Source organism: Sphingobacterium sp. R2 (assembly GCF_040760075.1).
In the GTDB taxonomy this organism is placed as follows: Bacteria; Bacteroidota; Bacteroidia; order Sphingobacteriales; family Sphingobacteriaceae; genus Sphingobacterium.
The window spans coordinates 57,672-519,044 of sequence record NZ_CP142884.1 but is presented as its reverse complement, the minus strand read 5'-3'; the positions used below and the strand labels follow the sequence as shown (position 1 = coordinate 519,044).

Annotated in this window: 401 protein-coding genes, 13 tRNA genes, 3 rRNA genes, 1 other RNA gene and 3 pseudogenes (2 of these 421 running past the window's edge); 208 read left to right on the top strand and 213 right to left on the bottom strand. The window is 38.8% G+C overall.

The window, feature by feature from the left end:
- Positions 1-131 carry the final stretch of a nuclear transport factor 2 family protein gene (locus tag VXM68_RS02350; protein WP_367210325.1) on the top strand. It extends 301 nt beyond the left edge of the window, so 131 of the gene's 432 nt are visible here — the last part of the coding sequence; its start codon lies beyond the left edge, outside the window; it ends in the stop codon at positions 129-131.
- A 414-nt stretch (positions 132-545) separates the two neighbouring features.
- Positions 546-1,538, top strand: coding sequence for an energy transducer TonB (locus tag VXM68_RS02345; RefSeq protein ID WP_367210324.1), 993 nt, complete (start codon positions 546-548; stop codon positions 1,536-1,538).
- Positions 1,539-1,703: 165 nt separating this feature from the next.
- Here VXM68_RS02345 and acs read toward each other — a convergent pair whose 3' ends face one another.
- Positions 1,704-3,620, bottom strand: coding sequence for an acetate--CoA ligase (gene acs / locus VXM68_RS02340; RefSeq protein WP_367210323.1), 1,917 nt, complete (start codon positions 3,618-3,620; stop codon positions 1,704-1,706).
- Positions 3,621-3,805: 185 nt separating this feature from the next.
- On the opposite strand from acs, the gene VXM68_RS02335 reads away from it, so the two are divergent.
- Positions 3,806-4,684, top strand: coding sequence for a hypothetical protein (locus VXM68_RS02335; protein ID WP_367210322.1), 879 nt, complete (start codon positions 3,806-3,808; stop codon positions 4,682-4,684).
- 95 nt (positions 4,685-4,779) lie between these two features.
- On the opposite strand, the gene VXM68_RS02330 is transcribed toward VXM68_RS02335, so the two are convergent.
- The 3 genes from VXM68_RS02330 to rsmA are packed head-to-tail and all read right to left on the bottom strand — an operon-like array spanning position 4,780 to position 7,726.
- Positions 4,780-5,712: an NAD(P)-dependent oxidoreductase gene (locus tag VXM68_RS02330; RefSeq protein ID WP_367210320.1), complete on the bottom strand. Its 933-nt coding sequence runs from the start codon at positions 5,710-5,712 to the stop codon at positions 4,780-4,782.
- Positions 5,713-5,760: 48 nt separating this feature from the next.
- Positions 5,761-6,945 carry an FAD-dependent monooxygenase gene (locus tag VXM68_RS02325; protein ID WP_367210319.1) on the bottom strand — a complete coding sequence of 395 codons (1,185 nt, stop codon included), beginning with the start codon at positions 6,943-6,945 and terminating at the stop codon, positions 5,761-5,763.
- A gap of 1 nt (position 6,946) precedes the next feature.
- Positions 6,947-7,726, bottom strand: a complete 780-nt coding sequence (gene rsmA, locus VXM68_RS02320; protein ID WP_367210318.1) for a 16S rRNA (adenine(1518)-N(6)/adenine(1519)-N(6))-dimethyltransferase RsmA — start codon at positions 7,724-7,726, stop codon at positions 6,947-6,949.
- Between the two features lie 160 nt (positions 7,727-7,886).
- Here rsmA and pdxA point away from each other — a divergent pair, with 160 nt between their 5' ends.
- The 4 genes from pdxA to miaA are packed head-to-tail and all read left to right on the top strand — an operon-like array spanning position 7,887 to position 12,032.
- Positions 7,887-8,942 carry a 4-hydroxythreonine-4-phosphate dehydrogenase PdxA gene (gene pdxA / locus VXM68_RS02315; RefSeq protein WP_293956849.1) on the top strand — a complete coding sequence of 352 codons (1,056 nt, stop codon included), beginning with the start codon at positions 7,887-7,889 and terminating at the stop codon, positions 8,940-8,942.
- A 54-nt stretch (positions 8,943-8,996) separates the two neighbouring features.
- A complete protein-coding gene (locus VXM68_RS02310; RefSeq protein ID WP_367210317.1) occupies positions 8,997-10,430 on the top strand; it encodes a CCA tRNA nucleotidyltransferase in 1,434 nt (477 codons plus the stop codon).
- 46 nt (positions 10,431-10,476) lie between these two features.
- The gene (locus VXM68_RS02305) at positions 10,477-11,070 is read left to right on the top strand and encodes a hypothetical protein (protein WP_294185487.1); all 594 of its coding nucleotides are present in this window, start codon (positions 10,477-10,479) and stop codon (positions 11,068-11,070) included.
- A 41-nt stretch (positions 11,071-11,111) separates the two neighbouring features.
- Positions 11,112-12,032 carry a tRNA (adenosine(37)-N6)-dimethylallyltransferase MiaA gene (miaA, locus tag VXM68_RS02300; protein WP_367210316.1) on the top strand — a complete coding sequence of 307 codons (921 nt, stop codon included), beginning with the start codon at positions 11,112-11,114 and terminating at the stop codon, positions 12,030-12,032.
- A 144-nt stretch (positions 12,033-12,176) separates the two neighbouring features.
- Here the strand turns inward: miaA and VXM68_RS02295 are convergent, their stop codons facing one another.
- Positions 12,177-13,247, bottom strand: a complete 1,071-nt coding sequence (locus tag VXM68_RS02295) for a branched-chain amino acid aminotransferase (RefSeq protein ID WP_367210315.1) — start codon at positions 13,245-13,247, stop codon at positions 12,177-12,179.
- A 324-nt stretch (positions 13,248-13,571) separates the two neighbouring features.
- Here VXM68_RS02295 and VXM68_RS02290 point away from each other — a divergent pair, with 324 nt between their 5' ends.
- The gene (locus VXM68_RS02290) at positions 13,572-13,730 is read left to right on the top strand and encodes a hypothetical protein (protein ID WP_293956844.1); all 159 of its coding nucleotides are present in this window, start codon (positions 13,572-13,574) and stop codon (positions 13,728-13,730) included.
- A gap of 209 nt (positions 13,731-13,939) precedes the next feature.
- Here the strand turns inward: VXM68_RS02290 and VXM68_RS02285 are convergent, their stop codons facing one another.
- The 3 genes from VXM68_RS02285 to recJ are packed head-to-tail and all read right to left on the bottom strand — an operon-like array spanning position 13,940 to position 17,970.
- Positions 13,940-15,454, bottom strand: a complete 1,515-nt coding sequence (locus VXM68_RS02285; RefSeq protein ID WP_367210314.1) for a GH3 auxin-responsive promoter family protein — start codon at positions 15,452-15,454, stop codon at positions 13,940-13,942.
- 22 nt (positions 15,455-15,476) lie between these two features.
- Entirely contained in the window at positions 15,477-16,211 is a 735-nt protein-coding gene (gene lptB / locus VXM68_RS02280) for an LPS export ABC transporter ATP-binding protein (protein ID WP_209580433.1), read from the bottom strand.
- A gap of 58 nt (positions 16,212-16,269) precedes the next feature.
- The gene (gene recJ / locus VXM68_RS02275; RefSeq protein ID WP_367210313.1) at positions 16,270-17,970 is read right to left on the bottom strand and encodes a single-stranded-DNA-specific exonuclease RecJ; all 1,701 of its coding nucleotides are present in this window, start codon (positions 17,968-17,970) and stop codon (positions 16,270-16,272) included.
- Between the two features lie 114 nt (positions 17,971-18,084).
- Here recJ and VXM68_RS02270 point away from each other — a divergent pair, with 114 nt between their 5' ends.
- From VXM68_RS02270 to VXM68_RS02260, 3 genes are all read left to right on the top strand, one after another.
- Positions 18,085-18,873: an MBL fold metallo-hydrolase gene (locus VXM68_RS02270; RefSeq protein ID WP_293956841.1), complete on the top strand. Its 789-nt coding sequence runs from the start codon at positions 18,085-18,087 to the stop codon at positions 18,871-18,873.
- 304 nt (positions 18,874-19,177) lie between these two features.
- Positions 19,178-19,657, top strand: a complete 480-nt coding sequence (locus tag VXM68_RS02265; RefSeq protein ID WP_046672804.1) for a cation:proton antiporter regulatory subunit — start codon at positions 19,178-19,180, stop codon at positions 19,655-19,657.
- A gap of 3 nt (positions 19,658-19,660) precedes the next feature.
- Positions 19,661-20,902 carry a cation:proton antiporter gene (locus VXM68_RS02260; RefSeq protein WP_294185493.1) on the top strand — a complete coding sequence of 414 codons (1,242 nt, stop codon included), beginning with the start codon at positions 19,661-19,663 and terminating at the stop codon, positions 20,900-20,902.
- A 3-nt stretch (positions 20,903-20,905) separates the two neighbouring features.
- Here the strand turns inward: VXM68_RS02260 and VXM68_RS02255 are convergent, their stop codons facing one another.
- Together VXM68_RS02255 and VXM68_RS02250 are read right to left on the bottom strand one after the other, a co-directional pair.
- On the bottom strand, positions 20,906-21,235 hold the full coding sequence (locus VXM68_RS02255; RefSeq protein ID WP_293956839.1) for an iron-sulfur cluster assembly protein: 330 nt from the start codon (positions 21,233-21,235) through the stop codon (positions 20,906-20,908).
- Positions 21,232-22,401 carry a glycosyltransferase family 4 protein gene (locus tag VXM68_RS02250; protein ID WP_367210312.1) on the bottom strand — a complete coding sequence of 390 codons (1,170 nt, stop codon included), beginning with the start codon at positions 22,399-22,401 and terminating at the stop codon, positions 21,232-21,234. The genes VXM68_RS02255 and VXM68_RS02250 overlap by 4 nt, the downstream gene beginning before the upstream one ends.
- A 111-nt stretch (positions 22,402-22,512) precedes the next feature.
- Here VXM68_RS02250 and VXM68_RS02245 point away from each other — a divergent pair, with 111 nt between their 5' ends.
- From VXM68_RS02245 to VXM68_RS02235, 3 genes are all read left to right on the top strand, one after another.
- Positions 22,513-23,481, top strand: a complete 969-nt coding sequence (locus tag VXM68_RS02245; RefSeq protein ID WP_367210311.1) for a polyprenyl synthetase family protein — start codon at positions 22,513-22,515, stop codon at positions 23,479-23,481.
- Positions 23,482-23,565: 84 nt separating this feature from the next.
- Entirely contained in the window at positions 23,566-24,342 is a 777-nt protein-coding gene (locus VXM68_RS02240) for an amidohydrolase (protein ID WP_367210310.1), read from the top strand.
- Between the two features lie 263 nt (positions 24,343-24,605).
- Complete coding sequence (locus VXM68_RS02235) at positions 24,606-25,049, top strand: MarR family winged helix-turn-helix transcriptional regulator (protein WP_367210309.1); 444 nt, start codon at positions 24,606-24,608, stop codon at positions 25,047-25,049.
- A gap of 100 nt (positions 25,050-25,149) precedes the next feature.
- On the opposite strand, the gene VXM68_RS02230 is transcribed toward VXM68_RS02235, so the two are convergent.
- The 4 genes from VXM68_RS02230 to VXM68_RS02215 all read right to left on the bottom strand — a co-directional run bounded on the left by VXM68_RS02230 (position 25,150) and on the right by VXM68_RS02215 (position 30,540).
- A complete protein-coding gene (locus tag VXM68_RS02230; protein ID WP_294185498.1) occupies positions 25,150-26,706 on the bottom strand; it encodes an FMN-binding glutamate synthase family protein in 1,557 nt (518 codons plus the stop codon).
- A 186-nt stretch (positions 26,707-26,892) separates the two neighbouring features.
- Positions 26,893-27,654, bottom strand: coding sequence for a Rossmann-like and DUF2520 domain-containing protein (locus tag VXM68_RS02225; protein ID WP_367210308.1), 762 nt, complete (start codon positions 27,652-27,654; stop codon positions 26,893-26,895).
- Positions 27,654-30,113 carry a heme lyase CcmF/NrfE family subunit gene (locus VXM68_RS02220; RefSeq protein WP_367210307.1) on the bottom strand — a complete coding sequence of 820 codons (2,460 nt, stop codon included), beginning with the start codon at positions 30,111-30,113 and terminating at the stop codon, positions 27,654-27,656. Before VXM68_RS02220 ends, VXM68_RS02225 begins: the two co-directional genes overlap by 1 nt.
- 19 nt (positions 30,114-30,132) lie before the next feature.
- Positions 30,133-30,540, bottom strand: a complete 408-nt coding sequence (locus VXM68_RS02215) for a cytochrome c maturation protein CcmE (protein WP_293956832.1) — start codon at positions 30,538-30,540, stop codon at positions 30,133-30,135.
- A gap of 338 nt (positions 30,541-30,878) precedes the next feature.
- Here VXM68_RS02215 and VXM68_RS02210 point away from each other — a divergent pair, with 338 nt between their 5' ends.
- Positions 30,879-31,838, top strand: a complete 960-nt coding sequence (locus VXM68_RS02210) for a lipid A-modifier LpxR family protein (RefSeq protein WP_367210306.1) — start codon at positions 30,879-30,881, stop codon at positions 31,836-31,838.
- A 78-nt stretch (positions 31,839-31,916) separates the two neighbouring features.
- Here VXM68_RS02210 and VXM68_RS02205 read toward each other — a convergent pair whose 3' ends face one another.
- Complete coding sequence (locus VXM68_RS02205; protein ID WP_367210305.1) at positions 31,917-33,167, bottom strand: dicarboxylate/amino acid:cation symporter; 1,251 nt, start codon at positions 33,165-33,167, stop codon at positions 31,917-31,919.
- A gap of 263 nt (positions 33,168-33,430) precedes the next feature.
- Between VXM68_RS02205 and mnmD the strand changes: the two genes are divergently transcribed.
- Together mnmD and VXM68_RS02195 are read left to right on the top strand one after the other, a co-directional pair.
- Positions 33,431-34,111, top strand: coding sequence for a tRNA (5-methylaminomethyl-2-thiouridine)(34)-methyltransferase MnmD (gene mnmD, locus VXM68_RS02200; RefSeq protein ID WP_367113671.1), 681 nt, complete (start codon positions 33,431-33,433; stop codon positions 34,109-34,111).
- Positions 34,112-34,247: 136 nt separating this feature from the next.
- Positions 34,248-35,912 carry a hypothetical protein gene (locus tag VXM68_RS02195; RefSeq protein WP_367210304.1) on the top strand — a complete coding sequence of 555 codons (1,665 nt, stop codon included), beginning with the start codon at positions 34,248-34,250 and terminating at the stop codon, positions 35,910-35,912.
- Positions 35,913-36,122: 210 nt separating this feature from the next.
- Here the strand turns inward: VXM68_RS02195 and VXM68_RS02190 are convergent, their stop codons facing one another.
- Entirely contained in the window at positions 36,123-36,530 is a 408-nt protein-coding gene (locus VXM68_RS02190) for a helix-turn-helix domain-containing protein (RefSeq protein WP_367210303.1), read from the bottom strand.
- A gap of 554 nt (positions 36,531-37,084) precedes the next feature.
- Here VXM68_RS02190 and VXM68_RS02185 point away from each other — a divergent pair.
- Positions 37,085-37,615, top strand: a complete 531-nt coding sequence (locus VXM68_RS02185; protein ID WP_367210302.1) for a PD-(D/E)XK nuclease family transposase — start codon at positions 37,085-37,087, stop codon at positions 37,613-37,615.
- 8 nt (positions 37,616-37,623) lie between these two features.
- Complete coding sequence (locus VXM68_RS02180) at positions 37,624-38,004, top strand: hypothetical protein (protein ID WP_367210301.1); 381 nt, start codon at positions 37,624-37,626, stop codon at positions 38,002-38,004.
- A 93-nt stretch (positions 38,005-38,097) separates the two neighbouring features.
- Here the strand turns inward: VXM68_RS02180 and VXM68_RS02175 are convergent, their stop codons facing one another.
- From VXM68_RS02175 to VXM68_RS02155, 5 genes are all read right to left on the bottom strand, one after another.
- Positions 38,098-38,838 carry a hypothetical protein gene (locus VXM68_RS02175; RefSeq protein ID WP_294345890.1) on the bottom strand — a complete coding sequence of 247 codons (741 nt, stop codon included), beginning with the start codon at positions 38,836-38,838 and terminating at the stop codon, positions 38,098-38,100.
- 484 nt (positions 38,839-39,322) lie between these two features.
- A complete protein-coding gene (locus tag VXM68_RS02170) occupies positions 39,323-40,012 on the bottom strand; it encodes an SMUG2 DNA glycosylase family protein (RefSeq protein ID WP_367210300.1) in 690 nt (229 codons plus the stop codon).
- 98 nt (positions 40,013-40,110) lie between these two features.
- On the bottom strand, positions 40,111-40,608 hold the full coding sequence (locus VXM68_RS02165; RefSeq protein WP_209580491.1) for a peptidylprolyl isomerase: 498 nt from the start codon (positions 40,606-40,608) through the stop codon (positions 40,111-40,113).
- Between the two features lie 36 nt (positions 40,609-40,644).
- Positions 40,645-42,645, bottom strand: a complete 2,001-nt coding sequence (locus VXM68_RS02160) for a thioredoxin domain-containing protein (protein WP_367210299.1) — start codon at positions 42,643-42,645, stop codon at positions 40,645-40,647.
- A gap of 188 nt (positions 42,646-42,833) precedes the next feature.
- Complete coding sequence (locus VXM68_RS02155; RefSeq protein ID WP_367210298.1) at positions 42,834-43,325, bottom strand: histidine phosphatase family protein; 492 nt, start codon at positions 43,323-43,325, stop codon at positions 42,834-42,836.
- Between the two features lie 426 nt (positions 43,326-43,751).
- Between VXM68_RS02155 and VXM68_RS02150 the strand changes: the two genes are divergently transcribed.
- From VXM68_RS02150 to VXM68_RS02110, 9 genes are all read left to right on the top strand, one after another.
- The gene (locus VXM68_RS02150; RefSeq protein ID WP_367210297.1) at positions 43,752-44,981 is read left to right on the top strand and encodes a hypothetical protein; all 1,230 of its coding nucleotides are present in this window, start codon (positions 43,752-43,754) and stop codon (positions 44,979-44,981) included.
- A 49-nt stretch (positions 44,982-45,030) separates the two neighbouring features.
- Complete coding sequence (locus tag VXM68_RS02145) at positions 45,031-46,089, top strand: glycosyltransferase family 2 protein (protein ID WP_367210296.1); 1,059 nt, start codon at positions 45,031-45,033, stop codon at positions 46,087-46,089.
- Positions 46,086-46,478, top strand: a complete 393-nt coding sequence (locus tag VXM68_RS02140; protein ID WP_367210295.1) for a hypothetical protein — start codon at positions 46,086-46,088, stop codon at positions 46,476-46,478. The genes VXM68_RS02145 and VXM68_RS02140 overlap by 4 nt, the downstream gene beginning before the upstream one ends.
- A gap of 20 nt (positions 46,479-46,498) precedes the next feature.
- Positions 46,499-47,347, top strand: coding sequence for a glycosyltransferase (locus VXM68_RS02135; protein WP_367210294.1), 849 nt, complete (start codon positions 46,499-46,501; stop codon positions 47,345-47,347).
- 119 nt (positions 47,348-47,466) lie between these two features.
- Positions 47,467-48,633, top strand: coding sequence for a glycosyltransferase (locus tag VXM68_RS02130; protein ID WP_312365668.1), 1,167 nt, complete (start codon positions 47,467-47,469; stop codon positions 48,631-48,633).
- Positions 48,634-48,637: 4 nt separating this feature from the next.
- Positions 48,638-49,447: a glycosyltransferase family 2 protein gene (locus VXM68_RS02125; RefSeq protein ID WP_367210293.1), complete on the top strand. Its 810-nt coding sequence runs from the start codon at positions 48,638-48,640 to the stop codon at positions 49,445-49,447.
- A gap of 24 nt (positions 49,448-49,471) precedes the next feature.
- Entirely contained in the window at positions 49,472-50,281 is an 810-nt protein-coding gene (locus tag VXM68_RS02120; RefSeq protein WP_312365319.1) for a glycosyltransferase family 2 protein, read from the top strand.
- 12 nt (positions 50,282-50,293) lie between these two features.
- On the top strand, positions 50,294-50,962 hold the full coding sequence (locus VXM68_RS02115) for a glycosyltransferase (protein ID WP_312365318.1): 669 nt from the start codon (positions 50,294-50,296) through the stop codon (positions 50,960-50,962).
- A 61-nt stretch (positions 50,963-51,023) separates the two neighbouring features.
- Positions 51,024-51,980, top strand: a complete 957-nt coding sequence (locus tag VXM68_RS02110) for a glycosyl transferase family 90 (protein WP_312365316.1) — start codon at positions 51,024-51,026, stop codon at positions 51,978-51,980.
- Here the strand turns inward: VXM68_RS02110 and VXM68_RS02105 are convergent.
- From VXM68_RS02105 to VXM68_RS02035, 15 genes are all read right to left on the bottom strand, one after another.
- On the bottom strand, positions 51,972-53,090 hold the full coding sequence (locus VXM68_RS02105) for a glycosyltransferase family 4 protein (RefSeq protein WP_367210292.1): 1,119 nt from the start codon (positions 53,088-53,090) through the stop codon (positions 51,972-51,974). The genes VXM68_RS02110 and VXM68_RS02105 overlap by 9 nt on opposite strands.
- A gap of 13 nt (positions 53,091-53,103) precedes the next feature.
- Positions 53,104-54,318, bottom strand: coding sequence for a glycosyltransferase family 4 protein (locus tag VXM68_RS02100; protein WP_367210291.1), 1,215 nt, complete (start codon positions 54,316-54,318; stop codon positions 53,104-53,106).
- Positions 54,315-55,340, bottom strand: a complete 1,026-nt coding sequence (locus tag VXM68_RS02095; RefSeq protein ID WP_367210290.1) for a glycosyltransferase family 9 protein — start codon at positions 55,338-55,340, stop codon at positions 54,315-54,317. Before VXM68_RS02095 ends, VXM68_RS02100 begins: the two co-directional genes overlap by 4 nt.
- A 2-nt stretch (positions 55,341-55,342) precedes the next feature.
- Positions 55,343-55,948 (bottom strand): DUF4254 domain-containing protein, encoded by a 606-nt coding sequence (locus tag VXM68_RS02090; protein ID WP_294345863.1) that lies wholly within the window; start codon positions 55,946-55,948, stop codon positions 55,343-55,345.
- 211 nt (positions 55,949-56,159) lie between these two features.
- The gene (locus VXM68_RS02085; RefSeq protein ID WP_367210289.1) at positions 56,160-57,644 is read right to left on the bottom strand and encodes an NADH-quinone oxidoreductase subunit N; all 1,485 of its coding nucleotides are present in this window, start codon (positions 57,642-57,644) and stop codon (positions 56,160-56,162) included.
- Between the two features lie 6 nt (positions 57,645-57,650).
- Positions 57,651-59,252, bottom strand: a complete 1,602-nt coding sequence (locus tag VXM68_RS02080) for a NuoM family protein (RefSeq protein ID WP_293956798.1) — start codon at positions 59,250-59,252, stop codon at positions 57,651-57,653.
- Between the two features lie 3 nt (positions 59,253-59,255).
- The gene (locus VXM68_RS02075; RefSeq protein ID WP_367210288.1) at positions 59,256-61,310 is read right to left on the bottom strand and encodes an NADH-quinone oxidoreductase subunit L; all 2,055 of its coding nucleotides are present in this window, start codon (positions 61,308-61,310) and stop codon (positions 59,256-59,258) included.
- 3 nt (positions 61,311-61,313) lie between these two features.
- Positions 61,314-61,622 (bottom strand): NADH-quinone oxidoreductase subunit NuoK, encoded by a 309-nt coding sequence (gene nuoK / locus VXM68_RS02070; RefSeq protein ID WP_209580538.1) that lies wholly within the window; start codon positions 61,620-61,622, stop codon positions 61,314-61,316.
- Positions 61,619-62,161, bottom strand: a complete 543-nt coding sequence (locus VXM68_RS02065) for an NADH-quinone oxidoreductase subunit J (protein ID WP_294185527.1) — start codon at positions 62,159-62,161, stop codon at positions 61,619-61,621. Before VXM68_RS02065 ends, nuoK begins: the two co-directional genes overlap by 4 nt.
- 3 nt (positions 62,162-62,164) lie before the next feature.
- Positions 62,165-62,728, bottom strand: coding sequence for a 4Fe-4S binding protein (locus VXM68_RS02060; protein ID WP_293956791.1), 564 nt, complete (start codon positions 62,726-62,728; stop codon positions 62,165-62,167).
- 6 nt (positions 62,729-62,734) lie between these two features.
- Positions 62,735-63,808 carry an NADH-quinone oxidoreductase subunit NuoH gene (gene nuoH / locus VXM68_RS02055; protein WP_367210286.1) on the bottom strand — a complete coding sequence of 358 codons (1,074 nt, stop codon included), beginning with the start codon at positions 63,806-63,808 and terminating at the stop codon, positions 62,735-62,737.
- Between the two features lie 249 nt (positions 63,809-64,057).
- Positions 64,058-65,344, bottom strand: a complete 1,287-nt coding sequence (locus VXM68_RS02050; RefSeq protein ID WP_209580544.1) for a citrate synthase — start codon at positions 65,342-65,344, stop codon at positions 64,058-64,060.
- Between the two features lie 189 nt (positions 65,345-65,533).
- Positions 65,534-65,779, bottom strand: coding sequence for a hypothetical protein (locus VXM68_RS02045; protein WP_367210285.1), 246 nt, complete (start codon positions 65,777-65,779; stop codon positions 65,534-65,536).
- 6 nt (positions 65,780-65,785) lie between these two features.
- Positions 65,786-66,793, bottom strand: coding sequence for an SPFH domain-containing protein (locus VXM68_RS02040; protein ID WP_367210284.1), 1,008 nt, complete (start codon positions 66,791-66,793; stop codon positions 65,786-65,788).
- Between the two features lie 5 nt (positions 66,794-66,798).
- A complete protein-coding gene (locus tag VXM68_RS02035; protein ID WP_293956783.1) occupies positions 66,799-68,169 on the bottom strand; it encodes a hypothetical protein in 1,371 nt (456 codons plus the stop codon).
- 332 nt (positions 68,170-68,501) lie between these two features.
- On the opposite strand from VXM68_RS02035, the gene VXM68_RS02030 reads away from it, so the two are divergent.
- Together VXM68_RS02030 and VXM68_RS02025 are read left to right on the top strand one after the other, a co-directional pair.
- Entirely contained in the window at positions 68,502-68,864 is a 363-nt protein-coding gene (locus VXM68_RS02030) for a BlaI/MecI/CopY family transcriptional regulator (RefSeq protein WP_209580554.1), read from the top strand.
- Between the two features lie 4 nt (positions 68,865-68,868).
- On the top strand, positions 68,869-70,665 hold the full coding sequence (locus VXM68_RS02025; protein WP_367210283.1) for a M56 family metallopeptidase: 1,797 nt from the start codon (positions 68,869-68,871) through the stop codon (positions 70,663-70,665).
- Between the two features lie 114 nt (positions 70,666-70,779).
- On the opposite strand, the gene pth is transcribed toward VXM68_RS02025, so the two are convergent.
- The 3 genes from pth to VXM68_RS02010 form a co-directional block, all read right to left on the bottom strand.
- Positions 70,780-71,343, bottom strand: coding sequence for an aminoacyl-tRNA hydrolase (gene pth, locus VXM68_RS02020; protein ID WP_367210282.1), 564 nt, complete (start codon positions 71,341-71,343; stop codon positions 70,780-70,782).
- 81 nt (positions 71,344-71,424) lie between these two features.
- A complete protein-coding gene (locus tag VXM68_RS02015; protein ID WP_294185531.1) occupies positions 71,425-72,021 on the bottom strand; it encodes a 50S ribosomal protein L25 in 597 nt (198 codons plus the stop codon).
- 494 nt (positions 72,022-72,515) lie between these two features.
- Entirely contained in the window at positions 72,516-73,472 is a 957-nt protein-coding gene (locus VXM68_RS02010) for a ribose-phosphate pyrophosphokinase (RefSeq protein ID WP_293956778.1), read from the bottom strand.
- Positions 73,473-74,285: 813 nt separating this feature from the next.
- Here VXM68_RS02010 and VXM68_RS02005 point away from each other — a divergent pair.
- From VXM68_RS02005 to VXM68_RS01955, 11 genes are all read left to right on the top strand, one after another.
- Complete coding sequence (locus tag VXM68_RS02005) at positions 74,286-77,297, top strand: DUF2723 domain-containing protein (protein ID WP_367210281.1); 3,012 nt, start codon at positions 74,286-74,288, stop codon at positions 77,295-77,297.
- Between the two features lie 309 nt (positions 77,298-77,606).
- The gene (locus tag VXM68_RS02000; protein ID WP_367210280.1) at positions 77,607-79,004 is read left to right on the top strand and encodes an APC family permease; all 1,398 of its coding nucleotides are present in this window, start codon (positions 77,607-77,609) and stop codon (positions 79,002-79,004) included.
- 246 nt (positions 79,005-79,250) lie between these two features.
- Positions 79,251-79,814, top strand: a complete 564-nt coding sequence (gene pyrR, locus VXM68_RS01995) for a bifunctional pyr operon transcriptional regulator/uracil phosphoribosyltransferase PyrR (protein ID WP_209580570.1) — start codon at positions 79,251-79,253, stop codon at positions 79,812-79,814.
- A 91-nt stretch (positions 79,815-79,905) separates the two neighbouring features.
- On the top strand, positions 79,906-80,844 hold the full coding sequence (locus VXM68_RS01990) for an aspartate carbamoyltransferase catalytic subunit (RefSeq protein WP_294185534.1): 939 nt from the start codon (positions 79,906-79,908) through the stop codon (positions 80,842-80,844).
- A gap of 331 nt (positions 80,845-81,175) precedes the next feature.
- Complete coding sequence (locus VXM68_RS01985) at positions 81,176-84,214, top strand: tetratricopeptide repeat protein (RefSeq protein ID WP_367210279.1); 3,039 nt, start codon at positions 81,176-81,178, stop codon at positions 84,212-84,214.
- A 6-nt stretch (positions 84,215-84,220) separates the two neighbouring features.
- Positions 84,221-85,963, top strand: a complete 1,743-nt coding sequence (locus VXM68_RS01980; protein ID WP_294348046.1) for a TonB-dependent receptor — start codon at positions 84,221-84,223, stop codon at positions 85,961-85,963.
- 40 nt (positions 85,964-86,003) lie between these two features.
- Positions 86,004-87,434, top strand: a complete 1,431-nt coding sequence (locus VXM68_RS01975) for a hypothetical protein (RefSeq protein ID WP_367210278.1) — start codon at positions 86,004-86,006, stop codon at positions 87,432-87,434.
- A gap of 31 nt (positions 87,435-87,465) precedes the next feature.
- Entirely contained in the window at positions 87,466-88,173 is a 708-nt protein-coding gene (locus tag VXM68_RS01970; RefSeq protein WP_209580578.1) for a MotA/TolQ/ExbB proton channel family protein, read from the top strand.
- Complete coding sequence (locus VXM68_RS01965) at positions 88,173-88,583, top strand: biopolymer transporter ExbD (protein WP_293956769.1); 411 nt, start codon at positions 88,173-88,175, stop codon at positions 88,581-88,583. Before VXM68_RS01970 ends, VXM68_RS01965 begins: the two co-directional genes overlap by 1 nt.
- A gap of 56 nt (positions 88,584-88,639) precedes the next feature.
- Complete coding sequence (locus VXM68_RS01960; protein ID WP_293956767.1) at positions 88,640-89,467, top strand: energy transducer TonB; 828 nt, start codon at positions 88,640-88,642, stop codon at positions 89,465-89,467.
- Between the two features lie 11 nt (positions 89,468-89,478).
- On the top strand, positions 89,479-90,786 hold the full coding sequence (locus VXM68_RS01955; protein WP_293956766.1) for a folylpolyglutamate synthase/dihydrofolate synthase family protein: 1,308 nt from the start codon (positions 89,479-89,481) through the stop codon (positions 90,784-90,786).
- Positions 90,787-90,882: 96 nt separating this feature from the next.
- On the opposite strand, the gene VXM68_RS01950 is transcribed toward VXM68_RS01955, so the two are convergent.
- Together VXM68_RS01950 and VXM68_RS01945 are read right to left on the bottom strand one after the other, a co-directional pair.
- Positions 90,883-91,902, bottom strand: coding sequence for an asparaginase (locus VXM68_RS01950; protein WP_294348040.1), 1,020 nt, complete (start codon positions 91,900-91,902; stop codon positions 90,883-90,885).
- Positions 91,903-91,914: 12 nt separating this feature from the next.
- Positions 91,915-92,682, bottom strand: coding sequence for a TatD family hydrolase (locus VXM68_RS01945; protein WP_367210277.1), 768 nt, complete (start codon positions 92,680-92,682; stop codon positions 91,915-91,917).
- Positions 92,683-93,038: 356 nt separating this feature from the next.
- Here VXM68_RS01945 and VXM68_RS01940 point away from each other — a divergent pair, with 356 nt between their 5' ends.
- The 3 genes from VXM68_RS01940 to VXM68_RS01930 are packed head-to-tail and all read left to right on the top strand — an operon-like array spanning position 93,039 to position 96,566.
- Positions 93,039-94,433, top strand: a complete 1,395-nt coding sequence (locus VXM68_RS01940) for a TolC family protein (protein ID WP_367210276.1) — start codon at positions 93,039-93,041, stop codon at positions 94,431-94,433.
- 1 nt (position 94,434) lies between these two features.
- Complete coding sequence (locus tag VXM68_RS01935) at positions 94,435-95,391, top strand: HlyD family secretion protein (RefSeq protein ID WP_367210275.1); 957 nt, start codon at positions 94,435-94,437, stop codon at positions 95,389-95,391.
- A gap of 11 nt (positions 95,392-95,402) precedes the next feature.
- A complete protein-coding gene (locus VXM68_RS01930) occupies positions 95,403-96,566 on the top strand; it encodes an ABC transporter permease (protein WP_294185544.1) in 1,164 nt (387 codons plus the stop codon).
- A gap of 75 nt (positions 96,567-96,641) precedes the next feature.
- On the opposite strand, the gene VXM68_RS01925 is transcribed toward VXM68_RS01930, so the two are convergent.
- The 3 genes from VXM68_RS01925 to VXM68_RS01915 all read right to left on the bottom strand — a co-directional run bounded on the left by VXM68_RS01925 (position 96,642) and on the right by VXM68_RS01915 (position 101,441).
- Complete coding sequence (locus tag VXM68_RS01925; RefSeq protein WP_293956759.1) at positions 96,642-97,649, bottom strand: FKBP-type peptidyl-prolyl cis-trans isomerase; 1,008 nt, start codon at positions 97,647-97,649, stop codon at positions 96,642-96,644.
- Between the two features lie 23 nt (positions 97,650-97,672).
- Positions 97,673-98,683: a DHH family phosphoesterase gene (locus VXM68_RS01920; RefSeq protein WP_293956758.1), complete on the bottom strand. Its 1,011-nt coding sequence runs from the start codon at positions 98,681-98,683 to the stop codon at positions 97,673-97,675.
- A 118-nt stretch (positions 98,684-98,801) separates the two neighbouring features.
- The gene (locus VXM68_RS01915; RefSeq protein WP_367210274.1) at positions 98,802-101,441 is read right to left on the bottom strand and encodes a hypothetical protein; all 2,640 of its coding nucleotides are present in this window, start codon (positions 101,439-101,441) and stop codon (positions 98,802-98,804) included.
- Between the two features lie 404 nt (positions 101,442-101,845).
- Between VXM68_RS01915 and VXM68_RS01910 the strand changes: the two genes are divergently transcribed.
- The 5 genes from VXM68_RS01910 to VXM68_RS01890 all read left to right on the top strand — a co-directional run bounded on the left by VXM68_RS01910 (position 101,846) and on the right by VXM68_RS01890 (position 108,257).
- On the top strand, positions 101,846-102,235 hold the full coding sequence (locus VXM68_RS01910) for a DUF423 domain-containing protein (protein WP_293956755.1): 390 nt from the start codon (positions 101,846-101,848) through the stop codon (positions 102,233-102,235).
- Positions 102,236-102,476: 241 nt separating this feature from the next.
- Positions 102,477-104,960: a primosomal protein N' gene (priA, locus tag VXM68_RS01905; protein WP_367210273.1), complete on the top strand. Its 2,484-nt coding sequence runs from the start codon at positions 102,477-102,479 to the stop codon at positions 104,958-104,960.
- A gap of 233 nt (positions 104,961-105,193) precedes the next feature.
- Positions 105,194-105,850 carry a protein-L-isoaspartate(D-aspartate) O-methyltransferase gene (locus tag VXM68_RS01900; protein ID WP_293956753.1) on the top strand — a complete coding sequence of 219 codons (657 nt, stop codon included), beginning with the start codon at positions 105,194-105,196 and terminating at the stop codon, positions 105,848-105,850.
- A 113-nt stretch (positions 105,851-105,963) separates the two neighbouring features.
- Complete coding sequence (locus tag VXM68_RS01895; RefSeq protein ID WP_367210272.1) at positions 105,964-107,787, top strand: DNA mismatch repair protein MutS; 1,824 nt, start codon at positions 105,964-105,966, stop codon at positions 107,785-107,787.
- A 68-nt stretch (positions 107,788-107,855) separates the two neighbouring features.
- Positions 107,856-108,257, top strand: coding sequence for an acyl-CoA thioesterase (locus VXM68_RS01890; RefSeq protein WP_293956750.1), 402 nt, complete (start codon positions 107,856-107,858; stop codon positions 108,255-108,257).
- 157 nt (positions 108,258-108,414) lie between these two features.
- Here VXM68_RS01890 and VXM68_RS01885 read toward each other — a convergent pair whose 3' ends face one another.
- Both VXM68_RS01885 and VXM68_RS01880 read right to left on the bottom strand, forming a co-directional pair.
- Positions 108,415-108,789 carry a DUF779 domain-containing protein gene (locus tag VXM68_RS01885; protein WP_293956749.1) on the bottom strand — a complete coding sequence of 125 codons (375 nt, stop codon included), beginning with the start codon at positions 108,787-108,789 and terminating at the stop codon, positions 108,415-108,417.
- Positions 108,790-108,929: 140 nt separating this feature from the next.
- Positions 108,930-110,432 (bottom strand): aldehyde dehydrogenase family protein, encoded by a 1,503-nt coding sequence (locus tag VXM68_RS01880; RefSeq protein WP_367210271.1) that lies wholly within the window; start codon positions 110,430-110,432, stop codon positions 108,930-108,932.
- A gap of 172 nt (positions 110,433-110,604) precedes the next feature.
- Here VXM68_RS01880 and VXM68_RS01875 point away from each other — a divergent pair, with 172 nt between their 5' ends.
- The gene (locus tag VXM68_RS01875) at positions 110,605-111,507 is read left to right on the top strand and encodes an AraC family transcriptional regulator N-terminal domain-containing protein (protein ID WP_367210270.1); all 903 of its coding nucleotides are present in this window, start codon (positions 110,605-110,607) and stop codon (positions 111,505-111,507) included.
- Between the two features lies 1 nt (position 111,508).
- On the opposite strand, the gene smpB is transcribed toward VXM68_RS01875, so the two are convergent.
- Positions 111,509-111,964: an SsrA-binding protein SmpB gene (gene smpB / locus VXM68_RS01870; RefSeq protein ID WP_209580610.1), complete on the bottom strand. Its 456-nt coding sequence runs from the start codon at positions 111,962-111,964 to the stop codon at positions 111,509-111,511.
- A 411-nt stretch (positions 111,965-112,375) separates the two neighbouring features.
- Between smpB and VXM68_RS01865 the strand changes: the two genes are divergently transcribed.
- The 11 genes from VXM68_RS01865 to VXM68_RS01815 all read left to right on the top strand — a co-directional run bounded on the left by VXM68_RS01865 (position 112,376) and on the right by VXM68_RS01815 (position 124,195).
- On the top strand, positions 112,376-113,575 hold the full coding sequence (locus VXM68_RS01865) for an aminotransferase class I/II-fold pyridoxal phosphate-dependent enzyme (protein WP_367210268.1): 1,200 nt from the start codon (positions 112,376-112,378) through the stop codon (positions 113,573-113,575).
- A gap of 11 nt (positions 113,576-113,586) precedes the next feature.
- Positions 113,587-114,708, top strand: coding sequence for a hypothetical protein (locus tag VXM68_RS01860; RefSeq protein WP_293956745.1), 1,122 nt, complete (start codon positions 113,587-113,589; stop codon positions 114,706-114,708).
- A complete protein-coding gene (locus VXM68_RS01855) occupies positions 114,705-115,697 on the top strand; it encodes an NAD-dependent epimerase/dehydratase family protein (RefSeq protein ID WP_367210267.1) in 993 nt (330 codons plus the stop codon). The genes VXM68_RS01860 and VXM68_RS01855 overlap by 4 nt, the downstream gene beginning before the upstream one ends.
- Positions 115,698-115,706: 9 nt before the next feature.
- Entirely contained in the window at positions 115,707-116,399 is a 693-nt protein-coding gene (locus tag VXM68_RS01850) for a CDP-alcohol phosphatidyltransferase family protein (RefSeq protein WP_293956743.1), read from the top strand.
- Between the two features lie 2 nt (positions 116,400-116,401).
- Entirely contained in the window at positions 116,402-116,800 is a 399-nt protein-coding gene (locus VXM68_RS01845; RefSeq protein WP_293956742.1) for a GtrA family protein, read from the top strand.
- A gap of 1,023 nt (positions 116,801-117,823) precedes the next feature.
- Positions 117,824-119,351, top strand: a 16S ribosomal RNA gene (locus tag VXM68_RS01840).
- A 121-nt stretch (positions 119,352-119,472) separates the two neighbouring features.
- Positions 119,473-119,546 (top strand) — tRNA-Ile (locus tag VXM68_RS01835).
- A gap of 11 nt (positions 119,547-119,557) precedes the next feature.
- Positions 119,558-119,631: transfer RNA gene (locus tag VXM68_RS01830), tRNA-Ala, on the top strand.
- A gap of 228 nt (positions 119,632-119,859) precedes the next feature.
- Positions 119,860-122,741, top strand: a 23S ribosomal RNA gene (locus VXM68_RS01825).
- Positions 122,742-122,868: 127 nt separating this feature from the next.
- Positions 122,869-122,980, top strand: a 5S ribosomal RNA gene (gene rrf / locus VXM68_RS01820).
- The 16S, 23S and 5S rRNA genes sit together here with 2 tRNA genes alongside, the layout of an rRNA operon.
- A 273-nt stretch (positions 122,981-123,253) precedes the next feature.
- Positions 123,254-124,195 (top strand): TIGR01212 family radical SAM protein, encoded by a 942-nt coding sequence (locus tag VXM68_RS01815; protein ID WP_293954088.1) that lies wholly within the window; start codon positions 123,254-123,256, stop codon positions 124,193-124,195.
- Between the two features lie 150 nt (positions 124,196-124,345).
- Here the strand turns inward: VXM68_RS01815 and VXM68_RS01810 are convergent, their stop codons facing one another.
- Both VXM68_RS01810 and VXM68_RS01805 read right to left on the bottom strand, forming a co-directional pair.
- Positions 124,346-124,813, bottom strand: a complete 468-nt coding sequence (locus VXM68_RS01810; protein WP_046671593.1) for a nucleoside triphosphate pyrophosphohydrolase family protein — start codon at positions 124,811-124,813, stop codon at positions 124,346-124,348.
- A 94-nt stretch (positions 124,814-124,907) separates the two neighbouring features.
- On the bottom strand, positions 124,908-126,449 hold the full coding sequence (locus VXM68_RS01805) for a pseudouridine synthase (protein WP_367210266.1): 1,542 nt from the start codon (positions 126,447-126,449) through the stop codon (positions 124,908-124,910).
- 243 nt (positions 126,450-126,692) lie between these two features.
- Between VXM68_RS01805 and VXM68_RS01800 the strand changes: the two genes are divergently transcribed.
- Complete coding sequence (locus tag VXM68_RS01800) at positions 126,693-127,505, top strand: lytic transglycosylase domain-containing protein (RefSeq protein ID WP_367210265.1); 813 nt, start codon at positions 126,693-126,695, stop codon at positions 127,503-127,505.
- A gap of 109 nt (positions 127,506-127,614) precedes the next feature.
- Here VXM68_RS01800 and VXM68_RS01795 read toward each other — a convergent pair whose 3' ends face one another.
- Positions 127,615-128,268, bottom strand: a complete 654-nt coding sequence (locus tag VXM68_RS01795; RefSeq protein ID WP_367210264.1) for an outer membrane lipoprotein carrier protein LolA — start codon at positions 128,266-128,268, stop codon at positions 127,615-127,617.
- 1 nt (position 128,269) lies between these two features.
- Positions 128,270-131,005 (bottom strand): DNA translocase FtsK 4TM domain-containing protein, encoded by a 2,736-nt coding sequence (locus VXM68_RS01790; protein WP_367210263.1) that lies wholly within the window; start codon positions 131,003-131,005, stop codon positions 128,270-128,272.
- 273 nt (positions 131,006-131,278) lie between these two features.
- Between VXM68_RS01790 and VXM68_RS01785 the strand changes: the two genes are divergently transcribed.
- Positions 131,279-131,788, top strand: a complete 510-nt coding sequence (locus VXM68_RS01785; RefSeq protein ID WP_367210262.1) for an N-acetyltransferase family protein — start codon at positions 131,279-131,281, stop codon at positions 131,786-131,788.
- A 126-nt stretch (positions 131,789-131,914) separates the two neighbouring features.
- On the opposite strand, the gene tyrS is transcribed toward VXM68_RS01785, so the two are convergent.
- On the bottom strand, positions 131,915-133,198 hold the full coding sequence (tyrS, locus tag VXM68_RS01780; protein ID WP_293956731.1) for a tyrosine--tRNA ligase: 1,284 nt from the start codon (positions 133,196-133,198) through the stop codon (positions 131,915-131,917).
- A gap of 103 nt (positions 133,199-133,301) precedes the next feature.
- Here tyrS and VXM68_RS01775 point away from each other — a divergent pair, with 103 nt between their 5' ends.
- A complete protein-coding gene (locus VXM68_RS01775) occupies positions 133,302-133,985 on the top strand; it encodes a hypothetical protein (RefSeq protein ID WP_293956730.1) in 684 nt (227 codons plus the stop codon).
- 79 nt (positions 133,986-134,064) lie between these two features.
- A complete protein-coding gene (locus VXM68_RS01770) occupies positions 134,065-135,759 on the top strand; it encodes an amino acid permease (RefSeq protein ID WP_367210261.1) in 1,695 nt (564 codons plus the stop codon).
- Positions 135,760-135,848: 89 nt separating this feature from the next.
- On the opposite strand, the gene rlmF is transcribed toward VXM68_RS01770, so the two are convergent.
- Positions 135,849-136,760, bottom strand: coding sequence for a 23S rRNA (adenine(1618)-N(6))-methyltransferase RlmF (gene rlmF / locus VXM68_RS01765; RefSeq protein ID WP_367210260.1), 912 nt, complete (start codon positions 136,758-136,760; stop codon positions 135,849-135,851).
- Between the two features lie 77 nt (positions 136,761-136,837).
- The gene (locus VXM68_RS01760; RefSeq protein WP_293956726.1) at positions 136,838-138,784 is read right to left on the bottom strand and encodes a KUP/HAK/KT family potassium transporter; all 1,947 of its coding nucleotides are present in this window, start codon (positions 138,782-138,784) and stop codon (positions 136,838-136,840) included.
- A 259-nt stretch (positions 138,785-139,043) separates the two neighbouring features.
- Between VXM68_RS01760 and VXM68_RS01755 the strand changes: the two genes are divergently transcribed.
- Entirely contained in the window at positions 139,044-139,478 is a 435-nt protein-coding gene (locus VXM68_RS01755; RefSeq protein WP_293956725.1) for a T9SS type A sorting domain-containing protein, read from the top strand.
- Between the two features lie 96 nt (positions 139,479-139,574).
- Here VXM68_RS01755 and ispG read toward each other — a convergent pair whose 3' ends face one another.
- Complete coding sequence (gene ispG, locus VXM68_RS01750; protein ID WP_367210259.1) at positions 139,575-141,581, bottom strand: (E)-4-hydroxy-3-methylbut-2-enyl-diphosphate synthase; 2,007 nt, start codon at positions 141,579-141,581, stop codon at positions 139,575-139,577.
- 45 nt (positions 141,582-141,626) lie between these two features.
- Complete coding sequence (locus VXM68_RS01745; RefSeq protein ID WP_293956722.1) at positions 141,627-142,577, bottom strand: DUF5668 domain-containing protein; 951 nt, start codon at positions 142,575-142,577, stop codon at positions 141,627-141,629.
- A gap of 246 nt (positions 142,578-142,823) precedes the next feature.
- Between VXM68_RS01745 and VXM68_RS01740 the strand changes: the two genes are divergently transcribed.
- The 3 genes from VXM68_RS01740 (at position 142,824) to VXM68_RS01730 (ending at position 145,338) form a co-directional block, all read left to right on the top strand.
- Complete coding sequence (locus tag VXM68_RS01740; protein WP_293956721.1) at positions 142,824-143,558, top strand: ABC transporter permease; 735 nt, start codon at positions 142,824-142,826, stop codon at positions 143,556-143,558.
- A gap of 9 nt (positions 143,559-143,567) precedes the next feature.
- Positions 143,568-144,326, top strand: a complete 759-nt coding sequence (locus VXM68_RS01735) for an ABC transporter ATP-binding protein (protein ID WP_293956720.1) — start codon at positions 143,568-143,570, stop codon at positions 144,324-144,326.
- A 106-nt stretch (positions 144,327-144,432) separates the two neighbouring features.
- The gene (locus VXM68_RS01730; protein ID WP_293956719.1) at positions 144,433-145,338 is read left to right on the top strand and encodes a class I SAM-dependent methyltransferase; all 906 of its coding nucleotides are present in this window, start codon (positions 144,433-144,435) and stop codon (positions 145,336-145,338) included.
- 96 nt (positions 145,339-145,434) lie between these two features.
- Here VXM68_RS01730 and VXM68_RS01725 read toward each other — a convergent pair whose 3' ends face one another.
- The 3 genes from VXM68_RS01725 to VXM68_RS01715 all read right to left on the bottom strand — a co-directional run bounded on the left by VXM68_RS01725 (position 145,435) and on the right by VXM68_RS01715 (position 150,032).
- Positions 145,435-147,213 (bottom strand): hypothetical protein, encoded by a 1,779-nt coding sequence (locus VXM68_RS01725; RefSeq protein ID WP_367210258.1) that lies wholly within the window; start codon positions 147,211-147,213, stop codon positions 145,435-145,437.
- An 83-nt stretch (positions 147,214-147,296) separates the two neighbouring features.
- On the bottom strand, positions 147,297-148,139 hold the full coding sequence (gene purU, locus VXM68_RS01720; RefSeq protein ID WP_293956717.1) for a formyltetrahydrofolate deformylase: 843 nt from the start codon (positions 148,137-148,139) through the stop codon (positions 147,297-147,299).
- Positions 148,140-148,178: 39 nt separating this feature from the next.
- Positions 148,179-150,032, bottom strand: coding sequence for a DNA topoisomerase IV subunit B (locus VXM68_RS01715; RefSeq protein WP_293956715.1), 1,854 nt, complete (start codon positions 150,030-150,032; stop codon positions 148,179-148,181).
- A gap of 167 nt (positions 150,033-150,199) precedes the next feature.
- Here VXM68_RS01715 and VXM68_RS01710 point away from each other — a divergent pair, with 167 nt between their 5' ends.
- Together VXM68_RS01710 and VXM68_RS01705 are read left to right on the top strand one after the other, a co-directional pair.
- The gene (locus tag VXM68_RS01710) at positions 150,200-151,348 is read left to right on the top strand and encodes an SPFH domain-containing protein (RefSeq protein ID WP_293956714.1); all 1,149 of its coding nucleotides are present in this window, start codon (positions 150,200-150,202) and stop codon (positions 151,346-151,348) included.
- A gap of 24 nt (positions 151,349-151,372) precedes the next feature.
- A complete protein-coding gene (locus tag VXM68_RS01705) occupies positions 151,373-152,482 on the top strand; it encodes a hypothetical protein (protein WP_294187498.1) in 1,110 nt (369 codons plus the stop codon).
- Between the two features lie 71 nt (positions 152,483-152,553).
- Here the strand turns inward: VXM68_RS01705 and VXM68_RS01700 are convergent, their stop codons facing one another.
- The 4 genes from VXM68_RS01700 to VXM68_RS01685 form a co-directional block, all read right to left on the bottom strand.
- Positions 152,554-153,546, bottom strand: a complete 993-nt coding sequence (locus VXM68_RS01700) for a hypothetical protein (protein WP_367210257.1) — start codon at positions 153,544-153,546, stop codon at positions 152,554-152,556.
- A gap of 26 nt (positions 153,547-153,572) precedes the next feature.
- The gene (locus VXM68_RS01695) at positions 153,573-154,682 is read right to left on the bottom strand and encodes a hypothetical protein (protein ID WP_293956711.1); all 1,110 of its coding nucleotides are present in this window, start codon (positions 154,680-154,682) and stop codon (positions 153,573-153,575) included.
- Positions 154,683-154,692: 10 nt separating this feature from the next.
- A complete protein-coding gene (locus VXM68_RS01690; RefSeq protein ID WP_294187496.1) occupies positions 154,693-155,433 on the bottom strand; it encodes a hypothetical protein in 741 nt (246 codons plus the stop codon).
- A 234-nt stretch (positions 155,434-155,667) separates the two neighbouring features.
- On the bottom strand, positions 155,668-156,165 hold the full coding sequence (locus VXM68_RS01685) for a phosphoheptose isomerase (protein WP_293956709.1): 498 nt from the start codon (positions 156,163-156,165) through the stop codon (positions 155,668-155,670).
- Positions 156,166-156,360: 195 nt separating this feature from the next.
- Between VXM68_RS01685 and VXM68_RS01680 the strand changes: the two genes are divergently transcribed.
- The 9 genes from VXM68_RS01680 (at position 156,361) to atpG (ending at position 164,567) form a co-directional block, all read left to right on the top strand.
- Entirely contained in the window at positions 156,361-158,586 is a 2,226-nt protein-coding gene (locus VXM68_RS01680) for a helix-turn-helix domain-containing protein (RefSeq protein ID WP_367210256.1), read from the top strand.
- 83 nt (positions 158,587-158,669) lie between these two features.
- Positions 158,670-158,885 carry an AtpZ/AtpI family protein gene (locus tag VXM68_RS01675; protein WP_209581368.1) on the top strand — a complete coding sequence of 72 codons (216 nt, stop codon included), beginning with the start codon at positions 158,670-158,672 and terminating at the stop codon, positions 158,883-158,885.
- Positions 158,882-159,268 carry a hypothetical protein gene (locus tag VXM68_RS01670; protein ID WP_293956705.1) on the top strand — a complete coding sequence of 129 codons (387 nt, stop codon included), beginning with the start codon at positions 158,882-158,884 and terminating at the stop codon, positions 159,266-159,268. The genes VXM68_RS01675 and VXM68_RS01670 overlap by 4 nt, the downstream gene beginning before the upstream one ends.
- Before the next feature lie 104 nt (positions 159,269-159,372).
- Complete coding sequence (atpB, locus tag VXM68_RS01665; protein WP_294187494.1) at positions 159,373-160,569, top strand: F0F1 ATP synthase subunit A; 1,197 nt, start codon at positions 159,373-159,375, stop codon at positions 160,567-160,569.
- A 34-nt stretch (positions 160,570-160,603) separates the two neighbouring features.
- Positions 160,604-160,792 (top strand): ATP synthase F0 subunit C, encoded by a 189-nt coding sequence (atpE, locus tag VXM68_RS01660; RefSeq protein ID WP_021188666.1) that lies wholly within the window; start codon positions 160,604-160,606, stop codon positions 160,790-160,792.
- 96 nt (positions 160,793-160,888) lie between these two features.
- A complete protein-coding gene (locus VXM68_RS01655; RefSeq protein ID WP_367210255.1) occupies positions 160,889-161,389 on the top strand; it encodes a F0F1 ATP synthase subunit B in 501 nt (166 codons plus the stop codon).
- Between the two features lie 29 nt (positions 161,390-161,418).
- Positions 161,419-161,961, top strand: coding sequence for an ATP synthase F1 subunit delta (gene atpH / locus VXM68_RS01650; protein WP_367210254.1), 543 nt, complete (start codon positions 161,419-161,421; stop codon positions 161,959-161,961).
- Positions 161,962-162,015: 54 nt separating this feature from the next.
- Positions 162,016-163,590, top strand: a complete 1,575-nt coding sequence (gene atpA, locus VXM68_RS01645; RefSeq protein WP_075994168.1) for a F0F1 ATP synthase subunit alpha — start codon at positions 162,016-162,018, stop codon at positions 163,588-163,590.
- A 77-nt stretch (positions 163,591-163,667) separates the two neighbouring features.
- The gene (gene atpG, locus VXM68_RS01640) at positions 163,668-164,567 is read left to right on the top strand and encodes an ATP synthase F1 subunit gamma (RefSeq protein ID WP_367210253.1); all 900 of its coding nucleotides are present in this window, start codon (positions 163,668-163,670) and stop codon (positions 164,565-164,567) included.
- Positions 164,568-164,640: 73 nt separating this feature from the next.
- Here the strand turns inward: atpG and VXM68_RS01635 are convergent, their stop codons facing one another.
- Positions 164,641-165,687, bottom strand: a complete 1,047-nt coding sequence (locus VXM68_RS01635; RefSeq protein WP_367210252.1) for a 3-oxoacyl-ACP synthase III family protein — start codon at positions 165,685-165,687, stop codon at positions 164,641-164,643.
- A gap of 78 nt (positions 165,688-165,765) precedes the next feature.
- On the opposite strand from VXM68_RS01635, the gene VXM68_RS01630 reads away from it, so the two are divergent.
- The 3 genes from VXM68_RS01630 (at position 165,766) to VXM68_RS01620 (ending at position 169,478) form a co-directional block, all read left to right on the top strand.
- A complete protein-coding gene (locus VXM68_RS01630; protein ID WP_209581393.1) occupies positions 165,766-166,047 on the top strand; it encodes an ATP-dependent Clp protease adaptor ClpS in 282 nt (93 codons plus the stop codon).
- A 104-nt stretch (positions 166,048-166,151) separates the two neighbouring features.
- The gene (locus VXM68_RS01625) at positions 166,152-168,602 is read left to right on the top strand and encodes a TonB-dependent receptor (RefSeq protein ID WP_367210251.1); all 2,451 of its coding nucleotides are present in this window, start codon (positions 166,152-166,154) and stop codon (positions 168,600-168,602) included.
- A gap of 66 nt (positions 168,603-168,668) precedes the next feature.
- Positions 168,669-169,478, top strand: a complete 810-nt coding sequence (locus VXM68_RS01620; RefSeq protein ID WP_293956697.1) for a DUF1080 domain-containing protein — start codon at positions 168,669-168,671, stop codon at positions 169,476-169,478.
- Between the two features lie 32 nt (positions 169,479-169,510).
- Here VXM68_RS01620 and VXM68_RS01615 read toward each other — a convergent pair whose 3' ends face one another.
- Entirely contained in the window at positions 169,511-170,215 is a 705-nt protein-coding gene (locus VXM68_RS01615; RefSeq protein WP_294187485.1) for a YjjG family noncanonical pyrimidine nucleotidase, read from the bottom strand.
- A gap of 202 nt (positions 170,216-170,417) precedes the next feature.
- Between VXM68_RS01615 and VXM68_RS01610 the strand changes: the two genes are divergently transcribed.
- The 6 genes from VXM68_RS01610 (at position 170,418) to VXM68_RS01585 (ending at position 175,234) form a co-directional block, all read left to right on the top strand.
- Entirely contained in the window at positions 170,418-171,293 is an 876-nt protein-coding gene (locus tag VXM68_RS01610) for a cell wall metabolism sensor histidine kinase WalK (RefSeq protein ID WP_209581404.1), read from the top strand.
- Entirely contained in the window at positions 171,283-171,990 is a 708-nt protein-coding gene (locus VXM68_RS01605; protein WP_070563139.1) for a response regulator transcription factor, read from the top strand. The genes VXM68_RS01610 and VXM68_RS01605 overlap by 11 nt, the downstream gene beginning before the upstream one ends.
- 10 nt (positions 171,991-172,000) lie before the next feature.
- Positions 172,001-172,519 (top strand): hypothetical protein, encoded by a 519-nt coding sequence (locus VXM68_RS01600; protein WP_367210250.1) that lies wholly within the window; start codon positions 172,001-172,003, stop codon positions 172,517-172,519.
- Positions 172,519-173,556: a uroporphyrinogen decarboxylase gene (hemE, locus tag VXM68_RS01595; RefSeq protein ID WP_367210249.1), complete on the top strand. Its 1,038-nt coding sequence runs from the start codon at positions 172,519-172,521 to the stop codon at positions 173,554-173,556. Before VXM68_RS01600 ends, hemE begins: the two co-directional genes overlap by 1 nt.
- Before the next feature lie 168 nt (positions 173,557-173,724).
- On the top strand, positions 173,725-174,276 hold the full coding sequence (gene hemJ, locus VXM68_RS01590) for a protoporphyrinogen oxidase HemJ (protein ID WP_209581411.1): 552 nt from the start codon (positions 173,725-173,727) through the stop codon (positions 174,274-174,276).
- 64 nt (positions 174,277-174,340) lie between these two features.
- Positions 174,341-175,234 (top strand): DUF4476 domain-containing protein, encoded by an 894-nt coding sequence (locus tag VXM68_RS01585; RefSeq protein ID WP_367210248.1) that lies wholly within the window; start codon positions 174,341-174,343, stop codon positions 175,232-175,234.
- A 22-nt stretch (positions 175,235-175,256) separates the two neighbouring features.
- On the opposite strand, the gene VXM68_RS01580 is transcribed toward VXM68_RS01585, so the two are convergent.
- The 5 genes from VXM68_RS01580 to VXM68_RS01560 form a co-directional block, all read right to left on the bottom strand.
- Positions 175,257-176,690, bottom strand: coding sequence for an NAD-dependent succinate-semialdehyde dehydrogenase (locus VXM68_RS01580; protein ID WP_209581415.1), 1,434 nt, complete (start codon positions 176,688-176,690; stop codon positions 175,257-175,259).
- A 75-nt stretch (positions 176,691-176,765) separates the two neighbouring features.
- Positions 176,766-177,161: a DCC1-like thiol-disulfide oxidoreductase family protein gene (locus VXM68_RS01575; RefSeq protein WP_312362851.1), complete on the bottom strand. Its 396-nt coding sequence runs from the start codon at positions 177,159-177,161 to the stop codon at positions 176,766-176,768.
- A gap of 133 nt (positions 177,162-177,294) precedes the next feature.
- Positions 177,295-178,509 (bottom strand): bifunctional 3,4-dihydroxy-2-butanone-4-phosphate synthase/GTP cyclohydrolase II, encoded by a 1,215-nt coding sequence (locus VXM68_RS01570; RefSeq protein WP_209581423.1) that lies wholly within the window; start codon positions 178,507-178,509, stop codon positions 177,295-177,297.
- 71 nt (positions 178,510-178,580) lie between these two features.
- Entirely contained in the window at positions 178,581-180,065 is a 1,485-nt protein-coding gene (locus VXM68_RS01565; RefSeq protein ID WP_293956692.1) for an LptF/LptG family permease, read from the bottom strand.
- Positions 180,066-180,167: 102 nt separating this feature from the next.
- A complete protein-coding gene (locus VXM68_RS01560) occupies positions 180,168-180,545 on the bottom strand; it encodes an START-like domain-containing protein (protein WP_028070596.1) in 378 nt (125 codons plus the stop codon).
- Between the two features lie 65 nt (positions 180,546-180,610).
- Here VXM68_RS01560 and VXM68_RS01555 point away from each other — a divergent pair.
- Together VXM68_RS01555 and VXM68_RS01550 are read left to right on the top strand one after the other, a co-directional pair.
- A tRNA-Met gene (locus VXM68_RS01555) sits at positions 180,611-180,684 on the top strand.
- Between the two features lie 293 nt (positions 180,685-180,977).
- Positions 180,978-181,051: transfer RNA gene (locus tag VXM68_RS01550), tRNA-Met, on the top strand.
- A 247-nt stretch (positions 181,052-181,298) separates the two neighbouring features.
- Here the strand turns inward: VXM68_RS01550 and VXM68_RS01545 are convergent.
- The 10 genes from VXM68_RS01545 to rplM form a co-directional block, all read right to left on the bottom strand.
- Positions 181,299-182,978, bottom strand: a complete 1,680-nt coding sequence (locus VXM68_RS01545) for a hypothetical protein (RefSeq protein ID WP_367210247.1) — start codon at positions 182,976-182,978, stop codon at positions 181,299-181,301.
- 1 nt (position 182,979) lies between these two features.
- Entirely contained in the window at positions 182,980-183,312 is a 333-nt protein-coding gene (locus VXM68_RS01540; protein ID WP_367210246.1) for a hypothetical protein, read from the bottom strand.
- A gap of 9 nt (positions 183,313-183,321) precedes the next feature.
- Positions 183,322-183,756, bottom strand: coding sequence for an ATP-binding cassette domain-containing protein (locus VXM68_RS01535; RefSeq protein WP_367210245.1), 435 nt, complete (start codon positions 183,754-183,756; stop codon positions 183,322-183,324).
- A gap of 155 nt (positions 183,757-183,911) precedes the next feature.
- The gene (locus VXM68_RS01530; protein WP_209581447.1) at positions 183,912-184,295 is read right to left on the bottom strand and encodes a hypothetical protein; all 384 of its coding nucleotides are present in this window, start codon (positions 184,293-184,295) and stop codon (positions 183,912-183,914) included.
- A 217-nt stretch (positions 184,296-184,512) separates the two neighbouring features.
- Positions 184,513-185,334, bottom strand: coding sequence for a helix-turn-helix domain-containing protein (locus VXM68_RS01525; RefSeq protein ID WP_367210244.1), 822 nt, complete (start codon positions 185,332-185,334; stop codon positions 184,513-184,515).
- Positions 185,335-185,477: 143 nt separating this feature from the next.
- A complete protein-coding gene (locus VXM68_RS01520; RefSeq protein ID WP_294187512.1) occupies positions 185,478-186,341 on the bottom strand; it encodes an SDR family oxidoreductase in 864 nt (287 codons plus the stop codon).
- Between the two features lie 190 nt (positions 186,342-186,531).
- Positions 186,532-187,368, bottom strand: a complete 837-nt coding sequence (gene tsf, locus VXM68_RS01515) for a translation elongation factor Ts (protein WP_293956687.1) — start codon at positions 187,366-187,368, stop codon at positions 186,532-186,534.
- A gap of 193 nt (positions 187,369-187,561) precedes the next feature.
- On the bottom strand, positions 187,562-188,359 hold the full coding sequence (rpsB, locus tag VXM68_RS01510) for a 30S ribosomal protein S2 (protein WP_075994149.1): 798 nt from the start codon (positions 188,357-188,359) through the stop codon (positions 187,562-187,564).
- A gap of 18 nt (positions 188,360-188,377) precedes the next feature.
- Positions 188,378-188,764, bottom strand: coding sequence for a 30S ribosomal protein S9 (gene rpsI / locus VXM68_RS01505; protein ID WP_070563091.1), 387 nt, complete (start codon positions 188,762-188,764; stop codon positions 188,378-188,380).
- Positions 188,765-188,775: 11 nt separating this feature from the next.
- Positions 188,776-189,219 (bottom strand): 50S ribosomal protein L13, encoded by a 444-nt coding sequence (gene rplM, locus VXM68_RS01500; RefSeq protein WP_046671993.1) that lies wholly within the window; start codon positions 189,217-189,219, stop codon positions 188,776-188,778.
- A gap of 234 nt (positions 189,220-189,453) precedes the next feature.
- On the opposite strand from rplM, the gene VXM68_RS01495 reads away from it, so the two are divergent.
- The 5 genes from VXM68_RS01495 (at position 189,454) to VXM68_RS01475 (ending at position 195,327) form a co-directional block, all read left to right on the top strand.
- Positions 189,454-191,172: a tetratricopeptide repeat protein gene (locus VXM68_RS01495; RefSeq protein WP_367210243.1), complete on the top strand. Its 1,719-nt coding sequence runs from the start codon at positions 189,454-189,456 to the stop codon at positions 191,170-191,172.
- Positions 191,162-191,965, top strand: coding sequence for a DUF4292 domain-containing protein (locus tag VXM68_RS01490; protein ID WP_293956684.1), 804 nt, complete (start codon positions 191,162-191,164; stop codon positions 191,963-191,965). Before VXM68_RS01495 ends, VXM68_RS01490 begins: the two co-directional genes overlap by 11 nt.
- A gap of 107 nt (positions 191,966-192,072) precedes the next feature.
- On the top strand, positions 192,073-193,386 hold the full coding sequence (locus tag VXM68_RS01485) for a peptidoglycan DD-metalloendopeptidase family protein (RefSeq protein ID WP_293956683.1): 1,314 nt from the start codon (positions 192,073-192,075) through the stop codon (positions 193,384-193,386).
- Between the two features lie 92 nt (positions 193,387-193,478).
- Complete coding sequence (gene tatA / locus VXM68_RS01480) at positions 193,479-193,676, top strand: twin-arginine translocase TatA/TatE family subunit (RefSeq protein ID WP_209581473.1); 198 nt, start codon at positions 193,479-193,481, stop codon at positions 193,674-193,676.
- A 184-nt stretch (positions 193,677-193,860) separates the two neighbouring features.
- Complete coding sequence (locus VXM68_RS01475; RefSeq protein ID WP_367210242.1) at positions 193,861-195,327, top strand: LysM peptidoglycan-binding domain-containing protein; 1,467 nt, start codon at positions 193,861-193,863, stop codon at positions 195,325-195,327.
- Positions 195,328-195,336: 9 nt separating this feature from the next.
- Here the strand turns inward: VXM68_RS01475 and VXM68_RS01470 are convergent, their stop codons facing one another.
- Both VXM68_RS01470 and VXM68_RS01465 read right to left on the bottom strand, forming a co-directional pair.
- Entirely contained in the window at positions 195,337-195,849 is a 513-nt protein-coding gene (locus tag VXM68_RS01470; RefSeq protein WP_293956680.1) for a phosphoribosyltransferase family protein, read from the bottom strand.
- A gap of 106 nt (positions 195,850-195,955) precedes the next feature.
- Entirely contained in the window at positions 195,956-196,537 is a 582-nt protein-coding gene (locus VXM68_RS01465; protein ID WP_293956679.1) for an NlpC/P60 family protein, read from the bottom strand.
- A gap of 535 nt (positions 196,538-197,072) precedes the next feature.
- Here VXM68_RS01465 and thrA point away from each other — a divergent pair.
- The 5 genes from thrA to VXM68_RS01440 all read left to right on the top strand — a co-directional run bounded on the left by thrA (position 197,073) and on the right by VXM68_RS01440 (position 204,617).
- On the top strand, positions 197,073-199,520 hold the full coding sequence (gene thrA / locus VXM68_RS01460; RefSeq protein WP_367210241.1) for a bifunctional aspartate kinase/homoserine dehydrogenase I: 2,448 nt from the start codon (positions 197,073-197,075) through the stop codon (positions 199,518-199,520).
- 87 nt (positions 199,521-199,607) lie between these two features.
- A complete protein-coding gene (locus VXM68_RS01455) occupies positions 199,608-200,564 on the top strand; it encodes a homoserine kinase (RefSeq protein WP_294187511.1) in 957 nt (318 codons plus the stop codon).
- A gap of 133 nt (positions 200,565-200,697) precedes the next feature.
- The gene (gene thrC, locus VXM68_RS01450; protein WP_367210240.1) at positions 200,698-202,005 is read left to right on the top strand and encodes a threonine synthase; all 1,308 of its coding nucleotides are present in this window, start codon (positions 200,698-200,700) and stop codon (positions 202,003-202,005) included.
- Positions 202,006-202,166: 161 nt separating this feature from the next.
- Positions 202,167-203,354, top strand: coding sequence for a class I SAM-dependent rRNA methyltransferase (locus VXM68_RS01445; RefSeq protein WP_294347816.1), 1,188 nt, complete (start codon positions 202,167-202,169; stop codon positions 203,352-203,354).
- Between the two features lie 66 nt (positions 203,355-203,420).
- Positions 203,421-204,617 carry an MFS transporter gene (locus VXM68_RS01440; RefSeq protein ID WP_367210239.1) on the top strand — a complete coding sequence of 399 codons (1,197 nt, stop codon included), beginning with the start codon at positions 203,421-203,423 and terminating at the stop codon, positions 204,615-204,617.
- A gap of 81 nt (positions 204,618-204,698) precedes the next feature.
- Here the strand turns inward: VXM68_RS01440 and VXM68_RS01435 are convergent, their stop codons facing one another.
- The 11 genes from VXM68_RS01435 to VXM68_RS01385 form a co-directional block, all read right to left on the bottom strand.
- Positions 204,699-205,460: an SGNH/GDSL hydrolase family protein gene (locus VXM68_RS01435; protein ID WP_367210238.1), complete on the bottom strand. Its 762-nt coding sequence runs from the start codon at positions 205,458-205,460 to the stop codon at positions 204,699-204,701.
- Between the two features lie 52 nt (positions 205,461-205,512).
- Positions 205,513-206,700 (bottom strand): aspartate aminotransferase family protein, encoded by a 1,188-nt coding sequence (locus tag VXM68_RS01430; protein ID WP_367210237.1) that lies wholly within the window; start codon positions 206,698-206,700, stop codon positions 205,513-205,515.
- Between the two features lie 61 nt (positions 206,701-206,761).
- Complete coding sequence (locus tag VXM68_RS01425; RefSeq protein WP_294187458.1) at positions 206,762-207,181, bottom strand: hypothetical protein; 420 nt, start codon at positions 207,179-207,181, stop codon at positions 206,762-206,764.
- Positions 207,181-208,134 carry a hypothetical protein gene (locus tag VXM68_RS01420; protein WP_293956670.1) on the bottom strand — a complete coding sequence of 318 codons (954 nt, stop codon included), beginning with the start codon at positions 208,132-208,134 and terminating at the stop codon, positions 207,181-207,183. Before VXM68_RS01420 ends, VXM68_RS01425 begins: the two co-directional genes overlap by 1 nt.
- A gap of 33 nt (positions 208,135-208,167) precedes the next feature.
- Complete coding sequence (locus tag VXM68_RS01415) at positions 208,168-208,713, bottom strand: RNA polymerase sigma factor (protein ID WP_046671841.1); 546 nt, start codon at positions 208,711-208,713, stop codon at positions 208,168-208,170.
- 21 nt (positions 208,714-208,734) lie between these two features.
- Positions 208,735-209,688: a transketolase C-terminal domain-containing protein gene (locus VXM68_RS01410; RefSeq protein ID WP_293956669.1), complete on the bottom strand. Its 954-nt coding sequence runs from the start codon at positions 209,686-209,688 to the stop codon at positions 208,735-208,737.
- Position 209,689: 1 nt separating this feature from the next.
- Entirely contained in the window at positions 209,690-210,538 is an 849-nt protein-coding gene (locus VXM68_RS01405; RefSeq protein ID WP_293956668.1) for a transketolase, read from the bottom strand.
- Positions 210,539-210,823: 285 nt separating this feature from the next.
- Positions 210,824-211,378 (bottom strand): NifU family protein, encoded by a 555-nt coding sequence (locus VXM68_RS01400; protein ID WP_367210236.1) that lies wholly within the window; start codon positions 211,376-211,378, stop codon positions 210,824-210,826.
- Between the two features lie 73 nt (positions 211,379-211,451).
- Positions 211,452-212,801, bottom strand: coding sequence for an adenylosuccinate lyase (purB, locus tag VXM68_RS01395; protein WP_367210235.1), 1,350 nt, complete (start codon positions 212,799-212,801; stop codon positions 211,452-211,454).
- A 128-nt stretch (positions 212,802-212,929) separates the two neighbouring features.
- On the bottom strand, positions 212,930-213,154 hold the full coding sequence (locus VXM68_RS01390; RefSeq protein WP_209581634.1) for a hypothetical protein: 225 nt from the start codon (positions 213,152-213,154) through the stop codon (positions 212,930-212,932).
- Between the two features lie 145 nt (positions 213,155-213,299).
- Complete coding sequence (locus tag VXM68_RS01385; protein ID WP_209581520.1) at positions 213,300-213,524, bottom strand: hypothetical protein; 225 nt, start codon at positions 213,522-213,524, stop codon at positions 213,300-213,302.
- Between the two features lie 398 nt (positions 213,525-213,922).
- On the opposite strand from VXM68_RS01385, the gene VXM68_RS01380 reads away from it, so the two are divergent.
- Positions 213,923-215,272: an acyl-CoA dehydrogenase family protein gene (locus tag VXM68_RS01380; protein ID WP_293956665.1), complete on the top strand. Its 1,350-nt coding sequence runs from the start codon at positions 213,923-213,925 to the stop codon at positions 215,270-215,272.
- A gap of 106 nt (positions 215,273-215,378) precedes the next feature.
- On the opposite strand, the gene VXM68_RS01375 is transcribed toward VXM68_RS01380, so the two are convergent.
- The 5 genes from VXM68_RS01375 to rplS all read right to left on the bottom strand — a co-directional run bounded on the left by VXM68_RS01375 (position 215,379) and on the right by rplS (position 221,557).
- Positions 215,379-216,164 carry an META domain-containing protein gene (locus tag VXM68_RS01375; RefSeq protein ID WP_367210234.1) on the bottom strand — a complete coding sequence of 262 codons (786 nt, stop codon included), beginning with the start codon at positions 216,162-216,164 and terminating at the stop codon, positions 215,379-215,381.
- Between the two features lie 121 nt (positions 216,165-216,285).
- A complete protein-coding gene (yidC, locus tag VXM68_RS01370; protein ID WP_209581540.1) occupies positions 216,286-218,109 on the bottom strand; it encodes a membrane protein insertase YidC in 1,824 nt (607 codons plus the stop codon).
- A gap of 39 nt (positions 218,110-218,148) precedes the next feature.
- On the bottom strand, positions 218,149-219,759 hold the full coding sequence (locus VXM68_RS01365; RefSeq protein ID WP_209581555.1) for a CTP synthase: 1,611 nt from the start codon (positions 219,757-219,759) through the stop codon (positions 218,149-218,151).
- A 123-nt stretch (positions 219,760-219,882) separates the two neighbouring features.
- Entirely contained in the window at positions 219,883-220,968 is a 1,086-nt protein-coding gene (locus tag VXM68_RS01360) for a carbohydrate-binding family 9-like protein (protein ID WP_367210233.1), read from the bottom strand.
- Positions 220,969-221,209: 241 nt separating this feature from the next.
- The gene (gene rplS / locus VXM68_RS01355) at positions 221,210-221,557 is read right to left on the bottom strand and encodes a 50S ribosomal protein L19 (protein WP_209581561.1); all 348 of its coding nucleotides are present in this window, start codon (positions 221,555-221,557) and stop codon (positions 221,210-221,212) included.
- Between the two features lie 343 nt (positions 221,558-221,900).
- Between rplS and VXM68_RS01350 the strand changes: the two genes are divergently transcribed.
- Positions 221,901-221,974: transfer RNA gene (locus VXM68_RS01350), tRNA-Pro, on the top strand.
- Positions 221,975-222,016: 42 nt separating this feature from the next.
- On the opposite strand, the gene VXM68_RS01345 is transcribed toward VXM68_RS01350, so the two are convergent.
- Positions 222,017-222,772, bottom strand: coding sequence for an ABC transporter permease (locus tag VXM68_RS01345; protein WP_367210232.1), 756 nt, complete (start codon positions 222,770-222,772; stop codon positions 222,017-222,019).
- Between the two features lie 434 nt (positions 222,773-223,206).
- Between VXM68_RS01345 and VXM68_RS01340 the strand changes: the two genes are divergently transcribed.
- Positions 223,207-223,280, top strand: a tRNA-Pro gene (locus VXM68_RS01340).
- Positions 223,281-223,525: 245 nt separating this feature from the next.
- On the opposite strand, the gene VXM68_RS01335 is transcribed toward VXM68_RS01340, so the two are convergent.
- Positions 223,526-224,290 carry a tyrosine-type recombinase/integrase gene (locus tag VXM68_RS01335; RefSeq protein WP_367210231.1) on the bottom strand — a complete coding sequence of 255 codons (765 nt, stop codon included), beginning with the start codon at positions 224,288-224,290 and terminating at the stop codon, positions 223,526-223,528.
- Positions 224,291-224,490: 200 nt separating this feature from the next.
- Here VXM68_RS01335 and VXM68_RS01330 point away from each other — a divergent pair, with 200 nt between their 5' ends.
- The 9 genes from VXM68_RS01330 to VXM68_RS01290 all read left to right on the top strand — a co-directional run bounded on the left by VXM68_RS01330 (position 224,491) and on the right by VXM68_RS01290 (position 232,334).
- Positions 224,491-224,820 (top strand): hypothetical protein, encoded by a 330-nt coding sequence (locus VXM68_RS01330; protein WP_367210230.1) that lies wholly within the window; start codon positions 224,491-224,493, stop codon positions 224,818-224,820.
- Complete coding sequence (locus VXM68_RS01325; protein ID WP_367210229.1) at positions 224,813-225,574, top strand: hypothetical protein; 762 nt, start codon at positions 224,813-224,815, stop codon at positions 225,572-225,574. Before VXM68_RS01330 ends, VXM68_RS01325 begins: the two co-directional genes overlap by 8 nt.
- Before the next feature lie 153 nt (positions 225,575-225,727).
- The gene (locus tag VXM68_RS01320; RefSeq protein WP_159638817.1) at positions 225,728-226,399 is read left to right on the top strand and encodes a hypothetical protein; all 672 of its coding nucleotides are present in this window, start codon (positions 225,728-225,730) and stop codon (positions 226,397-226,399) included.
- On the top strand, positions 226,396-226,554 hold the full coding sequence (locus VXM68_RS01315) for a hypothetical protein (RefSeq protein WP_367210228.1): 159 nt from the start codon (positions 226,396-226,398) through the stop codon (positions 226,552-226,554). The genes VXM68_RS01320 and VXM68_RS01315 overlap by 4 nt, the downstream gene beginning before the upstream one ends.
- A 21-nt stretch (positions 226,555-226,575) precedes the next feature.
- Complete coding sequence (locus tag VXM68_RS01310; RefSeq protein ID WP_367210227.1) at positions 226,576-229,296, top strand: DEAD/DEAH box helicase family protein; 2,721 nt, start codon at positions 226,576-226,578, stop codon at positions 229,294-229,296.
- Entirely contained in the window at positions 229,293-229,451 is a 159-nt protein-coding gene (locus VXM68_RS01305; RefSeq protein WP_367210226.1) for a hypothetical protein, read from the top strand. Before VXM68_RS01310 ends, VXM68_RS01305 begins: the two co-directional genes overlap by 4 nt.
- A gap of 38 nt (positions 229,452-229,489) precedes the next feature.
- Complete coding sequence (locus VXM68_RS01300) at positions 229,490-230,224, top strand: DUF4184 family protein (protein WP_367210225.1); 735 nt, start codon at positions 229,490-229,492, stop codon at positions 230,222-230,224.
- Between the two features lie 230 nt (positions 230,225-230,454).
- Positions 230,455-231,456, top strand: a complete 1,002-nt coding sequence (locus VXM68_RS01295; RefSeq protein ID WP_367210224.1) for a hypothetical protein — start codon at positions 230,455-230,457, stop codon at positions 231,454-231,456.
- A gap of 5 nt (positions 231,457-231,461) precedes the next feature.
- Positions 231,462-232,334, top strand: a complete 873-nt coding sequence (locus VXM68_RS01290; protein ID WP_367210223.1) for an S-4TM family putative pore-forming effector — start codon at positions 231,462-231,464, stop codon at positions 232,332-232,334.
- A gap of 281 nt (positions 232,335-232,615) precedes the next feature.
- Here the strand turns inward: VXM68_RS01290 and VXM68_RS01285 are convergent, their stop codons facing one another.
- The 9 genes from VXM68_RS01285 to VXM68_RS01245 all read right to left on the bottom strand — a co-directional run bounded on the left by VXM68_RS01285 (position 232,616) and on the right by VXM68_RS01245 (position 239,311).
- Positions 232,616-233,206, bottom strand: a complete 591-nt coding sequence (locus VXM68_RS01285; RefSeq protein ID WP_367210222.1) for a hypothetical protein — start codon at positions 233,204-233,206, stop codon at positions 232,616-232,618.
- Positions 233,207-233,210: 4 nt separating this feature from the next.
- A complete protein-coding gene (locus VXM68_RS01280) occupies positions 233,211-233,981 on the bottom strand; it encodes a relaxase/mobilization nuclease domain-containing protein (RefSeq protein ID WP_367210221.1) in 771 nt (256 codons plus the stop codon).
- Between the two features lie 18 nt (positions 233,982-233,999).
- A complete protein-coding gene (locus VXM68_RS01275; protein ID WP_367210220.1) occupies positions 234,000-234,122 on the bottom strand; it encodes a hypothetical protein in 123 nt (40 codons plus the stop codon).
- Positions 234,103-234,465 carry a plasmid mobilization relaxosome protein MobC gene (gene mobC / locus VXM68_RS01270; RefSeq protein WP_019974742.1) on the bottom strand — a complete coding sequence of 121 codons (363 nt, stop codon included), beginning with the start codon at positions 234,463-234,465 and terminating at the stop codon, positions 234,103-234,105. The genes VXM68_RS01275 and mobC overlap by 20 nt, the downstream gene beginning before the upstream one ends.
- A 70-nt stretch (positions 234,466-234,535) precedes the next feature.
- Positions 234,536-235,489, bottom strand: coding sequence for a toprim domain-containing protein (locus tag VXM68_RS01265; protein WP_367210219.1), 954 nt, complete (start codon positions 235,487-235,489; stop codon positions 234,536-234,538).
- 69 nt (positions 235,490-235,558) lie between these two features.
- Positions 235,559-236,605 (bottom strand): AAA family ATPase, encoded by a 1,047-nt coding sequence (locus VXM68_RS01260; protein ID WP_367210218.1) that lies wholly within the window; start codon positions 236,603-236,605, stop codon positions 235,559-235,561.
- Entirely contained in the window at positions 236,605-236,904 is a 300-nt protein-coding gene (locus tag VXM68_RS01255; protein WP_367210217.1) for a helix-turn-helix domain-containing protein, read from the bottom strand. The genes VXM68_RS01260 and VXM68_RS01255 overlap by 1 nt, the downstream gene beginning before the upstream one ends.
- 165 nt (positions 236,905-237,069) lie before the next feature.
- Complete coding sequence (locus tag VXM68_RS01250) at positions 237,070-237,975, bottom strand: hypothetical protein (RefSeq protein ID WP_367210216.1); 906 nt, start codon at positions 237,973-237,975, stop codon at positions 237,070-237,072.
- A 4-nt stretch (positions 237,976-237,979) separates the two neighbouring features.
- Complete coding sequence (locus tag VXM68_RS01245; RefSeq protein WP_367210215.1) at positions 237,980-239,311, bottom strand: tyrosine-type recombinase/integrase; 1,332 nt, start codon at positions 239,309-239,311, stop codon at positions 237,980-237,982.
- Between the two features lie 497 nt (positions 239,312-239,808).
- Here VXM68_RS01245 and VXM68_RS01240 point away from each other — a divergent pair.
- Positions 239,809-239,882 (top strand) — tRNA-Pro (locus tag VXM68_RS01240).
- A 129-nt stretch (positions 239,883-240,011) separates the two neighbouring features.
- Complete coding sequence (locus VXM68_RS01235; protein WP_367210214.1) at positions 240,012-240,992, top strand: DUF1080 domain-containing protein; 981 nt, start codon at positions 240,012-240,014, stop codon at positions 240,990-240,992.
- A 69-nt stretch (positions 240,993-241,061) separates the two neighbouring features.
- On the opposite strand, the gene VXM68_RS01230 is transcribed toward VXM68_RS01235, so the two are convergent.
- The gene (locus VXM68_RS01230) at positions 241,062-241,355 is read right to left on the bottom strand and encodes a Smr/MutS family protein (protein WP_293956596.1); all 294 of its coding nucleotides are present in this window, start codon (positions 241,353-241,355) and stop codon (positions 241,062-241,064) included.
- Positions 241,356-241,400: 45 nt separating this feature from the next.
- Positions 241,401-241,820, bottom strand: coding sequence for a hypothetical protein (locus tag VXM68_RS01225; RefSeq protein WP_367210213.1), 420 nt, complete (start codon positions 241,818-241,820; stop codon positions 241,401-241,403).
- Positions 241,821-242,052: 232 nt separating this feature from the next.
- Between VXM68_RS01225 and VXM68_RS01220 the strand changes: the two genes are divergently transcribed.
- Complete coding sequence (locus tag VXM68_RS01220; protein ID WP_294187435.1) at positions 242,053-242,799, top strand: copper homeostasis protein CutC; 747 nt, start codon at positions 242,053-242,055, stop codon at positions 242,797-242,799.
- Between the two features lie 34 nt (positions 242,800-242,833).
- On the opposite strand, the gene VXM68_RS01215 is transcribed toward VXM68_RS01220, so the two are convergent.
- Both VXM68_RS01215 and VXM68_RS01210 read right to left on the bottom strand, forming a co-directional pair.
- Positions 242,834-243,013 carry a hypothetical protein gene (locus tag VXM68_RS01215; protein ID WP_046671880.1) on the bottom strand — a complete coding sequence of 60 codons (180 nt, stop codon included), beginning with the start codon at positions 243,011-243,013 and terminating at the stop codon, positions 242,834-242,836.
- 33 nt (positions 243,014-243,046) lie between these two features.
- Positions 243,047-243,117: transfer RNA gene (locus tag VXM68_RS01210), tRNA-Cys, on the bottom strand.
- A gap of 447 nt (positions 243,118-243,564) precedes the next feature.
- Here VXM68_RS01210 and VXM68_RS01205 point away from each other — a divergent pair.
- The 4 genes from VXM68_RS01205 (at position 243,565) to VXM68_RS01190 (ending at position 247,107) form a co-directional block, all read left to right on the top strand.
- Positions 243,565-244,176 (top strand): porin family protein, encoded by a 612-nt coding sequence (locus tag VXM68_RS01205; RefSeq protein WP_367210212.1) that lies wholly within the window; start codon positions 243,565-243,567, stop codon positions 244,174-244,176.
- 116 nt (positions 244,177-244,292) lie between these two features.
- Positions 244,293-245,429 (top strand): AI-2E family transporter, encoded by a 1,137-nt coding sequence (locus VXM68_RS01200; protein ID WP_367210211.1) that lies wholly within the window; start codon positions 244,293-244,295, stop codon positions 245,427-245,429.
- A gap of 57 nt (positions 245,430-245,486) precedes the next feature.
- Positions 245,487-246,110 carry a porin family protein gene (locus VXM68_RS01195; RefSeq protein WP_367210210.1) on the top strand — a complete coding sequence of 208 codons (624 nt, stop codon included), beginning with the start codon at positions 245,487-245,489 and terminating at the stop codon, positions 246,108-246,110.
- A 373-nt stretch (positions 246,111-246,483) separates the two neighbouring features.
- Positions 246,484-247,107: a porin family protein gene (locus VXM68_RS01190; protein WP_367210209.1), complete on the top strand. Its 624-nt coding sequence runs from the start codon at positions 246,484-246,486 to the stop codon at positions 247,105-247,107.
- A 73-nt stretch (positions 247,108-247,180) separates the two neighbouring features.
- Here the strand turns inward: VXM68_RS01190 and rpsJ are convergent, their stop codons facing one another.
- The 4 genes from rpsJ to rpsL all read right to left on the bottom strand — a co-directional run bounded on the left by rpsJ (position 247,181) and on the right by rpsL (position 250,778).
- Positions 247,181-247,486, bottom strand: coding sequence for a 30S ribosomal protein S10 (gene rpsJ, locus VXM68_RS01185; RefSeq protein WP_028070501.1), 306 nt, complete (start codon positions 247,484-247,486; stop codon positions 247,181-247,183).
- Between the two features lie 132 nt (positions 247,487-247,618).
- On the bottom strand, positions 247,619-249,742 hold the full coding sequence (gene fusA, locus VXM68_RS01180) for an elongation factor G (protein ID WP_294347753.1): 2,124 nt from the start codon (positions 249,740-249,742) through the stop codon (positions 247,619-247,621).
- A gap of 135 nt (positions 249,743-249,877) precedes the next feature.
- Positions 249,878-250,345 (bottom strand): 30S ribosomal protein S7, encoded by a 468-nt coding sequence (gene rpsG, locus VXM68_RS01175; protein ID WP_046671863.1) that lies wholly within the window; start codon positions 250,343-250,345, stop codon positions 249,878-249,880.
- Positions 250,346-250,364: 19 nt separating this feature from the next.
- Complete coding sequence (gene rpsL, locus VXM68_RS01170; protein ID WP_002993550.1) at positions 250,365-250,778, bottom strand: 30S ribosomal protein S12; 414 nt, start codon at positions 250,776-250,778, stop codon at positions 250,365-250,367.
- Positions 250,779-251,199: 421 nt separating this feature from the next.
- Here rpsL and VXM68_RS01165 point away from each other — a divergent pair, with 421 nt between their 5' ends.
- A complete protein-coding gene (locus tag VXM68_RS01165; RefSeq protein WP_367210208.1) occupies positions 251,200-251,613 on the top strand; it encodes a hypothetical protein in 414 nt (137 codons plus the stop codon).
- Between the two features lie 120 nt (positions 251,614-251,733).
- Here the strand turns inward: VXM68_RS01165 and rnr are convergent, their stop codons facing one another.
- From rnr to fsa, 3 genes are all read right to left on the bottom strand, one after another.
- The gene (gene rnr, locus VXM68_RS01160; protein ID WP_367210207.1) at positions 251,734-253,866 is read right to left on the bottom strand and encodes a ribonuclease R; all 2,133 of its coding nucleotides are present in this window, start codon (positions 253,864-253,866) and stop codon (positions 251,734-251,736) included.
- 265 nt (positions 253,867-254,131) lie between these two features.
- A complete protein-coding gene (locus VXM68_RS01155) occupies positions 254,132-254,560 on the bottom strand; it encodes a Fur family transcriptional regulator (protein WP_209581612.1) in 429 nt (142 codons plus the stop codon).
- 271 nt (positions 254,561-254,831) lie between these two features.
- On the bottom strand, positions 254,832-255,491 hold the full coding sequence (fsa, locus tag VXM68_RS01150) for a fructose-6-phosphate aldolase (protein WP_209581614.1): 660 nt from the start codon (positions 255,489-255,491) through the stop codon (positions 254,832-254,834).
- A 182-nt stretch (positions 255,492-255,673) separates the two neighbouring features.
- Here fsa and VXM68_RS01145 point away from each other — a divergent pair, with 182 nt between their 5' ends.
- Positions 255,674-256,894, top strand: coding sequence for an MFS transporter (locus VXM68_RS01145; protein WP_294187419.1), 1,221 nt, complete (start codon positions 255,674-255,676; stop codon positions 256,892-256,894).
- On the opposite strand, the gene VXM68_RS01140 is transcribed toward VXM68_RS01145, so the two are convergent.
- From VXM68_RS01140 to VXM68_RS01110, 7 genes are all read right to left on the bottom strand, one after another.
- On the bottom strand, positions 256,880-257,323 hold the full coding sequence (locus VXM68_RS01140) for an aspartyl protease family protein (RefSeq protein WP_294187417.1): 444 nt from the start codon (positions 257,321-257,323) through the stop codon (positions 256,880-256,882). The genes VXM68_RS01145 and VXM68_RS01140 overlap by 15 nt on opposite strands.
- 181 nt (positions 257,324-257,504) lie before the next feature.
- Positions 257,505-258,443: a malate dehydrogenase gene (locus VXM68_RS01135; protein ID WP_209581619.1), complete on the bottom strand. Its 939-nt coding sequence runs from the start codon at positions 258,441-258,443 to the stop codon at positions 257,505-257,507.
- Positions 258,444-258,819: 376 nt separating this feature from the next.
- Positions 258,820-261,144, bottom strand: coding sequence for a BamA/TamA family outer membrane protein (locus VXM68_RS01130; RefSeq protein WP_367210206.1), 2,325 nt, complete (start codon positions 261,142-261,144; stop codon positions 258,820-258,822).
- Positions 261,116-266,401 carry a translocation/assembly module TamB domain-containing protein gene (locus tag VXM68_RS01125; RefSeq protein ID WP_367210205.1) on the bottom strand — a complete coding sequence of 1,762 codons (5,286 nt, stop codon included), beginning with the start codon at positions 266,399-266,401 and terminating at the stop codon, positions 261,116-261,118. Before VXM68_RS01125 ends, VXM68_RS01130 begins: the two co-directional genes overlap by 29 nt.
- Positions 266,402-266,616: 215 nt before the next feature.
- Positions 266,617-266,991, bottom strand: coding sequence for a DoxX family membrane protein (locus tag VXM68_RS01120; RefSeq protein WP_293956581.1), 375 nt, complete (start codon positions 266,989-266,991; stop codon positions 266,617-266,619).
- Between the two features lie 19 nt (positions 266,992-267,010).
- Positions 267,011-267,313 (bottom strand): DUF4342 domain-containing protein, encoded by a 303-nt coding sequence (locus tag VXM68_RS01115; protein WP_293956580.1) that lies wholly within the window; start codon positions 267,311-267,313, stop codon positions 267,011-267,013.
- Between the two features lie 428 nt (positions 267,314-267,741).
- On the bottom strand, positions 267,742-270,378 hold the full coding sequence (locus tag VXM68_RS01110) for a valine--tRNA ligase (protein ID WP_293956579.1): 2,637 nt from the start codon (positions 270,376-270,378) through the stop codon (positions 267,742-267,744).
- Between the two features lie 544 nt (positions 270,379-270,922).
- On the opposite strand from VXM68_RS01110, the gene VXM68_RS01105 reads away from it, so the two are divergent.
- Complete coding sequence (locus VXM68_RS01105; protein ID WP_367210204.1) at positions 270,923-272,545, top strand: LTA synthase family protein; 1,623 nt, start codon at positions 270,923-270,925, stop codon at positions 272,543-272,545.
- 4 nt (positions 272,546-272,549) lie between these two features.
- Positions 272,550-274,475, top strand: a complete 1,926-nt coding sequence (locus VXM68_RS01100; protein ID WP_367210203.1) for an LTA synthase family protein — start codon at positions 272,550-272,552, stop codon at positions 274,473-274,475.
- A 268-nt stretch (positions 274,476-274,743) separates the two neighbouring features.
- Here the strand turns inward: VXM68_RS01100 and odhB are convergent, their stop codons facing one another.
- From odhB to VXM68_RS01085, 3 genes are all read right to left on the bottom strand, one after another.
- Positions 274,744-275,979, bottom strand: a complete 1,236-nt coding sequence (gene odhB / locus VXM68_RS01095; RefSeq protein WP_293956575.1) for a 2-oxoglutarate dehydrogenase complex dihydrolipoyllysine-residue succinyltransferase — start codon at positions 275,977-275,979, stop codon at positions 274,744-274,746.
- Positions 275,980-276,042: 63 nt separating this feature from the next.
- Complete coding sequence (locus tag VXM68_RS01090; RefSeq protein ID WP_367210202.1) at positions 276,043-278,784, bottom strand: 2-oxoglutarate dehydrogenase E1 component; 2,742 nt, start codon at positions 278,782-278,784, stop codon at positions 276,043-276,045.
- A gap of 180 nt (positions 278,785-278,964) precedes the next feature.
- Positions 278,965-280,239: a deoxyribodipyrimidine photo-lyase gene (locus tag VXM68_RS01085; RefSeq protein ID WP_367210201.1), complete on the bottom strand. Its 1,275-nt coding sequence runs from the start codon at positions 280,237-280,239 to the stop codon at positions 278,965-278,967.
- Between the two features lie 311 nt (positions 280,240-280,550).
- Here VXM68_RS01085 and VXM68_RS01080 point away from each other — a divergent pair, with 311 nt between their 5' ends.
- From VXM68_RS01080 to VXM68_RS01070, 3 genes are all read left to right on the top strand, one after another.
- Positions 280,551-281,420: a hypothetical protein gene (locus VXM68_RS01080; protein ID WP_367210200.1), complete on the top strand. Its 870-nt coding sequence runs from the start codon at positions 280,551-280,553 to the stop codon at positions 281,418-281,420.
- A 142-nt stretch (positions 281,421-281,562) separates the two neighbouring features.
- Positions 281,563-283,401: a UbiD family decarboxylase gene (locus tag VXM68_RS01075; protein ID WP_367210199.1), complete on the top strand. Its 1,839-nt coding sequence runs from the start codon at positions 281,563-281,565 to the stop codon at positions 283,399-283,401.
- A 78-nt stretch (positions 283,402-283,479) separates the two neighbouring features.
- A complete protein-coding gene (locus VXM68_RS01070) occupies positions 283,480-283,815 on the top strand; it encodes a HopJ type III effector protein (RefSeq protein WP_293956570.1) in 336 nt (111 codons plus the stop codon).
- Positions 283,816-284,015: 200 nt separating this feature from the next.
- Here the strand turns inward: VXM68_RS01070 and VXM68_RS01065 are convergent, their stop codons facing one another.
- Together VXM68_RS01065 and VXM68_RS01060 are read right to left on the bottom strand one after the other, a co-directional pair.
- A complete protein-coding gene (locus tag VXM68_RS01065; RefSeq protein WP_294187397.1) occupies positions 284,016-284,477 on the bottom strand; it encodes a VOC family protein in 462 nt (153 codons plus the stop codon).
- Positions 284,478-284,652: 175 nt separating this feature from the next.
- Positions 284,653-285,228: a Crp/Fnr family transcriptional regulator gene (locus tag VXM68_RS01060; RefSeq protein WP_367210198.1), complete on the bottom strand. Its 576-nt coding sequence runs from the start codon at positions 285,226-285,228 to the stop codon at positions 284,653-284,655.
- Positions 285,229-285,463: 235 nt separating this feature from the next.
- On the opposite strand from VXM68_RS01060, the gene asnB reads away from it, so the two are divergent.
- From asnB to VXM68_RS01045, 3 genes are all read left to right on the top strand, one after another.
- A complete protein-coding gene (gene asnB, locus VXM68_RS01055; RefSeq protein ID WP_312331171.1) occupies positions 285,464-287,152 on the top strand; it encodes an asparagine synthase B in 1,689 nt (562 codons plus the stop codon).
- Between the two features lie 323 nt (positions 287,153-287,475).
- Entirely contained in the window at positions 287,476-289,044 is a 1,569-nt protein-coding gene (locus VXM68_RS01050; RefSeq protein WP_367210197.1) for a M20/M25/M40 family metallo-hydrolase, read from the top strand.
- Positions 289,045-289,046: 2 nt separating this feature from the next.
- Positions 289,047-290,015 (top strand): polysaccharide deacetylase, encoded by a 969-nt coding sequence (locus VXM68_RS01045; RefSeq protein ID WP_367210196.1) that lies wholly within the window; start codon positions 289,047-289,049, stop codon positions 290,013-290,015.
- Here VXM68_RS01045 and VXM68_RS01040 read toward each other — a convergent pair.
- The 3 genes from VXM68_RS01040 to VXM68_RS01030 form a co-directional block, all read right to left on the bottom strand.
- A complete protein-coding gene (locus VXM68_RS01040) occupies positions 290,012-290,617 on the bottom strand; it encodes a CDP-alcohol phosphatidyltransferase family protein (RefSeq protein ID WP_367210195.1) in 606 nt (201 codons plus the stop codon). The genes VXM68_RS01045 and VXM68_RS01040 overlap by 4 nt on opposite strands.
- Before the next feature lie 118 nt (positions 290,618-290,735).
- Positions 290,736-292,919, bottom strand: coding sequence for a DPP IV N-terminal domain-containing protein (locus VXM68_RS01035; RefSeq protein ID WP_367210194.1), 2,184 nt, complete (start codon positions 292,917-292,919; stop codon positions 290,736-290,738).
- 264 nt (positions 292,920-293,183) lie between these two features.
- A complete protein-coding gene (locus tag VXM68_RS01030) occupies positions 293,184-293,912 on the bottom strand; it encodes a DUF1080 domain-containing protein (RefSeq protein ID WP_294187386.1) in 729 nt (242 codons plus the stop codon).
- A 73-nt stretch (positions 293,913-293,985) separates the two neighbouring features.
- Between VXM68_RS01030 and VXM68_RS01025 the strand changes: the two genes are divergently transcribed.
- The 3 genes from VXM68_RS01025 (at position 293,986) to VXM68_RS01015 (ending at position 295,812) form a co-directional block, all read left to right on the top strand.
- On the top strand, positions 293,986-294,354 hold the full coding sequence (locus VXM68_RS01025) for a dihydroneopterin aldolase (RefSeq protein ID WP_294187384.1): 369 nt from the start codon (positions 293,986-293,988) through the stop codon (positions 294,352-294,354).
- Between the two features lie 79 nt (positions 294,355-294,433).
- Positions 294,434-295,144, top strand: a complete 711-nt coding sequence (locus tag VXM68_RS01020; protein WP_294187382.1) for an AAA family ATPase — start codon at positions 294,434-294,436, stop codon at positions 295,142-295,144.
- Between the two features lie 224 nt (positions 295,145-295,368).
- Complete coding sequence (locus VXM68_RS01015) at positions 295,369-295,812, top strand: Hsp20/alpha crystallin family protein (RefSeq protein WP_209578952.1); 444 nt, start codon at positions 295,369-295,371, stop codon at positions 295,810-295,812.
- Positions 295,813-295,984: 172 nt separating this feature from the next.
- On the opposite strand, the gene VXM68_RS01010 is transcribed toward VXM68_RS01015, so the two are convergent.
- Positions 295,985-296,422: a thioesterase family protein gene (locus VXM68_RS01010; protein ID WP_209578951.1), complete on the bottom strand. Its 438-nt coding sequence runs from the start codon at positions 296,420-296,422 to the stop codon at positions 295,985-295,987.
- 118 nt (positions 296,423-296,540) lie between these two features.
- Here VXM68_RS01010 and VXM68_RS01005 point away from each other — a divergent pair, with 118 nt between their 5' ends.
- The 4 genes from VXM68_RS01005 (at position 296,541) to VXM68_RS00990 (ending at position 300,261) form a co-directional block, all read left to right on the top strand.
- Positions 296,541-297,044: a sigma-70 family RNA polymerase sigma factor gene (locus VXM68_RS01005; RefSeq protein WP_293956555.1), complete on the top strand. Its 504-nt coding sequence runs from the start codon at positions 296,541-296,543 to the stop codon at positions 297,042-297,044.
- Positions 297,034-297,675 (top strand): hypothetical protein, encoded by a 642-nt coding sequence (locus VXM68_RS01000; RefSeq protein ID WP_367210193.1) that lies wholly within the window; start codon positions 297,034-297,036, stop codon positions 297,673-297,675. The genes VXM68_RS01005 and VXM68_RS01000 overlap by 11 nt, the downstream gene beginning before the upstream one ends.
- Positions 297,676-297,745: 70 nt before the next feature.
- Positions 297,746-299,398 carry an AarF/UbiB family protein gene (locus VXM68_RS00995; RefSeq protein WP_293956554.1) on the top strand — a complete coding sequence of 551 codons (1,653 nt, stop codon included), beginning with the start codon at positions 297,746-297,748 and terminating at the stop codon, positions 299,396-299,398.
- Positions 299,399-299,475: 77 nt separating this feature from the next.
- Positions 299,476-300,261, top strand: a complete 786-nt coding sequence (locus tag VXM68_RS00990; RefSeq protein ID WP_367210192.1) for an SDR family oxidoreductase — start codon at positions 299,476-299,478, stop codon at positions 300,259-300,261.
- A 65-nt stretch (positions 300,262-300,326) separates the two neighbouring features.
- On the opposite strand, the gene VXM68_RS00985 is transcribed toward VXM68_RS00990, so the two are convergent.
- The gene (locus tag VXM68_RS00985) at positions 300,327-300,920 is read right to left on the bottom strand and encodes a YceI family protein (RefSeq protein ID WP_294187375.1); all 594 of its coding nucleotides are present in this window, start codon (positions 300,918-300,920) and stop codon (positions 300,327-300,329) included.
- Positions 300,921-301,022: 102 nt separating this feature from the next.
- Positions 301,023-301,610, bottom strand: coding sequence for a Crp/Fnr family transcriptional regulator (locus VXM68_RS00980; RefSeq protein WP_293956550.1), 588 nt, complete (start codon positions 301,608-301,610; stop codon positions 301,023-301,025).
- Between the two features lie 244 nt (positions 301,611-301,854).
- Between VXM68_RS00980 and VXM68_RS00975 the strand changes: the two genes are divergently transcribed.
- A complete protein-coding gene (locus VXM68_RS00975; protein ID WP_294347709.1) occupies positions 301,855-302,394 on the top strand; it encodes a GNAT family N-acetyltransferase in 540 nt (179 codons plus the stop codon).
- 8 nt (positions 302,395-302,402) lie between these two features.
- Here VXM68_RS00975 and VXM68_RS00970 read toward each other — a convergent pair whose 3' ends face one another.
- From VXM68_RS00970 to VXM68_RS00940, 7 genes are all read right to left on the bottom strand, one after another.
- Positions 302,403-302,804: a DUF1634 domain-containing protein gene (locus VXM68_RS00970; RefSeq protein WP_293956547.1), complete on the bottom strand. Its 402-nt coding sequence runs from the start codon at positions 302,802-302,804 to the stop codon at positions 302,403-302,405.
- A 78-nt stretch (positions 302,805-302,882) separates the two neighbouring features.
- Entirely contained in the window at positions 302,883-303,716 is an 834-nt protein-coding gene (locus tag VXM68_RS00965) for a sulfite exporter TauE/SafE family protein (RefSeq protein ID WP_293956546.1), read from the bottom strand.
- Between the two features lie 220 nt (positions 303,717-303,936).
- Entirely contained in the window at positions 303,937-307,044 is a 3,108-nt protein-coding gene (locus VXM68_RS00960; RefSeq protein WP_294347707.1) for a CusA/CzcA family heavy metal efflux RND transporter, read from the bottom strand.
- Between the two features lie 21 nt (positions 307,045-307,065).
- Positions 307,066-308,157, bottom strand: coding sequence for an efflux RND transporter periplasmic adaptor subunit (locus VXM68_RS00955; protein ID WP_367210191.1), 1,092 nt, complete (start codon positions 308,155-308,157; stop codon positions 307,066-307,068).
- On the bottom strand, positions 308,147-309,481 hold the full coding sequence (locus VXM68_RS00950; protein WP_294187367.1) for a TolC family protein: 1,335 nt from the start codon (positions 309,479-309,481) through the stop codon (positions 308,147-308,149). Before VXM68_RS00950 ends, VXM68_RS00955 begins: the two co-directional genes overlap by 11 nt.
- A 180-nt stretch (positions 309,482-309,661) precedes the next feature.
- Complete coding sequence (locus tag VXM68_RS00945) at positions 309,662-311,041, bottom strand: ATP-binding protein (protein ID WP_367210190.1); 1,380 nt, start codon at positions 311,039-311,041, stop codon at positions 309,662-309,664.
- Entirely contained in the window at positions 311,038-311,724 is a 687-nt protein-coding gene (locus tag VXM68_RS00940) for a response regulator transcription factor (RefSeq protein ID WP_294187363.1), read from the bottom strand. Before VXM68_RS00940 ends, VXM68_RS00945 begins: the two co-directional genes overlap by 4 nt.
- Before the next feature lie 160 nt (positions 311,725-311,884).
- Here VXM68_RS00940 and VXM68_RS00935 point away from each other — a divergent pair, with 160 nt between their 5' ends.
- Positions 311,885-314,398, top strand: a complete 2,514-nt coding sequence (locus VXM68_RS00935; protein WP_367210189.1) for a phosphocholine-specific phospholipase C — start codon at positions 311,885-311,887, stop codon at positions 314,396-314,398.
- 1 nt (position 314,399) lies between these two features.
- Here VXM68_RS00935 and bioB read toward each other — a convergent pair whose 3' ends face one another.
- Positions 314,400-315,491: a biotin synthase BioB gene (gene bioB, locus VXM68_RS00930; RefSeq protein WP_367210188.1), complete on the bottom strand. Its 1,092-nt coding sequence runs from the start codon at positions 315,489-315,491 to the stop codon at positions 314,400-314,402.
- Between the two features lie 128 nt (positions 315,492-315,619).
- Here bioB and VXM68_RS00925 point away from each other — a divergent pair, with 128 nt between their 5' ends.
- Complete coding sequence (locus tag VXM68_RS00925) at positions 315,620-317,104, top strand: PLP-dependent aminotransferase family protein (protein ID WP_367210187.1); 1,485 nt, start codon at positions 315,620-315,622, stop codon at positions 317,102-317,104.
- A gap of 339 nt (positions 317,105-317,443) precedes the next feature.
- On the opposite strand, the gene VXM68_RS00920 is transcribed toward VXM68_RS00925, so the two are convergent.
- From VXM68_RS00920 to VXM68_RS00910, 3 genes are all read right to left on the bottom strand, one after another.
- Positions 317,444-319,414: a transglutaminase domain-containing protein gene (locus VXM68_RS00920; RefSeq protein ID WP_367210186.1), complete on the bottom strand. Its 1,971-nt coding sequence runs from the start codon at positions 319,412-319,414 to the stop codon at positions 317,444-317,446.
- Between the two features lie 145 nt (positions 319,415-319,559).
- Positions 319,560-320,828 carry a TonB family protein gene (locus VXM68_RS00915; RefSeq protein WP_312331203.1) on the bottom strand — a complete coding sequence of 423 codons (1,269 nt, stop codon included), beginning with the start codon at positions 320,826-320,828 and terminating at the stop codon, positions 319,560-319,562.
- Positions 320,815-321,393, bottom strand: coding sequence for a sigma-70 family RNA polymerase sigma factor (locus tag VXM68_RS00910; RefSeq protein ID WP_209578931.1), 579 nt, complete (start codon positions 321,391-321,393; stop codon positions 320,815-320,817). The genes VXM68_RS00915 and VXM68_RS00910 overlap by 14 nt, the downstream gene beginning before the upstream one ends.
- A gap of 81 nt (positions 321,394-321,474) precedes the next feature.
- Between VXM68_RS00910 and VXM68_RS00905 the strand changes: the two genes are divergently transcribed.
- A complete protein-coding gene (locus VXM68_RS00905) occupies positions 321,475-323,337 on the top strand; it encodes a von Willebrand factor type A domain-containing protein (protein ID WP_367210185.1) in 1,863 nt (620 codons plus the stop codon).
- A 282-nt stretch (positions 323,338-323,619) separates the two neighbouring features.
- Positions 323,620-324,030: a hypothetical protein gene (locus VXM68_RS00900; protein ID WP_209578929.1), complete on the top strand. Its 411-nt coding sequence runs from the start codon at positions 323,620-323,622 to the stop codon at positions 324,028-324,030.
- Between the two features lie 181 nt (positions 324,031-324,211).
- Here the strand turns inward: VXM68_RS00900 and VXM68_RS00895 are convergent, their stop codons facing one another.
- Positions 324,212-324,706, bottom strand: a complete 495-nt coding sequence (locus VXM68_RS00895) for a hypothetical protein (RefSeq protein WP_209578928.1) — start codon at positions 324,704-324,706, stop codon at positions 324,212-324,214.
- Positions 324,707-324,855: 149 nt separating this feature from the next.
- On the opposite strand from VXM68_RS00895, the gene VXM68_RS00890 reads away from it, so the two are divergent.
- Positions 324,856-325,932, top strand: a complete 1,077-nt coding sequence (locus tag VXM68_RS00890; RefSeq protein ID WP_367210184.1) for a fatty acid desaturase — start codon at positions 324,856-324,858, stop codon at positions 325,930-325,932.
- On the opposite strand, the gene VXM68_RS00885 is transcribed toward VXM68_RS00890, so the two are convergent.
- On the bottom strand, positions 325,929-326,414 hold the full coding sequence (locus VXM68_RS00885) for a helix-turn-helix transcriptional regulator (protein ID WP_312331210.1): 486 nt from the start codon (positions 326,412-326,414) through the stop codon (positions 325,929-325,931). The two genes, VXM68_RS00890 and VXM68_RS00885, sit on opposite strands and share 4 nt — an antisense overlap.
- Positions 326,415-326,838: 424 nt before the next feature.
- Positions 326,839-327,021 carry a hypothetical protein gene (locus VXM68_RS00880; protein ID WP_209578925.1) on the bottom strand — a complete coding sequence of 61 codons (183 nt, stop codon included), beginning with the start codon at positions 327,019-327,021 and terminating at the stop codon, positions 326,839-326,841.
- A 265-nt stretch (positions 327,022-327,286) separates the two neighbouring features.
- Between VXM68_RS00880 and VXM68_RS00875 the strand changes: the two genes are divergently transcribed.
- Both VXM68_RS00875 and VXM68_RS00870 read left to right on the top strand, forming a co-directional pair.
- Positions 327,287-328,174: a sugar phosphate isomerase/epimerase gene (locus VXM68_RS00875; protein ID WP_209578924.1), complete on the top strand. Its 888-nt coding sequence runs from the start codon at positions 327,287-327,289 to the stop codon at positions 328,172-328,174.
- Positions 328,175-328,290: 116 nt separating this feature from the next.
- Positions 328,291-329,109: a universal stress protein gene (locus VXM68_RS00870; protein ID WP_293888939.1), complete on the top strand. Its 819-nt coding sequence runs from the start codon at positions 328,291-328,293 to the stop codon at positions 329,107-329,109.
- Between the two features lie 61 nt (positions 329,110-329,170).
- Here the strand turns inward: VXM68_RS00870 and VXM68_RS00865 are convergent, their stop codons facing one another.
- The 3 genes from VXM68_RS00865 to VXM68_RS00855 form a co-directional block, all read right to left on the bottom strand.
- The gene (locus VXM68_RS00865) at positions 329,171-329,611 is read right to left on the bottom strand and encodes a hypothetical protein (RefSeq protein WP_312363038.1); all 441 of its coding nucleotides are present in this window, start codon (positions 329,609-329,611) and stop codon (positions 329,171-329,173) included.
- An 84-nt stretch (positions 329,612-329,695) separates the two neighbouring features.
- Complete coding sequence (locus VXM68_RS00860; RefSeq protein WP_367210183.1) at positions 329,696-330,199, bottom strand: N-acetyltransferase family protein; 504 nt, start codon at positions 330,197-330,199, stop codon at positions 329,696-329,698.
- Positions 330,200-330,211: 12 nt separating this feature from the next.
- A complete protein-coding gene (locus VXM68_RS00855) occupies positions 330,212-331,255 on the bottom strand; it encodes a prolyl oligopeptidase family serine peptidase (RefSeq protein ID WP_294347693.1) in 1,044 nt (347 codons plus the stop codon).
- Positions 331,256-331,669: 414 nt separating this feature from the next.
- Here VXM68_RS00855 and VXM68_RS00850 point away from each other — a divergent pair, with 414 nt between their 5' ends.
- The 7 genes from VXM68_RS00850 to VXM68_RS00820 all read left to right on the top strand — a co-directional run bounded on the left by VXM68_RS00850 (position 331,670) and on the right by VXM68_RS00820 (position 339,998).
- Positions 331,670-332,944 (top strand): C10 family peptidase, encoded by a 1,275-nt coding sequence (locus VXM68_RS00850; RefSeq protein WP_367210182.1) that lies wholly within the window; start codon positions 331,670-331,672, stop codon positions 332,942-332,944.
- A gap of 7 nt (positions 332,945-332,951) precedes the next feature.
- A complete protein-coding gene (locus VXM68_RS00845; protein ID WP_367210181.1) occupies positions 332,952-333,443 on the top strand; it encodes a hypothetical protein in 492 nt (163 codons plus the stop codon).
- A 240-nt stretch (positions 333,444-333,683) separates the two neighbouring features.
- Positions 333,684-336,728, top strand: coding sequence for a hypothetical protein (locus VXM68_RS00840; RefSeq protein WP_367210180.1), 3,045 nt, complete (start codon positions 333,684-333,686; stop codon positions 336,726-336,728).
- 23 nt (positions 336,729-336,751) lie between these two features.
- Positions 336,752-337,348, top strand: coding sequence for a hypothetical protein (locus VXM68_RS00835; protein ID WP_367210179.1), 597 nt, complete (start codon positions 336,752-336,754; stop codon positions 337,346-337,348).
- Between the two features lie 8 nt (positions 337,349-337,356).
- Positions 337,357-337,683 (top strand): hypothetical protein, encoded by a 327-nt coding sequence (locus VXM68_RS00830; protein ID WP_367210178.1) that lies wholly within the window; start codon positions 337,357-337,359, stop codon positions 337,681-337,683.
- Positions 337,684-337,718: 35 nt separating this feature from the next.
- Positions 337,719-338,741 (top strand): M12 family metallopeptidase, encoded by a 1,023-nt coding sequence (locus tag VXM68_RS00825; RefSeq protein WP_367210177.1) that lies wholly within the window; start codon positions 337,719-337,721, stop codon positions 338,739-338,741.
- Between the two features lie 141 nt (positions 338,742-338,882).
- The gene (locus VXM68_RS00820) at positions 338,883-339,998 is read left to right on the top strand and encodes a clostripain-related cysteine peptidase (RefSeq protein WP_367210176.1); all 1,116 of its coding nucleotides are present in this window, start codon (positions 338,883-338,885) and stop codon (positions 339,996-339,998) included.
- A 55-nt stretch (positions 339,999-340,053) separates the two neighbouring features.
- On the opposite strand, the gene VXM68_RS00815 is transcribed toward VXM68_RS00820, so the two are convergent.
- Positions 340,054-340,635 carry a hypothetical protein gene (locus VXM68_RS00815; protein WP_312363572.1) on the bottom strand — a complete coding sequence of 194 codons (582 nt, stop codon included), beginning with the start codon at positions 340,633-340,635 and terminating at the stop codon, positions 340,054-340,056.
- 303 nt (positions 340,636-340,938) lie between these two features.
- Between VXM68_RS00815 and VXM68_RS00810 the strand changes: the two genes are divergently transcribed.
- Positions 340,939-342,195: a M12 family metallopeptidase gene (locus tag VXM68_RS00810; RefSeq protein WP_367210175.1), complete on the top strand. Its 1,257-nt coding sequence runs from the start codon at positions 340,939-340,941 to the stop codon at positions 342,193-342,195.
- A gap of 34 nt (positions 342,196-342,229) precedes the next feature.
- Here VXM68_RS00810 and VXM68_RS00805 read toward each other — a convergent pair whose 3' ends face one another.
- Positions 342,230-342,685 (bottom strand): hypothetical protein, encoded by a 456-nt coding sequence (locus tag VXM68_RS00805; protein WP_209578909.1) that lies wholly within the window; start codon positions 342,683-342,685, stop codon positions 342,230-342,232.
- Positions 342,686-342,984: 299 nt separating this feature from the next.
- Between VXM68_RS00805 and VXM68_RS00800 the strand changes: the two are divergent.
- The 3 genes and pseudogenes from VXM68_RS00800 to VXM68_RS00790 all read left to right on the top strand — a co-directional run bounded on the left by VXM68_RS00800 (position 342,985) and on the right by VXM68_RS00790 (position 346,379).
- Positions 342,985-344,144 (top strand): annotated as a pseudogene (locus VXM68_RS00800) (IS3 family transposase).
- Between the two features lie 356 nt (positions 344,145-344,500).
- Complete coding sequence (locus tag VXM68_RS00795) at positions 344,501-345,661, top strand: sensor histidine kinase (protein ID WP_367210174.1); 1,161 nt, start codon at positions 344,501-344,503, stop codon at positions 345,659-345,661.
- 13 nt (positions 345,662-345,674) lie between these two features.
- Complete coding sequence (locus tag VXM68_RS00790; RefSeq protein ID WP_293939640.1) at positions 345,675-346,379, top strand: LytTR family DNA-binding domain-containing protein; 705 nt, start codon at positions 345,675-345,677, stop codon at positions 346,377-346,379.
- A 6-nt stretch (positions 346,380-346,385) separates the two neighbouring features.
- Here the strand turns inward: VXM68_RS00790 and VXM68_RS00785 are convergent, their stop codons facing one another.
- Genes VXM68_RS00785 through VXM68_RS00775 form a run of 3 tightly spaced genes read right to left on the bottom strand, consistent with a single transcriptional unit; the run spans position 346,386 to position 350,018 of the window.
- Complete coding sequence (locus tag VXM68_RS00785) at positions 346,386-349,466, bottom strand: lantibiotic dehydratase (RefSeq protein ID WP_367210173.1); 3,081 nt, start codon at positions 349,464-349,466, stop codon at positions 346,386-346,388.
- Positions 349,459-349,845: a hypothetical protein gene (locus VXM68_RS00780; protein WP_367210172.1), complete on the bottom strand. Its 387-nt coding sequence runs from the start codon at positions 349,843-349,845 to the stop codon at positions 349,459-349,461. Before VXM68_RS00780 ends, VXM68_RS00785 begins: the two co-directional genes overlap by 8 nt.
- A gap of 23 nt (positions 349,846-349,868) precedes the next feature.
- A complete protein-coding gene (locus VXM68_RS00775) occupies positions 349,869-350,018 on the bottom strand; it encodes a hypothetical protein (protein ID WP_293939635.1) in 150 nt (49 codons plus the stop codon).
- Positions 350,019-350,492: 474 nt separating this feature from the next.
- Here VXM68_RS00775 and VXM68_RS00770 point away from each other — a divergent pair, with 474 nt between their 5' ends.
- Positions 350,493-350,738: a transposase gene (locus VXM68_RS00770; RefSeq protein WP_367210171.1), complete on the top strand. Its 246-nt coding sequence runs from the start codon at positions 350,493-350,495 to the stop codon at positions 350,736-350,738.
- A 329-nt stretch (positions 350,739-351,067) separates the two neighbouring features.
- Here VXM68_RS00770 and VXM68_RS00765 read toward each other — a convergent pair whose 3' ends face one another.
- Together VXM68_RS00765 and VXM68_RS00760 are read right to left on the bottom strand one after the other, a co-directional pair.
- Positions 351,068-352,183 (bottom strand): acyltransferase, encoded by a 1,116-nt coding sequence (locus tag VXM68_RS00765; RefSeq protein ID WP_312363557.1) that lies wholly within the window; start codon positions 352,181-352,183, stop codon positions 351,068-351,070.
- 6 nt (positions 352,184-352,189) lie between these two features.
- A pseudogene (locus tag VXM68_RS00760) lies at positions 352,190-353,254 on the bottom strand (acyltransferase family protein); the annotation flags it as partial.
- 271 nt (positions 353,255-353,525) lie between these two features.
- Here VXM68_RS00760 and VXM68_RS00755 point away from each other — a divergent pair.
- Positions 353,526-353,813 (top strand): NAD-dependent epimerase/dehydratase family protein, encoded by a 288-nt coding sequence (locus tag VXM68_RS00755; RefSeq protein ID WP_367210170.1) that lies wholly within the window; start codon positions 353,526-353,528, stop codon positions 353,811-353,813.
- 228 nt (positions 353,814-354,041) lie between these two features.
- Here VXM68_RS00755 and VXM68_RS00750 read toward each other — a convergent pair whose 3' ends face one another.
- The 8 genes from VXM68_RS00750 to VXM68_RS00715 all read right to left on the bottom strand — a co-directional run bounded on the left by VXM68_RS00750 (position 354,042) and on the right by VXM68_RS00715 (position 363,336).
- Positions 354,042-354,311, bottom strand: coding sequence for a hypothetical protein (locus VXM68_RS00750; RefSeq protein ID WP_312363555.1), 270 nt, complete (start codon positions 354,309-354,311; stop codon positions 354,042-354,044).
- A gap of 152 nt (positions 354,312-354,463) precedes the next feature.
- Complete coding sequence (locus tag VXM68_RS00745; RefSeq protein WP_367210169.1) at positions 354,464-355,438, bottom strand: DUF6625 family protein; 975 nt, start codon at positions 355,436-355,438, stop codon at positions 354,464-354,466.
- Positions 355,439-355,474: 36 nt separating this feature from the next.
- Positions 355,475-358,027 carry a TonB-dependent receptor gene (locus VXM68_RS00740; protein ID WP_367210168.1) on the bottom strand — a complete coding sequence of 851 codons (2,553 nt, stop codon included), beginning with the start codon at positions 358,025-358,027 and terminating at the stop codon, positions 355,475-355,477.
- A gap of 3 nt (positions 358,028-358,030) precedes the next feature.
- Positions 358,031-358,483 (bottom strand): hypothetical protein, encoded by a 453-nt coding sequence (locus VXM68_RS00735; protein ID WP_367210167.1) that lies wholly within the window; start codon positions 358,481-358,483, stop codon positions 358,031-358,033.
- A gap of 11 nt (positions 358,484-358,494) precedes the next feature.
- Positions 358,495-360,711 carry a peptidase domain-containing ABC transporter gene (locus tag VXM68_RS00730; protein ID WP_367210166.1) on the bottom strand — a complete coding sequence of 739 codons (2,217 nt, stop codon included), beginning with the start codon at positions 360,709-360,711 and terminating at the stop codon, positions 358,495-358,497.
- Between the two features lie 35 nt (positions 360,712-360,746).
- A complete protein-coding gene (locus VXM68_RS00725; RefSeq protein ID WP_367210165.1) occupies positions 360,747-361,730 on the bottom strand; it encodes a DUF6625 family protein in 984 nt (327 codons plus the stop codon).
- 13 nt (positions 361,731-361,743) lie between these two features.
- Positions 361,744-363,090: a radical SAM protein gene (locus VXM68_RS00720; RefSeq protein ID WP_367210164.1), complete on the bottom strand. Its 1,347-nt coding sequence runs from the start codon at positions 363,088-363,090 to the stop codon at positions 361,744-361,746.
- A gap of 72 nt (positions 363,091-363,162) precedes the next feature.
- Positions 363,163-363,336, bottom strand: a complete 174-nt coding sequence (locus VXM68_RS00715) for a hypothetical protein (protein ID WP_367210163.1) — start codon at positions 363,334-363,336, stop codon at positions 363,163-363,165.
- Positions 363,337-365,074: 1,738 nt separating this feature from the next.
- Here VXM68_RS00715 and VXM68_RS00710 point away from each other — a divergent pair.
- The 3 genes and pseudogenes from VXM68_RS00710 to VXM68_RS00700 form a co-directional block, all read left to right on the top strand.
- Positions 365,075-365,251 (top strand): hypothetical protein, encoded by a 177-nt coding sequence (locus VXM68_RS00710; RefSeq protein ID WP_367210162.1) that lies wholly within the window; start codon positions 365,075-365,077, stop codon positions 365,249-365,251.
- A gap of 87 nt (positions 365,252-365,338) precedes the next feature.
- Positions 365,339-365,698, top strand: a complete 360-nt coding sequence (locus tag VXM68_RS00705; RefSeq protein WP_367210161.1) for a hypothetical protein — start codon at positions 365,339-365,341, stop codon at positions 365,696-365,698.
- A 172-nt stretch (positions 365,699-365,870) separates the two neighbouring features.
- Positions 365,871-366,113 (top strand): annotated as a pseudogene (locus tag VXM68_RS00700) (recombinase family protein); the annotation flags it as partial.
- Positions 366,114-366,838: 725 nt separating this feature from the next.
- On the opposite strand, the gene ssrA reads toward VXM68_RS00700, so the two are convergent.
- Together ssrA and VXM68_RS00690 are read right to left on the bottom strand one after the other, a co-directional pair.
- Positions 366,839-367,206, bottom strand: a transfer-messenger RNA (tmRNA) gene (ssrA, locus tag VXM68_RS00695).
- Positions 367,207-367,463: 257 nt separating this feature from the next.
- Positions 367,464-369,494: a M3 family metallopeptidase gene (locus VXM68_RS00690; RefSeq protein WP_367210160.1), complete on the bottom strand. Its 2,031-nt coding sequence runs from the start codon at positions 369,492-369,494 to the stop codon at positions 367,464-367,466.
- A gap of 96 nt (positions 369,495-369,590) precedes the next feature.
- Here VXM68_RS00690 and VXM68_RS00685 point away from each other — a divergent pair, with 96 nt between their 5' ends.
- Positions 369,591-370,118, top strand: a complete 528-nt coding sequence (locus VXM68_RS00685) for a hypothetical protein (protein WP_294187339.1) — start codon at positions 369,591-369,593, stop codon at positions 370,116-370,118.
- A 119-nt stretch (positions 370,119-370,237) separates the two neighbouring features.
- Here VXM68_RS00685 and VXM68_RS00680 read toward each other — a convergent pair whose 3' ends face one another.
- Entirely contained in the window at positions 370,238-371,443 is a 1,206-nt protein-coding gene (locus VXM68_RS00680; protein ID WP_367210159.1) for a pyridoxal phosphate-dependent aminotransferase, read from the bottom strand.
- Positions 371,444-371,712: 269 nt separating this feature from the next.
- Between VXM68_RS00680 and VXM68_RS00675 the strand changes: the two genes are divergently transcribed.
- The 4 genes from VXM68_RS00675 (at position 371,713) to VXM68_RS00660 (ending at position 376,220) form a co-directional block, all read left to right on the top strand.
- On the top strand, positions 371,713-372,702 hold the full coding sequence (locus tag VXM68_RS00675) for a cation diffusion facilitator family transporter (RefSeq protein ID WP_367210158.1): 990 nt from the start codon (positions 371,713-371,715) through the stop codon (positions 372,700-372,702).
- A 146-nt stretch (positions 372,703-372,848) separates the two neighbouring features.
- Entirely contained in the window at positions 372,849-374,639 is a 1,791-nt protein-coding gene (gene lepA / locus VXM68_RS00670) for a translation elongation factor 4 (RefSeq protein ID WP_293953281.1), read from the top strand.
- A gap of 64 nt (positions 374,640-374,703) precedes the next feature.
- Positions 374,704-375,591 (top strand): bifunctional 5,10-methylenetetrahydrofolate dehydrogenase/5,10-methenyltetrahydrofolate cyclohydrolase, encoded by an 888-nt coding sequence (locus tag VXM68_RS00665; RefSeq protein WP_293953283.1) that lies wholly within the window; start codon positions 374,704-374,706, stop codon positions 375,589-375,591.
- Positions 375,592-375,677: 86 nt separating this feature from the next.
- On the top strand, positions 375,678-376,220 hold the full coding sequence (locus tag VXM68_RS00660; protein ID WP_293953285.1) for a hypothetical protein: 543 nt from the start codon (positions 375,678-375,680) through the stop codon (positions 376,218-376,220).
- Positions 376,221-376,313: 93 nt separating this feature from the next.
- Here VXM68_RS00660 and VXM68_RS00655 read toward each other — a convergent pair whose 3' ends face one another.
- Positions 376,314-377,183, bottom strand: a complete 870-nt coding sequence (locus VXM68_RS00655; RefSeq protein WP_367210157.1) for a serine hydrolase — start codon at positions 377,181-377,183, stop codon at positions 376,314-376,316.
- 154 nt (positions 377,184-377,337) lie between these two features.
- Here VXM68_RS00655 and VXM68_RS00650 point away from each other — a divergent pair, with 154 nt between their 5' ends.
- Entirely contained in the window at positions 377,338-377,880 is a 543-nt protein-coding gene (locus VXM68_RS00650) for a DUF1543 domain-containing protein (protein WP_293953288.1), read from the top strand.
- A gap of 61 nt (positions 377,881-377,941) precedes the next feature.
- On the opposite strand, the gene VXM68_RS00645 is transcribed toward VXM68_RS00650, so the two are convergent.
- The 6 genes from VXM68_RS00645 to VXM68_RS00620 all read right to left on the bottom strand — a co-directional run bounded on the left by VXM68_RS00645 (position 377,942) and on the right by VXM68_RS00620 (position 384,045).
- Complete coding sequence (locus VXM68_RS00645; RefSeq protein WP_293953291.1) at positions 377,942-379,426, bottom strand: amino acid permease; 1,485 nt, start codon at positions 379,424-379,426, stop codon at positions 377,942-377,944.
- 131 nt (positions 379,427-379,557) lie between these two features.
- Positions 379,558-380,205, bottom strand: a complete 648-nt coding sequence (locus VXM68_RS00640) for an NAD(P)-dependent oxidoreductase (protein ID WP_293953293.1) — start codon at positions 380,203-380,205, stop codon at positions 379,558-379,560.
- A gap of 7 nt (positions 380,206-380,212) precedes the next feature.
- Entirely contained in the window at positions 380,213-380,626 is a 414-nt protein-coding gene (locus tag VXM68_RS00635; protein WP_201638667.1) for an Rrf2 family transcriptional regulator, read from the bottom strand.
- A 115-nt stretch (positions 380,627-380,741) separates the two neighbouring features.
- On the bottom strand, positions 380,742-381,428 hold the full coding sequence (locus VXM68_RS00630) for a hypothetical protein (protein ID WP_293953299.1): 687 nt from the start codon (positions 381,426-381,428) through the stop codon (positions 380,742-380,744).
- Positions 381,429-381,580: 152 nt separating this feature from the next.
- Entirely contained in the window at positions 381,581-383,527 is a 1,947-nt protein-coding gene (locus tag VXM68_RS00625; protein WP_294187322.1) for a M1 family metallopeptidase, read from the bottom strand.
- A 170-nt stretch (positions 383,528-383,697) separates the two neighbouring features.
- Positions 383,698-384,045 carry an ArsC family reductase gene (locus VXM68_RS00620; RefSeq protein WP_293953303.1) on the bottom strand — a complete coding sequence of 116 codons (348 nt, stop codon included), beginning with the start codon at positions 384,043-384,045 and terminating at the stop codon, positions 383,698-383,700.
- 324 nt (positions 384,046-384,369) lie between these two features.
- On the opposite strand from VXM68_RS00620, the gene fbaA reads away from it, so the two are divergent.
- From fbaA to VXM68_RS00605, 3 genes are all read left to right on the top strand, one after another.
- Complete coding sequence (fbaA, locus tag VXM68_RS00615) at positions 384,370-385,449, top strand: class II fructose-bisphosphate aldolase (protein WP_293953305.1); 1,080 nt, start codon at positions 384,370-384,372, stop codon at positions 385,447-385,449.
- 133 nt (positions 385,450-385,582) lie between these two features.
- Positions 385,583-386,257 carry a head GIN domain-containing protein gene (locus tag VXM68_RS00610; RefSeq protein WP_367210156.1) on the top strand — a complete coding sequence of 225 codons (675 nt, stop codon included), beginning with the start codon at positions 385,583-385,585 and terminating at the stop codon, positions 386,255-386,257.
- A 235-nt stretch (positions 386,258-386,492) separates the two neighbouring features.
- Positions 386,493-387,161 carry a sterol desaturase family protein gene (locus VXM68_RS00605; RefSeq protein ID WP_293953309.1) on the top strand — a complete coding sequence of 223 codons (669 nt, stop codon included), beginning with the start codon at positions 386,493-386,495 and terminating at the stop codon, positions 387,159-387,161.
- A 109-nt stretch (positions 387,162-387,270) separates the two neighbouring features.
- On the opposite strand, the gene VXM68_RS00600 is transcribed toward VXM68_RS00605, so the two are convergent.
- A complete protein-coding gene (locus VXM68_RS00600; RefSeq protein WP_294347686.1) occupies positions 387,271-387,684 on the bottom strand; it encodes a group III truncated hemoglobin in 414 nt (137 codons plus the stop codon).
- A 199-nt stretch (positions 387,685-387,883) separates the two neighbouring features.
- Between VXM68_RS00600 and VXM68_RS00595 the strand changes: the two genes are divergently transcribed.
- Positions 387,884-388,417, top strand: a complete 534-nt coding sequence (locus VXM68_RS00595; RefSeq protein WP_367210155.1) for a hypothetical protein — start codon at positions 387,884-387,886, stop codon at positions 388,415-388,417.
- Between the two features lie 185 nt (positions 388,418-388,602).
- Here the strand turns inward: VXM68_RS00595 and VXM68_RS00590 are convergent, their stop codons facing one another.
- The 6 genes from VXM68_RS00590 to VXM68_RS00565 form a co-directional block, all read right to left on the bottom strand.
- Positions 388,603-389,139 (bottom strand): biopolymer transporter ExbD, encoded by a 537-nt coding sequence (locus VXM68_RS00590; RefSeq protein WP_293957730.1) that lies wholly within the window; start codon positions 389,137-389,139, stop codon positions 388,603-388,605.
- 653 nt (positions 389,140-389,792) lie between these two features.
- A tRNA-Ser gene (locus VXM68_RS00585) sits at positions 389,793-389,877 on the bottom strand.
- Positions 389,878-390,156: 279 nt separating this feature from the next.
- Positions 390,157-390,396 carry a hypothetical protein gene (locus tag VXM68_RS00580; protein WP_367210154.1) on the bottom strand — a complete coding sequence of 80 codons (240 nt, stop codon included), beginning with the start codon at positions 390,394-390,396 and terminating at the stop codon, positions 390,157-390,159.
- A gap of 27 nt (positions 390,397-390,423) precedes the next feature.
- Positions 390,424-390,777, bottom strand: coding sequence for an alpha/beta fold hydrolase (locus VXM68_RS00575; RefSeq protein WP_367210153.1), 354 nt, complete (start codon positions 390,775-390,777; stop codon positions 390,424-390,426).
- A gap of 258 nt (positions 390,778-391,035) precedes the next feature.
- Positions 391,036-391,120: transfer RNA gene (locus tag VXM68_RS00570), tRNA-Ser, on the bottom strand.
- Between the two features lie 95 nt (positions 391,121-391,215).
- Positions 391,216-392,100 (bottom strand): bestrophin family protein, encoded by an 885-nt coding sequence (locus VXM68_RS00565; protein WP_293957734.1) that lies wholly within the window; start codon positions 392,098-392,100, stop codon positions 391,216-391,218.
- 220 nt (positions 392,101-392,320) lie between these two features.
- Here VXM68_RS00565 and VXM68_RS00560 point away from each other — a divergent pair, with 220 nt between their 5' ends.
- Genes VXM68_RS00560 through trxA (VXM68_RS00545) form a run of 4 tightly spaced genes read left to right on the top strand, consistent with a single transcriptional unit; the run spans position 392,321 to position 394,051 of the window.
- Positions 392,321-393,016: a glycoside hydrolase family 25 protein gene (locus VXM68_RS00560; RefSeq protein ID WP_312362524.1), complete on the top strand. Its 696-nt coding sequence runs from the start codon at positions 392,321-392,323 to the stop codon at positions 393,014-393,016.
- A gap of 53 nt (positions 393,017-393,069) precedes the next feature.
- Entirely contained in the window at positions 393,070-393,510 is a 441-nt protein-coding gene (locus VXM68_RS00555; protein ID WP_367210152.1) for a rhodanese-like domain-containing protein, read from the top strand.
- A 47-nt stretch (positions 393,511-393,557) separates the two neighbouring features.
- Positions 393,558-393,755: a rhodanese-like domain-containing protein gene (locus VXM68_RS00550; protein ID WP_367210151.1), complete on the top strand. Its 198-nt coding sequence runs from the start codon at positions 393,558-393,560 to the stop codon at positions 393,753-393,755.
- Positions 393,755-394,051 carry a thioredoxin gene (gene trxA, locus VXM68_RS00545; RefSeq protein WP_209578861.1) on the top strand — a complete coding sequence of 99 codons (297 nt, stop codon included), beginning with the start codon at positions 393,755-393,757 and terminating at the stop codon, positions 394,049-394,051. Before VXM68_RS00550 ends, trxA (VXM68_RS00545) begins: the two co-directional genes overlap by 1 nt.
- A gap of 93 nt (positions 394,052-394,144) precedes the next feature.
- On the opposite strand, the gene VXM68_RS00540 is transcribed toward trxA (VXM68_RS00545), so the two are convergent.
- From VXM68_RS00540 to mqnC, 3 genes are all read right to left on the bottom strand, one after another.
- A complete protein-coding gene (locus VXM68_RS00540) occupies positions 394,145-394,306 on the bottom strand; it encodes a hypothetical protein (protein ID WP_293957737.1) in 162 nt (53 codons plus the stop codon).
- A gap of 153 nt (positions 394,307-394,459) precedes the next feature.
- The gene (gene scpB / locus VXM68_RS00535; protein WP_293957738.1) at positions 394,460-395,020 is read right to left on the bottom strand and encodes an SMC-Scp complex subunit ScpB; all 561 of its coding nucleotides are present in this window, start codon (positions 395,018-395,020) and stop codon (positions 394,460-394,462) included.
- 9 nt (positions 395,021-395,029) lie between these two features.
- Positions 395,030-396,154 (bottom strand): cyclic dehypoxanthinyl futalosine synthase, encoded by a 1,125-nt coding sequence (gene mqnC, locus VXM68_RS00530; RefSeq protein ID WP_293957739.1) that lies wholly within the window; start codon positions 396,152-396,154, stop codon positions 395,030-395,032.
- A 424-nt stretch (positions 396,155-396,578) separates the two neighbouring features.
- On the opposite strand from mqnC, the gene VXM68_RS00525 reads away from it, so the two are divergent.
- From VXM68_RS00525 to VXM68_RS00490, 8 genes are all read left to right on the top strand, one after another.
- Positions 396,579-399,845, top strand: a complete 3,267-nt coding sequence (locus VXM68_RS00525) for a SusC/RagA family TonB-linked outer membrane protein (RefSeq protein ID WP_367210149.1) — start codon at positions 396,579-396,581, stop codon at positions 399,843-399,845.
- Positions 399,846-399,866: 21 nt separating this feature from the next.
- Entirely contained in the window at positions 399,867-401,603 is a 1,737-nt protein-coding gene (locus tag VXM68_RS00520; protein ID WP_293957741.1) for a RagB/SusD family nutrient uptake outer membrane protein, read from the top strand.
- Positions 401,604-401,726: 123 nt separating this feature from the next.
- Positions 401,727-403,046 (top strand): D-alanyl-D-alanine carboxypeptidase, encoded by a 1,320-nt coding sequence (locus VXM68_RS00515; protein WP_367210148.1) that lies wholly within the window; start codon positions 401,727-401,729, stop codon positions 403,044-403,046.
- 10 nt (positions 403,047-403,056) lie between these two features.
- Entirely contained in the window at positions 403,057-404,355 is a 1,299-nt protein-coding gene (locus VXM68_RS00510; protein ID WP_367210147.1) for an MFS transporter, read from the top strand.
- Between the two features lie 20 nt (positions 404,356-404,375).
- Positions 404,376-405,104: a (Fe-S)-binding protein gene (locus VXM68_RS00505; protein WP_367210146.1), complete on the top strand. Its 729-nt coding sequence runs from the start codon at positions 404,376-404,378 to the stop codon at positions 405,102-405,104.
- Positions 405,105-405,125: 21 nt separating this feature from the next.
- Positions 405,126-406,016, top strand: a complete 891-nt coding sequence (locus tag VXM68_RS00500) for a TIM barrel protein (protein ID WP_367210145.1) — start codon at positions 405,126-405,128, stop codon at positions 406,014-406,016.
- Positions 406,017-406,253: 237 nt separating this feature from the next.
- Positions 406,254-407,828, top strand: a complete 1,575-nt coding sequence (locus VXM68_RS00495) for a peptide MFS transporter (protein WP_293957746.1) — start codon at positions 406,254-406,256, stop codon at positions 407,826-407,828.
- An 83-nt stretch (positions 407,829-407,911) separates the two neighbouring features.
- Positions 407,912-409,501 carry a peptide MFS transporter gene (locus VXM68_RS00490; protein ID WP_367210144.1) on the top strand — a complete coding sequence of 530 codons (1,590 nt, stop codon included), beginning with the start codon at positions 407,912-407,914 and terminating at the stop codon, positions 409,499-409,501.
- Between the two features lie 92 nt (positions 409,502-409,593).
- Here VXM68_RS00490 and VXM68_RS00485 read toward each other — a convergent pair whose 3' ends face one another.
- Together VXM68_RS00485 and VXM68_RS00480 are read right to left on the bottom strand one after the other, a co-directional pair.
- Complete coding sequence (locus tag VXM68_RS00485) at positions 409,594-410,892, bottom strand: hemolysin family protein (RefSeq protein WP_312362516.1); 1,299 nt, start codon at positions 410,890-410,892, stop codon at positions 409,594-409,596.
- Positions 410,893-411,033: 141 nt separating this feature from the next.
- Positions 411,034-412,380 carry a Gfo/Idh/MocA family oxidoreductase gene (locus VXM68_RS00480; protein ID WP_293957749.1) on the bottom strand — a complete coding sequence of 449 codons (1,347 nt, stop codon included), beginning with the start codon at positions 412,378-412,380 and terminating at the stop codon, positions 411,034-411,036.
- 226 nt (positions 412,381-412,606) lie between these two features.
- On the opposite strand from VXM68_RS00480, the gene VXM68_RS00475 reads away from it, so the two are divergent.
- The 10 genes from VXM68_RS00475 (at position 412,607) to VXM68_RS00430 (ending at position 423,244) form a co-directional block, all read left to right on the top strand.
- On the top strand, positions 412,607-413,713 hold the full coding sequence (locus VXM68_RS00475; protein WP_367210143.1) for a phosphotransferase enzyme family protein: 1,107 nt from the start codon (positions 412,607-412,609) through the stop codon (positions 413,711-413,713).
- A 78-nt stretch (positions 413,714-413,791) separates the two neighbouring features.
- Positions 413,792-414,436 (top strand): carbohydrate-binding family 9-like protein, encoded by a 645-nt coding sequence (locus tag VXM68_RS00470; protein WP_367210142.1) that lies wholly within the window; start codon positions 413,792-413,794, stop codon positions 414,434-414,436.
- Positions 414,437-414,899: 463 nt separating this feature from the next.
- On the top strand, positions 414,900-415,148 hold the full coding sequence (locus VXM68_RS00465; protein ID WP_209578846.1) for a type B 50S ribosomal protein L31: 249 nt from the start codon (positions 414,900-414,902) through the stop codon (positions 415,146-415,148).
- A gap of 77 nt (positions 415,149-415,225) precedes the next feature.
- Positions 415,226-416,392 (top strand): putative sugar nucleotidyl transferase, encoded by a 1,167-nt coding sequence (locus VXM68_RS00460; RefSeq protein ID WP_293957752.1) that lies wholly within the window; start codon positions 415,226-415,228, stop codon positions 416,390-416,392.
- Positions 416,393-416,403: 11 nt separating this feature from the next.
- Complete coding sequence (tpiA, locus tag VXM68_RS00455) at positions 416,404-417,171, top strand: triose-phosphate isomerase (RefSeq protein WP_367210141.1); 768 nt, start codon at positions 416,404-416,406, stop codon at positions 417,169-417,171.
- 9 nt (positions 417,172-417,180) lie between these two features.
- Positions 417,181-418,020 (top strand): 50S ribosomal protein L11 methyltransferase, encoded by an 840-nt coding sequence (prmA, locus tag VXM68_RS00450; RefSeq protein WP_367210140.1) that lies wholly within the window; start codon positions 417,181-417,183, stop codon positions 418,018-418,020.
- A gap of 6 nt (positions 418,021-418,026) precedes the next feature.
- Positions 418,027-419,397 carry a Mur ligase family protein gene (locus VXM68_RS00445; RefSeq protein ID WP_293957755.1) on the top strand — a complete coding sequence of 457 codons (1,371 nt, stop codon included), beginning with the start codon at positions 418,027-418,029 and terminating at the stop codon, positions 419,395-419,397.
- Positions 419,398-419,463: 66 nt separating this feature from the next.
- Positions 419,464-419,793, top strand: a complete 330-nt coding sequence (locus VXM68_RS00440; RefSeq protein ID WP_070566095.1) for a helix-turn-helix domain-containing protein — start codon at positions 419,464-419,466, stop codon at positions 419,791-419,793.
- A 136-nt stretch (positions 419,794-419,929) separates the two neighbouring features.
- Positions 419,930-421,702, top strand: a complete 1,773-nt coding sequence (locus VXM68_RS00435; RefSeq protein WP_294184222.1) for a peptide MFS transporter — start codon at positions 419,930-419,932, stop codon at positions 421,700-421,702.
- 54 nt (positions 421,703-421,756) lie between these two features.
- The gene (locus VXM68_RS00430) at positions 421,757-423,244 is read left to right on the top strand and encodes a peptide MFS transporter (protein WP_294184219.1); all 1,488 of its coding nucleotides are present in this window, start codon (positions 421,757-421,759) and stop codon (positions 423,242-423,244) included.
- A gap of 58 nt (positions 423,245-423,302) precedes the next feature.
- Here the strand turns inward: VXM68_RS00430 and VXM68_RS00425 are convergent, their stop codons facing one another.
- Positions 423,303-424,298, bottom strand: a complete 996-nt coding sequence (locus VXM68_RS00425) for an acyl-ACP desaturase (protein ID WP_293957758.1) — start codon at positions 424,296-424,298, stop codon at positions 423,303-423,305.
- Positions 424,299-424,483: 185 nt separating this feature from the next.
- Here VXM68_RS00425 and VXM68_RS00420 point away from each other — a divergent pair, with 185 nt between their 5' ends.
- Together VXM68_RS00420 and VXM68_RS00415 are read left to right on the top strand one after the other, a co-directional pair.
- Complete coding sequence (locus VXM68_RS00420) at positions 424,484-425,707, top strand: SufS family cysteine desulfurase (RefSeq protein WP_367210139.1); 1,224 nt, start codon at positions 424,484-424,486, stop codon at positions 425,705-425,707.
- Positions 425,708-425,720: 13 nt separating this feature from the next.
- Positions 425,721-426,140, top strand: a complete 420-nt coding sequence (locus VXM68_RS00415) for a SufE family protein (RefSeq protein ID WP_286777194.1) — start codon at positions 425,721-425,723, stop codon at positions 426,138-426,140.
- A gap of 771 nt (positions 426,141-426,911) precedes the next feature.
- Here VXM68_RS00415 and VXM68_RS00410 read toward each other — a convergent pair.
- Both VXM68_RS00410 and VXM68_RS00405 read right to left on the bottom strand, forming a co-directional pair.
- Positions 426,912-426,984: transfer RNA gene (locus tag VXM68_RS00410), tRNA-Lys, on the bottom strand.
- 265 nt (positions 426,985-427,249) lie between these two features.
- Positions 427,250-428,203, bottom strand: a complete 954-nt coding sequence (locus VXM68_RS00405; protein ID WP_293957760.1) for an acetyl-CoA carboxylase carboxyltransferase subunit alpha — start codon at positions 428,201-428,203, stop codon at positions 427,250-427,252.
- A 160-nt stretch (positions 428,204-428,363) separates the two neighbouring features.
- Here VXM68_RS00405 and VXM68_RS00400 point away from each other — a divergent pair, with 160 nt between their 5' ends.
- Both VXM68_RS00400 and VXM68_RS00395 read left to right on the top strand, forming a co-directional pair.
- The gene (locus VXM68_RS00400; RefSeq protein WP_294347664.1) at positions 428,364-430,550 is read left to right on the top strand and encodes a glucoamylase family protein; all 2,187 of its coding nucleotides are present in this window, start codon (positions 428,364-428,366) and stop codon (positions 430,548-430,550) included.
- 69 nt (positions 430,551-430,619) lie between these two features.
- A complete protein-coding gene (locus VXM68_RS00395) occupies positions 430,620-431,168 on the top strand; it encodes an OmpA family protein (protein ID WP_294184212.1) in 549 nt (182 codons plus the stop codon).
- 222 nt (positions 431,169-431,390) lie between these two features.
- Here the strand turns inward: VXM68_RS00395 and VXM68_RS00390 are convergent.
- From VXM68_RS00390 to VXM68_RS00380, 3 genes are all read right to left on the bottom strand, one after another.
- A tRNA-Leu gene (locus tag VXM68_RS00390) sits at positions 431,391-431,475 on the bottom strand.
- A gap of 5 nt (positions 431,476-431,480) precedes the next feature.
- Positions 431,481-431,553, bottom strand: a tRNA-Gly gene (locus VXM68_RS00385).
- Between the two features lie 112 nt (positions 431,554-431,665).
- Positions 431,666-432,154 (bottom strand): regulatory protein RecX, encoded by a 489-nt coding sequence (locus VXM68_RS00380; protein WP_294186254.1) that lies wholly within the window; start codon positions 432,152-432,154, stop codon positions 431,666-431,668.
- Between the two features lie 78 nt (positions 432,155-432,232).
- Between VXM68_RS00380 and VXM68_RS00375 the strand changes: the two genes are divergently transcribed.
- Both VXM68_RS00375 and VXM68_RS00370 read left to right on the top strand, forming a co-directional pair.
- Entirely contained in the window at positions 432,233-434,674 is a 2,442-nt protein-coding gene (locus VXM68_RS00375) for a bifunctional UDP-N-acetylmuramoyl-tripeptide:D-alanyl-D-alanine ligase/alanine racemase (RefSeq protein WP_367210138.1), read from the top strand.
- Positions 434,675-434,718: 44 nt separating this feature from the next.
- Entirely contained in the window at positions 434,719-435,318 is a 600-nt protein-coding gene (locus VXM68_RS00370) for a DUF502 domain-containing protein (RefSeq protein WP_293957765.1), read from the top strand.
- Between the two features lie 145 nt (positions 435,319-435,463).
- Here VXM68_RS00370 and VXM68_RS00365 read toward each other — a convergent pair whose 3' ends face one another.
- Entirely contained in the window at positions 435,464-436,366 is a 903-nt protein-coding gene (locus VXM68_RS00365; protein ID WP_367210137.1) for a pirin family protein, read from the bottom strand.
- Between the two features lie 45 nt (positions 436,367-436,411).
- Here VXM68_RS00365 and VXM68_RS00360 point away from each other — a divergent pair, with 45 nt between their 5' ends.
- Positions 436,412-437,014 (top strand): hypothetical protein, encoded by a 603-nt coding sequence (locus VXM68_RS00360; RefSeq protein WP_367210136.1) that lies wholly within the window; start codon positions 436,412-436,414, stop codon positions 437,012-437,014.
- On the opposite strand, the gene VXM68_RS00355 is transcribed toward VXM68_RS00360, so the two are convergent.
- On the bottom strand, positions 437,011-437,829 hold the full coding sequence (locus VXM68_RS00355) for a Cof-type HAD-IIB family hydrolase (protein ID WP_367210135.1): 819 nt from the start codon (positions 437,827-437,829) through the stop codon (positions 437,011-437,013). The two genes, VXM68_RS00360 and VXM68_RS00355, sit on opposite strands and share 4 nt — an antisense overlap.
- A 327-nt stretch (positions 437,830-438,156) precedes the next feature.
- On the opposite strand from VXM68_RS00355, the gene dnaE reads away from it, so the two are divergent.
- Together dnaE and trxA (VXM68_RS00345) are read left to right on the top strand one after the other, a co-directional pair.
- Positions 438,157-442,575: a DNA polymerase III subunit alpha gene (dnaE, locus tag VXM68_RS00350; protein WP_367210134.1), complete on the top strand. Its 4,419-nt coding sequence runs from the start codon at positions 438,157-438,159 to the stop codon at positions 442,573-442,575.
- Positions 442,576-442,697: 122 nt separating this feature from the next.
- Complete coding sequence (gene trxA / locus VXM68_RS00345) at positions 442,698-443,018, top strand: thioredoxin (protein ID WP_104385830.1); 321 nt, start codon at positions 442,698-442,700, stop codon at positions 443,016-443,018.
- 579 nt (positions 443,019-443,597) lie between these two features.
- Here trxA (VXM68_RS00345) and rplI read toward each other — a convergent pair.
- From rplI to VXM68_RS00310, 7 genes are all read right to left on the bottom strand, one after another.
- Positions 443,598-444,041, bottom strand: coding sequence for a 50S ribosomal protein L9 (gene rplI, locus VXM68_RS00340; RefSeq protein WP_293957770.1), 444 nt, complete (start codon positions 444,039-444,041; stop codon positions 443,598-443,600).
- A gap of 15 nt (positions 444,042-444,056) precedes the next feature.
- Positions 444,057-444,320 carry a 30S ribosomal protein S18 gene (gene rpsR / locus VXM68_RS00335; protein ID WP_028071347.1) on the bottom strand — a complete coding sequence of 88 codons (264 nt, stop codon included), beginning with the start codon at positions 444,318-444,320 and terminating at the stop codon, positions 444,057-444,059.
- Positions 444,320-444,688, bottom strand: a complete 369-nt coding sequence (rpsF, locus tag VXM68_RS00330) for a 30S ribosomal protein S6 (RefSeq protein ID WP_046671750.1) — start codon at positions 444,686-444,688, stop codon at positions 444,320-444,322. Before rpsF ends, rpsR begins: the two co-directional genes overlap by 1 nt.
- A gap of 144 nt (positions 444,689-444,832) precedes the next feature.
- Positions 444,833-445,711 carry a 4-hydroxy-tetrahydrodipicolinate synthase gene (gene dapA, locus VXM68_RS00325; protein WP_294186243.1) on the bottom strand — a complete coding sequence of 293 codons (879 nt, stop codon included), beginning with the start codon at positions 445,709-445,711 and terminating at the stop codon, positions 444,833-444,835.
- A 36-nt stretch (positions 445,712-445,747) separates the two neighbouring features.
- Complete coding sequence (gene ligA / locus VXM68_RS00320; protein WP_367210133.1) at positions 445,748-447,772, bottom strand: NAD-dependent DNA ligase LigA; 2,025 nt, start codon at positions 447,770-447,772, stop codon at positions 445,748-445,750.
- 119 nt (positions 447,773-447,891) lie between these two features.
- Positions 447,892-448,923, bottom strand: a complete 1,032-nt coding sequence (locus VXM68_RS00315) for a glycosyltransferase family 2 protein (protein ID WP_294186240.1) — start codon at positions 448,921-448,923, stop codon at positions 447,892-447,894.
- Entirely contained in the window at positions 448,920-449,786 is an 867-nt protein-coding gene (locus tag VXM68_RS00310; RefSeq protein ID WP_294186238.1) for a lysophospholipid acyltransferase family protein, read from the bottom strand. Before VXM68_RS00310 ends, VXM68_RS00315 begins: the two co-directional genes overlap by 4 nt.
- Positions 449,787-449,874: 88 nt before the next feature.
- Between VXM68_RS00310 and VXM68_RS00305 the strand changes: the two genes are divergently transcribed.
- Complete coding sequence (locus VXM68_RS00305; RefSeq protein WP_293957775.1) at positions 449,875-450,486, top strand: WbqC family protein; 612 nt, start codon at positions 449,875-449,877, stop codon at positions 450,484-450,486.
- Between the two features lie 64 nt (positions 450,487-450,550).
- Positions 450,551-451,237, top strand: coding sequence for an outer membrane beta-barrel protein (locus VXM68_RS00300; protein ID WP_367210132.1), 687 nt, complete (start codon positions 450,551-450,553; stop codon positions 451,235-451,237).
- A 1-nt stretch (position 451,238) separates the two neighbouring features.
- Here the strand turns inward: VXM68_RS00300 and VXM68_RS00295 are convergent, their stop codons facing one another.
- Complete coding sequence (locus VXM68_RS00295) at positions 451,239-452,243, bottom strand: YihY/virulence factor BrkB family protein (protein WP_367210131.1); 1,005 nt, start codon at positions 452,241-452,243, stop codon at positions 451,239-451,241.
- 35 nt (positions 452,244-452,278) lie between these two features.
- On the bottom strand, positions 452,279-454,045 hold the full coding sequence (locus tag VXM68_RS00290; protein WP_294186232.1) for a long-chain fatty acid--CoA ligase: 1,767 nt from the start codon (positions 454,043-454,045) through the stop codon (positions 452,279-452,281).
- 268 nt (positions 454,046-454,313) lie between these two features.
- Here VXM68_RS00290 and VXM68_RS00285 point away from each other — a divergent pair, with 268 nt between their 5' ends.
- A complete protein-coding gene (locus tag VXM68_RS00285) occupies positions 454,314-454,814 on the top strand; it encodes a hypothetical protein (RefSeq protein ID WP_367210130.1) in 501 nt (166 codons plus the stop codon).
- Positions 454,815-454,871: 57 nt separating this feature from the next.
- Here the strand turns inward: VXM68_RS00285 and VXM68_RS00280 are convergent, their stop codons facing one another.
- Positions 454,872-456,617, bottom strand: coding sequence for a M61 family metallopeptidase (locus VXM68_RS00280; RefSeq protein ID WP_367210129.1), 1,746 nt, complete (start codon positions 456,615-456,617; stop codon positions 454,872-454,874).
- A 311-nt stretch (positions 456,618-456,928) separates the two neighbouring features.
- On the opposite strand from VXM68_RS00280, the gene VXM68_RS00275 reads away from it, so the two are divergent.
- Together VXM68_RS00275 and VXM68_RS00270 are read left to right on the top strand one after the other, a co-directional pair.
- Positions 456,929-457,795, top strand: coding sequence for an N-acetylglucosamine kinase (locus VXM68_RS00275; protein WP_293957780.1), 867 nt, complete (start codon positions 456,929-456,931; stop codon positions 457,793-457,795).
- A gap of 11 nt (positions 457,796-457,806) precedes the next feature.
- Entirely contained in the window at positions 457,807-458,325 is a 519-nt protein-coding gene (locus VXM68_RS00270) for a glutathione peroxidase (protein WP_294186226.1), read from the top strand.
- 268 nt (positions 458,326-458,593) lie between these two features.
- On the opposite strand, the gene VXM68_RS00265 is transcribed toward VXM68_RS00270, so the two are convergent.
- Together VXM68_RS00265 and VXM68_RS00260 are read right to left on the bottom strand one after the other, a co-directional pair.
- The gene (locus tag VXM68_RS00265) at positions 458,594-458,812 is read right to left on the bottom strand and encodes a hypothetical protein (RefSeq protein ID WP_367210128.1); all 219 of its coding nucleotides are present in this window, start codon (positions 458,810-458,812) and stop codon (positions 458,594-458,596) included.
- A gap of 150 nt (positions 458,813-458,962) precedes the next feature.
- Positions 458,963-459,874 carry a LysR family transcriptional regulator gene (locus VXM68_RS00260; RefSeq protein WP_312331360.1) on the bottom strand — a complete coding sequence of 304 codons (912 nt, stop codon included), beginning with the start codon at positions 459,872-459,874 and terminating at the stop codon, positions 458,963-458,965.
- 137 nt (positions 459,875-460,011) lie between these two features.
- On the opposite strand from VXM68_RS00260, the gene VXM68_RS00255 reads away from it, so the two are divergent.
- Positions 460,012-460,725: a class I SAM-dependent methyltransferase gene (locus VXM68_RS00255; RefSeq protein WP_367210127.1), complete on the top strand. Its 714-nt coding sequence runs from the start codon at positions 460,012-460,014 to the stop codon at positions 460,723-460,725.
- Positions 460,726-461,024: 299 nt separating this feature from the next.
- Here the strand turns inward: VXM68_RS00255 and VXM68_RS00250 are convergent, their stop codons facing one another.
- On the bottom strand, positions 461,025-461,373 hold the 3' portion of the coding sequence (locus tag VXM68_RS00250) for an NUDIX domain-containing protein (RefSeq protein ID WP_367210126.1). 107 nt of this gene lie beyond the right edge of the window; the window shows 349 of its 456 coding nt (coding positions 108-456); the start codon falls outside the window, past its right edge; its stop codon occupies positions 461,025-461,027.

Here is a 461,373-nt window from a genome sequence, read left to right as displayed (position 1 = left end):
AGGAATCTGAAAACTATATGGTAGCACGTATCACCATGAAGTTTGACAATTTCGTCAAAACAGACGTAGTGACATTGGTCAATGAATCAGGAATCTGGAAGGTTGCAAGCTCTGTGAATTCGTATAAATAGAAACTGTTTAATTAAATTCATATGTTTATTTTGGCCACGTCGGGATGATGTGGCTTTTTTTGTTGTATTAAGCGCTTGAAAAGTGCCAAAATTATTCATAAGCCTTTTATCAGAAGTAGTATATCTATTCTGTTGAGCTCCTATCGTTGATTTTATAATGTGTAAAAGAAAATAGGATTTCTTTATGGGAGCACAATTGCTCTAGTGCTTCTATGAGGGTGGCGTTTAGTTATAAGATTATGTTGTTCGTTCTACGGGTAAAATGGGTTTTCAATAATGTTATTAACATTGTGTGGATAACTGAAATTACTAATCTATCGTATAACACACAATGAATATAAAAATTATTTAACCGATTATTGTTTTAATTGTCTTTGATATTTCCTATTATTGCTGCTATACAAACCAGTATTTATGAAGGGTTATTTAAGTTTTTGGGCGTCGTTAGTATGCTTTTTATCATTTAATTTGTGCTTATCAAACCTTTATGCTCAGGTTTCTTTTACCAGCTATCACAAGAGAAATGATACCGAAACAAAGCATTTGGATTCGGCCTATTACACGCGGATAGTTCATGTCGACGCCTCCGGGAAGGATAAAGTTTACCGTGTCGAAGAATTTTATACGCGTAACGACTCCATTAAACTCAGTGGGATCAGTACGAGTGCTCTTTACCCGTTTAAATTTCGCGGGCGAAAGTATGAATTTTATGAACAGGGAACGATACGAAGTATCGAGGACTATAGCGACGATAGCGCGCTTGTAGATTCTGCTTTTTACTTTTATCCAGGTAATAAATTGGAAAAAATTGTTTTTTATCCGAGCAATTCAGTTAAAAAGGGAAAACTGAAAATAGGAGATCCCATTTACGTTGTGTATTATGATTCGCTAAATAATAAAACACTGGAAAATGGAACGGGTTTTATCCGTTTAGATTATAGCGGGGGTTATGAAGAGGGAGAAATGAAAAATAATTTGCGCGAGGGTGAGTGGAAAGGAAAGTCGGGAAAGGATAGCTTTGTTGAAACGTACACAAATAACCGATTAATTTCAGGCATTAAAACAAAGGCTTCGGGCGAAGTTTTTAAATATGATTCGTCGAACTTTATGAATCCTCCCGATTACCCTGGTGGAATTTCGAGACTGATGGGCTTCATAGCGAGCAATTATGTCTTCCCAAAAGCTGCTGTTAATAATGGGGTGTCGGGCATAGTAAGGATAGCGTTTGTGGTAGGCAAAGATGGTAACGTAAGGGATTTGGTTGTAGATAATGACCTAGGTTTCGGAACGGGAGAAGAAGGAATTCGCGTGATAAAAAGGGCAGGAAAATGGAAGCCCGGTATACAGCGTGGAGAGGCCGTTAATGTGAAGTATACGCTCCCTATACAATTGCACCTATCAAATTAGGCCTATTTAGCTAGTGAAATTAGCAGGTGGGCAACAGTGATCTTAAAGAGGGGAAATGGCATTCTATAGATATATAAATAACTTTAATTACATTAATAAATCAAACTGAAAATGGCTGTCCGATTTTTTTGGACAGCCATTTTTACATATATCATATACGATATATTATTTTTTCAGACCTTCAGCACCTTGTATAATGCCTTCTACTACATTCGGATCCTGTAGGGTAGAAGTATCTCCTAAATTGCTTGTATCTCCTTCAGCTATCTTACGTAAAATTCGACGCATGATTTTGCCTGAACGAGTTTTTGGTAGATCATCGACAAATTGAATAATGTCTGGTTTTGCAATCGGGCCGATAATACGAGAAACGGTTTCCATGATATCGCGTCTGGTCGCTTCGGCATCTGTGTGGTGATTGGCAATCACATAGGCATAGATACCTTGCCCTTTTACAGCGTGCGGATAGCCTACGATTGCGGATTCGACAACGTCAGCGTGCATGTTAATGGCATTTTCAACTTCAGCTGTGCCAATACGGTGACCCGAAACGTTGAGTACATCATCTACACGACCCGTGATTTTGTAATAGCCCTCCGGACTACGGAAACATCCGTCGCCGGTAAAATACATATCCTTATAGGTCGAGAAGTAGGTTTGCCGACAGCGGTCGTGATCTCCCCACGTCGTACGTAGCATACCCGGCCAAGGGAATTTGATACACAGGTTTCCTGTAACATCATTGCCCTCGATTTCTTTTCCATTCTCGTCCATCAAAGCAGGCTGAATACCTGGCATTGGGAACATCGCATAGCTTGCTTTCTCTGGTGTCACGCCCGCCAATGAGGTGATCAAGTGGCCCCCGTTCTCTGTTTGCCAATACGTATCAACAATAGGACAATTATTTTTACCTACTTTCTCATTAAACCAGTTCCAGGCTTCTTCGTTGATTGGCTCTCCTACAGATCCTAAAACACGCAGCGAAGAAAGGTTGTTTTTGTCTACAAATTCGTCACCAAAAGCCATTAATGAACGTAGAGCAGTCGGTGAGGTATAGATAATATTGACGTTAAATTTATCCACAATATCCCAATAGCGGCTCGCATCCGGGAAGGTTGGTATACCTTCAAACATCAATGAGGTAGCGCCTTGTAATAAGGGGCCGTAAACGATATAACTGTGACCTGTAATCCAGCCAATATCTGCAGTACAGAAAAAGACGTCGTTGGGTTGGTATTGGAAAGTGTTCATGAAGGTATAACCGGTGTATACCATATAACCACCACACGTGTGCACCACCCCCTTCGGCTTTCCTGTAGATCCTGATGTATAGAGAATAAACAGGGTGTCTTCAGCATCCATTTCTTCTGCTGGACACGCCGGATTTCCTTGTGTTTCTACTTTCTTGATCTCATCTTCCCACCATACATCACGGCCTTTAATCATCGATACCGGGGTGCGCGTACGCGTTAACACAATAACTTTCTCCACCGTATCACACTGCATCAACGCGTCATCTACAATATTTTTAAGGCCAATAGTTTTACTTCCGCGGTAACTGCCATCTGATGTGACAATCAGTTTGCATTCGGCATCTTCGATACGATCTGCGATAGAACGCGCTGAAAAACCACCAAATACTACAGAATGGATAGCACCAATACGGGCGCAAGCCAATACAGCAATGACCAATTCGGGAACCATCGGTAAGTAAATACAGACACGGTCTCCTTTTTTGATGTTATTATTTTTAAGTACGTTGGCAAATTGCTCCACCTTTTGCAATAATTGCTTATAGGAAAGAATGCGGTGTGCTTCATTCGGATCATTGGGTTCCCAGATGATGGCCGGTTTATCTCCATTCGCATATATATGGCGATCAAGACAGTTTTCTGTAATATTTAGTTTGGCACCCTCAAACCATTTGACATTGGGTTCTTCAAAGTTCCAATTTAGCACGTTATTCCATTTTCTCTTCCAGAAAAAATGATCTGCAATGCTCGCCCAAAACTCCTCAGGTTGTTCTACACTTCGCTTATATTCACTTTGATATTCTTCAAATGATTTTATTTGTAGGCTCATCGTTATTAGGATTATTATGAATTATTTTAATTTATATTGTTATCGTTGCGAAATTGTTTTTGGTATTTCGATTTCGGTGTACAATTTAGCGGTTTTTGCCCATTTTATCAAAAAAATGATGTTTAATATCATGTTAAACTACTTTTATCTTTCGAGATTGTTATCTTGCATCAAGATTTATTAAGATGCCTTTTCTGAGAAAGCTATTCTATATTATTATCTATACAAATCTTCTGATCGCCATGGCGGCCATGGCGCAATGTGCACTGACCTACATTATATTTGAAAGGTCTATCAATTGGTACATCGTTTTAGTGGAGGGGACCGCCACATTATTGCTGTATAATTTTAGCCTATGGTGGTCCAAGCCAAAGAATCCAAAACAATCAAAATTCCCCCGGACACGCTGGATCTTTAACCATGAATGGGTCATGTGGTTAAATAATGGTATAGCATTGCTGGTGCTGTGGTATTGCTTGTGGCATATACACATGTACTCTTTCCTGTTTTTGGGATTTATTGGAGTTCTAAGCCTGTTATACGGGATGCCACTATTTAAGTTCCAAGATCGTAAAGTGGGACTTCGACAGATTCCTGGTGCCAAAATTTTTCATATTGCCCTAGTGTGGGTCTGCAGCAGCGTGGTGCTTCCTTATGTGGAACTGGCCAACGTCGGTGTCAAAATAGATCAGTGGGTTTTTATTGCGCTCTGCGGATTGAAGTTCATATTTTTGGTTATCTGTACATTGCCGTTTGATATTCGGGATATCCAACAGGATTCCTATTATCACCTACGGACTTTGCCGAATATGCTGGGCGAACAAAAAGCTAAAAATCTTACCTATTTGTTACTGGGCCTGCATTGTATTCTGGTCCTGCTGGCACCCTATACCATGCTTATAAAAATTGGACTACTTCTAACAAACATGCTGATATTTGCCCTGCTAAAGTTTGCGGTATTCAAAACAAAAGACCATTATCACTATGCTTACTTACTTGACGGTAGTCTAGTATTGCAGTTTTTCATTGTCGTTCTAGCGGTCATCTTTAGTCCAGCAGTATGAGTTTTTACTAGGACAGCAAAAATAGATTACTCAAACTTCATGTATTGTAGCTGCCTGCTGCACCAGAGATTTTGGCCATTGGGGCCGTGTAAAACTCAAGAAGCCACAAATGCAATAATCTTATCGGCAGCCACTTCCGATAATTTATAATAACTTTCGAATGTCCATCCGGCAACATGTGGAGATAAGATCACATTGTCTCTGCGGATAAGATCCGCATACCATGCCTGTTCAGCCAGTTTTGGAAACTTTTCTACAGGCAATACATCAAATGCTGCTCCCAGAATGGAGCCTGAATCAAGACCATTTAATACTGCGGGTACTTGTACAATACCACCTCGTGCCCCCAGTAAAAAGAAAATAGGTTTTTCAAATTTAGCCAGATAATCCACATCGATCATCCCCTTTGTTTCATCCGTTAAGGGAATATGGAAACTGATCACATCGGCTTCTTTGCAGATTTTTTCCATGTCGGCTGCGGCGGCATATTGATCCGCGTAGTCGATTCGGTATTTATCATAGGCAAGCACCTGTACATCAAAACCGGATAGTTTTTTTGCCATGGCCATGCCATTGTGGCCATAGCCAATTAACCCTACAGTACGTCCCTTAAGTTCGTAGCCACGATTGGCTTCACGTAACCACTGGCCAGATCGTATTTGTTGGTCACCCCGATTCAGATTGTTCATCAAACTAAGCAACATCCCGATCATATGTTCACCAACAGCATCCCGATTGCCTTCATTTGCAGGAATTAACAGCACGTCTCTCTGCGCAGCAATTGTATCGTCGATATTGTCCATACCTGCACCGGCACGAGCGATAAAGCGGAGGTTTGGCGCCAGGTCAAAAAAAGCTTTATCGACCTGAAATTTAGAACGGATGACCATGCCCGAATAGTTAGAAATAATTTTCTCGGCTTCTTCTCGGCTGATATTGGGCTGATAATCGTAATGGATACCTGCCTGATCGAATTTTTTTAGCATGATCTCATGAATGTCGTCGACGATTAGAATAGTAGTTTTCATCCAATTATTTTTTTAGTGGAAACGATAAATAAGTCGTGTTTCTATGGTTTAGTTCCGGGGGACATGATTACGGTTGATCTGCATAAAATCCACAGAAAGTAATTTGTTTAGCTGCTGTTGTTTCATACGGTTCGGCATAGTCTTCATGATAAAATTTCGTATTCCGATTAGGAGTGGATTTTCCCATTGTGCAATTTTGCCTATCCTCCATGAGGTATTACAAATGTAATTTACTCGCTCCAATCTTCTCTTTTCAAATCGTTGGAAAGCTACGTCGATGGGCACATCGGTTTGAAGCTCGTCCATCAGTACAGCCACATCTTCAATAGCCTGACAGGCTCCCTGGCCAAGGTTAGGAGTTGTTGCATGTCCAGCATCTCCGAGCAAGAGTATGTTGTCAAATGCAAGACGGTCAAGCGGTGCAATATCGATAATATCGTTTGCAATCAGTTCGCTATCCTTAGTTTCAGATAGGATTGTTGGAATAGGTGCATGATAACTCTTAAAATTTTCAAGAAGTTCTTTTGTGCACCACTTTTTTAAGATTGGGTTCCGTGCAGTGGTATTGATACAAGCGTACCAATAAATGCGGTTATTGACAAGTGGTGTCATACCAAAACGTCCTTTAGTACCCCAGGTTTCCGTCCCTTTGGTGAGTTGTATGCTGCTATTATCAATGGTGGCCCGCCAGCAGGTGTAACCAGAATATCGTGGTGCCGAACCGGGTATAAGTTGCTGCCGTAAGGGAGAGTGTACCCCATCGGCAATTAAGAGTGCTTGACCCCTTACATGGCTTCCATCTGCAAAATAAACTTGAAGATCTTCCCCCTCTCGTTCGAACGAAACGGCGCGTTTGCCAAGGTGGATCTGTGTGTTTGAGATTTTGGATAATAGAAATTGATGCAGGTCTGCCCGATGAATAGCGAAGTTGTCCTGTTGATATTTTCGGCTGATTGACTTCGTATCTGGTTCAACCAAGATATTTCCCTTTTGATCCAAGACATTGTAGGACGCAAGATAATGTCCTATTGGAACGATTTCGTCTTTGAGCCCTAAATGCTCCAAGGCTTGCATGGCATTGGCTGCAAGACCAAATCCTGCTCCGATACCTTTTAACTCGTCTGCACTTTCATAAACCTGGGCGTCAATGCCGAGCTTTGTCAGACCAATTGCAGCACACAATCCCGCGATACCTCCACCAACGATAATAAATGTGCTGTCTGTTGAATGCATATTAAAGACTGTTTTCTATTTCATTTGTTAAGCCGACAAAATCATCTACTGTCAGTCGTTCTGCTCGTAGTTCGTAGAGTGGATTATCGGACATTTTATCTTTGGGGACAACGCCAGAGAGTGAATTCCGAAGAGTTTTACGACGTTGATTGAAGCCCGCTTTGACAACACGCCAAAATAGTTTTTCATCACAATTCAATTGTTCTCGGTCATTGCGTGTCATACGGATAACGCCCGACAATACTTTTGGCGGTGGATTAAAAGCTCCTGCTTTTACAGTAAAAAGATATTCTACTTTATAATAGGCCTGTAAAAAGACACTTAAGATACCATATTCCTTGCTGCCCGCTTTAGCTGTACAACGTTCGGCTACTTCTTTCTGGAACATACCCGTCATCTGAACGACACGTTGGCGTTCATCCAAAATTTTAAAGAGAATCTGGGAGGAGATGTTGTACGGGAAATTGCCAATGACAGCCATTTTCTCCCCAAAGTATTTTGAAAAATCAAGGTTTAGGAAATCCCCATGGATTAACCTTTTGCCCAATTGGGGATATTTGTCGTCCAAATAAGCAATAGATTCCTCATCCACATCGATCAAATAGGTTTCATATTCCTCTTTCTGCAGGAGAAAATCTGAAAGTACACCCATCCCAGGCCCCACTTCAAGCACTTGGCTAAAACCCAGTTTAGGATCCAATGCTTCCACAATCTTCTGTGCAGCATTTTTGTCGTTCAAGAAATGCTGTCCTAAATGTTTTTTTGCTCTTACTGTACTCATGTTGCAAAAGTAGTGAAAATTAAAAATTAAAAGTCAGAAATTAGAAGTCAGCTGTGAAAAGCTAAGTGTTAAAAAGAGCAACAAGCAAAAAACAAGGATAAAGGACAATACCCAATACTAAAAAAAAATCCTTATTTTTGAATCAAAGCATTTAAACAGAATGAGCGATAAATTAAAAATCGGAATTACCGTAGGCGATATTAACGGCATTGGACTTGAAGTAATCATTAAATCTTTGGTAGATCAGCGGATGTGCGATTTCTTTACGCCGGTGGTTTATGGAAATACGAAGGTTGCTTCTTTTCACCGTAAAGCAATCGGCGTAAATGATTTTAGTTTTAACGTCATTAATGATGCTGAGCAGGCGCATTCCAAAAGAGCAAATATGATCAATTGCTGGCAGGAAGATGTCAAAATTTCGTTGGGTGAAGAAAACGAAATTGGCGGTAAATATGCTTTTCTGTCTCTAGAGAAAGCCGTTGAAGATTTAAAAGCCGGTAAAATCGATGCTTTGGTAACTGCTCCTATCAACAAACATAATATTCAGCAGGAGGGATTCCAATTTCCAGGACATACCGAATACCTACAAGCGAAAGTTGGAGCTGATGATGTATTGATGTTTATGGTATGTGATGAACTGCGTATTGGAGTGGTGACGGGCCATATTCCATTGCATGAGGTTGCTGCTCAAATTACCGAAGAAGCCATTCTCAAAAAACTTGCGCTGATGAATGATTCGCTGAAGAAAGATTTCTGGGTGGAAAAGCCTAAAATAGCAGTTTTAGGACTTAACCCACATGCTGGTGATCATGGTATTATTGGTACCGAAGATGATCAGATCATCAGGCCTACTGTAGAAAAAGCCAACGAACTAGGGATTTTCTGTTTCGGACCTTATCCTGCCGATGGATTTTTCGCGAAAGGAGCATATGAGAAATTTGATGCGGTATTGGCGATGTACCATGACCAAGGGTTGATTCCTTTTAAACATATCGCCAAAGGTGCCGGTGTAAACTATACAGCGGGTTTACCTATTGTACGCACCTCCCCAGATCATGGGACAGGATATGATATTGCCGGAAAAAATTTCGCGTCTGAAAGCTCTTTTGTAGAGGCAATTTTTTCTGCATTGCATATTGTAAAACGTCGCCGTGAACAAGCTGAATTACTTAAAAATCCACTTGCTTTCCGTAAATTATCCAAAGATAGGGATTAGGGAAAAAATTGTTACTTTTGCAAACTGTTTGGTTTTTTACCTGCTGTTTTGACTATGTACGATAATTTACAACATCCAATCTTTACTATCATTAAGGAACTTGCCGAGACAACACATACCGAATGTTATGTCATCGGTGGGTATGTCCGCGACCATATTATGAAGCGTCCTTTTAAGAATGATGTGGACATTGTTGTTGTCGGAAGTGGAATTGAATTTGCAACGTTGCTGGGTGAAAAGCTACATGCCAAAGTTGCCGTATATAAGAATTTCGGAACAGCAATGCTTGTATATGAGGGGCTCAATGTAGAATTTGTCGGTGCGCGAAGGGAATCCTACCGCGCTAATTCGCGCAAGCCTATCGTAGAAGATGGCTCGCTATCCGATGATCAAAATAGGCGTGATTTTACAATCAATGCAATGGCCTTTTCACTGAATAAAGCTGATTATGGTACTTTAGTCGATCCATTCGGAGGTGTACACGATCTTGAACAGCGGATCATTAGAACTCCCTTGGGCCCGATTGAAACGTTTTCGGACGACCCATTGCGTATGATGCGCGCCATTCGATTCGCCACGCAGTTGAATTTTAAAATTGCTATCGAAGCAATTACAGCAATTACCGATACCAAAGAGCGAATAAAAATTATTTCCAAAGAGCGGATTATTGATGAAATCAATAAGATTATTCTTTCGCCAAAACCTTCGGTGGGATTCAAATACTTGTTTGATACTGGGCTATTGGAATTGATATTTCCGGCGATGTATAATTTACATGGTGTGGATATTATTGATGGAAAGGGACATAAAGATAATTTCTACCATACGTTGGAAGTTCTTGATAATGTCTGCGAATTATCGGATGATCTTTGGTTACGTTGGGCGGCGATTATGCATGATATTGCTAAACCAGCAACAAAACGTTTCGATAGAAAGCTCGGCTGGACTTTTCATGGTCATGAAGATCGCGGTGCCCGCATGGTTCCCAAGTTATTTGCTGAATTGAAGCTTCCGCTCAACGAGAAAATGAAATTTGTTCAGAAGCTGGTACAATTGCATCTTCGGCCGATTGTATTGGCACAAGATATTGTAACAGATTCGGCCGTGCGCCGTCTGTTATTTGAGGCTGGTGACGACATTGAAGCCCTGATGATGCTATGCCATGCGGATGTGACAACAAAGAATGAGTTTAAAAAGAAAAAATATCGACAGAATTTTGAACTTGTCAAACAAAAACTGAAGGATGTCGAAGAGCGGGATAAGGTGCGAAATTGGCAGCCGCCAATTAGTGGGGAGGATATTATGCTCTTATTTGGTCTGGCACCAGGACGTACCGTGGGGCAGCTTAAAAATTTGATTCGTGAAGCTATTCTGGAGGGCGAGATTCCAAACTCCCGAATAGAAGCCTATCAATTTCTGGTTCAAAAAGCAGGGGAAATGAACTTGACGATCAAACAAGAAATCCCATTGGAAATTTCCAATTCTTAAAATATAGTATTATTTTTAAAAAGGTTAAAAGAAGAAAATAGTAGAGATGGCAATTTATAGATTTAGAGTTACTTTTGAAGATTATGAAGATGTGTACCGTGAGATTGACATGCCTTCTAAAAGTACATTTATAGACCTACATGAGGAAATCCATAAATCAACAGGATATAATGCAGATGCATCTTCCTCTTTTTATGTGAGTAATGATCAATGGAAAAAGGGAACTGAAATTGCATTCAAGCCTATTCAACGTAAAAAAGATACTGAGGTATTGTTGATGGAGAATATCCGTTTAAGCAAGTTTATTGATGACCCACATCAGAAATTTTACTACGTTTACAATTTTGATCGTCCTTATGATTTTCAGGTTGAATTGATCAAGATTTTGAAAGAAGAGGACGGAAAGGTTTATCCTTCATTATTTAAATCTATTGGACAGGTTCCAAAGACGATGACTGCGGCAAATTTCCCGGTAGCAGATGCTGTTGAAGAGGATGAATTTGTAGAGGAAGACGATACGCAATATGGCGTGGATGATGAAGATGAATTGGATGGCTTCGATAGTGATGGTGACGATGAGGAAGAAGGGGAAGAAGGTGAAGAGCGTGAAGAATCCAACGGCTACGAGGACGAATATTAATTAAGAAAAATTTGCAGGTTTTTTTAGGCCTGTGAACTAGTATGGCAAATAAAAAAACATTGATAGCCATTGTGGGGCCAACAGCTGTTGGTAAGACTGCAATGGCTATTTCGTTGGCACAATATTTTAAAACAGCAATAATTTCTGCCGATTCTCGTCAGTTCTATCGGGAAATGTCTATTGGTACGGCTAAGCCAGATCTAGACGAACTTGCTGCTGCTCCTCATTATTTCATTGATTCACACTCCATCACGCAGGATTATTCAGCAGGCGATTTTGAACGTGAAGCTTTACTGAAACTAGAAGAACTATTTCAATTGCATGACGTTGTCATTATGGTAGGTGGATCAGGTTTGTTTGTAAGGGCCCTCTGCGAAGGATTGGATGATCTGCCCAAAGCGGGAGATGAAGTGCGCGAACGACTTAATCATGAACTTGCGGTATTGGGCTTGGAAGCCTTAAAAGATCGATTGAAAAGTATTGACCCCGCATATTTTGAAACGGCAGACATCGATAATCCGCAACGTGTGGTGCGTGCTCTTGAAGTTTTTGAGGCGACAGGTAAACCGATGTCATTTTACCATAAGAAAGATGTTGAAAAACGACCTTTTGCTATTCTTACCATTGGCTTGAATATGGATCGCGAAAGGTTGTATGAAAGAATCAATTCGCGTGTAGATCTAATGATGGCCAAAGGCTTATTGGATGAAGTGAAAGCTTTACTTCCTTTCAGGACGAAACCTGCACTCCTCACGGTGGGTTATGCAGAGTTGTTTGATTATCTTGATGGTAAGCTGTCTTTAGCTGAAGCGACCGAAAAAATCAAACAAAATTCGAGACGTTATGCGAAGCGACAGATTACTTGGTTTAAAAAATACGGTAGTACACACTGGTTTCAATCCTTGGAGACTGCAGCTATTATAGAATTTGTGCAAAAGGAGCTGACAGGAGAGCATTCCTAATGACCGAAAAGCAGAGAATTAGACGTTATCCACCGAAGGCAAGTAAGGTTTATAGACCGCGTTTCAAGGTATGCATAACGTATATAGCTAATAAAAAAGGCCTTTGTTATTAATAACAAAGGCTTTTCTATTTCATTTTGGAAATTATTTTACTAAGTAGTTCCAACCATACGGATCTTCTACTTTGCCGTAGCGTAAATCATTGAGGTAATTCAAAACACGATGTGAAAACTCGCGGCCTTCGACTGGCGGCAAATTATAATCCTGTCCTTCATAACCTATACAGCTGATATCTGTAATGGTGGCTGCAGTGCCCGCTGCGAAAGCTTCTGTCACGATACCTGCTTTTATACCGTCGATTAGTTCTTGGACGGATACCTTTCTCTGCTCCGTTTTATAACCCCATTTTTCTGCCAATTCCATGATTGTCCGACGCGTAACACCATGTAGGATTGTGTCGCCATGTGGAGTGATGATTGTGTCTCCAATGCGGAAAATAAGATTTGCTGTACCGGCTTCTTCAATGTATTTGTGCTCGGAAGCATCTGTCCACATAATTTGGTCATAACCCTCATCATTTGCCAATTGTGTTGGATAAAGTGATAAGGCATAGTTACCAGCATTCTTAGAAAAACCGACACCACCTTCGGCTGCACGCGTATAGTAGGTCTCGACTTTTAAGCTGATTGCTTTGCTGTAATAAGCGCCAACTGGGCCGGTGATAACAATAAATTTGTATGATTTTGAAGGGTGCACACCTAATGCTGCTTCTGTTGCGAACATAAATGGACGGATGTACAATGATGAACCTTCTTTTGCCGGGATCCAATTGCGGTCGATGTCCAATAGCTTGCTTAAGCCATCCATAAAAATCTCTTCAGGGACCTCGGGCATTTGTAAACGAGCTGCAGATTTGTTGAATCTTTCCCAGTTCCTGTCCGGACGGAAAATGCTTACTGTTCCATCGGCAAATTTATAAGCTTTGATTCCTTCAAAGATCGCTTGACCATAATGTAAAGCGGACATTGAAGGACTAATACTGATATCTCCATAAGGAACGATGCTGACATCTTTCCATTCACCGTCATCATAGTTAGCGACCAGCATGTGGTCGGATAAAATCTTTCCGAATTTTAGATTGTCGAAATCTACTTGCGAGAGTCTTGAATTTTGAGTTGGCTCTACGCGAATTGAATAGTTCTCTGTCGCGTTCATCTTATTTTTTAATTACATAGGCTAAGTTAGGAAAAAAATGAAATATAAGTCGCACGTATAGCTGGATAATTTGTAGGTAAGAATATGCCTTTTATTTCGGACAGTTGTTCCCCATTTTACTACACTTTTTTTTGAAATGGAAGAAATTCGATTTATTTTTTAGTACGTACAAGTAATCATAATTAATAGTGTTAATTTTTTATTAATTAATGTGGGGTTTCAATAATATGGCATAAAGTTTGGCTGTAAAGGATGCAACCATTTTGATGGGCTTTGTGGTTTGCATTAACGCTATAGAATCACTTATCATAAAATAAACTTAGTATGGAATTGACTCACAGTCTTGACAAAGGTAATGAAGTAACATCGGGCGATGCACGCACATTGTTACCGCGTGAAGTTGAAGTTCAGAAGAAAGGCATTTCGATGAATTTTATCCTCGGTTTTTTTGTGTTTTTATATAAAACAGCAATTAAACCCTAACAACCTCCACTATTGTGTAAGCTTTTTGGGGCTTATTACATCAAATCAACTCGAAGTAGTTTTTCAACAGCGATTGAGTACCATGAGATTAGCCAAAATAAAAAGTCCAGAAAATTTTGGCTAATCTCCGGCTGGAGGGTAGGCTATTGTTTCGGCAGTATGCTGCATCATCAGACAGTATCATGAAGTAATCATACTTAATGTATCATTCAGCTAGCGAGTAGTTTTAAGAGCGGCTCGATATATTCGCGATTATTGCTCAACCTAGGAACCTTATTTTGTCCCCCCAGCTTACCGCGTGATTTCATCCACTTATAGAATGTATCTACGGGTGCATTATGAACGATGGGCTGTCGGAGAGCCATATCTTTGAAACGCTTGGCGTCATAATCCGAATTAATTTCACGTAGTTTTGCGTCTAATATCTCACAGAAACGCTTAAAATCATTGGGCTGCTGTTCAAATTCGATCACCCATTCATGTGCGCCAGCTTGGGCATCTTTAAAATATACTGGTCCTGCTGTATAATCTTTTATTCGTGCTTGCGTGAGTTTGCTCGCTTCGGCCAGCGCCTGTTCAGCATTATCGACGATAACTTCTTCCCCAAAAGTATTAATGTATTGTTTGGTGCGTCCGGAGATCTGAAAACGATAAGGGGATAGTGATGTAAATTTTATGGTATCCCCGATTTTATAACGCCATAGACCTGCATTGGTCGAGATGATCAACGCATAATTTTTACCTAGCTCAACCTGATCTAAGCGTAGCGTTGGCGGGTTTTCTTCCTGCATTCGCTCTGTAGGTAAAAACTCGTAATAAATACCATAATCCAACATGAGTAGGAGATCTTCTGAATCAGATTGGTCTTGTAAACCAAAATAGCCTTCTGAAGCATTATAATTCTCCAGATAATACATGTTTTCTGAAGGAATCAATTTTTGGAATTGTTCACGGTAAGGTTTGAAGCTCACGCCCCCATGCCCATAAAATTCAAGATTTGGCCATATCTCCAGTAGGTTGTCTTTACCTGTAATTTCAAGAATACGCTTGGCCATAACAATATTCCAAGTGGGTACACCTGCTAGGCTCGTTACGTTCTCTTTAAGCGTGATTTGAGCAATTTGCTCAATTTTTTCTTCAAAGTTTGGGTTTAAAGTCACTTCCATATTTGGAGTCCGTTTAAATTCGGCCCAAAAAGGCAGATTCCGAATGAGAATCGACGAAAGATCACCATAATAGGAATCTGGACTAAAATTGTTTATTTGCGAAGAACCACCGATAACCACCGACTTTCCTGTAAATACACGGTTTTCGGGCCTATTATGGCAATAGATTGTCAACATATCCTTTCCCCCCTGGAAGTGGCATTCTTCGAGTGCTTCTTCACTAACGGGAATAAATTTGCTTCGATCTGAGGTAGTGCCAGAAGACTTAGCAAACCATTTGATGTCGGATGGCCACAGAATATTTTGCTCACCCTTGATCATACGATCAACATATTCCTTAATATCGTCGTAGTCCTGTATAGGGACACGTTCTTTGAAAATTTCTGGCGTTAATATACTTGTGTAATCGTATTTTTTTCCCCATTCTGTTGCTTCCGCAGTGGCAATTAAACTTTGAAACCATTCTTCTTGCACATCGTGCGGATATTTCATGAAAAGTTCAATCTGGTGAATTCTTTTTTTCATGAACCAAGTAAAAATGGAATTTAATAAGGCCATAGGGGAGGTTTGTCTTTAATTTTTAAAATTTTTTCCTTCTTAACTCAAAATGTCGACCAAGATAAAATTTACGGGCAAGCTCATTATCAGCAATCTCCTCAGGTGTACCCGTTAGCATAATCTTTCCTTCGGTAAGGAGATAGGCCCTATCGGTGATTGATAATGTTTCCTGCACGTTGTGATCGGTAATTAAGATGCCGATATTACGTGTTTTGAGTTTGGCCACGATCGTCTGAATTTCTTCCACGGCGATTGGGTCGACCCCCGCAAAAGGTTCATCCAAAAGAATAAAGGATGGATTTGCCGCTAATGCTCGCGCAATTTCGGTACGTCGACGCTCACCACCAGATAACAAATCACCCCTGTTTTTACGGACACGGTGTAGGCTGAATTCTGTGAGTAGTTCTTCCAGTTTTGCCAAACGTTCTTCTTTATTCGGATAGTGTATTTCTAATACTGCCAAGATGTTGTTTTCAACAGAAAGTTTCCGGAACACCGAAGCTTCCTGAGCGAGATAACCTATCCCACGTTGAGCGCGTTGGTACATCGCATCTTGCGTAATCTCTTGATCGTCGAGAAATACTTTCCCTTCATTGGGCTTAATAAGACCAACGATCATATAGAAAGAGGTCGTTTTGCCAGCTCCATTCGGGCCCAATAACCCGACGATCTCTCCTTGCTCTACAAAGAAAGACACATCGTTGACCACGGTGCGCTGTTTATACTTTTTGATAAGATGTTCTGCCTTTAAAATCATCTTCGTGGAATATCTATTGTTGTGTAAATATATTTAATATCTTCTTACTATTGCAATACTAATACTTAATCCCTTTGATGTTTAGCTGTAAGTTCTTTTTGTTGCGCCATACATTCTCTTCGATGCTGTAGCAGATGTCGAAACTTTGTCCAGAATTGATATGCGTGATATGTTCTGCCAATCCAAAACCAATGCAGTCAAATGCTGGAGAGTCTTCCTGAATAATGGTCATCTTGAGATGATTGGTGCCTACTATAAAGGCTTGCCCTACTGCATTTACCTTTTTACTGAGGAAAATAGGGGATTCGTTTTGGGGACCGAATGGTTCAAATTGCTGAAGAATACGGAAAAACTTAGCGTCGATATCTTTCAGTGCTAACTTGGCATCGATCAAAATTTCTTGCGTCAGCATTTCTGGACTGATACGTCGTGATACGACTTCTTCAAAACGATCTTGGAAGAGTGCGACATTCTCTACGGACATGGTTAGTCCGGCAGCATATTTATGTCCGCCGAATTGTTCCAATAGATCGGCGCATTCGCTTAACGCTTCATATAAATCAAAACCCAATACCGAGCGGCAGGAACCGGCGATATGACCATTTGTTTCGGTCAATATTATTGTCGGTCGGTAATATTTTTCGGTCAGACGGGAAGCGACAATCCCAATGACGCCTTTGTGCCAGTCGGCTTTATACAGTACGGTGGATTTTCGGCTTTTAAGTAGAGCGTTATCTTCAATGAGAGCCAACGCTTCTTCTGTGATTCTAAGATCAAAGTCTTTCCGCACATTGTTTTGATCATCAATGCTCGAACTGAAATCTTTTGCTTCTTGTAGCGACTTTGAAATTAATAGTTTGACAGCGTCCTTGGCATGATCTATTCTGCCCGCAGCATTTATTCGTGGGCCAATCTGGAACACGATGTCATTAACGGTAAAGATCTTCGTTCGGTTATTGGATAAGTCAATCAGTGCTTTTAATCCGACGCAGGGATTCGTATTAAGTTTGATAAGGCCAAAGTGGCTGAGTATTCTGTTTTCACCGGTAATAGGAACTATGTCCGAAGCGATACTTACAGCGACGAGATCCAAAAACTGATAGCAGGCATTGATATCCATTCCATTGGTCAATATAAAAGCCTGAATAATCTTAAAGCCGATTCCACATCCTGAAAGTTCTTTATAAGGATATTCACAGTCAATACGCTTAGGATCCAATACAGCATAAGCTTTAGGAAGCTCTTCCCCTGGAAGGTGGTGATCGCCAATGATAAAATCAATCCCCTTGCTGTTTGCGTAATCAATTTTATCGATTGCCTTGATACCGCAGTCTAATGCAATAATTAAGCTGAAACCGTTAGCGGCGGCGTAGTCTATTCCTTGTGTCGAGATGCCATAGCCTTCGGCATAGCGGTCTGGGATGTAAAACTCGAGCTGGCTATGGAATTCCCTGAAGAAACTATAAACAACGGCTACCGCAGTTGTACCGTCCACATCATAGTCTCCATAAATAAGTATTTTTTCTTTGTTGCCAATGGCTTGAATGATCCGGTTGATGGCTTTCTCCATGTCCCGCATCAAAAATGGATCGTGCAAGTTCGATAATTGAGGTCTAAAAAACTGTTTTGATTCGTCGAAAGTCTCCACTCCTCTGCTCACGAGCAACTCTGCCAATACAGTGTTGATGTTTAATTCCTCGCGCAGTTTGTTGGTTATTTTGACATCAGTTTTAGATTTTAGTACCCACCTTTTTTGCATATCTTTGCACAATATTTTAAGTGTAAATATACGTTTTAAGGCTGGACTTACCTAATTCCTAAACCGGGTATTGATTCGCTGTTGCTTAACGTGCATATTCCCAATGTTTTAAATATGGTACAGGCTTATTCTTTATACGAAGGTTCTTTTTCGGTAGATAAAAGCAGAAAATTTGTTCCTTTCGACCCTTCGATAGATGCCCCTCAGGACCGTCCGGGCGCTATGTTTATCGATGTTCATCCTTTCTTGATCCAAACCGATGGCGGGCTCGTACTTTGTGATACTGGTCTTGGTTATACGGATGAAAATGGGCATTTACAGCTGTATGATAACATCTATAAATTAGGATATCGGCCTGATGATGTAAAATATGTATTGATGTCCCATCTGCATAAAGATCATGCCGGTGGTATGGTGACATTTGAAAGTGGAACGGGTCGGATAGCATTTCCTGAGGCCGAATATATTGTACAGCGTGGTGAATGGGAAGATGCCTACTCGGGAATTTCCAGTTCATACCGGACAGAGATTTTTGATGTGATTCAACGCAGCGGTAATTTGATATTGGTGGAAGGTGAAGGAAAAATAAATGATGAAATCAGCTATGCGCTCAATGGCGGACATACCGAACATCATCAGGCATTTCATATTCGAACAGGTGGTCAGCATTACTTCTTTGGTGGAGATGTATTGCCCGAGCCTGAAGAGATTTTCCATAACTATGTGGCAAAATATGATTTTGACGGCCGGCGCTCCAAAGCCTTGCGTCAGGAGTATTGGGCAGAAGGCGCGCCAGCAGGCTGGATTTTTTTATTTTATCATTCAAAAAATATAACCATTGGCCGTAGTCAGCTTCGGGAAGATGGCACTTATCGGTTGATTGATGCTTCCTTGCAGGAATAAAAAAAACGGGTTTATTGGGCTCGCGCATACCATGGGATAGGAGAGAGGATTTGTTTCCTCTGTTCTTTTTTGTTATTTTAGGGTAATTTGCACCTCGCGAAGCCACCCTATTAGCTATTGACGGATTCGTTTAAGACTGAATTTTTGGCTAAATTTGTATTTAGTAGCTAAGTACTGATGCTGTCTTTTATGTAAGTCTTTGTTTTTATTGGCTGAAAACATCTTCAGTCTGCTTTCATAAAGTTCGTTTATACAAAATTATGAAGGTTTTTTTATTATTGGTATATATTTTAAAAAGAAGATTATGTCTATTGTAAGAGAGTCCGATCTGATTGGAATTGGGAAAAAATTTCAGATTGAAACCGATGCGGGAGATAACATGGTTGTTGTTATCCATGACGATGGCAGACGGGAACTTTATCGCTATGATGACGAGGAGCATGAATCACGTTGTGTGATGACACTTAATGACGATGAGTCCCGTCAGATTGCGGGAATTATCGGTGGATTGTCCTATAAGCCGAAGGCTTTGGAGACGATTGAAGTTGCTCTGGACGATTTGCGCATTGAATGGTACAAAGTAGAGGGCAAAAATGAAGGTGCAGGAAAGACAATTGGGGAGTTGGAAGTCCGTCAACGCACCGGCGCATCGATTATTGCTGGTATACGGGATGATGATACGGTTATTAATCCAGGACCATCTTATTTGATTAGCCCAGGTACGACACTGGTTATCGCGGGGAAAAAGAATAATATTAAACTTTTAAAGGAAATTTTACTGTAATTTATGCTATCACATACCTTAATTCTGGAAATTGGAATCGCTGTAGGACTCGTTGCCATTGTTGGCCTAATTGCCAATAAGCTTAAGTTTTCTGTTATTCCTTTTTTCATCATTATAGGAATGGTGTTGGGACAGCACGCCCCACAGATTGGCATGGTGGATTTAACTTTTACAGAAAGCAAGCCCTTTATCGATTTTATGGGTCGTTTGGGGGTACTGTTCCTGCTGTTCTATCTTGGTCTTGAGTTTTCAGTCAATCGGCTTATTAAGTCTGGTAAAGCCATTGTGACAGGGGGAACCATTTATGTTTTATTGAACTTTACATCAGGGCTATTGATCGGTTGGTTGATGGACATGCCATTTAAGGAAATGATGGTGCTTTGCGGTATTATGACAAGTTCCTCGACAGCTATTGTTGCAAAAGTTCTGACTGATCTCAAACGTACTGCCAACCCCGAGACTGAGGTCATTATGGGTATGATTATGTTCGATGATCTGTTTATAGCGATGCATATCTCCTTTCTTTCAGGCTTGATTCTTACGGGGAGCAGCTCTTTTTGGACAGTGGCCGGAACTTCTTTATTGGCTTTAGGGTTTATATTGGCGTTTTTGATTTTAGGCAGAAAGTTGGTGCCTGCAATTGATCGTTTATTGAAGGAGAAAACCTCCGAATTATTTATATTGATCATCTTTGCACTGCTTTTTATTGTGGCGGGATTTTCCGAAACGATACACGTTGCAGAGGCTATTGGTGCATTGATGGCTGGATTGGTGCTTGCAGATTCTCAATACATTAAAAAAATTGAATCCATGGTACTGCCCTATAAAGATTTTTTTGGGGCGATGTTTTTCTTTAGTTTCGGATTGTCCATTGATATTATGTCGCTAGGGGGTGCCGTTTTTTGGGCTTCGATCGCAGCATTGGTCACCATGCTGGGTAATCTTGCATCAGGATATTTTGCGGCTAAATTTTCGGGCATGAAGCCTAAAACTTCTTTTGATATCGGCTTCACCTTGTCTGCGCGTGGAGAGTTTTCTATCATCATGGCAAATATTGGTAAAGCGGGGGCCTTATTGCCGGTTATTCAATCCTTTGTGGTTGTTTATGTACTTATTCTTTCAATCGTATCGCCTCTATTGACCAAAGAGTCTCGAAAGCTGTGGAAAACACTTTTTGGAGCAGATCCCAATAGTGCCAAGCCCTTAAAGAAGCTAAGTGATCTAGAAAATAATCAGAGGATTTAGGCGTTACAAAAATCCCAATTCTAGCTTTGCTTCTTCCGACATCATGTCTTTGGTCCAAGGCGGATCAAATGTCAATTCTACCAATGCTTCTTTGATGCCTGCTATGGCAGCAACTTTTTCTTGAACTTCATTCATAATTTCGCCTGCCACCGGACAGCCTGGAGCAGTAAGTGTCATCACAATCTTTGCAATGCCTTCTTCTTTCGTAATGATTTCATATACAAGCCCCAAATCTACAATATTTGCAGGTTTGAGTTCAGGATCATAAATCGATTCCAGTACAGTCTGTATCTGCGGTGCTAAACCAAGTTTATCTAATACGATGATACTCATTTATTCTGATTTTTATCGTGAATAGCGTCATGATAGATCGCCAATAATTTTTCTTTATTTAGTTCAGGCGTAAAATTACTAAAATAGTAAGAACTACAGGTCTTTGTTATCTCATCTTTTTCATCTTTCATTTTTGTACTCCATGCGGTCAACGCTCGGATGATGTCATTTTTATTGTGGGGATCGAATGTCAGCCCTGTTTTGCCAGTAGCAATCAATTCAGGGAGTGGGCCAATATTGGAGCAGAGTACGGCTGTGCCTACAGAGTAAGCTTCAAGAATTGTAATCGGCATGCCCTCGAAACAAATGGAAGGAACCAGCAATGCTTGTGCATCAGCTACCAAGGGCAAGATTTCATCTCTTTTTTTAAAGCCGAGGTAGGAAATATTAGGCTGACCCTTGACGCGTCTGTTTACTACCTCTTCGAGCGGTCCCCCGCCAATGATCTGTAGTTTAAAATCTGAAGCGATAAAAGCATCTATCAGATTTAATATACCTTTTTCTTCTGAAAGGCGACCGACGTAAATGAAGTAGGGAGTGGTAACTTTGCGAGCTACTGTAGTAGGAAAGACAAAGTTTGGTTTAACAGCGAATAGGTGAGGTAAAAGGTTTAGCGTAGATTTAACAAATATCTCTCTTGCAAAAGAGGTTAAAGTGATGTATCGATTTACTTTTTTCCAGGTCCCAATTCTACGGTGAACCCAATAATTCAGAGCTAGGATAAATGTTTTTAGCGTAGAGTTATTGAATGCTTTTTGTCGCACGGCAGTCCAAGGGAAGTTCTCATGGATTGAGTCCAAAAAGAGGTGGTTGTGATGATAGAGGGTGGCTGATGGGCATAACAGCCGGAAGTTATGGAGCGTCATGACCTGTGGGATTCCGAGTTTGGCGATGGTCCGCACGATAACTGGGCCAGCTGCATAATGTGTATTATGTATGTGAACGATATCTGGCTTAAACGTATTTATTTTTTCCTTGACACGTTGCGCAGCGAAAATATTCCAAAAGGATCCCACGGTCTGTAGGGCTCCCCTCCATCCCTTTTTATTTTGGAAAGTGATCGTGAGGACTTCATGATCCTGAGCAAGTAGGGAAGCTTCCTGCTGAAACACAGTGTCTTCACCGCCAGGATCTTGGTAAAATGTATGGATAATCAGTATACGCATAATAAAATACTTGTACAAATGTACAATTTTGGGGCGACATCCTTTAACGGGACAAAATTGCCATTTCTATCCGATTATTGCTATATTCGCAAGATTCGATCGTAAAGATATATGCAACATTTACAACAACTCGTGATGGAGGCGATAGAGACAAGTAAATTTCCTGAAACACCATCCAATTTATATGATCCAATACGGTATATTTTGACTTTGGGCGGAAAGCGGGTTCGGCCTGTACTGACCTTGATGGCGGCCGAATTATTCGGTATGCACGACATGACCGATATTATACCCGCTGCCAAAGCAGTTGAGTTTTTTCACAACTTTTCGCTAATCCACGATGACCTGATGGATAAGGCACCCTTAAGAAGAGGTAAAACGACAGTGCACGAGAAATGGGACGCTAATATTGCCATATTATCTGGTGACGGATTGTTGGTTAAAGCCTATGAGGAAATCTCAAAATGTAATCCGGTTTATCTACCAGCAACGTTGAAAATTTTAAGTAAAGTTGCTATGGAGGTATGTGAGGGCCAACAATTGGATATGGATTACGAAAGTCGGAGTTCGCTGTCGATGGCTGAATATCTGGAAATGATTCGCTTGAAGACTTCGGTATTATTGGGCGGAGCATTGCAATTGGGCGCTATTTTGTCGGGAGCAGATGAACAGCAACAGCAACTGATTTACGATTTTGGTGAGAATGTGGGTTTAGCATTCCAGTTACAAGATGATATTTTGGATGCTTACGGCGATCCGGAAACCTTTGGAAAGATCGTTGGTGGTGATATTCTGATCAATAAAAAGACATTTTTATTGGTGAAGCTGATGGCCGTGATTTCGAACGAAGATAAGCCCATTTTAAAGAATTTGTTGGAAGCTCCTGCTGAGGATACTCCATCAAAGATAGACGATATGCTTGCATTGTATGGAAAATATGAAATTAAAGCTGCTGCGGACAGACTTAAGGATAGCTATACACAGCGGGCTTTTGAAAAAATGAAAGCTTTAAATGTACCAAATCATCGCAAGGAACCGTTATTAGTGTTAGCAAATAACCTTTTGGTACGGCAGCAATAAGTATTATTTCTTTTAAAATTTGTATCTTGCCGTTAAATGGTTGTTTTATTATAAAATAATTAAGTAAATTTTTAGATTACGTTCATGGAGCCTTTAAAGATCACCGTATTTCAAGCATACCTATTTTGGGAAAATATAGAGAAGAATCTCAATAATCTCGCGTTGAGACTTTCCGCATTGCGCGAAAAAACGGATGTTATTATTCTTCCCGAGATGTTTAATACAGGCTTCACAAATAATGTTAAGAAATGCGCGGAGCCTACAAATGGACCTACAACAAGATGGCTATTTGAGATGGCTAGTTCGCTTAATTGTGTTGTTGCCGGTTCATTAATCATTGAAGATGGTGGAAAATATTATAATCGTTTTGTGTGGATGTTTCCGGATGGCAAATATGTAAAATACGACAAACGCCATCTCTTTGGATTATCGAAAGAAAACGAATACTTCGAGGCTGGAAATGAACGCATTTTAGTAGATATCAAAGGCTGGAAAATTTGTCCAATGATCTGTTATGATCTTAGATTCCCTGTTTGGTCTAAAAATCAAAATGGTGCATATGATATTTTAGTATATACGGCCAGCTGGCCTGACAAGCGATCTGCGCATTGGAGAGCCCTTATTCCAGCGCGCGCAATAGAAAATCAAGCCTATGTAGTTGGTGTCAACCGGGTTGGGCATGATGGTAATGATGTTTATTACTCTGGCGGCTCGATGTGTATATCTCCTCTAGGAGATGTGGTGTATTACAAACCGGAAGATGAAGACTTATATACATTTACCTTAAATCCCAATGATTTACTGGAAGCCCGTGAAAAATTCCCTTTCTTGAAAGACTCTGATTCCTTTACGATCAGCTAAATCCTTTTTAAATAGGTATAGTTGCAAGCAATAATTTTGGTCGTATACTTTTTATTTGCTAAATTCAGTCTGTCATAAATCAAAAATTTGATCACTTATCAACATCTATTGTAACATGTTGATAAATTTTGTTTGTAGAAGCGATGCTAAAGTGTAATTTAGGCTAACTATTAGCCACAATACGTTTAGCTTTTTTTATATCATATGAAAGACAGCATTTTATTGCTATAATAAGTTGCGTAAACAACCATAACCATTATTATATGTTGCACCAAGATTTAGTATCACAAGAGTATTTTTATAATTTCCTAACAGGCAAATATTCCATTGCAGTTATGCGAAGATTACAACGTAATCTTCGTGAAGCGGGATTAAGCATTACTTCTGAACAATGGAGTATCATGTATAACCTTTGGATAGAAGAGGGGCTTACCCAGCAGGAGTTAGCTATTCGTACATTTCGTGACAAGCCGAGTGTGACTCGGCTAATAAATAATTTGGAACGGGTCAATCTGGTTATTCGCGTGAATGATAAAAACGATAGGCGGTCTAATCTGATCTATTTGACAAAAACGGGAAGAAAGATGAAGGATGAGGGCATGAAGCAGGCTAGAAATACAATTGAACAGGCCTTAGAGGGGCTGAACGATGATCAGATTGCTGTCTCAAATACGATTTTACATCGTGTATTTTTTAATCTAGAATAATTATTTATGTTCGGCTTCTTCCTGAAGTAAGCAAGCTATAAAAAAGTCCCCTATGCTGATTTTACATAGGGGACTTTCTGTTTTATTTAAATAATATCGCTTAATCTTCGAATAGCTTGCTTTCGAAATCTGTACGGCTGTTGACCAATTTACCTTCATTTCCGAAATAAATTTCCTGAAAGCTTAGTGTCCGTATCGCATCCACTTTACGATAAAATTTATCTGCCGATACATCAGACAGTGTTTTGAATCCGCAAGCTTCCATAATTTCGACCGTAGCACGTAAGGTGTTACGATGGAACTGAGCGACGCGCACATATTTATCATTCACATCTAGTCCTTTGTAGAGATGTGGTTGTTGTGTCGCAACGCCAACTGGGCACACGTCTTCATTACATTTAAGTGCCTGGATGCAACCCAAAGCGAACATCATACCACGCGCGCTATAACATGCATCTGCTCCTAGGGCGATAACTTTCAAAATGTCAAACCCGGTGACGATACGACTGGATACGATGACTTTGATGTGTTTTTTTAGGCCGAAGGAAATCAAGGTTTTTGTGACAAATGCCAGTGCATCATAGAGCGGCATACCTAAATTGTCCGTAAATTCAAGTGGCGCGGCTCCCGTACCGCCTTCCGATCCATCTACAGAAATAAAATCTGGAAAAATCTGTGTGTTTTGCATCGCATGACAGATATCCATAAACTCATGTTTGTCTCCGATACAGATCTTAAAACCGATGGGTTTTCCATCCGACAATTCACGCATATGTTGTATGAAATGCATCATTTCTGTTGGCGAAGAGAATGCACTATGTGCTGGAGGTGACATGACATCTGTTCCCGGAATAACGTGACGAATGGCAGCAACTTCCGGTGTATTTTTTGCTGCTGGAAGGATACCCCCGTGACCTGGTTTAGCACCTTGTGAGAGTTTTAACTCAATCATCTTCACGTTTTCACGGTGTGACTTTTCTCTGAAAAGTTCGGCATCAAATTTTCCCTCTTTATTGCGGCACCCAAAATAACCTGTACCAACCTGCCAAATTAAATCACCGCCATTGTTATGATAGTCACTAATACCTCCTTCACCCGTGTTGTGAGCAAAATTTTGAAGTGCAGCACCTTTGTTTAAGGCAGTTATTGCGGTTTTGCTTAAGGCACCGTAACTCATTGCAGAAATGTTGAATACACTTAAACTATAAGGCTTTTTACAAGCGGAGTTTCCAACCGTAGTACGCAGGTCGTGATTTTCGATATGACAAGGGAAAACAGAGTGCGCTGCCCATTCGTTCCCGACAGCTTGCGGATCAGTCTGCATACCAAATGCAACAGTTTCTCGTTGGTTTTTTGCACGCTGGTATACGATCGAACGCTGTCTTCGGTTAAAAGGACGCCCATCCATATCTGATTCCCAAAAATACTGTCTCAATTCAGGACGAATAGATTCAAAAACATAACGGAAATATCCAACCAAAGGATAATTGCGCAGAATGGCATGTTTGGTTTGGAAACTGTGATATAATGCTATTAATAGCAGTGGAAATGGGATGATGAGCAGCCAAAACCAACTTGATGTAAATATAAATCCAAATGATAAGATGATTAAATTAATCACTATCATTATTGAAAGAATGAGTTTTCTAACTTCCATAGAAAATACGATTATTTATTTTTGATTCGCTATTTTTAATTTTAGCCCAACTGATTATTATAGTACTCAATTAGCATTCCAAAACATGTTTTTGGACGAAGCAAATGTACTAAAGTTCCCTAAGTAAATAGCTATGTTCACTCGTTTACAGTAAGTTTTGACAAGTTTATAACTGTTTCTAGCAAACTATTTTCTTTTAGTAATCTCCTGCGATAAAAGTTGATAGATTTGCTGTAAATCTGGTTTATTGCTAATAAATTGCAAATGTTTTTTCATTGTTTTGCTGTCTTGTCGGATGGCCGGTCCTGTCTGAACTGTTATCGGAATATGATTTTGAGCTTTTTCTGCCGTCTCACGGATGATTGGTTTGATCAGCTCAAAGGATAAGTTGTTTTCGGCGAGGAGCTCATACGCCATCTGATAGAGTATATTCGAAAAATTATTGACCAAAACCGAAGCAAGATGAATAGCTAAACGCTGGTCTGAGGTACAGTAGATGCTGTGCGGGCTTAAGTTGCGTGCCAGCTGGAGCAGCATTGCGCTATTTTCATCCGTATTACCTTCAATACAAAGCGGAACGGTGGAAAAATCGACTGCTTTATCTTTAGATAAAGACTGTGGTGGATAGATGACGCCGGCGTTCTTAAATCTATTGAGTACGGCCAGATCTGTTGCGCCTGAACAGTGGATAACAATTCCTTTTAAATTTGGGGGCAGTGCTTCTACTATCGGTATGATAGCTTTATCCGCAACCGCAATAAGGTAAAGATCGGCATTTAAGTCAAGTTCAGACAGCTGGTCAATTGCCGCGCAATGAAGATCAAAGGCCAATGCGTTTGCATTGGGCTTTGTTTTACTATAGATCTGAACGAGTTGCTGTCCTATTTTTTGAAACTGTCGTGCGAAATGTGTGGCTGCATTTCCGCTCCCTAAGATCACTATGTTCATTATTTCAATGCTTTTCGTTTTTCCTCTTTGTTCCTTCTCACAATGGACATGATAAAACCGATTGTCATGACAATTGTGCCACACCAGAAAAAGTTAATGTAGGGGAATTTAATGGCTTTAAATACGACCCATTTTTTTTCTGGAAGGGGTTTTTGATAAACCATAATTTCCAGTTTATCTTTGTCGGGCTTAATACCCGTAAATCTAAATTTAAGTCCTTGTTCATTGACATCTTTATTGAAGTCATAAACCCCACCATCCTTAATGAGGTAGATAGGTTGTACCTCATATTGTTTGTTGTCAGCGGAAAATACCTTTATTTTCAATCCAACCATAACATCACCGGGACCCTTTGGAATTTTCTCTAGGTGAGCTTCTTTGTTTAGGCCTTCAATGACATAATAGCCATTACGATAGCGTAGCGTATCGCCGATGTTTACTTGATATGTGGCTGGCTCCTCGTAGTCTTCAAAACCAGTTTTCTCTTCTGCCGAAACTTTCGCATGTGTAGCCTGACTTTCAGCTGCAGCAGCTGTAATCAATGTATAGACATCATGTGTAATATAATGTTTGGTCGCTGGTGTGCCAATCAAACCACCCATTTTTGCATTGTTTTGAGCAAAAGGTTGCAGAACAAATTGCTCCTTTACTTTTCCTGTTTCTTCGTCAATTCGTTCATATTTTATCTTATAAAACGTATTTGGAGCAACGATGCTGTCACCGATATAGGTGATTTTGTATTCCCCCATCTGTACAGGTTCACCCTCGGTCAAGAATAAATTTTCGCCGGGTTTCTCCACTTTGTCAAAGCCTGATACAGCGATGTATCCTGTATTGTTAACAGAGATGACCTCATTGGTTGCTGCAGCGACCATGGCACCGATCAGTAAGAGTCCGAAACCAATATGGGCTACGGAAGAGCCCGCAAGTTTCCATTTACCTTTAACAGCATCTCCCAATATGCGGATATTCGCCAAAATACAGAAAATACTTGCGAAGGTGATTAAAATATAGATCAGGTTGGTATAGGTCTTCGTCAAATAAACAACTGCGGCAGTTAAAAGAAGAGACACCACCAATGATGCTACTGTAGACGCCAAAAACTTGCGACTGTCGGTACGCTTATATTTTAAAAATTGCGTAAATCCGGTTAAGATCATAACGATAACAGCAAAGCCTGATTGCCATTTATTATAATGTTGTATCGGATCTAAAGGCGGGGCTACTTTGGTACCAAAGATTTTGTTAAATACCGGAATTGATGTTGAAGCGATAATCTGTGCACAGGCGACAGTCAATACCAAAGCGCCGATAAACATCCAGAATTCTCTGGAGTAGATATCTTCATCCTTTTCTGTGATGGGCATTTCTTTCTTTTTAATTGTCAGAAATACCACCATAATAACTAAAAATACGACGTTGAACAAGATCAGTTGTCCGCTCATTCCCAAATCAGTAAAAGAGTGCACCGAAGTTTCCCCGAGAACACCACTTCGCGTCAGGTAAGATGCATAAATCACCAGCACAAAGCTGATCATCGCTAAAAAAGTAGCGGTAAAGTAGGAATGGCCAGAATTTTTGTAAGCGACCATGACGTGTACCGCTGCGATCAACGTAAACCATGGAATAATGGAAGCATTTTCTACGGGATCCCATGCCCAAAAGCCGCCAAAATTAAGTGCTTCGTACGCCCAGAATGAACCCATGATAATACCAGCTCCTAAAATCATAACAGCAAATAGTGCCCAAGGAAGTGCAGCGTTGATCCATTCCTTGTAGCGTTTGGTCCAAAGAGCGCCCGTTGCATAAGCAAAAGGAACAATCATAGACGCAAAGCCAAGAAACAGTGTCGGCGGATGAATCACCATCCAGTAGTTCTGCAATAAAGGGTTTAGACCATTGCCATCCGTAATTAGCGATAGATAATTCGCTTCTTTAAAGATAGGAATATCCATTGCTTCACGCAAAAGAATAAAAGGAGAACTGCCTATACGGAGCCCGAAGATCTCCACACCTATAATCATGGAAGCTAAAAATGCTTGGCACAACATCACGAAAGTCATGACAGACGATTCCCAGCTTTTGGCTTTAAACAGCAAAACCGACCCTAATACGGTTTGCCAGAACATCCACAGCCAAAAGCTTCCTTCCTGCCCTTCCCAAAAACTGGAAATAATATAGTAAGTAGGGAGTGTTTTGGAAGAGTGCGCCCAGGCATAGTTATATTCAAAAAGATGATTGTAAATAATATAAAATAAAGTTGTACCAATCGCCACAACAGAAATTGCATTAATCCAAAAGGAGATACGAGCAATTTTTTTCCATGAAGTCTCTTCAGGAGTGTTAGTCGCGAAAAAATAAGCGATACAAGATAAGAGTGCGGCACCAAAAGAAAGAACAATAAAGAACTGCCCGATCTGCCCGGGTAACAGGTGCTCACCAACGTAATTAACGTCCATTGAAAATTGATTTTACAAATTAATTATTGAAAGCAGTCGCATTGATCTCGGTAACGACCGATTTATCGTTATATTTTGACGGACATTTCATTAAGATCTTACTCGCCCTAAACACATTTCCATCCATTTTACCGGTCAATACAATTTGCTCTGAACGTTCAATATCCTGAGGTTTGGCGCCCTTAAAAATCACTTCACACTCTGTGCCATCATTGTCGAACATGAAAAACGAGAATTTGTTGGCGTCGGTCTTAGGATCATAGTGAAGCGCTTTTTCCTTATTTAATTGACCTACGACATACAGTTCGGTTTTCTTTTCTTTAGCTTCGGTAAATGTCGAATACGTACTTGAATCGGTGTAGATAACAAGTATCATGGCAATGGCGACAGCGATGATAGCGATTAGAATAATTGAACTTTTTTTCATTGTATTTACTTATTTATAAGTGCTTGATTATATCGAAAACATAAATCGTTTCACTCAGTTTCTTTGTTTTGGTGATGATGTTTACTAGGTAAAATATTTAGATCACTTCTTATAAAAATCCCGAATTTCTTACATTTGACACCTAATCGAATGCAAAATTACAAATAGATTCGCTAAGAAAGGAATAATGCAACTTTTCCATATTATTTATATCTATTCTAAATAGATTAAATTGGTTTGAAAAATATGACGTATACCAATGCTTTTCAATAATTTGAGATAAGATTTGATTTTTTATTTCCGATGATTTCACATGAATTTTACAATTGCCTGTTAATATGAGTGTTGGTTTGCGATCCTTAGGGCTCCTATTATCCCTATTATCTTCGTGTTTTCTTGTGCTTGGGCAGGTGAAATTCCGTAAACACGAACTTTCTATCCAAAATGATAATGATGTTTACCTCTTGGTGGGCCAGGATAGATATTATACGAATGGTATCAATGTCAATTATCGTGTGGCAATACAACCCAGAAGCGAGGTGGAGACGTCCAATACTGTTTTGGACTTTGAAATTGGACAACGAATCTATAACGGCATTAGCATAGTGGACTATCGCCGGCAAAATAGGACATACGACCGACCTTTTGCAGGTTACCTTTATTTGAGCGCAGGTGCAGCCCGGTTTTTAAAGGCGGATCAGGTTGTGGAACTAAAGGTGGAATTTGGGCAAATTGGCTCCAGATCATATGGTGAAGAAGCACAGAAGTTTATTCACCACCTTTTTGGACTGTATAAGGCAACAGGTTGGGAAACGGAGCTGCACAATGCATTTGGTGTGGATATGCAGGCGAAATATCTCAAAGGAATTTACCGGAATGGTTCGCAGTCCTTTGATCTTGGCGTAATGGGAAGAGGCGTGCTGGGCATGAACAATACCAACATCGAGGCAGGAATTCCGATACGTGCAGGTAAACTCAAATCGTACCATGCATCGACCTTTACCCGTGGACATCTAACGCAGGCCAGAAGTAACAACGAGAAGGAATGGTACTTTGTCTATCAGCCTAGTTTGACACGGGTTTTTTATAATTCCACTATACAGGGGGGATTGGGGAAAGATGATCCGATCGGTGAATTATATCAGATTGAACCGTGGATGCTTACTCATCGCGTAGGATTCAACTGGTCTGACCATAAGGTTAATTACGGCATTAATTACATTTTCAATTCCACGGAGCTTAAGTCTGTCTTCCATCGACATCAATACGGACAGTTATTCTTTGCTTACCGCTTTTAATATGTTAGACAAAAACCAATTTCCACTATTATAGCTCTGATTGATTAAACTTAAGCTGAATAACTTGCATGTTAGGCTTTAAACCTGATTTGCTGGGACTGGGTCTGCCAGTTTTTGTCCTATGAAGCGGGTAGTGAGCATTGCAGCGACCGTATCGCCGGTCGCGTTGAGCATCGTCGCTAACGGATCTACTAATGTCGCAATGATCATAATTGAAGGAATCACCTCAGTCGGCATTTGATAAACCGATATGATGAGCATCTCACCGATATATCCCCCGTTTGGAATACCGCCGGCAACGATGCTGACCAACAAGGTGATTCCGACCGCCATGATCATATTGCTTGGTTCAAAGAATTCTTGTCCACTCAACAGCAGCGCAATGTAAATTTTAAAGATACAGGCAATAGCTGAACCATGTTTATGTAAGGTCGTGCCCAAAGGAATGACGACGCTGGCTACCGTATCGGGGATGCCAATTTGTTTTGCTGCCAGTAAGTTGGCCGGCATGGTCGCAAGACTGCTGCAGCTGCTGAGGGCAGTCAGCGAAGGTAAAATATTGTTTTTCCAATAGCGTTTGACACCTTTGAGACCAGATGCAAGAAAGGCAAAGACACTAAATACCACGAAGAAGTAGAGTACCCCAAAGAGATAATAGAGGCCAATGGGTTTGGCATAGAAGCCAAAGAGCTGTGGGCCAAGGGTACCAACTTGATAGGCAAAATAAGCGCCGAGACCTATCGGAGCCAATTTCATGACCATGACCAGTAAATTGCCCATGACGGCATTTCCGGAATTGATGAATTTTCGGAATATATCAGCGGAGCTGCCAGACCTGCGTGTGGCGATACCTACCAAAAATGAGAATATGACAAAGGCAAGCATATTCTGCCGGGATAAGAGACTGGAAAATTCACTAACAGTCAGGAATCGAACCATCTTTTCACCCCAGGAGTCATGAACGGCTGTATCCATGATAGTGTTTCCCTGTTCGATGGCGAGTGGGGCCTGTACTGGAAATAAGTAGAGAAAGAATATGGTCGATACTCCTGCAACGACAATGCCCAGAACAAATACGAATGACATTGTGCCAATAATTCTGCCCAGCACACTGTCACCTTCAATATTGGCCACAGACGAAGCTATTGCGAAAAAGACGAGGGGTATAACACTGACGAATAGCAGATTGAGAAAGATATCCCCAATTGGTTTAAGGTTATCCACAAAATGTGGAAAAAAGATACCAAGTAAACTTCCGATACTGATGCCAAGAAGCAGGAGTAAGATGCTGCCGTAGTGCTGTATAAAAGTTTTTGCCGAGTATGCCATTAGGTTCAGTGATTGTTTCGTGTTTACGGCGCTAAAATAATCTTTTTATCTATTATTTTCATTTTACGTTTTGATAAAGATTAATCGGAGTTTATTCGAACCGGCTTTTTATCTTTGAACGAATCTTCTGATAGCATACCGTCGCGGTTGCAGGTAGAAAGTTGGAGTATAGAGGCGTGTTGTGTCGAATGGAACCGAAGATTCATGAAGACCTTGTTTATGTCTTGTTGGGGGAGGGAGATAAGGCTATTAGATTTTTAATAATGAGTATAAGAAAAATGAATTTTGTAACGACCGGAGATGGCTCGAAGACATTGTACAATGCCGAGATCGGCGAATGTTATCATTCAACACATGGGGCCGTACAGGAAAGTAAGCATGTGTTTATCAAAACAGGTTTGGATCACTATGTGCAAAAGACAGGAGCTTCGGATGTTGCTATCTTGGAAGTTGGATTTGGTACCGGACTTAATTTTCTTCAGACAGCCGATTTCATTCGGGACAGGTCATTTCAGGTAGACTATGTTGGAATTGAGGGTTTTCCTTTGCCACTGATGACCATTGCCGAGACAGGGTATAACGACACTGTGGATTCAACAGTGTGGTCATCTTACCTGAATTGCTATGAAGCTGCATTGCAGCAGGAGATGCAAATTCATGAACGTTTACGACTCACTATTGCTCATACTTTATTGATGGATTTTCAAACAGAAAAACAATTTGACGTCGTATATTTTGATGCTTTTGCTGCCATACATCAGCCCGAAATGTGGAACGATGCGGCATTAGCACATGTTGCGCAGTTTGTTAAACCGGGGGGCGTCTTTGTGACTTATGCGATTACGGGTAATCTTAAACGTAGTATGAAATCTTTAGGCTTTTCTATTGAGAAGGCTCCCGGTGCACCTGGAAAAAGGGAAATGTTACGGGCGACGAAACTTTAAGAAGCTTACTGTCCTATATGTCTATGTGAGAAAGAGAATATAAATTAGTATGCGCGTACTAAGACGGTTAGAATGAGCAATAGTATGTCGGTGACAGGTGATAGCAATAACTGGTTGGGCAGAAATAGAAATCAAAATGAGAATAGCACAGATCTTAGCTAAACAGAGTGAAACTAAGCTTACACAAGCTAAAAAACTCGTCGTTCGTGAATTGGAAGAAGTTGAAGTAAAAGGAAATTTTGTGGCTTATGTAGATGAGGGGGAGGAATCTTATGATATTAATGTCCAGTTGGATAAAGATGTTGTTGTCGGTCATTCTTGCGACTGTGGGCGTAAAGATGCCTATTGTTTACATCAAATAGCGATCTTAATGCAATTCTTACCTGGGGAGAGGCAGAGCCCAATAAAGAAAAATAATACAAAGGAAGGCAGAATAAAAAAAGTTAAAGAAAGTGAACAGTTATTATTGACCTTGGAACAGGAAGTGTTAGCCTCCTGGCTGTTGGAACTTTTCAAATCCAATAAAGATATTGAATTACAGTTTCTGTTGAAATTTGGGAAAAATAAGCATGAATATCAAGAAACAGACGTCGCGAAGATTTTAAAAGATGCGGTTGCCTCGGTGGTGGGGAAACGCAAGAAAGTCGAAGCTTCGGAAGTAAAGAAGATTGCGCAGCTATGGGAAAAGGCTCTTGAGCCTTTTTGGGAGTATTTAGCCTTGAATATTGGAAATGAGAAGATCATCGATTTGTTTTCGGCAGTCTATAATACTGTTTTCGATCTTGAATATAGCGTTTTCTATACCGGTACGCGTTTTAGAAAGTTTATTGAAACCGGAAATTTGAAAATCGCTGGAATCATTGCTCATGTTGATTCTGACATACAGTGGGTAACATTGACAAATGCGTATTGGGATAAAATGTGGGCGGATGAAAGCTCACAGGGGGGGATGTTGGAATTATTTATACTGATCTATAAAAGCTCTTCGACGGATCGAAAACGATTCCTGGCTGCCAAAATAGAGGATATGATTGCATCCCTTTTAGTAGGGGGCTATCGCATGGACATAGTTGTCGATAGCTTTTTTTTAGATGTATTGCTTGAGAATAATATGTTTGACGACAGTGCTGATTATTTTGTACCCCGCCAATGGGAAGCTAAGTATAATTTGAAATTAATAGAAGCAATAAGAGATCATGATCCCAACAAAGCGATTGATTATTGCAACAGGGTTATCGCTGGCAATGTAAATTCAAATTATAATGATCCTTTTTTGGAGATTTTAGAGGATTTATATGCTGATATTGGCGATTTTAGCAAGCTTGCCCATATTAAAATGGAAAAATTTTTAAGTGATCCAAATATCGCTGATTTCATTTTTATCATGGATCATTCCAACGATGAGGAGCTCAATAAGAAATTTAGGACGAGGACATTGAGTATGCTTCGCAATAATATGGAATATGCAGGGTATGATGAGCTGTATTTCAGGATATTGGAATATGAAAAGAATTATAAAAAAATGCTTGAGGTGATAGATTATCGTGTTCGTCCTTCTGTACTACTGAAATTTTGGAAATATCTTTATGCCCACGATAAGCTAAGATTCTTGCGTGCTATCGCAGCTAATGTACAGATTGATTATCGTACGGATCCATCCGCACTTGAACAACTGATTCTCAAGATAACCGATAATTATGAAAGCGATGTCATTAAGATATTGTTCAAGCCAGACGCTTGGTCGAGCCGCCAACGAACTTTTAAGGCAATGATCTATAGTAGATTGGATAGTTTGAAATAATATTCATTTCTGAACTTTTTAATCAGGCTGAAATTGTTTATCAATTAATTTTCATCGATCTCTAAAGTATATGTGGTAAATATATGGGTTATTTACCGCAAAAAACGCGGAGAATAAACTGCTTATTCTCCGCGTTTTCATAAACTTCATTGATTTATATCATTAATTCCGTCTAATAACATTCGATATCAGATCGCTTTAGATAATGGATTATCTATTCTTTAGCAGCCTTTCTAAATACTCCACCTTAGCTTTTTCGGCTTCCAAAAGGCGTTCGTAGAGCCTTTTATTTTCTTCATATGCTTGGATGAGTTTATCAAGCGGATTAAAGTTCGGATGTATATTTATTGCATTTAGTGTAGATGTGTCGTGGCTTGTAAAAGTGTTATTTATAATATTAAACACTGCTTCTTCATCAAAGTTCTCAATGGCTTCAGGCGTAACACCTAATGCTTCCGCTACCTGAGCCAATAGACTTACTTCTATCTCAGGACTACGCTCCATATTGGATACAGCTTGTTGGCTTACACCCAATTCGAATGCCTGTTTCATACCACGCAGTTCGCGGATACGACAGATTTTTCTTCCTATATGGTTTGTTGCGCTGGTTGTACTCATAAATCCAAAGTTAGCAAATATTAAGTGTTTAAGATACGAAATATCTTTAGATGGTACAAAACAAGAAATCCTAGTGTGATACAAATTATGTTAGGTATTTTACAAGTGGTTTTGGTTCGGTACGTAGATAGAGATGTGTTTATTTGTGCAAATCAAAATAGACTTGATATGAAGAAGAAAGGTTAAAACAAGGTTGTAACGGTAGACATGTATCATAAGTATGCCGAAATCGACGAAATGTATGGTTCAAAGGTTAGAGACCTCAAATTGGATATTCCAAGTAATCTCAGAATGTTATGTGCGATACTCCATGTTAAAGTAGAAAAACTGTTAAAAGACTTTATGTGGATGTTAAGCTATTCCCATCATAACTCAGCTACACCTAAACAAAGAAAAACAGCTAAGAAATTCATTCTTGCCTGCAAATACGGCATGTTAAAAATTAAAGTACTTCTTTACAATCGAGCGATTTAATCAGAATAAAAAAAACTAATATTTTTAGCTTTCAGTGTATTTTATTTGTATTTTCATTCAAATAATCAATTATGTAGTTTATGAAAAAGCAGAATAATCTCTTGGGCAAATATGTAGATATGTGCACCGATTTTGGTATGAAACTGTACTTTGGCCCCAGAAGTGGTAAAGAAAATCTGATCCATTTCCTTAACGGCCTATTTGCTGGGGAAAAAGTTATTCGCGATCTGGAATATCGCCCCACAGAGCGTATTGGTGAACACGAACACAATCGTAAAGTCATTTTTGACCTCTATTGTACCAGTGATGACAATAGTCATTTCATTATCGAAATGCAACAACTTCCCCAAGACTTTTTTCGTGATCGTATGGTTTATTACAGCTCGCGTCTTATACATACATTAGTTCCACGCGGACATAGCGGAAATACCTATGAGCTACCAGAAGTTTATTTCATTGGTATTCTTAATTTTGCATCGGATAACATTGATAATGATCGATACTATTATGATGTAGTACTTTGTGATCGTGAGAAAGGTGAACAGTTTTACGATAAGTTAGGCTTTAAACTTCTTTGTTGCCTAATTTTCGCAAAGAGGAGGTTGAGATAAAAAGTTTTATGGACATGTGGCTTTATCTTTTCAAACATATGTCTAAACTCAATGAAATACCGAAATTTTTGGATAAGCGTGTCTTTGGTCTTATCTTTGACATAGGAGAGGTGTCAAATCTAAATTCAGAAGATATGAAAGCATATGAATTGAGCCTTAAGGATAAAAGAGATGCGGAAAGCATTCGCCTTACAGCGGAACGTATAGGCATGGAAAAAGGCATTAAAAAAGGCATGGAAAAGGGAATAGAAAAAGGTCGGCAAGAGGAACGAGCGAAGGCTGAAGCTGAGAAGCGAATCTCAGCCTTAAAGATGTTGAAGAGTGGTTTTGATTCCAAGGTCATAGCTGATATTATAGGATTGTCAATTGAGGAGATTGAGAAACTGTAATAGCGTGTTTAATCGAATCGCCTCTTCGGTGATATCAATAATGAACAATTAAGGTATTTCTTTCTCTATAGTGCCTATGTCTATATTTTGCTTTTAAGATTCAATAATAAATGCACCAACAATTGCCGCAGGATGCAGATCTTTACTATTTAGCAGGGCATAATCTTCGCGAAATCTTTCATAGTATTCGATATTCATTCCAATAAGTACGGTCTCAGCATCTCGATCGTTCACATCAAATCGTAATTCTTCCAATTCAACAGTTCTAGGATCTGCCTGTAAGCTCAACGGAATTTGGTGTTTGTGGCTACGGACATAGATCTGTTTGTCGAAATTAAATACGACAATCATCAGATTTAGCTTCATGAGATTACAGTATTTTGGACGATGAATATCGTTTTGCATGTCAAATTTTGGGAACTTTATGGCAATTTGTTTTTTATCCAACAATTTTATTTCTGGATCAAAATGCATGTAGTCATGCATATGGCATTTGTCGTTGAATTGAAAGTTTACTATCCGATCGATCTTTCCGCCTCGAATCGTCTTTTCACCCAGAGGCGCTCTATTTGGGCGGGTGACTCTTTTCAACTGATTGATGAGGCGATTGTGCATATTGCTATCGTGCAATTTGAGGTGAACTTCTGCCATTATATGTCGTATGCGGGATCCTGCAGTACTCGCATGACCAAAATCTGTAGCAGCTGCTTTTGTGCCCTTGGTTTGTTTTGTTTTACGCCCTGGGGCAGTCTGCACAATAGTTTTTTCATTTGATTTTCGAAAGACAAGGTTTCCAACCAAGCCTTTTAGATTCCCATTTTCTAATATAGCCATGGGTTGAATTTGCAAATTAAAATACTGAAAGCCAAATAATTGTTTATTTTTGGGAGATTTAAAATTGCCTTTGACTAACAATTATTAAATTCATAATAGCCAGTAAAGGCCTATTATAAAAATTGCATTGGATATTTTATCAATTACGTATACAAGGATCGTTTTTAAATTTTGTATGGACGTAAAACTGCTGCTCTGAGGGAGACTCGTATATGCTTTGATACAGCTTCGCCACATACTCGAGATAAGTCTGTAGTGAGCGCGACATGAGTCCGTGGTGAGTATGAGTCAGGCTCGGAGATAAGGCGGTAGCAAGGCTGTCGGAAAACACTCTTATGTGCTCGCAAGTACGAATAAGGCCCGAAGATGCCTCGAATCATTGTCGAAGGAGAGTGAAATAACGTACAAAACACGGACTTCTTGATGAAATAATATAGGAAAGGCTATACTGTGTCAACTTTGCGGATTTACCATTCTCCACATTTTATAAGCCACTTAATAATTGGATATAGTTGTCAATATAGTGTTGCTTGTCCTTTGATTTATATTGTTGGATATAGCGTGGGTGGTCCAGAATAATCATCTCTCCAAATAGTTTCTCTTCTTTATTAATTTTTGCAAGGAAGGTAGCATTTTTCTTTCCAAGGACAAAGACTTTATCCGTTTCGAGCCCCATAGCGATATGTTGTTTTAGGGATTCAACCATAAAGGGCTTCACCATTTCAAAAAGCTGCTTATCGTCATAATAGTTTGCATTGATCCAGTTGTTCGGATTTGTCTCGCGAACAATTGCTAGGGGAAAAGGCGAATTGATATAAAACTGTTTGTAGAAAATGTTTGGTCCTCCATAGGCTTCGATCATATCGTACATAAAAACAGAGGATATTTCATGCGTGTGTGCTGAACGCATTGGTATACCACATGCGCTAGCTAATCTTTTCGTGTCGGTAAAAGGAACACCCGTTACTCCTGCGCCATGCCTGCTCGGATTAATGCCGATAATGAATTTTCTTTGTAAGTTATCCTGGTAAAATTTTTTGTAAAACTGTTCCATCACGACCAATGTCTCGGGATTATCGAGATAAGGATTAATGACGTTGAACCCTATAGGTAAATTCCCTTGATAATGAAGTTGTTTGTTAAATAAAACTACTTTTTCCGAAAATGTCAACATATCGATTGCGTTTGAGGACAGTATAATTTTTTAAAAAGTTATAAATAAAATAGGGCGCCATTTTGGCGCCCTATTTTATTCAGTTATTTCGGCCGCAATTAGTGACCTTGTGTACCGTCTACACCATGTGAGTGTCCATGAGACAATTCTTCTTCAGTAGCAGGACGTACAGTTAAGATTTCGATATCAAAATTTAATGTTTTACCAGCCATTGGGTGGTTTAAGTCAGCAACAACAATTTCTGGAGTAACTTCAGCTACCACCGCACGGAATTGGTTTCCTTGGTTGTCTTGCAAAGGTAATACTTCTCCCACTGGAGGTAATCCTGTTTCTTTGAACATATCAACTGGCAATTGTGCGAATGCTCTTTCGTCTTTTTGACCGTAAGCATCATCAGGTGCCAATTCAAATGAAATTTTATCACCAATATTTAAATCTGCGATGTTTTCTTCAAATTTAGGTAACATCATACCTACACCATATAAGAAATCTAAAGGTTGTTCTGCAGTTGTTTCTTCAACGAAAACTTTTTCACCGTTTTCTACTGTGTGAAGTCTGTACGTCAATGCTACGACGTCGTTTGCTTTTATAGCCATCTGATTTTGATTTTTGGAAGCCGAGGCTACCGTTTATTAAATATAATTTATTAACGCTTTTATTGAATCCTGAGGCAGACTGCAGGTCCTATTTTTACAAATATAAGCTTTTGTCTCCTTTCCAACCCTATGTTTTAGAAGTGGAAGATTTTCTTCTGTACCGCCAAGAACAATTTTATTTGGAATATAATATTGATCGAGCTCATGTTTAAAAGCCATTGCTTTCTTGCCCGTCAATGCAATTTCATTGATTCCATACCTTTCTTCTAGCAATAATATTGCCCAATTTGAATAGGCCGAACCATAAGTCTTGATTTGAGGGAATACATTCGCTAATAATTGGTCTGATATGGCGATATAATTTTCATTATCAAAAAGTAGACCTAGACGTTTCAGTTGACGGGTCATGGTCGATGAAGAAGATGGGATTACATTATCCATGATTTCGCTTTTTCGTGCGATGAGTTGCTCCGCTTCCGATGATGTATAATAAAAAGTTTTTTGCGATCCATCGTAAAATAAGGCAATAGCTTTGTCGGCAAGCTGTCTTGCTTTGGTTAGCCAATTGAAATCAAATGTAGCCTCATACAATACTATGAACGCTTCAACCGTGAATGCATAATCATCGAGGAAGCCTGCAATCGCTCTATTTTTATCTTCTGGCTGATGCAGTAATTGCCCATTATTTTGGATAAGTTCATTACATATAAATTGTGCGTTATTCAAGGCCAGCTCCAGAAAATGTCTGTTGTCCAGACTGGAATAGGCATCAACGAGTCCTTTTAAGAATAGGGCATTCCAAGAAGTCAATTGTTTATGGTCGAGTCCCGGCCGCACTCTTTTTTCGCGGAAGTCATATAATTTTTTCTTTGAATCTTTTAGAAACTCTGACCATTCGTCAGCTGACATATTGACCTTTGCAGCTAACTGGTCTGCATTTATGGCGCAAATAGGAATATTCGTTTGCTCTTCCTCCCAGTTGCCCAATTCTGTAATATTAAAGTATTGACTAAATAGTCCAGCGTCTTTGCCCAGCACTTCATCCAATTCGGTTTTTGAAAAGGAGTAGAATTTTCCTTCAATACCTTCACTGTCGGCATCAAGAGCGCTGTAGAAACCATGATTGGGGGCAAGCATTTCCCGTTCGGCCCAAGCAATCGTTTCTTCGATTATTCTTTTATAAAATGGATCTTTATGCTGTTGATAAGCTTCGGCGTATAAAGATAGCAATTGGCCGTTATCATAGAGCATTTTTTCGAAATGGGGGATATGCCAGTAGGGATCGACTGAATACCGCGCAAAGCCACCACCAATCTGGTCGTATATACCGCCAGAAGCGATTTTTTTCAATGTAAAATGCACGTGGTTCAAGATCTCTTTATCATCGGCAAGTACTCCATATTTTAGAAAAAACAACCAATTGTTTGGTAGTGGAAATTTTGGCGCTCTTTGATAACCGCCTTCTTTTTTATCAAAAGTTTCGATCCATGGTGTTACAATTTCACGTAGGTCTTCACTAGTATACTGTTCGGGAATGGAGTGGATAGGTAGTTTTTCAGCCCGTTGAATACCGTTGTTTAACTTTTCGGCATATTCCAATGCGACTTCGGGCTTCTCTTCCCACATTTGAGCAATTTGTAACAAGATGTTCTGCCAGTCGTGCGGTTTAAAATAGGTGCCGCCATAAATCGGGCGACCATCTGGTAAACAGATACAGTTCAAAGGCCATCCGCCCGCATTCGTCATCAATTGGACAGCTAACATATAAACTTGGTCAATGTCGGGGCGTTCTTCGCGATCGATTTTGATCGAGACAAAGAATTTATTCATGGTCTGGGCGATGGCAGAGTTTTCAAAACTTTCGCGCTCCATCACATGACACCAATGGCAAGCGGAGTAGCCAATGCTTACGATAATCAGTTTATTTTCGTCTTTTGCTTTATTTAAAGCTTCCGGCCCCCAAGGCATCCAATCTACCGGATTGTGTGCATGCTGTTTGAGGTACGGTGAATTTTCAAATTGCAATTGATTCGCCATAAGACGAAGATAGTGAAAAAGCCTCCATGATGGAGGCTTAAATATGTTTTTTAATGTTTGGGCGCTGCATCGACCAGATCAATCTCCATAGCGCTCATCCAGATGTCAGCAATCAAATGCATCTACATTAATTTCTTGTGGCAAATTTGTACCTGAAACTCACTTTTTGACCAGATCATAGATCTATATTAATCAATTATTTGTACAAGATCGGCACAGTTGCCACTGAGCATCTGAAAGGTGAAACCGGTATCGAGTTTTATTTCTGCGCAGGATGATGTCCTTAAATAGGCGGATTTTCGGGTTAAGTATTCTACCAAATCAGTCAAAGTGGGATTGTGTCCAAAGAGCAATACATGGTCGATATGATCGGGAATTGTGTTAATGATAGATAACATGTGTTTGAATGTACATTCATAGATCGTCTCTTCAATTTTAATGTCAAAAGAAGATGAGCCCATTACCTCTAAAAAAACACGCGTTGTTTGTAGCGCACGATTTGCTGGGGAACTGATTACCATAGCGTTTTCCCCCAGAGTCAATTTAGCTGCAAGCTTAGCAGCTACTTGTTTAGCCTGCTGTATTCCGTCAGAGGTAAGTGCACGGTCAAAATCATTTATTCCCGGAATGGTTTCGGCTTTGGCATGTCGGATGATATAAAGTTTTTTACTGTTGTCCATGATTGAATTTTTTGATTCTATATTCGTATAAATATTAACGCTCGTTGCCGTGGTTCATTGTGTCGTTGCAACTGCAGGCGTGAATAAGAGTACAAATAATAATACAGGAAGTTTTTAAAAGTATGCAGTTAGTGAACAGTTTGTTTTCCTGCATGGATGTGTTGAGCGTCTTGTCGAGAATAAAGACCTTCGATGTAAATTAGATTGCTAATAGAAAATTGAATGTCTTGGAATATACGTTTTTAAAATAATTTCGGATTGTTTTTATTTCATCAGTTTCAAAAGGTGAGTAGTTGTTTTTTTTGATGGAAATATGTTAATTTTGCAACGAAAAAAATACATTTGTATGTTGTCTGCTTATTTTATTTATTGAAAAACATTTTATCCTAGTAGCATTCTCTTGTTTCTATCGTTTGATTTTTATTTATGAATCGTAAATTTTGGATACTCCTATGTGGAAGTATTTTCCTTTTGAGCTGCAACCGTACGGCGGATTTTTTTGCGCAAGATGTTGAAACTCCGATTTGGACTGTTGATCCCATTGATTCGGTCGTTTTTGACAATGATGAAGGGCTCGTCAATATCCATACTGTGGCTGATGCTAATTTTAAAGGGCTAAAAAATGCTGTCGATTTCATCGACATCTCTGGCTCAAACGCTAGTTATTGTCATCCAGATGTTCTTTATTTCCCAAATAAATTAAATGGCTACAAATATTGGATGGTTTTCACGCCTTATTTTGGAGCAGTTGGAACTAATCAGAATTCAAAGAAATTTGAAAACCCAAGTGTTGTTGTATCAAATGATGGTCTTGACTGGGTGAATCCATCCGGTCTAACTAATCCAATCATGAATGCCCCTTTTCCGACAGAAAGTTTTGGTGAAAACAAGGTTGATCCGATCCAGGGATTTTGGTCGGATGTCGATTGGGTATATTTGAATAATCAGTTCTATCTCTATTATAGAGGCAGTTTTATCACTGCGCAGTCTTTGAAAGGTAAATGCGTTTTAAGTAATAGTAATTTTGACCGATTAAAACAAAATGCACATCGAACTATCGTACAGCAAACGTCAACTGATGGTATAAAGTGGTCGAATTTGAATATTGCTTTTACCAGTAACCCTCCCTTCACTCCCAAAGATGATCACCTGTTATCTCCTTCTTTTATCCATGACGGAAGTGAATTTTTAAGTTATGAAATTGAGCTGAATCTCGGTCCCAAGAGTTTTAAGGGTAAGGATCCGTCTTATGTTATTCGTAGAACTTCCGGAGACGGAATTAATTTTACAGGTTTTCGGGAAAGCAAAATTGTCAATTTTCTTAATAAACCGTGGTTGAGGTTCGGAAATGGAAATTCTCCGTGGCATATCCAAGCAACATATGCTGACGGATACTACTTTCTATGTATTGCTGTTGGTGAAGTAAAAAAATATACAGCAGAGTTGCTATATGTCGCTTATTCGAAAGACGGTTTGAACTTCAAGGTATTACCGAAACCTCTGTTAAAAAATAATGCCTATAGAAGTTCCATTTTTCCAATGGGAAGCAACGAGTCGTTGATTAAGATGGGGGCTGTAATTGGAAATAAATCTGGGGAATTCCGTTATCGGGAATTTACGTTAAACAAAGATAAAATCGAGCAATCATTAAAATAACAGCATTTAATATATCATTACTGTTTCTATTTTTGTATATTAAATGTCAATGATGGGAAAAACTATTATTACGGAGCGGACTTCTCGCGTTGCTGTGTCGGTAGTGATACCGGTATATAATGTCGAAAAATATTTGGATGAGACCATTCAAAGTGTACTTCATCAGGAATTACAGGATTTCGAAATTATTCTTGTTAATGATGGCAGTACGGACTCGTCTGCTACAATATGTAAAAAGTATGCATCTTTAGATCCGAGAATTTACTTTTTCGATCAGGAAAATGCTGGCGTTTCCGTAGCGAGAAATAATGGTTTAAGCCACGCAGTGGGAGAATATGTCTATTTTTTGGATTCTGATGACACCATTGACTCGGCATTTTTGTCCGTCTCCTTAGCGGTTGCTAGCCAGCAAGATTTTGATTTGGTGATTTTGGGAGAGCCTTATTGTTCCCGCGCTCCACGTTTGGCTGCCGTACCGACCTGCGGATTGCTGATCAAAAAGACCTTACTGGACACATATCCCGATATTCGTTTTCCAGAAGGAATCCAACCCTGTGAGGATGGGTTGTTTTCGCATCGTCTTTTTTTGATGACAGATAAGATCGGATTCAATCCGGCGGCAGTGTATTTTTATAGACAGCACGAGAATCAAAATCATACGCAAATTAATCGACAGACCAATCGCTTATTGAAACAGATCCCAATATGGTTAGAACTATTGAAGGTGTTTTATAACGAACATGATCTCTTTGCTTCAAAAGCCTTAAAACTAGCGCTATTTATTGAACATGAGCCTTTTGAGTTACGCTATTTAAAAATGGCATTTAATGATCTTGAGAAGGAAGAGTTGTTAAATTTATTGCAAAATTTCATGCAACAATATGTAAGCCGACATCTTAGCAAAGCAGATAAAGAAATATTGACGGTGCCTTTTAGCTATTTTGTAGAGGCTCGAGATCGTAGTGATTTTGATACGTTTTACGTAAATTTTTGTAAAAGGAGGGCTGCAAAATTGAAGCGAGGCTTATTTTGGGTGAAGTTTATTCCAATTGCTGGCCTAAGAAGAAAAGTCCGTCAAAGGATCAGAAATAAGTATCTCGACGTATGAAAATTTTACTAATACAACATTTGTATTTTTTAAATGGAATAGGAGGAACGGAAAAGATATGTTCTACGCTAGCGAACATACTGAGTACAAATGGGTATGAAGTGGAGATTGCAACCAATGAAAACATAAAAGGCTCTCCAGTTTTTCCGCTGCATAAGTCGGTGAAAGTGACGAATATCTTTGACGCTAATTTGGAGCAGAAGCTCGAGCTTCCTATTTATAACTATAAGGGGACGAATCCACTTTTATGGTTGAAATACAAGGCCCGCAAAAAATACAGCAAGTGGTATAACCGCCGATTGAAGCAACGGATGGGGGGGAAGCTAAATTATTTCAATTTAATCTACGAAAGCGGGCGATTTTATGGAAAGATTATATCGACGGACTAAAGCCGGATTTGATTATTACCATGTCCATTGGCTCACTTCTGGAGATTACTTATGGAAATACACTGTCAATCCCCATTATAGATTCGGTGAATGGAAGACCTGATTACGATTATACCAATGTTCTGGGCGGGAGAAAAGCCTATATGGTTGATTTGTTAACTGCTAGTTTCAATCATTTAGATGGTGTTCAGATCTTATTTGATAGCTATCGGGATTTTCTACCGTCTAATTTTTCGGGACAATGCGACGTTATTGCCAATCCAATCCAGCAGGTAGATCCTCACGATTTAGTTATCCATGACCGTATCAAAGAAAGATATAAGGTTATTCATGTTGGGCGTTTGGATACAGAATGTAAGCAGCAGCATGTTGCCATTGCAATTTTTGCTGACCTGGCAAACAAATATCCCAATTGGGATTTGGAGTTTTGGGGGATAGGTCCAGACTTTGATCGATTGAATACACAAATTTGTGATCTTGGATTGGCTGAACGGGTCTTTCTTCGTGGATTCACCGACGATCCCTTGATAAAGATGCGGGATGCGGATATTTTTATTTTCCCCAGCAAATATGAGGGGTTTGGACTGGCCTTGGCAGAAGCCATGTCAATAGGCCTGCCGAGTATCGGCTTTTCCACTTGTTCCGGGGTAAATGAATTGATCAAACACAGTCAAAATGGTTTTTTAGCATTGGATGAACAGCAGATGGCGCTGTACCTCGAACAATTGATCATGGACCCTTCGCTACGTTCGAGACTTGGCGTTCAAAGCAATTTGGCAGTGAAGGCGTACAGTTTTGAAAATATGGCTAAAGGGTGGTTAAATTTAGTGGAAACTGTTACAAGAAGTTTGGGGGTGAAGGCGAGATGATTCATAGATCTTAATACTCCTGCAAAAGAAAAATCAAGGAGAATGTGGCATTTTCCGGGGATAATTCGTATTATTTAATATAAAAGCAATTACTGCTTTTTCCTATTCAATAAGAATAAATGCAAACAATAAAGAAAAAGAGAATATTATACTTTATGCCTGAAAATCCTAACAGTTCGAAAGCAGGCAATTTGACTAGGTGTAAGCAGTTGTTAACTTATTTTAATACGATAAGTGCAAATTTTGAGATCGATTTTGTATCCTCAATTAATTGGAGAACAGGTGATGAAGCTGTTTTTCATTCCGAATTTCCCAATATTAACCTGATTATTTTACCTTTTAAATCTTCCAAAAAAAATAGAATTAGTTATTTCTTTCGTGACAAATTGCAAAAGGAGATAAAAAATATATTTCACTCAAATTTGGTTGATCGTGTTTCGCCGTCCTTTCAAAGAAGATTTGAAAAGGTTTTAAGCGCTCATAGATACGATTATGTTATTATTAGCTATGTTGAATTTGGAAGTTTGGTAAAGAATTTGATAGGGCCTTATACAATTTTAGATTCGCATGATTTTCTGACACTGCAAAATAAGACAAAGGAAAAGGAACATTTTTCAATGCGTCAGTTAGGTAAAATGTTTGGAGCTGAGTTGTCTACCATGGCTTCTTTTAACGAGATATGGACATTTTCAATTGAGGAAAAATATATTTTTGAACAGTTTGCTGATAAATTTGTACGATTAATCCCAGTTTCAATGCCATTGCCTGTTATTCGGGAGTGCGAAAAAACGATTGACTTAATTTATGTAGCAAGTGACAATCCGCACAATGTGTCAAGTATGAAGTGGTTTTTAGAAAAGGTATTTCCACTACTTACGAATGTTGAACTGCATGTTATTGGCAAGATTTGTGTGCATATTCCCACATTGAAAAATGTAATAAAACATGGATTAGTGGATGAGCTTGCAGGCTATTATGAACAAGCTAAAGTTGCTATCTGTCCAATGCTTTCAGGAACAGGAATCAAAATAAAGGTTTTGGAAGCATTATCTTTTGGCATTCCCGTTGTAACAAATCAACGTGGTGTCGATGGATTGTTTAATAAATCAGATAATGGATGTCTTATATCACTGGATGAACAGGCCTTTGCTTCTAATATAACAGAATTGCTTCAGGACGATCAATTTCATAAGAGAAAATCGAATCAAGCCATTGAATATATGGGAAATAATCATACGGTGAAGAAGGAGTATGAGGTCCTGGATGCTGTGTTTAACAATGTATGAATAAATGAAAATCTCTTTAATAATATCTACTTATAATTGGCCGGAGGCGTTGGCATTATGCTTGGAAAGTATACTGCATCAAAAGGTTCTTCCTGATGAAATACTTATTGCTGATGATGGGTCCGGAAAGGAGACAGAACGAGTTGTAGCAGAATATAAAAATAAGTTTAATATTCCTTTTATTCATATATGGCATGAAGACGAGGGCTTCCAATTGGCGAAAATCAGAAATAAGGCCATCGCTAAAGCCTCATCCGACTATATTGTTCAAATTGATGGTGATTTAATTTTGCATCCCTATTTTATTAGGGATCATCGAAAATTTGCTCGAAAAGGATCTGTGGTACGTGCCAGCCGTATCTACCTTGATCGGGAGTTTTCTGAAAAAAAATTGACTAAGCGTGATACAAAGGTAAATAGATTCGATAAAGGAGTCTCGAACTTATTCAGTGCTTTTCGTTTTCAGTTATTATGGAAATATTTTGAATTTAATTATAAAAATAAAGGCAACGAACGTTGGGAGATTCATGGGGCCAATATGGCGTATTGGAAAGAAGATGCCATTCGTGTGAATGGTTACAATGAAGACTTTAAAGGCTGGGGACCGGAAGATAAAGAATTTGTCGCTAGACTCTTAAATGTCAACGTAAAAAAACGCTTCTTAAAATTCGGCGGCATTGTGTTTCATATCTGGCATGCGATAAATGCAAAAGAGAATTTAGGTAACAACAATTGTTTGTTTGCAAAAACAAAAAAGCTAAATTTGACCTATTGTGATAACGGTATTGATAAATATCTGAAATCATCTGATTAGCACTTACGATTTTACAGCTATTTTTTGGAAACTTCGATAATTATTACAACGTATAATAGGCCCGATGCATTGGAATTGGTGCTATTGTCTGCATTAAATCAAACAGTTTTGCCGAGTCAAATTATTGTTGCAGATGACGGTTCTGACGATAGGACAAGGTTGTTGGTTCATCGTTATAAGCAAGTTTCTGAAATTCCTATCTACCATGTTTGGCAGGAAGATTGTGGTTTTCGCGTCGCACGTATTCGAAATCAAGCGATAGCCCAAGTGAAATCACCCTATGTTATACTCGTTGACGGTGACATTCTTATGGCACCAAATTTTATTGAAGACCATCTAAAACTCGCCAAAGTAGGACATTTTATTCAAGGTGGAAGGGTCTTACTAAATCAAGCATTAACATCTAAATTGTTAGCCGAGTCGAACCAACTGAAGTATCCGAATATGTTTCAGGCTGGATTCGAATCTGGTCGGTTTGAAAAGAGAATTAGTAGTTTTCGTAGTCTTCTTTTGGCAAGATGGACTGCGAAAGACCTAGCAAATAACAGAAGCAAAGTACGCTCTTGTAATATGTCTTTCTACATGCGCGATGTTTGTGCAGTGAATGGTTTTGATAATCTTTTTGAAGGCTGGGGTCGGGAAGACAGTGAATTTGTGGAACGTTTATTCAATTATGGACTCAAAGGGCAACTTCTTAAGTTTGCTGCAATTGGGTATCACCTATATCATAAAGAGGAGTCTAGACAAGCACTTCCTCAAAACGATTATTTATTTGAAAAGACAAAATTAGAAAAGCTGAAATCCTGTGCTGACGGACTTTCTAGTTTCCTGTAGTTATTAATTATCATGGGAATTCCAAAAAATATATTTCAAACATTTAAGGATAATAAGATTCCTTGGCTTACGAAACTCCATATTCGCTCGTTTTTGAAAAAGAACAAGGATTATTCATATGAATTCTATGACGATCAAAGGGTGAGTGACTTCTTTGCCGAACATTTTGATGAACGTATTAATAAAGCCTATCATCGTCTTCAGATAGGAGCCGCTAAAGCAGATTTCTTTCGCTATGCTGTTTTGTATATATATGGAGGCATTTATATAGATTTAGATAGTGATTTGTTAGTTTCTATCGATAAATATTTAAATAAGGATGACGTTGCGGTAATAACGCATGAGAATAATAGGAGCCTATATGCACAATGGGCACTGATCTTTGATAAGGGACATCCTTTTTTGAAAAGAACGATTGAACTGATTGTGGATAATATTGAACAGAATCGATTTCCACATGATGTGCATGCGATGACAGGACCAACAGTTTATACATTAGCGATTAATGAGGTTCTGAAAGAAAATCCGAGTGTGGCGTATCGCTGCATTGAAGATGATTATAAGGGATTACTGAAATTTAAGTATAAATTAGGCAAACTTATGATTTATAAAGACAAGTCTAACCATTGGAAGAAACTGCAACTGCGTATTCCTGTTGTAAAGCCTGATACAGACTTTTAGATTTGTTTATTTTAAGGGAGAGTTATTTTTACTTATTTTTGAAGAAAAGTATTGGTCATCGATGAATTTCAAAAGAATCTTTTTGCGAAATAAGAATAATAAGATTTACTATTATATTAAAGCAATTCTTAGGGAGCTAGTTCCTAGCAGTCTTTCGCAAGTCCAATTGAAAAAGCATTTAAATAGCGCTTATTATCGCAAAAATGCTGCATATATTGATGATAGGGTAAATTATTACAATAAGTTAGAAGGGCTTGAACCGTTAGATCAGGATGCAATTGAAATAGGGAAATATCGAGTGCCAGAACGCATACGCGTTTATTATTTCGACAGTAAGGAGTATTTACGTTTTTTTAAGCCCCAATTGCGATTCAGTATTTTGCCCGGTGATATCATTCATGTTCCCTTACATCCGACTTTACTAAAGAGCCGACCTATTCATGGTAATAACGGCAATGCAATAGTCTTAAATTTGGATAAAGCAAGACATTTTAATTTTCTTCAAGATGATGTATCTTTTGATAAAAAAATAGATATGTTGGTCGGAAGGAGCGGTTTTGGGCAGGTGCATCGTAGTAGATTCTACCAATTGTATTATGATCATCCATTGTGTAATATCAAAAAGGCAAATAGATCTTCCGATAAGGATTATTTATCCATCGCAGAGCACCTTGATTATAAATTTATTTTGGCGCTTGAGGGAAATGATGTTGCGACAAACTTGAAGTGGATTATGTCCTCTAATTCTATTGCGGTGATGCCTATGCCTAAATATGAGACTTGGTTTATGGAGGGACGCCTAATTCCAGATTTTCATTTTATTTGTATTAAAGATGATTATTCTGATTTGGAAGAAAAATTACGCTATTTTATGGCAGATGCTAATGCGGCTAAGATGATTGTAAAAAATGCGCATGAATATATTGCGCAGTTTAAAAATAAAAAAATAGAGGATTTAATCGCATTAAAAGTCTTGGATAAATATTTTACGTATACCGTTCAGCCTAAATTACAATAAGGATTTATAACAATTTATAAGTTCTGATGCAATTTTTTCATCATTAAATTTTTGCACATAATGACGTCCTTGCGCAATCATCCTTGCACTGGTTTGGGAGTCGCCGAGAATATGTTTGATTGCTAGATTTATTTCATCGACATCTGAAGGGTTGATATAACAAGATGATGGTCCACCAGCTTCTGGAAATACACCCGAATTAGTTGTAATGACAGGAGTACCAGCATATAAGGCTTCAATGATAGGAATACCAAAGCCTTCAAAGATAGAAGGGTATATAAAAATTGATGCCATCGAATAAATGGTCGATAGTTCTTCAATAGTAAAGCCTTGTTTTATAATGACTTTGCTTTCCAATTTGTTGGCTACGATATATCTGTTAATCTCCTCAAGATAGGACGTTTTCTTACCAATTATTAATAATGGAATATCGATATCCTGAATAGCTTTTACAATTTGTAAAACATTTTTTCGTTTTTCAATTGAGCCCACACTTAACAGGAAGTCTTTGGGTAAATTATATTTTAACCTTAATTTTTCCTTCTCGTCGCCGCTTTTTGGGACCTTAAAAGTCGGATGACAACCCTGATAAATGACCTCAATTTTATCTTCGGGAATTGCGTAGTAATCGATGATATCCGATTTAGTCTGTTCACTAATTGCAATAATTTTATCAGCGTGATTAACAGCTAATTGAAATTTCTTGTTGTATATCGAACGATCTATGGGTTTATAGAGTTCGGGATAGCGTAAGAAGATTAAATCATGTATAGTGACAACGGATTTAATTCCACGGGCTTTTAAGCCTCTTGGTATTTCTCCTGTAAGGCCATGAAAGAGTTCTACACCATCATTAAGCAGGTCGGATGCTAGTCCAAAGCTTCGCCAAAGTGCAGGAAAAGCACGGTTAAATGTAGTTTTGGGTAGACGAATTTTTTCTTCAATAAGTGCCTTCTTCGAAAGATCATTATTGTCCAATCTTGGCGTATATTTCAGATAAGTATGCTGAGGATAGTATTGCTCCAGAATACGGATGAGATCTCTACTATAATTACCTAAGCCCGTTCGATTGAGAAAATATCGTTTAGCATCAAATCCAATTGTTATCATGCCTGACTTGGTTTTAGTTTTCTTTAAAAATGTTTTCAAATTTACTTAATACCAAATCCCAATTATAATATTTAGAAACATATTCTTTTGCTTTTGCCTCAATGATGTTCTTATCTGTATTTGGATCTTGCAAATATGTGATAATTGAACTTAGGGAGTCGAAGGAATCATAACAAAAAACAGCTCCACTTTTGCGTTCATGTTCGACCATAACATCACACTTTTTGTTACCAATGACCGGTTTCCCCAAGTGGAGCGCTTCTAATGTCAATAGTGATAAGCTTTCGGCAAGTGACGGATTAATAATGGCAAAGCTTTGTTGTATTAGCGCTTTTTTTTCTTCCTCGCTTACAAAACCAGTATAGATGATATCAGGTTCTTGCTCAACATTCATGGTATTTTCTCCTGTAAGTACAAGTTGCAAGTCGATCTGTTTTTCTGATTTTAATTTCAGAAAATAAGCCATAAAATTGTTGATTTTGACTGGCGTAATGCGGCCACAATAAAGTAAGTATGGTGATTTGATCTGATATTTGGCGCTGATCGTTGTTGCAGCCGGTAAATCATCTATTTGATTGACTCCTATGCCAACAACTGTATTTTTTGCAAGCGAATTTCTGAAAATTTCTAAACACATTTCTTTTTCACTTTCCGTGTTAAAGGCAATATGATTAACTTTTGAAAATAAAAGTGTGTTGATGCTTCTAAATAACATACTCTCCATATGTGCAGTGGGAATCAGAATAGACTTCTCTGGTACACTAAGTGATCCCATTATCGTTAGTGGGTTTTCGTAAGTAAAGAAAATGAATTTGTCGAAATCGTGTTGAAATTCCCTAATATAGTTGAGTAATGATGACGAATAAAATGGATGTCCTTCTAAATATTTTGATTCATCATCAATTTTGAACTTCCAAATGGGAAATAAGGAAAAAACAGGCCTTGATAATCCCCAGCGATAGATCAATCGGCGTATTTTCCGGGCGATTTTACTTTTCTTTTCGGAAGATGGATTTTTATCGGTCACAAATCTCATCACAGGTATTCCCTGTATAATTTCTAGGCCCGGGGTAAAATCCTCCTCTGGTTTATTTAAAAACTTGATATTGGTGGTTAATACAGTCACGTCATGTTTTGCTGATAATCGTTCAGCTAGCATTCTACAATGGAATTCGGCTCCACCGGTGATATTCAATCCGTATCGAATGGTTATTAACCCTATCTTCATCCTATTGCTCTTATTCGTTCAATCACCATCTCCGGCGTAATTAAATCAATTGCTTCTACCCCGTCACAGATGCACGACTTATTCCCATACACCGAACTTGGTCTATTGGGATGTTCAACTTGGATGCAATCTGCTAACCGTTGACCGTAACCCGTAAATCCAGCGTAAGGGTGTGTTGCTCCCCACAAGGAAAGGCATCGTACCCCCATTAGGGAGGCCATATGAAGACCCGAAGAATCCATGCTGATCATAAGATCCAAATTCGAAATTAAATCCAGTTCTTCTCTCAACGTAAATTTTCCAATCGTATTGTGAGTGTTGGGAAAACTTTCGGTCCAGTTTTGGGCAATTTGAAACTCTTCCTGACCACCTCCAAAGAGCAATACGTCATATCCGTGATGTGTCAGGTAATCTATGATCTGCCCCATTTTTACCAAGGAAAGAATTTTATATCGATGTTGCGCAAAAGGCGCTATACCAATTTTCTTTCGATCGAAATTTGCAAACAGACCAAATGCAGCTTTAGGTACATCCTGCAAATTGGGAACCAATTTATGGCTGAGCTCAAATTTAAAACCTAATGCCCGAAATACATCTGCATAGCGTTCTACCGTTAGTTTCAATGGGACTTTAATTTTGTCTTTTTCACGGGATAACGCTTTTTTCTCTTCACGCCCTTTGTCAAGCTGCTTTACTTTTACACCCGATAAGGAAAACAATAAATCAAGCACACGTGAACGCAAATTAAAATGTAAGTCAGCTACGGCATCTGGGCTATACTGGGTCAGCTCTTTTTTTAGCTTGAACAAGCCCCAAAAACCTTTATGAATGGTTTTGGGTTCTATCGCGTGGAACCTTAGGTTTTTTATTCCATCAAAGAATGGCGAAAAGAATGGTCTGCTGACCATGATGATTTCTACATCAGGATAGCGAATACAAAATTCTTTCAATACAGAGGCAACCATGGCAACATCGCCCATAGCTGAAAATCGCGTGACTATGATCCGTTGCGGTAACGACATGTTTACTTTCCTGATGAATATAAGACAGGGTTCAATGAAGGATCGTTATACATTTTCATCTGTTTATAGACTTTCATGTATTTATCGCCCGATGATATGGCATCCATCAATTCATCAATACTTTGAGATAAATCTTTTCTTTGTTCCAATAGGATGTTAAGCTTTTCTTGGCAGGTATTAATGTGTGCCTCAGAAGCATCTGTGCGTAATGTCTCCTGTTCCATATGGTAGATTTTTAAAGCCAGAATGGAAAGCCTATCAATAGCCCACGCCGGACTCTCTGTATTGATCGTTGCGGAAGGACGAGCCTGTATCTCCTTAAATTTTTGTAGAAAATAGCTGTCAATATACTCTACGGTATCTGTGCGATATTGATTGGACTCATCAATTCGTCTTTTCCAATGTAAGCCTTCTTTCGGATCAATAGCGGGATTACGAACGACATCTTCCATATGCCATTGTACGGTGTCAATCCAGCACTTTAAATAGAGAAGATGCTCCAGGGATTGCTTTTCGTACGGATTTTGGATTGGATGATCAATCTGGTCGTATACGTGGTAATCCTGGATAGCACGTTGAAATATTGGATTTGCTATTGCACTAATCATGGTACAAACTTAGATAAATTGCTTTTTATATGCAATTTAATTGCGCTTTGCTTAAAAAACAATTTATCGGTCTCTCCTCAACCATAGATAATACTTTTATTGAGGAAATATAAAATATATTATGGAGTTTATCTTTACTATTCAACCGGCACATGTAGTGATTGAATAGGATGGTATCTTTGTTAAGAATAATAGGAGTTTTTCTGTTTTTCTAAAAGGCCGAAAGCAAAAGATCCGGAAAAATTCCTAAACACAACACTGCTAAGGTACATAGGATACCAATACATAAAAGTACAGCATTGACTTTTATTGTTGAAGATACGGTATTGTCCCTAAGAAATGCGTTCAGTGGAATTTTAAAATAGTAAAATAAAGAGATAACTGAGGTCAGTGCGCCGACAATAAGCAATGCCAATAAACCGAACGATTGAAAGTTTTGATACTGTTCGAACACTTTGGAAAAGACTAACAGCTTCCCGACAAATCCCGCGGTGGGAGGGAGCCCCACTAAAGCGATTAGAACAATTGAAAATGAAGTAAACAAAAGAGGAAACTGCTTTCCTAAGCCACGATAGGAATCGATGGATGTACTCCCCAGACTGCCTTCCAAAGCGTCAATAAAAATAAATACAGCAATATTCATCAATGCATAGATGGAAAGATAGAATAGCAATACATTTGACTCATTATTTTGGTAAACCAATACAGCCATCAGGAGTATTCCCGTGTGTCCAATGGACGAATAGGCCATCATCCGTTTGGCATCCTGTTGACGTAAAGCCGCTAAATTACCAATCAACATGGTTGCAATGGCAACCCCAATAATTACATACGTTAGGAAATCGCTAAAGTAAAAGGAGACATTTAGCCATGCGGAGAGGAGCTTGGATAACAGAACGACGACTGCAATTTTTGGTACCGTAGCCAGATACGTGGTAATCACTGTGGGAGCACCTTGATAAACATCTGGACTCCAGACATGAAAAGGGAAAAAACTCAATTTAAAGCCAATGCCCGTCAATAAAAATAATAGCGCAATGCTGATCATGACCTTTGGTGCTTCCATAAGGCCTGCAATGTGACTCTGGGAATCAAAATTCAAGTTCCCCGTGAAACCGTAGAGTAAAGATAAACCGTAAAGCATCACTGCCGCGCAAATCGATCCAAAGAGTACATATTTTAAAGCTGCCTCCGACTGAACTTTAGTAGCTGAAAAGTACCCCACCATGATATAGGAACTAATGGAAACGGTTTCAACGGCTATAAAAATCATCAGCCAGTTGCTCGACATGGTCAATAGGTTCAGTCCCAACGTCGCCGTCAGTAAAACAGCATATAGATCTCCTAGTGGTCGGCCATGTCTCCCATGTCCTTGTTGAATAAAGATACAAACAAGGAGTGTCGACAACAGGATAATCGATCGTGAAGAGGTAGCAAAGGCATCAACGTGGATCATATCAAAAAAGCCAGCCATCTCTACTTTACTGAGTCCTTGCCCAATGAGATAACAGCCACTCAACAATAATCCGATAATTGTAAGCATAAAAGACGTATGCTTCCAGTGCTTGTCAGCAAAAAGACTAGCGAGAATAGTACCAATAAAAGTGAGGATCAGTGTCAGTTCGGGTTTAAAATACGGTATACTGACGATAATCTGATCGAGGAATGAACTGATATATGGACTGAAAGCAAGCATGTGGGGTTAGATGAATTGTTGAATAAAGCTCACAAGATTCAGAACACTTGCGTTTAAATTGTTAAAGATTAAAGCAGGCATAATACCAAGTAATAAGGCCAATGCTAACGTTGGAAATAAGATCGCCTGCTCGCGCGAATTGACATCTGTCAGTGCATTGCTCCAAGATTCACCGCCCTTTAAACGGATCTGCCCAAAAAACATGCGCTGCAATGTCCAAAGTAGGTAGGCTGCGCTCAATAAGATTCCTACAGAACCAGCCAGCGCCATCCAACGTGGCAAACCCGTACCAGCACTTTCAGAGTTGAATGAACCGATAATGACAAATGCTTCACCAATAAAAGCTGAAAAGCCAGGTAAACCTAAGGAAGCAAAAAATGCAACAGCAACATACCCCGTATATTTGGGCATAATTTGCGCTAAACCTCGAAAACTATAGATATTTCTGTCATGCACACGGTCATAAACTACACCGACTAGAAAGAAGAGTGCAGCGGATAAAAACCCATGGGAGATCATCTGAAACATCGCTCCAGAAATTCCTTCTGCAGTCAATGAGGCAATACCTAATAAAACAAAGCCCATGTGGGAAACGGATGAATACGCAATCATTCGTTTGAGGTCTTTTTGTGATAAGGCGTTTAATGCTCCATAGATAATGGAAACAACGCCTATTAGTCCAAGCCACCAATTGGATAAGGCGGCCATGTCGGGAAAGATGCTATAACAGATACGGATGATACCGTAACCTCCAATTTTCAGAAGAATACCTGCTAAAATAATAGATACTGGAGTCGGCGCTTCGACGTGGGCATCGGGTAACCAGGTATGCAATGGCACGATAGGCACTTTAATGGCAAAGGCAAAAAAGAGGACAATGAAGCCAACCAGCCTGGACGAAACACCCAAGATTTCCTGATAACCACCCCACTCAAAAATAGATCCTTCAAGGTAATTCTGAGGGTTCATCATATGGATCATATTGAACGTATGCGCTCCAGTCATCGGGTTAATGACTGAAAAGTATAGTCCTACGATGATCAACAGCATAAATACAGAACCAAATAGGGTGTATAAAAAGAACTTGATGGCTGCGTATTCGCGTCTTGCACCACCCCAGATACCGATCAGGAAATATAGTGGAAGTAACATCACTTCATAGAAAAGGTAGAACAGGAAGAAATCAAGTGCACAGAAAATCCCCATAACAGCCATATTAAGCACCATGAGTAACGCAAAGTATCCTTTTGGACTCTTCTGTATATTCCAGGAGGCTCCAATAGCCATCAACATTACAAAAGCGCTCAGCAATAATAAGGGCATCGATATCCCATCAATACCAATAAGATAATCAATTTCTAGTTTACCTATTGATCCTAAATCTAAGCGAATCCATGGAAGCTGTTCAACAAATTGATAGCCTCCCAGATCTTGAATACCCGTTTTGCTTGCATCAAAATGTGCGTAACACAATCCAGCCAGTACAAATTGTATTGCGGTAATTGCTAACGCAATATATTTGTAACTCGATTTATATCGTGTTGGCAAGGCAAGAATAAGCGCCGTAGCCAATAGCGGTAAAAATATCAATAAGGATAAAATAGGCATTTCCTAAAAGAATAAAAGATAAATTAAACCAAATAAAACTATTAAAAAGACGGAGTACAAAGCGGTCTGCATTTTCCCGTTCTGCACTAGGCGGACTTGATGGCCGGCCCAATAGGTTACTGAAGCAACCGTATTAACTAAGCCGTCTATAATATATTTGTCTATCCAAACACTTAATTGTGAGATCGATAGCACGATTGACTGAATCAAAGAAACAAAAGCATCAACAACATGTCGGTCAAACCAATAACAGAATTGAGCCAATTTTAATGTACCCTTAACAAATACAACATCGTAAAACTGATTGATATATCCCTGATTTAAAGAAACCTTCAGTGCCGGATTGACCGGGCTGAATGGGTATCTATTCTGTACATACCATTTCCATCCGATAATCCAGGCAATGATAGAACCAATGAGCAGGATCGCGGGAATAATCAGGTGGGCAATGTGGCTTGGAGCAAAGACATATTCATCCAATAAGAGTCCGTCCATCAACCAAGAATCGTGGTACGAAAATGGATTGAACGAAAATAGTGGAAATAAGCAGAATACACCCAAAACAAACATGGGCATCAACATGGTTTTTGGCGCTTCATGTAACGGATGATCATGTAATTTGTCATGTAGCTGTTTAGTAAGCCTAAACTCCCCAAAAAAAGCTTTAAATATCAAACGGCCGATGTAGAATGCAGTTAAGATACTTACTATAATCAAACTAATAGGGATGAGAAGATATACGCTACCTTTTGAAAGTGCCCATTCAAATGAAGATATAACAATACTGTCTTTGGATAGAAAACCTGACGTCAGTGGGAAGCCGGCCAGTGCTAGTGAAGCAATACTCATCAGCACAAAGGTCTTGGGCATGTAGTGACGTAATCCACCCATGTTCCGTAAATCCTGCGGATCAAAGTCTAGGTGGCTATGTGTTTTCAGGTGGGCCATTTCATGAATAATTGCGCCGGCCGAAAGAAATAGAAGGCACTTAAAGAAAGCATGCGTCGTGAGATGAAACAAAGCAGCATCCCATGTTCCAATACCTATCCCAACCATCATAAAGCCCAATTGCGATATAGTCGAAAAGGCAAGAATACGCTTGATGTCGTATTGGCCCAAGGCGAAGTATGCTGCCGAAGCTGCCGTAATGGTGCCGATAATGGCGATAAATAGTAATGCCGATTCGCTGAATAATGGAAATACGGTAGCCAATAGGAATACGCCCGCTGCGACCATTGTTGCCGCATGGATCAAGGACGATACGGATGTAGGACCTTCCATGGCATCCGGAAGCCATACATGTAATGGAAATTGCGCTGATTTGGCCATAGCAGCCAAGAAAAAGGCTACTCCTCCTAAGGTAAACCAGATCTGAGGTAAACTATTGACTGGAGATACCCATAGTCCATCGACGATTGTGGATTGATAGATCAGTCCATTATCACCAAATAAATCAACCAAATTAAGTGTCTTGAACTGCGTAAATACGATCGCAAGGCCAATTAGAAAGCCGAGGTCACCGATGCGATTCACCAAAAATGCCTTTTTATTGGCTTGTACAGCAGTTTCGCGCGTAAACCAAAATCCGATAAGGAGATAGGACGCAAACCCAACCAATTCCCAAAAGACATACATTAGCAAAAGATTGTCCATAATGACCAACCCCAACATGGCAAAACAGAACAGGCTTAGATACATCCAATAGCGATGAATGCCGGGATCGCCTTTCATATATGCACGGGAATAAATATGCACGGGCAACGCTACAGTAGGTACCAAAAAAAGCATTAAGGCGCTTAAATTATTTAACAGGATACCAACTTTAAATGAGGTTTCGCCAATAGTGAACCAATCAGCCTGAATGGTTACGGGGGCATTATTCCAGATGGTAAACAAGGTGAGCGCACCACCGGTAAAACTGAGAATAATGGCTAGCAGGGAGACCATACCGGACTGGTCACGTTTGCCTAATAAAGATTGATATAAAAACGCTGCTAATGGGGATAATACGGTGATTAACGCGGTCAAAACGGGCGATATGTGAACAACTTGATCCAATGTTTATTTGTCTTTTAATTGGTTTACCTCATCCGGATTAATGGTGTTGTAATGTCTATAAACATTTAATACAATAGCCAATCCAACGGCTACAGCTGCTGCTGCAAGTACGATAGCAAACAACGCAAAAATTTGTCCGCCATAACTCACTTTATCATATTTCCCAAAGGCAACAAAATTCAGGATAGCTGCATTGATCATTAATTCAATACCAACCAAAATCATAATCGCATTTTTTTTGGAAAGAACGGTGTAGAGTCCAATGCTAAAGATACACGCACTCACCACCAAGAAATGGGTCAGCGTAATCATATTGTACGCTCCTTTCTGGATAAATGAGAAGCTCCAATTAAAGCCATCATCAGAAATATCGATATAATTTCAAAAGGCAATACGTAAAAAGTCATAAAACGTAATCCGATTTGATGAATATTGTTATCAGTCGAAGTAATATTATTTCCATTTTCTATGGACTGAATGACCCACGTTGATGGAGCCTGTTGCCACTCAAAGATGCCATAAAGCATCAGTAACAGAAAACCAAGCACCACTGGAATAGCTTGCCATTTAGGCATGCTTAAGAACGAACCACTGTTGTCTTGAAGATCTTTTAAGAGCTCTTTATTGGATAGCATAAAGGCAAACAACATAAGAATAAGCACCCCGCCGACATAGACCATAATTTGTGTAATCGCCACAAAATCAGCTAAAGCAAATAAATATAATCCTGCCATTGCAAAGAGAACAATAAAAAACAGGAATAAGGCGCGAGCGATATTTTTAAGATTCACCAGTAAAAGAGCCGAACCGATTGCTAGGATAGCGAAAGCGTAGAACAAAATACTTTCCATTTTCTATTTTTGCTTTGCTGCCTCCTTTTCAGCTTGAAACTGTGTCCATTCAGCTTTGCGTTGAGCTACCTGCTCGTCAGTCATATCCGAGAATCCGTAAATCAGATCGGTCAACTTCTGCGAGCTGCGGTCATATGCATTGGTCATAGTAATACATTCCGTCGGACACACCACCGTGCATAAGCCACAGTACATACACTTCGCCATGTCAATATTGAATTTGGCGGGATATAACCGTTTGACGCTGCCGTCTGAAGTCTTTCCGATTGCTTCCGGTGATTTGATCGCTTCAATTTCGATACAGTCCACAGGACATGCTTTAGCGCAAAGATCACATACAATACAGTCGTCGATATCAACCTGCAATTGGTAACGGGCGACATCGGGGATGGGCATTTTTTCACGCGGATACTGCACTGTTACAATCCCTTCTTGCCGATCAAAATAGTTGTCTTTTTTGATATTCAATTCCGTCCTTGATCGTCGTGCACCAAATAGATGCTTGACAGTCAAAGATAAACCTTTGATTGCCGTACGAAATGCATGCGAAGCCGTTTTAAATATCATAATATCCTATGCTATAACTAAAATTCGCCAAATGGCAGAGATGGCCATACACAGAAAAGCCAGCGGTGTCAATACTTTCCAACATAAACTCATCAACTGGTCTGCACGTAACCGCGGTAATGTCCATCGGATCCACATTTGGATGCCTACAATAAGGAATGATTTGGCTAAAGTCCAAAATATTCCCCAAGCTAAACCAGTCGTCCAATCTGCGAGGCGTACAGTCCCAATGTTTGGTAATGCTGTGTTCCATCCGCCTAAAAAGAGGACAACACCCAACATCGATACCAAAAACATCATGGCATACTCGGCTAGAAAAATAAAGGCAAATTGTATTCCACCATATTCCGTATGGAAACCACCCACCAGTTCAGATTCGGCTTCCGGAATATCAAAAGGAGCACGGTTGCACTCGGCAAGGGTAGCGATAAAGAATATGATGTAGGTGATAATCAAATGCGGAGCCTGAAAAATATTCCAGGCGAAGAGACCGCCAATCTCATTAACTTCCCAAATACCCAAGAATTTAATGCTCCCATTGGTGAGAATTCCCTGCCCAATAGCAATTTCATTCAAGTTTAGGGTTTGTGTAAGCATGACAACTGTAATCAGCGAAAGACCTACCGGAATTTCATAGGATACCATCTGCGCAATAGCACGCATGGATCCTAACAAAGAATATTTATTGTTGGAGCCCCAGCCAGCCATTAAAATGCCCAAAGCGTCAATGGAAATTATCGCCATAATGAAGAATAAACCAGTATGCGTATCGGCTGGAATAAAATCCTTTGCCCAAGGAATAACGGCAAATCCTGTAAAGACGGCAACAAAAATAATGATAGGAGCAATTCTAAAGAGAATCTTATCCGCCGATGAAGGGGTGATCAGTTCTTTTTGGAGTAATTTAAGAATATCAGCAATCGTTTGAAGACTACCATACTTTCCGGTTTCCATCGGACCTAGCCGGTCTTGGACAAATCCCGCAATCTTTCGCTCGGCATATACTGCAAATAAGGTAAATGCTGCTATAAAGGTAAAAATAGCAATAGGAACCAAGATATGTAGTACATTTTCTAGCAAGTCTTATTTATAATGATTTTTAATAAGAGACCAATTAATACGCAAACTTAACGAAAAACAGGGAATTTAGATAGGGAAAAATTAAAATATACTTAACAAGTAGTTTATCGTGACAATAGCGTAACGATGAGCCACTGTTTAGTGTTTAATTGAATGGCTCATTCGTACATCCAAAGATTCAAAGGTGCTGCAATAAAAAGGAAAAAGCATCCTATAAGGATGCTTTTTCGGATATAAATCGAAACCGAATTAACGATTTGAGAATTCAACGTAGTCACGTTCCGTGTGGCCAACATATACCTGTCTAGGTCGACCGATAGGCTCTTTGTTTTCACGCATTTCTTTCCATTGCGCAATCCATCCTGGAAGACGGCCTAAGGCAAATAATACAGTAAACATATCTGCTTTGAAACCTAATGCACGGTAGATGATACCTGAATAGAAGTCAACATTTGGATAAAGTTTTCTATCGATGAAGTATTGGTCATTCAATGCTGCTTCTTCTAATTTCTTAGCGATATCCAATACAGGGTCTTGCACACCTAATTTTTCCAAAATATCGTCACATGCTTTTTTGATGATTTTAGCACGTGGATCAAAGTTTTTATACACGCGGTGACCGAATCCCATTAAACGGAAAGGATCGTTTTTGTCTTTCGCTTTAGCAAGATATTTTTCGGCATCACCACCGTCATTTTTAATAGCTTCTAACATTTCAATTACCGCCTGGTTTGCACCGCCATGCAATGGGCCCCATAATGCATTAATACCTGAAGCAACTGATGCATAGAGGTTTGCATTTGATGAACCTACGATGCGAACGGTAGATGTCGAACAGTTTTGTTCGTGATCAGCATGCAAAATCAGCAACTTGTGCATAGCATCAATGACAACTGGATCGAACGTTTTTTCGTCGTTAACTTCTCCGAACAACATATTCAGGAAGTTGTCGATGTAGCCAAGGTTATTTTTAGGGTATACAACAGGGTGTCCTAATGATTTCTTCTGAATCCAAGAAACGATCGTTGGCATTTTTGCCAAAAGATTGATGATCGTTTGATCCTCTTCTTCATCTGTTAAGTTTGGATTTAAAGATTCTGGGTAAAATGCCGATAATGCACCAACTAAACAAGAAAGTTGTCCCATTGGATGTGATTTGGAAGGAAATCCAGCGAAGAAATTTTTCATGTCCTCGTGGATCATCATTTGCTTTTTGATGTCAGCTCTGAATTTTTCCAATACCTCTTTTTTGGGAAGCTCTCCATAAATCAACAAATAAGCAACTTCCAAGAAAGTCGATTTCTCTGCCAATTGTTCAATGGGATATCCTCTATATCGCAATATGCCTTTTTCACCGTCAAGAAAAGTAATCGCACTCTTCGTAGCACCCGTATTCTTATATCCTGGGTCTAATGTAATAAATCCGCTTAGATCTCTTAATTTGGAAATATCAACTGCTTTTTCATTCTCAGTACCGACAACGACCGGAAGGTCATACGAAGTTCCGTCTAAATTTATAGATGCTTTATCTGACATGTTTATATATTATCTTATATCTGATTTGTTATGCTAATCTCACAAATTTAACTATTTGATATTTAAAATTGAAAGTTCTTTTGGAATTAAAATGACACGACTGCGTCATTTTGGATAATATTCACGAACTATTTACCTAAATAAGCAAATTATGTATACAGATTTAACATTATCTTATTGTGCACGACATTAATCTATTTTCCGCTGGGCTACCTTTCCCTTATCTTCAAAATTCCCATTTTTGCCTGATCCGAAGAAAGGAATGATAACAAAGCAGACGATCACGATCGAAGTCACCGTCAGTATCCCGGTTGTCCATAGAACTTTATTGAAATTTTCGGCATCTAATAGCCGGATGCCCCACATTCCTAAAAGGAAATAGGTAGCAATGAAAAGAATCACCAAAGTGAATAGTATACCAAATATATATTTCATGATGAGTTATATTTTGTTGAGGATCTGTTTCTTAAGTGTGTCGAATTCTTCTTGCGTAATGATATTTTCACGAAGTAGCAGTTGCATTTTTTGGAGTTTTTCGACAAAGTCGCCTCCTTGTTGTATATGCTCTTTGATCTCCTCCTTTTGAAGGTCAAACTGCTTACCCAGTTCCATGCCGACGCCAAGTTGTGCTCCCACTCCCGCAATCCCACCTTCATTCTTCGCGGCGTCTCGAAGCGCACGTAATTTTTCTAATTCAACATAGCTTAGGCCTGCTTGTTGAGCGGCTTGATTTTGTGTCGTCAGGTCGGCAATTTCTCCAATTCTACGTTGCGTATTCGCATCAAATTGGGTTCCTAAAATTTTAAAATCTGTAATGTCGAGCCCGAGATCTTTAAAATCTTGTTCCACCGCAGTCTTGATATCGTTGGATAGTAATGCTAATTGGCTGTCAATTTCGTTATAACCTAGCTTCTTCTGTGCAATCTGCGTCGTAATGTGTTGGGGAATGCGATTATTGAGGATGTCCTGGATCACCGCTGTGCTGACCGTATTTTGATTGGCTACAATGTTTTTATAGAAATGCACCGGTTCATTAATGAGGTAAGAAAATGTACCATTCAAGCCGATTTCTACGGGTAAGTTGTAATGAGGGTCGATATATTTTATTGGAGATCCAGTTCCCCAGGATTGATTCACAATAGCTGCCGTACGAAAAAAGTAGATATACAGTTTGTGTTCGGATTCGAAATTTTGCCGTAGTCGTGCTAAGGTAGTAAAAAATGGATGGTTGTCTGTTTTGAGGTTATACGTTCCAGGCTCTGTGAGCAGGTTCTCACCTTTTCCTTCATACACAAGAATGCATCCCTGCCCTGGAGCGAGGATTAGTTTGCTGGAATTTTTGATCTCATTCCTTTCGGATGGAAATTTATACCATAATAATCGAGGGTCTTGGTTTTTCCACTCGATAACTTCAGAAAGTTGTTTGTTAAAAAGATTAAATAGTCCCATAGTTATTAATTTAGCGTGTCAAATTTGGGATTATACCCTTCAAATTTGTTGATTTGTTTTCCATTATTATCAAAATAATAATAATCACTCGAGCCTCTTACGATAAAGCCGTCTTTTAACAGTGTCCCATTTCCGTAGATGGACTTGAGGTCAGTAGTGAACGTTTTTTGTATAGCCCCAGTTGTGATGTCCAATAGTTGGATCTGGAAAGGATCGTCTTCAGCTGGTGTTGGCTTATAGGCGATAAGGAGCGTTTTGTCATTTTGGGCGACCACTATAGGCTGAAAGTAAAGTCTGCCTGGCGTAAAGTCTTTGAAGCTAATCAAACGCGCTCCTTTAAATTGCCACGGATTGATTAATACCTTTTTATAGGGATCTCGGTCCGTAAAAATGCCCGATCCACCATAATCCTTATCCCAAGAAAACCGCGGGGTATCTTTTGGATATCCATATTGATAATGGTAAGTATACTGGATCAACTGAATTTTTTCCTCTGGATAATAGCTGGACTTACTTGAAAAAGTGAACTCCGTTTTTGTCGTTGGATTAGGTAGTTTCTTTCTTCTTTCCTCATAGAGCATTTTATCCGGGATAGCCTTATTTATTAAAGGGTAATAGGCCAGATTTTGACCTTCATTGTTGATAATTTGATAAGCGGAACCATAGTCTTCATACTTAAATTCAACTTTGGCTATGCCGGTACTTAAGGATGGGGCATCTTTTACATAATTTTCCAAAACACTCTTATACGTGAGCGTGTTTTTGTCGAGTTGATAGATGTATTTGGACTTGACAATGATGTAAAGGTTTTGATCTTCAAATACCTGAAGTTTAACGTCGCTGCTCGATAATTCAACAGGAGTATCCATCAATGCTTTTACCCATTCTTTTTTACCTGTTTTAGGATCAAAAAGCCCAATGTATACCTTGTTGTCTTTGGCTGAATCCATTCTTTTCCTAAATGTTCCTACATTACCAACGACCACCACATGCGGCGTATTATTTTTGTCCATGAATAACGTATTACTCGCATAGTTCCATTCAAGCGGCTCTGCCTCTTCTTTCTCGTTCGCTGAGTTGGAACCACTATAAGTCGAATAACTTGGCTCAGGCTTCTTGGAAAAAATAGCACTGATCGCCCCGATGATAAACATGACCGCGATAAATCCAACCACGGCGAACAGGACAATCCGTAGGGCTTTATATTGGTCTGTATTGTTGCGCGGATAGTTGTAGTTGTGATTGATATTGATATCGTCGCTATCGAGAAAAAATTCTGTTCCGCAGCTGTCACATTTATAATAATCAGGACGTAGTGTGGTGATTTTTATACTCCCACAATGCGGGCATTTGATCGCTTTAATATTTTTAGCCATTTATCTTAATTGTATTTAACTTAAATCATCTTCTTACTTTTTATGCTTCCAATCGATCGGATTGCATTGAATTTATCCAGTTGATTTTTTTCTTTCCAATGGAGGACACGATTTATAGTGAATTTAGAATTAAAATAATCCTATAACAAATTTTCTGCCAGCTAACTTATATTCGTGGGATTTGAGTTTAAATACGCAGGAAATGAGCCGTTTGTTTTTTTAATCAAGGAAGACTGTGGTATTACTGCTTATTTGTAAAACAAATAAAAATACTTTTGGTATTTACGAATTATTCGTAGATTAGTGAAAGATTAGATAAAGTAGATATAGGCATGGAAAAATTAACAGCACAGGAAGAACAGGCAATGCAGTCGATTTGGAGTCTCAATGGTGGATTTATAAAGGAGATCTTAGATAATATCAAAGGTGAAAAGATGCCTTACACCACTTTAGCTTCAACAGTAAAGAATCTGGAACGTAAAGATTTTGTGAAAGCAGTTCGTTATGCCAACGCCAAGCGCTATGAACCAATGGTGAGTGAGGAAGATTATAAAGCGAAATTTATGAATTCCTTTGTCGGTGATTATTTTAAAAATTCCTATAAGGAGATGGTATCTTTCTTTGTGCAGGAAGAGAAATTAACAGCTGATGAATTAAAGGAAATTATGGACATGATTAAGCATAATAAATCTTGATAGCATGGAAAGCTTACTCACCTATATTATACAAGTCAACCTGTTGTTGGGTATTATCTATTTAGGATATATTGGATTATTGAAAGGACTGACATTCTATGTGCTAAATCGCGTTTACTTTTTGGCCGGAGGGCTGTTTGCTTTTGTATATCCGTTTCTTGATTTAAAGTCTTTGTTCGTACAGCGCGGGTTGAATATGGGGTTGGTAGGCGAGCAGATTTCGCTTTATATTACTAAGCCTGAAGTGCAGCAACAACTGACCTTGGGAAGGTTGGTGGAAATTACATTTATGGTTGGTGCAATGGTGCTGTTAGCGAAGTTTGTATTTCAATTATTGAGTTTATTGCGGATTCATCTGAATTCTAAGTCCGATCAATGGCGGACGTATTTATTCCGGAATGTGCTTATTCCGATTGTTCCATTTTCGTTTTTGAATAAAATATATGTCAATAAGGGACAGCATCAGGATGCTGAACTGAAAGATATTTTTAAGCATGAGGATATTCATGTGAAAGGTCTTCACAGTGTGGATATTTTATTGTTTGAAATGATATTGGTATGCTGTTGGTACAATCCCTTCGTTTGGTTGATGCGTAGGGCTATTCGTCAAAATTTGGAGTTCTTGACTGATCAACAAGTCTTAGATAAAGGTGTGGACAAGCAAGCCTACCAGTACAGCTTATTGAACGTGTCTAAAAAGGGGGGCTCGGTGGGATTAAGCAATCAGTTTAATTTTAAACTTTTAAAACGGCGTATTGTGATGATGAACAAGAAACGATCATCGAAAATAGCGCTGAGTAAATATGCCTTTCTTTTACCGGTATTTTTATTGACGGGAGCAGCATTTACAGTAAGTAAAGCCGAGGGAAGTATAGAAGGGGTCGTTGAGCAGGTAAATAAAACAAGGGTTATCCAGCTGGGCAAGGACTTACAAGTTGATGTTGCTTTGCCTGCAACGATAAGTAGCAAGGTAAGTAAGCCTTTAGCGGAAGATTTGCTTACCAGGCAAATGACAAAAGGTACCTTGAAGCCAAAAGGTGTAATGGATACGATTCATTTTCGGACAAATATGAATTCTGTAAAGGAGCCTCTCTATATTGTGGAAGGAAAAGAGGTTAATTCAAACATGATGTCGGCAATTCCATCATCGGAAATCGAATCGATTAATGTAATTAAGAATAATGGTAAGGCAATATATGGTGAAAAAGGGAAGAATGGTGTTATTCTTGTCACGTTGAGAAAAAACGGTTCACCTATGGTAATGAATCAGCCCTTTACTTTTACTTATGATAAAAAGGACGATGCGGTTAATGTTCCCAAGATTAAGATGAATGGAAACCCTACGAAAGTTGTTGTGGCGAGCTATAAATCTATAAATACGACTGAACCGGATCTCAAAGGCCGAACGGAGGGAATCTCTGGAAATATCATTGGGTTATCAGATGATGGGGCGAGGAAAGCTGCTGTCCGCAGTATTGAGTTTCGTGGAGTTAATGCATCTAAGGAAAACCCTCTACTTGTGATCGACGGGAAAATTGTCGAAAACGCCCAGTTAAGTGGGTTAGACCCGAATACAATAGATAACATATCGGTTTTGAAAAATAATCCTGCTACTGCACGATATGGCGATCAGGCGGAGAATGGCGTTGTCATTGTGACCACTAAGGCTTATGTGAAGGAGCATCCTGAAGCATTATCTTCTGATGTTGAGGATCGTTTGTCAGGAAAAGTAAAGAAAGTAATTAGGATCCAGTTGGATAAAGAAAAAGGTGAAGCGCTTAAAAAAGAAAAGGAGGAATAATCCATTCAAATCGGGTTGTGTACAATAATAACACAACGCCGACGCCTAATATAAGGTCTATACACAAGAAGCGCGTAAGAGTTACACAAAAAAAGCCGATCTAGTCGGCTTTTTTTATTTCGTATTCAGATTTGTCATGGTTAGCTCGATGCCGATATTAACAAAACTCTGGATCATTTTGACGGAATGGTCTATTAAAGCCGGTAATTCTGCTTGTTCATCTTTATCAAAAGGGCCAAGTACATAATCGACCTGTCTGCCTTTTGGGTAGTTGTCTCCAATGCCAAAACGTAAACGGGGATATGCTTGTCCACCGCAAAGCTTTTCAATGGATTTGAGTCCGTTATGACCAGCGCTACTTCCCTTAGGCTTCATGCGTAGTGAGCCGAAAGGGATCGCCAAATCATCTACAATTACCAATACATGCTGAATTGGGACTTTACATTGTTGCATATAATAATTAACAGCCTTTCCACTTAAGTTCATGTAAGTCGTAGGTTTAATGACGGTGATATTATGCCCTCTTTGCTTAAATTCACTATAATAGGCTAATTTTAGCAAGGAGAAGCTAGCACTGGCCTGTTTAACAAGCTCATCGGCAACCATAAAACCGATATTATGCCTTGTGTCGGCATATTCACTGCCAATATTGCCTAATCCAACGATAAGATAATTCATGATGCAAAAATAAAAATTTTAGTAAACAAAAAAAGCACCGAATTCCGGTGCTTTCTGCAGTATCTTAAAATCTTGTTCAGATTATTTTTTACCACCTTTAGTTGCTTTAGCAGCTTCTTGTTCAGCTTGACGCAATGCACGAGACATGATTACTGATACGATTGTATCATCAGCATTGTTCAATACTTTTGCGTTTTCCAATTGAATTTGACCCACACGAACTGATTTACCAACCTCTAAAGATTCCATTGGTACTTCAATTTCTTGCGGTAAGTTTGCAGGTAAAGCTTTTACGCGTAAATTACGTAATTTTTGAACTAATTTACCCCCCATTTTAACACCTGGAGATGTTCCTGTCAATTTGATAGGGATATTCAATGATACTTCTTTATCATCAAATAACTCTAAAAAGTCAACGTGAGTAACTAAGTCAGTTAATGGGTGGAATTGTGCGTCTTGAACAATAGCTCTTTTAGTTTGACCGCCAATGTTTAATTCAACAATGATTACGTCAGCAGTGTAAAGAACTGGTTTCAAATCAGCTGCGGATACAGAAAGAGCTGTTTGCTCTGTACCACCGTAAAGTACTGCTGGTACTAAGCCTTGGTAACGCAATTCTTTTGCATCTCTTTTCCCTACGTTCTGTCTTACAGAACCGCTAATAGCAATTGATTTCATCTTTAATTTTTTTATAAATTTGAGGTGCAAAGATAAGTTAATTTCTGATATTATCAAAAAAATGATGCTGCTATTCTTTCGAAAACAGGCACTTATTCAAGATTATGAACTTTTCCATTCTCATGATTATACCTATTCTAATTTACTGATTAGCTCAATGTAAGACCAAATTGATACCATTTCCTATATTAAAACCGAAATATGACTCTTTTAGTACGGAAATAACAGGGGGTTAATAGGGGTTTTACCCCTTGCTACCCCCCTGTTGTCTCCTTGGTAATGTGGGAATTGATATAAATTAAGTATTGTTCACTTATTCACAAACTAAAAAGCTATTCGCCTAGGGCTAAAAAAAGAAGAACCATGCGAAATAGTATTTTTAAATAGTTGTTGCTTTTAGAAAAGGGTGGGGAGCCATACAAAAAAAAGACCCTGGTCGTTTCGCTAAATGCTTCACGTACCAGAGTCCAATATTTAATAGCTAATCGCAACGCTTATTCTACTTCAAATAAGTCAGAAATAGAAGAGTGTTGATTGACGCTTTTTATGGCTTTCGCAAATAAGTCAGCTGTGGATAACACTTTGATTTTGGTCGATTGTTTTGCTTTTTCTGGATCCAATTGAATCGTATCCGTCACGATCATTTCTGACAATACAGAATTTTCAATGGTTTCATAAGCTTTTCCTGATAGCACAGCATGCGTACAAACTGCTCTGACAGATTTTGCGCCGTTTTCCATAATCAATGCCGCTGCTTTTGAAAGCGTACCGGCCGTATCACAGATATCATCGATCAAAACAACGTCTTGACCTGTAACCTCACCAATGATCGACATCGATTCGATTTCATTCGCACGCTTACGGCGTTTATCACAGATAATAACTTCTGCATTGAAAAATTTAGCAAAAGTACGCGCTCTGTATGAGCCGCCCATATCTGGAGAAGCAATTGTTAAATTCGGAAGTTTTAATGATTTGATATAAGGAACGAAGATAATAGAGCCATCCAAATGGTCAACAGGAATATCGAAAAAACCTTGGATTTGAGCTGCGTGAAGGTCCATCGTCATGATGCGGTGAATGCCAGCAGCGGTCAACAGATTAGCAATCATTTTTGCGCCGATAGCAACTCTTGGTTTGTCTTTTCGATCTTGTCTTGCGAAACCAAAGTAAGGGACTACCGCTGTGATGTAATGCGCTGAAGCTCTCTTCGCTGCATCTGTCATCAATAATAATTCAAAAAGATTGTCGGTAGGTTGGTTGGTTGATTGGATAATGAAAACATCGCTTCCGCGAACTGATTCATTGTAGAATGGTTGAATCTCACCGTCGCTAAAACGTGATAATGTTTTGTCTCCTAGTGGTTTCCCGTAAGATTGTGCGATTTTTTCGGCCAGTTCTGTAGTGCCAGAACCTGCAAATAGTTTAACCGTGTTGAATTGCAAAGGCATGGTTTTGTATATTTATGTTGGGTTGTTGTATTGTCGTTTATTCAATATTTTTATTCCCTGACTATTTTTTAAAGTTAAACGTTAAAAAAAATGGATTGTTTTCACAATCCATATATGCTTAACTTTAAAAGTTGTCCGACCTGGATTCGAACCAAGACAAACAGAACCAAAAACTGTCGTACTACCCTTATACTATCGGACAATGTCTCTAAAAAGCCAACGTTTCCGTCTTTTTCTTTTTGACGACGCAAAGATAGAGATTTGTTTTAAAAATCAAAATGCAATTTAAAAAAAATCTGAACCCTTTTATAAATATAAGCCTTGCATATAACGCAGAAAAGGCTTGCATTTGCAAGCCTTTTCTATTGTTTGTTGTCCGACCTGGATTCGAACCAAGACAAACAGAACCAAAAACTGTCGTACTACCCTTATACTATCGGACAAACAATTCAAAGGTGTATGCTATCGTGATGATGTCGTTCACATTTGATGAAGCAAATATACGGACTATTCTTATTTCTGCAAATAAAAATATCGTGTAAAGCGCATTTCGGCTGATTTTCAAATAAATAATTTTTGTTTGACGCTGAAAAATCTTTACATCAATCCTTTTTCAGTGCTGTTGTCGGTCAATAGAAGTATATGCGTGCAGTTTTATATACTTTCTTTACACTTTCTTTACAGCCAATATTGGTTCACATAATGAAATTGTTTCAGTCAATATGTGTTAAAAAATCAGAATAAAGTTCATTTCTTATTAACTTATCCTTATTTTCGAGCCGTATTAATAATACTTTTTACAGTTATCATTTTATGAACTATACTAAAATCAACAATCTTTTAGGATGGATATGTGCGCTAATTGCAACTGTAGCATATGTCATGACTGCCGAACGATCGACGAGTTGGTGGGATTGTGGTGAGTTTATCGCTTCAGCCTTCAAGCTTCAAATTGTGCACCAGCCGGGAGCACCTTTATTCTTAATGATTCAGAATATATTCTCCAACCTTGCTGGTGGAGATGTGACACGAATTGCGTTCTGGATGAATGTCGGATCGGCGGTATGTAGTGGTCTGACCATTTTGTTTTTGTTTTGGACAATTACAGCCTTAGCAAAGAAAATCGTTGTAAAGGGTGTTGATGGATCGTTTACGTCGACCGATTTAATTAAGATATTTGGTTCGGGTGCTGTAGGAGCATTGGCCTATGCTTTTACAGATACCTTTTGGTTTTCTGCCGTAGAGTCTGAGGTTTATGCCATGTCTTCTTTATGTACAGCCGTAGTATTTTGGGGGATTTTAAAATGGGAAAATCATGCCGATGAGGCTGGTGCGGACCGCTGGTTGATCTTTATCGCCTATGTGATGGGCCTTTCTATCGGGGTACACTTACTCAACTTATTGGTAATTCCCGCAATTGCTTTAGTGATTTATTTTAAGCGTTCAAAAACAGTAACTTCTTCGGGAGCAATAAAAGCTTTCTTAATAGGTGTCGTTGTTTTGGCCCTCATTTTATGGGGTATTATCCAATATACGGTGAAAGTGGCAGCTTATTTTGATCTGTTCTTTGTGAATAGTTTGGGCATGGGTTTTGGGACAGGATTTAATCTGTTCATGATTTTAGCTGTCGCTTTATTTGTCTATGGTATTTGGTATTCAATTAAAAAGGTTAAACCCATGTTGAACCTAATTTTGATCAGCACTGCGTTTATTGTTTTTGGTTATAGCTCTTTTGCCATGATCATGGTACGCGCCAAGGCAAATCCAACCTTAAATAACAGTGATCCGGATAATGCATTTTCTTTTGTGAGTTATCTTGGACGTGAGCAATATGCTAGTGAACCGCTTTTAAACGGACCTACTTTCGATGCACAGGTAGTTGATGCTGAGCCTACGTATACGTACAGAAAAGATAAAGACAAGTATACCAAGGTGGAGAACGGTATGGACTATAAATACGATAAAACGATGTTTTTCCCTCGTGTTTATAGCAATCGAGATGGGCATGATGGATATTATCGTGATTACTTAAAAATTCCGGAAGGTCAGTCGCCGACTTTTGCCGATAACCTCAAGTTCTTTTTCAGTTATCAGATCGGACATATGTACGGCCGTTATTTCTTGTGGAATTTTGCCGGTCGTCAGAATGACCAACAAGGTCAGGGCTCATTTACCGAAGGTAATTGGCAGGCGGGCATCAAGCCGATTGACCAAATGCATAACGGTGGACAGAATGCCATTCCAGATTCATTGAAAACTGATCCTTCGAACAATAAATATTATTTCTTGCCTTTGATCATTGGTTTAATCGGTGCATTCTGGCATTTTGGAAAGAGACAACGTGATGCGGGAATTGTGGGTCTGTTGTTTTTCTTTACAGGATTAGCAATTGTATTATATCTAAATCAAAGCCCACTCCAACCACGTGAGCGTGATTATGCGTATGCCGGTTCATTCTATGCCTTTGCCATTTGGATAGGGCTTGGGGTTTTCGCTATCGCGGATTATTTAAGCAAAAAAGTGGATGGTAAAATTGCCGCTGGTGCCGCTACAGTAGTCTGCCTATTGGGCGCTCCGGTATTGTTGGGCTTCCAGAACTGGGATGATCATGACCGCTCGGAGAAAACAACTGCCCGTGATCTTGCTAAAAACTATTTGGCGTCATGTGCACCTAATGCGATTTTATTTACTTACGGTGATAACGATACTTATCCTTTATGGTATGTTCAGGAAGTTGAAAATTATCGTCCGGATGTACGTGTCGTAAACTTAAGTTTATTGAGTTCGGACTGGTATATGCGCCAGATGAAACAAAAAGTGAATCAGGCCGAGGGTTTACCGATCAATATCGACGATGAAAAATTCAAGAAAGGTGTTCGCGAAGTGCTTTATTATCAGGATATGAAAGTTCCAGGACATGTAGATCTGGATTTGATCATGCAGATTTTATTGTCTGACGACCAGAAGAACAAATTGGAATTGAGAGGTGGTAAGTTTGAAAACTTTTTGCCAACCAAAAACTTTAGTCTTCCGGTGAATAAAGAATCTGTTCTGAAAAATAATGTCGTGCCTAAAGCATGGCAAGAATCTATTGTCGATACCATGAGCTGGACTTACAATAGAAATTATGTTTCTAGAGCGGAGTTGTCGATATTAAACGTATTGTTAAATAACGATTGGAAACGTCCAATTTATTTTGCAGCAACAGTTCCAAATGACAATTACCTTGGCTTAGATAAATATTTGGTGCAAGAGGGTTTTGCATTGCGCTTAATGCCTATTGCAACTCCTGCAGGTGCAGAAGGTACATTGGTCGATACACAGTCTGCTTACAAAGACATTACCACAAAATATCAATGGGGTAATATGGCACATGCTTCTTACTTGGATCCAGAGTCTTACCGGATGATTACCATGATTACAAATACAGTAATGGGTGGTACGGCGACACAATTAATGATGGAAGGTCGTAAGGATGAAGCGCGTAAAGTTGCCGTCGAGACTTATGAAAAGATGCCGAAGCGTGTTTATCTAATGCGCGATATTTTGGGGTATATTCCAATTATCAATGTATTGTATGAAACAGGAGAAACGAAACGTGCAAATGAGATCGTAAACCGTAACCTGAAATTTATGACGCAAAATATGCGGTGGTATCAGGATATTGCACAAACGAAGCCGGAGCTGGAATATTCTAATATTGGTACAGCTTTACGCGCATTGGGTGCCTATAAGAGCATTTTGGCTACCACATCGGAAAAACAGTTGCTACAGCAGGTAACCGATTTGGAGAAATTATATAAACAACAGTATGGTGTTGAGTAATTGTTAGCGATACCATTTTAAGATAAGGGCTGCCCTTTGCTACAGATATTCAAAACAGAAATTTGTAGCAAAGGGCAGCTTTTTTTTGATTATTTTTTCTTAGCTTAAGGGCTTATAAACCGACCCGAATGAGGAGGAGATTCTTCTATGGAAAAGCTTATTATACAGATGTGCCTAGTAATGGCGCTTTTATATTGTCTTTATAGTTATCTAAGAAGGTGTCGAGTGCGCAATAATGAAGCAAGTGATTTAGAATGCCGGATGTAAGGTGTTCTTTTGCCAATGAAAATCATACTAAACAAATAGCATATGAAACGTCAATTAAAATTGTGGGATGCAGTGATGCTGGTCATGGGGTCGATGATCGGGAGTGGTATTTTCATTGTATCGAGCGATATGATGCGGCAGCTGGGGTCCGGATATTGGTTGGCAGTGGTGTGGTTGTTAACGGCTTTGGCAACGGTCGCTGCTGCAATCTGCTATGGCGAATTATCATCGATGTATCCAAAGGCTGGTGGGCAATACACCTATCTGACAGCAATATTTGGGAAACCTATCGGCTTTTTATATGGTTGGAGTTTATTTACGGTCATTCAAACAGGGACGATAGCAGCGGTAGCAGTGGCTTTTGGTAAGTTTACGGCCTATCTTATCCCGCAGTTGAATGATGCTCCACCACTGTTCCAGCGGGGGGAATTTAAGATTACCTGGATCCAGATTCTCGCAATGGGCGTGATAATGCTGCTTACCTTTATTAATACCCGGGGAATTAAAAGTGGAAAAACTGTCCAATCTTTTTTTACTTCTGCAAAAATCATTGCTTTGATTTTGTTGATTTTAGGTGGTTTGTTCTTGATTAAACAAAATCATTTTTCGGAAAACATGGCTTACGGCTGGGATTCTTTCCAGAATTTAAAAGGTGTAGGCTGGTCGCAGATCTCTGGAGGCGCTTTGATGGGAGCATTAGCTGCTGCAATGGTCGGTTCGGTGTTCAGCAGTGTGGCCTGGGAAAATGTAACGTTTGTTTCCGGCGAAATTGTCAACCCGCAGCGTAATGTTGTACGCGCCTTGGTAATCGGTACAAGCTTGGTCATGCTGCTCTATATCAGTTGTAATTACATTTACCTGGCGGCTTTAAGTAGAGAGGAGATCGCTTTTGCTGCCAATGATCGGGTCGCGATTGCGGCCGCTGAGAAAATATTAGGTCATAGTGGTACAATAGCGATGGCGATTTTAGTTATGATCTCGACATTTGGTTGTGTCAACGGACTTGCATTGTCAGGAGCGCGTGTTTTTCAGACCATGGCCAAGGATGGTTTGTTTTTGAAACAGGCAATTCCCAACAACAAGTACGATGTGCCGGCAAGATCATTGTGGCTACAGGGAATTTGGGCTTCATTACTCTGTTTAAGCGGCCAGTACGGGAATTTGCTGGATATGATATCCTTTGTAATTGTGATATTCTATATGATCACGGTACTCGGTGTCATTATTCAGCGTGTTAGAAGGCCCGATTTAGAGCGCTCCTATAGGACGTTCCTATTTCCGGTTACACCAATTTTATATCTTGTAATAGGTACGGTTTTTTGCGTGTTACTGATTATTTATAAACCGCAATATACCTGGCCTGGATTTATACTTGTCTTGATCGGTGTGCCTGTGTATTTTTTTGCACGGAATAATAAACCTGTCGAGCGTGATGAGTAATGTTCATGTATGACAGGTCGATGCTATGGTATTTTCTGTAATTAATTGCTAGTAAGTGTTATATATGCTCGAAAAAATCTGTTGATATGCTGAAGTAATAGGTTTGCAAATTTTACGGAAAGCGAGATATACTGTGTTTAAATTACTTTTTAATAATGTGCCAATGGGATGCAAATAGTGAAATTAATTGCCGCTCATGGCGTTATTTCTATAAAAAAAGTGTAGCTTTGCTCAAACATTCCCATAATGAAACAGTCGATTTTATTAGACGGACCAAAATTTCAAATCACAATTCAAAGACTATGTCGTCAATTGATTGAGAATCACGGTGATTTTTCAAATGCTGTCGTCATAGGTATTCAACCCCGAGGAACTTTCTTAGCGAGACGTATTGTCAAAGAGCTCGAACAAATGATCGGTAAAGAGATTTTAGTTGGCGATTTGGACATTACCTTTTACCGCGATGACTTCCGCACAAAAGGAAATGCTGGTCCACTCTTAGCAAATAGCACAAATATCAATTTTATTGTAGAAGGTAAGGAGGTCATTTTTATAGATGACGTCTTATGGACAGGACGTACTATTCGTGCCGCAATGGATGCTGTACAGGCCTTTGGCCGTGCAAAACGAATAGAATTGCTTGTTTTGGTCGATCGTAGATTCTCCAGACAGATTCCTATTCAACCTGATTATATCGGCATACAGGTCGATTCAATTGATTCGCAAAAAGTAATTGTTAACTGGAAAGAGTCAGATGATCAGGATAGCATTATCCTGATTACAGAAAAGAAGACGTCAGCTGGCGATTAATAGAAGTGCTTCAACGTTCTAAAGTCTATTTTGGCCTTGGGAACGAGTACTTTCAATACAAAATGATTAGTAAATATTTGAATACGCTAAAATGTCATCTGTAGCAGAACAACTAAGTACCCGCCATTTATTGGGGATCAAAGATCTAAATGAAAACGACATCCAATTGATCCTGGATACAGCAAGTAATTTTAAAGAAGTATTAAACAGACCGATTAAAAAGGTTCCTTCCTTACGGGATATTACAATCGCCAACGTTTTTTTTGAAAACTCTACGCGCACACGTCTATCTTTTGAACTTGCTGAAAAGAGACTCTCTGCAGATATTGTTAATTTTGCAGCATCATCGTCCTCCGTAAGTAAAGGAGAGACGCTGATAGACACCGTCAACAATATCCTCGCGATGAAGGTTGATATGATTGTGATGCGACATCCTTATGCTGGTGCAGGGGTATTTTTAAGTAAGCATGTGGATGCGCAGATTGTCAATGCAGGTGACGGAGCACATGAACATCCGACACAAGCTTTACTGGACTCTTTTTCAATCCGCGAGCGTTATGGCGATGTGGCTGGTCGAAAAGTTGCTATAGTAGGCGATATCACCCACTCACGGGTTGCGCTGTCTAATATCTTATGTCTTCAAAAGCAGGGTGCGGAAGTGATGGTCTGTGGACCGACTACATTAATTCCGAAACATATCACTTCATTGGGTGTAAAAGTGGAGCACGATTTGAGAAAGGCGCTGAATTGGTGTGACGTAGCAAATATGTTAAGAATTCAATTGGAACGCCAAGATATTGCTTATTTCCCATCATTAAGAGAGTACTCCATGCTTTATGGGCTGAATAAAGAGATTTTGGACTCTTTGGATAAACCCATCACGATTATGCACCCTGGACCAATCAACCGTGGCGTCGAAATCACATCGGACGTTGCCGACAGTGAACACTCCATTATTTTGGATCAGGTTGAAAACGGTGTTGCTGTACGTATGGCTGTCTTATACTTATTGGCAGGACAACGCGGATAGACGGTATTGGCTTAAGAAATATTATGCCTGACTTTATTTTTGTCGGGCATATTTTTTGTGCAAAATTTCCGTTATAATACAGTATTATTCACAGATGTTAATAACTTTTGTGTAAAATAGCTCAATTAAAGTATAATTTAGTAGAATGAATAAAACTATCTCTTTAGCAGTGGAGATTTGAATTGAATTTCGATAAATTTGAAGCGATCCTAAGCACCTATAAAAGGTAAGGAGCATTCAATATACTCGCATTTCAGAGCAATTTTATCAGGGTTTGGGAGAAGATTCATTTACATTTGCAGATAAATAACATATTAAGGTTTCACATATTATGTATAAGAAGATTTACCAGGTGGGAGTTGCATTAACCGTTATGGCGACGCCAGCATTAGCGCAACAGACAGAATGGCAACAAATCAACAAGGCGTATAAAACGGGAATGGAGTTGTATGAACGCGGAAAATTTAGTGCCGCTTCGGTGCAATTTGATCGTGTTGAAGCTTTGCGGACAAAATCCAATTTGCAATTGGATGAGACAGAGGAGCTTTCTTTATTGAAAGAAAATGTCCGGTATTATCAAGCTGTTTGCGCCTTGGAATTAGGGGAGTCGGATGCCGAAGATCGTTTTTTGAAATACATTAAAGATTTCCCTGTTAGTGCAAATGCGAAAGCAGCTTACTTTCAGATCGGTAAATCATACTATGCTAAAAAAGACTACGTTAAAGCGCTAGAGTGGTTTAACAAGATTGATAGCAAAAATCTTGCGGGTAAAGAGAATGTAGAGTACCGCTTTAAGTATGGTTATGCTTCCTTTATGACAAAAGATTATAAGGCCGCAAAACCTTTATTCGAAAGCTTAAAAGATCAGAAAACAGAATTTCAGGAGGCATCTATTTATTATTACGCTTATCTTTCGTACCTAGACGCCGAATATAAAACGGCGTTGAATGAATTTGAACGTCTCAACGGATCTAAGCAGTTCGAAAATAGCTACCCTTATTATATCACGGCTTTATATTTCTTGGATAAACGCTACGACGATGTGTTGGATTATGCATTGCCGATTTTGTCGCGTACAAAGCAAGAAAATGAAACAGAGATGTTCCGTATTGTCGCGGCGACTTACTTTATCAAAGGCGACTTAAAAACATCCAAAGCGTATTACGATAAATTCCAGGCACAAGATCAAGGTAAAACCCAGAATAATCAGGATAGCTACCAAATCGGTTATATCGCTTATAAATTGAAAGATTATGATAAGGCGATCACTGAATTGGAAAAGATGACCGATCCAGATGCTTATTATCAGTCTGCGATGATTACCTTGGGGGATGCCTTTTTGAAGAAAGGCAATAAGCAATCTGCACGTAACGCATTTTTCCGTGCTTCGAAGCTGGATTTTGATCCGGCAATGCAAGAAGAGGGCTTGTTTAACTATGCGAAGCTTTCATATGAATTAGAATTTCACCAGGTCGCATTAGCTTCGACACAGGAATATCTGAAAACATATCCAAAATCGAAACGTTTGGAGGAAGCTAAAACGCTGCTTGCTGAAGTGTTGCTGAGTACAAAGAATTACCGCGAGGCAGTAGATATTTTGGAGTCTATTCCTAAACGCGGGAAAGAGGCAAACGCCGCCTATCAAAAAGTAACCTATTATAGAGGTTTGGAGTATTATAACGAACGTGCTTTTGAAAATGCAATCTCCTTATTCATGCGTTCTGAACAGTTTCGTTATGATGAGGAAATTTATGCTTTAGCAACGTATTGGAAAGCAGAAGCGATGTATGAAGTTCGTAAATACGGTGAAGCTGTAACCAATTTCAATAAGTTTCTACGTTTGCCTGGAGCTAGTAAAACCGATGTGTATGGTTATGCCAATTATGCTTTGGCCTACGCTGCTTTTCGTAATGGTAATTATAATACTGCCGCTAATTATTTCGAGCGTTTCCTCGCCTCGGGTGGCTCAAAAGGAATAGAGATGAATACACGTAACGATGCCATCGCACGTTTGGGTGACTCATATTTCTCTTCTAAAAATTACGGCCGCGCTTTAACAGAATACAATAAATTAATCTCTTCTAAAGCACCTAGCCAGGATTATGCATTGTTCCAAAGAGGTATTATCCAAGGGTTACAAGGTGATAATAACGGTAAAATTGCTACGTTAAATGCTGTTATTGCGCAATTTCCGAACTCTAATTATGCCGACGATATTGCCTTTGAGATTCCTTACACGCGTTTCTTAATGGGAGAAAGTGATCAGGCCATTGCTGGACTCCAAACCATGGTGGAAAAATATCCGCGCAGCAGTTATGTACCACGTGCTTTGGTAACGATTGGTCTGGTTCAGTATAATCAAGATAACAATGATGCTGCGCTGGCAACATTCCAACGTGTGGTCGATCAGTATGCTTCAACGGACGAAGCCAGACAGGCTATGCGCTCCATTGAAAATATCTATTTGGACAAGGGCGACGCGACTGGTTATATCAAATATGCAACAGGTACCAACCTTGGTGATGTTTCGAAATCAGAGCAAGATTCCCGTTCATTCTCCACCGCGACAACTTTATTTTCTAGAGGAAATTATAAAGGTGCTGTAGAAGCTGTAAATGCGTACTTCGATAAATTCCCAAAACCAAATCAAGAGAAATATGCACGGTTTATCCGTGCCGAAAGTAATGCTGCCCTCGGAAATACAGAGGATGCGTTACATGATTACAATATTATTTTGAATGACTGGACTTCCCCCTATACAGAGCGCACGCTGATTTCTGTCTCTAACTTGTATTTGAAACAAAAGAAATACAATGAGGCTACGCAGCTATTGAAAAAGCTCGAGCTTACTTCTGAATACAAATCCAACTATGGTTTTGCGATCAACAACCTGATGGTTTCTTATTATCAAATTGGAGATTATAAAGAGGCATTAAATTATACCAACGCGGTTAAAAATTACGAGAAATCTTCGGAAGAGGAGATTGCAAACGCCTACTTATATGCCGGTAAATGTTACGTAAAGCAAAATAAGAAAGCTGAGGCAATGAAAGAATTTAGTTTAGCTGCATTGAAGAGCCGTACGGTTTATGGGGCAGAAGCAAAATACAATGTTGCTTTGCTGCAATTGGAAAATAAACAATATGATGCTTGTATTAAAACGGCAATGGATCTGTCTGATAATTTCTCTTCGTACGAATATTGGGTTGCGAAAAGCTTTATTACGATGGCTGATGCTTATGCAGGTAAAGGTGATATCTTCCAGGCCAAAGCTACGCTTGAATCAATTGTGGATAACTATGACGCGAAAGACGATATTTTGCCTGCAGCAAAAGAACGTCTAAATAAATTGAACAACAAAAAGAAATAGGATATAATGAAGAAGTTGCAAAATAGAAACGTGAAGAAATATACTTTAGCAGCGCTTTTGATGGGCGTGGGATTGAATTCTTTTGCACAAGAAACAGGCAAGAAGAATGATCCTGAGAAACCAGTCACTATCGATTCTTTTGATGTTGTTCGTGATTATAAACCCATTCTTGCAGATGCTGTGAAAATTCGGCGCAGTCCGGATATGACCAATAAAAGGGAATACCAGCCCAAGTTGACCTACAACAATATTTTGGATAAGAAATTGGATATCAATACTGGATTGAAACAGTTAAATGTGCAGGAGATTCCTTTCGCACAACCGTTTGAGCATAGTAGCAACTATGTCAAGTTTGGTATCGGTAACTATAACAGTATCTTGGGCGAGGCTTATTTAGCTTCTGAACAGTATGAAAATACGCGATTCGGCTTATTTGCAAAGCATCTGAGCCAAAAGGGTAATATTGACGGACAGAAATTCAGTACACAAGATATTGGTGTTTTTGGCCGCCGGGTGTTGGATGCGGTAACAGTAAAGGGTACGCTTGGTTACAATCGTTATGGTACAAATTTCTATGGTCAGACTTTCGATCAATCGGGAACAACATTGTTAAATACAAGTCCAGATAAACAGACATTTACTGATATCTATTTAAATGGTGAACTATCAAGTAATGTAGATCCCAAAAATGAACAGGCAATAAGCTATTCGGCGAAAGTTGATGGCTATTTGTTTAAAGATGCCTACAAAGCCAAAGAAAACTCAATTGCATTGTCCGGTTATCTGAACAAGCGTTTAAGTGCATTTAATGTCGGTGCAAATGTGAGCGTGACGATGAACAACGTGAAAGATAGTGCTGAAGTAAAGAATCATTTAGCCGTAGTCAATCCGTATATTCGTTTTAAAGGCGATAATTATAACGTTACCTTGGGGGCAAATTTAACTTCCGAATTTGGTGATAGCTCACGGTTCAATATTTTTCCTTCAGTAGAAGCTGATTTTGCTTTGGCACCTGAATATATCTCTTTGTTTGCCGGAATTAATGGGGGCGTAAAGCAAGCTTCTTTCCGCAGCTTTGCGAAAGAAAATCCTTATTTGGCCCCGAACGCTAAAATGATAAATTCGATTGAGAAAATGAACATTTATGCGGGATTAAAAGGAAATGCAGGAGCAACTTTTGGTTATAAAGTAAAGGTATTCTACAAACAGATCGAGGGCTTGCCTTTATTTAAAAATAGTGCATTTGGCGATACCCAAAATGGTTATGTTCCCTGGGCATTCGATGTCGTTTATGATGGCGTGATCAATAAGGCGAAGCATATGGGATTTGAAGGTGAAATTAATGTACGCCTTTCACAACTGGTTAATCTAGGAGGTAGGGTGTATATCGACGATTATAATTTGAGCGATGAAGAGGAAGCGTGGGGATTGCCAAAATTCCGCATGCAGGCCAATGCGCGTTTCAATATTTCTGATAAGCTTTTCGTAGATGCTGAACTTTCTACTCAAGGTAACACGTATGCATATATCTATGATTATAATACAGATGGTAGCCGTATTACCGACAGTGGTCATAAGGCAACAATCGCTTCGTTCGCTGATCTTAATGCAGGTGCAGAATATCGGGTCAAAAAGCAATTTGGTATTTTCGTCAAAGCAAATAATATCTTTGGAAAAGAATACGAACGTTATATGTATTACCCACGATTGGGCTTCAATGTAATTGGTGGTCTTAATTATTCGTTTTAACGAATTAAGATTATAAATTTGCATCTTAAAATAGTGCGCAATGAATCTAGGCAAAAACATCAATAGTTTATTAAAACGTTATGCGGAAGTATACGTGCCGGGAATAGGTGTGTTCAAACGAATTCATTCTCCGGCTCAGTTCGATAAACAGCATAATGTATTTTTGCCGCCAATTTCCTATGTCGAACTTGACTATTCTGCGCAGCATGGATTTAATATTGTTCATTATATTCAGCAACAGGAGAATTTGGGCCTAAGTCAGGCGCAGCAGATTTTATCGGATGCTGTTGATAGTCTGAGAGCTGATTTGGGCCAGTTTGGACAGGCTAAACTGGATGATCTTGGCCTATTGATTAGTTACGGTTCAAGCTTAGTATTCAAACCTTTGGACCTATCGGGTTTCGACTTCCAACCTGTAACGAACCTTGTTTCACCAGAGATTGAAACAGTTGTTTCTCCTTTGGAAGGCGAAAATGAGCATGCGGGACCAGTTTTGGAAGAAGAACCTATCGTAGACGTCGCTCCTCAAGAGGACCCTGTTGAAGACTCTATTCCAGATAGGCCTGATGAAGATGAAACGGTGGTGGTTGAAGAAGTTATCGAAGACGAAGCTGAAGCGGCAGATGAACTGGAAGCGGTAAAGAGTACGGTTGTTGATGAGCCTGCACAGGTGACTGGATTAACAAGCAATCGCACCGATGATGTCGAAACCGAAGGATCTTCGGTAACGGAGGACAAAGTTCAGCAGTCTGAACTTGTGAATGCACCTATGGTGGCTGATAACAATCAATCTATTACTCCAAAAGCAGAAACAGATTCAAGCAAGGAAATAGGTGCTATAGCGACGGCTAATGCCAGCTCGACATCTGCACCAAATATCTATGAAGAGGAGCCACGAAATTCAAATGCGGTCTGGTATTGGATGACTGGAATTATTGTGCTGGCCATGGTTGCTGTAGCGGTCGTTTATACTAATCCAGCGTTGAAAGATTCGTTATTTGGCTCGAAAAAGCCTGTTATATCAGCCGCAGATACACTTGCTCAAAAGCGGCCGATTCTAGCTGCTGATACCATGACCAATAGCGCACAAGTAGATAGTTTAAACAATGTCGATTCATTGGCTAAGCTTCAAGTGAAAGATTCTATTGAAAATACAGCAACTGTACCATCGAGTAATGGAACGGCCAAACCGACGGCTTTGGACGCAAACCCGGTGATCAAAGAGTCTATCCCCGTGGCACAGCCAAGATATCAGGTTGTTATTGGATCTGCAAAAACTATGGTAAGTGCCGAACAAGAGGCACAGCGTTTGCGGGCAATGGGCTATAAGACAGCACGCGCCGTTGAAGGCAAGAATAAAAAGGATAGAAAGAAAATTATCTTAAATACTTATATGACTAACCAGGAGGCTCAGCTAGCAAAAAAATCGGTGGTTAATAAGATTAAGGATGCTTGGGTAGATCCCTTGTAGAAGTTGAAACTATATAAAACTATTAATAATTATGTCATTAGTACAGGATACAGCAACAGCTGCTGTGGATTCATTTAATCAAGCTGCGCAACAACCGTTACCTGCCGCCGCAAGTACAGAAAACATGAGTTTGATCGATATGATGATCAAAGGGGGATGGATTATGATTCCAATCCTATTGTTGTTTTTTATTGGATTAGTTATCTTTTTTGAACGTTATCTGACCATCCGTCGTGCCGCAAAATATGATAATAGCTTAATGTCGCAGGTGAAAGCGAATGTACTGTCTGGAAATCTGGATTCAGCCTTAGCGGTGTGTCGCTCAAGTAACTCTGCATTGGGGCGTATGTTGCAAAAAGGTTTATTGCGTGTAGGTAGACCGATCAAAGATATTGAAGGTGCCATCGAAAATGTAGGTAAGCTGGAAGTTGCCAAATTGGAGAAAAACATTAATATCTTGGGTATCATTGCCGGTATTGCTCCAATGTTGGGCTTCGTGGGTACGATTTTTGGGGTAATTAAGATTTTCCATGAGGTTGAATTAGCAGGTGGTATTGATATTGCTTCTGTTTCAGGAGGTTTATATGTGAAAATGGTGTCATCTGCATCCGGTCTTGCCGTTGGTATCTTAGCTTACTTGGGTTACCATATTTTAAATATGATGGTCGAGCGTTTAATTTTGCGTATGGAAACGGATGCAGTAGAATTTATTGATTTATTGGATGAACCAGGAAGATAATGAATTTACGAAGTAGAAAAAATAAACCATCTGCAGAGGTTCATACTTCAGCGCTGAATGATATCATGTTTTTCTTGATGTTGTTCTTCCTGTTGGCCTCGGCAGTGTCTAATCCTCAAGTTGTCAAGCTCTTGTTGCCAAAGTCCAGCGCAGGAGAGCAGTCTGTTGCTAAAAAGACCGTTACGGTTTCGATTACCAAAGATTTAGGTTATTTTATTGACAAAACTCCAGTTCCTATAGAAGGGTTGGAAGCTGCAATCCAATCACAAATGGCTGCCGGAGAAGAGTTGACAATTATGCTTTACGTCGATAATACGGTTCCTATCCAAAATGTTATTTCTGTAATGGATGTCGCGAATCGATTGAAGATTAAAGTGGTATTGGCAACAGAACCAAAAAAAGATAAATAGGAACAATTAAACTTTTTTTGTTTAATGGTCAGCTATTAATATAGGAGATTAATGCGATGAGATATCATCTTCAACATGAAGAAAATAATTTCCCCAAGGCATTGGGGATATCGACTTTGGTCATGGCATCGTTGCTTTTGATTGGTTTTTTTGTGGTGTTTAAGGCGGAAGAACCTCCTATGATAGGTATGGGAGGGCTTATTGTCAACTATGGTACCTCTCCAGAGGGCATGGGTGATGACTATATGAGTGTCGAAGAGCCTTCCGTGGATCCGAACGCCAATAATGAGCGTCCTGACCGTATCGATCCTGTGGAAACTCCAACACCGACCCCAACCCAACAGGTTGCTGAGAAGGCAGTCGTCACGCAAGATCTGGAAGATGCTCCTGCGGTTACAAAGACGGAGAAAAAGGTGGTGTCGAAAGCACCAGAAACAACCAAAGAAGTCAAAGAGGTGGCTCCACAGGCGAATGCTAAAGCACTTTTTAAAGGCAATAAAAATAACGGTACTGGAGCAGGTGATGGCACAGGAACAACACCGGGTAATCAAGGTTCCAAATTAGGGGATCCCTTGGCAAGTAATTATGGCGAAGGCGGATCTGGAAACGGCAATATGATGTTATCCATTGAAAACCGCAGCTTCACCCAGAGACCAAGTATCGACGACAATGGACAGCAGGCGGGAAAGGTTGCTGTAGAGTTCAGAGTCAACAAGCAGGGAGTTATAACGTATGCGCGTGCTGGTGTGAAGGGAACCACAATTACTGATCCTTCCCTATTGGAAAAATGTGAGCGTGCTGTTAGAGGTGCTCGGTTGAATCAATTGCCGAATGCGCCAGACTCGCAGACAGGACGGATTGTATTCAATTTTAGATTAAGATAAAAATCATTCCCATGAATGCTTATAATGAGGCAATCGAGTATCTGTATACTCGATTGCCTATGTTTACAAGGGATGGCGCCTCAGCCTTCAAAAAAGACCTTGACAATACCATCAAACTTTGCGCTGCTTTGGACAACCCACAGCGAAAATTCAAAACATTACATATTGCCGGTACAAACGGAAAAGGATCCACCTCCCATATGTTGGCCGCTATTTTGGCCGAAGCAGGATATAAGACAGGTCTCTATACTTCACCACATTTACTGGATTTCAGAGAACGTATTCGTGTCAATGGTCAGTTATGTGAGAAAGAATTTGTTGTTGATTTTGTCAGTACCCATCGCGAGCTTATAGAAGAAGTCAGTCCATCGTTTTTCGAAATTACTGTAGCCATGGCTTTTGATTATTTCGAGAAGAATAAGGTTGATATCGCTGTCATTGAAGTCGGCCTTGGTGGGCGTTTGGACAGCACCAATATTATTCAGCCTTTGCTGTCGGTAATTACCAATATCGGTTTTGATCACATGAATCTTCTTGGTAATACACTGGCGGAAATTGCTGCTGAGAAGGCGGGAATTATCAAAAGAAATACACCTGTCGTTATTTCGGAATATGCTGAAGAGACAGCTGCTGTATTTTTGGATAAGGCAGCGCTTGAACGTGCACCGATCCAATTTGCTTCTGACAAGTATGCGACACAAATGATGGGCGTGGACCAAGATTATTTGACGGTACAAGCGACAGATACTGCGGGTCATTCAGTAGACTACCAACTGGATCTAAAAGGTTCCTATCAGGTCAAGAATCTCGCTGGCGTCCTCTTAGCTGTGGATGAATTGCGTAAACAGGGCTTTGCGATCAGTGATCATCACGTTCATGAAGCCTTGAAGAAAGTACAAACGACCACAGGGATCCAAGGACGTTGGCAACAATTGTCTAAAGAACCTTTTGTTATCTGTGATACGGGACACAACGAAGACGGAATTCATGAAGTGTTGAAAAACCTGGCGTCTACAAACTATGATAAGCTTCACTTTGTCATTGGGGCGATGCGCGATAAGGACTTAACACATATGCTCCCTCATTTGCCCAAAGACGCAACCTATTATTTCTCTGCTCCGGATATGCCGCGTGCACTGCCAGCTAGTGAATTACGTAAAGAGGCTCTTGGATTTGGATTAAATGGGCTGGACTTTCCGAGTGTCACGGCCGCATTTGATGCAGCAAAAAATGCTTATCAGCAGGGCAATCTTATTTTTGTGGGTGGAAGTAATTTTGTGGTTGCGGAAGTGCTTGCTGGTCTGCCCACTGAACAATAAGAATTGACATTGTAGCGAAATCTATGCTTTGGAAATACATAGATCAAAAAAGACTTATCACTCGATAAGTCTTTTTTGATCTATTGTCATTTATCCTTAGTCATTTACAGTCAATTCACCGCGGATATCCTTCTCAATCCAATAAGCAACTTCTTTTTGATCCGCTAGTTCGCCCTGAAGATACATCAATTTGGTTACTGCAGCCTCAAATGTGAGGTCATATCCATTGAGCACGCCGATGGATTTAAGTCCCTGTGAGGTTTCATAGCGCCCCAATTCGACCGATCCAACTTTACATTGAGAAATATTCAGGATATTTTTACCCTGCTCAATCGCTTCCTTTAGTAAATCCAAAAACCACGTGTCAGTGGTGGTATTTCCTGAACCGAATGTTTCCATCACAATGGAGCGGACATCGGAGTTTAATACCGCTTTGATTGTTTCCGCAGAGATTCCGGGGAATAGTTTCAATACCGCGACCCTATTATCGAGTTTTGTATGCAAGATAAATTCTTTATTTATATTGTTCAATAAAGCATCTGTATTGTATTTGAGGTGAATACCGGCTTCCACTAATACGGGATAGTTTGGCGATCTAAAGGCTTCAAATTTGGCCGAATTATATTTAAATGACCGATTGCCACGGAATAGTTTATTGTCGAAAAGAATACATACCTCCTGTATGATAGATACGCCATCTTGTTTTGCCGAAGCAATTTCAAGGGCGGTCATCATATTTTCTCGGGCATCTGTTCGGATTTCGCCAATAGGCAGCTGGGAGCCCGATAATATAACCGGTTTTTGAAGTCCTTCGAGCATAAAGCTCAATACAGATGCCGTAAACGCCATGGTATCGGAACCATGTAAGATCACAAAACCATCGTAATCTGCATAGTTATCCTTAATAATTTGTGCCATTTCAATCCATATTTCGGGCTTCATGTTGGATGAATCGATAATGGGTTCGAAAGAGTGCACGGTGAGTTTATAGTCTAAGCGACTTAAATCGGGGAGATTACGTTTGATCAATTCAAAGTCGAAAGGAACGAATGTTCCTGTCTCATCTTTAACCATACCAATGGTCCCACCTGTGTAGATAATAAAGATATTATGCATTGAGTGTTGAAATTATATACCAAATATACGTTTTGAATTTTCTGTTGTGATTTCGGCTACCTTTTCGATGGAAATCTGGTGAAGGTCAGCTACTTTCTGTGCGATGTAGGTCAAATAGCTGCTTTCATTTTCTTTACCTCGGAACGGTACAGGAGCCAAATAGGGGGCATCTGTCTCTAAGACAATGTGTTTTAAATCGATTTCTTTGACCACCTGATCTAAGCCTGCTTTTTTAAAGGTGACGACTCCGCCAATACCCAAAGCGAAACCTAACTCGATGGCCCGATTGGCCTGTTCAAGGGATCCTGTAAAGCAGTGCAGGATGCCAAACAATTTGTCGTCGTGAAGTTCTTCCAGTAATTCGAACAATTCTGTAAAGGCTTCACGGCAGTGGATATCGATCGGCAAACTTAATTCCTTGGCCCATTGAACCTGCGTCCTAAAAGCTTTTTTTTGAATTTCAAGCGTGCTTTTATCCCAGTAAAGATCCAGTCCAATCTCACCTATGGCATAGACTTTGTAAGTTTCCAACCTTTTGCGGATGATTTCTAACTCTTCCACGTAGTTTTCCTTCACATCGCAGGGATGTAATCCAAGCATGGGAAAACAGTGATCTGGATAAGCTGCTGCAGTGTCAAATACGGGTTTTATAGAAGCGCTATTTACATTCGGCAAAAAAAGACGTTGGATATCATTATCAAAGCAACGTTGGAGATTTTCTTGCAGTTTTGTCGTTCCTGCATGGTAATAAATGTGTGTATGTGTATCTGTAAGCAACATAGTTTTCTGCGTGGCGGCAGCGGTTAGGGTAAAACTTGTTTTTATTATTATCGAATAAAGTAGTACGCTTAATTACCAAAATTTCAATTCGATCTCCAAAGATAACTTATTAATTAGCAAAAATGAAAAATAATAGTGGATAACTGCTCAAACATTGGATTCCATTTTTTGCTTCTTCGAAAAAGCGATTTTTTGAGGGGTGCTATGGGTGCATGAATGCCTCATTGATGCATGTTATTCGCGTTGACAAGAATATTGAATAAAAAGAGTTAGCCGTCAAACATACCGTTAGATTTATTGTTAAACAGATAAGCGAGGCGGTTATTGTCCTAATTTTATAAGAGTTAATGGATCATATGATGAATAAGAAGTTAAGCCTGGGTTTATTGACTTTGGCATCGGTTCTGTTTTTAAACAAACTACATGCGCAATCCTGGATTGACCCGTCGGTAAAAGATATTATTCAAAAAGCTTTTCAGACGAATAAAGAGTTGAAATTGAAGGCATACGAAGTTGATAAAGCACGTTTGGAAGCCGAGGGTGTAAAAGCAAATCGGCTGCCCCATATCTCCGCACTCGGATTATACGGTTATGTGCATAGCAATGGGAGCGTTGATATTCCGACGGTTAATATTCCATTACTAAACTTAGGGTTGTTTGAAGGAGCAACGGGATTTAGCCTACATGGCCAAGCTGCTTATGCAGGCGTGTCTGTGAAGCAGATTATTTTCTCGGGGCTGCAGATTCCGAATGGAATAAAAGCATTGCAGGAGAAAGCTGTTGCCCAACAGTACCTGGAATCAGCGAGCCGGGAAACACTTTCAAAAGATATTATTGCTTCTTTCGATCAACTGATGTTGTTGGATGAAGTTGATAAATTGATCGTGGATTCCGAAAAGCGATTAAAGAAAGAGCAAGAAAAGGTGAATAAAGCCATTCAAAATGGACTTGCAATACCTTATGATCGCGATAAACTGAAATTGGCATTGTTGGAGCTGGAGGAAAAAAAAGTGGAGCTTTCGGGCAACCGCGACCTGTTGTGTCAAAAGCTTGCACAGGAAACCGGAATCTCTTCTCAGAAAGTTGGTGGGATCCATTATATACTCAAACCTATATTTTTGTCGGAGCTCCCCGCCGATGTTGAGCAGCGATCTGAGCTCAAAGCACTGGATGCTTCATCCAAAGCTTACGAGTACGTGTACAAAAAAGAAAAAGGAGGGGCGCTTCCTGCGGTCTTTGCCTTTGGATCCGCAAACTATCTGAATGTATTCAACTCCAAACTCACGGTGAAAGATCAACCGCTATTTGGTACAGTCAACTTACCGCTTAATTCCATCAAGGGGAGCCCCAATTTAATGGTCGGGGTAGGCGTCAAATGGGATCTCTACACGGGCGGCGAGCATCTGAATAAGATTAGGCAAGTTAAACTCGATCAACATATCAATACGACCAAACGGGAAGATACACAGGAAAAGTTAACGCTATTATTGAGTAAGAATACCGTCACTTACACAACCGGCAATGAAAAGCTGAAGGTTGGCGAACAGCAATTAAAAGTCGCTGAAAATAATCTTTCTATGGCGGTGAAGCAGTATCAAGCTGGATTGATAGATGTTACAGCATTATTGGCTGCCGAAAACGATTGGTACAAGGTCAATTTAGGCTATTTTAATAATGTGTTGCAGCAACGTACTGCAGCAGTGGAGTTATTGCATACATCAGGAAAATTATTACAAACCATACATGAGTAAGATGAAGAATTTATATGGGATATTATTGCTGTTTTTCCTAGTTTCTTGTGCAAATCAAGACAGAGAGAAGCCTATTGAAGGGAAAGTGGAGCGTGAGCAGGTGACGGTTGTGACAAAGGTTCCGGGGAAAATTGCGAAGCTTCTGGTTGAAGAGGGTGACTTTGTGCATGCGGGTGATACCTTGGCTATTTTAAGTATCCCGGAGGTAGATGCGAAAGAGGAGCAGGCAAAAGGTGCGTTGCAATCTGCCGATGCACAATATAACATGGCCATCAAAGGTGCTACAAAAGGGCAATTGACACAACTTCAGGCAAAAGTAGATGGTCTTAAGGAACAATATGAATTTGCGAAAAAATCAATAGGTAGGCTGGAGGCCCTTTTGCAGGACAGCCTGATTCCGCAGCAAAAGTACGACGAGACCTACGCCAAATATCAGGGGGCCAAAAATCAATATCTCGCTGCTCAGGCTGAACTTGCTGAAGCTCAAGGGGGAGCTAGAAAAGAACAGCAGCTTATGGCTTTGGGACAGAAGGAACGTGCGCTCGGAGCGGTGTCTGAAGTGAAGGTTGCTGCGGGGGAAAAATATATCATTGCCCCACAAGATATGAGCGTGGAGACCATTAATCTGAAAGTTGGTGAACTGGCGATGGCAGGTTATCCGATTATTAATGGCTTTCTTGATCATTCAACCTATTTTAGGTTCACATTGCCTGAAAACCAAATTGGAAGATTTCAAAAAGGTGCTGCTGTAGAAGTGGAAATCCCTTATTTGAACCACAAAATAGTTAAAGCGAAAGTGATCAGTATTAAGGCGTTAAATTCGTATGCGAGCATAGCCTCTGCCTATCCCGATTTTGATCCGCAACAGGCTGTATTTGAGCTAAAGGTTGTTCCTGAGGATAGTGCTGGCGCTAAAGATTTATTAACCAAAACGCTTGTGGTTCTACATGCGAATTAGAGGGTTTAAATGTGAAAAAAATTATAGAATTAATCCAACGGGAGTTTAAACTCTTCTTCAATAACAAGGTGCTGCTGATGCTTTTTCTCGGTGCGCCAGTTTTGTACGGCATCTTGGTGGGGCATGTCTATCAACAGGGCAAAGTGACGGAGATGCCGATCATTGTTGTCGATGAAGATAATAGTCCCTTAAGCAGTTCCTTCATTGATATGCTTTCCGATAATGAGAGTATCGACGTTGCCCGTGTATTGCCTTCTCTTTTTGATTCTAAAGATATTGCCATGCAGTACGAAGCAACAACCATTGTACATATTCCCAAAGGCTTTGCTTCTGGAGTACAGCAAGGCAGGTTGCCCGAAATGACTGTTTTTGTTGATGGAGCTAATACATTGACCTCCAACACGGCGATGATGGCGGTGAATGTTTGCGCTTCAACACTTAAAGCGGGAATCCAAATTCAGGCGCAGATGAAACGAGGTGTTCCTGCCAAAATCGCTGCTCAACAATATGAACCTTTTAAAACAACCTTTGTGAAGCAAAATATTCGAAGCGGCAATTACCTCTATTTTATGCTGCCGGGGGTTTTAATTACGGTCTTGCAACAGGTATTGCTCCTTGGCTTGGCTTTGTCTTTTTCGTCAGAGTTTGAAGGTAACACGTTTCCGGATCTTGTGCGTAAAATCGGTAATCCTATCGGACTTATTCTTGTAAAGATTTTTCCATATATATTGATGTCTGTAGGTATTTTAATTTTATATTGGGGTTTTGGTCAGTATTACCGTATGCCTTTGCAAGCTGATTTTGGCCGATTTGTGTTGTGTACATTTGTGTTTTTACTCGCTGTGTGTTTTATTGGTGTGCTGGTTAGTATATTACTGCCATCGCAGCTGAAATCGACAGAGGTTCTTATGGTGATTGCAACACCCGCTTTTATTCTGAGTGGATTTACCTGGCCATCCAGCCTGATGCCGGAATGGGTGCAGGCGATTGCCAATGTTATTCCGTCTACACATTATCTCCGGATCTTTAGATTGCTATTTATACAGCATGCGGAAAATTACCACACCAATAAAGCACTTGTTTCATTGACCATCATTATGATCATTAGCTTTACGTTGGCTGTAGTTATCCTATGGATGAAAATAAGGAAGATTAAAAGGACGATTAAGTCATAAAAATCTTGTACAATAAAAAAGCGGTTTCAACTTAATGAAACCGCTTTTTTTATTGTATTAAAATATACCGTTAAATTACTTTTTCGTTGCTGGAGCTGTTGTAGCTGGAGCAGTCGTTCCCGTAGGTGCTACCATACCAGGAGTTGTTGCTGTTGGCGCTGGAACTTTTCCAGGTTTGATATCCAATACTTCTACTTCAAATACTAAAGGAGCGTATGGAGGAATTATACCAGAAGGGCGATCGCCGTAAGCCAAAGATGAAGGGATTACTAAAGTTGCTTTCGTTCCTTTGTTAAACAATTGAAAAGCTTCAGTCCAACCTGGGATTACTCCGTCAACACCTAATTGGAATTTTAATGCTTCGTAAGGACGTTGTGCATTGAAGATTTTCTCTTTTTTAGCTACATCAGGAAGGTTTGTATCAAATACTTTTCCAGTGGTCAATGAACCTACGTAGTTTACATGGACAGAATCACCTACTTTAGCATTTGCGCCTGTTCCGGGTTTCGTAATTACATATTGAAGACCTGAAGCTGTTTTGGTTGTTTTCAAGTTTTTATCCTTGATGTATTTTTCCAATTTTGCAGGCTCTGCAGTTTTATGCTTGTTCAATTCTTCTTCAAAGTATTTCTGAACTTGTTCACCCAATTGTTGATCGGTCAACTTTCCTTTTTTGAAATGTTTTTTGACCTTTATCGAGTAAATGATGAATTTATCCGCGAATTCTGGTTTTGGTTGGTGTGTTTTAGCAGCCATAGAATCCAAGTTGATTTTGAAAACCAAGCTATCGCCTTCACCTACGTATTTGAATAAACCTGTAGGGTCACCTGGGTTTTTTGCAATAATACTATCTGGATATAATTGAACGATCTGAGGGACTCCCATGTCATAGGTACTCTGCATTGTAGAATCTCTGTCCGTTTTCACAACCATGTCAAGTGCTAATAAATCGCCCGATACCGCTTTTTCTTTTGCATTATCATCTACGATTTTATACTCAAGACCGCCTTCAGCCTTTTTGAATTTTTGGCATGACGTCATCAAAAGACCGGCAGCCGCGAAAAATAGAATTGCTTTCTTCATTTTCTAATGTATGTTACTATATCTTATTTTGTTAATATTTCTTTATAATTTGGTAAAATCGATCTGAATTTGGTAACCACCGCTTCTAAGCTTTCTTTTGAATTACCACCTGAAGCATTAAGATGCCCACCCCCATTAAAATACAATTTACAGATCTCATTGCAAGGAACTTCTCCAATCGAACGCAAAGATAGTTTAATTTGTTCATTTCTGTCAATAATTAAAGCTGCCAATCGAATTCCTTTAATAGAGAGTGCATAGTTGACCAATCCTTCCGTATCACCTGTGATTACTTCGAACTGAGTGAGGTCCGTTTTTGTCACATGGATAATAGCCGTATTATATTCATGGATGACTTCCAATCGATTAAGCAAGCAGAATCCTAAGAATTTAAGACGGCTTTCAGAGGAACTATTGTAAATCTCTTCGTGTATCGCCCAGTTTTGCGCACCACAATCGATGAGGGTTGCTATAATACGGTGGATTTCGGCTGTGGTAGAACGAAAGCGGAATGAACCGGTGTCGGTCATAATACCCGTGTAAAGACAGGTGGCCATGTCTGCACTGATATGTTCCGAATCTTCCATCTCATGGGTTAGGAAGCGATAGATCAATTGTGCTGTAGCTGCTGCAGATGGATCCCAAAAGGCATAGTCTTCAAATCCTTCTGGATCTAAATGATGATCAATCATGCATTTGATTCCTTTCGCTTGGCGAATGGGATCGGCCATGTCGTGAATACGCGCAAGGCCATTAAAATCTAAGCAGAAAATGAATTCAGCCGCATCAATCTGTTGATTGTGCAGATTCATATCCTGCGTATAAATTTGTACATTTTCTAAGCCTGGCAACCAATCCAAAAAGGCAGGAAAGTCTGAAGGCACAATCAGATTTACGTGGTGTCCTTTTGCGACCAACCAAAAATATAACCCTAACGATGAGCCTAATGCGTCTCCATCTGGTTTGTAGTGCGTTGTAATTACAATACGTTTTGGTTTAGCCAATAATTCTTTTAATTCTTCTGATTTTAGCATAGTTATATTAAGTCTGCAAACCTACTATAAAAAAATTAGATTAGACAAATTTTTTGTAAAGATCTTTTCACACCTTATTGCATTTGAGGGTTGTTTTAAAAAATTGATTTCCAGTGTTTTAAAACTTATATACATAGACTTTAAAATCGCGCTTCATACAGATTAGATAATTGGCATTGTCGCCATAGTTAATTGGTCCATAATAGAACTTCGAGAAGCCTTCTACCGGGAATCCCTCCTGAACCAAACCATCAGACCCAAAAACATAAATCATGCGGTTGTCAGTACCAACCCCTATGATGTCAGATTTTCCTATTCGTTTAAAAAACAACGGTCTATTACTGGCATCTTCGATAAATTTATATTCAAAGTAGGAAGAAGAGTCTCGTGCGCTATATGCATTCAGCTTGTTTTTGGACAGTATGACAAAGTCTCTATCAGCACCACCGCTAATATCTTCGAAATTAAAGAAAGCATCTCTGCTCCATTCGCCTAATTTAATTTTTTTTGCATCACCCTCAAATGGTACTTTGAAAATACTGCCTTTATTGTCTGCTAAATAAATGAAAGAATTTTTTTCATCGGATGCAGCCATTAAGCCAATTGGATTTTTGACACTTTCCCCATCCGTATCCAATGTCTTTTTACGGATAATTTTACCGTTTTGATCAAAGAAATAGACCGAAGCCGTGCTTGTACCTGCAATGATGTAATTTGTCTGGCCCAAGGTGGTGGTTTTTAAATCAAATATAATTCGGCCATCCACAGAATTGTTTTCAAAGCCTTCTACTTTTTTACCAGCTAAGGTATACGCCAAGATTCGATCTGTCGCTGGAATGTAAATGCGTTGTTCTTTATTGAAGTTAGCGAGTGTGGCTCCGTAGGTTGCCTTCGCCGGTAGTTCAACCGAAAAACCGGTCATACTTTTCCCATCGGGCATAAAGCGGTACAATCGGTTTTTTGTTACAGCGATAATACTGAGATCCTGTAACTGTATAGGTTCGCCCAAAATTTCACCTTGAAAAAGGTTTTGCCACAGTTCTTTTCCATCCGGAGAGAAGGCGTGTACGGTATGATCTTGTTCTTGAATCAGGATAAATTTGTTCTTTCCATCTTGATCGAAAATCCAAGGCTTATTAATAATCCGGCTTTCGAGCTGCACCGTCCACTCAGGTTTGCCCCCCAATCGCGTATCGCTTTTAAAGAGGGCGTATAAACTGGAGGAAAATGAGCCTTGATTGCCGCTGAGCTGATAGGACCACGAATAAAAATTCTGAAAGCCATATTCCTCCTCATCTCTAAAATTCTTTGCAAACTCGGTTTTTAAGTTACCCAAAATAGTGCTCTTACCCGCTTTAGGTTCTAAATAAAATGTCACATTACTACGACTGTTCTGTAATGCTGCATGATTTTTGAAAATCGCCGTTCCCGACAGAAATTGCTTCTCCTGGAAAGATTCGCGATAGTCTCTCAAGATCCCTGTTCGGCTGGCTATCACCATAATATTGTCAACAACGGTGAAATAGGGGCGGTTAAAACTCTTGAACGGTTCACCAAAGAGTGCATATAAAAGATTCGAATATTTAAATTGATAGATCGAATCGCCAACAGCAGTACTGAATTTTTTGAGGTTATCTGCAAATTGTGTCGAATCTGAAATACTGATCAAACCGATAGCATCCTGGTTGTCCAATTCTGCAAGCGCAAATTCATCATTGAATATGGGAGCGATGATACTGTCAAATGATACTTGACTGTCGTCTTCAAAGTTTTTTATGCTCTTTGCTAATCGACTGTCTTCTTTTTGTTGTACAAATAAAGCTTTCAATCCACTGCGAAAACTATGCGGATCTGAAATGCTAAAGTCGATATAAGATGCTGCATTTTTAGGAAGATAATTACCCAATGCCTGCACCTGAGCGGTCTGTGTAGCAAATAACTGTAGGTAGCTATTTTTGCTGTCCGTAAGTGCAGTTTCACCTTTAAAGATAAATGCATCCTTTTTAAAATTCATGTTCCAGGAGGTTTGTCCTTTCAGCGAATCGATTAAGTTGAGATAAGTGCCAAATTTGGATTTCATCAATATTCGAGCAATTTGCGACAATTGTTCATTGAAAAAATAGAGACTTAGGGGAGTGTTTTTATTGTTGTGATTGACAAAAAACTCAATCTGTTTTGTATTTATTTTCTTTACATTTTTGTCGAAGATCTGAGCGAGTACTTTTTTGGAATAGCTAGCAAAAATAATTTCGTGAAAATACGAGCAATAAAGTGTACTGTCTTTAGTGCCTTGGTTAAGCCCATAAAATCTGTGCCCTAAGGTATCAAAGGGTTGTATTTTATAATTTTTCCCGACGTTGCCAAGTAACGTTGCTAAGGTTTTATTATCTAAACTTTGCCCCACCTGGACGCTATACAAAGGTGTAATTAGCTCTTTTTCCTGATGAAAAGAGAGCAGTATCTGCTGTCCTTCTACTAATGGTGCAAGCTGATCATTCTGCAATAAATCTTCTTTCAGGCGTTTGAGGTGACTGAAATTTTGCTGGCCAATAATTGCTTTAAAAAGCTCATAGTCGTTAAAGATCGTATCCACCGTTTGATCATTTGTAAAGGAAGCAATAGCTAATGTATTTTCGGGAAGGTATTGTAAGGCTTTAGAATCTTGTTTGTTATTTTTATTAAAATCTCCGAAAAGGTAGATCGTGGCCGCGATGACCGCGATGAATAATATCACAGTGATGATGATTGTTTTTTTCATCCTTTTTATTTTTTTCTATGGCTGATAAATTGATTTATATCGTTGCTAACTTAACGTCGATATGATTAATGTAAATTTCATCAGAACAAATATGTATGAGTACGCTATTTCCGCAGGCAATAGCGTACGTTAAACTCGAATTTTTAATGGCGATGAAGCATTCATGAAGCCAATGTTTCTCATGGAGATAAAATCATTGTACGTCTTTCAATAACCCATTGAGCAGCATAATGCTCATGAAGACCCATACGTAGAAACAAACCTAATAAAAATATATGGGAAGAGATAGAAAATCGTGCCTATAACGCGCCTTTGTAATATAAATTTAACAAAAAATTCCTTATTTTGATCGGTTTTTAATACATTTATCGCTAGAAACTCATTTTCAGCATTCAAATAACATAATGAATAAGAAAATCATTTTAGCCGCTTCTTTGTTGGGAGCGTTAGCTGTAATATTAGGTGCCTTTGGTGCTCATGGTCTAGAAGGAAAGGTAAGTACATATCATATTGAAACTTGGAAAACGGCCAATCAGTATCATTTCTATCATACCTTTGCTTTGTTATTTTTATCCACTTTTTCACGGGCCAAGACGTATTCGATTAAAGTATCGTTTATTGCTTTTCTCATTGGTATTCTATTTTTTTCAGGATCCCTGTATATTTTGAGTATACGAGCAATAACTGGTTTTGGTAATCCATCGATTTTGGGCCCTATTACACCTTTAGGAGGTCTTTCGTTTATCATCGGTTGGGTAGCGTTATTTATTGCGGCACTGAAGAACAAGTCATAATTTCATGTGCTAATTGCATCACTCGATACAGATCGATTCGTGTATCTAAAATATAAGGAGCCTTCCCGGATAGATTTGGGGAAGGCTCTTTTAGGTTATAGTTACATTATGAATGTATTATTTTTTTGTTTTGATTTCGCTTATACGACAGTGTTAAGAGATGTTGGTTTCGATCATCGCTAGAGTTGTTCGATCTCTTTCGTGAAGGTTTTTTTGTACTTTTATACCATAATTTGAATTTATGTCCAATCCACAATCTACGATTTTTAGTGAAAGAGATACGCTGTTTGTTGATGTGGTCTTACCACTAGCGTTAGCAAGAACATATACCTATCGTATTCCGGCCGACTGGAACGATCGTGTGCAGCTAGGAGTACGGGTCATTGTGCAATTTGGAAGAAATAAGATCTATTCAGCCCTTGTTAAGTCAATAAGCCGGGAAGCACCAAAGCACTATGAAGCAAAATATATTTTGGACATTATCGATGAAAATCCGATCGTCAATTTGACGCAGTTTAAACTTTGGGATTGGCTTGCCGATTATTATATGTGTAGCTTGGGTGAAGTGATGCAGGCGGCGCTCCCAGCAGCATTGAAGTTGGCCAGTGAGACCAAAGTGGTTCCTTCGATTGCTGATGAGTTTGATCGTTCTACGCTCTCAGATAAGGAATATCTTATTATTGAAGCACTGGAGGTGGCTGGCGAACTTAAGGTGAATGATATTGTGAAATTGCTGGGGCAGAAAACTGTTTTTCCTATTTTAAAGCAATTATTTGACAAGGGAATAGTATTGATTTCTGAAGAAATTACCGAGCGATATAAGCCTAAGACCAAAGCATTTTTACGTTTGGCTCCTGATTTTAAAAATGAAGATGCTAAAAGAGCGCTACTGGATAGTCTAAACCGCGCGCCAAAACAGCAAGATGCCGTATTGGCGTTTATGCAACTTGTTAAAAAAACGGAGGAGATTACGCGGCCGATGTTAACCGAGGCCTCCGGCTGCGGCAACGGCGCTATTACAGCTTTGATTGACAAAGGCGTTTTTGAAATCAAAGAGAAGGTTGTCTCTCGGTTTCAGGGGGAAGATATCGAATTGGATGCCAATTTTCAATTTAATGAAAATCAGCAACGCGCTTATGATGAAATCAAGAAGTCATTTGAGGATAAGGAAGTGACGCTGTTGCATGGTGTTACCGCTTCAGGAAAAACACAGCTTTATATAAGGCTGATAGAACAGGCGATAGCTGCGGGAAAATCAGCCCTCTATCTACTGCCCGAGATTGCGCTGACAGCGCAGATTACGGCGCGCTTAAAGTTGCATTTTGGCGATAAACTGGGGGTGTATCACTCCAAATTTAATGATAATGAACGTGCCGAGGTATGGCATAAAGTGATGAAAAATGAGTTCCAGGTGGTCATTGGAGCACGTTCGTCAGTTTTTCTCCCCTTTCAGGATTTAGGGATTATCATCGTTGATGAAGAGCACGAAAGCTCCTATAAACAGTTTGATCCAGCCCCACGTTACCATGCTCGGGATACCGCCATTTATCTAGGCTTTCTGCATCAGACCAAGGTACTTTTAGGATCAGCCACACCTTCTCTGGAAAGTTATTATAATGCCAAAGCGAAGAAGTACGGTTTTGTGCAACTGCTGGAACGATACGGTAATGCGCAGTTACCAACTATTGAGCTGGTAAATATCCCCGAAGAAGGGAGAAAAGAAAATATGTTTTCCTATTTTTCAGGTACCTTGCTCAAGGCCATTGAAGAAGCTGTAAAGAATAAGGAGCAGATTATTTTATTTCAAAATAGACGTGGACATACGACCATGATCCAATGTAATACCTGTGGATTTGTCGCAAAATGTGTCAACTGTGATGTCAGCTTAACCTATCATAAGAGTTCCAATATGATGCACTGTCATTATTGCGGTCATGTTGAACCACCATTGCGGGTATGTCCAGCCTGCGGGATGCCACATATCGAAAGCAAAGGATTCGGTACAGAACGGGTGGAGGAGGAGCTTGAGCTTCTGATGCCGGAAATTCGAATCGGCCGTTTGGATCTGGATTCCACAAAAGGCAAATATGGATTTGATAAAATTATCACAGCCTTTGATGAGCATGAATTCGACGTCCTTATTGGAACGCAAATGGTAGCTAAAGGACTCGATTTTGGAAGGGTAAGTCTGATTGGTGTTATCAACGCGGATACCATTATCAACTTTCCTGATTTTCGTTCCTATGAACGTGCTTTTTCACTGTTTTCACAAGTTGCAGGCCGGGCTGGTCGTCGTGAAGCTGGAGGCCGGGTGATTATCCAAAGTTATACAACCAAACATAGAGTGCTTGAGCAGGTTGTCAATAACGATTATGACGATATGTTTATGACTGAAATTACAGAACGAAAAAATTATCTTTATCCACCTTTTTACCGCCTCATCCGAATTGATATTAAACATGCTGATTTTCAGAAATGCTATGATTCGGCCAATCGTTTTGCTTCAGCATTGCGCCAGCAGCTGGGAGCGAGGGTATTAGGGCCGGAACCACCATTGGTTTCGCGGGTGCGCAATAATTTTATCCAGACCATCACCTTAAAGATAGAACGTACAAATATTAGTATTGCAAAGGTCAAGGAATTGATCCGTTCGGTTCTGCTGGATTTTGAAATAGATAAAAGCAATACGGGCGTACGTGTTCAGGTCGATGTGGATCCCTATTAGAGCCAGCTATTGCCCGTATAGGTTTTAAAGATTGGCGTTCTAGGTTAAGTTAAGCCACAAGCACTTGTCGTTTTGTTCGCTACCAAATTCGGGCGGTCAACGTACATTGGTTATAAGAGCAAGTGATTTGGAAAATAAAGCAACTTGACTAGTAAATGTGTACCGTATTGGTATTGAATTAATTGTGATTAATTCTGCTGAATGTGCCTTTTAAAAGGTAAATTTGAATTATCATGGCCTACAAGTTTATTGATAATTATCGGGAGAAAGGTGCCCGTAAGAAATTGGTGGAACATCTAAAAAGCCGAGGTATTGCAGACCAAAAAGTTTTGGATGCCATTGGAAAAGTACCACGTCATTTTTTCTTTGATGAAACTTTCTGGAATCAGGCTTATCGGGATATTGCATTTCCAATTGGTGATGGGCAGACGATTTCACAGCCTTATACGGTTGCCTATCAGTCCGAATTACTCCACGTGAAAAAAGGGGATAAAGTATTGGAAATCGGGACGGGGTCTGGATACCAAACCTGTATTCTCATGGAGCTTGGTGCTGAAGTATATACCATCGAGCGCCAAGAAAATCTGTACCATCGAACCATTCAGGTACTGCCCTACATGGGCTATAAACCTAATTTCTTTTTGGGTGATGGCTCTAAGGGAATAGAAGAACACGCTCCTTATGACAAGATAATCGTGACCGCGGGCGCACCATTTGTGCCCGAGGTGATGTTAAAGCAATTGAAAATGGGCGGAATTTTTGTGATCCCTGTCGGAGATGAAAAGTCGCAGAAAATGGTCACCATTATCCGGGTAGGTGAGAATGATTTTGACCGTATCGAACTGGATACTTTTCGTTTTGTTCCTTTGGTGGGAGACCAAGCCTGGTAAAGCTTTTCAAACTGCTCAATATGCGTCCAAGGTCTCTGCAGCTATGGCCCCTCTTTTTATAAAAAATAGATAAGATACTCGATTAAATTAAAATGAATGACTAAATCGACGTTATGACTCCAACATCAATATTATATGATCAGAAGCATCAAGAAATAGCTTCAACCGTGCTCAAGTTAAATAAGCAAGTCAATACATTGAGTTTGTCGCGCCTATTTGTAATCCTGGGAGGGGGAGCGTTATTATTTTATACCTTTCAGCTCGAAAGCCTGCCGTTGGTCTTTTTCTGTTTTTTTGCATTGTTATTTTTGTTCGCTTATCTCGTGCGGAAGCAGAGCAAGCTGGAACTTCAGAAAAATTATTTTGAAGCTTATCTTAAAGTTTTGGCAAATGAGCAGGCTATGGCAGAAGGAGAGTTAAATATGTATGATCATGGCCAGCATTTTGAGGATGGCGCTCATCCATATAGCGCTGATATGGATGTCTTTGGAACCTATGCTTTATTTGCTCAGATAAATCGTGCAACCACAAAACAGGGGATCGATCTTTTGGCATCATGGCTGGATAAACCGCTTCAAAAATATCAGATTCTCCTTAATCAGGAAGCGACTCAGGAACTGGAAAGCGAATCGGAGTGGATTTGGGATTTTCAAGCTAAACTTTTGGCAAACCTGAACCATAAACTGGACATCAAGGCTTTCTTAACAAATTACTTTCAGGATCGTAATTTTCAATTCGGCAACGGTTTTATGCGTTTCTACATCAAAGCAGGTCCCATTCTATTTTTACTTGCTTTAGCGGGAAGTTTTTTCGTTCCAAAGTTAGCTGGGATTGCAACATTATTGGGCTTATTCCATATCCTATGGGCGTTAGCCAAATCGGGAAGTGTGGGGCTGTTTTCCTCTCGAATAGACAAGATCGGTGGTGTGCTAGGCTCCTATGCCGAAGCGATTCAATCGATTGAAAGCAAAGAGTGGAAGTCCTCTTCCATGCTTGGAATCGCCGGGGAACTTAAACAGCGTCAGGGTGCTGATTCGATATCCCTTGCATTTAAAAAGCTCGCAGGTCTAATTAACAATCTGGATGCCCGCAATAATGTATTTGTTGGTATTTTTTTAAATTTATTTCTGCTTTGGGATTTTAGGCAGGTATTGGCAATTGTTGATTGGAAGAATAAATATGAGCACGAAATTTTAAATTCATTCGATACTTTGGCAAAAGTAGAGGCGGTAACCAGTCTTGCCATTTGGAAGCGAAATCATCCGACCTATATTGATCCAATAATTTTGGATAACCCGTTGCAAGATAAGATCGATGCCCAAGGATTATATCATCCCTTGATTCCGATCAATCAGGTAGTCGCCAATGATTATAACAGTATGGATCATCGAATTGCTTTGGTAACGGGATCCAACATGGCTGGTAAAAGTACCTTTCTGCGTACCGTGGGCATAAATGCCATTTTAGCCTATGCTGGGGCGACTGTTGCAGCAACATCTTTTCAGTTGCCGATTTACAAACTGATATCCTATATGCGGATCAAAGATAATCTGAATGAAAGTACGTCTACCTTTAAGGCGGAACTGAATCGGATGAAATTCATATTAGATACGGTGTCCCTAAACAGCGATAGCTTTTTTCTGATTGATGAAATGTTACGGGGTACAAATTCGGTGGATAAATACCTCGGTTCGCGGGCAATCATAAAGAAATTGGTGCGGTTAAATGGTAAAGGTATGGTGGCAACACACGACTTACAGCTGTCTAGTTTACAAGAGGAATTTCCTGGGGATATCAAAAATTATCATTTTGATATTCGTGTTGATGAAGGTCAGATGCTATTTGATTATAAGCTGAAGATTGGCGAGTGCAAGATATTCAATGCGTCGCTCTTATTGAAGGGTATCGGTGTAGATATCAACGAAAATATGGAATAAAAATGACTCAACTGAAAGGAGATTGATTTACATTTGTCTCCTCTTAAATCCACTAAATAAAACAATAAATGACTTTACAAGAACGTATTGATTTGTCTGAAACACATGTTTGTACCACTGTGTTTCCGTTTTTGACGAATCATCACGATACTTTATTCGGCGGCAAGGCCATGTCCATTATGGATGAAGTGTCGTTTATGGCTGCAACACGATTTTGTCGCAAAACGTTGGTCACTGTATCAACAGATCGTATAGACTTTAATAAAGCTATTCCTTCAGGAAGTATTATAGAAGCTATCGCAAGAGTTCAACATGTTGGCCGTACCAGCTTGAAGGTGAAGGTCGAGATATTTTTGGAGCATATGTACAGGGAGGGGAGAGAGTTGGCAATAGAAGGTGTCTTTACATTCGTTGCCCTGGATGAAAATAAGCAGCCGATTCCAGTACTTGAAGGTTTGGATATTGAATAGAATTCGAAGGCTATTTTAGGGTAGAAGACGAAAATTCTGAAAATTTATAACATAAAAAAGGACCGTAATAAAGGTCCTTTTTTTGTGCAGAGATCAATCTAAGAATTTCGATTGTTGTCTCCGATAGGGTTGTGATTCTATGGATTTACGTGTTTTTCTATTCGTTTCTCTTGACGGGGCTTAATTCATTGAGCTCTTCTGATGTAAACAGTCTGTAGTGAACTTTGAAGGTTTTGCCCAGTGGAGTTTCCAGCGAGAAGCCTCCAGGGCCAAAGCCATCCAGTACGTCTAATGTGAAATGTGCATGTTTCCAATACTCAAAGAGATCGCGATCAACCCAGAATTCATAGCCTTCCGCTAGTCCGATCATGGCGTCATTTGTACGGGGAAAATACCCTCCTTGTTCAAAACACTGCGGTTGAGTACCTTCACAGCAACCTCCCGCTTGGTAGAACATTAATTTACCATGTTTTGCTTCAAGTTCATGAATAAGATCTTTTGCTTTATCCGTAACGTCTAGTCTATTTATCATAATAAAATTGGATCATGTTTATTAAAATTAGCCCACATCAAATTTAGCGTGAAAGATCGATTGCGTTTTTAAAGCGTACCAGGTAGCATAGCGTTTGACGATGCCACCTAGTACGGTGTCAGCTTACGATTAAAGTTCTATTAGAAGAAGCCAAGTTTTTCTTTGCTGTAGGAAATCAGCATGTTTTTAGCCTGTCTATAGTGTGCAAGCATCATTTTATGATTTTCCCGTCCGATACCTGACTGTTTGTATCCACCAAACGGAGCTCCAGCAGGGTAGGAATGATATTGATTTACCCAAACACGGCCCGCCTGAATAGCACGTGGAACCTGATAAAGCTGATGCGCATCTCTGGTCCATACACCAGCTCCCAGTCCATACATTGTATCGTTGGCGATGGCAATTGCTTCCTCCTCATCTTTGAAGGTAGTGACTGCCAGTACTGGTCCAAATATTTCTTCCTGGAAAATCCGCATTTTATTATTGCCTTTGAATAGGGTTGGCTTAATGTAGTAGCCATCTTCAAAGCCCTCGCCAACATTGTTTTCATCGCCACCGGTTAACACTTCTGCTCCTTCTTCTTTACCTAGTTTAATATAGGACATGATCTTGTCTTTTTGGATTTTTGATGCCTGAGCGCCCATCATGGTTGATGGATCTAATGGGTCTCCAACTTTGATCTTATTGACCCGATCAACGACTTTAGCTATAAATCTATCGTAGATATCTTCCTGTACCAATAAACGTGAAGGACATGTACAAATCTCTCCTTGATTGAGTGCAAATAGCACCGCGCCTTCGATCGCCTTATCCAAAAATGCGTCATCGGCATCCATCACCGAACTGAAGAAAATATTTGGCGATTTTCCGCCGAGTTCGAGTGTTACTGGAATGATGTTTTCAGTGGCATACTGCATCACCAAACGGCCTGTTGCTGTGGAACCCGTGAATGCTGCTTTGGAAACCTTTGGGTTGGTGACTAAGGCGCGACCAAGTTCCGCACCGAAACCGTTGACGATATTAACCACTCCCGCGGGAATCAAATCACCAATTATTTCCATCAAAATAAGAATTGATGCCGGTGTGCTTTCAGCAGGTTTTAGTACAACAGTATTCCCTGCAGCAAGCGCTGGAGCTAGTTTCCATACCGCCATTAGAATCGGGAAATTCCATGGAATAATCTGTGCAATCACCCCGATTGGTTCGTGTACAATCAAGGATACGGTGTTACTGTCCAATTCACTTATGGAACCTTCCTCAGCTCGGATTACACCCGCAAAATATCGAAAATGATCAATTGCTAAGGGGATGTCAGCATTTAGCGTTTCGCGTACCGCCTTTCCGTTGTCTATGGTCTCAACGGCCGCGATATATTCTAAATTGGCTTCAATACGGTCGGCGATTTTATTTAGGATGATGCTCCGTTCAGTGGCTGATGTCTTTCCCCAAGTTTCAAAGGCTTTAGCTGCAGTATCAACAGCTAGATCCAGATCTTCTTTTGTGGAATGGGCAACTTGCGTAAATACCTTTCCGTCTACTGGTGAGATGTTATCAAAATATTTTCCTTGTACTGGTGCGACGAATTTACCACCAATGTAGTTGTCATATCGTTCTTTGAACGATGGCCTTTTAATTGCGCTCATATGGGTTATTTTTAATTATTTTTATTCCCTTCTTATCAAAGTTAGCCAGCAATTATTCAATCCCGTAGCAGTATCGATCCAAAACATAGCACGATTGTTTCAAAGGGGTGAAAACTGACGTTCCATTTTTTTGTTATATTTGATCTAAAGCCATTTATTTAATTGGTATATCATGGGAGACAGGAAGTTAATTCATACATTGCCACTTTCTCAGGCTCGGGAGTTGAGTACATTAGTGGAAAACCGACGCGCATTCACGTTAGATAGCCTAGAGCTTAACATCTACGAAACGTATCGTGTTTCTGAACAGGTGCCCTTGTGTTTCGATGATCTTGTTATGATTAATATGATCCAAGGGAAGAAGATCATGCATTTGGATAATGTAAAGGCTTTTGATTATCTGCCGGGGCAGATGATGGTATTGCCCGCGCTTGTTGGCATGCACATCGATTTTCCTGAAGCCACTTTAGAAAAGCCTACGCAGTGTACTGCTTTGACGATTCATAAAGAGAAGATAGCGGCAGTTTTAGACTATTTGAATGAATTTTATCCCAAAGAGCAGGTCAATCAGTGGCGTATTGATCCAGACCTTTTTCACCTCTATAATTCTACGGAGCTCGCAGATTTGGTGAATAAGTTATTTCAGATTATTATCAGCGAAAATCCGTTAAAAGATGTGCTCGCCGATCTCGCCTTTAAAGAGCTTACAATTCGGTTATTGCAGTCTCAGTCATCGATAGCATTGAAAATTGGTAAATCGCCCAACAAAATTCTGCTACATTTGCAGGAATTTATTCAGAAGCATATTACGGAGAAAATTACAATGGCACTCCTCGAACGGACTGCTCACATGAGTAAGGCGAGCCTTACGCGGATGTTTAACCGCGAGCTGGGGCTTAGTCCTATGGAGTATGTGATCCAACAGCGTATTGAGGTAGCAAAAAAGATGCTTTTGCTAACCCGCAATGTAAAGGAGTCTTGCTATGGTGCTGGGTTTAACGATGTCAACTATTTTGTTCGGCTTTTTAAAAGTAGAGTGGGCATTACGCCAGGCGCATATGTCCTGGCGCGTTAACCTAGAATTTCATTACACGGTCGAGTTCACGCTTGACATCTCTTTCTTTAATGTTTTCCCGTTTGTCGAAATCCTTTTTGCCCTGAGCCAAGGCAATTTCAACTTTAGCGAAACCACGTGGACTGATAAAAATGCGTAAAGGGACGATGGTAAAACCACGTTCTTCCCCTTTTTCTTTCAATTTTTTTAATTCTCTTTTTGTCAATAGCAGCTGACGGTCCCGTTTTGCTTCGTGATTATAGAAAGAACCCATGGAGTATTCGGCAATGTGCATGTTACGAATGTAGAGTCCGTCTTCAAAAAAACTGCAGAAACTATCGTTGATATTTGCCTTGCCTTCGCGAATGGATTTTATTTCTGTTCCCAATAGGCGAATTCCTGCTATGTACTTGTCTAGTAAGTGATATTCAAAAGAAGCTTTTTTATTTTTTATATTGATATCTGAAGATAAAGCCATATATTGTTGTATATTAGTAAGTCTACACCATTGCTATTGCAATGAACCTAAATGTAACTAATTATAGGATAATTTAAAGTTCGCAAATATAATTATTAAAATTGTCTTATTTTAAAGTAGAATTATGTGGAGGGATGTTAGCGTAGTATTAAAATAAAATTAACTGTTTTGGACGATGTCTTAAAAATATGACTAAATTTAAGTGAAAGTCAGCTTATGTTTTCGTATGTTTGCAACGTTTTTTTGGAATTATTGTGAATATATACAACGTAGAATTTTAGCTTACATTGTGGATATAGCAGATTTTTCATCGGAGGCCGAGTTTTTTATATAAAAGTCCAGTTCGATAATTTTGTTTGTTACAATAACATCTAAAAGTTAGAAATAGTTTTAGAAATACCTTTTTATCGCATGAGTAAAGGAAAGTTAGGCGAAAAAATATCGCAATTTAAGATTGTTGAGGAGTTGAAAGCTAAAGGCTTATATGCCTATTTTAGACCTATTCAATCAAAACAAGATACCGAGGTAAAAATCGATGGTAGACGTGTATTGATGTTTGGTTCTAACTCTTATTTAGGGTTAACGACTGATGCACGTATTATAAAAGCAGCGCAAGACGCTTTGGAAAAGTATGGTACTGGATGTGCTGGATCTCGTTTTCTAAACGGTACGTTGGATATTCACGTAGAACTGGAAGAAAAATTATCTGCTTATGTGGGTAAAGAAGCTGCTATTCTTTTTAGTACAGGATTTCAATCAAATCTTGGCCCTTTGTCCTGTCTCATGGGGCGTAATGATTATATTTTATTAGATGAACGCGACCATGCCTCTATTATTGATGGTAGTCGATTATCTTTTTCTAAGGTAATTAAGTACGGTCACAACAATATGGAGGACTTGCGTGCAAAGTTATCTCGCCTACCTGAGGATAGTGCGAAGTTAATTTGTACGGATGGTATCTTTAGTATGGAAGGTGATATTGTTAATTTGCCTGAACTTACTACTATTGCCAATGAGTTTGATGCGGCAGTAATGGTTGATGATGCACATAGTTTAGGTGTTATTGGTCACAAAGGAGCTGGTACGGCTTCGCATTTTGGGCTTAATGACGATGTGGATTTGATCATGGGTACCTTTAGTAAATCTTTAGCATCTTTAGGTGGCTTTGTAGCTGGTGATGCCGATGTAATTGATTTCTTAAAACATAATGCGCGCTCGGTGATGTTCAGCGCTTCAATGACTCCAGCTTCTGTAGCTTCAACATTGAAAGCATTGGAAATTATTCAAAATGAGCCAGAGCACATTGAAAAATTATGGAAAAATACAGATTATGCCAAAGCACAGTTATTGGATCATGGGTTTGATCTAGGTGCGACGGAAAGTCCAATTTTGCCGATCTTTATTCGTAGCAATGAAAAAACGTTTTGGGTAACAAAAATGCTTCAAGATGATGGCGTCTTTGTCAACCCGGTTGTTTCTCCGGCAGTTCCTGCTGAAGAGTCTTTAATTCGTTTTTCATTGATGGCTACACATACTTATGACCAAATCGACGAGGCTATTGAAAAGATGGTTAAAGTATTCAAACAAGCTGAAGTTGAAACATTAATATAAAATCTAATCGTATGATTCAGATTATACCCGTTGAAACGAAGAAACAAAGACGGCTGTTTATAGATTTCCCTCATAGTCTTTATGAGGGAAATCCTAATTATGTACCGGCCTTATTTCTCGAACAAAACGATTTGCTTTCCCCTGACAAGCATCCTTTTTATAAACATTCTCAAGCACAACCTTTTCTAGCTTATCGTAACGATAAAATTGTTGGCCGCATTTGTGCAATCTGGAATAATAACCATAACGCCTTTAATCACGTGAATGAGGGGCAATGGGGATTTTTCGACTGTATAGATGATCAGGAGGTCGCAAATGCATTGTTTGAAACAGCAGAAAAATGGGTGAAAGCAAAAGGTGGTGATACGATTGTGGGGCCGATTAACTTATCTACCAATGACACTGTAGGTTTATTGGTTGAAGGCTTTGATATGCCACCTGTAGCTATGATGCCGTATAATTCACCCTATTACATCGATCTAATTACCAATTCAGGCTATGGTCATAAAGTGGACTTACGCGCTTATTTGGTGATGGAGAAATCTGCTGATAAGCGTTCTGTATTGCTTTTGGATAGGCTGGAGGAGCGTCTGAAAAGATCTGGGATCACCTTGCGTCAGTTCAATGTGAAAGATTTTAAAAATGAGGCGGCAAGGGTTCGTGATATTTACAATAGAGCATGGGATAAAAATTCGGGATTTGTTCCCATGACCGAAGACGAGTTTAATTATACAGCCAAGGATCTAAAAATGATCCTGGATCCTCGGTTTGCTATCGTAGCTGAGAAAGACGGTGAACTTGTTGGTTTTGGCCTGGGCATACCGGATATTAACCAGATCCTGATTAAGGTGAAGCGGGGTCGTTTACTTCCTACGGGCATTTTTAAATTGTTATTTGGAAGGAAAAAAATAAATTTGCTTCGCGTACTCATGTTAGGGGTGCTGGAAGACTACCGTAAACTAGGTATTGAGGCGTGTTTATATGGTCGAATTATAAAAGAATCAAAAGATTCCAATATTAAAGGGGCCGAATGTTCATGGATGTTGGAGCACAATTATATGATGAACCACGCGATTGAGCAAATGAATGGAGAATTGTACAAACGTTATCGTTTGTATCAAAAATCATTATGATAGAAAAAATATTAATCACCGGAGCGAGTGGTTTTGTAGGTTATCATTTGACAAGAGCAGCGAAGGCGGCAGGGATGGAAGTTCATGCTGCGGTGAGAAAGTCAAGTGATGTTTCAGAAATTCGCTCCGTTGTAGATAGGTTTGTTTACCCAGATTTCTCTGATGAAGGATCTATCAGAACATTGTTGGAAGCTGAAAATTATTCCTATGTAGTTCATGCTGCGGCAATGACACGTGCCAAACGTGAAGAAGATCTTGAAAAGGTCAATGTTGTGTATACAAAAAGTTTGGCAGCAGCTTGTTTTTCATTAAAAAATCCCATCAAAAGATTTGTTTTTGTTAGTAGTTTGGCCGCTATTGGTCCCGTTCGCTATGATGCAATGCTGATTGATGAAGGTAATCCCTATCATCCGGTTACAGCATATGGACGTAGTAAGCAGAAAGCGGAACTTATATTGAATGACTTTAAAGATTATCCACTAACAATTTTGCGGCCTACTGCAGTATATGGTCCCCGTGAAAAGGATATCTTTATTCTTTTTAAAACCATGAACGGAGGTATGGATGCATATGTTGGCCGCTCGCCACAGAAGCTTAGCTTCATTTATGTTGCCGACTTGGTACAGGCCATTCTTCATGCCTGCCGTTTTGATCAGGGAGGAAAACAGGTGTATAACCTCAGTGACGGACAGGTATATAGCCGTTATGATATGGCGAAAATTTTTAAAGAGTTTAGCCAAAAGAGAATGTTTCGTATGCACATTCCTTTAGGGATTGTGAAAGCGATCGCCGTTATTTTTGAGCTTCTGTATAGAAAATCTAAAGCAATACCTGTATTATATCCGGAAAGGCTAAATGAACTTACAGCAGAAAACTGGGGCTGTGATATCTCTGCTGCCCAACGTCACATACAATACCAACCTAAATATGATTTGAAGAAAGGCTTAATGGAGGCATTGGCTTGGTATAAAGAAAATAAATGGCTATAATAGCAGATAATGAGTGAGTTAAAAATAAATAAAAAGCTTTTTCAGGATAGAAAGCGAACAAATATCTTAAGTGAACCCGAACAAAAGCTTATTTCGTATCTCGTTCCCCGAATCCCAAATTGGATTACTTCTGATGGACTTACAGCCATCGGATTTCTAGGTTCGTTAATGATATTGGGAAGTTTTATACTGGCCGAATACGTTGATATCCGTTATTTACTTCTAGGAATTCCTGGTTTTTTTGTGCAGTGGTTTGGTGATTCATTGGATGGACGGATCGCATTTTATCGGAATAAATCCCGTCGGTGGTACGGTTTTGCGTTGGATATTGTAATGGATTGGATCAGTACGGTTTTCATTGGACTGGGATATGTGCTTTACACTGTAGGAGATTACAAGTACCTGGGTTTTTCATTAGTGGCATTATATGGTTGGGCAATGATTATTTCTCAGCTTAGGTATAGAATTACGGATAAGTATACAATAGATGCTGGGATTTTGGGCCCCACTGAAATCCGCGTGGTTATTTCATTAGTCATGCTCTTCGAAGTCTTAATGCCTGGATCCATTAATTGGTGCGTACTTGTAATTTGTATTGCGCTATTTATAATTAATGCAAATGATACGCGCCTACTTCTCAAATTGGGCGATGAAAAAGATAAAGAGGATAAATTGATGAAACAGCAGGAGGAGAATATTTAACGATGTCTTCCAAGTTTGTTACTTTTTTAAAAGCGCAACTTTCCGCCTTTTTAGGCGGTTTGTTTGATTTTGGGGTATACTCAGCGTGCTATAAATTACTTCATATCAGTGCTCCTTTTTCTAATGCTATTAGCGGCAGCCTTGGAGCAATTGTTAATTTTCTGATCAATCGCTACTGGTCGTTTGGAAGCACACAAAAGTCTGTAGGAAGCCAACTATGGAAATTTGTGATTGTTGTTTGTGGTAGCATTGCACTGAAGTCTACAGGTATTCATTTTTTAGTTGATGTATATCATGTGAATTTCCTTTTCTCAAAACTTGTTGTAGAGTTGCTCGTTTCTTTGGGCTTCAACTATACACTTCAACGTTTTTGGGTTTTTAAAACTGATGAAAAGGACTAATTTATTTCTTTATTTCCTAATGCAGCAGTTCTAGCTGATTGTAAATTTTTTCTATTTCTATTATTTTGTCGATCGCTGATTAACCGAGGTGTGTACTTGCGATTTATATTTGATGGCTTTCTGAATGAACCTATTGTGGAAGCATTCTCGCCATGCGAGCTGGCGGTGGCTTTTTTGAGCGTATCCCGTTTCAGTGTGGATTGAATATGGAAAACAATGTAATAACTCTTTTATTCATTAGTCTAGAATTTGTTTACCTATAGCTTAGTCTTAAGTTAGGTTTAGTATGGGTTCAACCTATACTAAACCTAAACAAACCCTAACTAAACCCTAAGTAAACCCTAAACTAAGCTATAACATGGTAGCGTCTTTGATGCCTTCGATCGGCCGTCCTATATTACGCATTCGGCAGGCCATTTAGCTCGGCGCTGCCTGCTGCATGCAACCTGGGCAAGATACCGGCCATCTGCCCCTTAAATTCCGCTATGGGAGACGGCTTCCCAAAAATAATCTCCCATCCTTCCAGTGAGTTATGTCCAAAATGAAATAAATAAGAACAAAAGGCTTGGAAGTTTGTTTGTAAACTTCCTATCTTTGCACCACTCCGCAAGGGAGGGACGGTTGCTTCGAGAGAAGGAACCCTGAAAAAAAGAAGGGTTTAAGAGAAGTCTGGCAGGATTTAAAATCCCGTCCGGTGTATTTTAAACGCGGAAATCGAAAAAAGCGAAAAAAAAAACTTCAGAAAGTTTTTTGAAGTTCAAAAAAGATTTCTACCTTTGCAGTCCCAACGGAAACGGAGGGAAAAACAAAAAAGATAAAGACGGCCTGGTGCCATCGGAATATAGCGGATACGGAAGTTGAAGCGACAAAGTTCTTTAAGAAAACACAATCATGTAAGCGTGACGAGTAGACAAACGAAAGTCATGAACAAATTCAAGTAATTCGTTCAATTCGATCCAAGATCAGAGATATAAAAAAGAATTCTGATTATTTATAAATAGTTGGAATCAAAAACTTCATTTTACAATGGAGAGTTTGATCCTGGCTCAGGATGAACGCTAGCGGCAGGCCTAATACATGCAAGTCGGACGGGATCCGGTGGTAGCTTGCTACCACTGGTGAGAGTGGCGCACGGGTGCGTAACGCGTGAGCAACCTACCTCTATCAGGGGGATAGCCTCTCGAAAGAGAGATTAACACCGCATAACATCAACAGTTCGCATGTTCGGTTGATTAAATATTTATAGGATAGAGATGGGCTCGCGTGACATTAGCTAGTTGGTAGGGTAACGGCTTACCAAGGCGACGATGTCTAGGGGCTCTGAGAGGAGAATCCCCCACACTGGTACTGAGACACGGACCAGACTCCTACGGGAGGCAGCAGTAAGGAATATTGGTCAATGGGCGGAAGCCTGAACCAGCCATGCCGCGTGCAGGATGACTGCCCTATGGGTTGTAAACTGCTTTTGTCCAGGAATAAACCTAGATACGTGTATCTAGCTGAATGTACTGGAAGAATAAGGATCGGCTAACTCCGTGCCAGCAGCCGCGGTAATACGGAGGATCCGAGCGTTATCCGGATTTATTGGGTTTAAAGGGTGCGTAGGCGGCCTGTTAAGTCAGGGGTGAAATACGGTGGCTCAACCATCGCAGTGCCTTTGATACTGACGGGCTTGAATCCATTTGAAGTGGGCGGAATAAGACAAGTAGCGGTGAAATGCATAGATATGTCTTAGAACTCCGATTGCGAAGGCAGCTCACTAAGCTGGTATTGACGCTGATGCACGAAAGCGTGGGGATCGAACAGGATTAGATACCCTGGTAGTCCACGCCCTAAACGATGATAACTCGATGTTGGCGATAGACAGCCAGCGTCCCAGCGAAAGCGTTAAGTTATCCACCTGGGGAGTACGCCCGCAAGGGTGAAACTCAAAGGAATTGACGGGGGCCCGCACAAGCGGAGGAGCATGTGGTTTAATTCGATGATACGCGAGGAACCTTACCCGGGCTTGAAAGTTAGTGAAGGATGCAGAGACGCATCCGTCCTTCGGGACACGAAACTAGGTGCTGCATGGCTGTCGTCAGCTCGTGCCGTGAGGTGTTGGGTTAAGTCCCGCAACGAGCGCAACCCCTATGTTTAGTTGCCAGCATGTAGTGGTGGGGACTCTAAACAGACTGCCTGCGCAAGCAGAGAGGAAGGTGGGGACGACGTCAAGTCATCATGGCCCTTACGTCCGGGGCTACACACGTGCTACAATGGATGGTACAGCGGGCAGCTACATAGCAATATGATGCTAATCTCTAAAAGCCATTCACAGTTCGGATTGGGGTCTGCAACTCGACCCCATGAAGTTGGATTCGCTAGTAATCGCGTATCAGCAATGACGCGGTGAATACGTTCCCGGGCCTTGTACACACCGCCCGTCAAGCCATGAAAGTTGGGGGTACCTAAAGCATGTTACCGCAAGGAGCGTGTTAGGGTAAAACCGATAATTGGGGCTAAGTCGTAACAAGGTAGCCGTACCGGAAGGTGCGGCTGGAATACCTCCTTTCTAGAGTATCGCGGATCGGTACTCGTCACGTTACATATGATTGCAAGAAGAAAAACATCAGAAGAAAGTGGCCGCCCCTAAGGGAGCAGGACCGAGAGAGATAGATGAACAGGAAATAGCTAGTCCCGTAGCTCAGTTGGTTAGAGCACTACACTGATAATGTAGGGGTCAGCAGTTCAAATCTGCTCGGGACTACGAAAACGTTTGGGGAATTAGCTCAGCTGGCTAGAGCACCTGCCTTGCACGCAGGGGGTCAACGGTTCGAATCCGTTATTCTCCACATCTCCGGGGAAGTATATAGCGATATACTTCATATATACCGGAAAAAGAGTTCTTTGACATATTGAAAGAGAAAAAAAATTACAAGAGAAGACAACAGTATAGAGACAATACGTGTATGTGTTTGATGTAGAGAGGAGACCCTCGGTCAAGGCCGAACGAATCTTTACGTAGCATACGTGTATATATATCAAAAGCAGCCGCATAGTAGCAAAAGGCTATGCCGGTGAAGAAAGTAAATAAGGGCACACGGGGGATGCCTAGGCTCTCAGAGGCGAAGAAGGACGTGATAAGCTGCGATAAGCTGCGGGGATTGGCAAATGCGACGTGATCCGTAGATTTCCGAATGGGGCAACCTGGCTATTTGAAGAATAGCCGTATAAAACGCGAACGCGCTGAACTGAAACATCTAAGTAGGCGTAGGAGAAGAAAATAACAATGATTTCCCAAGTAGTGGCGAGCGAACGGGAAAGAGCCCAAACCGTTTATGTTACGGCATAGACGGGGTTGTAGGACCACGAGATTGTACAGCGCTATGAACTGGAAGCAGGTGGGAAACTGCGCGACAAGGGTGAGAGCCCCGTACAGGTAAAGAATGTTGACATAGTGGTATCCTGAGTACCGCGGGACCGGAGAAATCCTGTGGGAATCCACCAGCACCATCTGGTAAGGCTAAATACTCCTGAGAGACCGATAGTGAACCAGTACCGTGAGGGAAAGGTGAAAAGAACCCCGAACAGGGGAGTGAAAAGAACCTGAAACCGTGTGCTTACAAGCGGTTGGAGCAGACGAGTTCTGTGACAGCGTGCCTTTTGCATAATGAGCCTACGAGTTACTCTTGTCTGGCAAGGTTAAGTCCTTCAGGGACGCAGCCGAAGCGAAAGCGAGTCTTAATAGGGCGCATAGTCAGATGAGGTAGACGCGAAACCTTGTGATCTACCCTTGGGCAGGTTGAAGTTGCAGTAACATGTAATGGAGGACCGAACCGATAAACGTTGAAAAGTTTCCGGATGACCTGAGGGTAGGGGTGAAAGGCCAATCAAACTGGGAAATAGCTCGTACTCCCCGAAATGTTTTTAGGAACAGCGTCGGCGTAGAGTTTGATAGAGGTAGAGCTACCGATTGGGTGCGGGGGAGTCAAATCCTACCAAATCCAGACGAACTCCGAATGCTATCAAATATAGCCGGCAGTGAGGCTTTGGGTGCTAAGGTCCAAGGCCGAGAGGGAAAGAACCCAGACCATCAGCTAAGGTCCCCAAATCCGTTCTAAGTTGAACTAACGAGGTCCGGTTGCCCAGACAGCTAGGATGTTGGCTTGGAAGCAGCCATTCATTTAAAGAGTGCGTAACAGCTCACTAGTCGAGCGGCCGGGCGTGGATAATAAACGGGCATCAAGAACGGTACCGAAGCTATGGATTTGCACTGAAAGATGTGCATCTGGTAGGGGAGCATTCCATCGCCGGAGAAGCACAGTGGTAATGCTGTGTGGAGGTTATGGAAAAGCAAATGTAGGCATAAGTAACGATAAGGCGGGTGAGAAACCCGCCCACCGAAAGACCAAGGTTTCCTGATCAACGTTAATCGGATCAGGGTCAGTCGGGACCTAAGGCGCACCCGAAAGGGGCAAGCCGATGGACAACTGGTTAATATTCCAGTACTCTTCATAACTGCGATGTGGTGACGGAGTAGTGACACTGCCGCGAACTGACGGAATAGTTCGTTGAAAGGCGTAGGTATTGGGGTTGTAGGCAAATCCGCAACTCTAGCTGAAACCCAATAGTACAGCAAAGCTCCGGTGGCGCTGATAGAGCAGGTAAACAGACTTCCAAGAAAACCCGCTAAGCTTCAGGTTATGAAGACCCGTACCGCAAACCGACACAGGTGGTCGAGGAGAGAATCCTAAGGTGCTCGAGTGAGTCATGGCTAAGGAACTCGGCAAAATGGCCCTGTAACTTCGGGAGAAGGGGCGCTGTCTCGAAAGAGCAGCCGCAGTGAAAAGGCCCAGGCGACTGTTTAACAAAAACATATGGCTTTGCAAAATCGCAAGATGAAGTATAAGGCCTGACACCTGCCCGGTGCTGGAAGGTTAAGAGGGGATGTCATCGCAAGAGAAGCATTGAATCGAAGCCCCAGTAAACGGCGGCCGTAACTATAACGGTCCTAAGGTAGCGAAATTCCTTGTCGGGTAAGTTCCGACCTGCACGAATGGTGTAACGATCTGGGCGCTGTCTCAGCCATGAGCTCGGTGAAATTGTGGTATCGGTGAAGACGCCGATTACCCGCAACGGGACGGAAAGACCCCATGCACCTTCACTATAGCTTAACATTGAGATTGGGTACAGGATGTGTAGGATAGGCGGGAGATGTTGAAGTGGCTTCGCCAGGAGTCATGGAATCAACCTTGAAATACCGCCCTTTCTGTATCCGGTTTCTAACTCGGCAATGCCGAGGACATTGTTTGGTGGGTAGTTTGACTGGGGTGGTCGCCTCCAAAAAGGTAACGGAGGCTTTCAAAGGTAAGCTCAGTACGCTTGGTAACCGTACGCGGAGTGCAATGGCATAAGCTTGCTTGACTGTGAGACCGACAAGTCGAACAGGGTCGAAAGACGGACATAGTGATCCGGTGGTTCTGTATGGAAGGGCCATCGCTCAAAGGATAAAAGGTACGCTGGGGATAACAGGCTGATCTCCCCCAAGAGCTCATATCGACGGGGAGGTTTGGCACCTCGATGTCGGCTCGTCACATCCTGGGGCTGGAGAAGGTCCCAAGGGTTGGGCTGTTCGCCCATTAAAGTGGCACGCGAGCTGGGTTCAGAACGTCGCGAGACAGTTCGGTCCCTATCTGTTGTGGGCGTTGGAAGTTTGAGTGGATCTGACCTTAGTACGAGAGGACCGGGTTGGACAGACCTCTGGTGAACCTGTTATGCCGCCAGGTGTACGGCAGGGTAGCTACGTCTGGAATAGATAAGCGCTGAAAGCATCTAAGTGCGAAACTAGCCACGAGATGAGACTTCCTTATAGGGTCGTAGAAGATGACTACGTTGATAGGCCATAGGTGTAAAGGTTGAGAGACCAAAGCCAAGTGGTACTAATAGCCCGAAGCTTTCTCAAGCAGACAGACACTGTTGTCTTCCTCTTTAATTTTTGAAACGTACAGAAACGTAACTCTTTCAGTATATATGTCAATTGGCATGGATATGCTCATAACTGATCATACCATAGCAGCCAATAAAGATTTTTAGGTGCCTATATCGGCGGTGTCTACCTCTTCCCATTCCGAACAGAGCAGTCAAGCCCGCCAGAGCCGATGGTATTGCCGTAACAGGTGGGAGAGTAGGTCGGTGCCTTTTTTTACACGGAAGCCCTTGCTGGAAACAGTCAAGGGCTTCTTTCGTTTGGATAGGGCCTGGCCTGTTGTAGTATCCGTTTTATTCTGGACGTGTCCGATTTAAACGCAGCAGATGGTTGAATGGGCTGTATTACGGGACGTTAGAATGGATAGGTTAAGAATAGTTCATATAAGTTATCTTGTGAAGGTTTTCGGGATGGGCGGAAAAGTTTAACATTCGATCCTAAGAAAGTAATGGTAACTTATGATTTTAATTGAGTAACTTTGCATGGCAATGGGTACATTATTGGATAACGGAGTTAAACCGTATAATCATTACGGGGCTTATTTAAAGCAAAAATATAACGGACAACGAGTGTTTAAAGTGATTGTGGATGGTAATTTTACCTGTCCCAATCGCGATGGCAGTAAGGGCTACGGCGGTTGTACGTACTGTAATGTTGATTCTTTTACGCCGGATACAGCGCGCAAAATTCCATCGATACGGGAACAGGTGGAATCGGGGATCGAAAGAGCGCGCAATAGCTATGGTGCGGAAAAGTTTATTATCTATTTCCAGCCAAACACGAATACGTATGCGCCGACTCATTTACTAAAAATGATGTATGATGAGGCCCTAAGCATTGATCCTGAAAATACCTTAGGTCTTTCTGTGGGAACACGTCCTGATTGTTTGGATTTTGAAAAGATTGCGTTATTGGAGTCTTATACGGATCGTTATGATGTAGATTTGGAAATGGGAATGGAATCTATCTACAACGATACACTGGAGAAAATTAATAGAGGCTGTTCGCACGATGAGTTTATTCAGGCAATGGATATGTTAAAGGATACACCGCTAGAGATTTGTGTACATACAATCTTTGGTTTTCCATGGGAATCGGAAGAGATGATGTTAAAGTATGCAGACGAGATTAACCGGTTTCCACAGATTAAATTTGTAAAATTGCACCACTTACATATTGTAGAAGGCTCTATTATGGGGGTAAAGTATAAAAGGGAACCTTTTGAACTTTTCTCGATAGAAGGGTATACTGATTTCTTAGCCAAATTGATTCCAAGATTACGGCCTGATCTGATTATTCAACGTATTTTCGGGATTGCAGACAAAGAGTTGTTGATAGCACCAAATTGGGGCTTTCCGAAGTCACATATACAAACTGCGATAGATAAAGGCTTGGAGGCACGTCAGGTTGTGCAGGGAAGTCTCTTTTAGCGTTTATATTCTTTCTTTTATAGTTTTTAAAACGTGCATTGAACCGATGGTTTGAACGTAAAATAAGATAAATAAGTAAGGCTTCTCTAGGGAAGCCTTACTTATTTATCTTATAAACCAAAAAGTGAAAAGCTATTTTCCTTTTTTCATTTAGCCCTCAACAATCGTTTTTAGATCTGCTGGAGAGTAATTGATGGATTTTAAAGTTTTGTTGTCAGCAGTTCTGAATACTAAAAATTTGCCATCAACTTCTTTGTAATATGATTCTACTCCTTTCAATTTATAGTGTTCTTGGGTAGCAATTGCTTCCGCTTCGTCTTTACATGCTTTACTCATGTTAGAACGTTGAACCTCATCAAAAAGAGCAGAGAATTTATCTTTTAAGCCAAATTCCAATACTGCGCCGGCAAGTACATATTGGATATCACATAGTGCGTCTGCAATCTCTACCAAATCTTTATCCTGGATGGCTTCTTCTAATTCTTTTAATTCTTCAGCAATCAACGATACCCTTAAAGCGCAGCGTTGTTCAGATGGAATGGTAGGCGTGTCAAGGATGGGATGTTGGAATGTTTTATGGAATTCCGCAACGGAAGAGAGTGTTTTCGGATCAGTCATATTATTAGTCTTTTTGTTTTAAAGAGCAAATATAAAAAAATAAGGACGGTTAACTGAATGACCGTCCTTTATTTTTATTTATATTCTTGAGCGATTAAAGTAGGTGCTTTAATTGCACGATTTCTCGTTCTTCTAGGTATCTCCAACGGCCACGAGGTAAGTCTTTTTTAGTCAGATTGGCATATACCACACGATCTAATTTAACTACTTCATATCCTAAAGATTCAAAAATACGGCGTACGATACGATTTTTTCCTGAGTGAATCTGGATGCCGACTTCGCGTTTTGATCCACCTTGAACATAGCTCAAATCGTCTGGTTTGATCACACCGTCTTCTAATTCGATACCAAAGTTAATTTTGTTAAAATCGCCCTGTGTAAGGCTTTTGTTTAGTTCGACATTATAGATTTTGCTGATGCTGTTACGCGGGTGCGAAAGCTTTTCGGCAAGGCTTCCATCATTTGTCATTAAAAGCAGTCCTGTCGTATTTCTATCAAGGCGACCAACAGGATAGATTCTTTCTTTGGTTGCTTTAGAAACAAGTTCCATCACCGTATGACGCTCTTGGGGATCGTCTGTAGTTGTGATATAATCTTTTGGTTTGTTTAACAAAACATAAACATTTTTCTCACGTTTCAAGCGTTCGTTGTTGTAGCGGATTTCATCTGTTGCCGGGTCTACTTTAGTACCCAATTCGGTAACAGGTTCTCCATTTACCCAAATGACACCAGCCGAGATAAGTTCATCTGCTTTACGTCTTGAACAAATACCAGCATTGGCGATGTAACGATTCAAACGAACTAAGCCGTCATCCTCTGACTCCGCAGTCTTCTTCTTTGGACGTTTAATATATTGTTTTTCACCAAAGTTATTGTTTTCATCGAAATTTCGACTTCTCTCTCCGTCAAATTTTCTGTTTGAAGACCTTGGACCGTCATTTCTGTCGTTACGTTTGAAGTTATCTCTTTTGTCAAAAGAACGTTCTGATCTGTCGAATGATCTTGGACCGTCATTTCTGTCGTTACGTTTGAAGTTATCTCTTTTGTCAAAAGAACGTTCTGATCTGTCGAATGATCTTGGACCGTCATTTCTGTCGTTACGTTTGAAGTTATCTTTTTTGTCGAAAGAACGTTCTGATCTGTCGAATGATCTTGGACCGTCATTTCTGTCGTTACGTTTGAAGTTATCTTTTTTGTCGAAAGAACGTTCTGATCTGTCGAATGACCTTGGACCGTCATTTCTGTCGTTACGTTTGAAGTTATCTTTTTTGTCGAAAGAACGTTCTGATCTGTTGAATTTATTGAAGGAATCTTTTTTATCAAAAGATGTTGAAGAATTATTTTTATCAAATGGACGCGATCCTCTACCAAATGATTTTTCTGAATTATCTTTTGAACGGGAGGAATTATTATCTTTTTGGAATGATGGTCTGTCTGAGAATTTTTTAGATCCGAATGATCTATTTTCACGATTATCATCTTTTCTGAAAGATCCTCTTTCAGAAGAGTCGTTTGACCCGTATGATTTTTTTCCGAAACTATTGTTCTTGTCGCCTCTAGATTTGAAGCTGTCTGAGTTGCCTCGTGACTTTCTGGAGTTGTCATCACGACTGTTCCTTTTATTGCTGAATGGCATTGTGTTTTACTAAAAATGTGAACTGCAAAGTTAGGTATAATTTTGGGTTTTGCGAAAAAATCCTTATCTTTTTGTCTTTTCCTGAATTTACTTCATTTTTAGGCTAAAAAAGCCGCCTTAAAGGGAGTAGGAGGTAACTATTTGTTTTTTAAATAAATAGTGTTTACCTTTGTACCCTTGAATTTGAACCAAGCTATTTTTTGATCGATTAGACTCGTGGATAGGATAGCATTAAGGGAGTAAATGATAAGAAAGAAAGTTTTATGTAGTAGCGTAATTTTGTTTGCTTTATTGCTGTCGAAATTATACTCAACCCCACACAACAACGCTTCGAACGAAGGTAAGATAGCCCATTCGAAGCTCATCTTAATTCCAGCTCATTCTGGAAAAGATGACGAGAAGAAAGAAAAAGTCAATTCGTTGGAATCTTATATGAATTCCTTGACATTTGCCGAAGATTCCTTACCTATGGATCGTCCGCTTGTGGAAAGTAAATTGCGCAAATTTTTCAATCGATTCTCGTTTAAAAAGACAGGATCTTACGATATGCATAGAAAGGCAGAGACCTATTTGCCAATGATCGCTAAGATCCTTAAATCACATGGTATTCCGGAGGACTTTAAGTACATTCCATTGGTGGAAAGCGGACTTAGTAAGGCTGTAGTCTCCTCTAAGGGGGCAGGTGGTTATTGGCAATTTATGCCCGCAACAGCCCGTTTGTATGGATTGCGAGTCAATGGTAAAGTCGATGACCGGAAAGATCTTATTAAATCAACGCATGCTGCTGCCAAGTACCTTAAATATCTGTATGCCCAATTTGGAAACTGGACTTTGGTGGCTGCTGCATACAATGTCGGTGATGGTAGTCTAAAGGGCTCCATCAGGAGGCAAAAAAAGGATGACTATTTCGCGTTGAAGTTGAATAATGAAACGGGTTCGTATGTATACAAGCTTGTTTCAATGAAGGAAATTATTGAACATCCGCAGAAGCATGGCTATTCGCGTTATGCGAATAAAGAATTGGAAACCTTAGATCAGGAACCGAATATGCTGTAAAATCAGCTGAATTACAATAATGGCTACAGTGCAATAGAAAAGGCTTTCAAAATCTGAAAGCCTTTTCTATTGCACCGTGTTTTTTAAGTCGTATATGATCGAAGCATTTTTATCTTAAATCGACTATATCGAATCCTTTGTAGTCATTCTTGTTAAATACGAATAGATTATCTGAAAGTGCCTTATTGCCCTGTTGTGATGCTAATGTATAGGTATAGCGGTTTCCACTTTTATCAAATATAGTGGTATCGTAGATCAAATTTGTTGCTTTATTGATGCGCAGCTTTATCTTTGAATAGTTTTTTTTGCTATCCACTGGAGTTAAATTCACGACATTCAATGTAAGTCCATTGACCTTTTCGGCATTGGTCAATGTATACTTAAAACCAGTCGTATAGAAGCTAAAGATGTTTGTTGCGTTGATCTCATTGGTCGAATTGCTGGCGTCTGAAATTTCAACTTCTTTTTCAGCTTTCATGATATTCCACTGTGTTTTGGCGTCTGATATCAATACTTGATTTTTGGTGTTCACCTGATATTTGTTGTTAGCCTTGTCCAGGTATAGGGTTCCAGCATCTGTATGTGATCCTCCGTTCGCTTGTTTAATAAGCAATGAGAAGTTGGCCTGTATTGTTTTGTATGTATTGTACTTTTGGCTCACTTTTGTCAATAGCGCCTTAGCAGCCGCATCATTTTGTGCATAACTGTTTTGACTGTATATTATTAATAGCAGCCCTACAATAAACCATAATTGCTTTTTCATTTTAGTTGTCCTTTTTTAACGTCTCCAAAAATTGTTCTAATGAATACTCATCTGGATAGAGCACTTCGCGTGCTTTACTACCTTCAAATGGACCTACAATTCCTGCAGCTTCCAATTGATCGATGATTCGTCCTGCTCTGTTATAACCCAATTTTAATTTACGTTGGATTAATGAAGTTGAGCCTTGCTGATGCATGACAATCAATCGGGCAGCCTCTTCGAACAATTGATCGCGGTCTTTGGGGTCGAAATCTGTACTACCAGAACCATCACCGTTTTCATCTACGTATTCTGGAAGCATAAATGCCGAAGGATAGCCTCGTTGTGCACCGATGTAGTCGGAAATCTGTTCAACTTCAGGTGTATCGACAAATGCACATTGAATACGTATCAGATCACTTCCCGTAGCCAGCAGCATATCACCTCGACCGATCAACTGATCAGCCCCGCCTGTATCTAGAATAGTCCGTGAATCGACTTTTGATAAAACACGGAATGCAAGACGAGCAGGGAAGTTGGCCTTAATTGTACCGGTAATGATATTAACAGATGGCCGCTGGGTTGCTATGACTAGGTGAATGCCCACTGCACGGGCTAATTGGGCCAAGCGCGCAATTGGTGTTTCTACCTCTTTTCCTGCTGTCATCATCAAGTCGGCAAACTCATCAACAATAAGAACGATATAAGGTAAGAATCGATGACCCTCTTCAGGGTTTAATCGGCGATTGATAAATTTTGAATTATATTCCTTTAAATTACGTACCTGAGCATTTTTTAACAAATCATAACGCTGATCCATCTCTATACACAAGCTATTTAGTGTGTTAATTACTTTTTTAGTATCGGTAATGATGGCGTCTCCGTCATCAGGTAATTTCGCAAGGAAGTGCCGTTCAACTTTTTTGAATAAAGAGAGTTCCACTTTTTTAGGGTCAACGAGTACGAATTTGAGCTCAGCCGGATGTTTTTTGTACAGCAAAGAGGTCAGAATGGCATTAATACCGACTGATTTACCTTGGCCGGTAGCACCTGCAACCAAGAGGTGGGGCATTTTCGCTAAATCTGCAATATACACTTCATTGGAGATTGTTTTACCTAACGCAATAGGCAGATCCATTTCTGTTTTTTGAAACTTCTCTGTAGCGAGTACCGATCGCATGGATACCATCTCCGGATTGGAGTTTGGTACTTCAATACCGATAGTTCCTTTTCCGGGCATAGGCGCAATAATACGGATGCCTAAAGCAGCAAGACTTAAAGCAATGTCATCTTCTAGATTCTTGATTTTTGAAATCCTTACCCCTGGTTTTGGTATAATTTCATACAAAGTTACCGTTGGCCCGATGGTTGCTTTAATGCTTTCGATCTCAATGCTATAGTTTCTCAGGGTATCAACAATCTTGTTTTTGTTTGCTTCGAGTTCGTGTTGATTGATTGTTATTTTACCCCCACCATAGTCTCTCAATAAATCCAAAGTTGGGTGTTGATAACCCGAAAGATCCAATTTTGGATCATATTGTCCGAATTGCGCCACAAGGTCGCTGGCGGTAATTTCTTTTTCTTCTTTGATATCTTCGACAACCAGACCTGGCACTGCTTCGATTTCGAGTGATGTTTCAGATTCTTTTTGGGACGGAGTCGCTACAGCTGGCGGTTGGTATTCACGTATTAGCGGTACCTCCGCGTCTTCTAATTCTTCATTCGGCTGGTCAATTGTAAAACTGATAGATGGTGTATGCTCTGTTCGATCCATAGGACTATCATCAAATGATAGTACCACTTTATCTTTTGGATCAATCTGTACATCAGGTATTGGTTGATGGGTAAATGCAGGGCGTTGACGCTCTTCTTGTACTTCCTTTTCGCGGGCAGATTGAAAACGCTCGTTGATGGATGTCGGCCGTTGGATGGATTCCCGTACAGATTGGATGGAATCATCTTCGATATGAATTTTGTTCCTTAGGTTTTGTGTAGCGTATTCATCTTCGTCCTCCTGATCTATATCTCCCGAAAACGAACTGGATTTTCTGTTGCTGAAAAGAACAAATTTGAAATCTAGGTTGTATAATAAGATTAATGTGGTGAGGTATGCAAAAGCTAATATACAGCCAACGCCGACAATGCCAACTTGTGCTTCCAATAATTTATTGGTCCAAAAGCCAAATTTACCCTCGAGCATATGCGGAGTGTCGGCCATAAATCCATGTAAGAAGCCCAGTGTTACGGAAATAAAAACGATGGCAATAAAGGAATAGACCACAGTACGGTACAATGGTAGCAAAGATTTTTTAAACAACAAGCGATAACCTAAAATAAAGATTACTGGGATAAAAAGAAACGATGCGACGCCAAACCATTCGTACATGAACTGGTTGGCAAGCAATGCCCCAAATTTCCCTAATTTATTATCGACAACAGGTAGATCCACCGCTTCGTCATTAATCTCTTCTACAGACCGGAATAATGTAGACCAGCCGCCATTGGTTTTAGCGATATAACTTTGATCGTCTTCCCAGGTAAATAGATACGAAACGAAAGCTGTGGCAAAAGCCAATGAAAGCAAGATCAATAAAATTCCTAATATCTTGACCGCTTTTTGCTGTGCATCAGAATAATCTGTTGGCACAGTGTTTTTTAGACTTTTTTCTTTTTTTAATGTTGTCGATTCCTTTTGAGAGGCACGTTTGCCGGAAACTGAATTTCCTGTCTGCCTAAATGTATTTCCTTTGTTTGACATTGAAAAGCTCACAATTATACTGCTTACAAACTTAGTTATTTTGATAGTATTTAAGGATTCCTATGATCTATTATTTTAAGTTTGTCGTTTTTTATGCATGAATAAATTTAGATGTCGCTAAAAAGCGTGATAGGTATAAGGACTAGCAAATACTATGCCCTGCAAATGGGTCGGATAAAAGAATGGTGAATAGCTGTAGTGGATTGTCGTACTTTCGATATTCTTGGAGTTGCAGTAAAATATGTAGTTTTACGAAAAAATACAAGAGATAGCATGAACACGTTTGAGATACGTAAAGCGACATTAGCTGATAAAGGACGAATTTGGGAGATCATACAGCAGGCGATTGCCTTAAGGAAGGAACAAGGCAGCAGGCAATGGCAAGATGGATATCCGAATGAGGATGTCGTACAATCAGATATTGATAAAGGATATGGCCATGTCGTTGAAGTAGCGCATAGGATTGTAGGTTATGTTGCAATAATTTTTGATGTGGAGCCTGCTTATGATGATATCGAAGGGGAATGGTTGAGCAATGGTCCCTATGTCGGTATACACAGACTTGCCTCGGCGCAGGATCCCCATATAAAGGGGCTGGGAACGGCTATTATGCTGGGGGTTGAGGAGATTGCAATTGATCATTCGGTTTATAGTATCAAGGTAGATACTAATTTTGATAATGGCGGTATGTTGCACGTGTTTCAAAAATTGGGATACCAATATTGTGGTGAGGTGCATTTTAGAGGTGCGTCACGTAAAGCTTTTGAAAAACTATTAAAATAAAATAACCAGACCTATTTTTTTAACGGAATAAAAATGGCTTTGGATTGCGTAAAAAAGTCCCTTTTGATTTTTTCAAAAGGGACTTTTTTATGTTTATGGATTATTAAACCAGGATATTGCTGATCACTAATCTGCGATAATCAGGTAATAATTCTTTTTACCGCGTTGTGCAACAATATATTTATTGTTTAGCAGGTGATTGATGGTAATGGAGGCTTCAATATCCGTAGCTTTTTCTCTATTGATAGAAACTCCCCCGCCTTGCAGCATTTTTCGGGCTTCGCCTTTTGAAGGGAATACTTGAGTCTGAACAGCCAGTAAATCAAGAATATTGATGCCTGTAGCGAGATCTGTACGAGCGATCTGGAATTGCGGAATACCTTCAAATACTTCCAGAACAGCCTCATGATCTAAATTGTCCAAGAATTCCAACGAACCATTTCCAAAAAGAAATTCAGAAGTTTTGATCGCTGTTTCATAAGCTTCTTCCGAGTGTGTGCGAATGGTGATATCTTTTGCCAATGCTTTTTGAACTAAACGTAAATGAGGGGCAGCATCATGGTCTGCAATAATAGCCTCTATTTCGTTTTGAGGTTTTAGCGTAAAGATTTTGATCCAGTTTTTAGCATCATCATCGGATGTATTCAACCAAAATTGGTAATATTTATACGGAGAAGTTTTCTTTGGATCTAGCCATACTGCCCCAGATTCTGTCTTTCCAAATTTTTGGCCATCCGCTTTTTTGATCAATTGTGTGGTGATGGCATAGGCTGTTCCTTGATCCTGACGACGAATCATTTCACTTCCTGTTACGATATTACCCCATTGATCGGACCCACCCATCTGAATTTTGCAGTTGTGGTGCTTCCATAGGTAATAGAAGTCATATCCCTGAATCAATTGATAGGTAAATTCTGTAAATGAAAGACCATTGTCGCCTTCTAAACGTTTTTTTACAGAATCTTTTGCCATCATATAGTTAACGGTAATCATTTTACCAATATCACGTATAAAGTCCAAAAATTTAAAATCTTTAAACCAATCGTAATTATTAACCATTTGGGCATCATTTTCACCTTCTCCAAATTCGAGAAATTTGCCTAACTGTTTTTTCAGACAAGCTACATTATGCTGTAGGGTAGCTTCGTCCAACAAGTTACGCTCTGCAGATTTGAAAGAAGGGTCTCCAATCATCCCCGTTGCGCCTCCAACCAAAGCCACCGGCTTATGGCCCGCATTTTGGAAGTGGATCAATGTCATGATTTGAGTTAAGTGTCCTACGTGTAGAGAGTCTCCTGTGGGGTCAAAACCGATATAACCAGCGACTTTCTCCTTATTTAGTAAGTCTTCAGTTCCCGGCATAATGTCTTGTAACATGCCTCTCCAACGTAATTCTTCTACAAAGCTCATTGTTAAATGGATTTAATTTTTTAATTTACAAGATGCAAAGATAGGAGATTAAGCGTATATTGAGCGAATAAATCCGTATAAAACCACACGCTAATAAGCTGGTATGAATTTTTTATCACATTTTTATTTTGAGCGGTTTGCCACTAACCCCGAACGTATTGTAGGTGGATTGTTACCCGATCTATTAAAGAATGCTGATAAATCTTTTATGCTAAAGCCTCGTCAGTATGAAGATGAGCTTTTGAATAACCCTTTATTGGAGCAAATGTATATCGGTTGGAACCGTCATATTGAAGTGGATCGACTTTTTCATAATTCAAACTATTTTTTTCATCATACCCATCAGCTCAAATTACAAATTCAGCCTAGTTTGGTGGGAATGCCTATCCGGCCTTCCTTTATGGCACATATTGGCCTAGAGCTTTTGTTGGATCATATACTCACACAAAAGAGCGCTGTTTCCATCGATAAATTCTACGCCGCGCTAATACATGTCAACCAAGATGCCCTGCGAAAGTTTTTGGCAATAAATCAACTTCATGACATTCCGAAGTTTGAAAAATTCTATCATCAGTTTATAGACTGGAAGTATATTTACGACTATGCGAAAATGGAAAAAATTGCAGGTGCGCTTTTCAACATTTGTAAGCGATTGTGGCATTTTGATGTTTCAGCCGAGCAAAGACATCTTTTGACAGAACAGCTAATTTCCTATTTGCATACACGGTTGGCCGATTATCAGGAAATTTACCAGTATATTCAATATGAGCTGATGGACTTTAGTTAGCCTATCAAAAAATACCAATAGTATAAGACCTTGAAAATATTTATTTTCGCATAATTTTAAGTACCAAAACTAAATTTACATGTCACATAGACTTTTTCGGAAGAAAAGTGTTGATCAGATTCTCCATGACACTCAAAAAGAGGAGGGAACAGGCCTTGCAAAGGTGTTGGGTGTAACAGATCTGGTTTCTTTGGGTATCGCCGCCATTGTTGGAGCTGGAATTTTTAGCACAATCGGACTGGCCAGTTATGAAGGTGGGCCTGCAGTATCACTTCTCTTTGTTTTTACAGCTTTTGCCTGTGTTTTTACGGCATTGGCTTATGCGCAATTTGCCAGTACAGTTCCTGTTTCGGGCTCGGCGTATACCTATGCTTATGTGGCATTTGGTGAATTGTTTGCCTGGATCATCGGTTGGGCATTGGTTTTAGAGTATGCGGTTTCGAATACGGTTATTGCGATTTCGTGGTCGCAGTATTTTGTTTCCATGCTGGAGGGCTTTGGTGTTCACATACCTCCTTGGTTATCCATGGCTCCAGGCTACGCGTACGATGCTGTGGACAAAATGAACCAGCATGGTGCGTCTGCCTTAACTGCAATCGATCAGCATGGGTTAGATGCTTTTAATAGCGCTCCACGAATCGGAGGGCTACCTATTATTTTCGATTTACCAGCGGGGGTCATTACATTTTTGGTCACATGGTTGGTTTATATCGGTATAAAGGAATCTCAAAAAGCGAGTATGATCATGGTGATGATCAAAGTTGCTATTATTCTAGCGGTAATATTTGGTGGAATATTCTTCATAAAGCCCGAAAACTGGACTCCTTTCGCACCTAATGGCCTTAAAGGTGTACTCGGAAGTGTTGCCGCTGTGTTCTTTGCCTTCATCGGATTTGATTCGATATCGACAACTGCCGAAGAGTGTAAAAACCCACAGCGCGACCTGCCTAAAGCCATGATTTATTGTTTATTGATTTGTACAGTACTGTATGTAGCCATAACCTTGGTATTGACAGGAATGGTCAATTATACAGAATTGAATGTAAAAGATCCGTTGGCTTTTGTTTTTAAATACGTCGGCTTTGATCATATGGCGGGAATTATATCCGTGACTTCCGTAATTGCCATCACTAGTGCCTTACTGGTATATCAACTGGCTCAACCAAGAATCTGGATGACCATGAGCAGGGATGGTCTGTTGTGGAAGAAATTTGCAACGATCCATCCCAAATATAAAACGCCTTCTTTCGCTACGATCGTCACGGGGTTGGTGGTAGCCATCCCATCGTTATTTTTTAAAATGGACTTCTTTGTGGATCTGACGAGCGTGGGTACCTTTTTTGCCTTTATCCTTGTTTGTGCAGGCGTATTGTATATGGACTATTCCGGCTTATCTGCAAAATCGAAATTTAAGGTTCCTTATATCAACGGTAAATATGTAGTGGGTGGTGGACTGTTGATTGCTATTGTGCTCATTTTTATATACGGCCAGGGAACGGTACAGGAATGGAAATCGCTGTCAGTGCTTGAAATTATAGAACATAAAATGCTCGTCATTATATTTTGGTTAACCTGGCTTGGCCTGAGTATTTATAGCTTTAAAATGAACTTTTCGCTATTGCCTGTCGTTGGTATCCTGATCAATTTGTATTTGATGACGGAATTGGGAGCAAGTAACTGGATAATATTTGTGATCTGGCTCGTAATTGGATTGGCTGTATATTTTATGTATGGCTATAAACATTCAAAGTTAAATAAACAGGCGCAAGTATAGTATATGAGAAGCGTCGCATAAGAATGGATCAAAGAAAAGGAGCTATCTGCATAAAAGATAGCTCCTTTTCTTTGAATATCGTGGACGTATTAGAATCTCCACAAAAGGATTCGGCTTACCTTATTGCCTTGTTCCATGCGGATTACCTCAGTCTCTTTTACATTTATTTTCTTTAGTTTGTGCTGTAAAAAGCGAATATCTTCACGATGTGCCACTAAGGTCGTGAACCATTTTACTTGATCTTTGTGGAACTGGCTTTCAAAGATCATGCGTGACAGAAAGGCTTTTTCACCACCATCGCACCATAATTCGCTTCCCTGCCCAGAAAAAGTTTGTGTCACCGGTTTTTCGTCTATTTTAGCATCTTTTATACCAGTAGTTTTGCGGATGGATTGTTGTAAAGCTTCGGTTTGAGAGCTAAAAAACGGCGGGTTACAGATCACTACATCGTATTTTTCACCTGGAAGGATGATATCTTTGAATATGGCCTTTGGATTATTTTGCAGGCGTATTTGTATGCTCTTTTTTAGGCTCATGTTTGTCCGTGTTATCTCGATAGCATTTTTATATGCACTCTTGATAATTTCGGAACCTACAAAGCTCCAGCCATATTCCTGATGACCGATTATCGGGTAAATACAATTGGCTCCAACACCGATATCGAGGATATGAATATTTCCGCCTTTTGGAATTTCATTGTTGTTGTCGCGCGCAAGCACATCGGCGATATAATGAATATAATCAGCGCGGCCGGGAATAGGAGGGCAAAGATTCTCTTTGGGAATGTCCCAGTGTTGAATGTGATAGTATTTCTTTAGAAGCGCCTTGTTTAATGTCTTCACGGCATCAGGATTGTTAAAATCGATGGATTTTACATTGTAAGGGTTTGCTATTACAAATTCCTTGAGCGAGGGCTCTACTTTGCTCAGTTCTTCAAAATTGTAGTTATCGAGATGTCTATTTCTAGGATGTAATTTCTTTTTTGGATTAGCGTCTGCCATGATGTATTATTTGCAACAAAAGTAATGCAATTCTATTGAATAAAAAAGGTGATGCTAAAGCATCACCTTGAGAAGTATTAATCTTTTCGTATGAGATGGACTTCTGAAGTCTGGGGAAAATTGAGCGGTACGCGCTCTATGGTAACAAAACTAGAATCCAAACCAAAACCTTTTTCTTCGGACAAGCTCATTTTTTTGAGGTAACCATAGATGTCCATAATAACCTTTTCTATCCAAGTCATCTGATTGGTTTTGGAAAGTACTTTTTCTAAAACAACAAATTTAAAATCGCCTGGTATATTATGTTTACGTAAGGTGTCGTACTGACTAGTGATGTCAATTTCACCTTTTTTCACCATTTCTTCCACAACTTTTCTAAACAATAAACTGATGCGTTGCTCTTCTCTAAAACCAAGTTTGAAATCAATTCGTATTAACTTCCCAGGGATAAGTTGGTCGATCGAATATTCTTTGGTGTGTGGATGATCCATCACGTCAACATGTACCAGCCAATATACGTCGGCCCGCTTTGGTTTTTTATTTATAATGGAATAAATAATTTTAGCTTCTATCTCTGATTTAAAATTTGCGCTTGTTAGGTACACCAAATGTGATGCATATGGTGGCACAGATTTGTCTTCACTTAATTCTGAGATGATGGGGTAATATTTGTTGATATTGATAAAGTTGACATAGCGATTTTTAATTTTTCGCGCTGTATACCAACAGTACATTGTTACGAATAATGCCGTGGCAAGCATCAGGGTTAACCAGCCACCATGAGCAATTTTTACCCCATTTCCTACTAAGAAAGTTAACTCGATGACAAAGTAGGCGATCAAGAATATAGCAATCACTGCACGATTGACTTTTTTCATCGACAGAAAATAACCCATTAAGACCGTCGTCATCAAAACGGTTAGATTGATAGCGAGACCATAGGCTGCGTCCATTCGGCTGGATTCTTCGAAAACCCAGATGACAATCATACAGCCTATCCATAAAATTAAATTGATGGAAGGAACATACAGCTGTCCTTTATGTTCGCTTGGATAGCGGATAGCAACTTTAGGCCATATATTCAATCGTACTGCTTCCGAAATTAAGGTGTAAGATCCGGATATCATGGCTTGACTCGCTATGACAGCAGCAATTGTCGCTATAGCGATACCGTAGCCGATAAACCAATCGGGCATGATCGAATAGAAGGGGTTTGATCCACCTAGAACACGTCCCTCTTGCGTCAATAACCAGGCACCTTGTCCGAAATAATTTAATATCAGCGTGATCTTTACATAAATCCAGCTAATCCGGATGTTGTTTTTACCACAGTGCCCCATATCCGAATATAAAGCCTCGGCTCCGGTAGTACATAAAAACACCGCGCCAATCAATAATAGCGAATGCGGGTAAGTAATCAGAATATGAAAGGCATAATAGGGATTGATTGCTTTCATGACTTCGGGTGCAAGGTGAAGATGGGATAAACCAAGCACGCCAATAATTGAAAACCAGATGGTCATCAACGGCCCAAAAACCTTTCCAACAACGGATGTTCCAAATCGCTGAATTATAAATAATAAGGATATGATTGTAACAACGATAGGAACTGTAGGTAATCCAGGGAATTTGATGTCTAGACCTTCAATAGCTGAAGATATTGTGATGGCAGGTGTGATCATTCCATCAGCCAATAAGGTGGCAGCACCGATCATCGCCGGGAAGATTAACCAAGGTGCGCGCTTACGTACCAAAGAATAAAGGGATAAAATGCCCCCTTCACCTTTATTGTCTGCCCGTAATGTAATCCAAACGTATTTAACGGTTGTTTGGAGTGTCAGCGTCCAAAAAACGCAGGATAGTCCTCCCAAGACCAGGTCTTTTTGGATGGCTCCTTGTCCCATGATTGCTTTGAAAACGTATAATGGGGAGGTTCCTATATCTCCAAAAACAATTCCTAAACTGATCAATAATCCGGCGAAACTCACCTTATTGATACTGCTGTGATGACTATTGTCTGCCATTTATCAAGTATTTTATTTCAAAATATACTGCAAAAATATACTTTTTGCCTGTACTTTAAGTAGGTACATTTGCTGCGCCAAATTTTAGCATTTCCTTTGACATGCGCAAGAGCTGTTAAAATTTGTTAAAAGAAACTTGGAAAGGCCCTTCTTGACAAAAAACTTTTAAACAAAATACTAACTTTGTTGTTGATAATTCAAATAGTTAGCGTTATATTTGATTAAACCGTAACCAGTATTTGAAGTCTAATTTAACACTATGGGGAGAAATCTACTTAAAGCAGCTTTTTTGACACTATTATCCGCACTGACATTGTGCAGTGGGGGGGCAAGGGTGTATGCAAAGTCTCCTTATGACCATACTTTTTCGCAACATATTTGGGACGGCAATGAGGCATTCGGAGGTGATAAAACGATCAAGGAAACAGAGAAACTGATCAATAATGTTAAGGTATTCTATAATCCAATTGCTGAGCAAATAAACCTTTCTTTTAAATTGGCAAAATCTTCGGGTGTTTCTATCAAAGTTATGGACGCATTGGGCAATGAGATTCTTCAATTAATGAATGGTAATCTGGATTCAGGAATTCAAAATCTTTCTTTTGAGCATGGCGGAAAATTAACCACAGGATTCTACTTCGTAAGGGTAGTGGCTGGTTCTGAAACTGTTGTTAAAAGATTTTCTATCCGATAAGGAGACAATTGACAAGATAATTCGTTAGTATACAAAAACAGCAGCGGGAATCATTTGATTCCCGCTGCTGTTTTTGTATAGCGTTTATTTGTGGCTTTAGTCTTGTAATTCTTCGATCCAAAGGCCATCATCTTTAATGATTTTGATCAATTCGTCCAAGGCATGTGCAGAACTCACATTTTTCTTGACAACCTGCTGGCCTCTATACAACGTAACTTTATCAGGTCCCGCTCCCACATAGCCATAGTCTGCATCAGCCATTTCACCAGGACCATTCACAATGCAGCCCATGATACCAATTTTTAACCCTTTTAAATGGTTCGTGCGGCTTCGAATCATCTGGGTAGTTTCTTGTAGATCAAACAAGGTTCTGCCACAACTTGGGCAGGATATATATTCTGTCTTGGATATTCTTGATCGCGTTGCCTGCAAAATTCCGAAAGATAATGAGGCTATGTTTTCCAATGCTGTTGCCGGTGAATCAATCCAGATTCCCGATCCTAATCCATCGATCAATAGCGCGCCTAGATCTGTCGATGCATAAAGCTGTATTTTGGAAATAGGTTCTTCGGGATTCATATATTCACCAATAGGGCCTGAGAAATCTTCTTTTGGATAGGAGCGTTTAATAATGACTGGATTGTTGAGGCCTATTTCCTGCAAATTACGGAAAAATTGTCTTTGATCTGCCATCCCGTGCAAGTAATCGGTTTCTACTATAAATACGACAGTTTTGTCAAGCTGTAAAGATTCAAACAATGGGGTCAACAAATCTGAATTGCAGATTTTGACCATATTCAACACCGTATCTTTATAGTCCGCTGCTACAAATTGTGCTAAGGTAAAGAGGGGATGGATGTTGGTTTTATCAGCAAGTTGGAACCAAGTGTCGTAGTTATAAATCTGTTTCAGGTTGGCCGGCATAGTGAAAGACGGTAAACTATCTGCGAGATAAACAAAGTCTACAGACTGCTCGCCCATGTGATATTTATCCAATAGGATATCATAGCGATAGCCAACTTTGGTAAGTATCTGGGCGTCTTTCAAATTTTCTTTGGAGATATCAACGACAATCCTGGGAACTAAAGCCCCCCCGATGAATGTATTTACTTCTTCGCTGGTATAAGGGACAATGGGTGTGTCTGTAGATAGTTGGATAATTTCTTGTTTGGGCTGAAGCTCGAGGTTTGCCTGCCGTTTGCTATATCGATTGACAAGAGCTATTGCCACGGGGGCTTCGCGTTCGGGTTCTTCGGTTAACGATACGCGTACAGTATCTCCCAGTCCATCCTCCAACAGTGTTCCAATGCCGACGGCAGATTTTACACGGCCATCTTCACCATCTCCGGCTTCCGTTACTCCGAGATGTAGCGGGTAGTTCATGTTTTCAGAAACCATTTTTTCGACCAACAAACGGTAGGCTTTTACCATGACCTGCGGATTGGATGATTTCATTGAGATACAAAGGTTATAAAAATTCAGGTCTTCGCACATCCGGATAAACTCCATGGCCGATTCAACCATGCCTTCAGGCGTATCGCCATAATGGCTCATAATTCTGTCGGATAAGGAACCATGGTTGGTTCCAATGCGCATGGCTGTACCATTTTCTTTACAGATATTGACAAGTGGAGCAAATTTATGATAAATGCGCTCCAATTCAAGTTTATATTCAGCTTCGGTATACGACAGCTGATCGAATTTTTTCTTGTCCGCATAGTTTCCGGGGTTGACCCTTACTTTCTCTACGATACGGGCGGCTACCTCGGCAGCATTGGGGGTAAAATGAATATCAGCAACTAAAGGAACATTATATCCTCTTCGCCGGAGTTCATTCTTTATATTGGCTAAATTTTGTGCTTCTTTTATACTGGGAGCGGTAATACGAACGTATTCGCAGCCCGCTTCAACCATCCGAATCGTCTGTTCAACTGACCCCATCGTATCCATGGTATCTACCGTTGTCATACTTTGAATACGAATGGGATTATCGCCACCCATTGGGGTATTACCGATTTGAATTTCCCTCGTTTTCCATCTTGAATAATCTACCTTGGAATTGCAATAGATTCCAGGCAATGTCAACATATTACTTGTGTCCATATCTAACACAAAGTTAACTTTTCTTGACTAAAAATCGGCTGTCAATTAATATCTTCTAATTTTTATTGATGCAATACCACCGTTGATGTCAAAATCGAATTTTTGAGTAGCTGTGTCGTAATTTATCGATTTTGCTTCTCCTTCACTTTTAAGGAAATCGCCCTCATAATCTGTAGAGGATAACGCATTATCGCTTGTAATACGGCAGGCCGCATTTTTCGGAATCATGATTTCGATTGATGACGCTCCGGCGTCCATCGAAATCTTTGTTGTAGCCAGTGGCTGACCCAATTTTAGTTTTAAACTTGTTGCACCGGCATCGATATCTAATGCCTCTATTTTATAGGGGGAAAGATCCAGCTTGGCATCGATCGCGCCGACATCAAAATTCAGGTTCCATACGATGTTGGGGTTTAAAGCAATAAAAGTATTATTATTTTTGCTATTGAAATCCTTGTTTTGGAATTTCCCTTTTAAATTGATGTCAACTTTTTCGGTAGACTCTCCATGTACGGTTACGCCCAGTAAATATTCTTTTGAGGTATTATATGCCGAGAAGATCTGTGACGTCGTGCTGCTATCATTTCTTAATGAGGTGGCGCCTAAATCGAGATTCAAGGTAGCACTTTGGATTTTATTGTTCAGTGGTACGTTTAGCTTTTCCGTTGTATAATTCGTTTTATCATTTGGATCATCATTATATTTGACGCCAAGGGTTTTACTCTTTAATAGCTGTGTTAATAGTGGTTCCTTAGGTGTCGATAGGCCGATGTATGTCAGGAACCCTAAAATGACCACGGTAGAGCCAATGGCAACAAATTGTCCAACCTGTTGATCTTTGGGTACCAGCATACGAATTCCGGCAAGAACGATAAACAGCGGCCAATATCTAAAAATACCGGCCCAATTGAATGAAATTGTGTCAAGCTGTGACAATAATAAGACAACGCCTATAAAGAGAATGGTGATACCAGTTGTTATTCTTCGTGTATTCATAACTAATTCTGTTTGTTAATATATCTCAAAAGTAATTCGATTTGGGAGATACTGTATGAATGTTTAGGCTATTATACATAAAAAATCGGTAAATGTGACTAATTGATCGGTAAGTAATTTCGTTTTTCCATTACTTTTTGGCTTTTTGCTTGTTTATATATTACCGGGAATTAATTACCTTTAATGGATATCTCGGCTTAATATAGTCTTATAATTGACGTAATACATTGAAATTAAATAGATAACATGATCTTTCATCACATTGGTGCCTATCTCATACTCCTCAAATCAGTATTTAAAAGACCGGAGAAGGGGCGGATTTATTGGAAGGAAACCGTATTGGCAATGACCGATATTGGTATTGGCTCGCTCGGCCTTATCGTCATTATCTCCACCTTTATTGGTGCTGTTATGACCATGCAAATAGCCTTTCAGATGGTTTCGGACTTGATACCTAATTCGATTATAGGCTCTATCAATCGGGATTCGAATATCTTGGAATTGGGGCCAACGATATCTGGCTTGGTTTTAATGGGAAAAATTGGTTCGTCCATATCTTCACAGATTGGCTCTATGCGTGTTACAGAGCAGATTGATGCCTTGGAAATTATGGGGATCAATGCTCCTGGCTATTTGATTTTGCCTAAAATTTTGGCTGGTGTGACCATGATTCCGATGTTGGTTATTATTTCCATCGTGTGCGCCTTGGTGGGCGGCCTGTTGGGGGGATCCCTTTCGGGAGCTGTTACGCAAGCAGATTATATTTTGGGGATTCAAGATGGCTTTAATGGTTTTACCGTAACGGTGGCACTTGTAAAAGCGGTGGTCTTTGGATTTATTATTACATCGATTTCTGCTTATAAAGGATATCATGTGAAGGGTGGGGCTTTGGAAGTTGGGCAGGCGAGCACGGAAGCTGTAGTGGTAGGCTGTATTACCATTCTAGCGGCGGATTATGTAATTACGGCACTAATGCTTTAAAAAGATTTTATGATTCAAATCGAAGATATTAACAAGTCGTTTGGTGATAATCATGTGCTGAAAGGTATCAGTGCGAATTTTGAACCCGGTAAAGTGAGTTTGATTATTGGTGGTTCGGGGTCGGGAAAGAGCACCTTACTCAAGTGCATCGTTGGGTTGCATCAACCGGAAAAAGGAAAGGTCATTTTTGACGACAAAGATTTTACTCGGATGAATTTTGAAGAACGTGTCCCCATTCGTAAAGAAATAGGTATGCTTTTTCAGAATTCAGCATTATTTGATTCGATGACTGTCGAACAAAATATTATGTTTTCTTTGGATATGTTTACGGACATGTCGAAAGCGGAGAAATTGGACCGGGCAAATCATTGTCTAGAACAGGTTAATCTGGAGGGACGGAATAAGCTATTTCCTGCCGAGCTCTCAGGCGGGATGAAAAAGCGGGTAGGGATTGCGCGTGCGATCAGTATGAATCCCAAATACCTTTTTTGTGATGAGCCTAATTCGGGTTTAGACCCTGAAACTTCTATTGTTATCGATGAGTTAATTTTGAAGATAACTCAAGAATTAAAATGTACAACAGTTGTTGTTACGCATGATATGAATTCTGTAATGGGAATAGGGGAATATATTTTGTTTCTTTACCAAGGGGCGAAGTTTTGGGAAGGGTCCAATAAGGATATGATGCGCTCGGATGTGAAAGAATTAAACAACTTTGTCTTTGCAAGCCCATTGATGAAAAGTGCTAAGGCCTCGATGGGCGAATAACGGGTGAGATTATTGTTTTAGTGTGTCCGATTTTAGGCGCTGATCGGGGTTAGGATCATGCAGATTTCTTTTCTATTGAAATTTAGCTTAGTTTTGTCGGAAAATTTTGATTTTGGCAGCAACAAATATACAACTATTGACTCCACAGCATTGGAGAGACTATGAACTCATTGATTGTGGTGATTTTGAAAAATTGGAACGCTTTGGTGATTTAATTCTGGTCAGACCTGAGCCTCAGGCTGTATGGCCTAAGGCGTTGAGCGAAGCAGATTGGAACAAACGTTATCATATCAAATTCAAAGGTCGTTCGGCTACTTCTGGAGAATGGTTGAAGAAAAATCCGAAGGTTCAGGACCGTTGGCACATCGAATATAAAAATAGCGATGTGGCCATCAAATTTAGGTTGGGCCTGACATCTTTTAAACACGTCGGGATATTTCCGGAACAGGCTGTAAATTGGGACTATATTTCAGAATCTGTTCGTTCATTTAAGACGGAAAAACCGAAGGTTCTCAATCTTTTCGCATACACGGGAGGAGCATCTTTAATAGCGAAAGCTGCTGGTGCGGATACAACGCACGTGGATTCGATTAAACAGGTTGTGACCTGGGCGAATGAAAATATGGAAATTTCCAACTTGGATAACATTCGTTGGGTTGTTGAGGATGCGTTAAAGTTTGTAAAGCGTGAACTGAAAAGAGGTAATACCTATAATGGAATTATTTTGGATCCACCAGCTTATGGACATGGGCCGAAAGGTGAGAAATGGAAATTGGAAGACCACATTATGGAAATGATGACAGAGGTTGTTCAACTATTGGATCCTCAAGAACATTTCTTGATTTTAAATACCTATTCTTTAGGTTTCTCTTCGGTTATTGTGGAAAATTTAATTAAGACTGCTTTTCCGAAAGTTGAAAACTTAGAAATAGGCGAGCTATTTTTACAAGCAACTGCAGGTCCGAAACTTCCACTTGGCGTATTTGGTAAATTCCGTAAGATAGCGAAGTAATACGGTCAAAAGATTTCTGATAACAAACACGGGGCGCTTATTTAAGCGCCCCGTGTTTGTTATCAGAGACAATTGTTTTAATATGCATCAGGCGCATTACATATGGATATCCTTCAACCGTAGCGATGCGATTTCCAGCTGCTTTGGGATGGCTGCAATGATGTTCTGCGGGATATGTGATAAGTGTTGAGCTAGCTCATCATAGTAAGCAATCCCAGCTTGTAACTGCGCTTTAAATTTGGCTACATACTTTACCTTTTTATCATTAATGATGTTTTGATTATCTGTTACATATTTTTGAATATGATCAATGTAAAGGTTGAGTTCGTTGATCAGGACAAATGGGCGATTGTTATTTTCAAAGACTGAGATACGGCCATAGATATGATCGATCATTTCCCGTAAAGTGTATTGTTTTTTAAACCAAACAAGATTTGGACCCGGACAAATGGCGACGGCGGTCTGTTCTTTAGTCTTCTGGATATTGTATTTAAGATAGGCAGGCGCTGCGAGTCCTTCACAAAGACAGGTCTTTTCGGTAATGGCCTCAAAAGCTTTTTCGTATTCAGCAGCAGACAGGTTTTGTTGTTTTAGTTCCTGTATCTTTTGATGTTGATATACGCGTGATGCGGTGCAGATGGGCTTGTCACCGAACTCGGTGTTGGAAATAAGATACTCTTTTTTGCAGGGGCTTCCAGGGCGGCCTTTTTTAATTCGTTCTACTCGTAAGTGCTCAGCGCCACTTTTTCTAAAGTTGTTGAATGGAATGCCTAATGGAGATGCTCCACTGCAGTAGAAGTCTTCTTTTTCGGCAAGTTCCAATGTTTTCAACGTTTCTTGATCTACCGTAGTTGCTTCGGGTACCATTAGGAATGGAGATCCCCATCCTACAGCGTCAAATCCATAATAATCTAAAAAAAACTGATGTTCTGAAGCGGTACCCACCCCTCCTTGAACGGTATATTTGATAACGGGAGGTATGGTTAAAAAGCGCTTTTGAGCATTCCAATATTCTTGGTATATCTCGAAAAGTTCGGCTTTTAAACTTTCTTTCTTTTCTTTGAATTCTTGAAGGATTGGACCAAGAAGAAAGCCATCCGTTGCGAAAGCATGTCCACCACAGTTCAAACCGGATTCTATTCTGAATTCAGATACCCAAACCCCTCTTTTGGCGAGATATTTTGCCTGAATGAGTGCCGATCGGAAATCGCTTACTTTGAGAGTTACCTTTTTGTCGAACATACTTTCATTATCAGGGAAGAAAGCTGGCAATTCAGCAAGGTAAGCATATAGGTGTGGATTCATTCCAGCGGAAAGGATAAGCGAAGAATGAAGATTGGAATTTGCAAAGCCACGTAAGGCTGCTAGTGCATCCGAAAAGCGCTCGTCTAATGCCTTACCGTCTTTATAGTTTATCTTATCAACTTTGGACATGATATTAACATCAATGTCACCCGGCTTTAGATAAGTGATCAATAAATCTTGGAGTTCGGTCTTAATGGCCAGATTTGTTTCCATCTCCATAGCGTGATACAGCGGCTTGGAGGGATGTGAATCTGGTAGAAGCTGAAAGTATTTTGCCAATTCTGAGCCTTTTGTAAAGGGTTGATGTTTTAAGGCTGTAATTTGTTTATTGACCACAAATTGTACCAGATTGAGGTATGCTGTGATTCTATTTGCCCGATAATCTTCTTCAGATGTGCGGATTGGTTGATAGGGGATTTGATATTCTCCACAGTAATAGCAGCGCATGCGCTCGATTAGTTCATCGTCAACGATAGACATCACTGAGGAGATTCCGTACTGTGCAACCTTAATTGCTGAATCGATCGAGAAAGCTAGGCCTAATACGGGGATATGAAAAGTATGCGTCATTCTTAAATATTTCTTTTACGAAATAATGAAGAATAACGCTAAAAAAAAGTAATGATTGTTTTATGGGGATATGATTGTAATCACTATTCAAATACAATTGTTTTGTAGTCATTGCGCATGACACGATCCTCGCTAAGCAGGCGAATTGCACGGCTTAAAACGGCTTTTTCTATTTCCTTTCCAGCAGTAACCATGTCTTTTACCGTGTAGGTGTGGTTGACATGCCGTATATCCTGGACGATGATCGGACCTTCATCAAGTTGGTCGGTCACGAAATGCGCTGTGGCTCCAATAATCTTAACACCTCTTGCATGTGCCTGTTTGTAGGGGTTGGCTCCGATAAATGCCGGTAGGAAGGAATGGTGGATATTCACTAATTTATTCTCAAAAGTTCCAACAAACGCTGGTGATAAGATTCGCATGAATTTAGCTAAAATGATATAATCGAAATGATATTGTTGGATTTGTGCTATCAGTTGTTTTTCGAACGTTTCCTTTGTCAGGTTTTCATGTGAGATACAGTGAAAAGGAATGTCGAATTTTTCTGTAAAAGAGCGTAGCGATTCATAATTGCCAATGACAGCCTGCACTTCGGCTCCCCAAGTTTCGAAATGCTGTCGTACAAGTATGTCTGCAAGGCAGTGATGCTCTTTGGTCACCAAGACAACAATCTTTTTTCGGGTATTGGGGTTGATCTGTATTTGAGCAGAGGGAGGAAGGACCTCAGCCAAGGAGTCGGAAAGCTGTTTTTGATCCATTACTAGACCGTTACAGACTACACGCACGAAGAATTTATTGGCTTCTTCATCTACATATTCGCGCATGGTGACAATATTGAGCTGATATTTTGCAAGCGTGTTTGAGATGTTGGCGACTAGTCCAACGGCGTCTTGACATTGGATCAAAATTAGGGTTTGGTTGTGCATGAAATTTGGTTGTAGGTTATTGAAAAAAAGCGGGCTATGTTAACCCGCTTTTTTTGTTAGTTCTTCTTCTAGGTCAACTTCAACACGTAGATTTTCGACGATATGTTTTTGTCTATCGGGCGTGTTTTTACCCATGTAATATTCTAATAACTGTTGAATCTTATTGTCTTTGGACAAGATAACAGGATCAAGGCGGATATCTTTTCCGATAAATAAACCAAACTCGGAAGGTGATATTTCACCAAGACCTTTGAATCGGGTGATTTCGGGTTTAGCTCCTAATTTTGCGATTGCTTTTTGCCGTTCTTCGTCGGAATAGCAATAAATTGTTTCCTTTTTATTGCGGACACGGAAAAGGGGCGTCTGCAAAATGGAAACGTGTCCTGCTTTAACAAGGTCTGGGAAGAACTGTAAGAAAAACGTTAATAATAGCAAACGGATGTGCATTCCATCAACGTCGGCATCGGTAGCGATAACGATATTGTTGTAACGTAATCCATCTAGACCATCTTCAATATTAAGTGCATGTTGCAAAAGATTGAATTCTTCGTTTTCATAAACAATCTTTTTGGACATTCCATAAGAGTTAAGCGGCTTTCCTTTTAGGCTAAACACGGCTTGAGTCTGTACGTCGCGTGATTTGGTGATCGAACCAGAAGCAGAATCCCCCTCGGTAATAAACAGTGTCGTTTCTTGGTTGCGTTCGTTTTTATCGCTAAAATGCACTTTACAGTCACGTAGTTTACGATTATGAAGAGAGGCTTTTTTTGCCCTTTCGTTGGCCAGTTTTTTAATACCCGCGATGTCCTTGCGCTCGCGTTCGGATTGCAGGATTCGTTTCTGAAGGGCATCTGCCGTAGCTGGATTTTTATGCAGGTAATCATCCAATGCTTTTTTTACAAAGTCATTAATGAAGCCTCTTACAGTCGGGCCTTCAGGACCGACACTTTGGGAACCCAATTTTGTTTTAGTTTGAGATTCGAAAACAGGTTCTTGTACTTTGATGGCGATTGCTCCGATGATTGAAGACCGAATATCCGATGCGTCAAATTCTTTTTTGTAGAATTCGCGGATCGTTTTGACGAGTGCTTCACGAAATGCTGCCTGATGTGTTCCCCCTTGGGTTGTATGTTGTCCGTTTACGAAGGAATAGTATTCCTCTCCATATTGTTGTCCATGTGTCATGGCAATTTCAATGTCTTCACCACGCAGGTGAATAATTGGATAGCGCATGGATTCGGCATCAATATTACGTTCCAATAAGTCTTTTAGACCATGCTCGGAAATAAATTTCTGATTATTGAAATTAATCGTAAGCCCAGAATTCAGGAACACATAATTCCAGATCATGTTTTCAACAAATTCTAGTCTGTATTTATAATTCCGGAAAATGGAGTCGTCTGGATAGAATGTTACCGCTGTGCCATTTCGTTGCGTTGTTTCTTTTTGTTCATCATTGACTAATTCTCCCTTAGCGAATTGAGCGATGCGGGTAATATTTTGCCGATAGGACTGTACGGTGAACTGACTGGACAAAGCGTTCACTGCTTTCGTACCGACCCCATTTAAACCGACGGACTTTTGGAAAGCCTTACTATCATATTTACCACCTGTATTGATTTTAGAAACAACATCAACAACAGAACCAATTGGAATACCACGTCCATAATCGCGTACGGAAACTTTATTCTCGTTTACCGTGATATCAATCGTTTTACCAGCTCCCATAACAAACTCATCGATGGAGTTGTCAACGACCTCTTTCAATAAAACATAAATACCATCATCATAGGCCGAACCGTCCCCCAACTTTCCAATGTACATTCCCGGACGAAGGCGAATATGCTCTTTCCAATCCAGGGACCTAATGCTGTCTTCGTTATATGTACTCATAAATTTATGTTGAACTTAGCTAGCAAAAGTAAAAAAAATAAACTACGATAAGTAGTCTAAAAGGCTAAATTTTTTAGATATCCCCAGTTTATGTCCAGATGATGAAAATTGCTGGTTTGCCAGGAAATGTTTACATTTAGTGTAAGTAATTTTAAAGCGAATAATTTATGGGATTATTTGATAAAATCAGGAATGAGTTTGTCGATATTATCGAATGGGTCGATAATAGTACGGATACAATTGTGTGGAAATTTCCAAGGTATCAGAATGAAATAAAAATGGGTGCACAATTGACCGTGAGGGAAGGACAGGCAGCCGTATTTTTAAACGAAGGTGTGGTGGCTGATGTCTTTCAACCCGGTCGTTACGAATTGACAACCCAAAACATGCCCATCATGACTACCATTAGGGGGTGGAAGTATGGATTCAACAGTCCTTTCAAAGCGGATGTTTATTTTGTGAATCTTCGTCAATTTGTTAATCAGAAATGGGGTACAAAAAATCCAATCATGTTGCGGGATCCTGAATTTGGACCCATTCGACTCCGAGCTTTTGGTAATTTCTCCTTTCAAGTGAAAGATGTTACCGTGTTCATGAAACAGTTGGTTTCAACAACACCGGTATTTACGGTTGAAGATATCACAGAACAGCTTCGAAACATTGCGGTATCGAGAGGGATGGATGCTATTGCTGAGTCCAAAATTCCTGCATTGGATCTTGCATCCAACTACGATGAAGTGTCAGCCTTGATACAGCAGAAAATTGGAGCCGATTTTGATGAGTTGGGATTAAGTTTAACGAAGTTTTTAATAGAAAATATTTCTTTCCCAGAGGAAGTTGAAAAGGCACTTGATAAGCGAAGTAGCATGGGCGTTGTTGGTAATCTTGGAGCATATGCTCAATTTCAAGCTGCTAATTCGATGGAGAAAGCTGCTGAGAACCCAACTAGTGGAGGGATCGTAGGTGCTGGATTTGGTGCGGGACTGGGAGCGGGAATGGTTGGTCAAATGGGAAATGTCTTTCAACAAAATAGTTTTGATGGAAACAATCCAACTGGAGTAGGGGGTGCAGGGGCTTCTGCTACAACAGCGGGGCCGCCGCCGCTGCCTAAAAGCGTCGCTTATTATCTCGCGATTAAAGGAAAACAGGAAGGACCGTTTGATCATGAACAATTGAGTAGCCTTGTCCAGGATGGCACGCTAAATACGGCTACCCTCGTTTGGAGAGAAGGACTTGAGAACTGGATTGAAGCTGATAAGGTGAGCGATTTGAAAGGACTTTTTTCACAGATTCCGCCTCCGATACCAGGAGTTTAGGAAAGAAACGCATGACTGTGTTGTATGAGTTTTGAAGAAAAAACCTCCGAGATAGAGCAAGGATTGAAATGTCAGGGCTGTGGTGCAATTCTGACTTATCAGCCCGGTACTTCCTATTTGGAATGTTCCTATTGTGGAACCAGAAATGAAATAGCTGATCAGTTGCCAGAAAATGGGCGTATTGAATCAACGGATTATAAGGTCTTTGGAGCCGCGATGGAAGGACTCGAAGATGAACGATATAGTTATTTAGCTGAGGTCGTGCATTGCGGCAACTGTGGTGCAAACTCGCGTTTGAATCCTCATGTTACGGCAGATTTGTGTGCCTTTTGTGCATCACCATTGGTCATTGACCATCAGCAAAAACGTATTGTAAAACCGCATGGTGTTGTTCCTTTTGGTGTTGACTATAAAAGTGCTTTTGGGCTATTGACGCAATGGGCTGGGAAGGTATGGTTTGCACCGAATGACTTTAAGCGGATTTTTAACGCTAGGAATGACCGTTTAAAGGGGGTATATATTCCTTTTTGGTCCTATGATGCAGAGGTGAATTCTGATTACATCGGCTCGCGTGGTGAGTATTATTATGTGACAAGGACGAGGCGTAATTCGGATGGCGAAACAGAAGAGTACGAAGAAAGACGAACCAACTGGTATCCAACTTCAGGTACTATTTATAGCCAATTTAAGGATATTGTTATTTCTGGATCAACCTCCCTTCCGGAAAAGTTTTCGGAAAAGATCGGGCCGTGGAATTTGGGCTATCTAAAACCTTTCAATGAGCAGTATCTGAGTGGTTTTATCGCAGAAACTTTCAGTGTAGGTCATGTGAAAGCGGCAACAACTGCCCGAGCGATTATGGACCGGGAAATCGAGCGACAGGTTGAGAATGACATCGGTGGCGATACGCAGGATATCGATTCCATTGATAGTGATTTTAAATCCATTAAATTGAAATATATTCTTTTGCCCGTTTGGTTATCTGCTTATCAATACAAAGGAAAGAGTTATCAGATCATGGTTAATGCATTTAATGGTAAAGTGTACGGGCAACGACCTTATAGCTTTTGGAAAATCGCTTTTTTGGTATTGGCGATCATTATTGTTTTGTATCTCTTGAGTTTTATGGGATGACAAAAAAGGTTATATAAAAAACGCTGTTCTCTTAGTTTGAGAACAGCGTTTTTTTATAGGCTAAAAGGTGCCTATTTGTTTAACGATAGTAGAAATCCAATGGTAAAGTTGGCGTCCCAATCAAAAACAAAGGTATCGCAGTTGGTCGCATCTTTAATTGCTTTATAAATGTTAACACCGCTTTTTGTTTTTATTTTATCAGTGTTGTAGGAAGCTGGGGCATTCAAAACGGTAAAACGTTCTTCACCTTGGCGCGTTTGCGACGCAAGTTCAAATGGAACGCCACCGATGATAAAACAAACTTCTCTTTTATTTTCCGGAATCTTTTCGCCTAATTTTTTTACTTCTGCATAGACAGCATCATCTTTGAGATCTTTTTCATAGTACTTTGCGCCGGGTGCTTCGACAGATTTTGTATCGCCATCGATCCATGAAATTTTTGTATTACCAGACCCGATGTCAACAACAAATGCATTGTCTTCATATGCTTTTGGAAGGACCGATTTCAATGCAAGCTTTCCTTCTTGCTCTGCTGTAACCAAGTTGACCACAAAGCCCATTTTTCTAAGTTCGCTGCTAATGATAGTTGTTTTGGGTTCCTTTTGCGCTCCAGAGCTAATGACGAAATGTATATTTTTCGATTTAACACCTTTATCCAGCATCATGCCGATATAGTCTTTTAATCCTTTGCGAATATCTTCGGTATTTGCCAATCCTTCATAAGCAAAAGATTTTCCAAAATCTTTGGAAACGATTTCCCAACGATTCTCTTTATCCATATTGACGACGAAGGAATTGAACCCAGAGGCGCCCACTTCAACCACTCCTTTGTATTCACCGTCAACAGGCTTTTCAGGTTGATAGTTGAATGATCGAATGTCTTTCGAGCCCGATGAGGGGTTTGAATCCGCATTTTTGTGACTGGTTGAGTCTGTTTGTACAGTAGGGTTAGCATCAAATTTGCCCGATTGCATTGCCCAGTAACCGATTGCCAAAATAGGTAAGGCAATAATAATTGCTTTAATAGGCCATCTTAATCTTGCCCATGTTGATTTTTCTTCCATAATGTTGAAGTAATATAATTTTATAGTTAATCAAGTAATGTAAATCCTTTATCCACTTTCTCTTCGGGCTTGAGCTCATAGCTAGCGTCTGTCATCTGCGTTACATTCAAAACCTTCAGATTGCGCTCGTCTACTTTGCGGATGAATTCTTCTAATTCACCCTGCGTTGGCGCTCCACCGACAGTGATGTTGTTGTTTTGATCCAGGAAATCCAAATTGGACCGGATAGAGGCTATATTTTGGCTAATGGCACCTGTTGCGGCATTCATGGCCTCTTGAAATGCCCAGCCATCTTTGATATTGAACACATCAGCAAGGCCGTCGGTGGCATTCTTCATTTTTTGGGTCGCTTCTAGCTTCTTCGAAATGATGGAAATGCTGCTATCTAAGGTGCTAACATAAATTCGGGCGGCACTTTCATTGTCTTTGAGTACTTCCAATACTTTAGCAAACTGATTGGCATATTGGACATAGCTACGCGCATTTTGCTCTTCTGATTCTCCTTCTTTTCCCAATAGAAAGGCTTTAGTACGCGTTTCCTTAGCATCTCTGGCATAAGCATTTGCTTTTTCTGCGTTATTTTTACTGGCTTCTTCTTTCGATTTTTCGTCGAGATTAGCTGCTTCCGCTGTAAAACGTTTGGCATACGTATATTTTTCTTCCGCAGTCTTTTGTGCTGTTTCACCACTTTGAATCATATCAATACGGACTCCATCGACATTGCTAATTTTTTCCTTTACTCGTTTCAGCGTGTCTTTTGCATCTCTTGACAGCAATTGTAAGGTTTCTATTGGGTTATTTCTAATGATGGATTTTTCACCTTTAAATAGTAGGACGGTTCCCAATCGGTGCAATAGCGAAATGATCTTTGGCGCTAGCAATAATAAGGTAATCAGGATAATACTGAATATCACAAAAAGTATACTTTTTCCGGCATATTCCAGCATAATCGGTAGATATTTGAAAAATGCAAAGGCTCCGCCAAGTAAAAGCGCCCAAAAGAAAACTTTTGATGCAGTCTTTTTTGCTTCTGGAGATTGTAGCTGTGCAGGCAGATGATCGCCCAATACTTGAAATATCGGAAGTTGCGTCTTTATCTCAGCGGGAATGTTAACATACTGATCTTTTCTTTCCATTGATTTATTTTTATGTTATCGATTGATTAATCATACGTAGTGCAGTGTTGATTTCGGTAACAACCTCATCAACGGCCGCGTTGCCGATGTTTATTTTTTGTTCAATATCTTTAATTCTGGGTGCGTACTTTTCATTAATCTGTCCCAAAGCGAGCTGTTTTTTCTGTAGGTCATCTTGCAATTTGGCGATATTCTCCGTTATTGTTTTGATTTCAGTGTTCAGATTTGCAATCTCCATGGTTCGGTCCTGTTCAGTCTTTCTCTTTTCAGCCTGTTTTTGTTCCGATTCTTTGGCAATGGTTTCTTTCAGTTTATTAGCATAATTTGTGCCAGTTGCTACTAGTTTATCCTTAGTTAACGAACTGTCTACAAATTTAAGTGATGTATAAGCCGCTTTGAGTGTGTTTTCCTCCACTTTTCCCATCGCTGCAGCAGCATTCCATACCTCAAAAAAGTCTACCCCTTGTTCATTTAGTTTTTCCAAAATGGCATAGACCTTTAATTTCATTTCTTTAAGGTCGGTAGTTCCATCGTTGGCCGTTATCGGGATTGGAGGAGGTGTTTTGCCAGTTGTTGGCGTAGCAGGAGAATAGGATGGTTCCTTATAAGGGGTGTTTGGAATAGTATTTGGTGCAGGCGCCGATGGCGTTTGTGGGCGCTGGCTTTGCTGGGGTTGATCATCTTCAAAAATTAATTTTTTCAGACTGTTTAATATACCAGATCCTCTTTTAGTGTCGTCGTTGCTCATCATGTCATAGTTGCTTATATCTTTACTAAAATAATAAAAAATACTATTCTCTTCTAATGAATTGCGCTATGGAATAGCTGAAATGGCCACGGGGGTATGAGAGCTTGCAAAGAAGCGACGAAATGCATCTGTAAGGGAGTGAATCAGTTGCTAGGGCATTATGTTTGGGGTAAAAACAAAGATTCCCAATTGTTGATTGGGAATCTTTGTTTTGGCGGTAACGGTCCTGTGGGACTATTACCTGCCAAAATCGTCCTGTACGCGAACGATATCGTCTTCGTCAGAAGGGTTGTTGGCATCTGTATGTTGCCAAATTTCTGCTAAAATACCGAAGCCGTCCAATCCAATTAAACGGTGGCGTTGTCCTTGGCGCAATCGGATTGTTTCGCCTTCTTTCAATGTAGATACAACAGATTCTTCATCTGTGTCAGAAACCATAACCCCTACGTTACCTTGAATAACACGCCAGATTTCAGCACGGCGGTGGTGGTATTGCCAAGATAGTCTTTTATCCGGTGCAACAATTAGAATTTTAGGACTTAATTTTCCGGATATTCTTAATTCTTGCACATCCATTCCGCCGAAATATTCATCGGCAAATTCCTGTGCCTGCGTTTCGTCAATGACGAAAAATCCGCCCCAAGGACGCGCTGCATCTGATTTATCGATACGAAAACCTTTGGAAGTCAGCATTTCCTGTACATTTTCAAACAATGCAATTTTATCTATAGCCATATTACAATTCTAAAAATTTGTTATTCGTTAATTTAGCAGCTAAATATAAAAAAAATCTATTAATAATTTAAGTTAACCGTTTTAGCAATATTTACATACCAACTATAGTTGTTTCTTTGGTCGTGCTCAATAGCTATGTGCCAGGTAAAGTTAAAAATGAAATTGCTAATTTTGTGATCAATCTAATTTCAGGATATGTCAAACTTTCAAGTCGATCGGGAAAATACTGCATTTATGCAGGCTGTTGCTTTCGTTAACCAAACGAATCAAAACGTATTTATCACAGGGAAGGCAGGTACTGGAAAAACGACGTTCTTGAAGTATATCAAGGAGCATAGTTACAAGAAGATGGCGATTACCGCACCTACTGGCGTTGCTGCGATGAACGCAGGCGGAACGACTTTGCACTCTTTGTTTTGGCTTCCTTTTGGAACTTTTATAGAAGATTATGAGTTGCGGTGGGACGAGCAGGATAGTCATATTTACAATAAATCGCGTCTCTTTAGCACGATTAAACTGACGAAGCAACGCCGGGCGATTTTGCAGGAACTTGAACTGTTGGTGATTGACGAGGTGTCGATGGTTCGCGCAGATACATTGGATGCGATTAATGTTATCCTTCAATCTGTTCGTCGCGATATGCGGCCTTTTGGAGGATTGCAGGTGTTGTTTATCGGAGACTTGTACCAGTTGCCACCTGTCGTGAAAGATGCCGAGTGGAATGTATTAAAAGATCATTACTCTTCTGTTTTCTTCTTCAATGCCAAGATATTGAGAGATAATTCGTTGGTAATGTTAGAGCTTAATAAAATCTATCGTCAGCAAGACGAGGGTTTTATTTCCATTTTGAATGCCATACGAAACAACCAGTGTACAAGTGAAATGCTAGCGACCTTAAATGGTTATTATCAACAGGACTTTGTCCCAAATGAAGAGGAGCAGTATATTACATTGACCTCCCATAATCGAAATGCGGATGAAATAAACGGAGCGAAGTTGGCCTCATTATCGGGGAAAATGTTAAATCTTAAAGCTGTTGTCAAAGATGATTTTGCGCAGGGTTCCTACCCCGCTGAAGAAACGTTATCCTTAAAGATAGGGGCACAGGTGATGTTTATTCGAAACGATTCGGGAGATGAGCGTAAATATTACAATGGAAAGATTGGTACGGTAAAGGATATCGATACGGTGCAGGGCACAGTAACGGTTACATTTCCTGATGGCTCTGAATCTGTAACGGTAAAAAGGGAGACCTGGGAGAATATCCGTTATAATTATGATAAGGGACAAGATCAGATTAAAGAGGAGATTTTAGGTACATTCTCACAATTTCCGCTTCGGCTCGCCTGGGCGATCACTATCCATAAAAGTCAGGGATTAACATTTGAAAAAGCAATCATTGATGCGGGTACCTCTTTTGCAGCAGGTCAGGTTTATGTTGCATTGAGCCGTTTAACGAGTTTAGATGGACTTGTATTAAAGTCTATCATTCCTTCTTATGCCATCCGTACCGATTATCAGGTTGTTGAATTTGCACAGCGCGCGCAGGCTCAGCCTGATATCAATTCGATTCTGGAGCAATGCCAACGGAATTACCTTGGTCAGATTTTGATGCACGGATTTCGGTGGGATGGCTTATTGGTGGAGACGTCTGATTTATTGAAGTCGCTTGAAGAACGTAACATTGATGGTAAGGAACAAGCGGTATTGTTTTTTCAGCAACTGGTCAAGCACCTGCAGATGCAAGAGAAAGTTGCCCACAAGTTTATTGTTGTGTTATATGATTTGTTACGTGATAAAAATGCAATTGATTACGATGTTATCTGTGAGCGTTCTACCGCGGCAGTCAATTGGTTTTTGCCAAAAATGGATACCGATCTGATTGATGCGCTGAACAAACATATCGAAGAGTATCAGATACGAAAACGTACCAAGAAATATATTGACGAGTTGAAAGCGCTATTGCTTGATTACAAGCGAAAACGCGAACAGTTGCAGCATTGTCTTCTTATTGCTGCTACACTATCCAAACGGGAAGATTTTCAAACGGCGATGTCGGATGTAGCTGCTCGTGTGAAGACTAAAGAGAAAGATGATTTGGCTGCGCAAACTGCAGATGAAGAAGGACCTAAAAAATTAGATACGAAAGAGATTTCTCTAGAAATGTTTAAGGATGGAATGAGCATTGCTGAAATAGCAGGTAAGCGCGGGATGGTTGCAGGCACGATTTACGGACATTTGATTACCTTTGTAGGGACAGAAGTGGAGGCTACAGAGTTGATCGAGCAGGAGAAGTTGGATCGTATACTAGATGTGATCCGGACAAACCCAGATAAATCATCTTCTGAACTTAAAATGCTTTTGGGGACAGATATCGACTATCCAGATATTAAAATTGGACAAAAAGTTTTGGGATTGTAGGCAATAAGGATTTATGATGTATATTTGTAACAAATATTGTGATGTAGTTTGTTGAGCGTCCATTGATAACCTGACGATTTCTTATGGAAGACAAGAAAGATCCTAACAAGTGGCTTGTGTTGACAACTATTTCGACTCAGATGGTTTTTACCATTTACGTATTTTATTTATTAGGAGATTGGTTGGACGGCAAGTTTCATAGTGATAACCAATTATGGATGAAAATCTGTACCCTTGCTGGGATTGGGATTTCTCTCTACCAGGTCATTAGACAAGTGAATCGATTAAACGATAGATGATAGTATATTTAAAGCAGGCACTTATTTTATTTTTTGTTGCGGTATTGGTATTTGCCCTTCATTTCTTTTTGTTAAAATCTTTTGATGGAATACAAAATCTAGATGATCTACATTTTCCATTGTATGAAATATATGTTTTTCAATTGATTTTATCGATTATTATTATGGCAGGAGTGACTTACTTTTCACAGCAATTTCCACAATATGTCGGTTTTATTTTCTTAGGATTATTGACGTTAAAATTTGTCCTAAATTATCTGTATATCCATAGCGGCCTAGCAAAACCACAGGCCGATATTTTAAAATATAACTATTTGATCGTTGTCGTTTTATTCCTTTTTTACGATGTGGTATTTGCTTATAAGGCTTTAAACAAATCCTAATGGAGAAAACGATAGTTTTTTCAAAAAAATGTAATATTAAAGTAGCTTTTATGCTTTATATGTAGTATTTTCGCAAAAATTTTAAATAACATAATAGTAGTATCGTGAGTCTTAAAAGAACACTTCAATTTTTAGCAGTTATTCTGTTTGCAGTTGCGCCATTTTTAACAAAGGCCGATGAGCATGCACACGGAGAAAAATCGCAGGCTGAGGAAATCAATAGCCATATTGAGCATCACTTACAAGATGATTATTATTTTAGCTTCTTTTCCGATGAAGAGACAGGTAAACACTTTGGCTTTTCATTGCCAGTTATTTTGATTGACAATGGCTTGAAAGTTTTTATGGCTTCTGCATTTGATCACGGTAATAAGGTTGCTGAAGTTGATGGTCAATACTATGCATTATACCATGGCAAAATTTATAAGACCGATGCTACTGGTAATTTAGCTGGTCATGAGTACCGCAAAAATGCCGACGGTAGTTATGTTATGACTGTAAACGAGAATGGAAAGGAAGTGAAAAAGGAATTTGAAACTTCTTATGTTGTCGGTTCTCATGAAATTCACGATGCTGTCGATTTTCATCCTACAGTAGCGATGCCTTTGGATTTCTCGATCACAAAGAGTGTTGTAGGTTTATTTTTGGCTGCATTTTTAATGTTTTGGGCATTTATAAGCTTGGCTAAAACCTATAAAAAGGGTGCTAACAACTTACCTAAAGGTGTAGGACGTGTATTAGAGCCTTTGGTTATCTATGTGCGTGATGAGATGGCAATTCCAAACATCGGTCATCGTTATAAAGAATTTATGCCCTATTTATTGTCTGTATTTTTCTTGATCTGGATTTTGAACTTAGTTGGTTTGACACCACTAGGATTTAATGTGACAGGTAACATTACAGTAACATTATGTTTGGCTCTTTTTACTTTTTTAATTGTAAATATCAAAGCAAACGCAAACTATTGGAAACACATTTTCTGGATGCCGGGTGTTCCTGTTCCGTTTAAATTCGTTTTGGCGCCAATTGAAGTATTGGGTTTGTTTACAAAGCCATTCTCTTTGATGGTTCGTTTGTTTGCAAATATTACAGCTGGTCACACGGTTGTGATGGGATTGATTGCGATTGTTTATTTATTGCAACACCAATTGACAGTAGTGGGTAGTATCGGTGTTTCCATGTTCTTAACAATCTTCTTGATGGTTATTGAGTTATTGGTTGCCTTTTTACAAGCATTTATTTTTACGATGTTGTCATCCTTATTTATCGGTATGGCTGTTGAAGAACATCACGATCATTAATTAGCAAATTTTTTAATTATTCAAATCATACATTATGTACAATTTAATTGGAGCCGGTTTAATCGTTATCGGTGCAGGTTTAGGTTTAGGTAAAATTGGTGGTTCTGCAATGGAAGCTATCGCTCGTCAACCAGAAGCAGCATCTAAAATCCAAACTGCAATGATTATCATTGGTGCCTTACTTGAAGGTTTAGCATTCGGTGCTTTATTATTAGGTAAATAGTCACAACGGTTTTATGATATAACCTGCAACGGTTGGTTGCAGGTTATATTATTCCTGAATCTTAAAAAATAAAAATTATCATTATATAGTATAACAATGGATAAATTAATACATTCGTTTTCGTACGGTTTGTTTTTTTGGATGGTCATCGTCCTTGTCGTTATTATCTTTTTATTAGGTAAATACGCTTGGAAACCAATTGTGGATGCCCTAGACGAACGTGAAAAAGGTATTGCAAGCGCTTTGGAGGCAGCTGAAAAAGCTAAATTGGAAATGGCTCGTTTAACAAATGAAAACGAACAATTACTGAAAGAAGCACGCGCAGAACGCGACGTTATCCTTAAAGAGGCTAAAGAGCTTAAGGATAAGATCGTAGCTGAGGCAAAAACTCAGGCACAGACTGAAGGTGCAAAAATGATTGCTCAAGCGAAAGAGGAGATCAACGAACAAAAGAACAAAGCTTTGGCTGAGGTTAAGTCCCAGGTTTCATCTCTGTCTTTGGATATTGCTCGTAAAGTGTTAAACAAAGAATTTGAGGACCAAGGAAAGCAAGAAGCTTTAGTAGCAGACTTGCTTAATGACGTTAAATTGAACTAATCCGGTCACTCAAATTACGAAATAGAATTATGTCAGTATTTAAAGTAGCATCGAGATATGCGAAGTCATTAATTGACTTGGCAGGCGAGCAAGGCTCACTGGAAACAATCAAGACCGATATGGATTCATTCATTGCGGTTTTGAAATCCAGTACCGAACTGCAAGCTGTTTTGGCCAATCCTATTGTCCCTTTGGATAAAAAGAAAAACGTATTGGATGCGCTATTTAGAGATAAGATCAATCCAAATATCTTGGCGTTCTTTAAGATCATGATCAATAAAGGTCGTGGTGAGATAGTATATGCCACGGCTCAAGAATTTATTCGTGAGTTTAATGAGGTGAAAGGAATTGTGAATGCTACAGTTACATCTGCAGCGCCACTTTCTGAAGCTAATTTGGCGGCGATGAAAGATGTACTTGCAAAAGAAACCAATGCTCAAGTAATATTGGTCAATAAAGTTGATCATAATTTGATCGGTGGTTTTGTGGTCAATATCGGCGATCGCCAGATTGACGCAAGTATTGCTGGTAAGTTGAATAAATTGGAAAGATATTTGAATCAGAATAATTAGTTTTTTCTGAGATTTGAAGTAAAATAAATCAAAAAACCCCTTATAATAATTAAAATGATAGAGGTAAGACCAGATGAAGTTTCGGCAATTCTAAGAGAGCAATTGTCGGGCTTTAAATCAGAAGCCGAACTAGAGGAAGTGGGTACCGTACTTGCTGTGGGTGACGGTATTGCTCGTATTTACGGCTTAACTAAAGTTCAGTCCGGTGAGTTGGTTGAATTTGATAACGGATTACAAGGTATTGTATTAAACTTAGAAGAAGACAACGTTGGGGTTGTACTTTTAGGTCCTTCTGATGAAATCAAAGAAGGAGATACTATTAAGCGTACCAACCGTATTGCATCCATCAAAGTTGGTGAAGGCTTGTTGGGACGTGTTGTAAATACTTTAGGTCAACCAATCGATGGTAAAGGACCTATTCAAGGTGATTTGTATGAAATGCCTATCGAGCGTAAAGCTCCAGGTGTTATCTACCGTCAGCCGGTAACTGAGCCATTACAAACAGGTATCAAAGCGATCGATGCGATGATCCCAGTTGGTCGTGGTCAACGTGAGTTGGTTATTGGTGACCGTCAAACAGGTAAAACAGCTGTTTGTATTGATACAATCTTGAACCAAAAAGAATTCTACGATGCAGGAGAACCTGTATTTTGTATCTACGTTGCCGTAGGTCAAAAGAACTCTACCGTTGCGAATATCGTGCGTACATTGGAAGAGAGAGGTGCTATGGCTTATACAGTAGTTGTTGCTGCATCTGCTGCTGATCCTGCTCCACTTCAGTTCTATGCGCCTATGGCAGGTGCTGCTATCGGCGAATTCTTCCGTGATACAGGCCGTCCGGCATTGATCGTTTATGATGATTTGTCTAAACAAGCGGTAGCTTACCGTGAGGTTTCGTTGTTGTTACGTCGTCCACCGGGCCGCGAAGCATACCCAGGTGACGTATTTTATCTACACAGCCGTTTATTGGAGCGTGCAGCGAAAATAAACTCTTCGGATGATATCGCACGCAACATGAACGATTTACCAGAATCAATCAAACATTTGGTAAAAGGTGGTGGTTCATTAACTGCGCTTCCGATCATCGAAACACAAGCGGGTGACGTTTCTGCTTATATCCCAACCAACGTAATTTCAATTACAGATGGTCAGATCTTCTTGGAGTCTAACTTGTTTAACGCAGGTATCCGTCCAGCGATCAACGTAGGTATCTCTGTTTCTCGTGTAGGTGGTAATGCGCAGATCAAACCGATGAAAAAGGTATCTGGTACACTAAAGTTGGATCAAGCGCAGTACCGTGAATTGGAAGCTTTTGCTAAATTTGGTTCTGATCTAGATGCTGCTACTAAATCTGTCTTGGATAAAGGTGTTCGTAACGTTGAGATCTTGAAACAAGGTCAATACTCTCCGGTTTCTGTTGAGAAGCAAGTTGCAATCATTTATATCGGAACTAAAGGTTTGTTGCGTAACGTTCCTGTAAATAAAGTGAGAGAATTTGAAGAAGAATTCTTGACTCAATTGGAGCAACGTCATCCAGAAGTATTGTCAGCTTTTAAAGCGAATAAGTTCTCCGATGAATTAACTGCAGTATTAGAAACAGTAGCTAAGGATTTAGCATCAAAATATTAATAGTAATGAGTATTTGGTATTGAGTCTATCGATAAGGCTCGATACTCAATACTAGGTACTTAATACTTAAAACAAATATGGCAAATTTAAAAGAAGTAAGAAACCGGATTACCTCAGTATCATCAACACAGCAGATCACGAAAGCTATGAAAATGGTTTCGGCTGCTAAATTGAAACGCGCTACTAACGCTATCTTACAATTGCGACCATATGCGAATAAACTAAGAGATATTTTGGCGGATGTTTCTGCGAGTGTTGAGGGAAGTAATTCTCCTTTTACAGTGGATCGCGAGCCAAATAAGGTGTTGATCGTTGTTGTTTCTTCTAACAGAGGATTGGCCGGAGCATTCAACGCAAATGTTATCAAAGCAACGAATAACTTGATCGCCAACAAATATGCCCAGCAACATGCGAAAGGAAATTTGAGTATCATTGGTATTGGTAAAAAGGGTTATGATTTCTTTTCGAAGCGTAACTTTAATGTGGTAGCTAATCACTCTGATTTGTTTTCTGATTTAAATTTTGGTTCTGTATCCGTGGTGACTGAATTTATCATGGAACAATTCAAAGAAGGTAATTTTGATCGTGTTGAAGTGGTTTATAATCAGTTCAAAAATGCAGCAGTTCAAGAGTTGACTGCAGAGCAGATTTTACCATTATTACCTGTAGAAGAAAACAAACAACATACGCATAAAGCAAAAATAGAAGCTGAGGTGGATTATATTATCGAGCCTTCCAAAGAGAAGATTATCGAGGAGTTGATTCCTAAAGCAATCAAGATTCAATTATACAAAGCTGTTTTAGACTCGAATGCTTCTGAGCATGGAGCACGTATGACAGCGATGGATAAAGCGACAGAAAATGCAGGTGATTTATTAAAGTCATTGAAGCTATCTTATAACCAGGCACGTCAGGCAGCAATTACAACAGAATTGACGGAGATCGTATCTGGTGCAGCAGCATTATCAAACGGATAGTTTTTATTCGGAAACACATAGAAAAAGGTGCTGATCATATCATATGATCAGCACCTTTTTTTAATCAACTAAATTACCATCGAATCAAGGCCGAGCCCCAGGTAAACCCTGCTCCAAAAGCTGCCAAGCATACGAGATCACCTTCTTTAATCTTTCCTTCTTCCCAAGCCTCGCATAGTGCTATCGGTACAGAGGCTGCAGTGGTATTCCCATATTTCTGAATGTTGTTGAATACCTGATCTTCCCTTAATCCGAGAGTTTTCTGTACAAATTGCGAAATGCGAAGATTGGCCTGATGCGGAATCAATAAATCGATATCACTGGTTTTTAAATTATTTTTTGCCAGCGCTTCGTGAATGACCTCAGGAAATTTGACAACAGCTTTTTTGAAGACGGCCTGGCCATCCATATTTGGAAAAGCAGTTCCATCTTCGAGCATCTCTTTGGTCATCAATAATCCGCCCAATTCCTGATCCGGCCATTTGGGCATTTTATCTAGCCAAATTCCACTGGAAGCTCCGGGGTAATACATCGCTAGCTTTTCGGCTTCGGCTCCATCTGAATGTAAGTGCGTGCTCAGGATTCCCTTGCCATTTTCGGTTGTAGGCTGCACAACTACTGCTCCAGCACCATCGCCGAAAATCACTGAAACGGCTCGTCCTCTCGTAGAAAAGTCAAGTGCAAAAGAATGTTTCTCCGAACCAACCACTAATACATTTTTGTACATCCCTGTTTTGACAAATTGATCGGCAATAGAAAGCGCATATATAAAACCAGAACATTGGTTTCTAATATCCAGTGCCCCGACCTCCTTCATCTTCATTTCCCGTTGCAGTAGAACGGCGCAGCCCGGAAAATAATAATCTGGTGATAAGGTGGCAAAGATGATGAAGTCGACATCTTCAGATGTAATATGGGCTCGTTCGATGGCAATTTTAGCCGCTTCGACTCCCATTGTTGTGGTGGTCTCGCCTATTCGGTCGGCATATCTACGTTCTTTAATTCCTGTTCGTTCTTGAATCCATTCGTCACTGGTATCCATAAAGCGTGTGAGATCGTCATTGGTATAGATGTTTTTTGGAACGTAATAGCCAATTCCTGCAATTTTTGACTGTAACATAATAAATTCTGCTAATTGATTGTATTCTTCCCTTTTATAATATCGTTAATTTAGAAAAAAATATTCTATTTTTGCAGCATGGGTACCCAAACTGCTGAAGAAACCTTTACGTTAGAAGAGATATTAGCCTCGGTCAAAGAGTCTAATCGACTCATTTTATGGAATGATGAAACCAATACGTTTGAACATGTGATTCACTGTTTAATTTATCATTTGCAATATACCGAAAAGCAAGCCGAGAAGATTGCCTGGAAAGTACATACTGAAGGAAAATGTGCTGTACTGGAAGGGAGTTATACGGAGATGGAAATCTATCGCAAAATTTTGAAAGCAGAAGGTTTAACTGTCTCTGTAGAATAACTTGCCATTCTTTTGTTACCGTAATAATATGGTTACGCTTCGGTTTTGTCTATAAGTTTTAGTTTTCTTTGTAGATCATAACTATAAACTAAGCTGAAGCTCTCATGTTGTTTAACGCTAAATCGTTTAAATCTTTTTTATTTTTGTTGTTTTCACCTGTTTTTCTTTTTGCTCAAACAGGTCAAATCAAAGCTATTTTAGTCGATAGCGCAACCGCTAAGCCTATATTATCTGCAAGTGCCGCACTCATGGATACGAAAAATAATACCTTTGTCAAAGGCGGACAGTCTGTAGACCAAGGATTTCTCTTGTTATCTGATATTAAACCCGGTAAATACAATATACGTTTTTCCTATGTCGGCTATGAAACAAAATCTATTGATGCTGTAGAGGTCTTAGGAGGAAAGAGTAAAGATCTAGGCCGCATTGCATTGAAGCCCATAGGTAATATCTTGAATGAAGTGGTGGTTGAAGGAAGGGTTCCAGCCATGCAAATTGGTATAGACCGTAAAACGTTCAATGTAGGCGAGAGCTTGGTCAGTGCTGGCGGAACTGCAACAGATGTATTAGCTAATGTTCCAACCCTACAGGTTGATCAGGACGGATCGGTCAGTTTGCGCGGATCAAGTAGCGTAAAAATTTTAATAGATGGACGTGAGTCCGCTTTAGCCGGAAGCGATGTGACATCGTTGCTTCAAAGTCTACCTGCTAATTCAATCGATAAAGTTGAGGTCATTACCAATCCCTCTTCCAAATACGATGCCGAGGGACAGACTGGGATCATCAATATCGTTTTAAAGAAGAATATCAGAACCGGATTAAATGGATCTATCAATACCTCTGCCGGGTCCTATGATAACTACATGGCAGGACTCACCTTGAATTATAGGGATAAAAAGTTTAATTATTTTGGATCTTATAATTTCAACAAACGCCATATGGTTGGAAGCGGTGCCGTTGATAATATCTTTAAAAATAACAATAGTGAGATATCCAATAATTCGGAATCATCAAGAAAGGGTAATAGTCATACGATAAAAGCTGGAGTGGACTATAGTGTTTCCGATAAGACTTCCTTGAGCCTTTCTGGTAATGTGAGCATCAGGGATAATAACCGTGGTGAGGACCTATGGTACCGTTATTTTAATCACCCAACCTTATCTGGCACGAGCACTAGAACATCTCGCCAACTCGAGGATGATTTAGGCTATGAATTTACAATGGATTTTAGACATCAATTTAAGCGATCCGGTGAAGAGCTGACCGCTAATGCAAGCTATGGACGCGATAAGGAAGATGGCACAAATGTTTTTTTACAGGAGTTTAGCTCTGGGACATCTAGCACAGGCCGAAATAATGTCAGTTCGGAAGACGGTAAAAATATCAATATACAAGCGGATTATGTGCTCCCTTTTTCAGAAGATAGTAAATTTGAGGCAGGTTACCGTTCGCAAATCAGAAAGTCATTCGATACTCAATTCTCGGATACGTTGTCGGTAGCTAATGGTAACTATCTGCCAGACTATGGCATCAGCAATGATTTTGATTTTACGTCTACTGTGCATGCCCTCTATGCCAACTACCAAGGGAAACTATCGGATAAAATAGGTTATCAAGTAGGTTTGCGTGCTGAGCAATTTAACTTAAATTCTACTTATTTTTCAAAAGACCCGACTGTTATCGACAAGGAAACTAAGGCCAGTCAAGATTTCTTTCGTCTATATCCAACCTTATTTTTAACATACAATGTTGGTGATGAAGGTGATAAAATCCAATTCAGCTATTCTAGAAGAGTTCAGCGAGCGAGAGGTTGGCAAGTCAATCCATTCTTGAATGTTTCAGATGACATGAACAGACGGCAGGGGAATCCCAACTTGAAGCCTGAAGATGTTCACGGCTTTGAGTTGAGTTTTGCGAAAACATTCGGTAAGGTGAATTTGATTTCTTCTGCGTACTTCAATCATACCAATGAGGTGATGCAGCCTTATGTTTATTTTGTGGACACCTTGAGCAGTGTGACCTACAGCCGTTGGGAGAACTTGACAAGTAGAAATCTCTCCGGATTTGAATTTATTTCTAAAGTCAATGCAACTAAAGATTTTGATTTTACATTCAATCTTAATCTGATCAATATCAATTTTAAGGCGAATGAGGCTTATAATGTTAAAGCATCCAATGGTTTTGCATACAATACCAACTTAACGGCTAATTATCGTTTTACGCCAACGTTTTCAGCGCAAGTTCGTGGTGAATATAACTCTTCGCGGGTGATGGCACAAGGGAAAATGAACGCTATGAAAGGTGTTGATATTGCATTGAAAAAAGATGTGCTAAATAAGAAGGCATCTATTATGTTCAATGTTAGAGATGTATTTAATACTCGGAAAATGCAGGGCTTTACTGAGACACCACAATTGAGTTCTAATTTTGAACACCGTTGGATGAAAAGAATGTTTACTTTGTCGCTTTCCTACCGGTTTGGTAGCCAAGATTTAAACAAATCAAAGAAGAGGGTGTCAAATACAAACGAAGTAGGAGAAGGAGAGGAATATTAAAAAATATTGCTCTTTATAATCCCAAATGCTTAAATTTAATTTTAAAAAAAACTTAAACTAAAAAGAATGAAGGTATTAAAAACAGTTCTTGCGGTATCGGTGATTGCTTTTTCAGCACACCTTAATACGGCCATAGGGCAAACAAAAAAAGAGGTTCCTGCATACAAAATCTTAGATTTACCACGTGTAGATATCAAGAAATTTAAAAAGAATAAGGCTGGAGCTTATGTTATTTTTGATGGTACTTCTATGGACGGCTGGAGAGGCTATGATAAGACTGTCGTCCCTAAACGATGGGTGATTAATGAAGGTGCAATCAAATTTGATAGCCAAGCTAATCTTGGAAAGGAAGAAGGAGGAGATTTGGTATTTGCTCATGATTTCAAAAACTTCGAATTAGAAATGGAATGGAAAGTTGCTAAAGGGGCAAATTCGGGAATTTTCTTTTTAGCCAAGGAGGTGGAGGGCCAGCCGATTTATATATCGTCTCCAGAATGTCAGGTTTTAGATAATGAAAATCATCCTGATGCTAAAATGGGTGTGGACGGAAACCGAAAATCGACATCACTCTACGATATGATCCCGGCCAAGCCGCAGAATGGTAAACCTTTTGGCGAGTGGAATAAGGTGAAGATCAGAGTTAACAATGGAAAAGTAGAGCATTTTCAGAATGGTGTAAAAGTCGTAGAATATACATTGTGGGATAAATCATGGATTGATTTATTGCAAAAGAGTAAATTCAGTGAAGAAAAGTGGCCTTTGGCTTTTGAATTGTTGAGCAATGTTGGTGGCGATACTAAGTCAGGGCTTATTGGTCTCCAGGATCATGGAAATGATGTATGGTTTAGGAATATTACGGTAAAGGTATTAAAATAAGAAAAGCAGCTTTAAGCTGCTTTTCTTATTTTTTAAAGTATCGATTGCAATTCTTTTAAATCGACAATCATATGGGTGACATCTTCCGGCTTCTCGATGTTACCAGGATTAAAGAAAATGGCGTCCATACCGGCATTTACAGCGCCACGTATATCGGCGTCAAGGTTATCTCCAATCATCAATGACTGCTGAGGTTGCGCAAAAGCTGTCGTCATGGCAAATTGAAATATTCGAGGATCCGGTTTGTTTATGCCGACTACCTCTGAAATAAAAATATGTTTGAAATATTTTTTTAAGTCGCTTTTTTCCAATTTTGTTTCACACGCTTCTTTAAATCCATTGGATATCAAGTGAAGATTATAGCTGTCACCTAGATAGGAAAGCGTTTCATGAGCATTTGGAAACAGGTTTGTTTTTTGGGGACAGATAGCGAGATATTCTAATTCGAATTCCTCAGGAAACAATTGGGGATCCACACCGAGTTGTGTAAAGGTATCGGCAAACCGTGCTGTCCTGAGCTCAGGTTTTGAGATCTTTCCATGATGATAAAGTCCCCAAAGCCGATGATTGTTGATTGTATAAGTTTCTATAAAACGGGTGGACGACTCTTGATTAAACAAGCGATCAAACCTGTATTTGAAATATAACTCGTGAAGACTTTCTTCGGCATTTTTATCAAAATCCCAAATCGTATGATCCAGATCGAAGAAAATGTCTGTTTTTCCCTGATTAAACATATGCAAAACTAAAATAAAATCGTCTGAAATACGAAATACTATCCGTTATTTGATTGTTAAATTGGTAGAAAGCCTGTTGCAGTGAAGATAGATTAGGGGTATGGTAATGCTTTATTAATGTTGCATATCGGTTAATTTTCTTCTTTGTGTCATAATCCTTCGGATATTTCCGAATACCTTGTTGAATACCTATTTTTGTCACATGAAGAAAGCGCTGTTACTCTTTTATTTTCTATTGTTTTATGCGGTTATGCAATTGATTTGGTGGGGGGTGATGTTTGTTCGATTTGACCCCAGCAAGCAGAACATGATCATTGGAGAAGGGATTTTCTTCCTAATTATTTTCTTATGGGGAGCATGGCGACTAAAACGACTCGTGGAAAGAGAGCAGAAATTATTGCAGCAACAGCAAAACTTTCTTTTAGCCATTACACATGAACTGAAATCACCTTTGGCTTCGGTCAAACTGTATATTCAAACGATTTTGAGGCGTGATTTGGATAAGGAACAACAGCAGACGTTCTTGCGTAATTCACTAAAGGATATCGAGCGTTTGGATGATTTAGTAGAAAATGTGCTAATGACCACCAAATTGGATAGCCGCAATTATAGTATGCCGAAAGAGGATTTTAATTTTACTTCTTTGGTAGAGCAGATCGTTGACAGGCTGCAAAAGAATTCGTGCAGTTCACAAGTTTTGAAACCTTATTTGGAAGCGGATATTATTATTCATGCTGATAAGTTTGCGATTAGTAATGTGGTCACTAACCTGATTGAAAATGCGATTAAGTATTCACCCGCATGTGCTATGGTGGATGTGAAATTATATACGGAGAATAGTAAAATAATTTTTTCTGTTGCTGACCATGGTATTGGTATCAGCGATGAAGAGAAAAAGCTTATCTTTAATAAGTTTTATCGGGTGGGCAGTGAGGCTACACGGAAAACCAAAGGCACAGGTTTGGGGTTATATATCGTGAAAACCGTGTTGCAGAAACACGACGCGACCATTAAAGTTAAAGATAACACTCCTAAAGGGAGTATTTTTGAAGTAACATTTGAAAGAAATGCAAAGTAAACAAAGAATATTACTTGTCGAAGATGAAGAGCACTTGTTAGAAGCTATCAAGTTAAATCTCGAAATGGAAGGTTACCGTGTCACTACGGCCACCGATGGAAAAAAAGCACTAAAAGTCTTCAAGGAGGAGCGTTTCAACTTGGTTGTCTTGGATGTGATGATTCCGGAAATTGATGGATTTCAAGTTGCTGAAACTATTCGACTGCAAAATACAGAAGTTCCTATTATGTTTTTAACTGCCAAAAATAGCAGTGAGGATCGGATCACCGGTCTTAAGAAAGGAGCAGATGACTATTTGGTGAAACCTTTCAACTTAGAAGAGTTGATTCTGCGTGTTGGAAATTTAGTTCGCCGCGGCATGAAGCCTGATGATTTGAAAGAACTAAATTCTTATCAAATAGGAGATAAAACGATCTATTTCAATTCGTATGAGCTGCATCATGCGGATGGTACGATAACGTCTTTAACGAAAAAGGAAACGATGTTGTTAAAGCTGTTGATCGAAAGACGTAATGAGGCGGTATCAAGGGAGCAAATATTGGAAACCGTGTGGAACTATGATGTTTACCCATCTACACGGACGATCGATAATTTTATCTTGACATTCCGGAAATATTTCGAGCCTGATCAAAAACACCCAATTTATTTTCATTCTATCCGTGGTGTTGGTTATAAGTTTACCGACAATAATGCCTAGGTAATAAGAGATGATGACAATTAAGGCTAGAATAGCCGTTATTTTTATCGCTGTCTTATTTTTGGCCTATGGGGTATATCATGGTCATTATCAGACCGCTGTTTTGATAGCTGGTGGAATAGGCTATTTGATTTGGAGCCATTTCAGAGAAGGGTCTGTTTTCCTGGCAACACAGGCTTTTCACAGACAAGATTATGAGAAAGCAAAAAAAATGCTGGCTGAAATTAAGAACCCCGATGCGTTGCGAAAAGGTAGGCGTAATTTCTATGAATTTATGATGGGAAATATTGCGCTGAAAGAAGAGCGTGTCGATGAAGCGGAATATCATTTCCAGTTAGCATCACGTCTACCTTGGAAAAAAGATAATGAAAAGGGCATGGTTATGATTAATCTAGCAAACATAGCACTTAGAAAGTTTGATTACGAAAGAGCCAGAGCGTATATAGATGTGGCCAATAAATTGCATCTGACGGCTAGACAGAACAGCATTATTACAAAAATAGAAAACGAAATTTCAAAACATTTATAGTGAGTACTACTTTACAAAACGACTTATTGATTAGGGCTGCATTTTCGCAGCAGACAGAGAGACCTCCTGTGTGGATGATGCGTCAAGCTGGGCGCTTTATGAAAGAATATTGGGATATCAAGAATAAATATTCCTTTCTGGAAATGTGCAAAACACCCGAAATAGCCGCTGATGTCACTATGCTTCCAGTTGATTTATTGGGTATTGACGCTGCTATTTTATTTTCTGATATTTTAGTGACTGCCGAAGCAATGGGCGGCGATCTTTCCTTTGAACAAGGTGTAGGACCTCGTTTTTCTAATCCTATTCGTTCTGTAGAGGATGCAGAAGCTTTATCCGTTAACTGTTTGGATAGATTGCAATATGTTGCTGATGCAATAAAGGTCATTCAGCAACGTCTTGATAGCCGTATTCCTTTGATTGGATTTGCAGGAGCACCGTTTACAATTTTAAGTTATTTGGTGGAAGGCGGTTCTTCAAAAGATTTTAAGTTAACAAAATTGATGTTGAATAATCAGCCTGAGTTGGCACATATGATTCTTCAAAAGATCGCCGATGTTACTGTTGACTATCTGAACATGCAGATCGATGCAGGTGTTAATGCGATTCAACTATTTGATAGTTGGGCTTTGGCCTTATCATGGAATGATTACCGTGATTTCTCACATTATTATAATAAACAGATTATCTCAAGATTAAACCGTCAAAACATTCCAGTGATTTCATTTTGTAAGGGGTCGTCTGTTTTTGCACCGATGATGGTCGAAGCGCAACCTGATGTGATATCTATTGATTGGAATGCAGATTTAAAAAATATAAAACAATCCCTACCACAGGGGATCGCTGTCCAAGGAAATTTAGATCCATTTGTTTTGTATGCTGATAAGGCCGTAATCAAAAGGAAGATTACAGAACTGTTTGAACGTATGCGAGGTGAAAATGGGTTTATCTTTAATTTGGGGCATGGTATTATGCCAGACATCCCATTTGACAATGTAAAATATGCCATTGAAGTAGTGAAAGAATTTCGCTATTAAGTATGGTCTCTTAAATTATATAGAACGACTTGCGAAAGCGAGTCGTTTTTTTTTGCGCCAGGTCTGACCTCACGCGTGGATAGTCTACTTTTGTATATTGGATGTAACATTTATACAAATCATAGTTGTTGGTGACAATTGCTCTTAACTTTTCTTAATTTTGTAATTATGATCTATTTATATGCAAAAGCTGTTCACATTATCTTTGTAGTATGTTGGATGGCTGGATTGTTCTATATTGTCCGACTCTTCATCTACCATACGGAAGCTAAATCTAGGCCTGCGGAAGAATATGGAATTTTGCATAGACAGTTTACTGTAATGGAAAGTAAGTTGTGGTGGATTATAACCACTCCAGCAATGTACCTCACTGTAGTCGCAGCACTTGTTATGCTTTATATGAATCCGGGTTTGCTGAAGATGGGCTGGATGCATGTCAAGCTCACTTTCGTTTTAGGATTGATACTTTATCATTTCTCCTGCCAGCGTATTATGTTTCAACTACAAAGTGAGTCGTCCAATTGGTCTTCAACAAAATTGAGGCTATGGAATGAACTCGCTACCGTTTTACTATTTGCGATCGTTTTTACAGTAGTTTTAAAATCGGCCCTGAATTGGATATTCGGCGTTTTGGGACTGTTAATTTTATCAGTTGCGCTGATGATGGCTGTAAAGCTTTATAAAAAGTATCGCAACAAAAATGTTGGGCGAAAAAGTTAAATGCTACACTTTCTTAATCCTTTGTAATTCTTGAGAGTCGAAGGATTATAAATAGCATAGGATTATGTATAGAAAAATTCTAATTATGCTCTTGTTGCTGATTGTAGCAGTAGCAGGTTTTGCGCAACGGTACAGGTCTTTGGGCGGTACATTAAATATCTACTCTGCAGATGTACCCTTTTTCCTTTATATTAATGACATTTTGTATAATAATAGAGCTTCAAGCGATGTCAAAATATCTCATTTGAAGAATAGGAGTTATAATTTGCGTATTGTGTTTGCCGATCGGCAGCGCCGCACATTAAATGGCACCGGAATACAACTTGTCGATAGAAATGGGCAATTTATGGACGTTGTATTTTCTGTCAGTAACAGAAGAGGAAACAAGGGGATTATTTTAGAATCCATGCAACCTATTGATCGTTATGGCAATAGTAATTATCGTAACGATTTACGTTATGATAATCAGGATAGCTATAACGATGAACAGTATGATGAACCATATAGACAATCGGAAAGTCGTGGCGAATTGCCGGCCTATAATCGCAATGGCTATGATCATGACTGGAGCAATGATCAAAAGAGGCAGCCGGAGGAATCCGAAATTTATCGTAATGGGATAGATCGCCCTTATGGAAATGCTAAAGATGAAGGAAATGGTCAACCGGATAAAGAAGTATTCCTTAAAACAGATTCTAACCGATTGAATGACCTATTGAATCAGAAAGAAAATGATCAGGATAAACTCGCGTTAGCTGCTCGGGAGTTACAAAACATGCAACTTCGTGTTTCCGAAATTGCCGATTTAATGGAATTGTTTATACGGGATGATAATAAGCTCACCTTTGCTAAATATGCTTATCCAACTTGTTTGGATAAGCAGAATTATGAGCAAGTAGGGGAGGCCTTATCATTTAGTTCAACCCGTGAAAAGCTTTTGGATTTTCTAAAAAAATAAAAAGGAGCAATTTGCTCCTTTTTTATTCTCCGCCGAAACAGATATATTTTAATTCCATATATTCATCTAAGCCATGTCTTGATCCTTCACGACCGACTCCCGATTGTTTTACCCCACCAAAAGGTGCTGCCGCATTTGAAATAAGACCTGTATTGACACCGACCATACCGGCTTCAAGTTGCTCAGCTACCCGGAAACAGCGATTGACATTTGTACTATAGAAATAAGAGGCAAGACCAAATTCAGTATTGTTGGCCATCGCTATGCCATCTTCTTCTGTTTTAAAGCTAAAAAGGGCACAGACTGGGCCAAAGGTCTCCTCTCTGAATATAAGTGCTTCTTTTGGAATGTTCGTCAGCACAGTAGGCTGGAAAAATAGGCCTTTCATTACATTACCTCCAGTAGCCAATTCGGCACCGTGATTTATGGCATCCTGTACATGATGTTGTACTTTTTCTAAGCCTTTTGCATTGATGAGTGGGCCGACCTGGACACCTTTATCAAGTCCATTGCCAACCTTTAGTTTACTAACGGACTGGGTAAGTTTCATTGAAAACTCATCGTAAACATCTTCTTGAACAAGAAATCTATTAATCGATACACATGTCTGCCCGGAATTTCTAAATTTACCGGCGAGAGCACCTTCTACAGCAGCATCAATATCAGCATCGTTAAAAACTAGGAATGGGGCATTACCGCCAAGCTCCATTGATACTTTTTTGATGTTCGAGGCTGATTGTTCTATAAGCGTTTTTCCTACTTCCGTAGATCCTGTGAAAGAAAGCTTTCTCACCAGATCGTTCGTCGCTAATTCTCTTCCTATCCCGGAGCTATCCTTTCCTGTAATGACATTAATCACCCCCTTGGGAACGCCTGCCTCTTCAGCAAGTTTCGCTAATGCGATCGCTGAAAACGGTGTTTGTGAAGCTGGTTTGAGTACCACTGTGCAACCAGCGGCCAAAGCAGGCGCCACTTTACGGGTTACCATCGCTATAGGGAAATTCCAGGGTGTAATTGCCGCGACTACACCTACACCCTGTTTAATTGTCATCATCCTGCTACCTTTCTTCTGGGAAGGTATCGTTTCACCGTAGGTTCTTTTTGCTTCTTCTGAAAACCACGCTACGAAAGAACTGCCATAATCCACTTCAACTTTAGATTCGCTTAGTGGTTTCCCACTTTCCAACGTCATGATTTCTGCAAGATCGTCCTTATGCTCTTGAATTAGATTGTACCATTTACGGATGATATCAGAACGTTCCACTACAGTTGTATTTTTCCAGCTTTTCCAAGCTTTGTGAGCAGCATCTATTGCCTTACTGCAATCTGCCACTTTCAAATCGGGTAATGAAGCGATAATCTTTCCTGTAGCAGGATTTATTACGTCAAAAGTGTGTTTTGATGTAATAAATTTCCCATTGATATAAGCATTCTCAATTAAAAGTTTATTTTTCATCGATGTAAATTTTATTGTTACAAGTATAGTTTAAACACCTCAAACTGAAATTCTGTTCAATAATTTATTTCACGTTCAAATGAATCTTTCTCTTTCAGCTTTTGAAGGTATCTTACAAGACTCATTTTTGCCAAACCATTGATAACGGTTTTTAGCAAAATAGTCATAAAGCGCATCTCTCCATCCAATGGGTAAAATCTTCAGTAAATAACATATGGTGTAGGGGAAACCCAATTGCTTAATGATTTTAAGAATAGCTTCACTTTTGATAAAACTACCTTCAGAAGATAAATAAACGATTGAATCAATGTCTTTAGGGATGTTTTTAAGCGTGGTCCTACTAAATTCAGACTGAAGGGAACTAAATAAGAATTTCTTTTTACGATCTATTCTTAATAGCATTTGAACAAAGCGATTACAAATCAAGCAATCCCCATCAAAAAAGATGATATGTTTTCTTTGTTGTTCCATATGTTGAAGTTACTGCTATTTATTGATAGTACTGCCATGAAAGGATCATAAAAAGGCAGGAGCTACTATGACAAGGGCGTATATGAGTGAAAAAAGCGGTACTTTTTGAGATACCGCTTTTTCGAGATTGTTCTTATAAATTTTTCATGATCGTATGCCCCATACGATCCCGTTTGGTTTTTAGATATTCTTCGTTAAATGGATTTGCCGTTATTTCAATAGGTACATTTTCTACAACTTCAAGACCATAACCTACCAAACCCGCGCGTTTCGTAGGGTTGTTTGACATAAGGCGCATTTTTGTGACCCCCAGATTTCTTAAGATCTGTGCACCTACACCATAGTCTCTTAAATCGGCCTTAAATCCTAACTGTACATTAGCATCTACTGTGTCCAATCCATTTTCTTGCAATTTGTATGCGTGTAATTTATTGATCAGTCCGATACCTCGTCCTTCCTGATTCATATACACAATGACACCTTTACCTTCCTGCTGGATCATTTCCATGGCTTTATGCAGCTGCGGGCCACAATCGCATCGGCAAGACCCAAAAATATCTCCTGTAACACAAGAACTATGCACACGTACTAAAATAGGCTCGTCTTCATTCCAGTCTCCTTTGTAAAGCGCTAAATGCTGTTCGCCAGTATCTTTCTGCGTAAAAGCTTTCATTTTAAAATCACCATATTGTGTTGGCATATTAACGGTGACTTCTTCATTGATCAGCGAGTCGTGTTTAAGGCGGTACTCGATCAGATCTTCAATACTTACGATCTTTAAATCGAATTTTTTAGCAACTTCCAGAAGTTCGGGAAGCCTAGCCATTTCGCCGTCTTCTTTTAAAATCTCAACCAATACACCTGCAGGTTCAAATCCTGCTAATCGAGCCAGGTCAACTGAAGCCTCTGTATGACCAGTACGACGTAATACGCCGCCATCTTTTGCTATTAAGGGAAAAATATGACCTGGCCTACCTAATTCTTCGTAATGAATATTAGGATCAATCATTGCTTTAATTGTTTTCGAACGGTCTGACGCTGAAATTCCTGTAGTACAACCATATCCCTGCAGGTCAATGGAAACAGTAAAGTTAGTTTCGTATACTGCTGTATTTTGCCCTACCATGAGATCAAGGTGTAATGCATCTGCCCTTTCTTTCGTTATCGGAGCACATACCAATCCGCGCCCGTGAGTAGCCATAAAGTTTATGATTTCAGGAGTGGCATTGCGAGCAGCAGTGACAAAGTCTCCTTCATTTTCGCGGTCTTCGTCATCCACTACGATTACTACTTTTCCTGCTTGTATATCAGCGATCGCTTCTTCGATCGTGTTTAATTTGAAATCCATTTATTGATATATTGTAATTGATACAAAGTTAGTGTAGAATCTAAATTTATTTATAATAGCCCTGTCACAATCTAATGTGATTCTTTTAAATTATTCTTTTTTGAAAACTTTTCTTTTATCCATTTCCACGCGGCTTCTACTTTTAACTTGTATTGATCAATATCAAATAAAGCGGAATCTGTTGTCGATTTGTACGTTAGAAAAGCAGCAAGTGGTGTTAATACAATGATTGCCATCCACATCCCCATACCTGATGATATCGCGCCATCTTTAGCCGTTTTTTCTGCTACCGTCGAAATAATATGATAAATTAGAAAGAATATAATGGCCATAACTACAGGAAGACCAAGCCCTCCCTTTCTGATAATGGCACCAAGTGGCGCTCCGATCGCAAACAATAAAAGACAGGAAACAGCAAGGGTAAACTTGCGATGCCACTCAATGCGGTAGCGGATATCTTTCGATTTGTAATCTTTAAATTCAAGCGTACGGCCATTCAGATCTTCCTTCAGATAATTCAACTGGTTTAGTGCATTCATCGTGACCTGTGAACGTTGTTCTTGAGGTACAAGATCGGCAATCAGATTTTTAAAAGGTTTGATTTTAGCTTCTTTAACTTTGGGCTGTCCAGGTTGATTGGCACTAAAATATTTCGAGTAAATATTATATCGCGTATCTAATGTCCGGGAAATTGCTCTTCCCATACTATCTAACTTAATATGGTTCGAGTCGATATACATATCCAATTGTTTCAAATTTAACATGGCGTGGTGGCTCTTGAACAGGTTTTCATCTGTTTTACCCTGTTGAAAGCTTCCCATATCAAACTTTTGCTCAGTTTCTTTGAATTTAAATCGCGTAAATTGCTGCCGTGGATCGTAAGTTTTGGAGTTTTTAGTCCGTGCCTCTTCGTAACGTATACCATCCTTAAGTTTAAGAATCATATAATTGTTGTCGGGAGAATTGTAGATATAGCCTTCTTTTGCCATAAGTACATTATTGGCCGTATTGCCACCGCGGTGATCGTAGATCATCAAGTCGTAGAGAATTGTTCCCGTTTTGTTTTTTCCCCGGGCGCGGATGGAGTAACCTGGGATAGTATTGTTAAATATTCCGGGTTTGATAAGGAAATCGGCCTTTTTATTACGTACATCTGTAAGTAATGTCCCCATTTTCAGATTCACTACAGGAAGAATGTAGTCGGAGAAAAGAAAAGAACTTGTTGCGAAAATTCCGACGAGTACAAATAGCGGAGTCATCGCTTTGCGCAAAGATACGCCCGCAGCCTTAATAGCAACCAATTCATAGCTTTCACCCAGATTTCCAAATGTCATAATGGAGGAGAGTAACATGGATAAGGGCATTGCCATTTGAATTTGAACAACGCATTGATAGCCAATCAACTCCATAATCGTATACCATTCGAAGCCTTTTCCAATCAAGTCATCGATATACTTGAATAGAAAAAGCATCAATAGCACAAACATCACAATGAAAAATGTGACAATAAATGGTTTTATGAAAGCTTGAAGAATAAGTAAATGAACTTTTTTCATCCGTGACGCTAAGCAAATCGATGCCTTTGCATTAAGGCATCTCTACACCAAAGAACTCCCCTAGGAGTCCTTGGTGGATTATATTGCAAAGATAGGCTTTTTTTATGCACCTATAACACTCTGAAGATAGACTATTGAATTTTTCCAAATTAATTTTCTGTTTTCAAGATCTTCTTCTTTAGCGAAATCAGTTATTTTGAGAGCAACATCATTTGTTAGTTCATCTTGGTCGATCTCCAGATCGAAATAATAGGGATCATCATCGAGCCATTTAAAGCGTACAGATTTGTTTTCTTTCGATGCTACAATTTTTGCTCGGTGTGGTTCATCATCCCAAATGAAAGTATAAACGGTGTCTTTATAGTTTACATCATCTGCAAACCATTGTGCCAATTCGTTTGGTTCTTGCAAATACGGAAATAAAATTCTAGGTGAAGAGTTGATGATATATTCTAGTTGGAATTTTATTTTATCTGCCATATAAATGTTTTTTTTAATATTAGTTTGTTTAAATCAAAAATAAGCTATATTTGCATTCCCAAAATGGCGGGGTAGCTCAGATGGTTAGAGCGTTGGATTCATAACCCAAAGGTCGGCAGTTCGATTCTGCTCCCCGCTACAAATCTCTTCCAAAGTTGCTTTTTATTGCATAAACTTATTATTTGTAATAATACATATTTATTTTGTTATTGCAAGTTTTTTTATGAAAAGTTGACTCCTTATTTTGATAAATATTACCTTTTTGGTACGATCAAAGTTTTAGAGGTTATGTACTTTTTGTAGACAATAAATTTACTTGGTTAAAAATGAGTTTGTTGCGCTTAAAAGACGGTTTTTATACCAGATAATTGGTAAAAAAATAAAAAAATCTTTTGAATTGACACATGAAGTGGTATATTTGCATACCGAAACGGCGGGGTAGCTCAGATGGTTAGAGCGTTGGATTCATAACCCAAAGGTCGGCAGTTCGATTCTGCTCCCCGCTACTAGAAGCATCAATCTCTTAGGTTGATGCTTTTTTATTAAAAATATCTCATTCTATTACAAAATACCTTATTTTGGTGCCTAGAGGAAAGTATAGTCCTTTTTATTGCCTTATGGATAATAGTTATTTTTTTCACGCCCTCTGAATACTGCTTGCCTCTTGAGATGTTCGGCTAATGAGATTGAGCGTTTTCAGCAAAAATGCCTGTTCAAGTGTTATTCGTTGATGGTAGACAATTTGTAGTTTTATCAATTGTCGTCATAAGCAAGGCTTTTCCAATCTTCTTTCTTTAAATACTTTAACATCAAAAAGAATATGATCCATCCGAGTCCGGCTAAGATCCAAATTAGCGTTTCGAAATGGAAGATTGTTTTATGTAAGAAGCCCAATATCCCCAAAAGACCTAAGATGAATAAATTGGTTATTGCTTTAGAATTGGATTGGTTCGCTTTTGAAAACGGGTAGTTTTTGACCATAAAAAGCATAATCAAAATGCTTTCAATGCCGCCAACTGCAGAAGATAATAGGAGATCATTAATTGAATTGAGACCAAATAAGGGGATACAGATACATAAAAACAGGACGTTAAAAGGTAAAACATACTTAATGAGACAAGCCTTAAGAACACCGGTCATCAACTGTCCCGGCCTGTGGATGGGAGTCGTATAATAGATCCAAGCTGCTTTATACTTGTTGCTTTGAGTAATAAGCTGGAAAACGGTTAACATGGTGAGTAATGAAAGATAGAACATAACAATATACAGGCCCGAATCCCGAATTTTTAATATCTTGTCCGCCATTGGGAGCTCTTCTCCAGTACGTATAAATAAAAAAGTAAAGTAAATAGGCAAATAAGCCAACGAAGGATAGAGCTGTTGTTTAAATTCTCTTGTTTTAGCACTTATCAGCCATACAATGCCAAATCCTGCCTCTTCAACTGCGGATGAACATACTTTCGCGGATATCCATTTATATACAGGCTGTTTAGATCCATGATTCTGCTTCAAAGGCAAATTTTCATTGGGGTAGCTGTCTGCGCTTGCCAATGCAGCTATTTTTGAATTAAATCCACGAGAGAATAACTTGATACAGCCATAGATACCTGCAAAGGGAGTGAGTGCCCCCAATATGGATAGTATGATAACCGGTAAATTTTGGTCTCCAAAGATCAAGGGTTGAAAAGATGCAATCCATGTACTCGGAAATATCCAAAGAAATCGGAGCTGTTCCATCGTCAAATGAGATTGTACAATAGATTGAATCAGATTTGGGCCAACATAATAGGACAGGAAAAGAACCAGTGAGAGGCCTATCTGTATATAAGTAATAGCATCTTTAAACTTTTGAATGGGCAGGTATTTTATACTGATCAGGTAAAATCCGTTGACACCGATGAGAGCGACTAAGGTGCTGAAAATAAGCTGTAAACATAAAACAAGGACTGAAGTAATATGCCAATCAAATAATACATAAACAAGTACTGGTGCTGTTAGGGCAATTATTTGGTTAAACAGCTTTATTGCAATAAAAGTTATTCGTGCAATCGATAGCGTCCTGTCATTAACTGGTCGCGGCATAATGATATACTGGTCTCGGGTATCTAATAATATAGGTGAAAAATCGGTAACCAATGTTATACTCAGCATACTGACAAAGGTGAGCAGCATGATAGAAACAGCTAAATATCTATCTGGAATCGATAAAAGTATGGCCATGAATACCAAGCCAATCATCAGATACACCACAAATTGTAAGATCGAAGACGATGAGGAGGATTTATTCGTTCTACTTCTCCGAAAACTAATAGGTTTTCGGTCCTCTAAAATGATTTTTGTTTGTAAGATGATCTTAAACTGTTCAAAATTAATGCCTAAGCTTTTCCAAAACCCCGGAAACAGAAGAATAAACTTTAAGATGAGTTTTTCCATGCTATTGAATTGCTCTAATGATATTGGAGACATCCAATGTATTGCTGCCACTATTTGTTAATTTTGCAAATATATGCTCCAAAGATTCGTTAGCTTCTGTTTTTAGCTCCTCAATTGTACCATCCGCGATAATGCTCCCCTGGTTTATAAGTAAAATCCGATCGGATACTTTTTCGACAACATCCATCATATGGGAGCAGTAGAAAATTGTTTTTCCTTCTTTTGCAAGTAAGGAAATAAGTTCCTTAACAAAAATAACGGCATTCGCATCAAGTCCAGATAAGGGTTCATCCAGAACAATAATTTGAGGGTTGTGAATAATTCCTGAGATCAAGAGTACTTTTTAACGCATTCCTTTTGAGAAGGTGTCCATCCTATTATTCGCATTTGATTCAAGACCAAAAGCAGTCAATAACTTTAAGGAACGTTCCAGAATAATATTATTTTCCATTCCATAAAGCTTACCTACAAAATCTAAATATTCAATAGGAGTCAGTACTTCATATAATTCAGCATTTTCGGGAACATAACCTAACAATGCTTTTACGGCCAATGGATCTTCTTGAATGTTGATACCATTAATTTCTACAGTGCCTGTGAAATCTTCAATTAGTCCTGTCAATATTTTAACAGTGGTGGATTTGCCTGCCCCATTTGGGCCAATATATCCGATCACTTGGCCTGGGAATATGTCGAGGTTAATTCCTTTCAAAATTTCCTTTGTGCCGTACGATTTTTTGAGGTCAACGATCCGGATGAGCGGTAATATACTTTGCATATGATAACAATCTTCAAAGTAAACTTACGTAAAAATTGGGAGTTAAGGTTACTGTTGAGATCGTTATAGTGTGTATTTTTTAAATTAAAGATTCTTATTTCAAAAAATAGAAAAAGGGACCTTTTGGTCCCTTACAATGATTTTATTTTCGGAAACTATCTGTCATTCTTAGGATATCCTTCTTCATCAAGATCATCTCTCAAATCTTCTTCATTCTCTGCTAATTTCTTGTCTAAAGGAGATAACCGTTCATGATCAAAAGTCTCAATTCGCATGTTCGCCTGATCCAAGTCTTCGCCCTGAAGTTCATCTTTCGAAGCATATTCATCGCCCACAAATGGATTTGAATTGTCATAGGTTGAATCATCATCAACAGCACCCTCTGCAATAGTGTCGTAATCAGCCGGATGAGCATAATCTGGATCGTTACCGTCGACATCCATTTCATAACTGTCAAGGTCTTTGTTAAAAGTAAGATCCTGTTCTTTATCCGGATAGTCTTCTTCAACTTTCCCGTTTCTATATTCTTTTTTTGACATAATTCTGCTAATTTTTATTCATCATTAAAACAGTTCATATAAAAAAAAGTTTGGATTTTACTAGACAAAGTGGGGGCTCAAGTGCTATCAGAATATCAGTTGAATACCAAAAAGATAAAGTTTCATTTAAAAAGGGCAGAACATGTTAGTTTTAGAAAAAGCCGTTCAGCTTAGTCCAAATTATAGTCTCCATGGTATAATTCAGCATGATAACTTATCAAATGCTATTTTTAGCTCTCTTATAAGAGCTTGGTGTAACATTTCGTTTTTTCTTATAAAAATTAGTCAAGTGACTCTCATCGTTAAATCCAAGTTCTTCTACAATTTGTTTCATGCTATAGGTATTGGAAGCTAACCTGTCTTCAATAAGTTTAATTCGAATATCATCGATATACGTTTTATAACTCACAGTATATCGCTTTTTAAAAAATGCACCAAAATAATTAGCGGAAATTTGAAACTGATCGGCGATTGACTTAATTTGTAATTTGTCGGGAAAATAAATGTTTTGCTGAATATATTGATCGATTTCTTGAGACATTTCATAAGATGCATGAATAGGCAGGCCCAGGTCTTTTACAATATTTTCCACTAAAGCAAAAAGAGACATAATTTGGTGGAATATGAAAATAGAAGTCGTTGCGTCCTCACGGTCATATTGATGTATTAGGCCGAATACCTGCTCCGTCAATTTTTTATTTTCTTTCTTCAGCGATAGGCTCCTATTTAAAAATGTCTTCGAATTGAAAATTTCCACCGGACTGTAAGAAAGTCTGAAATTTTGCTGTATAAAATGAAGATCTTTAAAATAGGAACTGGAAAAATAGAGGACGAATACCATTGCATCTTTCTTAGTTTCAAGTGTTTCACAGGTCTTATTCAAAAAGAGTAAATTTCCTTTTGAAAATTTCAACATATTTTCTTTAGACAGGACCGATCCCTCCAGTATATATACTAAAGCGAAATCAAAGCCTGTTTTATTTAGTTCTATTTTTTGTTTTTGCTTGATTTTCTGAGAAGCGAAAGATAAATCCGTCATATGTACGATGCTGCTGAATAAATACCAACTACAAACCTAAGAAAAATAGAATAAACACTTAATTTTTCCTTTTGTTGTAATGCAACAATTATGAATTTACATCCACGATAAAGTGTAAATCATTTGTTGTTCTTAAAATATTATTAGGTGCTTTTTGCGTTTCGGGTCATCTTTTCAATAGAATCCCATTGATCTTCGGGAATAATATCCAAACCATTAAACTCTCCTGCTCCTTTAAGCCACTCTCCACCATCTATAGTAATGACATCACCATTGATATAACTTGCGTAGTCAGATACTAAATAGGCCGCGAGATTAGCAAGTTCCTGTAGTTCACCCAAGCGACCCAAAGGGATACGTTTGGTTGGGGAGAGAAGTTGGCCCAATTCACCAGGCAACAAGCGTTCCATGGCTCCGGAGGTTTGAAATGGGCCTGGTGCGATAGCGTTTAGTCGTATCCCTTTTTTTCCCCATTCCACAGCTAGCGAACGGGTGAGTGCTAGAACTCCAGCCTTGGCAGTTGCAGATGGTACTACATATCCAGATCCAGTCCACGCATAGGTTGTGACAATACTCAGTACAGCCTTATTTTGTTCATTTTGCGCGATCCACCTTTTTCCCAGCGCGAGGGTATAATTTATACTCCCTTGAAGGACAATTCCAATGACAGATTCAAAGGCTCGATGGCTTAAACGTTCGGTAGGGGAGATAAAATTTCCAGCGGCATTATTTATGAGAATATCTATTCCACCGAAATGCTCATATCCATAGGAAACGACGTGTTCAACATCATCATAATTGCGAACATCCCCCGCCACAGCAAGACATTTTGCCTGATGTTTTTCTGATAATTCTTTTGCTGTCTGTTGTATAATATCCTCTTTGCGACTTGTAATCAGACAAGAGGCTCCAAGCTCAAGAAAGTAATCTGTCATCGCTTTTCCTAGCCCTGTGCCACCACCCGTGATTAATATTCGCTTTCCTTTTAGTGCGTTCTCCTTTAACATGCCCATATGCTGTCAGTTTTTTATGTGTCCTTAAGTTACATAAAATTTAGAAATAAAATAAAAATGGATTTAAGCGATAACAGTTGGGAACTGGATGGAGGAGATATAAATAAAAACAGGGGCTACTCGATGAATAGCCCCTGTTTTAAAATGTTTCCATTTCTAATAATAGAATAGCATGGAAATATGCTTATGCGCCTAATTGTACGCGTTTGAAAGCAGTTACAGTCAATCCTTTAGAAACAGAATCTAAGAATTGCGCGATGTTTTTAGAAGAATCTTTTACAAACTCTTGGTTTAACAAGGTTGTATCTTTGAAGAATTTGTTCAATTTACCTTGAGCAATTTTTTCAGCCATTTCAGCTGGTTTTCCTTCAGCGATGATTTGTTCTTTTGCAATAGCGATTTCACGCTCGATTGTGTTTTGATCAACACCGTCTTTATCAATTGCAATAGGGTTCATTGCAGCAATTTGCATTGCCACATCTTTACCAGCTTCTTCAGCACCAGCTGCATCAGCAGAAAGACCTACCAATACACCTAAACGGTAGTTACCATGAATATAAGCGATAACTTTTTCAGCAGTGATTGTTTCGTATTTAGAAACGTCAATTTTCTCACCAATGACACCAGTTTGCTCGATTAAAGAATCAGCGATATTTTTGCCATCAAGTTCCAAACCTTTTAATTCTTCCAAAGAAGCAGGTTTATTGTTTAATGCGATATCTGCAATTTTTTCAGCGAAGGCTACAAAGTCTGCGTTTTTAGCTACGAAGTCAGTTTCACAGTTAACTTCAACTACAATACCTGATTTGCCATCAGCAGTAGCTTTAGCGATGATAACACCTTCGTTAGAGTCGCGATCCTGACGGCTAGCAGCTACTTTAGCGCCTTTTTTACGCAAGTAATCTACAGCAGCTTCAAAGTCACCATTAGACTCAACCAAAGCTTTTTTACAATCCATCATACCAGCGCCAGTTTGTTGACGCAATTTGTTTACATCTGATGCAGAAATTTGTACTGACATGTTTATTTCTTTTTGTTATTATTTACGACTAAAATTTGTACAATATTAACTTAAAAAAGGTTAAGCTAATATGAAGTTTAACATTCTTACTAAACGGGTTCTGTTAAACAAAAAACCGGACAGATAGGCTAGTTCAAGAAAAGTAAACTTTTCCAGAAACTAACGCTACGCCATCCGGTTTGGAATAAAAATATTATTCTCCGTCTTTCGCTTTGCGAGGACGTTTAGCTTCTGAAGCTTCACCATTATCAGCTTTTGCTTTAGCAGCAGCAGCATCTTTTTCAGCTTCTTCTTCTTTGTCGCGTTTGCGCTCGTCCAAACCTTCTTGGATTGCTTGACCAATGATACCTGCGATTAAGCTAATAGATTTGCTAGCGTCATCGTTTGCAGGGATTGGGAAATCAATGTTCGAAGGATCAGAGTTTGTATCTACCATTGCAAAAGTAGGGATGTTCAATTTCATTGCTTCAGAAACAGCGATGTGTTCTTTTTTCACATCGATGATGAATAAAGCAGCTGGCAAACGGTTCAAATCAGCGATACCTCCTAAAAGATTTTCTAATTTGATACGCTCACGTTGAATCATCAACTTCTCTTTTTTAGACAATACATCGTAAGTACCATCTTTTTGCATTTTGTCAATGTTAGACATTTTTTTGATAGACTTACGAACTGTAGCGAAGTTTGTAAGCATACCACCTAACCAACGCTCAGTCACGAAAGGCATGTTAACCTCTTTCGCTTGTTGTGCGATGATCTCTTTTGCTTGTTTTTTCGTAGCTACGAATAAAACTTTGCGACCTGATTTTACGATTTGTTTGATAGCTGATGCAGCTTCTTCTAACTTCGTAAGTGTTTTGTTCAAGTCAATGATGTGGATACCGTTGCGCTCCATGAAAATGTACTTAGCCATTTTCGGATCCCATTTACGTGTAAGGTGACCAAAGTGCACACCTGCATCCAATAAATCTTGATAAGTAGTTCTTGCCATTTTTTGATCCTCCTTTGATTAACGTTTACTGAATTGGAATCTTCTACGAGCTTTACGACGTCCTGGTTTCTTACGCTCAACCATACGGTCATCACGCGTTACTAAACCTTTAGCACGTAATGCAGGTTTAACTTCTGGGTTAAGCTCAACCAATGCTTTTGCGATCGCTAAGCGAACAGCTTCTGCTTGACCTTTAACACCACCTCCGTTAACGTTTACTTTTACATCAAAGTTTGCTAATTCACCAGCTACGTTCAAAGATTGAGTAGCGATGTATTGCAAAGGTAATGTTGGGAAATACTCTTTGTAGTCTTTACCGTTTATGATTATGTTTCCGCTACCAGCAGTTAAGTAAATGCGGGCAACAGCAGTTTTTCTTCTTCCTGAAGTATTAGTTGTTGACATGTCGATTCTCCTTAAAATTTAACTGGTTTTGGATTTTGTGCTTCATGCTTGTGCTCAGTACCAGCATAAACGTAAAGGTTCTTAAACAATTGACGACCTAAACGGTTTTTAGGAAGCATACCACGAACAGCTTTTTCAATGATGCGCTCAGGGAATTTAGCCATTAACTCTTTAGGAGAAACAAAACGCTGACCACCTGGATATCCAGTGTAGCGTACGTAAACTTTGTCACCTAATTTGTTTCCGGTCAATTTGATTTTGTCTGCATTGATAACAATCACGTTATCTCCACAGTCTACGTGTGGGGTGAATGTAGGCTTGTGCTTACCACGAATTACTTTCGCGATGTTGCTCGCCAAACGCCCCAAAATCTCTCCTTCAGCGTCAACAACGATCCACTCTTTGTTAACGGTGTTCTTGTTGGCAGAGACAGTTTTGTAACTTAACGTATTCACTTGCTTTTGTTTAAATAATTTATTAAAAAATTTTTCTTTCCCTTATCTCAAGGGTCTGCAAAGGTACATCTAATATTCTATATTTTAAAATCTATTTTACTTATTTTGCTGAATACGAGTCGAATTTATTACACCACCCGCTAATCTCAATATTTTTACAACTACCTCGAATGAATATTGTTACATTAGTTAGTATATTGCAGGAACAAATTTTTAATTATTTAGCGGAAGTAGATGAGATTTAATTTTTTGAATAAACGATTTTTAAGTTTTATTGGCGTGTTCCTTTTGGTCGTGAATTCATTGCACGCGCAATCACAAGATAGGAAAACAAAACCATATGATGCCCGATTTAAAAATGTGCAAGAGATATTGAAGCAAGGCAAAATTGGACCGGGTATGGATTCTCTTGACGCTATCATCGCAGACTTTCCGCAGGCAGACGATATCTATTTTACTAAAGCGATTCTTCTTGCTCAGATGAGAAATCAGGATGGAGCGATTCAAGCCATTAAGCAAGCGCTTGATATTCAGTCTAAGCCAGAATATCTGAGTTTCGCGGTCGACGCATTTAAAAGTAAAAATGATGCAGACAGTGCATTGATTTATCTTGATAAGCTGATTGATCAGGACGATAATAACACCGCGTCGCTTAAACGCGAACGAATCATGCTTCTTTTTAATGGCGGATATAAAGATGTGGCTTTAGAGTACTTTTATAAAACTAAAGAAATTGCTGGTTCTTCAGATACGTTGGATATGGTCGGTAGTGTGTTGTTGAATGATGCGGGCAATTATAAAAGTGTCATAGAGCTTTTAAAGCCCTGGGCAGATAAAGGGACTTCTTTAGCCCAGGTGTATGGTCAGCTGGCACAAGCGTATAATCTTTCCAAAAACTCGAAGTTAGCACTGGAATATATCAATAAAGGAATTCTCACCACAAAAGAAGACTTTCTCTATTTTGACTTAGCCGATCTATATCGATTTGATAAAAAGCTCAAGTTATCCCTTGATGCGCTCAAACAGGGGTTTCAGTCTAAAAAGATAGACTTTGCTGATAAAAATCGGATAATAATGACTTTATTAAATCCCAAGGGGCCTTATACACCGGATCAATTACTCGAACTGGCTAATATCCTGGTGGAGGTTCATCCGCGGATTGCTGAAAGCCATATGGCAAAAGGACAGGTACTATGGCTAAAAGATGATAAAACTGCTGCCCAAAGCTCTTTGGCAGTAGCGGTTAGTATGAACCCCTATCAGATCGATGCCTGGCGAATGTTAATGAGCTTGGATATGGATAAAGGTGAATTTGATCAGGCAATCGCTCATGGTGGAGAGGCTTTGCATTATGTGCCCAATAACGCTACAATACTCTATTTTACCAGTATGGCTTATCTGATGAAGAAGGATATGGAAAATAGTCGGAAGTTTATGGAAGCAGCATTGAATAATGCACAGGAAGAATCTCCATTCTTACAGGCAAATATCTATGGCGGATTGGGTGATATTTATAACTCGCTCAAAATGTATAAAGCCTCCGACGCAGCGTACATGGAAGCCATCCGACTCGATAGTACAAATGTGACAGCAATGAACAATTTAGCCTACTATTTGTCGTTAAGAAAGGAACGACTTGATGAGGCTACGAAATATGCTGCTATGGCAACAAATTTGCAACCCAATAATGGTACGTTTGAGGATACTTATGCTTGGGTGCTATTTGCCGATGGAAAATATGACGAAGCATTGGTTTGGATTCAAAAGGCATTAAAAAATACTATCCCACAAACTTCGGTGTTGCTGGAACATTATGGTGATATTCTGTTTAAGTTAGGGAAAAAAAACGATGCCGTTAAACAATGGACTTTGGCTTTGGAAAAGGGAGTGGATTCGGATGATAATAAGCTGAAATTGAAAAAGAAGATTGACACAAAAAGTTATGTGGAATAAAATTGTTTGGGCTTGTGCTGTAATGGTTTTGCTCTCTTCCTGTAGTTCGAAGAAGAGGATGCTGAAAGAAGCTGAGCTGAGGGCTCAAAACGAATTGACGATAAAGGATAATACCAGAGAGGCAAAGAAAAATAGTTTACGCCATCTTTTTTTGAACAATTTGGATTATTCGACTTTTTCGGGAAAAGCTAAAATGAGGCTTGATTTGGGAAAGGACAATTATGACGTCAATTCAACTATTAGAATAGAGAAGGATAAGCGAATCTGGATTTCCATTTCTGCTACATTGGGTATCGAAGTGGCACGTGTTCTAATAACTCCAGACAGTGTTCAGATCCTCAATAAGTTTCAAAGTGAATATATGGTTAAGCCTTTTGATTATTTATACCGTTTCGCCAGTTCCGATCTGACGTTTGGAAACTTACAAGACTTATTGCTGGCAAATCTGTCTGTGGATCTCTTATCTGATATTGATCAGGTAAACTTTAAGCAGGATTCAATGTCGGTTCAATTGGACGGTAAACTCAATGAGTTGGATTTTTTGTATAGGTTGAATAATAACAATAGGCCTTATCAATTTAGATTAGCCCAACTTTCAAAGAAACAATTATTGGAAGCTAATTATGGCGAATATGCTTTGGCTTCGGGACAGGAATTTCCGATGCTTTTAAAAATGATCATTTCTGACGGCCGCCAAGAAATTAAGACAGAAATTAATTTTAACAAAGTTACTTTTAACGAACCTGTCGAAATGCCTTTTTCAGTATCGTCGCGATATAAAGTAATCCGATGACAGGCTGTCTATATCCTTTAGATTTATTACTTTCGCAATTAGTTTGCTAAAGTAGATATGAAGTCATAAGTTAGAAAGATGGCAAACACAACAAAATAGTACTGTAAATGAAGTTTAAAAAGACAATACTTGGTATAGCTGTTTTCCTATTCATGATTGGGATTTCATCGGCACAAACTCGAGCTGAACTTGAAAAGCAACGTGAGAAGCTCAATCGTGAAATTGCTGAATTACAAAATACGGTCAAAGAAATTGCAAAAGAAAAATCATTGACCCAACAACAAGTGACAGCATTGAGTAAGCAGATTAATTTGCGCGAGCAGAAGATAAATACCATTACTTCCGAAGTAGCTGTAATTAATAGACATATTAATGCCAACACGGCTGCAGTGAGTAAATTAAAGGCCGAATTGGAGAAGATGAAACGTGACTATGAGAAAATGGTTATGTTTGCTTTCAGAAATCGGAATGCATACAATAAATTGATGTTTATTTTTGCATCGAAAGATTTCAATCAAGGGTTTAGAAGAGTAAAGTATTTACAACAATTCAACGATTCTAGAAAGCTGAAAGCAGCTGACATCGAAAATACCAAGAAGCAGATCGAACAGAAAATTGCTCAGTTGCAAGCTGACCGCAACAAACAGGTTGCTTTAATGAAAGAGCAGGAAAATGAGAAGAGAACCATATCGCAACAAAGATCCGTTTATTCAGGGCAATTAAGTGAATTGATCGTTACAGAGCGTGGCGTGAAAAAAGATATTACGCAAAAACAAAAAGAGGAGCGTCGTATCAATGCAGCCATTAAGGAAATCATTAGAAGGGAAATTGAGGCTGAACGTCGCCGGGCTGAAGCTGCGCGCCGTGCGGCTGAAGCTGCAGCTGAGCGAAACCGTAAAGCAAATGAGCCTACAACGAATACAAAAAATAAAAATGCCGCAAGTTCAAAAAGCAGCAATACCGCGCGAAAATCAGATTCTGAAGTCTTACGTAGCACACCGGAAGCTGTTAAGCTTTCGAATGATTTTAGATCTAATCGCGGTAGTTTACCTTGGCCTGTTTCCAATGCGAAGGTTATGCAAGAGTTTGGTTCAGAAAGTGTGGGTAGAAATGTCAATTGGGATCATGAGACGGTTAAAATACAAACCTCGAGCGGTGCAGCTGTGAAAGCAGTATTTAATGGAGAAGTGTTAAGTATAGTTTCAATGATGGGGCAGCGTATTGTCATGATTAAACATGGGGAATACTTCACAGTGTATATGAATTTGGCAGGTGTAAGTGTTTCAAAAGGACAAAAAATAAGCACAGGTCAAACCATAGGAACAGCTGACGTCGACTCAGATACTGGGGTTCCGATGGTAGAGTTTTCTGTATTACAAGGAACGACACCACTCAACCCGATGTCATGGTTGGCTAGATAAGAAATAATTACTATATTTAATAATTATCCTTACATTTGTAAGGAGAGCGAGAAATTTAGTTTAAAAGAATTGAAAAACAAGAAATTATAGTTATGTCAACATCATTATTAATCATGGGAATCGGGGGGCAAGAGTTAATTGTCATTGTAGTAATATTGTTACTATTATTTGGTGGCAAGAAGATTCCCGAATTGATGCGCGGGTTGGGTAAGGGCGTTAAGGAATTTAAAGATGGCCAAAAAGAGGACTCTCCAACAGAGAAAAAAACTGAGGTAGAAGATAATAAATAGGGGAAGTTTAGATCCCATATAGCATGGATACGATTTTGCGAGGAGCAAAATCGTATTTTGTTTTATACTCGACCTAAAGCTCAATAGGGCGAAAACCATTTTTATACTAAAACCCATTTCTAAGCGTTTAGATTATTGTTGATTTTTCAGTAGATCAATCAAACTCGGATTTAACAGTAAATTTATGATCGGAAAACAGGCGTTAATTTCATTACTCGGAGGGGTATGCTTTGTGCTACCGCTTAAGGCCCAAGAAAGCGCTGTAGAAGGTATGAAAGAAGCAGCACAAAACTTCTTTCAAAAAAGCATCGAAAAGGAAAAACAGGAGATTTACCAATACCTAGATAGTATAAAATCTACGGGGAATAACGGACAGCAGCATTCGGAAATAACAGATGAAGATATACAGCTGGTTCGGAAATTGAAGGCAATAGAACGGGAGGTCCCGCTAGACTACTCCCCTCGAGTAAAAGAACTCGTGGCGAAATACACCTCAGACAATTATAATCCTTATATGTGTAGAATGATGGGATTAGGACAATACTATTTTCCATTGTTTGATAAAATTTTGGATGAGGTAGGCGTACCACGCGAACTTAAATATCTAAGTGTAGTTGAATCATCCCTAAATCCGCGCGATATTTCCAGTGCAGGAGCGACAGGTTTATGGCAGCTAATGTATTATGAAGCCAAAACTTATCACCTAACTGTAGACAGTTATACCGACCAGCGTATGGATCCGATCGCTTCCAGCTATGCAATCGCAAAGATTTTAAAAGAAGCCTATGAGGAATATGGCGATTGGCTACTAGCAATAGCATCCTATAATGGTGGTAAAGGAGCTGTTAGCCGCGCAATTCAACGCTCAGGAAAGGATAAGGCAACTTTTTGGGATGTTGCACCTTATTTGACACAACAAACTCAAAACTATATCCCTAAATTTATCGCTATGACCTACGCGATGAAGTATGCAGATGAAAATAATATCAATGCGGCAGATACCGAACTTTCATTAAGAACGCAGATCTTGGATATCAATAAACGAATTTCATTGAGCCAAATAGCAGATGCATTACAGGTGTCCAAAGAAACATTACGCGCATTAAATCCTAGTTTTAAGAAGAATGTATTAAATGGTACCGAGGATGCCCCGTTGCGGTTAGTTTTACCTGTAATCGACAAGAAAATCGCTATAGAAGAGTTATATGCAGCACTCAATACGCCAGTGGCCCCTTCAAATGCAATCCAAAATGAAAACCTAGTGCAGACGCTACTCAACGGAAAGTATAAAGTGAAAGTTGGCGAAACATTCGCTTCCATTGCTGATAAGTTTGACGTGACAGTTCAGGATATAAAATCGTGGAATAATCTGCGCAGTAATCAAATTGTTCCTGGTCAAAACCTACTAATAAAGAAGGAGGATGATTTTGTAAATGCAAAATTAGCCCGTAATACAGAACGATCTGCAAAGAAAAGCCAGCAGCATGTAGCCAATACCGTACGTACAGCCTACTATGTCGTAAAGAAAGGCGATACATTATCTGAGATTGCAGATAAAAATGGTACTTCAGTGGGGCGGCTTAAAAGTGAAAACAATTTGAGCGGCAGCTGGATAAAACCAGGAATGAAATTAAAAGTCTCAAAAAAATAATAGCATGGTTTAAATTAACCATGCTGCATCCTCTTCATTGTCAAATTCTTCGAGCGTAACAGTGACGTGTTCCCGTAATATCGTGGAAAGCTTTGTACCATAGTAATCGCTAAATATTGGGAACTTATGGTGGCTTCTATCAATTAATACAGCAGTTCTCATTTTTTTTAGCGGTACATTCAAAAATACCCCTAGACCATAAGCTAGTGCCCTGCCACTATTGAGTACATCGTCCACAAGGATAATAGTCTTGTCTTTTGCGATGTCAACAGCTAAGTCTGTGTTTGCGCTCAATGACCTGCTGGTCTTGTTCATTGTAACCTTAATCAATAGAATCTCTTTGTCCGAAATGTCCTGCAAAATTGCTTGAAGACGTTGAGCAAATACATAGCCCCGGTCAGCAATACCTACCAATACAAGCGTTTCATCTTCAAAATTGTCTTCCAATATTTGATAGGCAATCCGAATAGATTTTTGTTTTATTTGTTCTTTATTTAAGATAAGCGTTTTCTTTGAAGACATAATAGTATTTCCAATGATTATTGGGTAAAAATAGGATATTATATTGTATAAAAAAAGTCCAAAACGAGTAAACGCTTTGGACTTTCTGCGAGTGAATCTACTCTAATTAATTCAATTTATTATCTTTCTCTGCTTTGATTATCTCCGCAGTAAGCGTTCTATTATCTTCTGGTAAGCGACCTCCGTTGTAATAATAACGTCGCCAGTATGGCTCATCTAGGTTGCTGATCATGACACCTTTACTAGAAGATGCATGTGCAAATTTATTATCTCCGATATAAACCCCTACATGGGTAATACTTCTACTTCTTATTTTGAAGAATACCAAATCACCAGCTTTAAGCTGATTCTTCTCGACAGTTTTTACTTGAGAGTACTGATTTCTGCTATTATACCCCAGCGATGTGTTGAACACTTTGTCGTATAATTCGTAAGAAAATTTTGAACAATCAATGCCTCTCTTTGAATCTCCTCCTAAACGGTAAGGAGTACCTAGCCATTCATAAACAAATTGATAAAGTTTGGTGTTTGTTGTTGCTGATACTGCAACTCCCATGATTTGTGAAAAGTATTCCTTCGCTAAGTTGTCAGGATCTGATTCTGGTTTGGAGTTTCTGTTGGTTTGTGCCTGCGACACTAGACATAAGCCGATAAATAGCATTGACGCTATAAATTTCTTTGTTTTCATTAAATCGCTTTTTTGTACAACATTTAACTTTTAAAAATTGAATACTGTCATCTATTTTGGACAGCACTGTTGCGAATATAATACAATAACAGTTCAAGGTCAAATTTATTTTCACGTATTTAACGAAATTTTAACAATTTTAACATCTTCAAGGATGTATTTATACCTGATGAGAACGATTTTATCTGATGAGTTCCCGTATTTATCAAGAGTGGCACTTAGGCGATTTCCACATGCTTACTTGATGATAAAATACCACCTCAATGAGGGTGTCGTTGTGAATCTTAAAAAAAATATTAATTTTCTTTGGTAAAGTGTTAATATTTGTTCTATATTTACAAAACATAATTAAAAGCAATGAACACCACTTCAATTATTACGTCGATTATTATTACCACCGGGATAAAACTCAGGAGGAAGTAGTTTCATTGTATATAATTGTAGACACAATATTTAGAAGCGCTTTCCTCAAAACAGGAAAGCGCTTCTTTTTTATCGCAAAAATCATCAATCTAAACAAACAGTATAAAGTAGCATGAAAGTCTTAAAATTTGGAGGTACATCAGTCGGTACTGTAGAAAGCCTAAAGGCAGTCCTAGGCATTGTAAAAAAATCGTATGATGCAAAGGAAAAACCATTGGTTGTGTTGTCAGCTATGTCGGGTGTGACAAATTTGCTCACTCAGTTAGCTGAGGACGCTGCAGAAGGAAAATCCTTTTCAGAGGGACTGAAATCCCTGGAAGATAGACATTTTGCCGTAGTGAAGGAACTTCTGGCTGTAAAATATCAAAATCCTGTATTTACGAAGCTGAAATTATTTTTTAATGAAATAGAAGACCTTCTTCAAGGAATTTTTGCACTAAAAGAGCTGAGCTATCAAAGCAAAGATCTAATATTAAGCTACGGCGAGCGCTGTTCGAATTATATGGTATCTAAAGTGATGGAACAATATATTCCAGAATCTTTATTTGTGGATGCTTCTCATTACGTGAAAACTGATTCGAACTTTGGCAATGCGCATTTAAATGAAACATTGACCGAGCAATTGGTGAAATCACTATATATATCACATGGCGATAAATTATTGTTTGTGACGGGTTTTATCGGTAGTAATGAAAACGGGCGTATTACCACCTTAGGAAGAGGCGGTTCAGATTATACAGCCGCTATCTTCGGATCCATATTAGACGCGGCAGCCATTGAAATTTGGACAGACGTAAATGGCATGTTGACAGCAGATCCCCGCATTGTAAAAAAAGCTTTTTCATTACCTGTTTTATCATATACAGAGGCAATGGAACTCTCTTATTTTGGGGCTAAGGTGATTTATCCGCCTACAATGATTCCAGCCTTCCTAAAGAAAATTCCAATTGTGATTAGAAATACCTTTGAGCCTGATTTTTCCGGAACCGTCATTCAGTTTGATAGCGGCAAAACAGCGCTACCAATAAAAGGAATTTCCTCTATATCGGATATTTCGGTTATCAATCTAAGTGGTTCAGGTATGATCGGCAAGTCGGGCTTTAGTGGAAGGCTTTTTACCTTATTGGCTAGAGAGCAAATCAATGTTGTGTTAATTACACAGTCATCTTCCGAACATAGCATCACATTTGCTGTAAACCCATCTGATGCCAAACGCGCGATACAATTGATCGAAGTGGAGTTTGAATTAGAGATCCAGGCCAATAAACTCATCGTGCCAGCGATTGAAGATAACCTTTCAGTCTTAGCCATCGTTGGCGAAAATATGAAAAAGACACCTGGTATGTCCGGTCGATTATTTGCTGCGCTAGGAAGGAATGGCATTAATGTTCGCGCTATAGCACAGGGCTCATCTGAATACAATATATCTGTTATTATAGGTAAGGAAGACCTGTCGAAGGCACTCAACGCTGTACACGACGCTTTTTTTGCTGAGCTAAAGAAAACCCTTCATGTGTTTAATATCGGTACGGGTAACATCGGCGCAACTTTATTTAAACAGTTGGAAAATCAACATGATTTCCTACTGGATAAAAATGATATCGAAATTAAAGTCGTCGGAATTTCGAATAGCCGTAAGATGCTTTTTAATACCGAAGGTGTTGATTTAACTAATTGGTCTAATGAACTCGACAAAAATGGAAATGAATCAGACTTGGCCCTGTTTATCGACCGGATGAAGGCACTCAATCTGCCCAATTGTGTCTTTATAGATAATACCGCGAGCAAATTACCGGCAACCTATTATGAAGATATCTTTAAATCCAATATTTCGATCGTTACCTGCAATAAAATTGCGAACTCAGGTAAGTATGAGCAATATAAAACACTCCGCGATACCGCTCATCGTCACGGTGTAGACTTTTTTTATGAAACAAATGTAGGCGCCGGACTACCAATCGTCCGCGTACTCAAAGACTTGATGTTGAGTGGTGATCGCATCGTCAAGATAGAAGCTATTTTATCTGGAACAATCTCGTATATCTTCAACAACTTTAAAGCTGATGCTTCTTTTTATGATGTTGTTAAACAAGCACAGGAACTAGGATATACTGAACCAGATCCAAGGGATGACTTAGGCGGTATTGATTTTATGCGTAAAATGCTCATATTAGCTAGGGATGCCGGATATCCTGTCGAAGCCGAGGACGTAGACCTAGGTTCAATACTTCCGCCGGCATGTTTAAAAGCTGATTCCGTAAATGCGTTTTACGAAGAATTGAAGCGCGAAAATGATTATTTCGAAGCCATGAAGCAGAAAGCGGAAGATGAAAATAAAGTAATACGCTACATCGGAAAATTGGAAAATGGAAAAGTATCCATTGCGATTCAGTTCGTTGATGAAAACCATCCTTTCTATGCATTATCGGGTAGTGACAATATTATATCATTTACGACAGAGCGCTATAAAGAACGTCCTTTAGTAGTAAAAGGTCCGGGGGCTGGGGCGGAGGTAACAGCTGCTGGTGTATTTGCCGATTTGGTCAATGTTGGAGCATAAATACGATTCAAGGAAAATAACAATTACGTGATGGCTAATAATTTAAATGTAGAATATCTGAAAGATAAGATTATAAATTTAGACAGCATGCTGTCCGAAGTTCGTGTCTTTGCACCTGCAACTGTCGCCAATATGATCTGTGGTTTTGACATACTGGGCTTTGCGGTTGAGGCGCCAGGCGACGAGGTAGTTATGCGACGCACAGCACAACCCGGTGTAACTATTCGTAAAATTACAGGCGACGATGGAAGATTGCCGCTCGATCCAGGTAAAAATACCGTTTCTGCCTGTGTTCAGTATTTATTACAGGCGCTGAATATTTCTTCAAAGGTCGGTGTGGAAATTGAATTACATAAACATATGCCTATCGGATCGGGATTAGGTTCTAGCGCAGCCAGCACCGTGGCAGGGCTTTTTGCCATCAATACTATGCTGGGTAACCCCTTGACAAAAGAGGAATTATTGCCATTCTGTGTCGAAGGCGAGCGCTTGGCCTGTGGTACGGGGCATGCTGATAATGTGGCCCCGGCACTCTATGGAGGCATAACGTTAATTCGGGGAAATGAGCCTTTGGATGTGATATCTATACCTTCTCCTAAAGAACTCGTCGCTGCAGTCGTTTTTCCACAGGTCGATGTTCCCACACGCGATGCTAGGCAACTTATTAAGGATAAAGTACTGTTAAAAGACGCCGTCACCCAGTGGGGTAATATCGCGGGATTAGTAGCTGCTTTGTTCAAAGAAGATTATGATCTTATTGCACGAAGCATGAAAGATGTTCTTATCGAACCGACCCGAGCTATTTTAATTCCCCAATTTTATGAAATGAAAGAGATTGCTCTAAAACACGGTGCCTTAAGTTTTGGTATTTCTGGCTCTGGACCATCAGTTGTGGCAATAACGCGAGACGAGAAAATAGCAGAGGATATCGCAGACAAAATTCAGACTCATCTCAAAGAAAACGAAATTGATAGTTTTGGATATGTTTCTCGTGTTAATGTAGAAGGTCCCCGAGTATTAGATCAGAAGTTATTTACAGCATAGAGGCCTATCGGATCTAAGGTTAATCCATATTTTAACGCTTAAAAAGATAACAAAGTGAAATATCCATGTGAAAATATCAATTTAAATTGAAACAGGATGTTTCATATGGCGTTTAAAAAAAAGAATATTACATATGAAATTTTATAGCACAAATAATAAAACATTAAAAGTTTCCTTTAAAGATGCGGTCTTCAATTCGCTACCAGCAGACAAAGGATTGTATATGCCGGAAGCGATCCCTCAATTGGATCCATTATTTATTAAGAATATTCAGCAGCATTCTTTACAGGAGATTGCATTTGAAGTCGCTTACACGCTCTTGGGGGATGATATTCCCAAAGAAGATTTAAAGCAAATCGTGAACGACGCGATTAACTTCGATGCTCCCGTAAAATTTTTGACCGACAACACAGCTGTGCTCGAACTTTTCCATGGGCCTTCTTACGCCTTTAAGGATTTTGGGGCTCGATTTATGAGCAGAGTAATGGGGTATTTTTCGCAGACGGATGACAAATTACTGGATGTGCTTGTTGCGACCTCTGGTGATACTGGTGGAGCTGTTGCCTTGGGATTTTTGGGTGTTGAGGGAACGCGCGTAACCATCTTATACCCCAAAGGTAAAGTGTCCGAGGTTCAGGAATTGCAATTGACTACAAATGGACAAAACATTCGTGCAATTGAAGTGGAAGGTACATTTGACGACTGCCAGGCATTAGTGAAACAGGCTTTTAATGATTCCGAACTAAATGCCGTCTTACGCTTGACTTCAGCCAATTCAATAAATATAGCACGATTAATCCCCCAGACATTCTATTACTTCTATGCGTACGCGCAATTGAAGTCGCAAGGAATCAATGAGGTCATATTTACAGTGCCGAGCGGCAATTTTGGTAATATTGGGGCAGGCCTATTAGCCTATAAAATGGGGTTGCCTGTCAAACATTTTGTTGCGGCAACAAATGTTAATGATACCGTACCCAGATTCCTTTCATCAGGTTTATATGAACCCCTGCCTTCAGTACAAACATTGAGCAATGCGATGGATGTTGGAAACCCGAGCAACTGGGTTCGTATACAGGATATCTTTGGAGGAGATGTGAACGAATTAAAAAGTATGTTATCTTCCTATACTTTTACAGACGAAGAAACAGAAAGAGGAATGCAGAAGTTATTTGAAGAATCGAACTATATCGCCTGTCCACATACAGCAATTGCATGGCTTGGCGCTCGTGCTTATGCAAATGAATATCCTGGTCACTATGCTTCGGTTTTCTTATCTACTGCTCATCCCTGCAAATTCCCTGATGCAATCGCTGCAGATGTGTTTGAAAAGATAGTTCTGCCTAAAGGAGCAGAAGATTTGCAAGGAAGGGAAAAGTTAGCTGAACCGTTAAAAGTCGATTTCGAAGCCTTTAAAAAATATCTAATCAACCATAATTAATCGTGAGGGCTCCTTTAGGAGCCCTTTTTGCTTTCATTAACAAATAGCGGTTCTTTTATACGTAAGGAATAATTTAAAAAAAGTACGACCTGTTTAGAAAGAGCGATGTTTATCCAGAAAGTTTCGTCACGATGTCGAATTAATACGTTAATTTTGCAGTAATGAAATCAGTTTATTTGAATAAGGGTAAGGATAAAGCTGCGTGGCAATTGCATCCTTGGGTATTTTCTGGAGCAATTAAATCATTGTCCGATAAAATTGAAGATGGCGAAGTTGTTGGTGTTTACAATGCTGAACGTGAATTTATTGCCTATGGTCTATTTCACAATAGCTCGCGCGTAGCCATTCGTTTATTGGAATGGAATCCTCAAACGCAGATTGACGCAGCGTGGTGGCGTTCACGCGTCCAAAAGGCTATTGCGGCACGACAGCATCTATTGCAGAAAGATGTGACGAATACTGTTCGTTTAATCTTTGCTGAAGCAGATTTTCTTCCTGGACTTATTGCAGATAAATATGCAGATTTTATATCTATCCAGGTTCACTCCGTTGGGCTTGAGAAAGTTAAATCAATTATTATCGATGAATTAAATGCTCTGCTGCAGCCGAAGGGAATTTATGAACGTAGCGATCTGAAATCCCGTGAACATGAGGGACTACCCGATACCAATGGGCTTTTGTATGGAGAACTTCCACCAGAATTTGTTGACGTTGTCGAAAATGGTATCCATTATAAGGTGAACATTATTGATGGACAAAAATCCGGATTCTATTGCGATCAACGAGAAAACCGTCAGCTCACAGCCAACTACGTTTCGAATAAGCGAGTCCTGGATTGTTTTTGCTATTCGGGTGGCTTTACATTGAATAGCCTGAAAAACGGAGCATCGGAAGTAATTTCCGTAGATAGCTCTGCGCTGGCTATTGAAACCCTGGAAAAGAATATTATTGAAAATGGATTTGAACCCAGTCGGCATAGAGCAATATTGGCGGATGTAAATAAGCAATTACGCAAATTTATCGATGCGGGGGAAAAATTTGATATGATAGTCTTGGACCCGCCCAAGTATGCACCATCACGATCAGCCTTGGAAAGAGCATCTCGAGCCTACAAAGATCTCAACCGCCGCGGTTTGATGTTGTTAAATAGTGGTGGTTTGTTAGCAACATTTTCTTGTTCAGGCGCGATGGATATGGATACCTTCAAACAAGTGCTTGCTTGGGCAGCGTTGGACGCAGGTAAAGAAATTCAGTTCATCAGACAGTTCCATCAACCTGAAGACCATCCTGTGCGCGCCTCTTTTCCCGAAGGAGAATATCTGAAAGGATTGTTGGTCCGCGTATTATAATTTATTACATGGAGATAATTTGGGTTGGTTTGCGAAAACCAACCTTTTTAATTTTTAAACAACGTCATGATACAAGAAAAATCGAGTAGACCTATCTTTTCAATTTTATTTGCCGTAAGCATGGTGCACCTTTTGAATGACATGATTCAGGGAGTGATACCAGCGACATATCCCTTGCTCAAAGAAGAACATCATCTGAGCTTTTCGCAGGTTGGGATGATCACAATGGTTTATCAGATAGCAGCATCAATATTCCAGCCTGTTGTGGGCTCATTTACAGACAAACATCCTGTTCCATATTCGCAGATTATCGGAATGTCTTTTTCTCTGCTTGGTATGCTTTTATTTTCAAAAGCAAACAGTTATGAATGGATCTTATGTTCTGTCTTTCTCGTGGGGGTTGGATCCTCAATTTTTCATCCCGAATCGTCTCGCGTAGCTTACATGGCGTCAGGTGGAAGAAGGAGTATGGCGCAATCTATTTTTCAGATCGGTGGAAATGCGGGGACGGCTATGGCCCCAATTATTGTCGCCTTTTTGATTTTACCGAGAGGACAGCAGGCAATCGCATGGATGTGCCTATTCACAATCATTGGCCAATTTATATCTTATTATATCGGGAGTTGGTATAAAGAAAAGCTTCGAAATACAGCTAGATCGACGAAGCGAGCGATACGCGTGCCAGATTTACCCAATGGTCGGATCGTTATGACTGTGATTATCCTCCTACTGTTGATCGTATCAAAATATTTCTATATCGCAAGTATCACAAATTACTTTCAGTTTTATACCATCAAAAAATTTGGGATCAGTGAAGTAGAAGCCCAGGTTTATCTCTTTTATTTTCTTATTGCAGTTGCTGTCGGAACCCTATTAGGAGGAGCATTCGGCGATCGATTTGGCCGTAAATATGTTATCTGGTTTTCTGTATTGGGCGTTGCACCATTTGCATTGGCATTACCGTATGTCGGACTTACTATGACAGGGATATTGATCGTCATGATCGGATTAATTTTATCATCAGCTTTTCCAGCGATTATTGTTTATGCACAGGAGCTATTGCCGAAAAAACTAGGCATGGTTTCAGGTTTATTTTACGGCTTTGCATTTGGAATGGGCGGAATAGGATCAGCTGTGCTAGGTTGGCAGGCAGATCACACTTCTGTCGAGTTTATTTATCACTTATGCTCTTATCTTCCCTTGATCGGTATCGTAGCTTATTTTCTTCCCGATCTGCAAAAAACACAATACAAAGAGATTTAAACTTGAAAATAAACAATAGGCAATTGTGTCGTCTGTTAAAAATAGCGAGCGAATGTGCAGTACGCTATCCGCTCGCCATTTTTATTTAATGCATTCCATCCATGCCGATGCCATCATCTGTGCGCCAGCAAGTGTAGGGTGAACACCATCTGCTGCCCAGTAGGCGCCAGCAGCATTCCTTTGAGCATTATCAAATATTTTTTGATAGGGAATTAAGATCCCCCCAAATTCTTTTGCTATATCACGGGCAGATTCTTGATAAGCCAAGAACTTTGGATACCAAGCATCAGTAATATGGCCCACCCCTTTGACAGCAAAGGGCTCTCCAATGATGAGTTTGACATTTGGAAGCTTTTGTAGCGTCTCCTGCAATAACTGTTGATATTGGGATTTATATTCATCAACTGTAGTTTTTGCTCCCCGATCAATCGTGCGCCAGAAGTCGTTTACACCAATCAGAATACTCAATACGGTTGGTTTAATGGCCAATGTGTCTTCCTGCCAACGCTTCTGTAGGTCCGGTACACGGTTGCCACTGATCCCTGTGTTATAAACTTTGAGATTCTTTGCTGGATATTTATTTAAAAGTTGACTAGCAGCCAATAAAGCGTAACCGTGACCCAACGCACCAGTGTCATTGGCATTCCTGTTATTCCTATCCCGACCCACATCTGTAATGGAGTCGCCCTGAAATAAAATAATGTCGTCATTATTTAAACTTATTTTTGACGCACTGGCTGTTGATTCATGGGCGAAAACTTCGTTTCCTAGTAAACTGGCGCTACTCAAAAGACCGGTGCCAAGGATACTTTTCTTGATAAATGATCTGCGGTTCGTATTCATTATTAGGTTTTTGTTTATTATGAGGATTTATTATGTTTAAAGTTACATACTTTTAAGCATACTTTTCCAAACCTTTTATAAGGATGTTACACGCTTTTTCGATTTCAAGTTCGGTAATCGTCAATGGCGGAGCTACACGCAGGGCTGTTTCACAATGCAGATACCAATCAATCATTACCCCATTCTCAGCACAATACTTGCTCACATTGTAAACCTGATCAAAAGAGTGCAGTTGAAGACACATCATAAGACCTAATCCGCGAATTTCTTTGATCGCAGGGTGATTGAGCTTTTCTTTGAATAAAAGAGCTTTGCGCTCTACCTGCTCAACTAAATTTTCTGTTTTGATGACCGCTAACGAAGCGCGAGCCGCGGCGCAACTCACAGGGTGGCCACCAAAAGTGGTGATGTGCCCAAGCATAGGATGATCTTTAATAACATCCATCACTTCCTTTGCTGCAACAAAAGCACCCAAAGGCATACCGCCACCTATACCTTTGGCGAGCATCAAGATATCCGGAACAATACCAAAATGTTCAAAAGCGAAAAGACGGCCTGTCCGGCCGAAACCAGTTTGAATCTCATCAAAGATCAGTAAGGCACCAGTTTCATCACAGCGTTTTCTGACGGCTTGCATATAAGCGATGTCTGGTACCCGAACACCAGCTTCCCCCTGAATAGCTTCGAGTATAACAGCAGCAGTTTGTTCCGTAATCTTTGTTAGGTCTTCCAGCTCATTAAACTCGATAAAATCTATTTCGGGTAGGAGAGGAGCATAGGCGTGACGATACTCGTCGTTTCCGATCAGACTGAGTGCACCCTGTGTGCTGCCATGATAGGCTTTTTTTGCAGCGATAATCTGCCTCCGGCCAGTATATTTCTTCGCTACTTTCATGGAACCCTCTACCGCTTCAGTTCCGCTGTTAGTGAAGTAAACAGATTGAAAATGAGCAGGGAGCTCAGCGAGTAATTCCGTTGCAAACTGCACTTGAGGAACCTGCACAAATTCACCATAAACAGTAACATGTAAGTATTTATCCAATTGTGATTTTATGGCCTCCAACACTTTTGGATGACGATGGCCTATATTGCTTACATTAAACCCGGAGACCAAATCCATATATTCCTCTCCATTGGGGCCATAAAGGTAAACACCTTCAGCCTTTACCACTTCAACCAGTCTAGGGGAGCTAGATGTTTGAGCAGTATTCATTAAAAATAATTCTCTGTTGCTTAACATGATTTTACAAATGTCCGAAAATAAAAAAGAAGTCTTTAAGACTTCTTTTTTATTTTCAAGATTATTTTCTTCTATTCTGCAGAGACTTGTAAAGATGTTCCCTAAATTCTTGCTCAACTTCGAAAAATTGCGATGCCCGCGCGTTGCCTATCACTTTGGCAAATTTAGCCCGGTATTCCTTTTTGATTTCCACTTCCTTCGCATCGTATTGTAATATATCTCTCGAACCATTTCTAAAGCTGTTTTTAGGAGCACCACTTAACTTTTCTTTTCTGATATCCCAAAGTGTCTGACTATACTCGTTATAGAGTGGGAAGAATTGCTGAGCCTCTCTTGTCGTCAAACCTAGTTCTTTAGTAATGTAAGCTATTTTTTCATTTTCTATAGCTTGAAATCGATTTTTGTCTTGTGCAAAGCTCAAGGCAATAGAAAATATACTAAAGAACAATGTTATCCATATGTATTTTTTCTTGAACATCATTATAAGGTATAATTTAGATAATCTTCTATTTCTTGTTTAGATAAATTGCTGCCAAATCCCTTAGTAGGGAGATTAGCTTCATCAGTATACTGAGACATATATATCATATCATCACCAGACGCTGAAGCCGCAAGGTAATTGATGATTTCTTGCTTAGGAATTTCAGATAAATGCTGGCTCAGTTGCTCCTCTGTGATACCATCTCCAGCAACAGCATCTTGTGGTAGATATTGATATCCCCAATATCCCCCGATACTCAGCATCGCCGCAAAAGATGCAGCAACAGCGTAACGAGCATACCATTTTTTCGGTTTGCCTATGCGATGGATAGGTGTAACATCTTTTTCAACCTCCTGAACAGCGTTAATAATTCTATCTGAAAGATTCTCAAAATAATGTGGGGGTACATCAAAGTTGGTAGTACCGACAGTTTCTCTTAATTTTTCTTCAGCAATTCGCGATAAAATAGTCGATTCAAGGGTTTTCTCATAGTCCACTGGTGCCACAAATCCGTCTGTAAGAACTGCATCCTTCAATTCACGTTCAGCTATCCGCGAAAAAATAGAATTTTCAAGGATGCGGTTGTAATCATAAGGTATAGCAAAACCGTCAGATGAAACTTTTTCTTTTAATGCGTCTTCTGAGATTTGGCTGAGAATAGATACTGAAAGTTCCGAACTATAATTTTCAGGAATTTCGAAACCGTCCTTAATAACGAGACTCTTTAAATTATTTTCCGCGATTTTACACATAATGGTCTCAGATAGGTTGTCAAAATACCCTTCTGGAACCTCAAAGACGGTGTCTTTGCTTTCAACCAATTTGACTTGCGTAATTATTTTTGATTCTAGATCATTGAAATAATTTTCTGGTAAGCCAAATGGATTTTTACGCAAAGATGCTGGAAGATTGTTAGGCTCCAGCCCATCGTGATATGTGCCATTTTCCTTCATAGTATCTTTTAGAACCCGATTTAGCCAAAAGGTTTAATCATTGTTGTTAAAAAAAGCTTCAATTTTTTTGACGGCTAAATGATATGAAGCTTTAAGCGCTCCAACACTTGTTCCGAGAACTTCTGAAATCTCTTCATATTTCATGTCTTCAAAATACTTCATATTGAAAACCAATTTCTGTTTCTCCGGCAAGGTCAACAGTGCCTGTTGTAATTTCATTTGAGCTTTGTCGCCGTTGAAGTAGTTGCCATCAGCAAGTGTTTCAGCCAAATAAGCAGTCGTGTCGTCATCCAACGACACGTTCTGCTTTTGTTTTTTCTTATTTAAGAAGGTGATGCATTCATTTGTTGCAATGCGATAGAGCCAAGTATATAGTTGAGAGTCTTCTCGAAAGTTTCCAAGATTCTTCCATACTTTCACAAAGATATCCTGTACAACATCGTCCGCATCGTCATGATCGATGACCATTCTTCGCACATGCCAATAAATCTTCTGTTGATATTTCTTCAACAATAAACGGAAAGCTTCTTCTCGCGTACTCTCTTCAGCGAATTTTGCTATAATTAAAGCGTCATCCATATATTGACCTGCGTAGTATTGTTATTTTCTTTTGATTACTTTTTGAGCCGCTGCAACAATAGCCGCTGCATTCAAACCGTATTTCTCCATCAATTGAGCAGGAGTACCTGATTCCCCAAAACTGTCATTGACAGCAACATACTCTTGTGGAGTAGGTAACTCCCTTGTTAGTACCTGAGCCACGCTATCACCTAAACCACCAAGACGATTATGCTCTTCTGCCGTTACCACACATTTCGTTTTGGCAACAGATTTCAAAATAGCCTCCTCATCCAAAGGTTTGATAGTATGGATATTGATAATTTCGGCGTTAATGCCTAATTCCGCCAATTTCTCACCAGCTTGGATAGCTTCCCATACAAGATGACCTGTAGCAATAATCGTAACATCCGTTCCTTCATTTAATAATATTGCCTTACCGATCACAAATTCTTGATCAGCAGGAGTGAAGTTAGGAACCACAGGACGGCCAAAACGCAAATAAACTGGACCTTCGTATTTAGCTACTGCAATAGTAGCCGCTTTTGTTTGATTAAAATCGCAAGGATTGATCACCGTCATTCCTGGTAGCATTTTCATCAAACCAATATCTTCTAAGATTTGGTGAGTTGCACCATCTTCACCCAATGTCAAGCCCGCATGCGATGCAGCAATTTTTACATTTTTGTCAGAGTATGCGATCGATTGGCGAATTTGATCGTAAACACGGCCAGTAGAGAAATTTGCAAACGTACCCGTGAATGGGATTTTACCGCCAATAGTCAACCCGGCTGCAATACCCATCATATTTGCTTCCGCAATACCGATTTGGAAAAAGCGCTCTGGAAACTCTTTAATAAAATCGTTCATTTTTAATGAACCAATCAAATCGGCACATAACGCAACCACATTTTCATCTTGCTTTCCCGCTTCCAATAAGCCCGCTCCGAATCCTGAACGTGTATCTTTTGACTCTGTATAAGTATATTTTTTCATTCTAGTAATCTCCTAAAGTTTCTGTAAGCTGATTCAACGCCGACGCCAATTGTTCGTCACTTGGCGCAACACCATGCCATTTGTGAGAACCCATCATAAAATCAACACCGCTACCCATTTCAGTATGCATCAGAATAATGACTGGTTTACCTTTTCCTGTACGTGATTTAGCTTCTGCTAAACCTGTAACAACAGCATTCATGTCATTGCCTTTAGCAATTTCCATCACATCCCAGCCAAAAGCTTCCCATTTTGCACGAAGATCACCAAGAGATAATACTTGATCTGTAGATCCGTCAATTTGCGCTTTGTTGTAGTCAACAGTAGCAATCAAATTGTCTATTTTGTTGTGTGGCGCATACATTGCAGCTTCCCAAACTTGGCCCTCCTGCAATTCACCATCACCCATTAATACATAAACTAGATTATTGTCTTTATTCAATTTTTTTGCCTGTGCGGCACCAATTGCAACAGATAATCCTTGGCCCAAAGATCCCGAAGCAATACGAATGCCCGGAAGGCCCTCGTGTGTTGTTGGGTGACCCTGAAGTCTGGAATTGATTTTTCTGAACGTTGCTAATTCGCTCACTTCAAAATATCCCGCATGTGCCAATGTACTATAAAATACAGGAGAGATGTGTCCATTTGACAGGAAGAATAGATCTTCTCCTTTTCCATCCATGTCAAAGGAAGGATTGCGTTTCATTGCATTGAAATAAAGCGCCACAAAGTAATCTGTACAACCTAACGAACCACCTGGGTGTCCTGATTGACAAGCGTGTACCATACGTACGATATCACGTCTTACCTGTGATGCAATTTGTTCTAGTTTGATAATATCTGCACTCATTTTTTTTGTTGGTTTCACAATTGGTCGTAAAGTTAACTATTTTTAAGCTAGATGCTTGTTAAAAAATGAATTTATATTGACTTATAGCCGAATCTCAAGCCGCTTTAGAAAAATGTTCGCAGGATAACACTTAAAAAATGCTGTTGTAGCCAGGGAGTATTGCCTACCTGACTACTACTTTGATACGCTGGATATTTTTCAGACCTTTTGCATTACCGGACATAAAAAAAGGATTCAGCATTACTCATGCCGAATCCTTTTTTTATTATAAGTGTGAAGCTGAGATTACATGGCTTCAGCAACAACTTCAGTCACTTCCGGAACCATGCGCTTCAACAATCCTTCAATGCCTGCTTTTAAAGTAATTGTAGATGATGGACAACCGCTACAAGAACCCTTTAGTTCAACCGTCACCACACCTTCACTAAATGATTTATAATGTATAGCACCCCCATCTTGTTCAACAGCAGGTCGCACATAATCGTGTAAAACTTGTTGTATCTTAATTTCAGTTTCGGTGCCCTCAAAATCCACTTCTGTGTCGTGGTGTACCGTTTTTACAGCAAGTTCAGACTCTACAGCCCCTTTTACAAAATCTTTCAACAAAGCTTCAACGTCTTCCCATTCTGCATCTTCCGTTTTGGTAATAGTAACGAAGTTACTCGCGAAAAATACACCATTTACAAAATTAAATTTGAATAATTCAAGTGCAAACGGTGAATCTTGTGCTGCCTCTTTATTTGGAAAATCCACACTACCGTTGATCAATAACTTATTGACCAAAAATTTCATGGTTGAAGGGTTGGGTGTAGATTCTGTATATACGTTAATCGTAGCCATGTATTATCTATTTTTTATTCTAAGCAAATATATATCAAAAGGAGCTTTATTAAGGTCATTTATAAGTAAAAGCTTATAAAGTGACACCCGTATAATTAGCAGGACTGATCGCTTTCAGTTCTGCTTTAACTTTATCGGAAACATGGAGCTGATCGACAAACGTTGCGATTGTTTCTTTCGTTACCCGCGTGTTTGTGCGTGTAAGATCTTTCAGAGCTTCGTACGGTTTTGGATAGCCTTCTCTTCTTAATATGGTTTGTAATGCTTCGGCCACAACAGCCCAGTTATTTTCAAGGTCATCAGCCAATGCCTGTTCGTTTAAAATCAATTTACGTAAACCTCTCAATGTCGATTTAACGGCAATGAGCGTGTGCGCAAATGGAACACCAATATTACGTAAAACTGTCGAATCTGTTAAATCACGCTGAAGACGTGAAATCGGTAATTTAGCGGAGAGATGCTCGAAAATAGCATTTGCGATGCCCAAATTTCCTTCTGCATTTTCAAAGTCAATTGGGTTGACCTTATGGGGCATAGCAGATGAACCGATCTGTCCTGCAGTGATTTTTTGTTTAAAATAATCCATCGAAATATAAGTCCAGATATCACGGCACAAGTCGATTAGGATATTGTTTATGCGTTTTAAAGCATCGCAACTCGCCGCAAAATTATCGTAATGTTCAATTTGCGTTGTGGTTTGTGATCGGTCTAAACCCAAGACATTGTTGACAAAATTATTTCCAAAATTGATCCAATTGGTTTCCGGGTAAGCAACCTGATGCGCATTGAAATTACCTGTTGCGCCACCAAATTTGGCGGAATATGGAACTTGGTTGAGTAGTTGTAACTGTCGCTCTATTCGTTCAATAAAAACATAAAACTCTTTGCCCAATCGAGTTGGAGATGCTGGCTGTCCATGGGTACGGGCCAACATCGGAATACCTGCCCATGACGTCGCTAATGATTTTAATTCATGAAGTAACTCGTTAATCGCTGGCGAGTAGCTTTCTTTTATGGCTTCTTTCCAAGAAAGCGGAATAGCTGTATTATTGATATCTTGGGAAGTTAAACCAAAATGAATAAATTCAAGGTAGTCTTGTAGGCCTAATTTTTCAAATTGGTCTTTTAGAAAATATTCAACGGCTTTAACATCATGGTTCGTAACTTTCTCTGTGTTTTTGATCCAAATAGCATCTTCCTCAGAAAAATTCCTATAAATATCACGCAATTTCTCATGTAGACTTTTGTCAAATTGTTGCAATTGGGCAATACCTGATTCACCTAATGCAATAAAATATTCCACTTCTACGCGTACGCGATATTTTATTAAAGCAAATTCAGAAAAAAATGCTGAAAGTTCATGAGTGTTATTGTAATAGCGTCCGTCGATAGGAGTAACTGCTGTTAAAGATGATAAAGCCATAGATTGAATGATTTTTTGGCAAAGGTAAAAAAATGCTTGGAGCTTAGCAATTTAATTGGCACAGATATAAAAAAAGCCTCCTTAGTGAAGGAAGCTTTTTTATAAAGTCTAAATTCTATTTCAGAAAATTAGTGAGCAGCTTTAGTTGAATCAACTTTAGCCTCAGCTGAATCTACAGCTGATTTTGCTGAATCCACAGCAGTTTTTGCTGAATCTAATTGTGTGTTAGCTGAATCTAAAGCAACATTAGCTGAATCAGTAGCAGCATCAGTTGTTTTACCAGTTTCACCACATGATGCGAAAGCTAATGTTAAAGCTAAACCTAAGAAACCGAATTTGAATGCGTTTTTCATTTTATTAAAATTAAATATTTTTAAATCTTGTTATTTAGAGGTTAATACCGTTATATTAAAAAGGTAACCCCAGATTTTTCTCTTTTTGAAAAAAGAAAGACCTTTTGTTAAAAAAGGCCTTCCAAAAGCTTTATTCAGTCCTAAATTATTTTTTAGTAGCAGCTGAATCAACTTTAGCAGCAGCAGAATCAACTTTAACAGCAGCTGAATCTACGTGGTTAGCAGCTGAATCCAAAGTGTTAGCAGCTGAATCAACTAAAGCTGAAGCTGAATCTGCAGCACCTTCAGATTTTTTCTCTGAATTGTTACAAGATGCGAAAGCTACAGTTAAAGCTAAACCTAAGAAACCGAATTTTAATGCGTTTTTCATTTTCTAATTTTCTAATTTAAATTGAAATAATTTTCTTTTTCATCTGTTAATACACGTAACCAAAAAAGGTAACCCAAAAAATAATCTTTTTTTAAAATTTTATATAAATAGCTGATTTTAAGATGTTTAATTTATTTAAAATAAAATGCTATCCCAAAAGTCTTGGCTTGTGTCATCCCTTAGCTTAACAAGGGCTAAGAAAGGGTGATCGTTGTGCCGTTATTGTGTGTTTGTTGTGCTGAGCTTGTGTGTTTGTTGTGCCGTTCTTGTGTGTTTATTGTGCTGAGCTTGTTTGAACTTATTTTTAGCCAATCTGGGGATAAGATGGTACTGATAACAAACAATTTTCGATTATTTTGCTTATTTTAAGAAGTAAACGCTTAAAAAGAAATTGCAATATGTTTGATAAAGTAAAGAATATAATGGATTTGGCAAAATCAATAGACTTTGGCAAATTGGAAGAAATATCGAAGAAAGTGGATTTGGGAGCAGTAATGGATGCTGTATCAAAAATGGATGATAAACAGCTTCATGGTTTAATGAAAATGCTGAGTGCAGGAAAAGAGAAAAAAGAATTACCTCCTATTAATGGTGACTTCTATGCGATGGATAGTAAATTGAACGATACCGACCGAGCTTTACAATTGAAGGTGAGAGAATTTATGGAGACCGAAGTCAAACCAATAGTCAATAAATATTGGTTGAGAGATGAATTTCCTTTCGAAATCGTACCCAAACTAGCAGCTCTAAATATTTGCGGCTATACATACAATGGGTATGGCTGTATGGGAGGAAGTTCCTTGATGGAAGGAATTATAGCAGCTGAGATAGCGCGTGTGGATGCTTCTGTAGCAACATTCTTTGGGGTACAAAGTGGTTTAGCAATGGGGTCAATTTATCTTTGCGGATCTGAAGAACAAAAGCAAGAGTGGCTGCCCAAGATGCAGCAGATGCAGGTGATAGGCGCTTTCGGATTAACAGAACCTGAAGTCGGCTCGGGAGCCGCGGGCGGATTGACGACAACTTGTAAAAAAACAAGCGAAGGGTGGGTTTTGAATGGTCAGAAAAAATGGATCGGAAATTCCACTTTTTCCGATCTCACAATTATATGGGCTAGAGATCTCGATGATGGAGAAGTCAAAGGTTTTATTGTACGGAAGGATAACCCAGGTTTTTCTGTCGAAAAGATCAAAGATAAGATGGCATTGCGTATTGTTCAGAACGGCCTTATTACTTTAAATCATTGCATCATTCCTGAAAGTGACCGCTTACAACAGGCAAACTCCTTTAAAGATACAGGTAAGGTTCTTCAGATGACGCGGGCTGGAGTCGCCTGGATGGCTGTGGGGTGTGCTAGAGGAGCCTATGAAAATGCATTGGATTATACCCGAAAAAGGAAGCAGTTTGGTAAGCCAATCGCCTCTTTTCAGCTTATTCAGAATCACCTGGTTGAAATGTTATCCAATTTGACCGCTATGCAAACGCTAGTCTTTAGGTTATCTGAACTTCAGGACAAAGGCGATTTAAGAGATGAACATGCTTCGCTGGCAAAAGTGTTCTGCTCTTTGCGTACGAGAGATATTGTTTCCAAAGCCCGTGAAGTGATGGGGGGCAATGGTATTTTGTTAGAGTATAATGTCGCGCGATTTCTGGCGGATGCAGAAGCAATTTATTCCTACGAGGGAACAAAAGAGATTAATTCACTCATTGTTGGTCGAAGCATAACGGGATTTAGTGCTTTCGTTTAGCCGCCTTCCGGCTAGCTTTCCGTTTCCCGCTGTAGAGAATGACTAAAAAGGGCTTTGTTAACAGCAAAGCCCTTATTTCGCTAAATTAAATGCAGCCTGAACCTGGCTATTTGCGTTTAAACCGCATCATGGCGATATCGCCCATGATAAATGTTAGGGTATTCTCGCTGATACTGTATGTGTTCACCTTTTCTAAGGTAGAGAAAAAAGTTGCTTCTCCATTCCCTTCGCAAGCCATTTTTGTTGACATAATTGGGCCGAAGCTAATACTATTTCCATCGGTTTTAAACGTCATATTATAGTTGTTACAGCTACTATTGCCATTTACCTTCCCGCTCACCGTGTCAAAGATCATTGTTGGTTTACGGTCGGGATATAGACCGTCGAAAGCAATGCGTGCGCCCGATATATAATCAAGCTCCCAAGTTCCAGAAAGCTGCTGCTTATCGTCTTGGATCAACTTAAATTTTGCCAATGGAGCCATTTTAGCTTTGTTCAGACTAAGAATACCATTGTTGACAGTGTAATTATCTGCAGCGATCAAGTTTTTTGACAGCGCTTGTTCGATAGACATATCCGGACAGGCCATCATAGTTGACATTCCCTGAGCAAATTTAATTTTTCCATTTTTTGATATTACCAAATCTCCTCCGATGCCATTGCAGCCTCCACTTGCACTGTAGCGTTTTTCCTCCAGTTGCAGGTAGGGCATTTTACCGTTGATTTGATCCGCTACGGCCTGACCATTGATTTCAATTAATTGCCACTTTTTTCCGACGACAGCTGATGTTGAACTGTTTTCACTTTGTTCAGTTGATTTCTTGTTGACGACAGAACAACTACCAAGACCAATACTTAAGATGGCCAATATTGCGATGTTTTTAAAGTTCATATTTTAATTTTTAACCTATTAACATCCCTTTTAACGTTTGGTTTGGCAAAGTGCTACAAAAGTTTACAAACAAATAAGGCTTCCAATCTGGAAGCCTTATTTATCAATCGAATAAATGTTACTATTTATTTTTATTTTGTTGTGCCTGCTGTTGAGCACGCATCATTTCTTCCATTTTAGCCTGGAAACTTGATTTTTTTTCTGCTTTTGGATTCTTTTTGTTCTCCTCCAATTTAGCTAGTATTTTCTCATCGTTCACCATGGTGCGGATTACCAATTGCGTCAAGAATGTAAATAAAGCACTCAAGAAGTAATAGTAATTCAAACCAGCAGGGAAGCTGTTCAACACAAAGAAGAAAATCAACGGCATGATATAGCCCATGTATTTCATCTGACCTGTAGCGCCTGATGTAGCATTGTTATACCAAGTGGTCAACAACGTTGTTAAGGTCATCAAGATACACATCAAAGAAATGTGGTTAAACGATCCAAAGATGGGAGCAAATGTGAATAATGTATCATAGGTTGACATGTCCTTCATAAACAAGAAACTCTGTCCTCTCAATTCAAACAAATTCGGGAAGAAATAGAAGAATGCAATTGTAAAAGGCATTTGCAATACAAGCGGAAGGCATCCACCAAGTGGATTGACGCCGACCTGTTTGTACAATTTCATTTGCTCCTGTTGCATCAACATCTGGTTGTCTTCTCCGACTTTTGCTTTGATCTCGTCCAGCTGCGGTTTCAATACACGCATTTTGGCCATAGAAACATAAGATTTGTAAGTCATTGGGGAAAGGATCAATTTCAACATCAGTGTCAATAACAGTATAACGATACCGTAACTCATATGAAAACCATCCAGGAAGTTGAATACCGGTACTGTAATCCATTGGTTGATCCAGCGCATAGGGCCCCAGCCCATATTGATGATCGATTGATAATCATTACCCTCCGCTTTCAGCACATTGTACTGGTTAGGACCAAAGAAGAAGTTCAACGAATAGTTATTGTCCCTATGGTTATCAAATGCTAATTCCGCGTTCGTATTGTAAAATTTGATGACATCTGTTTCAGTCGCATGTTTTACATCCACTTTAGCATTCACAAAACCATCTTTCGCGTTCAAGATACTTGAAAAGTAATGTTGCTTAAAAGCAATCCAATCCACTTTTTTCTCTAATGCTTCGTCAGCGTCTTTTGATTCTGAAAGATGATCTACCTTGTTGTCTTCTTTATAGTAGAGGGTCGATTTTTGTCTTTCAGACTCTATATTTTGCTCCTTTTGTCTTAACGTGGTATTCCAGTTAAGGGTTAACGTTTTTTGACTTTGTGGAACTAAATTCTGTATCCCTTTTGTATGGATGTCCAACGCTACATTATAACCTTTGCCGGCAATGGAATAAACATATTCAATGTATTGGTCGGCATTGTAATTTAGTCTGAATTTTACCGATTGTTTTCCTTCACCAGAAACTTGGATATCCGAAGATTCTGTATTGAAGTACAAATCGTTTGTTGCCACGTTTTGACCCGCTGCATTAAACAGAAAACCAAATTTATTGTCCTCGCCTTCAAAAAGCATCAACGGTTTTCCATTGAAATTCTTTTCACCTTTTAATTCAACAGATTTAACTTTACCGCCTTTCGTGCTGATTTTGGCAATGATTTTCTCATTTTCAATCGTGATTACTTTTTCGGTTCCAAATTTTGTGGCACCAAAAGGCTTTTTCAGTTCCGCCGAATCAGCAATCACTGCTGTTTGTGCTGTTTTGGCTTTCGCGGTAGAGTCACTTTCAGCAGGAAGTCCTTTTTCTGCACGCGCTTTAGCCTCTTGTCGCGCTTGTTCTTGTTTGATTTCTGATTCTGAAGGCTTCATCAGGTAAAATGAACCAGTGATGATAGCAAACATCAGGACCAAACCAATTAGGGTATTTCTATCCATTTTTAATAATTAAACTTAATTAATTGTATCCTTCTATTACTACTTTGATTTCTTGTTTGCCAAAGCAGCGGCTACAAAGCTAACAAAAAGTGGGTGAGGATTTGCAACTGTTGACTTTAATTCTGGATGAAATTGTCCGGCAACGAAAAATGGATGGTTTTTCAGTTCCACAATTTCTACCAATCCAGTCTCTGGATTGAAGCCTGAAGCAATCATTCCGGCCGCTTCATATTGCTTCAAATAGTCGTTGTTAAATTCATAACGGTGACGGTGTCTTTCAGAAATTTTTGTTTTGCCATAGATTGCAAAGGCTTTCGTTCCTTTTTTAATTTCACAATCGTAAGCGCCCAAACGCATGGTACCACCCATATTGGTGATGTTCTTTTGCTCCTCCATCAGATTGATAACCGGATTAGTCGTGTTGGCATCCATCTCAAAACTGTTGGCATCTTTCAGTCCCAATACGTTTCTTCCGAATTCAATTACCGAACATTGCATCCCTAAACAGATCCCAAAGAAAGGAATATTATTTTCACGTACGTATTGGATCGCATTTAACTTACCATCCAAACCGCGTTCACCGAATCCTGGAGCAACTAAAACCCCGTCCATTCCTTTTAGCTTTTCAGCAACATTTTCTTTTGTAACACTTTCGGCGGCAATGTAACTCACTTTTACTTTACACTCATTTGTAGCGCCTGCATGTATAAATCCTTCGGTAATGGACTTATACGCATCTGGAAGTTCGACATACTTTCCAATCAATGCAATATTGATTTCATTTGTCGGGTTTTTAAGCTTACCTAAAAAGTTTTTCCAGTTGTCTAGATCAGGCTCATTTTTGTTGGAAAGTTTCAGTTTTGTTAATGCCGTTTTATCCAAGTTCTCCTTCAGCATCAGTAAAGGCACATCATAAATTGTAGAAGCATCGATGGATTCGACTACCGCATTGATATTGACATTACAGAATTGTGCTAATTTTTTACGGATTTCCTGGGATAATTTATGTTCTGTACGACAAACAAGAATATCAGGTTGTACCCCATATTCCAATAATGTTTTAACAGAGTGCTGAGTAGGTTTTGTTTTCAGCTCGCCAGCAGCAGCCAAATATGGAACCAAAGTCAAATGGATAACCAACGAATTATTGGCTCCCAATTCCCAACGGAGTTGTCTTACTGCTTCCACGAAGGGTAAAGATTCAATATCACCAACAGTTCCTCCTAATTCGGTGATCACAATATCATATTGACCAGACTCTCCCAGCAATTGCATTCTGCGTTTTATCTCATCTGTGATATGCGGAATTACTTGAACGGTTTTTCCTAAATATGCACCTTCACGTTCCTGTTGGATAACGTGTTGATAGATGCGGCCTGTTGTGACATTGTTTGCTTGTGAGGTAGGGACATTCAAGAAACGCTCGTAATGACCCAAGTCAAGGTCAGTTTCGGCACCATCTTCAGTCACATAACATTCACCATGTTCATATGGATTTAATGTTCCTGGATCAATGTTAATGTAAGGATCAAATTTTTGAATGGTAACTTTATAGCCACGCGCTTGGAGAAGTTTAGCAAGGGAGGCAGCAATAATACCTTTCCCCAACGACGAAGTAACGCCGCCCGTAACAAAAATATATTTAGTCATAACAATTAAAGGATTTTCAATTTTATGTGGTCAAAATGACCAATAATAGTTGCTTTATGTACGGGATACAAAGGTAGCAATTATTATTAAAAATTAGCATTGAAGATTGCTCTAATAATTAAATTAAAAATAAATATTACCTCGGCTATCTATAGTTGTCTTTAATGTTCGCTTTGTTTTTGACTTGATTTCAACACGATAGAAATTATTACTATTTGAAAATATGATGTCATATTTTTTCCGCTCATTCAAAATTTCAGGATATAGTTTGCTCAATTCCAAAATAGACGTCGCATAGCGTTTTTTATCGTTTCTAAAGATTTGTTGTAAATAAGAAATATTCCAGGCCATTTTTTCAAGAGATAAGAATTGCTCGTCGATAAATAGCTGATTTGCACTATCGATAAATTTGATATGCCCCCATCGTTCAGGATAATGCATGTTAACAAGCCCAATAGGAGACCATACCCAGTTCTCCTCGGCAAAAGTCTTTCCAGTATCGTCTTTTTTCTTGCTATAAGTTGTTTCCCTATTATCATAATGCCATTGAACGCGGGAGAAATTTATCTTCCAGATCTCATTGGCCTTAATCTGATCTCCTTCGCCAAAGTATTTTAGACTCTTAACCGGTATCTTCATTTCCACCGTCCAATATTCATCCTTATCTTTTGGGTTGTTGATTGTGCCGGCATGATAAACGGCGCTTTCAATATCTTTTGTGTCCCAATTTAGATTAGCCTTACCACCAAAGCGATACGGTTTAGTCATCAAAAGATCCATGACCGTATTTAAAGCATTTACTTCAATCTCTATATATTCCGGAGATAGTAAATTTGGCTTAATAAAAATCTCAAAGTCATTGTCATGATAAATGATGGTGTCCTTTTGTTTTAAATATCCTTTAATATGAGGCTCTTCGAGCTTAGCAAATATGTATAGGTTTTCCTTGTCCCAGAGCATCTTGACTTTTGTGTCAAATACAGGATGAGGTTTTTGTGTTCCCTCAATATCCTTAAATGAATCTGTCCATACGGCTTTAGACCACGAATCTTCATTGTCTCTTCCATCTATAGTAATAACATCAGTTATGGGTTGCACATAATACACTTGAGGCTGCGACTGTAATTGAAGAAATTCATTTACATTCCGCTGTGCGAAAGCAAAGTTCGGATAGATAATAAAAATAAGGATAAAAGAGATAGTTCTCATCGATATATAGTTTAATTATTCGTGCCAAGAATAAAGTAAGATAATACGGTATTAAAAGTAAGTAAAATGTTTTAGCGCAACAAAGAGAGCGGACTTTTTTAAAGAGCAAGATATAATTATCCTAAATTTATTACAGAAGGAAGTTGGTGATTAGGCTTGGGAATTAAAAAGAAAATCTACAGAGCATAAAAAAAGGCTTTGAATGATTTCAAAGCCTTTTTTTATGCCGTGGTAGTCGTAATTAGATTCTTTTCGATTTAATACGAGCAGCTTTACCAGTAAGGCCGCGTAAATAGAACAATTTCGCGCGACGAACTTTACCGTAGCTGTTTACTACAATTTTTTCAATGTTTGGTGAGTTTACAGGGAAAATACGTTCAACACCTACACCGTTTGAGATTTTACGAACGGTAAAAGTAGCGTTAGCACCTTCGCTGTTTAATTGAATTACTACACCTTGGTACACCTGTACACGCTCTTTATTTCCTTCGCGAATTTTATAATGAACGCTGATGGTATCTCCAGCTTTGAAAGCGGGAATTTCATTCTTTACTACCGCTTGTTCTTCTACAAATTTTACTAAATCCATGATTTCGAGTAATTATTAACGATTTATATCCTGTAAAAATCGGAATGCAATATTACGACTTATTTTCTGAATATAAAAATACTTTTTTAAAAAACTGTTGACTGATATTCAAATCGGATGCAAAGATATGAAAATGAATTGGATAATTTAAAGATATTTTGAATATTCCTTTACGTGTTATTTTAGCTGAGGTTTTCGACGAGTAAATGCTAGAGAAGATATTGCTCCTGTAAAAATAGTATGCAATCAATCAGTTGGTTAATGATTATTTTTTGGCCGACTGTTGACAAAGTCAAAAAATGATTAGATATTTGTGCCACACAAAACAAAGGTGATACCTTTTCGGGGTGTAGCGTAGCCCGGTATCGCGCCACATTTGGGATGTGGAGGTCGTAGGTTCGAATCCTGCCACCCCGACTTAAAAGCTCGACATTCGTCGAGCTTTTTTTGTTTTGTCTATTATTCGTCTCGTAAACTATTTACAGGATTGGCTATCGCTATTCGGATGGCTTGCCATCCTACCGTCATCAGAGCGATAGCTATCGTCACAGCTCCCGCAAGCAAAAAGAGCCACCATGGAATAGTAATGCGGTAAGCAAAGTCCTCCAGCCATTTATTCATGATCAGCCAGGCAGTTGGTGCCGCGATAAGTAAAGCAATTAGTACGGGTTTCAGAAAATCTTTTGACAACAATGCTGTAACGCCCGATACCGAAGCGCCCAGCACTTTTCGGATTCCGATCTCTTTGTTTCGTTTGGCGGCCGTAAAGGAGGCTAAACCATATAAGCCCAGGCAAGCGATAAATATGGCCAATCCGGAAAAAAGACTGAGTATACGTTGTTGCCTCAGATCGGTTTTGTAAAGCGTGTCGAATTTCTGATCCAAAAAGCTGTATTCAAAAGGGTATAAAGGAGCTACTTTACCAAATGCAGTTACAGCTTTTTCGATAACATCGGGATAATCGGTTAATAAGGCAGTGGCATAGGGTGCAGATAAATAAGGAGCGCGGTCTTTGGTGTTGTCAAAACCACGCATGACCCGATAAATCCGGTCACCTTGGCTGTGAAACTTATCAAAACTAAACTGATTGGCAATAAATAGGAATATCATTGCGCAGACGGTGATGCCTATTGTTAAGCCAAGAATATTGATAAAGGAAAAAACTTTATTTTTAATAAGGTTTCTCCAGGCGATTTGGAAATAGTTCTTTATCATACTTTTCGTTATAAGTGTTCATTTTGACCTTATGGTAATCAGTCCTGTTGAAGGATAGCCTGATTTCTATTTTTGAAAAAATGTTCAATGGATAAATTTCAAAAAAGCTGCCAAAGGGTTAAAGTATTTTAATCAGTAGATTGTGTGTTTTATTTTTGTGGTCTAAGTGTTTGGATTCGAACACTTCATGTTCATATCCGAACATGCTACAGTTGATAGGTCAAAAAGATTATGATTAACAGCTGAGCGCCTTATAGAAGTAACAGCTATTGGGAATAGCATTGGGTTTGATTGTGTAAAGGAGCGCTATATGTGGTTCAGGCAAAGAGTATGTCGCAATGAAACAATAGGTTAGTTTAATTTTGTAGTTTTAATTTGCAAATAAATTGTAATAAACGTATATTTGTGCCACACAAACAAAGGTGATACCTTTTCGGGGTGTAGCGTAGCCCGGTATCGCGCCACATTTGGGATGTGGAGGTCGTAGGTTCGAATCCTGCCACCCCGACAAAAGCCACTGATAATCAGTGGCTTTTTCTTTTTTCGGACAAATTATATCTGAATATTGATTATTCAATAACCTAAGCAAAGTTAAGTTAAGCTAGAGGAATAACCCTTCTTAAAGAATGATTGGAACATAATGCTTGTTTCTATAGAGCGTGAAAAGTTCATCTTATTCTTATAAAAAATCAAGAGGGCTAGGAGTCTTTTGCTTGTCTATGTCAGTGATATGAGTGTAGATCATAGTCGTTTTTATATTTTCATGACCCAATAACTCTTTTCAATTCGGATATCGATACCTGATTGGATTAAATGTGTGGCATAAGAATGTCGCAATGTATGTACAGAGCCTTCCGACTGAACATTTGCTTTGATCAATGCTTTTTTCAGAATCAACTGTACACTTCGTTCGCTATACTTGCCACCCTTCTCACCTTCGAAGAGGTACTCCTTTGGCTTGAATGCTTGATAATAATGTCTCAAAGTCGCCAGCAATTTGTCTGGTAATGATACAATCCGATCTTTATTGCCTTTGCTTTGATGGATTCTGATAATTCCATCGGAAGATTTTATGTCTTTGATTTTGAGATTCAACAGTTCGCTAAGACGTAGTCCACAACTATAGATTGTCATCAGAATAGCCTTGTGTTTTAGATTTTGAGTGTTATCGAGAATATTTCTTACTTCTTCTGTTGAAAAGAATTTAGGTAATTTAGAAAATGAGCGTTTCGGGTATAAGTAATCCAGTTGGATTTTTTTGTCCAATATCAGTTCGTACATCTTCTTGATTGCGCCCACTAATCCTTTTTGATAGGAAACACTAATTTTCCCATTTTGAACTTTTTCGTTTATAAACGCCTCAATATCTGACAGTGGAATTTCTTCAAGGGAGGGATATTTGCTAACATGTTTAAGAAATATACTAGCGTAATCCTTGTACGATCTAATGGTATTGCCAGCATATCTCTGCATCAGCAATCTCTTTTCGAAGGTTTCAAGTATGATTTCGCTATTCATATCAGGGAAATAGTATTTTATAATATTTTGTTTCGCTATTTGTGCGGTTTTATTTTTTAAATACAAATATATCAATATCTTATGTAGAAAGAAAAGTCAAATAACGAAACACGTATATAGGGTTGGTTAAGCGAAATTTTCCGTATATTCGTTTCGTTAAAACAGATGTTATGCCCAACGTTAAATGACAACAAACCAATATGGATATAGAACAAATTATAAAAAGAGTTGACGAAGTTCACAAGCAAAACCGGACGACAGAAATTCTCCTTCTTGTTGGGACGGCTTTACTATTTGCTTGTGGTATTACTTGCTTCGTTTTAGCGATAGTCAAACAAGAGTATGCTTGGGGAGCACCTCCAATTGTGACAACTGCATTGCTTTATTTCCCACTGAAGGAAATTAAAGACTTAAGAAAGAAGAATATTGCATTAGCAACAGCACCTGCACTTATAAGTACTTTACCTAAAGCAAAAGCTGCAGAAGAAATTTCTAAGCTACTTCAAAATCTATTTGGAAATCATGAGTGAAAATAAAGATAGAACCAAATTGATTCTAGAGCAGTTGCTATCCGAAATTCACAAGGAACAAGCAAAGGAAACAAGCTCTAAGGGAGAATCTTACTTAATTGGCCAAGATGATCAGCTTTTAGGTAAGTTGACTAATAAGTATGACAACGATTCCATACTCAATAAATATGGGCCTTATGGAAGTCAATACAGCACGACAAGTATTTTCAATAAATATTCACAGTATGGAAGCAAATATGGAACATTTAGTATTCATAATCCTTATTGCAGCACTCCACCTAGACTATTTATCAAAGGACAATTTGTTGGTCATGTTACGGTGAACAAGTATGTAACAAATCAAATTCCTACAGAGACATTTTTGTATTTATTGGAAAATGACTTGGATGCACTTTTAAACAAAAAGTTTGACTTAAAAGAGTCTGATATTCGCTCCAAACAAGGTGAATCATACATTATTGCAAATGACGGACAATATTTAGGAAAATTAACTTCAAATGAATTTGATAACGATTCTTTATTAAACGAATTCGGACCTTATGGTAGTGAGTTTTCAACGACTTCTGTATTCAATGAGTTTAGTGATTATGGTAGTGAGTTTTCGACATTAAGTCCGTTTAATGAATTTTCTACGACACCACCTAAAATATACGTTAATGGTCAATTTTACGGCTACTTGACAGAAAATGAATTTGTATCAGGAAAGAAGATAAAACCAAAAGGACTTAAGCAATGGATAAAGGACAACTTCTGACAAGAAACACTGGGCATAACAGCCGTTTGCCGCAATGGGGGCTGTCGTGGTTAAATCAAGTGCAGTGCTTCTATCAACATTTGTGCTTGGTTGACAGTGAAGTGCTCTGAAATCCCCCACTGCGGCAAGCGGCAAAACGTTACCAGTAATGCTATGACAGACTACGAACTAAAAAATATCGACCCAGACGACATAAGCGATTTACTCGTTAAAGTTGAAAAGTCATTTGAAATAAAGTTTGGTAACACCGAACTAATGCATATTTCGACTTTTGGTGAACTTTGTGACCATATTGTAAATAAAATCCAACTTGACAATTCAGACGACTGCACCAGCCAACAAGCATTTTATAAATTACGTGACGCAATTTCATTGACACTTCAAATAGACAACAGAACTATCTCGACAAACTTTCCTCTTGCAGACGTTTTGCCAAGAGAAAGCAGGCGTTCAAGAACACAAAAGTTGGAAGAGCTATTAGGTTTTAAACTTAATATCTTACGACCACCGCATTGGGTTACAGGGACACTTGCAATTATATTACTTGCTTCTATCGTTGGACTTTTCTTTAATTGGCAAATCGGACTTTTAGGACTTGTGTTTTCAATCGCTGGATCTTGGTTCGTAAACAAAATCGGAAACGAACTTGACTTGCAGACTGTTGGACAAGTTGCCGAAAAAATGACAAGAGAAAAGTACTTAAAGTCAAGACGAAACCCAAAGACATTTAATAAAAATGAAATAGAGAAAATATTAACTGACTGGTTCAGTGAAGAATTTGACTTAGACAGAAGTAAATTAACAAGAGAAGCGAAATTAATATGAAGACAGAAAGAAGCACTACTGGTAACATCGGTTTGGCAATATGGCGGCTGAAGTGCTTCTATGAAACATTTGTGCAAGATTCAACGGCTGTAATTCTATTGAACTTTTGTGCTAAAAATCCGCCACATCGCCAAGCCGTAAACCGTTGGGCGTAAGTTTAAAAGACACACTACACATTGACAGAATATCCTAAAGACATAAAATTTAAATACGGTTGGAGAAAATACCAACAACGAGTTCTTGACGACTTACAAGACCACTTAACTGACGGACATTTACACGTAATTGCTCCTCCAGGTTCGGGTAAGACAGTTTTAGGACTTGAAGTTGCTATTCGACTTAACAAACCGACTTTAATTCTTGCCCCGACAATTGCAATTCGTAATCAATGGATACAACGATTTTGTGAATTGTTCCTTCAAACCAACTTGACACCTGATTGGATTTCGAGAGACATTCGCAATCCTGAATTTATGACAGTTGTAACTTATCAAGGTCTTCACGCAGCTTGTAACAATTGGAGAATTGACGAAGAAGAACTTGAAAGCGAAGAAGAAGAAACAAACGGAAATGGCAAAGCAACAAATCCCAATCTTGACAACATTGTAAGCGGACTAAAAGCACAAAATGTCAAGACAATTGTGGTTGATGAAGCACACCATTTAAAAAATGAATGGTGGCAAACGCTGACTAAAGTTAAAGAAAAGTTAGACCCAATTATTGTTGGCTTAACAGCCACACCGCCTTATGACGTTACAGCCACAGAATGGCAACGATACATTGACTTAAACGGACCTGTTGATACAGAAATTTCCGTTCCTGAATTGGTAATTGAAGGCGATTTATGTCCTCACCAAGATTACGTGTATTTCACACTTCCTACCGAGAAAGAAAATCAAAGCATTGTTGACTTTAGACAAAATATTGAAAAGCTTTTTCAGGAAATAAAAAGTGATGAAACAATCATAAAAGCAATTGAACAACATCCCATTTGGCAAAACCCGACAGAACAGTTAGATTGGATTTACAACAACCTCTCCTACTATTCAGCTTGTTTAATTTTTCTAAAAGCCAACAATAAAGAAATTCCCGAAACACACCTTGAAGTAATCGGAGATAAGAAATTTGAAATTCCCAAACTCGATTACGAGTGGATTGAAACGCTTTTAGATTTTTACCTCTACAAAGAAAAAGAACACTTTAAGATATTTGAAGAACATCAGAAAAACCTTGAAAACCGACTAAGAAGATACGGAGCAATTGAAAGAAGACAAATCAATGTCTCTCATAATAAACGGGTTACAGGATTTTTGACTTCAAGCATCAGCAAACTAAACGGTATAAAAGAAATTGTTGATTTTGAATACAAGAATTTAGGAAGCAACTTACGTTTAGTTATCCTTTCCGACTTCATCCGTAAAGAGTTCTATATCAACTCTCCCGAGAACAATCTTGAACTAAATAAAATCGGTGTAATTCCAATCTTTGAAAAATTAAGACGAGAAAACAAAGAGAACAAGAAAATTGCTGTTTTGACAGGCTCTATGATAATCATTCCTGTAAGTGCCTACCCTGCATTTGAAGCCAAAGCTACAAAATATGGTATTACACAAATTAACTCAAATCCTGTTCCTTTTGACAGCAATTACATTTTAATCAGTCAAACTGAGCAACTCAAGCACGACATTGTTCACATAGTAACTCAAATCTTTCAGCGTGGGGAAATTGAAGTTTTGATAGGAACAAAATCTTTGCTTGGAGAAGGTTGGGACGCTCCAGCAATCAATTCTTTAATCTTGGCAAGTTTTGTTGGTTCATTTGTGCTTTCCAATCAAATGCGTGGTAGAGCCATTAGAACACAAAACGGAAATGGTGATAAGACAGGAAATATTTGGCATTTGGTCTGTATTGACCCAACTTCAGCCACAGGCGGAGACGATTTTGATTTACTAAAAAGACGTTTTAGAAGTTTTGTTGGCGTTTCATTCAGAGAAGAACCCGGAATTGAAAATGGAATTGGGCGTTTAAATCTATCAGAAAACATTCATCGTAAAGAAAAAGCGGAGAAAAAGAATGTTGAAATGTTTTCCTACGCAGGCGACAGAGAAAGTCTAAAACAAAGATGGAAAACGGCACTTGAAACAGGCGTTACACTTGTTGAAGAAATCAAAATCCCATTTCCCGAAGAAAAGGAATACAAAGCGGTTAAGTCTATGTATTTAAACAAAACAATTCGCAACCTTTTAGCAACTTTAGGTTCGGGTTTAGTTGGTTTTGGTTTAGAAAGTTTACAAGGACTTGGAAGAGCATCAAGGAATATTAAAACTACTCAAGACCTATATGTTTTCCTTGCAATTTTCGGAGCTATCGGAATGGCTATTTTTGGCAGGCTGACTTTTAAAACATTAAGATTGTATTTCAAATACCGAGACATTTCAAAAGACATTCAACAAATCGGTGACGCACTTTTATACTCTTTAATTAAAACAGGAGCAATAAAAACCGACTACTCTAAATTAAAGGTGGAAACTTCGGTTGACAATTGGGGTGCGGTTTTCTGTCATTTAGACGGTGGGACGACTTTCGACAAATCAACTTTTATAAACGCACTTCAAGAAGTAATTGCTCCAATTGACAATCCAAGATATGTGATAATCAGAAAGAACAAGTTTATGCTATTCGTAAAGCAAAAAGACTATCATTCTGTTCCTGAAATACTCGGTCGAAATAAAAACTTAGCTGAATATTTTAAAAATCAATGGGAAAGACTTGTTGGTTCTTGCGACTTGATTTTTACAAGGACACTTGACGGCAGAAAAATACTTTTAAAGTCAAGAGTAAAATCATTAGCAGCACAATTTGACGACAAAGTAGAACACGTAAACAAATGGAGATGACAAGAAAACCTACGCCCAACAGACGTTTGGCGCAATGGCGGGTGACGTGGTTAATTGAACATTCTACATCGCATCAACTTTTGTGGTGTATTGACAGTTTAGTGCTCCGAAATCCGCCACTGCGCCAAGCGCCAAAACGTTATAGCCAATTTTAGAACAACAACGTCCGGAAATAAATAAGACAGAGGAAAAAATGCCATTTACATTTTCACATCCAGCAATTATTTTACCACTAACTTATTTGCCGAAAAAATGGTTTTCGTTAACTGGACTTATAATTGGTAGTTTGACACCAGACTTTGAGTACTTTTTACGAATGAGAATTAAAAGCAATTACAGTCATACACTTGACGGGCTTTTTTGGTTTGACTTGCCTTTAGGACTTTTTCTTGCTTTCATTTTTCACAATATTGTTCGCAATAGTTTGTTTGACAACTTGCCAAATTTTTTAAAATCAAGGTTTCTAAAATTTAGACAATTTAATTGGAATGAACACTTTAAAATTAATTGGTTTGTAGTTATTATTTCAATATTTATTGGTGCAAGTTCTCACATAATTTGGGACAGTTTTACACACGAAAATGGATATTTTGTAGAAACAATTCCGATACTGACAAACAACATTGAATTGTTAGGTGTGAAAATTCCAATTTTGAAAATCTTACAACACTCAAGTACAATAATTGGTGGATTAATAATTGCTTTTGCAATTTACAAACTTCCTAAAAGCAAGGTAGATAACGGAAATATAAATTTGAAATACTGGACAATCTTGGTGAGTTTAATTTTGATAATTATTGCGATTAGGCTTCTATTTGGATTTGACATTAAACAATATGGGAATTTAATTGTAATAAGTATTTCAGCAACTTTAATCTCCTTGATTTTGACACCAATAATAATGAGAATAAATAAAAACTGGCTATAACAAGGGTTTTGCAAAATGGCGGGGTTAAGTCTAAATTGAAAGTTTGTACATTTTAATCCGCAAAAGCCAATTTTATTGGCTTTTTTCATAATTTAGCAAATAGAAATTGGCTTTTGCTACGTTCCGTCTAAATCGAAACTTTTGGCTTCGATTTTCCGCCACTTCGCAAAGCCCCGAACCGTTAGCGGTCATGCATAACCACACCCCGTAAAATAATAACCAAATTCTATATGGCGAGTACTGTAAATTCAGCATTTGATACTTTCATGCGAGATTTTGTCCGATTAGACAATGAACGTAATAAAATTGCAAAAAGTAGTAAGGATTTTTTAATATCAGAGATAAGTAAATTTCCAAATGATGGAAAGTTTCTAGATTTTTATACAAATGATATGCGTCTTGATTATGGTTCATACTACAGAAAAACTAAAATCAGACCTTTAGATGATATTGACATTATGATTATTTTGCATGCTAATGGAAATTGGCGTGAAAAAAATAATAATGGTTTTACTATCCATGTGCCACAAACAGCAACCAAACAATTAGAATTATGTAATGCTGGAACCAATACTTTGAATTCAATTAAGGTTGTAAATAAATTTAAAGAATACCTCAGTAATATTCCTTCATACAAGAAAGCCGATATAAAAAGAAATCAAGAAGCAGTAACACTAGAATTAAACTCTTATGAATGGGTATATGACATAGTCCCAAGTTTCAAAACAGTACCAGATGAATATGGGAAAACATTTTTTCTAATTCCAGATGGTCAAGGAAATTGGAAACCTACTGACCCAAGAATTGATAAAGAAAGGACTCAAAATATTAATAGCAAACATACAATTTCTGTATTAGATATAATTAGAATTATTAAATATTGGACTAAAAGACCTACTGCACCAACTATGGGTTCTTATTACTTAGAAAATTTAATTCTAGATTATTACAATTCTCATGGATTAACTAGTGGTAATTATATAGATATTGAACTTCCAAAAATTTTCGCTTACATATATCACAAAGTTTTATCTGACTTCAATGATCCAAAAGGATTTCAAGGAAATATAAATAATTTAAATTATCAGGAGAGAATATCTGTTCAAGAAAGAGCCAAAAGAGATTATAATATTGCCAATGAAGCAATAAAATTAGAAAATGAGGGCAATCATCAAGCCTCTATAAATAAGTGGCGAGAAGTTTTCGGTCCTAATTTCCCAATTTATAGCTAATAATTATGAATAATATAAAAGTGAATCAAGAAAAAGATGAGAATATAAAATTACTCAAATCGCAAAGGGTTATTTATGCCCAAGCGAAAAATATTTATAAATGGCAATTAACTTTTACTATCGTTGTAGTAATATTATTAAATTTTTTAAAAATTTTTCAAAAAGACTTATTTGCTATTGACATTACAGCATATATAGCTATTACATCAATAACAATTACTTTAGTAGATTTATTATTTTTATCAAATTTACTTTCCAAGAAAAAAACAAACGGTGCTAAAATCCAAGAATTATTTGATTGTAATATTTATGGATTAGAATGGAATTCAACAAATTCAGGAGAGAAGCCAGAAAATTGGACTATTGAGGAAGCTTTAGAGAAGTATGTTGAAAATCCAAAAGCTCCAGTAACAAATTGGTATCATATAAATTTGGATGGTCTTACTCAAGAACAGGCAATATTAAGATGTCAACAAACAAATCTAGAATATGATAGAAAATTAAGATTTTTATTTAAAAATGATTGTACAATTTTAGCTGTCATTATTGTTATATTATCTTTCATAGTTGCAACATTCATAGATGCATCAATAAAAGGTTACTTAACTAATTTTATAGCCCCTAGTTTACCACTTATTGTGATTTTATTAAAAATTATATTAGACAATCAAAAAGCTGTAAAATCTCTTGAAGATGTAAGAAGTGCAGCAAAGAAAATTGGATCAGATGAAAACAAGCTAACACTTCAAAATTTAAGACAAGTTCAAGATAAATTATTTTGTAGCAGAAAAGATAGTGTGCTTATCCCCGATAATTATTATATACTTAGAAGAAATAATTTAGAAAAATCAACAGCAAGTAATTTATCAAATAAATAATGCACGAACCGCTAACATAGTATTGGCGAAATGGCGGTTTAAGGGAGAAATTGAAAGTTTCTTATTTTTTAGTCGCAACAGCCTTTTATATTTCCTTTTTTCATAAATTTAGAAAATAATAAAAGGCTGTTGCTTAGCTTAGTGCAAAATTGATAGTTTAGGCTTTCTAATCCGCCACTATCGCCAATACGCGGCCCGTTATTCAGGACTGTTTAAGTTTTTGATCTCCTGACGTTTTTGGTCTATACTGTTTAATAGTTTATTTTCTTCCTCTCTTTTAATCACCAAATTATGGAATTTCTTAGGTTAAGAGAATAGGTAGAATCGATATGCGATGTTACATGCGGTAGCTCCAATTCTATCATTCGGTAACGCATTTCATACGATTTTCTATCGTCTAATTGTTTGTTCTTCTCGTATAGAACACCGAGACCTAGCGAAATAATGGTAGATAATGCTATCATAACAATGATCAGAGGTGTTGATTTGAGATCAATGCCGTAATAATGTTTTACAATGACCTGATCAGGAATTTCAGCTATCTTTGAAACAATGTCTTTTTCTTTGATTGTTAATACAGCTAATTCCTGTCTAGTTATTGTGGAGATTTCATTAGCTACATCCTGAAGTGTCCCATAATCGTTAATGATCTTAGATAGTACATCGTTTTCTCTTTTAATAAATTGCTTGATCTGTTGTAGTAGTTCCTGATCCTTTGCTCGCATTTCATGAAATTCCTGCATTTTCTTTTCATTTTCAGAAAGTAGGGAGACAATTGTAGGCATTATTCGTACAATATCCTGCGTGATCAAGTCTGTGTTTTCCTGCAATGCGCTTACCTGTTGCTGTATATTTTCTAATTCTGTGTTCATGGTATTAACGTTTTAGTCCGTAATTCTCTTTCTTTTTTCTTTTCTTGATCAACGGATCATCTTGCTCTGGTGTAATTTCAGGGTTCGAAAATAAAACTGAGGTTATGTGACCAAGTGTTTCTCCGATATTTCTGTCTATAGAATGATCCTTCGAAACATAGCTTCCAGTAATTTGATTTAGTTCAATAGAATTATCTATGCTATTTAAAGCCTTGTCGATCTGTCCGAAGCTCAATGAGCGGTCTATGGCAGAACCCCGAAATGTCTGTTCATCTTTGATGAACGAAATACCTTGAACCTCATCCGACCCCAATCTATATTTAAACTGCATTTCCACACCTCTGTAACGGATATAATTTTGTAGTTCCTTCCAGTTTTTACTGTGTCGTATGCCTGCCTTGACGGTGTCGTAAATTTGGTATTTCGTTAGATCATTACCTTTCAGTCTACCTCTGTTGACATTTCGTTTTCCTTCGGACTGCTTAAAGCCATATAATGCATTTAATTCTTTACAAGCTTTAAAGCTCTTATACCGCTGATTGCTATTGGAGATAGTTTTGCCATGATCGTTTACCCGATTAAAAATAATATGGATATGATCATGTTGGCGGTCGTGGTGGCGCACCATTAAGCATTGGGTATCCCTAATATCTAATTTTGATAAATAACGCTTAGCTGCGGATAGCATGATTTCATTATTCAGCTTGTTTTTATCTTCTGTATTCCACGAAAGAATAATGTGTCCGACTGCCTTGCCCAATCTTGGATTCAGCATCCGCTGAAAATTAAAGTCCTATGTGATGGTCTTTGCCGAATCCGTCCGTAATCCATTTACATGGATAATCTCACTATCTTTTTTCAGGGCGTATCCAACGCATCCGCCGAAAGATCGGCCCTCAATTATCTTCGCTATCATGGTGCAGTAGTTTATTGATACAATGGTTAATGTGATGGATCGTATTTTTGCATTCCTGTGCCACCTCAATCAGTCCAGACTGGTGTGCTTTTTTAGTTAGCTGATTTAGATTGTTCGAAGCCCCAGTAATCGCCCTAAAAGCTTTCAATTGTTCTTCGGTAAACCTAGGTGTAATTTTTCGTAGGATCGCAGATTTGCGTACCCATTCCGATTTGCTCATACCTGCAATTTTTGCATTATGCAAAACTCTGTTATGTTCGCTTTCATCGAAACGGACATTGATCCTGAACTGTTTTTTATTTTCGAGTGCGGGTCTTCCGCCTTTTTTCTTGTTATTTTTCATCTTGTTTCTTTTTAGCTGTGACCATCGGGAGCCAATCGGTTTTGGGGTCACCAAAACACAACCTTGCTACCTACCTATTCGATAGTTTTCTCCCCGATTGGATATTATGGGTTTGTTCTTCGGATGATGTGAAAATCAGGTAGTCATTGATATCCTTTATATCATAATGCTTTTTCTGCAATCCCTTCATTTCGTTTTTAATAGTGTGTGTTTTTTCGAAGTGACTTCGTAAAGTGCTGTAAGATTTTACACCACTGGCATCTGTGTCCAGATAACTTGTTATGCCGTTATGTTGTTGTAAAAATGGAAATGATTTTACCAGATTTGCGGTCGTATTCAGGATGCAGTAATTAGCGTCTAAATAGGGCTTACCAGCGTTCTTTTTTAAAGTCATGTAGGAAAGCCAGTCTGTAAAGCCTTCAAGCAATATAACGTCCTTATTGCCATTGTTGATCGTGGTAATGTCCTTAATTAGTAGCGAACGTTTGTTGTAACTGTTGCGTAGTTCGAACCCACCTGAGTCATTCCTAAAGCATATGGCAAAAAATGTCTGTCCTTTTGCTGTCCGATAATAGATTTCCTGACAGTAAGCTTTGGCAATTTCAATATCTATTTTGCGTGTATCGGTCAGATAGTCTGTTAATGCTTTGTTTTCTAGTGGTTTTACAGAAAGTATGGTGTAACCACGTTCATTTTCATTTTGCATAGCTGGCGCTTTGTCTAATACGGTCAGCTGGTGAAAAGAAAGGATATTTTTTCTTTCATCAGCCCAATCCAGTACAATAGATAGATTGTCTGTTTCTAGAAACTTCAACAAAAAATCAATGTTGTTTCCTCCGAAGCCTTCTGAATGTGAATACCAGATGTTTCTATGGATATCGACCTTTGTTGAAGCCGTTTTTTCGTTCCCACCATTGAATGGATTTCTAAACCATGCTTCACGACTGTTCATTCTGGTACATGGAATCTGAAGATGATCTAATATGGATATGAGCGGTATACGCTTTAATTCAGTGCATGTCATAATCATAATTTTAAATAGGTTTAGTTTAGTCTATTACTATATAGGGGCAGACTAAACTAAACCTTTTTTTTAATAGTAAAATTCAGGGTTGAACCGATAGGTTTTGTCGGTCTTGATGATCATCCGTTTGTTCTCCAAAAAGGTCTTTAGCTGTTTCGCTTTATTAATTCCAAAATTGAAACCTTTTGCCAAATATGCGTCCTTTAGTCTTGCGACAAAATCATCATAAGTACAGGTGATTTCTGAATCATTAAACAATTCCTGCAATACCTCTCGGTGGTTCTTTTCTGATAATTCCTGATAGCTGAATCCTTTTTTAGCTTTCGGACTTGTTAAGTCGAAATTTTCGTCAAGCACAGGTATACCATCGTCAATAAAGAAGCTGAATGGTTCAAATTCGATATCCCTGATGAATTTTGGTGCTACGGTGCTGTAGTTGGCATCAAGATCACTTTTAGTTATTTGGAGAATGGATTCAGCTTTGTTGTTCAATTCTGTTCCTAAGTGCCCCCGAGTATTATCATCCCCTTTATTTAAGTGTAGTACAGTATGAATATGGATATTGAGTTCCTGCGACCACTTCATCAGTTTGTTAGTGATTTCAGTCGCTTCGGTTGCGTTATTAATATCGTAAACCAAATCCCTGACCCCATCTATGATGACCAGTCCGATCCTGTCTGCATATTTGAAAAGTGCATATTCGATGATATTGATACGTTCCTTGGTAGGGTATTCTCTTAAAGAAATAAACTTTAAATTATCGTGGATTTCTGATGTTGGATAATCAATGAGCTTGTATATTCTGGAAAGTAATCTATGGCAATGGAACTTACTCTGTTCAGTATCACAGTATAATATCAGCGGTCGGTTTGCAGGGACTTTGACTTTATACTGCAATACCAGCTTTCCACTCAATGCAGCTGCGACTAATGAAATCACATTGAATGTTTTCCTGCTTTTTGCCTTTCCAGTGGATGCGCTGAAATTACCCAGCGTACCAATGACTGACTCGGATTTGTTGATGGTTATCATTATGGGTGGTTCTCTGAAATTATCTGTTATCTCTACTATGGCTTTTTCGAGTGCGTTTATCGTTTCTTGATTGAATGGGATCATTATTTACCTCCTTTGTTTCGGTTGAAGCCTGCCATTGAAGCCACTACTTCATTTTTTTTGAAATAAATACGTTTCCCCATACGCATGTAAGGGATTTTACCCTGTTTCATCCATTCGGTTAGGCTGACCAGTGAAATGTCTAGTTCGTCCGCCATTTCTCTTTTTGTCAACAGTTTTTCCGTAGGTGTGTTGTTTGCGGTATAGGTTGTCTTTTGGACATCCGAAATAATAAGGTGCAGTTCTTCCCTTATTGCATCCTTGATACAATCTTTAAGGGCTTTTTGGTCAAATTGAATCATACTTTGCTCATGTTTACACATTTAATAATTCGAAGTCGTGGCCACCGTCTTCATTTAATTAACTTGTACAAAGTTGGGGATAGTCAACATTCAAAATCCCCATAACAGTTCATGTTATGGGGATTTTGAAGCATAAATACCTGTTTAAATTGAATAGAGCTTCTTTTAATTGTAGACTCTATCTGACTCTTTTATATGGAAGAATTTATGTCGATTTTTCGATTTCATTAAATTAACCCTATTATTTTCTAAGAAATAATCTTGGACAGTAGCCCATTTTAAGTTGGTTTCGTCATTTTTAACTTCTTTGTTGTTTTTGCAGTATTCGAAGTAATTACTGATGAGTGATGCCCAAGTGTCTTGGCTCGCTGATAAATATGGGCTTCCTGTTGAAGGATTTTTCAACGTACTAAGCTGAACCAGCAAATCTACCAACGGGAGGTAATCTCCGTCCATAATTTGAATCTTTGTTTTTGGTACGAAAGCTTTAAAAGCTTTTTTTAATTCCTGTATTTCTAATTTTTTTTCGGCCAGATTAGTTAGTAGTTGATCCCGTTCTTCGATAATGTTTTTGTATTCGATGAAAAATTTGTCCGAACCAACCTCATCAAATAAGAGTTTAGACAAAACAGTCCGAGTGTCATTTACGTTCTGCCAGTCCATGATATCCTGTACATAAGAGACTGATTTTTTTATACGATCCTCATTAGTAAGGGTAACTTCCCATTTGTCAACCTGCTTTATGGCTTCTCTAAATTTGGATAGCTTATATACTCTAGTTTTGGTTATTGTTTTGTAATAATGTAATATCTCTCTTGATCTAATATCCTTGTCAATGTACTCAATAATCTTTGTGAGAAATGCTTGCTCGCTACCATCTGTATTATTTTCTAAATAGTATTTCAAATGATATTTGTAAAAAGGCAAGTATTCCGTTTCTTTCAGTTTGAATATTCGCATTACAAAATAACCAGAAGCATGGACGGGATTTATTTTTAAAAATCCTCCAAGATCGAATTTATGATTGATTGGTTTCCATGCATTCCTTAGCTTAAAGTATTTTTTGTCCATAATCTTAAAATTTATTTAGTGCATCAATTAATGAATCTGTGCTTGCCGATTCATATTTCATTAAAGTCCGTATATCGGAATGGCCCGTAAGTTTCTGCACAAGCGTAATTGGAACGTTTCTGCTCAGTAGGTTGGTCACCATTGATCTCCTGCCGACATGACTGGACAAAAAATCATATTTCTTTTTTTCTATCACCAGTTTTTGTTTTCCCGAATATCGGGTGATCTTAATGGTTTCGTTCATTCCTGCAAGTTTACCCACTGTTTTTATGTACTCGTTAAACTTCTGGTTTGATATTTTCGGTACATTATAGTCGATGCGTTCCAGAATATCTTTTGCAGGGGCTATGTACCCCTCGAAAGGAACGATCACTCTTTTCTTAACTTTGATGGAAATAAAATCCCAAGCATTGTTTTTGATATCATTTCGATCAAAATTGATCAGATCCTCGAACCGCTGTCCTGTGTAGCATAACAAACAAAATAGATCCCTGACTCTTTCCATACTGGGTTTGTCCGAAAGATCATGGTTCATCAGTTTTTCTATTTCTTTTTCGGACAGTGCTATGATCTCATTATATGCTTTTTTCTTGAAATTGGTTTTTTGTGTCTTAAAGATATCGGGATGTACAAGATAATCATTGTCATTGCACCACTTTAGGAAAACCTTTAACGTGGATATGTATTTGTGGATGGTGTCATTCAACAAGCCTACTTTTTCATTGTTATTTGTGTTCCTTTTCTTGCTTAGAAACACCTCGAATTGATCAAGAAATTTACTATCCAATTCCCTTAGGATAAGCTTTGTTCCATTCTGTTGTTCATAATCTTCCAAACCTTTAAACACAGTTCTATATTCTTTTAAAGTACCCTCTTTAACAAAATTGGCTTTATAGGAAAGAAATTGTGCTTTCAATTGTGAAATGGAAATTTCGTTATTTACCGCATTATCTCTGTCGATACAGTCCTTTATGATCTGCCGATAATCATCTTTTGATAAAAATTGGTTTTTGTCCTTTTTGCCCATCGCTTCACGAGTGCAAAGGTTGGCGATGTTGTTCAGTTCAACATTAAATTCCAATGCTCCGCTGATGCTTGCTTTAAGTCTTTCCTTTTCAAAATCCCAGTTCTTGGACAATATTTTGTAATTAGTTCTGTATTTTATTCTGCAGGACTTATCTGGTGAAAAGAAAAGATACAGGGCAGTAGGGGATGGGTTCCAGAATTTTGGAGCAAGATTTTTCTTTTTTCCGTTCACCTTAGAAAGTTCCTGTTTGATCTTTTCAGGCTTGAATTCGGGATTATAGGGCTTGTCTAAATAAAAATTCACTTTCATATTTCTCGGACATATTTCGGACAAAAATGCTTAATGTTACCATATATTACCTTTGTAAGGTTAGGTAAAGTTAGTAAAATATTTGTATAATATGTTAATAATCAGGTGTAAATAAAGTAGTGTGAATTAGGTTATGATATAGGTTCGAATCCTGCCACCCCGACTAAAAAAAGCTCTAACGAAAGTTGGGGCTTTTTTCGTTTTGGTACAGCGTGACGATCTCGAGTCTTTAAGATATGCTATTGCTCAATCTGTAGGAGGTTTAACCAATTCTGCTTTTTAAACGAGCACTGTTTTAATCGTTTGCTCGTGTATTTATTTTAGGCAAATTAGGTGGTGTGAAAGTAGTTTTTATACAGAAATTGATCGGGGTGTTAAATCTTTTATAAATTATTTTGCAATAAATCAGTTTGTTAAGTTTTTTGTGAAGAATATTCTTGAAAGATAGCTGTATTTAATGTACTTTTGTGCCACACAAAACAAAGGTGATACCTTTTCGGGGTGTAGCGTAGCCCGGTATCGCGCCACATTTGGGATGTGGAGGTCGTAGGTTCGAATCCTGCCACCCCGACTAAGAAAGCTCTAACGAAAGTTAGGGCTTTTTTTATGTCTATTTTTAACACTACATCCTTGTAAACCCGCCGCTAAACAGTTAAATTGCTTTAAATTTACTGTGAATTCGAATATAAACATAAATAATATGAACAGAAAAGCGGCATTTCTTTTAGGAATTTTGGCCTCTTGTGCATTACCGCAAGTAACCTTTGCTACCCATTCAATCGGAGAGTCTTTCCATTATCAACAAGATGTAGAGGGTAAAGAGCTAATAGGGCGATGGGATATCGAAGTGGATGTCAACGGTACACCAGCACCATCCTGGTTAGAGGTGAAATTGTCAGGCTATAGAACGTTAGTCGGTCACTATGTGAGTACTTCTGGGAGTGCCCGGCCGGTTTCTCATGTATTTTACGAAAAAGGAAAGTTTAAGTTTTCCATCCCCCCGCAATGGGAGAGTGGTAAGATGAATTTGAGTGTAGAAGGCGAAATTGTTAATGGTGGTTTGGAAGGAACAATAACAGAGCCGGATGGCAAAACATATCGTTTTAAAGGTACACGCGCCCCAGAACTGAAGCGTAGCACAGCAGTCAAATGGGGTAAGCCCATTCAGCTATTCAACGGCAAGGATCTGACCGGATGGAAAGCCACAGGCAAGACAAATCAGTGGGTGGTGAAAAACGGAATTTTGACTAGCCCGCAATCTGGTTCTAATTTGGTCTCTGAGCAAAAATTTGAAGATTTTAAATTACATGTTGAATTTAAAATTCCAGCCGGAAGTAATAGTGGTGTCTACTTAAGAGGCCGTTATGAGGTTCAGATAGAAGATAGCCCAAAAGACGCGCATCCTAATGCGGTGCTTTTCGCAGGGGTATATGGCTTTTTAGCTGCAAATGAAATGGTCAATAAAGGAGCCGGACAATGGCAAACATTCGATATTACACTTATTGGACGTCTCGTAACGGTAGTTGCAAACGGAAAGACAGTGATCAGTAACCAAGAAATCCCAGGCATAACTGGTGGTGCATTGGATAGCAAAGAGGCAGAGCCAGGGCCGATCTATTTCCAGGGGGATCACGGCCCAGTTGAATTCCGTAAGGTGATTATTACACCAGCAATTAAGTAACAGCACATCACACTAAGGCTTCCTGAATTGCATTGCCCCCAAAAAGTTAGACACTTTCTGGGGGCATTTTTAAATTCCTATGACAACGACCACAATATCTTCATTCTGGTAGGATGTATAATAACGTTCAATAGACCCATTATCCTTATATTCCTTCAATTCTTCAAAAACCATTTTTTTAAGCAATCCTTTTCCCTTACCATGAATAAACCTTATTTCGTTCATTTCCCAATAAATAGCTGCGTCTAGATTAGATCGCATAAAATCAATGGATTCCTGTAAGAGTTCCTCTGGTGAATAATCTTCCCAATCATCAAGGAAGGCATCGGTATGTAAGTCAACAGTAGCTGAAGGTTTGCGCATTTCTCAATATTTTACAATGCTGCAAAAGTATAATAAAACGGCGACTTAATAAGTGAAGTCGCTTATGAAATAAATTGCTTCGGCAAATTTTTCATGCCATTTCTTGATAATAGCTGCAATTTCATATTCTTCCTCATCGGCATGGCTGAGCATCAATGATTCAATCGACTGTAGTAACTGCTTAACATCAAGAAAATACCCATCAAAATCCCGGAATGCAGAAATTGTGTCGCGAACCAGCAGCATCACATCGTGGCGAAGTGATATCCTATCGTAGCGCGAAGAAATTCTATCCAGCAGCCATTCCTTTTGGAAATTAGAATCAATATGTCTGTTGCACGCCTGATTGAAAAGTAGTTCATATTCAACGAGTTGATGCTTAAGGTCATAAATAGCTTGTTGGAGCTCTTCAAAAGTGCTGATAATTTTCTCTTGGGTCTCCATATTTTTCGATACAATTGCCATGATAATCTACTTGAAATGATATACAATTGATTTTTAGCTGTTTAAATAAAAACCTGTAAGGTAAATACAAATACGTAAGCAGAATGTTTTTAATGTTTTAATTTGCTTGCATGCGTAACCATTAGTTTTACTCTTCTTAACCTTGGTATTAGTCTAATACAGAGAAGAGCATAGGTTATTTGCTATTTTTTTACGTTATTCGCGTTAACAAAAAATAGCTTAATAAAATCAAATGAAGGAAAAGGCGATTGGGAATTATCAATTAGAAATCTGTTCAAATTCTGTAGCGTCTGCTAAGGAGGCCGAAAAGGGTGGGGCAACCCGCATAGAGTTTTGTCAAAATTTAGAAAACGGGGGAACTACACCTTCGTTTGGACAGCTACAGTTAGTACGAAAATTGGTTAACATTGGTATTCATGTGCTTATCAGACCTCGTGGAGGTGATTTCCTTTATACCGAGACCGAGATTTTGGAAATGATTGCAGATATTGAAGTATGTAAGCAGTTGGGGATGGATGGCGTTGTGATCGGTATGCTGAATGCAGATGGTACGGTCGATAAAGTCAATACCTTGCGGTTGGTTGAAGCTGCACGCCCCATGCACGTTACGTTCCATCGCGCCTTTGATCGCGTAGAAGATCCTTTCCGTGCTTTAGAAGATGTTATTGATATGGGGATAGATCGTATTCTGACATCAGGTTTAAGAAATTCTGCTTTCGCTGGAGTTTCATTACTCAAGGAGTTGGTTCAACAGGCCAATGGCCGTATTGTGATTATGCCGGGGGCGGGGGTCGACGCGTCCAATATTATTCACATTTTAAAAGAAACGGGTGCAGTTGCGATACACAGTTCGGCGAAAGAGTTGCATGTATCAGAGATGAGTTTTAAGCAGACACAGGTTAATGGAATGGATGAAGCACAGTGGATGAGCTCAAAAGAAAAAGTCCACCAAATGGTGGACCTATTAAAAAGCCTTTAAAGTTATACTTTAAAGGCTATTAAATTCTTCTTACTTATTTAGCTTCTGAAGCTAATTGATTTAAGATAGCATCGTTTTTAACGATTTGGTTGCTAGCTTTCATTTTTGATCTAGAACCTAACTCTACGTTAGTTCCTAATTTCAAAAACTGAACTTCAACACGTGAAACAGTTTTATTTCTTCTATCTTTTCTTTTTAAACGTGTAACTCCCATTTTGATAATATTTTTATTGTTTAAAATAAAACGAGGTCGGAAGCGGATTCGAACCGCTGTAGGAGGTTTTGCAGACCTCAGCCTAGCCACTCGGCCATCCGACCCTATTTTTTTCCTTTTGAAGGTCTGCAAAAATAAAACTTATAATTGGAATTAAAAAATCTTTATGATAAAACTTTTGAGTTTTTAAGCATTGCTCTGAAAACCAAGCTTGTATTTTCAATACGTAGCCTCTAGCGCATGTTGATGAAAATGTGTTTAACAATTTAAAGTGAACTTTTAGCCGCTTTACCTCAATAAGGTATCCAGCTTTTTACGAAGGCTTTTTAAATGATCATTAACAACATAGTAAGGTGAAATTTACTCCACCAATTGTCTTTTTTAAAGGACATTGGTAAATGGAGGATTTTTGATTTTTTTTGTTTTTTTAATTTGAAAATGAACATATTATATATTTTGGAATAGATATTGCAAACAACGTTGTCAGAAATCTCATACAGGAAATATATGAGAATAAAAGAAAAAAGAACAAAGTAATTAAATTGGGAAACATGAAAAAATTATTATTATCTGCGGCAATTTTATTTGGATCAATGGGCGCATTTGCACAAGGAGGATTGGGGTACGGATTACGTGCGGGTGTAAATATTCCTAAATATTCAATGGACAATGGTAGTACAAAATCTATCACAGGATTTTTTGTGACAGGTTATTTGGATGCACCAATTTCACCAACGTTTTCTATCCAGCCCGGATTATCCCTGCAAAATAAAGGTGGAAAAGAATCCATCGGCGAAGGCTCAAGTGAAAATAAAGTAACTGTTATGTCTTTGGATATTCCAGTCAATTTAGTAGCTAAATTTCCTACTGGTGCATCTGGTAATTTCTTTGTAGGTGCAGGACCATATGTTGGTTTTGGATTAAGTGGTAAAACTAAGCAAACTCTTGCCGGTGTTACAACGGAAGATGATATTAAGTTTGGCAGTGGTTCAGGAGACCAAATGAAGCGTACCGATTTTGGTGTGAACTTCTTAGCCGGTTATCAATTAACCAACGGATTTCAGATCAATGCTGGTTATGGTTTAGGTTTGACGAACCTATCACCTAATGTTGGTTCGGCTAAAAACAGAGTTTGGTCCGTTGGTATCGGTTTCGGACTATAAGAAATATAAGTACTTAAACTTATTATGAGGAAAGAGTCCCTGCAGTTGTGGGGACTTTTTTAATGCATTAAACTTAAGTCGACCTAAATTGTTATTTTTATGCAAAAGATAGCTGTATGAAAAGATTTCTTATTTTACCATTCTATGTGAAGTTGGCCTGTGTACTTATTAGTATTCTCCTGTTAGGTTATTTAGCAAAGATTGGCGATACGATCCTTGTCCCGATGATCCTGGGATTGCTATTCTCCTTACTTTTGATACCGTTGAGCAATTTCATGGAACGTAAACTACGCTTCCCTCGGACGTTAGCGGGCATTTTAAGTGTAATATTATTTTTCGGAGTTTTGGGGTATGGGCTTTTTCTATTAGCTTCCCAGCTCACACTTCTGAAAGAAGATTTTCCAGCATTTAAAGAGCAGATCATGGATGGTGCGAGCAAACTGCAAAGCTGGGTCAGTGAACAATTTGGCATAAGGCACAAAGAGCAGATGGAATTTATCAATAAGACGGCCTCGAAATCCGTGGATTCTGGTACGCTGTTTTTAGGAACGGCATTGGTTTCACTTTCCTCCATGTTTATATTATTTGTTTTTACTTTCCTTTATACGTTTTTCCTCCTCATCTACAGAGGGCATATCGTGAAGTTTCTGCTATTTGTCAATCGTGTCGAAGACAGGCCCATTGTGGTCGATGTGGTACAGCAGGTACAGTATGTGGTGAAAAAGTATCTTATTGGTTTATTGATTCAGATGAGCTTAGTCTCGCTTTTGGTATTTATTGTTTTGTCATTGATTGGTGTCAAATATAGTTTGCTTTTAGCATTGATTACAGGGGTGTTCAATGTACTTCCCTATGTCGGTATTTTTTCCTCTATACTTATTATTTCCATTCTTACTTTCGCGACATCATCGTTGACCCATGTGGTTTTGGTCATCTTAGCGTTGATTATTGTACACATGATTGATAGCAACTTTATCGTCCCTAAAATCGTGGGTTCAAAAGTTAAAGTAAATTCATTGTTTGCGATGTTGTCTATCATTATTGGTGAGATGATATGGGGTATTTCTGGGATGTTTTTAGCCATTCCTATTTTGGCGATAGTAAAGATTGTGATGGATCGCATTAGAGAGCTTAAGCCCTGGGGATTTTTACTGGGAGAAGAAGATAGTAAAGATGAAGTTTATAACGATATGTATGCAACATTACATAAACAACTTCCACCCTTGAAAGATATTAATAGCGATATAGAATAATATTTTTTTATATTATTTTTGCGAACTATACGAGCTTATAGTTAACAAAAGTATTTTATGAGAAAAACGTTATTGACCACATTAGCACTTGTGGTCGCGGTAGGGCTGAAAGCCCAAATGTCTTTTGGCTTTCGTACAGCTGTCAATTTCGCAAAAGAAGTGAATTATTCAAATTATGGTAGCTCTGCCTATCCGCCCATAAAAAGGTTGCACGTTGAAGCGCATGTAGAGTTACCACTAAGCAATAGTTTCAGTTTGCAACCTGGATTGGCTTTTCAGCAGACAGGAAGCAAAATAAGTACAGGTTCCCTAGGTAATGAAATTTTGATGGATGGATGGCGTAAGATACAGTATTTTGGAGTTCCTTTAAATTTAGCGTATTACTTTCCTCAAAATAATTTTGTCCAATTTTTTGTAGGTGGAGGACCATATGCAAGTATTGCTATCTCAGGTAAAGAAAAGTTTACTGGGACTGTTGATAGAGTCAAATTTGGAGTTACGCAAAATAGCAATGAGATGAAGAAGTATGACGCTGGGTTAAATTTTTTGGCAGGATTTAAATTGGCAAATGGCTTTTCGGTCAATGGTGGGTACGCATTGGGCCTTTTAGATATCAGAACGAGTGATATATCCAATACATACAACCGTATATTTTCCATAGGAGTTGGCTATCAAATCTAGTTGTGGTAAGTCATAAATGAGTTTTCCTTGTGTTTTATAATGTACCGATACTTCAGGTACTGTGATTGGATAAAGAAAGGCTTTTATTACGAAGCGCACTTTTTTGTCATTGAATGCAATCAATCGCACATTGATTTCTACTTCAAGGCATAAGGTTAGCTCAGGTTTCGGTAATGCCTTAAATAATAGGAGGGCGAAGTGATCTTCAACATTCTTTTGTGAGCACATAGGTAAGAATGTCTTATATGCATTTTTGTTAACATGTGGTAGACCTATTATCTAATATTTTTTTAGAATATCTTGCAGAGATTACTATTTTATTGTATTTAATTAAATTATGTTGTATTTTTGTTCATTATTTAATTTATTTTTAATGAAAAGAAAATTACTATCAATCGCTGCGGCATTATGTTTTATTGCCGGCGCAAAAGCACAGACTTCTTATGGTTTCAAGGCAGGTGTTAACTTTGCTAAGCTTGAAATGTCCGCTAGTAATGTCAGCATCTCAACGAATTCTACGACGTCGTTTTATGTTACAGGTTATGCAGATATGCCATTGGCAAATAATTTTAGTATTCAGCCGGGCGTTTCTTTGCAAGGTAAAGGAGGTACTTTTCCTAATGAATTTGTATTGGAAGGTGGTAACGGTGATAATGTGAAAATAAATTTAATGTATATAGAAATTCCCGTAAATTTCGTTTATAATATTCCTACTGGTTATTCTGGGAATTTTTTTATTGGAGCAGGCCCCTATGCCGGAATTGGAGTACATGCAAAAGCTAAACAGGGAAATCTGAGTGAGGGTAGTAGCTTTAGTGATGCTGGTTTTAAGACATTTGATGCTGGTTTAAATTTTCTTGGAGGATACAAGCTTTCAAATGGTTTTTTAATCAATGGTGGCTATGGGTTGGGACTTACGAATACAGCTAAAGAAACCTTTGGTGGAGCATCCTTAAAAAACCGCGTATTCTCAGTAGGCGTCGGTTACCAATTCTAGTCAAAAAAATATAAACAACAAAAAAGGGCTTTTCTTACGAAAGGCCCTTTATTTTTTCAGTGATTGAAATCTATCACACTTTGATTTCTACTTCAACACCTGAAGGCAATTCAAGTTTCATCAATGCGTCAACAGTTTTAGCGTTTGATGAATAGATATCCAACAATCTTTTGTAAGCACACAATTGGAATTGCTCACGTGCTTTTTTGTTAACGTGTGGTGAACGTAATACCGTATAGATTTTTTTCTCAGTAGGCAATGGAATAGGACCACTAACAACTGCACCTGTAGGTTTTACTGTTTTTACGATTTTTTCAGCTGATTTGTCAACCAAATTGTAATCGTAAGATTTCAATTTAATTCTGATTCTTTGGCTCATTTTTATTTATTTAAAATGACTGCTAATTAGAGCTATTCACAACTAGCAATCGGTGTTTATTTAATATTTGATTAAAGAACAAAGACAATCTACAATAGTACTCCATCTTTGTTCCTCTATCTACGGTCTATATTATTCTACAGAACCTTTGATTTTACCTTTTGATTTTGCAATCACCTCTTCAGCAACGTTACGAGGAGCTTCTTCAAAGTGATCAAATTCCATTGTAGATGTTGCACGACCTGAAGTGATTGTACGTAATTGAGTTACGTAACCGAACATTTCAGAAAGTGGAACCAATGCTTTGATTACCTGTACACCATTACGTGAATCCAAACCTTGCATTTGACCACGACGACGGTTTAAGTCACCCATTACATCACCCATGTTTTCTTCAGGTGTTAAAACCTCAATCTTCATGATTGGTTCCATTAACACTGGAGAACATTTAGGCAATCCTTCACGGTATGCTTGACGAGCAGCTAATTCGAAAGACAATGAATCTGAATCGACAGCGTGGAATGAACCATCAATCAAACGAACTTTCATTCCTGATAATGGGAAACCTGCTAACACACCATTTTTCATTGAAGTTTCAAATCCTTTTTGAACTGAAGGGATAAATTCTTTAGGAATTTTACCACCTACGATTTCATTAACGAATTGAAGAGGTGATTTTGTTAAATCGAAATCTTCATCCGCTGGAGAGATAACAACTTTGATATCCGCGAATTTACCACGACCACCTGATTGTTTTTTGAATACTTCACGGTGCTCAGTAGTACCATTGATAGACTCTTTGTAAGATACTTGAGGAGCACCTTGGTTAACCTCAACTTTAAATTCACGTTTCAAACGGTCGATCAAGATCTCTAAGTGAAGCTCACCCATACCAGAGATTACTGTTTGACCAGTTTCTTCGTCAGTTTTTACAACGAATGTTGGATCCTCTTCAGCCAATTTACCAAGACCAATACCTAATCTATCAACGTCAGCTTGAGTTTTAGGCTCAATTGCCAAACCAATTACTGGCTCAGGGAAAGTCATAGACTCCAATACGATAGGAGCTTTTTCGTCACAAAGTGTATCACCAGTTTTGATGTCTTTGAAACCTACAACAGCGCCGATATCACCTGCCTCAATGAAAGGGATAGGGTTTTGTTTGTTCGCGTGCATCTGGAAGATACGAGAGATACGCTCTTTGTTTCCTGAACGTGTGTTCAATACATAAGAACCTGCATCTAACTTGCCAGAATAAGCACGGATAAAACATAGACGACCTACAAATGGGTCAGTCGCGATTTTGAAACCTAAAGCAGCGAATGGTTCGTTTACAGATGGTTTACGTAATATTTCTTCGCCTGTATCAGGGTTAGTTCCTTTTACAGCCTCTACATCAAGAGGAGAAGGCAATAATTCCATCACCAAATCCAACATGGTTTGAACACCTTTGTTTTTGAAAGATGAACCACACACCATAGGAACGATAGAGTTATCCAATACAGCAGCGCGTAATGCATTTAAGATCTCACGCTCAGTCAATGAATCTGGATCTTCGAAGAATTTCTCCATCAAAGTCTCATCATAACCAGCAACAGCTTCTAATAATTTCTCACGGTATTCAGCAACTTCTTCCAACATATCATCAGGAATAGGAACTTCAGTGAAAGTCATTCCTTTATCATGCTCATTCCAAACGATACCACGGTTGTTGATCAAGTCAACTACACCTTTAAAACTATCTTCTGCACCGATAGGCAATTGCAAAGCAACTGCATCAGAACCTAACATATCTTTAACTTGTTTTACAACTTTCAAGAAGTCAGCTCCTGAACGGTCCATTTTGTTAACAAAACCAATACGGGGTACTTTATATCCATCAGCTAGTCTCCAGTTAGTCTCAGATTGAGGCTCAACACCATCAACCGCAGAGAATAAGAAAACTAATCCGTCTAGTACACGTAACGAACGGTTTACCTCAACCGTGAAATCCACGTGTCCAGGAGTATCGATTACGTTTACTTGGTATTTGTTGTTACGGTAGTTCCAGAAAACGGTTGTAGCAGCAGAAGTAATCGTGATACCACGCTCAGCTTCTTGCTCCATCCAGTCCATTGTTGAAGCACCTTCGTGAACTTCACCAATTTTGTGGTTTACACCTGAGTAATAAAGGATACGCTCAGTTGTTGTAGTTTTACCAGCATCGATGTGAGCAGCGATACCGATATTTCTAGTGAATTTTAAATCTCTTGCCATAATATTTTTAAGCAACTGGCCATACAATGGCCTTATGTGTTTAAATGTAATGTTAAATAAGTACACCGACCTTGATAAAGGATTGTTCTTTTATCGGAGGTCGGTGTAATCATATTTTTTTGAATGTCTTCAAAATTAGAATCTGAAGTGTGAGAACGCTTTGTTAGCTTCTGCCATTTTGTGCGTATCTTCTTTCTTCTTAACAGCAGCACCTTCACCTTTAGAAGCTGAAATGATTTCTCCTGCTAATTTCTCGAACATTGTTTTTTCACCACGTTTGCGAGCGTACGAAATTAACCATTTCATACCTAAAGCAATTTTACGGTCTGGACGAACCTCCATAGGAACTTGGAAGTTTGCACCACCCACACGACGTGATTTAACTTCAACAGCAGGCATAACGTTGTTTAAAGCTTTTTTCCAAGCTTCTAAACCGCTTTCTTGTGTTTTTTGTTCTACTAATTCTACTGCATCGTAAAAAATAGAATAAGCGATGGATTTTTTACCATCTACCATCATATTGTTTACGAAACGTGTTACCTGAACGTCGTTAAACTTTGGATCAGGTAAAATGATTCTCTTTTTCGGTTTTGATTTTCTCATTTTTCTTTCCTCCGTTTAATTATTTCTTTTTACCTTTTGCTGGAGCTGCAGCTGCTTGTCCTGGTTTAGGACGCTTAGTTCCGTATTTTGAACGACGTTGGTTACGACCTGCTACACCTGAAGTATCTAATGCACCACGGATGATGTGGTAACGCACACCTGGTAAATCCTTAACACGACCACCACGGATCAAAACGATCGAGTGCTCTTGTAAGTTGTGACCTTCTCCAGGGATGTAAGCGTTGACCTCTTTACCGTTTGTTAAACGTACACGAGCTACTTTACGCATTGCTGAGTTTGGTTTTTTAGGGGTAGTAGTATATACACGTGTACATACACCTCTTCGCTGTGGACATGAGTCCAACGCTGGTGACTTACTCTTATCAACCAGAGCTACTCTACCTTTTCTAACTAATTGTTGAATAGTAGGCATTTACCTGTTTTTGTTTATAAATTTTGTACCTAAATTATTTTAAGTTCGCAAAGATACTGATTCCCTTTTGAATATGAAATAGTTACTGTATAATATTTAGATTATTTTTTCGAAATAGGACCACTAATTCATCATTACGCTCTCCTATTCCTATGTTAAACTCTTTGTCCTGAAATATAGACAGTCATGAGCTAGTAATTGGTATAGCCTGAATCGAAAGTGATTTTAGACGAATGGCTGTCTCATATTTATTTTCTCTGCATATTACACTTAATAACAGTGTTTTGTCAAAAATTAGTTTTCTACTTGTTTCCAAGTATATTGCTAAGTCTGCATGTTTTTGCGTGCTGTTTGGCAAAGCATTTGATAAACACGGATAAAATTATTTAGTAAAAACAGATAAAGTATTCAAGTTATGAAAATGAAAATGAAATTAATGTATGCGGTTGTATTGGCTTTGGTAACCTTCGCTTTTGTTGGATGTTCGAAAGATGATGATAATACCGTTCCGACAAGTGGCAGTATTGATGCTGCTGTAGGTACTTATAAGGGAAAGTTGGATTTATCAAACACAAACGGACCGATGTTTGATAAAATATTGACGGTTACAAAAGTATCTGACAACACCCTCAAGGTTGAGATTGGAGACAAAACATTAAATATACCGACAAAGGAGTTTAAGGTTATCAATAACATGAACGTATCAATTCAAACAGCAGGCGTTTCTCCTGAAGGGACATTTTTGTTTGATGTTAAAAATAAAACCCTTCTTTGTCAGGGAGAAAAGACAAGTGCAACTGAGGTCTTTTTCACTTTCGAAGGAACGAAACAATAAGTTCAATATTTCTTATACAAATGAAAAAGCGGTATAGACTAAAGTCTATACCGCTTTTTCTGTCATATCCAATCAGACAAGCTTGATAAGCACATTGAACCAATAATTGCAAATTTATTTTTAACTCAACAACGTAAAATCAATCTGCCTCTTATCCAGATCTACTTTCTTCACGCGGATCTGAACCTCATCACCCAACTGGAATTTCTTTTTCTTCCGTTGTCCAATGATTGCATAGTTTTTCTCGTCAAGCACGTAAAAGTCATCGGTAATATCGCGCAAGCGTACCATACCCTCACATTTGTTCTCTTCGATCTCCACATACATACCCCATTCAGTCACGCCCGATACAATACCGGTATATTCGGTGCCAATCTGATCCTGCAAGTATTCTGCTTGTTTGTATTTGATGGATGCACGCTCTGCCTCAGCCGCTTTTTTCTCCATTTGCGAAGAATGCTCAGCCATCTTTTCATAATGCTCCGCATTGACCTTCGTGCCGCCATCTAAATAAAACTGTAATAGACGGTGTACCATCACATCGGGATAACGACGGATAGGGGAGGTAAAATGGGTGTAATAATCGAATGCCAACCCATAGTGGCTTGTCTTCTTCGTTGTGTAGATCGCCTTGGCCATCGAACGTACGGCAAGCGAAGTCAGCATGTTTTGCTCTTTGCTGCCTTCTATTTTAGTCATCAAAGCGTTCAAAGATTTGGCCGTTTCCTTATCAGTCTTGATGGTCAATTTATGGCCAAACCGTGCAGCAAATTGAGAGAAGGTAGTGAGTGTTTCTGGATTAGGCACATCGTGAAAACGGTAGACAAACGTAAGCTTGTTTTTTCCGCGCCCTTGCTTACCGATAAACTCAGCAACCTTACGATTCGCCAATAACATAAAATCTTCAATCAGTTTGTGGGCATCTTTACGGACCTTGGTGTACACCCCCGTAGGTTTGCCATTTTCATCCAACGTGAATTTTACCTCTTCACTTTCAAATGCAATTGCACCATTTTTAAACTTCCGCTCCCGAAGGATATAAGCGAGTTCATTTAATTTCAGAATCTCTTCGCTGAAATCACCCGATCTCGTCTCGATCACCTCCTGCGCCTCTTCATAGCTAAACCGTCTATCCGAGTGAATCACTGTGCGCCCAAACCATTGATCGTGTACATTAGCTTTCTCATCCAGTTCGAAAACGGCTGAAAAACACAGCTTATCTTCATGTGGACGTAAGGAACATACACCATTGGAAAGGCGCTCTGGAAGCATAGGAATAACACGGTCTACCAAATAAACCGATGTGCCGCGACTGAATGCTTCTTTATCTAATTCTGTATCAGGCACCACAAAATGGGAAACATCAGCAATATGAACACCAATCTCATAATTGCCATTCTCCAGTTTCTGAAATGAAATTGCATCATCGAAATCTTTTGCATCTGCGGGGTCAATTGTAAAGGTCGTCACGTTTCTAAAGTCACGTCTTTTCGCGATTTCCTCGTTGCTTATTTCTTCCGAAATATTATTGGCTTCGGCTTCCACTTTTTTCGGGAATTCCAATGGAAAACCAAAGTCGGCCAAAATCGCATTCATCTCGGTATTGTTTTCTCCTTTGGTGCCTAAAACGTGTTTTACCGTCCCAACAGGGTTTTTGCTCCCGCTGGGCCAGTCAATAATCGAAACCACTACTTTTTCTTTATCCTTAGCACCATTCAGGTTATCCAAGGGAATGAAGATGTCGTGCAACATCTTGCGATCGTCGGCAATAAAAAATGCAAAATTATTGGAGATACTGATGGTTCCCGTAAAATCGGTCTTTGCCCTTTGTAGGATTTCAACCACTTCACCTTCTTTTTTACGGCCACCTTTTCTTTTTTCAAAAGTATGTACCTTAACGATATCGCCGTGTAGCGCCTGCCTCAGCTTACGTGGAGCAATATAAATGTCGTTTTCAAATTCGTCATCAGGAATGACATAAGCAGAACCATCGGCGGTCATATCTACCTTCCCTGTGACATACACTTTGAGTTGCTTCAGATTGAATTTGCCTCTATCTACTTCAATAAAAAGCCCGTTCCTTACATTATCATGTAAAATATCGGCGATAGCGACTTTAGAGTCGTTATCTGTGAGGTTCAATTTAGAAGACACTTGTTTATAGTTGAGCGGCTTGTTGTCTGATTTTTCGAAAATATCGACGATCAGTTGTGTCAAGACCTCTTTATATGGATTTTCTTTTTTTGTTTTCATCCAATTTTTTTCTTAATTATTATTTATTTAGTTGTATCGATCCTCAACAACCTTCGGCTTTTCGCTAGCTGCCTGCGGTAATGGATCGCACAAAGCCAGCTTCTGGAAAGCAGCGTGAGAGTGTCGGATAGCAAGATCGATATTACTACAAGGTACAAAAAAAACAGCAGTTGGCACGACAATAACGAGCTAAACGGAGCATCTTCCGATAGCTGATGTATAGACACTTGAACCGACAAATAGTTTTAGATTCGTATAGCCTGATTTATTTTTTGCAATGATTGCACACACCAAGCGCATTAACCGCTATGGCTTCGAGACTAAAGCCTTCAGGTATAGATACCTTCGGTAAAGTCATATCTTCCAGACAGTACACAGAATTGCACACCCGGCAAATAAAATGTACGTGTTGGTCGTGGTGATCATGTTCTGAACAGTTTGTCGAACACATGGCATATGTGGCCGTACCATGTAAGTCAAAGATTTTATGGATAATCCCTTTCTCTTCAAAACTGGCCAGTACGCGGTATAATGTAACACGGTCAATATCCTTGCCCAGTAATTTTTCCAGCTCCGGCTGAGAAATAGCCGAATCTTTACGGGAGATAATTTCAAGTACCTTCAAACGTGGCTGGGTAACTTTTAAACTATTTCGTTTGAGAATTTCTGGATATACAGTGTTGGAATCTTCCATGGATTTTCTTCGTTAAGCCTTAGATCAAATACAAACTAAGAGAAATTTATGGTCATTTACAAGTTTTAAAAACTGTCTGACGAATTTATTCATCGCACTTTTCCCCTTTTACCCTTCGCTGGATGAAACAAAAATTAAATCTTTTTCACTAGTCAGCCGAAGCTTTGATAAGACAAAAATACGGAATCTGATAAAATAAAGAAAACCGATAAGTTTAAGATTTGTGTCATCTTACTTATCGGTTTTGACGCTATATGGAACTATAAATACCTTATTTTCCTGCAGCTTTAGCGTGATCAGCTAAAAATGTAGCCAAACCGCTATCTGTCAATGGATGCTTCAATAGGGAAAGGATCGCCGACAACGGACCTGTCATCACATCAGCGCCAATTTTAGCACATCCTAGAATGTGCGCACTGTGGCGTACAGAAGCCGCTAATATTTGCGTTGGATAGTTGTAGTTATCGTAGATCAAACGGATATCTTCAATCAGCGCCAATCCATCTGTAGAGATATCATCCAAACGACCGATGAAAGGAGATACATAGGTTGCACCAGCTTTAGCTGCCAATAACGCCTGACCCGCTGTGAACACCAATGTACAATTTGTTTTAATACCCTTTTTGCTGAAATATTTAATTGCTTTTACGCCATCTTTGATCATAGGAACTTTAACAACAATCTTATTGTCAAGAGCCGCCAACGCTTCTCCTTCTTTGATCATTTCCTCATAAGTAGTAGAAATAACTTCTGCACTTACGTCGCCATCAACGATCGCACAGATCGCTTTATAATGGTTGATTACGTTTTCATCACCGCTAATACCTTCTTTAGCCATTAAACTTGGATTGGTCGTTACACCGTCTAATACGCCTAAATCTTGAGCTTCTTTGATTTGTTCTAGGTTCGCTGTGTCAATAAAAAATTTCATTGTGTATTGTGTTGAATGATAATTATTTGATTATTCTTTTGTTCAAAATAACAGTACAAAGTTATCGATTATATTCCACTATTGAAGCATCGATTTTCACCTATTGCATCATTATCTTTGCAAAAAAAGAATCTCTTCGGCTAATTTTTTGTTATACTTTATTATAGTATTATCTTTAATGTATGCAGGTTTTCCGTTCGCTCCAATATAGAAATTTTCGTTTACATGTTATTGGACAGGCAATTTCCCTGATGGGAACATGGATGCAGCGTATAGCTATTAGCTGGTTGGTCTATGAAATTACGGGCTCTGTATTCTGGCTCGGTTTTGTCCAGTTCATCTCTTTATTGCCTTCGCTCATCCTTTCGCCATTTATTGGGAGTTTTGTTGATAAGCACAAAAAGTATAAATTGGTTTTGATGACCCAAATTGGTCTCATGATTCAGGCGGGTATTTTGACTTTGGTGGTGTATCTGAAGTGGGAGAGTGTGTTATGGCTTTCCGCATTGGGACTTATACAAGGGATCATTAACTCCTTTGACGTTTTGGGACGACAGTCCCTTATGATGCATTTGATTGGAGATCGCAAAGATCTGCCGAATGCCATTGCCCTGAACTCAACCATTTTCAATGGCGCACGCATGGTGGGACCCGCAATAGGAGGGATTTTATTAAGTACTTACGGCGAACTCGCCTGCTTTGCACTTAACTTTATTAGTTTTGTCCCTGTCATCATTACGCTATTGATGATGCGGGTCGACGAAACTCATGCTCAGCTGAGCAAGGGGACCAATTGGGAAGGCTTGGTCGAAGGTTTTCGCTATCTCAAACGGTCGCCACATATCTCTTCGCTGATTATCATCATGACCTTTTCCAGCCTGATTGTCATTCCCTACACGTCGTTGCTACCGGCCATAGCCAAAGAAATGTTTCACGGTGATGAACGCACCTTTTCCTGGTTTGAAAGTGCAGCTGGATTGGGAGCTATGATTGGTGCCTTTAATATGGCACGTTTAAAATCTGGTACCAATTTGCGGTATCAGGTGATGGGAGCTGCCGCACTGATGGGCATGGCATTGTTGCTTCTAGCGCATTCTAGCATGCTTCAGATGGCGCTCGTATATGTCATGTTGGTATCTTTTGCGATGATGATGCAAACGTCAAGTATCAATACCTATATTCAGACCCACGCCATACCGATTTATCGTGCCCGCGCGATCTCTTATTACGTGATGGCCTTTCAGGGGATTTTCCCGATCGGCACATTGATGATCGGTTCGCTGGCCAGCTATTGTGGCCTGAGGATAACATTATATGCGATGGGCGGGCTAGGTATTATGATAGCAGTCGTTTATTACGCTTATCTCCGGTTCCACATCCAAAAACGTTTATTTAAGTTTTAGCTTTCGGCTCCGTAATTTTAGGGTGCGCTTGGCATAATCGATGACAGCACCATAGTCTGCAAAAATATCTCCCCCCAATACGCCAATCACTGGATCTAGATTCATCTGTTCGTAGGCATAATTAATGGAACTTAAGTCCAATACCGCAGTGTTTAGTTTGTTGATCTCCCATTCGCCAATTTTCAGGCTTGGAATTGCTAGGTTAAAGCTTTCCATTGAATTAGTACCAAGCCCTGTCGATAGTGTTTCAGATGGTTCAAGCTTCAATTGATCCTCTAAAAGATGGCCCAATTGTGTTTTATCAAATACAGTTTTAGAAGCACCTGTATCAATCACCATCTTGAATGAACGACTATAAATTTCTACATCAACCAAAATGTGTGTGCCTTGGCCTTGTAAATCCAATAATTGAAATGGTACTGTTGTCATACCTCCAAACATAGCCAAAAAATCCATCAAAAAAGAAACTTTCCGCCGCCTTTTCAACGTTTTCAGGTAGGGACGCAGGTTTACGACATGGAAAGACACTACAGGAAAGATAATAGATCTGAAGGAGAGGAGGCAGCGAAATAGGCTGTTATTCGCGTACAACAGCCTATTATTTTGTCGCCTATAGGGCTTTAATTTCTTTTAATACATTATTCATGTTGCGGACTGCTTCCGCGCTTTTGCGGAATTTTTCTTCGTCCTCTTCATCCAAATGAAGTGGTACGATCCGATCCCAGCCTTTTTTATTGATGATAACGGGTACGCCAAGCGTAATATCTTCTTGGCCAAATTCACCTTCCAAATAAACGGATGCCGTAAATAATTTGCCTTGGTCACGGACAATGCTTTCAACAACTGCAGCAGTTGCCGCGCCCGGCGCATACCATGCTGATGTTCCGATTAGGCTGGTTAATGTAGCTCCTCCAACCATGGTTTTGTGGATTATTTCATTCTGCTCTTCCACGGTAAGGAAGTCAGTCACTGGAATACTGTTCCACGTGGAGTGCTTAATCAGCGGAATCATCGTCGTATCGCCATGACCACCAATGACTATCGCATTAAGATCCGCAGCGGAAGCATTCAGTTTATCGCTTAATTGATATTTAAATCGGGCCGAATCCAAGGTTCCACCCATACCGATAATCCTATTTTTGGGTAAGCCACTTGACTTCAAGGCCAGATAAGTCATGGTATCCATTGGATTGGAAACGATGACAATGATAATATCAGGAGAATGTTTCACTAAGTTCTCCACAACCGACTTGACGATATTCGCATTTGTCCCGATTAATTCTTCACGTGTCATTCCAGGTTTACGTGGAATGCCCGACGTAATCACAGCAACAGTAGAACCAGCAGTTGAAAGATAATCATTCGTTACCCCCTTGATTTTTGATTCAAAACCCAATAAGGCTGCGGTTTGTGCCATATCTTGCGCTTTGCCTTCTGCAAAACCTTCTTTAATATCCAACAATACAATCTCCTCTGCGACATTCCGACGGATTAAATTGTCCGCTGTAGTAGCTCCTACAGCTCCAGCACCAACAATAGTTACTTTCATATGTACTTTATTTGTTTATTTATGCGCTAATTATCCGATCAAGCCCAGGTTGCCTTATGGCAGCTTTATGCCATATAGTATATCCAGCTTATCCTCATCCGTGCTTGTATCTCAATGCTGCATGGATATTTCCTGAACATGTATTTGGATCAAAAAATAATTCTTGAATTTAATCAATTATTGTCAGTAAATCAATGCCGGCCGTGGGAATAACTCGTTTTTTGACATAATAAAGGGTGCCAGGATTTCATCCTGAGTTAAAAACACCCGATAACATCGTTCCAAGTGTATGACCTAGGTAAAATGACCACAAAAAACACCAGGCTTGAATGAATTTCAAGCCTGGTGTTACTAGGGCGTAAGCCGAATCGGTCGCCTAGAATGGATAGCCGATGGCTAAGTTGAACATCAAGTTGTCTTTACGCCATTTAGAACTTCCAAAGTCAATATCGCTAAAAACCCAACGTTCTCCTTTTGGAAGATAGGGGATACGGAATGGTATGGACATATCGGTACGGACAATCAGGAAAGTGAAGTCGAAGCGTAATCCCGCTCCACCGCCAACTGCTAATTCATTTAAGAAATCTTTACTAAATTTGCCGCCTGGCTTGTTCACATCCGCTCGCTGCAACCAGACATTTCCCGCATCAATAAAGGCGGCCCAATGAACAAACCCCGCTAATTTTGCTCTATATTCCGTATTAAGTTCCAATTTAATGTCGCCCGTTTGATCCGCAAAGAAAAGTCCATTGCTCAACTTTTCAGGGGCAACTGTTCCCGGACCAATAGCGCGGGCACCGAAAGCACGGATACTATTAGGGCCCCCAACATAATACTGTTTTAAATAGGGAAGGGAGCGGGAATTGCCATAAGAATAGCTCAAACCCAAACTTACCCGCGAAGCAAGTTGTGAATTCTCCGATAACTTTAAATAATGTCTACCATCGCCACTGATCTTGATATATTGTGAGAAATAAGCGTCAAACAATTTGAACGTTTTCCCTTTATTAAAATCTGCTCCTTTGATCAGCCCAAGTATGTTTCCCGACAGGTCCAAGTTGCCTTTGAAATAAAATGTATTTTTCAAATGCTGCTTCATGGTGTTTTGAAACGTAAAGTTGTAGTTTGGACCAATGGTAAACTGCGGGTCTATGGCATGTCGCAGTGCAGGAATGGTATCCATTTGTTTTTGGTAGTTTTCCGAAATGCCTTTAGGCTGAACATAAGTAATCTCCATTAAAGCGAGATCATGCTGCTTCTCTTCAGACTCTTGCCAGATATAACCGTAATCCAATGCGATCGAATTTAGTGTATAAGCTTTGCGGCGATTTAAAAACTCATAGCGCCCCTTGATATAAGTCTTCGGAATAAAGCGCCGAGATGGCGAAACTTTTCCAAAAGGAGACAATATGCGAGGAAAAGTCAATGTCGCCTCCATCCCGTAGCGGTAATAACTCGAATTGAGGTCGGCCGATCCTCCCGTCTGGGTCTCATAACCGCCGAATACATTAAAGCTCAGTTGCTCGGCACCTTTAAATGCATTTCGTAAGGTCCAGTTGACATTCACCTCAGTACCATTGTATACCGAAGCCATTTTTCCTAAAAGCTCCACCCGAAGCGACTTTTTGGGTAATGGGGTCAAGTAATAGTAGACATCCAGCGCGTTGGGCACTTCTTTGCTGTCGACAAAATTGTTTTTTACAAATTTCCAGCTATTGAGATTTACCAAATGACTGATGGTCTGATTGTGGGCATTACGGTTGTATATATCGCCCCGTTTAAAGAAGATATGGTTCGCAATAACAGGCTTCCGGTAAAGATGCTGACGGTCTATAAAATAATAGCTGCTATCGTATAGTTCGGCATTCCGCGTTGATCGCTGATAACCAGAGCTTGTTTCCGTATAGTTCGGGAAAATGTAAATTTTATTGATCTTGGATGGGACTTTCGCCTGCGCCGGTGTCTCTTTTTTAACTGTAACATACATATCCACCTTGTTATTCCGGTTCGAACTGTCTACCTGAACCAAGATGTAATCTGGGCTGAAATAATAATAGCCTTTATTTTTAAGATCATTATCGATGCGGTCACGCTCATTTAAGATAACATCTAAACTGTAGTTCTTTCCTACCTGTAAGAGACTTTGGTCAGAACTCGAACGAATATCTTTCCCTAATTGACTGTTGCTGTCAACATCAAATGTAACGGACTGTATGCGATATATCAGATTGGGCTTGGCAGTATAATTAATCGTTGCTTTTTTGTTTTCAACTAATGTATCGGATCTCACCTCTGCATTAAAGAAACCAAAATTTTCAAGACGGTTGCGCAATAGATTTTCATTATATTCTCGATTGACATCCCGCAACAACACCGGTTCTTCACCAATTTTCTTGAAGAATTTTTTTATGATGTTGTTCCCGACTGAATCTGCAGCCATATTATTAAAATATAGCTTGAAAGGTATGCCTGCCAGTCGTTTATTCGGTTTGGGCATCAGGGCCTCTTCCAGGCGGGTTGATATCTTTTCTTTGTTTTCCTTAGAAATGGTGTCCGACTCAACGATGACATTCCCCTTCACATATAAGCTTTCTCCTTCTTTCAGATTTTTGGTTGACGAACAGGAGGCTATGAATGCAACGAATGTTACTATTCCAACACTATACTTTAATCTAACCCGCATGATAACTCCTTTCCTCATCTTCATTTTTTATAGCTGTTGTTCTGATGGTATCTAAATTTGATTTTGGACCATTGCTTGTTGGTGATTTTTTGCCAGAGTCCAATTGCTGTTTACGCTTCTCTTGTTCTCTTTCCTCCATACGTTTTCTGTATGCTGGACTATGTAGCATCAAACTGTCACGGATGACGGTGCGAACGCTATCACGATAGACTGAGTCGGTTTCCATGCGCTCCACATCGAACCGTTTTCTGAAACTCTTGCTGTTCGTATCATAGTACTCTTTGAGTTTTTTTGAACTCATCCAGATTTCCTTAAACCTGTTGTAATCCATATTGATGATAAATCCAATGCCTGTCTCTACATATTGACCCTGTAGTGTGACCTGATATTGATTCTTACGGTATACCCGTGCAAAATAACGGCCGTCTTGTGAAAGCTGATAATCCAATTGGATATCTCCCGCGATATTATTGGCAGTCTCTCCAGGTCGCGTGTTTCCTTCCACTTCAAAATTAGAACCAATAGTAATTTTTAAACGATCATTTAAGAGCATTTTCGATACACCTATATTCAGGTCCGTACGGGTTTGTCCCGCTCCTGTAGCATAATCTTCTTCTGAGGTTAAGTTAAAATCCAGTTCTACTCCTGTAATAAGTTCGGAAGCCAAGCGGTTCAACTGACCACTCAGGAAGGAACTGATACTATTTCTCACAATAGCTTCGGTACCACCACCACCTGAAAGACTCTCAAATGGATTGGTCGACATAAAGCGCCCCAACACAATCAATGAAAAGACCTGCTTGTTGAGTTCAGACGGATTTTCACGTAGCGTCGTCAATGCATTGTTTACCTTGCTGATTACATCTTGCGAAACAACCGAGTTGTTTTCGTCCAGGTCAATATCAAAATTCAGTTGCGGCTGAAACAATTTGTCTGTAATCTTTAGTAAGACATTGAACGGAATACGTTGCTTATACAGATTGGCATTTTCTGAACCGAGTTGCGTCGCTACAAGCTCTAAAGTCGGTGCTTTGGTCGTATATGCTGCCGTGATATTCAGCTGGGCATCCAATGGATCGCCATTCCAGGTAATGGTGCTTCCTTTGCGGAACGTAAAATCTTTCTTCACAGGGCCAAAACTAAATGAATAGCTTCCTTTGTCAACGGTAAAGGTTCCAGACAAAGTTATTTTGCTACTGGCATCGATACCTGCATTCAGCTCGGCTTCTCCCTGTATATTCAGGGCATCCTGTGAACCGGCATCCAAAAGGATTTTAAATTTAGCATCCTTATCTGTTTGAAGGTTGAGGTCCACATCGATCCCCGTTAAACGGGTGACAGTCATGGAATCTAATTTGGCAAAAACATTCGCTCTTGTTGTATCCCGCTTATCAACAAATTCAACCACTCCTTTACGATCGGCCATCCCTGGATCATCGTTTGGCATGACAAAGGTAAAATCGGTATCATCCAGCACTTTGATTGTACCGTCCACGATAGGCTTATCGAGATTTCCGCGAATACGCAGATTCGAAGTAAGATACATTTTACCATAGAACATGTCATTATCGCTTTGTGTTGAATTGAGCACTTCAAAATTGTCCGTATTGACGTTGAGATTAAAATCAAAATCAGTATACGTTGTCGTGGCTATGGATCCTGTCAGCTTGGCAATATTTCCCTTCTTGTCTTCTAAGGCAAATTTGGGAAAGGTGATGCCCCGCTCATCTAAATGAATTGTTTCATCTTTGGCTTTAAAGAGTGCATTTAGCATGGCAATATTAAATTGTGCATCTTTAAATTTAACATCGCCCTTAATGAGCGGTGTAGATGGTGATCCTGTTATTTTCAATTGGCCTTCAAGATTTCCTTTCGAATCTTTAAGATATCCGAGGCTGAATGCTTGCACGGTCTGCATGGAAAGCGGCGCAATATCTAAAGTGAAATCTAAGCGAGCTTCTCCCTGAGGAGGATTCACAAAATCACCATTTAAGACAACGTTGTTGCCATTCTCGGTAATGCTTATATTGGCATTGTACGTATTTTCTTTCTCATTGTTAACCTTAATATTGACATTCCCAACGGTATCCTGTCCGATGTAAAATTTATTGATAACAAGATCCGATACAAATACAGGGCTGCTCTCCAGACGTGATATGGTCGCCTGACCATTAATTCCACCCCCGAGCTCTACTGTTTCGCTCTCCAGCATTTTACTTAATGTCTCAATCCGGAAATTCTTGAACGCTATGTTTATCGGTGAATTAAGGACACTATCTTGTGAAGATATACTAAGCTCTTGTCCCTTATTGCTTAAGATAAATTCATTGGCCTGGATCCCTGTACTTCCAAATCTGAGCACATTGTTTGGATTTATTGTCCATTTGTCGTAATTCAGCATTAAGCCATCCTGCAGCAGGCTAAAAACAAATGCCCCATTATCAACACGCATATTTGCGCCAAGATGATACTGTTCTTTCTCTTTCTTATCTTTTATCCAGAGGCCAAAATCCAGATTGTTTTGGATGACTTTACCACTGAATACGGTATTCACTAGTTCAATATTGCTTACCTTAATTTTATTGATCAATGCCGAGTAATATAGTGTACTGTCGAGTGTATTGATATCTAAGGTAACGTTATTTATTTCAGTGCCATTATAGATTATTTTCGGTGCATCCAGCTTGGCGAGAATCGTTTTTGATTGGCTGTTGAACATACCATCCAAAGTGATATCCGACATTGCTGTCAGTTCTGGTAAGAAATCTCTAATGAACTTCGTTCGGGTCAGCTGGGCTGAAAACTCAATGTTCTGCGGCTCGTATTTTGGCACTTTAACAGCTTTTCCCGGCTGGTAGTATACCTGTAGGATATCTTGAATAGCATTCTGCAATTCCAGAATTTTATATTTACCAACTAGATGAGCATTTAAAAAGTCAGATTTTAATAGCAATAAATTACGGCTGGTATCGGCTTTTGCTATAAGCGAAATGCTGTCTAAAGAATAATATGCACCACTGTAAAAGATGGAGGAATTGGTAATATGTGCTGCACCATTTAAAAAATTTGGATCGGCTGAACTGAAATTTCCGACGAGTTTACCCTGGTATTTGAACTCATCGTCCATCAACTTTAAATTTTTAAGATTAATGGTATCTACCTGAAGCTCAAAATCCACCTGTGGATACTTAGACTTCATATTCGCTGTTGCATTTAACTTCAATTGAATATTTGGATCAGGGCTAACCACAGCGGCTTTAATATCTCCTTTGTCTGCGGTCAGGTTCATGTCGATGTTCTGATACCGATAACCCATGGCGTCCATTCGGTTTACTTTACCATCAAAGTTGGCTACAAGCTTTTTAGGATCGGTTCCATGACCTTTAATTTTCCCCTCAAATGAAAGTATGCCTAAGGTACTGTCCATTTTCATGATCTTACCAATGTCAAAATCACGGATACTTACATAAGCGTCGTAGGTCGTATCGCGACCTATCATGCCCACTTTACCATTAAACTTAGCCGTTCCTTTTTCTGTTACCAGCGAAAGATTGGTGTTAAAGGCGTTCATTCCACCTTTAAAAGTTCCGGTGAGTCCGATCGTATTGGGCAATTCAATTCCGCTAGGCAGCATTTTTTTTGAAACTAGCTTCTCGATATCCGAGCGTCCGGTAGTCAATTTTTTTAAATTAAGATCCATAGACATTTTATCCACCTCGGGAAGCCCCCTTAAACGTAGGCTTGCAATGAGACGTGTATTGGATAAGGTTTGAAAATCAATTGCTGGAATATTCAGATCATTTAACTTACCCACAACACGTCCATCGATAGCAAATTTTTTGTCCATCAAGGGTTTCATCACCTGCATGGTATCCAAAAAAGGGGCAAAATAGTAAATGTCGCGCATATCGACATGACTCTTTTTGATGGTTGCATTGACGTAGAGAAGTTCCGGTTTTTTGGCAACAATATCCAATGATGGATAGGTGACTTTTACGTAATCCCGTAGGAGAGTACGTGGAGTTTCGGCATACAGATTTTTGATTTCAGTACCGGTATTTGTGTACTTAAAATCTCCCTTTAATTGTTTGATCACAAAACCCGAGTGATCTGACGTTATGAGTTCTTTCAACGATCCACTGATTGAGTCGGCACTGTAGTAAAGATCACTTAAGCTGGTTTTCATACCCGCAATCTTCATGTTAAAGTAATCAAAACCCTTCATTCGCGCCTGATTGTCGTCGCGGTAAGCTAAACTTGTATTGTTGATCTGAATATCTTTGGCCGATACAATCCAGTTTACTTTGGTCGTATCTGCTGTAGATTTAGCTGAGCTGTTTGCTTTTTTTAGAACCTTTCCAAAGAGCACACTGTTGTCCGAACCGTCGAGGCTGATTGTTTGAATATCCACAACTTCTTTGTTCAGGTCGATCTTGTTAATGTCTGCGTGAAGATTTTTGACATAAAACTTGGTGTTCAAGAGGCTGGACTGATCTTCATAACGCACGAAGATATTAGTCAAGTCTGCGATCTGTATGCCAACATCAGGAAGCAATGTGGTTGTTTGAGCCGTTTTATCCGTAATGCCAAAGTCCTCAACAGAGGGCGCCGCGCCGTCAACCATCGGCCGCCATTGTTTGATGGTAGCACTCAGACCATCGATCTTCACTTTGGGAAGATTGAAAGCCATATTTTGTGTCAGATCAAACTTCTTGATGTTGGTATTTAAGCTGTTGAGATATACGTCAGCGCTTGTTCCAATCACATCATCGGTATAGACAATATGAAATTTATCAAATTTTACTTTATCGAGGTTGAATAGGAGTGCTGAACTGCTGTCGGCAGTTGGATTGCTTTCTTTTTGTGATGCAAATGCTTTGACAATATAATCAAAGTTGAACGAACTATCAGGTAATGTACGGCGAATTTTCGCGGTGATACCTTCTGCTTCTATACTTTGAATTTCAACAGTATTTTTTAGCAGTTTCAGCATATTGATATCTACCGCTATCGATTTTCCAGCAGCCAATGTATCCTTGCTTTGGTCCGCTAAATAGATATCCTGTAAAACTAGTTTCTTCGGAAAATCGATATTGATGTATCCTATTTTAACGGGGGTGCCGATTTTGCCTTCAACATATTGAGTTACTTTTCCGGCAATATAATTCTGAACCGATGGTAGTCGAATTAGAAACACAATTAGAATCGCAAGCGCAATTATTACTCCAATAATCCACAAGATTGTTTTGAAAGCAACTCGGGTAAATCTGTTCAACGTATAATTTGATTTAAGTATCTATTAATAAAAATTAAAACGGGAAAAAGTTACATCAAATAATTGACCAAACCAGTATAGCTACATAAAGTTTTTTATTTTTTAATTTTATGTTAATAAAAACATTTAATACCTATTAATTTGTCAAAAAATAGGTGTTAAATAACAATAAATCTGCTATGCTGAACGAGCTCGTTTGTCTAACAATGAGGCAATCATACAAGCAATTTTTTATACTTTCCCCAGTTTTCGAAAACTACCCAAACCCAGATGATAAAAAGTACAGCCCAAATAATTAATCCCTGTTGACTATAGAAAATCATATTATGGGTAAAAATCCCAATAAGAATCGGGAAGATGATCAAAGCACCCAACGTTCGTGTCTTTGTGAAAATAAATAGTAAACCGCCAATGAGCTCGATAATTCCAACCAGTGGCATTAGCCATTTTATAGTGTTAAAAGCCTCAAATACCTTTTTCATGTCCATATCCATTGGTGGAGCAGGCATATAATGAAAAAGTTTATCCAGACCCGCATGAATGAATAGCAAGGCGAACAAAACACAAAGTATATTTTTTAAGATTTTCATAGCAGGCAATCTGAGTTGATTAGTTCACTGTTATTGTGGTTGGTGGATCCGTACTGTTGTCTCCGTTGTTGTTGTCGTCCTTTTGGCTATTGCGTTCCACAGTAATGGTACACTCTGTAAGTAATGCTGCTACTGCTCCAATCGCTGCAAAAACAGGCGCTAAGATCAAGCCTATGGCTCCAACTGTCACAGGAAAGCTCATGATCTCCTTTCCATGCTTGTCCGAGATAGTAATTTTGTTTACGTTGCCCTCCGCAATAATTTCTTTGATTTTCTGCAAAAGGTTTTCACCGTTAATCTGAAATGTTTCTTTAAATCCCATATTAGTATAATTTAAGTTCACTATTATAAAGTTATTCATTTTTTACAGAATTAGGATAAACTTTCCGGTATTGTTCCACTCGAAGTCAATTTTAAACTACAGCGGAATCGCTTGCGAAAAAAAACTACCTTATTTATGAAACTCTTTTAGAGAATCCTTGAAATGATACAACCAGTACTAACATGGGAATTTACCCCGCTTACCGTTCATAAATCAGTGATACCAGCTCCAGTCTTCGCACGCTCATTTGTCGGATATACTTCGTACTCGTACGGTATTTCTTCGGTCACAACCGAGCAAGCACCGAATAAACACCGAGCAAGTACCGAACGAACGCCGAAGAAAGGGCGAAGGAAGGGCGAATTTCGCGTTAACAAAAAAAGGTCCCGTGGATTACACGGGACCTGATCAGCTGTATTGTTTAGGTATTATCCTAATGCCAGTAAACTTTCTTGCAAGATTTTAATCTTAGCTTCTGCATCCGCTTTTTTGCTTTTCTCGTTTTCGACAATTTCAGGTTTAGCATTTTGCACAAATCGTTCATTGGAAAGCTTTTTGTCTACAGATACAAGAAAACCTTTTAGGTATTCCAATTCTTTCTCGATACGCTCACGTTCAGCATCCGCATCAATATTATTTTCCAACGTAACATAACATTCGTCTTTGCCGGCAAGGAAACTTGCTGCACCAGTTATTTTCTCGGAAACAAAAGTCACACCCTCCAAGTTTGCAATCTTGGTGATGATAGCAATATATTGCTCCAGGTTGACGTCCGATTGTTGATTGATCGCTAACGGTAAAGCAACTTTAGGGGAGATACCTTTAGAATTGCGAATATTCCGAACTTCCGAAATAATCTGTTGAGCGATAGCGAAATCTTTGATCAGTTGCTCATCAAAATCATTCGCTGTAGGATAAGGGGCTACGATAATGCAATCTTTCTCGTCTTTCACACCGAACAGTTCGTCATGCCACAATTCTTCTGTTAGGAAAGGCATGAAAGGATGCACCAATGTGAGGATACGTTGAAAAAATGATTTTACTGTTGCTAAGGTTTCGCCAGAAATAGGGCAGCCATAAGCCGGTTTCACTAATTCTAGGTACCAAGCACAGAAGTCATCCCATACCAATTTGTAGGTTGTCATCAATGCATCTGATAGACGATAGTGTTTGAAGTTTTCTTCGATATCGACCAGAGCTTGATTTAACCTTGCTTCGAACCAAGATGCCGAAATCTTATCTGAATCTGAAGCCGGAGTAGCTGTAATTTCCCAGCCTTTAACCAAGCGGAAAGCATTCCAGATCTTATTGGCAAAATTACGTCCTTGTACACAGAGTTCAACATCGAATGGAAGGTCATTACCTGCCGGAGCAGTCAATAACATCCCCATTCTAGTCGCATCGGCACCGTATTCGTTCATCAAATCAATTGGATCAGGTGAGTTGCCCAGCGATTTGGACATTTTGCGGCCGAGTTTGTCCCGTACAATCCCAGTAAAATAAACATTTTCAAAAGGCAATTGTCCGCGGAATTCATATCCTGAAACGATCATACGTGCTACCCAGAAAAAAATGATGTCTGGGGCAGTGACTAAATCTTGCGTAGGGTAATAGTAGTTGATTTCTGCATTTTCTGGTTCGTTTATACCATTGAAGACTGAAATTGGCCATAGCCAAGCTGAAAACCAGGTATCAAGCACATCCTCATCTTGACGTAGATCGGTCAATTGAAGCGTTGCATTACCTGATTTTTCCTGCGCTAATACAAGTGCTTCTTCAACGGTTTGTGCAACCACAAATTCTTCGTTGCCCTCGCCATAGAAATATGCCGGTATTTGGTGGCCCCACCACAATTGTCTTGAGATATTCCAGTCGGTCACATTCTCCATCCAATTGCGGTAAATATTTTTGAATTTTGTCGGATGAAATTTGATGGTATCATCCATGACATTATCCAAAGCCGGTTTTGCAAGGTCTTCCATTTTAAGGAACCACTGATTGGAGATTTTGGGCTCGATCACCGCACCTGTTCGCTCTGAAGTCCCAACATTATTGGTATAGTTCTCGACTTTTTCCAATAACCCTTTTTCCTCAAGCTCTTTCTCAATTTCTTTCCGGACTTTAAAACGATCCATACCAGCGTAATGCAGGCCATTGTCGTTTAGTTTTGCTTCATCGGTAAAGATGTCGACAAATTCCAAGTTGTGCTTTTTGCCGAGCGCATAGTCGTTTACATCGTGTGCTGGAGTAACTTTTAGACAACCGGTACCAAACTCCAAATCTACATATTCATCTTCAATGATGTTCACTTTTCTGCCTACGATCGGTACAATGACTTGCTTTCCTTTTAACCAGGTGTAGCGTTCATCGTCGGGATTGATACAGACCGCTGTATCACCAAAAATTGTTTCGGGACGGGTTGTTGCAACAACAATGTATTGATCAGTACCGTCAACCTGATATTTTAGGTGATATAATTTACCATTTTTCTCTTTATAAATAACTTCTTCGTCGGAAATATTTGTTTTTGCTTCCGGATCCCAATTGACCATGCGGTAGCCCCGATAAATCAATCCTTTATTATACAGATCCACGAATACGCGGATAACAGATTGATACAATTCTGGGTCCATCGTAAAGCGCGTGCGATCCCAGTCACAGGAAGCACCAAGTTTTTCCAATTGTTTCAGAATAATACCACCATATTTCTCTTTCCATTCCCAAGCGTGCTTTAAGAAATCTTCGCGGGATAACGATCGTTTGTCAATTCCTTGTTCTTTCAACATAGCGACGACCTTGGCTTCAGTAGCAATGGAGGCGTGATCCGTACCCGGTACCCAACAGGCGTTTTTTCCTTGCATACGTGCCCGGCGAATCAAAACATCTTGAATGGTATTATTTAGCATATGCCCCATGTGCAACACCCCAGTGACGTTTGGAGGAGGCATCACAATCGTGTAAGGTTCACGTTCGTCTGGGGTAGAACGGAAAAATCCGTTCGCTTTCCAATAGCTGTACCATTTTTCTTCAGCTTCTTTTGGATTATAAGTTTTCGCTATGCTCATTTTAAATTTTCTATTCAAACTTTTAAGGAACACAAAAGTAAGTATTTCTATGTTATTTTCCTTAGGTATCAGCTGATCTTGTGCGCAAACAAAAAGATGCTATCCATCACGTATCGGCAATTCATTCAAACACCATCCTCCTTTGGCAGAAGAGTTTGCTATTTATGCGGTATTCTATCTCAGGATACTTTATAATTTTTTAATCTTTTATTCATATTACTATGTAATTAGCCTGTATTTCATTTAAATTAATGTAAATTTGCCTGTTTTATTTTTACGCGAAAGAATGCAACGATTTGCTAAAGAGTTGAGAGCTTTAACACAGTATTTTCTATTCTGGTTAATTATCTGTTTTATAGATAGATTGATTTTTGTTACTGCTTTTTTTGAGAAAATTGGTTTTTCCAATATTACAGAGGTTTTCAGAATTTACTATCATGGCCTCAATTTGGATTTCTCGGCTGTTTCTTATATATGTGCACTACCGTTCCTTGTGTATTGTATATTAAGTTTTTTTCCAAAGCTCAAACCCAAAAGGCGGATCTTGGATATCTATACCATCATTGTGCTGGTTTTGTTTTTTGTGACAAGCTTTATCAACATCAATATCTATCGGGAATGGGGCGACAAGATCTCCAAACGCGCTATCGATTCTTTTTTGGCCTCACCTTCAGGGGCTGTAGCTTCGGCAGAAGCCACACCGGTATTTCTCCCCATCGTCGGCATGCTGATCGGCATATTGTGTGGCTATTTTTTGTACCGCTGGATGTTTAAAAAGGTGTTTTTTTTCAATATCACATCTCCGGTCGGTAATATCTTTAAATTGGTCGTCGGAATTTTTGTTCTCTTCACATTTATTCGCGGTGGTTATGGGCGGGCAACATTAAACCCCAGTAAAGCTTATTATTCGGAAGATACCTTTTATAACCATGCGGCAGTCAATACGCAATGGGCTTTTTTACGCGATTTCTTTGCTAAAAATACCAAACTGAAAAACCCATATAGTTACTATAGCGATCAGAAAGAGATCGCAGAGAAACTACGGCCTGCCTTTCAGCATCAGCCGGATTCGGCGGTTCAGGTGCTTACAACGACTCGGCCCAATGTGGTCTTTATTATGTTAGAAAGTTTTGTCGGCGACCTTATCCAGTCCCTCGGGGGGGAGAAGGGAATTACACCACACATGGAAGAGTTGATCAAAGGGGGGATTTTGTTTGACCATATTTACTCTGCTGCTGATCGATCTGACAAAGGAATGGTGGCGATATTGAGTGGCTTTCCTGCACAAGGGCCTGAAAGTATTATTAAATATATTGATAAGCATGAAAATATGCCTGCAATTGGGCAGGAGCTCGATCATGCAGGTTACGAAACATCTTTTTACCACGGTGGACAAAGTGAGTTTTACAATTTTAAATCGTATATGCTCACCCATGGGATCGCTAGAGTTGTCGATAATGCTAATTTTGGCTTGGATGCTGAACGTGCCTCTTGGGGGGTATACGATCATGTGGTGTTTAATCGGATGATCAAGGACTTTAAAAAGGAAAAACAGCCTTTCTTTTCGACGATCTTTACCTTGGTCAACCACGAGCCATTCGATTTGAAAAATGGTTATAAATTTGGCAATGCTACCAATGCAGATAAGTTTAGAAGCACAGCATATTATACGGATTCAGTGGTGTATGACTTTATCGCTAAAGCCAAAAAGGAAGCTTGGTATAAGAATACTCTTTTTGTTATTGTAGCTGATCATGGACACCGCCTTCCTTCAGAAAAATGGGAACTATTTCATCCCAATCGGTTTCATATTCCATTGATTTTTTTCGGAGATGTTATCAAGCCCGAGTTTCGGGGGAAAATTTTCAGCAGAATTGGCAACCAGACAGATTTAGCTGCAACGTTATTGACACAATTGAAACTTCCAACCGAACGTTACCATTGGAGCCGGGATTTGTTCAATCCAACCACACCTCAAATTGCCTTTTATAATTCCAAAGATGCCTTTGGAGTAATTACTCCAGAGCAAGCGGTTTCTTTTGATAACGTGGGAAGGATAATCAACTATAGGTCGAACAAGGAATATCCAGTAAGCAAAACAGATAGTTTGTTGAATATCGGTAAAGCGTATTATCAAGACGTATATCGTGAATTTTTAAAATATTAGGACTATGAAATTAAAAGGAGTACTTGCACCGTATTTTGCTGTCGCAATTCGTTTTATCTTTCTTTTGGTCATTTATGCGTTGTTAAGATTGGGGTTTTATGGCAGCAATGCCTCCTTATTTCCGCACGTCGATGCGGGTAAGCTCCTGGTGATGTTTGCCGGTGGTGTGCGTTTCGACATTGTAGCACTGCTCTATTTAAATATTCTTTATATTGTAATGATGACTGTCCCGGGACCGTTTAAGGATAACCGGATTTATCAGCAAGTTGCCAAATGGATATTCGTTGTGGTCAATTCAATCGGAATAGCCTTGAACCTGATTGATTTTGCCTATTATCCCTTTACACTCAAAAGAACCACGGGCACAGTAATCGATCAATTTTCAAATGAATCTAACTTGGTGAAGCTAGCCTTTGATTTTTGTTTGGACTATTGGTATCTTATCGTACTATTGGCTCTTATCGTGTATGGCCTGATGAGATCCTATCAGCTTATTCAGCTGGAAAAGATCACGAAATATAACTGGAAGTCATTTTTGATCCAAGTACCTTTGTTTCTATTGACCGCCTTTCTTTTCATCGGCGGGGTACGTGGAGGATGGGCCCATAGCACGCGTCCCATTACGTTAAGCAATGCCGGAGATTATGTGGAAACTCCAGAGGAAATGAATATCGTACTGAACACGCCATTTAGTATATTAAAAACATTAAAGGCTGTCAGTCTTAAACCGGTGCATTATTATTCCGAACAGGAGCTTCAACAGATATACAATCCTATTCATCTACCCAAAAAGGAACAGCCTTTTACAAAGAAGAATGTCGTCGTTCTGATTTTGGAAAGTTTTGCAAAAGAGCATTTTGGTGAATTGAACAAAGATATTCAAGGTGGAAAGTACAAAGGTTACACGCCTTTTTTGGATTCATTGATCCGCCATGCGTACACTTTTACAGATACGTATGCCAATGGGCGTAAGTCAATTGATGCATTACCATCCGTGATTACCGGCATTCCTTCGATAGGTGAACCTTTTGTACTTTCGATATATTCGGGCAATGAAACCACGAGCTTAGCGAAGCTGTTGGGTAAGAAGGGGTATGAGACGGCATTTTTCCACGGCGCACCTAATGGAAGTATGGGATTTTCGGCTTATATGAAATTGGCCGGCATTCAGCATTATTTTGGTAAGAATGAATATAACAATGATGCGGACTTTGATGGCATATGGGGAATTTGGGATGAACCTTTTTTGCAGTTTGTAGCAAACAAGATCAATACTTTTCATCAGCCATTTTTCGCCAGTTTCTTCTCATTATCCTCACATCATCCCTTTAAAGTACCCGAAAAATATCAGGGAAAATTTCCCAAAGGACCTTTGCCTGTACAAGAGCCCATCGGATATACCGATAATGCGCTGCGCGAATTTTTTGCCACAGCATCTAAAATGCCGTGGTACAACAACACCGTGTTCGTGATTTGTGCAGACCATGCTACTGTAAGCTACCTGCCGGAATATCAGACCACAGCTGGAGGCTTTCAGATTCCAATCATATTCTATGCGCCAGGCGATAATCTGGTGGGTAAAGCAGATAAGCTGGTGCAACAAATTGATATTATGCCGACGATTTTAAATTATCTGCACTACGATGAACCGTATTTTGCATTCGGGTCGGATGCTTTCAAATCGGGTAAGGATAATTTTGTGCTTAATAATAACTCAGGAAGCTATAACCTCTACTATAAAGATTATATGATGTCGTATGACGGCTTGAAAGTGACATCATTTTACGATCTAAAGAAGGACCGATTGATGAAACAGGATCTGCTGAAACAGCATCCCGCTGTATTGGATACGATGGAGACCAAGATGAAAGCTTTTATTCAACAGTATAACAACCGTATGATTGAAAACAAGCTAACTTTTAAAAAATAGCATCTATTATTTGCAGGACTTAAATCGGATGATTCTGTCGGTAATAATTAGAAGGAACTTGGTACAATCAGGTTCCCAATTAGCGATGCAAAACGGTTTTTGTGACTTCGGGCTTTTAGATAGCTACATCGGATATGAAGGTATAGCAGCGCTATTGTTCCGATCAGAGCGAGCAGATGGGTTCGATAGGTATAAATTGGCTATCTTGCTAAAAAAAAGACCCATGCCGCAAAGCATAGGTCTTTTATATTTCCAATTTTATTGAGGTTTAAACACCCAACAATAAACGAGCTGGATCTTCCAATAATTGTTTTACACGAACCAAGAAGCTAACTGATTCACGACCATCGATGATGCGGTGATCATAAGAAAGTGCAATATACATCATTGGACGGATCACCACCTGACCATTTTCAGCAATAGGACGTTGGATGATGTTGTGCATACCCAAGATTGCCGATTGTGGCGCGTTGATGATCGGCGTAGACATCATTGATCCGAATACACCGCCGTTGGTAATTGTAAATGTACCACCGGTCATTTCATCGATCGTTAATTTGTTGTCACGTGCCTTACCCGCTAAAGCAGCAATTGCTTTTTCGATCTGCTCCAATGACATGGCATCTGCATTACGAATAACTGGAACTACCAATCCTTTAGGGGCAGAAACCGCGATTGAAACATCTGCGAAATCAGAATATACAATCTCGTTATCTTCGATACGTGCATTGACAGCAGGCCATTCAGCTAACGCAGTGGTTACTGCTTTAGTAAAGAATGACATGAAGCCAAGACCAATACCAAATTTCTCTTTAAAAGTATCTTTATATTTGGCGCGTAAATCCATGATCGGCTGCATATTGACTTCATTGAATGTTGTCAACATCGCTGTTTCATTTTTAACCGCGACTAAACGTTTTGCGATCGTTTTACGTAAGGAAGATAATTTCTCACGACGTTCATTTCTAGAACCAGCGACTGGGGCAGCTGGTGCAGCAGCAGCAGCAGGTTTTGCCGCAGGTGCCGCAGCTTTAGCAACAGGTTGAGCTTTTTCGGCATCTTCTTTAGTGATACGGCCTTCTTTCCCTGTTCCTTTTATTGTAGAAGCATCAATTCCTTTTTCTCTTAAGATTTTTGCAGCAGCAGGAGAAGCTGTACCAGCAGCATAGCTATCTGGATCTTCGTCTTTCGCGGCAGCCGCTGGAGCAGCAGTTGATGATGCTTCCTTAGCAGGGGCAGCAGCTGGAGCTGAATCGCCTGTAGGGGCATCACCCTCTTCAATTGTACAAACAACAGCACCGATTTCTAAAGTATCACCTTCTTGTGCAATGATTCTTAAGATACCCGCTTTTTCAGCTGGTAATTCAAACGTTGCTTTGTCTGATTCCAGTTCGGCGATGTTTTCATCCATCTCCACATAATCGCCATCTTGTTTCAACCATTGTGATAAGGTTACCTCCGTGATTGATTCACCTACGGTTGGTACTTTAATTTCTAAGCTCATATATATTGTTATTTATTGACAATTGCGCCCTAGCTATAGGACGCAATTGATTTTAAATTGTTTTTATTCGAATGATTTATTTAAGATTGCTGCTTGTTGTGCAACGTGTTGTTTCATGTAACCCGTAGCTGTACTTCCACTTTCTTTACGGGCAACAAAACCTGTAAATGCAATTTCAGTACCCATGAGTTTACGGCAATAATAAGACCAGGCGCCCATGTTTTCGTTTTCTTCCTGAACCCAGACAAACTCTTTTGCTTTTGTGTATTTTTTGCGGATTGCTTTCAATTGATCTGTAGGGATCGGAAACAACTGCTCGATACGAACGATAGCAACATCTTTGCGCTTATCCGCCTCTTGTTTTTCTAATAAGTCGTAGTACACTTTACCAGAACAGAACAATACGCGTTTAACATCTTCTGCTGAAACATTGACATCGTCGATTACCTCCTGGAAAACACCTTCTGTAAAGTCTTTTAAAGGCGACACGACTTTCGGATGACGCAACAATGATTTTGGTGTAAATACAATCAATGGTTTGCGGAACTCGCGAACCAGTTGACGACGCAACAAATGGAAGTAGTTTGCAGGTAAAGTACAGTTTGCTAAGATCATATTTTCATCTGCGCATAGCTCCAAGAATCTTTCGATACGTGCTGAAGAGTGCTCAGGACCTTGACCCTCCATACCGTGAGGAAGCATCATCACCAATCCGTTGGAGCGTTTCCATTTCGTCTCCGCACTGGATAGATATTGGTCTACAATGATTTGAGCACCGTTATAAAAATCTCCGAATTGCGCTTCCCAAATGGTCAATGAATTGGGGTTAGAGGATGCATAGCCATATTCAAAACCCAAAACAGCGTACTCGGAAAGTAAGGAGTTATAGATGGAGAATTTATCGCCCCCTTTCACATGAGCTAGAGGAACATATTTTTCTTCTGAATCTTCAAGCGTTAATACAGCATGACGGTGTGAGAATGTGCCGCGTTGCACATCTTGTCCCGAGATACGTACACGGTTACCTTGATCCAATAATGTCGCGTAAGCCATCAATTCACCCATTGCCCAATCGTATGAATCGGTATCGATCATTTTGGCACGGTCTTCAAATAAACGCGTAATCTTACGGAAGAATTTTTTGTCAGCAGGTAAGGTTGTAATTTCTTTTGCTAATTTCAAAAATAAATCCTTTTCAACTTTGGTTTTATCGGAGGTTGTTAATACTTCACCCTTTTTAGCAGGACGCAATCCTTCCCATGCACCTTTAAACATCGGAATCTCTTCAGTCAATACCTCAACTGTTTTAGATTCCTCAAATTTAGTCTGTAGTGCAGCTTTAAATTCCTTCTCGATAGTTTTGGAATATGCTTCGTCAATACTTCCTTCGGAAATTAATTTTTTAGCATAAACTTCTTTCGGGTTGGGATGCTTATCGATAAGTTTGTACAACAATGGCTGCGTGAATTTTGGTTCATCGGCCTCATTATGTCCAAATCTTCTATAACATAAAAGATCGATAAATACGTCAGTTTTGTATTTCTGACGGTACTCTACAGCTAAATTGATGGCGTATACCACTGATTCAGCATCATCACCGTTGACATGGAATACGGGTGAAGAAGTGATTTTTGCAACGTCGGTACAATATGTACCCGAACGGGCATCCTTATAGTTTGTTGTAAATCCGATCTGGTTGTTGATGACAATATGTACAGTACCACCAGTTTTGTAACCATCTAGTTTAGACATTTGGGTTACTTCATACACGACACCCTGGCCGGCAATTGCCGCATCACCATGGATGATGATCGGTGCAATTTTCGATGAATCTCCATCGTATTTGAAGTCGATTTTCGAACGTACCATACCTTCTACAATTGGATCTACCGTTTCCAGGTGTGAAGGGTTAGGAGCCAAACTTAGGTGAACAGATTTGCCATCGTTGGTTTTGACTTCAGAAGAGAAACCCAAGTGGTATTTTACGTCCCCACCAAAGTTCACTTCGGGATCGTCGGCATAAGTCTTACCTTCAAATTCAGAGAATACTGACTTGTAAGATTTACCCATAATATTGGTCAGTACATTGAGACGGCCACGGTGAGCCATACCAATAACAAATTCCTGAATACCGATTTCTGCTCCCTTTTCGATAACAGAATCTAGCGCAGGAATTAAACTTTCGGCACCTTCAAGTGAGAAACGTTTTTGACCTAAAAACTTAGTACCCAAAAAGTTTTCGAATACGACAGCATGGTTTAATTTGTTCAAGATTCTCTTTTTGGTATCTAGAGAGAATTTAGGCATGTTACGATCCGCTTCCATACGGTCCTGTAACCATTTAATTTTTTCTGGGTTACGGATATATTTGAATTCTGCACCAATGGAACGGCAGTAAGTATCCTCTACCAATTGACGGATGTCTTTTAATGTTGCTGGACCTAATCCTACTTCAACACCGGCATTGAAAACGGTACTCATGTCCGCTTCAGCAAGACCAAATGTCTCCAACTCCTTGCCAGGATAGTATTTACGTCGCTCACGCACAGGATTTGTGTGTGTGAATAGGTGGCCACGATCGCGGTAGCCGTTAATCATATTCAGCACGTTGATTTCTTTCAAAACGTGCTCAGGGGTAGCTTCACCTACTGAACTTGTTGTTCCACCAGCATTTTGACCGAAATCAAAACCTTCAAAGAATTTTTGCCATCCGAAATCTACCGATTGGGGATCTTGCTTGTACGATTGATATAAGCCATCGACATAAGCCGAATCAGCATTACTCAAATATGTCAGATTGTCCATTTACAATTAAAACTATGAAATTTGTCAAAGTTATGAATAAAAAAAGAGTTTCTAATACTGAAATTGAATAATTTAATCAATAAATCTATCCAATTCTTAACATTTTTAGCACGATTTTAAAGGAGATTCCGGGGTGCTAAAAAGACCTTTTCCGTCGGAATATTTATTTCCGACGAAGATTTATTTAACCATTATTTCATCCAGTTTTGGAAGCCCATTCGGGAAATGAGTTTTAATCAATTTTTGCCAATCCAGTGCCTTATTATCCTTTTCACTCGTACCTACGCCAGCGACATGAGACCACTGTCCATATACGGTGGCAGGAGAATAGTCCAACAGGTGCTCCTCATACCAAGAAGCTCCACGAAGCCAATTGACACCGTACTCATGCACCAAATAGCTGGCTGCAATAAAGCGTGCTTGATAGGGAATGTAGCCCGTCTTCTGCAATTGAATCATCACACTATTTATAAAATCATGTTCTGTACGGCCTGATTTCCATTTATCAAATCGTTGGTCATCGCCGTCTGCGGTTGGAAGACAGTGCGGTGCACTGGTGGTAAAGCCTTGCGATTTAAAAAATATATTCGGATATTTTTTTAGCATAAACCTAAAATAATCACGCCAAAGAAGGATGTCAATAATCTTCTCAAACCGTTTGTCCTTTTTACCTTCACCCAATTTTTTGATATTTTGATATAAAAGGATAGGGGATAGGGCGCCTGAGGCAATAAAAGGACCGAGGATGAGTGGATCCTGATCCGTCTCTGGGTAGGTTGACAATAACGCATGCATAATACTGAGTGCGGTGTCTTCGCCTCCGAGAATGTAAATGTCGTCAACAGATTTGATCTCCTCCGCTGAATAACCTAAGTCTTTCAGTGAGGGAATTTTGGTGTCCTCTAAATGGGGTGGCGTAAGGAAGTTGGTCGGTAATGGAATCGGTTGCCGAACTAAACTTTCCCGCTCAACTTTTTTCTTGAAAACAGAAAAAGCATTGGGTATATCCTTAATTGGAAATGGAAGGTCTTCTTTGTGATAAAGGGTATGACCGATGAAATGACGGAGATTTATTTTGCTGCTCCAAAGTCCACTTTCTACTTTTTCGGAAATAGAGGTCTCCCTAAGAGCTACTTCGCGGTGGTGATAAACTTCGTGAACTTGATACTTTTGTGCGATTCTAGGAATAATGTCCTCGGGCTTGCCCACATAAGTCAACAAGTCGCTACCATGGCTCTTTAATTTTTCTTTTAGTGCCGTAACCGCTTCGATAACAAAGGCCGCCCGCAGCACACCAGTCTTCAAGTTGCCAAACTGATTTCGGTCGAAATATCGCGGATCAAAACAATATACGGGGATAATAAATGAACTTTTTTCAGAAGCTTGATAAAATACTTCATTGTCATGAAGTCTTAAATCATTTCGAAACCAGATCATTGTAGCCCTTTTGTCCATAGAGGTGAAGATAAATACTTTTTAGTGCAGCCTATTTTCAGAAGATTTACAAATATATAAGGATATTGTATTCTTGAAAGTATTAATTGATGAATTGACAAAAAAAGGACAATGACGGTTGTCATAAAGCTGTTGTAGGCTTTTTTATCGGAAAAAATAAAAATTAGTGTTAAACTTATTTGGCGTTTTACTGTTCTAAAATCAGAGTAAACACAGCTTACTAGCGGGGTAGGATCATGTTTCATGGCCAATATAGTGAGAACGAATTATAAAATCGGGATGGTTTCATAGCCATAAAATAGAGCATTCGAATGAAAAAGGTTTTAATCAGCGGGCTAAATACCTATTTGGGACGACGGGCATCCTGTTATCTGCAATCCAGCGATTTTGATGTGACGGGATTAGTCCGCAACTTATCTCTTTTTAATAGGATCGTGAAGGAACAGGTTACGGCTAAGCTCTTTGAACTTGACCTCTTGCGGAAAGGTGAGGCTTATGAGAATTTTGAAATCTCAGATATTAATTTTGGAATTTATTTTACCCAAGTCCCTTCGCTGGATAATGATATACAGCTTCAGCTTGAATTGCTCGGTCTGCGCAATTTCGTGGAGCTTTGTAAGCGGGCAGGCAATAATCGTATTATTTACGTCGCGCGGCTAATGGACGAAGATTTCCTGGAGCCCGTGCGCAATCTTTTTGAAAATTTACGTGTAAAATATACCATTGTGATCAAAAGCAGTGTGGTGGGAAAAGAGAGTGTACTGAACCGAATATTTGCTAAGCTTGCCCGACGGCAAACTATATTTTATTGGAATTGGGTAGCTTCCCTAAAATTTAGACCACTTCCCCTGCTCGATGTATATCGTTGGTTGCGGGAAATGCCTTGGGAAAATAATTTTATATCCGAGGTCATTTACCTTGGCGGCAACGAGGAAATGACTTTTAGAGGCTTATTTTACCATTTTCTGAACTGCTCTTCCGAACGCCCCAAAAAAGAGATAGGTGTGAATAAATTCTTTGCGAAACTGCTGTTAACACGATTGAATGATATCAATAAAGAAGATATCGATGAGTTTAGAAGAGTGCTTTATTATGAAAAGAATGTCGATAATACAACTTGGCAGAAAATACAAGCATTTGAATTTACCCCTTTGAAAACCTATGTCTGTTTAGACACCTAATGTACCTTTCAGGGGATTCAGAACAATCGTTTTTATCGCGGTTTTTCAGACAGGTGTTTTCGTATGTTATAACTGTTTTTATCCTGTATAATCAATAATTCTGTTAAATTTGTGGATTGACGTGGTGAAACAGATTTAATATATGGGATACAATAGTTTAGAAGCATGTGTTGCGGATCTTGAAAAGCATGGACATTTGATCCGTATCAAAGAAGAGGTTGATCCTTATCTCGAAATGGCTGCAATTCATATGCGGGTATTTGATGTTGAGGGACCGGCCTTGTATTTTGAAAATATCAAAGGTACCACATTTCCTGCGGTATCCAATTTGTTTGGTACATTAGAACGTTCGAAATTTATGTTTCGCGATTCGCTGGATCACTTAAAGAAATTGGTGGATGTTAAAATGAATCCTGCAGCGGTGCTGAAAAATCCTTTTCAATATATTGGTTCATCTATGACAGCGTTAGGTGCCCTACCTTGGAAAAAGAAGTCGGGTGCTCCTATTCTTTATGGAAAGACATCCATTAGTAAACTTCCGCAGATTGTCAACTGGCCCATGGATGGTGGTGCTTTTGTGACGATGCCGCAAGTATATACCGAAGATGTCAGCAAACCGGGTATCATGCAGGCTAATCTCGGGATGTACAGGATTCAGCTTTCTGGTAACGATTATCTACCGGATCAGGAAATTGGTTTGCATTATCAGCTGCATCGTGGCATAGGGATACATCAAACAAAGGCAAATGCACTTGGTAGACCTCTAAAGGTGAGTATTTTTGTCGGTGGACCCCCTGCACATCCGTTAGCTGCTGTAATGCCATTGCCGGAAGGACTTTCTGAGATGATTTTCGCGGGCGCATTGGGGAATAGAAGATTCCGTTATTTCTATGACAACGAAGGGTTTTGTATTTCAGCAGATGCTGACTTTGTGATTACAGGTACTGTTTATCCGAATGAAAATAAGCCAGAGGGTCCTTTTGGTGACCATATCGGCTATTATAGCCTGACCCATCCGTTCCCATTGATGAAAGTACACAATGTGTACCATAAGAAAAATCCGATTTGGTCTTTTACGGTTGTGGGGCGTCCACCGCAGGAAGATACCAGCTTCGGCGCTTTAATCCACGAAATTACAGGTGCTGCCATTCCACAGGAGATTTCGGGCCTTCATGCTGTTAACGCTGTTGATGCCGCTGGGGTGCACCCCTTGCTTTTCGCCATAGGTTCTGAACGATATACGCCTTATCAGCGTGTGGACCGACCGCAGGAAATTTTAACAATAGCCAATCAGATACTGGGTAAAAATCAGCTCAGCCTTGCTAAATATTTGTTTATTTCAGCACATGAAGATAATCCGCAATTGGATATATATGATATCCCGGCTTTTTTGGGTCATATCCTTGAACGTATAGACCTTACTCGGGATGTTCATTTTCAGACCAATACGACTATCGATACGTTGGACTATTCTGGAGATGGATTAAATGCCGGTTCAAAGGTGGTTTTTGCTGCCGCTGGTACAAAGAAAAGAGCATTGGGCCGTGAATTGCCGGCTGGTTTTGACCTGCCGCGACCTTTCAATCAGGCAAAATTTGTCCTACCTGGTGTGATAGCGATCGATGGACAGGCATTCTCAACATACGAGAATGAATCGAAAATTATCAAAGAATGGTGTCGCGCTGCCGCTGCAAGCTCCTGGGAAGGTTTTCCATTGATCGTTTTATGCGATGATGCGAACTTTACCGCTGCTACTGTCAATAACTTTGTTTGGACAACGTTTACCCGAAGTAATCCTGCATTTGATATTTATGGAATTGATAGTTTTACAAAATTTAAACATTGGGGTTGTGAAGGTCCTTTGATTATTGATGCGCGAACAAAACCCCACCATGCCCCGGCTTTGATCAAAGACGAAGCGGTGGAAAGACGTGTGGATCGGCTTGCTGCAAAGGGAGGCTCACTTCATGGCGTTATTTAAGAGCGTTTGATGCCTGTTCATTCAGGTTTATGGTGCAGAAATTCAATTCGAATAGATTTTAAAAGGTATAACATCAAGATGAATACAGCAGAATTATTGATTAAATTAAAAGGAAGCGAATTACAGTTTCAGGAAGTATTGGCGCATATTGCCGATCACTACAGCTATAGTCCCAGTGCATTTCAGAATGGGACGCTGAAAAACTCAAAAGAAGAAAATCAAGGCAGTGCAAAAGTGTTCTATTTTGCGCAGTTGCATAATCTTTCCCAGGAAGATACATTGCGCCTTTTTGCCGAGCATTATCAGCATGTACTCGATAATCCGGACGGAGATGGCCATCAGAACATTCGTCAATTTAGGACAAATGGCTGGGATGGGATCCTGTTTGAGGAAAAAGTACTGGTAGAAAAATAATAGATTTAACGTGGTAGCGGCAAAAATCGGAGATGCCTGTGGAATGGCCATTTCAATTTTGTCTTTTCAAAACTGCCACAACAAGATGTTTTACTGTGGGTAGCATAGGTGCTACACGATAACGAAACCAAGCGAATAGAAAGGGCAGTAGGGATAGATGACTGCCCTTTTTTGCCAATGTTATCTGATGAGCAGTTGGCTTAAGCGTTACTTTCGCAATCTTCTTCTTTATTTCCACCAAAGTAAACCATCCAGCAAATGCCGAACTGGTCTTGAAAAGCGCTGTATAGTTCGGCAAAAAATGTTTCTCCGAGCGGCATTTCGACCAACTTTGCATCGGTAGTTAACGCATCATATAATGTTCTTGCCTCTGCCTTGCTTTCACACATGAGCATGACATAGCTGTTGTTTCCTTGAATATAGTGTTGTCCAAAAGCGGGAACAACATCAGCGCCCATCAGCATGCTATCTGCATTGATGGAAATGGCGGTGTGACAGATTTTATTTTTCGCTTCGTCTGGAACAGGAGGCATTTGTGGATCAGCAGGAATATCCCCGTAGCGCATGTAGCCGGGGTTCTTGGTGTTGAACACTTTTTCATAAAAATTGAAAGCTTCTTCGCAGTTTCCGTTAAAATTCAAATAAGCGTGTAATTTTGCCATAATTTCTGGTTTTGAATGTCTATTACTTTTTGGGCTTCCTATATTCCATCCTGCTATCCTATTGAAGCGGATTACATGTAGACAGGAAAGCTCGAGTAAAAATAACCTGAAACCTGTTTAAAAAACTTGTCCTGAGGCAAGTTTAAAAAAAAGAGCACGCATGTCAGGAAAAAGGCTAATTCCCTTGCGCAATTTCTTTGCGGATACGACTCAAAGAAGTATCAGTAATACCCAGATAAGAGGCAATATGCTTGAGTGGTGCTTGCTGTATCAATAGGGGTTTTTCTTTCATGAGGTGGAGATAGCGCGCCGTTGCCGGTTCGGTAATCATCGCAATCGCTCTATTTTTACTGTGAACAAGCTCGTTGGCCATCCAGGATCGGCCCCATTCCCTAAATCCAGGAATCTGATGAAAGAGCTCCTGAAAATCTTCGAATTTTATTTTCCAAAGGCGGGTTTCCACAAGTGCCTGAATATTTTCAACCGTTGGACTACGTTGAAAAAAGGACGCCACTTCAATAACGACCTCCTTGTCAATACAAAATCCGGTAGTGACTTCATTACCATCGTAATCATGTAGAAAAGAACGTGTGAGTCCTTGCTCAATCAGGTAGTAAGCATTTGAAACCTGCCCCTTGGTCAATATAAAGTCGCCCTTTTTGACCGTTATGGCCGTATGTTTTTCTGTGATAGCAGTCAATTCCTCTGCTGTGAGCGCTAGCGCGCTGTAAAAGGTTCTGATTGGATCCATATCCGGGTTATTTGATTATAAGTCCAATGTAATCATAAATGTCTAGACCACCTGCTGATCTTTTGTGTGATTATTTTAACCAAACATGTGTTTCATTGATAATTTTGTTTGTTTTGAAAAGTATTTTTAATAAAAATATAAAAAAAATTGAAAATTATTGTGAAAATAGTTTTTAATTGTTTTACTTTGTATCAATAACATAATGTAAAAACGAAATCTTTAAAAAGTTCATAATATGTGTGGAATTATTGGCGCTTTTGAATTAAAGCAACCTGCAAGCTCATTGAGATCTCAAGTATTGGAAATGTCAAAACGTATTCGTCACCGTGGTCCTGATTGGTCGGGTATTTTTACTGGCGAAAAAGCGTTGTTGGCACACGAGCGATTAGCTATCGTTGATCCTAAATCGGGAAGTCAACCTTTGTACAGCCCGGATGGTCAAGTTGTACTGGCAGTTAATGGCGAGATCTATAACCACCATGAATTAAGAAATAGTCTTCCTGATTATGAATTTTCGACACAAAGTGATTCTGAGGTTGTGTTGGCTTTATACTTAGCAAAAGGGCCTTCATTTGTTGACGAATTGAATGGTATTTTTAGTTTTGCACTATATGATTCGCGTGACGATTCTTTTTTTGTTGCTCGTGACCATATGGGGATTATTCCCTTATATTATGGTAAAGATAAAGAGGGGCAGCTGTTTGTCGCATCGGAATTAAAATCACTGGAAGGTTTCTGTGAGACGATCGAACAATTTCCTCCGGGCCATTATTTGTATAGTAAAACCGGGCCAGTTCCACAGCGCTGGTACCAACGCGATTGGGAGAGTTATGACACAGTAAAAGATAACGAAACGGATATCGCTGTTTTACGCAAAGGATTGGAAGATGCGGTGCATCGTCAGTTAATGTCAGATGTGCCCTATGGTGTACTGCTCTCTGGAGGTTTGGATTCATCTGTTATTGCTGCTGTAACGAAGAAGTTTGCGTCTAAACGTATTGAGAGTGACGATCAGGAAGATGCTTGGTATCCTCAATTGCATTCATTTGCCGTAGGTTTGAAAGGTGCCCCAGATTTAATTGCAGCAAAAAAAGCTGCTGATCATATTGGCACGATACATCACGAAATTAATTTTACGATCCAGGAGGGGTTGGATGCTATCCGTGATGTAATCTATCACTTGGAAACGTATGACGTGACAACAGTCCGTGCTTCGACACCAATGTATCTATTGGCGCGTGTAATCAAATCGATGGGAATTAAAATGGTATTGTCTGGCGAAGGTTCGGATGAACTTTTTGGTGGGTATCTCTATTTTCATAAAGCACCCAATGCACAGGAATTTCACGAGGAAACTGTGCGCAAGCTGAAAAAACTTTATCTGTACGATTGTCTACGGGCAAATAAATCACTTGCTGCCTGGGGAGTAGAAGGACGCGTGCCTTTCTTGGATAAAGAATTCATGGATATTGCCATGCGCATCAACCCTTCCGATAAAATGATTCGCGAAGGAAGGATGGAAAAATGGGTGGTACGTAAGGCGTTTGAAGACTATCTGCCGGAGAGCATCGCTTGGCGCCAGAAGGAGCAATTTTCTGATGGTGTAGGCTACAGCTGGATCGATACCTTGAAAGAGCAGGCTGAAAATAAAGTTTCTGATCAGGAATTTGCCGAGGCTTCGACGCGCTTCCCGATAAACACACCGAAAAATAAAGAGGAATTTTTATATCGAACAATTTTCGAGTCACATTTTCCTTCAACAGCGGCAGCTCAAACTGTTCCTTCAGTAAAATCTGTTGCATGTAGTACGCCCGAAGCGTTGGCATGGGATGCTTCTTTCCAGCACCTGAACGACCCTTCGGGTAGAGCGGTGGCTTCTGTGCACCAAGAGAGCTACGAAAAATCGAAAGTAGAAGCTGTGTAACTAATCAACCTTCATATCTATATTTTTAGTAAAGCCTGGAAAATATCTTTTCAGGCTTTTTTTATCCCTTCTTTTGGCATTTCCGGAGGAAATAAAAAGATATAATTGAGCTGCTCTAAAATAATGTGTGTTTTTAAATATTCTTTAGTAATTTTCGGGAACACCAATCACCGGATGCTTTGGTTTTCCAAATTAATTACAGACCAACGTGCTGTCTTTTTCAGAAGCTCCTGATTGGAGCCAATGGAGAATGTACGCGGGGTAGATCACACGTGCGGTGTCTGTTTGTGAACGGATAATTATAAAACAACTAATAATAACATATGAAAATAGATGCAATGATACCATTCGGAATAAAATCTTTGGGATTAGCACTTCTTTTATGGAGTACTCCCCGAATTTTTGCTCAGGATAAGGAAGCGATGGTCTCGTCGATTGTCCAGGAAGCAAATGCAAATTCGCAATTGGAAAAGTATGCATTTGAGCTGATCGACATGATTGGCCCTCGCCTTGTTGGGAGTCCACAAATGCAACAGGCGCACGACTGGGTTGTGAAAAATTATAATTTGCTTGGAGCGCAGGCCCGTAATGAGCCGTATGGCGAATGGCGTTCTTGGGAACGGGGCACCTCCCAGGTGACGATGACCTATCCGCGTGTGAAGTCCCTGGAAGGTACACAGTTGGCTTTCAGTCCGATGACAAAAGGGAAGGGTGTCGAAGCAGAGGTGGTGACTATGCCTTTGTTTCAGTCTCAGTCCGACTTCCAGTCGTGGCTTAGAACTGTTAAAGGGAAAATTGTGCTTATCGGCATGAATCCATTGTCGGGACGTTCAGATGCCAACTGGAAGGAATCTGCTACAGCTCGAGGATACGAAAAATATCAAACCTTAAAAAACGATCAGCTAAAAAGGTGGGAACGCAGTATGATCTACACGGGAAGCACTCGTCGGACATTGCCTTTAGCATTGGAAGAAGCCGGTGCAGTTGGTGTCATAGATTCTTACTGGACAGAGTTGCCGGGTATCACGCGTATTTTTGATGCAAAATCTAAACAGATTCCCGTCTTTAATGTGGGATTGGAAGATTATGGTCTATTATACCGTATGGCAGAACATGGGGTCAGACCCCGGGTGTTGCTTCAGGGGAATTCCAAAGAGCTTGGAATATCAAAAACTTATAACAGTATCGCCGAGATCAAAGGTAAGGAAAAGCCCAATGAATATGTTGTACTGTCGGCACATTTAGATTCGTGGGACGGGGCCTCTGGCGCGACAGATAATGCTACCGGTGTGATTACCATGATGGAGGCCGTCCGTATTTTAAGGAAGGTTTATCCGGATAATAAAAGAACAATTTTGGTTGGGAACTGGGGGAGTGAAGAGCAGGGGCTAAACGGTTCTTCCGCATTTGTCGAGGACCATCCTGAACTTGTAAAAAATATACAGGTGGTGTGGAACCAGGATAATGGAACAGGTCGAATTGTTCGTATTGGGGGCAGTGGTTTTGAAAAATCTTACGAATACATTGGTCGTTGGCTACAATATCTACCTGAAGATTTTCGCAATGAAATTCAAACGAGTTTTCCCGGTATGCCAGGAACCGGAGGAAGTGATCACTCTTCTTTTGTTCAAAAAGGAATTCCGGCGTTTGGACTTTCTTCGACTTCTTGGGACTATGGTAAAGTGACCTGGCATACCAATCGCGATACCTACGATAAGATTGTGTTTGATGAGGTGAAACAAAATGCCATTATCGTTGCGATTTTAACTTACCTAGCCTGTGAAGAACCAACTTTGGTCTCCCGGGAAAAAATCACATTACCTATCGATAAAGATGGTAAGCCGGCAGCATGGCCAACGAATCTTCAGTCGAAAAGAACAAGCGGCAATTAGTCATGAAACAACTTATATTAATTTATCTATTTCTCGTATGCGGTCTTTTTTCTTTTGGACAGACTTCATTTGTCAATTTAGAAAACTACCGGACCGAGTGGCTGATCCTTCGTGAAAATGACCGATCTCTGGTGGGTATTCGTAGTTTCACATCGAACGCTGTAAAGTATTACCTCACGGTAGATCCTACGACACTGCAAACGCGTGTAGTAGGTGGTCGATCGGTAAGCATGGTCTATAAAGATGCGGGTGAGGTTAATAAAAATTTAATGGGTTCTGTGTATGAAAGCTGTTTTTCCTTCGTTAGAAAAACGGAGAATAACTTACAGGATGCTGGTCTGAACTTTAGCTTTCCTAAAGAAGCGGGTATTAATTTGACAATCGATTTATGTCCTTCACATAAGCCCTTGGATAGAGTTATTTTTGAGGATCTTCTATTGGCGTTTAAGGGTGTCGATGCGACTTTGCCATTGGCTGTTTCTATTTCGGGTAAATGGATGCTGAATCATAGGGCTGATCTGGACTGGCTTAAGTCGTTGGCAGGAAAAGGTGTCAAGATTACTTGGATCAACCATACGTATGACCATGTCTTTAACAATCAACCACTGTCGTCCAATTTTTTGCTTTCTAAAAATACGGATCTAAGATTTGAAGTGTTGGAAAATGAAAAATTGATGCTGAAGAATGGCCTAGTGCCTTCGGTGTTTTTCCGTTGTCCGGGCTTGGTTTCAGATCGCCAAATTATTGAAAGCCTGATATCTTATGGTCTCCTTGCCGTTGGGTCAGATGCCTGGCTGGCTAAGGGGCAACAGGCGAAGAATGGCAGTATTGTCCTGATTCACGGTAACGGAAACGAGGAGCTTGGAGTACATGACTTTATCAAATTACTTCAGGCAGAATCGCAGGCAATAAAGGCGAAGCATTGGACATTATATAGTTTATCTGAAGGTTTGGATGAGGAGCCGCATTAACTATTGAACAACTTGTTTTTAAGGATCGCCTTTCCCTTGCGTAGCTGGATAGCGTGGTAGATACTTGGGATGTCGTTAGACCATTTTTTGAGTGTGAGGATAATAGCAATAATTTCCAAACGTGTAAGAAGGCCTAACCAGATCGTTAACTGAAATAAGATTGTTGATTGGCAATGCAGCAGTAATTCGACTAAAAGGGCGAATAAAAACAGCGTCCAGATCTTCGCTCCAATGGAGTGTGTTGCAATTTCCTTTTTAAATTTTGCAAAGCTAATGATGTAGGTTAATATCTCTGATCCTACCAGGATCAAAATCAATGTAGCATTATCCTTAAAAAATTGGGGACAGCTCAGGTAGGTTACCAGTGAAATACAGGCAAAAAACAGAAGATCAACACTGGAGTCCCATCGGCGTAACAGCGTGGTAGAAACAGCTAGCCTACGGGCAATAATGCCGTCAAATATGTCGCTTAATAATCCGATTACAAGAAATGAAATTGCATACCATTTAAATTGATCCACTTTGAGCAAGTAAAAAAGTAACAGCAGCAGGCCTAAGACAAGGCGCAGTATAATGAGTGTAAAAGGAATGTTCTTTTTCAAAGCCTGTGATAATCGGTTAAAGTGTTGTCATTAAAGATACGTATTGTACATTGTAAAACAAAAAAGGCATCTTTCATATGGAAAGTTGCCTTTTTTATTTTTCTAGCTTGCCTGAGTTTTAAGATGGATTTTTGAGGTGTTGATTAAAATAGTCTGCAATTTTTTCGTACATATGGATACGGTCTTTCCCCATCACGTTGTGTTCATGAGTGGGGTATAGAAAATAATCTACTTGCTTTCCGGCTTTAATACAGGCTTCTAAAAACTCCATGCTATTCTGTTGAACAACAACTGGGTCCTGTGCGCCGTGAATAATCAATAGCCTTCCTTTCAGCTGATCCGCTTTATTGAGCAGTGATGTTAATTTATAGCCGTCTGGATTTTCCTGTGGAGTGTCCATGTAACGTTCTCCATACATCACTTCATAAAATTTCCAGTCGATGACTGGACCTCCGGCTACAGCAGCCTTGAAAATGTCGTTGTGGTGCAGCATGAAGGAAGTAGTCATGAATCCACCGAAGCTCCAGCCAAAAATACCCATGCGTTGTTGGTCAACAAAGGATTTTGATTTAAGGAATTCAATTCCTTTCATTTGATCGGCCATTTCATTTTGGCCGAGGTTGCGATGAGTAGCGGTGTAAAAATCCCGACCTCTGTAATTTGTGCCGCGATTGTCCATCGTGAAGACAATGTAACCTTGCTGGGCCATATACATGTCGAAGTAACCTGCTCCGCCTAACCATTTGTTAGACACCAACTGGGAGTGTGATCCGCCATATAAATAGTACATGACCGGGTATTTCTTGGCAGGGTCAAAATCGTTGGGATAAATGATACGTCCTGTCAACGGGTATTTTCCATCTGCAGAAGTTAACTGTACAAATTCGATTTTAGGATCATTTATTTTCCCGGTAAAAGGATTTTCAGCATTGACTAAGGTCGTTTCTTTAGCAGATTTGACATTCTTGATCTGAACTTTATTAGGTGTTTTTAAATTGCTGTATTGATCGTAAATATATTTGCCGTCGTCACTTAAGGCAGCATGGTGCATACCAGATTCATGTGTTAACTGAATCGTCTTACCCGATTTTAGATCAACTTCGAATAACTGGCGATCCAAACCATTATTGGTTACGCCGGTATAACTTACTTTGTTGCCATCGGCCGAGAAATCGAGTAATGTTTCCATGACGATGTCTTTGTAGCCTAACTTTTTAATTAAATTACCGTTGGTATTGTATAAGTACAGCTGATTGTAACCATCCTTGTCAGATTGATAAAGAAATTGATCTGGTTTGTTTGGTAAAAATGTTAACGGGTTTTCAGGTTCAACCCAGGTTGTTGCAGTTTCTTCAAATAATGTTTTGACCAAGGAACCGTTTTCAGCATTGTATTTGTTGACTTTAAGGTCATTTTGTCCGCGGTTAAGGAGTCCGACATAGATGTATTTTCCAGAAGGATCCCAGGTAACCATGGTTAAATACTGCTCTGTATGCTCACCGGTTTGAAGTGTCACTTTTTGTCCAGTTTTGGTATCGTAAACGACTAAGGAAACTTCTTCTGATTTTTGCCCTGCCATTGGGTACTTTATCCATTTGATGTCCGCAATGCTGGAGCTCCATTGTGGCAGAGGATAATTGGCTACCATAGTTTCATCTTTACGATAGTAAAGCAGTTTGTCATTCTGATTGCTCCACCACATTCCTTTCTTGATACCAAATTCCTGACGGTGTGTGTAATCGCTTCCATTGACAATCCCTTTATTGCTGTCATCGGTTACAGCAGTAATTTTGCCATTCTTGTCAATAATTTCAATGTTGTTTTCGACTAGGTAAGCGATTTTAGAAAAGTCCGAACTTACCTCACGATTCGCACCTTTGTTGTCATTGCCGATAAAGCTTTCAATAGTTTTGGATTGAATGTTGTAAGTTAAGGTGTACGTTTTATCTTTTCCTTCAACTTGGAGTAAGAGCGAATTTCCGTCATGCCATTTATATTCAAAAGGAAACATCCGAAGACTGAATGCGTCATTTGGAATAGCCGCCTTTAAAGCGGTTTCGAGGTCCGCTTTAGATGCCAGAGTTGTCTCACTCCAATTGTTTGTTGAGCTTTTCGATAATAGATTTTGGTATGATTTATCGAGATAGGAGATGGTGCTGGATTTTGGGATCCACGACGCACCAACGATCGATGTCGGTGCATAGGTGCGGGGACCAAAGACTGTTTCTTCTAAATTGAGATTGCGTTGTGCATAGCTACCTAAGGAGCTTGCCAACAAGAAGAATAGCGCAATTCTTTTCATTAAGCTGTAATATTTTGTGAAAGTTTATTCTAAACGGCATAAATGAACCCGTTCCAACGGTTATTTTGCGCTATGCTCTACTCACATCGGACTAAGAGGTCTGCTGTGGGTAAAAAATTAACGCACAAAGAACGTATTATATTCCGTTTTGTTTTACTATTTATAGGGCTAAAATTAGGGAAATAGCCCTACAAAACCTAATACAGAATTGTTGCTTTCGTAACTAAAATTGTTTCCTGCAAACCTCTACTTCTTGCTGCTTAGCTACAGTTTACGTAGCCATATGTTTCGGAATTGAACCAGATCACCATGATCCTGTAGCATGATCGGGCCTGGACCGTGGCTTACTTGTTTGGGCAGCCCTATATATTCTGTCGTACCGTCTATTTGGGTATTGTTTTGCACTAATACGCCATTATGTAGCACGGTTACAGTTCCTTTACAGATTAATATTCCATCTTTACTGAATTGGGGGGCTTTGTAAATAATATCATACACATGCCATTTGTCTGGCGCAATTACCTGCGCCAGTGGTGCGCGCTGTTTGTAAAGACTTCCTGCTCCACCGTTGACATAAGTCGGATTGTTGTTGTTGTCCAATACCTGAATCTCATATAGTCCTTGTAAGAAAATTCCACTATTGCCTCTTCCTTGACCCTCACCTTTGATTACCTCGGGGCTTTTCCATTCCACATGCAGTTGGAAATCGGTAAAATGTTCGTTGGTCTCAATGGCTCCAGCTCCGGGTTTTACTTCGAGTACATTATTGTTCACCGTCCAGTTGGCCTGCCCTTTTTCACCTTTCCATTTACTGAGATCCTTGCCGTTAAAAAGGACAATGGCGTCGCTCGGTATGCCATGATCGATTGTTATGGTTGGAGGGACGGGACTGTAATATTCCGTGTCAGAGGGTTTCATATTGGTCTGGGCATATAGCCCTGTCGCGCCAAATAAGAGTGTCAATGCTATCGCTGAGGATAAAAAAGCGTTCATTTGTTGGTTTTTTGGTAATGGTTAAATATACAAATAATCCCTGTTGTATGGAACAATTTCCTTAGGTTTGTGCATGGCAACCATTTTACAGACAGTATCACTGAAAGAAGCGCGATTCTATGCACCGATAGGGTATTATGAAGAGGAACAGGTGTTAGGTAACGAATTTTTTGTCTCTATTGACGTATGTTTTCCCTTTTTGAATTTGGAGACGGAGGATTTGAAAAATACGCTCAATTACGAGGAACTTTATCAGATTACTGCCAGCGTAATGCGACCTAAGCGCAAATTGCTTGAATCTGCTGCGTCAGAAATATTGGATCAGATTCGAAGTCGGGTATCCCATGCTGTAACGATAGAAGTCGTCATACGAAAATCAAATCCTCCTTTCGGAGGCGATCTTGCCTGCTCACAAGTCAGTCTTAACTATTTCAAAGATTAAAAAATAAACTGGATCAGCCGTATGTCGCCTGAAAGATTTAGTTTTAGCAACAGTTATTTGAATGTCTTAAAAGTATACTATGAATATTTTTGATCTGGTCATTGCTGATAAAGAAAAGATTGCTTTGGAAACGGTTTTCTTACAGAAAGAAAGTCGTCAGAAACTTTTGCAGCTCATTAAAGAGCATCGTTATATCAAAGAGCTTGCGCAATACGGCCTGCCGGTCAGTAATAAGATTTTACTGCATGGTTATTCTGGCTGTGGAAAAACCACAACCGCCAAAGCGCTGGCAACTTCGCTCGACAAACCCATTTATGTGTTAAATTTGAGCAATCTTATTTCGTCTCGTATTGGAGAGACTTCGCAACACATGAAGCAGGTCTTCGACAAAGCGGGGCGCGAAAAGGCCGTTTTGTTTTTAGACGAATTCGACCAAATTGGTAAAGCACGGATTAGTGAAGAAAAGGATGTGGGTGAAATGCGCCGCCTCGTGAATTCTATTATCCAACTGATCGATTATTTTCCTGCTGAAGCGGTATTGGTTGCTGCTACGAATCATCCTGAGATATTGGACACTGCTATCGTTCGACGTTTTCAGCTTCGTCTGGCGTTTGAGTTACCGAACAACGGGCAGTTAGATGCCTATTATGATAAACTGTTTATGCCATTCCAACAGTATGCTGAAGTCGTTCCCCGGCGTTATGGGATTTCTTATGCAGAGGCAAAAGATTATATTTACGATGCTGTCAAATCCTTGGTCATCGCAGCGCTAGAGAGCGATGAAATTTAATGTTGTTTTAAAATGGATAGGTTGTTTTGCTTTTCTAGACGCCAAGCTGATGTGTGCCGTTGTTCGCATAATGTGTAATATGTATAGACAAAATGGCATTTATTTTTAGTTATAAGTGTCATTTTGTCTTTAAAATAGGTGTGGTACGCAAATTGAATAATTCCTTTCAAATAGTTAGAACAAAAAAGCTTAACAATAAAACAAAAAATTAGGAGGACAAAAAAATGGCATTAATTAAATTCCCATCAAAAAGTTTAAATACTGATGCAGTAAATCCGTTTGTAAATACAGTATTTGATAATTTATTCAACGATAATTTTATTTCAGATCGTTTGGTTTCTCGTGTTCCAGCGGTAAATATATCAGAAACCGAGAAATCTTTCAAAGTCGAAATGGCTGCGCCAGGATTAGATAAGTCTGATTTCAAAATCAATGTAGATAAGAATCTGATTACGATTTCGGCAGAGAAAAAGGAGGAAAGTGTCAGTGAAGAAAAATTATACAGTAAAAAAGAATTCAATTATTCGTCGTTCTCACGCTCGTTTACTTTGCCTGATACGGTAGACTACAGCAGTATTGAGGCTGCGTATGAAGGGGGGATATTGATTTTGACTGTAGGCAAGAAAGAGGATGCAATTATCGCTAAGCGTTTAATTGAAGTGAAGTAGTTGATAAGCGTTGAATCGCATATCCGATTTTGAGATGATCAAAGGAACGATAGAAGAAGGATAAAGGAAAATAGTTTTTAGGTTTAGTTTATGTTTTCATCCCTTGGAACCTCATTTGTGTTCCAAGGGATTTTTTTCTTTTGTATCAGTTTGCTGTTCTATCTACTATAGATTATTCTGTCTCTTCATATTTTTCAGCTCGGGGAATTTTGGCGAGAAGGGGCGCTAGTTCTTCTGGCAATTTTGTTAATTTTCGTTTTTGGAGGTCTAGCCATGCTCCATCGACATGAACTGTGCAGCAGCGGGTTCCGTCCGAACGAAATACCTGGTGCATAAATGAAAACCGGCTATTGTTTTTGTTGTATTTCGTCAATTCCACTTTGACTTGTACATATTCGTCCAAATGGATTTCTTTAAAATACAGGAGTTCTTCCCTAAATAGTATGGGACCGATATGGTATTCCGCAAATTTATCGAGAGAAAACCCCATCTTGTGCAGCATATTACTGCGGGCCTGTGCACAAATATCAGCGTAAGCAGAATGGCGCATATGTCTATTTGCATCGATCTGCGCCCAAATGATCTGACCTTCATAAAATATATTTTCCATAATCTCTAACGATAAGTCTCATTTTTAATAACAATTTACATATTTTTAAATAAAGCTGTAACATTTTGCATGCTTGCTATACTTATTACCTAAACTAAATTTAATAAAAAGTCGCTAGGTGAACCCATCGGAAATAGAATTTCTTAGACTGATTGATGAGAATAAAGGTATTCTCGTTAAGGTGAGCCGTATGTATATGGATGATCACGATGGGCGGCAGGACCTGTATCAGGAAATAGTCTATCAATTGTGGAAATCCTACGGAACATTTAAGCGGCAGAGTAAATTTTCAACATGGATGTATCGTGTTGCCCTTAATACGGCCATGGTATTCTTAAAAAAGGAAAAGAAGCATCAGATTTACGATGCGTTGGACGAACGGCATGACGCTGCTGATGAAGGTTATGACGCTGATAAAGATGAGCAATTAAAAGTTTTCTATCAGGCAGTCCAGGAACTGAATGCAATCGAGAAAGCGCTGATCTTTTTGTTTTTGGAGGGCCAAAGTCATCGGGAAATTGCAGAGAATTTGGGTATATCGGAGGTGAATGCCCGGGTGAAATTGAACCGTACAAAAGAGCGAATTCAACAGATCATTAAAAAATATAACTATGAATTTTGATGAGTTAAAGAAGTCTTGGCAGGAACAGCCGACAGATGAAGATTTGCAGAATCCAAATCTGAAGTACTACAAGGAGGTAGGCAATATTATGAGCAAGCTGCGCAAGAACATCAAGCGCGAGTTTATTTCATGGTTGTGTTGTATGTGTTTTCTATTTTTGGTACCCATATTGCCCATTTATAAGATCGAAGGTTATGCAGCATTTGCCTATTACTTTTTTATTGTACAGATATCGTTATCGAGTCTTCTATACTATCGAAGATTTTTTTACTTGGTAAAAAGTACAAAGCAAATCGAACTGTTGGCCTCTAAAGAACATTTGCTTAAAACGTATTACGACTTAAAGTATGCCGTTGAGACGTATCGTATTGCAGCCTATGTGATGATCCCACAGGCGTTGTTTCTTTATCTGATCATGATCGCCCAGAACCGAACGAGTGTATGGTTTGATCGGTTATATCATTTCAAGGAGACTTTTGCAGCAGATCCTCATTTTATTGTTTGGATGATCCTCTCGGCAATTGTTGCTATTGTTTTGGTTGTTGGTGTGACGGAACTTATGATTCGCTGCTATTATAGTCGTTACCTCGTTCAGATCAAAGATAAGCTGGATCAATTGGAGACGGAATAAAGTTTCACAGCAAACTGTGTTTTTTGCGCATGGATATTTCGTATATTGTTATCGAAATCCAAGATCCGTTATGTTTAATCCGACAAAGAAGTTACAGCGCAGTTCGCAGATCTTAAGTATATTGGCCAAATATGGTTTTAAAGACGCAATCGCTCGATTGCCATGGAAAGGGTCTAGAGCGTCAGTAGATCATCCTATTGACGTCGATACAGTTAGTGTATATGCGCGTATACGCATGGCGCTTGAGGAGCTAGGTCCGGCTTTTATCAAGCTTGGACAATCTGCTTCGACCCGGGAGGGGCTGCTGCCGAAAGATTTGGTGGATGAACTTAAGCGCCTGGAGGATAATGTTCCGCCTTTTGAAGTCGACATTAAATCCTATCTTGCAGAAGAGCTGCAACTGGATATTGACGCGTATTTTCAGGAGATTGTGGCCGAACCGTTTGCTGCAGCGTCTATCGCTCAGGTGTACAGAGCAACCTTATTAGATGGCACCCAAGTGGTGTTAAAGGTGCGACGCCCGGGTATCGATGAGCTGATGCGCAGTGATCTCGCACTCATGCGTGATATTGCCAAAATCCTGACCATGTACAATGATGTGCTGGAAAACCTTAATCTATCTTTGATTGTCGAATCTTTCTCCATGACTTTGCAGGAGGAGATGTCTTTGGCAATTGAACGACACAATATTGAGCGGTTCGCTAAAAATTTTAAGGGAAATAAAGATATTAAGGTGCCGAGAGTTTACCCCGAACTATCGTCTGATCGTGTGCTTTGCATGGAGTATCTGGATGGTTTTAAAGTTACCGATGTGGCAGAAATCAAGCGGCGGGGAATGGATGTTCAATTGCTTGTTAAAAATGGGATCAATTTGTATCTCGAACAAGTTATTATCCATGGTTTCTTCCATGGTGATCCGCATCCAGGAAATATGATGGTAATGCCAGATGGGCGAATTGCCTTTTTGGATTTTGGAAATATGGGTAAATTATTGGGCATAGACCGTAGACTGCTGGAAGAGTTTATTCAATCGGCCATATCCGAAGATGCTGTCCGGCTTGCTGACGTGATTGAAGATGTCGCTGTCGTCAGTCATATACCAGACCGGAATCAGTTTGAGCGCTCGCTTTATGAGATTTTTGATATGATCGACAATGTCTCACTTGGCGATCTTAGCTTAGATTTATTATTCAATAAACTATGGAAAATTATTGGCGACAATCGCCTGTATTTTCCAGAGTATATCTATCAGTTGATGCGGGGCATCTCACTGATGGAGGGGATAGGGCGCCAATTATATCCTGATCTCAACATTATGGAAAGCATTAAGCCCTTTGCGCGGCGCATTATGATGGAAAGGCTCTCTCCGCAGGCCATGTTCAAAAAAGGAAAATATAAAGTGGAGTCCTTTGTTCGTGATGTGGAGAAACTACCAGAAGATATGCGTGCGCTCGTTCGCTTATTCCGGACCGGGAATTTTACCCTCAACCATCGTTTGATCAGCGCCCGATCTTTCAATACGATCTTAAGAAAAGGGGTCAATCGTATCGTCATTGGCATTATGTTTATGTCGCTCAATTTGTTGGGCGGAATGATCATCGTAGCGCGAGTTGAACCGAAATGGTGGGGAATCCCAGTTTTTGCCTGGATATGCTTAGGTTCGGCTTGGGTTTTTGCAGTCTATTTATTTATTGCCATGATTCGGGCAAAAGACAACGATTAGTGTTATCGAAGATGGTGTTTTAGTGAAGAAGGATGGTTGGGAATGTAGCTAAAGAATAAGATAGGAAATAACAAAATATGGAAATTAATCTAACTGGAAAAAAGGCTTTGATTGGAGCGAGTTCAACCGGTATAGGTGCCGGGATTGCCCGAGTGCTTGCCTCTTGTGGCGTATCGGTAACATTAGCCTCCCGAAATGAGCAAAAGCTACAGCATGCCTGTGAAAGTTTAGACCGGTCTAAAGGGCAGGTACATCAATATTTGCTGGTGAATTACAACGATCACGAAGCCTATAAAAAACAGATAGCACATTATTTTGAGTCGAATAAGGTTGATATTTTAATCAACAATTCGAATGGACCCCAAGCAGGAACCATTGCTCAAAAGCATCTTTCAGATTATCAGGACGCTTTTGAGCTCTTGTTTCAAAATCACTGCTACACGACCGGATGCGCGCTGCCCTATATGCAAGCTAACGGATATGGTCGTATTATCAATGTTTCTTCTTCTACGGTGAAGGAGCCCGTTTCTAACTTGGTATTATCCAATACTATTCGTACGGCATTGGTTAGTTGGAGTAAATCGCTGGCGGAGGATGTTGCCAAAGATGGTGTGACTGTAAACAGTATCCTGACAGGACTATTTGATACCGACCGCATACAGTCGCTAACCGATCTGGATGCACAACGTTTGGGCATATCGTATGATGAGGCGCTGCAAATACGCTTAAAACAGGTTCCGGCACAACGCCTGGGTAAACCTGAGGAATACGGCTATCTTGTCGCTTTCCTTTGCTCAACCTATGCAAGCTATCTTACCGGTGCCAATATTCCGCTGGATGGCGGTCTGTTAAAAGGTCTGTAAAAAATGATGGCTATCTGATATCAAATCGGATAGCCACCAAGTTTGTGTGATTTATTATTTCCCAATTAATTTAACACCAATTCAGTGTTTACAATGATATCAACATCCGAAGCAACAGCTTCTACACCCGAAGGTAGTTTATCGTTGTATTTCAAGCCAAAGTCGTGGCGGTTAATTGTTGTTTTAGCAGTGAAGCCTGCACGTGTTTTGCCCCAAGGATCGGTAATGATCCCCCCATTTTGAGTTACCTCGAATGTCACTTTTTTCGTTACATCACGGATTGTTAGATCCGCTACCATCACATATTTTCCTTTTACTTTTGCATTTTTAAAACTAACAGACTTCAATGTCATTTTAGGGAATTTTTCCGCAGCGAAAAAATCGTCAGTTTTCAAATGGTTGTCACGGGCAGCGACACGAGTATCGATACTGTTGACATCAATAGAAAAATTGATTTTGGCATTGTTAAAACTTGTACCTGTTGCAGTTTCAACTGTACCTTCTACTTTTGTAAAATCACCATCGACAAAGCTGATACCTAAGTGCTTTACGTCAAATCTTGCATTTGTATGCGCTGGGTCTGCAGACCATTTTACTTGTGCTACAGCAACATTAATCATTAATACTGCTACTGCCAAAACTTGGAAAAATCTATTCATCTTATTTTCTTTTATTTATATAACTGAAATATGTTCAAATTGTTTGTTTGAACAAATTTATGCAAAGTTGGTATAAACTTGGAAAGAAAAAATTGATGTAGGTCAAGAATTTCGATTAGGCTTCAAGAGCTGTCTTTTTAGGCGACTAAGAAACTCCTGTGTGACGCCGAGATAGGATGCTAATTGCATATTTGAAATCCTAGGGTAGATTTTGGGGTACCGCTTGATAAAATCAAGATATCTCTCCTGAGCAGTAAATCCGATACTCGAAATGATGCGATGTTGGGATGCTACCTGTGCACGCTGTGCCATTATCCTAGAAAGTTTTTCAAAGATTGGATGGTCTTTGTACAGTTTGTCTTTATCTTTTTTTGAGAGGGTAAGCACAACAGCGTTTTCTAGCGCCTGGATGTTTTGTAGTGCCGGCTCCTGATAGTTGAAGCTCGCAATATCACCAATCCACCAATCTTCAATCGCAAATTGTAGAATATGTTCTATCCCGTCGGCAGTGATATAGAATGATTTAAATAGACCGCTCACCACATATGCTTCATGATGGCAGATTTCACCGGCGCGTAGAAAGTACTCTTTTTTCTTTATTTTTTTGACTTGATAACGTGAAACGATGTCATTCAGTTCGTCCTCTGTGACATCAATACGTTGTTTTACAAATTCTCTAAATTGTTCCATTTGGCTGTAAAATACAAAATTTTGTAAAGCTAATTTTAGATGCGCTAAGATTCCTATCAACACCTACATTAGATTACGGTTAAGTTGCACTAGCTTAGCTTCATATTTGAATAAAATTTTTGTTAGATCTACATTTCTATGTAATATTTGTCTTGCTGGCCCCTTAATTTAGCTAATTTCATCATTAATTGGTATATTCTGTATAAATTGAAATATTTCGATTACTAAACTAGCACTGTGCCGCATGAAGTTTGTCGCCCCCAACACGCTCGAAAATGATCATGTTTTATTGAGGATCATGGACCCATCGGATTTCGAGGCGCTATACCAAGTTGCCAAGGACCCGCTGATCTGGGAACAACATCCCAATAAAGACCGTTGGAAAGAAGATGTTTTCCGCCAATTTTTTGAGGCTGCTTTGGCAAGTAAATCAGCTTATTTGATCTATGATAAGAAGAATCATGCATGCATTGGCAGTACACGGTATTATGGGCTTGACCAGGTTGGGCAATCAATTTTTGTTGGATTTACCTTTTATGCGCGCGCTTATTGGGGGGTGGGCATTAATCCTTTGGTAAAAGAGATGATGTTTGACTTTGCTTTCAATTTTGTAGACAGCATTTTTATGCACGTTGGTGCAGAGAATTATCGTTCGCAGAAGGCTGTGGAACGCTTGGGGGCAATCAAAGTCGCGGAGCGGACCGTGAGCTACATAAATGAACCTGAAAGGAAGAACTTTGAATATGTGCTGGAGAAATCTTCTTGGCTGCGCGCCAAGAGATAAGGCGATTATTATCCCTTGACGCCGCTAAGAATACTTCCTATAATGACAGCTAATACGATCAATGTAATGATGATATAAAGCTTGTCCTTTTCGATTACAAATCCAAATAGTGAACCAATCACCCGTACAATAGGAGTGAAAATTAATAAGAGGACACCGAGCTGTATGATTTGGGGAACATTTCGGCTCAATGCGCCAGTAATGATTCCGGTAATTGTGGTATTGGAGTTTCCCTCACCGACAAAATCGCTGTAATTCGGTACAGTTTCTTGTCCATGAACGATGAGGTAAAGGATGCCGCCCAGGATGAGAATGGAAGAAGCGATAACAACTCCTGTTCGTAAAATTTGTCCGACGAGTAGCGAGATATCTTTGTCTCCCCAATAATTTTTGGAAAATACGTGTTTCATTTTGATTATTTGTTTTCCTTCTTCCTATAGGTGAAGGATCTTACACTATTATTATGCTAATTGCGTAACGTATGTTTTTTAAAATTTATGCTGGAATCCGTTGAAAATCATCTCTAAGGCCACGAATGTTATGGCGACAGCGAAAATGATACGTAAAGTCTTTGGATTCATACGTTTTAGGAGCTTAGATCCTGTAATGGCGCCGCCTAATACGCCTAAAATTACCGGAAATGCAATACCGGGATCCATATAACCTCTTTGCAGATACACCACTGCAGAAGCTGCTGCGGTAACACCGATCATAAAGTTACTCGTTGTTGTACTGACTTTAAATGGAATTTTCATCATGCTATCCATTGCAAGTACTTTAAGGGATCCGGAACCGATCCCCAATAAACCGGAGATAACGCCCGCCACACCCATCAATGAAAAACCTCCCACAATATTGGTTAGCTTGTAGGGGATTAATTTCCCCTCAACTGGATAGGTACTGTTTAGCTTCAGTTTTTCAGCTAACGGGGAACCGCCAGCGTGCGCGTGCTCATTTTTCTTACGTACAGTCATCGCTGCAGAGAAGATCAGTACAAAACCAAAGATTATGGCGATGGTATTGGTCGGCATATAAATGGCGATAACAGCGCCAATGACCGCCCCAATGGTGGTAGCGATTTCTAAAAACATACCTAGCCGGATATTGGTAATGCCTTCCTTGACATAAGCTGTTGCAGCACCAGAAGAAGTGGCGATTGAAGCAAGCAGGGCTGCTCCAATGGCATAGCGAATATCAACATGAAAGAAGAGTGTTAATAAAGGTATCACAACGACCCCACCCCCTAAGCCTGTCAGCGATCCTAATAACCCTGCTACATAAGCACCTAAGAGAAGGATGATTGTAAATGTGAGAATAGTCATAAATATATTATTTGTTTTGATCCTTAACACACAAATTGTTTTAAGGAAGGTAATTTATTGCAAAATTAAGGGCTTTTTATCGCTTTTTAAATTTAAAAGCCGCAAGAGATACAATTGTTACATCGATACTGCCTATGCAATTGGCATGGGTTGTTATCGCTTAGCGCAGTATTGATGGTGTTCATTAATTTGATAAATTGTATATAAGCTATAGACAACACTATTCGGCTATTGTTTGCTGAATCTTTTCTTTTCTATTGAAGATATCATAGATGATCGGAAAAACCAGCAAGGTCAATATGGTTGCTGAGATTAGTCCGCCGATGATCACGATCGCCAGTGGTTTTTGTGATTCCGAACCGATACCCGTAGATAGTGCAGCTGGTAAGAGTCCTATAGAAGCCATCAATGCTGTCATAACCACAGGTCTTGTTCGCGATTTTACACCTTTATAGATCGATTGGTCATTCGGTAGTCCATCTTTCTTATTCTGATGAAATTCTGAAATCAGGATAACTCCATTCTGAATACATATACCGAATAATGCAATCATGCCTACGCCTGCTGATATCCCAAAATTCATACCTGTAACGTGCAAAGCTATAATTCCGCCAATCAGTGCAAAAGGAACGTTTGCTAATACGAGCAAAGAGTCTTTGATGTTACCAAACAAAATGAACAGTAAGAAGAAGATAACAACCAGACTGATCGGAACCACCTGAGCTAAACGGTGTGTAGCACGTTGCTGATTTTCAAATTGCCCAGTCCAGCCAATGGAATACCCTTCCGGAAGCTTAATTTTACTAACCTTTTGTTGTGCTTCTGCAATGGTGCTTCCTAAATCACGGTCACGGATGGAAAATTTAATACCGATATAGCGTTTGATGTTGTCGCGATAGATAAAAGCAGCACCGTTATCTTTTTCAATGGTCGCGATACTTTTCAACGGAATCAATGTGCCATCACCACAGGGAACCATCAGCTGCGCAATGTCTTTTTCTGTTTTACGGTATTCGGGAGCGTAGCGCAGGCGGATATTGAATTTCCGTTCGCCATCGTACAAGATTGAGGCTGTTTTTCCTCCGAATGCCATTTCGAGCACCGCCTGTGCATCGGCCGGCAAAACGTTAAACGCTGCCATACGGGTTCGATCCAATACCACACTCACTTCGGGCTGGCCAATATTGAGAATAATACCTGGATCTTTAATTCCTTGTATACCTTTTATTTGTGCATAAACTTCTTTTGCAAGATGGTCTAAAGTTGTTAGGTCGTCACCAAAAATCTTGATTCCGTTTTCAGCTTTAAAACCAGCAACAGCCTCAGCAACATTATCCGAAATAGGCTGTGAGTAGTTGTAAGTAATGCCCTGGTATTGTTTGAGTTTGTGGTCCATTTCATCAATCAGCTGATCCATAGTGATCTTGCGTGTCCATTCTTCTTTGGGTTTTAGCGCTACAGCAAACTGAACAAAACCAAACCCGTTAGGATCTGTACCATCGTTGCTCCGTCCAGTTTGGGAGAGTACACCAGTGACCTCAGGGAAGGTTTCCAACGTACTTTTTAATAGTTTGGTTGTTTTAACCGATTCACGTAAAGAAGTACTCATAGGCATCTCGGCAGTAACCCAAAGGGATCCTTCGTTTAATGTCGGTAAAAATTCTGTTCCTAAAAATTTTGCTGAAAACAAGACTACCGCCAATAAAGTAATTGCGAGGATCATGCTCAGACGTTTGTTTCTAAACGTGAAACCAAATCCTTTAGCGACGACGCTATTCCAGAATTCCACAAAAGGATTGTGGCGCTCCCGCACATTTTTATTGAGCAGAATATGTGATAAAGCTGGAACGAGCGTTAAGGTAAAAAGCAGCGCTCCCAATAAGGCAAAACCTAGGGTGAAGGCTAGTGGCGCAAACATCTTTCCCTCTACCTTCTGGAAGGAAAAAATAGGAATCAATGAGGTAATGATAATCAGTTTGGAAAAAAAGATGGCTTTTCCCAATCCCGTTCCTGTCTGTTTGATCCAGCCAGCTTTGGCCATCTTGTTGAATTTTTCCATGCCAAGTTTGTGTGCCTTATGGTCCAGCATGACAAATATCCCTTCCACCATAACCACGGCACCGTCGATAATAATACCGAAGTCTACCGCGCCCAAAGAAAGCAGATTGGCACTCATTCCGGCTAGTTTAAGGCATAGAAAAGCAAAAAGTAAGGCGAGTGGTATGATAATGGAAACAATAACTGTGGTGCGCCAGTCTGCCATAAAGAGCAGTACCATCAAGGTGACAAGCACAATACCTTCGATCAAGTTATGCATAACGGTATGTGTCGTGAAATCCATGAGGTTGTCACGGTCATAAAAAGTTTGCATCTTGACGTCCTTGGGGAGGATTTTGTTGTTAAGCTCATCTATTTTTGCTTTTACAGCAGTCAATACCTCTCTTGGATTTTCACCTTTGCGCATCACGATGGTTCCTGCTACCACATCATCATTCTTTCCAAAACCGGCTTGACCCACGCGAGGCATCGCGCTTTCTCTCACTTCAGCCACATTCTTGACGAATACAGGATTTCCCTTTTGATTGATTACGGTGATATTTTCGATGTCATTGATTGAGTTGACTAGACCAATACCGCGTACTACATAGGATTGACCGCTTTTTTCGATGACATCTCCACCGACATTCAGGTTACTTTTGCTCACGGCATCAAATACCTGTAAAGGTGTCAGATTAAATTTGTCAAGTTTTATAGGGTCCGTACTGATTTCGTAAACCAAATCTTGTCCGCCAAAAACATTGATATCGGCTACGCCGGGGACACCCCGCAGCGCCCGGTCAATGACCCATGTCTGTAAAGTAAGGAGGTCGCGTGAATTGCGTTGATCGCTGTGTAAAGTATAGCGGAAAATCTCTCCTGTAGGACCGTAAGGGGGCTGTACATCGGGATCGACATCGTCTGGCAGGCTCACAGACCGCAAGAGGTTATTGACTTGGTTGCGGGCAAAAGTATCGTCGACACCATCATCAAAGATGATTTTGACAATGGAGAGGCCAAACATGGTCGTGCTGCGTATACTCGTTTTCTTTTGTACCGGGCTCATACCCAATTCAATCGGTGTAGTCACAAAACGTTCGACTTCCTCTGCACTCCGACCATTCCATTGGGTAATGATAGTTATCTGTGTATTTGTAACATCCGGAAATGCCTCAATAGGCATACTTTTAAAACTGATAAAACCAGAAATAGCCAAAATACCCACCCAAATAAAGGTAAAAGCTTTATTCTTTATGGAAAAGGCAATGATATTTTTAATGAATTTGTTCATTAGTGTAAATGCTAAAACGGATTAATTATTCAGTGCTCTATAAATCAAAAGTTTATTGTTTACAACAACTTTCTCTCCTTCCTGTAATCCAGTAGTTATATAGGATGTTTCTTCGTTTTGCTTAATCGGCAGGATTTCACGAATCTTGATGTCATTTTGAGATTTGTAAACCAACACGAAATATTTGTTTTGATCGAAAATGACTGCGTCCGAAGGAACAGCTAGCGCCTGTGTATTGGATCGATGTGCTACTTTAATTGTGGCCTTACTATCTGGAATAAGTAGTCCATCTTTATTGTCGAGTACGACACGGGCCTGCATAGAATTGGTTTGCGGGTCGATAATCTTAAAAATTTTGTCGATACTACCTTGAAATTTTTTGTCCGGATAACTCAGCGTTGACACCACGGCAGGCATGCCCATACTAATCTTTTCAATATCTGTTTCGTTGACATTCAAAATCGCCCATACATCTTTTGTATTGGCCACATCGAAGATGTTGTCGCTTCGGTCACTCCGCAGTTGCATGTCCTTATTGATATTTTTTTGTACGATATATCCATCGATTGGGGATACCACCGAATATATATTGCCGCGTCGGACATTATAGATCTGACTGACGGCTTCTGAGCGGCGGAGCTGCTCTTTGGCTTTAGTTAATTGTCCTTTTGCTTCCAGCATGTCCTTATCTGTACTCAGTTTACCTGTGTACATGTCTTCCGCTACACGGTAGTTTTTTTCTGCGAGCAATACATCGGTTTTGGCATCCGAAAGATCCTTTTGTATACCGGCGACTTCCGTACTTCTGATTGTGGCCAATACCTGACCTTTGTGTACATAATCGCCTAAGGATACATTCACGGAGACCACATTACCGCCAACGAGTGGGAAGATATCGATGTAATTGTTCTGATCAGCAGATATTTTACCAAAGAAATTGAGTTCTTCGCTCACATTTTCTTTTTTGACGGTTGCAAAACTGGTCGATTTTAGCATCGTTTCGCTCATTTCGAAACCTTTGACAACGGCGGTATTATCCGTTTCTTTATGATTTTTGCAAGAGTAGAGTAGCACTACTGCTACTGTGGCTGTGAGAAGTTTTTTAGTTGACATGAGTTGAATTGAATATAGAAGTTTGCGCCAGGTAGTTTAATTGTTCGGCATTGAGAATAATTTCCTTTTTCATATCATATAGCTTCAGCATGGATATGCGGTAGCTATCCATAAAATCAGTGAATTCCACCAGGGAGATGTTACCTTTTCTGAAATTATTGAATACGCCGTCGTAGACGACCGCGATGTCGTGGAGGTCGTCAGGTGTAATGGTAAAATACTGATTGTATTGGTTTTGCCAAGACAGGTAATTGGATCGGATCTGTGATTCGAGCTGCTGCCGTTGGACTTCAATATTCTTCTTTGCTTCTTCTTCGGCATATTTTGCCTTGATTACATTTCCTTTATTTTGTTTCCATAGCGGGAGTGGAATTGCTGCTGTTAAGTTGATTTCATTGCGAAAAGCACCTGAGTTTTGACTATAGGCAAGCCCAAGATTGATATCAGGTGTATTTAGCGATTGTTGCCATGTTGTAAATAATTGTGCGCTTTCCGAAGTTTTTAACGCAAATTGATAATCAGCATTGTTTTCCAGCGCCAATTGATAGATTTTGTCCAAAGGCATTGTTGGTTTTACGGCAAGTACCTGATCCGCTTCTTGATCGGTTAATTTCGGTAGTACGTCTTCCTGACTGGAGATGAGTACACGTAATTGTTGTTGTAAGTCAATGCTATTGTTAATCGCATTTGTTTTTTCGTTATTGAGATCGATAGCCATTGTTTGAAGGCGAACTTGATCTTTTAATGAAATGTTTCCTTTCTTACCTTGTTCTTTGTATGCCGTTAGTAGATTATTTAGATAGTCAAGCTGAATTTTGATATCCGCTAATTTATGCTGTTCAAAGTAGAGGGAGTAAAAGGTTGTACGGAGCTGTGCATGGAGACTTGCCAGCAATTGACTAAATTGTAACTTGGCAAGTTCGACATTCGATTTGGCGAATTCTACTTGATTTTTCTTTTTTCCACCGAGATAAATTAATTGCGATATACTCGCTTCTTTAGAAGGACCGACGTGGAATACCTTTTTGTTCTGTGGATCATAGGCGTTAACATTCATTTCAAGCTGTGGCAGATCCCATATTTTAGCTTGTATGACGTCTGCCTCAGCCTGGCTGATGTCATATTGTTGGGCGAGTAGAGAAAGATTGCTCTTTACAAATGCTGCTTCGCATTCTCGAAGCGTCATTTGCTGTCCGGCGATATCGCCTTGCTTTTTTATAAGTGTACTTTCATCCATACGCACATGATCTGTTTGCGGTGGTCTCTGCTGGGCAAATGCCATACCATTGAAAAGCAATAAAAATATTAAAGGTTTCTTTGTCATATGTTTCAAAACTGATGTAACAAAATAACTGGTCGAACATTAAAGACCCCTTAATAAATGCTTAAAAAAAGCTTAAAAAAGCATGTTTTTCAGGTAGGGAAGAAGCCTAAAGCATCGGTTAATAAATGTATGTGCTTATTGCCTAATGGGCTTCTAGGTAATTTGGAGGATTTTTTTCAACTAACCTTCTTGGTTGAGAAACAATTTAAATAGTAATACAAAAGTATGCGTAGATTGTTTTCGGTCCGCTTGATATTCAATTGTCGCATGATGCGATTCCATGATGCGTTGAACAATGCGCAGTCCCAATCCAGATCCTGTTGTCTCACTCGCATTTTCTCCGCGGCTAAATGCATCAAAAATTCGCTTTTGGTCGCTGGTACTCAAAGCTGGCCCCGTATTACTAACAAGCACTTTTAGTTCTTGTGCTGATTCTAGCATTGTGACTTTCACCTCCCTGTTGTCTGAGTAGAGCGCAGCATTCTTAAATAAATTTACAAAAGCGATTTCAATCAATTGGGCAGAACAAAAAATGCTGAGTTTGGGGTCGTCAGTTCCGCTAATTGAAAAATCCAGCTGAAGGTCGGGAAATACTTTGGCTACTTTTTCATAGGCCGTAAATATAATTTCATCGATTCGCTCTTCTTTATAAGTCATTTTTAAACTCTCCGAATCAAATTTTGAAAGGAGCATAAGCGAATCTGTGACTTCTGAGAGGTGCAATGTTTCTTTGGATATGTTACGTAATACCTGCCTCACCTCTTCGCTTAACTGGTTCTGATGGTACAGATTTTCAAGTTGAAAAGACATTCGTGCAAGTGGTGTTCGTAATTCGTGGGAAGCACTGGAATTGAATTCTTTCTGCGATTCGAAAGCAGTAGAAAGGCGTAATAACATCGTATTAAATGCCCGGGTTAGTACAGTAATTTCGTCGGTATTTCCTGTGTAATCAACAGGTTTGGTGAGTCTACTGGCATTAATCTGCGTAATATTGTCTTTTAATTTATCGAGCGGAATCAACAGGCGTTGGATCAGATTATAGCTGAATACCCACACTAAAGCTGCACTAAGCACAAATAATATCGTGAGGACAAGCGCTAGGTGGTCCATTTTTTCATTTCCGGAATAATCCTGTGCTTTTACGATAATATAGTAGGGCGATCCGTTAATGCGATAATATTTGGCAAATGTCTCATATTGGTCCTGGTTGTAGAAGATTTGCTTTTCCTGATCGAGCCTATTAACAATTGATGCGCTCCATGTAACGGTTTGGTCCTTAACAGTGCTAAAGACTAACTGTTTGTTTTTGTCGAGGATGATAACATCTTCATAGAAAAGGCCATCTTCGTCATCGTGAAAATAGTTTTTGTATGACTGGCGGTTGAAATAGGGGTTACTGGCGATATAATGGGAAATATTGTCTAATTTATCAATCAGTCGCTGGCGAAATTGATCTTTCCGAAAATCGAAACTAGCATAGTAGATAATCAACATCGCCATACCAAAAAGGACGGAGAATGCAATACTAAAGCTAATCGCTATTTTCTTCTTTAAATTCATTTTTCTGCCGATAGGTAATAACCAAAGCCAGGTCTTGTATGGATCAGTTTATTTTCAAAGTTTTTATCGATCTTCTTACGTAAAAAGTTGATATAGACTTCAATTGTATTCTGTGTTGTCTGAAATTGATTTTGCCACACTTCCTCCGATATATGTTGCTTGGACAAGGTACGACCCTTTGCCTGTGCCAGGATAAGCAGCAGTTGAAATTCTTTTTGAGTAAGATTAATTTCTTCATTTGCACGTAATACACGGGCCTCATCAGGATAAATGATCAGATCATCGACTACCAATGTTTTTGTTTCATTGCTTTCGCTATGTTGTTGCCGACGTAATAGGGAATAGATGCGCATCAGCAATTCATCTAAGACGAACGGTTTGACCAGGTAATCATCGGCTGCCCGAAGAAATGCCTCCTTTTTATCATCTATATCATCGTATGCCGAGAGAATAATAATTGGTGTAAAGGCGTCATGGCTTCTTATCTTTTTACAGATTTCCAATCCATTGATTTTGGGGACATTGATATCTAATAGATAAAAACTATATTTTTTCTGGTGTGTTTTGGCCAAGAAATCAATTCCATCAAAAGCTTGATCACAGGTAAAGCCCTGGCTTAATAGAAAAGATCGGATCTCTTTCGAGAGTACCTTGTCGTCTTCGAGCAGCAAAATGTCTACCATATTTATATCTGTTGTCTTTTCGTAAAAATAAACAAATTTTTGTCATTCAATCAAAGAGATGTTTTGTTCGTAATTATGTTGGTAACATAAGATTTACACGAAGAAATGTGAAACAAAAGGAAATCTAAGTAGATTCAAATCGAAATTATAAATAAGTATTATGGAAAGCAGAAGAGAGTTTCTGAGAAAAACTTTGCTATTCTCGGGAGCAGCAGGAATTGTCAGTTTTATGCCTGGTTCAATCCAAAGAGCCTTTGCAATAGATCCTGAGATGGGAAGTACATTTTTGGATGCCGAGCATATCGTTATCCTTATGCAGGAAAATCGATCTTTCGATCATACGCTTGGGACGCTTTCTGGAGTTCGGGGTTTCAATGATCCACGGTCAATCCGCTTACCGAACGGTTTACCCGTGTGGTATCAAATGGATAAAGAGGGAAAAACGTATGCTCCTTTCCGATTAAACCTGAAGGAAAGTAAAGTGACCTGGATGGGTTCTCTTCCACATAGTCGTGCAAGTCAGGTGGATGCCTTTAACCAAGGTCGTTACGATCATTGGCTGTTATCGAAGCAATCAGGAAATAAACAATATGCGGCTATGCCCTTAACATTGGGGTATTTTACTCGTGAAGATTTGCCCTTTCATTATGCCTTAGCAGATGCTTTTACAGTATGTGATCAGAATTTTTGCTCGGGCATGACCAGCACCACGCCGAACCGTTCGTTTTTCTGGACGGGGAAGATTACAGAAATGAAAGATGGCTTGCAAAAGGCAAATATTAGGAACGACGATTTTGCGTACGGTAAAATGACTTGGGAAACTTTCCCGGAATTGCTTGAGAAAAATGGAATTACCTGGCGTTTTTATCAAAATGAGACAAGTTGTGGCGGAGGATTTGCTGGAAAAGAAAGGGCATGGTTGTCAAATTTCGGATGTAATTTATTAGAGTTCTTTCAAGCTTATCACGTTAAATTTAAGGAAAACTATATCATAAATCTGGAAACTCAGGTTCGGGATTTGCCCATGCAGATTTCCAAGTTGGAGGAGAAGTCTCCTTCTTCTGAGGAACAAGCGATAAAGATACGCGCTGATATTCGTAAAAAAAGCGAGGTATTGGAACGAGCCGAGAAGGAACTCAAAGAATATAATCGGGAAAATTATAAAACGTTAAGTGATTTTGCTAAATCATTGAATGAAAGAGCTTTTACGGTAAACAAGGGCGACAATAATTACAGGTCGCTTGAGTCCTTGAATTTTAAGTGGAAAGGAAAAAAGGGGACGCTGGAAGTTCCGAAAGGGGACGTTCTTTATCAATTCCGGAATGATGTTGATACCGGTAGATTGCCAGCCGTATCCTGGCTGGCTGGTCCGCAAAATTTTTCGGATCATCCGAGTGCTCCCTGGTACGGAGCTTGGTATGTATCAGAAGTTTTGGAAATTTTAACGAAAAAACCTGAAATCTGGAAAAAAACAATTTTTATCATTACCTATGATGAAAACGATGGTTATTATGATCACGTAAAGCCATTTGTTGTTCCTGATTTGACTAAAAAAGACACCGGGGCATGCTCTGCTGGTATTGATACGGAGGTGGAAATGGTACGTTTAGCCAATGAGCTGAAGCAGGGGATATCTAAAAAGCAAGCGCGTGAAGGAGCTGTGGGTTTAGGTTTTCGTGTGCCCATGTATATTGTTTCGCCCTGGTCGCGGGGAGGTAAGGTGTGTTCTCAGGTATTTGATCATACATCTACTTTGCAGTTTTTGGAATACTTCTTCAATAAAAAGCTGAACAAGAATATGCATTTGGAAAACATCAGTGCATGGCGTCGAACGATCTGTGGTAATTTGACTGCAGCCTTTACACCTTTTACACAGCAAAAAGAGCAGATCACTTTCCTAGACCGCAATCAGCACATTGAAACGATATACCATGCGCAGTTCAAAGATCATCCGCGAGGCTTTGTTGAGGTCAAAGATCCTGAACTTGCGAAGAGAAAGGTCTGGATCCCAGAATTTGACCGTATACAGGAGCGTGGGATTCGTAAATCCTTAAATTTGCCTTATGCGCATGATGCAGTTGGCTATGTGAAAGATGGGCAGTTTTGTCTCGTGATGACTGTAGACAACAAGCTTTTTGGAAAAAGAACTGCCGGCGTAGCCTTTAACGTGTATAGTCCCCTAGAATATCGTAATGAACAAGGCGAAAGTGAAACTTATAGAAATTGGAATTTTGCGGTGAAGGCCGGTGATCGTTTGGAATACCAATGGGACCTAGCAAAGTTTGAAGGAGATTGTTATGCTTTCGAACTGCATGGACCAAATGGTTTTTATCGAAAATTTTCCGGGGAGAAGGGGACAGCAGCAATACAAGCCGCGGTAGCTCCGGAGCTTAAGGCCCTGACACAGGTAGCTACAGGAAAATTACAGCTGAAACTAAAGAACAATAGTGACCAGCGCGTAACAATAGCTGTTGAAACCCTCAACTATAAAAAATATGCCACAACAAAAGAAATCGCCCCGGCCGAGGAAGTTATATTGATCCTGGATATTGAAAAACAAGGTAATTGGTATGATATTGCAATAAAGCCTAATGGAGACAATAATCCAATTATTCAGCTGGCCGGGCGCTTGGAAACAGGGACAGAAAGTACAACTGACCCCTTATTAGCATAAATTATTCTTTCTTCTGCTGCTTACCGCTGTTGCGGGGAACTGTATGTTCGGGTCTTGACCATTTGGGTCTTTCTCCAAGATCGTGATAAATTGCCATTTCTTTTGTGACGGTTTGGGGCTGACTTTTTTTCTCAAACGGCTGCTGTGTGACCAGACCTAATGTTTTAAATAGGTCAAGGTCTTCGTTGCTGTCGGGATTGGGGGTGGTGAGTAGTTTATCGCCAGAGAAAATCGAATTGGCTCCTGCGAAAAAGCATAAAGCTTGTCCCTCCTTACTCATATAGGTTCGTCCTGCCGATAGGCGGACCTGGGTTTTGGGCAATAAAATCCGCGCCGTAGCAACCATGCGTACCATCTCCCAGATGGATGCGGTTTCCATTGTCTCCATTGGTGTACCCATTACAGGCACCAACGCATTGATCGGCACCGATTCGGGCTGTGGGATGAGTGAAGCAAGCGTGATCAACATTTTGGCACGATCTGCGATAGTTTCGCCCATCCCAATGATGCCACCACTACAGACTGTGATATTTGTTTTGCGTACATTTTCGATGGTCTGCAGGCGATCATCGTAACTTCTGGTGGAGATAATTTCCTGATAATAATTGGCAGATGAATCGAGGTTGTGGTTGTAGGCATACAATCCGGCCTCAGACAACCGTTGGGCCTGATTTTCGGTCAACATTCCGAGTGTACAGCAGACTTCCATGTCAAGTTTGTTTAAGGTACGAACCATATCAAGTACACGGTCAAACTCATGGCCATCCTTCACATTACGCCAGGCGGCTCCCATGCAGATCCGAGAACTACCACGAGCTTTTGCAGCCATGGCTTGCTGTTTGACCTGTTCGACACTCATCAAGCTTTCTGCTTTTACATGTGTATGGTAACGTGCAGCTTGTGGGCAGTAAGCGCAGTCTTCGGGACATCCACCTGTTTTTATTGAAATCAATGTGGATACCTGCACTTTATTTGGGTCATGATATTTTCTATGTATTGTGGCAGCTTCATATAGAAGCTCCATTAACGGTTTGTTGTACAGGGCGACAACTTCTCCCTGCGTCCATTTTCGTTTTGATTCCATGTTATCCATCAGTTTTGTTATAAAATCCGTTCTATCTCACTAAGTAATGTTTCGACATCCTATTTAAAGATGTTTTTTTATGATGATTACAAAGATTATAGATTAAATTTTAACTTTGATCGTCCGAAATAAACATAATGAGTAGTCCGGTTGGTATAGCTTTTCATTCCATTATTAAGATTGACCGTCGCAAGGATGACGCTGTCTATCTACAGATTGTGTATCAATTTATTAATGCCATTAAGCGAAATTTTTTGGAGGATGGAGATTTGTTGCCTGGAAGCCGAAAGATTGCAGATGAATTGAACGTGCACCGAAAGACTATCGTAGCCGCACTGGCTGAATTGCAGGAGCAGGGCTGGGTGAACATTGTACCCAATCGAGGTACTTTTGTGAAAAATCCCGAACGTATTGACGTTTCGACATCGACCATTGGTGCATTTAGGCAACCACCTCACTTTGCTCCTTATACTTTCCGAAAGGAGCTGATATTGGATATGCCTAAGTTGGAAGCTACAGCGAAGTATTATTTTACGGATGGCACACCAGATTACAGTATTATTAGTGCTGAGGAACTGGTCCGTTTTTACGCATCAATGGTTAAACGCAAAAAGAAAACTGATGACTTTCCGACCACTATAGAGGGGAATCTGTTTTTTAGGGACCAGTTAAGTTATTATTTGAACTTGACCAGGGGATTTCATCTTTCGCGGAACTTCGTGTTGCCAATTGCCAGCCGTGAGCAAATCTTTTCCATTTTATCCCGGTTATTAATTCGTCGTGACGATATTGTGCTGGTGGAGAATTTAAGTTATTTTCTTCCCAATATGATATTTAGTCAAGCAGGAGCCAAGCTGAAGACCGTTCCGGTAGATGCGGAGGGTATGATCGTCGATAGGATCGTCGATCAATTTAAGCCCGGCGAGATCAGATGTGTTTATCTCAACTCCAGATGTCAGTATCCAACGACGGTTAACCTTTCCGAAAAGCGGAAAATTCAACTGTTACAACTGGCCGAGCAATATGACTTTATTATTATTGAGGATGATGTAGATTTCGAATCGTCCTTTTTTAAAACAAAAGGGGAATCGCTTTTTCGGAAAAATGCAGGCAACCGGGTGATTTACACTGGTGCTTTCGGAAGTTTCTTTGCCCCCGGCTTCCAAATGAATTTTTTGATCGCACCTCAGGATCTGCTAGAGGAGGGGAAAAAATATCTGAATATATTCGGGAAACCGAATTTTATGATTGAGAAAACATTGGGTGAAATTATCCATCAGGGTGATATCTTTCGTTATCAGCGCAAATTTCAGAAAACAATTTCAGAGCGCAAAGCGTTGTTTGGGGTGTTGTTGCGGCGTTATTTTGAAGATGAGGTTACTTTCACAGTTCCGGAGGCTGGACTGGCTTTTTGGGTACAGTTCAAACCTATTTTTTCATTGACTGTTTTACAGGAAAAGGCACGAGACAAGGGATTATTAATACCTAGCAGTTGTCTATATCAAAATAGGATGGTTACTGCGTTGCGATTGGGTTTTGCTCATTTAGACGAGCAGCGTATGTCGGAAGCAATTTATTTGTTAAGGTCGGCGTATAGGGACTTGATGGACATTAACTCATAAAATTCACAAAACATGTGTGCAGCCAATGTTTGCTTTTGTAACACGAAATTCGCGTTTGCTCATTTGGCCAATCATTTTGAGGATGTCAAGAAAAAGCCCAGCAAAGAATGTCTGGGCTTTGAGATTATATAAGGGGAATAATACTTGCTTAAAAAGTGAAGACCTAGTCTTCATCGGTGATAATATCATCACCATCTAATTCGAAACCTTCTCCGAGGAAGGTATGCTCTAGTTCGAATAAATCTGAATCTTTAATCATTTTATTTTTTTTGATATTCAAATTTACTACCCTTATTTAAGCTTATCATCAATATAAAATGAAGTTTTTGTTAAGGGTTATTATATTTTTTTGAGTACGACATCCAATTTTTCTGCTTGTATAATTCTGCTGAAAAACTCTTTTAAATCAAAGTATTCTTCGGGCATAAATAAGGGTTTGTTTAACTGTGTTGCCGATTCGATAATCAGAACATCCGGCGCTGTATTATTGATTTTGAAAATATATCGAGCAGCACGCTCAGGCAGAGCCATACTGATATTTTTTAACTTACCTTCTGATGGATAGGAATAGCCTTTTGGCAATTTGATTTCCATGTAGCTTTCTTCTTGAATTAAGGAACCAAAGTCAATTGGGTAATTCCGCTCTGTTAGATTGAAAGGATTTTTAGACATTTTGGTATCAATATAAGGATTGAAATGAAGCTGATCATTTTGCAAGGTTGCAAAATTTTTAATCTCAATTTCAAACTCCTCAGTTAATGGTTTATCAAGTGATTCCCGGTTAGATACTTTAAAACTGTTGATTCTGATGCGATTATTTTCTTCATCTATTTTTTCGTAATATTCTTCTTCCGAATTGCTTCCTTGAAGACGCTCTCGCATTTTGGACGCACCATAACCATTCCGTGATGTTATCCATTTCCCTTTTAGTTCACCATTTTCAGATAGTTCACCGTAGAAAAAGTTACTGTAAGTGGACGGAAGATTTGCATCGAGTTTTACCCAGTCGGATTCACCTTCGAGGGGAATCGATCTTCCCTGGTAGTTGACACATTTCATCGGAATATTTCCAAACATTTCATAGGGAGAGGTGGCGTCCAGCAGATAGTAATTTTCACCTATTTTTACTTGTGCAATCACGTGGTTGAACTCCGATATTGCGGGTGAATAAAGTCCGGCATATCCATTGTCACGCGTAGATAAGATCACAGGCGTCGCTTCTAATTTTGCGTAGCGTAAAGCATTGACAAGTCCGAGGTTGATATCTGCACTATTGCCTGTTCTTTTTTCAATGGCATCTTTAATGTTTTTTGCATAAATTGAATGTTGATTGTTCCATTTTATTTGTTTTTGAAAATAGGAATACAATCGTGCCGCTTTTTCGAGGTCATCTTGTGCGTTTTGTAATATAGGGTCGATAAAATCTTTCAACGCACCTTTTCGCTTTATCTGCCCACCAAAGCTTTCACTTTGTACCAGTTTATCTCTGACATTTTCCCAAGTGAGCGAGAAGTCTTTTGTTGTTCCCATTGGAACACTGTATCGACCGAGTTCGAAGAAAATAATCGATCTAAAGTTTTTGGAAGAAGTCATATAATCTTCGGCATGGAAAGCTGGAATATTTTCCATGGTATAGATCGTTTTACTTCCTAATATTTCTCCGACTTCAGAATATAGACCTGTATTGTAATTTTCTACTTTTCTGTTACTGACGGCTAGCCCTCCTTTTAGATTGGCTTTGTAATGACAGATTTCGGGAATGCGCGTAACGTACTGACTATAAAGTTTAGGAAGGTCTTCCTGAAATTCCCAAGAATTCAGGTTAAAGATGAATGGAGATTCCGTACGATAGCGGTATTCAATAATTGTACCTTCTTGAACCTGTGGAATAGCTGCTTTCGTTACTGCATAGTTTTCTGAGGAGTTTTCGTAAAATATATTTGCTTTGGTCATCTCTGTTTCTACAATTTTGTCACCGACAAGATGATAGGATGCCCCCTTGATGTCCATAAGAACTTCCCGCTCAGTTCCGCTTTTGTATAATGGAATGCTGAAGTTTGCATAATTATAGGCTTCTTTGTTTAAGATTTTAATGCGTACATGTTTGAAAAATTCAACAATTAAACCTTTATTCTTGTTGTAGTTGACTTCAGCTGATCCATATTCACGTAAGACAAAGGCATTTGCAGCCGTGTCTATTTTGTCCATATGGATGGCAAAATCTTCCTTTTTTATTTTACCGAATGAAAAATCTTGTGCTTGTACGTATAAACAGCTAAGCACGAGTAGGCCAGTTAAAAAACTTTTCATAAAAAATGACTGTATGGTTAATAATTATAGCGCTAAAGTAGGAAATAATTTTATATCAAAATCACTTTGCTGATTAATTTGGTGTAAAAATTAATGCTTTAAAAAGTTTAGCCTGTTTTTGTGTTTAGAAATATGCTGTACGTATCTACAGCGTGAATTCTAAGGTTAATGTAACATATCGGTAATCTTCTCCTTTCCATTTGGGACCTGAAAGTATAATTTCCTTGGCTTTGGCATCCAGGTAATCGTTTGCACTTTGTAGAATACTAATATTTGTTGGAAATCCGCCCTTATCAACATAGAAGCTTATGCGTACGGTGCCTTCGTAACGGCTTTTGGCTGTTTTTTTCTTAATATAATTGTTGAATGATCTCCAGCCCCAAACGGGTTCAGCACTTTTTGATTTGCGTGAAGACATCGTGGTGACGACGACTTCATCCAGTGAGTTGCTGGAGGGCTGCAATCTGATTGTGGTATTTTTACTGCGGCGCATATTCACTGCGACGGTATTATAACCTAGCGCCACGATGTCGACGAGTGAATCCACCGAACTTGGTTGGATGGTCGCCTGTCCCTGCGCGTCAGTGTTGGTCGCCAATTTACTATTGGGTTGAATGATGGTAACTCCTGAAAGAGGTAAGCCCGTTTCTTTGTCGCGAACGGTGAGTTGAAGGGGTATACCTCCTTGTTGTACTGACGAAATCCCCGCAGCTTTGCCAGCAAGTGTATTATTGAAACTCGAGCTTCCTCGCATCATCGTTTGAGAGGACTCTCTTTGCATTGCCATCGGTGTATAGCCAATCACGGTCGCACTGTCTTGAGGTCTCAGTCCAAATACAGGACGATCGCTATTAAGAGGTCCTTCCATCTCTTCCAGTGATTTTACACGTAGGGAGGGTTCGCGCGATAAAATCGCGACCTCCTCTTGTGGATGTTCTTCACGAAAACGGGGACTGTTGTTATCTGCCAATTGTGGCGAACGATCTTGCGGTTCGATATTTGATTTGATATCATCCGTGGCCGTGGTAGAATCTTCGCCCATAACCGTTGTTTTTGGCTTATCCGGGGTAACGTGTACGTCGGCAGTACGTTTTGTCTCAGATCTATTTTTTTCCTGCTGCCAGAAAAGTAAAAGACCTACTCCCAAAACGATTACTGTTGAGGCGGCAATGGCTAGTCTTTTCCAGTCCAATATTTTAATTTTAGCAGCCTTATCCCTTTTTGCACGTTGGCTAATCTGCTGATTGATTGCTGTAATTACGGTTTTATTTTGATCCATTTCTATACCCATCAGCATATCCGCCAACATGGGGTCACGCTGTGCCTCACGCTCAAGAGCGTACATCTCTGTAGGAGATAGTTCGCCGTTGACGTATTTCTTTAAGTATGCTATGTCGTAATTACTGTTGCTCATTCCAAGCCTCCATGCAATTTTTTAAATTCCGTTTTCCATTTTGGATATAACTCTTTACTTCGTTCAAGCTATAACCGGTAGATTCACTGATCTCTTTGTAACATTTTTCCTCTAAAAAGAAAAGTCTGACCGACTGTTGCTGTTTTTCTGGCAATTTGTCCAGACAGCCTTCCATGGCTGTTAATTGTTCTTCTTTTTCATCATATTGTTCATACTGATGCAGGTCTCCCGGAAATTTCACAAATTCATCCAAAGAAATTTGAGATTTGTTTTTTTGAGACCTCAAATACATCAGACAATGATTTTTGCTTAATACATAGAGCCATCTTGGAAAATCTTTGATTTCTTGCTTGTTGACTTTATATATTAATTCCTCAAAGATATTCATGACGGCATCTTTGCTCAATTCGGAGTCTTGGAGATACCTTAAGCAAACATAATATACCATTTCGGTATGTCGCTGGTATAGATCGCCCAATACCTGAAGATCCATGGACTCCTGATAGCGCAACAAGAGCTCGTGGTCTTGTGGTGTATCTATTTTCGACGACTTAAATGCGGACATTATATAGGCTAAAAGTATTTTTTTTTTCTGGTTTATGGAAATTTAATATTTCGTGCATCCCTTGGCAAAAAAATGAATGTTATGAGAACAATACTTTTTGTGATAGGCTTGTTGCTATCCTTGGGCGGATACGCCAAGAACGGATATGAAGTTAGCGGTAAGGTGGTTGATGCATATACGGGAATTGCTCTTGCCGGAGTGCAGGTAAGCAATGTCGTAACTAAAGAGCAGAGCCTGACTGATGATAAAGGAAATTATCGCATCCAGGTTCGGGATGGTAAAAATACCTTGATTTTTAGTTATGTCGGATATCTCGAGCAACGGATCGCGGTCAACCATCGCTCAAAGGTTGATGTGGCGTTGTTGCAGCAAAACAATACACTGGATGAAGTAGTGGTGACCGGATATGAGCGCAAAGTGAAGCGCCAGACGGCACCGATGATGCATGTTAATACAGCCTTGTCTGGACAAGTGTCAAGTTTGTATATCCGAGGGAAGGCATATATGCCGAATCAAAACCAGGAATCTTATCGGAAGGTAAAGGAAAATAAGTTTATCAATCCGCTTAAAGAACCTTTATCAACGTTTGCGGCAGATGTTGATGCCGCCTCTTATAGTAATGTACGTCGTTTTATAAATTCGGGAAGTTTGCCTGAAAAAGATGCGGTACGCGTTGAAGAAATGATCAATTATTTTCAGTATGAGGTGGCTGGACCTAAACATGGTGAGCCTGTAAATATGGTCACTGAATTGACGAAGGCACCCTGGAATAGTGCACATCAACTTATGCGCGTAACGTTAAAAGCGAAAGATATGCCAACGGCAAAGCTTAAAGCTTCCAATTTGGTGTTTTTGATTGATGTTTCTGGATCGATGATGGGGCCGGGGCGTCTGCCTTTAGTAAAAGCTTCGTTGAAGATGTTGGTTGATCAGCTTCGTGACATAGACCATGTGGCTATTGTGACGTATGCCGGCTCGGCAGGGGTAAAATTGGAAAGTACGCCTGGTGATGAAAAGATGAAAATAAAATCGGCTATTGAGGAGCTGGAAGCAGGCGGGAGTACCGCTGGTGCAGCGGGAATTAAGAAGGCTTACGAAATTGCCAAGCAACAATATATCAAAGGTGGAAACAACCGAATTATTTTGGCGAGTGACGGTGATTTCAATGTTGGAGAGTACAGTGACGAATCGATGGAAGAATTGATTGCGAAAGAAAGTAAATCAGGCATTTTCCTTACGGTACTCGGTTATGGCATGGGGAATCTTAAGGACAGTAAGATGGAAATCCTTGCGAACAAAGGTCATGGAAATTACGCTTATATCGATAATATTTCGGAAGCGCGAAAGGCGATGGTGACCGAATTTGGGGGAACGTTGTTTACTGTTGCTAAAGATGTAAAGATTCAGGTCGAATTCAATCCAAGTTATGTGCAGGCCTATCGCTTGGTAGGATATGAAAATCGTATGCTGGAGGCCGAGGATTTTAATAATGATCAAAAGATGGGCGGTGATATGGGCGTAGGCCACGTGGTGACAGCCTTGTATGAAATTGTACCTGTCGGGGTTGAGTCGGGAATGGTCGGAACGGTAGATCCATTAAAATGTCAGCAGCATGCAAATGCTGCAACCGGACGTAGAAATGCTGAACTGGCAACAGTTAAATTTCGGTACAAAGAGCCTGAAGGGCAGAAAAGTAAGTTGCAGCAAAAGGTGGTAGGGACTGCGGTAACCGAGTTGAACAATGTGAGTGACGATTTACGCTTTGCAACAGCGGTAGCGGAACTTGGTTTACTACTTCGTGATTCTGATTTTAAGCAAAAGGCCAATTTTGACCAGCTGATCGTGCGCGCAAAAGCTTCCAAAGGAAAAGACGAGGAAGGTTATCGGGCTGAATTTATCCGTATGGCTGAAAATGCGCGAGACTTATTGAGATCGAAGGAATAGATAGGAAGAGCATATCTAAAACTATTTTCAGCAGCGAAAACCGAAAGGCTGCTGCTGAAAATAGTTTTGTTTTGAGGATCATAGATAAAAAAGTAAATAAAATCTATATTTTTAAGCCATAAATAAAAGGAACGTACTTTACTCCTGAGAGTGATGCTACATACTGTTCTGCGCGGGTGATAAATGGGATGGATTGTTTTGGTGAATAGCGATCACTTGTAAAGGAATCGGCCTGGCTGTCGATGTTGAAGTAAATATGCGAGAATAAAAAATAATAGATAAATGAAAAATTTCTTCTTGTGCTTTCTTTTGGCAATTGGTATAGTAATACCCACAACAGCCCAAAAGGCGGGTTTGAATAAACAGCAGACGATGGCCTATATTAACAAGCTGTATAAAGTTGCTTACCATTATAAAGATACAAAAATTGATACGGTGACGGTAGATGGGAAAGTGCTGACAGTCTTTCTTTCCAGTGGCCAGCATTTTCGAAGTGATATTGCGAAATCAGATGTACTTGTCATTGCTAGGGTAAAATCAGGTTATCAAATTCGATTCAAGTCGTCGCCAAGCACGGATGAAATTTTATGGGCTATCCAAACAGAAGATGACGCCAAGCGTCTGAAAAATGCGCTGGAGCATCTGATTAAAATCGTAAAAACAGAGAAAAAGATAGATCCTTTCAGTAGTTAAGTATTTTTAGATGCTTTCTGGTCTGATGAATACAAGAATGTTCGGCAAGGTATGCGCTTGCGTTTACGCGAATAGATTCGTGTAAATACGTGCTATAATTTATAATTCTTAGGTTGCACAATAAAGCAGACCCGATGAAAGATCTGCTTGAATTGATATGTATTAGAAGTTGGCTGCTACGTTAAACCAGTATTAAGATCAATAATGGAATTAAGGCGACCATAGAAAACATCAATGTAGTACGCTTTTGCAGATATAAACTTATAGATAAGATCAATTCACTGTTTTCGCAGCTTTCTATTTTGCCGCCATTAGATAGCGAAGAGGATTTGATTTCTACAACTTTTCCTAGCTCATCTTCAATTTGCCATGCGGTCATCCACCTATTTTTAGGGCTCCATGTGTATTTTTTATTGATCAGGCTAATGGTCGCTTTACTCTTCCAGGAATTGTATTCAATATCACCGATCAGCTCATTGTTTTGATTTCGAATCTCTGTGTATGGATTGAAAAGCCCTTTATTTATGAATCGATACTTGTCTTTATGGATAGAAACATGCGCATCTAAGTTCCAATCAATAGATTCGAGGCTACCGATCACAGCATCATTGCAATAGAGGATAGACTTTGTTCCGAATAAATTATTTTTCCAGTTATAAATTGATTTCTTTTCCATTACTGTGTATGTTTATATGTTGATTTTAATTTATTAGTAGCCTATCAGCTCATTTTGTTACAGCGCGTTGAAATATTTTTTTGCGGAAGTTTTTGCGGCAGCATTCACAAGGCCTAGTATAGGGTAAGTGCACCAAAAAATCCCTATTTTTGCAGAAAAAACAAATTGAATTGACACATTACGAAAAGTCGAGCCAGATCAGGAAAGAGATAAATCAGTCCTATCAGCAGCTTAAAGGAATATACCCCATATTAAAACGTCAGAACAGCATTGGAATGTCCATATTTGCAATCGCAATCCTAGCGGTTCTCTTTGTATCGATCGGTTGGTATCGTGCAGTTGTACCGACATGGTTAATGATAATTAGCAACGCATTTTTTATGGGCGTATTGCACGAGATTGAACACGATCTAATTCATTGGCTATATTTTAAAAAACAGAGAGGTATTCATCATTTTATGCTTTTTAGTGTATGGATTTTAAGGCCATTGACTGTCAATCCTTGGATTCGCAGAACATTGCACCATCATCACCATAAGTTTTCGGGTACGTTGCACGATGTTGAGGAGCGTAGTGTGACAAATGGAGAACGTTGGTCTCTAAAGCGTCTTTTGACAACCCCGGATGTTGTATTAGGAGGACTTTTTCGCCTTCATCGAATGTTTAGCGATATGGATAAGGAAGTCGTAAATGGAAATCTAAAATTAGAGACTTCTTCTAAACTAAAACGAATTATGTTTTTGAGCATTGTTCCCGTTACGATTTTTGCACATGTGGTATTATATCTCTATTTCGCAGACTCGCTAATGACTTGGTTAAATGCATTTTTCGAGTTAGATTTGAGTTTTCCACAGTATGTTGATAACATGTTAATAAGTTTTGATGGGTTAATTTATGTTATTCTTTTACCAAACATGTTACGTCAATTTTGCTTACACTTTATTACATCAAATATGCATTACTTTGGTGATGTTGAAGCAGGAAATGTCATGGAGCAGACACAGGTACTGACAGTTTGGTGGACTTTTCCGATGCAATTGTTCTGTTTCTTTTTTGGCTGGACCCACAGCATTCATCATTTTGTGGTTAACGAAACCTTTTACGTAAGGCATATTGGTCGTAAGGCAGCTCAGGATATCTTACGTCGATATGGTGTTCGTTTTAATGATTTGGGAACATTTAGGAGGGCAAACCGTTTTCGTGAACTTTCCAAAAGAGAAGTTTAGCGCTTTTCTCTAGTTTTTTTACGGTAAGTTTTAAAATTTCCATGTTGTCGGTAAACAAGTGTTCCCTCTTCGCAATAGTTTGATAGGTAGACGGAAAACTTGTTACTCTCGCTCTTATCAACTCCCAGTTCAATCAATACATCAGAAACACGTCTTTCGGTGTCAAAAAAATCGGATTGATAGACGAGACTATCTAATTTTTTGCTCAGTGTAATTCGCTCTTGCGCCTCTGGAGGTAGCGAATATGGCGATTTGAATACAATATCATGTTGAAAAAAGAGTGCTGGTTGAATTTCGAGACTGCGGCACAGGGTTAAAAAATTTGTGAACGTTAGGTCTTTACCTTTTTCAATACCGTTAAGTGTTCCTGTTGAAATACCCGTTATATGTGATAGGTCGCGCAATGAGTAATATAAATCATTTCGTTTTGCTCTAAAGCGTAACCCAATCTTTTCAAGTAATTGTTTGTCTTCGTCCGTCATACAACGAATTGAATGACAATTTGCGCAAAATATCGTTTATTATTTTGATTAAAAATTTGTATTTGATTTGTTTTAATCTTATGTTTGTTATAACGGCCTTTCATAGGGAGGAAGGGATCTATATACACCCTACATCGCCTACCCCATGTTAACTAGTCTGGAACAGGATTAGCTTATCAGGCGGGGATATGGAAAAACAACAATATAAATTGAAACTATCATTTTACTGGCATTGTTTACTGCGGATTTATTGTGTCGAGTTTATTTTATGATAGTTGGCTAGCATTTAATCACGATGGCAACTGTTGGTCCAGCCAACAGCATATTTACCGTTCTTGAAAAAACAATTTCCTAGCTTCGGTTTCAAAAAATCCGTCAAATTATGCCGAAGCTATGGAAGTTGTCTATTGGCGGAAGTTCTTTATTATTTTCCACTCATAAAATAATATATGATATAAAATACGATCAATAGGCATACCGCGATAATAAGTGTGCGCTTGATGTTTCTGCCAGCTGGTAAATCATCCTTTTCTTCGACGGCCACTTCGGGTAGTTTCTCCTCCTGCTTGTGGTCGCTATGTTCGGGCGTATTATACTTATTTTCCATAATTAAAAATGTTAATTTACATCACTAGAACAGTGCTGATGGATAAATCGTTGAGTTTGCCTTATAATTTTAATTGGATAATAACTCCTTTATGAGCTGTTATTTTGTATATAATATCAAATAAAGGCATTAAAAGATTGTGTTTTTTCCAGTATTTACATACATTGCAGATACATTTAACACAACACCCTAAATAATCTCTGAGCATTGCGTTTGCAGAAGATTGTGCGTTGGATGAAGTCTATAAAAAATAATTGAGCATTAAATGAAAAGAAGAACTCTTATCGGAACATTGGTAGCTGGATGTATGATGTTGGCTATTACTCCAACATTTGCGCAACGAAAAGCTGCAAAAAAGGAAATCGGTCTACAGTTATACTCTGTACGTGAAGAAATAGGGAAGAACCCAAATTTCGACCAGATTCTGCAAAAGATCGCTGCGTTAGGCTATACAGGAGTGGAAGCTGCTGGATATAAGGATGGCAAATTATATAATTTGAGTCCACAGGAGTTTAAAGCAAAAGTGGAAAAGGCGGGAATGAAGGTAATTTCATCACACGCAACGAAGACTTTGTCAGAAAAAGAGCTATCTTCTGGAGATTTTACGGAATCTTTAAAATGGTGGGATGAGTGTATCGCTACGCATAAAGCTGCGGGAATGAAATACATTGTTACACCTTGGATGGAGGTTCCTAAAACACTAAAAGATCTGGAAACACAATGTCGCTATCTGGATGCGGTGGGCGCCAAATGCCGCCAGCAGGGAATCGTATACGGATATCACAACCACTCACACGAATTTAAAAAAGTGGAAGATAAAGTGATGTACGATTATATGATCGAGCATACAAATCCTGAGAATGTATTTTTTGAAATGGACGTATATTGGGCAGTAATGGGGCAGGTCAGCCCTGTGGATTATTTTAATAAATATGCGGGTAGATTTAAAGCATTACATATTAAAGACCACCGTGAAATTGGTCAGAGCGGTATGGTGGGATTTGATGCGATTTTTAACAACTCAAATGCGGCGGGATTACAATATATCTTTGTTGAGCTGGAAGAAACCCGTAATGATATCTATACTGGTCTACAGCAAAGTATCGATTATTTGAAAAAGGCCCCTTTTGTTAAAGCAAGCTATTTAAAATAAGAAGTGTCGGGAGAAAATTGACGCTGTTTCGACAATAATCCATTTGATTGATTTATTATTTTTCGGTAACTTGAAGATCATAAAAGGGAATTTTTTTTCATTTAAAATTGGATGATATGAAGCGGATTATTGTTGCTACAGATTATGCGGAGGAGGCAGAGCATGCCTTAAAATTTATTATGGAAGTATTTGCTGGAAAAGAGTATGAACTCGTTTTATTTTCCCTTCAAAATCCTTCAATTCATGCGATGAACGCTCGGCTTTCTCCCGATTCTATGTTTAAAATAGTTGAACATCAAAGCAAGATTCTACAACATAAGGCCGATGCTATTACTGCTGAGAGCGGTGTTGTGGCTATTCCATATCTAGCTGCAGGTCTATTTTACGATCAAATGACCAAATGTATCGAAGAGACAGGGGCCGATTTGTTAGTGATGGGTATGGCTAAACGTTCTTTTGATCAGGATATGCTTGGTAATACGACAACTGCAGCTATTAGTAAATTAAAAATACCGATCCTTTCTATTCCGCTTGGCGCAAAATTTACGGGTCTTCAGCATATTCTTTTTGCCTGTGATGTCGTTCGTGGTGTGCAAAAAGAAATTTTAGAAAAAGTGAAGGATTTTGCGAGTGATTTTGGGGCAGTATTGGAGGTACTCAATATCCGTAAGACCGTTGAGCAGCTGAATGAAGAAAAAGGAAGGGAAACACGGGAGGCCATCAACGATGTGATGGGAATTGTAAGTTATTACTACAAAAATGTAACCTCCAATGAGGTTGTAAAAGCCATTCGTGACGAAGTTAAAGAAAGCAATACGGATCTGCTGGTTATGATTCCCTATAAGTATGGTTTTTGGAGTTCATTGACCCATCGAAGTAAGACTCGTATGATGGCATCGGGGTTGGATATTCCATTGCTGACGATTTCGATTTAATCTTTTAACACCATTGGCCCTGCAGAACTAAGTTCAGAGGGCCTTATTTTAGTTTGGTATATTATAGAATTGGTAATATTTTGTCCCAAATCTGCTGGTAAAATTTATTATCTCGAATAATTCCCTTATCCAGATCATAATAATTTGGTGATTCAGAACTACCTCCCCTACGACGTTCTATTAGAAATATATTGAGGACTATCTTTGAACTGCCCCCTTTTAACGGGGTTATCAAAAAATTTGTAATTATTTTTTCACCTTCTTTATTGCTAAGCAGCTTCTTGTTTTCAAAGTAAGCACTGGTCTGAACGAATCCAGAGGATCGATCCAATTGTGAAATAAAATACCCGCCATCTTGAAGCGCTTGTATGATTTTGGTATACGTCGAGTCGCTTGCGATTGTGACAGTTTTTGTCCGTTCAGGGTTTTGGGCCAACAGAGAGCTGGAAAGGAAGAATAGTTGAGCGATCGCCAGCAGAGAGATTTGGATTAAGCGTTTCATATGACAGGATTATAAATCGTATGTTGTTTAAGCTTTAAGTTAACCATTTATTTTAAGTAATGGCTTTTACTTGTAGGACATTGTCTACTTAATCCTTATTCCCAGTATCTTTAAGCTTCGCTCTTCCTGATCGAGCGTTGCAATATTGGGTAAATTGGCCCATTCCTCGAATCCCATTTTCTCAAACAACGCGATGCTGGCAAGATTGTGCGCGAAGATAAATCCCAACAAGGTGTGTACGCCGAAATCCGCTGCTTTGTCTATGCAATATTGTAGAATCTGTTTACCCAATCCTCGGCCTCGGTGTTTTTCATTCAAATAGATACTGATTTCTACTGTGGCATCATAAGCCGGACGACCATAGAACGATTGGAAACTAACCCATCCAAGGAGTTGATTATTTTGATCTTCTACCATCCATAAAGGTCTTTTCGAAGCGTTGTGTTCATCAAACCATTTTTGTCTACTCGCAACAGATACAGGTTCGGTGTCTGCTGTGACCATACGAGATGCAATTGTTGAATTGTATATTTCTACGATGTATGGTAAATCATGTTGTTCGGCGTTGCGAAATTTTAATTGATTCATGGATTTTATTGTTTAATTGCTGTTCGCTGTTGTTTTTTGCTCTAATGTCCAAGCTAGAAAGTCTGTCATGACGTCCTTCCAATGTGGTTTTTTGTAATCGGGCCTACCATCATTCTGAACTTCAAAATAATTATGCTCGAGATTGTAATATCTTTTTATCGTCAGGTTGTTTTTGTGATTTCTTATAAAATAGAGTGGTGCTAGATCATTTAATTCAGCTACAATGTCTTCTGTGCCGGAGACCAGATAGATTGGGTAGTCAAATCCCAATAGCTCATCAATAACAGGTTGTGAAAATGACTTCCAGGAGCGCAAATTGGGATTGTTTTTTAATTTCTCCGGGTTGTTGGCATCTTTATAAAACGCATAGGTTTGTTCAATTTTTTGAGAGGCTTGTTGCCAGGTAATTTTTCCTTTTTGGACATCGCGCTTTGCTTGCCGTATATCTTGGTCTATCCGCCCAAACAAATTTGTCCCTGATAAACCCAGTTTGCTGACTTTTTTATATTTATTGGCTAGTTTGGCGGCTACATGTCCACCTTGGGAATGTCCAAATACTGTTAATTGCGAATTATCTACCCAAGGTTGTTTGCTCAGGTAATCTAATACGGAAACTGCTCGATTCACATAATTATCGAGATAGTCTGCTTCTTGATAAGCTCTACTAGGGATATTTTTATCTTTAGAGTCGCCATAATACCAATAGGAATCATTAAGCTGCGATTCATCGACGATAACAGGCGTTTCTGGCATGGAAATGACGATGAGATGGTACAATTTTATGATATCCTGGTAGTTAAAGTTGGTTAGTCCACCCCCAAAAAGACTTAAACCTTCTTTTTTATAATTAAAGTATAGTGGTATGGGCAAGGAGCCCTGACAAAACAAAAATAGAGGCTTTTTGCTTTTTGGAGCTGGATCAATGACTAAAAAATCAATTTTACTATTTGGAGTTTCAAGTGTAAAAACAGTTGACTCATTGTTGATAACGCTTGTTTTCTGTCCGAAGGCAGCCTGTGACATTAATAATGAACAGATAAAAAAAATGAATTTCATGAAGATCAGCTATCTAGTATACTTGTTATTGCCAAACTTATATAAATTGAATTTTATATCCAATAGCATAATATTCATTTAGGAGTGATTTGCATGTAAATAGAATCTCTCGGAAAGGGGCTGGAGAAGACGTCTTTGTTGTTATATGTGACCACTGGCTCTAATTTTATTTTTGCATGCGGTGATATTGTATCATCTCATTGAATTTTTGGTTTAGCTGTTATAATCTCTTTGATCTTATATCGGCCCTATATCACTTATCATCGGTGGTAAAATCGGATTTGAATTATCCAATAGTTAGGTTATCTAGCTTATAATGCATTTTATCTAGGCCAAAATACAGTTCGTCGAGATTTTTTCTAGATACTCTCTGATATAAATACTTTTGGCCAATATTAACTTTTATCATTCTAAATGAAGAAGCTATTTATTTTATTTTTGGGCGGTCTTTTCCTAGTCTCATGTAAGAATCAAGGAATCGAAGCTGATGCATTAAACAGGGACGAGTATTACATACCATTGGGTGAAAGTATTAAAGTCGCAGATTCTCTGCATTATTTTATTTTAGGAGATGCTAATAAAAAGGCGTCTACTAAATCCAAGATTGGAAATACCAATGCCACTTTAAAAAAGGAAATTCTATCGGAAAATGGGACGCCATTAATGCGTGTTTTTAATTACGGGAAGGGGGGATTTATCATTTTGGCTGCAGATCGTCGGGCTAATCCGGTATTAGCATATTCCGATGAGACAAACTTTCCCTCCGATACTTTACCAGCCGCAACGGAAGCATGGTTATATGAAAATAAACTTCAGATAGAAGAGTTAAAATCATGCACAAGAGAAAATGTGAATGGAGAAAACCTTTTGAAAAAGGGGAATTATGTCAAGCTTTTAGGAGGGGAAGTTCCAACAGTTAATGTAAAAAGAGCATCTATTGAAAAAGTCGCTGGATTTTTCCCTCCGGCAGGAGGATGTGAACCAACGGGATTTGAAAAAGGTCCACTTTTGCAGACAACTTGGAATCAATCTGGCGGCTATAACAATTTAATGCCTGATATGTCTTGTACCCCTTACTCTTGTAATGGAAAAGCGTATACAGGCTGTGTAGCTACAGCAATGTCCCAGGTGATGAGATATCATCAATATCCTGCTTCATATAATTATAGTATTATGCCAAATGCAGTTTCAAGTTATTTAGATGTTTCATCAGGAGCTAATGAAATCTCTAAGTTAATGAGAGACGTAGCCAATTCTGTAGATTCACAACCGGATTGTGATGGCACAGGTGCTGCTTCTAATCTAAATGATATTCCATACGCCTTAGAAAATACTTTCGGCTATTCAGTCACAGCGACAGCAACTGACTTTAATTATAATACCGTAAAAAGTGAAATTCAAGCCAATCGTCCAGTAATCTTAAGTGGATATAAGGATAAAAGTGGATTTATTTTTCATACATTTAAAGGAGGCCATGTCTGGGTAGCAGATGGTGTTCGTGGTGGTACAAGCTGTGGTGAGCAAAATCCTGATGGTACATGGACAGGTGGTGCTTCCTTCCTGTACTTTCATATGAACTGGGGTTGGGGAGGTTCAAACAATGGATGGTTTGGGTTCGCTAGTGCTGATGCAGGCGGAGGTTATAATTTCCAATATAAAAGAGGTATGGTTTATTCAATTAAAAAATAACGACAATATGTACAAATTAGGATTACTATTGATACTATTTACTTTATTTTCTTGTGAAAAGAAGGAGGAAAAATGTTGTATGAATGTTGAGAGCCAAGTATTATTAAACTTGACTAACGAAGATAGTAACAATATTTTTGAGTTAAACGAAGGGGCAAAAGCGCTCAATGATCTGGATTTATATTATGTTGATAAATCAGGCAATCGGGAAATTCAAAACCATTCTAATCTTGATATCCCCAAAAATATGCAAATTATCGATTGGGAAGTGCCTAAACAGAAAATATTAAAAGTCTTTGGAAATCTTACTCCGCAAAGTGACGGTTATGCTGAAAGTATATTAGTGGTAAAGGGATACTTGGAAGTTTCAATAAAATTAAAAATAGAAAGCACCGATTCCTATAAAGGTTATTCACAATTATTGGTGAATGGAAAGGAGATTTCAAAAGGTCAACTTGGACGTCCTATTTCTGTTAAACTAACTACGTTGTCGGAATAGGACTTCCCAAAATTAAATTTCATAGTTAGGGTTTTAGGTAAACCACCATTAGTTTATTTAATGGTGGTTTTTTATTTTATGTAGAATAATGCCATTTTATAACCTTAATTAATGAACATAAAATATAACATCGTGTAGATTGGGTGTTTCGTATGGGTCAAAATTGAGTTGGTCGAGATTATTTATTTATTTGGTGAATTTGATGTAGTTTTTCGGAAGTTTAGCCAAATATGAAACAACATGAAGAGAAATTTGATCAAAATCCTAGTTTTTTTGCTTGCGTTGATTTTCAACGTGCATCCTATTTTCGCTCAAGGAGTTGAAGAAAATCCTGAAGTTCGAAATTATTTGAATAATATGTTCTCAACCTTGGATAAATCTAAGGTTCCAAATGGATTATTAAAAGATTATGCTTTCGACTTAACTGATTTGGATAAATTTACGGGTGCAGATCTTAATGATAAAAATTATGTTGATAAAGAAATCTACAGTTATCTTTTAAGAACTATTAGATCTTCTGCTGTAGGAACTAAACCATTTGGGGATGTCAGTCAAATCCTTGTATCCCAGCAAAGTGTTGGCACCAATAATGTTGTATCACTTGGTGGATTGGCTTATCAATATAGCTACATTAATGAAAATGCTATTTCAGATCAATTGATAAATTATTCTAATGGTAAGGTTTCTGATAAGACAGTTAATGGTGTTTGGAAGAATCCCTATTCATCAAAATATGTTGTAGGTTTTGCTCCTCATGATAGTATTTTCAAAGCAAATTTACTCACCTTCAAATTAAATAGTAATACCTGGTTTTCTAATTTATCGGTAAGTAAAATAGAGATTGATTACGGTACTGGCTACAAAGTAATAACTGTTGGGGGAAGTTTGTCAGCATCATTTACTTCTGGTGGGCGCAAAGAAATAAAAATGCGTGTAACGTTAACCGATGGACAGCAACTTGTATCACATTCTTCAATTCAGGTAAGTTCCGCCATGTCGCTGAGAACATTTTCTGATCCCGACCTAACGTCCTATAAAAAAATATTTACGGGAGCGGCTTATAAGGGGGTAAGTACAACAGCAAGAGTATTTGTAAAGACTAGGAACGGCCCAATTCGTGACCCATTTATAATAGTGGAAGGTTTTGATCCTATTCTAGGACATGAATTTGGGTCCCAAAGAATGGATAATACATATCCATATCTTCGTGCAGACATTCAGGCTAATTATGATATTATTTACGTAGACTGGGCACAAAGTGAACAGTATATTCAAGCAAATGCTAATACATTGAAAGATGTTATTCAATGGGTAAATAGTCAGAAGCAACTTTCAGGAAGTACTTCAGGCAATGTGGTAATGGGATCAAGTATGGGAGGTCTTGTTGTTCGGTATGCTCTTAAGACAATGGAAAATCAAAATCTTACCCACCAAACTTCGGTCTATGTCAGTCATGATGCCCCACATTTAGGAGCTAATATTCCAATCGGAGCACTTTATGCATTACATGGAATAGGTAGTTTCTTGGAAAATCAATTAAACTTAGGTAATATCTATAATCTGGCTACTGGAACGCCTCTTGAATATATGCTTAAGCAGGTTCATTCTCCCGCTGCACGCCAGATGTTAGTAAATTATGTGGATTTTGGTGGCAATTTAAACAATACAGATCATAATTTATGGCAGCAAGAATTAAACACTCTAGGCTTTCCGCAAGGTGATCCCAATAGAGCATTTAGGATGATAGCACTTGCTAATGGTAGCTATGCCCAAGGAACTATTCCTTCATCTTACCTTACTGCAAATGCCACTGCTAGCACTGACCTATTGGATGTTGCAAATATAATAACTGGAGGTATGTCTGCCTTTTTTGTCGGCAGTGTATTAAATGATTTTTGGGCGGGGGCGTTATCTTTGGTTCCAGGGAAGAGTACAATAAAAGGCACTCTTGAAATTTTTCCGGGCACTTCAGCTGGCAACCGTGTAACAAATCTCAACTTTAAATTCATTAAAAAATTCCTTTGGACAGTCCCTGTAACAAGGACCATTTTTTCTTATGAAAAAAATATGCATAGTGGTCTTAATTTTGATGCTTTTCCAAGCTCTCAATTCATAACAAATAGAAGTCTTAATGCCGATGAACCATTTGTTCCTAAGGTGCCGATTCTGGGGAGATATAGTTATGCTGTAAGTACATCTGAAAGTATTCCATTTGTTCCAACTTCCAGTGCTTTAGCAGTCGGAGGAGGAACAAATGCTCTCACGGCCGCTCTTTTTACGACAAAACCAACTTCAACTAGCACTCCTTTTGGAGGGAATTTTAGAATTCGTGAGATTAGCTCTGGTTCGCATATTGCATTATCGGACGAAGAAGTTAGCTGGTTGTACGCTCAACTGAAAATGGGTATTGATGGTCCTAAACTAGCTAAAACTGGAACCCAATATAAAGTGATAAACCCATTAAGTGGTTCAATTATTTGGAGTACCTCCAACTCAAGTATTGCCACGATAAGTTCTAGTGGGATATTAACTGCTGTAGGTAAGGGGATAGTGGATATTAAAGCAAAGGTTGGAACAACTGAAATTTCTACTCGGGTTGCTGTTGGTATACCGCGTTTTGTTTTAGCAAATGTGAAACGTGACCCTGGTTTTTATACGATTAAAGCTAATTGTATTGATACAGAACCAGGGTATGCTGAATTTCTATTAAATAATAGGGATTTGATTGTTTATCAATGGGGGATAAAAACAGAAAATCAGTCAATTCAATGGACAGACAGTGAATCTTCCGAAGTTAAATTGAGTACGACAGAAGATACCGAAAACACCACCATATATTTAAAGATTAAAGATTATAACGGTAATGTCAGTAGTCCAATATTTGTAAGGATTACAGGCTATGATATCTATGACGTTGGCTTTAGGACATTCATTTTAAATAAAAATGGGCAACTTTTTACCGATACAGGATATGAGCTATATTATGAAGGGACAGGTATGCCTCTGGTTTTCAGGAGTACTTCTTTTGATGAATTTAGTAATGCGGAATGGAGTCCATTAGCGGGAACAATTATCAATGATCAACAGACACAATGGGTTGTGCCATGGTATACTAGCTTCTACATAAAGGATATCATCACATTGGAAGAAATAGAGCGGATTAAATCGACTTTTACAAATGATCAGGTGGCAATTTATACTTTTTATTTGTTGAACTATGATGGACAAATTATCCAAAAGACTCCGCTATCTGTTATTTATAAAGCAAACTATCCGAATCCATAAAATTTATACGTTAAAAGATGATTTTGAAAAAGAATTATATCTCAGGCTTACTTTTCTTAGTAATATCCTTCTTTTGGGGATGTGATAAAAAAGGCAATCCTTTACCATCAGAATTGAAGTTTAGTGCAAAGTTGAATGGTATGGATTTTTTAGATCAAATGCCAATGGTAATTCCTCCTGGTGCTCGAAGGACTCCAGTACTAGAAGTGGAATATTTTGGCACTGATAAAAGTTATTTTCAAGTAAGGTCCTTTTTAAAACCTGTTGATCAGAATAATAAACTTGGAGATTTTTATTTGTTGATAAGAATTCCATCAAAAGAACAGCTGTCTGTGGGTAAGGCATATACATTCGATATAATTCCGGGGAAAGATATATTAACTGGAATTGATCGGAAAATTTATGAGGATGAAAATCGGTTATTTACCTCAATTTCTTCTTCTACTTTTAATATCGACACCGACTATTACGGAGTCGGCACTGTTACATTTACTGAATATGATAGTGTAAAAAATAGAGCAAGAGGTAAAGTAGATTTGGTGTTTCCCTATCACGATTCTATTACTCAAAATGATGAACTTAAATTAAATGGGGAGTTTTTCTGTTGGATAAATAAATAATTTGAACTATGAAAGATATTAAATTTTTGACATTATGTGTTTTGGCAGTGTCACTCAGTTTTGCTTCCTGTAAAAAGGAAATTTTACAAGATTCTAATAATGAAGGAAAAGCACTTAAAGGGAAGCACGTTACTTCTCAGGATAGTTTAGAAACTTTATACATGATGCAATCTAATCTTGAACTTTTATTGGCAGATAGGATTATTTCTAAATCCAACGGATTTGTACTTGATATTTCTAAACAAGAAGCGGTTGAACTAGAGATTCCTGATGATCTATATCAGAGATATCAGGATAAAGTAAGTGAACTTAACAAATCTATAATAACTAAATAATTTTTATGAAAATTTCAAAATTAAACCTTGTAAAAATGTTGATTTTGTCTATGGTGGTGGTATCCTCCTGTAAGAAGGATGGAATATCAGGAGATAGCCCGAATCAAGAAGATGTAAAGTTGAATTATGAGTTGAAATACACTGATCAGCAACTTAAAAATTGGAAGGAAACTGGAAGTCCATTTTTGGAAACTCAACAGAAAAATGCTTCGAATACCAAAATAGAAAAGCACATCCCTTCCCAAGGAGGCGTGTTTGATCCTATTCCTGTCGGAACCAAAGCGTATGGGCCACATCCTTATCAAAATAGATATTGGTCAATGGTCAGGCTTAAATTGGCGATACCGGGAACAACTACAGACAATCAACTCTTAAAGGCAAGAGTTGTTCAAGCCATTAATGGGATCCAGGCAAATACGAATGTTCGGTTCTATAATTCCATCAATGATCTTGAAAAAGATCCTACATGGGGATTTGTTTATCCAAACGTTCACATCCATGTTTCATCAGATGCAAAGAAAGGAGCCTCATTTGTTGGGTTACAAGGCGGAGAACAATATATTTACTTACCAATCACCGCTACAAAAGAATTTATAATGAGAGCGTTGGTAAATGCCGCAGGGATGTACAATGAACAACAGCGTAATGATCGAGATACCTATGTAAATATCAACACTGCTAATGTCGATCCTGTTAATCGCTATCAATTTGATAAGATCACATCAAACTTTTATAGTATGGGTTCTTTTGATTTTAATTCAATTACTCTTGCTGGGTCTACAGAGTTATCTAATAACGGTCAGAGAAGTATTTGGAAGAAAGATAATACTGATATTGTAGCTAATACTACGTTATCTGACCTGGATAGAGGCTTTTTAAATTATTTTTACCTTCCATATATTGCCAGGACTGATACATATAGAGAGTTAGCCACGACAGTGTATGATGGTAATAACAACATTCTTACAACGCAACAAAGGGCTGATCTCGAATACTATATAAATAACGGAGCTTCTAATCCAGGCACTTCAGGTAGAAGTCCTATCGTTCCATGGTAATTAGCATGCATAAATTTATAGATCTCCTGTTGGAAAGTACAGGAGACCTTTATTAAGTAGAACTATATGATTAGGAACCACATTTAAATAAGTTAAATCAAGGATCCAAGTTCTTTCGGCTCCTTTTTAATACGGTTAAACATGAGATTTATACTAAGTTCTATAATATTTGTGTTTCTTTTCTTTTCGTGTAAAAAAGATGATCCTGTTGAACCTCCAAAAATTAAATACGATCATACGATTATTGTCGTCATGGAGGCTAACAATAATTTAAGACAATACGCACTTGATAATATTAATGATATGGAAATAGCAGCTAATTCTTTTAAAAACGCTGCTGTTTTAGTTTACCTCCGTTCAAGTAATGATGAAGCAATTCTTCTTCGAGTGAAATTTGATGAGGACTTAAAAGTAATAGCTAGTGATACAATAAAGAAGTATGCCATTTCAAATAGTAGTCCACAACAATTGAATATGGCAATCAATGATAGCAAGGAATTATTCCCTGCAGAAAGCTATGGTTTAATTTTGTGGTCTCACGCGACCTCATGGGCACCACCTATTTCAAAACGGATAGAAACACGGTCCTTTGGAGAAGATCAGGGAAAACAGATGGATATTATTGATTTGAAAAATTCAATTCCATCAGGATTCGAATACATTATATTTGACGCCTGCAACATGGCAAGTATAGAAGTTCTTTGGGAATTTAAGGAAAAGACGAAATACATTATTGCATCTCCAACAGAAGTATTAGCAAGTGGCTTTCCTTATAGAAAAGTGTTACCTTATCTTGCCTCTAAGGAGCCTGATTTAATAAATGTTGCAAATCAGTATTTTGAACACTATAGTTCTTATACAGGTCAAATGCAATCTGCATCTGTTACATTGCTTAACACAGCAGAACTTTCTAAACTTTCAAGTTTATGTGCTGATCTATATTTAAAAAATAAGTCGGTTGGTATACCAATTAGGGTTAATGTCCAAAGATTAGATTACACAGCGGATTTTCCAGTGCCTGCATTTGATTTTGTAAATTATCTGGAGGTAAATTTTCCTCTTTCGGAGCTTGATCCTATTAAAAAGCAGCTAGAGAAAACGATTATTTATAAGAACGCTACAGATCAATTTTTAGGAAAGCCAATTAAGGCTTTTTCTGGGTTCGCCTGTTTTATTCCGGAATCTGAGGATTTTTATTTAAACTATTATCGTACCCTTAATTGGTATAAAGATAGTGGTACTAATGTGTTATTTTAGCTCTTTAGATCTTCTCTTTGGTGGATGACCTTTTAAGAGAAGATCTAAATACAATTTATAACGTAAAAGTTCCTTTCAAAGATGTTCTACCTCCATTTTCATTTGGGATGGTGAATTCTATTATTCCAGAACCTTTAGCATTGCTTGGGTTGCCTCCATCATCAAAATGTGTGAACATGATGTAACCTGTCCCATAATAATAGATTTTATCATTATCAGAGTATCGAATAAAAGCATTGTCCCAATCATCAAAATATCTGTTTCCCTTTTCAATTTGGATTCTTTCTTTTCCAGCATTTGCCTTTATTTCATATTTCTTGTTTAAAACAACTCCTCCGTTTACGGGACAATAGATGGTAATGTCAAATCCTTTGGGATTTTCACCTTTTGTATATGGAGAGGCAGATAATGTGAAGTTTTCCTTATACTGCTGATATGATTCCGTTGGCGGAGGAGTGTATCTTAGAAATGGACTATTAGGTGCACCAGGTGGCAGAATTAGCGCTCTTGCATCTACGTAAGTAATTCCATCTTTCTGTATTTCTAGTTTATTTGAACTAGGTAAAGGATTACCATTTTTGTCGCAAGAATATAGTCCAATGGAAATGATTGTTAAAAATAATATTATCGTCCTCATAATTATAATGTTTTGATTGTCAGTTATACGATTTGAACCTACATAATGCTACAGTTATTAATTATTTGATTATTTATTAGTTTTTATGAATGACTTTGTATGGCAAAAAGTATTTATTGTGGATTATTTTGTCGAGGATTTTCCTAACGTTATATGGGTCAAAATTAAGTTGGTCGAGAAAATTTTGTGAATCGTAAATGTTTCAATATTATTATTCTGTAAAAGTATTTTGATAATCGCTTATCAATTTGGAACTTCTAAGAAGTTTTCGATGAAATTCTGGGTGAAATATCTCGGTATTAAATGTCTGATTATTTTTTAACCTTAATAAACACTATTATGATTAGGAAAACGCTTAATTTGAAAACTCTATCATTATTGATGATAGCTTTACTTTTGTCTTGCAGTAAGGATAAGATAGCTGACCAACCAAAACATATTCAAGAAATAGCGAAGCAGACTAAAGGTGAATTTATTACCCTAGAGTCTGGGGCAACGGTTGAAAAACGTGGTGAGAATTATTTTATCGAAGGTGACATCTTACTGACACCTAGTCAATTTGAATTGATAAAAACGAATAATTCTTTTGAAGCGGTTGCCAAAGAAGATTTGGATCAACCTTATCAAAACGCTTCACCGGCATCTTCGGGTAGATTATTTAGAACAAATCCCAATACCAAAAGTGTTGGTGTTCACCCAAATGAAAATAGAATGTGGGCTATGGTAAGATATACTGTAAATTCCAATGTCAGCGCTGGAGCAAGGTTAGCCATTAGTGCCGCTATTCAACACATTGAATCAACAACAAATATAAGGTTTTACAATGCAACAGGTCAGCCGACTTATGATTCTCAATGGGGATTTTATTATCCCTACATCGAATTCTTTCATGGTACTTCTACTAATCCTAGTGCTTGGAATGCAGAAGGAAATTGGTCAACTGTTGGGAGATGGGATGCCGTTAAGAATCCAGGGACACAGGGTCGAGGAGATGCTGGTCAATGGTTAAGCCTTCAGCAGGATGAATCAATGGGGCCTTTTTTGCCATCTTTTTCAGTTCCTATGGGTGTTGTGGCGCACGAAATTATGCATGCCATTGGTTTATACCACGAGCATACTAGACCTGATCGCGACAATACCATTACTGTCCATCCTGATAGATGTAGGCTAACTGGTGATGATTATAAAACGAATTTTGATAAGCGGACAGGGAATTATTTTATGTTTGGAAGTAGTGTTGATCTAAATTCAATTATGATGTATGGTATGACCGATTTCGCTAAAGATGCTAATTTTCCTGTGATTACATTAAATGCAGGGGGGACTTATCCTGTTAATAGAACTGCGCTATCAGATTTGGATAGGGCGTATGCTAACTATTTCTATTTACCATATATAGCCAGATCAGACGTTTATAGAGAATTGGCTCCAACTGTTTATAAATCTGATAATACTGTAATGACTGCTCAAGAACGATCGAGTTTGCAAGCATATTTGAATAATGGTAATCCTAATCCTCCAAATTGTTGTAGGTTAACAAATAATCACACAAATTTATAATAAAAGAAACCCGTATTTTACTTACGGGTTTCTCTTATCTTTTGTATTTGATACTTACCACAGGATCACTTTTTCCATTCCTAATAATCATTTCGGAGTTATTCAGAATTTCACAATTCAATGAAACATAAGAGTTTTCCTGTCCTTTTTCATTTGGTATTTTTAAAAATAGTGAATCCTTCTTTTTAATAAATCCTTTGTATATTGATGGTGGAGTATTTATCTCAATATTTGCATTTATGCCATTATATTCATAAGCTCCAAACATAGTATCGGCATCCACTTTATAATCAGTATAAAGGCGAAGAACATTACCATTTGGAAGTTCTTTCCAATCTTCATTTCCCTTTTTTATAGCAGTTTCTTTCCAGGCATATTGGTTACTATACATGGGAGGATCTATAATAGGAGGCTCGATTTCATTTTCTTTACAAGATTCGTTAAAAATAAAAAATGCTGATAAAAGAAGTAATTTGAATGAATTTCTCATTTTTTTCTCGTTTGATTAGTAATTATTTAAACGATTATTGTCTAAATAATGCTACACCAAGGCATTCTCTGTGTTTGGTAAATCTTTGATCGAGTAAAAAACTACTTTGATATAGTTCAACTCTGAGTTCGTCGAGAATATTTTCGATTGTTTTTAATAAAATATATACTTACTGCGATAACTGAACCTTTAAAAATCAAAATGAAACCAAATAGAATTGACCTCTTCCCAAAAAACTGGAGTATTTAAAAGTAGGGAATTCGGACTTGAATTACTAATTTTAAAAGGGAGGAAAAACGATGAAAAAATCAAAGTTTACCGAAGCACAGATCGCCTTTGCGATCAAACAGTCCGAGACAGGTACCCGTGTGGAAAAAGTCTGCAGAAAAATGGGTATCAGGGAAGCTACCTTATACAACTGGAATAAGAAATACGGTGGCTGGGGGTATTGGAGCTGCGTAAGCTCCGGCAATTGGAAGAAGAAAATGCACAGCTGAAAAAGCTCGTGGCCGATCTTAGGACAAACGGATGCTCTAGGATGTATTAAAAAAAAGTTTTAAAGCCTTCGCAGCGTAGAAGCATGGTTACCGGATTTATTTCTGATTATCGAATTTCCCTACGCACAGCGTGCGAGATATCTCTGCCGAGCACCTCAGTTTGGTATTATAAACACCATAGATCAGATGACAGTCCATTACGCCTTCGCATAAAAAGCATTGCTGAATCACGTGTCCGTTACGGAATAGAGTGAATCGTCGTTCTTTTGAAACGTGAAGGCCGGCGGGATAATACAAAACGGATTTATCGAATTTATAAGGAAGAAGTCTTAGATCTACTGGTGAAAAGGCCCAGACGCTGCCGTGCCGCTGCTCATCGATCCGAGAGACCGGTTTTTTCCAATTTACATGACTGCTGGAGTATGGACTTTGTCGCTGATGCGCTGTTCGATGGCAGGAAAATCCGCTGCTTAACTATAGTGGATAACTATAGCCGTAAATGCATGGCTATTGAGGTTGGATAGAGGCTTAAAGGAAATGACGTTGTTTCTGTTTTGGAAGAGCTCCGACTATTCCAACAGGCAATACCCAGAAAAATCCAAGGGGATAACGGATCGGAATTGCGGAGCAATCATGAACACCAAATAAAAACAAACACAGGTGAATAATTTATTTCCAAGGAGGTCGATAGATGGGCATATGAGCATCAGGTGAAATTGGTTTTCTCCAGACCGGGAAGACCAACAGATAATCCGTATATTGAGTCATTCATTGGAAGTTTTCGGGACGAGTGCCTAAATGCGCATTGGTTCCTGTCATTGGAAGATGCGAAGGAAAAAATTGAAATCTGGATGGAAGAGTACAACACCTTCAGACTCCACAGCTTTTTAGGGGATTTGACTCCTGAAATGTTTATAAAAAAAAAGAAAACAGCAGAATTTTTTACTTTAGAAGACGCCTAAATATCGGGAGAGGTCATTGATCAGTGAGGTATAGTACTGACTAAAATTTATAACCAATCAAAATATGTTTATTAAACCTTAGTGTTAAATATTCTCGTCGAACAGCAATTTGACCTTGACAAACTTTTGAAATACCACAATATTTTAAAATGTAATGATTTGATATCTCTAAGCTTACCAAAAAAGCTGAATATTTTTTTTAATTCCTTTATTTAGAGGTTGTTATTTTTTACGAAAATTATTCTTGTGTCATGTTATGTATCGATTATCTTTCTTTAAGATCTTTCTTTATTATATTTAGTAAATTTTTGACTACATATTGAATAAAAAGATATTAGTAAGTAAACCAATATTACATGAGAAGTGAAGTTATTTGGGGGAAATGGTATACGCCTTTCGTAAGGGTGATCGTGCATATAATTTTTTGGATGTTAGTCTTTTTTACGTATTATTTTACTTATAGAAGGCTAGGAGGGAACTATATCTGGATTTTAGTAGCAAAAGAACTTTTTGTCACTACATCCTTGTTCTATTCCGGTATTTGGCTTATTTCAAAATGGATAGAAAAAAGAAAAGTACTTCCCCTCATAATATTTATAATCCTATCATATATCTGGTGGTTAAATATTACTTATTTTGCATGTGACTTTCTTACTGACTTTGAATTAAAGGAAGGTAGTGGCATTTATAAGTATGTGAAATTTTTTACCAGTGATGGATATTTCGGTATTTATCGACTTAAAAAATTTCCTGGTGCATTTCCTGATTATTTAACCCTTGTATCCCTACCATTAACACCAAAATTGGTTAAGCATCTTATTGTTCAAGGCAACAAGATGCTCTTATTAGAAAAGAACCAGGCAGAACTCGAACTTGAAAAAGCAAATTTAGAATTAAAGACTACTAATCTTGAATTAGATAAAGCAAATCTGGAACGAGATAACCTTAAGATGGAACTAGAAATTCTTAAATCTCAGATCTCTCCCCATTTTTTATTTAATACGTTAAATAGCATATATAGGCTGGCTGAAAAAGGAGAACCCAGTACTCCTAATACCATAATGAAACTGTCTAATATGTTACGGTATTTGCTTTATCAGACCAATGATGATAAAATATTCATCGCAAAAGAAATTCAGTTTTTAAATGATTATCTGGACCTTATCCAGATCAGATTTGGTAATGACATAAATCTGAATTTTAATATAGAAAAGATAAAGGAACCTTATCGAATAGTCCCATTAATGCTATTGCCTTTTATCGAAAATGCGATCAAACATGGACCGGAAAGAAGCAGAGCAGATGCATGGATTGATGTTTCATTAACAATTGATTCAGGTGTATTGAAATTCGTAGTTGCTAATGGAGTAAATAAAAGCAGTACCGAACCACCAAAAGGTGGCATTGGATTGAAAAATGTTAATAGGAGACTGGAACTTAGGTATAAGGATAGATATAAATTAGACATATCTGATAATCTGAATAGTTACACTGTCGTACTTGAAATTGAATTGTAATAAATCTTGAAAAATGATTAAATGTATTGTAATTGATGATGAACAACTGGCACAGGAAATACTCGTGTCTCATTTAGAGAAAATTCCCGATATAGAAATTGTGGGAGTATTTAATAATGCATTTGATGCAATGAAAGTGTTAAGATCAAACGAAATAAATCTGGTATTCTGTGATATTCAAATGCCTGATTTGGATGGTGTTAATTTTCTTAAAAGCCTTAAAAATCCTCCTTTATTTGTATTTGTTACTGGTGATCCATCACATGCTATCGAAGGATATCAATTAAATGTCTTAGATTATATACTTAAGCCATTTGGCGTAGATCGTCTTTTACAGACTATAGAAAAAGCCCAGGCGTACTTAAACCTGGAGAAGGGAACCAAACCGGAACTGAACTTTCTTATAATTAAAGATAGGTCAAATATTATCATTACACCTTACGATGAAGTATATTCAATCAAGGCAGATAAGGATTACGTATGGGTTGAAACATTGGAAAAAACGTACCATGTGTGGAAAAAACTAATGGAAATGGAAGAATCCTTGGTCAATGCAAAGCAGTTTATCCGAGTGCACAAATCTTACATCATTAATCTAGATTATGCTAAGCAAGTTGAAGGTAATATAATAAAAATGAGAGGCAGTTTGGACGATGTGCCAATTGGTGGTCAATATAAAGCAGAATTGTTTAAACGATTGGGATTAACGGGAGGTTAATAGCTTTTAACATTCAGTTCTCTTGAACTCACAATTTAAGATCTTAACAAGGAAATGGTAAATTACCATTTCCTGTTCTCTTTGTTTGGTGAAGAAAATTCTATTCAAAAGCATGTGTGTTAGAGAGCCAATTATTCTTAAGTTCATCATTTGAAAATCTTTATTCTTATTGCATTTCTCTGCGACTAAAGTCATTTGGGCCTTATATTCATTGAGTATCGAGCAATAATTAGTGTTTTCTATTTTCATAAATGAAGAGATTTCATCCTTCTTTTCCCGGAAATTTTTATCCAGTTTGTACTTTAATTTTGGTACAGTGTCAAATTCCTTAAGAAAACGGTCTCTCCATAAATTAAGCAATGATATTTGTTCAGCAATTGTATAATTGAATGCTGAAAGAAGATTCTTCGTCATTCCTAATGCCAGCTTCCATCTAAGGCTTTCACCTTCACGTTTAATATAGGGTAATAATTTGGAAATCGTTTCACTCTCTAAATGGAATATAGATTCGCAATTTTCAATGTTTGAGAAACCATAACGTTCAAGTTCCCGTTCATAAGTATCAATCATGAACTTTGAAATGCGGCGACTTTTAATTAATGGCTCCAAGATATTGTTGATACTTTTCGAGACTATTAAAAATGTACTTTCCAATTCTCCATTTAATTGAAATCGTACGCGCAGATGCGGTTCTGGATCGGCATATCTGATATAAAACCATTTTTGAATTTTATCATGTTGCTTTAGCCCTTGAACTATCCGTTGCAATTCTTCTTGAATGATCCTATCGCTTTCTCTTTCACCACAATAAATTTTGAGATATAGCCATTCGCTTCCCGGAACAAATGTTCGCTTAATATTACTTTCGGACTGAATAGGCAGGGTAGAGGAACCTCTAGTGGAATTTCCAATAATTGGAATAATCACTTCATTGGACAATACTTCGCCGTCAGAATTAACAACTGGGCTACTAAATTCATCATAAATATTTTCAATTAGCCTTAGATCCTTATGATTCAACTCTTTTAAAAAGATCTGTTTCCCGATTTCGTTACCTAGATCAATTAAAACTTCATTGTCTCCATTGGCGATTAAAACTTTTGTAGGAAGCTGGTATTTTTTTATAAAATATTCGATTTTTTCATTAGCATCCCTAAGATTCAAAGTCCTAAATTCTATATGTGGGATATGCCATTCGGCACGGGAAAGAATAAGATGCTTATAGCATATTCTGGGAAAGAAATTTTTTTTTGTATTTGGATGCCAATCCCAAGAAATTTTAATGGAATTTTCTTGTTGTTGAACATCACATAAAAATCTATAAATAGTCATTCCATAATGGAAGTTATGCGCGCTGCTGAGTCTAGGAAGTATACGTTTATTTAGATTTTTTGATCTTAAAATTACCTTTCCGTTTACTGTTTTTAAATATATATCACTTAATGGTATTGTATGATCCTTATCAACGGCAGCTTGACCAATAATAGGAATTTCATATTCGTATAAACTTGGCCTTGCAAGAATGTTTCCGGCATTGGATTTAGGATAAAATACGATCTCTGCCAGAATAGTTTCATTTAATTGGTTTTGTTCTTCTCGTGCAAGCTTTAAAAGTTTGGTCTTTAGTGTCTCATCAAGATATGAAAAACGGGTTAGCAACGGTAAAGACGATGAGCCTCCACAACCTTTTAAATGAAATCTGAAATCCTTAATATCAGATTTTGTTTCTAATAGGTTACCGAATATATATAAGCCAAGGGGTAACTTGTTTTTTTCTGAATTATTCTTCCCAAATATCTCAAAGTCTTTTTCTTTCAGTTCTATTGAACGTTTACTATAATCTGGCTTTCCAGAATACTTTTCTACAATTGATTCAACAAATTCAGAATAATCGGGGATATTGTTTGTTTGACTGCCAGTTAGTCCATTTAGCAGTGGGAGTTCTCTTTCTAAAATTGAGGCTTGAGTACCATATCCAATACCTTGTTCAAAATCTAAAGCCTCCATCAAGGGTATTTCCTGATCTCCATATCGTGAGTAAAATTTCTTTGTGAAAAGTTGTAGATCGTCAGCTCTTTTATTATGATTTAAATGTATTAATTCGAATATCTCGCGTATTATAATTGAAATTTCAATATCATTTAGATTGCCTTCGGTCATTTTTCTCATTGAATCCACTTGGAACAAATTTTTGGGATCTTTATGAAATAAACTCGAAAAAGCCTCCTTTATAATACATTTCGATGAGCTGATTCCCTCTGGCTCACTATTAGCTAAAATTTCCGAAAGTTCAATAATACTATTATAAAAATTTGTTCCCTTAGATATATTAAGGGCTCTATTGAAAAAATTATCTAAGCTATCAACTGTAGTAATAGGATCAGTCTCTGGTATGAGAATTTTATGCTCAATTAGCTCAAATATAAATTTTCTAGCCTGAACTTCTGTTACCCCAAACTGTCCAATAGGATTTATTATTTGTTTGATTGTTTTCCCTTTGCTCGTATTGGCAATTACTGTATTGATTAAAATGTTTGAGTTAATCCTCGACCAGTTAAATTTTCTGTCAGAAAAATGCTCTGTATATTCGATGTATGAGAAGTTGTCGCCATTATTGACGAGCGTTGAATTTGGATAAAAGATTATTTTCTCAATCGCAATTTCATCGTTTAATAACTGTTTATTTATAATTTCCTGGCTCGCATAATCCAAACGGTATTTAGAAAGAAACTTGTTGTTTAAAACAAGTTTGGTATTTACATTTGAAATATTCCCGATTGAAATAGATGAAAACTTTCCAAATGGAGTAGGGCGGTTAGACATTCTACTGATGTATTTATATATTGACGGCAATATATTCCTAGTTTCCTGTGTAAAGGGTTTATTTAATAATGTTTCTAATTGATTAAAAAGGTCTTGACTGGCTATAGCAATTGCATCAAGCAACTGTGGATCTTTGAAAAATTCAACGATAAAATCCCAAAATTCCAATTCAGTCTTGCAATTATTCACTCTATCGAAAAAGCTAATTGGCAATCTTGGGTTTCTAATTATAAAGAAATCTGCAGGTTTAACAAGCCTATACATTAGTTACCTTAATATTTCTTAAAATTTTGTCTATACATTTATTGAAATCTTCGAAAGAAATCGGCTTCAATAGTTCATATATTTCCCCATTGGGAATTTCTCCATTATAGTGGCTTATTGGTGTAGCAGAAATTATAACAAAAATTGAGGACTCTGGAAATTTTGAATAATTGAAATCATTTTTATCTCCATAAGGTATAACTAAATCAAGGAAAATTATTGTAGGAGAACAAATTCTCAGTAGACTTTGGATTTCTGATCGCTCGATAGCAGTTCCCATAAGGATTAGATCATTCCTACGACTAATATAGTCTTGTAGCATCTCAATCGCTAACGCTTCATCTTCAATAAGTATACATGAAAAACCATTCTCCATCATGTTAAATTTTAATAAATAATCATTTATGAATAGGAAGTTGTCATTGTGACTGTACCAGTTTGTTCAGTCTCGTCAAAGATTCCTTTACCTGTACTATTTGAATAATCCGCACTTCCGATAATTTCCTTTTCGATTTTTAAAAATTGTTCAATTTCTGAATTTGATAGTTCCATAATTTTTATTGTTTAGTGACTAATATTTTTCACTAAAATCTGCCTTCTATCCACTCGAAAAAAATATTCTCGTCAAACTCGTGTTTGACCATTATAAACTACCTATTTTACCCTATTTCTTTGTTTTATAGGCTTTAAGGGCATTTTTTCTATGTTTTTCCAGTTTATCGAGTAATTCCATTGTTTTGGATAGGTGAAAATTGAGTTTGACGAGAAAAGTTGGTTTGTGACTCTTTATGTGTTATAATAATTGACAATGAAATGGAAGCGGATTACTTCATCATATAGAATTTAATACCCATGTCCATAAAGATCATAGTGATCGGAAAGAGTTAATCCCCAATGAAGGTGTTCTAGCGCCCTTAATTAAGCATTTACTGGAGTCGAAGATGGATAGCGAGCTGGGAAGTCACCTTCAGGAAGATAAAGCGTCTGGACAATCCAACCTCTATACGATTTTAGTATGATGAGCAGGTGCGTAAGACAATCTATACCACTAATCCTATTGAAGGAATGGACCGTCAGATCCGAAAAATAACGAGTTCTAAATGTGCATTCAATGCTGAGAATGCTTTTATGAAGCTGATTTTTCTGATAATAAAACACATCTCTAAGAAGTGGAGAAAGTCAGTGTATAACTGGGGCTTGAACATATCCCAACTTTACATTAAAATTGGGGATAGGCTCAAAAAAGGGAAAAAGGGGAGAGAGGTGCTGTAAACCTTATTTTTTGCATAATTCGTGACCTAAAACTAAATATTTTTGTTAAAATTTTCGAACTCTAATTGAATATGCTTCAATAGCTTGGCTCATAGTTTTTTATGGGCATAAAAAAAGGAGATACTTTCTATGAAGTGTCTCCTTAAGTGGGGTCACGAGAGCTCAATAGAACCTTTAGTACCTTTATTAAAGTTTATAAAAAGGATAAAAACAGGCAAATAGAATTATATGGGTTATCCTATCTAGTTCTATTTACCTGTTTTTTGTTTAACTAAATTTTGATATAATAAGAAATGTAATTTTGTTTTCTATTATCAATATAGTGATCGTCATTGGTTTTTGTGTGCCATTTTCTTTCTTAACCACTTCCGCAAGGGTTCATCATACCATTTTAAGCTCGCATATGCCAAAATGAGACTACCAAATAGAATGACAATTGCATATGGCCAGGCTTTATTAATAGTGACACCGTTGTTATTACTGATCCATGCAACATAAAAATATACCAGAGGGTAATGTACCATATAAAGCGAATAAGAAATGTCTCCCAAAAACCTACTTAGTTTATTTTCAGTTTTGTTGAGTTTACCAGCTCCTGCACCAAGATAAACAATAAGTGGAAACAGCAATATAATGCAAACCGATTCATACAATGCATTCATCCACAGTTTTTCGTCGCCACCAATGCGTGGCATATACAAAATGATTGTAAGCAGGAGTGCACACCATAATAATGCATTCTTAATTTTTACGGGTTGAGCTACCCTAGCCATCAGAAGTCCCGCAAAGAAAGGATACATAGTACGGATAAAACCAATTCTTACGTGTTCGACATTTAGGGTCCACCCTCCGCTGACATCTCCATTGGGACTGGTTATCGCCATGTGGACAAGTGCTACGCCCGATATCGCTACCAAAATCGACAAGGATCTCTCTGAGAATTTTCGGACCCAAATAGCGTATAGGAAATTGGCAATATATTCGAAGAAAAGTGACCATCCGACACTATTTAGTGGATGCATTTCCTGCCAACCCCGTATATCAAGAGTTAGGGGAACAGGGAATAGGGTGTATCCAATAAACATCACCAACAATAGTTTCCATAAAGGGACAGTATCTATCAGTGGCCATATCGCTGAATCTGTGAAATAGAAACCGATTGCCCCCAAGGTCATGCCCAGCACAACCATGGGTTGCAGTCTGGCAATCCTACGCTTAAAGAAATTCGCCATGCTCATCTCCTGCCATCTGTTATCGTAGGCGTGACTGATCACGAAGCCGGATAGCAGGAAGAAAAAATCCACCGCCAAATAACCGTGGTTGACCAATATGTCCAGATGCCCTGTCGCCAGCGGTTCTGCAAGATGAAAGGTAACGACTACAATTGCTGCAATTCCTCGAAGGCCGTCCAATACCGGATAGTACGGTTTAGGAGATTCTATCATATTTATTTAATTTGACTTATGCGGATATTCTTCAATCTGCTTTATTTCTTTCCTTTTTTTGATATTTAAATACGCTCTTAAAGGTTCATCGACCCAACGCAGGGCAATGTATGCAAATACGATAAGAAACATCATCCCAGCAATTATAACAGTCGCCATCAATGAAGTCGACGGCTTTTCTTTCTCAACAAAACTCATAAATAACCATATGAATGGATAGTGTAAGACATAAAGGGGGTATGAAATATCTCCGAGCCACTTGCAAAGGTCATTCGTTGTCTTATCAGTATGCTCTTTGCTGGAACCAATCGCGATTAAAAGGGGAAAATAGAAGATGACCAACAATGGATCTATGACTGGGCTCATCGTTTTGGAATATGGTATAAAGAAGACGATAGAGAGGGCAATCGCCAGCAGCCAAAAAGGTATAGTCTGGCGCAATTTCCAACCGGTCCGAAATAAAAGAATTCCTGCTGTAAACGAAAAAGAAAGACGGATCCCACCAGCCCAGAAATTATCGCCGCCAAACCCTACGGCAAGATAGCCTGCTCTATGCGATTCCAGGCAAAGAAGCGCCCCAGAGATAATGACGATGCCCCAAAGTACACGTTTGGAAGCCCGGGTCAAAAAAAGAGCGTAAATGAGATTTGCGATATACTCCCAGAATAGCGACCACGTCGGTGGATTGAGATGGAACAGGTTAAAGTAACGCTGGGGTACGGCTGGATAAGGAATCAAAAACACGGCACTTAAAAACATTAACAGGATCTGTGTCACGCCAAAGGAATAAGCCAGATTACTAAAGGGATCAAACAAAAAAGCAAGCAGCCCGATGACGGCACCGATAACAACAAGAGGGTGAAGACGTATCAACCTTCTTTTAAAAAACTCCATCCTCGTCATATTCTCTATCCGGCTGTCATAAGCATAAGCTATGACGAACCCCGATAGGCAGAAAAAGAAATCAACCGCGAGATAACTATGCGGAATGAAACTATCCCGATAGTCTGGAGCTGCGATCTCCATAAAGTGAAACAGCACAACACCTACTGCCGCTATTCCGCGTAGGCCGTCAAGGGCAGTAAAATGTTTTTTTTATTGATGGTCCATCAGCGTTTCTAACGATCATTAGTCGATAAGAATAATATTATTATTATTAATAAAAATCGAAGAGAAAAATACGTCATATCCGATGATAGTTTACTACAAAATTGTCTCAATAGATCCACAATTTGTATCAATACAATTTGTATAAATCCCAAGGATAATACGGACGGAAGATCAAGTAGTTGCAGCAACGTAGGCTAATTTTATGTTTATTTGTATAAAAAAAAATAGATACATGCGCATATTAGTACCAGGATCTGCCGGAAAATTAGGAAGTGCAACTGTAGAGAATCTACGCCAGTCAGGACATGATGTTACGGGAATTGATCTCGTGGAAAGTGATACGACCGATCATTTGCTAGATGTTCGAAAGCTTGAGGAAGCAATTGAATTTACATGTGGTTTTGATGCAATTATCCACACCGCGGCTCTGCACGGTAGACATATGGATCTAAATTATCCACGTCAAAGTTTCGTCGATACTAATATTACAGGGACATTGAACCTGTTGAAAAATAAATAAAGGAGAAGTTTCGTTTACACCAATGGCTTCACCGTTCAATGTTATTTATAATTAAATACGTATTCTGTATTTTTTATCCAAGTTTGATATAATTGGTTTATTTGGTCAATAAATATTGGATCGATAACTGATTGGTTTCCGGGTTGTGTCATACTTTTTAAAGCTTGAGATGCCAAAAATGAAGGTTTTATTTCTTTTATAATTGATGAGTGCTTTAAGATATATTGGTCAAAATATTCCAGAAGTTGTTTTATTGAAATAATGGAAAGAATCATTTAATTGCTGTTTTTGATCAAATGTATAGTTTTTAGAAATTAAGGATATTAAGCGTTTTTGGATATCCGCTATTGGTTCAGGACAAGTTAATTCTCCGTTTAACATTGAACATAAAGTTATTATCGTTTCAGAATTGAGGTCTTTAACAAGTTCTTCATAACTTTCGTTGCTACCTTTAAAAATATCCTTATATACCGGAATGGTAAATGTTTCTAGCGACATGGTTTAATTAAAAAAATATTCCGATTATTTTTCAAAATAGGGTTCTAAGTATCTTGAAGTTTTCCCTGACTTTTATCTCTCTTTAAATATTGGAAATACTCTTAGGATATAAACGGGATATGACTCTAAAGCTAGACTATCATTAAAAGTAATTAGCAAGCTGAAAATTTCGCGACCCTGAAACTTGAATATTTCTCAAAATTGTTTAAAGCAGTGAAATGTCTGTAGAAAATATCATTGTTTAACATCAAGGTACTTGTATTTAGCAAAGAAGCATTGCTTAGGCAGCTCTGGACTTTAATCTCAGAATTTACGACTTCAATAGATTCAATATTAGCGATTGTAAAAGATTTTCTAATATTTTTTTCATTAGCCTTAATCGACATAAAATGGAATAAAATTGCTTCAAATCGTCCATTTACTATTATTTTACCATCATACCAGATTAGGTTTTCAAAATTGTATTCTATAGCATTCATATTATAATATGCATTTATATTTCCTTTCTTATGATTTCTGGCTATTACAAATGTTATTGCATCAAGGTTAAATGTAATTTGCTCAATCTGCTTTCCAGAAATTAACGATTTATGGTGTGTAGAACATTCGTCAAAACAAAAGTTTTTTTCAGAGGAAAAAACATACTGATAATCGGTACTCTCTTTAAAAAGCATATTAATTCGCTTAGTATTTCGATATAGCGAAAAGAAGCCTGTTGTAAATTCTTTTCGAACCGAAATGGTATCGTATTTATTTAGTAGCTCATCTGTAAGGAAAACCCTGATCCTTCCAAAGAGAACATCGATATCGCAATGCCCCCAAAAATCATATTTTAACAGATAGTCTTCGAAAATTTTTCCAAAAGCTGGTCTGAAATCACATAACTTGTACGGGCGTTCCATGCTGATCGTCATATCAAGCTTGTCTTGAATCAACACCTTGAGTTCCTTAAAGGAAATTCTGATGACGCTTACATTTTTAGGAATATCAAAATTTATAATGGTGTCGGTAAAGATCTTAAAATCTACATCCTTATTGTATGAACAAGTTCCTAAAAATAGATGGAAATACCATGGAAATTCTCCATAATATGGAATCAGTAAAGCTATCTTATTGCAACAATTCATCCTATTTCAAATCAAGTCGACAAAGAAAATAATAATTTAATTTGGAACACGCCCTTTTTGTTCGCTCGCAGCTCCACCTACACTTTCCGCTTTCTTCGTTTTCATGTTGCCAAAACTATAGCCCAAAGTGACCACAAACCGCCTAGCAGCGGCATCAATAGTCCCGCTTGATCTTGATACCGATCCGTTAGCAACTTCTGTTCTGAACATGGATTGATTGAAAAGGTCCCTTCCGCTCACTTGCACGGTGAAATTCTTTATTTTCATCATTCCCCCTATCTCAAATGCCTGCCTGCTCATAAGAAGACCCTGGGCACTCGCAAAAGGCGAAAAATAGAAATAAGATAGGTAGAGTGATTTATCACCTTTCTTATCAATATTATAGTCTGTTCTAATCCTAAGCTGTTTCATCCAAGTTTGCTCGTTAACATTCCTGATCGGTATGTTTCCTCTAAAGATATTGTAGTTCAGGCCCAAGTTGGTATTTATTTTCAGACGTCCTTCAAAATAGCTGTCGTAGTAATTTACGGACAAACCGGCTATATCATTATGTCCATAGTTAAAACGGTCATACATTACCGTATCAGAGCCTGGTCTTGTAACCTGAAATTGCATCCAGTCGTCACTTACCCTGCTATAGTTGGCTAGGAATGTTAATTTCTGTTTTAGGATATAACTTAGTTCTGAATTAACGGATCGGGCAGGAATTAAAAAAGCATTACCTTTGTAATATAGCATTGGCGCTGAAAATACGGGCGTAGGGTTCAGCTCCCAGAAACCTGGTCTACTTATCCGGCTGCCTACAGTAAGGCCTAATTTGTCCACATTGTTTAGACTATAGGTTAAGGATACGTTTGGAAAGAAGTTGAGATAATTGATGTCAAGTTCTTGCGAAGATTTTTTTTCAAATCCATCTATATCTGTTTTTTCAAGGCGGAAACCCATCGTCGAATTTAGTTTCTCGGATATTTTCCAGTTTACCGAAGAGTACAACGCATAAATATGTTCTTTGTAACTATAATCATTCTCCTTACTGGGATCATTCACAAGTTTACCGTCCAATAAATCTGAAAACTGGTTATTACTTGTGTTTCTGTTGAAATTTGACATAATGCCGACATCCAAGCTTAAACTTGGGTTCAGGTATTTATGTAAAGCAACCTGTCCGGAAAAATTTCGTACCCGTTGTTTTGAAGATGTTTGAAAGAAATACTCTTCATTGTCATCTAAAACAGTATATGGCGCTTTTGCATGGCTCTCTTGTGTAAAAAAACTGCCCCCGATGGATAGCTGGCTGCCCATTGTATCCAATTCCAACCGGTCATTAACATCGACATTGAAAAAACTATTTGATGTTTTCTGTAGTGTCTGAGTACGGATATGGGATTGTTCGACATTTGTCTCGATAGACCTAAAATTATTTGTAGTAAGCCAGTCAAGTTCATTGGAAGAATAACTGGCATTTGTCTGTATCAGTAAGGTGTTCTTTTCAGTCAGGGAAATATCATTCAACATCGTTGCCCCAAATGGATTGCTTTCTTCATTTCTGTCTAAAAAAGATTTATTCCATAGGTCGATGGTTGGGAATATATAATCAAAGCTTTCCGTTAGCCTGTTATGTGTACCCGCTCCCCTGAGGTTTAGCTGAGAAGCAACTTTGCCTTTTGCATGATTAAGATTAACATTTCCTCTAAAGGTACTATAGTGGGCGAATTCACTGCTCAGGTTCGCAGAACCCTGAATGCCTTCATTTTGTTGCTTTTTGAGTATAATATTGATAATACCAGCATTTCCCTGAGCCTCATACTTACTTGATGGGCTAGTGATAATTTCTATATCCCTAAGATTCTCGGAAGACATATTCTTTAGCATCTCCAAAAGGTCATTACCGCCCAAGTTTGTTTTCCGACTATTGATGTAGACCTGAACACCGCTCTTTCCCAGGACATTTAAAGTCCCATCGTCTCTGGCATCTATTAAGGGGGCTTGTTTCATAACCTCCCAAATGGTAAGATGCGACATAGCCTCATCAATTCGAAAGGAAAACCCTTCCGTTGTTTTTACGATCCCAGATTTTCTTCGTCCGATCACTTCTACTTCATTAATAGAGACCGAATTGCGGTCTTTGAGAAATGTAACAAGGGGTAAGTTCTTCAGAATATCTCTGTTGAAAATTATTTTTTGATCTTCGAAATTGATATGTCTAAAGGTAACGGACATATTCTGTTCAGCGATATGGTTAAATCGGTAAACTCCCGATGTATCGGTGGATGTAACTGACAATAATGATCCATTGTTGGAAAAAAGGAACACTGTAGCGGAAACTACGGGAGTTCCGGCTTGATTTACTAAAACACCATTCACTTTTGCTGTATCTTGAACGTACATTGACGTGAAGACCATACTTGAAGATGAGGTTATGTTCGATTCCTTTGCAATAAGATTCTGGGAAAAAGATCCCAGAAAAATGACGATGATAACCCGCTCAGTGAGGAGTTTGCCTATTAGACGAAATGAAGTTAAAATCATGGATGTCATACTTCTATTTAAATCACTAATCAAAAAATAATCTTTCTCAGTAGCCTTCATACTTTAGTTCTGTAGGTTTTCAATCAAATATTGAAAAATGTTAGTTTTTACCTCTCTATATTTAAGGTTATTCGAAAGGGGAATTGCCATAACTTCCCCTTCCAGAGCAATTTGTACGTCGGAGAAATTGCTTTGATCATGGCTTTCCTTTTTCATAATACCGACCACGCTTTCATAAATGTTTTTATTCCCGAAATGGATTTCTAGCTTATTTCCCGTTTTCAAAAACGAAGTATCTTCTGTATGTATCTTCGATAACAACAGAACCTGATCTATTTTGTCTAACCGAATTGTTCTTGGATTTGTGTCAACAGGTTTTTTAATTGTGAGTTGAACGCCAAATAAGAGATAAGTTAATCCAATCAGTAATGCAATTATTGAAAAAGATCCATACCTAATTGTATTTCTTGGCGGCTTGTCGAGCCGCCCGAAAATATTTTGATCATAATGGGCCATAACTCCGTTTTTTAAATGTGGTTTTCATTTTCTTCAAGCTCCAATTGGTTTTTAACTAATTCATAATAGAAGCCTTTCTTTTCCAATAGGGAAGTATGAGACCCCGCCTCCACTACTTCACCGTTACGAAGGACAATCGTATTATCAGCGTTCCTAACAGTGCTCAGTCTATGAGCAATAACGATAACCGTTCGTCCTTGAAAAAATCCGTTTAGCCGTTCCATAATAACTTTTTCATTATTGGCATCCAATGCGCTCGTAGCTTCATCGAATAGGAGTAGTGATGGATTTTTATAAACAGCCCTTGCGATGAATAGTCGCTGCCTTTGGCCCCCGCTCAGTCCGTTGCCATCGGCACCTATTCTGGTTTCTAGTCCATTAGGAAGACTTTCGACAAACTCCGTGAGATTCGATATATATAATGCTTCTTGTATTCTCTGCTCATCAATTTCCTTGCCGTCAATAGCAATGTTCTTAAGAATAGTATCCGAAAAAATATGACCATCCTGCATTACTGTTCCGCATTTATCTCGCCACCATTTGGGAGATAAAGCATCTAGATTGATTCCATCTAACGATATTGACCCCTTTGTGCAATCATAAAACTTCAATAATAGTTTCATTAACGTGGTTTTTCCACTTCCTGACGAGCCAACAATAGCCGTAACTTTTCCAATTGGAATTTCTAGGTTAATATTTTCAAGAACGAAAGGGGACTTAGGCCCCCCGTATTGGAAGGAAACCTCCTTAAACCTGATGAAGGAGCTAATTTCAGACAAAGACAGTTCTTGATAGCCATTCCGACGTTCTTCATTTTCTTTATTATGGATCTCTTTCATTCTGTCTAGACTTAACCTAGCGTCCTGAGAATGCCTAAAAAACGAAATAAGTTGTTCAAGTGGACTGTTCGTCTGCCCAATGATAAACGAAATACTTAACATGGTGCCCAATGAAAAATTTCCGGCGATTACCTCCCTCGCAGCAATATAAGAGATAAAGATGTTTTTTAGTTGCAAAAGAAAAAGAAACCCTGTCTTTTGAAGCTGCTCCAAGGAGAGGCTTTTGATATTTAAATCAAAAAGTTTGATTTGTAACTTCTCCCAACTTTCCCTCTTACTGTCTTCTCCAGCGTAAAGTTTAATCTCGGGCATTCCAATAATAATTTCATATAGTTTATTATGGTTTTCCCGATTTGCATTAAACCGTTTGTAATCTATTTCTTTTCGCCGTTTTTGATAAAAGAAAATCCAGCAGATAGCCAGCGCTGTCAAGACGGTAAAGACCGCAAAAATCTTAAAATCATATAACCCTAAAACAACAATAAAGACACCAACATTAATAAGAGAGATAAGGGTTGTTAGGGCAGTGCCAGTCAGAAATTGCTCTACTCTAGTGTGATCGTTTATTCTCTGGGTAATATCACCGACGCTTTTCGAATCAAAAAAGCGAATCGGCAAATCAAATAATTTCCTAAGGAAATCAGAAATTATGGTAAGGCTTATCCGGGTATTAATAAATAACATTAACCAGTTACGAAAAATATCAATTACTGTCCCTCCAATGAATAAAAACAATTGAGAGCAAAGTACCAAATAGACAATATTTATATTCAGTTCGCCAATTCCCAGATCCACCAGTATCTGAGTCAAGAAAGGGATTATTAGGCTTAATATGCTTCCCGTCAATAATATCAATATTAAATAGCTTAAAAGCTTTCTGTGTGGTCTCAAATAGGCAATTAGGAATTGATAGCTATTGGTAAGGTTCTTTTTTTCTTTATCCTGACGATAAAATGATTCAGTAGGTCGAAGCTGTAATATTGTGCCTCGACCTTCTTTTACAGAAATCCAGGAACTTAAGAAAGTCTTTATATCTACATGCACAATGCCATGTCTAGGATCGGCAATTATGAATTTCACTCGGTTAAGATCATTCCTGTATTTTATATCAAACAATACAACAAAATGGTTTGTATTCCAATGTAAGATACAAGGTTTGCTGAAATTGTATATCAAATTGTTGATGTCACTAAACAGCATATCACTGGAAAATCCGATTGTTACTGCAGCATTCTTGAGATTTAATAAGCTTACTCCATTACGATTAAGAAAGGCCAATTCCCTTAGATATTCCAAAGTGTATTTTTTTCCATAATACTTTGCCACGATCCTTAAACAGGTAGGACCGCAATCCATTTGGTCGTGTTGTATGTAATATGGGTATTTCATATCCTAAATTTATAGTCAAGAAAGCGTTGGGAAAATTAAGCAAAAGCGCCGCAAGCACGAAATTTTCCTGATAAGCCCTTTTGGTATGCGCCAAATATTATTTGAACTAAGGGTTCCTTTAAATAAATTGCCGTATTAAGTGTTGGTAATTCTGTTTGTAAACCAAATCTTTCCTTTGGAAAACGCACTAAATGAGGAGTGAATTCAAAAATATCAGGAATCTTGGCAGGTGTAAGGCCATTAAATGTCGGCCTTCCCTTTATTTGCATAATATGGTATAAAAGTGCCTCGATTTGATTTTCTACACAGAGACTCCCATTCGCCCAAACAACGCTTCCGGGCGTACCTTCTAAAGCAAATAGTTCAAAGCAAGCTCTTAACGTACCTTTTTTTTCCTCTCTCTTGATCACGAATGTCATAGCATCAATATGATTTTGAATGCTTTCTATCGATCTACCAGCAATTAATGCTCTGTGATGGTACGAACATTCATCAAAACAATAGCTTTTAGGGGACCCTAATACATGGATATAATCTTTACTTTTTCTAAAGAGCGTATTTATATGTAGCTCATTTCGATACAGCATAAAAAATCCAGAAGTATACTCATGCCTAACTGAAATTATATCATAATTGGCCAATAAATCATCGTTGATAAATTTTCTTATTCTACCAAATACGACATCAATATCACAATGTCCCCAGAAATCATAATTACCTTCCTCAATTATGTCGCTAAATATAACTCCATAGCATGGTTTAAAATCACAAAGTTTATATGGTCTGTCAATTTGTATTTTAAATCCCAGCCGCTCCTGAACTTTAATCTTAAATTCACTAAAACTCGATGGGATTATAGTAATATTGTTTGGAAGAACTATTTCCGGAGTGGAGTCGGATACAATATAGAAATGCACATCTGGGTTGAATTCGCAAGATTTAGAAAAGTATGGGAAATACCAAGGGAACTCCCCGAAGAAGGCGCAAAACAAAGCTATTCTATAATGCTGTTTTACCATATTTTATATGATATTAAACCGATGCATTTTGAAACAACTCACTATTTGAATGGCTTAGATAAGCAAGCGCTAACATGTCCTCAATGTTATATTTATAATCTGGGCAGGGGATATGGCCATCTTTCCATGATTTAGGACAGCCTCCTCCGCAAATCGGTAAAATCCTGCAATCAGTACATGGAAATTTTCCATCCAATATTTCATCATTCCAACTTGAGTAATTCCGATCCTCAACCTGTAGTAAATCTACAGCTTTAATGTGCCCGAGTTTCTTAGCTGCTGCATCAGCTGGTACCAGTGGCAACTCACTACAATCGTATAAGTAACCATCGGTTTGCATATAAAGGGCATCATCGGTAACAGCCTGACAGATGACTTTTACACGTCCCGGTAAGGGAACATTAGTCATGAACCCTAACTCCATCAATTTAATGTAACAATCAATTTTAAAATCAGCAAATTCTTGAATGGTATTGCTTCTTAAATGCGCATCATTTCCCCAAGCGTGGATAGGAGCGATGTCAAATCGTTTAATTTTATTTTGGAATTGGCGTTCAGCTAATAGATCTAATAAAGGAAATACATCATCTTGATTATATCTGTCTACATTGATCCTCAATTGAATATCTATTTGTTCTTTTTCAATGTCATAATAATGAAGTACATCTGCTAAATTCTTCATAATGGTATCAAAAGAAGGACCATCTCCCTTTGTGGGTCTTCTCAGATCATGGGATTTGGCGGTTCCATCAAGTGAAATAGTAATGTCCCTGACATCGTGTTCTATAAGCTTTCCAAGATATACCCTATTAAAAAGGAGCCCATTCGTAGTAATTCTGGCAGAATAGCTACAGCCATTTCTTTCAGCAATTCTTCTCAAATCAGGAGATAGCTCTTCGATAACACTCATCCCAAGAAGCGGTTCTCCTCCGAACCAACCAATCGATAAATGATTTTTTTCAGGTTGCGCGACACCCTTCTCGATATGCGCCAAAATATCTGCGTATACGTTTTTGTCTACTTTTCCTGGACTATGCACTTGCCCGCAATAATGACATCCAAGCTGACAATTCGAAGAAGGGAAAATAGTAAACGAAAAAACATTCCTGTTTGTCACGACTCGTTTGTTTTCTCTTATTATGTTTTCCAATTCATTTAAATTGGCATCTACGAGAATTCCTGCTTCGATAAATTTATTAACCGTCTGCTCACCGAAATCTAGATTGTTCTCTTTTAGCTTTGTATAGACTTCGTCGTTAATTAGCAACATTTTTTCAGTAATAAAGCTATATATTAAACGATTATATTCATTAATATAATCCGTTATTGCGATATATTTTGAAACTTTTAGTTTTTCCATAATTTTAGAATATTAAGGGATGGACAAAAGCGTCCATCCCTGGTTAGGCCAGCATTGGCCCTAAATTGATTATTAGCAGCTACAACCTGAGTTAGGGCAGCTACAACCACTGTTTGTTGTACCTCCGGTGATTTTTTCTGCTAAATCATCGGAAACAAACTCGACTTCCTGATCAACAGGCTTAGTCATTTCCACTTTCTGTTCCTTGTTTTTTTGGAACAGATCTTTCAATTTTTCGTTCTTCATACTATGAAAAATTAAGGTTTAAAAAATTGTTTAATATCCTGTGTTATATCAGGCTACTTATCGATTTTCTACAAATTATTAAGTTGATTTTGAAATTTAAAATATTCTCGACCAACGCAATTTTGACCTATATAAAGTATGGGGTTTGCTCGATGAAATAAGTTTAATGCTATATTTTAGCTGCCTGAATCCGTTAGTATTGTCAATCATTCACCTTTTCGAATTCGTTTCTTTTTTCTGAATTTAGATGGAAAATGCCCTAACCGTATTTAATCGGATCATTGTTGTTAATCTTATTTATTTCCATTCTTTTTTCTATGCGGAGTTATTATTCAAGGAAGAAAAGGCTTTTGTTAACCGTCTTTCGATGTTACCCGTACTTTTGATAATATTCCGATTACCGAGATCTTTAAATATGATTTGGATGGTAGTTCTGAGGATCCGGTCTATTAGCAGAAAACATGGGTAAGGGACTCGTAAGTATCAGTGGAAATGACCTGTTTCATAAATAGTAAGGGGAGGATTTATAACGTTTATGGCGCTGATACGAATTTTGAAAATCAAAGGGACACAATAACAATCATTCCTGTGTTGCCTTGTTCACGATATGAACAGCAATTCCGGAAACTTAGGACTGTTGCAATCCTTTATATTCATTATCTCTTCGATTCGAAAGAAGTATAAATTATTTTAATAAAACCTTTGGTTCGATTGTGCTTATTAATTCCTAGCTCACATTTCTTGCAGATTCTTACTTCTTTTCCAATATTGGTGTTTTTGAAAAACCAAATTTGGTCATATATAATATTGCAATTATCACACTTGCATCTTTCAAGTAGTAGTTTCCCCAAATACTTCTTATCAAATTTGAATCAATATTTTTGGTGTACTTTTAGGTTATTAGAACCTTTTGTCTTATTCAGTTTCTTATGTGCCTTAGCTCCTTTATTGAAGGTGAATAATGATTGAAAATACTTATGACGCTCTTTATAGCTAATGTCCGAATGTTCGGAGTTCAAATGTTGTTTCAGATCTTCCTTATTTGTAAAGTTGAAACTACAATAATTGCATTTATCCATAATTATGATCTTTGACAATGAAAGTAATCAATTATTTATATAAAAAAATGTCATGTGGGTTAGTATCAAATTTCACAGCAGTAATATGATGAATCTTTATATCTTGTATATCTATGGATAAGATAAAGTCTCGATGATCTTTATTTTTTGCGATAATTATATCCTTGTCCAACAGATCATCATAAAATTTCCGTTCAATAATTTTCTTTTTTCTACTTTTCTTCACCACACGATATTCCCACTCCCATCCCTCATCTGTATAGGAGCCTAAATCTACATCTAATTTCCATGAATAGGGTTTTACTTCCTTTTTTCCAAAAGTCCAGTGGTGAAAAAGCCAACTTAAGAATACTTATTTCTATTCTTTTATCAGGTTTGCATTTTTACACATTGCAATCCAAAAGTGAAAACAGCATAATTTATAAGTTAGATTTCAACAATAACGAAGGTATTGTTGAGGTTGAAAGGTCAATCTGGAAAATCCTAAACTGGAGTTTTCATTAGATTACCGTGCCTAGATTGATTTTCGTTCCTAATCTTTAATTCGTCGAGGAAATTGTAACTTTGGTATGGGGCAGTGTGGCATTCGTCGAGAAAACTTGGTAAAGTATATAATAAGATCTATACTTACTGCAAGAACTGAACCTTTACATTTCAAAATGAAAAGAATTAAAACCTTAACATTTCTTTTTGCGGCAGTAGCTTTATACTTCTTTAATTCTTGTTCCCAGTCCAGGGAGGATAAATATATCGGTTATTGGATTGAAGATGAGAAAGAGCATTCAGAAGTGCTTGAAATAAAGAAGAAGGGCGATAAACTGTATCTAAATAGTTAGGATATAGAAGTACCTGCAACATACAATAAAGAGGATAATACTCTGAGCGCCCAACTAACAAACGGTCTTGCCTCTGTAACCATTTTGATGAACCTGATGGAAGACGCTGATAAAATGAAAATGAGCATTGGGAGTAAGGGAACGAATTTTTCAAGGGTTTCAAAAGAAAAAGCAGTGGAATATAAGAAAGCGTATGAAGCTTATTACGACCCCAAATTTTTTGTCGGTGAATGGAAAAGCGATGTAGAAAAGGAAGCCTCCTTAAAAATTATCAAAGAAGAGAATTCATACTATTATGTTAGTGACTTTCTGGGAAAAAAGAAATTGTCTTACGATAGCAAGAAACATCTTCTGACTGGAAATATAGGGTTTTCGAGTATCACTTTTAGAAGAAGTATTGATAAAGAGATTACCTATAGCAATCGGACATATAGAAAGTGGACTTGAATTTTTAATGGGAAATTCTGAAAACATTAAAAGACAGAATGACATAAATGCAGGAATCTATACCGCTAAAGCAGTTTAAGGACTTTGGATCTAAGGCGGGCGTGCTCCATTTGGTTATAAAAAGGAAGGTAAGAATGAGGACCGTCGTCTAGTAGTTAATGAAAGTGAAGCGATTGTCGTTAGATATATTTATGATGCTTTTATATCAGGAGTTGCTTTATACAAAATTAAGGAAAAGGCTATAGAAATGAGTTTAAAACGTACGGCAACTACAGCCGTGGAACGAATTCTAACAAATCCTTTGTATTATGGATTCCAACATGTCAAAGCGTGGAAACATAATCCAGGTGGTTTATACCCACTAAAAAATCATGAACCTATTGTTGATCCAACGACTTGGAAGTTAGTAAATGAAAAAATAAAAAGAGGTAGTAAAGAACGGAAAATTTATGACGACAAGATTCAACTTCGTGGAGTTTTACGCTGCCACTGCGGAAAACTATTAACGGGTGCTGCTAGTAGAGGGAAAATGGGAAAATATTATTATTACTATAAATGTAGTATTGCTAGTGCCCATAATAATATAAATTCTGAAAAAGCTCACAAACAATTATCTGGTGCTTTAGAATTAATGAGTCTTCCTGAAAAATTAATATCCAGTATAAAGCAGAAGAGTGAGGTTGAGATGGAGATAACTTTAAAAGAACATAAGACATTATTAAAACAGCACCAAATCGAATACGAGCAAGCAGGCGAAAAGCTTATGTCAATCGAAGAAAAATGGATTACAAATCGGATTCAACATGATACATATGAAAGATGGCATAATGAGTTGACTACTAAAAAAGAATCTCTTAAAGAACAAATTGAAAAGCTAAGACATAATGGAGATAGGACATTTTCATTGTTACGAGATCAATTATTTTATCTTTCAGACCTAAATTACGTCTATACAGAAGCTACCACAATAGAAAAGCAAGAACTCATTAAAATGGTGTTCGACGATTATTTATACTATGAAAATGGTATCTATCGAACTCCATATATTATGGAGCTATTTATTCATAATGTATTGAAAATGAGAGAAATGGGTTATTTAAATTATACAAAAAAACGGGATAATTTTTCAATTATCCCGTCAAGTGGAGCTGGAGAGATTCGAACTCTCGTCCAGTCATGGTACTGTATACGCTTTCTACATGTTTAGCTTCTCTTTAATTGTCGGGCGAGGGAAGGTGAGTCGCTTACCTATACCGTACGCCGTAGTTGCTGTTTCTCACAAGTGCTTAGCAACATCACACTTGCCAGTTCTATTGTTCGATGCCCCGAATGTTAAACCAAAGAACAGGATCTAACGGGACAAATAGCTATGTTAAGTCTAACTTAAGCAGCTAAGGCGTAGTTTTCTTCGCCAGTTATAATTCTGAAAGTTCAGATTAAAGTGCTCTACTAACAACGCACTACATGCTTACATAACCGTCTCCATCCTGTCAATTCCGGTCAACCCCAATTATGTCTTACAAAGGTACTATTTTTTTGCTTAATCGGCAAGATATGCGCGATTCTTGTTTAATACCTTGGTTCTGAATGGAAAACAATTGATACGTTAATAAAATTGCTTAAGAATCGAACCTTGTTTGATTGGCAGAGTGATCGCTTATTTTTTGCAGGGACTTTGATAGGCAAGGAAGTTCTGGATTGACTTATGTTTTCAATTAAAAAGCTGAATATTATATCCAGCTTTTTAATGATTTTATCAATCCAATTATTTGATCAACCCAGCTCTTTTCAATAAAGGTTCTACCGAAGGTTCTTGTCCGCGGAACCGTTTGTAAAGAACCATTGGATGTTCTGTGCCGCCTCTCGAAAGTATATTATCCTTAAATTTGGTTGCGATTTCCTTATTGAAAATACCGTTTTGTTTAAAGTAGTCAAATGCATCTGCATCCAGTACTTCCGCCCATTTATAGCTGTAATAGCCCGAAGAATAACCACCATTGAAAATATGGGAGAATGCTGTACTCATGGCATTTTCCTTGACATCGGGATAGAGTTTTGTTGAGGCAAACTGTTCGTCTTCGAATGCTTTCAGATCCGAGATAGAAGTTGGATCCTGTCCATGCCAGCCCATATCCAATAGCCCAAAGCTCAGTTGGCGCATAGTCGCCATCCCCTCAAGAAAGGAAGCGCTTTCGCGGATCTTTTCGACTAGTTCCATCGGGATCACTTCGCCAGTTTCATAGTGTTTGGCAAATAGCTCAAGGGCTTCTTTTTCATAGCACCAGTTTTCCATCACCTGACTCGGTAACTCGACAAAATCCCAATACACAGATGTTCCAGATAGTGTAGGGTAAGTGCTGTCAGCGAGCATACCATGTAGGGCGTGTCCAAATTCGTGAAATAATGTTGTCACTTCCTGAAAGGTCAACAACGAAGGTTTTGAAGCTGTAGGACGCGTAAAATTGCAAACAATAGAGACATGAGGACGTTCTTGTTTACCATCTTGAATGTACTGTGGTTTGAAAGAGGTCATCCATGCCCCATTTCTCTTGCCTTTACGCGGGAAGAAATCGGCATAGAAGATAGCTACTAATTCACCATTGTCTTTACTGACTTCAAATGTTTGTACTTCTTCGTGGTAGGTATCTATTGTATCGACTTCTTTAAAGTTGATGCCAAACAAACGATGAGCCACTTCAAATGCACCATGTAAGACATTTTCGAGTTTGAAATAGGGTTTGAGCTTTTCATCGTCCAAATTAAAGCGTTCTTGTTTCAGCTTTTCGGCATAATAAGCACCATCCCATTTTTCCAATTGGTCTATGCCATTCAAGTTTTTTGCAAATTGGGATAATTCTGCAAACTCTTTCACTGCTGCTGGTTTCGCTTTTCCAAGTAGGTCGTTTAGGAATTCGGTGACTTTGCTTGGATTTTGTGCCATACGTTCGGCAAGGACAAAGTCTGCATGGGTGGCGTAGCCTAATAATTTAGCCCGTTCGAAGCGAAGTTTTACAATTTTAAGGACATTTTCCACGTTGTTGTGCTCGTTGTCCTGAAAAGCTTTGCGGCCTGCGGCGAGGGTAATTTCTTTGCGAAGTTCTCGATTGTCGGCATAAGTGACAAAAGGAAGATAGCTCGGGAAATCCAGGGTAAAAAGCCAGCCTTCTTTTTCGTTGGCTTTAGCCAAAGCATGGGCAGCTTCTACAGCATCCTCCGGAAGTCCAGCAAGATCTTTTTCGTCTGTTACCAACAGTTGATAGGCATTGGTTTCGGCCAGGACATTCTCCCCGAATTTCAATTTTAAAAGTGATAGCTCGGCATCTATTTCGCGGAGTTTTTCTTTCTGTTCATCATTTAAAAGTGCGCCGTTGCGTACAAAATCCTTATAGGATTTTTCTAATAAGGTGGTTTGCTCTGCCGTCAATGTCAGTTGGTCCTTCTGATCGTATACAGCCTTAACCCTTTTGAAAAGATCAAAATTTAAGGTGATATCATTGCCTAAAGCAGATAGTTTTGGGGCAACATCCTGTGCGATCTTTTCGAGATCAGCATTGGTTTCAGCGGAATGGAGATTGAAAAAGATATTGGACAAACGATCTAGTGTCTGTCCAGAGTAGGACATAGCAGCGATTGTATTGTCGAAAGTTGCCGTTTCGGGATTGTTGACGATAGCATCGACTTCATCTTTTGTCTTCTGAATAGCTTCATCAAATGCGGGAATATAATCTTCGTTTTTTATCTGTGAAAACGGAGCCGTGTCGTGCTGCGTTTTAAATTTCTCTGTTAAAATACTCATAGGAGTAAATGTAATAAATATTTGGCTGAAGCGCCAAAATCATTGTGAATAATGTGCTATGGATGATATTTTCCAAAAAATGGGTATCTTCGAAGCATGAAATTGAAATCTATTTATCTCCGGATGTTAGCGATCGGACTAGTTCTGATCATGACCATGGAGCTACATGCGCAGCAGTACTGTGATTCCCTGAAAAAGGAGATCCCAGCGTTCTGTAAGCTTCTGGATGACGATGCAAGGGTGGAGTTCCCAAAAGATTATGCTAAAATCGCTGCTTGTATGGAGATTGATTCCGTCACGGAGATGCTGCTGGGCTATGATATGGTCAAGATGAAAGCCTTACAATTGCAAAAGGTAAAAAGTAGGCTTTTCACTTACGGTGACTGGATGGATATGGTGGTGGAACTGAAAACGAGCAAGGAATACCGCAATGCCGTGCAGATGATGGAGTTGGTTCAGAACAAGATCAATCGTGCGGACTGGGATCAATTGTTGAAGTTGATGAAAGAGAGTATGTTACCTAGTCATCTCGAGGCTCTTGAGCTGGACAGGGTAGAGAAAATGCTTTTTGACCCGAAGAATAAGGGTAAGAAATTCATCGACGTGATGGAGCATATCAAATAAAAAGGACGTATTTGAATATACCGTTGTGGAACATAAAGGGAGATTGATACAACTGAAATTGATAAAAAAATGGGCTATCCAATTTTCTTGGATAGCCCATTCAGTATACTGTGTATTGATTATGCTAATTTGCCTAATGCTTCTTTGATTCTTTTTAAAGCTTCGATCAAACTTTCATCTGAAGCTGCATAGGACAAACGGATGTAGTTGTCGTTACCAAATGAATCTCCACCTACAGTGGCTACGTGACCAACATTCAATAAGTACAAAGCCAAATCAGATGAGTTTTTAATGACATTACCATCTTGGTCTTTTTTACCAAAGAAAGAAGAGATTTCTGGGAAAAAATAGAATGCACCTTCTGGTAGATTTGTTCTTACGCCAGGGATTTCACTCAATAGATCGTATACCAATTGGCGACGACGAGCGAACGCTTCTTTCATTTTGTTGACAGATTGTAATCCTTGTTCATAAGCAACGATACCCGCACGTTGAGAAATTGAACAGGTACCTGAGGTTGTCTGTCCTTGTAACTTATCATTTGCGGCGGCAATGGTTTTGTTAGCAGCGATATAACCTAAACGCCATCCCGTCATTGCAAATGCTTTTGAAAAACCATTGATGATGATCACTCTATCTTTAATGCTTTCAAATTGTGCGATGGATTCGTGTTTGTCTACAAAGTTGATGTGTTCGTATATTTCATCCGATAAGATAAATACCTGTGGATGTTTTTCGAAAACTTCGGCTAATGCAGCCAACTCATCTTTGCTATAAACTGTTCCGGTAGGGTTGTTTGGCGAAGAGAACATGAACAATTTGGTTCTTGGTGTAATTGCCGCTTCCAATTGCGCTGGTGTAATCTTAAAGTTATTGTCGATTTCTGTATTGATAAATACCGATTTTCCTTCTGCTAAAACGACCATTTCAGAGTATGATACCCAATAAGGTGTTGGGATAATTACCTCATCACCAGGGTTGATCAAAGTCAAAATCACATTAGACAGGCTTTGTTTTGCACCTGTTGAAACAACAATTTGAGAAATATCATAATCTAAATTGTTTTCTGTCTTCAACTTGTTTACAATTGCCTGGCGCAATTCAGGGTATCCCGGTACAGGCGAATAACGCGTCCAGTTTTCATCTAGGGCTTTCTTCGCTGCATCTTTTACGTGCTCAGGCGTGTTGAAATCAGGTTCACCTACGCTAAGGCTAATTACATTAACGCCTTTTGCTGCTAATTCGCGGCCCAACTTGGTCATTTTAAGTGTAGCCGATTCGGACAAATTATTTATCCTGTCTGATAAGTATGATGATGTGCTCATGGTAAGACAAAGATATTACATACGTTGCAAATAATCTTCTTTATTTTTGATAATTTATAAAGAAAAATAGCCCTTTTATTGGGCTTTTTTAATAAAAAGGGCTGTCGGAGCGATTTAGCGCAGTTATTTACTTGTTTCTTGACTTCACATGTTTAAAACTAATCGATATGATCTGCCTTTATATCTTTACCTTTGTTCTCACAAAATGTTAGCAGGGCATCAATTTCATGGTTTGCTAACATAAGTTTTTTATAAAGATTACAAGCATCATGTCAAGACAAAGTAGATTGGTCTTATTATCGCTTTTCACCGGGATAGGTTTGATGGTCGTGAAGTTTTTTGCTTATTTTTTAACAGATTCCAGTGCAATCTTTACAGATGCTGCGGAAAGTATCGTTAATGTGGTCGCTTCTGGTTTTGCATTTTATAGTATTTATCTTTCAGCGCAGCCAAGGGATGAGAATCATCCTTATGGACATGGTAAAGTGGAGTTCTTCTCTGTATTTTTAGAAGGTGGACTTATTTTTATAGCTGGCGCGATAATATTAGCCAAAGCCTGTTACAATCTTTTTTTTCCCGCAGCGTTAACACATCTTGAACAAGGGATTTATCTGATAGGCATTACATCTGTGATCAATTTTGCAGTGGGATTCTATATCATGAAGCGTGGCCGTGCATTAGGATCCATTACTTTGGTGGCAGATGGAAAACATTTACAGGTAGATGCCTATAGCACGATCGGATTGATATTGGGTTTGTTGCTGATGAGATTGACAGGTTTCCAATGGATCGATGTTGTTATTTCCATTATACTGGGGCTTTTTATTCTCTTCAACGGTTATAAATTGCTTCGTCAGTCGATCGGAGGATTAATGGATGAATCGGATACAGCGCTCGTACAGGATGTCGTCGAAATCTTGGAGCAGAATCGGAAAGATGAATGGATTGATGTTCATAATCTTCGTGTACAGCGCTATGGAAATGAGCTTCACGTTGATTGCCATCTTACACTTCCTAGTTATCTCGATCTCATTCAGGTACACGATGAAATCTCCGCTGTGGATAAAATTGTCAATAAAGAGATGTCGGTGCGGACTGAGTTTTTTGTTCATGCCGATCCTTGTCTCCCGCAGTGCTGCCAATATTGTCAGGTCGACAATTGCCCGATTCGTTCGGAGCAATTCCGAGAACGTATTTCTTGGGATACAGAAAATGTTACGCGGAATCAAAAACATTTTTTATATGCTATTGCCGAATAGCAAATGCGGTTTCTTTCTCTTACTTAATAACAATATTGTCTAGTCTGATTTCCTTGCATATAGTAAACTAAAAAAAAGCTAGTTTATATAAATATATATAAAAAAAGGTATCTTTGCCTTTTAGCAAAAGAGTTTAAAAATCCTATATGAAGCACATTCGTAATTTCTGTATTATTGCGCATATTGACCATGGCAAAAGTACTTTGGCAGACCGCCTTTTAGAGTATACCAATACCATCAGTCAGCGTGAAGCACAGGCACAATTACTTGATAATATGGATTTGGAACGTGAACGTGGTATTACAATCAAGAGTCACGCCATCCAAATGAATTATAAAAAAGATGGTCAGGAGTATATCCTGAATCTGATCGATACCCCAGGACACGTGGATTTTTCCTATGAGGTTTCGCGTTCAATTGCAGCCTGTGAAGGTGCTTTACTGATCGTGGATGCCTCTCAAGGTATTCAGGCACAAACTATTTCAAATTTATATCTGGCGTTGGAACATGATCTGGAAATCATTCCGATCCTCAACAAAATGGATCTTCCCGGTGCTATGCCGGAAGAAGTAAAAGATCAGATTGTGGATTTAATCGGTGGTGACCGCAATGCGATTATTCCTGCATCTGGTAAAACAGGTCTTGGTGTTCCGGATATTTTGGAAGCTATTGTGGAGCGTATTCCACATCCGGTGGGTGATCCTGATGGACCTTTGCAAGCCTTGATTTTTGACTCTGTTTTCAACTCATTCCGAGGAATCATGGCTTATTTTAAAGTTGAAAATGGTGAAATTCGTAAAGGTGACCGCGTGAAATTTGTTGCTACTGGAAAAGAATATTTTGCCGATGAAATTGGTACGCTGAAGTTGAATCAAGTACCCAAAGAAGTTATTAAGACCGGTGATGTAGGTTATATTATCTCTGGTATCAAGGAGGCACGTGAAGTGAAAGTGGGGGATACCATTACGCATAAAGATCGTCCTTGTTCTGAAGCTATCCAAGGGTTTGAAGAGGTGAAGCCGATGGTCTTTGCGGGTATTTATCCCGTCGATACCGAAGATTACGAGGAGTTGCGTGAATCGATGCACCGTTTGCAGCTGAACGATGCTTCTTTGGTGTTTGAACCAGAGTCGTCAGCAGCGCTGGGTTTCGGCTTCCGTTGTGGTTTCTTGGGGATGCTTCACATGGAGATTATTCAGGAACGCCTGGAGCGTGAGTTTGATATGACCGTTATCACGACAGTTCCCAACGTATCGTATAAGGCCTATATGACTAAAGATAAAGAGGAGGTGATCGTCCATAATCCTTCTGATCTACCTGATCCAAGTAAATTGGATTCAATTGAAGAACCCTATATCAAAGCTAATATTATTACGAAATCGGATTTCGTAGGACCAATCATGTCACTTTGTATCCAGAAACGTGGTACGATTATGAACCAGCATTATTTGACTTCAGATCGTGTTGAATTGGTTTTTGAGATGCCAATGGGAGAAATTGTATTTGATTTTTATGATAAGTTGAAAACAATATCAAAGGGTTATGCTTCATTCGACTACCATCAGATCGGTTACCGTAAGTCAGATTTGGTCAAATTAGATATCCGCCTGAACGATGAGCCAGTTGATGCTTTATCTTCGTTGATTCACCGCAGCAATGCTTACGATTTTGGTAAAAAGATTTGTGAAAAGTTGAAAGAACTTTTGCCACGCCAACAATTTGAAATTCGTATCCAAGCGTCAATCGGTGCAAAAATTATCGCACGGGAGACGATCTCAGCTTTACGTAAAGATGTTACGGCAAAATGCTATGGTGGTGATATCTCCCGGAAGCGTAAGCTTTTGGAAAAGCAAAAGAAAGGTAAGAAACGCATGCGTCAGGTTGGGAACGTAGAGATTCCGCAATCTGCATTTATGGCGGTATTGAAATTAGATTAATCAAAATAACACAATAATGAAGGAGCTCTTGGGCTCCTTTTAATTACAATAAAATCTCCTAAACATGAATCTATTAGATGGTAAACTAGTTTCCGAAAAAATTAAAGAGCAAATTGCGTTAGATGCGGCTGAATTTACTACACAGACTGGCCGTAGGCCCCATCTGGTTGCTATCCTTGTGGGGAATGATGGTGGTAGCGAAACCTATGTAGCTAGCAAAATGCGCAACTGTCAACTAGTCGGCTTTGAATCAACAAACATTCGTTATGACGAAAACATAACAGAGGATGAATTGATCGCTAAGGTCAAAGAAATCAATCAGGATGAGTCTATCGATGGTTTGATTGTTCAGTTGCCTTTACCAAAACATATTGATCCGGATAAAGTTACCGAAGCAATTGATTACCGCAAAGATGTGGATGGTTTCCACCCGATCAACCTCGGTCGCATGCAACGTAATCTTCCTTGTTTTATTCCAGCTACACCATATGGTATTATGCTGATGTTGGAGTATTATAAGATCGATACCGCAGGAAAGCACGCTGTAGTGGTTGGAAGAAGCAATATCGTGGGATCCCCCATGAGTATCTTACTGGCTCGTAATTCCAATCCAGGTAATTGTACAGTGACATTAACACATAGTCGCACAAAAGATCTTAAAGCGGAAGTTTTGCGTGGAGACATCGTTGTTGCAGCAATTGGTAAGAAAAATTTTGTTACTGCAGACATGGTTAAAGACGGTGCAGTAGTGATCGATGTAGGTATCAATAGAGAAGTTTCTACAGAAACTAAATCTGGATTTAAGTTATATGGGGATGTTGATTTTGAAAATGTCGCTCCTAAAGCGTCGTGGATTACACCCGTACCTGGAGGAGTTGGGCTAATGACTATCGTGGGTTTATTGAAAAATACATTAGAAGCCGCGAAAGGAACAGTCTATCCAAAGCAATAATTTTTCTATTTGGCATAGAAGTTGTAAATTCATGTATATGTGCTCTGATGAGCATTTGAAAAACTACACTTATCAATCAATTTATAATGAAAAAAATTGCACTTTTAGCAGTCGTGGCAGGGACATTGGTGATGTCTTCTTGCAACAATTCGGAGAAAAGAGATACTGTATCTACCGATTCAGCTCAGACAGTTGGCGAGCACGTAGACGCAGCAATAGCAGATTTAAAAAATGCGGAGGAAAATGCTCGTTTAAAAGCCGAGCAGGCAAAAAAGGATTTGGATGAAGCTATTGCGAAAGGCGATAAAGAAGCGGAGGAAAAAGCTCGTGCAGCTTCAGAAGAAGCGAATACCGCATGGGAAAAAACGAAAGCAGCATTGCGTAATGCTGGAGAGGATGTGAAAGAGGGATTAAAAGACGCGAAAGATGCAACAGTAGATGCAACGAACACAGCAGTTGATAAAACAAAAGATGCTGCAAAAGATGTCGCTCAAGGCACGAAAAACGTTGCGAATGATGTCGCTAACGGTACGAAAGATGCTGCTAAAGATGTAAAAGATGCTTCCAAAAAAGTTGGTGACGATATTAGCAGAAAAGCTAAGAATGTTGGTGAAGCATTGAAGAACTAAAAACTATATTGAACCTTATTAATATAATAAAGGGACACATTGAACGGTGTCCCTTTATTATAAAGTTTCATTTTATAATATAGTCTTAACTTTTTATTGATAATAATCCCATAGCAATTTGGAAAGTTTCCGGGTGAGGACTTCAGCTTCATTGGTTTTTCCCCAACTTTTATCAGCATTATTCTTGGTGAATATACTGAAAACATAATCTCCCTTCGGTGCATTGACTAAAATAACCTCATTACGTACATCGTCTAGAGATCCTGTTTTCGATGCCGTTTTTACAGTTGCCGGGATTTGTGAGAGCCCTCGTTCATCATAGAACATATTCCCCAAAAGGCGATACATCTGATCGGAAGATTTTGCAGATACAACTTTTCCTTCTCGGATCAATGTTACCAATTCAGCCATCTCCTTAGGGGTTGTCTGCCCCCAGCCATATCGTTCCCAATCCAATTTTCGTCCCTCAGTCTTTGAGTTGACAAGGGTGTTCACTAGTCGAAGGTCGGTCATTAATTTATTAATTGCGCCCCCACCTCCCGCGAGTTTCTGATTCCAGATACTGGTTACATTATCGCTATACGACAGCATTAGACCAATTAAGGTTTTTAGATCCACTTCTGTACTGTCATTAAAAAATTGCATGAGCCCAGAGCCACCATATTTTTGATTACTGCGGTACACCAATTGCTGGTCAAGCTGTAACTCACCTTTTTCAATTTTATCAAATATGCCAACTAAAATAGGTATTTTGACAATACTTGCAGTAGGAAAAATGCTGTCAGCCTGAATATTCACCTCTTTATTTTTTTTGAGATGATGTACATAAATGCCGACATCGCCCCGAAAACCTTGAACCAGCTGTTTTATTTTCGATTCGAGTTTTTTATCGGTGGAGGGTCTTTGCCCAAAGGACAATAGTGATAAAAAAACTAACGTAAATGATAGGAATATTTTGTGCATTGAGAACGTATAATACATGTTAAATGATGGATAATAGTTACTTTTATTATTTACAGGGCTTAAGTTATGAAATATCCATCATTCTTATGCATAAACACATATGAAAATAAATGGGATATTTTAACAGGGATATTGAAAAACTGATTAGTATATTATGAAATTATTTATGATTTTGATCGGCTGTAAACCGAAAAGTAGACGAACAGAGCAGCATGATATTTTCTTTGGAATTGGTGATGAACTTAAAGATTTTGTCGATCCCATTAGAGATTTTTGGCCAGAGGCTGATGGTAAAATTCACATTGATGCTTACCGTATTGTCCATAAGGTCGGAGAGTATGAAATCAACATCGTTGAGAGGAGTGATGAACAAACTAATGATTCCGAATTGAAGTTGTTTTTTGTCAATTTAGGTGGCTACAAACCGAATGAATTTGATGAGTTCCACTACAAAGAAATTATTGTGGCATCCAGTTTGGCTAAGGCGACTGAAAAGGCTAAGCGTACTGTTTTTTGGAAGCACCACAGTTCGGCGCATATCGATGATAAGTATGGCTTGGATGTGGATGATATATATGAGATAGAGGATTTGCTAATACCAGCAGATAAGGATAAGTATTGTATTCAAATTAGACCAAATGTCGATCGGGAAGAGGATATTATATCTAACGGATATTTTAAACTAAGCGCGTTGTAGTTTACATATGTTCGTGATCTTTTTAAACAAAATAGGCTTCTTATAAAGAAGCCTATTTTGTTTAACCTATATTTTGTTGGTTCTGATGTTGTTTTCTAATGACACTATGCTTTTTACCATATACAAAGTAGATCAGCAATCCAATAGCAAGCCAGATCGCTAAACGTTCCCAACTTTCGATTGGCAATGAAGCCATCATTAAAATACAGACCAAGATACCCATGACCGGAACGAAAGGTACTAATGGCGTTTTAAATGGGCGTTCCAAATTAGGGTCAGTTTTGCGGAGCACTAGAATGCCTATGCAAACCAATGTAAAGGCAAACAATGTACCAATACTCACCATATGTCCAAGGTCCGAAACCGGAACAAAACCTGCGAATATACTCACGAATACCATAAAAATAGCATTGGTTTTCCAAGGTGTCTGTCTTTTGGATAGATCTGAAAATATCTTTGGCAGTAAACCATCTTTACTCATTGAATAAAATACACGGCTCTGACCAAGTAACATCACGAGAATAACTGAAGTATAGCCTGCAATAATCGTAATAATCAATGCTGTGTTTAGAAAATGATATCCTGTTTTCGCAAAAGCGGTAGCAACAGGTTTTGCGTCGCCTTTAAACATGGTATAGTTTTCAATACCAGTCATCACGTAGGAGAATAAGACATACAGAAGTGTGCAGATTATTAAAGAGCCGATGATGCCTATTGGCATACCTTTTTTAGGATCCTTTGCCTCTTGAGCAGCGGTGCTCACCGCATCAAAGCCTATGAATGCAAAAAATACAACGCCTGCTGCACGCAATACTCCACTGATGCCAAAGTGACCAAAATCATCACTCTTTAGAAATGACCAGAAGCTTTGTTGTCCACTTTTTACAAGCTCTTCACCTGCATTTACAGGAATAAATGGATCGTGGTTTGCCGGATTGATGAAGCTCCATCCCAAGGCGATAAAGATCAACACGACGCCGACTTTTAGAATCACCAATATATTGTTTACACGGGATGATTCCTGGGTGCCGCGCATCAATAGCAGCGAGAGTAGACAGACAATAACGATGGCAGGCAAATTGACAACTCCGCCTTCCCAAGGACCTTTGAGGAGGGTGTCTGGGAGTTGAATATGAAATATCATCAGGAGCTGATTGAAATACTGGGACCAGCTGACGGCTACTGTAGCTCCTGCTAATGCATATTCAAGTACAAGATCCCATCCGATAATCCAGGCAACAAATTCCCCCATTGTAGCGTACGAATATGTATATGCACTCCCCGCAACAGGAATCATAGAAGCAAATTCCGCGTAACAAAGACCTGCGAAGCCACAGCCTACTGCTGCGATAATGAAAGATAGGATAACAGCTGGCCCTGCATTTTCAGCGGCAGCAATTCCTGTTAACGAGAAAAGGCCTGCTCCGATGATGGCCCCAACTCCCAGGGCGATTAGACCCGAGCTCGACAGTGTCCTTTTTAGCGTGTGTTCACCATTTTCATTTGCCTCAGCAATCAGTTGAGGAATCGATTTTTTAAATAGCATAGGATTGATGATTTACGATTATTTAGCTTCTTAATTGTTTAATTAATGTCAAATATAAATGATATCAATGAAAAAAGGGAAGATTGCTCCTCCCTTTTGTAATAAATCTTAATCAAATGCTTATTTGGGTACTAATAGGCTGCTGTAAAGCGTTTATTGAGGAATTGTTTTTTTTCAATTTCATCTACTATTGCTACTGCAAGATCCTCAACTGATAGTCTAGAACGACCCTCCTGATCAAATACAGGAGTATCAAGGCCTGTGCGGTATTTTCCGGTACGTGTTCCACCAGCATGTGAATTCATTTCTATAGCAGGACTAAACATGGTCCAGGTAAGTTGATCTTCTTTCTGGATGGTATTCAGATAATCTGCTGCAGCTAATGCCCCAGGTTTAATTTCTTTGGGAAAATCCGGTGAATCGACCAGTCTATTCCCATCAATCAATAAACTCCCGGCACCACCAATAACAATGAAACGATTGATACCGGCATCTTTAACAGCCTGTTGGATGGCCAATGCACCTTTTGTAAAATCTTCATAAAGATTAGGGTTGGTCCATCCGGCATTGAAAGCCGAAACAACAACATCAACACCTTTTAGCGCAGAAACCAATTGATTATTATCATTGATATCTACTTGGAGTTTGGTTACTTTTTCACTCGATGTAATATTTTCGATGTGGCGGGCGATGGCGACTACGTCATAGTTACGGTCTACCAATTCTTTTACGAGATGAGATCCTACGTATCCTGTGGATCCAATTACTGCTACTTTCATGTTTCCTTTAATTAAATGTTTTGCTAAAATCAGCCAGGGTTATCTTTTCCAAACGCTGTACAATATCAGTGTCGACTTCCTGATACAGATCCTGGAGTTTGGAGTTGATATTTTTGCCCACAATACAGGCCGGATTGGGATTGTTAAATTTCCCGCCGAAATCGGTTTGCTTGGTGCTGATATAAATATCAGCCAAGGTAATCGTTGGATTCTCGGGATTTATGCGAATACCGCCACCCTTACCTTCTTTACTTGTCAGTAAAGATGCTGTTTTGAGAGATGCAATTTCTTTGCGAACCACACTTGCATTGACCTGGATGCTTGACGCAATATATTCAGAAGAAAGCCATTGATTTGACTCTTCTAACTGTGCCAGAACCATAATGTGTAATGCTGTTGCGAACCTCAAGTTGTGTAACATCCTCTGCTGATTTTTCTAAATTATAACACAAAGTAACAGAAAAGGTTTTAAACTGAAATAAAAATTATTACAGTTTAAAACCTTCTGACAATCACGTGATAAAAGTGTTTGTCTTTTATTTTTTCTCGTTAAATTTTTTATAGCTATCCATGATATAGACCTTCAGAGTCTCTTGGCTGCTGTTTTGAATAAATTTATAGGAAGGTCTAAACCTTTCCTTAAATAGGGCTAGGCTCGAACCACTGAGTGGAGTCAATTCTTTAATCAGATTCTCTGTAAATTTTCTGTCAACTGCTCTCTTCTCGAGTTCAGCTACCAGTAATTTATAATTTGAACGAGCTTGTTTTCCCTCTTTACTAAATATACGACTTGGAGAAATCCGTATGCCCCCGCGGTTCTGAGTTGCGTCCGAATATTTTCCTGCAGTCTTTTCGCGTTGTATTTCAGTAGCGAGTCTACTATCGGTCATCCGTTCGACAACAACTTCATTCAGCTGAATCACATTATTTATTCTGTTCAAATAGATTCTCCTCAGGCTATTATCGTAAATAAAGACTGTATCTTGTTCATAACCTACAGCTTTAATTAAAAGCAGGTCGTTAATCGCGGCATCAATAGCGAATGAGCCATCTCTATTAGTCTGTACTTCAGCCTTTGTTCTTAGATTTTGAATTTGTGCAGCTTCGATTTTCTCACCGCCGACCAGTTCCATAATAATTCCCTTTGTCTTTTCCTGTGCAATGAGATGTCCACTCATTAGCATAAGAAGTGAGCAGCTTAGAATCGCTTGTAATATTTTCATTCGAATAATTATAGTTATGTATTTTCAATCTATATATACAGTGTATTTACTATTTTGTTTATCAGCCTATTATCATGATCGTTTTATCACGATCGTTCTTTAGCCAAATGATTGTTCTTTCTTCAAAAGTAAAGAATACAATTTGAAATTGGCTAATTTGCTTTCCATGAGTTATTGTCAGGATTCTTATCCGGCATCACCATGTCTGGATCTATTTGTACGGATTGTAATGATTCTGCGGTTGGTATTTTAAACTGCCATACAGTATTCCTCTCCCATATTTCCACTGGCAGTTTTTTGCGTATCTTTTTTCCGGATACGGTTGTTGCTTCCACAGTCACGGGCATCGGCAATTTTTCCAAGTTCTCAATGGTAATAAGGGCACCAAATTTGGGATTATTGTTGACATAGGAAACAGACTTTATACTTTGGTCCATTTGCCAATTATTGACAAACCAGCCGCGCCAGAACCAATTTAGATTTTCTCCAGTACCATTTTCAATGGCTTTGAAGAAATCCTCAGGAGTCGGGTGTTTGTATGCCCAATCTTGGATGTACTTTTTGAAAGCATAATCGAATCGTTCAGAGCCGATAATTTCGTTCCGCAATAATTTAAGTCCATATGCCGGTTTGTAATAGACAAGAGCCCCAATATTACGTTCTTTCATATTTTGAGGTGTACTCATGATTGGTTCAAGATTACGGGCAGTAAATAGGTAAGATCTGCTAGCCTGACTGCGGTAATATTCGCCATTGTTAAATTCCTTTGTCGCAAGTTCATTTATAAATGTATTAAACCCTTCGTCCATCCATCCATGCTCACGTTCATTGGATGCAACAATCATTGGAAACCAATTATGACCAAATTCGTGGTTAGTGACTCCCCATAGGGATCCTGCTTTGGCTTGATGCCCACAAAATGAAAGAGCTGGATACTCCATACCACCAACATTGGAAGCGACATTGACAGCTACTGGATAGGGGTATTCAAACCAGCTTTTTGAATAGATTTCAATGGCCGCTTTCGTGTATTCTGTCGAGCGTTCCCAGGCATTGTTACTGTTACTTTCAATTGGATAGGCTGACAAAGCGAGGGATTTTTTCCCACTAGGCAGATTGATCTTCGCACCATCTAATATAAATGCCGTAGAGGACGCCCAGGCAATGTCTTGCGCATTATTAAGTTGGTACTTCCATGTTAAGGTTTTTTTGTCGGGTCTGGAGTTTTTGGCGTTAACTTCTTCTGCAGAACGGATGATCACGGTCTCATCGCTGCGCTGTGCCTGTTGGTATCGCTTGAGTTGCTCAGCCGTAAATACTTCCTGTGGGTTTAACAATTCGCCACCCAATACAACTATGTGGTTTGCCGGGGTGGTGATCTCAACCTGGTAGTTTCCGAATTCACGATAGAACTCTCCTGGTCCCGTATAAGGAAGAGTATTCCAGCCTCTAATGTCGTCATAGACACAAAGTCTTGGGAACCATTGCGCAATGGCATAGATTTTTCCGTTTTTTGTGTCAAGTATACCTGTACGGTCCGCACCGTATTTAGGAACGGTGTATTGGTATTTAATCTTAAAAGTTATTTTTCCACCTTTACTTTTTAACGCAGCAGGAAGTCGAAGTTGCATGCGAGTATCGTTAATGATATGTTCGATCGTATTTCCGTTAACATCCGTAACAGATTGTATCTGATATCCGCCGTCAAAAGTTGAGTTGCCATCACCGTAACGGCTGTCGGTCAAGGGGGAGATCAATTGACCACGTCCATGTTGTGAAAACATATTTTGATCTAATTGCAACCAGAGATAGTCCATATTGTCTGGGCTATTGTTACTATAGGTAATCTCAACTGCTCCTGTAATTTGATCATTTTGATCGTTCAAGGAAGCCTGTATTTTGTAGTCTGCTGCATTTTGCCAGTACGCCGGTCCTGGCTTTCCGGAAGCCGAGCGATAGTCATTGCCATTGTTTTTAAAGAATAGGGGAGCAAAGGCTTCGATATAGCTGTAGTTGGATGTTTTCTCCTGTGCAAAAACTGGATAAGCATAGCTCAACGCAACAAGGCTTAAAGAAGCCAGAGCAATTCTTTTCATCATACTTTTATTTAAATTATATTTATGTGCTCCAATATACAATGAAAAGTACACTGAGCCAAAAAAAAACGCGAACGACGTTTGATAATATACGGGATAAAAGAAGAATTGAAAGGCTTATTTTGGATAATCGGAGGCTTTTTAGCGCCTCCGTTGCGGAGAGTCTTTTGAAACTATTTTAAATTTGTTACGTACTCTTCTTCATTAAAACCGAGTAATATACCTTTCTTGTATTCAATAACAGGACGCTTAATCATACTTGTATTTTCTTGAAGTATTTTATTGGCGCTATCACTGTCAATGACTTGCTCTTGAGTTTCCGGAGACAACTTTTTCCACGTAGTTCCCTTTTTATTCACCAGAGCTTGCCAGTCTACCTGTGTTTCCCATTCTTTTAATTTATCCACACTGACTCCTTCTTTTTTGAAATCATGAAATTGAAAGGGAACATTATTGTCTTCCAACCATGTAAGTGCTTTTTTTACTGTGTTACAATTTTTGATTCCGTATACCTGTAGCATAATAGTGACTATTTGGTGAATCCAAATTTAATCAATCCCGATATAATTTTTAAAATAATTCATATTTCTGAATATTTCCAGAATGCCTTATCTGTAACAATAATAATTTTGGATATCGTGTTCTCGACGCCAATGAAAAAAGGAGCAGCCGGAAAGTTCCAATTCGTTGGGACAGTCAGGGTTTTATGATTTGTCAAGATTCTATCTAATTTTTGAAGTGATAGTGTATTTAGTACACTATAAAAATTAGGAAGTAATAATAATTTTTAATAATTTAGTAGCTTCAAGTTTAATGAAAATTTAAAATAAATCAATAACAGAAATATGAGCCTAAAAGATTTTAAAGGTGTATTGACAGGTGATCAAGTACAAGAGTTGTTCGAGGTTGCGAAGAAACATAAGTTTGCTTTGCCTGCGGTAAATATTATCGGAACAAACTCTATCAATGCGGTTATGGAAACTGCGAAGGCAGTAAATTCGCCTGTAATAATTCAATTGTCAAATGGTGGAGCGCAATTCTACGCTGGTAAAACTTTGAACAACGATAATTTACAAGCTTGCGTATTGGGAGCAGTATCTGCAGCACAACATGTTCATTTATTAGCTGAGCATTATGGTGTAGCAGTTATTCTGCATACAGATCACGCAGCTAAGAAACTCTTACCTTGGATTGACGGCTTGTTGGACGCTGGTGAAAAATTCTTTGCTCAGCATGGTAAACCATTATTCTCTTCACATATGTTGGACCTTTCGGAGGAACCTATTGAGGAGAACATTGAAATTTCAGCAAAATATTTGGCTCGAATGAAACCACTAGGTATGACTGTAGAAATTGAGTTAGGCGTTACAGGTGGAGAAGAAGATGGTGTTGACAACTCAGACGTAGATAGTTCAAAATTGTATACTCAGCCCGAGGAAGTTGCTTATGCTTTTGAAGAATTATCCAAGGTATCTGACAAATTTACAGTGGCAGCTGCATTTGGAAATGTTCACGGTGTATACAAACCAGGTAATGTAAAGTTACAGCCAGTTATTTTGCATAATTCACAAGAATATATTCGTGAAAAATATAATCTTGATGCTGAAAAGCCAGTAAATTTTGTATTCCATGGTGGATCTGGTTCTTCTCCTGAAGAAATTGCAGAAGCGATTTCGTATGGTGCAATCAAGATGAATATCGATACAGATATGCAATGGGCATTCTGGGACGGTGTGAGAGCATACGAAGCGAAAAACCATGATTATTTGCAAGGACAGATCGGTAACCCAGAAGGAACTGATTCTCCAAATAAAAAATATTACGATCCGCGTGTATGGTTGCGTAAAGGTGAGGAAGCATTTGTTGCCCGTTTGAAAGAAGCATTCGCTGACTTGAACGCTGTAGATGTAAATAGTAAGCTGTAGTCCAAGAAAGGAATAGCACAGAAAAAACGCCCTCAGAGAGGGCGTTTTTTCTATGTCAAAATAGGTTAAATATATCGTTTTTGATAGCAATTGGCTTGTTTTTTGACAATCAATGCTAAAAAGTCAAATAAATATGAAATTTTTAGGAGTTAGTGTAATACTTTTATTAATGGCCCAAGTCAGCTTTGGGCAGATAAAGCAAAATGTTGGCGATTTTTCTTCAGTATTAGCGACCGACAAGATTCAAGTTGAGCTGATTAAATCAAATGAGTCTTTGGTTACCTTCGAGGGACAAAATCACGAGAATGTTAAGGTAGTAAACACCAACGGATCCTTGGTGTTGAAAATGAATACGTTGAATATGCTTCAAGGTGGCAATATCTCTGTTAAAGTATATTATAAAACTTTGGGCAATGTTGAAGCGAAAAAGGGTGCTAAGGTATTTGCGACAAAAGATAATACAATTTCGGCAGATTACTTAAAGGTGTATGCTTCAGAGGGGGGGCTGGTAGATTTGTATGCTGACGTAAAAACAGCTGAGATCAAAGTCACTTCAGGTGCTACAATAGCGCTGTATGGAAAGGCAAATAAACAAGAGATTATCTCGAATTTTGGAGGCAAATATGAGGGGAAAGATTTTAAGACTTCCGCGACGATGGTTACTATTAATGGTGGCGGTAAAGCAGATGTTCATGCCACTGATTCCATCGAAACAAAAACTCGCGGCGGTGGTGTCATTGATGTTTATGGAAAACCAGAACAACGCGTAGAAAAGAAAATGGCGGGCGGAACAGTTAACTTTAAATAAGTTATACTGTCTTAAATTTGTCAATTTTATCTTATATAGATTTTATTGATTTTTATCAAGTGAACTGAAATCTAATGTAAAAGATCAATAAAAAGGGTTTAGTCAAATGCTTGAAGTAATTTTTGTTTAACCTTTTTATTAAAAAGGTCAGTAGCTTTGTTTTTCTAGTCAAAAACCTTCTTCATTTGTGACTAAAATAGTTATTTTTGTGCGGGAATAATAAAAAAATAGTAATATGGCGAAGCGTAATTATGTTTCAAATTCAACGGAGTCTACGCGCATGTTCAAAAGTGACTTTTTGGAGTCATTGACGAAAGTGCATTGGAGTGTACCTTTGATTTTCTATGTACCTGTGGTGGCTTTCTTTTCGTATAAGGCTTTAGTTTGGGGAGATATTCCCTTCTTAACATACATTGGGTATTTTGTTTTTGGCTTGGCTTTTTGGACTGCTTTTGAATATGCTCTACATCGATGGGTATTTCACTATCACCCCACGACGGAGTGGGGGAAAAGAGTGGCTTTTATTTTCCATGGTGTACATCATGATTACCCAAGAGACCGTATGCGTTTGGTGATGCCGTTGTCAGCGAGTATTCCGCTAGCTTTACTGGTGTATCTTGGATTCACATTATTTTTTTCAAATGAGTTTATCTTAGCCTGCTTTTTTTCAGGTTTTATGGTGGGGTATTTAATCTATGACGAATGTCATTATGCGATGCATCATGCTAATTTTAAAAGTGGTATTTTCAAACGGATCAAGCAGCACCATATGTTGCACCATTACTCGGATCCAGAAAAAGGATTTGGTGTAAGCTCTTCCTTATGGGATGAAATTTTACGCTCAGGTTTTGAAGAAAAGCAACCCAAAAGAGATTCTACTTCCTTAAAGGAAGAAAAAGCATAAATTGACTCATATCAACTAGAAAAGCCCTGGGAGTTTCCGAGGGCTTTTTTCATGGATTACTTTTTCTTTTTATTTAACAATGCCATCAAGTAGCCTTTGTAGGCTAACTTTAGATCAATGGTTTCTTGTTGGGGTTGGCGTGTAGATATTCTAGCTTGAACTGAAACATTTGGGCCATTTTTTGCGCACGCCATTTGGCTTCTTCGGCCTTTTGTCCACTGTATAAGCCATCTACTGTTGCTTCGAATAATTTGAGCCATTGACCAAAATGTTGCGCATCAATGGGTAAATTAATATGAGGTGGAAAGGGGCTGCCAAAATAACGATGTTCATCCAGTAGGATAGTCTGCCAGAAACTATACATCTTTTCAAGATGAATTGCCCAATTGTCTTGGATTCTTTTTTTAAAAATAGGTCCGAGCAAAGTATCGTTACGTATCGTCGTATAAAATTGATCTACTAATACTTTAATGTCATCGAGTGTTTGAATATCTTGTTTCATCGGCGTATGATCTAAGCTCATGAATAAAGACCTATAGCTGGATCAAAAGCTTCTTCATGATGTTTATATAGATTAAATGTAGTGACATTTATGGAGAATCGCATCACTTGGATGTAAAGATCTCTCGTTGAAATATTGTAATTCTCTTTTATTGTCAGTAAATTGACTCAATACTAAGGAAAAACATATGGGAAAATACCTTCTTTTAATCCTATTATCGATGGGATTTTATATTGTTGGGGCGCAGGTTACAACAATTTCGATCAATAAGGAAAATTTTCAATCTTCTGGTTTTCCATTTAAGGGGAAGCGTGTGTTACAAGTGGAACGCATTCAAACTCCAAAAGAAGATAATTATATAGTGTTTTCAAAAGAGGAGCGGGGTGCTGACCCGGACAAACTTTATGTACAACAATTTCAGCAGATCAATGGAATATGGCAGCTTGTGGCTGATGAATTGATATCCGAAGAAGGGATCGTTACTTCGATTTGGGAATCTCGAAAGGCGTTTTTTGATGCCGATAAGGATGGTAAATTGGATGCATTATTTATCTATTCAAGACATCCCAAGGATGACCTAAAAAAGCAGCTTAGCTGTATTGGCCTAGTTCTTTATAAGAATAAGTTTTATCGCATCCGCTCGGAGGAAGCAGATGGTTATAGTCAAACAACGTTTTCAGACAATTATGCGTCTCTACCGGTTGAGGTAAAAGAAAATGTGGAACGTTATTGGAACAATCTGGATAAAAGATAATTTACCGTACTGGGCTGGAATCTACCGAAAGATCGATTATACGACCTTTCGGTAAACTTATTATTGTCTATTTTATAGATATAAATCATTCCCATGTTTTTTGATGACATTAATTGATTTTACCTATGAAAGGCTCGGTCAATAGCTTGTTTCAATGCATGGATAGGACATTGCTGAAATCAATGCTACTGGAGTACAGTGAGCAGTTGCTTTTCTTCTTCGATTTGTGTTTTACTGATCACATAACGTGCAATATGCTGACCCTTCAATTGATCGATCGTCTGAATAACATCTTTTGTGCGCGCTTCTTTGCTAGGCTTAATCAATACAATCATGTCCTTTGTATCGGGCATAGAGCTTATCTTAGCTTTTAACTGTGCAATAACGCCTGAGAGCCCTTTCTCGATATCTACCGGCACTTTTGAAGAGCTGATCGGTTTTTTAAAATCCCCATGATACCACATGAATTTTCCTTCGCCTAGAATGAGGGTCGCCGTGCGGTTTTCATCAATAAGAACCGAACTTTCTACATCTGATTTACTTTTGTCTGGCATAGCGATATCCATTGCAGATGGTTTATTTAATGTTGTGGTCAACATAAAAAATGTAATGAGAAGAAATGCGAGGTCTACCATGGCTGTTAAATCTACTTTAGGAGCCATTTTTCTGCTTCTTATTTTTTTCTTTCCCGTTTCTTGCGTTTTTTGGTTTAATTCTGCCATGATTGTCATTTTTAGGTTAACAAGTTGTTGTCACTCACTATTATGATGTCAAAGAAGAATAGATTCCACAGTATTTTTTAAAAAAATATGGTTTTTCTCAAGTACTTTCTGCGTTTTTTTCTTAATTGTTGATAATCACCTTTTTTTATGCTATGTTTTAGCTTGTTTGTTGTTGATCCGATTTGATCAATTCTCTTGTCATTTTGTCCTTTCAATCAATTTAGGGCGCTTGCTAGGCTGTCGAAGTTTTTCTAGTGGTGTGCAAAAAAGCCCTTCAATGCTAATAGACTTTTCTTGCGGAGTGTTGAGTAAGTTAGTTAACAACCGCCTTGGTCAGGGGTGCGTTTATAAATTGTTTTGTTATCTCTATGTACATAGTCGCCCGCTACTATTGGATACGAATACTTAGGCGCGTAAATGACACTACGACTCCTTAAAGTTATTTTGTCGTTTACTTTCAGACTTTTCAATTGTTGAAATTCATTAGAATTTTCCGAACCAAAACATATTAAAAAATTGGAGTTTGTTCCCAATATAAAAATCACGGTTATACGTGGTAAAGGATATATCTTGAGTTAAGTTCTTAAGAAAGACTAAGGGAATAAATTGGGCTAAAATGCAAAAAGCCTTTCATTTTTAAAAGGCTTTTTCTGCGGAGAGTGAGGGATTCGAACCCCCGAACCTGTGACAGTTAACGGTTTTCAAGACCGCCGCATTCGACCACTCTGCCAACTCTCCGCGACAAAAGTAGAAATTTTGGGTAGAATTACAAAACTTATTTTACATTTTTCTGTGTTTAAAAGCAGTTTTAGGACTCTTAAATAGAAATGTACCTGAATACTAGTTGGTTATTTTTAGTGGTTGACCACCTTAAGATGTCATATTGGAGATAGCGGACTCTGCTTTGGACGATATGTCCGCTTTTAGATGCGATCATAATATTGTTTTAATGTTATTTATTCCAATTTAAAAAGTAATCATGAACGTATTTTTAAGGAGCAAACATCATCCGATTTTTCAATTCCCGAACTGTCGTTCTAACTCCTGTAATTCAAAAATAGCTTCGTTGATTGATCGGTCAATTTTAGCGAGTTGTCTTTTACCCAGATAAAAGTATGAAAATAGAATCCAGCTATAGGTTGGAAGGTAAGTCAGTAAATAATATTGGAAACTAGCACCCGCTAGGATTTCCCGAAGATAGATCGAGATCGCTAAGTTGTTGGTCTCCCATTGAAGTAAATTGTGCGATAAGTGCATCTTTATCGACAAACTTTTTCACTTCCTCTACACTTGTATTTGGGGTCTGCATACCCGGGTAGAACGGTACTCCGTCTCAAGCAATGCTTCTTTAATCGCTGCTTGTCCTGCGAAGCCAGGAAGTGTAAGCACGTGACATTCGTATTTATCTTTTAGGTGATTGACAGTTTCTCTCCATACGGTTCCACTACAGCTATATCCTGGAGTAAGAATGATTGGTGTTCTTGTTCCATAGATGCTGACTTGAAAATCATATTTTTTTTGTGCAAATGCCGATCCGCAAATTATGAGTAAAAGTATTGAAATACCGACTTTGGTGAAATGGCTTAAATAGTTCGGTAGATCTTTATTGATGAGAAGAACAATAGTTTTCATAAGCATTGAATTTAAAATTAGTAATTATGGTTTTCTAGAATATTGTGCCTATTAGATGTTATGAATTACAGATTATTACATAAAGGAATGAAAAAAGTGAAAAAGATTGCATGTGGCTAGGAAGAGTTGTGTGAAATGTTGTTTTCTTGTAGGTAACGCTCTGATAATTCGAATGGAATGGTACGATAAGAAAATTGATCTTTTGATGGGGGAGAATAAAGGAGCAAAAGCAAAAAGCCTTTCATTTCTGAAAGGCTTTTTATGCGGAGAGTGAGGGATTCGAACCCCCGAACCTGTGACAGTTAACGGTTTTCAAGACCGCCGCATTCGACCACTCTGCCAACTCTCCGCGACAAAAGTAGAAATTCTGAATAGATTTACAAAACTTATTTCTCGGAGATAGGCTTAGCGTTTGAAAATGAGCTAGATTATTTTTCTAAAAGCTTATGCAGGTATAATTTCAAGGCAATGCTTTCGGATATTGGCAGCAATTTTATCGATAGGTAAATCGTCTTGATCTATACCAAATGGTTCTTCAATGGATTCTCCAATCAATTCAAGAGACGCCAAAACATATAAGATAAAGGGGACGGCAATTACAACAAAATAACCAATCGAAAAAACATAACCTACAGGCAGGGTCATGGTATAGAAAATAATAAACTTCTTAATAAATGCACTATAGGCCAAAGGAATCGGCGTGTTTTTAATTCGTTCACAGGCGCCACAAACATGCGTCATTGCAACTATTTCCTCATTTAGGATAATAAGTTGATCGCCACTTATTGTTTTGGCTTTATAAAGATCGTTGATTTTGTGAAAGATCATATTTGACACTTGGTTTGGTCCATGCTTTTTATTATCCAATGCCTTCAATTCGGGATGTTCATTTTCATCTAGCATAAACTTGGTGTAGTCCGATCTTAAGAAATCATAAAGTGTCTCAGCGAATAGCGGTACTGCTTTTCTGAAAAAACTTCGGTTAACCTTATCATCCGTTTCTAACATTGCATTCAATTTATAGGACAAGGCTCTACTGACATTGGTTAAATTACCCCATTGTTTTCGGGCTTCCCACCAACGGTCATAGGCCGAGTTTGTACGAAAAACAAGTAAGAGCGATATGACAAAACCAAGGAGATTGTGGACGATGGTAATATTCTTTACCCAACTCTTTTCATTTAATTTAAGGAATTCCAATTCTACAAAGGCTATCGCCCAGGAATAAAAAGCAATTAAAATAAGGAATGGCAGTAACTTTTTGAAAGTATCTGATTTATGCAATTTGAAAGTTGCCGAAAGCCAGTCTTTGGGGTTGTATACGATCATACACAAAAATATAAATTGTTGCGAAAATTTTGCGAGTTAATTGCTATTGCCGTAACTTCATCGTGCTATGGCACAACAGCGATCAAAAAGAAAGAAAACAAGTACAAAAGGAAGTCAGGTTAGTGGAACAAGGTGGATTTGGATGATAGCAGGAATGGTGGTGTTTTTCCTCTGTTTTTTTGTGTGGCATTATCGGGCTGGAATTATATACTATTTTCGCATGGCTACTTCCAAAGACAAGTCTTTGACGAAGGAAGCTAAATATGATATTCGTAATATGGAGATTATGAGCAAGCACGATGATAAGGTGTTTGGCATAGACGTGTCTACCTATCAGGAAGAAATAGATTGGCAAAATGTAAACACCATTAATGATCACTTTCCGATAGACTTTGTGTTTATCAGGGCGACAATGGGTGAAAAAGGAATTGATGATAAGTTTAGCCGAAACTGGAGTAAAACAGAAAATAGGGCGATTTTGAGAGGAGCTTATCATTATTTCAGACCCAACGAGAATTCAGTGAAGCAGGCTAAAAATTTTATTCGAAAGGTTAAACTTCAACCTGGAGACCTGCCACCAGTTTTGGATATTGAGGAGCATCCCAAACAACAATCTATGGATAGTTTGAAAGTTGGGCTAAGACGTTGGCTTGATGAAGTAGAAACCCACTATAAGGTAAAACCAATTCTTTATTCCGGAGATAAGTTTTATAGTGATTTTCTGGAAAAGGAATTTGCAGCTTATACCTTGTGGATTGCAAATTACAATTTTTGGGTCGAGAACCCCAAAGAGCATTGGACTTTCTGGCAATTTTCTGAAAAAGGTACCGTACAAGGGATTCAGGGAAATGTTGATCTCAATATATATAATGGTAAAATTGAGGAATTGGAAAAGCTCCTTATTCCTTTTAAATAAAAGAATATATGTATAGATTTTTTATCTCACTATTTTGCATTTGTTTTTTATCCGTGTTTAATCAAAGGCAATTGCAGGCAAAACCAAAATTACGCCAAGGTATCCAACAACAATTCCCTTCCAATCCGCCCCTATTAACACTGAATAAGTTTAAAAAGCTGTGTAATGTTGAAAATATTCAGATGCTTGATACCCGATCGTGCGACGAGTTTTTGGAGGGATTCGTCCCAAATTCTATTAATATTAGTTTTGAAGGCCCGTTTGATCATTTTCTCACGCAAGTTTTCCCCACCAAAGACCAAAAGTTTTTGCTAATCACTGATTTGGAAAATAGTGAGGCTGTCATTGATCATTTGATAAAATTAGGGTATTTCCATATTGTTGGAGTTTTGGAAGGGGGGATTGAAACATGGAAGAGTAAAGAGACTGTAGCGTCTATACGTAACATTAGAGCACGGGAATTTGATAAAAATCAGTTCAGGGTCATATTGTAGATGTAAGGACAGAGAAAGAATTTAAAAGTGGACATATTGACAATGCAATGAATATTCCCTTAACAGATTTAGTTAATTTTGATTTTAAGCTTAGAAAAGATGATCAGCAGCTGTATATATATTGCCGATCGGGATACAGGAGAACAGTAGCTTTATCTATTTTAAGCTTGAAAGGATTTAAAAATATATGCAATATCCAAGGCGGGTATAAAGCATTGCAAAATGAAGAAAAGGAGAATCAATAATGGCTACTTTTGACCAGATTATTCAATCAAATTCGCTGGTTCTAGTGGATTTTTTTGCCACTTGGTGCGGTCCATGCCAGACTATGGCGCCGATTTTACAGGACCTTAAGGAATTTTATCAAGACGATTTGTCTATCATAAAGATTGACGTGGACAAGAATTCAAAAATTGCTTCTATTTTTAAGGTGAGTGGCGTACCTACTTTCGTGCTGTTTAAGGATGGGCAGCAAGTATGGCGACAGAGCGGAATGATTCCCAAAATGGAGTTACATAAATTGATCGATCAGGTAAAGTAAATCAAAAGATAAGGCGTCCAATCAAATTGGACGCCCTATCTTTTAATGATACTTTGGTGTTTTTAATAGGTAGTGATATAGTACACTAAAATATTAAAATTCATCTTCATCATCGAAGTCATCCAATCCTCCAATCGGGTCGATCTCAGTTAAATCGAAATCATCATCGAAATCATCATCATCGTCATCAGGACCGTTGAAAGATGCGAATTTTACTTCTTCAAAATCTTCGTTAGCTAAAGTTGCCGTGTTCATAAAATAATACTTTATTGTTCCTTATTCAATGCTGTAAAATTAGAGAAGAAAACTATTTTTTAAAACTTTTTTTTAAAAAAATATAGTCATTTATTTTTCTGTTAATCAGTGTGTTGAATCGTATTTTGAAAATAAAAATTTATTTCATTTTATTTATTCATTTGTTTCGCCGATAGCATTGTCTTCTGTGACAATATCTTTCATTTGCGGAAGATCTCTAACACCATTGATTCCAAAGTGATCCATGAACTGCTGACTAGTTGCATAAAGTAATGGTTTTCCTATACTATCTGCCTTTCCGGCGATTTTGATCAATTTCTTTTCAAGAAGTCTTTGAATAGAATAATCACAGCTGACACCTCTAATTTGTTCCACTTCCAGTTTTGTGATGGGCTGTCGGTAAGCAATGATCGCGAGTGTTTCCAGCGCCGATTGACTTAATTTTCGTTTATTGTTGTGGTTTTGAAGTTGCTGAATCGATTCGTGGTACACCGCCTTTGTCAAAAACTGGTAGGAATTGTTAATGTAGCGTAACTCGAGTACAGCATCTTCATCCTGATACTTGGTTTCAATTTTTTTTATCAAGTCACGCAGTTCGTCTCTGGATACTTCGATGGCTAAAGCTTCCTGCAAAACCTGTTTGATATCGGCAAGATCGATTCCTTCTGTAGAAGCAAATATAATTGCTTCAATATTTCTTATGACGTCTTTCAATGTAGCGTATTAGTAGTTAATGACCTGTTCGACCATATGAGCTGGTAATTCTCGGAACTCATACTTTTGTGTTCGTAGTTGGGGACTGAATCCAGCTTCCAAAATTGCTTCCTGTATAGATTTTGATGTAAACCGATGTGGCGCACCAGCTGCAGAAACAACATTTTCCTCAATCATAATTGACCCGAAGTCGTTCGCTCCGGCGTGCAGACATAACTGTGCGGTGCGTTTTCCGACTGTGAGCCAAGAAGCCTGTATATTTTTGATATTAGGAAGCATAATCCGGCTTAAAGCAATCATACGGATATATTCTTCACTTGTTACGTTATTAGTAATGCCGCGGAGTCTCTTTAGCAAGGTTCCGTCATCTTGAAATGGCCAAGGAATAAATGCTATAAATCCATGTGATTCTTTTGGCTTTTCGTCCTGGACCTCACGAATCCATACCAAGTGTTCAAAACGTTCTTCTATTGTTTCAATGTGCCCGAACATCATAGTCGCTGAAGTAGGCAAATTAATTTTATGTGCTGCCCGCATCACGTCCAACCATTCTTTACCTCCACATTTTCCTTTTGAGATTAAACGTCTAACACGGTCATTAAGGATCTCAGCACCTGCTCCAGGTAGAGAATCCAAACCCGCTTCCTTCAATTGAGTCAATACTTCAATATGGCTCATGTTCTCTAATTTGGAAATATGCGCAATCTCCGGAGGTCCAAGAGAATGGAGTTTTAGTGAAGGATAAAGCGCCTTTAACTGCCTGTAAAGATTCTTGTAAAACTCAATACCTAAATCGGGGTGATGACCACCTTGCAGTAGCAATTGGTCGCCGCCGAATTTAAAAGTTTCTTCTATTTTCTGTTTATAGCTTTCGATATCGGTGATGTAACTTTCTTCATGGCCGGGACGGCGGAAAAAATTGCAGAATTTGCAATTTGCAATACACACATTTGTTGTATTAACATTTCTATCGATTTGCCAGGTCACCTTACCATGGGGTACTTGTATTTTACGCAATTCATTGGCTACGAAAGTCAAATCAGCTGTAGGTGCATTTTGATATAAGAAAATGCCCTCTTCCTTGGATAGGAACTCAAATCGGAGCGCCCGTTCTAATAAATTACTTACATTCATCAATAACAAATATAGGGAGCTTTTAGCTTATTTATATCTTCTGTAGAATATTTGACAGGGAGATTGAATTTACAGAATTGGAGGATGTAAAGAGAACTACATATTTGTGTAACGAAAGTATTGCAATATTAGATAGTGTATAAAATACAATAACTTGATTTATAGTGTTTTGTAAATTAATTGGTGTTTTTATTTTTTTTTTACATTTATTATTCTTTACATTTATTTAACAGATTTTAACATTTTTATTCGGTAACCAAATTAGTAAAAAATAAATAACCAAGGGATCGAAATCTGATAGCAAGAACGTACTATCGCTGTTGTTGTGCTTAAAAAAATAACCAAAAACTAAATATAAACCAATATCAATTTAAATAACTAAAGAATAAACATAAATTTTTCAAACCACCTATTTAGTAAAATTATGATGAAAAAAGCGGACAAAAATTGTTTTGATCTCATATTGCGCCAAAAGTTCAATACGAGGTTTCTGCTTATGAGTTCTCTTCTCGTTGGGGGAGGAATAACCACTCATGGATTTGCCAGTGGATTAACCAACCATGGCAAAGTTGAAGTCGTTTCATTGATGAAAACCAAAAGCGTACAACAGACGCCTATTAAAGGGGTTGTGAAAGATGCTTCGACAGGTCAAGGTATCACAGGTGTTTCTATTAAAGTGAAAGGGAGTAGCACTGGCTCGTCGACTGACGAGAACGGTGCATTTACCATTCAGGGAAAAGTGGGCGATGTGCTTATTGTAAGTTACATCGGGTACAAAAGTACTGAGGTAACTGTTTCGTCGAAAGCTGATCTTGCTATTTCGTTAACTGCCTCCCAAGACGCATTAGAGGAAGTAGTGGTTACCGGCTATTCTACACAACGTAAGAAGGATCTGACGGGATCTGTTGCTGTAGTCAATACGGACCAATTAAAAACTACTCCCGCTGCAAGTGCGGTAGAGTCTTTACAAGGTCGAGCGACAGGGGTTCAAGTTGTGACCGATGGTGCTCCAGGTTCTACTCCTCAGATTAAAATCCGAGGTTATAGTACCATTAATAATAACGAACCGCTTTATGTAATTGACGGGGTTCCATTTGAAGGAAAATTGAGCTGGTTAAATCAGAACGATATTGAAACAATGCAGGTCTTGAAAGATGCATCGGCAGCTTCAATTTACGGTTCACGTGCCAACAATGGTGTAGTCATAATTACCACAAAATCTGGCAAATCTGGCAAACCACAGATTAATTTTGATGCGTATTATGGTGTTCAGGTGCCTAATAGCGGCCGTTTCCCAAAAATGTTAAGCCCACAGCAGATTTATAACCTAAATGATAATAAAGATCCGCTGCCTGATTATTTGTTGGCTGGTGATGTCTCGGGCAACAAAGTAACGCCAGCAGATGCCGATATGTCCAAATATAATTATGCGGATAACAAAGAGGAATTTTATCAAATTACTAAAGCGAATAAGGCAGGAACAAACTGGTTCAAAGAATTGAGTCAGAACGCGCCGACACAATCTTATCAGTTAAATACAGTGGGGGGCGGTGAAAATGCCTCTTATGCCGTATCCGGAGGATATTTGGGACAAAAAGGAACAGTTATCCATACGGGATTCGAACGATTCAATGTACGATCAAATACGAATTTTTCCGCTTTTAATAAAAAACTGCGTTTTGGTGAAAATATGCAGTATAGCATGACTAAAGGACACGGTGTTGGTGTAAATACAAATACAGCCGGCGATTATATTGGTGAGGGAAGTGCGATCGGATTTGCCTACCGTATTAAGAATATTATTCCGGTATACGATGAAGGCGGAAACTTTGCAGGCTCTAGAGGTGGCTGGGGAAATGGTGAGAATCCTGTAGCAATTGCTTACCGCGCGAAAGATAATGTGAACAAAAGCAATTTCTTCTTTGGCAATGCTTTTGGAGAGTATGATATATTAAAAGGGTTAACATTTAGAACAAGCTTTGGTGTCAAATATGAAAATTATTACAATTTAAGTTATACGTACCCGAATCTGGAATTTACAGAGGGTAGTGCAAACAGTGCATCGTCAGAGACCTCGGGTTATAATACGGAATGGACTTGGACAAATACCTTGAACTATAAGGCTAACTTTAATGACACCCATAGCTTAAATGTATTGTTGGGAACGGAGGCTATTGATAATACCTATCGCCAGGTTCAAGGAAATGGCAATGGGTACTTTATTACAAACAGCACGGATTTCTTTTATGTGAGCCAGGCTTCCAAAAATTCGGCAGCAAGTGAAGGTGCGTTGGGATCTTTGTTTTCCATATTTGGAAAGGTCGATTATTCGTACAAAGATCGCTATATCTTAAGTGGAACAGTTAGGAGGGATGGCTCGTCAAACTTTGGATCAAAAAATAAGTATGGTACTTTCCCCGGGGTGAGTGGTGCGTGGCGAATATCCCAAGAGGAATTTATGAAAAGTGCCAGCTGGTTAAATGATCTAAAATTAAGAGTAGGTTACGGTATTACAGGAAACCAACGTATTCCATCATATCAATATCTAAAGCGTTATGCAACTTCTATTAATTCGGCTTCTTATCCAATTAATAATGAATTAGTAAGTGGTCTTTGGGTCAGTGACTATCAAAATGAAAATGTAAAATGGGAACAGGTTGCTTCTTTAAATTTAGGATTGGACTTTTCAATTTTGGGAGGAAAGATTGATGGTGCTTTTGATTGGTACAATAAGAAAACATCAGACATGTTATTTGCATTGCCATTGCCGGGAACAGCTGTTGGCCGGGCGGCTTCGCCTTATGTAAATATTGGTGATATGCAAAATAAAGGGGTGGAATTCTCGTTGAATTATCATCATAAACAAACGGACCCGAACAAATTCAACTTTGATATTGGAGCAAATATTTCAAGAAACAAAAATACAATTGTCGGTTTGGCACCCGGTATCAACGATGTTGTATACGGTGCTTTCCGAAGCATGGAAACGTCCATTTTAAGAACAGGTCAACCTTTTGGTGCATTCTATGGATTTAAGGTAGCGGGGATTTATCAAAACGAAGCGGAGTTGACTCAATATCCTTCTTACGAGAAAGCGCGTGTTGGCGGGTTTAGATTTGAAGATGTGAATGGTGATGGTATTATTGACGCAAAAGATAATACCGTTATCGGAAGCCCTCACCCGGATTTTACGTATTCGCTTAATTTCAATGCCAATTACAAAAATTTCGATATCATGATGTATTTCTATGGTTCGAAGGGAAATGAGAATTATGAGGCAACACGTTACTTTACAGACTTTGGAGTATTTGATGGTCAAAAGAGTGTGCGCGTATTGGATGCTTGGAGTCCTACCAATACATCAAGTATGATTCCATCGCAAACAAAAGAAGAAGTTTCGGCTAATGAGTATGCTTCTTCTAGCTATTTCGTACAGGATGCAAGCTTCTTTAAGATGAAAAACTTACAGATTGGTTATAATTTCTCTACAGATAAACTCTTTGGTGCAAATACAGGCGTGAAAAGATTAAGAGCATATGTCGGAGTAACAAATCTATTCACCATCACAAAATACGAAGGTCTTGATCCGGAGGTATCGGCAACACCATCGGATTATCCAGCACTTGGCGTTGATTTCGGGGTTTACCCACAATCTAGGCAATATATGTTGGGCGTAAGTTTAGGTTTTTAACGGAATTATAAAGCAATTAAAATGAAAAAGAGAACTATTCAATTATACAGTTTGTTAGGACTGACGACTTTAGGCATGCTTGGCTGTAGTAAAGGCTTTTTGGAAAAAAATCCTCAAGGGCAATTGATCGAAGAGCAGATTGAGGGAAAGAAAGGAGTAGAAGCGACATTGATTGGTGCCTATGCAATTATGAACGGTAATATAAATGGCACTTGGGGGAACTATGGTTCGGCGCCAAGCCAATGGATTTTCGGAGAAATTACATCCGATAATGCACACAAGGGATCAGTGATCACCGATCAGCCAAATATGAATATGATCGAGTCTTTTACTACGATTTCCTCTAACGACAACCTGAGTACCATGTGGCAGGTGTATTATGAAGGTATACTTCGTGCAAATACTACGCTGCGATTGTTGAGCCAAGATCAAAGTGGTAGCAAAACGATTAAAGCAGAGCGTGCTAAAGAAATTGAGGGTGAGGCGAAATTGTTGCGCGCCCACTACTACTTCTTCCTGTGGCGTATCTTTAAAAATATTCCATATGTAGACGAAAATACAAGCATCGAAGAGGCAAAAGTTGTCAAAAATGATAAGGATGTACAACCTATGATCGAAAGTGATCTAAAAACTGCCATCGCGAATTTACCGGATAGCAAGATCAATGGTGAAGGTGGACGCATGGATCAACGTACTGCCAAAGCATATTTGGGGAAACTATACCTTTATCAAAAAAAATATACTGAAGCTCTGACTTTATTTAAAGATGTCATTGGAAGCCGTGACATCACAACAATGCCTTTCCAGGATAATTATGATGTAAATAAGGAAAATGGCCCCGAAGCGCTTTTAGTGGCTAAGCATGCCATCAATCCCGATGGTGGTGGGGATAATGCGAATGTGGGAGATATGCTCAGTGGCCTTAATGGCACTAACCCTGTTGGTTGCTGTGGTTTCTACCAGCCTTCAATTGATCTCGTTAATGCTTATAAGGTAGATGCAAATGGACTTCCGATGCTAGATGATTCCTATCGTACGAATCCATATACTTCTGATATCTTGTTGACAGATAAAACAGCTATAGCAAATTATAAATTGGATTTGAACTTAAAATTTGATCCACGGCTTGACTACACCGTTGGTCGCCGAGGTGTCAATTTCTTGGATTATGGGGAGTTTCCTGGTGACGCATGGCTAAGGCCAGAGGAAGGAAGCCGTCCGCATGGTGGCCCATTTACGGGTATTAAAACGATGATTCCAAAAAGTCAACATGCTGCTCATACACAGGCAGGTGCTGCTTATGTGACCGATCTTGATGTAAATATTATTCGACTTGCTGACGTAATTTTAATGGCTGCGGAATGTGAGGTTGAATTGGGTAATCTGCCAAATGCCTTAAAATACGTTAACTCTATTCGGCTTCGTGCGGCAAACTTGCCATCGAAGACTACTGGGGGCGGAGTCGCCGCTGCGAAATATGAGGTTAAACCCTATCCAGCATTCACAAGTGCGGATCAAGCGCGAAAAGCTGTTCGATTTGAAAGAAGACTGGAGCTAGCCATGGAAGGTCATCGTTTCTTCGACCTGGTACGCTGGGGTATAGCGAAAGAGGTTATTGCAAATTATGCAAAATTTGAAGGCGGCATACTCCCTGTATTTAAGAGCAAAACATATGCGGATAAAAATGCTTATTTCCCAATTCCACAGGAAGAAATCAATAAAAGTAACGGTAGCCTTACTCAGAACCCAGGCTACTAATAGCTGAAATAAATAATGCAAAAGGAGGATTAATTTCCTCCTTTTGCTGTTTTATACGATTTATATCTGAATTTTGGCAGGAGGAGAAATGGAGTTATTGCTCTTTTTTGTATGTTTACAGCAATGAAAAATTTTCTGCGTACGCTGTTACTGCTTTGGCTTGTCCCATTTTCTACCCTTATTGTTAAATCCCAGGATTTTGAAGACGTCTACCATATGCTTCAGGAATCCAAAATCTTAAATGATCATTTCTACGGATTTTCACTGTACGACTTAAATGCAGATAAGTTTGTCATGGATGTTAATGGCAGTAAGCATTTTACACCTGCTTCCAACACTAAAATATATACTACTTATGCTGCTTTGGCGCTGCTGGGTGATTCGATACCAGGGTTGGAGTATGTTGAACGCGGAGATTCGCTGTTAATATGGGGAACAGGAGATCCGACTTTTTTGCATAATCGTTTGGATACAAGGGTAGTGTATGATTTTTTGAAAAGAACAAATAAAACGATCTACTTCGTTGCCAGTCCTATGAGAAATAAATTCTACGCACATGGTTGGGCAATGGAGGATTTTGAAGCTTATTATCAGCCTGAAATAAGCACATTTCCCATCTATGGAAACGTGGTTACTTTCCGCCAAAGGGGATACAATCATTTAAATACCTCTCCCAAAATTTTTCAGAAAGACCTGGATTTTTTGCCTGAGCCTAAAAAGGGTGAGTTCGAGCTTTCGCGCTCGTTTCGAAGCAATAATTTCTGGATGTCAAAACGTTCATTACCAAATGATTATGTCAATGAAGTGCCTTTTATTTATTCGGATAGCTTGTTTGTGAAATTGTTGTCGGATACACTCGGTAAGCAGGTAAATCGCCTGAACTATATAAAGCCAAACGATACAAAAATATTGTATTCAGGTGAAACCAAAAATCTTATTCGTGAAATGATGCTACCCAGCGATAACTTTATTGCTGAGCAGTTTTTAATGATGTGCTCGTGGAAGCAATTTGGTCAATTTGATACGTATTTGGTGCGGGATTGGATGAAGAATAACGTTTATAAGTACTTTTCATCCGAGGTTGCCCTATTTGATGGATCAGGTCTTTCTTCCTATAATAAGGTTACTCCACAAAATAATGTGGATCTGTTGGTTCTCCTGAAAAATAAATTACCTATTGAGAAGGACCGCTTTCGCCTTTTTCCAGCTGGAGGTGTTGATGGTACGCTGAGAAGAACCTATAGCAAAGATCTTGGTGAACCCTTTGTTTTTGCTAAGACCGGAACTATTACCTCTGTGTATAATCAAAGTGGTTATCTCATTACGCGGAAAGGAAGACGAATGGCCTTTTCTTTTATGAACAATAATTATATAGATGATCGGGCAAGTGCAATTCGTAAAGAAATGGCTAAAATTATTACTTATATTCGTCAAACTTATTAAGCCAATTTAAATGGAAGCAATTGTAAAAAACAACAAAAAATTGATTCGTTCTTGGGCCATGTTTGATTGGGCCAATTCTGCTTACAACCTTGTTATTACTTCCACAATATTTCCAGTTTATTATACAGCAATTACTACGACGAAAGAACATGGAGATGTTGTCAGTTTCTTTGGAATTGAAGTGGTTAATACCGCACTTTCCAATTTTTCTTTAGCATTTGCGTATTTGCTGATGTCTTTTTCTTTGCCCTTTATTTCTTCATACGCCGATGCAAAGGGAAAGAAGAAGCAGATTATGAAATTTTTTACCTATATGGGCGCGATGGCATGTATGTGCCTATTTTTCTTTAAGCTTGATACGTTGGAAATCGGTATCATATGTTTTGTGCTTGCTGCAATGGGTTACATAGGCGGTGTTTTGTTTAATAATTCCTATTTGCCACTTTTAGCTACTGTTGATCAACAGGATAAAGTGAGTGCACAGGGCTTTGCTTATGGCTATGTTGGCTGCGTTATATTACAGATTCTCTGTTTTATAGTCGTTCTCAAACCAGAATGGTTTGGTATTACAGACGCTTCTTTACCGGCACGCATATCGTTTCTAATGGTTGGATTATGGTGGCTTGGGTTCTCGATGATTCCATTTAAATATCTACCCAAAATTGAGGCTACTGGTAATACTACAGGTAGAAGCTTTATTCAGAACGTAGGGGATGAATTTGGACACGTAATTCAAAAGATCAAAGGTATTCCTGAAATTAAACAATTTCTGCCGGCATTTTTCTTTTACGCGATTGGAGTGCAGACCTTAATGATTGTCGCTTCTTCCTTCGGTGAGAAAATTTTGCACTTAGGTGCGGAAAGATTGATTGCCACGATTCTTCTTATTCAGCTTGTAGCCATTTTAGGTGCATTTTTAATGTCTTATTTATCCACACTGTTTGGAAATATTAAAGTATTGATAGTGGTAGTAATGATTTGGATCGGAATCTGCATATCAGCTTTTTATTTATCCACTCCGCTTCAGTTTTATATTATTGCCGCACTGGTAGGCCTAGTCATGGGCGGAATTCAGTCGCTTTCACGTTCAACCTATTCAAAACTAATTCCATCTGATATCAAAGATACCACCGCTTTCTTCTCTTTTTATGACGTTACAGAAAAAGTAGCCATTGTCATTGGGTTATTTTCATTTGGGCTTATCGAACAAATAACACATAATATACGGTACTCAGCATTGGTTCTTTCTTTATTTTTTGTAATTGGATTGTTACTTTTGGTACGGATATTAATATCCAATAAATCTTAATTTTATTGATCAATTTTAATATGAAAGTAGAACTTTTTGTTCCTTGTTTTATAGATCAGCTTTATCCTGAGACAGCGTTTAATACTGTTCGTTTACTGGAAAAAGTTGGCTGTGAGGTTGTATATAATCCCGAGCAGACATGCTGTGGCCAACCGGCATATAATGCTGGGTTTTGGGAAGATGCAAAGCAGGTTGGACGGAAATTTCTAGGAGATTTTTCAGGCGAACATGTTATTATTTCTCCGTCCGCTTCTTGTACTGGGATGGTAAGGCACGGTTACAACGATCTTTTCGCTAATTCTGCCGATTCCCATCAATGTCATAAAATGCAACAACAGGTTATTGAAATATCTGACTTTTTGGTAAACATACTGAAAAAGGAATATTTTGGGGCTGAATTGGAGGGAGTTGCCGTATATCACGATTCATGCTCGGCATTAAGGGAATGCAAGATTAAAGATGAACCCCGAATATTACTGAGTAAGGTTTTGGGATTGGAGATGGTAGAGGTAAAAGATAGTGAGACATGCTGTGGTTTTGGTGGTAGTTTTGCGGTAAAATTCGAAGGTATATCGGCTGCGATGGCTGAACAGAAAGTGCAGAATGCTTTGGATATGCATGCAGATTATATTATATCGACTGATTCATCGTGCTTACTGCAGTTGCAATCTTATATCGATAAACATAAATTACCTATCCAGACCATGCACCTGGTTGACGTATTGAGTACTGGCTGGGGAAATATTTAAATAACACATAAATCTAAACACATGAATTCAAGAAGAGATTTTCTTAAAAACCTTGCATTAGCATCTGCTGGAATTGCATTGGCTCCTTCGTTGGAGAGCTTTACAGCACCTAAGAAAGATTGGTTTGATATTTCCCTGGCGGAATGGTCTTTGCATAAATCTTTATTCAAAGGAGATTTGAATAATTTGGATTTTCCAGCCTTGGCTGCAAAAAAATATGGTATCTATGGTGTAGAATACGTGAATCAATTTTTTAAAGATAAGGCGAATGATAATAATTATCTTACTGAGCTGAATATGCGTGCTAAAGATAATGGTGTACGTAATGTACTTATTATGATTGATGGTGAGGGAAATCTAGGTGATGAAGACGAAACGAAGAGAAAACAAGCTGTGCAAAATCATTATAAATGGATTTCTGCAGCTAATTTTCTAGGATGTCACGCCATACGCGTTAATGCTGCCGGTAAAGGATCGCCTGATGAAGTGAGTAAACGTGTTGTTGAAAGCCTAACCTCATTGTCAGATATAGGCAAAAAAGCAGGAATCAGTATTATTGTAGAAAATCATGGTGGTATTTCTTCACATGGTGATTGGTTGGCCAAGACACTCAAAGCTGTAGGCAGTAAGTATTGTGGAAGTTTACCTGATCTTGGAAACTTCTATGAATATGATCGTTATCAGGGCGTAACAGATTTGATGCCCTATGCGCATGGTGTAAGTGCCAAAACACATGATTTTGATGCCAACGGCAACGAAACACAAATTGATTATGAGCGTATGTTAAAGATTATCAAGAAAGCAAAATTCAAAGGATACATTGGTATTGAATATGAAGGAAGTAAGTTGAGCGAGGAAGAGGGGATCTTTGCGACTAAAAGGTTGCTGGAGCGTTTACGTCCTTTAATTTAATAGGAACAAGTCAAGTTCTTTTCAATAGATGGAAAGAACTTGACTATTATAAAGGATGTTTAATCATCTACCTCTTTGTGTCTAACTGGGCTTAAATTAGACATTGTCCTGTCTGATACCTATTTGGTCTTATGAGATTAAGGTAATAAAGAGAATCATCAAGTTTTCCATTTGCTGATGATGAAATAGTAAATGGAAATTGCACTACCACATTTTGAAAAACAACTATTAAAACACATGAATTTTGAAAAGAATGCTGTTCTAGAAACCCATTTGGAAAAAGTTGGGGCGGAGCATGTATTGGTACAAGGGCACCCCGCCGGATTATTCGTATTATTCTTCACGGAGATGTGGGAGCGTTTTAGCTATTATGGTATGCGGGCGCTTTTAGTGAATTTTTTGGTTTCTACTATCGCACAATCTGGTTGGGGATGGACTAATTCAGAGGCGATGCAACTCTATGGCCTTTATACCGGAATGGTGTTTTTAACTCCGCTATTTGGTGGAATTATTGCTGATCGTTTCACAGGATATAAAAAATCCATTATGGTCGGTGCGATAATTATGACTTTAGGACATGTTGCTATGGCTTTAGAAGGGTTTAATAAAAGCTTTTTTTTAGCAGGTCTAGTGCTTATTGTTCTAGGAAACGGTTTGTTTAAGCCGAACATTTCATCCATGGTTGGTAAGTTATATCCGGATAAAGGCGGTAAGAAGGATGCCGGTTATACCATATTTTATATGGGAATAAATGGAGGAGCCTTCTTAGGAATGATGCTTTGTGGTTACATCGGCGAAAAGGTTGGTTGGCATTATGGATTTGGTTTAGCAGGAGTATTTATGTTTTTGGGTATGTTGCAGTTTTATTTTGCCCAACGAATTTTTGGAGAAATAGGAAATACCCCCGAAAGAAAGGAAGAGCTTAATGATGAGGCAGTGAATAGGGTAGAAAATCCAAAATATGTCGTTCGAGATCGTTTGCTGGTGATTGTTATTTTTATGATATCAAGCATTGTATTTCATTTAGCCTTTGAGCAGGCTGGAGGCTCGATGACGATCTTTGCTAAAAATTATACACAGCGGGTGTTGAGTGGGGATGCAGCGGTGCTATTTAAATGGTTTGATGCTGCGTTGACTGTGTTGCCTATTGTAGTCATCACTGGTGTCTTGTTCGTCTTGGCAAAAAAAATCATTCGCAAATATCCCTTGATTATACTTTTTTCGGGTATTTCTTTTGTGATCATTTGGTCCTTATGTTTATGGAAGGTCTATCGCGAATATTATGGTATTAATTCTGAAGTTACAGTATCATGGTTTCCCATGTTGAACTCTTTCTTTATCATTACACTGGCGACTTCATTTAGTAAGATATGGGAAAAAGTGTGGAATCCTTCAGGGCCAATTAAATTCGCAATGGGTTTGACATTGGTCGGCGTCGGCTTTGCTGCTTTGTCAATTGGTAGTTCGGAAATTCCTACTGGTGCAAAAGCAGCCTCAGTGAGTATGATTTGGCTGATCTTAGCATACTTTTTTCATACAGTAGGCGAATTATGTATAGGTCCGGTTGGATTGTCCTACGTTAGTAAACTGTCTCCAAAGCGATTCCTTGGCTTACTGTTTGGTTTTTGGTTTTGCGCCAATGCTATTGCTAATTTTATAGGGGGCTTTATTGGGTCATATATCGATAAGATTACCGAGTCTCATTCCATGTCTTACTTCTTCGCAGTATTTACAGTAATACCGATGATAGCGGCAGTATTACTTATTTTAGGCAATAAAAAAATAAAAAAGATGATGCATGGAATTGACTAATTCATAGAAAATTAGTGTAACTTCAAGCGATTTTTATCAAAATAAAAATGAAACCTGAGTTATAAAACAATTATTGAAATTATATGAATCAAGAAAAAGATCAAATTCTTGTAGCGCATCTGGCCAAGCAGGGTATAGATGACAAGATGGTGAGTGGGCATCCCGCCGGATTATTTGTACTATTTTTCACGGAGATGTGGGAGCGTTTTAGCTACTATGGTATGCGGGCTTTATTGACCTTATTTTTAATCAGTACGATTGCTGACGGTGGATGGGAATGGAGCAATGCGCAGGCGATGCAGTTGTATGGGACTTATACTGGTCTTGTTTATCTGACCCCATTGATCGGTGGTATGATTGCGGATAAATTGACTGGCTTTAAGAAGGCTATTTTGATTGGCGCATTGATTATGACATTAGGACACTTGTCTATGGCGTTTGAAGCTGTCCACTCAAATTTCTTCTATTTAGGGTTACTCTTAATGATCTTAGGGAATGGGATGTTTAAACCTAATATTTCTTCGATGGTAGGAAATTTATACCCAGACAAAAGTTCAAAGAAGGATGCAGGATATACAATTTTTTATATGGGTATCAACGCTGGTTCATTTTTAGGGATGCTCCTATGTGGTTATATCGGTGAAAAAATAGGTTGGCATTATGGGTTTGGACTGGCGGGAGTATTTATGTTCTTCGGTATGCTACAATTCTATTTTGCACAGCGCATATTTGGTATTATCGGTAATACGCCCAAAGCGTTACAGGCTCATCATGACGAAAAGGTCAAAAATCAGGAAGATATTGATGAAGTTATTCCCGGAAATGTTGTTAGAGACCGCCTTATCGTCGTCACAATATTTATGTTGGCCAGCGTCGTTTTCTTTCTTTCTTTCGAACAGGCCGGCGGTTCAATGTCAATATTTGCGAAGGATTACACGCAGCGTGTCTTGTCAGGAAGTTCTGCGATTACATTTAAATGGATTGATACAATTTTGACCATTGTACCCATCGTAATTGTAACGATTGTTTTGACAGCATTGGCTAGAAAAATATATAAACAATATCCGTTGACAATTTTGTTCACAGCAATTTCATTCGGCATTATCTGGGGGTTGGGCTTATGGAAAATATTTCGGGAGATCGGTATAACGGGCTCGGAAGTTGGTGCTTCGTGGTTTCAAATACTAAACGCATTTTTTATTATTTCTCTTGCATCTTCATTCAGTAAATTTTGGGAAAAGGTATGGAATCCTTCAGGGCCCGTAAAATTTGCATTGGGTTTGATATTAGTCGGTATTGGATTTGCTGCGCTGGCTTATGGCGCGAATGACATTCCACAAGGTGCTAAAACAGCATCAGTCAGTATGATCTGGCTTGTTGTAGCCTACTTTTTCCATTCTGCAGGAGAACTTTGTCTATCACCTGTTGGGCTATCTTACGTAAGTAAGCTCTCTCCGAAGAAATTTTTGGGCCTTTTGTTTGGATGTTGGTTTTGTGCTTCCGCAATCGCTAATTTCATTGGCGGACTTTTAGGTTCTTATATTGATAAAATCACAGCGGAACATTCTATGTCTTATTTCTTTATGATATTTGCTATAGTTCCTGGTGTTACCGCGCTTTTATTGATAGCGTTCAATCCAATATTGAAAAAAATGATGCACGGTATCAATTAATTCCCTGAGGGAATTCATCTAAAAGGAAGCGTGGGCTGATGATCATGATCATCAGCCCACGCTTCCTTTTAGATGATAGAGAGTTAGAATATTTAAATCTGGTCTGTCACTTTCATCAATAGTTTATCGATGCGGTTTCCATCCATATCAAGAACTTCAAAAATCAAGTTTTTAAATTGGATACGCTCCCCTTCTTCGGGTACATGATCTAACCTAAGGAACACTAAGCCACCTACGGTAGTGACATTACTAATCTCATCTTCGTCTTCTTCAGAAAGTCCTATTTCAAATTCATCTAAAAGGGTTTCGATCTGATATTGTCCGTCTACAACATAGTCTCCATTTTCTAATTGACGTATTGTTGGACGGGCACTGAGATCGCTTTCTGCAATGTTCCCTACCAAATCACCAACAATATCGCGTAACGTAATAATTCCTTGTGTTGATCCATACTCGTCTATGACGACCGCTTGATGAATACTGGATGTCCGCAAGGTATTCATGATACTGTAGGAGGAGCTAAATTCGTTCACAAATTTGATGGGCAGTATAAGTGTTCTGAGGTCAAAAGGCTCGTTTTGGAGGCATTGCCGAAGTAATGATTTTACATGAACAACTCCTTTAATGTTATCAAGTCCGCCTTCACAGACAGGGTAGATGGAATAATCGTTATCTAGTATAATCTTGCGGTTTTTTTCAAAGGATTCTGCGAGGTCCAAGAACACAATATTTTTGCGGTGAGTCATCAGGTTAACCGCTTTTTTGTCCCCTAAACTTAACAGACGGTCCACGATATCATGTTCGATCCCTTCAATGACTCCGCTATCTACACCCTCATCTACCAAGGCTTTTATTTCTTCTTCGGTGACGCTGTTACCGCTGCTTTTAATGTTCAGTATTTTGACAATAAATTCTGTTGACACGCTGAGTAGCCACACAAACGGCCGAACGATTTTGCTGAGCAGATTCATCGGATAAGAAATAAGCATGGCATACTTTTCTGGAATGGCCATACCTATGCGTTTGGGTACTAGCTCTCCAAGTACCAATGAAAAATAGGTGATAATAAAGACAACAATAATTACAGCGAGCTGCTCACTGTATGGAGCGATAAAACTCGATTTATTGAAGACTTCTACTAAGTACGATGATATACTTCCGCCAGAAAAAAATCCTGTTAATATTCCGATAAGGGTAATACCGATTTGTACAGTAGACAGAAAGCTGTTGGGCGATTCTTTTAGACTTAGCGCTATTTTGGCTGCTGCATTACTTTTATCGCTTTCAGCTTGTAATCTTGCTTTTCTGCTGGACACGATGGATATTTCTGATGCCGAAAGTATTCCATTTAGAATAATCAGGGCTAAAATAATAATTGCTTCGGTAAGCATAATGAGTTGAAGTTTTTGCTAGGGCTAATTTACGTAAAAGACCAGCTAAATAGTAGGATTATTGTGATTATGTAAAACGTTCAAAAAAAAAGCCGTATTTCTTTCAATACGGCTTTTATAATAGTAAGCGTGTCTTTTTAATTACATTCCACTATCATCTAACATAAAAGTGTTTTTCTTGGTTTTCCACTTTCCTTTCGTGAAATCAGGGAATTCCAAGGTCTTATTTCCTTTCGCAATAGACTCGGTGGATAAGGGGAATACTGCACTCATGGTTACAGAATCGTATACATCTATTGGCGTCTGTACCTTTTGTTTCACAGATTGAATGAACGCATTGAATACAAACCAGTCCATACCGCCATGACCAGAACCATTTGCTAATTCTTCATATTTTTTCCAAATTGGGTGGTCATATTTCTTTACCCATTCGTCTGCAGGATCCCACGTGTGCGGTTTAGATTTACCTTCGATATGTATGCCCTTGGCAACATCCATCCAAATTCCATCTGTTCCTTGTATGCGAAAACCGATAGAATAGGGTCTTGGTAAGTGTGTGTCGTGCGTCAATAACATGGTTTCTCCATTTGCACATTGTAACATTGTTTGTGTGATGTCCCCATTTTTGTAATTGATTTTACCATTAGGGTGTCCTGGAGAAACTTTATTGACATACGCGGCTAATCCACGCGCTTTACTTGAGTAAGAAGTAATGTGAGTGAATCTGTTTCCTTTGTTAATGTCAACAAATTGCATGATCGGGCCTAAACCATGTGTAGGATAAAGATCGCCGTCTTGGTCGATGTTGAATTGTGTGCGCCATTGCGCTTCTGAAATTGCTTTTGGACCATACTCGACACCGTGACCGTAATAATTTTTTCCGTCGTTGAAAAGCACTTCACGTAAATCATGTTGATAGCCCCCTTCAAGGTGTAATAATTCACCGAAAAGCCCCTGTCTATGCATGTTTAATACAGCAAGTACATCGCGCCGAAACGCTACATTTTCCAATGTCATGTAAGGTTTTCCGGTTTCTTCAGAAACTTTGACAACGTCCCAATGATCTTGCACAGTTAAACCAGCAATAACCTCACAGCCTACATATAATCCTGCCTTCATGGCGTCAATGGATTGGTCTTTGTGAAACTGCCAAGGAGTGGCAATAATAACGGCATCTAATTTTTCGTTGCTTAACATCTTTTTGTAAGCCTCTTTTCCGCCTGTATATTCTTTTGGAAGTTTGGTTCCCTTTGCATTAAATTGTTTACGGCATTGGGCTAAAGATTCTTCTTGAGTGTCACAGATTGCCACAATTTCTAGATCATCTCTATTTAGCGCAATTTGCACATGATTACGTCCTCGAAGACCTACGCCAATAAAGGCAATTTTTATCTTACTATTTGTTTGGGCAAATAAGTCTGTACTTGAAAGGATACCGATTCCAGCTGTAGTGATGGCAGTCGATCTTATGAAATTTCTTCTATCCATTGTTTTGAGATATAGGGAGTTTGTATATTAGTTATTTTTTATTAAAACAGTTTGTTCGACTAGCTATGCTAAACAAATATATTATTTCATTTGCGATAAATGAATGTGCAAACGTTTGCTTAATTTTAATAAATTTCATGCAAACGTTTGATTGAAATAAAAATTATCATTTATTAATTCAATTTGTGATATTGCAAGCACATTGATGATTTAAAAACATAGTTTAATGTCTGATTTTAACCAATTAGTAATAGAGAGCGCAGCAAAACAATTCATATTAGAAGGAGATATCATTTCAGTGCAACCATTTGGTTCTGGTCATATCAATGATACTTACCGGGTAATGACTACTGAAAGTACCCAGGTATCGTACTTATTGCAACGGATCAATCACCATGTTTTTCCTAATGTGGATGGATTAATGCGCAATATTGCGCTAGTTACCCAACATCTTAGCGAAAAAGTTAAAGTCGCAAAGGGCAAAAGAGTCAGTGATCATGTATTAACCATTGTTCCTACTAGAGACGGGAATTTGTATATCCAAGATGAGCCTGGAAATTATTGGCGTATGTTTATCCTAATTGAGGATACGAAGAGTTATGATATTGTAGAAACTGAATTTCAAGCAGCTGAGGGTGGGCGTGCTTTTGGTCTTTTCCAAAAGCAGTTGTCGGATCTGGATGCGTCACTGATCGTTGAAGTTCTTCCTAACTTTCATAATATAGATTTTAGACTTGAAAATCTTCGGAAAGCGATTACTAAAGACACCTGTAAACGCGTAGCATTGGTGAAAGACAGATTAGATTTTATCTTTAGCCGCGAAGATCGCATGCAGACCATTCTTCAACTAGGTAGCAAGGGTAAACTTCCCCTGCGCATAACTCATAATGATACCAAGTTTAATAATGTGCTCTTGGATCATCATGATAAGATGCAATGCGTGATAGATTTGGATACGGTAATGCCCGGTTATATTGCATACGACTTCGGTGATGCTATCCGGACGATTATAAATCCTGTTGCGGAAGACGAAATAGATGTATCTAAAATCAGCCTTAATTTGGCTTTGTATAAAGCTTATGCGGAAGGTTATCTCGAAGAAGCTAACGACTTTTTGACCACTTTGGAAAAAGAAACATTGGTAGACGGAGCTTTTCTATTGCCTTTTATGCAGGGCGTACGTTTTTTGACTGACTATTTGGAAGGCGATCATTATTACAAAACAAAGTATGAGGATCACAATCTCGTGCGTACAAACACACAACTGAAGCTGGTAGAAGAGATGGAAAGGAATGAGGCATTTATGCGTAAGGTTGTTTTTGATTGCATTTAACAATTTTATACCTTTAATCATATGGGGAAGCTTCCATCAATTCGATGAAGCTTCTTTTTTCCAAAAAAACAGAGTTAAATGAAAAAATTGACTATTTTGCCTATTGCAGCTGATTTGACCAAGGATCTTGATTATAAGACCTTGTCAGAGCTAATGAGTGATCTCGAAACGCAGTCGCTGAGTTGTAACAACTGGAGCGAATCCTTCCCATACAAACCCGAAGTACAATTTAAAATTGGTTACACAGCGGAATATCTAGTATTGCAATACGAGGTCATCGAAGAACAGCTTCGTGGCAACCATTCTGAAGCCAATCAAAATGTATGGGAAGATAGTTGTGTGGAATTTTTTGTTTCATTTGATGGTTGTAAGCATTATTACAATTTAGAATTTAATTTAATCGGAACTGGATTGATCGGTTATGGTACTGCTGAAAAAGCAGCGAGAAATAGATTAGATAAGAGTGAGATAGAAACGGTTCGTACCTTTTCCTTCATAATGCGTAATGGTAGTGATCAGCAATGGACGATGATTGAAGTAATCCCGCTTTCTATATTTAAGTTTGACGAACTTGTAAACTTGAAAGGTAAAAAAATTCATGGTAATTTCTATAAATGTGGTGATCACCTCAAACAGCCACATTTTATCTCCTGGAATAAAATAGAAAATCCAGTTCCTAATTTTCATCTTCCTCAATTCTTTGGCGAAATGGTTTTTGGTTAGGGGTAGAATCTAATTCCGGTCGATTTTTTTAGCACCAGCTTCTTGACGTAGAATTTTGTTTGACCCAGCTATGCTATTTAGCGTCTGATGTAGCAATCGTCTCGAAATCGTTAGTGTAAATGGAAGGAGCTATTCCCTTTGTTACTTTTGATCTTTGTTAGTTTGGAAATAAATGTTTCATTCAACCAGCTTTTTTAGCACCACAGTATAAGCGGTAATTCTTTTCAATTTAATTTGATTTTGCATAAAATGTTGTTTATTAGTATTTTGTGCTAGGTGAAGAAGTTGATAACCAAAATTATTCTTTGGTTAGATTAAAGAATGTTACTTTTGTGACCTTGATGAGTGCTGTTAATGAAAATGTGAAAAAAATCAACTAATTATTCTTGGTAATTGTTGTAAAATACATTTTTATAAGTTATCTTTGCACCTCAATAATTGAATATACGTAATCATAATAATAATGAAAAAAGATTTGCATCCTTCAAATTACAGATTAGTTGTATTTAAAGATATGTCAAATGACTATGCTTTTATTACAAAATCTTGTGTTGATACTAAAGAAACTATCACATGGGAAGATGGTAATGAGTATCCAGTTGTAAAACTAGAGATTTCTCACACATCACACCCTTTCTATACAGGTAAAATGAAATTGGTTGATACTGCCGGTCGTATTGACAAATTCCGTAGCCGTTACAACAAAAAATAATTGTAGCAGATCTGTATATTACAATATTAAAAACTCGATAAATATGATTTGTCGAGTTTTTTTATTATTTTTAGGTTGTGAAAATCTTCTTTACCGACTGCTTTGATGCTATCCAGACGTTGGACAGGCTTACCTCCAATTTGACTACTTTCAATAAAAAGACTCTTTATCCTCTCACTTTCATTAAATCTTGTTTAGATCTGCGGGTCGGTGTACTCACTTTACGAGAAAAATGGAAAAAAATAGGTTCTACATATAGTGTTCAGTTCGTTGTCAACTGGGATAATGAGGAAGGGGGTATATTTGTATCCGAAAATCTTATCCCTTCAATTGCATTAATGGAAGCGCTAAAAAGAATGGATATTGGTGAAGTACTAGTGAAGGATGGCTATGTATTATGTTATCGTTATACCTGTACTGGCTTTTACCGAGTAAAGGAAATAGGGTGTGATGTTAGTATTTTAAAAGGAGTCGAAGACCTTTTTTTATTGATTGGTCCAGAGATAACAAAGGATTTCGATTTGTTGATTGAAGATGTTAAGTTGCCCTATATATCTGAGACAAATCAACTGCTGGGTAATCATATGTTTATTGCGCATAATGTTAACATGGAATGTGCAACACTTAATTCACTTCACGGTCCAATATATATTGATGAAGGTGTTACAATCATGGAAGGCGCTCATTTACGTGGTCCCTTATACCTTGGGAGAGGGGCGGTTGTAAAAATGGGAACTACCATTTATGGTAATGTTTCTGTGGGAGAACAGACGGTGGTCGGTGGAGAGATAGGTAACTCGGTTATTGGTGACTTTTCGGCTAAGGGGCATCATGGTTATCTAGGCTGCTCAGTTATCGGGGATTGGTGTAATCTGGGGGCAGGAACTTCCAATTCTAATCTAAAGAATAACTTAAAAACGGTCGCTATTTATGATTATGCATTAAATTGCGACAGGGATACGGGGCTATTAAAATGTGGGTCGTTTATCGGTGATTATACGCGTATCGGTATTAATTCGGCTTTAAATACGGGTACTGTAATTGGTCTTGCAAGCATGCTGGCAGATACAAGTTTTTATGCTAAATTTGTACCGTCATTTGCCTGGGTGTTTGGCGGACGTACAGAGACCTACGAATTTGATAAATTCATAGCATATCTGGAGGCATTATATGCTTCGAAAGGGAAGGTGCTCACAGAGCAGATAAAAGATAAATTGATTCAACTTAACAAGAAATATAATTAAATCGTAAAATCATGCGTAAAAAAATCGTAGCTGGTAATTGGAAAATGAATTTGGACTATCAATCAGGATTAAGTTTATTTTCCGAGATTATCAATATGGCCAAAGATGAAGTGATTGGAAATCAAGAATTGGTTGTTTGCAGCCCATTTATTCATTTGTCAAGTCTTGGACAATTGTCTAAAAATGTGGCAAATGTAAATATCGGGGCACAGAATATTCATCAAGCCGATTCTGGAGCCTATACAGGTGAAATTTCAGCATCACAAGTAAAATCAGTCGGTGCTTCACATGTTATTTTAGGCCATTCCGAAAGACGTGCTTATTTTGGTGAAACAGATACGTTATTGGCATCAAAAGTGGATATTGCTCTGAAACATAGCTTAATTCCAATTTTTTGTATTGGAGAAACAAAGGAAGAACGTGAATCTGGTGCTTTTTTCGATGTTATTAAAATGCAATTGGCTGCTGGCTTGTTCCACTTGTCGAAAGAAGCGTTTGGAGCAGTTGTCTTGGCGTATGAGCCTGTATGGGCTATTGGTACAGGATTAACAGCGAGTCCGGAGCAAGCGCAGGAAGTACATAATTTCATCCGTAAGGTTCTCGCTGATCACTACGGACAGGAGGTTGCTGATGATACGAGCATTCTTTATGGAGGTTCTTGTAACCCTAGCAATGCAAAAGAGCTATTTGCTCAGGCAGATATTGACGGTGGTTTGATTGGAGGGGCATCTTTAAAATCAAGAGATTTTATTGATATCGCTAAAGTATTTAACGGCTAATTTTTAGAAATGAAATACATAGAGGTTATCTTTAAAATGCGATCAGGTGAAGAGTGGCAAAAGGATTTGTTGATATCTGATTTAGCTGATATTGGCTTTGATACTTTTGAGGATAACGAATCTGGATTTGCAGCCTATATTCCGGCTGCAAATCTTGACTTGCAGGCATTAGAAACGTTGATGATGCAGCCGTATGAAGGTCTCGAGGTCGATTATAAAGTGCAGGAAATAGAAAGTCAGAATTGGAATAAACTCTGGGAAAGTAACTTTAACCCCATTGAGGTTGGTGGACAATGCTACGTGCGTGCCACTTTTCATGCGGCGAGAACGGAATTTCCATACGAAATTATTATAGACCCCAAGATGTCTTTTGGAACAGGTCACCATCAAACAACGTCGATGATGCTCGAGTATATTTTGGAGAATGACTTCAGTAGAAAGAAAGTTTTAGACATGGGCTGTGGTACAGGGATCCTAGCAATTCTGGCATCTAAGAAGGGAGCTGATGCTGTATTAGCGGTAGATTATGATGAAATTTGTGTGGAAAGTGTGATTGAAAATAGAGCACTTAATCATGTTGAGCATATTCAGGCTCTCTGTGGATCCTACGAGCTATTGGAAGGTCGGAGCTTTGATGTAATTTTGGCAAATATTAATCGTAATATATTGTTAGAGCAATTGCCCCAATATGCGTTGAGTATCCACACAGGGGGAGAGTTATACTTAAGTGGTTTCTATGAGCAAGAAGATTTACCAATCTTAATAGATGCATCAACATCATTAGGATTTGAGTTTATCTCCAATAAGGTTTTAAACAATTGGTGTGCAGCCAAATTTGTGAAGCGTTAATTTACTATGCGGATTCATTTTATAGCGGTAGGTGGTAGTGTGATGCATAACCTTGCTATTTCATTGGCAAAACAAGGGCATCAAGTAACAGGTTCAGACGATCAGATCGTGGAGCCTTCTCGTTCTCATCTAATTGCAGCAGAGTTACTCCCTGATCAACTCGGGTGGTTTGACGAAAGAGTAACTGAGGATATCGATGCTGTTATCTTGGGAGCTCATGCACAAGCTGATAATCCCGAGCTAAAGCGGGCACAAGCATTAGGTCTTAAAATTTATTCTTTTCCAGAATTTATTCAAGAGCTTTCGCAAGATAAAATTAGAGTGGTTATTGCTGGAAGTTACGGTAAGACAACGATCACGAGCATGGTCATGCACGTGATGCGATTTTTAGGAAAAGAATTTGACTATTTAGTAGGAGCACAGCTAAGAGGCTTTGATAAGTTGGTAGATATCACCAAACATAATAAGATTATTATTATCGAAGGAGATGAATATGTTTCATCTAAGATTGACCCTAAGTCTAAATTCTTATATTATAAACCCAACATAGCCCTGATTTCGGGTATTATGTGGAATGAGTTTAATTCGAAAATATCTCAAGAGGAATATATTAAACAATTTGAAGATTTTATTGACTCTATTCCGCCTAAAGGTACGCTAATATATAATAAGGAAGATCTTGTTTTACAAAAAGTTCTGCAAGATACGAAAGATTGTAAGATCAATAGACATGGTTATAAAATTCCTGATTATACGATTAATAAAGGGGTAACGTATATCAATACGCCGGATGGGGATGTTCCTTTACAGGTGTTCGGTAAGCACAACCTGTCTAATATTGCAGGAGCATATACGATTTGTGAATGGTTGGGAATTAAAAAGAAAGAATTCTTTGAAGCGATCAAAAGCTTTAATACTTCGATTCGCTATTTGGAGTTTGTTGCAAGTTCTGAAGGATCTGTCGTGTATCAGGATTATGCATGTAACGCGGATAAAGTTAAGTCAAGTATTCATGCCGTAAAAGAGCAGTTTCCTAATCAGAAATTGGTTACAATTATCGAATTAAACTCGTATGATAGTTTAGATTCATCGTTTTTGTTACAATATGCGGACTCTATGAGAGAGTCGGATGTATCTGTAGTTTACGTGAATATAAATTCCTGTAAAGAACTTAATAAAGATATAGAAAGTGTCCCGATTAATATCAAGGATAGTTTTAATAGTCCTGATTTAGAGGTTGTTGTAAGTTTGGAGGGACTCTATTCTTTTTTGGATGGTGTCAAGTCAAAGGGGTACAATTTACTTCTTATGAGTTTAAATAATTATAATGGGGTTAATCTATCGGTGCTTGCTGATCGATTTTTTAGGGATTTTTAGAGAAAAAAATATAATTTAATGTAAATTAAGTTGTAATTTATTATTTTTGTTTAAAATATCTACCAGATGAATGCATTAGGAAAAAAAATCAGATTACTTAGACACCAAAAAGGGTGGAGTCAAGAGGATGTTGCAAAGCGATTGGATATCTCAATCCCAGCATTTTCTAAAATTGAAACAGGTATTACAGATGTAAATTTGTCTCGCCTGAATCAAATCTCAAAATTATTCAATTTGACAGTTGTTCAACTTTTATCTACTTCAGATTCTGAAGAAGATAAGGAGTATGTAAATGAGGTGAATGCTTTGACGCAAAAATTACAACAACGCGATGGCGAAGTGATTGAGTTGCAGAAGAAAGTTATTGACCTTTATGAGCAATTGCACAAGAGATAGGACATATTAAAATTGTTACTGAAAAGGCAATCCGTAGGGTTGCCTTTTTTTGTTTATGCAACTTTATTTTGGTCAAAAGTGATTTTGTTTTTGTTTCTTTGTAAATATTTTATCAAAAAATAAAGGTTGATTATTTATGGGGAGATTAAACGGGGACATTGCTAATAGCCCGTCGACTGATTTTTTTAAATCAAATGTGTTAGGACAGCGTTCGGGACTCTTTGTCCTATTCTTTACTGAGATGTGGGAGCGTTTTTCATTCTACGGAATGCGCGTCCTTTTAATGCAGTTTTTAACTGCAGCTGTCATTCAAGGTAGTCCATTCTCGGGATGGTCCTGGACAGCTCAACAAGCAGGGGCCCTTTATGGTACATATGCTATGATGCTCTACTTAACTCCCATTCTGGGGGGGATCATTGCAGATAAATATATCGGATCACGTAAAGCAGTTATCATTGGTTCAGCTGTGATGACGCTTGGGCATGCTGCTATGGCTTTTGATACCTCTATTATGTTTTTCCTCGGGTTGGTCTGTCTAGTTATCGGAACAGGCTTTTTCAAACCCAACATGCCCTCTATTCTTGGAGAAATGTATAAAGATCTGCCAGAGAAAAAAGATGGTGCTTATACTATTTTCTACATGGGAGTTAATGCTGGGGCTTTCTTTGGCATGATGTTATGTGGATATATTGCTGAAACGTATGGTTGGCACTGGGGATTCGGATTGGCTGGTATCTTTATGCTTTTAGGAACATTGCAGTTCGTTTTCGCAAAACCGCTAATGGGCAATCTCGGTGTTTTGAATAAGTCTGTGGCTGAAGGGCAGAAAGTTGTTACGGAAGATACCGATACCAGAAATCCATTTACCCTGCGTGATTATGTATTGATAGCTGTAGTCTCTATTATTGGGTTCGTATACGCTTTTAATGATCCATTGTCTAAGAATGGTATTGTGGACGTATTTTCGCGTTTGGATACCCCTTTTTTAAGAGGGCAGTATATCATGGTAATCGTAGCGTTGATTCTTTTTGTATATCTGATTGTTACTCGTATACTACGTTATGATAAAGTGGTTAGAGACCGTATGTTTGCCGTAGTACTACTAGCCTTTTTCCTTGTGTTCTTTTTCATGAGTTTCGAACAAGGAGCAACTTCATTGGTTATTGTGGCAAGGGACAACATTGATCGAGTCCTTAGCGGAGCTGCGTTGACAACTTTTAATGTGGTGAATGGCTTGTTAACCATCGTCCCTCTCTCAATTATTACTTGGGTTCTGATCAAATTGGCAAAAGTAACCTGGAATAAAATCGCGATCTCCAATATCGTATTGTTCATTTGTTTTGGCTTGATTTGGGCTGCTGCTATTTGGATGTTATATAAAGAATTTAACAAGGAGGCGTCAGAAATTAAAGTCTCTTGGTTTTCAATCCTAAACTCATTTTTTATTATTGCACTAGCTTCTACCGTATCCAAAATTTGGGAGTCCAAATACAATCCATCTGCGGCTTTTAAATATGGCTTTGGTCTGATCTTGGTTGCGATTGGATTTTTGATTATTGGATTAGGATCGATGGGAATAAGTCAAGGTACTAAAATCTCGATGGTTTTTTTGGTACTAACCTATTTGTTCCATACATTGGGTGAATTATTTATTTCGCCTGTAGGTCTATCTTATGTGTCGAAATTAGTGCCCGCGCGGATGCTTGCTTTTATGTTTGGAATCTGGTATTTGGCAATCGCCATTGCGCAGAAGGTTGCGGCCGTATTAGGAGGACAGGTAGAGACCATTCAAGAGGAACACTCATTGAGCTACTTTTTCTTCTTGTTTACGGCAATTCCAGCTTTGGCAGGCTTGCTAGTGATGCTGTTTAATCCTTTGATTAAACGATTGATGCACGGAATTAAATAATAAATATGTAAGCTTCTTCTATGAAAGAAGCTTTTTTGATTAATATAAATTAGTATGGAGGTTAGTACAAGGGAGTCGCTAGAAGAGATTCAAAATTTTGAAGGAAAGTATCCTAAGCAATTGTGGTATTTATTTACCATCGAGATGTGGGAGCGATTTTGTTTTTACGGCATGCGAGGTGTTTTGGTCATTTTTATGACAGATCAACTTGGATTGTTTGAGAAGGATGCCAATCTTAAATATGGTGCCATACAGGCTTTTATATACGCCTTTACGTTCATTGGCGGTATCTTTGCTGATAAGATTTTAGGGTTTAAAAAATCCCTTATCTTTGGCGGATTGATTATGGCAATCGGCAATCTTATCATAGCTTATAATCCACACGACCTTTTTTATTTTGGTATTACTTGTTCTATTATTGGTACGGGCTTCTTTAAGCCTAATATTTCCTCAATGGTAGGTGAGCTTTACAAAGAAGGTGATGTTCGTCGTGACGCTGGATATGGGATGTTTTACGCGGGAATTAATATTGGTGGATTGTTAGGTGGAGCACTGTGTATTTATTTAGGGAAAAATTATTCCTGGAACCTATGCTTTTTAGCCGCTGCCATTGTGATGATCATAGGATTAGTGACTTATTTTTTAATTCGGAGGTCTATTGCGCCGATAGGGAATTCTCCATTAGCACATCATTCAAGATCTTCTCGTACAATCAAGGAAAGTTTAGTCATTGCTGGGGCTATCGTCATGTTGCCGATTATTTATGTACTAATTCACAATAGTAATTTTACGGACTATTTTATGTATGGAATCGGTTTTGCTGCAATCGCGTATTTGGGCTTTGAGTTGACGAAATTGAATAATAGTTACCGTAAGAAAGTGATTGCAGCATTGATCTTCATTATTATGTATTTAATTTTTAATACAATTTATGAACAAAGCGGCGGATCACTTTCATTGTTTGCAAAGGATAATTTGGTGGACAACCTACTGTTTTTTAAAATAGACCCTAATATTATCAATAATAGTTCAAATTCCTTTTTCATTATTGTATTTAGCCCTTTGGTTGGTTTATTGTGGGTATGGCTTGCTAAAAAGAAACTAGAACCGAATACCATCATTAAATTTGGAATTGGATTTTTATTTCTGGCGTTAGGCTTTTTTCTTTTTTACTCTTTGCGATTTTTTGCAGATGAAGATGGTAAGTCATCTTTAAATCTATTCACTTTCACCTGGTTGATTATCACCTTTGGTGAACTTTGTTTGGGGCCTATTGGAATGTCCATTATCACGAAGTTGTCTCCACAACGTCTGTTTGGTATGATGATGGGCATGTGGTTTTTGGCAAGTGCCTATGGACAGTTCTTCGCGGGTAAAATCGGCGCAGAAATGTCGGAAGCAAATACCGGAGGCACATTGTCGTCTAAACTATTAGCTTACACAGATGGCTATAAAACGTTAGGAATATCTGCATTGATTGCTGGGGTGATATTAATTATCTTCTCTTCATTAGTGAAAAAGTTAATGCAGGAAGTACACTAATCCATAAAATTAGACATAAAAAAAAGCTTGATTATTTAAATCAAGCTTTTTTTTTATGTTATCCGTAAATCCATTTGAATTTATAATCTTTTTCCGGAACCTTCATACGGTCTGCCAGTCTAATCAAACGATCGGGTAGTTTGAGGAGATAATCTCTCGCTTTTTCCCCTTTATCATTCAGTCCTGTTATCTGATCAATGTTCCATTCTCTATTCAGCTCTTTTAAGATATCAACGTAGTCTAAAGCTGTATATACCCCCAAACGCTGTGCGGCGTCAGAGAAATGCGCAAACGCCTCTCCTTGAGGCTCGCCTGCTTCTCTTAAAAATTGGGCGGGCATAACTATTTTTTTACGCATCATGTCTTCAAATGCGATCATGACTTCACTTGGATCTACAGTAAATGCTTTTGAAATAAAAGACATGTAGGCTTTGGCATGACGAGCTTCATCAGAGGCGATGACACCACACATTTTTGCCAAAAGTTTATCACCACCTTTTTTGGAAAGGCCGGATACACGACGGTGGGAAACATTGGTTGCCAATTCCTGGAATGAAGTATAAATAAAATTCCGGTATGGATCAGCACCAGTACCGATATCAAAACCATCTTGAATAAGGTATTGGGTAGACATTTCAAATTGGCGCATGTCTATTCTACCTGACAAATAAAGGTATTTGTTCAAAAGATCACCATGACGGTTTTCTTCAGCTGTCCAAGCGCGTACCCATTTCATCCATCCTCCCTGCTCGTTTTTGTCGACGTCTTCTACCATAGTCAACCAGGATTCATAAGTCGGAAGAGCCTCCTCGGTGATGGTGTCTCCGACTAATACAGCGACCAAATCATAAGAGAGTTCCTTTGCACTTTCCTGCAACTCTCTTACTTCCTCAAAAAAAGTATCCCTAGAAGAATCGGGAAGAAAATCGGCAGGTTGCCACATTTCTTCAACAGGCTTCAGGTATTCGCTCATCTCATTGAGCATGAACGGTTCCAAATAGGCCATCACTTCTTTACGTGAGCCTTCTGGTAAATTTAGAGGTAATTCTTGCATATTATTACAAAGGTACTAAATAGCATCTATAATTTATAAAAGCTAACTATAATTGTTAAAACGGCAAATTTGCTCTTTTATTCGATAGCGTACCTAGAATGCTTTCGATAATGACATAAAAAATAGATTGACCATCCTGTATTCTATAAAATACTATTAACTTTGTATAAATTATTTAGACAAAGTTGGAAAGATTTAATATAGATAAAATACGTGCTGATTTTCCCATTCTCAAAAGAGAGGTAAACGGTAAGCCATTGGTTTATTTGGATAATGGCGCAACAACACAGAAACCAAGTGCTGTTATCGATTCGATTGTTCGCTATTATACGGATATGAACAGTAATGTGCACCGCGGTGTGCATTATCTCAGTCAGATATCAACGGACGCTTTTGAAATAACTCGAAAAAAAGTTCAAGCTTTTATTCATGCCGCAGAGGACAGGGAGATTATTATCACTAAAGGGACCACAGATGGTATTAATCTAATTGCTACTTGTTATGGCAGAGCTTTTATCCAAGCTGGTGATGAGATTATTATTTCAGCAATGGAGCACCACTCTAATATTGTGCCTTGGCAGATGCTTTGTGACGAAAAGGGCTGTAAAATCCGGGTGATTCCAATGAATGACAAGGGTGAGCTCGATATGGTTGCATACGAGAACTTGTTAAATGAGAAAACCAAACTAGTTGCAGTGACCTATGTTTCAAATGCGCTAGGGACAATCAATCCAGTGGGTCAGATTATTTCAATGGCCCATCAGTACGGAGCTGTCGTGTTGGTTGATGCAGCTCAAGCCGTCCAACATATAAGAATTGATGTTCAGAATCTTGATGTTGATTTTTTGGTGTTTTCAGGCCATAAAATGTACGGACCTACAGGAGTGGGGGTGCTATACGGTAAAGAAGATTTATTAAACGCAATGCCGCCTTATCAAGGTGGCGGAGATATGATTAAAGAGGTCACCTTTGAAAAAACGACGTATAATGAATTGCCATTTAAATTTGAGGCCGGTACACCTAACATTGAAGCTGGTATCTGTTTAAATGAGGCAATAGATTATATCAATTCAATTGGTCTAGAAAGTATTGAAGCCCATGAACTTGAATTATTGCAATACGCCACAGAGAAGCTATCTGAAGTTTCGGGGATACGGTTTATAGGTACAGCCGAGCATAAGTGTTCTGTGATATCCTTTGTAATAGAAGGTACACATCCTTATGATGTCGGAGTTATCTTAGATAAGCTCGGAATAGCTGTCCGTACGGGGCACCACTGTGCGCAACCTGTCATGGACCGGTTTGGAATACCGGGGACTATCCGTGCTTCTTTAGCCATGTATAATACAAAGGAGGAAATAGATGTTTTGGTTGCGGGAATTCAGCGCGCGGTCAATATGTTGATTTAATATAAAAATAAGTATGACCATTAATGAAATACAGGATGAATTGATTGAGGATTTTGCTTTTTTCACAGATTGGATGGAAAAATACGAATATATCATCCAGCTCGGAAAAGAGGTGCCTTTAATTGATGAACGATACAAAACAGATGAATATATCATCAAAGGATGTCAATCCAAAGTTTGGCTTTTTCCAGAGATAAAAGATGGAAAGGTATATTTTAAAGCGGATAGCGATGCTATTATCACCAAAGGGCTGGTGAGTTTAATGGTCAAAGTGCTATCTGGACACACTGCTAAAGAAATCGTTGATGCTGATTTATATTTTGTTGACCAAATAGGATTGAAAGAACATTTGTCACCTACAAGAGCAAATGGACTGTTATCAATGATTAAGCAAATGAAATTATACGCATTGGCTTTGCAGGCAAAAGCATAGAAAGGGGAGAGTATCCCCTTTTTTATTGTTTAAAAACTCGTATTATTGTACCCGGCCAATTGTTGTATCCTAAATAAATGTTCCCAGTAACAGACCACTATCCTTGCTGATAATCATTTGAACTTGCAATCTTACCATAGCGCAGTATAAAGAAAATGCGTTCCACACGCAAAGAAATGCCCCCTAATGGCGTAAAGTTTTTGTATTGAAAATTCTAATAAATCATGTGCACCTCCGACGATTACAGTTTCTGATGCCATAGCCCACTGCGGCAAATTTAAGCTCATCTAACAATATGGAGCTGACTGTTGATCTTTTACCTTCTAAGTTATGAGATATGTTAATATGACCTTTTAAATCGATACCGAGCACGCGTCCTGAGCGGAATCGGAATCCTCAAAATTCTATTTAATCCATTAAAATGATTATAAGAAGATAAATAATAAAATCTATGTATTCTAATGCCAACTTTTACCTAACCACAATTTTAAATTAATTTTTAGACAGTGCTTGCCCATTGATTGTTCGGTATCAATTGAGGGATCAGTGAGTAAGCACTGGACGAGCACTGAACAAGCAATGCTGAAAGCTAAATTGTTCCCCATTTGGTTATGGTTTTCTAAAACTAAGAATTTAAGAAAAAAAGAAGGGTCTACACCTACCTAACAAAAAAAGATCGATGTTTTCGCAGCATGTATTGAGACAAAGATAGAATAGGACAGAGTATTTTTTTAAAGCAAAAAAGCTAATCATTTGATTAGCTTTTTTTAGTGATCCCGCTGGGATTCGAACCCAGGACCCATACATTAAAAGTGTATTGCTCTACCAGCTGAGCTACGGAATCCTTTCTGTTTTTGAAAGTGATGCAAAGGTAGGAAAATAAATTCCTTGTGCCAATTTTTTTCACCTTTTTTTTTGAAATTACGATAACTGTTTAAAAATTAAAGAATTAATTTTTATTCATTATGTCAGTTTAAGAATTAGCAGAAATAGTTGATCGATGTGAAGCTTATTCTATATTTGAAAATGCTCGTTTTATTGGGGAGCATAATCAAAAAAAAAGTCAGTGGTTAGCTGACTTTATATGATTAGAGGAGTGTTGACAGATGTTATTCGGTCACAACGCCCATTTTACTAAACTTGTCGATTCTTTCGGAAACTAATGTATCGCTATCTTTAACCGTCAATTCGGTAAGATCTTTTAGCAATTGATTTTTTAGGTTAGCAGCAGCTGCGGCTGGATCTTGGTGAGCACCACCTAGAGGTTCGGGAATAATACCATCGATCAATCCATTGCCAAGCATATCTCTAGATGTCAGTTTTAAAGCCTCAGCAGCTTTTTCTTTATGATCCCAGCTTCTCCAGAGGATAGAAGAGCAGGACTCTGGGGAAATGACCGAATACCACGTATGTTCCATCATGTAGACTCTGTTTCCAACACCAATGCCCAAAGCTCCACCTGAAGCTCCTTCGCCAATAACAACACATATAATTGGCACTTTCAATACAGCCATTTCCATTAGGTTACGTGCGATCGCTTCTCCTTGTCCGCGTTCTTCAGCTTCCAATCCTGGATAGGCTCCCATCGTATCAATTAAGGTGATAACGGGTTTATTGAACTTTTCAGCCATTTTCATCAAACGCAATGCCTTTCTGTAGCCTTCAGGATTGGCCATTCCAAAATTGTGGTATTGACGCTCTTTTGTATTCTTGCCTTTTTGATGGCCAATGATCATAACCGCATTACCGTCTATTGAGGCCATCCCCCCGACAATCGCTTTATCGTCTTTAACATTCCTGTCACCATGCAATTCGATGAATTCATCACATATAGCTTCTATGTAATCATAAGTCTGCGGGCGATCAGGGTGGCGTGACATCTGTACATTTTGCCATCCGGTTAAATTGCCGTATATATCTTTCTCGGTCGAAGCAAGCTTTTCCTCCAGTTCACGAACTGTTGCGCTCATGTCAACTTGAGTCTTTTCGGCAACTTGAGTTACCTTCTCAATTTGCAATTGCAAGTCCGCAATTGGCTTTTCAAAATCAAACGTGGTTTTCATATATCTATTTTATGAAAATATTCAGGGGGCTAATTTAGCGCATTTTTTCTGAAATTAAAATTAGCTAGGATAATATCATTGGAATTCCTTTGTTACATTTGCGTTATAAACGTAGTGGTGGCTTAGTTTTTGATTGTAGCCCTGTGAAAAATGTTGACTTATGCTGAAAAAATATTTTTACTTTATTTTGTTACTGATCTTGCCTTCTTTGGCCAGATCCGAAAGTTATCCTGAAGTTTTATTTGACAATAGCGTTATCAACGGAAGCTATGCTAAGAGTATTGCACATTATACCGGTGAGTCATGGATACAGAATGTAAGTTATAGCTTACCTGTGTCGGACAGTCTATTTTTTACACCGGGTAATTCACTTTCACTGCGGTACGTTTCTTCTCCCAATGGGAAATGGGAAGCAAGTATTTTAAACGACAAACAGAAATTTCCTTACTTAATTACTAAGGATGACCATCTGACATTCAAACTATTTATTCAAAGCAATACTGAGAAGGGACAACTCCCTAAAGTCACGTTGCAACAAAATGATACACGGACGAATGCTGTGGATATTGCCAGTTATATCGATGGTTTTGCTTATGATACCTGGCTTAACGTATCTATTCCGGTGGCTAAATTTGCTGGAATTTCAATCGGCAAATCTGTATCGGCCTTCATCCTCGAACAAAATGGAAGTTCTTCGCAGACCAATCAATTATTTATAGATCAAATTGAATTTTTGCCCAAGAACTTTCCGAAAGTAAAACTATCATCCGCTGCCATCTTGTCTAAAATAAGTTCGGTAGATAAGCAAGTTGAGCTGGTATGGCAATTGCCTCTGACACCAAGTATTCGCTACGTGAAAATTTATCGCTCAGAAGACAAGCTTAATTATCAACCCATAGCAATTTTGCCAATCTATGTACAAAAATCCCTGGATCGGGTGGACGAATATAACAAACCATATTATTACAAAATCGCATGGGTAGACTATAATTATGTCGAATCGCCTTTCTCTGAAGTTAGAGAAGTACAGACAAAAAAGGGAACGGATGCGGAGATGTTAAATTTTATTCGGAATGCGCATGTCAATTATTTTATAGACAACTATGATGTAAACAGTGGTATGTTTTTGTCTGATCGAGGAAATCGACAAGCAGTTGTATCCACCAATGAAACGGGCTATGCCATACTGGGATTGCTTGTTGCAGGAGAGAATAATTTAATATCGAGGCAGGCTCTATTGGGCAGATTGACGCGGATTGTGAAATTTCTGAGTGGTGTTCAACAGCACCAAGGTGTCTTTACCGCGCTTTACGATGGTCGGTCTGGAGTGCCTTACTATCGCGATTCAATTCCAAATTATGACTTACGCGGTACTTCTCATATCATGGAGTCGCTGTTAATCGCTCGACAATATTTTGCTAAAGATAATCCAGACGAGCAGAACTTAAGAATGAATATTACAAAACTGTGGGAGCGTATAAATTGGGGCTACTTTACTGATGCAAAGAATGCAGATGTACTCTGGGATAAGTGGTCTCCGGTGGATAGTACTGCTCGATCCCGGCCGATGGGTGGATTTAATGAAAGTTTGGGTACCTACTTGCTTGCGATGTCTTCACCTACTCATCCCTTGCCGATTTCAGCATATATCAATGGATTTGCAACCAAACATACAGGAAATGAACTTTATTTTGGGGATGAGTCCAATGATTTGGCCCCAGAGCTTAAAATGAAGTTAAATGATTCATTAGCACACTCAATAAGCGCCAATCCGTTAATGAGTAATGTAGGAAATGCAGGGGCTTCGATCTATTCCGATGATAAAGTCATTTTTGCCAAAAATATTGCTGGTGGGAGTTTAAATGAATCATTAATGGCTGTCTATCGCCCCTTCTTGATTATGGATCCAAAGGGTAAAGTAGATGATTTTGTAGATTATAAAAAGTATTTGTCGGACTATATCCTCGCTTATAAACGCAGAGACAATGAAATGAGTATAGGAACGCGATTTACAGATATTTGGGGGGTGGAAAAAGTTGAAGATTCATATCAAGGTTTTTTGGTAAATCCCGCGATATCGATAGCAGCTTACCCATTTGAAAAAGAGATTGGTCTAAAAGCATTGCGTAAATTTTATGAAGAATATGCCGATGTGTTATTTACACAGTATGGCTTCAGAAGCTGGATTGATATTAAAAACAACGATGTTTCTGAAAGCTATCGTGCAAGAAATCAAGCTACAATCGCGGTGATGATTGAGAATGCAAATTCGGGTATGATCTGGAAATTGTATGAGAATATCCCTGAGATCAAAAAGACCTTAGAAAAAGTATATGCCAAGAAATAGATTTGTTACGTTAGAATTGGAATAACCAGGTAGTCTTATTGACTTTTTTCGCTATATTTACTTGCTTAAATGGATATTAAATACGTAACAAACGACATGCTTAGAAAAATAAATTTGGGAATTTTAACCTTATGCGCAAGTTTATCGTTATTTTCTTGTAAACAACAAGCTATTGTAGTCAATCCAGGTGCAGTTATAACAAAAGATGGCACTGATGATGGTTTGAAAAATGTGAGAAAGGATTTTAATGATGCAAAAAGAACGGATGAAGGAATTAAATTTAGTATATCTTCCGATCTATTGTTCCCAACAAACTCTTCTTATTTATCTGAAAAGGCAAAAACTGAAGTAAGCAAGTTGGCTTTGATTTTGAAAGAAAGCAATAATAAGATCAAAGTTGATGGATATACGGATGCCACTGGCACTGTGGAGTATAATCAGTGGCTTTCTGATAAAAGAGCTGCGTCAGTAAAGAAATTCTTGGTAGATTCAGGTGTTGCGGAGTCTCGTATCACTGCGAAAGGTTTCGGTCAGTCAAATCCAGTTGGAGATAACAAAACTGCTGATGGACGTCAAAAAAATAGAAGGGTAGAAGTTACTATTTTGGATAAGAAATAGTAGTTCAAGCCTGTTTAGTGTATTGAAAGCGGAATATCCTATATATTCCGCTTTTTTATGCCTATCGATTTTTATTATTCCTAGATCATCTCCGTGAAAAAAAATATGTTAAGCAATAGGAATCGGAATATTCTTTTTGAATGAATTTCTAGCTATAGGCGAAATCTCCTAGAAGCGCTACGTTTATAACAAGAAAAGCCCATCGTTAGATGAGCTTTCTTGTACCTAGGGCGGGAATCGAACCCGCACTCCCTTAACGGGAACAGGATTTTAAGTCCTGCGTGTCTACCAGTTCCACCACCTAGGCAGGTGAGCGAAAAACGAGATTCGAACTCGCGACCCCAACCTTGGCAAGGTTGTGCTCTACCAACTGAGCTATTTTCGCATTGGAATTTTATTTCAATTTTTAAAGGATCATTGCGTTCCTTTTTGGTGATGCAAATATAGAGCGAAAAATCAATATCGCAAAATATTTATGTACTTTCTTGTAGTGTTTTTTATAACTCCTTTGAATTCAGTACAGAAAAAATTAAATCACTTTCAAAACCACGAGATAATGCAAATTGATAAAGCTTATTTTTCACAGTATAAAAATCCTTGCTACCTATTTCACGCCGTTTTTTATCAATGAGGTCACTTAATATCTGCTCATATTCATCTAGGTCGATCTGTTTAAATGCAATTTTTATTAATGGTTCGGATACTCTTTTTAATTTCAGCGCCTGTTTGATCTTTATTTTACCCCAACCTTTCATACGTAGTTTTCCGTTGCAATACGCAATGGCGAATCGTTCCTCGTTGAGGAAGTTTTCAGCAATTAAATCGGCGAGCACATTTTCAACTTCTTCTTCGCTCAGTCCCCAACTATAGAGTTTATCGCGAACTTCCTGTTGGGCACGTTCCTGATAGGCACAATAGCTCTCCGCCTTTAACTGCGCCTGGCGTTGTGTCAATATCTTTTTCTTTCTGTTCTCTTCGTTAAACATAATGTCAAAATTTCAAAAATAATATGAAATAACTAAAAAAATGTTCAGTTTTGATACAATTAAAGAAATATCAAAGGAATGTACAAAATATCCGAAATCGTTCAGATTTTTCATCCTAATCGCACATTTATAACGGATCCCAATTCTTTTGTCCAACATTTATTTTACGATAGCCGTAAGATCGTCCAGGCTGATCATGGGATTTTCTTTGCATTAAAGAAAAATAGAGACGGTCACCATTATTTGAAAGAGGCCTATGCTAAAGGCGTTCGGAATTTCGTATTGCAAGTTGACGAACAGCAGGAAGTAGAGTTATCGGGAGCAAATATCGTTTGGGTTGAGGATAGTTTGGTCGCCATGCAAGCATTAGTGGCCTTTCATCGACAAAAATTTGATTATCCCCTCATAGGCATAACAGGTAGCAATGGTAAAACAATTGTCAAGGAATGGCTTTTCCAGTTGATGTCACCAGAATATAAAATCTATCGAAGCCCCAAGAGCTACAATTCGCAACTTGGCGTGGCTTTGTCACTTTGGGGACTATCCGATGAATATAATCTCGCTATCATCGAAGCTGGAATTTCTGAAAAAGGTGAGATGACACGTCTTGAGCAGATGATCAAACCTACCATTGGTGTATTGACCAATATAGGTGTCGCCCATAAGACAGGTTTTGAATCGAAAGCGGAGAAGATTGATGAAAAGCTTCAGCTATTTACACATGTGGAAACCATCATCTTTCCATACAGTTATCTCGAAAATGTTCAGTTACCTTATCGACCGCGTAAGTTTTCTTGGGGGTTTGAGGAAGGACTTTCTTTAGAGGTTTATTCGATCAAGCAGATCAATGATCGATTTACACTGGTTACCTTCTATTATGCGGGTCGTACCTTCGCTGTTGAAGTGCCATTTGTGGACAAAGGAAATGTAGAAAATGCAATTAACTGTGTCGCGGTTATGTTGCGGTTTGGATACGAGGGTGCGGTAATTGCTGCTCGAATTAAGAACCTGCAACCCGTGGCCATGCGTCTCGAGTTAAAAAAGGGGAAAAATAATAGTTCAATTATCGATGACTCCTATAGTAATGACTTGGATGCACTGCAAATTGCGCTCGAGTTTTTGAATCAGCAGGGCCAACATCCATTTAAGATGTTGATTTTATCAGATATCTCAGGTGTCAGTATAGATGATGTCAAAAGTTTGGCCAAGCTAAAACGTCTGCTTAGCGAGTACCACTTGGATCAATTGATATTGATTGGTGAGGTTTTGCCGAAATTGGCGTCGCAGTTCGATGTACCTTCTATTTCTTATATGGACACAACTGCTTTCTTAGCTGATATGAGATCCGTTTCTTTTGAGAATGCAACCGTATTGCTGAAAGGAGGGCGGGAATTTCATTTTGAGCGTATCAGTGGGCAATTAGTGGCCAAATCACATGATACAGTACTTGAAATTAATCTGAATGCACTGGAAAATAATTTGAATGTATACAGACAATTACTGCCAAAGCATGTGAAGCTTATGACCATGGTAAAAGCTTTTTCTTATGGAAGTGGCAGTTTTGAAATTGCCAATCTTTTGCAATTTAACCGTGTGGATTATCTTACCGTAGCTTTTGCCGATGAAGGAGTTGATTTGCGGGGCGCTGGCATCACACTACCGATTGTTGTGATGAGTCCCGACGAAAGCTCTTTCGAGTCCATCGTGCAATATAATCTTGAACCGGAAATCTATAGTTTTAGAATTTTGTTCTCCTTTTTGAATTTTTTGAAGGGTAAACAGGTAAACTCCTTCCCAATTCATATTAAGATTGATACAGGGATGCACCGCCTCGGATTTATGCCTGATGAGGTCGATCAATTGATAACTTTTCTCAACACGGCATCCATTTTAAAAGTAAAATCGGCATTTTCCCATTTAGCGTCTGCAGGAAATGAAAGGGATAACGAATTTACTCAGCGACAAATTGATCTGCTTAATGAGTGCACAAAACGTCTGCAGGATGGTATAGGATATTCTTTTCTCCGTCATATTGCTGCCACTTCAGGTATCGAATTGTGGCCAAATGCTTATTTTGATATGGTCAGGTTGGGGATCGGTCTCTATGGAGTTGATATTGAGCGCCATGATTTGCCAATCCGTGAGGCAAGCATACTAAAAACCAATGTAACACAAATAAAATACCTTGCAGCCAGTGAGACCGTTGGGTATAATCGTCATGGCGTCCTGCATAGAGATAGTAAGATTGCCACGATAAAAATCGGTTATGCAGACGGGTACGATAGGCGTTTTGGGAATGGCATAGGTCAAATGATGGTTAACGGTGTTTTGGTTCCTACGATAGGAGATATATGTATGGATATGTGTATGCTTGATGTAACTGATGTTGAGGTAGGTGAGGAAGACGAAGTTATCGTATATCCCGATATCAAATCGTCGGCCAAGGCAATCGGGACTATCCCCTATGAATTGCTCACGAGTATTTCTCAGCGGGTAAAAAGAGTATATTTTTATGAATAGTAAAGGATATTCTGCATTTTTGAATAGTATTTTATTTTGAGATCATGTTTAGTAAATTGATTAGGGGATTCATTAATTATTTGATTCGCGGGATTTTGGTTGTTGTTCCATTGGCCGGTGCGATCTTTCTAATTGTCTGGATTGTGGCATCAATTGATTCTTCGTTAAATCTGACCGAGCATTTTTTGGAGGATGAAAAGGGACATCCACTCTATATTCCGGGTATAGGTATTTTGACTGTCATTTTGGTACTGGTTTTGGCCGGTGTTATATTTACAAATTTTGTTACCGATCCAATTAAAGTTTGGATTAACCACCAAATCAAAAGGATACCACTCTTAAATACGTTGTACACCTCCATAAAAGACTTTACTGAGGCATTTGTTGGCGATGCAAAGAAATTTAATGAGCCTGTATTGGTGACTGTCAATGAATTTGGTCTGAAGAAGATCGGATTTTTGACGCAGCATGATTTGAAAAGTATAGGTCTTAAAGACGAAGTGATGGTCTATTTTCCATACTCGTATTCTTTTGCAGGCCAGGTGGTCATTATCAGTGCGGATAAGGTGAAAAAATTGGAGATGTCTCCCACAGATGCGATGAAGTTGGTCGTTTCTGGCGGTGTGAGTGGGATCGACCATTAGCTGTCTTTTCAGTTTATTTGGGATCCACGCCAGAAAAGGCTGGAATTGATTCATGAGTTCAAGCCTTTTCGGGTAAATATTTGTTGTTTCAGCATGTTGAGCTGATCTCGTTGAATTTAACGATATTTTTATTTTCAGTATGATTTTACTGATCTTTTTTTTTGCCCAAGCTAGGATTTGCTGGTGGGATGGGAATATAGCCATTGTCGCCCGGAACCTTTGGGAATTCATGGTTTTCCCATTTAGCTCTTGCCTCCCGCAGCGTTTCTAAATCCGAGGCGACAAAGTTCCAGTCGATATAACGTTGCTCCGGAAATGGGGTTCCGCCAAAAATATATACCGAAGTACCTGCTTTCATTTGGAATTCGCATAGTTTTGCATCTTTGGCGACCAAAATTTGTTTTGGTCCGAATTCCTGACCTTCTGCTTTTACAGTTCCATCCAAGATGTATAAACCACTTTCGCCGTAGAGATTATCCCCTAGTTTAATCGTCGCGTCTTCTTCCGCTTTCATTTCGATCAGATACAACGGACTGTAAACGGGCACTTCGGAGCGATGTTCTTTAATTTCTCCGGCAATTAACCGATAGGACACCCCATCTTCAGTCCATTGGGGAAGCTGAGGTTGTTCGATGTGTACAAAATTAGGCTCCATTTTTTCGAGCTCTTTAGGTAGAGCAACCCAAATTTGGAGTCCATGCAAATTATGGGATGTGGATCGCAATTGTTGCGGCGTTCTTTCGGAGTGTGTAACACCTTTTCCTGCTGTCATCCAGTTTACCGCGCCAGGTTTGATTTCCACGGCATTTCCCAGACTGTCACGGTGCATAATATTGCCTTCGAACAGATAAGTCAGCGTTGATAAGCCGATATGTGGATGTGGGGCAATGTCCATGAAGTGCGGTTCGATAATCGTATCGGGTCCCATATGATCAATAAAGATAAAAGGGCCCACCATGCGTTTTTGCCGGAAGGGAAGAAGGCGTCCAACCAGGAAATTGCCTATATCGGCAGCCCTTTCTTCAATAACTATTGCAATATTTGACATAATCTTTTTTTATTTTTGTATTTGGAATCTACAGCAATTTAACAAATGTCTGGTATAATAAATCGTTTTTTTGGCAAAAAAGTCTTAATAAATGAGGAACTTTTGCCGCTTGCGGATCGCTTATCTTTTAGGAATAGTCAGTTCGATAGTTTTTTGATGGAGCATTTTTTTAAAGGTGATAAAACAAGTTTGGATGAATATTTTGCTTTTCAAAAACAGATGCTTGAGCTACAGGCCGATCGGTTTGAATCGATCCACATCGAGCTTGACTTGTTGAAGAAGTATTTGAAGCTAATAGAACTTGTTGTCGCGGAAGGTTTTTCCGTGAAATGGGAAAATAAACTTCCATGCGACGAGGAGATTAGGCTGCCACCACTCATTTTTTTTCCTATGATACAGCATGCTATCAAAAATGGTTATAATACGATGTCCTCCCATCCTGTCCGTATTCGACTATCGGGTTCATCAACGGTGCTCACACTGGAAGTTAGCTATCGTGTAAACCATTATTTCGAAGATCAGTTTAGTGGCACATTATTAGGCGATTTCCAAAAGCGTCTAGCCTATCTGTTTCCTCAAAAATATAATTTATTATTTAACAGTAACAGCAATACCGCTCGAATGACATTGTCGGTCCAGCTATTTTAGATGATGTCGAAGTGTTTTAGTGCATTCCAGATACCATTCTCATCGACGCTGTCAGTTATATAATCTGCAATTTCCTTGACCTCGGGATTTGCATTGCCCATAGCAACTCCAATATGTGTGTGTGCTAGCATGGTGATATCATTGCCTCCATCGCCAAACGACATGGTTTCTTCCCGGGTGAAGTTGAAATGATCTAAAAAAACATCTATTCCTATCTTTTTGCTCTGACCCATCGGATTAATATCGGCGAAAATTGGTGTCCACCTTGATGCGATTGAGTTCGGCATCACGTTTCTCATAAATTCGGCTTCTTCTTCCGGACTGATGAAAACATTAATCTGCATCACCGTGTCTAGATCAAAATCCCGTTCGTAATCGCGAATAGGTGGAGTAGGGACATTAACCTGCTTGTACATCGCTAACACCTCAGGTGTAGCCCGATTTAACGAAATTTCTTTTTCTGACATAAATGAAAAAGTCAAGTCTTCATGTTTTTTGGCATAGTGCAATAAGGAGCGGATATCATTTTCATGAATATTATTTTTATAGATAACTTCCTGTTCCTTTGTAACGCAATATCCGCCATTGAAGGTTATGTAACCGTCAAAATTAAGATAGTGAATATGCTCGAGCTGATTGTAGGATCTTCCTGTTGATACAAACACCTTGATATTTTTTTCTTTTAATAATTGAAATGCACGTTGAGTAGATTCGGGAACTTGATGTGTTTTGAAACTTAGCAAAGTTCCATCGATGTCAAAAAAGATAGCTTTAATCATGAACTTATGGGTCAAAGTCAAATATACTAAATCCATAGGATAGTGTAACTATTACAGTATTGAATTTGATGTATTTATCCCTATAGGAAGATTGTTTTTAAGACGGTTTGAGCAAGGATATGTTTGCATCCCCCCTTAGAAAAAAAATACGATGACAGACTGATTATTTGCGATAGATAGATCTAAATTCAGCTTTTTGTTAACGTTTAGTTTAAGAAGCTTTCTTGTGTAATGCGCTATCTTGATAGTTTATTTTCGCAAAAATCTGACACAATCTTCTCTAATAATTTCGTAAATTTCAAATCCAAAAAAATGCAAATTGTATTGTGTTTAATGTGTTGGATTAAAAGGGGTTAGAATTTTATGTATATTATTTTCGATACGGAGACGACGGGTTTACCTAAGCGTTGGGACGCGCCAATTACGGATACGGACAATTGGCCTCGCTGTATTCAATTAGCTTGGCAGATTCACGATGAGATGGGGAATCTGGTCGAACATCAAGATTTCTTAATTAAGCCAGATGGATTTGATATACCCTATGACTCTGAAAAAATACACGGTATATCCACTGCCTTGGCGGAAGAGCAAGGGGCGCCAATTCAGCAGGTCCTGGAGAAATTCAATATCGCATTAAATAAAGCCAAGTTTGTCATTGGTCAGAATATTGGTTTTGATTTGAATATCATGGGCTGCGAATTTTATCGCTATGGTATCACAACCGATATGGCGAATATGCCTGTTTTAGATACCTGTACGGAAGTAACCGCTGAACTACTGAAAATTCCTGGTGGTCGTGGCGGGCGGTTTAAGTTGCCCAATTTGACCGAGTTACATTCCTATTTATTTGGAGTACCATTTGCCGAAGCACATAATGCCACTGCCGACGTAGAGGCGACAGCACGTTGTTTTTTGGAGCTGGTGAGAAGACAAGTGTTTACTGCCGAAGATCTTCAGGTGGACACGGGTTACTTCGTTGATTTTAAAATCAATAATCCGGGTCCTATACCTACGGTGGGGCTAAAGCATGTAAACTTAAAAGCCGCCTCTGATGAAATTAGAAGGCAATCCGAGCCTGAAGAGAATAGAGTTGTTGTGGATGCTGAAGCATTGGCAGCCTTAAAGGATGCTAAATTTGCCCATTTACATAACCATTCTCAGTTTTCAATCCTTCAGTCAACGATGTCGTACGATAGATTGGTTTCGGCAGCGATCAAGGATAATATGCCGGCTGTTGCATTAACGGATCATGGCAATATGATGGGAGCTTTTGAGTTTGTTTCTCGCGTTATAGGTCATAACAAGGAAATTGAAGCTCAAAATGCGGAAGCTATTGAGAATGGACAAGAACCTACTGGTCAGCTCTTAAAGCCCATTGTGGGGTGTGAGTTTTTTGTCTGTGAAAACCACAAAGATAAGTCCAGAAAAGATAATGGTTATCAGATTGTGTTGTTGGCAAAAAATAAGCGCGGTTATCATAATCTGGCGAAGCTCGCTTCTTACGCCTACACTTCAGGATTTTATTATGTACCCCGGATTGATAAAGATCTTATTCTTCAATATAAGGAGGATGTTATCGCTTTGTCAGGAAGCCTGCAAGGAGAAGTTCCTAATAAAGTACTGAATATAGGGGAGAGCCAGGCCGAGGAGGCATTGCTATGGTGGAAAGAGCATTTTAGTGATGATTTTTATCTCGAGTTGATGCGCCATGGCCAGGAAGATGAGGACCGTGTGAACCAAACCTTGCTTAAATTTTCCCGCAAATATCAGATTAAAATTGTTGCGACCAACAATACATATTACGAAAAGAAAGGTGACGCCCATGCGCACGATATTTTATTGTGTGTGAAAGATGGGGAGAAGCTTTCGACTCCAAAAGGTAGGGGCCGGGGATTCCGTTTTGGTTTGCCGAATCAGGAATATTATTTCAAGTCTTCTGACGAAATGAAGGCGCTGTTTAAGGATCTTCCTGAAGCAATTTTGAATATTCAGGAGATAGTTGACAAAGTTGAGATTTTTAAACTAAATCGCGATGTTCTTCTGCCTAAATTTGATATACCTGAAGAGTTTCAGGTAGAAGCGGATCTTGAAGATGGCGGAAAACGAGGCGAGAATAAATACCTCGCACACCTCTGTTATGAAGGTGCTAAAAAACGTTACGAAGAAATCACGGATGATATTCGTGAGCGGCTAGATTTTGAGTTGGCTACTATCGAGAAAACCGGCTATCCTGGTTACTTTTTGATTGTGCAGGATTTTATTGCAGCCGCACGAGCGATGGGGGTGTCGGTGGGGCCTGGACGGGGATCTGCTGCTGGTTCAGCTGTGGCCTATTGTCTTGGGATTACAAATATCGATCCGATTAAGTATGATTTGCTTTTTGAGCGTTTCCTAAATCCCGACCGTGTATCTATGCCCGATATTGATATCGATTTTGATGACGAGGGGCGTGGACGCGTCATGCAATATGTAATCAATAAATATGGTGCAAGTCAAGTTGCCCAGATTATTACCTACGGTACAATGGCTGCTAAATCATCCATTAAAGATACAGCCCGTGTACTTGATTTACCTTTAGGTGATGCTAATGAAATTGCTAAGCTGATTCCAAATCTTAAATTATCCAAAATTTTTACGCTAGATGACGCTGGTTTAAAGGAGAAGCTTAGGACAGAGGAAATTGAAGCCGTCAATAGATTGAAATCTATTGCCGATGGTGCGGGGCTGGAAGCCGAAACAATCCGGCAAGCCCGGGTATTAGAAGGTTCTGTGCGGAATACAGGTATTCATGCCTGCGGCGTTATTATCACACCCGACGATATTACTAACTTTGTTCCTGTTTCTTTAGCAAAAGACTCTGATCTTTATGTAACGCAGTTTGATAATCACGTGGTGGAAAGTGCTGGTTTGCTAAAAATGGACTTCTTAGGTTTAAAGACGCTGACGTTGATCAAAGATACCGTCGAGAATGTCAAATTAAGCCATGGTATTATACTGGATCCAGATCAGTTTCCAATTGATGATGAGCTTACGTATGAGCTCTTCCAACGTGGAGAAACGATTGGTGTATTCCAGTATGAATCTCCAGGGATGCAGAAGTACATGCGTGACCTTAAACCTACGGTATTCGCAGATTTGATTGCGATGAACGCACTCTATCGTCCAGGGCCAATTGAATATATCCCCAGTTTCATTAAGCGTAAGCATGGCATAGATCCGATTATTTACGATTTGGATGCCTGTGAGGAGTATTTAAAAGAAACCTATGGTATTACAGTATATCAAGAACAGGTAATGCTTTTATCTCAAAAGTTAGCTGGATTTTCGAAAGGTGATGCCGATGTTCTGCGGAAGGCTATGGGTAAGAAGCAAAAGGCTGTACTTGACAAGATGAAACCTAAGTTTATTTCGCAGGCCGAGGAGAAGGGGCATAATGCCAAGGTCTTGGAGAAGATATGGACCGATTGGGAAGCTTTTGCGAGTTATGCATTTAATAAATCCCATTCTACATGTTATGCATGGGTAGCCTATCAGACAGCTTATTTGAAAGCACATTTTCCTGCTGAATATATGGCGGCTGTACTTTCTAACAATATGAATGATATCAAGCAAGTAACATTCTTTATGGAAGAATGTAAGCGTATGGGGTTAGAAGTACTTGGACCTGATGTGAATGAATCCTATTATAAATTTACAGTGAATGAGCGAGGCGCTATTCGTTTTGGAATAGGCGCTGTAAAGGGTGTTGGAGCAGGGGCTGTGGATGCTATTGTTCAGACAAGGCAATCGGGTTTATATAAATCCGTTTTTGATATGGCGAAGCGTATTGATTTACGTGCTGTCAATAAAAAGGCATTTGAGAGCTTAGCTTATGCTGGGGGATTTGATAGCTTCGAAAATACACATCGTGCACAATATTTCCACTCCGACGAAAATTCAACCGGCATGGAAAAGGCGATACGTTTCGGACAGCGCTATAAGGAAAATGAAAGTTCAGCCCAGGCAAGTCTTTTTGGTGGTGATGGTGGAGCTGAATTGCCGGAGCCCGTGTTGGCGCCATGTCCACAATGGGGGTTAATTGAAAAGCTTAAATATGAAAAAGAGGTCATTGGTATTTATCTAACTAGTCATCCGTTGGATACCTATCGTTTTGAGATCGAGCATTTTTGTCAGAATTCAGTTTCAGACTTAGCATTGATCAATAAGGTTAAGGCGGCAGAGGTTGATGAAGAGACTTTACTTGAGTTCAATCGAATCAAAAACAAGGAATTGGTAATAGGGGGTATTATAGCTTCTGCGAATCATCGATTAACAAAGAATGGTAAGCCCTTTGCTTCTTTTATCATTGAAGATTATAGTGATTCCTATGATATGGCGGTATTTGGCGAAGAATATGTGAAGTTAAAGGGATATTTGCAGGAGGGATACTTTGTGCAGTTAAGAGGCTTAGTACAGGAGCGCTTTAGACAAGTCGGAAATTGGGGCTTTGAACTACGCAGTGTACAATTGCTTTCTGATCTTCGCGAAAAGATGGCTAAAAGTTTTACGATTAATATTCCATTGCCTAAATTGAACGAAGCATTTTTAGATGGAATTAAGGATATACTTGCGCAAAACGAGATTGAGGGTGTTGTGCCAAGTTGTCAATTGAAGTTTAAAATTTGGGATCCGCAGGATGAGATATCTGTCGAAATGCCAGCTAAAAGTTTGAAAATAAACCTTACAAATGAATTTTTGGATTGCATCGATAAGTTTGAAGGTGTAAATTATCGACTGAACTAGTTTGGATTGGAATTTGTGTAATTAAGATTACAAATTCATTAATAGTTGTTATTATCTTTGTTTATAGATTTTAGCAATTAAAAAATATACATCTAACTTCGGTTTATAAAAATTAAAAGATTATGGCATTAGAAATTACAGATAGCAACTTTGAAGAAGTTGTTTTAAAAGCAGACAAACCAGTATTAATCGATTTTTGGGCAGAGTGGTGTGGACCATGTCGTATGGTAGGTCCTGTAGTGGAGGAATTGGCGAAGGATTATGAAGGAAAAGCGGTTATTGGGAAAGTCAACGTGGATGAGAATCCAGAGATTTCAGTACGTTATGGAATTCGTAATATCCCTGCTTTGTTATTCTTCAAAAATGGAGAAATTGTTGATAAGCAAATCGGTGCTGTTCCAAAGTCTGTTTTGAACGAGAAATTAGAAAAGCAACTGGCTTAACGAACTATAAAGACCAAAAAAGCCTGAAATTCATATTTCGGGCTTTTTTTTGTTTGATCAGTTCGTTTTAATTGTTTTTTTTTTGAAGATGTGTGTGTGTTTTATTTGTTTTTTTGAATTTTATCCTGTTAATTCCCAATAAAATGTGATTCTACTTTTTTTTATTAGTATTTTTTTTGATTTTATTTGATTTCAGCACTCGTTTTATCTTTATTATTATATAATTATTTATAATTAGCATTATATTTTTGCTTTTTATTGATTTTTATGTTTTTTTTATCAAAAAAAATCAATTTTATTTGTGAAAATGCATATTTTTTACTTTCTTTGAGTATGAAAAATGAGTAAAAATTGATTTTATCGCTATTACTTACTTTTTTTAGTTTTTTAACTCTATTTTTGAGTGTTTTTTAGATAAAAACGTAATTAGATAAAGATTTTCCCTTTCAAATACCCTAGATTATGCCTCGCGTTACTCTCCGTAACGCGAGTTTTTTTTGAGGTATGCATAAGGTTAGAAACAAAAAAACGGCTATCCTTTCGGATAGCCGCTTTTTATTATTGACTAAATAAACTGAATTACTCAGCAATTACTTCGAAAGGAACTTGAACTTTCACTTCTTTGTGTAAGTTTAAGTTAGCGATATATTCACCTACTTCTTTAGGTTCTACTTCGAAAGTGATACGACGACGATCAACGTCAAAACCTTTCGCTTTCAATGCATCAGCAATTTGAATACTATTTACTTTACCAAAGATTTTACCAGATTCACCTGCTTTAGCACCAATTGAAAGTTTGATAGTTTCTAATTTACCAGCTAATTCAGTTGCGTCTTTTTTGATTTTGTCTTGTTTAAACTGAGCTTGTTTAATGTTCTCAGCTAAAACTTTTTTTGCAGATTCAGTCGCTTGGATTGCAAATCCTTGAGGGATTAAGTAGTTACGACCGAAACCTGGTTTTACATTAACGATATCGTTTTGCTCACCTAAGCCTTTGATATCTTGTTTTAAAATTACTTCCATTTTCTATCGTCCTCCTTATTTAATTGCATCAGCTAAGTAAGGTAACAAGCCGATGTGACGAGCACGTTTAACAGCTTGAGCTACTTTACGTTGAAATTTCAAAGATGTACCAGTCAAACGACGAGGTAAGATTTTACCTTGATCATTTACAAATTTCATCAAGAAGTTAGCATCTTTATAATCGATATATTTGATACCATTCTTTTTGAAACGACAGTATTTTTTACGATTGTCCTCTACTTTAGGAGCAGTTACGTATTGGATATTTTCGTTAGCCATTAGTTTGCGCCCTCCTCAGTTTTAGTTTCAGCTTTTTTGTTGAATGCACCGCTACGTTTTTTCTCGTTGTAAGCTTTGGCATGTTTGTCTAAACTTACAGTCAAGAAACGCATAATGCGCTCATCACGTTTGTATTCAACCTCTAATTTATTGATTAATTCACCTGGAGCCTTGAATTCAGTTAAGTGATAAAATCCAGTAGTTTTTTTCTGGATTGGATACGCTAATTTTTTCAAACCCCAATTGTCTTCAGCGACAATCTCGGCTCCGCCTTCTGTTAAGATGTTTTTGAATTTTGCGATTACTTCTTTCGCAGCATCATCAGAAAGCAACGGGGTAAGAACGATTACAGATTCGTACTGTTGCATTGTGTTAATTAATTTTGTTATTTAAAAATCCACTTTTGTGGAAGTGCAAATGTAGGTATTATATTGTTATGTTGCAAAGCATTAAAACAAAAAAGTTTAGATCCTTTATGGATCTAAACTTTTCTTAAGTGTACGCTACGGTATTTACTTAATTTTTTTTAACTCTTCTTTTATAGCAGCCTGAGTATTTGTACTTATACGCACTAAGGGAAGGCGTAATATATCTTTTCCAATACCCAATTCTTGAAGTATATATTTTACGCCAGCGGGATTTCCTTCAATAAAACATAGTTCGGTAATATCCAATAGTTCTTGATGTATCGATCTAGCGTCGATATAATTCCCTTCGGCACATAATTTTGTTAAGGTTGCTACTTTTTTCGGTAAAGCATTTCCGATTACTGAAATGATGCCGGCAGCACCAAGAGCCATCATTGGCAAGGTAACGGGATCATCACCAGAAATCAGTAAAAAATCTTTTGGTTTATCCCGTAAGATTTCACTGAACTGAGCAAAGTTACCCGAAGCTTCTTTGATAGCAACGATATTAAAAAAATCATTCGCTAATCGTAATGTTGTCTGTGCAGAAATATTGCTCCCTGTGCGTCCAGGTACATTGTATAAAATAATAGGCAGGGGAGATGCTGCTGCAACAGCTTTATAATGTTGATAAATTCCCTCTTGAGTCGGTTTGTTATAATATGGAGAAACGGATAGAATCGCACAAAATCCAGTTGAATCAAAATTTTTGATTTGCTCCACAATCTCAGCCGTATTGTTTCCACCGATACCAGCAACCAGAGGTAATCTACCGTTCACGCGCTTGACAGTAAAATCCCAGATGCGCTTTCGTTCATCATTGGTCAATGTGGCAACTTCTCCAGTTGTACCTAAAGAAACCAAATAGTCCATACCTTCGTTGATCTGCAAGTCAATAAGCTGACCCAATGCTTCGAAATCAACAGATTCATCTGAGTTAAAAGGAGTGACTAATGCTACTCCTGCGCCGTGAAGCTCGTTCATCTTGTCTTTGTGTTTATATTAATTTAATTAAAAAACTTATTTTGGATTAATGAGTTGGAATAGTTCTTTGTCATTAATCATCGGGATGCCTAATTTTTCTGCTTTCGCAAGTTTAGAAGGCCCCATTTTATCTCCTGCCACGAGATAACTTAATTTGGCAGAAATCGCTGAAACCATCTTTCCGCCATGACTCTCAATCAATGCCGCTAATTCTTCCCGCGAGTGGTCTGCGAAGACACCGGATATTAAAAAAGTTTTCCCTTCCAGTAAGTTGCTGGTCAAAACAATTTCTTTTTCCTTAATTTCAAAATTTAAGCCGTAATTTCTTAAAGCCGTAATCTGTTCTTGATGAATCGGATTGTCCAAGTATTCTCTAACGCTTTCGGCAATGCGACGTCCAATATCCTGTACGCTTTCGATTTCTTCTGCCGATGCTTTTGCCAAGGCATCAATATTTTTAAAGTGCAGCGCTAATTTCTTTGCGATCGTTTCACCAACGTGACGTATGCCCAAAGAGAATAGTACTTTTTCAAACGGTTTTTCTTTAGACTTCTCAATGCCTTTCAGCATATTTTCTATGGATTTCTGACCGAAACGTTCCAGTTGCTGTAAATCTTCCTGATGGTCTTTTAGGCCATAAATATCAACAATATTGTGTAATAAGCCTTTTTTGAAGAAGTTGTCAACCGTTTCGTCGCCCATACCTTCGATGTCCATCATTTTGCGTCCGATAAAATGCTGCATTTTACCAATAATTTGGGGGGGACACCCTGTTTCATTAGGGCAGTAGTGTACCGCTTCGCCATCTTGGCGTATGAGTTCGGAGCCACATTCGGGGCATGATGTTGGGTAGACAAAGCTTGTTGATCCAGGCAATCTCTTGGTGTAATTAACGCCAATAATTTTGGGTATGATTTCTCCCCCCTTTTCCACAAATACTGTATCATGTTCGTGCAGATCCAGGCGAGCAATTTCATTTGCATTGTGTAGGGACGCACGTTTGACCGTAGTCCCTGCAAGTTGTACAGGTTGAAGATTGGCTACTGGAGTAACAGCACCTGTACGACCGACTTGATAACTGATGGAGTTCAATTCGGTTTCTACACGTTCAGCCTTGAACTTATAGGATATTGCCCACCTTGGATTTTTGGCGGTAAAGCCAAGTTCTTCCTGTTGCGCATAATCATTTACTTTAATCACAATTCCATCGATTTCATAGCCAAGATTATGGCGTTCGACCTCCCAATAATCGATAAATGCAAATACATCGCTTATAGCGGTACATTTTCTACTATGTTCGCTGACATGAAATCCCCATTCTTTTACATGGTTCAAGCTATTCCAATGGTCGTGAAAAAGATTTGTTCTGTTGTCGCAATACAAAAAGTAAAGGAAACAGTCTAATGGTCGCTTCGCAACCTCAGCAGAGTCTTGCAGTTTAATCGTTCCGGAAGCGAAATTTCTCGGATTAGCATACATTGGCTCCGCATTATCTTCGCGCTCTTTGTTCAAACGCAGAAAAGCTGATTTATGCATAAATATTTCTCCGCGTATTTCGAATTGCGCTGGATAAGCTCCTTCTTTGAGTTTGATCGGAATTGATCGGATTGTCTTAACATTGTTGGTAACCACATCGCCCTGCGTGCCATCGCCACGAGTAACCGCCTTACTTAGCTTGCCATTTTCATACGTCAAGCTGATGGATAAACCATCGAATTTTAATTCGCAGACGTATTCAAACTGATCGCCAATGATTTTTCGGATACGCTGGTCGAAATCAAGCAATTCTTCTTGGCTGTATGTATTGCCTAAAGAGAGCATGGGCCAGCGGTGTCTTTCCGTTTGAAATCGGGAAGTTATATCCCCGCCAACACGCTGTGTAGGGGAATTGGGATCAGCAAACGCTGGATATTGGGCTTCCAGGGCTTCAAGTTCCTTTAGTTTAAGGTCGAAGTCGTAGTCAGAAATAACACTGTTCGCCAATACATAGTACTGGTAGTTATACTGATTGAGTTCTGCGGTTAAGTCTTTTATCTTTTTTTCAATATCCATCGCCAACATTTTGCAAAATTACAAATAAAAAGTACGTTTAAATAAAATAAATAAAGAATCTTGTCATAATGACTGCTTTATTTTTAAAATGCGTTTTTTTGCATTTTGTATTTTGGGGAAATAAAAAACTATTTGAAATCACTTGATTTTAGCTGAGAAAATTTATGTTTGCTATTCATGTAGAAATCCACAATAATTGACTTCTTGTACTGTCCTTTTGTATTTTCCAGATAGTTGTGTTTTTTACGTTTTTTAGCATTTTTAAAAATATTTAGGAAGAAATACTGATGCGCACGGCTGATAGCCCAGGCATCTTTGGGTTTTCGATCGATAAGGAATTTGGCAAGCGCAGCAAAATCAAACCATAGTCGGATGAAAATAATAAATATTGCTTTGCCTAAGGGCAGGTTTTTTTGCAGCATAACCATATTATTCCTAAAATTGAGATAGGTTTTTTTGGGATTGCTAGCATTGAGCGTTCCGCCTCCAACGTGGTAAACGATAGATTTGGGGCAATAGCCAATTCCATATCCCATCTTTTTCAATCGCCAGCACAAGTCAATTTCTTCCATATGCGCAAAGAAATCTTCATCTAGGCCCTCCGCAACCTTCCAGGCTTCCGAACGGATAAAAAGTGCAGCTCCTGAGGCCCAAAAAATTTCTGATTCCTCATCGTACTGTCCTTCGTCGTCTTCTACTTCATGTAGAATCCTACCTCTGCAGAAAGGGAATCCAAAGTAATCCAAATATCCCCCAGCTGCTCCAGCATGTTCAAACTTCTGCTTATCATGGAATGAGCGTATTTTGGGCTGTGCAGCTGCCAAAGATGGGTTTCTTTCCAAGTATTCTATGACTGGTTCGATCCAATTTTGACTCACTTCAACATCCGAATTGAGCAACACATAATAATCTGCGTTTACACGCTGCAATATCTTGTTATAGCCGCCTGCGAAGCCATAGTTTCGATCATTTTCGAGAATTGTAATGGTAGGGTAATACTGTCTCACAAATGAAATTGAATCATCATCGGAGGCATTGTCACCAATTACAAATTCGACATTTGGGTATGAGCTATTATAAACAGATGGTAAAAATTTTTCTAAAAAAAATCGACCGTTCCAATTGAGGATAACAACAGCTACTTTTGGTAATTTACTCATTTTCTACGTTTTCTTTTCCAGCGGTTATGCGACCATAACCAATATTCTGGGATCTCACGGATAAGCTGCTCAGCAAGCTGATTATGTAAATCGGTTATTTCATGTTCTCCAAAGCCGCTTGGCTCTTCGAGTAAGGTGTAAAATTTACAGGAATAATGACCTCTTTTAGGTTTTCTGTTGATTGAACAATAAACGACCGGCGCTTTACTTATTCGAGAAAGCCTTTCGGCTCCGGTATAGACCAATGTCTCTTGATTTAGCCAATTAATAAAGTAATCGGAATCCGAATACAAAGGGGTTTGATCGGCGACCAGTATGCTGACATTAGGTTGGCCCTTTAATTTTACGATATGACGGAGTATCTGTTTCATAGGTACCATTTCGGCACCAAACCGGCCCCGCATGCCATTGTAAACCTTGTCAATATCTTTGTTATTGAGTGGTTTGTATACGATCAACGTTGGAAAGTTTGTGATTAAACTCAAACGATGTATACCGAGCTCCCAGTTGCCGTAATGTGACGTTACACCAATGACATTCTTGCCGGCCTCAAGGTGTCTTGTCAATTCTTCCGCATTTTCCAAAATCATTCTTTTTTTAACTTCTTTAGCAGTAATTGTTTTCAATTTGATCGACTCCACAATGAGGTCCGGAAAAAAACGGTAAAACTTTTTAGCAATAAGAAGCCGCTCTTTATCCGTTTTTTCAGGAAAAGCATTTTTTAGATTCTGAAATACAATATTCTTTCTATATTCTATGATATAATAAAGTATGTAATAAAGCCCATCGGAGATCAAATACAGAAACCAATAGGGGAGAAGAGATATAATATAGATTAATGCGTTTAACGCTTTTTGTTTCATGCTATAGCTAAAATTCCCAGTTGTTCTTTACAAATATCCTTAATTTAAGTTATTTTTGCGTCACTTATAACAAAAATCATCAGTTTTTATGGAATCGCAGTTATTACTTCCGGCATGTTATCTTCCACCGATATCTTACTTTCATACGATACAAGAGCATAATCTTCCTTTAATCATCGAGAAATATGAGCATTTTCAAAAGCAAAGTTATCGTACAAGGGCACGTATTGCTTCTGCGAATGGTGTGCAGGATTTGATTGTACCGATTCAACATGGCAATAAAGATCGTGTTCCGATGAAAGATATTCGTATAAGTTATGAGTTTGACTGGCAGCGTCTACATTGGCTAAGTATTCAGACTGCTTATCGTAGTTCTGCTTATTTTGAGTACTATGAAGATGAATTTATACAGTTTTACGAAGCAAAATTCGACTATCTTGTGGATTTTAATGTGGCGCAGTTGGAACTTATTCTTAAATCTATCAAGCTTAAGCGCGCTGTGAATTTTACACAAGAGTATGTGTCAGCTCCCACGGATACGATCGATTATCGTAATGCTATACATCCCAAAAAGGAAAGTATATTGGCTAATCCAAAAGAGTATTATCAAGTTTTTTCAGATAAGAATGGATTCTACCCGGATCTGAGTATAATCGATTTGCTCTTCAATCAAGGGCCACAATCGAAAAGTTATCTGTAATTAGCCATATTTTTTGAACAAAATGCGTTTTATATTGTTGTTATTCAGTATAAAACGTATTTAAATGAAACGAATCCTATTAAGTTTTATTTTGCTTGGTGCTATTTGTGCTAGTGCTTTCGCTCAAGGGGGCGTTGACACGATACATTATAGAAAAGTATACTATTGGGGCACGACGGGCATGGGGTTTCCGATTGGAAAAACCAAAGAGATACTTTCGCCAAAATTTTCTGGAAGTATTGGCTTGGATATTTCCCTGAAAGATCCAAAGTTTTTTGTGTCTCCCACACTTTACACGCTTTCTTTTAAGTACAAACAACCATTGATTGATCCCGATTTCGAATATCGCATAGAAGATGCCAATACTAATTTTTATACTTTATCATTTTCTGGAGGTATTAGGAAACAGATGCGCCGACTAAACATGTATGGTTTTGCAGGGCCTGGTATTGGTCTGACAAGTGAGCCGAGAGCACGTGTACTTGCGGATCAGAATCTTGTTAAGATGGAGAGTGAAAATCGCCTGAATTTCTCCAGTAAAATAGGTGCCGGCGCAGACTACAAGTTTAATGGATTCTTTTTAGGTTTGGAGCTCGGCTATCTTCATAATTTTAGAAAAATACAGGATATCCCTGTCAATATATTCACCGTCATGGTGGGATTAAAATCCGATATTACGCAGATTGGAGACAAGGTCATTGATGTCATCGGTATAGATGGTTCCATCAGCGGAAAAAAAGACAAAAAGTAAATTATTGTTTTAAGATCTGAATTGTATCTCCTACGTGTGCTTCAGCATCGCTTCCTATTTTTTTAACTTTTTCTGTTTGTTCGACCGCTACTGCAAATGCGGAAGGTACAATGCCCGAGCCAAATTTAATGGCATAAAATTTCGTGAATTCTGCGCCAAAGTACAATATAGCAGCTGAATAGTAGATCCATAATAGCATGACGATAATGGATCCTGCAGCGCCATAAAAACTAGCCGTGGATGAAACGTTGAGATAGATTGAAATACCATATCTACCCAACATAAAAAGTAATCCTGTAAAGATGGCTCCGCCAAGCATATCTCTGAATTTTACTTTAGCATCGGGAAGGAAGGAAAAGATATATCCAAATAAGATGACAATGACTGAAAAGGTGATACCTGTATTTACCCAAGAAATAAGGGAGATTGGAATGAAAGGGAAATACGTCATCACTAAATTGGTCACTGCAACAATAAGCCCATTGATCATCAATGAGGCAATGAGTAAAAAGCCCAAGGCAATAACAATAGAAAAAGATATCAATCTGTTAATGATCAATTTCAGCCATCCCTTTTTCGGCTTGGGTTTTACTTTCCAGATATTATTGATAGAATCCTGTATATCAACGAATAAGGTCGTGGAAGATAGGATTAATGTAACAATACCTATCGTGATTCCCATATTGGATTTATTTTCGAATGTGATCTTCTGGAGATAAGACTGGATCTGGGTAGTAACATCCTGGCCGAAAAGTACCATGATCTCTTCCAACACCTGATCTTGGGCCGAAGATCCGCTTTGAAGATGTTCACCATAAAAGAATCCTATACACCAGATCACGATCATAAGAAGTGGTCCGATGGAGAAAACAGTGTAATAAGCAAGTGAAGCACTCTTCTTCATGCATTTGTCATCATTAAACCCATTAAATGCATCCACTAAAACATGCCAAATGTCTTTCCAATAAACGAGTGTAAATAAATCTCTCAGTGTAACGTGCTTCATAATACGGTGATCAATCCCAATAATCGTGCAAATTGTTATTCTTGGTTCTGTTCCTGATACAATTTGTCGATTGCAGTTTCGTTCTCTTTTAAAATAATCTTTCGCTTTAAACTCAATTTTGGTGTTAATTGACCGTCATTAATTGTCCATTCCTTTGGAAGTATAATGAATTTCTTAACAATTTCCCAATGTCCAAAATTAGTGGATAACCGGTTAATTTCATCCTGATATTTTTGGATTACCTCTGAGTTTTTAATTAGTTCTTCATTTGATGATAGGTTAATCCCTTTTTGGCTTGCCCATTTGGACAACACATCAAATGCCGGAACGATTAAAGCTCCAGGAAATTTTCTGTTTTCGCCAAAAACCATCACTTGTCCGATTAAAGTGGATTCCATGAGCTTATTTTCAATGGATTGTGGAGCGATATATTTGCCTCCGGCAGTTTTGAACATCTCCTTCTTGCGGTCGGTGATTTTAAGAAAACCATCGGCTGTGATTTCTCCGATATCACCTGTTTTGAAAAATCCTTGATCATCAAAAGCTTCTTTGGTAGCATCATCATTTTTGTAATAGCCTATGGTAATACTCGGGCCTTTCACTAGGATTTCTCCGTCTACAGCGATCTTTACCTCTAAATTTTTCAGAGGTTTACCCACAGTTCCAAATTTCAATCCATTTGGTAAGTAAGAATTGACAGCGATTACGGGAGAAGTTTCAGTCAGCCCATATCCTTCAAGTACTTTAAGTCCAGCCGCCCAAAATACACGCGCTAACCGTTCTTGAAGGGCAGCGCCGCCGGACACGATAATCTTAATATTTCCTCCAAGCGCTTCTTGCCATTTTGAGAATATCAATTTTCTAGCAATCGCAAGTTTAAGATTATAGAGCGCCCCATTATGTTCAGGTTCTTGAAATTTCAAACCTAAATTAACAGCCCAGAAGAAAATTTTCTTTTTTACCCCCGTTAGCGCTTTCCCTTTTTCAATGATCTTATCATATACTTTTTCCAGTACACGGGGTACCGTGGTGAATACATCTGGTTTAACATCGTTGATGTCTGCAACAACATTGTCTAGGTTTTCCGAAAAATAAATCTGAATCCCTTTGGAATAATACATGTAGACTACCATCCGTTCAAAAATATGGCATAAAGGCAGGAAGCTCAATGCCGTTTTGAAGTCGGGCTGAATCAGGTGGTTGCAAGCCAAGACATTACTGTACACATTTTTGTGTGAGAGATACACTCCCTTGGGACGCCCAGTGGTTCCTGAAGTATAGATTAATGTTAACAGATCATCTTCCGTTACAGCATCGCGAAATGGGGTTAAATCGGTGATGTCATCTTTGGTAGTTTCGATGAATGCTCTTAGAGGCGTATAATTTTCGATAGTATCAAAAGTATACAATTTTGGGTGAATTCCATGCTCGTTGATCGCTTGTTCGATACGGTCTATTAACTCCTTGTTGCTAACAAATAGGACATTTACATCCGAATCATTTATAATAAATGATAGGTCCTGCGCAGATAGGGTAGGATACAGGGGTACGGTTGCAAGGCCTATTTGGTTGCAGGCAAAATCAACTAAATTCCATTCAGGTCTGTTGCCGGACATAATTCCTACCCGCTCACCTTTCTTGAGCCCGAGCTTCAGTAGCGCCCTGCTTAAGGAGTCTATAGCATCTGTGTATTCTTTGGTAGAATACGTTTTCCATTGGCCATTTCCATCGCGACCCGCTACCATAATATCCTTTGCGTAATTTTCTTTATATAAAGTTATAAAGTCAAAAATTCTGCCCATATCACTTGAGTTTATTGGTTATTACTACATGCTGTATTGTCTTAAATATAAAAAAAATATCAGAAATAAAGTTGGAGAATTTGGGATTAATCTCATAACAATTCAAACATTATGTCGTTATAGCTATGATGTAATATTTATTTTACTTAAAATGTCTTTCTAAGAGGAGGTCTGATAAATAGTCCTCTGGATATGCAATTATATTGCATATAAAAAGCATTTTTTCTATGTTTGAAAAAAAAGTAAAGCAAAAAAGCGTACGATTTTTATGAAAAAATTATTTTTAGCCGTTAGTGGGATGTTGATGTTTGGTGCAATATCCAATAGAGCGGTCGCTCAATTGGATAATAGAGGCGCTATTGGCGGCCGATTTGGGTCTGCTCAGGGAATTACTTATCGTCATACGCTTAATTCGGATCATGCATTGGAAGGTATCATGAGTATTCAGAGCAATTCTGACTTCCGCCGTTTTCGTGTCGTAGGTTTATATGAAATATATAAACCGCTGGCTGCCGGATTCAATTGGTATTATGGTTTTGGCGGTAGCGTCGGTTCTTTTAAAGAGAAAGATAAAATTTTCGATGGTAAACGTCAGTCATTTGATTCACAGCTCAACCTGAGTATTGATGGTATTGTTGGAATTGAATTTAACGTTCCACAGTCACCGTTTCAGATCTCATTGGATGTAAAACCTTACTTTGATTTTCTAAATGAATCGAGTATCAAATTGTTTGACCCGGTCGGTTTTTCAGTAAGGTATAAATTTTAATGTAAAAAAAAATAGCGGAAAACTCCGCTATTATTTTTTCACAGAAATATGTCAGTTTTAAGCCATCCAGATTTTACCCAATAATTCCTGTAGGAAGGTTTGCTCCTTGAGCGGACGAATCTCATAAATCTTTTTAGTATTCTTTCTGATTTGAACCGGTATCTCACGCACCAATCCATCCCGTGCCACCAAAAAGTTTAATAGTTCCCCCTCTTTGGCGTGCTGAACAATGAAATCAATTTCTTTGTCTTTAACATCGAGTCTGATGTTGTTGATTGCAATGAGTTCATCTCTGACATTCAATCCAGCCTCGTATGCGCCAGAATCTTTTTCCACGGTTGTTACTAAGATTAAGCCCTCTACTTTATTTGTGGTAATCCCTAATGTTAAGGCGTTGTTATTGAGATTTGTGTCAATAATTTCATAACCAACTAGATTGAAATAATCGTTATAGTCCAGTTCGCCATCCTGATGCGCCGCGTCGAAAATATCATCTAAGGAAGTGCCCGCGATGCGTTCAGCAAGACTTTTAAATTCATTTTCTTCAAATCCTCGATCAAGTTTTAGGAAAAACTCTTCATAAGCTTCGCGAATAACATCATCCAATTTTAGTTTACCTTCCGTAGCTGCAATAATTTTAATATCCAGCAATGCCGTCAGCATCGCACCTTTATTATAGTAAGATATACCTGAATTTATTGAATTTTCATCCGGTCTATAATATTTAATCCAAGTATCGAAACTTGAAGCAGCTGCAGACTGTATAGCATGCCCGGGACGATTCAATATAGTATTAAAGTCGTTAGCTAACAAAGAGAGGTATTCTTTTTCGCTATAGAATCCACATCGTTTAATAATTAGGTTATCATAATACGAAGTGAATCCTTCCATAATCCATAGTCCCGTCGTATAGTTTTCGGCATCGTAATTAAACGGGCCTAAAGCTTTTGGACGTAAGCGTTTTACATTCCAAAGATGAAAATACTCATGCGCCACGAGGCTCAGGTAATTTTTGTAACTGGTCTCGTTAAGATAGGCATTTCTTGACGCCCCCAAAACCGTGGAATTGAGATGTTCTAACCCGCCACCTCCAGACTGATAATTATGTGTAATAATCACATAACGCTTATTCGGGTTAGAACCCCAAATACGGGTTTCTTCTTCAACAATACGAGTGATGTCTTTTGTCAATTTTGCTTTATCATAACTTCCCCCTCCAACCATGGCACATTCATGTTCGACACCCGCAGCCTGAAATTTCCAGATATCCTGATTACCAACTTCGATGGGACTATCGTATAAGATATCAAAATTTGGCGCATAAAATTTATGCTCCTCAATTTGTTCAAGCCCCGTTGATATGCTCGTCCAAGTATCTTTTAAATTTATGCGGACTGTAGTCGGATGGTCGATCCGGTTATCAATATAGAAGAATGTCGCTGGCGGTACAATAAAAGCATGGTCGCTATCAAAAAAATTAGTACGTACTGAAGCTTCAAACCCATAGACGGCATAGACTACTTCAATTTGATCCAACGATTCTGTGGGTATTCGCCAGGTATTTTTAGAAATTTTTTGATAGTTGATTGTATTTCCCGTTTTGTCAAGTGATCGGAATCGTTCTACATTTTTAGCGTATTCGCGAATTAAATAAGATCCAGGAGACCATACCGGCATTTTTAGGTCGACATAAGGCTGGCTGAGATTTGTTATGCTCATTTTCACCTCAATATAATGAGCTTGCACTTCTGAAAATGTTACTTCAAAATGTATTTCGGGTATGTTTAAATGGTCACTATCCATGAAAAATAAATTTAGTATGAGCTCACAAAGCTAGAAAGTATCGTATGATTAATCAAACAAAAAAATATATTAATGGTTCTTTAATAACTGCAATAGGCATAAAATAGTACGCTATAGGGAGATATTGAAATTCTCTCCAATATACTATTTTTCAGTTAAAGATATTGTATGAATTGAACAATTATTCGTGGTGCTTTTGACTGAAATCCTATTTATGAGGTTTGTTGAAAGACGCAAAAAATCTGTTTTTTATCAGAATTTTTGCTAAGTTTGATACAATAGTTTATTGGGGAAAATAATCAAGAATTTGTATGATCTTAGTTGTTGATAGCGGCTCTTCAAAGTCGGATTGGAAGTTGGAATTGCCAGATAGTGCGCCTATCTCATTCAGCACAAATGGACTTAATCCTTTTTTTGTCAATGAAAAGGAAATTACACGTGTTATCAAGGAAATACCCGAAATTATTCCATATGCTGATGAAGTTACAGAATTGTATTTCTTTGGTGCGGGATGCATCACCCCTGATCGTAGGGAAATGGTATCGAATGCATTGACCCCCTTATTTGAAAATGCCTATATTTCTGTTGAAAATGATCTTTTTGGAAGTGCTTTAGCGACATGCGGCAATAAAAAAGGTTATGTAGCAACCTTAGGAACAGGGTCGGATCTCAGTTTCTTTGATGGAGAAGAGTTGATGCCTTCACACAATGGAAATGGCTATGTATTAGGTGATGAAGGTTCTGGAGCTTACTTCGGGAAAAATTTAGTCAGACTTTTTCTATATGGACGTATGCCCAGGGATCTGAATGAGAAATTTGCGAACAAGTATAGAATCAATAAAGAGATTGTCATCAAAAATGTGTATCAAAAGGAGCGCCCAAATGCATTCCTAGCATCTTTTGCACCCTTCATGTCAGATAATATTACGCATCCCTTTATTATTGATTTAGTTAAGAGCGGATTTGAAGAATTTGTTCAGGCATCAATTTTGACCTATCCAGATTATAATAAATATGACTGTCACTTTGTGGGTTCTATTGCATATAGTTTTGATCTAATTTTACGGGAAGTCTGTGATACACATCAGATCAAGGTAGGCACCATTTTAAAATCGCCTATTAACGAGCTGTTCGACGCCGTATTGGAAAGAGAGAGTAATTCATTGTTAAGTCTTTAAAATAATTAAATATGATTATCGCTACTATTATGGTGTATATGTCAATGTTATTTGGCAATCCCAATTTTTATGATTTTAAGTTTACATCGCTTGACGGTAAAGAAGTCAAAATGTCTGATTTCAAAGGTAAAAAAATATTGATTGTGAATACCGCATCTAAATGTGGTTTTACAAAACAGTACAAAGACCTCCAAGAATTGCACAAAACTTTTGGAGATAAGCTGGTCATTATAGGGTTCCCAGCAAATAATTTCGGACAACAAGAGCCAGGTTCAAATGCGCAGATTCAAGAGTTTTGTGAACAAAATTATGGTGTTGATTTTCTAATGGCAGAGAAAGTGGATGTTAAGGGTGATCAAATGGCTCCATTATTTAAGTATCTAATCGCACAGGATAATCCCGATTTTAAGGGGGAAATTAAGTGGAATTTTGAAAAATTCCTGATCGATGAGCACGGTAAGCTTGCACACCGTTTCCGTTCAGCCACCAATCCACTCGATCCAGCAATTGTAAATTGGGTTAAAAACTAAAAGTGATAAAATGAGCGAATAAAAAGAGCTGCATTTTGCAGCTCTTTTTATTCGCTCATTTTAATTGATATGTTTATTTTCCTTTTATACAGGCATTAAGCACATTTATACAACCTTTTCCTAAGGGGTTGAATTTCTTTACAATTCGGAATATTGCAACGATTTTTGATGACTGTAAGACCATATTCCCACTTTGGGTGAAAGACGTTGAAATAGAAGCTATTCTAAAGATGTCATTTTTAAAAGCGGAGTATCTGTTCCAAAATTTTTATATCCATAATTTGTGATACTCAATCTTAATGTTTTTGACAACGACGACGCGGAGACCAATTGCTTTATACCGATGCATCACTTCTGTAAGATCTATTTCGACTGATGTGAACTGCGCAGATAAAAATGTCGGAAGCAATTGAGTAATTAAGAAAAGGAGTAAGAGAAGATGGCTTCTCATCAATTGATTTGTTGAGATTTTAGTAATCGTATGCATGTAAGGAAATCTTTTCTAATGAAAAGCAATAATTATTGATTCAATACGAAGTAAACCTTATCCATAGGTAGCTCAGATAAATAAAGGGGCGATTAATGCAACTGATCATTCAGCAGAGATAGGGATGTAAATAATCAATCCAACAATTCTTTAGGAGGCGTTAAATTTACGGTATTCTTTTTGGATACAATCCATAAATTCGCCTAATGCGCTGTTTTTACTTTTTCTATTGGATACCAGGATGATTTCTGTTTTGCTATCTATGTCTTCAATTTTCATAGTTTTTAGTTTCAAATGTGGATACTGTTTGATACTGGAAGCGGGGACTACTGCTAATCCCAGACCTTGTGAAACTAATTCGAGAATAGAAGATATCGAGTTGCTCTGATGTACAATCTTAGGTTCGAACCCCATGCGATTACACGTATTAATAACATGGCGATGGTATTCGGACGCATATTTTTGATTGAAAGAGATAAAACTTTCATTAAAGAAGTTAATATCACTAAACACTATCTGTGTCGGGCCTACAATTACCATTGGATCTTCGAAGAGAGGAGTGGTCAATAATTCACTCGAATAAATCGGGGAACGCATTATACCTAGATCCAGTTTACCATTTTCTAGCGCCAATTTCTGTTTGTGTGTCGACGTTTCAAAAAGACTCACTCTTAAGTATGGAAATTTCTGTTGAATGTGTTTCAATACTGTGGCGAGCATTTTCTTGGGCGTTGAACTAATATACCCCAACTTGAATTCTCCAGAAATATTGTTGTGGATCTGCTTCGTGATTGTTTTGCTGTGCTCTATATTCTGAAGAATTTCCACAACCTCCTCCAAAAAGTATTTACCGGCTTCTGTTAGTTCGACGCGTTTGTTGGTTCTGAAAAAAAGGATGACCCCCAACTCGTCTTCAAGGTCTTTAATCTGCCGGCTTAACGGCGGTTGGGACATAAATAGACGTTCTGCTGCTCGGCCAAAATGAAGTTCTTCGGCTACTGTTTTGAAATAAATAAGATGTCGTATTTCCATCGATACTTTTTTGGTATGAATTCTTGACAAAATAAATATTTTTAATGAATTTCAGTTAGTCTTACCTTTAAATTGTTAAAAAATAATGGGTGGGCCACAATATAATCATTCTGCATATGGTCATGCTCTATGAGGCTAGTCCGAATTAAAAAAACAATAATTTAGAGATGAATAAAGCAACTTTACAGGAAATTGAAGCACGGTTTGACAATGATGTAGAACGTTTTTCAAATTTAGAAACAGGCCAAGCGACCACAGTTGATGCGGTTTGGAACATGGAGCTGATTACAGATGCCATTGCAAGTGTTTATCCAAATGCAAAAAACATATTGGATATTGGATGTGGAGCAGGAAATTACGATGTTAAGTTATTACAAAAACTGAAATCTAATCCAAATTTTAGTCTTGTAGACTTAAGTCAACCCATGTTAAATAGAGCACAAGAGCGTGTAAGTGCGCTGACAAAAGGAGAAATACAGTTGATAAAGGGAGACTTTAGGGAAGTTTCCTTGGAAGAGGAAAAATTCGATGTCATTATTGCTACTTCGGTTTTACATCACTTACGGGATGACGAGGATTGGTTAATCACTTTTAAAAAGTTATTCCGTCTGCTAAAATCGGGTGGAAGTGTATGGATTTTTGATTTGATAGAACAGAATAACGTTTATCTCCAAGAGCTAATTTATAAGGAGAAATATGGTGAATATTTAACTAAATTGAAGGATGAGGAGTATCGTGATCATGTTTTTGACTATATTAAACATGAGGATACGCCGAGATCCCTGGTTTACCAGCTCAATTTATTGACCGATGTTGGTTTTAACAATGTGGATGTTTTGCACAAGAATTTATGTTTCGCCTCGTATGTAGCCTTTAAATAGCGGGTTGTATAAATAGGGCTTTAATAAATAAGGCGATACGGGGAGTATCGCCATAAAATCACACTAACTATTAAAAACCCTATAGGACTAGGAATTTACATATTCAATAAACCAATTTCTGTCTTATCCCACGCTCTTCCAACATTATTCCCAATCACATGTGAGATGTCAAATAAATAATAAAATGTAATTATTGAGGTCAATACTTTAAAAAAAACAAGCATTTCCATTGGTTTACGTAAAGATATATCTTTATTTTTTAAATACAAATAAAAATCATGAAAATTGAAAAATTATTATTATCTAATCCTTTTCAAGAATTCCTTCCACGCGATTTGATCTGTTTTGAAGGTTAGATCTTCAATGAGAACCGATTCAATTGGCACCCATCGAAACGATTGAAGTTTATTGTCTTCGGGTTTTTGATCCGGATCAAAATCGAAAGCGGTGTTCGTAGTTCTGATTTGAATTGGTGAAGTATTCTTAACCTGATAGTAAATGGATATTATCTGACTATCATTGAAGCTTGATTTCTCATAAAAGTCAGTAGTATAAATGTGCTTAACGACAGCAACTTCAAAATTACACTCTTCCTGATACTCCCGGATCAAAGCGTCCAATAAACCTTCTCCATATTCTAAGCCCCCG

Coding starts and splice junctions, on each gene's coding strand:
- VXM68_RS02345 (WP_367210324.1), top strand. CDS start 546: ATGAAGGGTTATTTAAGTTTTTGGGCGTCGTTAGTATGCTTTTTATCA.
- acs (WP_367210323.1), bottom strand. CDS start 3,620: ATGAGCCTACAAATAAAATCATTTGAAGAATATCAAAGTGAATATAAG.
- VXM68_RS02335 (WP_367210322.1), top strand. CDS start 3,806: ATGCCTTTTCTGAGAAAGCTATTCTATATTATTATCTATACAAATCTT.
- VXM68_RS02330 (WP_367210320.1), bottom strand. CDS start 5,712: ATGAAAACTACTATTCTAATCGTCGACGACATTCATGAGATCATGCTA.
- VXM68_RS02325 (WP_367210319.1), bottom strand. CDS start 6,945: ATGCATTCAACAGACAGCACATTTATTATCGTTGGTGGAGGTATCGCG.
- rsmA (WP_367210318.1), bottom strand. CDS start 7,726: ATGAGTACAGTAAGAGCAAAAAAACATTTAGGACAGCATTTCTTGAAC.
- pdxA (WP_293956849.1), top strand. CDS start 7,887: ATGAGCGATAAATTAAAAATCGGAATTACCGTAGGCGATATTAACGGC.
- VXM68_RS02310 (WP_367210317.1), top strand. CDS start 8,997: ATGTACGATAATTTACAACATCCAATCTTTACTATCATTAAGGAACTT.
- VXM68_RS02305 (WP_294185487.1), top strand. CDS start 10,477: ATGGCAATTTATAGATTTAGAGTTACTTTTGAAGATTATGAAGATGTG.
- miaA (WP_367210316.1), top strand. CDS start 11,112: ATGGCAAATAAAAAAACATTGATAGCCATTGTGGGGCCAACAGCTGTT.
- VXM68_RS02295 (WP_367210315.1), bottom strand. CDS start 13,247: ATGAACGCGACAGAGAACTATTCAATTCGCGTAGAGCCAACTCAAAAT.
- VXM68_RS02290 (WP_293956844.1), top strand. CDS start 13,572: ATGGAATTGACTCACAGTCTTGACAAAGGTAATGAAGTAACATCGGGC.
- VXM68_RS02285 (WP_367210314.1), bottom strand. CDS start 15,454: ATGGCCTTATTAAATTCCATTTTTACTTGGTTCATGAAAAAAAGAATT.
- lptB (WP_209580433.1), bottom strand. CDS start 16,211: ATGATTTTAAAGGCAGAACATCTTATCAAAAAGTATAAACAGCGCACC.
- recJ (WP_367210313.1), bottom strand. CDS start 17,970: ATGCAAAAAAGGTGGGTACTAAAATCTAAAACTGATGTCAAAATAACC.
- VXM68_RS02270 (WP_293956841.1), top strand. CDS start 18,085: ATGGTACAGGCTTATTCTTTATACGAAGGTTCTTTTTCGGTAGATAAA.
- VXM68_RS02265 (WP_046672804.1), top strand. CDS start 19,178: ATGTCTATTGTAAGAGAGTCCGATCTGATTGGAATTGGGAAAAAATTT.
- VXM68_RS02260 (WP_294185493.1), top strand. CDS start 19,661: ATGCTATCACATACCTTAATTCTGGAAATTGGAATCGCTGTAGGACTC.
- VXM68_RS02255 (WP_293956839.1), bottom strand. CDS start 21,235: ATGAGTATCATCGTATTAGATAAACTTGGTTTAGCACCGCAGATACAG.
- VXM68_RS02250 (WP_367210312.1), bottom strand. CDS start 22,401: ATGCGTATACTGATTATCCATACATTTTACCAAGATCCTGGCGGTGAA.
- VXM68_RS02245 (WP_367210311.1), top strand. CDS start 22,513: ATGCAACATTTACAACAACTCGTGATGGAGGCGATAGAGACAAGTAAA.
- VXM68_RS02240 (WP_367210310.1), top strand. CDS start 23,566: ATGGAGCCTTTAAAGATCACCGTATTTCAAGCATACCTATTTTGGGAA.
- VXM68_RS02235 (WP_367210309.1), top strand. CDS start 24,606: ATGTTGCACCAAGATTTAGTATCACAAGAGTATTTTTATAATTTCCTA.
- VXM68_RS02230 (WP_294185498.1), bottom strand. CDS start 26,706: ATGGAAGTTAGAAAACTCATTCTTTCAATAATGATAGTGATTAATTTA.
- VXM68_RS02225 (WP_367210308.1), bottom strand. CDS start 27,654: ATGAACATAGTGATCTTAGGGAGCGGAAATGCAGCCACACATTTCGCA.
- VXM68_RS02220 (WP_367210307.1), bottom strand. CDS start 30,113: ATGGACGTTAATTACGTTGGTGAGCACCTGTTACCCGGGCAGATCGGG.
- VXM68_RS02215 (WP_293956832.1), bottom strand. CDS start 30,540: ATGAAAAAAAGTTCAATTATTCTAATCGCTATCATCGCTGTCGCCATT.
- VXM68_RS02210 (WP_367210306.1), top strand. CDS start 30,879: ATGAGTGTTGGTTTGCGATCCTTAGGGCTCCTATTATCCCTATTATCT.
- VXM68_RS02205 (WP_367210305.1), bottom strand. CDS start 33,167: ATGGCATACTCGGCAAAAACTTTTATACAGCACTACGGCAGCATCTTA.
- mnmD (WP_367113671.1), top strand. CDS start 33,431: ATGAGTATAAGAAAAATGAATTTTGTAACGACCGGAGATGGCTCGAAG.
- VXM68_RS02195 (WP_367210304.1), top strand. CDS start 34,248: ATGAGAATAGCACAGATCTTAGCTAAACAGAGTGAAACTAAGCTTACA.
- VXM68_RS02190 (WP_367210303.1), bottom strand. CDS start 36,530: ATGAGTACAACCAGCGCAACAAACCATATAGGAAGAAAAATCTGTCGT.
- VXM68_RS02185 (WP_367210302.1), top strand. CDS start 37,085: ATGAAAAAGCAGAATAATCTCTTGGGCAAATATGTAGATATGTGCACC.
- VXM68_RS02180 (WP_367210301.1), top strand. CDS start 37,624: ATGGACATGTGGCTTTATCTTTTCAAACATATGTCTAAACTCAATGAA.
- VXM68_RS02175 (WP_294345890.1), bottom strand. CDS start 38,838: ATGGCTATATTAGAAAATGGGAATCTAAAAGGCTTGGTTGGAAACCTT.
- VXM68_RS02170 (WP_367210300.1), bottom strand. CDS start 40,012: ATGTTGACATTTTCGGAAAAAGTAGTTTTATTTAACAAACAACTTCAT.
- VXM68_RS02165 (WP_209580491.1), bottom strand. CDS start 40,608: ATGGCTATAAAAGCAAACGACGTCGTAGCATTGACGTACAGACTTCAC.
- VXM68_RS02160 (WP_367210299.1), bottom strand. CDS start 42,645: ATGGCGAATCAATTGCAATTTGAAAATTCACCGTACCTCAAACAGCAT.
- VXM68_RS02155 (WP_367210298.1), bottom strand. CDS start 43,325: ATGGACAACAGTAAAAAACTTTATATCATCCGACATGCCAAAGCCGAA.
- VXM68_RS02150 (WP_367210297.1), top strand. CDS start 43,752: ATGAATCGTAAATTTTGGATACTCCTATGTGGAAGTATTTTCCTTTTG.
- VXM68_RS02145 (WP_367210296.1), top strand. CDS start 45,031: ATGATGGGAAAAACTATTATTACGGAGCGGACTTCTCGCGTTGCTGTG.
- VXM68_RS02140 (WP_367210295.1), top strand. CDS start 46,086: ATGAAAATTTTACTAATACAACATTTGTATTTTTTAAATGGAATAGGA.
- VXM68_RS02135 (WP_367210294.1), top strand. CDS start 46,499: ATGTCCATTGGCTCACTTCTGGAGATTACTTATGGAAATACACTGTCA.
- VXM68_RS02130 (WP_312365668.1), top strand. CDS start 47,467: ATGCAAACAATAAAGAAAAAGAGAATATTATACTTTATGCCTGAAAAT.
- VXM68_RS02125 (WP_367210293.1), top strand. CDS start 48,638: ATGAAAATCTCTTTAATAATATCTACTTATAATTGGCCGGAGGCGTTG.
- VXM68_RS02115 (WP_312365318.1), top strand. CDS start 50,294: ATGGGAATTCCAAAAAATATATTTCAAACATTTAAGGATAATAAGATT.
- VXM68_RS02110 (WP_312365316.1), top strand. CDS start 51,024: ATGAATTTCAAAAGAATCTTTTTGCGAAATAAGAATAATAAGATTTAC.
- VXM68_RS02105 (WP_367210292.1), bottom strand. CDS start 53,090: ATGATAACAATTGGATTTGATGCTAAACGATATTTTCTCAATCGAACG.
- VXM68_RS02100 (WP_367210291.1), bottom strand. CDS start 54,318: ATGAAGATAGGGTTAATAACCATTCGATACGGATTGAATATCACCGGT.
- VXM68_RS02095 (WP_367210290.1), bottom strand. CDS start 55,340: ATGTCGTTACCGCAACGGATCATAGTCACGCGATTTTCAGCTATGGGC.
- VXM68_RS02090 (WP_294345863.1), bottom strand. CDS start 55,948: ATGATTAGTGCAATAGCAAATCCAATATTTCAACGTGCTATCCAGGAT.
- VXM68_RS02085 (WP_367210289.1), bottom strand. CDS start 57,644: ATGCTTGCTTTCAGTCCATATATCAGTTCATTCCTCGATCAGATTATC.
- VXM68_RS02080 (WP_293956798.1), bottom strand. CDS start 59,252: ATGCCTATTTTATCCTTATTGATATTTTTACCGCTATTGGCTACGGCG.
- nuoK (WP_209580538.1), bottom strand. CDS start 61,622: ATGATTACGCTGACCCATTTCTTGGTGGTGAGTGCGTGTATCTTTAGC.
- VXM68_RS02065 (WP_294185527.1), bottom strand. CDS start 62,161: ATGGAAAGTATTTTGTTCTACGCTTTCGCTATCCTAGCAATCGGTTCG.
- VXM68_RS02060 (WP_293956791.1), bottom strand. CDS start 62,728: ATGATATTTAAAACGGCTTCGCATGCATTTCGTACGGCAATCAAAGGT.
- VXM68_RS02050 (WP_209580544.1), bottom strand. CDS start 65,344: ATGTCAGATAAAGCATCTATAAATTTAGACGGAACTTCGTATGACCTT.
- VXM68_RS02045 (WP_367210285.1), bottom strand. CDS start 65,779: ATGAAATATATATTTGGTATACTATTCACTTTGGTGATTCTTTTCATT.
- VXM68_RS02040 (WP_367210284.1), bottom strand. CDS start 66,793: ATGGGACTATTTAATCTTTTTAACAAACAACTTTCTGAAGTTATCGAG.
- VXM68_RS02035 (WP_293956783.1), bottom strand. CDS start 68,169: ATGGCTAAAAATATTAAAGCGATCAAATGCCCGCATTGTGGGAGTATA.
- VXM68_RS02030 (WP_209580554.1), top strand. CDS start 68,502: ATGGAAAAATTAACAGCACAGGAAGAACAGGCAATGCAGTCGATTTGG.
- VXM68_RS02025 (WP_367210283.1), top strand. CDS start 68,869: ATGGAAAGCTTACTCACCTATATTATACAAGTCAACCTGTTGTTGGGT.
- pth (WP_367210282.1), bottom strand. CDS start 71,343: ATGAATTATCTTATCGTTGGATTAGGCAATATTGGCAGTGAATATGCC.
- VXM68_RS02015 (WP_294185531.1), bottom strand. CDS start 72,021: ATGAAATCAATTGCTATTAGCGGTTCTGTAAGACAGAACGTAGGGAAA.
- VXM68_RS02010 (WP_293956778.1), bottom strand. CDS start 73,472: ATGCCTTTGCAATTCAACACGGTTAAACTATTTGCAGGTTCTGGCACT.
- VXM68_RS02005 (WP_367210281.1), top strand. CDS start 74,286: ATGAACTATACTAAAATCAACAATCTTTTAGGATGGATATGTGCGCTA.
- VXM68_RS02000 (WP_367210280.1), top strand. CDS start 77,607: ATGAAACGTCAATTAAAATTGTGGGATGCAGTGATGCTGGTCATGGGG.
- pyrR (WP_209580570.1), top strand. CDS start 79,251: ATGAAACAGTCGATTTTATTAGACGGACCAAAATTTCAAATCACAATT.
- VXM68_RS01990 (WP_294185534.1), top strand. CDS start 79,906: ATGTCATCTGTAGCAGAACAACTAAGTACCCGCCATTTATTGGGGATC.
- VXM68_RS01985 (WP_367210279.1), top strand. CDS start 81,176: ATGTATAAGAAGATTTACCAGGTGGGAGTTGCATTAACCGTTATGGCG.
- VXM68_RS01980 (WP_294348046.1), top strand. CDS start 84,221: ATGAAGAAGTTGCAAAATAGAAACGTGAAGAAATATACTTTAGCAGCG.
- VXM68_RS01975 (WP_367210278.1), top strand. CDS start 86,004: ATGAATCTAGGCAAAAACATCAATAGTTTATTAAAACGTTATGCGGAA.
- VXM68_RS01970 (WP_209580578.1), top strand. CDS start 87,466: ATGTCATTAGTACAGGATACAGCAACAGCTGCTGTGGATTCATTTAAT.
- VXM68_RS01965 (WP_293956769.1), top strand. CDS start 88,173: ATGAATTTACGAAGTAGAAAAAATAAACCATCTGCAGAGGTTCATACT.
- VXM68_RS01960 (WP_293956767.1), top strand. CDS start 88,640: ATGAGATATCATCTTCAACATGAAGAAAATAATTTCCCCAAGGCATTG.
- VXM68_RS01955 (WP_293956766.1), top strand. CDS start 89,479: ATGAATGCTTATAATGAGGCAATCGAGTATCTGTATACTCGATTGCCT.
- VXM68_RS01950 (WP_294348040.1), bottom strand. CDS start 91,902: ATGCATAATATCTTTATTATCTACACAGGTGGGACCATTGGTATGGTT.
- VXM68_RS01945 (WP_367210277.1), bottom strand. CDS start 92,682: ATGTTGCTTACAGATACACATACACACATTTATTACCATGCAGGAACG.
- VXM68_RS01940 (WP_367210276.1), top strand. CDS start 93,039: ATGATGAATAAGAAGTTAAGCCTGGGTTTATTGACTTTGGCATCGGTT.
- VXM68_RS01935 (WP_367210275.1), top strand. CDS start 94,435: ATGAAGAATTTATATGGGATATTATTGCTGTTTTTCCTAGTTTCTTGT.
- VXM68_RS01925 (WP_293956759.1), bottom strand. CDS start 97,649: ATGAAGAAAGCAATTCTATTTTTCGCGGCTGCCGGTCTTTTGATGACG.
- VXM68_RS01920 (WP_293956758.1), bottom strand. CDS start 98,683: ATGCTAAAATCAGAAGAATTAAAAGAATTATTGGCTAAACCAAAACGT.
- VXM68_RS01915 (WP_367210274.1), bottom strand. CDS start 101,441: ATGAAAAAAACAATCATCATCACTGTGATATTATTCATCGCGGTCATC.
- VXM68_RS01910 (WP_293956755.1), top strand. CDS start 101,846: ATGAATAAGAAAATCATTTTAGCCGCTTCTTTGTTGGGAGCGTTAGCT.
- priA (WP_367210273.1), top strand. CDS start 102,477: ATGTCCAATCCACAATCTACGATTTTTAGTGAAAGAGATACGCTGTTT.
- VXM68_RS01900 (WP_293956753.1), top strand. CDS start 105,194: ATGGCCTACAAGTTTATTGATAATTATCGGGAGAAAGGTGCCCGTAAG.
- VXM68_RS01895 (WP_367210272.1), top strand. CDS start 105,964: ATGACTCCAACATCAATATTATATGATCAGAAGCATCAAGAAATAGCT.
- VXM68_RS01890 (WP_293956750.1), top strand. CDS start 107,856: ATGACTTTACAAGAACGTATTGATTTGTCTGAAACACATGTTTGTACC.
- VXM68_RS01885 (WP_293956749.1), bottom strand. CDS start 108,789: ATGATAAATAGACTAGACGTTACGGATAAAGCAAAAGATCTTATTCAT.
- VXM68_RS01880 (WP_367210271.1), bottom strand. CDS start 110,432: ATGAGCGCAATTAAAAGGCCATCGTTCAAAGAACGATATGACAACTAC.
- VXM68_RS01875 (WP_367210270.1), top strand. CDS start 110,605: ATGGGAGACAGGAAGTTAATTCATACATTGCCACTTTCTCAGGCTCGG.
- smpB (WP_209580610.1), bottom strand. CDS start 111,964: ATGGCTTTATCTTCAGATATCAATATAAAAAATAAAAAAGCTTCTTTT.
- VXM68_RS01865 (WP_367210268.1), top strand. CDS start 112,376: ATGAGTAAAGGAAAGTTAGGCGAAAAAATATCGCAATTTAAGATTGTT.
- VXM68_RS01860 (WP_293956745.1), top strand. CDS start 113,587: ATGATTCAGATTATACCCGTTGAAACGAAGAAACAAAGACGGCTGTTT.
- VXM68_RS01855 (WP_367210267.1), top strand. CDS start 114,705: ATGATAGAAAAAATATTAATCACCGGAGCGAGTGGTTTTGTAGGTTAT.
- VXM68_RS01850 (WP_293956743.1), top strand. CDS start 115,707: ATGAGTGAGTTAAAAATAAATAAAAAGCTTTTTCAGGATAGAAAGCGA.
- VXM68_RS01845 (WP_293956742.1), top strand. CDS start 116,402: ATGTCTTCCAAGTTTGTTACTTTTTTAAAAGCGCAACTTTCCGCCTTT.
- VXM68_RS01815 (WP_293954088.1), top strand. CDS start 123,254: ATGGGTACATTATTGGATAACGGAGTTAAACCGTATAATCATTACGGG.
- VXM68_RS01810 (WP_046671593.1), bottom strand. CDS start 124,813: ATGACTGATCCGAAAACACTCTCTTCCGTTGCGGAATTCCATAAAACA.
- VXM68_RS01805 (WP_367210266.1), bottom strand. CDS start 126,449: ATGCCATTCAGCAATAAAAGGAACAGTCGTGATGACAACTCCAGAAAG.
- VXM68_RS01800 (WP_367210265.1), top strand. CDS start 126,693: ATGATAAGAAAGAAAGTTTTATGTAGTAGCGTAATTTTGTTTGCTTTA.
- VXM68_RS01795 (WP_367210264.1), bottom strand. CDS start 128,268: ATGAAAAAGCAATTATGGTTTATTGTAGGGCTGCTATTAATAATATAC.
- VXM68_RS01790 (WP_367210263.1), bottom strand. CDS start 131,005: ATGTCAAACAAAGGAAATACATTTAGGCAGACAGGAAATTCAGTTTCC.
- VXM68_RS01785 (WP_367210262.1), top strand. CDS start 131,279: ATGAACACGTTTGAGATACGTAAAGCGACATTAGCTGATAAAGGACGA.
- tyrS (WP_293956731.1), bottom strand. CDS start 133,198: ATGAGCTTTGTAGAAGAATTACGTTGGAGAGGCATGTTACAAGACATT.
- VXM68_RS01775 (WP_293956730.1), top strand. CDS start 133,302: ATGAATTTTTTATCACATTTTTATTTTGAGCGGTTTGCCACTAACCCC.
- VXM68_RS01770 (WP_367210261.1), top strand. CDS start 134,065: ATGTCACATAGACTTTTTCGGAAGAAAAGTGTTGATCAGATTCTCCAT.
- rlmF (WP_367210260.1), bottom strand. CDS start 136,760: ATGGCAGACGCTAATCCAAAAAAGAAATTACATCCTAGAAATAGACAT.
- VXM68_RS01760 (WP_293956726.1), bottom strand. CDS start 138,784: ATGGCAGACAATAGTCATCACAGCAGTATCAATAAGGTGAGTTTCGCC.
- VXM68_RS01755 (WP_293956725.1), top strand. CDS start 139,044: ATGGGGAGAAATCTACTTAAAGCAGCTTTTTTGACACTATTATCCGCA.
- ispG (WP_367210259.1), bottom strand. CDS start 141,581: ATGGACACAAGTAATATGTTGACATTGCCTGGAATCTATTGCAATTCC.
- VXM68_RS01745 (WP_293956722.1), bottom strand. CDS start 142,577: ATGAATACACGAAGAATAACAACTGGTATCACCATTCTCTTTATAGGC.
- VXM68_RS01740 (WP_293956721.1), top strand. CDS start 142,824: ATGATCTTTCATCACATTGGTGCCTATCTCATACTCCTCAAATCAGTA.
- VXM68_RS01735 (WP_293956720.1), top strand. CDS start 143,568: ATGATTCAAATCGAAGATATTAACAAGTCGTTTGGTGATAATCATGTG.
- VXM68_RS01725 (WP_367210258.1), bottom strand. CDS start 147,213: ATGACGCATACTTTTCATATCCCCGTATTAGGCCTAGCTTTCTCGATC.
- purU (WP_293956717.1), bottom strand. CDS start 148,139: ATGCACAACCAAACCCTAATTTTGATCCAATGTCAAGACGCCGTTGGA.
- VXM68_RS01715 (WP_293956715.1), bottom strand. CDS start 150,032: ATGAGTACATATAACGAAGACAGCATTAGGTCCCTGGATTGGAAAGAG.
- VXM68_RS01710 (WP_293956714.1), top strand. CDS start 150,200: ATGGGATTATTTGATAAAATCAGGAATGAGTTTGTCGATATTATCGAA.
- VXM68_RS01705 (WP_294187498.1), top strand. CDS start 151,373: ATGAGTTTTGAAGAAAAAACCTCCGAGATAGAGCAAGGATTGAAATGT.
- VXM68_RS01700 (WP_367210257.1), bottom strand. CDS start 153,546: ATGGAAGAAAAATCAACATGGGCAAGATTAAGATGGCCTATTAAAGCA.
- VXM68_RS01695 (WP_293956711.1), bottom strand. CDS start 154,682: ATGGAAAGAAAAGATCAGTATGTTAACATTCCCGCTGAGATAAAGACG.
- VXM68_RS01690 (WP_294187496.1), bottom strand. CDS start 155,433: ATGATGAGCAACGACGACACTAAAAGAGGATCTGGTATATTAAACAGT.
- VXM68_RS01685 (WP_293956709.1), bottom strand. CDS start 156,165: ATGGCTATAGATAAAATTGCATTGTTTGAAAATGTACAGGAAATGCTG.
- VXM68_RS01680 (WP_367210256.1), top strand. CDS start 156,361: ATGTCAAACTTTCAAGTCGATCGGGAAAATACTGCATTTATGCAGGCT.
- VXM68_RS01675 (WP_209581368.1), top strand. CDS start 158,670: ATGGAAGACAAGAAAGATCCTAACAAGTGGCTTGTGTTGACAACTATT.
- VXM68_RS01670 (WP_293956705.1), top strand. CDS start 158,882: ATGATAGTATATTTAAAGCAGGCACTTATTTTATTTTTTGTTGCGGTA.
- atpE (WP_021188666.1), top strand. CDS start 160,604: ATGTACAATTTAATTGGAGCCGGTTTAATCGTTATCGGTGCAGGTTTA.
- VXM68_RS01655 (WP_367210255.1), top strand. CDS start 160,889: ATGGATAAATTAATACATTCGTTTTCGTACGGTTTGTTTTTTTGGATG.
- atpH (WP_367210254.1), top strand. CDS start 161,419: ATGTCAGTATTTAAAGTAGCATCGAGATATGCGAAGTCATTAATTGAC.
- atpA (WP_075994168.1), top strand. CDS start 162,016: ATGATAGAGGTAAGACCAGATGAAGTTTCGGCAATTCTAAGAGAGCAA.
- atpG (WP_367210253.1), top strand. CDS start 163,668: ATGGCAAATTTAAAAGAAGTAAGAAACCGGATTACCTCAGTATCATCA.
- VXM68_RS01635 (WP_367210252.1), bottom strand. CDS start 165,687: ATGTTACAGTCAAAAATTGCAGGAATTGGCTATTACGTTCCAAAAAAC.
- VXM68_RS01630 (WP_209581393.1), top strand. CDS start 165,766: ATGGGTACCCAAACTGCTGAAGAAACCTTTACGTTAGAAGAGATATTA.
- VXM68_RS01625 (WP_367210251.1), top strand. CDS start 166,152: ATGTTGTTTAACGCTAAATCGTTTAAATCTTTTTTATTTTTGTTGTTT.
- VXM68_RS01620 (WP_293956697.1), top strand. CDS start 168,669: ATGAAGGTATTAAAAACAGTTCTTGCGGTATCGGTGATTGCTTTTTCA.
- VXM68_RS01615 (WP_294187485.1), bottom strand. CDS start 170,215: ATGTTTAATCAGGGAAAAACAGACATTTTCTTCGATCTGGATCATACG.
- VXM68_RS01610 (WP_209581404.1), top strand. CDS start 170,418: ATGAAGAAAGCGCTGTTACTCTTTTATTTTCTATTGTTTTATGCGGTT.
- VXM68_RS01605 (WP_070563139.1), top strand. CDS start 171,283: ATGCAAAGTAAACAAAGAATATTACTTGTCGAAGATGAAGAGCACTTG.
- VXM68_RS01600 (WP_367210250.1), top strand. CDS start 172,001: ATGATGACAATTAAGGCTAGAATAGCCGTTATTTTTATCGCTGTCTTA.
- hemJ (WP_209581411.1), top strand. CDS start 173,725: ATGATCTATTTATATGCAAAAGCTGTTCACATTATCTTTGTAGTATGT.
- VXM68_RS01585 (WP_367210248.1), top strand. CDS start 174,341: ATGTATAGAAAAATTCTAATTATGCTCTTGTTGCTGATTGTAGCAGTA.
- VXM68_RS01580 (WP_209581415.1), bottom strand. CDS start 176,690: ATGAAAAATAAACTTTTAATTGAGAATGCTTATATCAATGGGAAATTT.
- VXM68_RS01575 (WP_312362851.1), bottom strand. CDS start 177,161: ATGGAACAACAAAGAAAACATATCATCTTTTTTGATGGGGATTGCTTG.
- VXM68_RS01570 (WP_209581423.1), bottom strand. CDS start 178,509: ATGGATTTCAAATTAAACACGATCGAAGAAGCGATCGCTGATATACAA.
- VXM68_RS01565 (WP_293956692.1), bottom strand. CDS start 180,065: ATGAAAAAAGTTCATTTACTTATTCTTCAAGCTTTCATAAAACCATTT.
- VXM68_RS01560 (WP_028070596.1), bottom strand. CDS start 180,545: ATGGCAGATAAAATAAAATTCCAACTAGAATATATCATCAACTCTTCA.
- VXM68_RS01545 (WP_367210247.1), bottom strand. CDS start 182,978: ATGGAAAAACTCATCTTAAAGTTTATTCTTCTGTTTCCGGGGTTTTGG.
- VXM68_RS01535 (WP_367210245.1), bottom strand. CDS start 183,756: ATGCAAAGTATATTACCGCTCATCCGGATCGTTGACCTCAAAAAATCG.
- VXM68_RS01530 (WP_209581447.1), bottom strand. CDS start 184,295: ATGTCAAAAAAAGAATATAGAAACGGGAAAGTTGAAGAAGACTATCCG.
- VXM68_RS01525 (WP_367210244.1), bottom strand. CDS start 185,334: ATGACGGATTTATCTTTCGCTTCTCAGAAAATCAAGCAAAAACAAAAA.
- VXM68_RS01520 (WP_294187512.1), bottom strand. CDS start 186,341: ATGTTAAAGGAGAACGCACTAAAAGGAAAGCGAATATTAATCACGGGT.
- tsf (WP_293956687.1), bottom strand. CDS start 187,368: ATGTCAGTACAAATTTCTGCATCAGATGTAAACAAATTGCGTCAACAA.
- rpsB (WP_075994149.1), bottom strand. CDS start 188,359: ATGGCAAGAACTACTTATCAAGATTTATTGGATGCAGGTGTGCACTTT.
- rpsI (WP_070563091.1), bottom strand. CDS start 188,764: ATGTCAACAACTAATACTTCAGGAAGAAGAAAAACTGCTGTTGCCCGC.
- VXM68_RS01495 (WP_367210243.1), top strand. CDS start 189,454: ATGAGATTTAATTTTTTGAATAAACGATTTTTAAGTTTTATTGGCGTG.
- VXM68_RS01490 (WP_293956684.1), top strand. CDS start 191,162: ATGTGGAATAAAATTGTTTGGGCTTGTGCTGTAATGGTTTTGCTCTCT.
- VXM68_RS01485 (WP_293956683.1), top strand. CDS start 192,073: ATGAAGTTTAAAAAGACAATACTTGGTATAGCTGTTTTCCTATTCATG.
- tatA (WP_209581473.1), top strand. CDS start 193,479: ATGTCAACATCATTATTAATCATGGGAATCGGGGGGCAAGAGTTAATT.
- VXM68_RS01475 (WP_367210242.1), top strand. CDS start 193,861: ATGATCGGAAAACAGGCGTTAATTTCATTACTCGGAGGGGTATGCTTT.
- VXM68_RS01470 (WP_293956680.1), bottom strand. CDS start 195,849: ATGTCTTCAAAGAAAACGCTTATCTTAAATAAAGAACAAATAAAACAA.
- VXM68_RS01465 (WP_293956679.1), bottom strand. CDS start 196,537: ATGAAAACAAAGAAATTTATAGCGTCAATGCTATTTATCGGCTTATGT.
- thrA (WP_367210241.1), top strand. CDS start 197,073: ATGAAAGTCTTAAAATTTGGAGGTACATCAGTCGGTACTGTAGAAAGC.
- VXM68_RS01455 (WP_294187511.1), top strand. CDS start 199,608: ATGCTGTCCGAAGTTCGTGTCTTTGCACCTGCAACTGTCGCCAATATG.
- thrC (WP_367210240.1), top strand. CDS start 200,698: ATGAAATTTTATAGCACAAATAATAAAACATTAAAAGTTTCCTTTAAA.
- VXM68_RS01445 (WP_294347816.1), top strand. CDS start 202,167: ATGAAATCAGTTTATTTGAATAAGGGTAAGGATAAAGCTGCGTGGCAA.
- VXM68_RS01440 (WP_367210239.1), top strand. CDS start 203,421: ATGATACAAGAAAAATCGAGTAGACCTATCTTTTCAATTTTATTTGCC.
- VXM68_RS01435 (WP_367210238.1), bottom strand. CDS start 205,460: ATGAATACGAACCGCAGATCATTTATCAAGAAAAGTATCCTTGGCACC.
- VXM68_RS01430 (WP_367210237.1), bottom strand. CDS start 206,700: ATGTTAAGCAACAGAGAATTATTTTTAATGAATACTGCTCAAACATCT.
- VXM68_RS01425 (WP_294187458.1), bottom strand. CDS start 207,181: ATGATGTTCAAGAAAAAATACATATGGATAACATTGTTCTTTAGTATA.
- VXM68_RS01420 (WP_293956670.1), bottom strand. CDS start 208,134: ATGAAGGAAAATGGCACATATCACGATGGGCTGGAGCCTAACAATCTT.
- VXM68_RS01415 (WP_046671841.1), bottom strand. CDS start 208,713: ATGGATGACGCTTTAATTATAGCAAAATTCGCTGAAGAGAGTACGCGA.
- VXM68_RS01410 (WP_293956669.1), bottom strand. CDS start 209,688: ATGAAAAAATATACTTATACAGAGTCAAAAGATACACGTTCAGGATTC.
- VXM68_RS01405 (WP_293956668.1), bottom strand. CDS start 210,538: ATGAGTGCAGATATTATCAAACTAGAACAAATTGCATCACAGGTAAGA.
- VXM68_RS01400 (WP_367210236.1), bottom strand. CDS start 211,378: ATGGCTACGATTAACGTATATACAGAATCTACACCCAACCCTTCAACC.
- purB (WP_367210235.1), bottom strand. CDS start 212,801: ATGGCTTTATCATCTTTAACAGCAGTTACTCCTATCGACGGACGCTAT.
- VXM68_RS01390 (WP_209581634.1), bottom strand. CDS start 213,154: ATGAAAAACGCATTCAAATTCGGTTTCTTAGGTTTAGCTTTAACATTA.
- VXM68_RS01385 (WP_209581520.1), bottom strand. CDS start 213,524: ATGAAAAACGCATTAAAATTCGGTTTCTTAGGTTTAGCTTTAACTGTA.
- VXM68_RS01380 (WP_293956665.1), top strand. CDS start 213,923: ATGTTTGATAAAGTAAAGAATATAATGGATTTGGCAAAATCAATAGAC.
- VXM68_RS01375 (WP_367210234.1), bottom strand. CDS start 216,164: ATGAACTTTAAAAACATCGCAATATTGGCCATCTTAAGTATTGGTCTT.
- yidC (WP_209581540.1), bottom strand. CDS start 218,109: ATGGATAGAAATACCCTAATTGGTTTGGTCCTGATGTTTGCTATCATC.
- VXM68_RS01365 (WP_209581555.1), bottom strand. CDS start 219,759: ATGACTAAATATATTTTTGTTACGGGCGGCGTTACTTCGTCGTTGGGG.
- VXM68_RS01360 (WP_367210233.1), bottom strand. CDS start 220,968: ATGAGAACTATCTCTTTTATCCTTATTTTTATTATCTATCCGAACTTT.
- rplS (WP_209581561.1), bottom strand. CDS start 221,557: ATGGATTTAGTAAAATTTGTAGAAGAACAAGCGGTAGTAAAGAATGAA.
- VXM68_RS01345 (WP_367210232.1), bottom strand. CDS start 222,772: ATGATAAAGAACTATTTCCAAATCGCCTGGAGAAACCTTATTAAAAAT.
- VXM68_RS01335 (WP_367210231.1), bottom strand. CDS start 224,290: ATGAATAGCGAAATCATACTTGAAACCTTCGAAAAGAGATTGCTGATG.
- VXM68_RS01330 (WP_367210230.1), top strand. CDS start 224,491: ATGGATATAGAACAAATTATAAAAAGAGTTGACGAAGTTCACAAGCAA.
- VXM68_RS01325 (WP_367210229.1), top strand. CDS start 224,813: ATGAGTGAAAATAAAGATAGAACCAAATTGATTCTAGAGCAGTTGCTA.
- VXM68_RS01320 (WP_159638817.1), top strand. CDS start 225,728: ATGACAGACTACGAACTAAAAAATATCGACCCAGACGACATAAGCGAT.
- VXM68_RS01315 (WP_367210228.1), top strand. CDS start 226,396: ATGAAGACAGAAAGAAGCACTACTGGTAACATCGGTTTGGCAATATGG.
- VXM68_RS01305 (WP_367210226.1), top strand. CDS start 229,293: ATGACAAGAAAACCTACGCCCAACAGACGTTTGGCGCAATGGCGGGTG.
- VXM68_RS01300 (WP_367210225.1), top strand. CDS start 229,490: ATGCCATTTACATTTTCACATCCAGCAATTATTTTACCACTAACTTAT.
- VXM68_RS01295 (WP_367210224.1), top strand. CDS start 230,455: ATGGCGAGTACTGTAAATTCAGCATTTGATACTTTCATGCGAGATTTT.
- VXM68_RS01290 (WP_367210223.1), top strand. CDS start 231,462: ATGAATAATATAAAAGTGAATCAAGAAAAAGATGAGAATATAAAATTA.
- VXM68_RS01285 (WP_367210222.1), bottom strand. CDS start 233,206: ATGAACACAGAATTAGAAAATATACAGCAACAGGTAAGCGCATTGCAG.
- VXM68_RS01280 (WP_367210221.1), bottom strand. CDS start 233,981: ATGCTGAATCCAAGATTGGGCAAGGCAGTCGGACACATTATTCTTTCG.
- VXM68_RS01275 (WP_367210220.1), bottom strand. CDS start 234,122: ATGATAGCGAAGATAATTGAGGGCCGATCTTTCGGCGGATGCGTTGGA.
- mobC (WP_019974742.1), bottom strand. CDS start 234,465: ATGAAAAATAACAAGAAAAAAGGCGGAAGACCCGCACTCGAAAATAAA.
- VXM68_RS01265 (WP_367210219.1), bottom strand. CDS start 235,489: ATGACATGCACTGAATTAAAGCGTATACCGCTCATATCCATATTAGAT.
- VXM68_RS01260 (WP_367210218.1), bottom strand. CDS start 236,605: ATGATCCCATTCAATCAAGAAACGATAAACGCACTCGAAAAAGCCATA.
- VXM68_RS01255 (WP_367210217.1), bottom strand. CDS start 236,904: ATGATTCAATTTGACCAAAAAGCCCTTAAAGATTGTATCAAGGATGCA.
- VXM68_RS01250 (WP_367210216.1), bottom strand. CDS start 237,975: ATGGACAAAAAATACTTTAAGCTAAGGAATGCATGGAAACCAATCAAT.
- VXM68_RS01245 (WP_367210215.1), bottom strand. CDS start 239,311: ATGAAAGTGAATTTTTATTTAGACAAGCCCTATAATCCCGAATTCAAG.
- VXM68_RS01235 (WP_367210214.1), top strand. CDS start 240,012: ATGAACAGAAAAGCGGCATTTCTTTTAGGAATTTTGGCCTCTTGTGCA.
- VXM68_RS01230 (WP_293956596.1), bottom strand. CDS start 241,355: ATGCGCAAACCTTCAGCTACTGTTGACTTACATACCGATGCCTTCCTT.
- VXM68_RS01225 (WP_367210213.1), bottom strand. CDS start 241,820: ATGGCAATTGTATCGAAAAATATGGAGACCCAAGAGAAAATTATCAGC.
- VXM68_RS01220 (WP_294187435.1), top strand. CDS start 242,053: ATGAAGGAAAAGGCGATTGGGAATTATCAATTAGAAATCTGTTCAAAT.
- VXM68_RS01215 (WP_046671880.1), bottom strand. CDS start 243,013: ATGGGAGTTACACGTTTAAAAAGAAAAGATAGAAGAAATAAAACTGTT.
- VXM68_RS01205 (WP_367210212.1), top strand. CDS start 243,565: ATGAAAAAATTATTATTATCTGCGGCAATTTTATTTGGATCAATGGGC.
- VXM68_RS01200 (WP_367210211.1), top strand. CDS start 244,293: ATGAAAAGATTTCTTATTTTACCATTCTATGTGAAGTTGGCCTGTGTA.
- VXM68_RS01195 (WP_367210210.1), top strand. CDS start 245,487: ATGAGAAAAACGTTATTGACCACATTAGCACTTGTGGTCGCGGTAGGG.
- VXM68_RS01190 (WP_367210209.1), top strand. CDS start 246,484: ATGAAAAGAAAATTACTATCAATCGCTGCGGCATTATGTTTTATTGCC.
- rpsJ (WP_028070501.1), bottom strand. CDS start 247,486: ATGAGCCAAAGAATCAGAATTAAATTGAAATCTTACGATTACAATTTG.
- fusA (WP_294347753.1), bottom strand. CDS start 249,742: ATGGCAAGAGATTTAAAATTCACTAGAAATATCGGTATCGCTGCTCAC.
- rpsG (WP_046671863.1), bottom strand. CDS start 250,345: ATGAGAAAATCAAAACCGAAAAAGAGAATCATTTTACCTGATCCAAAG.
- rpsL (WP_002993550.1), bottom strand. CDS start 250,778: ATGCCTACTATTCAACAATTAGTTAGAAAAGGTAGAGTAGCTCTGGTT.
- VXM68_RS01165 (WP_367210208.1), top strand. CDS start 251,200: ATGAAAATGAAATTAATGTATGCGGTTGTATTGGCTTTGGTAACCTTC.
- rnr (WP_367210207.1), bottom strand. CDS start 253,866: ATGAAAACAAAAAAAGAAAATCCATATAAAGAGGTCTTGACACAACTG.
- VXM68_RS01155 (WP_209581612.1), bottom strand. CDS start 254,560: ATGGAAGATTCCAACACTGTATATCCAGAAATTCTCAAACGAAATAGT.
- fsa (WP_209581614.1), bottom strand. CDS start 255,491: ATGAAATTTTTTATTGACACAGCGAACCTAGAACAAATCAAAGAAGCT.
- VXM68_RS01145 (WP_294187419.1), top strand. CDS start 255,674: ATGCAGGTTTTCCGTTCGCTCCAATATAGAAATTTTCGTTTACATGTT.
- VXM68_RS01140 (WP_294187417.1), bottom strand. CDS start 257,323: ATGACAACAGTACCATTTCAATTATTGGATTTACAAGGCCAAGGCACA.
- VXM68_RS01135 (WP_209581619.1), bottom strand. CDS start 258,443: ATGAAAGTAACTATTGTTGGTGCTGGAGCTGTAGGAGCTACTACAGCG.
- VXM68_RS01130 (WP_367210206.1), bottom strand. CDS start 261,144: ATGAGGAAAGGAGTTATCATGCGGGTTAGATTAAAGTATAGTGTTGGA.
- VXM68_RS01120 (WP_293956581.1), bottom strand. CDS start 266,991: ATGAAAATCTTAAAAAATATACTTTGTGTTTTGTTCGCCTTGCTATTC.
- VXM68_RS01115 (WP_293956580.1), bottom strand. CDS start 267,313: ATGGGATTTAAAGAAACATTTCAGATTAACGGTGAAAACCTTTTGCAG.
- VXM68_RS01110 (WP_293956579.1), bottom strand. CDS start 270,378: ATGAGCATAGCGAAAACTTATAATCCAAAAGAAGCTGAAGAAAAATGG.
- VXM68_RS01100 (WP_367210203.1), top strand. CDS start 272,550: ATGAAATTAAAAGGAGTACTTGCACCGTATTTTGCTGTCGCAATTCGT.
- odhB (WP_293956575.1), bottom strand. CDS start 275,979: ATGAGCTTAGAAATTAAAGTACCAACCGTAGGTGAATCAATCACGGAG.
- VXM68_RS01090 (WP_367210202.1), bottom strand. CDS start 278,784: ATGGACAATCTGACATATTTGAGTAATGCTGATTCGGCTTATGTCGAT.
- VXM68_RS01085 (WP_367210201.1), bottom strand. CDS start 280,239: ATGGACAAAAGGGCTACAATGATCTGGTTTCGAAATGATTTAAGACTT.
- VXM68_RS01080 (WP_367210200.1), top strand. CDS start 280,551: ATGAAAAAGGTTTTAATCAGCGGGCTAAATACCTATTTGGGACGACGG.
- VXM68_RS01075 (WP_367210199.1), top strand. CDS start 281,563: ATGGGATACAATAGTTTAGAAGCATGTGTTGCGGATCTTGAAAAGCAT.
- VXM68_RS01070 (WP_293956570.1), top strand. CDS start 283,480: ATGAATACAGCAGAATTATTGATTAAATTAAAAGGAAGCGAATTACAG.
- VXM68_RS01065 (WP_294187397.1), bottom strand. CDS start 284,477: ATGGCAAAATTACACGCTTATTTGAATTTTAACGGAAACTGCGAAGAA.
- VXM68_RS01060 (WP_367210198.1), bottom strand. CDS start 285,228: ATGGATCCAATCAGAACCTTTTACAGCGCGCTAGCGCTCACAGCAGAG.
- asnB (WP_312331171.1), top strand. CDS start 285,464: ATGTGTGGAATTATTGGCGCTTTTGAATTAAAGCAACCTGCAAGCTCA.
- VXM68_RS01050 (WP_367210197.1), top strand. CDS start 287,476: ATGAAAATAGATGCAATGATACCATTCGGAATAAAATCTTTGGGATTA.
- VXM68_RS01045 (WP_367210196.1), top strand. CDS start 289,047: ATGAAACAACTTATATTAATTTATCTATTTCTCGTATGCGGTCTTTTT.
- VXM68_RS01035 (WP_367210194.1), bottom strand. CDS start 292,919: ATGAAAAGAATTGCGCTATTCTTCTTGTTGGCAAGCTCCTTAGGTAGC.
- VXM68_RS01030 (WP_294187386.1), bottom strand. CDS start 293,912: ATGAACGCTTTTTTATCCTCAGCGATAGCATTGACACTCTTATTTGGC.
- VXM68_RS01025 (WP_294187384.1), top strand. CDS start 293,986: ATGGCAACCATTTTACAGACAGTATCACTGAAAGAAGCGCGATTCTAT.
- VXM68_RS01020 (WP_294187382.1), top strand. CDS start 294,434: ATGAATATTTTTGATCTGGTCATTGCTGATAAAGAAAAGATTGCTTTG.
- VXM68_RS01015 (WP_209578952.1), top strand. CDS start 295,369: ATGGCATTAATTAAATTCCCATCAAAAAGTTTAAATACTGATGCAGTA.
- VXM68_RS01010 (WP_209578951.1), bottom strand. CDS start 296,422: ATGGAAAATATATTTTATGAAGGTCAGATCATTTGGGCGCAGATCGAT.
- VXM68_RS01000 (WP_367210193.1), top strand. CDS start 297,034: ATGAATTTTGATGAGTTAAAGAAGTCTTGGCAGGAACAGCCGACAGAT.
- VXM68_RS00995 (WP_293956554.1), top strand. CDS start 297,746: ATGTTTAATCCGACAAAGAAGTTACAGCGCAGTTCGCAGATCTTAAGT.
- VXM68_RS00990 (WP_367210192.1), top strand. CDS start 299,476: ATGGAAATTAATCTAACTGGAAAAAAGGCTTTGATTGGAGCGAGTTCA.
- VXM68_RS00985 (WP_294187375.1), bottom strand. CDS start 300,920: ATGAATAGATTTTTCCAAGTTTTGGCAGTAGCAGTATTAATGATTAAT.
- VXM68_RS00980 (WP_293956550.1), bottom strand. CDS start 301,610: ATGGAACAATTTAGAGAATTTGTAAAACAACGTATTGATGTCACAGAG.
- VXM68_RS00975 (WP_294347709.1), top strand. CDS start 301,855: ATGAAGTTTGTCGCCCCCAACACGCTCGAAAATGATCATGTTTTATTG.
- VXM68_RS00970 (WP_293956547.1), bottom strand. CDS start 302,804: ATGAAACACGTATTTTCCAAAAATTATTGGGGAGACAAAGATATCTCG.
- VXM68_RS00965 (WP_293956546.1), bottom strand. CDS start 303,716: ATGACTATTCTCACATTTACAATCATCCTTCTCTTAGGTGCTTATGTA.
- VXM68_RS00960 (WP_294347707.1), bottom strand. CDS start 307,044: ATGAACAAATTCATTAAAAATATCATTGCCTTTTCCATAAAGAATAAA.
- VXM68_RS00955 (WP_367210191.1), bottom strand. CDS start 308,157: ATGTCAACTAAAAAACTTCTCACAGCCACAGTAGCAGTAGTGCTACTC.
- VXM68_RS00950 (WP_294187367.1), bottom strand. CDS start 309,481: ATGACAAAGAAACCTTTAATATTTTTATTGCTTTTCAATGGTATGGCA.
- VXM68_RS00945 (WP_367210190.1), bottom strand. CDS start 311,041: ATGAATTTAAAGAAGAAAATAGCGATTAGCTTTAGTATTGCATTCTCC.
- VXM68_RS00940 (WP_294187363.1), bottom strand. CDS start 311,724: ATGGTAGACATTTTGCTGCTCGAAGACGACAAGGTACTCTCGAAAGAG.
- VXM68_RS00935 (WP_367210189.1), top strand. CDS start 311,885: ATGGAAAGCAGAAGAGAGTTTCTGAGAAAAACTTTGCTATTCTCGGGA.
- bioB (WP_367210188.1), bottom strand. CDS start 315,491: ATGGATAACATGGAATCAAAACGAAAATGGACGCAGGGAGAAGTTGTC.
- VXM68_RS00925 (WP_367210187.1), top strand. CDS start 315,620: ATGAGTAGTCCGGTTGGTATAGCTTTTCATTCCATTATTAAGATTGAC.
- VXM68_RS00920 (WP_367210186.1), bottom strand. CDS start 319,414: ATGAAAAGTTTTTTAACTGGCCTACTCGTGCTTAGCTGTTTATACGTA.
- VXM68_RS00915 (WP_312331203.1), bottom strand. CDS start 320,828: ATGAGCAACAGTAATTACGACATAGCATACTTAAAGAAATACGTCAAC.
- VXM68_RS00910 (WP_209578931.1), bottom strand. CDS start 321,393: ATGTCCGCATTTAAGTCGTCGAAAATAGATACACCACAAGACCACGAG.
- VXM68_RS00905 (WP_367210185.1), top strand. CDS start 321,475: ATGAGAACAATACTTTTTGTGATAGGCTTGTTGCTATCCTTGGGCGGA.
- VXM68_RS00900 (WP_209578929.1), top strand. CDS start 323,620: ATGAAAAATTTCTTCTTGTGCTTTCTTTTGGCAATTGGTATAGTAATA.
- VXM68_RS00895 (WP_209578928.1), bottom strand. CDS start 324,706: ATGGAAAAGAAATCAATTTATAACTGGAAAAATAATTTATTCGGAACA.
- VXM68_RS00885 (WP_312331210.1), bottom strand. CDS start 326,414: ATGACGGACGAAGACAAACAATTACTTGAAAAGATTGGGTTACGCTTT.
- VXM68_RS00880 (WP_209578925.1), bottom strand. CDS start 327,021: ATGGAAAATAAGTATAATACGCCCGAACATAGCGACCACAAGCAGGAG.
- VXM68_RS00875 (WP_209578924.1), top strand. CDS start 327,287: ATGAAAAGAAGAACTCTTATCGGAACATTGGTAGCTGGATGTATGATG.
- VXM68_RS00870 (WP_293888939.1), top strand. CDS start 328,291: ATGAAGCGGATTATTGTTGCTACAGATTATGCGGAGGAGGCAGAGCAT.
- VXM68_RS00865 (WP_312363038.1), bottom strand. CDS start 329,611: ATGAAACGCTTAATCCAAATCTCTCTGCTGGCGATCGCTCAACTATTC.
- VXM68_RS00860 (WP_367210183.1), bottom strand. CDS start 330,199: ATGAATCAATTAAAATTTCGCAACGCCGAACAACATGATTTACCATAC.
- VXM68_RS00855 (WP_294347693.1), bottom strand. CDS start 331,255: ATGAAATTCATTTTTTTTATCTGTTCATTATTAATGTCACAGGCTGCC.
- VXM68_RS00850 (WP_367210182.1), top strand. CDS start 331,670: ATGAAGAAGCTATTTATTTTATTTTTGGGCGGTCTTTTCCTAGTCTCA.
- VXM68_RS00845 (WP_367210181.1), top strand. CDS start 332,952: ATGTACAAATTAGGATTACTATTGATACTATTTACTTTATTTTCTTGT.
- VXM68_RS00840 (WP_367210180.1), top strand. CDS start 333,684: ATGAAGAGAAATTTGATCAAAATCCTAGTTTTTTTGCTTGCGTTGATT.
- VXM68_RS00830 (WP_367210178.1), top strand. CDS start 337,357: ATGAAAGATATTAAATTTTTGACATTATGTGTTTTGGCAGTGTCACTC.
- VXM68_RS00825 (WP_367210177.1), top strand. CDS start 337,719: ATGTTGATTTTGTCTATGGTGGTGGTATCCTCCTGTAAGAAGGATGGA.
- VXM68_RS00820 (WP_367210176.1), top strand. CDS start 338,883: ATGAGATTTATACTAAGTTCTATAATATTTGTGTTTCTTTTCTTTTCG.
- VXM68_RS00815 (WP_312363572.1), bottom strand. CDS start 340,635: ATGAGGACGATAATATTATTTTTAACAATCATTTCCATTGGACTATAT.
- VXM68_RS00810 (WP_367210175.1), top strand. CDS start 340,939: ATGTCTGATTATTTTTTAACCTTAATAAACACTATTATGATTAGGAAA.
- VXM68_RS00805 (WP_209578909.1), bottom strand. CDS start 342,685: ATGAGAAATTCATTCAAATTACTTCTTTTATCAGCATTTTTTATTTTT.
- VXM68_RS00795 (WP_367210174.1), top strand. CDS start 344,501: ATGAGAAGTGAAGTTATTTGGGGGAAATGGTATACGCCTTTCGTAAGG.
- VXM68_RS00790 (WP_293939640.1), top strand. CDS start 345,675: ATGATTAAATGTATTGTAATTGATGATGAACAACTGGCACAGGAAATA.
- VXM68_RS00785 (WP_367210173.1), bottom strand. CDS start 349,466: ATGTATAGGCTTGTTAAACCTGCAGATTTCTTTATAATTAGAAACCCA.
- VXM68_RS00780 (WP_367210172.1), bottom strand. CDS start 349,845: ATGATGGAGAATGGTTTTTCATGTATACTTATTGAAGATGAAGCGTTA.
- VXM68_RS00775 (WP_293939635.1), bottom strand. CDS start 350,018: ATGGAACTATCAAATTCAGAAATTGAACAATTTTTAAAAATCGAAAAG.
- VXM68_RS00765 (WP_312363557.1), bottom strand. CDS start 352,183: ATGATAGAATCTCCTAAACCGTACTATCCGGTATTGGACGGCCTTCGA.
- VXM68_RS00755 (WP_367210170.1), top strand. CDS start 353,526: ATGCGCATATTAGTACCAGGATCTGCCGGAAAATTAGGAAGTGCAACT.
- VXM68_RS00750 (WP_312363555.1), bottom strand. CDS start 354,311: ATGTCGCTAGAAACATTTACCATTCCGGTATATAAGGATATTTTTAAA.
- VXM68_RS00745 (WP_367210169.1), bottom strand. CDS start 355,438: ATGAATTGTTGCAATAAGATAGCTTTACTGATTCCATATTATGGAGAA.
- VXM68_RS00740 (WP_367210168.1), bottom strand. CDS start 358,027: ATGAAGGCTACTGAGAAAGATTATTTTTTGATTAGTGATTTAAATAGA.
- VXM68_RS00735 (WP_367210167.1), bottom strand. CDS start 358,483: ATGGCCCATTATGATCAAAATATTTTCGGGCGGCTCGACAAGCCGCCA.
- VXM68_RS00730 (WP_367210166.1), bottom strand. CDS start 360,711: ATGAAATACCCATATTACATACAACACGACCAAATGGATTGCGGTCCT.
- VXM68_RS00725 (WP_367210165.1), bottom strand. CDS start 361,730: ATGGTAAAACAGCATTATAGAATAGCTTTGTTTTGCGCCTTCTTCGGG.
- VXM68_RS00720 (WP_367210164.1), bottom strand. CDS start 363,090: ATGGAAAAACTAAAAGTTTCAAAATATATCGCAATAACGGATTATATT.
- VXM68_RS00715 (WP_367210163.1), bottom strand. CDS start 363,336: ATGAAGAACGAAAAATTGAAAGATCTGTTCCAAAAAAACAAGGAACAG.
- VXM68_RS00710 (WP_367210162.1), top strand. CDS start 365,075: ATGAAAAGAATTAAAACCTTAACATTTCTTTTTGCGGCAGTAGCTTTA.
- VXM68_RS00705 (WP_367210161.1), top strand. CDS start 365,339: ATGAACCTGATGGAAGACGCTGATAAAATGAAAATGAGCATTGGGAGT.
- VXM68_RS00690 (WP_367210160.1), bottom strand. CDS start 369,494: ATGAGTATTTTAACAGAGAAATTTAAAACGCAGCACGACACGGCTCCG.
- VXM68_RS00685 (WP_294187339.1), top strand. CDS start 369,591: ATGAAATTGAAATCTATTTATCTCCGGATGTTAGCGATCGGACTAGTT.
- VXM68_RS00680 (WP_367210159.1), bottom strand. CDS start 371,443: ATGAGCACATCATCATACTTATCAGACAGGATAAATAATTTGTCCGAA.
- VXM68_RS00675 (WP_367210158.1), top strand. CDS start 371,713: ATGTCAAGACAAAGTAGATTGGTCTTATTATCGCTTTTCACCGGGATA.
- lepA (WP_293953281.1), top strand. CDS start 372,849: ATGAAGCACATTCGTAATTTCTGTATTATTGCGCATATTGACCATGGC.
- VXM68_RS00665 (WP_293953283.1), top strand. CDS start 374,704: ATGAATCTATTAGATGGTAAACTAGTTTCCGAAAAAATTAAAGAGCAA.
- VXM68_RS00660 (WP_293953285.1), top strand. CDS start 375,678: ATGAAAAAAATTGCACTTTTAGCAGTCGTGGCAGGGACATTGGTGATG.
- VXM68_RS00655 (WP_367210157.1), bottom strand. CDS start 377,183: ATGCACAAAATATTCCTATCATTTACGTTAGTTTTTTTATCACTATTG.
- VXM68_RS00650 (WP_293953288.1), top strand. CDS start 377,338: ATGAAATTATTTATGATTTTGATCGGCTGTAAACCGAAAAGTAGACGA.
- VXM68_RS00645 (WP_293953291.1), bottom strand. CDS start 379,426: ATGCTATTTAAAAAATCGATTCCTCAACTGATTGCTGAGGCAAATGAA.
- VXM68_RS00640 (WP_293953293.1), bottom strand. CDS start 380,205: ATGAAAGTAGCAGTAATTGGATCCACAGGATACGTAGGATCTCATCTC.
- VXM68_RS00635 (WP_201638667.1), bottom strand. CDS start 380,626: ATGTTACACAACTTGAGGTTCGCAACAGCATTACACATTATGGTTCTG.
- VXM68_RS00630 (WP_293953299.1), bottom strand. CDS start 381,428: ATGAAAATATTACAAGCGATTCTAAGCTGCTCACTTCTTATGCTAATG.
- VXM68_RS00625 (WP_294187322.1), bottom strand. CDS start 383,527: ATGATGAAAAGAATTGCTCTGGCTTCTTTAAGCCTTGTTGCGTTGAGC.
- VXM68_RS00620 (WP_293953303.1), bottom strand. CDS start 384,045: ATGCTACAGGTATACGGAATCAAAAATTGTAACACAGTAAAAAAAGCA.
- fbaA (WP_293953305.1), top strand. CDS start 384,370: ATGAGCCTAAAAGATTTTAAAGGTGTATTGACAGGTGATCAAGTACAA.
- VXM68_RS00610 (WP_367210156.1), top strand. CDS start 385,583: ATGAAATTTTTAGGAGTTAGTGTAATACTTTTATTAATGGCCCAAGTC.
- VXM68_RS00605 (WP_293953309.1), top strand. CDS start 386,493: ATGGCGAAGCGTAATTATGTTTCAAATTCAACGGAGTCTACGCGCATG.
- VXM68_RS00600 (WP_294347686.1), bottom strand. CDS start 387,684: ATGAGCTTAGATCATACGCCGATGAAACAAGATATTCAAACACTCGAT.
- VXM68_RS00595 (WP_367210155.1), top strand. CDS start 387,884: ATGGGATTTTATATTGTTGGGGCGCAGGTTACAACAATTTCGATCAAT.
- VXM68_RS00590 (WP_293957730.1), bottom strand. CDS start 389,139: ATGGCAGAATTAAACCAAAAAACGCAAGAAACGGGAAAGAAAAAAATA.
- VXM68_RS00580 (WP_367210154.1), bottom strand. CDS start 390,396: ATGCACTTATCGCACAATTTACTTCAATGGGAGACCAACAACTTAGCG.
- VXM68_RS00575 (WP_367210153.1), bottom strand. CDS start 390,777: ATGCTTATGAAAACTATTGTTCTTCTCATCAATAAAGATCTACCGAAC.
- VXM68_RS00565 (WP_293957734.1), bottom strand. CDS start 392,100: ATGATCGTATACAACCCCAAAGACTGGCTTTCGGCAACTTTCAAATTG.
- VXM68_RS00560 (WP_312362524.1), top strand. CDS start 392,321: ATGGCTACTTCCAAAGACAAGTCTTTGACGAAGGAAGCTAAATATGAT.
- VXM68_RS00550 (WP_367210151.1), top strand. CDS start 393,558: ATGAATATTCCCTTAACAGATTTAGTTAATTTTGATTTTAAGCTTAGA.
- trxA (WP_209578861.1), top strand. CDS start 393,755: ATGGCTACTTTTGACCAGATTATTCAATCAAATTCGCTGGTTCTAGTG.
- VXM68_RS00540 (WP_293957737.1), bottom strand. CDS start 394,306: ATGAACACGGCAACTTTAGCTAACGAAGATTTTGAAGAAGTAAAATTC.
- mqnC (WP_293957739.1), bottom strand. CDS start 396,154: ATGAATGTAAGTAATTTATTAGAACGGGCGCTCCGATTTGAGTTCCTA.
- VXM68_RS00525 (WP_367210149.1), top strand. CDS start 396,579: ATGATGAAAAAAGCGGACAAAAATTGTTTTGATCTCATATTGCGCCAA.
- VXM68_RS00520 (WP_293957741.1), top strand. CDS start 399,867: ATGAAAAAGAGAACTATTCAATTATACAGTTTGTTAGGACTGACGACT.
- VXM68_RS00515 (WP_367210148.1), top strand. CDS start 401,727: ATGAAAAATTTTCTGCGTACGCTGTTACTGCTTTGGCTTGTCCCATTT.
- VXM68_RS00510 (WP_367210147.1), top strand. CDS start 403,057: ATGGAAGCAATTGTAAAAAACAACAAAAAATTGATTCGTTCTTGGGCC.
- VXM68_RS00505 (WP_367210146.1), top strand. CDS start 404,376: ATGAAAGTAGAACTTTTTGTTCCTTGTTTTATAGATCAGCTTTATCCT.
- VXM68_RS00500 (WP_367210145.1), top strand. CDS start 405,126: ATGAATTCAAGAAGAGATTTTCTTAAAAACCTTGCATTAGCATCTGCT.
- VXM68_RS00495 (WP_293957746.1), top strand. CDS start 406,254: ATGAATTTTGAAAAGAATGCTGTTCTAGAAACCCATTTGGAAAAAGTT.
- VXM68_RS00490 (WP_367210144.1), top strand. CDS start 407,912: ATGAATCAAGAAAAAGATCAAATTCTTGTAGCGCATCTGGCCAAGCAG.
- VXM68_RS00485 (WP_312362516.1), bottom strand. CDS start 410,892: ATGCTTACCGAAGCAATTATTATTTTAGCCCTGATTATTCTAAATGGA.
- VXM68_RS00480 (WP_293957749.1), bottom strand. CDS start 412,380: ATGGATAGAAGAAATTTCATAAGATCGACTGCCATCACTACAGCTGGA.
- VXM68_RS00475 (WP_367210143.1), top strand. CDS start 412,607: ATGTCTGATTTTAACCAATTAGTAATAGAGAGCGCAGCAAAACAATTC.
- VXM68_RS00470 (WP_367210142.1), top strand. CDS start 413,792: ATGAAAAAATTGACTATTTTGCCTATTGCAGCTGATTTGACCAAGGAT.
- VXM68_RS00465 (WP_209578846.1), top strand. CDS start 414,900: ATGAAAAAAGATTTGCATCCTTCAAATTACAGATTAGTTGTATTTAAA.
- tpiA (WP_367210141.1), top strand. CDS start 416,404: ATGCGTAAAAAAATCGTAGCTGGTAATTGGAAAATGAATTTGGACTAT.
- prmA (WP_367210140.1), top strand. CDS start 417,181: ATGAAATACATAGAGGTTATCTTTAAAATGCGATCAGGTGAAGAGTGG.
- VXM68_RS00445 (WP_293957755.1), top strand. CDS start 418,027: ATGCGGATTCATTTTATAGCGGTAGGTGGTAGTGTGATGCATAACCTT.
- VXM68_RS00440 (WP_070566095.1), top strand. CDS start 419,464: ATGAATGCATTAGGAAAAAAAATCAGATTACTTAGACACCAAAAAGGG.
- VXM68_RS00435 (WP_294184222.1), top strand. CDS start 419,930: ATGGGGAGATTAAACGGGGACATTGCTAATAGCCCGTCGACTGATTTT.
- VXM68_RS00430 (WP_294184219.1), top strand. CDS start 421,757: ATGGAGGTTAGTACAAGGGAGTCGCTAGAAGAGATTCAAAATTTTGAA.
- VXM68_RS00425 (WP_293957758.1), bottom strand. CDS start 424,298: ATGCAAGAATTACCTCTAAATTTACCAGAAGGCTCACGTAAAGAAGTG.
- VXM68_RS00415 (WP_286777194.1), top strand. CDS start 425,721: ATGACCATTAATGAAATACAGGATGAATTGATTGAGGATTTTGCTTTT.
- VXM68_RS00405 (WP_293957760.1), bottom strand. CDS start 428,203: ATGAAAACCACGTTTGATTTTGAAAAGCCAATTGCGGACTTGCAATTG.
- VXM68_RS00400 (WP_294347664.1), top strand. CDS start 428,364: ATGCTGAAAAAATATTTTTACTTTATTTTGTTACTGATCTTGCCTTCT.
- VXM68_RS00395 (WP_294184212.1), top strand. CDS start 430,620: ATGGATATTAAATACGTAACAAACGACATGCTTAGAAAAATAAATTTG.
- VXM68_RS00380 (WP_294186254.1), bottom strand. CDS start 432,154: ATGTTTAACGAAGAGAACAGAAAGAAAAAGATATTGACACAACGCCAG.
- VXM68_RS00375 (WP_367210138.1), top strand. CDS start 432,233: ATGTACAAAATATCCGAAATCGTTCAGATTTTTCATCCTAATCGCACA.
- VXM68_RS00370 (WP_293957765.1), top strand. CDS start 434,719: ATGTTTAGTAAATTGATTAGGGGATTCATTAATTATTTGATTCGCGGG.
- VXM68_RS00365 (WP_367210137.1), bottom strand. CDS start 436,366: ATGTCAAATATTGCAATAGTTATTGAAGAAAGGGCTGCCGATATAGGC.
- VXM68_RS00360 (WP_367210136.1), top strand. CDS start 436,412: ATGTCTGGTATAATAAATCGTTTTTTTGGCAAAAAAGTCTTAATAAAT.
- VXM68_RS00355 (WP_367210135.1), bottom strand. CDS start 437,829: ATGGATTTAGTATATTTGACTTTGACCCATAAGTTCATGATTAAAGCT.
- dnaE (WP_367210134.1), top strand. CDS start 438,157: ATGTATATTATTTTCGATACGGAGACGACGGGTTTACCTAAGCGTTGG.
- trxA (WP_104385830.1), top strand. CDS start 442,698: ATGGCATTAGAAATTACAGATAGCAACTTTGAAGAAGTTGTTTTAAAA.
- rplI (WP_293957770.1), bottom strand. CDS start 444,041: ATGGAAGTAATTTTAAAACAAGATATCAAAGGCTTAGGTGAGCAAAAC.
- rpsR (WP_028071347.1), bottom strand. CDS start 444,320: ATGGCTAACGAAAATATCCAATACGTAACTGCTCCTAAAGTAGAGGAC.
- rpsF (WP_046671750.1), bottom strand. CDS start 444,688: ATGCAACAGTACGAATCTGTAATCGTTCTTACCCCGTTGCTTTCTGAT.
- dapA (WP_294186243.1), bottom strand. CDS start 445,711: ATGAACGAGCTTCACGGCGCAGGAGTAGCATTAGTCACTCCTTTTAAC.
- ligA (WP_367210133.1), bottom strand. CDS start 447,772: ATGTTGGCGATGGATATTGAAAAAAAGATAAAAGACTTAACCGCAGAA.
- VXM68_RS00315 (WP_294186240.1), bottom strand. CDS start 448,923: ATGAGTAAATTACCAAAAGTAGCTGTTGTTATCCTCAATTGGAACGGT.
- VXM68_RS00310 (WP_294186238.1), bottom strand. CDS start 449,786: ATGAAACAAAAAGCGTTAAACGCATTAATCTATATTATATCTCTTCTC.
- VXM68_RS00305 (WP_293957775.1), top strand. CDS start 449,875: ATGGAATCGCAGTTATTACTTCCGGCATGTTATCTTCCACCGATATCT.
- VXM68_RS00300 (WP_367210132.1), top strand. CDS start 450,551: ATGAAACGAATCCTATTAAGTTTTATTTTGCTTGGTGCTATTTGTGCT.
- VXM68_RS00295 (WP_367210131.1), bottom strand. CDS start 452,243: ATGAAGCACGTTACACTGAGAGATTTATTTACACTCGTTTATTGGAAA.
- VXM68_RS00290 (WP_294186232.1), bottom strand. CDS start 454,045: ATGGGCAGAATTTTTGACTTTATAACTTTATATAAAGAAAATTACGCA.
- VXM68_RS00285 (WP_367210130.1), top strand. CDS start 454,314: ATGAAAAAATTATTTTTAGCCGTTAGTGGGATGTTGATGTTTGGTGCA.
- VXM68_RS00280 (WP_367210129.1), bottom strand. CDS start 456,617: ATGGATAGTGACCATTTAAACATACCCGAAATACATTTTGAAGTAACA.
- VXM68_RS00275 (WP_293957780.1), top strand. CDS start 456,929: ATGATCTTAGTTGTTGATAGCGGCTCTTCAAAGTCGGATTGGAAGTTG.
- VXM68_RS00270 (WP_294186226.1), top strand. CDS start 457,807: ATGATTATCGCTACTATTATGGTGTATATGTCAATGTTATTTGGCAAT.
- VXM68_RS00265 (WP_367210128.1), bottom strand. CDS start 458,812: ATGCATACGATTACTAAAATCTCAACAAATCAATTGATGAGAAGCCAT.
- VXM68_RS00255 (WP_367210127.1), top strand. CDS start 460,012: ATGAATAAAGCAACTTTACAGGAAATTGAAGCACGGTTTGACAATGAT.